The organism is Pseudomonas sp. KT_2_4, from assembly GCF_041410225.1.
Classification (GTDB): Bacteria; Pseudomonadota; Gammaproteobacteria; order Pseudomonadales; family Pseudomonadaceae; genus Aquipseudomonas; species Aquipseudomonas paracarnis.
Genome location: NZ_CP166962.1, coordinates 1,828,186 through 2,287,042 on the forward strand (window position 1 = coordinate 1,828,186; position 458,857 = coordinate 2,287,042).

Genomic DNA, 458,857 nt, shown 5'->3' on the forward strand with positions numbered 1-458,857 from the left:
ACTGTTCGTGGTCATGTTCATCCTCAACTACATCGACCGGGTCAATATCGGCTTCGTGCGCACGCACATGGAGCATGACCTGGGGATCGGCGCAGCGGCCTACGGCTTCGGCGCCGGGCTGTTCTTCATTGGCTATGCGCTGTTCGAAGTGCCGTCCAACATGCTGCTGCAAAAAGTCGGCGCGCGTATCTGGCTGACCCGCATCATGTTCACCTGGGGCATCGTCGCCACGCTGATGGCGTTTATCCAGAACGAAACCCACTTCTACATCCTGCGTTTCCTGCTGGGTGTGGCGGAAGCAGGATTCTTCCCGGGCGTGATCTATTACTTCACGCGCTGGTTGCCCGGCGTGGAGCGTGGCAAGGCCATCGCGATCTTCCTCAGTGGCTCGGCGGTGGCGTCGTTGATCTCCGGGCCGTTGTCGGGCGCGTTGTTGCAGATCGAAGGCTTTGGTTTGCATGGCTGGCAATGGATGTTCGGCATCGAGGGCCTGGCCTCGGTGGCGCTGGGCTTCTTCGTGTGGTTCTGGCTCGACTCCAAACCCCACGACGCCAAGTGGTTGAGCCGCGAAGAGCAGGATGCGCTGGTGGGCGCCATCGATCAGGAGCAACGTGATCGCGAAGCCCTGACCACGGTGAAACCCACCCTCGGCAAGCTGCTCAAAGACCGCCAGATCCTGCTGTTCTGCGCTCTGTACTTCTGCATTCAATTGACGATCTACGCCGCCACCTTCTGGCTGCCCAGCATCATCAAGAAAATGGGCGACCTAAGTGATGTGCAGGTGGGTTTCTTCAACTCGATCCCCTGGCTGATCTCGATCATTGCCATGTACGCCTTCGCGTCGCTGTCGGGCAAGTTCAAGTTCCAGCAAGCCTGGGTCGCGGCGGCCCTGCTGATAGCGGCGGCCGGCATGTTCATGTCCACCACCGGCGGGCCGATCTTCGCTTTCGTGGCGATCTGTTTTGCCGCCATAGGGTTCAAGTCCGCGTCGTCGCTGTTCTGGCCGATCCCCCAGGGCTACCTGGATGTGCGCATCGCCGCCGCGGTGATCGCGCTGATCAACTCCATTGGCAACCTGGGCGGTTTTGTGGCGCCGACTACCTTCGGCTTTCTCGAACAAACCACCGGCTCGATACAGGGCGGGCTGTATGGCCTGGCCTGCACCTCGGTGCTCGCGGCCATCCTGGTGTTCTTTGCCAAGACCTCTCCCTCTGCCGTGTTGGCCGTGCCCGACGGTGCCGCCATCAGCAAACCTCTTTGAACTCAGCCAGGAACGCGCCATGAATACCCCTGTAGTCACCCACTTCCAAGTCATCCCCGTCGCCGGCCACGACAGCATGTTGCTGAACCTCAGCGGCGCCCACGGCCCCTACTTCACGCGCAATATCGTGATCCTCAAGGACAGCAGTGGCAACACTGGCGTGGGCGAAGTGCCCGGCGGCGAGCGCATTCGCCAAACCCTGGAAGACGCCCGCAGCCTGGTGGTCGGCCAGCCGATTGGCCAGTACCAGCGCGTTCTCAACCAGATGCGCAGTACCTTTGCGTCTCGAGACAGCGCGGGCCGCGGCCTGCAAACCTTCGACCTGCGCATCACCATCCACGCCGTCACCGCCATGGAGGCCGCACTGCTCGACCTGCTGGGCCAGTTCCTCGAAGTGCCGGTGGCCGCCTTGCTAGGCGAAGGCCAGCAACGCGACGCAGTGAAGATGCTCGGCTACCTGTTCTATGTGGGGGATCGCAACGCCACCGACCTGGCCTACCGCAACGAGGCCGACGCCGATGACGACTGGTTCCGCCTGCGCCATGAAACAGCCCTGACCGCCGACGCGGTAGTGCGCCTGGCCGAAGCGGCCAAGGCCAAATACGGTTTCAACGATTTCAAGCTCAAGGGCGGCGTATTGAGTGGCGACGCGGAAATCGAAGCCGTCACTGCGCTGGCCGAGCGTTTTCCCGATGCGCGCATCACCCTTGATCCCAACGGCGCATGGTCCTTAAAAGAAGCCATCCGCCTGTGCCGCGACCAGCATCATGTGCTGGCCTACGCCGAAGACCCCTGCGGCGCAGAAAACGGCTACTCGGGCCGCGAAGTCATGGCCGAATTCCGCCGCGCCACGGGCCTGAAAACCGCCACCAACATGATCGCCACCGACTGGCGTGAAATGGGCCATGCCATCCAGTTGCAATCAGTGGACATCCCCCTCGCCGACCCGCACTTCTGGACTATGCAGGGCTCGGTGCGCGTCGCGCAGATGTGCAACGAGTGGGGCCTGACCTGGGGCTCGCACTCCAATAACCACTTCGATATTTCCCTGGCGATGTTTACCCAGGTGGCGGCGGCCGCCCCCGGCGAGATCACCGCCATCGATACCCACTGGATCTGGCAGGACGGCCAGCGCCTGACGCGGGAGCCGTTGAAGATTGAAGGGGGCTATGTGAAGGTGCCGGCCAAGCCTGGCCTGGGTGTGGATATTGATATGGACGCCGTAGCCCAGGCCCATGAGCTGTACAAAGGCATGGGCCTTGGAGCCCGGGATGACAGTGTGGCGATGCAGTTTCTGATCCCGGGTTGGGGCTTTGATAACAAGCGGCCTTGTTTGGTGCGGTAACTCGGTTTGAGGAACGCTCAGCGCAATGTGAGCGTGACGCAAAAAATCCGATGCCCAAACAGGCATCGGATTTTAGTCAGATCAGAAGCTTAGCGGTTTGACCTCTGGCACGTCTGCCAGAGGCCCCTTTTGCGCTACTGCCGATTGGCGACCTCCAGATCCGCCGCATCCTGTTCCAGGCCAGAGAGAGCAGTGCCATTGATCATCGGCCCATAACGGCGGCTGAATTCCCAGTTGTAGGGCACATGGTCTTTGCTGATCCCGTTGTCCCAATTCACCGACCAGGTCATCAGGCCCTTGATCGACAATCCTTTGTCGTGCAAACGCTTGAATGTATTGGTCACGGCTGTCGGGTTGATCACATAACCGGTGGCAGCCGCATCGACGTTCGCGGGCAGGCCAATGACGAACTTGTCTGCCGGGATTTTGGTAAACCCGCGCGTTCCGCTCACTAGACTTTCGGTGAGGTAAAACAGAAAGTCCTCCTTCATCGCGTCGTTGTTCTGAGCAATCCAGGCGCCGTTGCCGCTGTTGACCTCCTGCACCCAGATGCCGTCGCCACCCTGGTTGTAATACTGCGGGGAGATGAAGTCGTAATAGCCTTCCAGCGCCTGGATGTAACCGACGTATTTGCCGGCGGTGGTGAGGTACGGAAACTCCGGCGCCATGCTGATGATGAAGTGTTTGCCTTGAGCCGCGTAGTGGTCCTTGACCAGCTTCAAGGCGGCGGGCAGGACAGTCTTGTTGTCGGCGAAATCAATCGCGCTCTGTTCAAGATCGATATCCAGGCCATCAAAGCCATAGGTTTCCACTAGGCGGATAATTTCGCTGGCCAGTGGCTGTTCATTGCCTTTATGCAGTTCGATGTGTGCATCGGCGCCGCCAAGGGAAATCAGCACCGCCCTGCCCTGGCTGTTCAGCACGCCCACCTGGCGACGAAACTCGGCATCGGACAGGTTGTACGGTTTGAAGGTTGGGATACCGTTGCCCTTCATGAAGGCCACGGCCACCACGTTGTAATCCTTTGGGACATCCGCCAGGCTGATATTGGCGAACTGGCCACGCTGGTAGCCATCGCTCGGGCCGGCAGGCCAGTTATGCCAGAAGCCCATGAGGATCTTTTTGCCGGCAATGCTCGGCATCAGCGAAGCGGCATCGTTGAGCGGCGATTGCAGTGAGGTAAAGTCAATCTTTGACATGTTCTAATCCTTCAGAACGTGTGGGTTTAACGGTGCGGGCTTATTTGAAGTCCACATCGAAGGCTTGATAGAAGGCGTTGCCGGTGTTGGCGACGATCCACATCAACACAATCACATGCTGGCCCTTTTTGTGGGTCGGCAGTTTCACTTCATGATCGACCTTGGCCTTCAGTTCGCCTGCATGGCTGTAGTACGGCACCTGGGCATAGAAGTCTTCAGCGAACGGCTGGGCTTCCAGCTGTGCGCGGGTGATGCGCTGTTTCGGATCCCAGCCATCCTTGGTGATCAGCCAGCGATAGCCACGGGTGGTGTGCGGCGCGGTGTATGCCCAGGTGACCTTGAAGGTCTGACCCGGCTCGACATTGAGCAACGGCCAGGTGAAGGCGCGGCCAAGTTTCTTGGCCATTTCCTCGTGGGTGAAGTTAATGCAGTCACGGGCATCGGTCTTGCCACCGCTGAGGATAAAGCCGTCGGCGGGAGGGGTGACGCTATCACTGTCGGTTTGATAAGGCGCCGGGAACGCACCGGCCGTCAGTGCCGGGAAGTTCTTGCCGCCTTCCATTTCATTGACCTGCCAGGTCTCCAGCAGGCCGAGATCCACGGCGACTGCGCCACGGCTGGAAGGGGATGTGACACGACCATGGCGAAGAGGTGTCTGGGTTTGTGGTTTGTTCATGTTGTGACTCCATTGATTTGATTAAGAACTCTCCTTTCTTGAAGGAGAGGACCTCAACCTAACGGAGTGGCTTTTTTTTGCCACAGGCCCATTTTTCACTCATTTTCGGTTCATGAGCGCGCAGACCTGCAAATACTGGATATATAAACAGTATTATAGGGAAACCCTTACGCTTCCAGAGGTCGATTTCCTACAAGACCATGCGCATTTCAATACAGCTTCTCTGTACCGATGGCAGCCGTTTTTTTAGGGGGGGTCGCAGTAATCGGTCGCACCGTCAGTTCCACCCCCAATGCCAGCATCAGCTTCTGGACCGTCTCATAACGCGTCTTTGAGCCGCCTTTCAGGGTTTTATACAGGCTCTCCCGATTCACCCCCGCCGCTTCGGCAACCTTGTTCACACCCTGGGCCTTGGCAACCTCGGCCAGCGCTTTCATAAGGACTTGCGGGTCATGGCACGCCATGCTTTGCGCAAGATAGGCACTGATGGTTTGCGGGCTATCAAGGAAGCGTGAAGCCTCATAGGCACTGGTGCCGGATGTATCCAGCTCGAGGATCGGCATGTCCTCTGGTTTGAATGTTGACTGACTCATGTCATTGACCTCTCAGGGCATCAAGAATCTCTTTTGCCCGCTTGATTCCTCGTTTCTGGTCGGTTTTATCGCTTCCCCACAGCATCAGGTAAGCGGTGATGCCCGTGCGCACAAAGTAAATCCTGTAGCCGGGCCCGACAAACACACGCATTTCACTCATGCCATCGCCTACAGGCTGGCAATCGCCAAAATTGTTTTCTTCGGCTCGATCCAGGCGGATCAGTACAGCCGTCTTACCCCACACATCCTTCATACCGTCGAGCCATGTATCGAACTCGGGCGTCCTGCCGATCGTATTGGTCACAGATTCAAATGTAGCCTACTGGCTACTCCTTGTAGATGCCAGTGAATTTTTAATGTCGGTGTGCACCGCCAGAAAAAATCCTAGTCCAGCCGCCGCGCAGGCAGCCGAGCAATACTATTAGCGCTTGTGTCCTCAAGACCGAAACGTTGCGTCGCGACTGAGGCATCCTCTCTGTAGGAGCGAGCTTGCTCGCGAAGAACGTAAAGATAATGTGTTCATCCAGAATGAACGCGGCGCCTATGGTTTTTCGCGAGCAAGCTGAACTGGTCAAGTAATCTTGGACACCGATTTAGGTTCACGCCGCCAACCTTTCCTTCGCGACCGGCGACCGGTAGTCGTTGTAGCTGTGAGGCCTGCTGATGTTGTAGCGCGAGACATAGCGCTGCACGTCTGCCCGGGCCTCATGTTCCAGTTGTAGCCCGTTTCAGGAACCCACTCTGATTTCAAACTACCAAAGAAACGCTCCATGGGGGCGTTGTCCCAGCACTCGCCTTTACGGCTCATACTTTGTCTAAATCCGTGTTTCACAAGCTCGTTTCGGAATTTATGACTGGTGTACTGACAACCTTGGTCTGAATGAAACAACACATCCTGGGGGCGGCCGCGTAGCTCAACCGCCATGCGTAGCGCTTCGCAGGTCAGATTGGCATCAGAAATCATCGAGAACGACCAACCCACGATCCTCCGAGCGTACAAATCCAGAACGGCGGCGAAGTACATCCATCGCTTGCCGACCTTGATGTAAGTTACGTCGCCACACCACACCTGGTTAACCGCCGTTACATCAAATTTTCGCTTGAGCACGTGCGGCGCAACCAATGCCTCAACGCCCGGCGACTTGTACTTATGGCGCCTGCGCTGACGACTAGCGATGCCAGCTTCGCGCATCAAACTGCGAGCCATATAACGTCCGATACGATGCCCTTTGGCTTTTAGCTCCTTGGACAAAGTACGTGCGCCGGCCGACTCTCTGGACGCCCTGTGGTGCTTGACCAGCGCGGCTTTGAGCTTGTCCCGTTCAGGATTTGCTCTGCCCTGGCGCCGGCGCCAGGCGTAGAAACTACTACGGTTGATCCCAAACGCCCGGCAACACCTTTTAACGCCGTATTGCTCGTCCAGCTCATCGATCAGCGTGAATGATCTTTGGCGTCCAAAAGCAGGAGAGCACTGGCCTTTTTTAGGATTTCAATGTCCAGGTCTTTCTCCCTGAGTAGGGCTTTGAGCCTCTGGATTTCTCGCTGATCAGCGGTAATTGCCTTGGCCCCTACCGGGGTCGAACCCAGGCGTTCTTTCTGCACTTGATCGACCCAGCGGCGTAGAGCAGTGGGGCCGATATCTAGGCTGGCACAGACCTCAGTAACCGGCTGGCCTTCATCCAGCACCATGCTGGCAGCCTTGAGCTTGAACTCACTCGAATAAGATTTACGCATATCCAAACACCTCAGATTTGGGCGCTATCATAACGCCCGATTGAAGTGTCCAAAATCATTAGGCCAGTTCACTCTAAGGTGGCTCGGTCGCTGACAACTCAGTGATCGGGTTTAGTAGCCCGAGGGTCAATTACACTTAGTGCATGAGCTTCATCTATCAGACGTTCCTGTCTGTGCCTGATGGTGGCTGTGCGTAGGGCGCCTTCGGGCGCGCCGGCTTTGTGTAATTCCCCGGTCTACTAACCTGCGTACAGCTGCCACCCTTTCGTTTAGTAGCGAAACGGTGTCGGCCCCATTCAGGAATTACGCATATGTACAAAGTCACGCCCAACCCTCCAAACGATCCAAACCTGAAGCTTGATCAGGCAGCCCGTCGTGCGATCGATCACGCCCTCAACCCCAACGCCGAGCCCCCTCCTCCACCCTCGACACCGCTGTTCAGCGTTGCCGACGATGCCAGCAATGAAATGCTCGTCGCCAATAGCTATGAAACCTTTTCCTCAGTAACCGCCCTGCTGCTCGACCTGTCGGATGAACTGACCGGTAAACAGCGCGACGTCGCGTTGGCGAGTCATCAGTTAAGTGAGCTGGGAATGTTGTTGGTCGATAAGTTGATGGAGCGCGAGGCGGCTGTAGCAGCTGGCTAAACGTTCAACACGCCCAAAAAAAGCCGAGCCGTCGCGCCCCAAGACGACTCGGTTTTTTTTTGCCAAAGCAGGGGTTGACCTTAAAGCGAGGTTTAAGGTGAGCATGCACCAACCGACAGGATTACTGGACCCTGGATCATGCTCAAAACCCTTATTTCTTTTGCGTTGGTAGCGATAGGTGGCGCGCTTATGACATTTGCACAGGCTGAACCCGGCCCTTCCACGGCCGCTGCAAACAATCGCCAGATCCTGGTGATCATGACCAACCACGCCAGCTACCCCTCAAGGGCCGATACCACGGGCCTGTGGCTGACAGAGCTGACGCATTTCACCGAGGTCGTGGAAGCGGCTGGCTACACGACGGTATTTGCCAGCCCCAAAGGAGGTGCTGTGCCTCTGGACGAGCGCAGCCTCGGTTGGCTGTACATGGATAAGGCGGCGCGTGAACAGTTGCAGTCCCCGGCCTTTCGCGCCCGGCTGCAAAACACGCTGCCCATCGCCAATGTCGATCCGTCGCAATTTCGCGCGATCTACTTCACCGGCGGCCACGGTGTCATGTGGGACTTCCCAGGCAACCTCGACCTGCAACGTGTCGCCCAAACCATTTACAACCAGGGCGGCATCGTCTCGGCCGTGTGCCACGGTGTGGCGGGCCTGCTGGACCTGAAGGATGAACAGGGCAACGCGATCATCAAGGGTAAAAACATCACCGGCTTCTCCAACCGCGAAGAACTGCTGTCGGGCATGAAGCGTGAGGTGCCGTTCTTGCTTGAAGACCGGCTGCTGAGCCAAGGGGCGCGTTACCGCAAGGGCTGGGTGCCGTTCACCTCATTTGTCATCACCGATGGCCGCCTGATCACGGGCCAGAACCCGCAATCGCCCAGGGCCGTCGCACTCGCCGTGATAACCGAGCTGTCCCACGAACGATAGAGCCTAGGCCCCACCCGTAGCCCCTCCCTGGAGAAGACCGATTGAACATTCCAAGCGCCGTTTTAACCGGATTGCTGCTCACCCCTTTTGCCAACCTTGCGTTGGCGGGAACGCCCGAGATGCCCAGCCCCAACGACACAACCCACATCGATATCGCCGGCCAGCAGGTGCCCGTCGTCAAGGGCGGCTTGTACGACCGCTTTCGCTCCAACCCGCCGTTGTCGGTGGTTGCAGCAGAATTACCAGAGGTTGATTTAAGCTGGTTCAAAGGGTTGCAAAAGCACAAGGTCGACATCGGTTTTGAATCCTACTCGCCCAATTTTTACTATCAGAACAGTCGGGTAACAGCGGTCTATACGGCTGACATCGATAAGCTTCGGGCGTTGATGCCACCGCAGGTACTGGCCGCCGTGCAACCCTTGCAAGTCTGGCCGGGTCGCGGACTGATCGCGTTTACTGCGTACACCTATGAGCATTGCGATAACGACGCCTATAACGAAGTCGCCGTGTCGATCATCACTAACAAACCTGGCAAAGCCAACCTGGGCCCCTTTACGCTGGTGGGCCAGTCGATGTCGCAGGACTTTTGGGGCTATGTGCTCAAGCTGCCGGTGAATACCGAGCTGGCGCGGGTGCGCGGCGTGGTCGGTTACAACCTGCCGAAATGGCTGACTGGCATTGATCGCAAAGAGGATGGGCACTCGGTGGTGTATGACATTACCGACAGCCAGACCGGCAAGCTGGACGTGTCGTTCAAGGCCAAAAAGCTTGAGAAACTGTCCCATGATGCGGACCTGGTCACCAGCAGTTTCACCAATCTCGATCACCACGGCCAACTGGCCTATGGGTATGCGGTTTCCCGCCAGCTCAGCCATGGCTCCAGCCGTGACGCAGACTCAGCCACCCTCACGCTGGGCGATGGCAGCCTGTCCAATTACCTGCGCGACCTCAAGCTGGGGAAAATGCTGAAGTACGAATACGTACCCGAGTTCCAGAGCGCACTCTATGCGCCAGAGCCGCTCGCCAACCTGATTGGCGAACGCTGACCCTTGTGCGCCGGTCAGGCCCTCGGGGCCCGGCGGGCGCTTTTTCTTGTGGATGAGGCTGGAGCGCCCCCTTCCTCGCGCAGACGGTTAATCAGCATCTGCGCATTCTCCGCACAGGCCATGCCCTCGGGCTTGCCTTCGATGCCCTTGATGACGTTCAGCAACTGAGCCTTGTTCTGGGCCAGCCGTTGTTGCAGCACCTCGATTTCCTCGACCTTGTGCTTGAGCCCGCTGAGCAGCTCGTCATGCTGCCAACCACCGGCACTTCTGGGCATTAACTGCCGGATTTCTTCCAGAGAGAAACCGGCTGCCTGGGCACCCTTGATGATCTCCAACACCGCCTCGGTGCCGGGTGCATAGTCCCGATAGCCGTTGGATTTACGCTCAACCGATTGGATCAGGCCGCTCGCTTCGTAGAAACGGATGCGTGAGGCCGCCAACCCGCTGATTTTTGCCAACTCGCCTATTCTCATGTACCACCCACAAAAAACCATTGACCTTAAAGTTGACTTTAAACCTAAAGTCATTGGGCGGCCAAGGCGGCGATTCGTAGACGGCACGCTTGCCAGACACGAATGGGCTGCAGTGGGTCAATCCAGCGCCATGATCGCGATTCGATCAGGCCATCATTTCATTTGGGAGAGGCGAACATGGGCTACGTCACCACGCGAGACGGTGTTGAAATTTTCTACAAGGACTGGGGCCCACGCGATGCCCAGGTCATTTTCTTTCATCATGGCTGGCCACTGAGCGCAGATGATTGGGACGCGCAAATGCTGTTTTTCCTGGGCGAAGGCTACCGGGTCGTTGCCCACGACCGACGTGGCCACGGGCGTTCCAGCCAGGTTTGGGACGGGCACGATATGGACCACTATGCCGACGACGTCGCGGCCGTGGTCGAGCATCTGGGCGTACAAACCGCGGTGCATGTCGGTCACTCCACCGGCGGCGGTGAAGTGGTTCATTACATCGCCCGCCACGGCGAAGACCGCGTCTCGAAGGCCGCCATCATTAGTGCCGTCCCTCCTTTGATGGTCCAGACCCCGAGCAATCCTGGTGGCCTGCCCAAGTCAGTGTTCGACGACTTGCAGGCGCAGCTGAAAGCCAACCGCGCACAGTTCTATCAGGACGTTCCCGCCGGACCTTTCTACGGCTATAACCGCCCAGGCGCCAAGCCGTCCGAGGGCATCATCCTGAACTGGTGGCGGCAAGGCATGATGGGCTGTGCCAAGGCGCACTATGACGGGATCGTGGCGTTTTCCCAGACCGATTTCACCGAAGACCTGAAGAGCATCCAGATTCCCGTATTGGTCATGCATGGCGACGATGATCAGATCGTCCCCCATGAAAATGCCGGGGTGCTGTCCGCCAAATTGTTGAAAAACAGCACGCTGAAAATCTACCCGGGCTTCCCGCATGGCATGCCTACTACCCATGCCGATACGATTAATGCGGATTTGCTGGCTTTTATAAGGAGCTGATTGATTATTGGGGGGGGCGGGTGACCGCCTCCCCTCTACCTGAACCGCTCGTTTCAGGTCATGCTGCGTCCTTCATTTCAAGGACGATAAAAACAATGAAAGCCCCCCTCGCCGCCCTGCTCCTGATCAGCCTGACTGGGCCTGCACTCGCCAACGACCCCATCGGTTTCCAAACCACCACCATCCCTGACACTCACAACATTCGCCCACTGGAAATGGCCGTGTGGTACCCCTCCACCAGCACCGCCCAACCCAAGCTGATCGCTGACAACCTGGTGTTCATCGGTGTGCTTGCGGTGCCTGATGCCGCACCGACGCCCGGTAAACATCCGGTGGTGGTGCTCTCCCACGGCTACGGTGGCAATTGGGGCAAGCAGGCGTGGTTGGCCAGTGCGCTGGCCCGGCAGGGGTATATCGTGGCGGCAGTGAATCACCCTGGCACCACCAGCCAGGATCGCAGCGCGCAAGCCGCCGCGCAGTTGTGGCAACGGCCCAAGGATTTGAGCCGGGCCATTGATGCGCTGCTGGCGCAGGCCACGCCATTTGGCGCGGCGGATAGTGGCCGGATCGCGGTGATAGGCCATTCCCTGGGGGGCTGGACGGTCATGGAGAGCGCGGGGGCGCGTTTTGACCCGGCGTTGTTTGCCCGGGACTGCGACGCCCATCCGACGTTGGTGGCGTGCAAGGCTTACCGTGAGATGAACCCTGAAGGTACGCCGAGCGGGAAGGCTCAAGTGGCCGCGGACTTGAGCGACAAGCGCGTGACCGCTGTGGTGTCTCTGGACTTGGGCCTGTCGCGCGGCTTTACCGATGCGAGCCTAGCGGCATTGCCGGTGCCGGCGTTGGTAATCGCTGCCGGTGTGCCGTCAGCGGATTTGCCGGCGCAAATGGAATCGGCTGACATGGCCAAGCGGCTGCCAAAAATGTCGACTCAGTACGTGGAGATCCAGGACGCCAACCACTTCAGTTTTATGTCTCAGTGCAAACCGGGCGCGGCAGCGGTGCTTGACGCTGATGTGCCCGGCGACAGCATGATTTGCCAGGACGGCGAAGGCGCGCGGCCACGGCCCGTGATCCAGCAGCAAGTGATCACGCTGATCAGCGAGTTCCTGGCGCGCTGAACCGGTAGTATCATCCGCGCCTTTCCCCTTCAGGCAACGAAACATGAACCGCCAGAAAAAACTTCAGCAGCTCTTCAAAGCCAAAGCGAAAAAGGCCAGCGCCAAGCTGGCACCTAAAAGCAAAGACAAATACATCAGCAAGGCGGACCGTTTGAAGCTGGCGACCGAGGCCGGCCAAGAGCCGGTTACGGCTGGCGAGACGCCTGCTGAGTAAGACGCATGGCTGAAGGGGTTGCCGCTTCGTATTTACCCCAGATACGCCGCAAATGCCGCGCCGAGCCAAAGCCTGCGCGCTCGGCGATGGTTTCTATGTCCAGGGCCGACTCGGCCAGCAGTTCCCGCGCCACCGCCAGGCGCAGGCGATGCAGGTAATCCAGTGGGCTGATGCCGACATGCTCCTGGAACAGGCGCGCCAGGTGTCGGCTGCTGGTGCAGGCCAGGCTTGCCATACGGGTGAGTGTCCAGGCCTCGCAGGGGGCGGCGGCGATGGCGTCCTGCACGCGATGGACCGCCGGGTGCAGGTGATTGCGCCCGGTCACCCAAGGCGATAGCTGCGGGTCGCTGCCGCTGCGGCGCAGGTACACCACCATGTCCCGCGCCACGGCGCAGGCCAAGCGTGGCCCGGCCAGTTCGGCGACCAGCTGCAACATCAGGTCGATACCCGCCGTGATACCGGCGCTGCAACTGACCGGGCCATCGGTGACGTACAGGCGGTTTTCCAGGACCCGGGCCTTGGGTGCGAGGGCTTGCAAGGTGACGCACAGCGAATGGTGCGTGGTGCATTGGCGCCCATCGAGCAGCCCGGCCCTGGCGGCACTCAACGCGCCGGCGCACACGCACACCAGGCGTTCGGCCGAGGGCGCGAACACGTTTTGCAACCACAGGGTGAGCTGATGGCTGGCCGATTCGAAAGCCTTTTGGTGGGCCTTTGATACGTTCATCGTGGAGCCCACCAGCACCACCAGCGTGCCGGGCGCCAGAGTCTGCGGCAGGGGCGCCAGCCCGGTCAGTGGCAAGCCGATGGAGCTGTGCAGCGACTCCACCGGGCTGACGTACTGCAGATCGAAATCCACCGCCGCCGGGTCCTCGGCTTGCGCGGCCAGGCGCAACACTTCGGCAGGCCCCGCCAGGTCGAGCATCAGCACATTGGGCAACAGCACGAACAGCACCGGCACGCTCACGGGTTCATCCTTCCAAGGCCTGTTCGACCGTGACGATGCGCGCAAAACGCTCTTCCAGCACTAGCTCCGTGCGTTCGCGGATTTGCGCCGAGGTGTACTCCCGGCCGCTACGCAGGTGGGTCATGGGGAATGTCAGTGTGGCTTCACTGACAAAGTCCACTTTGAAGCCGCTGTCCGACGCCTGCCGCGTGGTGGTCTCGCAGCATTGCTCGGTCCGGATGCCACTGACGATCAGCGTGGTGACGCCCATCTCCGTGAGGCGAGCGGCCAGGGGCGTACCGGCGAAGGCGCTGTGGTAACGCTTGTGGATCACCAACTGTGGATTGATCGACAGCTCGCTCAATGCCCTGACGTTGCCCGATTGCATGGAGAAATGCCCCTGGTCTTCAACATGGAAGACTTGTACCACCGGGATGCCGCGCTGAACACAACCATCGATGAGGGCCTGCTGTTTTTCCAGATAGTCGGGCAGGTCGTTTTCGGACCAGTAGGTTGAATGGCGGAAGGAATGTTGGGCGTCGATCACGATCAGGGCTTTATGGGTCATGGACGGTCCTTGTGGCTTGCATCAGTGGGTAAACGATGCACGCCATGGTAAGGACCACCCACAGTGCGCGACAGACGCAAGGCAGACTACTTCAGGACGGATTCGGACATGTCACCGGGCACGCCATGGCACAACGGCTGCCGGGTTCGAAGCCATGGGCGTACTCATCCGCCAGGATCGTTTCCAGACGCGAATCAACGTGAGGCGCAAAGCCCAGGCGCCGGTAGAACGGAGCATTCCAGGGTACATGCTTGAAGGTGGTCAGCGTCACCGCACGCAGGTGTTGGGCGCGGGCATGCTCTATCGCCGTTTCCACCAATCTGCGCCCCCAGCCCTGGCCTTGCAGCGGCTGGGCAACCGACACTTCATGGATATGCAGGTCGTCGCCAAAGCGTTCTGCGCTGAGGAAGCCTTGAGGGTGATCGTGGTCATCAACCACCACCCAACAGGTCGATAGCGCGATCCATTGCCGATAGCGTTCGATGCTGATCGACGCCGCATCCGCCAGCCAAGCCAGCCCTTCGATTGCGCGAAATGCCTGGGCTGCGCACTGCTCGATGGCGGGCAAAAAACCGGCATCTTGCGCGCGCGCCAGGCGAATGTGGGTGGACTGCTCAGCAGCCACTCAATGCCACCTGGGGCCGTTCACCCGCAAAGAAGAAGGGCCGCAAACGTACGCCTACGCCGTTGCCGATAAAGGCCGCCACCAGCCACACCCAGCCATGCAGGCTGCCCGAAGCGATGCCGCTGAAATAGGCGCCGATGTTGCAGCCATAGGCCAGGCGCGAACCATAGCCAAGCATCAGGCCGCCGATCACCGCCGCGATCAACGAGCGCAGCGGGATGTTCAGGCTGGGCGCGAAACGCCCGGCCAGGCCTGCGGCCAGCAGCGCGCCGAGGACAATGCCGATGTCCATGACGCTGGTGATGTCTTCCCACACCGGTGCAGCCAGGGCCTTGGCATTGCCCGGCATCTGCCAGAATGCCCAACTGGCGACGTCCACGCCCAGCCCGCTCGCCACCTTGGCGCCCCACAGCGCGAACGCCGAGGTGATGCCCCACGGCCGTCCGGCCAGGGCGAGGGTGGCGTAGTTGAGCAGCGCCAGGCCAATCGCGCCCCACACCAGCGGCCAGGGTCCGCGCAGGAAACGGCGTAGCCCTTGGTGCTCGCTTTGCACGCCTTGTTCAAGCTGGCGGTGACGGCGCTTTTCCAGGCGCACTGTCACCACTGCAATCAGCGCGAACACCGCCAGGCTCAAGACCAGCGCCGGCAGCACACCGAAACTTTTGACAATGGAAACCGCCGGGAACGATGGCAGTGCAAACCACCAGTCGACGTGATGGGTGGCTATCAACGAGCCACAGATAAAGAACAGCAGCGTCACCAACATCCGCGCATTACCGCCGCCCACGGTGAACAAAGTACCCGACGCACAACCACCACCCAGCTGCATGCCGATCCCGAAGATAAACGCCCCGAACACCACCGACACACCAGCCGGCGCCACCAGCCCCACGACCGGCTGACCGAACAAAGTGCCCGCGCCCAACGCCGGGAAAAACAACAGCACCGCCACCGCCAGCATCACCATCTGCGCACGCAAGCCAGCGCCACGCCGATCATTGATAAACACGCGCCAGGCCGAGGTAAAACCGAAGGCTGCGTGATACAGCGTCAGGCCCAGCGCGGCGCCGACCACCAGCAGCAACACCTGGCGTGCGCCGACCATGTTTTGCAGGAACAGCGCGCCCGCCACCAGGATGATAAAGGCAATCAGTGGCGCGAGCGGCTTGCGCGCAGGCGTCAGGGAAAGAGAGGTGCTCATGGGGTTCTCGATTGGTTGGAAGGAGGCAAGTATAGCCCTAGACGGAATTTGATCAGATGGCGGCATTGCCGAAAGGCTCATCGCCTGAACCACCGCTTTCGCAGCCTCGCTAAAGCTCGACAGCTCCCACAGGGGATCGGCGGTGTATGTGGAATACCGTTTTGCAGGGCCATCGCGACAAGCACAACTCCCGACAGCAACACCGCCCAAATGTGGGAGCTGTCGAGCCCCAGCGAGGCTGCGATGGCGGCGGCACAGGCAACCTCTTCATCGCCTGAACCACCGCTTTCGCAGCCTCGCTGAAGCTCGACAGCTCCCACAGGAGATCGGCGGTGTATGTGGAATACCGCTTTGCAGGGCCATCGCGCCAAACACAACTCTCGACAGCAACACCGCCCAAATGTGGGAGCTGTCGAGCCCCAGCGAGGCTGCGATGGCGGCGGCACAGGCAAAATCTTCAGCGCCTGAGCCAGCGCTTTCGCAGCCTCGCTAAAGCTCGACAGCTCCCACAGGGGATCGGCGGTGTATGTGAAATATCGGTTTGCAGGACCATCGCGCCAAACACAATTCTCGACAATAACACCGCCCAAATGTGGGAGCTGTCGAGCCCCAGCGAGGCTGCGATGGCGGCGGCACAGGCAACCTCTTCAGCGCCTGAACCACCGCTTTCGCAGCCTCGCTGAAGCTCGACAGCTCCCACAGGGGATGGAGGACTGACTAACCCAGGCTGATCGACTTCCACGCGGCTTCAGCCAGCAGTTCGCGGTACTCAAAGGGGCTGTTTTTGACCTTCGCCGACAGCCACGCACGCGAGTAGCTTTCGGCCGCGCCAATGATCAGCGAAGGGATAAGTTCTGCGGGCAAATGACTGAAGTGCTCCTTGCGCCCTTCCCCGCCCATCCACTCCTTCAACTGCTGGTTGCGCTGCTTGTTGCGGGCAATCAACTCGTCCTTGAACGGCCCGCTGGACACGGCGAAACGGCTCTGGAAAACAAACCGCGCCCAGTCCGGCTGGGCGGTGACCCACTCAACGTAGCTGTATACCAGGCCGACCACACCGGCATGGGCCGTATCCGCCGCTTGCAGGTAGTGGTCACGCAGGGCGGCTTGGTCTTCCAGCGCAGCGAAGAACAGCGCGGCGACCAGCCCTTCCTTGTTGCCGAAGTGGTGATAGATAGCCCCCACACTGGTGTCGCAGCGCGCACGAATGGTCTCGATGTTGGTCGCCTCGATGCCTGCCTCGTTAAAACAGGCCAGCGCCTCACGCAGGATGGTGCGTTTGAGGTCGCTGCGCCTGCCGGGGAAGGTGCGCTCAATGAGATCGATGGAGTGCATGGGAGAACGCCAAATCGAAATAGTTTATAGGCTGAGCGCCCAGCAGAGAAAGCTCAGGTTGACAGCCATGGAATCTACAGAATATTGTTCTGTTACAGAATATTATTCTGTAACTACCCCTTGAGGATATTCCGATGAGCCAAGCCCTGAGCATGTTCAATAGCGTAGGCCCCGCCGCATTCAGCAACCTGGCGTGCCAAATGGCGCCCTACTTCAGCACCATCACTCCCGAGATCGCGGAGCTCAAACCCAACCATGCGGTGGTCACCGTGCCGTTTCGCAAGGAAATCACCAACCACCTGGCCTCGGTGCATGCCATCGCACTGTGCAACGCCGCCGAACTGGCCGGCGGCATGATGACCGACGCGTCGATCCCCGCAGGCGCACGCTGGATTCCCAAAGGCATGACTGTGGAATACCTGGCCAAGGCGAAAACCGATATCCGCGCTGTTGCCGATGGCAGCGCTATCGATTGGCAGACTGCGGGGGACAAGATCGTGCCGGTCGAGATTTTCGATGCGGGTGGCGTCAGGGTCTTCACCGCCCACATCACCATGAATGTGAAGCTCGCTTAGGTAATCGGCCGGCCCAGGCAGTATCAGCTACGCAGCATCTGCAATGCGTGACTGGACGCCTGGTGCGGTCGACGATGCACTGCGAAGCGGTGCGGATTGCCGTGGTGGTATCGCCGGCGACGTGCGGCATCAATTGCGCATCGGCAATACCGCCAACGGCGAGCTGAACCGGTCTTTTCCAGGGCGGAGGTATCAATGGCGAACGCCTTATCGGCATATCAAATAAGAGGACGGGAAAGATCATCGGCCGTCAAAAAAATACCTCTTCTCCCAAGAGACACGGATCAAAGCTTTTAACTTTCTGATTAACCAGCGCTAAATAAAATCCTTCGAAAACGTCTTACTCAATGGGAAGTCTCGGCACACATAGCGTGCGAGAGAAACCTAAAAATCTTCATAACCCCTGAACGTCAGCCAATTGAGTAGGCGAAGCACTTGCGAGTCCTATCCATCGGCTTATTCAGGAACACACGGCCGGTGAAATGGCGCCCCCTAGCTCAGAAGGATCTCTATGCAAAGCCTCCCGCTCTCTTCGTTACGCCTGTTCGGTGTGCTGGCAGTCACGGTCTGCGCGCTGTTGACGACGCCAGCCCGTGCCGATTACACCGACCTTTCCCTGACCCACGAAAAAAACATCCAGTCCTACGTCGTGAACCCCGACGGTAGCTTTGTGCTGGATGTCGAACGGGTTATGCGGATCAATGAAGAGCGCGCGATCACCTCCAACGCCCAGCGCTCTGTGACCTACAATCGCACCCTGGAAACTCTGGATATTGTCGAGGCCTACACTCTCAAATCCGATGGCCGCAAAGTCGTGGTAACACCAGACCGGATCAAGGAGCAGCAGGAACTGGAGTCTGCCCAGGCGCCGATGTTTCAGGACTCGCGGGTCAAAGTGGTGATCTTCCCGGAGCTGCAAGTGGGTGATCGCATGGTTCTGCGGTACCAGCGCCATCGCAATACGCCGTTGTTTGCGGGGCAGTTCGAAGACCTTTTCTCGCCGGATTTCTACCAGAATGAGCAGGTGCGCCTGAGCTACGACATGCCCGCCGAAATGAAGCTGTACGCCGACTCACGGGGTTTCAAAGCGTCCACGCCAGCCAACGCCAACGGGCGAACGGTGTACCGCTGGGACGTGGAGCAAACCAAGAAAAATCGCGTGGAAGATGGCTCCGTTGCCTACACCGACTACGGGCAACTGCTGGCCGTATCGACGTTCACCGACTACAAACAGTTTGCCCAGGCCTACGCCGCACGCGCACAGGTAGAAGTGACCCCGGCCATGACCCAACTGGCCAAGGAACTCACCGCCAACCTCGACAACCCACGCAGCAAGGCCTTGGTGCTGAGTGACTGGGTACGCAAGAACATTCGCTATGTGGCCGTGTACGTCGGTGCCGGTGGCGTGGTGCCGCATTCAGCGCAGGCGGTGCTGGATAACCGTTATGGCGACTGCAAAGACCATGTAGCCCTGCTTGAAGCGCTGCTCAAAGCCGTCGCCATTGAAAGCTCGCCCGCACTGATCAACGCCGGCAACGCCTACGTACTGCCCCAGGTGCCGACCCTGGGCGTGCTCAACCATGTAATCACTTATGTACCCAGCCTCGATCTGTACCTGGACTCCACCGCGACACCCATCTCCGCTGGCTACCTGCCTCTGCCCGAACTCGGCAAACCGGTATTGCTGACACAGACCGGTGAACGTAAGCAGACACCGTCCCGCCAGCCTGGCAAAGTGGACACAACCATGGTGTTCAAGGTCAACACCAAAGGCGCTGCAGACTTTACCAACGACTCCACCATCGACGGTTGGGGCGCGGAGCTTAACCGCTTCATGCTCAAGGCCATGCAGCCAGCCGACCGTAATCAGTTGGTGCAACAGGTCCTGAGCATGTTTGGGCAATCCGGTAGCGGAGTGATCGAAACTGACGCTTTGGACAGTACTGCCAATACCTTCAAGTTCACCCTCAAAGGCCACACCAGCAATCTGGTCAACCTGCCTGGCCCGACCGGGGTGCCTACCCTCTCCAGCCTGGCCGGCGGTATTGGCCAGAGCGTGTTTTCCTTGATGGCTGAAAAGGAACGCACTCAGAACTTCTCCTGCCTTTCGAGTGAGATATCAGAAGTAGCGCGCCTGGAGTTCCCCGCCAAGGTGAAGATCCTCGCGGTGCCCAAGGCGGTGTCGGTGAAACAGGCGGGCTTCGACTACCGCTCGACCTATGTGAAGAAGGCCAATACGGTGCTGATCACGCGCCAATATGTGTTTAGCAAGCCAGAGATTCTCTGCAGCCCGGAGGATTTTGCGGCCATGCAGCCGGCGATTGAAGGCATGGTCAACGATTTGAAAAGCCAGGTGATTGTGCAGACGTTGTAACGCCTTGGCCCTTCTTGCGTGTCAGTGGTTATGCACTGGCGCGCGGGAAGCGGGGACTGCATGCTGAGGCGCAGCTATAAAACCGTTCCTAACCCGGTTGGCGCTTCTGTGAGGCGCTATCAGCCTTAACGTTCTGACTCGACAGCCCGCCCGCTCGTAAAATCAAGAATGACCGTAAACCTCTGTTGCTCACGGATCACCTCAATCTGCCAGCCCAGCTTTGCGCACAATTGCCGCATCAACTGCAACCCAAGACCATATCCATAGTCGTCGGATTCCTGCCGAGGCTTGGCCTCGTTGATGTAATTGGCAATCACCAGCCGGGGGTATTTGAAACTGATTTCCACCGTGCCCTCTTCCGCGTATTGCAGCGCATTGCGCAGGAAGTTGCCGATCACGATACGACACGCCGTAGGGGGCAGTCGGCAAGGTTCGTTGTGGATGTCGATGCTCAGCTCAATATCCCGGTGACCGATCAGGTAGCGGTGTTTTTCAATCAGGTCGCCCACCAGCTCGCTCAGGTCAACGTCTTCTTCCGGCAGCGGCTCTGGACGCTCGCGACTCATCCACAGCAATGTCTCGGCGATCAGTTGCATATTCAGCACCGAGCGTTCTATGCGCTGCAATGAGGGTGGCAGCACACCGCCCGATTGCAGGGCCAACAATTCGATAGTGGCCTTGAGCACCGCCAGGGGCGTGCGCAGTTCATGGCTGGTGTAGCGCAACAGGCGGCCTTCGCGCTGGCTGGCGGCCTGCACCTGCTCAACACTTTTGGCCAGGGCATCGGCCAGCATATTGAACTCCTTGAAGCTGAAACCCGGTCGCGTGCCGCTCAGTGCCTCAGGGTCTTTGAGTGTGCCGGACCATTGCACCAGGCGCCCCAGCGGCCGAACCAGCCACCAGACCAGCAAGGCGATGATGATCAGCGCCGGCACGAATACCGCCAGGCTGATGAACTTGACACTCTCTATCACCTGATCGAAATAGGCGTCAGACAACGGCGTCTCCACCTCTCCCCCTGCTTCCTTATCGTGGTCGATGTCGTACATGTAGAGGGTTTTGCCGTCACCCAGGGGCTGTTCGAGGATGATCTGGAACGGCGCGTCGTCGTCATCGGAATAGAGATCGCCGAAGATATTCACCGCGCCGAAGGACAGACTCGGCGACGTGCTGAGCAACTCACGCACGTTCTTCGGCAACGCCTCCTTGCCGATGACGCTGGTATAGAAGTAATTGTGCGGCGTCGGCGTGGTCGGGTCTTGTTTGTAGTGCCGGACAAAATACTGGGCTTCCTCCTCCATCATCGCGCTGGCGGTATAGAACAGGCCGCGCACGGTAAATTCAGGCAGCAGCTTGCTGTAGATCACCAGCACCACCGCAATCAGACACAGGAAACTGCCGCTGATTACCCACTTCAAGCTCAGGCCGTTACGCATGGGGTTTTACCTGAATGCCGACACCCGCCAGGGTATGAATCAACGGCCGGCCAAAGGGTTTGTCTACCGTCTTGCGCAGCCGATGCATATGTACTTTGAGCGAATTACTGTCGGGCGGCTCATCGCCCCAGATCTTCGCCTCCAGGCGCTCCCGAGAGACCGGTTGAGGACTTGCGCGCATCAGGTTTTCCAACAAGGTCCAACAGATGGGCGACAAATGCAGCTCCTGCCCTGCCCGGCTGACTTTACGCGTGGTCAGTTCCATCACCAGGTCGTCCACTTGCAGCCGACTGGTCTGGCCGCTGCGACGCAGGCTCAGGGCACGAATCCTGGCGACCAGTTCGGCCAGTTCGAACGGCTTGACCAGGTAGTCGTCGGCGCCAGCGGCAAAACTGGCGAGCTTGTCGGATAACGCGTCCAGCGAGGTCAGCATCAGGATCGGCGTCTGGATGCCTTGCTGGCGCAACCGATCGCATACCTGCTGGCCGTCCAGGCGCGGCAGCATGATGTCCAGGAGAATAACGTCGTAATGCTGATTGAGGGCCAGGTTAAGCCCGGTCTGACCATTGCTGACGTGATCGCAGACGATGCCGCTGATGTCCAGGTACTCGATGACGGTGGTGGCCAGATCCAGGTTGTCCTCGACCAGCAGCAGATGAATATGCACGGAAAAAACCTCGGGCGGGTAGTGCTCAGCGGTGTGAAGGATAGCGGAAGTCGGGCTGTTTCCCGCGATGTTTACCTGGTGTTAACCCCGTGCTGCTTAGGCTAAGGCTCTTCTTATCCAGAGCTCGTCACCGTCATGAACCTGTATTCGATGATCAAAGGGGTGCTGTTAGCCGTGATTTTCCTCGCGCTGATGGTGGGCATCCTTCCACAGCAAACTCAGTTGGTACGCATGGGAGGCAGTGGCTGGTTTCTGATTGGCCAGAATGTTGAGCAGACAGGGTCGTGTCATGTCGCCCGTGCGTCGTGATGAGATTGGCGCCAGCTATACCGGCCAGTTGGTCGCCTGTGTGGTGCTGGTTATTGGCGTGGCGGTTTCGATGGGTATCTATATCGCGCGCTTGAATGCGCACCTCGATGAGCAACGCGACCTGTCCTCGGTGTATCTGCCCGACTGCCCTGACGGCCGTGGTGGTTTTATGGTCTATCCCGATGACAGGCGCAGTGGTGACGAGTGCTACACCACGCAGGAAGATGAGTCGATCGATTTCGATGAGCTGCAGCGGCTATCAGCCTGGAACCTTGCGCAACGGTTCGACTACCTCCTGCCTGCAGTTCAATCACCGCGCACGTTTTAGATGCACGGCCTTTATGCTTACCCAGTGCAGGCGCTGGGCCGCTCTAGAGCCGCTGCGCTGGAGGCAGACTTGCTGCGCAACGGCGAGCTGCGCAGCGCACCAGAACACCCTCTCAACCTTTCACGCCTGAATATACCGCCGCGTTGATCACTGTCATTGTTAGTTGAAACACATACTGCCAATCCTCCACCACACCACCCATCACCCCCGCTGGCGAGTACACTCGACGGCAATGCCCACCAGGACAACCCTGCTGGGCAGGTTGCTGCTGATTATCATGGAAACTTGAGAAGGACACTCAAATGGTACGTGCCGTTACTATTCTCACCGAGAATTTTTCTGACTGGGAGCCCGCGCTGATCAATTCCACGGGCCGCGCCTACTATGGCTTCGAGACTTGTTTTGCCGCTCCCGGTGGCAAGCAAGTAACATCATCCGGAGGCATGACCATCATTCCCGACCTGGCCATCGAGGCCATTCGGCTGGACGATGTCGACTTGCTGATTGTGCCGGGAGGCCCGATCTGGAGAACAGACAACGCCCCCGCCATCGAGGCGCTGGTCCGTGAGGCTCACGCCAGGAACATCGTCGTGGCGGGAATCTGTGACGGTACCCGCGTACTCGCCAAGGCTGGAGTGCTGGATCACTTGCAGCACACCTCCAATTCCGCTGACAACCTCAAGCAGGTGCATTATCGCGGAGCAGATTATTACCAGGACGTACCGTACGCCGTTGCCGACCAGGGTGTGGTCACGGCTCCTGGCAGCGCGCCGGTCAGTTTCATGGCGCAAATTCTCGACACCTTGGGTTTGAACGACAAGAAGCTGGATGCCTACCTGGCCATGCATGCGGCTGAACATATTCACGGCTGAACCCTTTCCCTCTATCTCTCCCCCTCACCTCGGCGCTGCGGCCAGTTACCGGGCCGTAGCGCGCGTCACCGTTGAACCGCCCCTCCAATACTCAAAGCGGCAGAACCGTTGCTGAACATGATTGAGTGGTGGATATGTCTGGACATGCCGCCTGACGAGGTCAACAAAATCGCCCGGTTCCGCGAACTCAATGATGCTCAAAAAGCGCTGATGCTTTCAGCTCGTAAGGAGTCAGGGAAACTCACGGAGGGGGTTATTCTGTCGAAGTCCACGGAGGTGCTGTTTCGGGCGGTACCGCCGAGCCTTTACTTGGCGATGGCGATGACTGGGCCAGAAGAGAAAGCTTAGCGATTCAGACTGATGAATGTGCATGGAATGAGCGAGCTGGACGCCGCTATGGCAGTGGCTAGAGCCATTCACCACAGGCGCGGTATGCTCTTTTAAGGTGGAGTTCAGTAGCAGACCTAGAACTTCAGGAGCGAGGCATTAAACATTATCGTCCAGCCAAATCTCATAATTCCGGCTCATGGGAAGTATCAATTGCAGGGGCAAGGCTCGCCATCGTATCGTCGATCGTGCTGATCCGCCTTTACCGGACAGCATCTATTTCGTCCAAGGGCAATGGATGGACGAATAGCTATACGTAAAACAGGGAAGAAGACTGAAGAAGGTTGCTCCTCATGGCAAAAAAACCTCGTTTTTACGCAGTGGTGCATGGCCGCCAGACGGGCATTTTCAACAAATGGGAAGGCGGTGCCCGCCTTGCTATCGATCACTTTCCGGGCGCTGATCATCGAGCCTTCAGATCACTTGAGCTCGCAGAAGAATGGTACCGGCAGAACACACGCAATCCACACTCCTGCCACTCTCCCATCTACCACTTTAACTCTGAAATCTTAGGAGCTGCATCGAGCGACGTACCCTTTCAAAAAGCGCTAGACGGCACCAGTCCGAAACGAATCATCGTTTACGCAATCGTGGACCCTGAGACTGAGGAGCCATTTTATGTTGGCGAGACCGGAAATTTTGCTCGTCGTCAGCAAGCCCACCTAAGAACCGCACATGAAAAAACAAAACGAGCCGCAGCGAAAATCGCGCAAATTCTGGCAAAGGGCCAAGTACCTGCATTCAAGGCTATTGAGTTTTGTGACTCTAAAATGGCGGCGCTAGAAGCCGAGACTAAGTGGATCAAACATTATGTCGAGAGGGGGTACACCGTCTGGAATCGCTTAAGAGAACACCGTGAGATCCAGGAGCTCCATAGCGCGCCCCAGACACCCATGGATAAAATAATAGGAGACGGTCCTATTAACCTAGGCCGCCATCACTATCCCTCTCGATTTGAGCTCAAGACCAAGTTACGCCGCTACCTTTCGGGAGAACCATTCGGCCGAGTCGCGCACCCTGTAGCGATCGAAAAACTCAGCTTGATATGGGGTACAACAAAGCAGAGCGGTCCTGCGAGCGAGTTCTGGGTTGTACCTGGTCATCCGCATCGACGACTGCATGCGGTCATCGATGGCATCACTGTCGATTTCGACTATACGGCAGCGATAGACCGAATCCGTGGAGATTAAAAGCGTGCCACTAATACCCATGTGACGCGCTACCTTCTTGGTTCACGGGAGCTCATCTGGCTTCCGCAGTAGCACTGCAACAGAGCGACTAATTTAGTTCAAAAGGAGAGGCAGTTGAAACACTTTGTAAAAAAGCCTGCATTTCTGCAGGCTTTTCTCTATCTGGCTCCCCGACCTGGACTCGAACCAGGGACCCAATGATTAACAGTCATTTGCTACCTGTTAGTCAAACCGGTGCCACGAAAAACGTGGTAGAGACATAGAAACGCTGTGTAGCGCGAGCGCATGAACGCATCACGCCATGAAAGTTAGTCGCGTTGGATTAGCTTGTCAAAGCAGGGTAACTCATTGGGCTGTAGGAAAAGCAGACGGTAATCGCTCATACGCCATACCGCTTGTTACCGCCAGAGGTAATGCAGTATCGACCACCCCTAGGCCCTATACACACGTTTCCAGAGGAACAGGGGCACGAGGAGCCGTAAGCTGGAGTCTGTTGGCGAGCAGGCTGTACTGGCTGAGTCACTGGTTTGCGTTTCGAAACGAAGTAGCAGCCCGACCCGCTGCACAGGCTTTTTGACGAAAGCCACTTCGGTGATTGACCATCAATACTGATGCGTGCCCAATCGTTGCGCGTCTCGAAAACCTGAACCTTTTCCCCGCGCTTCAGCTTCGAGACGACCTTACCGCTTGGTTGATTCCGGACATTGAGATTATCAGCGCTTACAAAGTGCTCAGTCGCAGAGACAGGGGCCGGCGTTGAGGGTGATGGAGAGGTCGACTCAAACGTACTCGGCGCGCTCAGAACGCCTGACTGTGCGGGGGCTGAAGGCGTGTCCTTCTTCCCCACTGCCCACAGGACGGCAAAAACAAGCAGGAGCGGGACAACCCATGACCGGGACTTCTTGCGCATATCCATTGCTCTCATTCGGCACGTATTACAACGGGTGTCTTCCTGACCAACCTGACGCATCACCTATTGCGAGCTTAGCCAATCTTCCGTTTTTTGCAGCCAACCTAATTTCGAAAGCTTGGTTTTTCCCTGATCCAGTATCTCGAGCAGACGCTGCATCGCATCATTAGAAAGAAACCATTTGGCTCTTTCTGCGTTGCAGTGTTTTGGATCGCTCAACGCCCATTCACCACCCTGTCCGCCGCAGCTATGTGGTGGTCAGCTATGAAGGTCTGATGCCCTTTGAAAATCCCCAATTGCTCGGTCGCATCAGTGAAGCTGGTGTCACCCAAAAAACGCAGTGGCATGGCATGGTTGAGTTGCTAAACAAGCCTCCAGCTAGCTAAGCGATATTTCTCACTCGAACTCTCCTTCCAAAAAAACAGCGTAAAGCCGCCTATTAAATTGCATTGATATTAAAAATAACCCCAGACTCATTGAAACCCTACCAACTGGATGGTAGCTTTGTTTAAGATCTTAAATATCTGCAACCAACGACATCCCTGTGAGAATCCTATGCAAGACTGGAAGCAAACCCGAAAAGACATCAACACTCGTTTGATAGAGCTGAATGGCTTGTCACCTGAAACCATGAAGGGTATGGCTGCTCTCGGTGCCGCCGGAAGCAAAACCCATCATCTAGACGCCAAGACTCGCGAACTCATCTCCCTCGCAGTGGCCGTGACGACTCGCTGCGATGGCTGCATTGCATTTCACGCCGCTGAAGCAAAGAAGCTCGGTGTAACCAGTGAAGAGGTCGCCGAAGCACTGGGTGTAGCTATCAACATGAATGCCGGTGCCGCGCTGGTCTACAGCACCCACGTACTCGACGCGTTCGATAAGTCCTAATTCAAACGCCGATGTTCTTCCCCTTCAACGACGTCGAGATTAATTATGAATAAGCTGTTCACACCTTACGACCTGGCCGGTACTTCGCTGAAAAACCGTGTTGTCATGGCCCCCATGACTCGCACCCGAACCTTGAACAACATTCCGAATGAATCCAACGCGCTTTACTACGCGCAACGAGCTTCCGCCGGCTTGCTGATCACGGAAGGCCTGCCTATTTCCGATGAGGCTCGCGGCTATCTGTACACCCCTGGCATTTACGAAGATGTGCACTTACCAGGCTGGCGCAAAGTGACTGACGCGGTGCACGCCAAAGGCGGGAAGATTTTCGCGCAGCTCTGGCACGTAGGCCGTATGTCCCACACATCGGTACACGGCATGGTGCCAGTCTCCTCGGGCACGGTGCCTGCGGTAGATACCACGGTGTATGCCTGGATCGAGCCCGGTAAATCTGGCCCTGTACAGCCCAGCTCTCCACGTGCGCTGGAAACTGAAGAAGTGAAACGCGTCATCGCTGACTTCGTGAAGTCCGCACGGATGGCCATGGACGCCGGCTTTGACGGTATCGAAATCATGGCAGCCAACGGCTTCCTGTTCGACCAATTCCTGAGCAGCGCCCTGAACACTCGTACTGATCAGTACGGAGGCTCTATTGCGAACCGTCAACGCTTCCTGCTGGAGACCATTGATGCGATTGCTGCTGAAATCGGCGGATCGAAGATTGGCGTTCGCTTCTCTCCGTTTGGTCGACTGTATGACTTCGGTGTGTACGAAGGCGAAGAAGAAACCTGGATGAGTATGGCGGCTGCCCTCAACGAAAGAGAGCTGGCATTTGTTCACCTGAACTACCAACCGACCATCCTCGCCGCGCAAACGCCACCAGGTTTCGGCGCTGCATTCCGTGAAGCGTACAAGGGCACCTTGATGGCTGCGGGCGGCTTCACCCAAGAGATTGCAGAGTCTGAGTTGGCCAAAGGCGAGCTAGATCTGATTGCCTTTGGCACCGCCTACATTGCCAACCCTGATCTGGTAGAGCGCATGCAGAACAATTGGCCATTGGCCGAGGGTGATCGCGCGACCTACTACGGCGTAAGCGGTTCGATTGATAAGGGCTACACCGACTATCCGGAATACGCAGCGACCAAAGCCTGATATTCCTTCACAAACATCTAGGAGAACACCATGCCACTCGTAACTATCAAAGGGATTGAAGGCGTTTTTTCCGACGAGCAAAAAACTGAGGTGATTCGCAAAGTGACTGACGCTATGGTGTCGGTTGAAGGCGAAAACATGCGCGCTCTCACGTGGGTCATCTTCGAAGAGGTAAAAAGTGGAGACTGGGGTATTGGTGGCAAACCTGTGACCACCCAAGAAGTATTGAAGCTGCAAGCCGGCGAGTAAGGCTTCACCTTCAGATCATTAGCTTCCTGTTATTTGAGTGCGGCCATGCTCAACGAACAGGGAGCTTTTCCGTTCTTGGAGAACGCCAGGTTTGTGGGGACTACTCCGTGATTCTGATCATTTATTCCCATCCTTACCCTGACAAATCCAACGTCAACATGTTGATGCTCAATCTGGCAGCCAGCAATCCCGCTGTCGCAATCCGTTCGCTGTACGACCTCTACCCCGGTTTCAATATCGACGTTCAAGCTGAGCAGAGAGCGGTGGAACAGGCGGATCTCCTCGCTCTGCAACACCCGCTGTACTGGTATAGCTATGGGGCACATCATTACCCTACGTCAGATGGGTGTGGAAGAAGTCGAGCGAGAAACATTTGAAAGCGCATTGCCCCTCGGGCGCCGGGGTTTTGGAGCAACTCGGGATAGGACGCTACGAAGCTCGTGAGCGTGCGGATCGATTCCGCCGCCTGAGTTTGGAGATGCTAGAGGAGATGGCCGCTCAGGCCCAGGACGATACCGAATTCAAGTATGACGCTTACAAACGAGCCAACGCTTTACTAACGGAAATATTCAATGAAGACCGCGCTCATCCAAGTGATGCTGGCCCAGGAAAAGTGAGCCTTGCGCATAGGGAGACAGGTAGCTGATTTGGCTTATAGGTCGCGGAGGGATGCTTGGTTAGCTAGCATCTTCCAGCTCAGTGATGATTGCTTTTTTCAAGGCCGAGACCGATTTAGACCCAGCGAAGACTTTCAACAGTCGGCCTTCATGAAACACCGCCAACGACGGCACAGAGCGGATGCCGTACATCTGCGCGATTGTCGGAGACGCCGCGATATCGATCTTCCCAAAAACTGCTAGAGAGTGGAGCTTTTCCTCCAGCTCAATGAAGATTGGCTTCATTTCTTTACAGGGTTTGCACCAAGAGGCTGAGAACATTACGACACTGCTTCCTTTGGCTACGAAGCGGGCAAATTGGGGAGCGCTCAATTCAACGATACGGCTCATTGGGATCTCACATGTTGTGTTAAGGAAAAGGGGGCACCTTCTGAGTACCCCCGTTCCGTTGTCCATCAAATTTCGCAGCCATCAATGCCGCAGACTTGACCCATCAATGAGCTATCCCCGGTTCTCGCTTTAGCAACCATTTGATCCAGCGCTTCAAGAAAGATCGCTTCTGGCTGAGCACCTGACACCGAGAACGCGTTGTTGAAGACAAAAAGTGGCACGCCGGAACCCAGTTGGGCTGCGAAATGCTCGTCCTCTAGCATCTCAACACGCAGCTCCACGGATGACCGCGCCAACTGAATTGATTCATCGGGCACACCTGCCTCCTTCGCAATCGCCTCCAAATTGACGCGATCAAAAAGCGACTTGCCGTGACTGGTACTTTGCTCGTACAGCGCCTCAACAAGGCGCTTTTTCACTGTCGTGTCTTCAACTGCTTTCACCAGGATATGAGCATCCGCTGTGTCACCAAACATCATGGTGTCGAAGCGATAATCCAGCCCGTCAGCCTGGCCATATTTACTGACCGTACTCATCATCGCCGCTGCGGAGTCTGGGTTGCCGAGTTTACGTTTCAGTGCCGCGATCATCGGTTCAGGGGCGTGATTTGCAGCCAGTCGATAGGCCCGAATGTTGACCTGTACATCGTCCTTCTGCGGTAAGTTTTCGAGTGCTTTTTCAAAACGACGCTTGGCAATCCAGCACCAGGGACACACATAATCAGACCAGATATCGACTACATATTTTTTCGAAGGGGTTTGCATATTTTTTCCTGCACGGAGAAGTGAAGATTGCATTGCGGCCATTTCAAGCAAATGGTTAAGCCAGCCAACGGGTCGGCTGAGCGACCCAATGTCCAATCAATGAGGCTTGCTCCCTCCAACATGCTCAGAAGCATGAAAGCGAAGTGCTCAACAGATGTTCCCAGCGATCAGCTGTGCTGCCGGACGGCGTCATTGAGGGTGCTTTGGAGCCAAGTGAGCTGCGAATTGAAGAATTCCCTTGTGAGCCCTTGGAGCGACAAAGGCAACGCAGCGATTTGCGCCGCCAAGGCGCCGCATAACGGCAGCAGCCCCTCATTCGCGCTGATCACAAAAAGTCGGGAAAAAGCCTGTAAGCGGTTTCCGCGTAGCTCAGCAGCGCGGCTTTTGATGGACACTTGAAACTCCTACAACCAGCACCCTTGTCACCGGAGCGGCGTGCTGCAGAGCGCCCCAATGAGAGGCGCTACACGCAGAGCTTGCCTCGGTGTTTAGGCACGCACCGCCATCACCCCTGCATCGACGTCCCAGATAGCACCAGTCACCCAGGAGGTTTTATCGGAGAGTAAGAAGAGGATGGTGTTGGCGACGTCTTCAGGAACACCGACTCGACCCAGTGGGTGGAAGTCGTTCAGCGACTTCATCGCATCCGGGATCGCGTCCTTATCCATGAAACCTTCATAGATCGAGGTGTGAACGATGCCTGGCGAAACGGCATTGACTCGGATACCTGAGGGAGCCAATTCAATTGCCAGGTTTCGGGTGACTGCGTGCAGGCCCGCCTTGGCCATCGAATAAGCGGTTGCTGGAGAGCCGGCCAGCGCGGCCTGCGCGCCAATCGAACCGACGTTAACAATGGAGCCTTCGCGCTTGGCAGCAAGCATATTCTTGACCACGGCCTGCGTGATAAAGAATGTGGCGCGGTTCAGATCCAAGTACATGTCGTAGTCAGCCTCATCGTGCTCGATGAAAGGCTTCGGAATGAATATGCCTGCAGAGTTCACCATGAAGCCGATGTCACTGTGGTTGGCATTGATTTCGTTGCGTACATGATTCATCCCTTCCTCGGTCATGAGGTTGGCAACGATCACTGATACGGTCCCCAACTGACTCAGCTCGGCGCGCACAGCATCGGCTTTATCCTGTTTGCTGCCGGTGAGAACCACGCTGCCACCTGCCTTTAAAAACTGGCGCGCTGTTTCCAGGCCCATGCCGCTCGTGCCGCCAACAACCAACAGTTTTTTACCTGCAAAAAAATCGCTCATTACAGACTCCGGTATTAGATTCGTAAGAGGTCGCCAGCGGCAAGGTGCCGCGCTGACCTATGGCCAGAACGGTTAGCCTTCGATGACTTCGAGCTTAGGGAGCATGCGAATGGCTTTAGAGAAGTTTGCGTAGTTGACCGAAGTCTTGAGCACTACGTTGTGCAGCTCCTCTACACGCTCACGGGAGGCGTCGGTTTGCAGGCGAATGACGACACTCACCTCGTCGTAGCCTGGGTTAACGCTTTCGTCGATGCCTAGGAAACCGCGCAGGTCGAGGGTGCCGTCAGTCTCGATCTCCAGGCTGTGAATCTTGATGCCCATCATCGCGGCATTGGCGGCATAGCCGACCGACATGCAGGCGTTGAGAGCAGCCATCAGCAGCTCCTGAGGGTTGGGCGCGGTGTTCTCGCCAAGCAATTCATTCGGCTCATCGGCTGCAATTTCAAAATCGCGGGAATAGGTTTCACCAGCCAAGCTGTAACGGCTGACTTTGGCTACAGAACGGGTCTGCCCCTTCCAAGCAGTCTTAACGTTGAAGCTTGCGTGGCGCTTAGTCGCATCACCAGCAACGCCTTCGGCGAAATTCTGGAGTGCGGCGACATCGATACCATTCAGATTGCTGCTCATTGGACGTTCCTCTTCAGATAAGCCGGACGATTCGACCGGAAGAGAAACAAGCCTACCAAGTAGTAGGTTGGCTTACAAGGAAGATGACGATACCAATAGCTTCGAAAAGCTAGGCTGCATAGAGGATTTGGGAATATTGATGACAACACAGTGGGAGTCGTGACCGACAGAATCACTCCAAGAGTGACGCCAGCACAGGTCATCTCACAGCTCTAAGCATCAGGTTTGTTTTATGTAACTGTACGAATTGATGGCACAAGACCGTCTCCGCATAGATATAAAATCAAGGAGGTTTATCGCTGTTTATGCCCCAGGCCACGTATTGGGACGAGATGGAGCTTCGTTTCAAGAGGTCACTTTGAACGCAGCCAAGAGCGCGGTCGCCGCTAAACATGGGCGGTACTGTACAATTCGCGGTCAGGAAAAAGCGCCGCCTACAAGCAAACCTCCCCGTCATTGGATGCAAATCTACCGCACACCAGATAATACCGAGTGATCTATCTGGTAGTTTTAGTCTGCGCTAATTAAAACAGCGTAGATTGGCTCGCGACCCCGAATCAAATAACTCAAGGCCGCCTGCTCTTGGCAGGCGATCAAGTCGAGAGACTATTGGAATATGTACCAAAGATACAGCGATGAAAGACGCCCCCGGGCAGAGAGTGCAGCGGTAGAGTCTATAAACGTACTTGCTACGTCTTTAGTGACGAAGGGTAGATAAAATCAAATCAAATCCCGAAGATTTCTCGTAATCATCGCTCATCGCCCAAGAAACAAAGCTCGCACCTTCTAAAGTGTTCAATATGAATCTTGAAACCCGGGTTACATCCAGTTCGGCTTTAAGCTCTCCTCGATCTTGACCCTGCTTAATATTTTCCTGGAGCCAAGTGAGATGGATCTCAAAGAATTCCTTTGTCATTTCTTTGAGGCTTTCAGGCAGGGCCATAAGCTCTGCGGCCAAGGCTCCACAGAGTGGAAGCATCCCGTTCAGGCTGCTGTGAGCGAACATCAAGGCGAAGGCATTCAGCCGGTCGACAACACTGACGTGTTCATCATTGATAGCGTCCAGCTGCTTTTTAAACCGGAACAGGTAGCTCTCGACGATGGCAATTGCCAAGCCTTCCTTGGTGGGGAAGTGATGATGAATACTCGCCTTTTTAATGCCGATGTCGTCCGCAAGGTCGGCATAGCTGAAGGCCGCATAGCCTTTCGTGCGCAGCAGAACCTCGGCGCTGGTCAAAAGGTCTGAACGTGTACTCATGATGCTGCATCCAAATTTATCATCCTGGCATCATAAATTAGTCACACCTCATAAGACAGCGTTCGCCGAACGCTGAACTGAGCTACCGATGTGATTGCCGATTTCGAGTGCATGCCCTAAGCCGCATGAACCTCCTCGAATAGCCAATCTTGAAACGCTTTCAACCTCGGCACGCTCGCATATTTTTTACACGGGACAACGTCGTGGCAAAGTAAAGCACCCTCCGATTACGGGGCACCTGTTCCCTAAGGGAAAGCCGGGCCTGGAACCCAATGATTAACAGTCGTTTGCTACCTGCCCATACGCTCCAGGGGGCTCTCAACAGCAACTGAATGCTGATGGTCCACTACCCGCCTCCTCACCGATGACGCGTATCGACATCGACCTCAACCGACATGCCCGGGCGCAGCGAAGACTCGAAAGGCTGGTCCGGATCAACAGATATGCGCACCCCGATACGCTGCGGTACCTTGACGAAATTGCCCGTTGCATTGTCCGGCTTGAGCACCGCGAATTCCGAGCCCGTCGCTGGTGAGAGCCGCTCGACATGCCCCGTTAGCGTCGCCCCTCCTAACGCATCAATCCTGAGCGTCGCGATCTGGCCGGGCGCAATAGCCTTAGTCTGCGCCTCCTTGTAGTTCGCGACTATCCAGTGATCAGCGGGCACTACCGACATCAATTGTGTGCCGTGGGTCACGAATTGGCCCAACCGCACGCCCACTTCTCCAAGCACGCCATCCTCCGGCGCCTGGATGACCGTGTGATTAAGATCAATCTGAGCCGCACGCAGTTTTGCCTGTGCCACCCGCACCTGGGCTTCCAGACCTTCACGGCCGACATCCACGGTACGCAACTCCTCCCGAGCAATCGACTCTTGCGCACCCGCCTGCTGTACCTCGGCCTGGGCTTGACTGAAATCGGCTCGTGCCTGGTCGCGCTCGCGCGTAGAAATGGCGCCATCCATGACCAACGCGTTTGCGCGCTGCATGTCAGCGCGGGCACGCAATAAGCGCGCCTGCGCACCGGCCATAGCTGCAACATGACTCTCGATGCCCGCCATGCGAGCAGCGTGCGCCTGCTGGTTGTTGGAGAGGTCGGCATTGGCGGCGCCAAGATTGGCCGTCGCCTCATCTACCTGCGCCTGATAGACCTCATCGTCAATACGCACAAGGACCTCGCCTCGCTTGACCTGCGCGAAATCTTGCCCGGCCACCTGGACGATATAGCCGCTGACCTGAGGGGCAATCACCGTGGTTCGCCCCCTCACATAGGCGTTATCTGTCTGTTGCAGACCTGCGTCAAAAGGCGGCAACTTCCAGATGTACAGGACGATCGTAATAACGCCAATCGCAGCCAGCACCATGATGATGCCTTGCAAACGGCCCCGGGGCGGGGGCGACCAATGAAAAGCAGTGTGTTCAACATCCGATGGAACAGTCATGGAATCAGTCATTTACGTTCTCAGGCTCGCGACGGATGCGCGAGAGGAAAAAAGCCGGCATCTGCAGATAAAACACATACATCGCGGTGCCAAAAGCCAGCACTGACACGATGCGAAAGACGTCATTGAATGCCAGTACGCTAGCCTGTTGCTGCAACGCTTGTCCTAGCAGCTTGCTGCTCTGTTTCTGGCGCTGTTCCGGGTCGGCTATATGACTCGAAAGCAACGCCTCGCCAATGCCGAGGCGCGCTACGACAAGGGGATTGGTGATCGGCGCACTGTCCGCCAGGCTAGCGATATGGGACTGGGTTCTGATGAACTCGTAGCTGCCCATTACAGCCGACCCTGCCAGGCTGCCGATACTCTGGCTCGCCCCGTACAGGACCACGAGCGTGATCATGTACTGAGGTCCCTTCGCGAACAGTTTGAGAAAGCCAAAGATCAAGGCAGGCCCGATGAACAGCGTCGCACCGAACCCAATCAAACACTGGCTCAGGTACAGTTGCGGCGCACGCGTGAGGCTGGTGGATTGCGAGTCCAGATACGCTCCCGTTGCGATAAACAACGCCGCGACCATGACCTGCCAGGGGATACGTTTGGGCGACAACGTCAGGCAAGCGACGACGATCCCCATCAGCATCGACACCAGTACGCACGCAAACAGGACACGCAACTGATCGTTATTAAGCCCGCTCATTGATAGCAAACCTACCGAGCCGAAAGTCTGCTCGGCCAGCGATAGCCGAACCAGCAGCGCAATCGCAACAAAACGCATCAAGTCGAAACTGCCCAGCCATTCCAATTGCAACAGCGGCTGACGCCGACGTCGTTCAATGAACACCACCGTCACCAGCAACGAGATAGCCGCCACCAGCATCCAGCCGAGAAAGGGCGCGTCGGTCCACCAATAGCTCCGGCCGAGGCCAAGCACACCGGCAAACAGCAGGAAGGATGAAACCAGCAATACAATCACCACTGCGTCCGAGGCAGCAAACACGCTGGCCCTATCACTGCGTGGCAAAGGCACCGCCAACGTCACACCCAACACCGCCATACCAATGCCTAGATTCAACAAGTGCAGCCCCAGCCAATGTTCCGAGGCGAGAAATTCCACGGGAATCATGCGCGCCACCGGCGATCCTATCTGGGTAAGCCCTACGCTGATAATCAGGGCCATCGGCTGGGCCGATGGGGCTATGGCCTGCATCAGATAATAGGTACTCAAGGCGATCAACGTCGCGCACATCAAGCCGTTGATCGCCGTGGCAATGACCGCAGTTGTCAAAGTGGGCCACAGTAACTGCAGCACACAGGCAGCGATGTAGGTACCGACAATGCTTGCCGTGACCAAAGGGATTCCGAACTGCATCCGGGCCTTGACCAAGGTCAGGTTGGCGCTGGCATTGATCGCCAAAAAAACTGCCACCAACCACGAGACCTGAGCCGTGTACTCGCCAATAGAGCCAGAGATTACGCCTAGATTGCTCGCCACCAGGCCGTTGCACAGTGTCGTGCAGGTCCCGAGGAATAAGCCTACGACAAAATATATGCCACGCCTGGCCGGCGACAGCCTGGGCTTATAAGGACTGCCCGCCATCGCCGGTTTCTCGTCAGCTTTGAACACGTATTCAGCGCTGGCCATGTACAGGTAACGCCTTCTTTTGCTGTCGCTGCAGATGCTTCACGGTTGGGATGTCGGAAGGCTGAAGGCCATTACATAGTCACCGGTGTCGGGAGAATGCGCTGCCCCGCCTACGGAAATGACAACGTACTGTTTGCCCGTCGTCGGCGAGACGTAGGAGATCGGCGTGGCGCTGGCGCCGACCGGTAATTCATGTTCCCAGACGAGTTTGCCACTTTGCCCGTCGTATGCCCGGATGTAGTAGTCCTGATAACCGGCAAAGAATACTAGGCCGCCTGCCGTGGTCATCGTTCCTGCATAAGTTGGCATGCCCATGGGCATGGGCAGGTGTGATGCGATACCCAGTGGCCCCAATTGCTCTGTGGTGCCAGCCGGCACTTGCCAGGCCACCTTGTGCGTATTCAGATCGACCGCCGTGACGGTCCCATAGGGCGGCTGGTTGCACGGAACCCCTAGGGATGACATCCAGATATAAATGGCTTGACCGTAAGGTGTTTTCAACTGCGGTGACGGCCCATGTCCGCTCACCTCGATCTGGTGGGTTTTTGTCCAAGTATTGAATTCATCACGAGGCATCAGCCAAAAGATGTTCGGCACCCGGATATCGTTCATATAAGCCAGATGATTAACGGGGTCGTAGGAGACGCTACCCCAGTTGAATCCTCCGATATTGCCGGGCTGATCCAGCGCCTTGGTCAGACCGATCGGCGTGAAGTCGCCCTCGTAGCGCAGTTGCTTGAACATGATGCGGCACATGAGTTGGTCGAACATGGTTGCCCCCCACATCTTCTTCTCGGTGAGGTGTTCGGCACCGATAGTCGGCATCCCTACCGAATAAGGCTGTGTAGGCGAAAGCTTTTCTTCAGGTACCGCACCGGCCGTAGGCACGGGCTTTTCGACGACGTCCGCAATCGGCTCTCCGGTGGCGCGATTTAACAGGAAAAGCTGGCCACGCTTGGTGGTTTGCAATACCCCGGGGATGGTTCCGCCTTGGCCGTCAGGCAAATCGACCAGCGCGGGTTGAGAAGGCAAGTCGTAGTCCCAGATGTCGTGATGGACGGTCTGGAATTTCCATTTCGGGCGGCCCGTCATGATATCGAGGGCGACAAGGGAAGAGTTGTATTCATCCGAGTGCGGTGGTCGCTCCATGCCGAAAAAGTCCGGCGTGGCATTTCCCAGCGGCGCATAGATAAGACCCAACTGGTCGTCATAGGCAGCGGCGGTCCACATGTTGGGCGTGCCGGGCGTGTAGGTCTGCCCCGCCGGTGGCAAGCCGGTTATGTCCGGGTTGCCCAGGTCCCACGCCCATGCCAGTGCGCCGGTGCGGGCATCAAAGGCGCGGATCACGCCTGACGGCTCACCGCGGCTGTAGTTATCAACTACCCAGCCACTGATAATAATGTAGTCGCGCGCCACCAGCGGCGCGGAAGTCTGAAAGTAGAACCCAGGCTTAACGTCGCCCATGCCCTGCTTCAGGTCGACGACGCCGTCGCTGCCAAAACCTGGGCACTGCTTGCCGGTCTTGGCATCTAGTTCGATCAGGCGCGCATCGATGGTGGAATTGACGATTCGTTCCGCACAGACGCCATCAGCCGGCGCCTCCTTGAGCTTGTAGTAACCCAGGCCGCGGCAACGGTTCCAGATAGGAGATGCACTATGGGTATCGAATTTCCAACGTTCTACCCCCGTATCTGCATCGATGGCAGCAATGCGATCATCGGGTGTGCAAGTGAACAACGTATCTTCAATTTGCAATGGGGTGTTCGAATCCACGGCGCCCTTGTCCAACTGGATCTTCGCGCCGGTACGATAGGTCCAGGCCACTTTCAGGTCCTGAACGTTGTCACGGTTGATCTGCGTAAAGGGCGCGTAGCGCGTACCCGCAGTGGTTCGGCCATATGCGGACCAATTTGAAGGCGTGGTGTTTGTGGCTGCTGCAGTAAAAGGTGTGCCCGAGACAGGCGAGACGACACCATGTGGAGTAAAGGCAAACCCAAAGAACACAGCCGTCCCTAATAGCGCTAGTACACCCAGGCCGCGTATCCGGCGCCGGGAGTCCGCAGGCGACCAAGTGGATAACAGGAGCAAGCCGATGCTCGCCATCGCTGCCGGTACGAGCAGGCGTGGAAACAGCGCCCAATAGAACGTGCCTGACTCCCAGAGCGCCCATGGAACACTCAGCACGGCAACCGCTACCAGCAGCCATACTCCACAAACTTGCCTACGCCAAAGCATGACGCCAGCGCTCAGATAGGCCCATCCGGCCAGCACGTAATAAAACGATCCGCCAAGGGTTAAGAGGTAAGCTCCACCTAACAATAGCCCCAGCCCCATCAAGGCAACTAGGCTGGCAAAAATACGATTTATCGAGGTCACAGTTGAACTCCTATACGCTAAATGGCTCTCAGACTTGGTGATGATAGTGTTAGTCTATTAATTTTAGCCATGCCATATGGAGCAACTATACATTGCATAAAAGCAACGCCATGTGGAGCGAATACCACACCTTCCTCGTTGCCGCGCAAACATTGAACTTCAGCCGTGCGGCTGAACGGCTTGGGCAGAACACTTCAAGCATCAGTCGCGCCGTGACCCGGCTGGAGGAGCACCTGGGTCTGCGCTTGTTCAATCGGATGCCCTCTATGCGATTGACGGACCCGGGCGAGCGGCTCTATAGCGAAATCGCGCCCTTGTTCGAAGGCCTTCAGGAGGTTGAAAGCGCGATCAAGTCGGATGATGGAAAAATTAGAGGACGTATCCGGGTCGTCGGATCGCCCGAGGTTGTGCACTGGTTTATCAACCCGGCTATCGCTCGAATGCTGGAAGAACAGCACGAAATTCATTTTGAAGTGGAGGCCAGCACACGCGTGCCAAACCCCATTGAAGAGCCAGTGGATGTCTACTTCAGTCATCGCCGCGCCGAAGTGATTAACAAGTCGCTGGTTGCTCGGCCAATCTGTTCAATGCCACAAGGGTTATTCGCTTCTCCCCTGTTACTGGCCGGCAGGAAACCTCCCCGTGTACCGGACGATCTCCTGCAATGGCCCTGCCTTGGGCGTCAGGGAGAACCCGAGTGGGAGCTCATCGACCCCCAAGGACATAAACACCTGATGCCGGTGCAAGCCATCCTGCTTGCCACACCGAACGATGCGCGCATGGATCTTACTCTGCGCGGACTTGGCATCGCGCAGTTCAATTTGCCCAGCGCCAATGAGGCCGTTGAGAGCGGAAAACTGGTACGTATTTTACCTGGCTATACCCTCCAGAACATGTCGCTGTATGCTTTTCTACTGTCACGACGCTTGATTCCGCAGGCGGTGCAGATCTTTCTGCGCTATACCACGGAAGAGGCAAAAAAATACTTTCCCGATTGAGTCCTGACTTGATATCGGTTCGTTAGGGCAGATGACGTACGACCTTAATAATCTTATAGCCTCCTATTCGTTGCATAACCGAGTAAAAACACTATGGGCAATTACTTTCATCATGTTCTTGTCGGACTATTGGCCCTGCTTCCTATGGCCAATCCTCTAACTAGCATCTCCCTTTTACTAGGCCTTGGAGGAAAGCTGCCTACAGTAGAGCGTAACCGGCAAATCCTGAAGGCAAGCTTATATGTAGCTCTGATTATGTTTGTCAGCTTCTACGGAGGCAGCCTGGTAATGCAGGTATTCGGAATATCTGTCCCCGGCTTGAGAATAGCCGGAGGCCTGATCGTTACCTACATCGGTTTCGCCATGCTTTTTCCAGCAACGACACCTGACGAAACAGAGGTTCAGAAAGATTTCCTTTCAGAGAAAGAGAAATCAACCCCACATTTCCGCGATCTGTCATTTGTACCTTTAGCTCTTCCTGGTGCAGCAGGCCCCGGCACGATAGCGTTGCTTATCAGCTCCGCCTCTACCCTGCAGTCGACCTACCAGACCCTGCCACTCGTCATTCACCTTGCAGCCGCAACCGTATTCATCATTACTGCGCTTATTTTCTGGATAGCTTTACGATGTTCGGGGCGAATCATGAAAGTGCTTGGTGAGTCAGGAATCGATGCAATTTCCCGAGTCGTTGGTTTTCTACTGGTTTGTATGGGCGTTCAGTTCGTTATCAATGGTGGTTTTGAGTTAGCGTCTACACCTATGCACTGATCATAGTTCTCATAATAGTGAATTATTAAAAGCCGTTGATATTCCCGCGGCCACATTCGCTAGCACCAGGTGAATGGGTGTTCCTACGCCTATGGAGAACTGACGCCTTGCCGCCCTCAGGAAGCTAGGGGGCCAGACTCGGACAAAATCAACATTGGCCAGTTACGACTAGCCCCACTACAAAACAATGGTTAGTGCGCGGTGAACCAGCTGGGGTGAAGCACCGGAAAATGTTCCTTCAGCCAATCCACAAATGCCTCGACCTGAGGCGCAAGATGCGTTCTGCTTGGATAAAGCACGGAAACCAGGCGAGGCTTTGGACGAAATGCCTTGAGCACTTCGATCAGTTCTCCGCTTGCGAGGAATGTCTCAACGGCAATTCCAGGCGCTTGAACAATGCCGAAGCCTGCAACACCGCATTGAACGTAGGCATTCGACTCATTCACGGTGATTCCACGCCGAGGCGTATGTGGACGATCTTCGCCGTCTACCGAGAAGTGCCAAGGCAGCGGTCTGTTATTTTGACCGGAAAGGAAGCTGACACATTGGTGGTCTACTAGATCTTGTAGGGTTATGGGTGCACCGCAGGCTTGGAGATAACCTGCAGACGCACAGGTCACCATGGTGGCGGTGCCAATTTCTCTAGCCACCATGCTTGAATCCGGAAGTTCACCCATTCGCAATACACAGTCGATGCCCTCGGCTACGAGATCTACCGTACGGTCGGTCACGCCTAGCACAAGCTCGATTTCGGGAAATGCCTCGGTAAACCTCCTAAGGCTTTCCATGAAGCTGTGCTGGGAAAATGCAGTAGGGATGTCAATTCGAAGCCGCCCTCGCAACGTCGATCCACTACGGTCGAACATGGAAGTGGTTTCTGCGATGGTTGCTAAAATCTCTTTGACGCGTTCGTAAAACCGCTCTCCCTCAGCAGTCAGTTTTACTTTACGCGTAGTGCGCTGGAACAGACGGACACCCAGCGAGGCTTCCAGATCCTGAATGGTGCGTGTGACGTGCGGTCGCCCGGCCTGCATTGCCTCAGCGACTTTGGTGAAGCTCCCCAACTCCGCTAGCTTGGCGAATACTTGCATCGACTGTAGAAGCTCCATAAGTCTCTTCTCGGGAAGCGTGTTAACGGGATGATTATTGCTGATCAGGATAACAATCCTGTTCGTTTCTGCACATTTATCTAGGGCCGCGAAATCTCAACAATGTCCTCAGCATAAAGGAGGAACCTCCCTCCCCTGCACATTCAAAATTGGTGGAGACAGAAAATGAAAGCGTGGCTTCTAAAAGATTTCGGCTTGGATAATCTCGTGCAGGGCGAAACGGAAACCCCCGTGCCCCGAGCGGGTGAGCTGCTGGTTAAAGTAGACGCTGTATCACTCAATTTCCGGGACAAGGCCATCGTTGACGGCATCTATGAACCTCACATGGTGCCCAAGCCGCTGATCCCCGTCAGCGATGCGGCGGGAACTGTCGTGGCAGTAGGTGAAGGTGTCAGCCGCTTTGCTATCGGAGATCGGGTCAACTCACACCTCTACTCCCGTTGGTTGGACGGCATGCCTGGGCCAGATGAACCCAACTACTGTTTCGGCTCGCCATTGCCTGGTGGTCTGGCGCAATACATGATCATCCATGAAGACAGCGCAGTACGTGCCCCCGACAATATGTCTGATGAGGAAGCAGCGACCCTTCCAATTGCTGCTCTGACGGCGTGGTATGCGCTCGTCGACTATGGCCAGATAGAGGCCGGCCAAACCGTTTTGGTTCAGGGCTCTGGAGGTGTTTCTGTTTTTGCAGCACAAATTGCTACCGCTTTGGGAGCCAAGGTTATCGTCACCTCCAGCCGTGATGACAATCTGGAAGCTGTAAAAAAACTGGGCGCGGTTGCGGGTGTGAATTATCGCACCACCCCTGAGTGGGCAGAGGAAGTTCTGAAGCTCACTGACGGCAAGGGAGTGGATCTGCTGCTGGATGTGGCGGGCGGGGACGGCATCAACCAATCGATTGCTGCGACAAAGGCAGGTGGACGTATTGCACAGATCGGCTTTCTGACAGGCCAGACCTCCGCCTTGAACCTGATGCCTATGATTTTCCGGCAAACAACGATTCGCGGCATAGCCGTTGCTCCACGCTCGTCATTTGACCGAATGAACGAATTCTTGAACGAGCACAAGATTCGCCCGGTAATCGACCACGTGTATCCATTCGATCAAGCACGCGAAGCGTACGAACATCTGGCCAGAGGCGCCTTTGGTAAGGTAGTAATCAAAATCGCGTAGGACCAAGCCGCTTCAATCTCACTCGCCCGCTGCAACGGCAGGCGCGTGAGCACGGCCTTCAAATAAGCATGCGGATCATGCCCGCTGATGGCGCCATACGAAGCGCGCTAAGCGTCTGGATTGCCGGGTCAAATTCAAGGCAAAAAAAAGCCTGCATCTCTGCAGGCTTTTCTCTATCTGGCTCCACGACCTGGACTCGAACCAGGGACCCAATGATTAACAGTCATTTGCTCTACCAACTGAGCTATCGCGGAATGCGCCGTATGTTACTGATTAAAAAGAAGAAGTCAAGCGCCCTCAGAAATTTTCCGCAAATTCCCCCCCTGTTCGCTTGAATACGACGGTTCCCTGGCCAGTTCCAACCAGGCCCGCGCTGCCGGTGGCAGGTGGGCGCTGGCGCGCCAGGCCAGGGCGATGTGCCAATCGGTGTGGGGCTCGTCCAGGGGGATCAAGGCGATGCCGGGGTGTTGGTGTTTGTGCGCCAGCATCCGGGGCAGGAAGGCGACGCCCAGCCCGGCGGTGACCAGGTCGACGATAAAGTCTATTTGCCCACTGCGAGCGGTGACTTTAGGTGTCACGCCTTTACGTTCGCAGGCGCTGAGGATCTTGGCGTTGAGGGCAAAGCCGGCTTCGAACAGGATGAACGGCGAGTCGGCCAGGTCGGTGAAGTCGATGCGCTTGCGCCGGGCCAATGGGTGGCCCATGGGCAACACGGCGATCAATGGCTCGTTGCGCACCGGTTGGTAGTCGAAGCCTTCATCAACCGGTAGCAGCAAGGCGGCGAGGTCAACCTCCCCCGCTTCCAGGCATTCGCGCAGCCTTTTACTGCCGTATTCGGTCAGTTCGATGTCGATGCCCGGGTAGCGGCTGCGGTAAGTGGCAAACATGGCCGCGAACAGCACGCCGCACCCTACCGGCGGCAGACCGATGCGCAGCACGCCGCGCTTGAGACCGCGCAGGTCGTTGATTTCAGCCATCAGGTCGGTGCGTTCGGCGAGCATTACCAAGGCGCGGCGGTAGGCAATTTCGCCGGCGGCGGTGAGTTCGTTCTTGTGGCCAAGGCGATTGAGCAGCGGCATGCCTAATTCGTCCTCAAGGGTCTTGACCGCTTTGCTGACGGTGGACTGGGTCAGGGCAACCACTTCGGCCGCCTGGGAGAACCCACCCTGGCGCACCACTTCGACAAACGCACGCAGTGTTCGTAGGTTCATCAGTATTCCTATAACGACTGGATGGCAGTGATAAAAGTTGTTTTCATCATGGCATAACTTTGCTTAGGGTGTAGCACTTTGCCCTGTGGAGACACCGTCGATGATCATCTCGTCCGCTTCCGACTACCGCGCTGCGGCCAAACGCAAGTTGCCGCGCTTTCTGTTCGATTACATCGACGGCGGCGCCTACGCCGAGCACACGCTGCGCGCCAACAGTTCGGACCTGGCCGAGATCAGCCTGCGCCAACGCATCCTGCGCAATGTCGACAACCTGAGCCTGAGCACCCATTTGTTCGGCACGGAACTGGCGATGCCGGTCATCCTCAGCCCCGTCGGGCTGACCGGCATGTATGCGCGACGCGGTGAAGTGCAAGCAGCCAAGGCGGCGGCCAACAAAAACATCCCTTTTTGCCTGTCGACAGTGTCGGTGTGTTCGATTGAGGAAGTGGCCTCGCAAAGCCCGCAGTCGATCTGGTTCCAGCTGTATGTGCTCAAGGATCGCGGCTTCATGCGCAACGCCCTGGAGCGGGCGCAGGCCGCCGGGGTGACAACGCTGGTGTTCACCGTTGACATGCCGACACCGGGCGCACGCTACCGTGACGCTCACTCCGGTATGTCCGGCCCCTACGCGGCGCAGCGGCGCATGTTGCAGGCAGTGACCAAGCCGCAATGGGCCTTCGATGTGGGCTTGATGGGCCGCCCCCACGACCTGGGCAATATCTCCAAATATCTGGGCAAACCCACCCACCTGGAGGACTACATTGGCTGGCTGGCCAACAACTTCGACCCGTCGATCAGTTGGAAAGACCTGGAATGGATCCGCGAATTCTGGAAAGGCCCGATGATCATCAAGGGCATCCTCGACCCGCAGGACGCCAAGGACGCGGTGAGTTTCGGGGCCGACGGCATCGTGGTCTCCAACCATGGCGGCCGCCAGCTCGACGGGGTGCTCTCCACGGCCAAGGCGTTGCCGCCGATTGCCGAAGCGGTAGGCGATGACCTGACCGTGCTGGTGGACTCGGGCATTCGCTCCGGGCTCGACGTGGTGCGCATGCTAGCCCTGGGTGCCAAGGCGTGCCTGCTAGGGCGTGCCACCGCCTATGCGCTGGCCGCCGAGGGCCAGCATGGGGTAGAGAACCTGCTGGACATCTTCGCCAAGGAAATGCGCGTGGCCATGACCCTGACCGGGGTCACCTCCATCGCGCAGATCGACCGTACCACCTTGGTCTAGTAGTGATGAGGGATGGTGTACGTTGTGTGCGGATAACCGAAGCGTTGTTTATTTGCGACAAACAACTCGCCCCACCGAAACAGTAAGGTTAACCGGGCCGGCAGTAATGCCGGCCCCAATCAGCCAAATAACTGGCGCCATGCTTTAACAGACTTTTCTTACTTAAAAATTAGTTAATTGATTTATAAGGATTTTTACCAACCAAATACACTTGGCATGAATCTCGCTCCGGTACTGTTCAAGCAGGTTCGGCGATGACAAGACGTGCGGCAGTGCCCCGGGGTTATAACCCAAAGAAAAGCGGTTTAAACTGTTTCCAATGTTTTACGGAACTGAAGGATCAGTAAGACGCTTGGCACTCGCCACTCTCATCCCGCCTGTAAGACAGCCCAGTGCTTAGAGGCCACCCGCTTATGAAAACCCCCACCCAGACCAACGCAATTGACTTTGACAGTGCCAAATTGCAACGCCTGGGATTTGGCCAGCCATCCTTACGCCCACGTCGCCCCGCCACCCTTGCCGAACTTCGCCAGCAACTGAACCAGCAGTTGCAGACCAGCCTGGAGCCGGAGCGCATCCTGGGCCTGTTCTTTCGTGAGGTTCAGCGCCTGGTGCCGCTGGACGCGTTGCAATACCGTCACGCCGCCAGCGACCTGCGCCTGGAGTTTGGCCACCGGGGTCATCACTCCGTCAGCTACACCCTGAGCCATGAAGGCGAGCATCTGGGGGAACTGGTCTTTCGTCGCAACCAGCGGTTGCTTGAAGAAGAACTGAGCCAGCTCGAACTCCTGCTGGTGACCTTGCTTTATCCGATGCGCAACGCCCTGCTCTACCGCGCCGCCACCCGCAGCGCCCTGCGTGACCCGTTGACCGAAACCGGCAACCGTGTGGCCATGGACCAGACGCTGCAGCGAGAAATCGACATGGCACGCCGGCATTTGCACCCGCTGTCGTTGTTGATGCTGGACATCGACCACTTCAAGAAAATCAACGACACCCATGGGCATGCTGCGGGCGACAGCGTGCTGCGCGCCGTGGCCGGGGCGATCAAACGCCAGCTGCGCAACGTGGACATGGTGTTCCGGTTTGGCGGGGAGGAGTTTTTGATCCTGCTGTCCAACACCGGTCGCGATGCCGCGAGGATGGTGGGAGAGCGCCTGCGCCAGGCGGCACAAGCCCAGGACTACTGGGTGGAGGGCACGCGAATAGAACTGACCGTGAGCCTCGGCTGCTCGACGCTGCTGGCGGCCGAGTCGGCTGAAAGCCTGCTGCGTCGGGCCGACAATGCGTTGTATGTGGCCAAGCGCGAAGGTCGTAACCGCTTGGCGATGGCGGGGTAAAGTCAATTGTGGCGAGGAAGATTGCTCCCTCGCCACAGTTACCGCTACGCCTCGCTGGCGATGCGCACAGGGCGCTCGCGAACGGCTGGCGCCTTGTCTTTCTCTGTATGCTCTAGACGCATGCAGCTTTCCAGGAACAAGTGCATGTAGTCGTAGCTCTTGCATACCGCCTGGCGCAACTCTTCCTGCAGGGCCTTGCTCGGGTTGGTCCCGGCCAGCGTGCAGATGATTTCCAGGGCTTCCCAAGGGTGGGCGTCATCGTACTGGGCGTGCATCTTCAGCCACTTCATCGCCCGCTTGCGATCTTCCTCAGGGAAGGCGGCAGCATACACACCGGTAGAGCAGACCACGGCGGACCACTCCCCCGTCGCCCCCTCGATCGCGTAGTTGGTGGCGGCAATCGCGACGATCAACGCATCCGCCGAGCTGGTGTGCCAGCACCAATGACTCAGGGCGTGCAACTCAGGCGGCACCTCCTGCGCTTGCAGTTCTTCAAGGCTGACGCCGTGAGCCCGCGCCCAATTGACCCAATAGTCGGCATGGTTGAGCTCCACGCGGATATTGCGCATGAGCCAACGGCGCGCCATATCCTCCCCAGGATGACGGGCAAACTTGGTCTTGGTCAGGTTCTGCGCCATGTACAAGGCAAACTGTTCCACCACCGGCCAACCACCAATCAGGTAGTGGCGCATGGTCTTGGCGCTGAGGGCGTTGTCACGCATGCGCTGATACAGTTCGTGCTCGACAACCCGACGCTTGCTCTCGCTACAGTCCTGGATCAATTGCTGCGCCCAGGCGGGGTAACTGGAGGCTTCCATAAGCGGGCCGGTTCTGTTGAATGTGTCGATCACTGTGGGGCTCCTTTTCAAGTGTGATTGTACAGACCAGCAAATGTTTCAGCGGAAAGTGCCGGGCGCCTTGAATAACAGTGGCTGCGGCCGCTCAGGTCGGCACTGCAAGCTATCAAAGGTAAACAATTGCGGGCGTTCAATCAGGTAGCCCTGAGCGTAATCCACACCTATCTCAAGTAAAGCCTGTTCGATCTGGGGTGTTTCAACAAACTCGGCAATCGTGCGCTTACCCATGACGTGGCCGATGTGGTTGATCACTTCGACCATGGCGCGGTTAATCGGGTCGTCCAGCATATCCTTTACGAAACTTCCATCGATCTTCAGGAAGTCTACAGGTAAATGTTTCAAATATGCGAATGAGGACATTCCGGCGCAAAAATCATCGAGTGAGAAATGGCACCCTAACGCTTTGAGTTCATTAATAAACCGAATCGCGCTGCCCAAATTGGCTATAGCGCTGGTTTCAGTTATTTCAAAACAAATCATTTCCGGTGGAATGTTGTAAGTATCGAATTTCTGACGCAAAAAACCTAAAAAGTCATCATCGCCAATGGTTATGCCTGACAGATTAATCGCACACATGGCCATGGGGCGGCCCGGGCGCTCATGCATGCAACGGGCGATAATCTTGAATACGTTTTCCACTACCCAACGATCCAGGGACGTCATCAACCCGTAGCGTTCGGCCGCCGGAATAAAACTGTTGGGCAAAATGATCCGCCCCGCTTCGTCATGCAGGCGCAGGAGAATTTCGATGTGCCCACTGCCGGCGTCGGTAGGGCCCAAAGGCGCAATTTCCTGGGCGTAAAGGCAAAAGCGGTCTTCCTCAAGCGCAATATGCAGCCGCTGTACCCAGGCCATCTCGCCAAACCGCAGAGACAACTCCGAGTCGTCGACATGGTAGACCTGCACCCGGTTGCGCCCCTTTTCCTTGGCCATGTAGCACGCCATGTCGGCGGCACGCAGGGAGGTTTCCAGGGTGGTCGGGGTTTGCGAGATATGCACCAGGCCGATGCTGACGGTGGTCATGAAGGGCCGACCCTTCCACACGAAGTGCAAGCTCTGCACAGTGTGGCGCAGGCTCTCGGCGATTTTTTCCGCCACCGGCGCCGGGCAGTTCTCCAGCAGGATACCAAACTCGTCGCCGCCCAACCGAGCCAGGGTGTCGCCCTCGCGCAGGTCCGACTGCAGCAACGCGCAGATGTGGCGCAGCAGTTCATCGCCCGCGGCATGGCCACAGGTGTCATTGACCAGCTTGAACTGGTCGAGGTCGAGGAACATCAAGGCATGTCGCCCACTTTGCTGGCGCGCGACCTGTTGCAGCACCTGTTCAAGGCGGAACTCGAACTCGCGACGGTTAGCCAGGCCAGTCAACGCGTCGTGGGTGGCCTGCCATGAAAGGTTGGCGATGTACTGGCGTTCCTGGGTCATGTCATGCAGCACCAGGACCGCACCGCTGACCTTGCCGGCACTGCGGATCGGCGCGCCCACCAGAGTGACCGAGACGGTGCTGCCGTCCAGGCGCTGGATCAGCTTGGAATGCTCGCTGCCGCCGCTGAACTGGCCTTTGACGATGTGTTCAATCAGTGTGAAACCGTCGGGCTCGGCGTTTTCATTCAAAAGCTTGAACAGCGCCGCCAGCGGCAGGCCCTGGGCTTGCTCCGAGCGCCAGTGGGTCAACGCTTCGGCTGCAGGGTTCATATAGGCAATGGCCCCGTCGACGTCGGTGGTAATCACCCCGTTGCCAATCGACTCCAATGTGATCTGCGCCCGCTCCTTCTCCGCTTGCAGCGCATCGGCAAAGGCATGACGCTGGGCCAGCAGCTTGTGGGTGCGCAGCAGCGCCAACACGATCAGGCCCAAGGCAGTCGCCAGGTTGGTGATCAACAACAGGCGCAGGATCATCCGCGAACCTTCACCCAGGGCATCGCTGAACGCCTTGGCAGCGGGCGTCACCCCTTCATTGATGGCCGTGATGCGCGCCTTCCAATGATGGACATCGTCACTGCTGACGTAGCCGGAGGTAATGGCGCCGTGCATCTCCTGAGCCAGCTCATCGAGCTGCACGAGGTAGCCGTCGCCCACCGTCCACAGCTCAATGGCTTTTTCCAGGTAGCTGAAATGACGGAAGTTGAGGTATAGCCAGATCAGGCTGGAAACGTCGTCCGGATGATTACCGCCCTTGAGAATGCCCAAGCGGGCCGCGTCCGTATCGGGGGTGGGACGGTCCAGAGCAATGCGCAATTCATGCCCACCCTGGGGCACGGCAATGGCCTGCTGGTATTTGAGGTAGGTGGCGTCGTTGCGGTTATCGGCGTAAAGGGTCAGGTAGTAGATGGCATCCTTCTGGCCCTTGGACCACAGACTTTCGCCCGCCACATAGCCCCGCACTGCCGAAAGCACGTAGAGACTGACGCAGCCTAACAATGCCTGGAACAACACGACGGCGATAAAGGGCCAGACAATACCCAGCAGGCGTGGCGTTCCGAGAGTCCGCTTTTGCTTCATGAAGTCCCTTACACATGCACAGCTTGATACGCACGCGAAAATCCGCTCCCGATAGCACAGCCTAAGCTAAATCAACGTACTTGTTGCAAGTGTCCGTACAGTTTGGCGTACAACCCACCATCGGCAATCAACTGCTGATGGTCGCCATCCTCGGCAATGTGCCCGCCATCGAACACCAGCACTCGGTCAGCCTGCTTCACCGCAGACAGCCGGTGGGCGATGATCAGTGTAGTACGCCCGCTGAGAAACCGCGCCAGTGCCTGGTGCAGGTTGTACTCGGTCGCCGCGTCCAATGCGGAGGTGGCCTCGTCCAGAATCACCACTTTAGGCTCGGCGAGCACCATGCGGGCAATGGCCAGGCGTTGCCGCTGGCCACCGGAAAAGCGCACGCCCGAACGCCCGACCACGCTGTCCAGGCCCAAGGGCAATGCCTTGACAGTAGCATCCAGTTGGGCGATTTCCAGCGCCTGCCAGCAGGCTTGATCGGTGCGGGTGCGGCCCATGGTCAGGTTGGCGCGCACGGTATCGTTGAACAGCGCAGGGTGTTGCAGCACCACCGCGACGTTTTCGCGGATGGTCTCCAGGCCGATCTCCTGCTGGGTGGCAGTGCCAAAACGAATGCTGCCGGCCTGCGGCGTGTAGAGCCCCAGCAACAGTTGCACCAAGGTGCTTTTACCGCCGCCGCTGGCGCCGACAATTGCCACCTTTTCACCCGGTGCGATGGCCAGGTTCAACTGGTTGAGTACCAGCTCTTCGCCGTAGCCGAAGTCGAGGCCACGCACTTCGATGCCGACCGTCTCGCGCCCGCTGAACGGGTCTGCGCCGCCTGGGTATTGCGGCTCATCGACACGCGCCAGCAGCTCGTTGATGCGCGACAGCGCGCCGCCTGCCGCGTAATAGGCGTATTGCAGGTTCAGCAATTGTTCCACCGGGCCAATCATGAACCACAGGTAACTGAACACCGCGAGCATCTGGCCGATGGACAGGTCGGAAAACAGCACGGTGAGCATGGCCGCGGCGCGGAAGATGTCGATACCGAACTGGAACAGCAAGCCACTGGCGCGGCTCGACGCGTCGGTTTTCCATTGGGAATGAATGGCGTAGTCACGCACTTCCTGGGCACGCTGGCCCAGCCGCCCGAGGAAAAAGCCCTGGCGGTTGCCAGCACGTACTTCCTGTATGGCATCGAGGGTTTCGGTCAGCGCCTGGGTAAAGCGTGAAGTACTGTCGTTTTCCAGCTTCTTGAGGTGCTTGACGCGCTTGCCCAACTGCACCGTGGCGTAGATCACCAATGGGTTGAACAACAGGATCAACAACGCCAGTTGCCAATGCATCCACACCAGGATCGCCGAGGTGCCGACCAGGGTCAGCATCGCCACCAGGAAGCGGCTGAGGGTTTCGCCGACGAATTTGTCCAGGGTGTCCAGGTCGGTCACCAAGTGGGTGGTGACCGTACCGCTGCCCAGGCTTTCGTACTCACCCAGGGAGATGCGCTTGAGACGCTCGATCAGGCGCACGCGGATGCGGTACACGATGTCCTTGGCCAAGCGCGCAAACAGCCGCGCCTGCACCACGTTGAACACCAACGCGCCGCAACGCAGGGCCAGGGTGACCAAGAGCATCAGGCCGATATAGCCAGCCGCTTTTTGCCAGCCCAGGGGCAACGCGTGGTTCATCACCTTGAGGGCGGCATCGCCATGGCCCAGTAGCACTTCGTCGACCAGCAACGGCAACAACAGCGGGATAGGCACGCTGCACAGGGTGGCGAGCACGGCGACACCGTTGGCGACCCACAGGGATTTTTTGTGACGCAGGGCCAGGCGGCGAATTTCCGCCCAGGTCAGGCGGTCGGTGCGTGGAGGCTGTTCATACACAGGCAGCTCGCTCCAACCATCGAGCGAGTAACGGCGACAGCTCGGACAGCGGCTGGTAACCATTGGTCAGCAAAGCCAACTGGCCGTTGCGCTCGGCCAGCAGGGTCGGAAACCCGGCAATGCCCAGGTCCTGCACCCAGGTGAAATCGGCCGCCGTGGCCGCGTGCTGATCGGCACGGTCGAACTCGCCGGCAAACTCGATACGTGGAATACCGGCCTGTTCGGCCAGCTCCACCAGCACAGGGGCGAGCGTCACGTCCCGGCCTTCGACATAGAACGCGCGCTGGATCAGCCCCAGCAGCGTCCAGGCGCAATCCGGCGCCAGGCTGCGTGCGGTGACGATAGCGCGGCACGCAGGCTCGGTGTCGTAGACAAACCCGTCGGGCAATGCGCCTTCTCGCTTGAACGGCTGGCCGGTGGCGTCGGTGACGGCCTGCCAGTGTTCAAGGATGTAGCGCCGGGTCGTCGGCTCCAGCGCCGCGCCGCTGCCGGTGCGCAAGCCGCCCACCACCAGGTGCACGTCCACGCCGGCCGCCTGGGCCTGCTCCACCAGCGCTTGTGCCACCGGGGCAAAGCCCCAGCACCAGGAACACATCGGGTCCATTACATAGAGCAGGCGCGCAGACATGGCTCAGGCCTCGGAAGGGGTTTGCTTGTAGTTGTAACCAATCGGGTGCGGCATGTTGCGGGCCTTGGCCAGTTCGATCTGCTTCTGGCGGTCGATCGCACTGCGACGGGTCTTCTCCGGCAGCTTATCCCAGCAATGGGGGCAACTGATGCCAGCCACATAATGCTCGGAGGCACGGTCTTCTACGCTCACCGGTGTGCGGCAGGCATGACATTGATCGTAGTCGCCTTCGCTCAAGTCGTGGCGCACGGTCACGCGATTGTCGAACACAAAGCAGTCGCCCTGCCATTTGGTTTCTTCCTGGGGCACCTCTTCGAGGTACTTCAGGATACCGCCCTTGAGGTGGTAGACCTCATCGAAGCCTTCGCTGAGCATGTAGCTCGACGCCTTCTCACAGCGAATGCCGCCAGTGCAGAACATGGCGACCTTCTTGTGCCTGGCCGGGTCGAAGTGGGCTTTGATGTAGTCGGGAAATTCGCGAAAACTGGTGGTTTTCGGGTCGATTGCGCCTTCAAAGGTGCCGATGGACACTTCGTAGTCGTTACGGGTGTCGATCAACAATACTTCCGGGTCGCTGATCAGCGCGTTCCAATCCTGCGGGTCGACGTAAGTACCCACCTTTTTGTTCGGGTCCACGCCTTCGACACCCAGGGTCACGATCTCTTTCTTGAGTTTGACCTTGGTGCGGTAGAACGGCTGGTCGTCGCAGTAAGACTCTTTGTGGTCGATGTCGACCATGCGTGGGTCTTTCTTGAGCCAGGCCATCAGGCCGTCAATGCCTTCGCGGCTGCCGGAAACGGTGCCGTTGATGCCTTCTTCGGCGATCAGCAAGGTGCCTTTGATGCCGTTATCGACCATCGCCTGCAACAGGGGCTCGCGCAGGGCGACGTAATCTTCGAGGGTGACGAACTTGTACAGTGCCGCCACGACAATCGGTTGAGTCATGGGTGTTATCTCCAGGTGGCTACCCTCGTAAGGGGTGAACCGGATGCAAAAAAAAACGCGCCGGCTAAGCGGCGCGTTGCGGATTCTATCAGGGTTACCCCATCAATGTCCGCCGGCGCAGGTCGGCGAGGCCGGGGCTGCGTCGATTGTCGCCCATTCTTCGGGCGTATAGGTATGCAGCGCCAGCGCATGAAATTCGCTCATCAGGCTACCCAGGGTGGCGTAGACCTTCTGGTGGCGCTTGACGCGGTTAAGCCCCTCGAACTGCTGGCTGACCAGCACGGCCTTGAAGTGGGTCTGCAACCCACGACTGTGCATGTGGCTTTCATCCAGCACGCTCAAATGCTCCGGGACCAGGGCGGCAAGGGCCGTTTCGATACGCTGTTGCATGGTCATTCCTGCTTACTTCTTCTTGGCCGGTGCGGCGGCTTTTGGCGCCAGCTCGTTGGTCATGTCTTCCAACAGCTTGTTCACCACCGGTACGGCGCTTTCCAGCTTGGCCTGGGTCATCTGGGCCGATTGCTGGGTCAGCTGGGGCATTTTTTCCAGGACTTTCTTGCCAAGTGGCGACTGGTAGAACGCTACCAGGTCCTTGAGCTCGGATTCGCTGAAGTTGGTGGTGTAGAGCTTGACCATGTCGGGCTTGAGCTTCGGCCAGCCGATGGCCTGGTCCAGAGCGGCGTTGGCCTTGGCCTGGTAGCTGTCCAGTACGGACTGCTTGGCGGCAGGCGCCTTGGTCTGTTCGAAACGCTGGGCGAACATTTGCTGCACTTGCATGTACACCGGGGTCCCCAGCTTGTCAGCATGGGCCAGGGTAAGGAAGGCTTCGGCACTGGCGTTGTGGCTGGCGGTATCGGCAAGAACCTGGCCGCTGGCGCAAACCAGAGCAACCGCGGTACAGATGGCACGAAGACGAGTCATCGAGTTTCCTTTTCTAGCAGGCGAGGTAAGACCCCAAGGGCGACCATTCTGCGCCTAAAAAACCTCGCGGCTCAACCCCACCCCTCGGCAAGCCCTGGTTTCACGGGGCACGAGGGCACAAATGCGCTTTTAGGGAACCCACGCTGGCCGCCAGGGCCTAAACTGACCAATCACGACTGGATAAGGAGGGTGACCGATGAGCCGTATCGAAACCGACAGCCTGGGGGAAGTACAGGTCCCTGATGACGCCTATTGGGGTGCGCAAACCCAACGTTCGCTGGTCAATTTCGCGATTGGCGAGCAGCGCATGCCGCTGGCGGTATTGCATGCCTTGGCCTTGATCAAGAAGGCTGCGGCACGGGTCAACGACCGTAACGGCGACCTGCCCGCCGATATTGCCCGCCTGATCGAGCAAGCTGCCGACGAGGTTCTGGACGGCCAGCACGACGACCAGTTCCCGCTGGTGGTCTGGCAGACCGGCAGTGGCACCCAGAGCAACATGAACGCCAACGAAGTGATCGCTGGCCGCGCCAACGAACTGGCCGGCAACAACCGCGGCGGCAAGAGCCCGGTGCACCCCAACGATCACGTCAACCGTTCCCAGAGTTCCAACGACTGCTTCCCTACTGCCATGAGCATTGCTGCGGTGCAAGCGGTGAACAAGCAACTGCTGCCGGCGATCGCCACCTTGTCCGGTGGCCTGGCGGAATTGGCCGCGCGGCATATGAAACTGGTCAAGACCGGCCGTACCCACATGATGGATGCCACGCCGATCACCTTCGGCCAGGAACTTTCGGCGTTTATCGCCCAGCTCGATTACGCCGAGCGTGCGATCCGCAGCGCCCTGCCCGCGGTGTGCGAGCTGGCCCAGGGCGGCACTGCCGTCGGCACCGGCCTCAATGCCCCTCATGGCTTTGGCGAGGCGATTGCTTCCGAACTGGCCGCGTTGTCAGGTTTACCCTTTGTGACCGCGCCGAACAAATTCGCCGCCCTCTCCGGCCATGAGCCGCTGGTGACCCTGCACGGCGCGCTGAAAACCCTGGCCGTGGCGCTGATGAAAATCGCCAACGACCTGCGCCTGCTGGGTTCGGGCCCTCGCGCCGGGCTGGCCGAAGTCAAGTTGCCGGCCAACGAACCGGGCAGTTCGATCATGCCCGGCAAGGTCAATCCGACCCAGTGCGAAGCGCTGTCGATGCTGGCCTGCCAGGTACTGGGCAACGACGTGACCATCGGCATGGCCGCCAGCCAAGGGCACTTGCAGTTGAACGTGTACAAGCCGGTGATCATCCACAACCTGCTGGAGTCGATCCGCCTGCTGGCCGATGGCTGCAACAATTTCCAGGAGCATTGCATTGCCGGCCTCGAACCCGACGCCGAGCAAATGGCCCAGCACCTGGAACGCGGGCTGATGCTGGTCACCGCCCTCAACCCGCACATCGGCTACGACAAGTCAGCCGAAATCGCCAAGAAGGCTTACGCCGAAGGGCTGACACTGCGTGAGGCTGCACTGGAGCTGGGCTACCTCACCGATGCCGAGTTTGACCAATGGGTGCGCCCGGAAAACATGCTCGGCGCTTAAACCGACATCCGCAGCCGCCGGGCCCTGAGCCCGGCGAGCAGCGAAGGCGCCAGCGCCACCATCGCCGAGCCCGTCACCACCACTAGCGCCCCCACATACCCCAAGGCATTGATCTCTTCGGCTTGCACATAGTCCGGCCATAGCCACGCCGCTACCGCCACGGCTACGAAGGTCACCAGGGGCGTCAACGCCAGGGTTGCACTGACCCGCGAAGCTTCCCAATGCGCCAGGGCTTCGGCAAATGCGCCGTAGGCCACCAGCGTATTCATGCAGCACGCCAGCAGCAGCCAGCCTTGCAGCGGGCTCAACTGCAACGCCTCCAGCGGATGTGCCCAAGGGGTGAGCAACAGCGCGCACGACAGATAGATCACCATCATCACCTGCAGCGAATTCCACACCGTCAGCAACTGCTTCTGACCCAGTGCATAGAACACCCAGATGGTGGTGGCGAGCAGGATCGTCAGCACACCGGCGGTGTAGGTGCCCATGGACGTCAGCAATTCCACCAGACGTTGGTTGAAGAACAAACCAAAGCCTGCGATCAGCACCAACAACCCCACTCCCTGCCCCAGGCTGAAGCGCTCCTTGAACACAAACACACTGGCTACCATCAGAAAGATCGGCCCCATCTGCACCACCAACTGCGCCGTGCCCGGGCTGAGCATTTTCAGGCCCACCAGGTACAACACGTAGTTGCCCACCAGGCCACACACCGCCATGCCCACCAGCCACCCACCCTTGGGGCCAAGCACTTTGCGGCTGGGCAGGCGTTTGGTGGCGGCCAGGTAAACGAACAGGCACGTGCCCGCTACCATGAGGCGAAACCAAGTCACAGTGATCGGATCCATCACCTGCAACACTTGCTTGAGCTTGATCGGAAGAATGCCCCACAGAAACGCGGTCAGCAGGGTCAGGAAAAAACCGTAGACCCAGCGGCCGGAAGAGATGTGCATGAGTGCCCCAGATGCCAGAGGAAGTGGAGCAGGCATTCTAGGGGCAAGTCACTGAGTTCGGATACGTCACAGTCTTGAATGGGGGAGCTGGCTTGCAAGCGATGGCCATAGGCATCTATATAAATTTCATAGGTTGTTGCAGCCAACGGTAACCACGATGCGAAGCGAGCCGCTCTTGATCTGGCTCTTGATCTGCTTTTGATTTTGATCTTAAGCGCCCCGTTAAACCACGCTGGCCGAACGCAGGTTTGAATTCGTGGGTAACCCGGCAGGACGCCGGGTTAGCCGCCCCGCGCCATGGATGGCGCGTGGCGGCGGCCCACGGATTCAAGCCTGCGTTCGGGCACACCGAGCCTAGGCGAGGTGCCGAGTGGTGGGGCAAGAGCCCTTTGGTTACTTTGGGGCTTTTCCAAAGTGACCCGCCGTCAGGCGGAACCCTAGGTGGCCGTTACCGCAGAAATGGATATGTACTCGCTATTACAGTGTCGCCTGCCAGGCCGCCTTCGCGAGCAGGCCCGCTCCCACAGTTGGGTTGTGGGGTGTCAGGGAGAGAAGTATCGGCTAGTAGGCCGTCATCGCAGGCAAGCCAGCTCCCACATTAGCCCTCCCACACTGGCGCTGTTCCAACCGCAATCAGCGTACGGCTTCGAAGAGTCCGGTGGCGCCCATCCCGCCCCCCACGCACATGGTGACAATCCCGTAACGCAGGTTGCGCCGTTGCAGCTCGCGCACCAGGTGCCCCACCTGCCGCGAGCCGGTCATGCCGAACGGGTGCCCGATGGAAATCGAGCCGCCGTTGACATTGTATTTGGCATTATCGATCTCCAAGCGATTGCGTGCGTAAAGGCACTGGGAAGCAAAGGCTTCATTGAGTTCCCACACGTCGATATCCGCCACCTGCAAACCCTTGGCCTTGAGCAACTTGGGCACCGAGAACACCGGGCCAATGCCCATTTCATCCGGCTCGCAACCGGCCACGGTAAAGCCACGGAAGAACGCCTTGGGCTTGAGCCCCAGTGCCAAGGCTTTTTCCAGGCTCATCACCAAGGTCATCGACGCACCGTCGGAAAGCTGCGAGGAGTTACCTGCCGTTACCGAGCCATCCTCGGCAAATACCGGCTTCAGGCCGCTGAGGCTGGCCAGGGTGGTGTCCGGGCGGTTGCAGTCGTCACGGTCGACCACGCCATCCAGGATCTGCACCGTGCCAGTGTTCTTGTCCTCGACCTTGTACTTGACCGCCATCGGCACGATTTCATCGTTGAACAAGCCATCAGCCTGGGCCTGGGCGGTGCGCTGCTGGCTTTGCAGCGCGTAAAGATCCTGGTCTTCGCGGCTGACGTGATAGCGGCGCGCAACAATTTCGGCGGTCTGGCCCATGGGCAAGTAAATGCCCGGCACCTGTTCCTTAAGCAGCGGGTTGATCAGGTTATCGGTGTTGACGCTCTTCATGGTCAGGCTGATGGACTCCACGCCACCGGCAACAATGATGTCGCTGCAGCCCGAAGCGATCTGGTTGGCGGCAATGGCAATCGCCTGCAAGCCCGACGAACAGAAACGGTTGAGGGTCATGCCCGCCGTACCGGTGCCCAGTTGCGAGAGCACCGCCACGTTGCGCCCGATGTTATAGCCCTGGGCGCCTTCGTTGGAGCCGGCACCGACGATGCAGTCTTCCACCGTCGCCGGGTCGATACCGTTGCGGGCCAGCAGCGCGTTGACACAATGGGCTGCCATGTCATCGGGACGGGTCTGGTTGAACTTGCCGCGAAAGGACTTGGCCAGGCCGGTTCGCACGCTGTCGACGATCACTACTTCACGCATGGGCTACCTCGATCTTGTGGTTGTTGATCGAGGATAGAGCCGGGCCGGGCCGACCGCGATGATCATTCACTGCGTGGATGCAAAAGCATGGGCTATTTCTTTTTCTTTTTGTCGTGCTTATCGCTTTTATCAAACGCCTCTTCCAGCGCACGGTTGATGGTGCGCAGCACCTTGACCCGCGCCCAGCGCTTGTCGTTGGCTTCTACCAGGGTCCAAGGCGCCACCTCGGTGCTGGTGCGGTCAACCATGTCGCCCACCGCCGCGCGGTAATCGTCCCACTTATCGCGATTGCGCCAGTCGTCTTCAGTAATCTTGAAGCGCTTGAAGGGGATTTCTTCACGGGCCTGGAAGCGTTCCAGCTGCGTCTCCTTGTCGATGGCCAGCCAGAACTTGACCACGATCACGCCCGCATCGCGCAGTTGCTCTTCGAAGTCATTGATCTCGCCATAGGCGCGCATCCAGTCCGCTGGGGTACAGAAGCCTTCGATGCGCTCCACCAGCACGCGACCGTACCAAGAACGGTCAAACACGGTGAACATGCCGCGCGCCGGGATCTTCTGCCAGAACCGCCACAGATAAGGCTGGGCCCGTTCGTCTTCGCTGGGCGCGGCAATCGGCACGATGTGGTACTGGCGTGGGTCCAGTGCTGCCGCCACACGGCGGATCGCCCCGCCCTTGCCTGCCGCGTCGTTGCCCTCGAATACACTCACCAACGCGTGCTTGCGCATGCGTTTGTCGCGCATCAGCCCAGAGAAGCGCGCCTGCTCGGTAATCAGTTGTTCTTCGTAATCATCCTTGTCCAGGCGCAGGGTCATGTCGAGGCTGTCGAGCAGGCTCTTTTGGTCCACCGAGGCAAGCAACGGCGCCGGGTTCATGCCGCTGGCCTTGACCTTGGCCTGCTTCAGGGCACTTTGCAGCCCATCGAGCAGGATCTTGCCCACGGTCAGCCCACGGTAATGGGGGTCGACGCCTTCGATCACATGCCACGGCGCGTAATCGCGGCTGGTGCGGCGCAGCACACGCTCACCGAAATGCACGAACTTGTCGTAGGTCTTGGACTGCTGCCAGTCCAATGGGCTGATGCGCCAGCTGTGCAGCGGGTCGTCGGCCAGAGCCTTGAGGCGCGCCTTCATCTGTTTTTTTGACAGGTGGAACCAGAACTTGAAGATCAGCGCACCTTCATCGCAGAGCATCTTTTCCAGACGTTCGGCGCCGGCAATGGCCTGGTCCAGCCGCGCATCCTTGATCTGCCCATGCACGCGGCCTTGGAGCATCTGGCTGTACCAGTTGCCGAAGAAAATGCCCATGCGGCCCTTGGCCGGCAGTTGCCGCCAGTAGCGCCAGGCCGGTGGGCGCGCCAGTTCTTCGTCGGTTTGCTGGTCGAAGGTGCGGACTTCGATCAGGCGCGGGTCCATCCATTCATTGAGCAGCTTGACGGTTTCACCCTTGCCCGCGCCCTCGATGCCGTTGATGAGGATGATCACCGGGAAGCGCTTCTGCTGTTGCAGCTCGTACTGAACTTCCAGCAAGGCTTCACGCAGGGCTGGCACCTCGGCGTCGTAGGTGTCTTTGTCGATGGCGTGACCGATTTCGGCGGATTCGAACATGGGCAGCTCCGTTTCAAGATGGCTCAAGACTAGCGGATTGGGCCAAGACACGCGCAAGGAAATACAACCCAGCCTTGCCATGGATCAATTCAACGCCTGTTGATCGGCTAGAATGGCCGCCTTGTCTTTGCCCGCTTTCATTTTATGAGCCGCCATGAACCCCATCACCCACGCCCAGCTCGACTGGGATGATCAAGGCCGCCCGCATTCGCGGGTATTCGACGACGTGTATTTTTCCGACCAGTCGGGCCTGGAAGAAACCCGCTACGTGTTCCTGGAGCAGAACCGCTTGCAGGAACGCTTCGCCGCCTTGCCAACAGGTGGGCGCCTGGTGATTGGCGAGACCGGCTTCGGCACCGGTTTGAACTTCCTCTGCGCCTGGCAGTTGTTCGAACAGCACGCAGTCGCCGGTGCGCGGCTGCACTTTGTCAGCGTGGAAAAGTACCCCCTCAGCCATGCCGACCTGCAACGCGCCCTCGCCCTCTGGCCCGAACTGCAACCCTTGGCCGAGCAATTGCTGGCGCAATACATTGCCATCCACCAGGGTTTTCAGCGCCTGGTATTGGACAATGGCCGCGTGACCCTGACCCTGTTGATCGGTGATGCGCTGGAACAATTGCCGCAACTGGACGCCCAGGTCGATGCGTGGTTTCTCGACGGGTTCGCCCCGGCGAAAAACCCCGACATGTGGACCGCTGAGCTGTTCGCCCAACTGGCGCGCCTGGCGGCACCGGGCTCGACCATCAGCACCTTCACCAGCACCGGCTGGGTAAGGCGGTTGATCAATGCCGCCGGGTTCAAGATGAAACGCACGCCAGGCATCGGCCATAAGTGGGAGATCCTGCGTGGGGAGTTTGTCGGTTGGCCCGCCGACTTACCCGCGCCGGCCCCACGTAAACCCTGGTTCGCCCGGCCACCCGCCATCGAGGGAGAACGTCATGCCCTGGTCATCGGCGGTGGCCTGGCCGGTTGCGCGACCGCCGCCAGCCTGGCCGCCCGGGGTTGGCGTGTCAGCCTTCTGGAGCGCCATGCCGGCCTGGCACAGGAAGCTTCGGGCAACCCACAGGGTGTGTTGTACCTCAAGCTTTCGGCCCATGGCACGGCCTTGTCCCAACTGATAGTCAGCGGTTTTGGCCACACCCGACGCCTGCTGGAACATTTGCACCGAGATGTCGATTGGGACGGCTGTGGCGTGTTGCAACTGGCGTTTGACGCCAAAGAGATCCAGCGTCAGGCTCAATTGGCCAACGCCTTTGCTCCGGACCTGCTGCATCTGCTGGACCGCGAGCAAGCGCAGCAAAAGGCGGGAATCGAACTGGCCCACGGCGGGTTGTTTTTTCCACAGGGCGGTTGGGTGCATCCGCCCGCGCTGTGCCAGTGGCAGGCGAAACATCCACTGATTGAAGTGCTCACCCACCACGAGGCCCTGGAACTGCGCCGGCTCGACGACCAATGGCAAGCCCGCGCCGGTGACCGCGTATTGGCCAGCGCCAGTGTCGTGGTGCTCGCCGGGGCTGCGGAGATCAAGCGTTTCCCCTTCAGTGCAGACATACCGCTCAAGCGCATCCGTGGGCAGATCACTCGGCTGGCGCAAACCTGCGCGAGTAAAGCGCTGGCCACGGTGGTCTGTGCCGAAGGCTACGTCGCGCCGGCCCGGCTTGGCGAACACACCCTGGGCGCGAGTTTCGACTTCAACAATCAAGACCTCACGCCCACGCCCGCCGAACACCATGGCAACCTGCAGATGCTGGGTGAGATTTCTACCGACCTGCTGCAACGCCTGGGTGCTGATCGCTTGACACCCGAACAGCTGGAGGGCCGTGCCGCGTTTCGTTGTACCAGCCCCGACTACCTGCCCATCGTTGGGCCACTGGCTGACCATGCGGCGTTTGAGCAGGCTTATGCGGTACTGGGCAAAGACGCGCGGCAAGTGCCGCAAACGCCCTGCCCGTGGCTGCCGGGGCTGTTTCTCAACAGCGGCCATGGCTCGCGTGGATTGATCACTGCGCCGTTGTGCGGCGAACTATTGGCTGCGTGGCTGAGTGATGAGCCCCTGCCCGTGCCCACCAGCGTGGCCGAGGCTTGCCACCCCAATCGATTTGCCCTGCGCGCGCTGGTGCGAGGCCAGGGCGCTGCACAAAAAAAGCCGGATTAAAGGCAAGGCGGCGATCTGTCTTATAACTTATCGGTCTAAAACTCCACGCATAGCACTGGGTCAGTTTCTGGGTACGCGCCCTTTTGGGCGTATTGAGTGTTGACCCCTCCCCAACGGAAAAACCGGTAAGGAACTTATGTGTGGATTAGCTGGCGAGTTACGCTTTGATCATCAACCTGCCGACCTGGCAGCCGTAGAACGCATCACCCACCACCTCGCCCCCCGAGGCCCCGACGCCTGGGGTTTTCATGCCCAAGGGCCGATTGCCCTGGGCCACCGCCGCCTGAAAATCATGGACCTGTCGGACGGCTCCGCCCAACCGATGGTCGACGCCCATCTGGGGCTGTCCCTGGCCTTCAATGGCGCTATCTATAATTTCCCGGAGCTGCGCCAAGAATTGGAAGCCCTGGGTTACGCTTTCTATTCCGGCGGCGACACCGAAGTGTTGCTCAAGGGCTACCACGCCTGGGGCGAAGCGCTGCTGCCCAAGCTCAACGGCATGTTCGCGTTCGCCATCTGGGAGCGTGATGCCCAGCGTCTGTTCATCGCCCGTGACCGTCTCGGTGTGAAGCCCCTGTACCTGTCGCGCACCGGCCAACGCCTGCGCTTTGCCTCGGCGCTACCCGCGTTGCTCAAGGGCGGCGACATCAACCCGATCCTCGATCCGGTGGCGCTCAACCATTACCTGAATTTCCACGCCGTGGTCCCCGCGCCGCGCACGCTGCTGGCCGGCATCGAAAAGCTGCCGCCCGCCAGCTGGATGCGCATCGACGCCAGCGGCAAGACCGAACAGAAAACCTGGTGGACCCTGCCCTACGGCCCCCATGAGGACGAAAAACACCTGACCCTGGAAGACTGGACCGACCGCGTGCTCGACAGCACCCGCGAAGCCGTGGCCATCCGCCAACGTGCGGCGGTGGATGTGGGTGTGCTGCTGTCAGGCGGCGTCGATTCGAGCATGCTCGTCGGCCTGCTGCGTGAAGTGGGCGTGGAGGATTTGTCGACCTTCTCCATCGGCTTTGAAGACGCCGGCGGCGAACGTGGCGATGAGTTCCAGTACTCAGACCTGATCGCCAAACACTACGGCACCCATCACCACCAACTGCGCATCGCCGAAAGCGAGATCATCGAGCAACTGCCGGCCGCCTTCCGCGCCATGAGCGAGCCGATGGTCAGCCATGACTGCATCGCCTTCTACCTGCTGTCGCGGGAAGTGGCCAAGCATTGCAAAGTGGTGCAGAGCGGCCAGGGCGCCGATGAACTGTTCGCCGGTTACCACTGGTACCCACAAGTGGACGGTGCCAGCGACCCGTACGCGGCCTACCGCGAGGCGTTTTTCGACCGCAGCTACGACGACTACGCGGCGACCGTCGCGCCCCAATGGCTGACCGCCAACGACGCTGCCGGCGACTTCGTGCGCGAGCATTTCGCGATGCCGGGCGCCGACGCGGCGGTGGACAAGGCCCTGCGTCTGGACAGCACGGTGATGCTGGTGGACGACCCGGTCAAACGCGTCGACAACATGACCATGGCCTGGGGCCTGGAAGCGCGCACACCGTTCCTCGACTACCGCCTGGTAGAACTGTCGGCCCGTGTGCCGGCCCAGTTCAAGCTGCCCGACGGCGGCAAACAGGTGCTCAAGGAAGCGGCGCGTCGGGTGATCCCCAGCGAAGTCATCGACCGCAAGAAAGGCTACTTCCCCGTGCCCGGCCTCAAGCACCTGCAGGGCGATACCTTGAATTGGGTGCGCGAGTTGCTGCTGGACCCGAGCCAGGACCGCGGGCTGTTCAACCCGGCCATGCTCGACCGCTTGCTCACCGACCCGCAAGGCCAATTGACCCCGTTGCGCGGCTCCAAGCTGTGGCAGCTGGCGGCGCTGAACCTGTGGCTGAGCGAACAAGGAATCTGATCCATGAAACCGAATGCCGCGGCTTACAGCCAACGCTTACTCAAGGGCCAGGCGCCGACCTACGAGCGCCTGCAAGCGCGCCTGGCCGAAGATGGCAGCGCACTGGCCGCCGACCCGATTGCCGTGCATTGCGGCTGGGGCCGGTTGTTGATTGGCCACACCTTTCCCGACCCGGCAAGCCTGGCCCAGGAACTGCTCAACGAGCAGCCTGGCGAGCGCGATATCGCCCTGTACGTGGCAGCGCCCCAGCAAATCCTGGGCATTGACCCGCAGCAACTGTTCCTCGACCCGTCCGACACCCTGCGCCTGTGGTTCACCGACTACCGCCCGGCCACCCGGGTGTTTCGCGGCTTTCGTATTCGCCGGGTACAGAGCGAGGCCGACTGGCAAGCGGTCAACCACTTGTACCAGGGCCGCGGGATGCTGCCCATCGACCCGGAACGCCTCACCCCACGTCATCAAGGCGGCCCGGTGTACTGGCTGGCCGAAGATGAAGACAGCGGCGCGGTGATTGGCAGCGTGATGGGCCTCAACCATCACAAGGCCTTCCACGACCCGGAGAACGGTTGCAGCCTCTGGTGTTTGGCCGTCGACCCTCAATGCACCCGCCCTGGCGTCGGTGAAGTGTTGGTGCGCCACTTGGTGGAGCACTTCATGAGCCGAGGCTTGAGCTACCTGGACTTGTCGGTGCTGCACGATAACCGCCAGGCCAAGAGCCTTTACGCCAAGCTCGGCTTTCGGGCGTTGACCACCTTTGCAATCAAGCGCAAGAACGGCATCAATCAACCGCTGTTTCTGGGCCCGGGGCCTCAGGCGGAGTTCAACCCTTACGCGCGCGTCATTGTCGAAGAAGCCCACCGACGCGGTATTGATGTGCACGTTGACGACGCCGATGCGGGCCTGTTCACCCTCAGCCACGGCGGGCGTCGCGTGCGTTGTCGTGAGTCCCTGAGCGACCTGACCAGCGCCATCAGCATGACCCTGTGCCAGGACAAGAGCCTGACCCACAAGGTGCTCAAGGCGGCGGGCCTGCAGGTGCCGGTGCAACAGTTGGCGGGCAGTGCCGACGACAACCTGGAGTTTCTCGACGAACACCAGCGCATCGTGGTCAAGCCGCTGGATGGCGAGCAAGGCCATGGCGTCGCAGTGGATCTGCGCAGCATCGAAGACGTGCAGCAGGCGATCGAAGCGGCGCGCCAGTTCGACAGCCGCGTGTTGCTGGAAAGCTTCCACGAAGGCCTGGACCTGCGCATTCTGGTGATCGGTTTTGAAGTGGTCGCGGCTGCGATTCGTCGCCCTGCCGAAGTGATCGGCGACGGCCAGCATTCGATTCGCGCGTTGATCCAGGCGCAAAGCCGTCGTCGCCAGGCGGCCACCGACGGCGAGAGCAAAATCCCGCTGGATGCAGAAACCGAGCGCACCCTCAAAGCCGCAGGTTACGACTACAACAGCATCCTGCCCCGTGGCGTGCAACTGGCCGTGCGACGCACCGCCAACCTGCACACCGGGGGTTGCCTGGAAGATGTCACGGCGATCCTGCACCCGACACTGGTGGATGCAGCCGTGCGTGCGGCCCGTGCCCTGGATATCCCCATGGTCGGCCTGGACCTGATGGTACCTGCGGCCGACCAGCCAGAGTATGTGTTTATCGAAGCCAACGAACGGGCCGGCCTGGCCAACCATGAACCGCAACCCACGGCTGAGAAGTTTGTGGATTTGTTGTTCCCACACAGTCAGCCAGCTACCTGACTACCGATCGTTCCCACGCTCCGCGTGGGAATGCAGCCTGTGATGCTCTGCGTCACCACAGCGGACGCAAAGCGTCCCTGAGGCGTTCCCACGCAGAGCGTGGGAACGATCGCCCTCAACTCATCAGGAGTTTCCATGACCCGAACCATTCCCGAACCCGATCTCGCGTACCTGCAAAAAGTGCTGCTGGAAATGCTCGCCATTCCCAGCCCCACCGGTTTTACCGACACCATCGTGCGCTACGTCGCCGAGCGCCTGGAAGAACTCGGCATCCCGTTTGAAATGACCCGGCGCGGCACCATTCGCGCCACCCTCAAGGGCCAGAAAAACAGCCCTGACCGCGCCGTCTCCGCCCACCTGGACACCATCGGCGCCGCCGTGCGTGCGATCAAGGACAACGGGCGCCTGACCCTGGCGCCGGTGGGCTGCTGGTCGAGCCGCTTTGCCGAAGGTAGCCGGGTCAGCCTGTTCACCGACAACGGCGTGATTCGCGGCAGCGTATTACCGCTGATGGCCTCCGGGCACGCATTCAACACCGCCGTGGATGAAATGCCGGTGAGCTGGGACCATGTCGAGCTGCGCCTGGACGCCTACTGCGCCACGCGTGCCGACTGCGACTCCCTGGGCATCAGTGTGGGTGACTACGTGGCGTTCGACCCACTGCCCGAGTTCACCGAGAGCGGGCATATCAGCGCTCGCCACCTGGACGACAAGGCCGGCGTCGCCGCCCTGCTCGCCGCGCTCAAGGCCATCATCGACAGTGGCGAACCCTTGCTGATCGACTGCCACCCGCTGTTCACCATTACCGAGGAAACCGGCAGTGGCGCAGCGGCCGCCCTGCCCTGGGATGTGAGTGAGTTTGTCGGCATCGATATCGCCCCGGTCGCCCCCGGCCAGCACTCCAGCGAACATGCGGTGAGCGTGGCCATGCAGGACTCCGGCGGGCCCTATGACTATCACCTGTCCCGCCACTTGCTGCGCCTGGCGTCGGACAACGACCTGCCGGTACGCCGCGATCTGTTCCGCTATTACTTCAGCGATGCGCACTCGGCGGTCACCGCCGGCCATGACATTCGCACTGCATTACTGGCCTTCGGTTGTGACGCCACCCATGGTTACGAGCGTACCCATATCGACAGCCTCGCCGCCCTGAGCCGCTTATTGGGCGCCTATATCCTCAGCCCGCCGGTGTTTGCCAGCGATGCGCAACCGGCCCAGGGCTCACTGGATCGGTTCAGTCATCAGATCGAGCATGAAACGCAAATGGAGAGCGACACCCGCGTGCCGTCGGTAGACAGCCTGGTCGGCCAGAAGTCCTGACGCGGTGAGTTGATACTGGCAACAAAGGTCCCGGCACAGTAGCATCGCCGGGACCTGACACCTGAGGCTTGTATGCTGATTCCCTACGATGCACTTGAAGTCGACACCCTGACCCGCCTCATCGAAGACTTCGTCACCCGCGACGGCACCGACAATGGCGACGACACGCCCCTGGAAACCCGCGTGCTGCGCGTGCGCCAGGCGCTGACCAAAGGCCAGGCGCTGATCGTCTTCGATCCCGAGAGCGAGCAATGCCAGTTGATGCTCAAGCACGATGTGCCCAAGCACCTGTTCGACTGAAGCCTGCCTAAGGGTTGGGCACCGGCACGGGGTGGGTAGCCTGGCCCTCGCCTTTGAGAATCTTGCGGTACACCTCGGCACGGTACACGTTGACGCCCACCGGCGCCTCGATGCCGAATTTCACGTGAGTACCGTTCACTTCAAGGATATGCACGGTGATGTCATCGCCAATGGCGATGGCTTCGCCTATGGCACGGCTTAAGACCAGCATGGCGGTAGTCCTTTTCCAGTAACAGGACCTCGACCATGCCCCCTTCGCACTGGACCGACAATGGCTTGCGGGCAAATCAGGCATCTCCTACACAGGTAGGTAATTTGCCTGACAGACCCCAGTCAAATCAGGCCTTAACAGCCTGCGCCTTGGCGCGCATCTTGTCGGCCATCAGGGTCATTTCGTCATACAGCAGTTGCGGATTTTTTTGCTTCAACGCCCAAGCCATGCGGCCTTGCTCGTGGGGCAGGATCATGAATTCGCCTTCGGCCACGCGCTGGTAAATGTAGTCGGCAATATCCGCCGCCGAGATGGGCGAACTCTCAAGCAACTTGCCCACTTGAGCCTTCATGGCTGGGGTTGGCCCACGGAACGAGTCGAGCAGGTTGGTCTGAAAAAACGACGGGCACACCACATGCACGCCCACTTCCTGTTGCTTGAGTTCCACCAACAGGCTCTCGGATAACGCCACCACGCCCGCCTTGGCCACGTTGTAGTTGCTCATGGCCGGGCCCTGCATCAGCGCTGCCATTGACGCGATGTTGATGATGCGCCCCTTGCTCTTTTCCAACAGCGGCAGGAACGCCTTGCAGCCTTTGACGACGCCCATCAGGTTGATTGCGATCTGCCAGTCCCAATCCTCCAGGGACAGTTCAGCGAAGAACCCGCCCGAGGCCACGCCGGCGTTGTTGACGATCACATCGATGCCCCCGAGCTTCACCTCACAGGCCTGGGCAAAGGCCGTTAGCTGGCTATAGTCACGCACGTCGCAGCGCTGGGTAAAGCCATCCCCCCCGGCTTCGCGAACCTGCTTGAGGGTTTCCTGCAAACCGGGCTCGCTGACATCAGACAACGCCAACTGCCAGCCTTCACGGGCCCAGCGCAGAGCGATTTCGCGACCCAGGCCAGACCCGGCGCCAGTGATCATCATGCGGTTTTGCATAGGAAGTAGCCTTGTGGTTCACGAAAGAAGTGACCGGCAGTGTAGCGAAGGTTTTTGCTCTACCCACGCACCATCAGGGTGATGAATGCCCCGGGCAAACCGTGGGCTCGGTCGCAGGCGTGCCTATAGATTAAGTTCAATTTTTTTCAACTGATTAGTTCAAGTTGCGCACGCGTTAAAAGAAATAAGCGACCCATCAAAATGTTTTATAAAAACAATGAATTTTTTACGAAGTGGCAGAGTCGGAATGGGTAAGGCGTCCCACTGTACATGGACGAACCAACGGTTAAACAGCCGGTTTTTGCAAAGAACCTATAAGGAATAAAACCATGAGCCTCATTCTGATTATTATCCTGATCCTGCTGCTGGTCGGTGGTCTGCCGGTGTTCCCGCACTCGCGTAACTGGGGTTATGGACCGTCGGGTATCCTGGGTGTGGTACTGGTTGTTCTGCTGGTGCTGTTGTTGCTCGGCAAGATATAAACACCGCGCTACGGTGTTTGTCGGAGCGAGCAAGCGCTCCTACAATTGAGAAGCAAAAAAAGAGGCCTTCTAGAAGGCCTCTTTTTTATTGTCGGTCAGTTAGTCCGGCTTACCGTCCACGACACCTGCGGTATTATCCAACAAGCTCTTGGTCGCGGCCTGCAGGAACGACTCGAGTTTCTGCTTGAGTGCAGCTTCGTCCGGCGACTCCGGAATCACCTTGCCAGTCGGCTCGGCGCCCAGTGTGTATTCCCACAACTTGGGTGGCATTTCCTTGGGCAATACCAGTACGCGGTCGCCGGTGAGCAAGGCCACGGTCTGGTCGCTGCCCGATGGCTTGATCACGCCGAAACCCTTGTCACCTTCGGGCAGGTTCAGCAGGTCGCGGCCCCAGCACTGGTGCAAGGTATCGCCGCCCAGGCGGCCCATGATGGTCGGCACGATGTCGATCTGGGTGCCCACAGTGTGGTCACGCTCACCGAACTTCTCGCGCATGCCCGGTGCAATCATCAGCATCGGCACGTTGAAGCGACCCAGGTCCATCTCGGTGATCTGCTGCTCATTGCCAAAGCCGTGGTCACCGACGATCACAAACAGGGTTTCCTTGAAGTACGGCTCTTTGCGGGCCTTTTCAAAGAACTGGCCCAAGGCCCAGTCGGAGTAACGCATGGCCGTCAAATGCTCGTTGAGGCTGCCACGGTCGGTGACCTTCTCAACCGGCAATGGGGTCGGCAATGCGTACGGCGTGTGGTTGGACAGGGTTTGCAGCAGTGCGTAGAACGGCTTGCCGCCTTCGCGCGCCTTCAGTTCTTCCAGGCCACGGTTGAACATGTCCTGGTCGGACACGCCCCAGGTCGGGTCGGAGAACACCGGGTCGACGAAGTCATTGCGGCCGATGAAGTTGGTCATGCCCTGGTTGCTGAAGAAGCCCGACTGGTTGTCCCAGGCGAAATCGCCGTTGTAGACATACACATCGTCGAAATCACGCGCACTGAGCAACTGCGGCAGGCCCGACAGCTTGTGGCTGCCTTCCGGGGTCTGCATCAGGTATTCGAAACCCGGCAGGTTCGGGAAGCAGGCCATGGTGGCGAACATACCCTGGTGGGTGTGGGTGCCGTTGGAGAAGAAGCGGTCGAACAGCAGGCCCTCTTGGGTCAGCTTGTCGAAGTACGGGGTGATATTGCCCGGACGTCCCAATGCGCCCACCGAGTGACCGGCGAAGCTTTCCATCAGGATCACCACGACGTTCTTGATCGGCAGGGTTTTCTCGGCCGGTGGCGTGAAGTCACGGCGCACGGCAGCGGTGTCGGTGTCTACCAGCTTCTCTTGCGGCAGCACCAGCATGTCACGCACGGTCTGGGTGGCCAGCGGTTGTTCCAGGGTCGCCTTCCAGATGTTGGCGCGGTCTTCACCAAAGCGCGCCTTGGCCGCCGCGATCAGCGACAAGGTGCCATTGAGGCCCAACTGGTTGGCGAAGTTCGAATCGGTGGTGTAGACGTCACCCCAACGCAGCGGTGGCCCTTGGCGCAGGGTGCCACGGATGGCAACCACGGCGACCAGCAGGCAAACCATGAACACTGCGATGCGGCTGTACCATGGCGCCACCTGGCGCGTGCTGACAGTGCCGCCGCTGAACGGGCCCCGTGGGCGCGTTGCGCGGTCAGCGCCCTTGAAGGCCATGCTCAGGATCAGCGTGCCCACGGCCCAGGCCAGCAGGTAACGCACCACCGGGAAACCGTACCAGAGCATGCTCATCACGGTTTTCGGGTCTTCCTTCACATACTGGAAGACCAGGCCGTTGAGGCGCTGGTGGAATTCGCGGTAGAAGTCCATCTCCATCAAGCCCAGGAACAAGGCGATGCTGGACGCGACGGTCAGCCACAAACGGAAAAACCCGCGCGCCGCCATGGCCCGCACGCTGAACAGCGCCAACAGCAGCGGAATCAGCAGGTACATCACCAGGCGAATGTCCAGGCGCAGGCCGTTGGCGAACGCTTCAAGGAACGTCGAGGCCGGCGTATCGAGGATCATCTCGCGGTTGTAGACCAGCAACGCCAGGCGCAGCAGGGAAAACATCACCATCATGACCAATGCGCAGAGCAGCGTGTACGCCAGATGGGATTTGACGGTCGGTTGCAGCAGGCGATTTGAAGCTCGCTGCTGATTCAGGGCGTCCGGGTTTGCCATGTCGTTTTAGGACCCATTGGAAGTTTAAGTTGCGAAATAATGCAGTGGCGTCCGTCCCTCGCCCAGGCTGGCTGGGGTAGGCGGTTAACGCGGTGGCACAAATGGTGCCCGATCGAGGCCGGCAAGGCTATTAATTACTGAACGTAAGGCACGGCCCTGCCTTTAAGGGCACTGGAGATAGAGCCCTGGCAGCCGGATAAAGCCGGCGAATTGTCTTGGATGGGATGTGAAAATTTCGTGCGGCGAATACTTTCGACACACAAATTTAATTAACGCCGTAAACCCCACTGTGGGAGCAGGCAAGCCAGCTCCCACATTGACTGTGCCCGCTCCAAATCGGGTGGGTCGTCAGATCCGCACGTTACCGCGCGGCCCGGCGATAGCCCAGATGATCAGGCCCAGCACTGGCAACAGCAGGATCAACAGGATCCACAGCACTTTGGCGCCGGTGCTGGCGCCGCTTTTGAACACGTTGATGATCGCCCAGATATCCAGCGCGAGGATGATCAGGCCAATCAGACTATTAAACGTGGAACCCATGGTGTCGCTCCTAAGTGAGGGCATGCACTTGTAGGATAGTCAGCCTTGGCGCGGGTTCCGTTTTATTTCAGACGTGTACGGCAATCTTCAAGGCTTCCAATGATGGTTCGGCCTTGATGCCGACTTCGGCACACAGTTCCAGTACCCGCGCCAGGTCGTTGCCGAACACCAGCACCGCCTGGATCTCGTCGTCCAGCAACTGGCTGAAGTTCATCAGCACATAACCGCCGTCTTCCGGGCTCAGGGCGCTCATCTGGATCTGGATGCGGTTGAGCGCGGTCAGGTCTTCGGTCTTGGCCAATTGCTTGGGCTTGAGGTTGAACGCCACGCCCGGACCGAACGACGCGACGATCTGGGCAAACAGGTCGCCATAGGTATCGGCCTGGAACAACACCGTGTCTGGCAGGCTACCGACCACCACCCACTCTCCCAGCGGAATCGGGAAACTGTCGTCGTAGTTGATATCCGGATTGGCCGCCAGGAACGCCGCCGGGTCCGCGTAGGCCTGGGCCGCTTCGTCGGCAATACGCGCTACTTCATCGTCCCCCATGACGCCGGCGCTGATTTTGCTGATGAGTTCGACGAGGGCGGTTTTCATGGGGCGGTCCTGTAACGGGCAAGTTTTGAAGGGCGCGTAGCCTACACCAGTTTCTGCAACTGCGCCGCCGTATCCACCGCGCCCATGGTCTGCGCCGCGGCCAGTGCCGTCGCGCCTTGTGCATCGGTGGCCTTGGGGTTTGCGCCTTTACCAAGCAGGTAATCAACCATGTCAACGCGGTTGAACATCGCCGCCATCATCAAGGCCGTACGCCCGTCCGAGGAGGCCGCGTCAATCGGCGTGCCGCCCTCGATCAACGCCTGCACCACCGGCAGGTTGCCTTTGAACGCCGCGCCGGCAATCGGCAACTGGTTCTTGTCGTTGGCGATCAGGGGGTCGGCCTTGAACTCCAGCAGCACTTTGACCGCCTCGGCATGGCCGTGGTACGCCGCGAGCATCAACAAGGTGTCGCCATTGTGATTACGAAAGTTGGCCGGCAGGCCTTTCGCCAACAGTGCGGCAAGCATGGCGGCGTCGCCGCGCCGGGCGACGTCGAAGACTTGCTCGGCAAACTCGGCGGCTTCGTCTTCGGTCATTTGTTTAGGCTGATCTGACATGGGGGCTCCTTGCTGAGGCGACTGACATAACTGTTTAAGGCGCCCAGTGTCGCGATGGAGTTCCCCGGTGTCATGGCTTTTTTGTCAAAAGCCGCCATAGCCAGAATCAATAACGGAATTGGCCGCCCTGGATCTGCGCCAGCAATTGCCCGGTCACCGGCACATAGCTGTCCGAACCCGGCAACCAGGCGTAGACCGGGTCATTGCCAGCCTTGTCCGGGTCGAACCCTTGCTCCTTGAGCTTCACTTTCTGGTACTTGAACGTGCCGGTGGTTTCCATCTTCACCTTGATCCGCAAAAACAACGGCACCGCATAAGGGGGCAACTGGCCGTGGGCGAATTGCAGCAGTTCGCGCATGTCCAGGCTGGCCAGGGATTCGCTGGGGGTGATGGCGACCATGCCGGCGCGGCCGTTGGTGTTGTCGATTTCGACGCCATAGGCCACCACTTCAGCGATCTGCGGGTGTTTCAGCAGGACGTTTTCCACCTCGGTGGTCGAGACGTTTTCGCCCTTCCAGCGATAGGTATCCCCCAGGCGATCGACAAATTGCGCATGCCCGAAACCGATGCTGCGCACCAGGTCGCCGGTGTTGAAATAGCGGTCGCCTTTTTCGAATACGTCTGTCAGTACCACCTTGCGGTTCTTTTCCGGGTCGGTGTAACCGTCGAAGGGCGACTTATCATCAATGCGCGCCAATAACAGGCCCTGCCCGCCGGTGGGCACCTTGACCATGAACCCGTTGCTGCCGCGCAGCGGTTCACCAGTGTCATGGGCGTAGTCCACCAGCGCCCAATGCTGCAGGCAAAAGCCGATGGTGTTGTCAAAGTTCAGCACGTTGGTAAAGCCGATATTGCCGTCGCTGGCGGCATACAGTTCGCAGATATGCTCCACACCATAGCGCTGCTTGAACTGCGCCCACACACCGGGGCGCAGGCCGTTGCCGACCATCTTGGTCACCTGGTTATCACGGTCCTGCGCACTCGCGGGCTGGTCGAGCAGATAGCGGCACAACTCACCGACATAGCCCAGGGTGGTCGCCTTGAACTTGCGTGCATCGTCCCAGAACTGGCTGGCGCTGAATTTGCGCCGAATGGCAAAGCCGGACGCACCGATAATCGCCGCCCCCCAGCACACGCACAGGCCGGTGGCGTGGTACAGCGGCAAGGTGCAATAGAGGACGTCCTGTGGCCCCATGTCCAGGGCGATACTGCCGAAGCTCACGGCGGTTTTGGTCCAGCGCCCGTGCTTCATGATGCCGGCCTTGGGCAAGCCGGTGGTGCCGGAGGTGTAGATATAGAAGCAGGGATCGTGGAAGAACACCTGCGCGGAACTCGCCGGGTTGTCCACCGGGCTTTCGGCACTGGCGGCCATCAGGTCGATGTAGCCGTCGGGCACCCTACTGCCCGGCTGATCGGCCACGAACCAAGTGCGCTCGGCCGGGATCTGGACTTGATCGCGCACTGCTGCGTAAGGGCTCAGCAATTCGGCACCGACCACAATGGCAACCGGCTTGACCAGGGTCAGGCTGTGTACCAGCGCCCCTTGAGTTTGCGCCGTGTTGAGCATGGCGCAGATGCCGCCCAGCTTGGCCACGGCCAGCACGTTGAGCAGCAACTCGGGGCGATTCTCGATAAACAGCGCTACCACATCGCCCTTGCGGATGCCCTGGGCCTGCAAGTGATGGGCAATGCGATTGGCGCACTGATTGGCGTCGCGGTAGCTGATCACGCTGTCCCCATACAGCAGGGCAGCACCGTCAGGGTTACGCAAGGTGGCTTGTTCGAAATGCCAGCCCAGGCCGCAGGGTTGGTTGGGGTCGGTGACGTTGGCCGCACGCATGCCGCGCACCACCCGTGGGAGCGCCCGAACAATGGCAGGCACCTTACGCAGCATCATGCGCCAGGTGATCATGTCGACTTGCTGATGAGTCATGGAGGGACGTCCCTTTTCTTATTCTTGGTCTGGTCCAGGTACATCGACTGGTGTAGCGGAAAATACGTCAGCGGTTCTTTGGCTGTACACGCGGGATTTGAAAAGTTTTGTATCTCGTGGCGGCCGGCCGATGCTATCTCCCTGACACCCCACCCTCAAATGTAGGAGCTGGCTTGTCGGGTCGGCGCATCGCTGCGATGACGACCTCCCAGCCGACCGGGATTTTTCCGAGCAAAAGACGGTCAGTATCATTACAGCCCTCCCCCTTCCTGCCGGAAAAATCACCGGGCAGATAGCGCAAAATGCAGGATGCACGATGGCCCTTCATGCAAATTGCACGAAAACGAAAATCCTATAAATTTATAACTTGCTGATTTATAACGATTTTTTAGAATATCCAATACTGGCACAATCACTGCACCTATCACTCCATGCTTGCCAACTTGAGCCAATGGAGCTGATAGACATGAGCCTGATCCAAGATAAATTCGCTTCAGTATTCTCCAACTACGACGTCACCACCCAGCCACGTCCGGACGGCGGTATCCTGTTGACCCTGCGCAACAGCGAAGGTAAGCAGGTCAAGCGCTCGATCTCTTATCAGCAGCTGCACACTGCCGACCAACTGACTTGGGTGATTAGCGCCATTCGCCGTGACCTGGCCGAACAAGCCAGCGAACTGCCGCAGATTTCGATGTTGCAAAGCCAGAACCGCTTTGCGCTGCCGACCTATCACTCGGCCTAATCTACACCTCTGAAAAAGGGCCGCGACGCTACTCAGCGTCGCGGCCCTTTTTCATGCCATTAACATAAGCCCTGCCGAACCGCCTCATTCTTTGCCTGCACACGGTTGGTGACATCCAACTTGCCGTAGATGTTGCGCAGATGAAATTTCACCGTGGCTTCAGAGGTGGCGCGAATCTGGCTGATTTCCCAGACAGTCTTGCCCTCGGAGGCCCATCGCAGGATTTCCAGCTCCGTGGGAGTCAGGGGCTTGCCGGACAAGCTCCGGCGTTTTCTGATAGCCGTGGGCACAATAACCGACGGGCGATACGTCTCCTCGGGGCCACTCATTGTTCTCTCCTTATATCTGCTGATGCGCTGCCATCTTTCGGATTCCTCCTATTGACAGATGGCATAAACATTTACGCTGAACAGAGAGTTACATAACGAGTGGAATCAAAGCGCACGGCAGAGAACAAACAGCTTTACCCTACAAATAATTAAGTTTCTTCCCACAGCAACTTCCAACTTCCCAGGGTTGAACATTCAGTTATCTACGCTTAGTCATCCAGTCCTGGAAAGCGAGTGGCAATCGCATCACAGGTCAACGAGGGCACAACGCCTTGGGCCGTGTTGAACAAACGCAGTGTCACACAGTGCGGGTTCTCGCCCATGTCGAACCAGTGCGGCACACCGGCCGGGATGATCAGCAAGTCATTCTTCTCACAGCGCAAGCTGTACACATAGTCGCCTATGTGCAGCGTAAACAGCCCCTGGCCTGCGATGAAGAAACGCACCTCGTCTTCACTGTAGGTACGTTCGCCCAGGAACTGCGCACGTACCACGTCCTTCTGCGGATGGTCTTGGGTCACGCTGACCACTTCCACAGCGGCGTAGCCGAGGGCTTCGATCTGAGCCTGGTAGGCTGCAATCATTTCAGCATCAGTGGCGCCCTTTTCTATCGGGCTGGGCTGCCAGCGCTCAAAACGCACGCCGTGCTCGGCCAGGGTCGACTGGATGTCGTCGGCATGGGTCAACACTTTGTTCGGGGTGTCCGGGGAGGCGATGGAGTAGACGGCTACATAGCTCATTGCACGGTTCCTTGGTTCGGCTCTTGCAATCGAAGGCCAATGATAATGGCGGCGGCCAGGGCCGCGAGGCTGGCGATACTGAACGTGAAGGTGGGCCCCAGCAGGTTCCAGCTGTAACCGGAATAGAGGGCGCCGAGCGCGCCGCCGGTGCCGGCCAGCGCGGCATAAAGGGCCTGACCCTGGCCTTGCTGGCGGTCACCGAAGCTGCGTTGCACAAAGGCAATTGCCGCCGCGTGAAAGCTGCCGAACGTGGCGGCGTGCATCAACTGCGCCACCAGCAGCAGCCAGAAAACTTCGGCAAATGAACCCAGCAGCCACCAGCGCAGCGCGGCCAGCAGGAAACTGGCGAGCAGCACCCGGCGCACCGAAAAGCGCGCAAGAATACGGCTCATGGCCAGGAACATCAGCACTTCCGCCACCACCCCCAGCGCCCACAGTAGGCCGATTACGCCGCGGCTGTAGCCCAAATGCTCCAGGTGCAGGGTGAGGAAGGTGTAATACGGGCCATGGCTCATTTGCATCAGCGCCACGCAGGCATAAAACGCCAGCACGCCGGGGCTGCGCAATTGCTTGAGAAAGCCATCGCCGGCCAGGCGGTGGCCGTGGCTGGCCGGCTGCGCGTTCGGTACCCAAAGGCTGGCGCCGATGATGCCGGCCATGATCACCACGACCACCACCGGGTAGATATCCAGGCTCAGCCAATCGAACAGGCGCCCCATGATCACCACGGTGAGGATAAAACCAATGGAGCCCCACAGACGGATCTGGCTGTAGCGCGAGGTTTGCTTGTGCAGGTGGGCCAGGGTGATGACTTCAAACTGCGGCAGCACCGCGTGCCAGAAGAACGCGTGCAGGGCCATGACCATCGCCAGCCAGGCGTAGGTCTTGCTGACAAAAATCAGGCAGAAGCTGGCCAGGGTGCACACCGCGCCGAATCGCACAATGGCCAGGCGCCGGCCGGTGTAGTCGCCGATCCAGCCCCACAGGTTGGGGGCCACGCAGCGCATCAGCATGGGAATGGCCACCAGTTCGCCGATGCGCGCGCTGGAGAAACCGAGGTGATCGAAGTACAGCGCCAGGAACGGCGCTGTCGCCCCCAGCAGGGCGAAATAGAACAGGTAGAAGCTGGAGAGGCGCCAGTATGGGAGGGCTGGGTTCATTTTATTCAGGGCTGCTTTGCAGCCCAGCGCGAGCAAGCTCGCTCACCACAATAAGCGCGCTCATTGCCCCAGGCGATCACAGTTGGCCCAGTACCGGGGTACTCACGCGCACATCGGCATTCTGCCCGCGGTTGCGCAGCAGGTGGTCCATCAGCACGATGGCCATCATGGCTTCGGCAATCGGTGTGGCGCGGATGCCGACGCACGGGTCGTGGCGGCCTTTGGTGATCACGTCCACCGGGTTGCCGTGCACATCGATCGAACGGCCAGGCGTGGTAATGCTCGACGTGGCCTTGAGCGCCAGGTGCGCCACGATCGGCTGGCCGGAAGAAATACCGCCGAGGATGCCGCCCGCGTTGTTGCTGAGGAAACCTTCAGGGGTCATCTCATCGCGATGCTCGGTACCGCGCTGGGATACGCAGGCGAAGCCGGCGCCGATTTCCACACCTTTCACCGCGTTGATGCTCATCAGCGCATGGGCCAGTTCGGCGTCGAGGCGATCAAAGATCGGCTCGCCCAGGCCCGGCTTCACGCCTTCGGCCACCACGGTGATCTTCGCGCCGACCGAGTCCTGGTCGCGGCGCAACTGGTCCATGTAGGCTTCCAGTTCCGGCACCTTGTCCGGATCGGGGCAGAAGAAGGCGTTGTCTTCGACGCTGTCCCAGGTCTTGAACGGGATTTCAATCGGCCCCAACTGGCTCATGTAGCCACGGATGACGATGCCCTGGGTGGCCAGGTATTTCTTGGCGATGGCGCCGGCGGCCACGCGCATGGCGGTTTCACGCGCCGAACTGCGGCCACCGCCACGGTAGTCGCGCTCGCCGTATTTATGGTGGTAGGTGTAGTCGGCATGGGCCGGGCGGAACAGGTCCTTGATCGCCGAGTAGTCCTTGGACTTCTGGTCGGTGTTGCGGATCAACAGGCCAATGGCGCAGCCGGTGGTGCGGCCCTCGAACACCCCGGAAAGGATTTCGACTTCGTCCGGCTCCTGGCGCTGGGTGGTGTGGCGGCTGGTGCCGGGCTTGCGGCGGTCGAGATCACGCTGCAGGTCGTCCAGGCTCAGCTCCAGGCCTGGCGGGCAGCCGTCGACAATGGCGACCAACGCCGGGCCATGGCTTTCGCCCGCGGTGGTGACAGTGAACAGCTTGCCGAAGGTATTGCCGGACATGCAGGGCGCTCCGTGAAATCAGTTGAATCAAGTCAACCGTAATAACTTAAGGCGGCCAGTATACGCAGGCTAACCGACTAGTTCATCCTCGAAACCTTACCGGTAGACGTTGGTCCAACCGGCACCTCTCCAATGATGGCGCTATGATGCTGCGAGTTCTGCTGTTCACCCTCACCCTGTTCACCGCCGTGGCCCAGGCCGCCTCCCCTGTCGTCTTGCAACGCCCGATCAGCCTGGACACCGGCAGCGGCCAACTCTTTGGCTCGCTGCTGTTGCCGCAATCGGATAAACCGGTGCCGGTGGTGCTGATCATCGCCGGCTCCGGCCCCACCGACCGCAACGGCAACAGCGCCGACGGCGCGCGCAACGACAGCCTCAAGCGCCTGGCCTGGGTACTGGCCCGGCATAACATCGCCAGCGTGCGCTACGACAAGCGCGGCGTGGCTGCAAGCCTGGCGGCCACGCCGGATGAGCGCAACCTGACCCTGGAGGCGTATGTGGCCGACGCCGTGGCCTGGGGCAAGTTACTCAAGGCCGACAAGCGCATGGGCCCGCTGATTGTGCTGGGCCACAGCGAGGGCGCGCTGGTCGCCGCCCTCGCCGCGCCGCAACTTGAACCGGCCGGGGTCATTTCCTTGTCTGGCAGCGCCCGCCCGGTGGACCAGGTGATCCGTCAGCAACTGGCCGATCACTTGCCCCCTGCCCTGCTGCTGCGCAGCAATGAAATACTCGATCACCTCAAGGCCGGCCAGGTGGACGCCGACGTGCCGCGCCCATTGGAGGGCATTTTCCGACCCAGCGTGCAGCCGTATCTGATCAGCCTGTTCCGCGCCGATCCGTCGGCCGCCTTTGCGCGCTTGGACATGCCGGCGCTGATTATCCAAGGCACCAACGATATCCAGGTTGGCGTAGGTGATGCCCGGCAACTGAAGCAGGCCAAGCCCGACGCGCAGTTGACGGTGATCGAAGGCATGAACCACGTGATGCGCATCGTGCCCAATAACGTGAAGCAGCAACTGGCCTCCTACAACGACCCGAAACTGCCGCTGGCTGCGGAGCTGGGCCAACGTATCGTCAGCTTTATCGAAGGACTTCAACCCCGTTAAGCGGCAATTGGCCTCCAGTCCTGGGAAAAACGGCCGATAAGTCCAGAGTCGACAGTAAAAAGACTGTCGGCTCGCAGGGCTTGGACAGGATCGCGCCGCATGACAACCACCGAAACAACACCCGAATCGACCGCCGAGACCCCGGCCGCAACCGAAGCTGGCGCCGCAGCGGCCCTGCCGTGGGCCGACGTTCACGCCGAACATTTCAAGATGCTGCGCCTGGCCCCGCTGGCCACCGACCGCGCGACCGGCGCACGGCCGTTGCGCTTTGTGCAGTTCGGCTATGCCGAACGCCATGATAAACACCACAGCCTGTTGCGCATGGTCATCCAGTTACCGGGCCAGCGAGTACGGCGCGAGCAGAACCACCTGGATATCTGGGTCGATCACGATAAACACCGCGTGCACTTCGGGCCCGGCAACAGCCTGGAAATCGAGCCGGCCAACCGCGGTATCGGGCGTTTCCTGGTGGCTCAAGGCGCCGCCTGGGCGAAGAAGAAGTGGTCCCACTACCGCGTCGACGGCGTGGACCTGGCCAACAAGGACGCCCTCAACGAAGCCACGCGCCTGCGCCGCGATCATTTCCTGCGTATCCAGGGTTTCGATGTGGCCTACGCCGATGTGCAGCACCTCAAAGGCAATGTGCAGCCCGGCAAGGTCAGCGAGGTGCTGGACAGCTGGAACACCGAGAAAGTGCAGTTCGTGGAGATCCTTGAAGCCGCACAGATGCTGCAACAGGCCGAGCAGAACCTGGCGGAGCAGGAAGTGAAGCTGCGCAAGGAAGAGGAGAAAGTCACCAAGTTCAAGCGTGAGGACAGCGGGCTGCGCTTTACCATCACTTGTCTGGTGGCGTTTACGGTGTTCCAGGCGGGGTTGTTGATCTGGATTGCCACGCACCGCTGATAGATTGAAATGCAATCAAAATGGGGGAGCTGGCTTGCCTGCGATAGCGATGTATCAGTAGCACAAGTGCAAGCTGACCCACCGCTATCGCAGGCAAGCCAGCTCCCACATTGACCGAGTTTCTGCAGTTATATCCGGGCAGCGAAAACGGCCTGGTGTTGGCGGCACTGCTCAGCCGTCAACATAAACACCCCATGCCCACCGCGCTTGAAGTCCAGCCAGGCGAAGTCCACTTCCGGGTACAGCGCCTCGACATGCACCTGGCTGTTGCCCACTTCGACAATCAGCAAGCCCTTCTCGGTCAGGTGGTCCGCCGCTTCGGCCAGCATCCGGCGTACCAGGTTCAGGCCGTCTTCACCGCAGGCCAGGCCCAGTTCCGGTTCGTGCTGGTATTCATCGGGCATGTCGGCGAAATCTTCGGCATCCACGTAGGGCGGGTTCGACACGATGAGGTCGAAACGCTGGCCGGGTAACCCGTCAAAACCATCGCCCTGCACGGTGTAGACGCGCTCGTCGACGCCATGGCGCTCGATGTTCTGGTTCGCCACTTCCAGGGCTTCGAAGGACAAGTCTCCCAGCACCACTTCGGCCTCGGGGAACTCATAGGCACAGGCGATGCCGATGCAACCGGAGCCGGTGCACAGGTCGAGGATGCGTGCCGGCGGCTGGGCCAGCCAGGGTTCGAAGCGGTCTTCAATCAGCTCGCCTATGGGTGAACGCGGGATCAATACGCGCTCATCGACGATAAACGACATGCCGCAAAACCAGGCTTCGTTCAACAGGTAGGCCGTCGGCACTCGCTCATGGATACGGCGATGCAGCAAGCGCTGCACGTGGGAGATTTCCTCTTCTTCCAGGTTGCAATCCAAATAGCTGTCGGCGATTTCCCACGGCAGGTGCAAGGCGCCCAGCACCAACTGTCGGGCTTCGTCCCAGGCATTGTCGGTGCCATGGCCAAAAAACAGCTCTTCCCCATGGAAACGGCTGACAGCCCAACGGATATGGTCGCGCAAGGTGCGCAGGCGGGAAGTGATCACGGGGGCAAGCTCCTGGAAAAAACGACTGGCGATTCTAACAGCCTTCACCTGTACCGACGATGTACGAAAAACCTGGCGCCGTACGTCGGATTTCATCCAATTTGCCCGCATTGTGTTAAACAGGCCTGCCTCTTGACATGGCTGCACGCCAGCAACGGCGTACCTTACGATAGTAGCGATTCACAGAAGCGCTCAGCCAGTGGACAATGTCGCAAAAGCCCCACTCACAGGAGCCCCAGAATGTCCGTTCCAAAGACGATGTTTCAACTCAGCGGTCGCGGTTACGCAGCAGCCAACCTCAATCATGCGACCCTGGTGATCATCGACGCCCAGAAAGAATACCTCAGCGGCCCGCTCGCCCTCTCGGGCATGGACGCGGCGGTAGAGAACATCAAGCAGCTTGTGACCGCAGCGCGCAGTGCCGGGCGCCCGATTGTGCATGTGCGCCACCTGGGTACCGTGGGCGGCCTGTTTGACCCCCAGGGCGAGCGCGGCGAATTCATTCCGGGCCTTGAGCCTGAGGGTGACGAAACCATCATCGGCAAACTGCTGCCCAGCGCCTTCCATGGCACCGGCCTGGAAAAGCACCTGCAAGACCTCGGCTCCCTCGACCTGATCGTCTGCGGTTTCATGAGCCACTCCAGCGTCAGCACCACCGTGCGCGCGGCCAAGAACCTGGGCTTTCGCTGCACGCTGGTGGAAGACGCCTGCGCCACCCGCGACCTGCCCTACAAGGGCGGTATCCTGAGCGCCGAGCATGTGCAGCAAACCGAAATGGCCATCATGGCAGACAACTTCGCCACCCTGGCGCTGGCCAAAGACTTGATCTGATCCTGCTGGCGGTGAGCGGCGTGTTTATTGCTCCGCTCATCCGCAAAGCCCTTTCATTTGGCGCATTTACCTCTCCCCCCGGAACAACCTGTGTATCTTCCGGTCGAAGGGCCGATACCCTGGAGGAAAGGTCGGAATGAAGATATCCGATGGTTTTGATGCTCGTCGCTTGCGCCCCAAGGGCCCGAGCAATTGGCGTCTGCGCCTGGTAGCGTGCATGGCCGCGTTGCTGGCGATAGTAGGCTTGTTGTTGGCGGGCGCTGGTGGCGCCGGCCTGTTTGGGCATTCGCCCGCCCTGGGCGAACTGAATGCCAGCCCGGGCGGCTCGGCACTTCTGCTGGGGATCGGCTTGCTGGTGCTGTGGTTGGGCGTGTGGCTATGGCGTCGCAGCCGTCGGAAAATGCGCCAGCCGCTGTCGTTGAATATCGCCTCTCACCTGATGAAAAAGCACGACTGATGGCGCTTGGATAGCGTTTCCTGCGCCCTGGCCGCCGCGATTTAGGTAAACTGCCCGCCCTTCGCGGAGGCTGACATGCAAGACGACGATTTTTCCCTGTTCAAAAACGAGCTGCGCGGCGTCAAGCCGATCAAGCACGACCGCGCCGACACCGGCAAACCCAAGACTGACCGGGCGCAGATCGCCAAGCTGCGCCAGGCCGCGACCGTGCGCACCGATGCCACCACCGTGGATGGCCTGTCTGACCAGTTCGTGATCGACGTCGGCCCCGAAGATGAACTGATGTGGGCCCGCGACGGCGTGCAGGAAAGCCAGATGCGCAAGCTCAAGGCTGGCCAGATCCCGTTCGAAGGCAGCCTCGACCTGCACGGCATGACCGTGGAAAAAGCCCGGGAAACCCTCTGGGCCTTCCTGGCCGAAGCGACCAAATTCGAAATCCGCTGCGTGCGCGTCACCCACGGCAAGGCGGTGCGGTTGGACGGCAAGCGGCCGATGATCAAAAGCCACGTCAATACCTGGCTGCGCCAGCATGCCCAGGTGCTCGGCTTTACCTCCTGCCAGGCTCGTCACGGCGGCGCCGGCGCGGTGTATGTGATGCTCAAGCGCACCATGATGGAAGGGCGCGACGAGTAACAAGTGCCATCGTCAGGCTTGCAGCGATGTGTCCGCCACCGTAACCTTGCGCTTTGCGAAAATCCCACAGGTAGTTTCATGTCCCTGGAACAGAATTACACCGCGATCCTCGGCCAACTCGGCGAGGACGTGTCCCGCGAGGGCCTGCTCGACACGCCAAAGCGTGCCGCCAAGGCAATGCAGTACCTCTGCCGCGGTTATGAACAGACACTCGAAGAAGTCACCAACGGTGCCTTGTTCAGCTCTGACAACAGCGAAATGGTGCTGGTCAAGGACATCGAGCTGTACTCGTTGTGCGAGCATCACCTGCTGCCGTTTATCGGCAAGGCCCACGTGGCCTATATCCCGAGCGGCAAAGTGCTGGGCCTGTCGAAGGTCGCGCGTATTGTCGACATGTATGCGCGCCGCCTGCAGATCCAGGAAAACCTCAGCCGCCAGATCGCCGACGCCGTGTTGGAAGTCACAGGCGCCCTGGGCGTGGCCGTGGTGATCGAGGCCAAGCACATGTGCATGATGATGCGCGGTGTCGAGAAACAGAATTCGTCGATGATCACCTCGGTGATGCTGGGTGAGTTCCGCGAGAACGCGGCCACCCGCAGCGAATTTCTCAGCCTGATCAAGTAACCGGCCAGGCAGGAAAAAACCGGCGTTCATCGCCGGTTTTTTTTCGCCTGCAGAAATCAGGTAAGCTGCGCCCCCTCAGTCATGGGCAAGAGGTTTCAGCCATGTTCGTCAAAGCACTTCGAGTGGGCCTCGGCCACGTCATCATCGCGGGCGACTTTCTTACCCGCCCACGTAAAAAACAACGCCCGGCGGAGCAACAGGCCAAGGTCAATGCTGCAGCCAAGGACCTGACCCTGTATCAGTTCCACGCCTGCCCGTTCTGCGTGAAGACCCGTCGCACCCTGCACCGCCTGAATGTGCCGGTGGCGCTCAAGGACGCGAAGAACAACGAGCAGGACCGCCAGACCCTGCTGGAGCAAGGCGGCAAGATCAAAGTGCCGTGCCTGCGCATCGAAGAGAACGGCCAGACCACCTGGATGTATGACTCCAAGGTCATCATTGACTACCTGGACAAGCGCTTCGCTGCGATCTGAAGCCCACGGCGGTCAATGTGGGAGCTGGCTTGCCTGCGATTGCATCACCGCCGTACATCTGCTGCACCGCGGTGCCCGCATCGCAGGCAAGCCAGCTCCCACATTTGCGCTGCGGTGCTATTAAGTCGGTATTGTCAGGTCGAGATCCAGCAATGCCGAACCCAGGCACTTGCCGTGGGCGTCCAGGGCCAGCGAGCGGGTTACGCCGCCGCGCAGGATTCCCGGCAGGACGAAGTTCAGCGCCTGCACGTTCGGCAACTCATGACGCTGAACCGGTGCCGCATCGGGATCGCGTAAATCGGCAAAGAACTCGGCCACGCGCTCAGCCGTCAGCTGTTCACACAGCAACGGATAATCCTCGGCGCGATAGGCAATGATCGAGATGTTCGACGTGTCGCCCTTATCCCCGGTGCGGGAATGGGCCAGCCTGTGCAGTTTCATTCTTCAATCCTCGGTTTGACCGCTTCACGGGACAACAGCAACGACGCCACCGCCACCACCTGACGCACGCTCTTGCTCGCCCCACCGCCGCCGGCCGGGCCGTTGGTGTAGAGGGTCTCCACTTCATTGCCGATCCGCACGGCGTCGCCGCGCTCGTCACACCGGGCAGCGACCCGAAGGCGCACTTCCCAAGGCTCGACGCTGCTGCGCAGGCCGTGCAATGAGTCCATGCCGATCAACTCGGCGCGCAGGTCCTGCATGTTGACGCCGATCAACGCCAGACGTTTGAGCACCACTTCCCGCGCCAACTCAGCCCGTGCGACAGCACCGGGACCGCCGTAAGACATCTGCCCTTCACCAATCCAACCGTCCAGATAACCGACGCTGACCTTCAGCTGTTCAGGCCGGGCACGCCCGCTGGCTCCTTGGGCACGCACCCGGTCCACGCCCTCCTCGACAAACCCGACCTGGGAAAAGTCGGCCGTCACATCCGGGGTCAAGTAGGCTGCCGGGTCGTGAACTTCATAAATCAGTTGTTCGGCGCAGGTCGCGCGGCTGACCCGCCCACCGGAGCCTGCCACCTTGGTGATCACTGCATTGCCGTCGGCGTCGACCTCGGCCAGGGGAAAGCCCAGGCGCGCCAGATCCTCCACATCCTTGAAGCCTGGATCGACGAAATAACCGCCACTGACCTGCCCCGCGCACTCGAGCAAATGCCCCACCAACGTGCCCCGGCCCAGTCGCGGCCAATCATCGAAGGCCCAGCCGAACTCGAACATCTGCGGCGCCAGGAACAGCGAAGGGTCGGCCACGCGCCCGGTGATCACCACATCGGCGTCGGCGTGCAACGCGTTAAGAATGCCCTCCACACCCAAGTAGGCATTCGCGGAAATCAGCCGCTCGCCCAATGCGCCTACGGTCTGGCCATTATCCAGCAACTGCTCGGCAGACAAGGTATGCAGCACGTCATCCCCGACCACCGCCACAACCTTGAGGCCCAGGCCCAGCTCGCCGGCAATGCGCCGCACTTCCCCGGCCGCCGCCAACGGGTTTGCCGCCCCCATGTTGGTGATCACCCGCAGGCGTCGACGCCCCGCCCGCTGCGCCACAAAGGGCAAGACACGGCGCATGCGCTCAGCCAGCAGCGGGTCATAACCGCCCTGCGGGTCGCTGATGCGCGCCTGTTGCGCCAGGGCGATGGTGCGTTCGGCCAGGCATTCGAAGACCAGGTAATCCAGGTCGCCGTGTTCGGCCAGTTCCACCGCAGGTTCTATACGGTCGCCGGAGTAGCCGGCGCCGGAGCCGATGCGCAAGGTGTTCATCTCAAATCACTCCCAGGAGCAACGCCGTCAAGGTCATCAACACCGAGGCGGCAAACAGGAAAGGAATGGTGAAGCGCTGGTGATCGGCCAACTCGATCTTGCACAGGCCCACCAGCAGGAAGGTCGCAGGCGTCAGCGGGCTGACCGGGAAGCCGGTGGTGTGCACGCCCAGCAGCGAAGCCTGGGCCACCTGAAGCGGGTCGACGCCCAGGGCCTTGCCGACTTCGGCGATCACCGGCATCACGCCGAAATAGTAGGAATCGGGGTCAAACAACATGCTCAGGGGCATGGACAAGAAGCCCACGACGGCCGGGATCAACTTGCCGTGGCCCGCCGGGATCTGCGCCACCGCCACTTCGGCGATGGCCTTGAGCATGCCGGTGCCTTGCATGATGCCGGTAAATACCCCGGCGGCGAGCAGGATACTGGCCATGGTCAGGGCGGTTTTCGCATGGGCGTCGATGCGCGCACGCTGGGCGTCCACGTTGGGATAGTTGATGCACAACGCAACCACGGTGCCGAGCATGAACATTACCACCGGGTCCACCCAGCCGGCGATCATCACCACCATCACCAGCACGGTCAGCATCAGGTTGACCCAGAACAACCGTGGACGACGCAGCGTGATGTCGTCATCGCTGAGCACTCGTTGCGGCACCGCCTCCACGCTGGAACCGGCGCCCAGGCCGAGGCGCTTTTCTTCGCGATGGCCCAGCCACCAGGCGCAGGCGAAGACAAAGATCAGCCCGACGATCTGAACCGGGATCAATGGTTGGAACAGGTCGGCCACCGGCACATGCAAGGCCGCCGACGAACGCAGCACCGGGCCGGTCCAGGGCAGGAAGTTGACCCCGGCGGCCATCGCACATACGCAGGCGAGGATGCGTTTATCAATGCCGAGGCGCGTATACAGCGGCAGCATCGCCGGCACCGTCACCAAGAAAGTCACAGCGCCAGAGCCGTCCAGGTGTACCAGCAACGCCAGGGTCGCAGTACCCACCACAATTCGTGTAGGACGCGTCCCGACCGTGCGCAGGATGCGATCAATGATGGGATCGAGCATGCCCGCGTCGGTCATGATCCCGAAAAACAGGATCGCGAACACAAACATGCCCACCACAGGGGCGACGTTCTTGATACCGGTAATGATGAAGGCGCTGGTTTGCAGGCCAAATCCACCGATCAGCGCGGCAATGATCGGCAAGGCGATCAAGGCCACCAGCGGCGAGAGGCGCTTGCTCATGACGGCAGCGAGCAGGCACAGGATGGTGATGACACCCAGGGTTGCGAGCATGGGTTACTCCAGGGCGGCCTGGTTGGCCGGTTATTGTTTTCCCTGGAGTATTGGAATCACGCTAGGCTTTGTAAATTGCAATATTCAGCCACCAGCGTTCGGAAAAACAAAATGAAGCGACGCGCATGAAAAACAGCATCCAGCACATTCAAGCTTTCCTTGCGGTTGCCCGCACAGGCAGCTTCACCAAGGCGGCCAACGAACTGCATCTGTCGCCGTCGGCCCTCACCGTGCAGGTGCAACAACTGGAAGACTGGCTCGGCGTCGCCCTGCTCGACCGCAGCCCGCGCCACGTGAGCATTACCGCTGCGGGCCAGGAGGCGCGCGGGCCCATGGAAAAACTGCTGCTGGACCTGGACAACATCGTCACCGGCTCCCGCGACCTCGCCGCCTTGCGCCGCGGCGTGGTGACCATTGCCGCCCTGCCCTCAGTCTGCGCAGGCGCTCTGCCCCCGGCCTTGCGCCTGTTTCGCCAACGCTTCGCCGGCATCGAAGTGCGCCTGCATGACCTGGTGGCCCAGCGCATTCATGCAAAGGTTCGCAACGGCGAAGTGGATTTCGGCATCGGCGTGCGCGCCCGCCTGAGCCACGGGCTGGACTTCGTGCCGGTGCTCAATGATCGGCTGTGCGCATTTGTGCCATCGGGCCATGCGCTCGCCCGCCATCGCCAACTGACTCTGGAACAATTGGCGGACCAGCCGATCATCCTGACCGGCCGCGACAGCAGTGTGCGCGAGCAAGTGGACACGCTGTTCGATGAGACACGGCTGACGCTGAACGCCGGCATGGAGGCCAACTACATGTCGACCGTATTGGCCTTGGTGCGCCAGGGCCTGGGCATCAGTGTGTTGCCGGAGTCAGCGGCCGATAGCCTGGAAGGTTTGAAGCGGATCAGCATCGATCATCCCGGGGTGAATCGAGAGATCGGGTTGATCAGCCGTAGCGGGATGGGCTTGAGCCCGGCGGCGCAGCGCTGCTTTGAACTGCTCAACAAAGCACTGCCTGACACGCCGCCGCGCTAAATGTGGGAGCTGGCTTGCCTGCGATGCAGACACCTCGGTTTAGCCGGGGCGCCAGGGTGACGCTCTCGCAGGCAAGCCAGCTCCCACATTGGACCGAGGGAGTCAGTCGAGCATCGCCACGTACTTGGGATGACTGGCCACGCGCTGCAACCACGCCTGCACCGCCGGATACGGCGCTAGGTCAAAGCCGCCTTCATGGGCCACATGGGTGTAGGCATACAACGCAATATCGGCAATGGAAAACTGCTCGCCCACTAAATAAGGCGTGGCTTGAAGCTGACGCTCCATCACTCTCAAGGCCTTGTAACCGCCTTTGTGGGTGGTCTTGTATTCTTCCAGCCGATCCTCGGGCATGTTCAGGTAGAACTGAATAAACCGCGCCACCGCAATGTAAGGCTCATGGCTGTACTGCTCGAAAAACTGCCACTGCAATACCTGGGTACGCAGGCGCGGTTCGGTCGGCAGGAATTCACTGCCATCGGCGAGGAAGTTGAGAATCGCATTGGACTCCCACAGGCAGGTGCCGTCTTCAAGCTCCAATACCGGGACCTTGCCATTGGGGTTCTTGGCCAGGAACTCAGGGGTCTGGGTATCGCCTTTGAGGATATCGATATCGATCCATTCATACGGGATGCCCAACAGATTGAGCATCAATTTGACCTTGTAGCAATTGCCCGACTTGTAATCGCCATAAACCTTGTACATGGGGCTCCCCTTTTCGCCGCGCTGACCGAATGCTTGCGCCCACAAGGTGCGGGTATCGAAGGCTTGTTTCAAGGCGTTGCGCAGAATAAATCCCTTGGCCTGGGCCTTTCATCCCTTTTCGCCGAGATAATCGAAAACATTATTTGCTTTATTTGTATACAAAAGCATAATTCGCTTCGTGCGAGTTCCTGACCTTTTGGTCAACAAACCCGCCGGTACCTCAAAGCGCTGTCGCCCACTCATGTGACCGGCGCTGGACATAACAATAAAACGATTGAGGAGTACTCGCTGTGGATAGCCGTAAAACCGAAGCCCCTACGTTGGACCTGGCCGCGCCCCGAGGCGGTTGGCTGGAACGCCTGTTCAAACTGCGCTTGCATGGCACCACAGTGAAGACCGAGCTGATCGCCGGCCTCACCACCTTTATCACCATGGCCTACATCATTTTCGTCAACCCCAATATCATGGCCGATGCCGGTATCGACCACGGCGCGGCTTTCGTCGCCACCTGCATCGCCGCGGCGCTGGGTTGCCTGCTGATGGGCCTGTACGCCAACTGGCCAGTGGGCCTGGCGCCGGGCATGGGCTTGAACGCGTTTTTCACCTACACCGTGGTCGGCACCATGGGTTACACCTGGGAAACCGCCCTCGGCGCGGTGTTTATTTCCGGCGTGCTGTTCATGATCCTGACGCTGTCGCGCATCCGCGAATGGCTGCTCAACAGTATTCCGGTCAGCCTGCGCCATGCCATGGGCGCCGGCGTGGGTTTGTTCCTGGGGGTGATCGGCCTGAAAACCGCCGGCATCATTGTCGACAGCCCGGCTACGCTGATCAAGCTCGGCTCCCTGCATGAGCCCGCGCCGTTGCTGGCGGCGGTGTGCTTCCTGCTGATTGCTATCCTCAGTTATCACCGCGTATTCGGCGCAATTCTCATCAGCATCATCGCCGTGACCCTGGCCGGCTGGGGCCTGGGCCTGGTGCACTACAACGGCATTCTCGCCACCCCACCGAGCCTGGCACCGACCTGGATGGCCATGGACGTGATGGGTGTGTTCAATGTGAGCATGATAAGCGTGGTATTTGCCTTTCTTTTTGTACACATGTTCGACACTGCCGGTACACTGATGGGCGTTGCGCAACGCGCAGGACTTGTGAATGCCGATGGCAAGATCGACAACCTGTCTCGCGCCTTGAAGGCTGACAGTGCGTCCAGCGTGTTCGGCGCCATGGTCGGTGTACCGCCGGTGACCAGCTATGTAGAAAGTGCCGCCGGTGTGGCTGCTGGCGGCCGTACGGGTTTGACCGCGGTGACCGTGGGCATATTGTTCGTGGCGGCGATGTTTTTTGCGCCGCTGGCCGGCATGATTCCCGCCTACGCCACCGCGGGCGCGTTGATTTACGTTGCGATGCTGATGATGGCGAGCATGGCCCATATCAACTGGGATGAAGCCACCGACAGCATTCCTGCAATCGTCACCGCGATCATGATGCCGTTGACGTTTTCGGTCGCCGACGGAATCGCCCTGGGTTTTATCACTTACGTGGCGTTGAAAGCCGGCACCGGCAAGCACCGCGAGATTTCCATCAGCCTTTGGGTGCTGTGCGCGATCTTTATCGCCAAGTTCATCTTTCTGTAGTTCAGGAAGGGCTGAAAAACCGCCTCACCTTCGGGTGAGGCTTTTGCATGAAAGGGAGGAATGTAAATGACCTTGGAAACCTGGCTGTTGTTCAGCGGCGCTGCGCTGGTGGTGATCCTGATCCCCGGCCCGCTCTCATTGCTGATGATCAGCAACAGCCTTAACTATGGCCTGCGCCGCTCGTACCCGGCGTTTCTCGGTGGTGTGTTTGCCTCGATCTGCCTGTTGAGCGCCTCGGCCCTGGGCCTGGGCGCGCTGCTGCTAGCGTCCGAACAACTGTTCAGCGCGCTCAAAATTGTCGGCGCACTCTACCTGTTCTACCTGGCGTGGCAGAGCTGGCAGCAATCGCGCCTGCCCAATGCAGGCGCTGAAGTTCCGCACGCTGCGCCAGTACCACGCTTTCGTGCATTGTTTGGCCGGGCTTTTGTACTGGGCGCAAGCAACCCCAAGGACATCCTGTTTTTCGCTGCCTTCCTGCCACAATTTCTCAGCAGCCAGCAACCGTTCCTGCCGCAGTTGCTGGTCATGATCGTCACCTGGACGCTGCTTGATCTGCTGTGCAAGTTGGCTTACGGCTTGGGCGCCCATGGCGCTGCGCGCTATTTACGCAGCGGCTCGGGCCAGAGCTGGTTCAATCGGATCAGTGCCGCACTGTTTGGTGGCGCCGCAGCAGCGGCACTCATCAACGCTAGGGGGCCAATTTGACGAAGTAGACGCTGGGGTTCAGATTGCCCTTCGTCGCCCATTGGATACCCGCCACGATCCGCACCAAGCGCTGTTCTTGCAGCGCGCTGTCGACCGCTTTCAATAGAAGAGAGTCGGGGTGTAATTTAATTGCGAACCGAATCCACTTGTCCGTCAGCTTGGTTCTCAATGTCATTCGCCCCGTCTCAAGCCATTGATAGGCGACATAGTAAATTTTGTTCGAATGGCGATGCGTCACAACTGATTCGTGGCTGAATTCTCCAGCGGTTGTCCCCTGCCGCCGCAAAGACAAATCCTGGACGGCGAAGCCCTGCTGCTCCAGCACGGTTCTGACGGCAGAGCGCTCTGCCTCGAGCCGCTGCGTCCTGACCGGTGTGACACCAAATTGAAGGCGCGGATCCAACGGGTGAGGCGGCGTGAAGTCAACACGCGTGAAGCCTGGCGCCTTGCCATCGTAACCGATGTACACCATTTCTTTGCGCCGCTCATTGGGCCGCAACATCTGTAGCAAATCATCCGTCTGGCCAACACGGCCATTTACAGCAAGCAACCACTTGTCGAGCGTGGCGCGAATATTCAGTAAATGACTGGCCGTTGCCAGTTGTGGCGGCCCCGATAACTCAATCAGCCTGGCGACTGCCAGCGCTTGGCTTGTATTTGTGAGGGTGGGAAAAGCACTGCCCACATAGCGCTCCAGTGGCCTGTCGAACAGCGGCGCATGCAGCTGCCACTCGCCCGCCGAAGTGCGTGATACCGGAATGGGCTGATCGTTGATTGCCGTACTTGTCCAGCGCTCAATATCAGTGCGAGCCAATGAAACCTGCTGCGTATCCCTGGTAATAAACGCAATGTCGGTCAATGGCGCCTGATCCCCCGTGTCCAGTAGCCTGTAATATCCGATTCCCGATCCAGCGCTCGGTGTGTCATACCTCGCGCCGATATAGATGGCATTGTAGAAGGCTCCTTGAGGAGTCGATTGCACACGTAAAACGCCAGGTATCGATGAGTCCGACAGCTCAATGGCCTGGGCTCGGATACGCCAATCGAACCAGTGGGTGGCGACCGTTGAGGACTGGACAATGGTGCTTTGTGTAGCAGAACGCACAGTCGGTGGGAACCAATCCCGTAGCGCCTCTACTTCTACGCGCCAGGGGTTGAGCACCCCCGAGCTGGGCCCCGGTTGAGGGTCGCCCGAGCCCAACAAGCGTTCACCGGGCTGATCGATGTGCAAGATCAACTCGTCTTCGCCCGGCTGCCGGGTATTTTTGAGTCGAAATACCTGTTCGTTTTCGCGCTGGTAAATCGGGTAATGGTGCGTATCGTCTGTCAGAAACAGCTCACCCTTTTTGACATGGATTCCCTTTTTGCCCGGGCCTTTCAGCGCCACGGCGTCGTCAGCAATCGCCTTGATTTTGAACCGGTCGAACACCTTGAGCTGAGTTACAACGGGCACCTTCACGCGCGCAAGGCTATCGCGCACGGCCATGCGCATGCGGTGTATGCGTGCCAGTAAAGCCCTCGGCGCAGGACGCGTCACCTTGGCCACAGCACTGCCGCGCCCCTTGGGCCCCGGTATAAAGTTTGTCAGCAGGTCAGCCGCCATAAACGCACTCATAAAACCCACGTCAACGGCATCATGAGGGTCCCCATAGCGATGAAAGCGCCGCGCCACAAGCAGCAACTCGTAGGCATCATTGAACATCCCGAATAACGGAGAGAAAAAAGCGATCAACCGGCGCCTGCGTGTCTCGCCCTGCTCGCCCAGCCGACGGGTGCGATACTCATCCAGCGCTTTGCCGGAATGGCTGGCTGCCTGGGTCTGACGTTTCAACTCCAGCACCGGGGCGTCGTAAAGCAATGCCTGGGCATCACTGTGGGACGTGGGGACAATTGCCAGCCAAGCCTCAGGTTCACTGGCAATCTGCTCAAGGATTACCTGCTCAACCTCATCCGGCAGCACCGTCGGCTCCAAGTGCTTGATACCGAAGGAGCGAACAAACTCAACCGCTTGCCATATCCCTTTGACCATGGCAAACGCAGGTATAGCGTCCAGGTAACTGACGGCAGCACCGAGCCTATCGACCCTGACCGGGTGATGGGTAATTGCCTGAAATGCCCAGCCGGGTGCGATCTGCCTCGCCAGCATCTGGGTGTTTTCAGGCCGTGCGCCAAGGCGGTTCAATGCATCCTGGGCTTGTTGCAAACTGCAGTACTCGGTGAGAACCAACGCGGGCGAAGCATTCGGCCAATAGATCACGCAATGCCCCGACCGCAGGTCTCGCACGATCACCAAGCCCGCGATATATCGGTCATGCTGCATCGTGTGGCCCACTAAATGAAGCACATGCAGTTGCAGCTCATGTTGGTTTTTCAACAAGTCTTGCGGCGTTCGTGCGGCCATCGCCGTGGTGAAGATACTTTGCGCGGTTGCCGTCAAGCCTTGTTGCGTGGCCAACAACAGATGTTGCTCAGTGCCGGCAAGCAACGTCCGGTTCAGTAACTCGGGAATGCGCCCTTTGCTGAGCGTGTGGAGGGTATCGCCAGGCGGGTAAAAAACCTGGTTGATCAACGCGTCGTACTGACCGCCGACATCCAGCGAGGAAATCGTACGGATCAAGTAAGCGGCATTCAGTTGATTTTTCCATTCAGGTTGCAAATAGCGGGCGCGATTGAGTCGCCACTGCGTCCAGGGCGCCAGTGGGTCCAGGTTATGCTGCGCCAGTTGTAACAGGCTGTAGGTGGTGCGCTTCAGGGTCGGGGTAAGTTTTATGGCGCGGTCGCCAATGGCACAACCGCTTGTCCATCCACAATAACTGCCTTGAACATCATCGGGCATATCAATGAAGGGCTGGTCGATATCAAACTGCGCAGGTATGCCGTCCAACCGCAAGCGATCGATCAGGGCACGGCGAGCGAAGGTTTCCAGACCGGGCAACTGGTCTTCAAGCCTTGTCTTGAATGCAAAAGTACTGCTCAGGTAAAAGCGCTGCGATCGCCTGAACTTCTTACGCTGGTAACGGGATGCGTGCTCCAGCCAAGCTGGCAGTTTCTTCGCTTGCAGTGCGGTTTTGCGCAACAACTCGACATTGGCCTGGGCGCGGCTCTGGGCGTCACTGACAGGTGCCTTGAGCTGCTCTTGCAGTTCTGCCAGCAGCAAGGCGCGACTTATTTGCGCATCTTTCACGCCGTTGAATATGCGCGTGATGTCTTCTGTGCTGTTGTGCAGGCGCTGATAACACCCAAGCAATGTCTTGATCGCAGCCAGGGCGGGCTTGCCATTAATCGGTACGTAGCGCACAGCCAGCGTTCCACGCGCCGAGTGTGAGCGCAAGTCGTTACGCTTGTCGTGCTCGACATAGTCCCACAGCGCGCTGCGATCCCAACTATCAAGGCTGGCTTTGATACTTCGGGTCAGGGCGTCCAGTCCGGAAAACCCCTGCACCCCACCTTCCGCTCCGAAACCGCACAGGACTACCGCATGCTGGCGCCGCGGCACCCGTACCGCCGCCGCCGTAGTCACCACCCACATGTTATGGAGCGGATAGAAGGCATCAGGGTCATTGCCAATCGCAATTGACAGCACTCGGGTTTGACTGTCTGGACGTTTTGACGGCAAAGGCTGATCGAGCACTTCGATGATCAGGTCCCGATGCGCGGTGCTTATCAACTTGAGTCGATGCTGCAATTGCACCTCACAGCGTAGCGCCTCAGTCTGGGCGTCAAGAAACAACGTGCCGCGCCTGAGCGTACCCTTTCCACCAGGGCGCTCAGCCCAAAATGCCACCTCGAACAGCCGTTGCTGGGCATCCTGCACCCACCTGTCCATCGTTTGGGCATGGGCGTTGAGCTGGGATACCAGCGATACAAATGCCTGGTATGCGGGCGTATCGTTACTCAAATCATCGGGATCGAGCAACGCAACCAGCCCTTTTTCGTAGCGTTTGATCCGGTGTTCTACGGTGTATTCGGCCAAGCCTGGCGCAGTGCTGCCAAAGATTATTTCGGCGTGTCGTCGTTGCTGGTCCCATTTGAGCAACTGCTCTCGAAGCGGGCCAAGTCGGGCCCCGCCAATCAACTGCTGCCGGTTACGCTCCACTCGTGCGAGAACAACTGCTGACTCCAGAGGCTGTGACGTTCCGGCGGCAAACACATGTGCGTGGTTGCTTTTTACCGTACACGCCAATTCATTGGCCCATTGCCCTTCCAACAACGCCTGCGCGCTTGACGCCAGCGCATCCTCCATAAGCTCCACGCCTCGAGAGACAGTGGATACCGAGGAGAACGTTGCAGGTGGAAGCAACACAGAGCGACGACTTAATGGCAAACATTGCCAGAGCTCGTGTAGACGAGTCCTGCCCAGCGCCTGCACGCCGCACGCCAGGGCGACGAAAGACGGGTACTCGTAAAAATTGCGAGCCACACCCGGTAAATAGACAACATGAGGCACATCATCGGGATCGCCCTCACGATAGAAATGCAACGCGCCCGCAATAGCCACCGCAGGGTTACCCGGCCACATCAACGGGCCTACTCGCACATCGGCCCACTGTCCGCCCGCACGCAGACGTGCTTCAGCGGTTGGTGCATCGATCACGGCCTGAACCATGGCCAATCCAGCCCGTGATAGCTCGTTCAGTTGCCTGGCAATAAAGGCCCGGTCAGCAAAAAGCGCCTGGTGCAGCTCGATCCAACGCTCCCGGCGTGTGAGCCAGGAGCCGTACTCCAGCGCGTCCCAATATTCATTGGCTGCGCGACCCAACCGCTCAAACAGCCCCAACGCGATAACCCGCCGCAACGCTTCCAGCGGTGTATAGGGCAACCGACGGTCAGGCGCGCCCTTGACGCTGAGGAGGGTGTATTGATTGATATTGAAAGGCACCGAAGGGCGGACCAGCAGCAACAACGCACGATCAGTCAAGGTGTCGACTTTCTGCGGTAAACGCGGAGGCATGGGTTCGGTGAAGAGCAGACTGTCCGGGTCAATCTCGAACGCCTTCTGCAACTGGGCGCGGATCACCTTCAAGATCCTGGGTGAGCGCCCTATCAGGCGTGTGAGCGCCCGTGTCGACTCGCGGCATCTCGCGTCGGCCAGCCCGATCTGATTGATCAGGCGGCTGGGATGGGGATAGGCGTTGATCCGTTCTCGCAACGGAGTGCGTAGGGCCTGTAAATCGGCATCGACGAAAAAGGGCGGCGCGTCCTCCTCAAGGGTGTCGTCAGGGTCACTGGAGGGCGCTGTAACGCCGAGCTGATCAGGGGGCAAGGTCATGGTGTTTTCTTCTCTATGCACTGAGGAAAAACCAGCCTAGGGCCCATCAATGAGCAAGAGGGGCTAGATAGTTGAGCGAAAAAAAGCCCGCAGTGTGCGCGGGCGAAACCAACGAAGAGCATTTGGGGGTGTGAAGCGAGGTGACGACTCAGCTACCGCGATAAGTGGAGTAGCTGTAAGGCGAAATCAGCAGAGGCACGTGGTAGTGGTCTTGCTCGGCACTGATACCAAAGCGCAACACCACCACGTCGAGGAAGGCAGGTTCAGGCAATTGCACACCGCGGGCACGGTAGTAATCACCGGCGCTGAACTGCAGTTGGTACACGCCGCTGCGGTAGTCGTCGCCTTGCAGCAGCGGCGCGTCGCAACGACCGTCTCCGTTGGTAGTGGCGGTAGCGACGAGCTCAAGCTGCGTGCCTTCGACACGGTAGAGCTCAACCTTGATTGCGCTGCCAGGGCAGCCGTGTGCAGCGTCCAAAACGTGTGTGGTCAAACGTCCCATGGCTTCTATGCGCCTCCGGAAGTCAGTGATTGAGAAACCCGCACCTTTTCAGAGCGTTGAAAAAGCCGGCGATGACTGATTAAGACACTTTTTATAAAAATTGTACACAATAAATTCCACAGCCTTCCAATCCCCTGTAGGAGCGAGCTTGCTCGCGAAAAACGTCAACGATGACGCGGGCTTCCAGGATGAAAAGTGGCGCGCTCGGGTTTTTCGCGAGCAAGCTCGCTCCTACAGTGGGCTTTTTCATTTTAATCTGACCATTCAGGCAAGTTTCTTGCAGAGACCCGTAGAGAGCCCGTTCAGAAAAAATGCAGAAATGCAGGCTTACAAAGTTCGCGATAAGTTGTATACAATCACTCATCGCTGTGACGCCACTCAGTCATTCCACTGCCCGGACGCCACACACACCTGCTACCACGAACAAGAAGGAAGACTGCAGTGAGCGCTGACTACCCACGCGACCTGATCGGTTACGGCAGTAACCCTCCTCACCCCCACTGGCCGGGCAAGGCACGCATTGCGCTGTCGTTCGTACTCAACTACGAAGAAGGCGGCGAGCGCAATATCCTGCATGGCGACAAAGAGTCCGAAGCCTTCCTTTCGGAAATGGTCTCGGCCCAACCGCTGCAAGGCGAGCGCAACATGAGCATGGAGTCGCTGTATGAGTACGGCAGCCGTGCCGGTGTGTGGCGCATCCTCAAGTTGTTCAAAGAGTTCGACATCCCGCTGACCATCTTCGCCGTGGCCATGGCCGCCCAGCGGCATCCGGACGTGATCCGCGCCATGGTCGCCGCCGGCCACGAGATTTGCAGCCACGGCTACCGCTGGATCGACTACCAGTACATGGACGAGGCTCAGGAGCGCGAGCACATGCTCGAAGCCATCCGCATCCTCACCGAACTCACCGGTGAACGCCCACTGGGCTGGTACACCGGCCGCACCGGCCCCAACACCCGTCGCCTGGTGATGGAGGAAGGTGGCTTTCTGTACGACTGCGACACCTACGACGACGACCTGCCCTACTGGGAACCCAACACCCCCAACGGCAAGCCGCACCTGGTGATCCCCTATACCCTGGACACCAACGACATGCGCTTCACCCAGGTGCAGGGCTTCAACAAGGGCGACGACTTTTTCGAATACCTCAAGGACGCCTTCGACGTGCTGTATGCCGAAGGTGCCGAAGCGCCAAAGATGCTGTCCATCGGCCTGCATTGCCGCCTGATCGGCCGCCCGGCACGCCTGGCCTCGCTCAAGCGCTTCATTGAATACGTCAAAGGCCATGACCAGGTGTGGTTCACCCGCCGCGTGGACATCGCCCGTCACTGGCACCAAACCCACCCTTTCCCGGGAGCGGCGAAATGACTGCGTTCCAGACCCTGAAACCTTCGACCTTGAGCCGCGACGCCTTCGTCCAGGCCTTTGCCGATATCTACGAACACTCGCCATGGGTGGCCGAAAAGGCCTTCGACCTGGGCCAGGACGCGTCGATCGACCAGATCGAAACCCTGCACCAGCGCATGAGCGATATCCTGTTGAGTGCTGATCACGCCGCGCAACTGGCGCTGATCAATGCTCACCCGGACCTGGCCGGAAAAGCTGCCGTCCAGGGCCAACTGACCCAAGCCAGCACCGATGAACAAGCGGGCGCGGGTATTCACCAATGCACGGCCGAAGAGTTTTCTCGCTTCACCGAGCTGAACGAGGCCTACAAAGCCAAGTTCAAGTTTCCCTTCATCATGGCGGTAAAAGGCAGCAACCGGCATCAGATCCTCGCCGCGTTCGAAACGCGCATCCACAATTCGGCAGACACCGAGTTCAAGTGCGCGCTGGACGAGATCAACAAGATCGCGTTGTTCCGTTTACTGACCCTCTAGCAGTCCATCCCCAGCCACTCTATCTAAGGCAGACAAGAAGAATGAAAGCTTACGCCGTACCTTTCGAAAAGTTCGTCAACCTGGCCGACGCCCGCCTGGGCACCAAGATCATCTCGGTGACCGATGACTGGTTCGCTGACGCCAACCGCCTGTTCCAGCCGACCCCGGCCGTGTGGAAGGAGGGCGTTTTCGATGACAACGGCAAGTGGATGGACGGCTGGGAGTCACGCCGCAAGCGCTTCGAAGGCTACGACAGCGCGGTGATCCGCCTGGGCGTGCCGGGTTCGATCAAGGGCGTGGACATCGACACTTCATTCTTCACCGGCAACTTCCCGCCGTCGGCTTCCCTGGAAGCCTGCTTCCTGGCCTCGGGCGAGCCGGATGCCAACACTCAGTGGGTGGAAGTGCTGTCAGCCGTCGAGCTGCAAGGCAACAGCCACCACTACCATGAGATCAACAACGACCAGGCGTTCAGCCACCTGCGCTTCAACATCTACCCGGATGGCGGCGTGGCCCGTCTGCGTGTGTACGGCGTGCCGTTCCGCGACTGGTCTTCGGTGGGCGACAACGAACAGGTCGACCTGGCTGCCGCGCTCAATGGCGGCCGTGCCCTGGCCTGCTCCGATGAACACTTCGGCCGCATGAGCAACATCCTCAACCCGGGCCGCGGCATCAACATGGGCGATGGCTGGGAAACCGCACGTCGTCGCACGCCAGGCAATGACTGGGTGATCGTCGCCCTGGGCCACCCGGGCGAGATCGAGAAAATCGTGGTCGACACCCTGCACTTCAAGGGCAACTACCCGGATACCTGCTCGATCCAGGGCGCTTTCGTGAAAGGCGGCACCGACAGCCAGATCGAAACCCAGTCGCTGTTCTGGCGCGAACTGCTGCCGGCGCAGAAGCTGGAAATGCACGCCGAACACACCTTCGCCGAGCAGATCAAGGCGCTGGGGCCGATTACCCACATCCGCCTGAATGTGTTCCCGGATGGTGGTGTGAGTCGCCTGCGTGTCCTGGGCAAAGTCTCGAAATAACACCCGATCGTCCCCACGCTCTGCGTGGGGACGCATCCCGTGACGCTCCGCGTCACACAGCGGACGCAGAGCGTCCAGGGCAGCGTTCCCACGCAGAGCGTGGGAACGATCTATAGACAAGATAAGAAGACAGCCATGCGCACACTGATGATCGAACCCCTGACCAAAGAAGCCTTCGCCCCTTTCGGAGACGTTATCGAAACCGATGGCAGCGATCACTTCATGATCAACAACGGGTCGACCATGCGCTTTCACAAACTGGCCACGGTCGACACCGCGAAGCCGGAAGACCACGCCATCATCAGCATCTTCCGCGCCGACGCGCAGGACATGCCGCTGACCGTGTGCATGCTGGAGAGACACCCGCTGGGCAGCCAGGCTTTCATTCCGCTGCTCGGCAACCCCTTTCTGATCGTGGTCGCGCCACTTGGCGATGAACCTGTATCGGGCTTGGTCCGCGCCTTCGTCACCAACGGCAGGCAGGGCATTAATTACCATCGCGGCGTCTGGCACCACCCGGTGCTGACGATCGAAAAGCGGGATGACTTCCTGGTGGTTGATCGCAGTGGCACAGGCAATAACTGCGATGAGCATTTTTTCAAAGAGGATGAGCGTTTGATCCTCGCCCCCCACCAATAAGAGAAGGTCTGATCACCCGACAACAAGGGTGACAGGCGAGAGGTAAAGACTGTGGAAGCACATCTGTTGGAATGGCTGAACCTGAGCGTGCGCTGGGTTCACATGATCACTGGCGTCGCCTGGATCGGCGCTTCTTTCTACTTCGTCTGGCTGGAAAACAACCTTAATCGCGTCAACCCCAAGAACGGCCTGGCCGGTGACTTGTGGGCGATCCACGGTGGCGGTATCTACCACCTGGAAAAATACAAACTGGCCCCGCCGACCATGCCGGACAACCTGCACTGGTTCAAATGGGAAGCCTATTTCACCTGGATGTCAGGCGTCGCGCTGCTGTGCGTGGTGTTCTACCTCAACCCGACGCTGTACTTGCTCGCCCCCGGCAGCAGCCTCAGCGGCACCGAAGGCGTATTGCTGGGCATCGGTTCACTGTTCGCCGGCTGGTTTATCTACTCCTTCCTGTGCGATTCGGCCCTGGGCAAACGCCCTGCCCTGCTCGGCTTGATCCTGTTTGTGCTGTTGATTGCGGCGGCCTACGGCTTCAGCAAGGTGTTCAGCGGCCGTGGCGCCTACCTGCATGTGGGCGCGGTGATCGGCACGATCATGGTCGGTAACGTGTTCCGCATCATCATGCCCGCCCAGCGTGCGCTGGTGGCGGCCATCGCCGAGAACCGCACACCGGACCCGGCGCTGCCGGCCAAGGGTTTGCTGCGCTCACGGCATAACAACTACTTCACCTTGCCGGTGCTGTTCATCATGATCAGCAACCACTTCCCGAGCACCTATGGCAGCCAATACAACTGGCTGATCCTGGCCGGGATCGCGGTGGCAGCAGTGTTGGTGCGCCATTACTTCAACACCCGGCATGACAGCCAGAAGTATGCGTGGACCTTGCCGGTGGGCGCGTTGGCAATGATCAGCCTGGCCTACGTGACCGGGCCCAAGCCGGCTGAACCGATTGCCAAGGCACCGGCGGCGATTGAGTATCAGCCGCTGCCGGAAACCGCCTTGGGCGGTGGCTTGAAACCCGCCGCGCCTGCCGCACCCGCCGCTGAACCGGCACCAGCCCAGGCCACCACGGACTTCGGTCAGGTGCACCACGTGATCGAGCAACGCTGCACCGTGTGCCACTCGGCCAAGCCCACCAGCCCGCTGTTCAGCACCGCACCGGCTGGGGTGATGTTCGACACACCGGCACAGATCCAGCAGCAGGCGGCGCGCATTCAAGCGCAGGCCGTGGCCAGCCAGATCATGCCGCTGGGCAACATTACCCAGATGACCCAGCAGGAAAGGGATTTGATTGGCACCTGGATCAATCAGGGGGCCCGCACCAACTGACTGTTTCACACAGGACCAATGTGGGAGCTGGCTTGCCTGCGATAGCGGCAGATCACCAACATTTTCGGTGACTGACACACCGCCATCGCAGGCAAGCCAGCTCCCACAAGGGAGATCAGTGATGGTTTGAAGATTAAGTTTCATCCGGCAATTGAATGCCAAACAACACAAAAATAAAAAGATTCGAGGTGTTGCATGTCCCAGTTAGAAACGCAGACTCCTGCCGCGCCCGCCATGGTGCGGCTGCCCCTCTTGCAATTGATCCTGGTAGGCCTGCAACACGTCTTGCTGATGTACGGCGGTGCCGTCGCCGTGCCCCTGATCATTGGCCAGGCCGCCGGCTTGAGCCGTGAAGAAATCGCCTTTCTGATCAACGCCGACCTGCTGGTGGCTGGTATCGCCACCATGGTGCAGTCGTTCGGCATCGGCCCCATGGGCATCCGCATGCCGGTGATGATGGGCGCCAGTTTCGCCGCCGTGGGCAGCATGGTCGCCATGGCCGGCATGCCCGGCATCGGTTTGCAGGGCATCTTCGGCGCGACCATCGCCGCCGGGTTCTTCGGCATGCTTATCGCACCGTTCATGTCCAAGGTAGTGCGCTTTTTCCCGCCGCTGGTGACCGGCACGGTGATCACCGCCATCGGCCTTTCGCTGTTTCCCGTGGCGGTGAACTGGGCCGGCGGGGGCAGCGCCGCCGCCACGTTTGGCTCGCCGGTCTACCTGGCGATTGCCGCCCTGGTGCTGGGCACTATCTTGCTGATCAACCGCTTCATGCGCGGCTTCTGGGTGAACATCTCGGTGCTGATCGGCATGGGCCTGGGTTACGCCCTGTGTGGTGTGATCGGCATGGTCGACCTCAGTGGCCTGGCCCAGGCGCCGTGGGTGCAGGTGGTGACGCCGTTGCACTTTGGCATGCCCACGTTCGAGTTGGCACCGATCCTGTCGATGTGCCTGGTGGTGGTGATCATTTTTGTCGAGTCCACCGGCATGTTCCTCGCCCTGGGCAAGATCACCGGCCAGGAGGTCACGCCGAAGATGCTGCGACGCGGCCTGTTGTGTGATGCCGGCGCGTCGTTCTTTGCCGGCTTCTTCAACACCTTTACCCACTCCTCCTTCGCGCAGAATATCGGCCTGGTGCAGATGACCGGCGTGCGCTGCCGCTCGGTCACGCTCATGGCCGGCGCGTTCTTGATCGTGCTCAGCCTGTTACCCAAGGCGGCCTATCTGGTGGCATCGATTCCACCTGCGGTACTCGGCGGCGCGGCGATTGCGATGTTCGGGATGGTGGCGGCAACCGGGATCAAGATTCTGCAGGAAGCCGACATCGCCGACCGCCGTAACCAGTTGCTGGTGGCGGTGAGCATCGGCATGGGCCTGATCCCCGTGGTACGTCCGGAGTTCTTCGCACAGCTGCCGTTGTGGATGAGCCCGATTACCCACAGCGGCATTGCCATGGCCACCCTCAGCGCGCTATCGCTGAACATCCTGTTCAACATCCTCGGCGGCGCTGAGCGCCCCGAAGTCGCACATACGCATTGATTCCTTTGTTAGTACAAAAATAACAACAAACAGGGAACCCCCACATGCACAACCTTGACATGGGGCCGGCCACACGCCGCGCCCCATTCTTGCCCCTCGCGCTCTGTTACAGCGCACTTGAGCCCAGGCCTGGGAGCCAGTATTCTCCGCGCCCGCTCGAATCGACTCAAAAAAAAACAGCGAATGTAAAAGCTGACCTCAAGGCCAACTTATCCCGGCCTGATGTTTGCTGCCAAAGTGCACAAAAGTCCCCTGAATTCGACTGCATCCGCTGCAGCCGACGGGGATTTTTTGGCTTTTTCAACACCTTGGCGCAGCTCTTGCTAAAAGCATCAAAGCTGACCGAACAGACGATTTTTGCAGCGAACCAAAAGGCGCCACACCAGAGCGCCTGCGTAGAAGAAAAACCATAAAATTTTAACTCGGGAGCAACCGAATGAAACCTATGTTCAAAGGCCTGATGCTGGCTGGATCACTGTTGGCCGGTGGCCAGGCCGTAGCCGGTGACTTGTTGCAGTGGCAAAACAACAGCCTGACTTATCTGTGGGGCAAGAGCTTTACCGTCAACCCGCAGATCCAGCAAACCGTCACCTTCGAACATGCCGACGCATGGAAGTACGGCGACAACTTCTTCTTCCTCGACCGTATCTTTTACAACGGCAAGGAAGACGGCAATGTCGGCCCGAATACTTACTACGGCGAGTTCAGCCCGCGTTTGTCGTTCGGCAAGATCCTGGACAAGGACCTGTCGTTCGGCCCGATCAAGGACGTGCTGCTGGCCTTCACCTATGAGTTCGGCGAGGGCGATAACGAGTCCTACCTGCTGGGTCCGGCGTTCGACTTGAACATCCCCGGTTTCGACTACTTCCAGTTGAACTTCTACCAGCGCCAGACCGAGGGCAATCGCCCGGGTGACGGCGTGTGGCAGATCACTCCGGTCTGGTCGTACACCATTCCCGTGGGTAATTCCGACGTGCTGATCGACGGTTTCATGGACTGGGTGGTGGATAACGACAAGAACGCCCGCGGCACTTATCACGCCAACCTGCACTTCAACCCGCAGGTCAAATACGACTTGGGCAAGGCGCTGCATTGGGGCGACAAGCAGTTGTATGTGGGTTTTGAATACGACTACTGGAAGAACAAGTACGGGATTGAAGACAGCGGCGCCTTCAAGACAACCCAGGACACAGCAAGCTTCCTGGTCAAATACCACTTCTAAAGGTTGACCGCGGTTCCCTGTGGGAGCTGGCTTGCCTGCGATCGCGATGTGTCTGTGCCAGCAGTGTTGGCTGGCATACCGCTATCGCAGGCAAGCCAGCTCCCACATTCAGTTTGACGTCAGGCCGAGGAAACGAGTGATTTCTTCGCGCTTGGCCAGCGCATCCTTGCGCCCCAGTTCGATCAACTCGCTGCAATACCCCGCCTCGAACAACAGATAACTCAACACCCCTGCCCCGCTGGTCTTGGTCGCCCCCGGCCCGCGCAAAAACACACGCAACGCCGCCGGCAACTCCTGGCGATGTCGTGCGGCGATTTCATCGATGGGCTGGCTGGGGGCAATCACCAGCACCTCTACCGGCGCCAGGCCCTGCACCGCCGCATCCACAGGCACCACACGGCTGAACTGATTCAAGCGCTCCAGCAGCTCGATATCGCTTTCCAGGCTATCAATGAACGTGCTGTTGAGCATATGCCCACCGATTTGCGCCAGGGTCGGTTGCTGGCCGGTGTAGGCGCGTTGCACCGAAGGTTCATTGCCCCGTGGGTTGCCGCTTACCCCCACCACCAACACGCGACTGGCGCCCAGGTGCAAGGCCGGGCTGATGGGCGCGGACTGGCGCACCGCACCGTCGCCGAAATACTCCTGACCGAGCTTGACCGGGGCAAACAGCAGCGGGATCGCCGAACTGGCCAGCAGGTGCTCTACCGTCAGTTGGGTCGGTACCCCAATGCGCCGATGACGCAACCAGGCATCGATGGTGCCGCCGCCCTGATAGAAGGTCACCGCTTGCCCGGACTCATAGCCAAAGGCCGTCACCGCCACAGCCTGCAAGTGCTTGCGGCGGATAGCCTCGTCGATGCCGTCCAGGTTCAAGCGCTCTTGTAACAAGTCGCGCAGTGGCGAACTGTTGAGCAACGCCACCGGCACCTGGCTACCCAGGCCCAACAGGCTATGGATCAGGAAACGACTGGCCTGGCGCATCACCCCCGGCCAGTCACTGCGCAGCACCTGATGGCTGCGAAAGCCCTGCCAGAAGGCCGTCAGCCGTTGGATGGCTGCCGAAAAATCACTGGCGCCGCTGGCCAGGCTCACCGCATTGATCGCACCAGCCGAGGTGCCGACGATCACCGGAAAAGGATTCGCTGCCCCCGCAGGCAGCAATTCGGCAACCGCCGCCAGCACCCCCACCTGATACGCCGCTCGCGCCCCGCCGCCGGAAAGAATCAAGCCTGTGACCGGTTCAGCTGGGCGCATTGCGTCACTCCATGTGAGAAAGGGTTGGGCTTATCGACGGCGCTTTTCGTACAACTTGGGCTCACCCGGCGGTCGGCTCTTGAAGCGGCGGTGGGTCCACAGGTATTGCTCGGGGCATGCGCGTACCGAGGCTTCGACCCACTGGTTGATGCGCAGGCAGTCGATTTCGTCGGTTTCACCCGGGAAGTCGGTCAGCGGCGCATGGATCACCAGGCGGTACCCGCTACCGTCAGCCAGGCGCTCCTGGGTAAACGGCACCACCAGCGCCTTGCCCAGGCGTGCGAACTTGCTGGTGGCGGTGACGGTAGCAGCCTGGATGCCAAACAACGGCACGAAGATGCTTTGCTTGGCGCCGTAGTCCTGGTCTGGCGCGTACCAGATGGCCCGGCCGGCGCGCAGCAGCTTGAGCATGCCGCGCACGTCGTCACGCTCCACGGCCAGGGAATCGAGGTTGTGGCGTTCACGACCACGGCGCTGGATAAAGTCGAACAGCGGGTTGCCGTGTTCGCGGTACATGCCGTCAATGGTGTGCTTCTGCCCCAGCAGCGCCGCGCCGATTTCCAGGGTGGTGAAGTGCAGCGCCATGAGGATCACGCCCTTGCCGTCCAACTGCGCCTGCGTGAGGTGCTCCAACCCTTCGACATGGGCCAGGCGCGCCAGGCGCGGCTTGGGCCACCACCAGCTCATGGCCATTTCAAAGAAGGCGATGCCGGTGGAAGCGAAGTTTTCCTTGAGCAGGCGTTTACGTTCCTTGGCGGATTTTTCCGGGAAGCACAGCTCAAGGTTGCGCGCCGCAATACGGCGACGATCGCCCGCCACGCGGTACATGCCCGCGCCCAGCAGGCGACCAATGTTCAACAGCGCCCGATACGGCAATTGAGTGACCAGCCACAGCAGGCCGAGCCCCAGCCATAGCAGCCAAAAACGCGGGTGAAGAAATACAGCTCGAAAACGCGGGCGATCCATTACAGATTCCGGTAAAGACAAGGGCCGCGCATTCTACAACGGTTCGACTCGGCTTGCGGCGAGTGAGTGTTCTCGTTATAAGTCTCGACACTTTTCGTGACAAGCCGCTTTCGCCGACCATGAGCCAAACCGAACCGCTAGACCAAGATCCCGTGTTCCAGCTAAAAGGCAGCATGCTCGCCATTACCGTGCTGGAACTGGCCCGCAATGACCTCGACGCCCTGGACCGCCAACTGGCCGCCAAGGTCGCCCTGGCGCCAAACTTTTTCAACAACGCCCCGCTGGTGCTGGCGCTGGACAAGCTGCCGGCCGGCCAGGGCGTGATTGATTTGCCCGGCCTGATGCGCGTATGCCGTTCCCATGGCCTGCGCACCCTGGCGATTCGCGCCAGCCGGATCGAAGACATTGCCGCCGCCATCGCCATTGAACTGCCAGTACTGCCACCGTCGGGCGCCCGTGAGCGCCCTCTGGAACCATTGGTCGGCGAAGAAAAGAAAAAACCGGAAAAACCACCGGAGCCTGCGATCAGGCCTACAAAGATCATCACTTCGCCGGTACGCGGCGGGCAGCAGATTTACGCCCAAGGCGGCGACCTTGTGGTGGTCTCCTCGGTCAGCCCGGGGGCGGAACTTCTTGCCGATGGCAACATCCATGTATACGGCCCGATGCGCGGACGCGCTCTGGCCGGCATCAAGGGTGATACCAAGGCGCGTATTTTTTGCCAGCAGTTGACCGCTGAGCTGGTTTCCATCGCGGGTCAGTACAAGGTTTCCGAAGATTTGCGCCGCGATCCACTGTGGGGCGCTTCGGTACAGGTCAACCTGTCGGGCGATGTGTTGAACATCATCCGTCTTTAACGGATACTGCCGCATTTTCCAAGCATCTCTAGACTCTGATAGCAAAGCGAAACCGGCAAGACTTGTGTAGGACTTTTTGGAAGTTGGTGTTTCCCCATGGAAACCCCGTCTTTTTCCTGCAAAGGCTGTCCGCCTGCGGCGAGTTCCAAGAGATGTTTTTCAGGGACCGAAAGTCCTTTTTCCTTAGGGGTGAAACACCTTGGCCAAGATTCTCGTGGTTACATCCGGCAAGGGTGGTGTGGGTAAGACCACCACCAGCGCCGCTATCGGTACCGGCCTCGCTCTGCGCGGCCACAAGACAGTCATCGTCGACTTCGACGTCGGTCTGCGTAACCTTGACCTGATCATGGGCTGCGAGCGTCGCGTGGTGTATGACTTCGTCAACGTGGTGAACGGCGAAGCCAACCTGCAACAGGCCCTGATCAAGGACAAGCGCCTTGAGAACCTGTACGTGCTGGCTGCCAGCCAGACCCGTGACAAAGACGCGCTGACCAAAGAGGGCGTCGGCAAAGTGCTCGCCGAGCTCAAGGAAACCTTCGAATACGTGGTCTGCGATTCCCCGGCTGGTATCGAAACCGGTGCTCACCTGGCGATGTACTTCGCCGACGAAGCCATCGTGGTGACCAACCCGGAAGTCTCCTCGGTACGTGACTCGGACCGCATGCTCGGCCTGTTGGCCAGCAAGTCCAAGCGCGCCGAAGAAGGCCAGGACCCGATCAAGGAGCACCTGCTGCTCACCCGCTACAACCCGGAGCGCGTCAACAACGGCGAAATGCTCGGTGTTGAAGACGTGAAGGAAATCCTCGCCGTGACCCTGCTGGGCGTGATTCCGGAATCCCAGGCCGTGCTGAAGGCATCCAACCAGGGCGTACCGGTGATTCTCGACGACCAGAGCGACGCCGGCCAGGCGTACAGCGATGCCGTCGATCGCTTGCTGGGCAAGACCGTGGAACACCGCTTCCTCGATGTCAAGAAGAAGGGATTCTTCGAGCGTATCTTTGGAGGCAACTAAACAATGAAATTTCTCGACTTCTTTCGCGCCAACAAAAAACCCAGTACCGCATCGGTCGCGAAAGAGCGTCTACAGATCATCGTGGCGCACGAACGCGGCCAACGCAGCACCCCGGACTACCTGCCAGCCTTGCAGAAGGAACTGGTCGAGGTGATCCGCAAGTACGTCAATATCGGCAACGATGACGTGCATGTCGCCTTGGAAAATGACGGCAGCTGCTCGATTCTGGAACTCAATATCACCCTGCCCGATCGTTGATCGAACGGGCGGTCGCCACGGCGGCTCCACTGACGGCCCCCTCGCTCCTACAGGGTGAGGGGGCCGTCAGTGGAGCCGCCGTTGGCGTTTGTTACGAGGCTGTTTAATGCCGCTGTCCAATATCCACATCCTGCATCAGGACGACGCTGTCCTGGTGGTGAACAAGCCGACCCTGCTGCTCTCGGTGCCTGGCCGCGCCGACGACAACAAGGACTGCCTGATCACTCGCCTGCAGGAAAACGGCTACCCCGAAGCCCGCATCGTCCATCGCCTGGACTGGGAAACGTCGGGGATCATCCTGCTGGCCCGGGACGCCGACACCCACCGCGAACTGTCCCGCCAGTTTCACGACCGCGAGACCGAAAAGGCCTACACCGCCCTGGCCTGGGGCCAACCGGCACTGGACAGCGGCAGCATTGACCTGCCCCTGCGCTACGACCCGCCGACCAAGCCCCGCCATGTGGTCGACCATGAGTTCGGCAAACATGCACTGACCTTCTGGAAAGTCCTGGAGCGTTGCGGCGACTGGTGCCGCGTAGAGCTGACACCCATCACCGGGCGCTCGCACCAGTTGCGCGTGCATATGTTGTCCATCGGGCATCCGTTGCTGGGCGATGGTCTGTACGCCCATGAACAAGCCCTGGCCGCCTGGCCGCGCCTGTGCCTGCATGCAAGCATGCTCAGCTTCACCCATCCGCAAAGCGGCGAGCGCCTGCGCTTCGAGTGCCCTGCGCCTTTTTGAAGGGCTGATGCGGTCAAATGTGGGAGCTGGCTTGCCTGCGATATCGGCGTGCCAGCCAATACATCTGGCACAGAAAGACCGCTATCGCAGGCAAGCCAGCTCCCACAGGGTTTGATGTGGTTCTCGGCCATGCACGCTCACTCCAAATATCTGGCCAATACGGTAAACTCTCGCCACTGCTGTCTGGAGCTATTTATGCGCGAAGCGTTGAATCAAGGCCTGATCGACTTCCTCAAGGCCTCCCCTACTCCTTTTCATGCCACTGCCGCCCTGGCCCAGCGCCTGGAAGCCGCCGGCTACCAGCGTCTCGACGAGCGCGACACCTGGGCCACCGAGGCCAACGGTCGCTACTACGTGACCCGCAACGATTCCTCGATCATCGCCTTCAAGCTCGGCCGCCAATCGCCGCTGCAGGACGGTATCCGCATGGTCGGCGCCCACACCGACAGCCCGTGCCTGCGGGTCAAGCCCCAGCCGGAGCTGCAACGCCACGGCTTCTGGCAACTGGGTGTGGAAGTCTACGGCGGCGCGCTGCTGGCGCCCTGGTTCGACCGCGACCTGTCCCTGGCCGGGCGTGTCACCTTCCGTCGCGATGGCAAGGTCGAGAGCCAACTGATCGACTTCAAGCTGCCGATCGCTATCATTCCCAACCTGGCCATTCACCTCAACCGTGAAGCCAACCAGGGCTGGGCGATCAATGCCCAGACCGAGCTGCCGCCGATCCTGGCGCAGTTTGCCGGTGACGAACGCGTGGACTTTCGCGCCGTGCTCACCGAACAGTTGGCTCGCGAGCATGGGTTGAATGCCGATGTGGTGCTCGACTACGAGCTGAGTTTCTACGACACCCAAAGTGCTGCCGTGATCGGCCTCAATGGCGACTTCATTGCCGGTGCACGCCTGGACAACCTGCTGTCGTGCTACGCCGGCTTGCAAGCCTTGCTCTCCAGCGACACCGATGAAACCTGCGTGCTGGTGTGCAACGACCACGAAGAAGTCGGCTCCTGCTCGGCCTGCGGTGCCGATGGCCCGATGCTGGAACAGACCCTGCGTCGCCTGCTGCCCGAAGGTGAAGAATTCGTACGCACCATTCAGAAATCCCTGCTGGTGTCGGCAGACAACGCCCACGGCGTGCACCCCAACTACGCCGACAAACACGACGCCAACCACGGCCCGAAACTCAACGCCGGCCCGGTGATCAAGGTCAACAGCAACCAGCGCTACGCCACCAACAGCGAAACCGCGGGGTTCTTCCGCCACCTGTGCATGGCCCAGGAAGTGCCGGTGCAGAGCTTCGTGGTGCGCAGCGACATGGGCTGTGGTTCGACCATCGGCCCCATCACTGCCAGCCACCTGGGCGTGCGCACGGTGGACATCGGCTTGCCGACCTTTGCCATGCACTCGATCCGCGAGCTGTGCGGCAGCCATGACCTGGCGCATCTGGTCAAGGTGCTGGGGGCGTTCTACGCCAGCCGCGACTTACCCTGAGACCGAGGCGCGCCCATCGCGGGCAAGCCCGCTCCCACATTGATCTGTGAATGCATTTCAGTGTGGGAGCGGGCTTGCCCGCGATGGGTTTCCAAACAGATATAAGGCTATCTGACTCACATCAACTGCACTTCTGCCAATCCGGCCTAGACTTGTCAGAACTTCCAGTCCGACAAGGCCGCCCCTCGCCATGATCTCAATGTCCTCATTCCACGCCATGCTGATCCCCATCCTGATCGGCATGATCATGCTCGCGGTCGGCTTCAACTTTCGCGACAAGCCTCTGGGCGTGTTTGGCATGTGGATCGGCATGCTGTTGATCCTCGGCACCGTGCTCTACAAGATCCTCGCCAAACTGGCGCAGTGACAAATGCGCTCGCATTGGGCATAGCGGCCTCGTACACTCGGTCAATTCGTCGTTTTCAAGGTTGACCGCCTCGTGCTTTCCCGTCTGTTTGCCCTGCCCTGCTACCTGCTGATCGCCCTGCTCACGCTGCTGCCAGTGATGCCCGCCCAAGCCGTGGGCTTGCCCGGGATGCTGGGCGGCTCCAGCAAGACCCAACCCCAGGCCGAAGTGCCCTTGGGGCAGTCGCTGGACGAAGTGATCAAGACCCTGGAAAACGACCAGCAACGCACCCAGTTGCTCAGCGACCTGAAGAAGCTGCGCGCCGCCACGCAAAAGGCCCAGCCTGCCGCCGAACTCGGCGTACTCGGGTTGATCGGCAGTACGCTGTCGGGCTTTGAGCAGCAGTTTTCCGGCGCCGACAGCCCGTTGGGGCGCTGGTCCAATGAAGTCGACCTGGCCAAGGATGAACTCGCCGCCCTGATGTTGCCGGCCAGCGAATGGCTGCCGATCATCTTCGGTTTTGCTGTGATCCTGGCTGTGTGGAGCCTGCTGGCCGCTGCGCTGATCTGGCTCAGCCATCGGGTGCGCGAGCGTTTCGGCCTGCCCGAAGAGCTGCCGCAGCACCCGCGCACTTGGGACATGCTGCGCTTTGCCCTGCGCAAGCTGGGCCCCTGGTTGATTGCCCTGGTGATCACGGTTTACCTGAGCTACGCCCTGCCTTCCTCCCTGGGCAAATCCCTGGCCATGGTGCTGGCCTATGCCTTGGTGGTCGGCACCTGTTTCTCGGCCATCTGCGTGATTGCCTTCTCCGTACTCGACGGCCCGCACCGCCACCGCGCCCTGTATATCCTGCGCCATCAGGCGTTCCGCCCGCTGTGGTGGATCGGCAGCTTTGCCGCCTTCGGTGAAGCCTTGAGCGACCCGCGCCTGGTTGCCGCGCTCGGCCAGCATCTGGCCCACACCGCCGCGACCGTGGCCAATGTCATGGCGGCGTTGTCCACCGGGGTGTTTATCCTGCGGTTCCGCCGTCCGATTGCGCACCTGATCCGCAACCAACCGCTGTCGCGCCGCCTCAACCGCCGAGCGCTCACCGATACTCTGTCGATCATCGGCACCTTCTGGTACATCCCGGCTCTTCTGCTGGTGGGCATCTCACTGTTCGCCACCTTCCTGTCGGCCGGCGACACCAGCACCGCCCTGCGCCAGTCGCTGCTGTGCACGGTGTTGCTGGTGTTGTGCATGGTGATCAACGGCCTGGTGCGCCGCCACGCCCTCAAGCCGCACCGCGGGCACAAGCGCCATGCGCTGTACTCCGAACGCCTCAAAGGCTTTGTCTACACCCTGGTGCACCTGGTGGTGTGGCTGGTATTTATCGAACTGGGGCTGCGGGTCTGGGGCCTGTCGATGATTCGCTTTACCGAAGGTGAAGGCCATGAAATAGCCGTGAAGCTGTTCGGCCTCGGTGGGACCTTGTTGTTCGCCTGGCTGATCTGGATCCTCAGCGACACCGCGATTCACCACGCCCTGACCCGCTCGCGCAAAGGCCTGGCCAACGCCCGCGCGCAAACCATGATGCCGCTGATCCGCAACGTGCTGTTCGTGACCATCTTCATCATCGCCGCCATCGTGGCGCTGGCGAACATGGGCATGAACGTTACGCCACTGCTGGCCGGTGCGGGCGTGATCGGTATCGCCATCGGTTTTGGTGCGCAATCGCTGGTAGCCGACTTGATCACCGGGTTGTTCATCATCATCGAAGACTCCCTGGCCATCGACGACTACGTGGACGTCGGCGGCCACCTCGGTACCGTAGAGGGCCTGACCATCCGTACCGTGCGCCTGCGAGATATCGACGGCATCGTGCACACCATCCCGTTCAGCGAAATCAAGAGCATCAAGAACTACTCCCGCGAGTTCGGCTACGCCATCTTCCGGGTGGCGATCCCTTACAACATGGAAATCGACGACGCGATCAAACTGATGCGCGAGGTCGGCCATGCCATGCGCAACGACCCGCTGCAACGCCGCAATATCTGGTCGCCGCTGGAGATCCAGGGCGTGGAAAGCTTCGAGTCCGGCAGCGCGATCCTGCGCGCACGCTTCAAGACCGCGCCGATCAAGCAGTGGGAAGTGTCGCGGGCATTCAACCTGTCGCTCAAGCGGCACCTGGATGAAGCCGGGCTTGACCTGGCGACACCGCGCTTGAGCGTGCAGGTGCAGACTGCCGGGAGCGTGCAGGAGAAAGATCCACAACAATAGGCAAGGAGAGGTTGGTATGCGAATGAACGGTCTGACACACCAATGGGTTTTGGGTCTGCTCGGCGCGGTCGCGAGCAGTGCAGTGATCGCCGCCAGCAGCGGCCAGGACAGTGCCCGGGAAACCATTGCCGCCCAGGCAAAAATCCTCGAACCCAGCCTGTTGGAAACCCGCCGCGATATCCACGCCCATCCGGAACTGGGCAATACCGAAACCCGCACCGCCGAGTTGGTCGCCAAACAGTTGCACGAACTCGGCCTTGAAGTAAAGACCGGGGTGGCCCGCACTGGCGTCGTCGCCATCTTGAAAGGTGCCCTGCCCGGCCCGACCGTGGCTCTGCGCGCCGACATGGATGCGCTGCCGGTCAAGGAAGTCGCCGACCTGCCCTTCGCCTCCAAAGCCAAGGGCACCTACCTGGGCAAAGAAGTCGACGTGATGCACGCCTGCGGCCACGACGCCCATACCGCTATCCTGCTGAGCACTGCGAAGATTCTTACCGGGATGCGCGAGCGGCTGCCCGGCACCGTGGTGTTTTATTTCCAACCGGCCGAAGAAGGCCCCAGCGATTTTATCCCCGACGGCAAGAACACCTGGGGCGCGAAGATGATGGTGCAGGAAGGCGTAATGAAAGCGCCCAAGCCTGACGCGGTGTTTGGCCTGCACGTATGGGCCGGTGTGCCTGCCGGGCAAATCGCCTATCGCCCTGGCCCGACCCTGGCCAGTTCCGATGACCTGCGCATCAGGATCCTCGGCAAACAGACCCACGCCGGCCGCCCCTGGGACGGTATCGACCCGATCACCGTCGGCGCGCAAACCATTGTCGGCTTGCAGACCGTAGTCAGCCGCCGTACCGATATTTCGTCATTCCCCTCTGTGGTGAGCATCGGCACCATCAACGGTGGCACCCGCTATAACATCATCCCCGAGTCGGTGGACATGAGCGGCACCATTCGCTCCTACGACTACGGCATTCGCCAGAAGCTGCATGGGGATGTGCGCCAGACCGTAGAGAAAATCGCCGAAAGCGGTGGCGCCAAGGCCGAAGTGACGATCATCGAGAAGTACGACCCCACCATCAACAATCCGGCGCTGACCGAGAAAATGCTGCCGAGCCTGCGCTGGGCGGCTCAGGATGATGTGGTGCAAGGCCCGTTGGTGGGTGGCGCCGAAGACTTCTCGTTCTATGCCAAGGAGGCGCCGGGGCTGTTTGTCTTCCTGGGGGTGACCCCAAGGGACCAGGACATGAGCAAGGCGGCGCCGAATCACAACCCTGGGTTCTTTGTGGATGAGTCGGCGTTGGTGGTGGGCGTGAGGACGCTGGCGTCGTTGGCGACGGATTACCTCTACACCCACACATCACTGTAATGCTTGATGTGGGAGGGAGCTTGCCCCCTCCCACATTTGAACCCAGGTGAATCAGTTGGCGAGGGCCGCGCCGTCCATTTTCTGGCGCAGGCTCAGCGGGCGCATATCGGTCCACACTTCCTCGATGTAGGCCAGGCATTCTTTCTTCATGCCGCTCTTGCCCACGGTGCGCCAGCCTTCCGGCACGGCCTTGTAGTCGGGCCAGATCGAATACTGTTCTTCATGGTTGACCACTACCTGAAAGAGGATGTCGTCGCGGTCAAATACTGAGGTCATTGCTGTTCTCCGTCGCTCAAAGGCTGGCTGCGCACCACGCGCAGCACTGATATCTGTAGAAACGTACCAAGGGCCTGGAAAATTAGACGCTGGCCACGGCCGCCGCCAAGGCGCGCCCGAAAATCTCGGCCACCTGGTCGACTTCGCCAGCGGTGATCACCAGCGGTGGCAGAAAACGCACCACACTGCCATGGCGCCCGCCCAGTTCCAGGATCAGCCCGCGCTTGAGGCATTCGCGCTGCACCAGCGGCGCCAACTGGCGATCCACCGGTGGGTGGCCCTGACTATCCGGCGTGCCAGTCGGGTCTACCAGCTCCACCCCCAGCATCAGCCCACGCCCACGGATATCCCCCAGATGCGGGAAGTCGCGCTGCAGGATGCGCAGGTGTTCGCCCAGGCGCTCACCCATGGCCGCCGCATGGCCCGCCAAGTCGTGATCCCTGAGGTAGCGCATCACCGCTGAGCCTGCCGCCATCGCCATCTGGTTGCCACGGAAGGTCCCGGCATGGGCGCCAGGCAGCCAGGTGTCGAGCCAGTCGCGATACACCACCACCGCCAGGGGCAGGCTGCCGCCAATTGCCTTGGACATGACCACCACGTCCGGGATGATGCCGGCGTGTTCGAAGGCAAACATTTTGCCGGTACGCCCAAAACCACTCTGGATTTCATCGACGATCAGCGCCACCCCCGCTTGCGCGGTGATACGGCGCAGGCCACGCAGCCAGTCGAGGTCCGCCGGGATCACGCCACCCTCGCCCTGGACCACTTCGACAATCACCGCCGCTGGCAGCAACACGCCGGCTTCCGGATCGTTGAGCAGATTCTCCAGATAATGCAGGTTGACCCGCACGCCTTCGGCGCCACCCAGCCCAAACGGGCAACGGTAGTCATACGGGAATGGCAGGAACTGCACGCCATTGCCGAGCAAGGCGCCCAAGGGTTTCTTGGGTCCCAGGCTGCCCATCAAACTCAGCGCGCCCTGGCTCATGCCGTGATAGCCGCCCTGGAACGACAGCACGGTGCTGCGCCCGGTGGCGGTGCGCACCAGCTTCAACGCGGCTTCCACCGCATCGGTGCCGGTGGGGCCGCAGAACTGGATTTTCGCCTCTCGCGCCAGCTCCGAAGGCAGCAAACCGAACAGGTCCTGCACGAATTGATCCTTGACCGGCGTGGTCAGGTCCAGGGTGTGCAGGGGCAGTTCGTCGCTCAGCACTTGCTGGATGGCCTGGATCACCACCGGGTGGTTATGCCCCAGCGCCAGGGTTCCGGCGCCGGCCAGGCAATCGATGAACCGACGCCCCTCGACGTCCTCCACGTAGATCCCCTTGGCGCGCTTGAGCGCCAAGGGGATGCGCCGAGGGTAGCTGCGGGCGTTGGATTCCTGCTGGCGCTGGCGGGCCAGCAGCGGGCTTTCGTCAAACTGATAGAGCGTTTCCGCGGCCTGCACCGGGGCGTCTTCGATACGGCTGGTAGCGACTGACATCTCTGGATCCCTCAATACGCTGTTGATCGTGACCAAACTGCCGATCCGTTGGCGTCTGGCCCAAGGGCATGCGCACGGATTTCCTGTTGTGGAGACGCTTCAGGTGCACGGGGATTTAGGAAGTTGGTCGGATATTTACCGATTGTGGGGAGATTAAAATGTGGGAGCGGGCTTGCTCGCGAAGGCAGTGTGTCAGTCGCTGCATCGGTTACTGCACTACCGCTTTCGCAGGCAAGCCAGCTTCCACATTTGAACAGCGCTCAGCTCCGAAGCCCGCGGTATTTTTCATTCAGCGCATAAAGAATCGCGCACGTCTCTGCATCCAGGAATCCACAATAATCCCGTGGCCGAAAGTGCATCTGGAACGCCCGGGTGCGCTGCTCAAAGGCCCGGCGATTCTGCGCCGGCTTATACCCATAACGCTGAAACGCCCTCTCCACCTCGACCTCCGGCGGCAAGCCGAGACAAAAGCGGCGCTGGTACATCGCCCGCGTCTGCTCATCAAACCAAGCCCCAATGCCGGCTTCATGCAGCAGACGCCAGGGCAACCGAGGCCCAGGGTCGCTCTTGCGCCAGTAGGCCACGTCCGAATGCCCGAGCCAGTCAGTAGGGCCGACCTGCGGATAGCGCTCCAGCAGGTCGCGAAGCAATGCAATCAGTAGGTCAATCTGCGCGGGTGCGTATTGCGTAAAGGTAAAGACGCCCGCGTCATCCCGCGCCAGGTTGACGATTTCAATGCCCACCGAGCGGCTGTTGAGATCCGCCTTCCCCGCCCAATAACTCACGCCGGCGTGCCAGGCGCGCTGGCCCTCGTCCACCAGGCGAAACACGCGCAGCTCTTCATAACCGGCAGCACAGTAGCTGGGCTCATCGGGGTCGGGCAGCAGGTAGTGGGCGCTGACGCCCTCTTGAGTGAGGGTGCGTAGCGATGAAGCAAAGGGCGCTGCGGTGTAGTGCACAATCACCTGCTGCACGGATTCGCCGCGGCGGTCGTTGAAATCCCTGGCAGGGAAACTGGTGTCGATCACCAACATAAGAACAGTCCTTTTCAATTCAGGCCGACTCATTCGGCCCGTTCAAGCACAAAAAAATTACCGCCATCCTGAAGACTTGAGCCTCAGGCGGGCGGTAATTATTTGCCACGTGAAAAGGGCAGCTCAGCGCCGCAACGGCATGCCCAGGTCGACCCGCATACCATCGGGCTGGCTGTCGAAGTGCAGCGAGCAGGAGCAACGCTGCACGATCGCCTGGACAATCGCCAAGCCCAGGCCACAACCTTCGCTGCTGCCATTGCGCCAAAAGCGTTGGGTGAGGTATTGCAGGTCTTCGCTGGAGATCTGCTGGCCATGGTCACGCACGCGGAACACCAGGTTATCCGGGGTAGAAAACACCTGCAGTTCCACGCGGGTATCGGCGGGGGTATGGCGCAAGGCGTTGTCCAGCAGGTTACGCAAGGCCGCGACGGCAAGGCCAACGGGCATTGCCACTGGCACAGGGGAAAGATCCGGCGCCAGGATCAGATCAATGCGTGAATTGTCGCCGGCGTTGGCATCCTGGATCGCCAACCGGGCGACTTCCTCGGCACTGGATTGCAGGCCATCGTCAAACGACAGGCTGCCCTCCACCCGCGCCAGCAACAACAGTTGCTCCAGGGTGCGATGCAAGCGGTCGGCGCCCTCCTCGGCGTGCGCCAGGGACTGGTCGCGGGCCGCGCCCTCGGTCATGCGCGCGACTTGCAGGTGGGTCTTGATCGCGGTCAACGGGCTGCGCAGCTCATGGGCGGCGTCGCCGGTCAGGCGACGTTCGCGCTCGATGGTCTTGGCGATGCGCTGCAGCAGTTGGTTCTGGGTGTCGAGCAACGGCTTGAGTTCACTGGGCAGCGGGTGAATCTGCAAGGGTTCCAGGGAATCGGCACTGCGCCGCATCAAGGCATCACGCATACGGTTGAGCGGCACCAGGCTCTGGCCGATGCCCAGCCATAGCAGGCACAGGCAGCCCAGCAATGCCACACCGACCGGCACCGACGCCGCCAGCAGGATCGACAGGTTGAGGGCTTCACGCTCCACCTGGCGGTCGGCGGTGGTGATCAGCAAGTCGCCACGGGACAGGGTAAAGCTGCGCCAGCCCACGCCGTCGATGATCTGGTCGCGAAAACCGCTGCGGCGCGACTCCAGCCCTTCCTCCGGCGTGGTATGGCTGCGCGCCAGGATCTCGCCGCGCAACGAACTGACCTGGCAGGCCATGCCGCCCGGCACATTCAGTTGTTCGGTACGCAAATGCGCGCCACCGCTGACGCTGGCCAGGCCCGGCATCTGCTCGGTGAGCCCGGCTACCATGCGCGCCGAAGCCACCAGGCGCTGGTCGAGGGAAAACATCATCTGGTTGCGCAAATCGTTGAGCATCCAGGCGGCCGCCAGCACCCAGATCAGTACAAAAGCGGCGCCCAGCTTGAACGTCAGGCGCAGGCGCAAGCTCATCACGGCGTGTTTTCTCCCCCATCAGCGGTGCCCAGGCGATAGCCCAGCCCCCTGACGGTTTCGACGATGCCATTGCCCAACTTGCGCCGCAGGTGGTGGATATGCACGTTGAGGGCGTTGCTTTCCAGTTCGTCGCTGAAGCCGTAGACGCTGTCCTTGAGCTGTTCACTGGACAGTACGCGGCCCTTGTTGTGCAAAAGCGCCTGCAACAACGCCTGTTCACGCCGGGACAAATCTACCGGCTGGCCGCCGAGGAAGGTCTCGCGGCTGCTGGGGTCGTAGGCCAGGCGGCCATGTTCGATCAGATTGACGCTGCGTCCCGCCACACGGCGCAGCAGGGTTTGCAGGCGAGCAGCGAGTTCACGCAGGTCGAAGGGCTTGAGCAGGTAGTCGTCGGCGCCGGCTTGCAGGCCGTCGACGCGGTTGGTCACCGAGTCCCGCGCGGTGAGGATCAGCACCGGAATGTCCAACCCCTGGCTGCGCTGTTGTTGCAGCAGCTTGAGGCCGTCTTCGTCGGGCAGGCCAAGGTCGAGCACCATAATGTCGAAGGCCGCGGCCTTGAGCATCGCCCGCGCAGCCGAGGCCGTGGCCACGCGCTCCACGGTGAAGCCCTGGGCAGTCAGGCCGGCCACGATGCCACTGGCGATCAGTTCGTCGTCTTCACAGACCAGTACGTGCATGGTTAACCCTTCATGAAAGATGGCGCGATTAGAAAAGCCACGGATTAAGCGCGCATTATGCCGCTAAAGTTCGCAACACCGGATAATCCCTACGCTCTAGAATAGCGGCGGTTAATCATCGGTTAATCAACGCCACACATTGTGTGCCTCACTTGCATCGAACTAAGGCTTGACCATGCGGCATCTGTTTACCTTTCTGCTGGTGTTGTTCGCGGGATTCGCCCAGGCAGCGCCGGGCAGCCCCTTCGAAACCAAACCCGACTTCCTCCCGGTGGGCAAAGCCTTCGCCTTTACCTCCGAACGTCTTGAGAGCGGCGAAACCCAGCTGTTTTGGCAGATTGCCGACGGTTATTACCTGTACCAGCAACGCATGAAGTTCGACGGCCTGGCCGAAAAACCCGTGCTGCCCGAGGGTGAAGCCCATAGCGACGAGTTCTTTGGCGAGCAGCAAGTCTATCGCCAGGGCCTGGAGGTGAAGATCCCCGCCGGCACCACCGGCCAGGTCAAGCTCGGCTGGCAGGGCTGCGCCGATGCGGGTCTGTGCTATCCGCCGCAGTCGATCACCGTGGACCTGGGCGGCAACCCGGCCGTCGCCGCGACCGCGCAAGCCCAGGACCAAAGCCTGGCCAGCGGCCTGCAACAGCGCAGCCTGGGGTGGAGCCTGCTGGTGTTCTTCGGCCTGGGCCTGCTGTTGGCGTTTGCGCCCTGCTCGTTGCCGATGCTGCCGATCCTCGCCGGCCTGGTGGTGGGCAGTGGCGCCAGCCCGCGCCGTGGCTTTGCCCTGGCCGGCAGTTACGTGGTGTGCATGGCGCTGGTGTATGCCGCCCTGGGGGTGATGGCCGCGTTGCTCGGCGCCAACCTGGCGGCGTTGCTGCAAACCCCCTGGATCCTTGGCAGCTTTGCCGCGTTGTTCGTGCTGCTCGCCCTGCCGATGTTCGGCTTCTTTGAACTGCAACTGCCCGCCTTCCTGCGCGACCGCCTCGATAACGTCAGCCGCCAGCAAAGCGGTGGCAGCCTGGTGGGTGCCGGTGTGCTCGGCGCATTGTCCGGCCTGCTGGTGGGGCCGTGCATGACCGCGCCCCTGGCTGGCGCCCTGCTGTACATCGCCCAGAGCGGCAATGCGCTGCACGGTGGCCTGATCCTGTTCGCCATGGGCATCGGTATCGGCATTCCGTTGTTGCTGTTGGTCACTGTGGGCAACCGCTTCCTGCCCAAGCCGGGCACCTGGATGAACGTGCTCAAGGGCATCTTCGGCTTCCTGTTCCTGGGCACCGCGGTGCTGATGATTCGCCCGGTAGTCGGCGACAGCCTGTGGATCGGCCTGTGGGGCGCCTTGGCGCTGGTGATGGCGTACTGCGGCTGGGCGCTGGCCCGTGAGTTCGGCCTGGCGGCCAAGGTGTTCGGCGCCGGTTCCCTGGTGCTGGGCCTGTGGGGCGCGGTGCTGGTGGTGGGGGCGGCCGGTGGCAGCGATGAGCTGTGGCAACCCTTGAAGGTTTACAGCGGCTCAAAGGTCGCCGGTGCACCGAGCGCCCACGATGCCTTCACCACGGTAAGCGACCCGGCCGTACTGCAAAGCCAACTCGACAGCGCCAAGGCCCAGGGCCAGTGGGTGCTGTTGGACTATTACGCCGACTGGTGCGTGTCGTGCAAGATCATGGAAAAACAGGTGTTCGGCAAACCCGAGGTGATGGACGCGCTCAAAAACGTGCGCTTGCTGCGCCTGGACGTCACCGCCGACAACGCTGCCAGCCGCGAGCTGCTGGGCCGCTACAAAGTGCCAGGGCCACCGAGCTTCGTGTGGATCGGCCCGGACGGTGAAGAACGCCGCGCCCAACGCATCACCGGGGAAGTAGACGCCGCCGCCTTCCTGCAACGCTGGACCCAGACGCGGGACGCTCTCTGATGCTGACCCTTACCATCGGCACCTTCGCCATCGCCCTGAATCACCTGCTGCTGATCAGCGCGCTGATTCTCGCCACCCTGGTGGGCTGGCGCGTGGCCAAGCGCGGCGGCGAAAACCCGGAGTCGGTGCTGTTCAGCCTGTTTCTGCTGGGCCTGCTCGCCGCCCGCGTCAGCTTTGTGCTGATGTACTGGAGTTATTACAGCAACGACTGGGTGGAAATGGTCGACCTGCGTGACGGCGGCTTTCTCGCCTGGCCCGGGATCATCGCGCTGATCCTCGGCGCGCTGGCGTACGGCTGGCGTCGCCCGGCCCTTCGCAAGCCGCTCAGCGCCGGGGTGATCACCGGCCTGTTGTTCTGGGGCATGACCAGCCTGTCCCTCAGTCTGTACGAAAAAGGCACGCGCCTGCCGGATATCACCCTGCGCAATGCCAATGGCGAGGTGGTGCAACTGGCGGATTATCAAGGCGGCCCGTTGGTGATCAACCTCTGGGCCACCTGGTGCCCGCCGTGCCGACGCGAAATGCCCGTACTGGAAAACGCCCAGCGCATGCGCCCCGACGTGACCTTCCTGTTCGTCAACCAGGCCGAAAGCATGCAAAGCGTCAGCACCTACCTGGCCACCCAGGGCCTGACCCTGGACAACGTGCTGTTCGACGCCAGCGGCCGCCTCGGCCAGGCCGTGGGTTCCATGGCCTTGCCGACTACGCTGTTCTACCAAGCCGATGGGCGCCTGATCAACAGCCACCTGGGCGAACTCTCCGAAGCCAGCCTGGCCCGTGCCATGGAACCCTTCGACAACACCACAACAAGGAAACCGACATGCCTCGCCTCCGCCACCTGCTGACCCTGCTGCCTTTGACGCTAGCCGCTACGCTGGCCCAGGCCGAAGACCTGCCGGCCCCGATCAAACAGATCGAAGCCAAGGGTGCCAAGATCATCGGCAAATTCGATGCGCCCAGTGGCCTTACCGGCTACGCCGCCCAGTACCAGAACCGTGGCATGGCCTTGTACCTGACCGCCGACGGCAAGCACGTGATCGCCGGCAACCTGTACGACGCCCAGGGCAATGACCTGAGCACCGCGCCCCTGGAAAAACTGGTGTACGCGCCGATGGCCAAGGAAGTCTGGGCCAAGATGGAAAACAGCAGCTGGATCCAGGACGGCGACAAAAATGCCCCGCGCACCGTCTACCTGTTCAGCGACCCCAACTGCCCGTACTGCAACATGTTCTGGGAACAGGCGCGCCCGTGGGTGAAGGCCGGCAAGGTGCAGTTGCGCCACATCATGGTCGGCATCATCCGCGAAGACAGCCCAGGCAAATCCGCGGCCCTGCTCGCCGCCAAAGACCCGCAAAAAGCCCTGCAAGAACACGAAGCCGCCGGCAAGGGCAGCAAGCTCAAGGCGCTGGAAAAGATCCCGGCCGAGGTCGAGGCCAAGCTTGATGCCAATATGAAGCTGATGGATGAACTGGAGTTGTCGGCGACGCCGGCGATCTTCTATCTGGATGACAAGGGTGGGTTGCAGCAGCAGCAAGGGGCGCCGTCGCCGGAGAAGTTGGTGAAGATTCTTGGGCCGAAGTAATCAGCCCTAAGTTCGTGAACAAGAATGCCTGTGTTAACGCAGGCATTCTCGTCATGGCCCCGATTAAACTTCCTCAACAACCAGCAATGTCACATCAAAATCATTACCCCCCATCCCCAATTGCACATTATCAATACTGAGCCTTACTACAGACGATGACGGAGTAAACACACCTTTTAACGTTCTCCAGATCCGTGTATCCAATAGCGTCGGGGTGACAATTTCTTTTCCCGAAGCGACTAGAGCAATTATCGGCAACGGACGCGCGCCACTGTTATCACGAACGTCGACACTGAACGTGTAGGTACGGCCAATCTCCAGGTCGCTGAATACTTTGAACAACTTCTCTCTCTGAGTAGCCAAGTCTCGAGTGTTGGTATAACCCCAATCAAACAAATAATGTTGACCGCCCACTTGTTTTGGAACCATGTCCCTGGGGTCTGCGGCACCCGCTCCTTTTTGCCATCCATTCCAGCCTTTTTTACTAGGGTCAAAATCAGTTATATCGCTGAATCGTTTGCGTAGCGTCAATAGCAGTGCCGGAAACTCGATCGCATCAGACACACTGGTACTGCCATCAGTGTTCACCTTGAAGACAATGGTCAAAGGTGTCTTATCGCGAAACCCTTCCAGATCGGAACGCGCTAACACACGCTTCAGGCCGTTGTTCACATCAGACAGCGTAATCAACTCATCCGTCATCACGTGAACGGTGTGTGAAGAACCGTCCTCCTTAGTGCCGGTACATTCCAACCAGCCTTTCTGTCCTTCCAGCGCGAACCACCAAGCCCTATCGAAGTTTTCGTCATTGACGGCTATATGTGCATCTGCGGGGAACGTCCGTAGATCCAGGACCCCACCTTGGGCAGCAGGTGACGTAGCCTCTGGCACAACGGGTGTCGGCAACCGGGTCGGCACACTGATCTTCAACGCAAGCGTCTTCGACGGCGCCAGCTTACAAGTACTGGTCACTATGTAATGGATCAGGATGGTTTTACCTGCACCCTGGATCACCGCTTCACGCGGGATCGCGAAATCCACATAGCCCGGATCGCTGTTGCCCGGTTTTGACTCCAACGGCAGGCTCGTACCGTCCGGTTTGACCCACTTCACCCCGATCGTATGAAGGGAGCTAATCCGCTCATACTCCACCCGCACCGTCACACCGTTCCGCCCATTCCAGATGGTCAGTTGATCATCCACCGCTTGGCACACCCTTGGAGGGGGTAGTGTCAAAGCCTCTTGCTCGATGCTGAAAGTCCGAACTCGGAACTCAACGGCAGGCTCCAACGCACACTGGCCATCGAAGTTCGCCGCAAAATGCAGCTCAAACTCGCTGCAATCCGCCAACTTTTGCAGTTTGGTCCTGTCCATCGGCGTATCGACCCCATCGTGTAACCAGGCAGCTTCAAGCGGCACGCCCTCCAACACATAAAAACAATAGTCGCTGCCATCCTCAAGCGTACCGGTTACCCACATCCAGCAACATTGCTTCTCTGCCGCATAATTCCAAGCAGGCACCACCCCCGTCGCATTCCCGCTAAAGTTGTTTAGGTCCAAGGTATTCCCCGTTGCCTGTTCAATGCCTGGTCTGGTCAGGTGTGGCGCAAGTACTTTGATCAAGCGCTCAGGCGAATACTGGGGCTCGTAACTGTTGAATCGAAGGCTGTAGTTCAGCGTCAAGGTCTTGTTGAAAAGGGCTGCGATGATGTCTGGAGCGACATCGAATGACAGGTTCGTTTCGCCGCTCTTCACCTCCTGGCAACCGAGTGCCACAGGCCCGTAATTTGGCCCGGACGCGTAAGCACAGACATGGTCACCTTCATACATGCCTTCATAACTGACAGTGGCATGCCCACCGTTGACCGTGTTGGTGGGATTGACCTGCCATTGGCCTGGAGGCAGCTCCACCGATTCGCGCAAATGGGGTGGGTCCAGATCCTGGGCCGGGTCTACGTGCAAGAGCGAGGTCGTGCGCAGGTGAAAATCCTGGGCATTTAAAGGCAGCGGATTTTCCAGAAGCGGGTTGCCTGGCTCGGGAAACACAGGCGCAGTCTTGTCCCAAATCACCCCCCAGATGGGCAGTGATAGACGAATAGTCGTTGAGTCTGGATAACCAGCCTCGCGACAGAGAGAACCTGAAAACGTGATCAGCATGAGCCTCATGAAGCTGTACGACGTGATCCAACGCCACCCATCTGAAGCGATACGGCGTGACATGCTGATTACCCGCGACGGTGACAAACAGGCGCTGGCCCACATAAATCATTGGCCATGCCTTAATGTGAACGGTTTCATCGCCAGTGAAGCTCTGCATCTTCAGCCGCCAGGTGTTCGGCTCCTCCTCTTTGGAATGCGCAAACACCGGCCTTGATACCACCAGGTGCTCCTCCCGGATCTGTTGGACTTTCAACTCCAGTGTCAAGGACTCCAACGCTCGGCCACCTGCATTGGCCGTGTACTTGATCAATACCGTATGCCCGATGCAGTAACTGATCCAGTTTGCAGGAATATCGACGACATCAAGCCCGTTTGCGACAGAAACAGGCTCGAAGGCGGGCTCCTCTTGATCCTTGATCGCCAGGTAGAACGTGACATGGGTGGCATTCGCCGGCAAGGTCAGTGTCGCCGTAGTGCCATCGATCGCATCGATCGGATACAGCACACTGTTATTGGTGGCGTACTGGATAACCGCATAGGGCAACTCCGCTTCAGTCGCTTGCAACACGCCAGAGGCCTGAGCGGAAATAGGTTTTTCAGAGAGCGTTTTTTTAACCACGATAAGACTCCTGTCCAGCGTTAGATCACCGTCGGGCCTGGCCGAGCGGGCCAGAAACTGCGGTTATCTAACACGTGGTTCAGGAAGCTTGCCTACTGTCAAATTTGACAGTTTTACCGAAAAAAATGGGTATTCCAGACCAGCGGCTGGCTTACAACCCCTCCAACTCCGCCATCAAATCACTCAACCGATCCACCTTCTCGGCACTGATCTCATTGGCCGCCAACCCGTCGATATACTCCGCCAGCTCCGCCACCGTGCTGCACTCGAACATCGCCCGCAGCGGCACGTCGCGCTGCAACGTTTTCTGCACCCGTGAAGCGATCTGCGTAGCCAGCAGCGAGTGCCCGCCCAGTTCGAAGAAGTTGTCCCGCACCCCGACCCGTTCGACCCTCAGCACCTCAGCCCAGATAGCCGCCAACGTGGCTTCCAGTTCAGTGCGAGGCGTCACATAGTCCTGGCTGTGCAACTGACCAATCTCCAGGGCCGGCAGGGCCTTGCGGTCGAGTTTACCGTTGGCATTCAGGGGCAGGCGGTCAAGCCATAGCCAATGCAGCGGCACCATGTATTCGGGCAGTTCGGCACGCAGGCGTTGCTTGATGCGCTCCAGGCGCTCGCCAGTGTTCAATGTTGCATCGGCCGCCACCAGGTAGCCAACCAGATGCTTACCATTGACGCCCTCCTGAACCCCGACCGCCGCGTCGCGGATGTCAGGTTGTTCGTGCAGGCGCGCTTCGATTTCACCCAGTTCAATGCGGTAGCCGCGAATCTTCACTTGATGGTCGATCCGACCGACGTACTCCAACACGCCGTCGCTGCGGCGCCGCGCCAGATCGCCGGTACGGTAGAGCCGCTCGCCGGGCGCGCCAAATGGGTTGGGCACAAAGACCTGGGCAGTACGCAGCGGATCGCTGACGTAGCCGCGACCGACACCGGTGCCAGCGACGCACAACTCGCCCACGGCGCCTTGGGGCACCAGTTCCAATGCGCCATCGAGCAGGTACAAACGGTTGTTGTCGGTCGGCGTACCAATCGGCAGGTAAGTGCCACGGGTCGACGCCAGATCGACGCGGAAGAACGCCACATCATCGGAGCATTCCGCCGGGCCGTAGGCATTCACCAGGCCAATTTGCGGGTAACGCAGCAGCCACTGATGGGCCAGCTCAGGTGGCATGGCCTCCCCGGTCGGCAACATCCAGCGCAGGCCGTCGAGGCGGATACGCTCCTGGGCCAACATGCCCTGGATCAGCGACGGCACACTCTCCAGCACGGTGATGCCCTGTGCTTGAACGTGGGCCAACAACCCTTGCGGATCATGGGCGATGGTATTGGGCACAATGTCCACACGCGCGCCAAACAGCGGCGTGGCGAGGAACTGCCACACAGAAATATCGAAGCTTTGCGACGCGGTCTGGGCGATCACATCGGCATCGCTCAGGTTCAGGTACGGTACCTTGCTCAATTGGTTGTTGAGCATGCCGCGCTGTTCCACCATCACACCCTTGGGCAAGCCGGTGGAGCCTGAGGTGTAGATCACGTAAGCAAGGTTGTCCGGGCCACTGTAGACACTTGGGTTTTCACCACGGGCGGGAATTTCCTCCCACACCAGCAACTGGCAATCGACACCTTCGAGCAACTCGATGGCCTGTTCACGGCACGCCTCGGTGCACACCAGCAACGGCGTGCGGCTCAGGTCGATGATGCGGCTCAGGCGCTGGCCCGGCAGGCCCGGGTCCAACGGCAGGTAGCCGGCGCCGGCCTTGAAGCTGCCGATGATCATGCCGAGCAAATCCAGCCCACGTTCAGCCAACAACGCCACCGGTTGGTCCAGGCCGACACCCGCCGCAATCAGCGCGTGGCCGAGGCCATTGCTGCGGCGATTCAGATCCTCGTAGCTCCATTGCTGGTCAAGACAACTGGCGGCGATACGCTGCGGATGCTGCGCGACCTGCGCCTCGAACAACTCGATATAGCTGCGTTCCAGCGGGTAGGCATGTGCGCTCTGGTTACAGCCTTCCACGAGGAATTCACGTTCCTGCTCACCCATCAGCGCCAGCTCGTCCATGTCACCATGGAAGCCCTGCACCAGCGCCAGCAACAGGCGCTTGAATTCAGCGAGCATGCCTTGCACGGTGCTTTCGTCGAAATAACGCTGGTCGTAGGACAGGTGCAAACCGAGGTCATCGCCTGGATAGCACACCGCCGTCAGCGGGAAGTTGGTGTGGGTACGGCCAGAATCCGAGGTGGCGTTCAGGCTTTGCGCACGGTCCAGCACCGAGACTTCCACTGGCGCGTTCTCGAACACAAAAAGGCTGTCGAACAGCGGCTGGCCCTTGGGCAGTTCGCTATGCTCCTGGATCGTCACCAGCGGCAGGTATTCGTACTCGCGCAATTGCATATTGCTGTCGAGCAAGGCGCTCAACCACTGGCGCACGCTGCAGCGCTGGCCGTCCTCGGGCAGTTTTACCCGCAACGCGATGCTGTTGATAAACAGGCCGACGGTACGTTGCATCTCGGGCATGTCCACCGGGCGCCCGGCCACGGTGACGCCGAACAGCACATCGCGATCACCACTCAAACGCCGCAGCACCAGGGCCCACGCCGCCTGGGCGAAGGTGTTGACGGTAAGCTGATGCGCCTGGGCCAGTTCGCGCAGTAGCGCACCGTCGCGGGCATCCAGGCGGGTGTAGCAGTCGCCCACCACCATGCCGCCGCTGCCACCAGCGTGTTCGCGCAGGAACGGGCGGTCGCTCGGGATCGGCGTGGCGCGCTCGAAGCCTTGCAAGTTTTGCTGCCACCACTGGCGCGCTTCGTTGAGGTTCTGGCGTTGCAGCCAGGCAATGTAGTCGCGGTAGCGCGGCGGCGCGGCCAGTTGCGCATCGCGGCCTTCGCCCAGGGCTGTGTAGATATCGAAGAAGTCATTCATCAGCAGCGAACGGCACCAGGCATCGATCAGGATGTGGTGGTTGCTCATCATGAACCAGTAGCGCGCCTCGGCCACGCGGATCAGCCGCAAGTGGAAAGGTGCTTGATTGAGCAGGTCAAAGCCGGCTTCGCGCTCGGCCTTGAGCAAGGCTTGCAGACGCGGCTCCTGCTCATCCTGCGGGTCGGCGCTCCAGTCCAGGTACTCAATCGGCGTGCTGCCGGGCTTGTGGATCACTTGCAGCATGTCTTCGCCGACGTTCCAGCAGAACGAGGCACGCAAGGCTTCGTGGCGGGCGATCACCGCTTGCCAGGCCTGGGCAAAACGCTCCGGGTCCAGGGCGCTGTTGATGCGATAGCGGTCCTGCATGTAATACAGGCCGGTGCCGGGCTCCAGCAGCGTGTGCAGCAGCAAGCCCTCCTGCATCGGGGTCAGCGGGTAGACGTCTTCGATGGCGCTGGCCGGGACCGGCAAGGCGTCCAGTTGCACCTGGGTCAGGTGTGCCAGGGGGAAGTCGGACGGCGTGAGGCCGCCGGCATCATCCTGCAGGCAATGGGCGATAAGGCTGTGCAATTCGGCCAGGTAAGCCTCGGCCAGATCGCGAATCACCTGCTGATCATGACGCTCACGGCTGAACGTCCAACGCAGCACCAGCTCGCCGCCGTAGACCTGGCTGTCGATGCTCAGTTCATTGGGCAACGGCGCATCCGGGTCATGGGCCAGACCGGCGGTTTCCTCCAGCGGATGGAACAACGCGTCAGCGCCGAAACTCTGGTCGAACTGGCCCAGGTAGTTGAAGGTGATCTGCGCGCTCGGCAAGGCGGCCATGCTCTGTTTGCACAGGTCATCGGCCAGGTAACGCAGCACGCCATAACCCAAGCCTTTATGGGGCACACCACGCAGTTGCTCCTTGATCGCCTTGATCGAGTCGCCCTGCTCGGCCTGCGGCGTCAGGCGCAACGGATAGGCACTGGTGAACCAGCCCACGCTGCGGGTCAGGTCGATGTCATCGAACAAGGTTTCGCGGCCATGGCCTTCCAGCTGGATCAGTGCCGAGGCCTGCCCGCTCCAGCGGCACAGTACGCGGACCAGGGCGGTGAGCAACAGGTCGTTGACCTGGGTGCGATAGGTACTCGGCGCCTGTTGCAGCAACTGCCGGGTGCGCTCGGCATCCAGGCGCACGCTGACCGTGTCGGCATCGCAGTTTCGCAATGTTCCGTGTGGGCGCTGCACCGGCAAGGTCACGGCGGGGCCAGCCAATTGCGCTTGCCACAGGCTCAACTCTTCGCGCAGGGATTCGCTGTGAGCATAGGCTTGCAAGCGCGCCGCCCAATCGCGCAGCGCGCTGGTCTTGGCCGGCAGGCTGACGGACTGGCCTTCACTGAGTTGGCGGTAAACGTTTTGCAGGTCTTCCAGCAGGACGCGCCACGACACGCCGTCCACCACCAGGTGATGGATGGCGATCAGCAGGCGTTGCTGGCCTTGCGGCCCGTCCACCAGCAAGGCGCGCAACAGCGGCCCCTGTGCCAGGTCGAGGCTGCGCTGGGTGTCGGTGAACAACGCCGTGCACGCCTGCATGTCGCGCACCTGCGCCTGCAGCAGCACGCCGCCTTCCGGCACGCCCAGGTATTCGGCATGCCATTGCGCATCGCGCGGGGTAAAGCTCAAGCGCAGCGCGTCGTGGTGTTCCAGCACCGCCAGCAACGCTTGCTCCAGGCGATGGGCATCGAGCAGTTGCAGTGGCTTGAGCACCAATGCCTGGTTCCAGTGCTGGCGCGCCGGGATGTCGGTGTCGAAGAACCAGTGCTGGATCGGCGTGAGGCCCGAGGGGCCGGTCAGCAATCCTTGCTCGGCGATAATGAGCTCCGAGCGAGTCGCCACGGCAGCCAGGCTCTGTACGGTCTGGTGCTGGAACAGGTCACGGGGGCTGAAATGAATCCCGGCCTGGCGCGCCCGGCTCACCACCTGGATCGACAGGATCGAGTCGCCGCCCAGTTCAAAGAAGTTATCGTCGAGGCCCACTTGCTCCACGTTCAGCACCGCGCACCAGATGGCGGCCAGGCTGTGTTCCAGCTCGCTGCGCGGCGCGACGTAGGCTTGGCGATTGGCCTCTGGGTCCGGCTCAGGCAAGGCACGGCGGTCGAGCTTGCCGTTGGCGGTCAGCGGCATGCTCTGCAGCACGATCAGATGCGCGGGCACCATGTAGTCCGGCAGTTGCGCCTTGAGGTGCGCCTTCAACGCGTCGCGCAAAGCGGCGTGCTCGGCATCGCTGACCAGGTACGCCACCAATTGCTTGCCGCTCGGCGCATCCAGTGCCAGCACCACCGCTTCGCGCACAGCGTCATGTTCGAGCAAGCGCGTTTCGATTTCGCCCAGTTCGATGCGAAAACCGCGAATCTTCACCTGATGGTCGATGCGCCCCAGGTACTCCACCAGGCCATCGGCGCGTTGGCGTACCAGGTCGCCGGTGCGGTACAGGCGCCCGCCCTTGCCAGCAAACGGGTCTGCGACAAAGCGCTCCGCCGTCATCCCCGGCCGCTGGTGGTAACCCTGGGCCAGGCCTGCGCCACCGATGTACAGCTCACCGCTGGCACCCTGGGGTACCAGCGCCAGGTCGGCGTCGAGAATGTAAGCCACGCGCTCGCCGACGATGCTGCCGATCGGCACACTGCCAGCGCCCTCCTCCAACTGCTCGGGCGCCAGGCTGGCCAGGGGCATCACCACGGTTTCGGTGGGGCCGTAGGCGTTGAAGAACAGCTGGGGCGTGAACGCTGCGCGGATGCGTTGCAGGTGTTCGCCGGTCAAGGCTTCGCCACCGGTGATGCACATGCGCACCGGCAGTGTCTGTTGCTGGGTCGCCAGCCACTGCGCCAACTGGCTGCCGTAGCTCGGGGTGAAACCGAGCACATTGATGCGATGGGTACGGATCAGCGCGCAGATTTCCTCCGCATCCCACTGGCCCTGGGCGCGCAATACCACCCGCGCCCCGCACAGCAGCGGCACCAGCAAACGCTCGGTGGCAGCATCGAAGTTGATCGAGTAAAAGTGCAGCTCGCAGTCATCCGGGCGCATGTCAAAGCGCTCGATCACCGCCTGGCAATGCATGGCGATCTCACCGTGGGACACCACCACGCCTTTGGGCTTGCCCGTGGAACCCGAGGTGTAGATGAGGTACGCCTGGTGTTGCGCCAGACTCACGAACGGCAGCGCTTCGGCGGGGTAATTCGCCAGCACCGGCGAGTCATCCTCCAGGCACCAGCACGCCACCGTCGCCGGCAACTCACCAAGAGCTTCGAATAGGGCCGCATCACTGAGCAGCAGGCCGATGCCACTGTCTTCGATCATGTAATGCAGGCGGTCCAGCGGGTATTCCGGGTCCAACGGCACATAGGCACCGCCGGCCTTGAGGATCGCCAGCAAACCGATGACCATTTCCAGCGAACGCGGCAGCGCCAGGCCCACGCGCACCTGCGGGCCCACGCCACGCTCGCGCAGCATCCAGGCCAGGCGGTTGGCGCGCTCATCCAGTTGCGCATACGAGAGGGTCACACCGGCAAAGGTCAGCGCCGGGGACTCCGGCCGCTGGCTGGCCTGCTGGCTGAACAGTTGATGGATGCACTGGTCGAGGCGATGCTCGCCCTTCTCCACCCCCAGGCTGTCTTGCAAGGCGCGTTGTTCATCTGCGCTCAGCAACGGCAATTCGCTCAGGCGCTGGCCAGGATCGGCGACCAACGCTTCAAGCAAGTTGCGCCAATGCTCGGCCATACGCGCAATACGCGGCTCGTCGAACAGGTCGGTGCTGTAGGTCAGGCAGCAACCCAGGCGATGGTCGAGGTCGGTGACTTCCAGGTTGAGGTCGAACTTGGTCGCCCGCGCATCGTTGGCCAGGTACTCCACGGTCATGCCAGCCAGTTGGCGGCTTTGCTGGAACTCCCAGCGCTGCACGTTGCACATCACCTGGAACAACGGGTTGTACGCCGCGCTGCGCGGCGGTTGCAGGGCTTCCACCAGATGGTCGAACGGCAGGTCCTGGTGGGACTGGCCCTCGATCACGGTATGGCGCACCTGCTCGAACAGCTCGCTGACCCGCATCTGCCCAGTGAGCTGGCAACGCAGCACCTGGGTATTGAGGAACGCGCCAATCAAGCCTTCGCTTTCCGGACGGATACGGTTGGCCACTGGCGCGCCGATGCGCAGGTCGGTCTGGCCGCTGTAGCGGTAGAGCAACACCGCCAGGGTCGCGGTCATGGTCATGAACAGCGTGAGGCCGTGCTGGGCGTTGAAGGCTCGCACGCGGGCGGCCAGCTCATCGCTCAAATCAAACCGGTACAGCTCGCCCCGGTGGCTTTGCACGGGTGGCCGTGGACGGTCGCCGGGCAATTCCAGCAACGGGTGTTCGTTGCCCAGTTGGGCGGTCCAGTAGTCCAGCTGACGCTGGCGCTCACCGGCTTCCATCCACTGGCGTTGCCATACGCTGTAGTCGAGGTACTGCACCGGCAACGTTGGCAGCGGTGAGTCGCGCTCGTCGATAAAGGCTTCATACAAGGCGCTGAGTTCACGGGCAAAGATGTCCATGGCCCAGCCTTCGGTGACGATATGGTGCAGGGTCAGCACCAGGTAATGTTCCTGCTCGCCGGCCTTGACCAGGCAGGCGCGCAACAGCGGCCCGGTTTCCAGGTTGAACGGCGTGTGCGCCTCGACATCGGCCAGTTGCTGCAAACGCTGCTGGCGCTGCGGCTCATTCAGCGCGGAGAAATCCTGCCAGCCCATGCGCACATTGGTTTGCGCCGAGACCTTTTGACAGGCCACACCATCGACACTGGGGAAAGTGGTGCGCAGGGTTTCGTGACGCATGATCAAGGCCTGCAAGGCGGCCTCGAAACGTCCCACATCCAGCACGCCGCGCAGGCGCACCATGCCGCCGACGTTGTAGGCCGGGCTGTCCGGTTCCATCTGCCAGAGGAACCACATGCGCTGCTGGGAATAGGACAAGGGGACCGGCTGGCTGCGGTCGACTTTGGCGATGGCCGTCTGTTGGTTGCGCTGGCCCGCCGCCTGGATCAGCCCGACCTGCTCGGCGAAATCGCCCAGCTCGCTGGCTTCGAACAGGGTGCGCAGCGGCAGTTCGACGTCACAGGCCTGGCGGGTGCGGGAGATGATTTGCGTGGCCAGCAACGAGTGCCCGCCGAGTGCGAAAAAGTCATCGCGCAGGCCGATGCGTGGCAGGCCAAGCACCTCGCGCCAGATCGCGGCAATGTGCAGTTGCAAAGGTGTATGCGGTTCGACGTGTTCGCGGGTTTGCCATACCGGCTCTGGCAAGGCACGCCGGTCGAGCTTGCCGCTGGGGCTCAGGGGCATGGCGTCCAGGCGCATCAGCAGCGCGGGCACCATGTACTCCGGCAACTCGGCAGCCAGGGCGATTTTGACCCTTTGCTCATCCAGTTCGGCGTCGGCGGTGTAGTAGCCGATCAACTGGGCATCACGTACCAGCACCACGGCCTGGGCGATGCCTGCCTGGGCCAGCAGGCGCGCTTCTATTTCTTCCGGTTCCACCCGGAAACCGCGCAGTTTGACCTGCTGATCGAGGCGTCCGAGGTATTCGAGCACACCATCGGCGTTCCAGCGCGCACGGTCACCGGTGCGATACAAGCGGGTGCCCGCCGCGCCCAGCGGGTCGGCGACAAAACGTTCGGCCGTCAGCCCGGCACGGCCCAGGTAACCCCGCGCCAGGCCGATACCGCCGATGCACAATTCGCCCGGCACACCGGCCGGTAGCGGGTTGAGTTGCTCGTCCAGTACGCGGCAGATCACATTGCCCAATGGCCGGCCAATCGGCGAGCGCTCGCCATCCGAGGCGGCGCACTGCCAGTGGGTGACGTTGATCGCGGTTTCGGTCGGGCCATAGCGGTTGTGCAATTGCACCGCGGGCAAGCGCGCCAGTACACGGTTACGCAACTCGGCGGGCAAGGCTTCGCCACCGGAGAACAGGCGACGCAGGCTGGTGCATTCGGCTGCCAGGGGTTCATCGATAAACAGCTGTAACAACGGTGGCACGAAGTGCAGCGTGGTCACCCCATGTTCCTGCACAAGCTGCGCGATGCGGTGCGGGTCGCGATGTTCGCCCGGCCCGGCCAATACCAGGCGGCAGCCGGTAATCAGTGGCCAGAAGCATTCCCACACCGACACGTCGAAACTGATCGGCGCCTTTTGCATCAGCACATCGGTTTCGTTCAGTTGATAGGTGGCCTGCATCCACTGCAAACGCTCGGCCAGGGCGCCGTGGGTGTTGCCCACGCCTTTGGGTTGGCCGGTGGAACCGGAGGTGTAGATCACGTAGGCGAGGTTATCGCCGTGCAGGTGCAAGCCTGGCGCCTGGGTCGGCCAGCTGTCCAGATGCAGGCTGTCCATGGCAATCACGCACACGCCTTCGGCGCTGGGCAGTTGGGGCAGCAACGCGGTCTGGGTGAGCAGCAGTTGCACGCCGCTGTCCTTGAGCATGTAGGCCAGGCGTTCAGCGGGGTAATCCGGGTCCAGCGGCACGTAGGCGCCACCGGCCTTGATGATGGCGAGCAGACCGATCAGCAGTTGCGGCGAACGCTCGGCGGCGATGGCCACGCACACGTCCGGGCCGACGCCTTTGTCGCGCAGGTAATGGGCCAGGCGGTTGGCCTGGGTGTGCAGTTGGGCGAAGGTCAGGCTGCCGTCCTGCCAGACCAATGCGGTGGCGTCCGACGTCTGTTGGTTGAGCAGCTGGGGCAGCCAGTGCCGGGCCGGCGCGCAGGGGGCTTCGCTCCAGGGTTGCTGTTCGTCAGCCTGCATCAACGGCAGATCGCCGATGGCGTGTTGTGGTTGCGCGCACACAGCGTGAAGTAGATGGATGAAGTGCTCGGCCAGACGCTGGATGGTCGCGCAATCGAACAGCTCGTCGGCGTAGTCGAACGACAGGCTCAAGCGCCCATTGCGATCTTCTTCGCTGTGCAGTTGCAGGTCGAACTTGGCTTCGCGGCTGTGCCAGGGCAACTCATCGGCCAGCAGGCCCGGCAGGCGGCGCAAGGCGCTGAGGTCGCGCTGCTGGTGGTTGAACATGACCTGGAACAGGCCCTGTTCGCGGGCCTGGGGGAAGGCTTCCAGCAGTTGTTCGAAGGGCAAGTCCTGATGCGCCTGGGCGGCCAGTGTGGTCTCACGAGTGGCGGCCAACAGCTGGTTGAACGGCAGGCGCCCGTCCAGCTCGGCGCGCAGTACCAGGGTGTTGATAAAGAAGCCGATCAGGCCCTGGGTTTCATGGCGTGGGCGGTTGGCATTGGGCACGCCGATACGGATATTGCGCTGGCCACTGTAGCGATAGAGCAAGGTCTGGAACGTCGCCAACAACAGCATGAACGGCGTTGAATCATGGGCCTGGGCGGTCTGGCGGATCGCCGCACTGAGGCGCGCATCCAGGCGCTGGCGATGGCGCGAGGCGCTGTGCCGATGCTGGGCGGCACGCGGGTGATCGGTGGCCAGGTTCAGGGCCGGATGCTCGTCACCCAACTGCGCTGTCCAGTACGTCAGCTGTCGCTGGCCCTCGCCTTCGGCCAGCCATTGGCGCTGCCAGCTGCCGTAGTCGGCGTATTGCAAGGCCAGCGGCGGCAACTCCAGGGACTGGCCTTGGGCGGCAGCGGCGTACAGGCGCGAGAACTCGTCGATCAGGATATTCAGCGACCAACCGTCAGCAATGATGTGGTGCAGCGTCACCAGCAGTTGGTGCTCTTCATCGCCCAGGCGCACCAGGGTAACCCGCAGCAACGGGCCTGTTTCCAGGTCGAACGGGCTGCGCGCCTGGTCTTCACGAACCTGTTGCGCACGGGCTTCGCGCACGGCGTTTGGCAAGTCGCTGAGGTCGATGACCGGCAGTTCGAAATCCGCCGTAGCCTCGACACGCTGAAACGCCTGACCATCGCGCTCGTAGAAGCGCGTGCGCAGGGCTTCGTGACGCTGGATCAGTTGCTGGAAGCTGTGGCGCAGTGAGTCTTCATCCAGCTCGCCGCGCAGGTGCAAGGCGCCTGGAATGGTGTAGGCGCTGCTGTGAGGGTCCAATTGCCAGGTGATCCACAGGCGGTTCTGTGCCAGGGATTGGGGCAGGTCTTCTTGACGCGATAAGGCGTGCATTGCGCCTTGGGCCACGCCGCCGTCCTGTTGCAGTTGCGCCACAGCCGCAGCAAAGGCCGCGAGTGTCGGCGCTTCGAACAGCAGGCGCAGGTTCAGCTCCAGCCCCAGGCTTTCGCGCAGGCGGGCGACCACTTGGGTCGCGGTGATGGAGTTGCCCCCCAGCAGGAAAAAGTGGTCGTCGCCCGCCACCTGGGCCAGTTGCAGTTGCTCGCACCAGATCGCCGCGATCCGCTGTTGCAGGTCCGATTCCAGCGCCACTTCGCTCGCCTGCCCCTGCTGCCCGGGGAACTGCGCGTAGCTGTCGAGGCTGCCATCGGCATGCCGAATCGCACAGGCCGCACGCTGCACTTTACCGCTGGAGGTCTTCGGCAAGGCGCCGGGGTTGAGCAGCACCACCACGCTCGGGGCTTGCTGGCAGGCCTCGGCCACGGCTTGGCGGATCGCTTTGATCAGCGCTTCGGGCGGCAGGATTTTCTGCACGCTGCGGCTGATTTCCGCGGCGATGCCGATGCCTTCCAGGCCCTGGTCATTGACCGCAAACGCGGCGACTCGGCCCTTGCGCACCACTTCCACTTCGCGCTCGATGGTCTGTTCGATGTCCTGGGGGTAAAGGTTGTGGCCGCGCACGATCAGCAGGTCTTTCAGGCGCCCGGTGATGTACACCTCACCGTCGCGGATAAAACCCAGGTCACCGGTGCGCAACCAGGTGCGGCCAGCATGCTGGACGAAGGTCTTGGCGCTGGCTTGCGGGTTGCGCCAGTAGCCGTGGGCGATGCTCGGGCCCGTGGCCCAGAGTTCGCCGACGCACTGGTCGGGCAGTTCGGTGAGGGTGTGCGGGTCGGCGATCAGCACGGCGTGGTCCGGCTGGCTGGTGCCGCAACTCATGATCGCAGGGCCCTGCCCCGGTTCGGCACGGTTTGCGGCCAGCGCCTGTTCGTCCAGGCGCAGGGCGGGAATGCCACGGCTACGGGTACCGCCGGCGACAAACAGGGTGGCTTCGGCCAGGCCGTAGGAGGCGAAGAAATTATTCGGGGTGAAACCACAGGCGGCGAATTTTTCCGCGAAGCGTTCCAGGGTGTCGAGGCGGATCGGTTCAGAACCCGAATAGGCCACGCGCCAGCGGCTCAAGTCCAGGCGCTCCAGGGCCGACTCGCTGACCCGTTCGCTGCACAGGCGGTAGGCGAAATCCGGGCCACCACTGATGGTGCCGCCGTATTCGCTGATCGCCTCCAGCCAGCGCAAAGGTCGGCCAAGGAAGTAGGCCGGCGACATCAACACGCAGGGCACGCCGCTGAAGATCGGTTGCAGCAGGCCGCCGATCAGGCCCATGTCGTGGTACAGCGGCAACCAGCTGACGATCACGTCATCGGGGTTGAGGTCGATGCCAAAACCACGGCGGATCAGCACTTCGTTGGCCACCAGGTTGCCGTGGCTGACCTGCACGCCTTTGGGCAATGCGGTGGAGCCGGAGGTGTATTGCAGGAACGCGATGTCGTCCGCCTTGAGGTCGGGCGCGACCCACTGGTCGGCCTGCTGCGCCTCCAGGGTGTCGACGCTCAACACCCTGGGCGCGTTTTCAATCTGCGCCAGGCCCTCGCTGAGGCTGGCAATGGTCAACAGCAGCAGCGGCTCAGCATCGCTGATGATCGACAGCAGGCGCTCCTGGTGATGACGGCGCGTGGATTCCGGTGGATACGCCGGCACCGCGATCACCCCGGCGTACAGGCAACCAAAGAACGCCGCCACATAGTCCGGGCCACTGGGGAACAGCAACACCGCACGCTCGCCCAGGCCAGCGTTGGCCTGCAGGGCAGCGGCGATGGTGCGGGCGCGTTGGTCGAGGTCGCGATAACTGAGCACCACACTGTGCTCGGCGCTCTCGGCGAGGAAGCGCAACGCCACCTGATCCGGTGTCTGCGCAGCACGCTGTTGAAGGGACTGGACCAGGGTGCGGGGGAGTTCGAAGGCGTCCATCATGGGGTTCCTGCCTGAAATCGGCTTACGGGAAATTCGGGAAGTCGGTGGAGGTCAGCCGGCGACGAGCTGCCGCGCCGCGCCAATGCGCCAGCGCGCCAAGTGCTCGTCGGCATAGCGACGCACGCAGCGCAGCACGGCGCTTTCGTGCTGCACGAGGAAGAAGTGATGGCCGTCAAACATGTCCAGGGAAAACCCACTGGCGGCGTCGAGTTGCCAGTCGAGCAACTGGTCGGCACGCACGCTGTCCTGCTTGCCACCGAACACATGGATCGGCAGCGCCAGGGGCTGGCGCTCGCCATAGGTGAAACTGCCGCACAGCAGAAAATCGGCGCGCAGGATCGGCAACATCAGTTGCATCAACTCGGGGTTGGCCAGGGCTTCCTCGGCGGTGCCTTGTAACTCACGAAGGCGGGCGATGAGTTGGGCATCGGTCTTTTCGACGGCGTACTCGCTCACATCACGACGCGCCGGGCCCGCCGTGCCGGACGCGAACAACGCCAGCGGCGCAGGCAGATTGCGTGCGTTTAAAGCGTGGGCCAATTCAAACGCCAACAGCCCGCCAAGGCTGTGGCCGAACAAGGCATAGGGGCCATCGAGATCACGGCTGATTTCTTCAGCAAGCTGCGCGGCCAAGGCCTTGATATCGCGCTGCAATGGCTCGTCCATGCGCATGCCGCGTCCCGGCAATTCCAGCGGGCACACTTGCAGCCAGTCCGGCAGCACCCGGCGCCAGCGAGCGTAGACCGAGGCGCTGGCGCCTGAGTGGGGCAGGCAAAACAGGCGCAGCCGCAGGGACGTACTCATCCCGCGAGGACTCCGAACTGAAACACGCTGAATGCACGATAAAAACCCATCTGGTCCTCCTGCGGGTGCTGATCCTTGGCCGTTGTACTAACGAACCTGTCACCCATGAGAACGGACGGAGCCTTCAAATAATTAGTCGCCGGGGGCGAGCGAGACGTGGTTCACACCTTTGCCCAAGGCATAAGATTAGTTCGCCTTCTCATTTGACAATCATTATCATTAAGCATAATTTGTTGCCCGATATGTAGGAGGCCTCAGCAGGGATGCCCTCCCCTAACCTATTCGCAGCAAGGTGATTTCCATGACGGAACCAGTATCCACAGGCAGGTGCGATTCACCCCTTCTCCAGGCGTTCGTCGACAATCGACTGATTCTGGTGAAGATCGCGGCCCGTATCACCGGGTGCCGCTCACGCGCCGAAGACGTGGTGCAGGACGCCTACTTCCGGCTGCAGTCGGCGCCGACCATCACCTCATCGTTCAAGGCCCAACTGAGTTATCTGTTTCAGATCGTGCGCAACCTGGCGATCGATCATTACCGCAAGCAGGCCCTGGAGCTCAAATACTCCGGGACCGAAGAGGAAGGCTTGAATGTGGTTATTCACGGCGCTTCACCGGAAACCTCGCACATCAATTTCAACACCCTGGAAAACATCGCCGACGCCCTGACGCAACTGCCCCAGCGCACCCGCTACGCGTTCGAGATGTACCGCTTGCATGGCGTGCCGCAAAAAGACATCGCCAAGGAGCTTGGGGTGTCGCCGACCTTGGTGAACTTTATGATTCGCGATGCGCTGGTGCATTGCCGCAAGGTGTCGGGCAGTCATAGCGATACGTTTGCGCGGCGGGTTTGAGCACAGCGAGGACATTCTGGGTAAGGGCCCACGGTAACCACGATGCGAAGCGAGTCGCTCTTGATCTGCTTTTGATCTTGATCTCAGGCGCCCCGTTAAACCACGCTGGCCGAACGCAGGCTTGAATTCGTGGGTAACCCGGCAGGACGCCGGGTTAGCCGCCCCGCGCCATGGATGGCGCGTGGCGGCGGCCCACGGATTCAAGCCTGTGTTCGGGCACACCGAGCCTAAGCGAGGTGCCGAGTGGTGGGGCAAGAGCCTTTTGCTTACTTTTGGGCTCCTTTCAAAAGTGAGCCGCTGTCAGAGCGGAACCCTAAGTGGCCGTTACCGCAGGAATGGATATGTACACAATCCAACTGTGTCGCCTGTCAGGCCGCCTTCGCGAGCAAGCCCGCTCCCACAGTTGGATTGTGGGGTGTCAGGTAGATAGGTGTCGGCTGGCAGGCCGTCATCGCAGGCAAGCCAGCTCCCACAGTTGACCCCACTGAGCCCAAAGGATCTTATTTACTGCGATCTAGGGCAGTGGCGTCACATCAATACGATACGGCTCAAAAATCCTCAGCATCTGCCCACTGCTGCGTAGCCCCTTGAGCAACGCCGAAAACGCCTCCCCCGTGATCGGTGTCTTTGGCCGCAACAACGCGTAGTGGTGATACACCTGGTCAATACGCTCCGACACCAAAAACTGCCCCGCCATGTCCGCGTTGCGCACCATGAAATCACTCAGGTACGAGCGGGTAACCAGCGCAATATCTGCACGCCCACGAGCAACCATCAGCAGATTACTGTCATGGGAGTAGGTCAACGTCGCGTTGAAACGCTCGGCCATGTTCTTGGGATCGGGATTGAAGTCAGCAAAGGCATAGTGATACCCGCTGAATACCGCCAGGCGCTTGCCGGTGAGGTCGGAAAAATAACTCTGGTCGCGACCGGGCTGACGCTGAGCGACAAAAATCTCCGCATCTTCCAGCCCCATATCAACACTGGTATGGGCAATATTCTGCCAACCCCAGGACGGGTTTTCGAAGATCGCCATGTCGACCCGGCCTTGCTCGAAGTCACGAAAACGCCGAGGTATCGAGGTAGGCACCACCACAAACTGGTAATCGGTTTGCGCAGCGTTCAACGCCTCGACCAATTGCGGCAGCAACCCGGTGTCGGCGCCTTGTTCAGGGCGTACGGTGTAGGGCGGAAAATGCGCCGCGCCGATTCTCACCAACTGCGCGGCACCAGCCTGCGTCCACGCGGCGGTGCCCAGTGCCCATAAAGTAAGTCCTGCAGCCAGCCGCCATGGCGAAAACATCGAGGCACACACCGTTGAAGAGTTCAATGCCGATAAGCTAGGCGTTTTTACTGGGGGAGACAACTTTCGCCAGCAAATTAATAACTTGCGCCTCAGTCCGACTTCAGCACCATCAACAAGGCCTCTTCGGCCAACTCCTCAAGGGTCAGGCTGCCTTGGGCACGAAACCAGGTGGTGGTCCAGGATAAGGCCCCGGTGAGGAAGCGCCGGGTAATAAACACATCGCCCCGGATGTAGCCAGCGGCCTTGGCCTCGCCCAGTACCTGCAACCAGATCTGCTCATACACGTCACGCAGGGCCAGCACGTGCGCCTGGCCTTCGGCCGACAGCGAGCGCCATTCGTAGACCAGCACCGCCATGGCCTCGCCACTGCCGCCCATGATCGACTGCAACTCGCAGCGGATCAGCGCCAGCACGCGTTCGCGCACCGTGCTCGCCTCCTCCAGTGAAGCGCGCATCATCGCGGTGTTGTAATGGATGGTTTCCTCCATCACGGCACGCAATATCTCATCCTTGCTCTTGAAGTGATGAAAGATGCTGCCGGACTGGATGCCCACGGCGCTGGCCAGATCTCGCACGGTGGTGCGCTCGAAACCCTTGTTGCGAAACAGATGAGCCGCGGTTTGCAGCAACTTGCCGCGGGCGCTCTCGGGGTCGGTCAATTGGCCACTGTCGACCATGGTGCGCATCACCCCCAGGGCTTTGTGCTCATCCATGCTGCTCTCCTTCACGTCTACTGTCGTCTTGGCCGGCAATTTAGGCGGTGACTGCCACCCAAGCAAGCGCTTGGGTAAAACTTGTGACTGGAGTTTACAAACCAAGCGCTTGCTTGGTAGTCTCGGCACCAGCCCTTGGAGGAAGGATTTCTCATGAGCAAGACGGTACGTATCGGCTGCGCCAGCGCCTTCTGGGGCGACACCTGCACCGCCGCCGCCCAATTGGTGCAGGGCGGTGCCTTGGATTACCTGGTGTTCGATTACCTCGCGGAAGTCACCCTGTCGATCCTCGCCGGTGCCCGCCTGAAAGACCCCAAGGCCGGTTACGCCACGGACTTTGTCGAGGTGCTTACGCCCCTGCTGGCGGATATCCAGCGCCAGGGCATCCGGGTGATCAGCAATGCCGGTGGTATCAACCCCCAAGCCTGCGCCGCCGCCCTGCAAGCGGCCTGCGATAACGCCCACATCCCGCTGAAAATCGCCGTGTTGCTCGGCGATGACCTGCACCCTCAACTCAAACAGCTGCCACCTGTCACCGACCTGTACAACGGCGCCCCGCTGCCGCCCCTGTGCGTGTCCGCCAACGCCTACCTCGGCGCACCGGGCATTGCCCAGGCCCTGGGACTCGGCGCTGATATTGTCATCACCGGCCGGGTGGTCGACAGCGCAGTGGTCAGCGCGGCACTGGTGCATGAATTCAATTGGTCATGGCAGGACTACGATCACCTGGCCCAGGCCGCCCTGGCCGGGCATATCATCGAATGCGGCGCCCAATGCACCGGCGGAAACTTCACCGACTGGCGTGACGTGCCCGACTACGAACACATCGGCTTCCCTATCGTCGAAGTCAGCGCCGACGGCCAGTTCACCGTCAACAAGGTCGAAGGCAGCGGGGGGCTGATCAGCGAACTCAGCGTGGCCGAACAACTGCTGTATGAAATCGGTGACCCGCGCGCCTATGTGCTGCCGGACGTGATCTGCGATTTCAGCCAGGTCAAACTGCAGCAACAAGGCAAACACGCGGTGCGCCTGCACGGCGCCAAGGGCCTGCCACCCACCGACCAGTACAAGGTCAGCGCCACCTACCCCGATGGCTTTCGCTGCACCGCCAGTTGCCTGCTCGCTGGCATCGACGCGGTGGCCAAGGCCGAGCGGGTCAGCCAGGCGCTCATCAACAAGACTTCGGAGCTGTTCAGCCAGCGCGGCTGGGCGCCCTACACCGACGTCAACATCGAACTGCTCGGCAGCGAAGCCACCTACGGCGCCCACGCCCGGCGTGCGGATTGCCGCGAAGTGGTGGTGAAGCTGGCGGTGCGGCATCCGAACAAGCAGGCGCTGGTACTGTTCGCTCGCGAGATCGCCCAGGCGGCCACCGGCATGGCACCGGGGCTGACCGGCATTGTGGGCGGGCGGCCGACGGTGTATCCGCTGATTCGGCTGTTTTCGTTCCTGGTCGACAAATCACGGTGTAGCGTCGCCATCGAGTACCAAGACCAACGTCATGCCGTCGAGCTGCCCGCCTCCGCGCCTCTGCTCACGCCGGCTGTGCCCATCGAGCCGGCCAAGCCGGAGGGCCGTGCCGATGCCAGTGTGCCGCTGGTGAAACTCGCCGTGGCGCGCTCAGGTGACAAGGGCAACCACAGCAATATCGGCGTGATCGCTCGCCACCCTGACTACCTGCCGTGGATCGCCGAAGCCCTGACCCCGGAGGTAATCGTCGACTGGATGGACCACGTGCTCGACCCGATCCATGGCCGCGTCGAACGCTGGTATTTGCCCGGCAGCCACAGCCTGAATTTCCTGCTGGAGAATGCCCTGGGCGGCGGCGGTATCGCCAGCCTGCGCATCGACCCGCAAGGCAAAGCCTTCGCTCAGCAACTGCTGGAAATCCCCATCGCCGTGCCGCAACACATTGCCGACCAACTCACCTAAAGGACCGTCGCCGTGGCCTTCGACTCGATCTTCAAAGCCGACCTGTTCAAGGGGCAAACCGTGATTGTCACCGGAGGCGGCAGTGGCATTGGCCGCTGCACCGCCCATGAGCTGGCGGCCCTTGGTGCCTGCGTGATCCTGGTGGGGCGCAAGCCAGAAAAACTGCAGAAGGTCGCGGCGGAAATTGCTGAAGATGGCGGCGTGGCCCATTGGCATGCCTGTGACATTCGTGAGGAAGAGGCGGTGAAAGCGCTGGTCACGCAGATCCTGCACGACCACGGCCCCATCCATGGCCTGGTGAATAACGCGGGAGGCCAATACCCGTCGCCACTGGCCGCGATCAATCAGAAGGGCTTTGAAACCGTACTGCGCACCAACCTGGTGGGCGGTTTCCTGATGGCGCGGGAAGTGTTCAACCAGTCGATGAGCAAGCACGGTGGCGCGATCGTCAACATGCTCGCCGACATGTGGGGCGGCATGCCCGGCATGGGCCACTCCGGCGCGGCGCGCTCCGGCATGGACAACTTCACCAAGACCGCCGCGTTTGAGTGGGGCTATGCCGGGGTGCGCGTCAACGCCGTGGCGCCTGGCTGGATTGCCTCCAGCGGCATGGACACCTACGAAGGCGCCTTCAAGGCGGTGATTCCCACCCTGCGTGAGCATGTGCCGCTCAAGCGCATCGGCACCGAGTCGGAAGTCAGCGCGGCCATCGTCTTCCTGCTCAGCCCGGCTGCGGCCTTTATCAGCGGCAGCACCCTGCGCATCGACGGCGCCGCGAGCCTGGGCAGCCGCGCATGGCCGCTGCACAAGGCGCAGGCGCCAAGCGAGCCGTTCAATGGGTTCCACCGCGCCTATCTACCGGATGTGCTCAAGGCGGAGCAATAACGCCATGCCAGTCATTGAAACCCTGATCGACCCTGACAGCCCAGCCTTCGCGCAAAACCGTGAAGCCATGCTGGCGTGCATCGCCCAACTGCGCCAACTGGAACACGCCCTGCTGGCCAAGGCCCAGGAAGCCAAGCCCAAGTTCGACAAGCGCGGCCAATTGCTGCCCCGTGAGCGCCTCAACCTGCTGCTGGACCCCGGCGCGCCGTTCCTGGAGCTGGCCAGCCTGGCCGGCTACAAGCTCCACGACGACAAGGACGGCAGCGCCGCCGGTGGCGGGCTGATCGCCGGCATCGGCTATGTCAGCGGCGTGCGCATGCTGGTGGTGGCCAACAACAGCGCGATCAAAGGTGGCACCATTTCCCCTTCCGGGCTGAAGAAATCTCTGCGCCTGCAACAGATCGCCATGGAGAACAAACTGCCGGTGGTGACCCTCGCCGAAAGCGGCGGCGCCAACCTCAACTACGCCGCCGAGATTTTCGTCGAAGGCGCGCGCAGCTTTGCCAACCAGGCCCGCATGTCCGCCATGGGCTTGCCGCAGATTACCGTGGTGCACGGCTCGGCCACGGCCGGCGGTGCGTATCAGCCGGGCCTGTCGGATTACGTGGTGGTGGTGCGCGGCAAGGCCAAGCTGTTCCTCGCCGGGCCACCGTTGCTCAAGGCCGCCACTGGCGAAGTCGCCACCGATGAAGAACTGGGGGGTGCGCAGATGCACGCGCAAACCGCCGGCACCGCTGAGTACCTGGCCCAAGACGATGCCGACGGCGTGCGCATCGTGCGTGAAATTGTGGGCCTGCTGCCCTGGAATGATCGCTTGCCGCACGCACCACAACGCGCTTATCGCGAACCGCTGTATCCGATTGAAGAGCTGTTGGGGCTGATCCCCGATGACCCGAAAAAACCCTACGACGTGCGCGAGATCCTGGCGCGCCTGGCTGACGGTTCCAACCTGCTGGAATTCAAAGGCGAGTTCGACCCCCACACCGTCTGTGCCCATCTGCATATCCAGGGGCGCGCCGTGGGAGTGATCGGCAATAACGGCCCCATCACGCCGAAGGGCGCGAGCAAGGCCGCGCAGTTTATCCAGCTGTGCGACCAAAGCCGCACGCCGCTGCTGTTTTTGCACAACACCACCGGCTTCATGGTGGGCACCGAGTCGGAACAGCAAGGGGTAATCAAGCACGGCGCGAAGATGATCCAGGCGGTGGCCAATGCCCGGGTGCCTAAACTTACCATCGTGGTCGGTGGCTCCTACGGTGCCGGCAACTACGCCATGTGCGGCCGCGGCCTCGACCCACGCTTTATCTTCGCCTGGCCCAACAGCCGCACGGCAGTGATGGGCGGCGCACAGGCCGGTAAGGTGCTGCGCATTGTCACCGAGGCCAAGCAACTCAAGGACGGCCTGGTGCCCGACCCCAAAGTGCTCGACATGCTCGAACAGGTCACCGCGCAGAAGCTCGACAGCCAGTCCACCGCCCTCTACGGCAGCGCCAACCTGTGGGACGACGGGCTGATTGATCCACGGGACACCCGCACCTTGCTCGGTTTTTTGCTGGATATCTGTCACGAAGCCGAACTGCGGCAACTGCAACCGAACACCTTCGGCGTGGCGCGCTGATCGTTCCCACGCTCCGCGTGGGAATGCAAACCAGGACGCTCCGCGTCCCAACAGGGAGAACAATAAAAATGATCTTCACCCAGGAACACCAGGAACTGCGCCGCACCGTGCGCGCCTTCGTCGACCGCGAGATCAACCCGTACGTGGATGAATGGGAAAAAGCCGGGCGCTTTCCCATTCACGAGATCTTCCGCAAAGCCGGCGACCTCGGCCTGCTGGGCATCTCCAAACCGGAAAAATTCGGCGGCATGGGCCTGGACTACAGCTACTCCATTGTCGCCGCCGAAGAGTTCGGCACCATCCGCTGCGGCGGCATCCCCATGTCCATCGGCGTGCAGACCGATATGTGCACCCCGGCCCTGGCGCGCTTCGGCTCCGATGAACTGCGCGAAGAGTTCCTGCGCCCGGCCATCAGCGGCGAACAGGTGGGCTGCATCGGCGTCTCGGAAACCGCCGCCGGCTCCGACGTGGCCGGGCTCAAGACCCATGCGCGCAAGGACGGCGACGACTACGTGATCAATGGCAGCAAGATGTGGATCACCAATTCGCCCAGCGCTGACTTCATCTGCCTGCTGGCCAACACCTCGGACGACAAGCCGCACATCAACAAATCCCTGATCATGGTGCCGATGAACAGCCCCGGCATAAGCGTCAGCCCGCCGTTGGAAAAACTCGGCATGCACAGCTCCGAGACCGCCCAGGTGTTTTTCGACGACGTGCGCGTGCCGCAACGCAACCGCATCGGCCACGAAGGCGCGGGCTTCATGATGCAGATGTTGCAGTTCCAGGAGGAACGCCTGTTTGGCGCGGCCAATATGATCAAGGGCCTGGAGTACTGCATCGACAGCACCATCGAATACTGCAAGGAGCGCCAGACCTTCGGCAAGGCGTTGATCGACAACCAGGTGATCCACTTCCGCCTGGCGGAACTGGCCACCGAAATCGAATGCCTGCGCGCCTTGGTCTACCAGGCCACCGAGCAATACATCAAAGGCCAGGACGTCACGCGACTGGCCTCCATGGCCAAGCTCAAGGCCGGGCGCCTGGGCCGTGAGGTCAGCGACAGTTGCCTGCAATATTGGGGCGGCATGGGGTTCATGTGGGACAACCCGGTGGCCCGCGCCTATCGCGACGTGCGCCTGGTGTCGATTGGCGGCGGTGCCGACGAAATCATGCTGGGCATCATCTGCAAACTGATGGGCACCCTGCCCGGTAAAAAGCCATGAACACCTTGCTGCTCGAAGCCCACAACGGCGTGCTCCACGTCACCCTCAACCGGCCTGAATGCCGCAATGCGATGAGCCTTGAAATGGTCAAGGAGCTACGTACGGTACTGGCGCAGTTGGACAGCCAGGTGCGCGCCGTGGTGATCAGCGGCGCGGGCGGGCATTTTTGTGCGGGGGCCGATGTGAAGGATCTGGTCGGCGCGGGGGATCAACTGCAAGCGTTGAACCGCGCGTTTGGGACCTTGCTGCAAGAGGTGGAGGCGCTGGCGCAGGTGGTGATCGTGGTGCTGCAAGGCGCGGTGCTGGGCGGTGGGTTCGGGCTGGCGTGCGTGAGTGATATTGCGATTGCACAGGGCCAGGCGCAATTCGGCTTGCCGGAAACCCGCCTGGGCTTGTTGCCGGCGCAGATTGCGCCCTTTGTGGTCAAGCGTATTGGCTTGACCCAGGCGCGGCGCCTGGCGCTGACGGCGGCGCGGTTTGATGGGATTGAGGCTGGGCGGTTGGGGGTGGTGCATTTTGTCGAGCACGACGCCCAGGCATTGGCGCAGCGGGTGGATGAGGTGTTGGGGCAGGTGTTGCAGTGTGCGCCGGGGGCCAATGCACGAACCAAAGCCTTGTTGTTGGCCAGTGTGGATGAGCCCCTTGAGACCGTGCTGGATCGCGGGGCGCAGTGGTTTGCCGAGGCGGTGAGGAGTGAGGAAGGGGTTGAGGGGACGCAGGCGTTTGTGCAGAAGCGAAAGCCGAGTTGGTCTCGATGACGCCATCGCAGGCAAGCCAGCTCCCACAGGGGAACACAGTTCAAATGTGGGAGCTGGCTTGCCTGCGAAGAGGCCCCAACACACGCCACATTCATCAAGGGATAACCCAATGCCCGCATTCAGCAAGATCCTGATCGCCAACCGCGGCGAAATCGCCTGCCGCATCCAGCGCACTGCCCAGGCCCTCGGCTACCGCACCGTGGCCGTGTACAGCGACGCGGATACCGACGCCCTGCACGTGCAGATGGCCGACGAAGCCGTACACATCGGCCCGGCGCCCGTCCACCAGTCCTACCTGAACACAGAGGCCATCCTCGCCGCCGCCCAGCTGACCGGCGCCGACGCCATTCACCCCGGCTACGGTTTCCTCTCGGAAAACCCCGACTTCGCCCGCGCCTGCCAGCAGGCCACGCTCACCTTCATCGGCCCCAGCGTCGAGGCGATCGAACTGATGGGCAGCAAACGCCTGGCTAAACTCGCCATGCTCGACGCCGGCGTACCTTGCATCGCCGGCTACCAAGGCAGCGCCCAGGACGATGCCACCCTGCAACAGGAAGCCGAACGCATCGGCTTCCCGCTGATGATCAAGGCCAGCGCCGGTGGCGGTGGACGAGGCATGCGTCTGGTGCATCAGCGCGAACAGCTGCTGGAGCAACTGCGCACCGCACGCTCGGAAGCCATGAATGCGTTCGGCAGCGACGAGCTGATCCTCGAACAGGCGTTGATCGACCCGCGCCACGTGGAAGTGCAACTGTTCGGCGACCGCCATGGCAACCTCATCTACCTCGGCGAACGCGACTGTTCGATCCAGCGCCGCCATCAGAAAGTCATTGAAGAAGCGCCCTGCCCCGTGATGACGCCCAATCTGCGCCAAGCCATGGGCGAAGCCGCGCTCAAGGCCGGGCGGGCGGTGAACTATGTAGGTGCCGGCACCGTGGAGTTTCTGCTCGACCGCAACGGCCAGTTCTATTTCCTGGAAATGAACACACGCCTGCAAGTCGAACACCCCGTCACCGAGATGATTACCGGCCTCGACCTGGTGGACTGGCAGTTGCAGATCGCCGCCGGCCAACCGCTGCCACTCACCCAATCACAGGTGACCCTGACCGGCCACGCCATGGAAGTGCGCCTGTACGCCGAAGACCCGGCCCAGGGTTTCCTGCCGCAAACCGGCGACGTGTTGCGTTGGGAACCAGCCCCCGGCGTACGCATCGACCATGGATTGCTTGAAGGCCAAACCGTCAGCCCGTTCTACGACCCAATGCTGGGCAAGATCATCGCCCACGGCGCCAGCCGCGAAGAAGCCCGGCGAAAACTGCTGCGGGCCGTGGAAGACAGTGTATTACTGGGGGTAGCGACCAATCAGCGCTTGCTCATCGACCTGCTCAAGCACCCGGACTTTATCAACGGCGACTTCAGCACGGGCTTGATCGCCGAACACTTCAGCGTCATCTCACAGCAGACGGCGACCGCTGAACAGCTCTCGCTGGCCGCCGCGCTGTTTTATCAACTCAGCGCCAACCAGCACCCCCAAACACTCGCGCGCTGGCGCAACACGGCGAGTGTCCCCGCCACGTACCGCCTGGAGGTCAACGGCCAACTCCACAGTGTCAGCGTTGACGACCTGCAACTCACCACCGACAGCCGCCACGCCAGCCTGGTCATCAACGGTATCCGCCGCCGCATCGCCTATCACCTGGACGGCAACCGGCTATGGCTGCCAGGGCTGACCGTCACCGACCGCACCCAGCAAGTCGCCAGCCGCCAGGCCGACGCCAGCAGCGGTACGGTCCAGGCGCCCATGGACGGCGCCATCGTCGATATACGGGTGTGCGTCGGTGAGGCCGTCAGCAAAGGCCAACTGTTGCTGGTGCTCGAAGCGATGAAAATGGAGCACCCGTTGAAGGCCGGCATCGATGGCACCGTCAAGGAGATGCGCGTCATGACGGGCGATCAGGTGCGCAACCGTCAGGTTTTGCTGGAGATCGAATAACGCCCCTAGGCGGAACTACAGGGCCGGGCTACGCTCTATCCCCATCAGGAAGGGACGAGTACGGGAACCTGCACATGCCTCATTGGCTGATTATTGACCTTGAAGCCACAACGGATGACGGCGGCTGGCCCGTGACGGAGATGGAAGTCATCGAGATCGGTGCCAGCCTGGTCAACCGCCAGGGCCGCGAACTGGACCACTTCCAGCGCTTTGTGCGGCCCTTGCGCCGGCCATTGCTGACACCCTTTTGCCGCAAACTCACCCATATCACCCAGGCCAATATCGACATGGCCGCGCCGATCACCGAGGTGTGGCCGCTGTTCGAGCGCTGGCTGGGCCAACATCAGCCACGCCTGGAAGGCTGGGCCAGCTGGGGTGACTATGATCGCGTGCAGCTTGAGCTGGAGTGGCAGCGCCATGGCCTCGCCAGCGCCTTGGGCGACACGCCGCATGTGAACCTCAAGCAACGCTTTGCCAAGGCCCGGCGCCTGGACAAGCCGCTGGGGCTCAATGGTGCGCTGCAATTGGCCGGAATGCAGTTCAATGGCCAGCAGCATCGCGCCCTGGAGGATGCACGCAACACCGCGCGCCTGCTGCCACTGATTTTGCCGGTCTAGGCAGCGCTTGCAGCCTTGGGCATACTGGCCAGCCAATTTCCGTTGATGCTGCCCACCTGTAGGAGCGAGCTTGCTCGCGAAGGTCGCCAACGATAACGCAGCGCCTCAGCTTTAACGCGGTGTTCTCAGGTTTTTCGCGAGCAAGCTCGCTCCTACAGTGGTTGGCGTAAGTCTTGACCTTTTTCCGAGGATTCACCCATGTTCAAAGTCAACGAGTACTTCGACGGCACCGTCAAGTCGATCGCTTTCGGCACCGCAGAAGGGCCGGCGACCATCGGCGTGATGGCTCCGGGTGAATACGAATTCGGCACCGCCCAACGTGAAATCATGCACGTGGTCTCCGGCGCCCTGACCGTGAAGCTGCCTGACAGCAGCGACTGGGAAACCTTCGCCGCCGGCAGTCAGTTCCACGTACCGGCCAACAGCAAGTTCCAATTGAAGGTTGCGGTGGACACCGCCTACCTGTGTGAATACCGCGGCTAAGCGGTACCCGGCACACAAAAAAGCCCGTCTCCCACCAGACGGGCTTTTTTTATTCCAACACCGTTACCGGCATGCCGACTTCCAGGCGCCCGATGCCATCGTTGACCAGGTTCTGGCCGAACATCGCGCCCTTTTCGGTCTTGCGGTAGGTTTCCAGTGTCGTGAAGGGCTCGCGATCGGGGCTGCGCTCACCGGTCTGGGGGTCGATGGTGGTGAGGATGCACCGCGAACACGGCTTGACCACCCGAAACTCCATATCGCCGATGCGCAAGCGCTTCCAGCCGTCTTCGGCGAAGGCCTCGGCGCCTTCGATGACCAGGTTGGGACGAAAACGCAGCATCTCCATCGGGCGGCCGATCTTTACACACAAGTCGTCGAGGGAGCCCTGGCCGATCAACAGCAACGGGTAGCCGTCAGCGAAGCCGACCTTGTCGTCATCCTTGCCATAACCGGCTTCGGTGGTGCGCGCACGTTCCAGGGGCAGTTGCACCAGGCGCGTCGGCTTGCCAATGAACGCGCTGACCCAGGCCGCGGCCTCATCGCCAGCATCCGGCACGCGCAGAGTGTCACGCCAAATGGTCACACCGCGCAGTTCGCTGGCGCTGCCCGGCAACGCTACATCCAGCGGCGCGTAGCCCGGCGAGCTCAGGGTGAGGCCCCCGCTGCTGTTCCATAACGCCGAGAGCTGGCTCATCTTCGCCACGGCCCGCTGCGTCAGGAACCGCCCGCTGGCTTCATCCACCAGCATCCAGCGTCGATCCCCGTCCAACCCGAGTTTATCCAGCCCAATCTGCTGCAAAGTTTCGGCCTTGCCGGACTTCAAGGGGTAACGGTACAACGCGCTGAGACGCAGCATGGGCCTGCCTTCCTAGGAAACAAAGTGTCATCCTAAAGTCAGGCGGGCATTTCGTCCAACATCAGTCGCTGGCGCACCACGTCCACCAGCTTGTCCGGCTGGAATTTGGAGAGGAAATTGTCGCAGCCGACCTTCTTGACCATCGAATCATTGAAGCTGCCCGACAGCGAGGTGTGCATCACCACGTACAGACCGCGCAGGCGTGGGTCGTTGCGGATCTCGGTGGTGAGGCGGTAGCCATCCATCTCGGGCATTTCAGCGTCGGTAAAGATCATCAGCAGTTTGTCGGTCATGACCTGGCCACTGTCAGCCCAGGCCTTGAGCATGTTCAATGCCTTGAGGCCGTCGCTGGCAATGTGCATCTTCACACCCAACTGGCCCAGGGTGTCACGCAGCTGCGACAACGCCACGTTGGAGTCATCCACCAGCAGCACTTCGCGGCCACGGGCACGCTCCAGCACCGGGTCTTCAAGTTTGTCCCGGGAGACCTTGGCGTTGTAGGGCACGATCTCGGCGAGGACTTTTTCCACGTCGATGATTTCCACCAGTTGCTCATCGACCTTGCTGATGGCGGTGAGATAGTGCTGGCGACCGGCGCTGGTCGGCGGCGGCAGGATGGCTTCCCAGTTCATGTTGACGATGCGGTCGACGCCGCCCACCAGGAACGCCTGCACCGAGCGGTTGTACTCGGTGACGATAATGGTGCTGTTGGGGCCCGGCACCAGAGGCCGCATACCGATGGCCTGGGACAGGTCGATCACCGGCAGGGTCTGGCCACGCAGGTTGACCACCCCGCACACGAACGGGTGGCGCTGGGGCATCAGGGTCAGCTTGGGCAACTGCAGCACTTCCTGCACTTTGAACACGTTGATCGCGAACAACTGCCGTCCGAAGAGGCGGAACATGAGAATTTCCAGGCGATTCTCACCCACCAATTGCGTGCGTTGATCTACCGTGTCGAGAATGCCGGCCATTAAAAGCTCCTGGTGTACACGCCGCAGGCGCGTTGAAAGGGTGTGCAACTGTATAAGCACGTTATCGGCGGCAAGCGCCGGACCTTGACCCGAATAAAATGCCATGTAAATCCATTGATGTCACACTGACATCATGCTTTACTGCCTAGGCCCCTGATGCTCTTTCAAGCCGCCTTGCGCGACAGTCGAATTGACGTGCAGTTCCACCACATAGGGGATTCCCCTATGCGCAATCAGGCCCAACCTGATATTCGCGATATCTAATAGCCATTAATGTGACGCCATTCTCATTGCATGAATGGAGTCAGGCTTTTGTTTGCCATCCCCAGCCCTTGGCCCACGGGCCTTTCAGGCACTCACGTATCGGCAACTGAAGTCGTGTCATCCCGTACAACCGGGGCTACATACGACTTTCGTGAGCACTTCGCTAAACGTCCTACTGGATTATCAGAATCGACCTACAAGTCCGAGCCGTATTTCAGCGCTAGTTTTACGTCATTCACCCGGTGCGACATCTCATCATCCGACCCTACGTTGCGGAGACCTGCATGATGAACGACGGTAACGAGTGGCAATCTGCACTTCCCGAGTTCCTGCACGAGGCTGAAAAGCTGCTGATCAGGTCAGAAGAGTGCTTGAACCACCTGCATTTGATTCGAAACGACAGTGACGCTATCGACTGCATGAAAGCCAGCCTGAACAAGCTCGCCGAGAGCGCAGACTGCCTCGCATTGCAGGCCATTAGCGAGTTCTCTCGGCAGATTCAATACTTGATTGCCAATGCCGTGAGCCCGGTGCAATTGCATGACCAGGCGCTGCATGCCTTGCATGACTGCTTGACGCTACTGGCCTGGCAACTGGAACTGATCGATATCCGTACTGGCAAGCTTAGTCTGGATGAAGAAGAGCAGTCGTCGCTGATTGAGGCGGTCAGCTTGCAGATCCCGCAAAAAGCCCCCCAATACACTCCGCAGCATGATCGGCGCGCACAATAAATATCAATTAGCTATCAATGCAATAACGATACAAACCAACTTTGTTAATACAACTTTCCATGTTGAACTCTGGGGTGCCTGCCCAGAGTATTCGCGTGGGTCATAAACCCAATCAGACGACCAACGCTAATAGGGGTGTTACTATGCACCCCCCGAAGTGATTTAACTTCAACAGGCTTAAAAACGATTTGGCAGCGCACTCCAAACAGAGCCCGGTCAACCGGCCTCCCCGCAGTGAACCCTCATTGGCTCCATCCGCTATGTACGCCAGTTTCAAGTCACTTGTCGCCAGGTCCGTGTCCCCCAGCCACGCACGCCGCCTTACCCTTTCGCTATGCCTGTGCTCGTTGGTGGCGAGCCTGTGGGTCTATCTGCTGGACGCGCCACTGCCGTTGCTGATCGTGCTGCTCAACCTCGCCACGCTGATGGTGGTCGGGCTGCAACAGTGGCGTTCGCGCACAGCCATCAAGTTCGAGCCTCAGGAACTGGCCGCCCGCCTATTGCAAGTTCAGGAGAACGAACGTCACCGACTCAGCCGCGAACTGCATGACGACATCGGCCAGCTACTGACAGCCGCCAAGCTGCAAAGTGAATGGCTGCAGCGCCGCCTGCCCCAGGATCTGCAAAACCATTGTTCGGTGCTGTGCAATACGCTCAATGAAACCCTGGCCAAGGTGCGTGACGTCTGCGCCATCCTCAACCCGCGCCAACTGACCAGCCTGGGCCTGGAAGCCAGCCTGCGCGCGCACCTGCTCAAGACCCTGGAAAACACCCAGGTGTGCTGGAGCCTGGAGTGCCAGCAACGGCTCACCGGCATCCCCGAAGAAATGGCCGTGGCGGCCTTTCGCGTCACTCAGGAAGCGGTGACCAACATGCTTCGCCATGCAAAGGCTCGCAACCTGCTGGTGCGTCTGCAACGCCTGCCTGAAGGCTTGTCGTTGATAATCTGCGATGACGGCCAGGGGTTCTTGCCTGCCCCCGATCCGGGCCGGGAAGGCCAACGGGGCATGGCCGGTATGTGCGAACGAACACACCAACTGGGAGGCACCTTTTCCGTCAGCAGCGAGCCCGGCAAAGGTACACGCATCAACGCACTTTTCCCTTGGGCGCCCCGCGCTCTCGAACGGGCCAGCGCCCCTAAGGTTCTCGAGTGACCTGCAATTTACTCTTGGTAGACGACCATGCACTGATTCGCGCCGGCGTGCGCGCGCTGATTCTGGATATTCCCGGCTACAGCGTCATCGGCGAAGCCAGCGATGGCGCGCAACTACTGGAGCAATACAGTGCCTTGCAGCCAGATATCGTGCTGCTCGACCTGTCGATGAAGCACACCGGCGGGCTGGATGCCTTGCAGCAACTCAAGCGTTTTTACCCCACGTGCAAGGTGCTGATTCTGTCGATGCACACCGAGCCGGACCTGATCATGCGCGCACTGGAGTCCGGTGCCCACGGCTACCTGCTCAAGGACACCACCGCCAACGAGCTGGAACATGCCCTGCTGGCCCTGCGTAACAACGAACGCTACCTGAGCCCCGCCATCGCCCACACAGTGATCAACCAGGCGCTGATCCGTAGCCAGGCCCCCAGCGCGCCTGTCGCCCACAGCCACAGCCTGACGGCGCGGCAACTGGAAATCCTGCGCTTGATCGTGCGCGGCAAATCCACCCGCGAAATTGCCCACGGCCTGGGCCTGAGCATCAAGACTGTCGAAGCCCACCGCTCGCAGATCATGAAGCGCTTGCAGATTTTTGACGTGGCGGGCCTGGTGTTATTTGCCGTGCGTGAGCAGATCATCAGCCTGGACGACTAACGGCGAACCCAGCGGCAAGTGCACGCGCAGGGCCTTGGGCAGCACCTCGAAGTGCAGGTCGTCGCCTTCCAGCGGCTCGCCGTCGAGGTTGATGTACAAGCCTTGTGCGACCTTGATCTTCACCCAGGGCAGGCGTGCGCGCACGAACATGGTGTCCAGGCCCCAGCCGTTGTTCATCAACTCACGCAACGTGCCGACCACCTCTTGAGGCGCCGGCAAGATGCTGACATCCAACAGCCCGTCATCAGCCAATGCACCGGGGCACAGCACATGCCCGCCACCGGCCTGGCGACCGTTACCGATGCCCAGCGCGAGCAACTCGCCTTTCCAATGGAAATCCGGGCCTTCCAATTCACCGTAGGCGGCTTTCAATTCACTGAAGCGGGTTAAACCGGTAAACAGGTACGCGGCACCGCCCAGGACCTTCTTCAGGTCTTCGGACGTGTTGGCCGTGACCTGGCTGCCAAAACCACCGGTGGCCATGTTCAGGAAGATTTGCCCACCGACCTGGCCCAGGTCAATCGCCTTGGGCGGCACATCCAGCAAGGCCAGGGCGCCAGCCGGCTCCAACGGCACGCCGGCGGCCTTGGCGAAATCATTGGCGGTACCCAGGGGCATCAGCACCAGGCTGGCGTCGGTGTTGGCATGGGCCATGGCTTCGGCCACATCGCGCAAGGTGCCGTCACCACCGCCGGCAATGATATGGGTGTACCCCTCGGCCAGCGCTTCATTGACCAGTCGCCGGGCATCGCCGCCCTCCCACGTCACCCGCACGGCCAGCTCCCCACCCTGCTCACGCCGGGCCAGCACGGCAGCGCGCACATCCTCGTTGAGGGCTTGTTTGCCGTGGAGGATCAACAGGGCTTTGGGGGCGGTCATTTGGGAGAATCTCCTGGGTCAAGGTGCTTGAAGGATGTTGACCTTTGGGGAACAGGAAAAGTCTGTGGCTGGAGAAAATTGATTGAAGTACACAGATCAAGAAGTGGGAGCTGGCTTGCCTGCGATGGCGGCGGTTCAATCGACAAAGACCTCAAATCTGCCACCCAACGGTAACCACGATGCGAAGCGAGCCGCTCTTGATCTTGATCTTGCTCTGCTTTTGATCTCAGGCGCCCCGTTAAACCACGCTGGCCGAACGCAGGCTTGAATTCGTGGGTAACCCGGCAGGACGCCGGGTTAGCCGCCCCGCGCCATGGATGGCGCGTGGCGGCGGCCCACGGATTCAAGACTGTGTTCGGGCACACCGAGCCTAAGCGAGGTGCCGAGTGGTGGGGCAAGAGCGCTTTGCTTACTTTCGCGCTTTTCGAAAGTGAGCCGCCGTCAGGGCGGAACCCTAAGTGGCCGTTACCGCAGGAATGGATATGTACTCGCTATAACAGCGTCGCCTGTCAGGCCGCCTTCGCGAGCAAGCCCGCTCCCACAGTTGGATTGTGGGGTGTCAGGCAGAGAAGTGTCGGCTGATAGGTCGTCATCGCAGGCAAGCCAGCTCCCACAGTTGGATCGGGGGTGTCAGGTAGAGAGGTGTCGGCTGGTAGGCCGTCATCGCAGGCAAGCCAGCTCCCACAGTTGATCGCTGCGGCGGCCAAGCCGCGTCGAGAATCAGCCCTTGTGCAACTTACTCATCAACTGCGCCTCGGCCTGGGTCAGCCCGCACGACTGGGTCAACTCATCCACCGTCGCGCCCATGCCGACCAGCTTGGCCGCCTGGGCAAACGACAGGTTCGACGGATCACGCTGCTCCAACTGCACCAACCTGTCCGGCAACGGCGCAAGAATCGCACGCAGTTCATGCACCTCATCCCCCACCCGCACCGCACTTTGCTGGTAATGATCAACGCGCTTGACCAGTTCCAGAATGCGCCGGTCACGCACCGCATCGCGCTCGGCCTGTTGCAAGGCCAACTCCCGCTGCTGGCGCACATAGCGCAGCACAAACGCCAAGGTCCCGGCCCACAACAGGGCCAGGACAATCACCGCTGCCTCAAGGAACAATCAGATGCTCTCCAGTTCCGACCACTCTTCTTCGCTCATCATCTTGTCCAGCTCAACCAGAATCAGCAGTTCGCCGTTCTTGTTGCACACGCCCTGGATGAACTTGGCCGACTCTTCGTTACCGACGTTCGGTGCGGTTTCCACTTCCGATTGGCGCAGGTAAACCACCTCGGCCACGCTGTCGACCAGGATGCCGACCACTTGCTTGTCGGCCTCGATGATCACGATACGGGTGTTGTCGCTGACTTCAACCGTGTCCAGGCCGAACCGCTGGCGGGTGTCGATCACCGTCACCACGTTGCCACGCAGGTTGATGATGCCCAGCACGTAACTTGGCGCGCCTGGAACCGGGGCGATCTCGGTGTAGCGCAGCACTTCCTGCACGCGCATCACGTTAATGCCGTAGGTTTCGTTGTCCAGCTTGAAGGTCACCCATTGCAGGATCGGATCATCCAAACCTTGTGCGGACGCTGACTTGTTCATTCATCTGACCCCTTCAAATGCCGCTATCGACGGCGTGTGTGCACGTAGGCCGCGCAACCGCACGGCCCTTATTGTTCAATCAACTGCGTTTGTTCTGTGGCATTGCCTTCACCGCACCGCTGGCGATCAACTCGGCCAGTTCGGCGACATCCAGCAACGCGCACATGTGTTCAATCACCGTGCCCGCCAGCCACGGCCGCTGGCCGCGGTGGCTGCGCCATTTGATTTCATTGGGGTCCAGGCGCAACGAGCGGCTGACTTGATGCACCGCCAGCCCCCACTCGTAGCCCTGCACCGAGATCACGTATTGCAGGCCCTGGCGAAAATCATCGCGGTAGCGGTCGGGCATCACCCAGCGCGCCGTATCCAGCACCTTGAGGTTGCCGGCCTGGCTGGGCAGGATGCCGAGGAACCACTCCGGCTGCCCGAACAGCGGCGTCAGCTCCTGGCCTTCCAGGGAATAGATCGAGCCCAGGCACACCAGCGGCACCGCCAGGGTCAACCCGGCGACGTCGAACAGCAGGCACTCGAACGGCTCGGCCGCCCATGAGGGGCGACCGTCGCCCGTCACCGGTGGCGGCGTGATGCTGGGCGGCAGGTGCACGTCCACCAGCGGTTCGACCACCGGCGGCGCCACCACTGCCGGGGCGCTCGGCACCACCACGGGCGCCTCCACCCCCTGCGCATCCCGTGCCTGCTCTTCCATCACCGCCTGCTGGAATTCATCCAGCGGGCTTTCGGGTTCGACAGCAGGCTCAAGTACCAGAATCGGTTCTGGCAGTTCCTCGGCCGTCGCATCCTGCAGCAAGGCATCCAGGTAGGATTCCAGTGCCAGTTGCGGGCGGGTCTTGAATTCGACAGGACGGTTCATCACGCCACCTGCGCCACAAGTTGTTGCGACAGCAGGTGCTTGAGCAACGCACGGTAGGCCAGCACGCCACGGCTCTTGCCGTCGAACTGCGACGGTGTGAGCCCGGCACGGCTGGCGTCACGCAGGCGCGTGTCCACCGGGATGTAACCGTTCCAGATGGTGTCCGGGTAGGCATCGCGCAATACGCGCAAGGTGCCGAGGGACGCCTGGGTGCGACGGTCGAACAAGGTCGGCACGATGCTGAACGGCAGCGCCTGCTTGCGCGAACGGTTGATCATCGCCAGGGTGCTGACCATACGCTCCAGGCCCTTGACCGCCAGGTGCTCGGTCTGCACCGGGATCACCAATTGCTGGCTGGCCGCCAACGCGTTGACCATCAGCACGCCGAGCAACGGCGGGCTGTCGATGATCGCGTAATCGAAGTCCTGCCACAGCTGCGCCAGGGTCTTGGCGATCACCAGGCCCAGGCCGCTCTGGCCTGGCGACTGGCGCTCCAGCGTGGCCAGGGCGGTGCTCGACGGCAGCAGGGAAATGCTTTCGTTGCTGGTGGGCAACAGCAGTTGCCCAGGCAGATCCGCCGGCACGCTGCCCTTGTGCAAAAACAGGTCATAGCAGCTATGTTCCAGCGCATCCGGGTCGTAGCCGAAATAGCTGGTCATGGAACCGTGGGGGTCCAGGTCGACCACGACCACACGCTTGCCCGCTTCGGCCAGCAAACCGGCCAAGGCGATGGAAGTGGTGGTCTTGCCGACTCCACCCTTTTGATTGGCAACTGCCCAGACTCTCATTCGGTTGGTTCCTCCCGGCGGGCACAGGCGCGACCGAGACATTGCATACGGTTATTGAGCCAGCGACGGAGAATTGACGTTACTCGGTCGGACCGGCGGTTTGACAACGGGCGGTGCAGTTTGTGTGCCAGCACGCTTCAACGCCGCATCCGGGGTGGCATTGGCGGTGCCGGTTCCGGTCAGGCTGCGACGCACATCCAGGTTGCGCGAGACCACCAGCACCACCCGGCGGTTACGGGCGCGGCCTTCGACCGTGGCGTTATTGGCCACCGGCTGGAATTCACCATAGCCCACCGACGCCAGGCGCTGGGGGTTCACACCCTGCATCGCCAACATGCGCACGATGCTCGACGCGCGAGCCGAGGACAGTTCCCAGTTGGTCGGGTACTGCGCAGTGCTGATGGGGAAATTGTCGGTGAAGCCTTCCACGTGGATCGGGTTTTCAAACGGTTTGAGGATCGCCGCGACCTTGTCGATGATGGTGAACGCCTGGTCACTGGGCAATGCATCGGCACTGGCGAACAACAGGCTGGAGTTCAGCTCGATCTCCACCCACAACTCATTGCCGCGCACGGTCATCTGGTTGGAGCTGATCAGGTCGCCAAAGGCGGCACTGATATCGTCGGCGATGCTCTTGAGCGGGTCGCTGGTGCCTTGGATGCCAGCAGCGGTTTCATCACTGTCATTGACCAGGGGCTTGGCCGGGGTCACGGCCTTGGGCCGCTCTTCGCCGATAGGGATCGGCTTGAGCGACCGCTCGGCATCGTTGAACACGCCCACCAGCGCCTGGGAAATGATCTTGTACTTGCCTTCGTTGATCGACGAGATCGAGTACATCACCACAAAAAACGCGAACAGCAAGGTGATGAAGTCCGCGTAGGACACCAACCAGCGTTCGTGGTTGACGTGTTCCTCGGGCTCGCGACGGCGACGGCTCACAGGCAGTTCCTCCCCATCAATCCATGAAGCCCTGAAGCTTCAATTCGATTGAGCGCGGGTTCTCGCCCTCGGCAATCGACAGGATGCCTTCGAGCAACATTTCGCGATAACGCGACTGGCGCATGGCAATCGACTTGAGCTTGCTGGCCACCGGCAGCAGCACCAGGTTGGCACTGGCCACGCCGTAGATGGTCGCGACAAATGCCACGGCAATACCGCTGCCCAGTTGCGAAGGATCGGCCAGGTTGCCCATCACGTGGATCAGGCCCATCACCGCGCCGATGATGCCAATGGTCGGCGCGTAGCCGCCCATGCTTTCAAAGACTTTGGCCGCGTTGATGTCACGGCTTTCCTGAGTGTAGAAGTCCACTTCGAGGATGCTGCGGATCGCTTCCGGTTCGGCGCCATCGACCAACAGTTGCAGGCCTTTGCGCGCGTAGCTGTCAGGCTCGGCATCGGCCACGCCTTCCAGGCCCAGCAGGCCTTCCTTGCGGGCGGTGAGGCTCCAATTGACCACGCGGTCGATGCCGCCTGCCAGGTCGACCCGTGGCGGAAAAATGATCCACACCAGAATCTGCATGGCACGCTTGAATGAGCTCAGGGGCGACTGCAACAACGCCGCGCCCACGGTGCCACCGATCACGATCAGCGCTGCCGGGCCGTTGGCCAAGGCGCCGAGGTGGCCGCCTTCCAGGTAGTTGCCACCAATGATGGCGACAAACGCCATGGTGATGCCGATCAGGCTCAACACATCCATCAGAGGCAGGCCTCCACCAGGTGCTTGCCGATGTCGTCCAGGCTGTAGACCGCATCGGCCAGGTCAGCCTTGACGATGGCCATGGGCATGCCATAGATCACGCAACTGGCTTCATCCTGTGCCCAGATGGCGCTGCCGCCCTGCTTGAGCAGGCGCGCACCTTCACGGCCATCGGCGCCCATGCCGGTGAGCACCACCGCCAGAACTTTGTCGCCATAGGACTTGGCCGCCGAACCGAAGGTGATGTCCACACACGGCTTGTAGTTCAGGCGCTCATCGCCCGGCAGGATTTTGATCGCGCCACGCCCGTCCACCATCATCTGCTTGCCGCCCGGCGCCAGCAGTGCCAGGCCAGGACGCAGAATGTCGCCATCCTCGGCTTCCTTCACGGTGATACGGCACAGCTTGTCCAAGCGCTCGGCGAACGCCTTGGTGAATGCCGCCGGCATGTGCTGCACCAGCACAATCGGCGCAGGGAAGTTGGCCGGCAGTTGGGTCAATACCCGCTGCAAGGCCACCGGGCCGCCGGTGGAGGTGCCGATGGCGACCAGCTTGTAAGCCTTGCGCTTGGGTGCCGGCGAATGCGCACTCGGCGCTGCGGCGGCACGCACCGGCGCGACCGCAGGCCGGGCCACGGGCGCCGGGGCCGGGCGCGCAAACGACGAACTGGGCGCCGCTGCGGCGGGCGCAGGCGTAGGGGCTGGCGCAGGTGTGCTGAACAGGCTGCGACGGTTACTGCGGGAAATGCTGTGCACCTTCTCGCACAGCATCTGCTTGACCTTGTCGGGGTTGCGCGAGATGTCTTCGAAATTCTTCGGCAAAAAGTCCACCGCGCCGGCATCCAAAGCGTCGAGGGTCACCCGCGCGCCTTCGTGAGTCAGCGAGGAAAACATCAATACCGGTGTAGGGCAGCGTTGCATGATGTGGCGCACGGCCGTGATGCCATCCATCATCGGCATCTCGTAGTCCATGGTGATCACGTCCGGCTTCAAGGCAATGGCTTGATCGATCGCCTCTTTGCCGTTGGTGGCCGTGCCGACCACCTGGATCGTTGGATCAGCGGAAAGAATTTCCGAGACGCGGCGGCGGAAGAAACCCGAATCGTCCACCACCAGGACCTTGACTGCCATAAACACTCCGTTAGGCGGGGCGGGCATGACCGCCCTGCCCCACCAGAATCAAATACGCCGTGCGGCGTAACGCTTGAGCATGCTCGGAACATCGAGAATCAGTGCGATGCGACCGTCACCGGTAATGGTTGCGCCCGACATGCCTGGGGTTCCCTGCAGCATCTTGCCCAAAGGCTTGATCACCACTTCTTCCTGGCCCACCAGTTGGTCGACCACAAAGCCGATGCGCTGGGTACCCACGGACAGAATCACCACATGACCTTCGCGTTGTTCTTCATGGGCGGCCGAGGCCACCAGCCAACGCTTGAGGTAGAACAGCGGCAACGCCTTGTCACGCACGATCACCACTTCCTGGCCGTCCACCACGTTAGTGCGCGACAGGTCGAGGTGGAAGATCTCGTTGACGTTGACCAGCGGGAAGGCGAACGCCTGGTTGCCCAGCATCACCATCAGGGTCGGCATGATCGCCAGGGTCAACGGCACCTTGATGACGATCTTGGAGCCCTGGCCCTTGGTCGAGTAGATATTGATCGAGCCGTTGAGCTGGCTGATCTTGGTCTTCACCACGTCCATGCCCACGCCACGCCCGGACACGTCGGAGATCTCGGTTTTGGTCGAAAAGCCCGGGGCAAAGATCAGGTTGTAGCACTCGGTGTCGGTCAGGCGGTCGGCGGCGTCCTTGTCCATCACGCCGCGCTTGACCGCGATATTGCGCAAGATGGTCGGGTCCATGCCTTTGCCGTCATCGGTGATCGACAGCAGGATGTGGTCGCCCTCTTGCTCCGCCGCCAAAATCACTTTGCCGTTGCGGGACTTGCCCGCAGCTTCGCGTTCTTCCGGAGTTTCTACGCCGTGGTCGACCGCGTTGCGCACCAAGTGGACCAGCGGGTCAGCCAGAGCCTCGACGAGGTTTTTGTCGAGGTCGGTTTCTTCGCCCACCAGTTCCAGGTTGATTTCTTTCTTGAGCTGGCGCGCCAGGTCACGAACCAGGCGCGGGAAACGGCCGAAGACTTTCTTGATCGGCTGCATCCGCGTTTTCATCACCGCGGTTTGCAGGTCGGCGGTGACCACGTCGAGGTTCGACACGGCCTTCTGCATGGCTTCGTCGCCGCTGTTCAGGCCCAGGCGCACTAGGCGGTTACGCACCAGCACCAGTTCGCCCACCATGTTCATGATGTCGTCCAGGCGCGCGGTATCCACACGCACGGTGGTTTCGGCTTCGCTGGCAGGTTTTTCCGCTGCCGCTGGGGCCGCTGCACGCGCAGGGGCCGGGGCGGCGGCAGGTGCTGGCTTGGCTGCCGGCGCAGGTTTGGCAGCAACCGGTGCCGCAGTGGCTGGTGCTGCAACCTGCGCGGCCGCGGCCGGGGCAACTTCGCTGAACTTGCCTTTGCCGTGCAGCTCGTCGAGCAAGGCTTCGAATTCGTGATCCGAGATCAACCCGTCACCGGCCGGTGCGGTACTGGCCGCTGGCGCAGCGGCGGCGGCAGTCGCTGCAACCTCGGGCAGGGCTTCGGCCACAAAGGTGCCTTTGCCATGCAGTTGGTCGAGCAGTGCCTCGAATTCGTCGTCGGTAATGTCAGTGCTGGTGTTGGCAGCGGGTGCTTCTGGCGTCGCCGCAGGAGGTGCCACGGCATCCGCCGCGAACTGGCCTTTGCCGTGCAACTGGTCGAGCAACGACTCGAACTCGGCGTCCGTAATGTCTTCACTGCTCGGCGTCGCGGCAGGCTGCACCGGCACTTCAGCTTCGGCCTTGACCGCGCTGAGGGAGTTGAGCAGTTGTTCGAACTCGCTGTCGGTCACGTCCGGCTCGGCTTGCGCCACCGGCTCCGGTGCGGCCTCGACCACCGGCGCAGCCGCGGTATCGGCAGGTTCGGCCAGGCGCGCCAGGGCGGCCAGCAGTTCCGGCGTGGCGGCAGTGATCGGTGCACGTTCACGCACTTGGCTGAACATGCCGTTGACCGCATCCAGTGCTTCGAGAATCACGTCCATCAGTTCCGAGTCGACGTGACGCTCACCCTTGCGCAGGATGTCGAAAACGTTCTCGGCGATGTGACAGCACTCCACCAGCTCATGGAGCTGGAGGAAGCCGGCGCCCCCTTTTACAGTGTGAAAACCGCGAAAAATTGCATTGAGCAGGTTCGCATCATCCGGTCGGCTTTCCAGCTCGACCAGTTGTTCGGACAGTTGCTCTAGAATTTCGCCGGCCTCTACAAGGAAATCCTGAAGGATTTCTTCATCGGCGCCGAAGCTCATGTGGGTGCTCCTTAGAAGCCTAAACTGGATAACAGGTCATCTACGTCATCCTGACCTGACACAACGTCTTCACGTTTATCGGCATGAATCTGCGGACCTTCACCCTTGGCGAGATGTTTTTGTGGATCTTTTTCAGAGAGGATCGCTTCACGGTCATGTTCGATGCCGGCAAAACGATCGACCTGGCCGGCCATCAGCACCAATTTGAGCAAGTTGCTTTCCACTTCGGTAACCAACTGGGTCACGCGCTTGATCACCTGGCCGGTGAGGTCCTGGTAATCCTGGGCCAGCAGGATGTCGTTGAGGTTGCTGGCCACCGTGCGGTTTTCCTGTTCGCTGCGCGACAGGAACCCGTCGACGCGACGCGCCAGTTCACGAAACTCTTCAGCGCCCACTTCGCGGCGCATGAAGCGGCCCCAGTCCTGGCTCAAGGCCTGGGCTTCGGTGGCCATGCCGTTGACCAGGGGCGTGGCGTTTTCCACCAGGTCCATGGTGCGGTTGGCCGCCGCCTCAGTCAGCCTGACCACATAGGACAGGCGCTCGGTGGCGTCGGTAATCTGGGAAATTTCTTCGGCCTGGGGCATGCGCGGGTCAATCTGGAAATTGACGATTGCGCTGTGCAGCTCGCGTGTGAGCTTGCCCACTTCCTGGTACAGGCCGCGGTCACGGGTCTGGTTAAGCTCATGGATCAACTGCACCGCATCGGCGAACTGGCCTTTTTCCAGGCTGTCGACCAACTGGTGAGCATGTTTTTTCAGGGTCGACTCAAAGTCGCCCTGTGACGTTTCGTTATGCTCCATAGCTCCCCCGCGATGGCATTAGCCGTGGATGCGTTCGAAGATTTTCTCGATCTTCTCTTTCAAGGCCAGTGCCGTGAATGGTTTGACCACATAACCGTTGACCCCGGCTTGGGCGGCTTCGATGATCTGTTCGCGCTTGGCTTCGGCGGTCACCATCAGCACAGGCAAGCTGCGCAGTTTTTCATCGGCGCGCACATGGCGCAGCAGGTCGATACCGGTCATGCCCGGCATGTTCCAGTCGGTTACCAGAAAGTCGATGCTCCCGCTGTTGAGGATCGGAATGGCCGTCAGGCCATCATCCGCCTCGACCGTGTTGGTGAACCCAAGGTCACGCAACAGGTTTTTAATGATCCGCCGCATCGTTGAGAAGTCATCAACGATGAGGATTTTCATGTTCTTGTCCAATTCGACCTCCAAGCAGTCTTAAACGCGCCCAGCACCTGGACGCGCCATTTCAATCAACAGGCGTTACACAAAAAGGACTGCCCAGGGCACCACGGCACACAGCCGCGAAACCTTGCGATCTCACGGCAGCGTCTGCAGTGCCCCCACACTGCCTGTCAGCGCGCGCGCCACTCGGCCAATCGGCCCCGCAAGCGGGCTGCGCACTGGCTATGCAACTGGCTGACACGCGATTCGCTGACCCCCAGTACCTCACCGATTTCCTTGAGGTTCAGCTCTTCGTCGTAGTACAGCGCCAGCACCAGCCGCTCACGCTCTGGCAAATTGGCGATTGCATCGGCCAACGCGCCCTGGAAACGTTCATCTTCCAGGTCGCGCGACGGCTCCGTATGCGCGCTCGCGCCGTCCTCGTGCAGCCCTTCGTGTTCGCCGTCCTGTAAAAGGTCGTCAAAACTGAACAGGCGGCTGCCCAAGGTATCGTTCAAAATCCCGTAATAATCGTCGAGACTCAATTGGAGTTCGGCCGCAACTTCATGATCTTTAGCGTCACGACCGGTTTTTGCTTCAATTGCTCGAATTGCATCACTGACCATGCGCGTATTGCGGTGTACCGAACGCGGCGCCCAATCGCCTTTACGCACCTCGTCGAGCATCGCGCCACGGATACGGATACCCGCATACGTTTCGAAACTGGCACCCTTGCTGGCGTCGTATTTGGTCGAGACTTCAAGCAGGCCGATCATGCCGGCCTGGATCAAGTCTTCAACCTGCACACTCGCGGGCAGGCGCGCCAACAGGTGATAGGCAATGCGCTTGACCAACGGCGCATAGCGCTCGATCAATTCGCCCTGGCTGTCACGTGCCGACTTTTTGTAAAGGTTGTAGCCGCTGGATGTCATAGCACCGGTCCTGCGCTCGTCTGATGCACCAAACGCTCGACGAAAAACTCCAGATGCCCCCGCGGGTTGGCGGGCAACGGCCAGGTATCGACCTTCTGGGCAATGGCCTTGAACGCCAGTGCGCATTTCGAACGAGGGAACGCTTCGTAGACCGCACGCTGCTTTTGCACGGCCTTGCGCACACACTCGTCATAGGGAACTGCGCCGACGTATTGTAAAGCCACATCGAGGAAGCGGTCCGTGACCTTGGTCAACTTGGCGAACAGGTTGCGCCCTTCCTGCGGGCTCTGGGCCATGTTGGCCAGCACGCGGAAGCGATTCATGCCGTAGTCACGGTTAAGCAGTTTGATCAGCGCGTAGGCATCGGTGATCGAGGTGGGCTCGTCGCACACCACCAACAGCACTTCCTGCGCTGCGCGCACAAAGCTGACCACCGACTCGCCGATCCCGGCGGCGGTGTCGATCACCAGCACGTCGAGGTTGTCGCCGATGTCGCTGAACGCCTGGATCAGCCCGGCATGCTGCGCGGGGCTCAGGTGCACCATGCTCTGGGTGCCCGAGGCCGCCGGCACGATGCGAATGCCACCAGGGCCCTGGAGCAGCACATCGCGCAGCTCGCAGCGGCCCTCGATCACATCGGCCAGGGTATGTTTGGGTGTCAGCCCCAGGAGAACGTCCACGTTCGCCAAGCCCAGGTCAGCATCCAGCAGCATGACGCGACGGCCAAGCTCTGCCAGGGCCAGGGACAAATTCACTGACACGTTAGTTTTCCCGACGCCACCTTTGCCGCCGGTCACCGCGATCACCTGTACGGGATGCATGCTGCCCATTTTATTTCTTTACCTTGTCTTGCTTAGACGCAGGCTACATGGCTTGGCCGCGTGAATCGCTTGCAGACCATCGATGTAGGTACATTTCACGGTGTTCATCCTGCCTCAACCCACCCGTTTAGCCGGGTGGTGGTAAAGGTCGGCGAACATATCGGCCATCGCTTCCTCGCTAGGCTCGTCTTGCATTTGCACACTCACGGCACGGCTGACCAACTGATGACGGCGCGGCAGATGCAGATCATCCGGGATCCGCGGCCCGTCGGTGAGGTAGGCAACCGGTAATTCATGGCTGATGGCCAGGCTCAATACCTCGCCCAGGCTCGCGGTTTCGTCGAGTTTGGTGAGGATGCAGCCGGCCAGGCCGCAACGCTTGTAGCTGTGATAGGCAGCGGTAAGAACCTGTTTCTGGCTGGTGGTTGCAAGCACCAGGTAATTTTTCGACTTGATGCCACGCCCGGCCAGGCTTTCGAGCTGCATGCGCAGCGCTGGATCACTGGCTTGCAGGCCGGCGGTATCGATCAGCACCACGCGCTTGCGCAGCAACGGCTCGAGGGCATTGGCCAGGGACTGGCCCGGGTCGACATGGGTCACCGGCACGTTGAGAATGCGGCCCAGGGTCTTGAGCTGCTCCTGGGCGCCGATGCGGTAGCTGTCCATGCTCACCAACGCGATATTCTGTGCGCCGTACTTAAGCACATAACGGGCGGCCAGCTTGGCCAGGGTGGTGGTCTTGCCCATGCCGGCGGGGCCGACCATGGCGATCACACCGCCCTCTTCCAGGGGTTCGATTTCCGGCGTGGCGATCATGCGCGCCAGATGCGCCAGCAACATGCGCCAGGCCTGACGAGGTTCTTCGACTTCGGCGGTCAAGGCCAGCAGGTCGCGGGACAACGGGCCGGACAAGCCGATGCGTTGCAAGCGGCGCCACAGGTTGGCTTGCTGGGGCTTGCTGCCTTGCAACTGAGTCCAGGCCAACGAGCCCAGCTGCACTTCGAGCAATTCACGCAGGCCATTGAGTTCAAAGCGCATCGAGTCGATCACACGCTGGTCAACTGCGGCGGCCGGGGCAGGCGCTGCAGGACGCGGCGGTTCGACAAAGGTGGGCTCAACCAGCGGCTCGGCGGCGGTCAGCGGCAGGCCGGCGAATAATTGGCGATTGGTGCTGGCATCGCTGTCACCGCGCATGCTCAGTTCAGCCTGGGCCGACACAATGCGCGAGGCGGTCTTGCGCAGCTCGTCTTCGAGTTCCATGTTCGGCACGCGCGGGGCCAGCGCCTGGGGCGTGTAATCCAGGGCAGCCGTCAGCTCGACACCGCCGGCAATCCGACGGTTACCGATAATCGCGGCATCGGCGCCCAGCTCATCGCGGACCAACTTCATGGCCTGACGCATATCGGCGGCGAAAAAACGCTTAACTTGCATAACCCACTACCTCAGCCATTGGGCCCAACTGTCGCGACGATAGTCACTTGCTTATTGTCAGGAATTTCCTGGTAAGCCAACACGTGCAAATTCGGTACAGCCAGGCGTCCAAACCGCGACAACATCGCGCGAACCGGGCCGGCCACCAGCAGGATCACCGGGTTGCCCTGCATTTCCTGGCGCTGTGCGGCGTCGATCAACGAACGCTGCAGCTTTTCAGCCATGCTTGGCTCCAGTAAAACGCCCTCTTCCTGGCCTTGCCCTGCCTTCTGAATACTATTGAGCAATATTTGTTCCAACCTGGGCTCCAAGGTGATCACAGGCAGCTCGGACTCAGTCCCTACAATGCTTTGCACGATTGCGCGGGACACGCCGACACGCACCGCCGCCACCAGAGCGGCAGTATCTTGACTCTTGGCGGCATTGTTGGCGATGGCCTCGGCAATGCTGCGAATGTCGCGCACAGGCACCTGTTCGGCCAACAGCGCTTGCAACACCTTGAGCAACTGCGACAACGACAGCACGCCAGGCACCAGCTCTTCGGCCAGTTTTGGCGACGATTTGGCCAGCAAGCCCATCAATTGCTGGACTTCCTCGTGGCCGATCAGCTCGTGGGAGTGCTTGTAGAGAATCTGGTTGAGGTGCGTGGCGACCACGGTGCTGGCATCCACCACGGTGTAACCGAGGGACTGCGCCTGGCTGCGCTGGCTGACTTCGATCCACACCGCTTCCAGGCCGAAAGCCGGATCTTTGGCGGTGATGCCGTTGAGCGTACCGAACACTTGGCCGGGGTTGATCGCCAGTTCGCGGTCCGGGTAGATCTCGGCTTCGGCCAGGATCACCCCCATCAGGGTCAGGCGATAGGCGCTGGGGGCCAGGTCGAGGTTGTCACGGATATGCACAGTGGGCATCAGGAAGCCCAAGTCCTGCGACAGCTTCTTGCGCACGCCCTTGATTCGCGCCAGCAGTTGCCCACCCTGGTTGCGGTCGACCAGCGGGATCAGGCGGTAGCCGACTTCCAGGCCGATCATGTCGATGGGCGTGACGTCGTCCCAGCCCAGTTCCTTGGTTTCCTGGGCACGGGCCGGGGATGGCAGCAGATCCTGTTGACGGGCAATCTCCTGCTCGGCCTGGACCTTGACCTGGTTCTGCTTCTTCCAGAACAGGTACGCCGCGCCACCCGCCAGGGCCGCCATGCTCAGGAACGAGAAGTGCGGCATGCCCGGCACGATACCCATGATCGCCATAATGCCCGCCGCCACGGCCAGGGCCTTGGGCGAAGCGAACATCTGCCGGCTGATCTGCTTGCCCATGTCTTCGGAGCCCGAAGCACGGGTAACCATGATGGCCGCCGCTGTGGATAACAACAGTGATGGCAATTGCGCCACTAAACCGTCACCAATGGTCAGCAAGGCGTACACCTTGCCGGCATCGCCGAAGGTCATGCCGTGCTGGAAGATACCGACCGCCATGCCGCCGATCAGGTTGATAAACAGAATCAACAGGCCAGCGATGGCGTCACCGCGCACAAATTTGCTGGCGCCGTCCATGGAGCCGTAGAACTCGGCTTCCTGAGCAACTTCGGCCCGGCGCGACTTGGCTTGGTTCTGGTCGATCAAGCCGGCGTTGAGGTCGGCGTCGATGGCCATCTGCTTGCCGGGCATGGCGTCGAGGGTAAACCGCGCGCTCACCTCGGAAATCCGCCCGGCGCCCTTGGTCACCACCACAAAGTTGATGATCATCAGGATCGCGAACACCACGATACCGACCACGTAGTTACCGCCGATCACCACCTCACCGAAGGCCTGGATCACCTTACCGGCAGCGGCATGACCGTCCTGGCCGTGGAGCATCACCACCCGCGTGGAGGCGACGTTCAATGCCAGACGTAGCAGGGTCGCCACCAGCAGAATCGTCGGGAACACCGCGAAATCCAGCGGCCGCAAGGCGTACACGCACACCAGCAAGACCACGACAGACAGGGCAATGTTGAAGGTAAAGAACACGTCGAGCAGGAACGGCGGCATCGGCAACATCATCATTGCCAGCATCACCAGCAACAACAACGGCACACCCAGATTGCCCCGCGACAGGTCAGTCAGGGTGCCACGGGCCGTGTTGAGCATTTGAGAGCGATCTACCACCGGTATTCCTCGGGTCCTTGAAGCAAAGTTTTGACGCTGGAGGGCGACTTGGAGGCGGGGTTGCAAGAAGCCTTCCAACTTTGGTTTTGGGATGATTCTCGAGTGCTAGCCGATTCAAGTGTGGGAGCTGGCTTGCCTGCGATTGCGGTGTGTCAGCCACTGAGATATTGGCTGTAAATCAGCTATCGCAGGCCAGCCAGCTCCCACATTTGGATTTGTGTGCACCTTGGATATCGAGGAAATTTCCGATAAGGATTTGGGGTTGCCCCTAGGAAACTCGCTCTCTAGTCTCCGTACACCGCTGCAAACGCAGCGGACGGGCGTCGCGGCCCGGATTACCTAGGAGCAAAAGCACCCTCTCCCTTTCTAAAAGGAGCTTCACAGTGATCAAACACGCCTCAAATTCCCCCACCCGGCTGTTTACCGTAGCCGACGGCATCAGCAGCGAAGACCTGCTGGTCAACCTCAGTGAAACACTTGCTTCGGCCAATGCGCTGAGCTGCGACTTGGCCTTTGACCTGGAAGGTTCGAAACGAGAGGAATTGCTCGGCGTTGCGCAGTTGATTGAACTCGCGCAGTTACTGGCTGATCGCCTGCACGTTGGCGCCACAATGGCGGGCAAAGCAAGCAGCGGATAATACGGGCAAGGGTGGGAGCTGGCTTGCCTGCGATTGCGGTGTGTCAGCCACTGGGATATTGGCTGTGAGTCAGCCATCGCAGGCAAGCCAGCTCCCACCTGTGATTCAGTTTTTAAACTGGCCGTATATTGTCAGCCTGTGGGCCTTTTGGACCTTGTGTGATGTCAAACTCTACTTTTTGATTCTCCTCCAGGCTTTTGTACCCAGCCGTCGCAATTGCCGAGTAATGGGCAAACACATCGGGCCCTTCATCATCTTGGGTAATAAAACCAAATCCCTTCTCCGCGCTAAACCACTTCACCGTGCCAGTTGCCATTGCCATTCTCCCTACACTTCACTTGAGACCCGGTTCACCTGGGTTGCACCGTTTGATAGGCAACGCATAAATACCCTCGGGTCGATGGACCATTTGGAACTCCATGCGCTTGCCAAACCACAGCGCGGTGCAACGCCAGTCTCTGCCATTGATAAACACATCCTCTCCCCCGCCATCGGGCTTGATCAACCAATCGCCCCTGAGCCAGACGTAGTACCTGACCGTACCCGTAGCCACCTTCACAACCGCTCTCCCTGCATCTCGTTACTACATACGCGCAGTGCATGGTGGGTAATAAAACAGCGGGCAGCGCCCGTTGGCTACTGTCAGAGTTGACAGGTAGACGCGGGCTTTCAATGGGTGATAGGCATGGCAACGTTGCGGGTCATGCATCCGCTGATTTTTTGCGTTTGCGCGGTTTGCGCTGCTTGGCAGGCGCTTGCGGGATTTCAGCACATGTGACATTCGTCGATTGGACGGCAACCTCGTTGCCATCGCGATCCCGCACAATAAAGCCGATGCCTTTGACCGCATCGAACCACCTGACCGTACCCCTATCCATCACCGCCTCCCGAGCCGCGCATGGCTGCGCGCCTCATCGCTGTATCAAACAGTGAAGGCGGCGTAATGGCTACTGTCAAAGTTGACAGGTAAGACCGGGTTTGAATCCTGATGAAGTCATCATGATAGGTACTTCGACGCCTGCGAAAACGCTATCGGGCCTAGGGATAAAGATTTTGTGGAACCGGTACGACATTTTTTGTCACTCAACTCGCTGAGCGATCAGCTCTTTAAAATCACCCTTCCCTAGGGTGGATAAGCGATTAAAAAATAGCGGCGAAACCATGGACTTAAATTTAAACGCATTAAACACCTTTTTTCGCTTTGCCTCCTCAGAGGCTGAAACGGTTGAATCAGGGCCCCCTAAAGCTGAGTACGTTTGGGCGCCAGCGCCGTCGACGGGCGAAACTAAACTGGTACCAGATCTGAAAAAAACGCTATTCGAGATTTTAGGCAATGAAGTGGATTCACCCGCAGCGTTCGATAAGTTGATCGAAAAACTCAAGGTGATGCCGCAAAAAGATCTGAAAGCCTATCTACAGCGTTTTGAATCAGCCCTGTCACCTGAACGATTCAAACGCCTGCAGGACGATCTTAATTTGGTAAGAGGAGGCTGGACATCTGACCCGCGCGGGATTCCAGGTGATGGTGGCAGCAATTCCCAAAACGTCGACATGAGCCTTTACCCCGCGGGCGAGGTCATCAGTGACAAGCCCCTGATGAAGGCGGACAGCTTCTATCACTATCATCCTGGTGGGTCTGAACCCGGAAAAAAGCCAGAAAATATCTATAGTGGTTTCAGCCAAGGTTATGAAGATAACTGTGTAATTACTTCCTGGATCAAGGCAGGGATGGCGCTGTTTGGTCAAAAGGATGTCTTTGAAGCGGTAAAGGAAGTCGCTCAGGGTTATTTCGTGACCATGCGCGACGGTTTCAAACTGTACCTGTCAAAAGGCGAGTTACAGTTGGCAGCCCGCAATTCAGGGTATAAAGGCGATGATCCGGTGATGCTCACCGACGCTAACTTTATGTTCGCAGTGGCTGCCAAGCGAGCACAACTGGTAAATAGCTATGATCGTGTTGGACAGAGCTACGCTAATGGCGTGAAAAGCCTTAACGATGGAGCTTCTCCCTGGGAAGGGTATGAACTCCTTGGGTTAAAGGATCACATTAAACCCGGCCGCGATAGTAACGCGAAGTTGAAGGAGCTGGAAACCCCGGGTGAAATCGGGGTTGCCAGCGCTCCAGGCCACAATTTTTTGGTAGTGGATGGCCGGCAAGAGCTCTTTGGAACCCGTGGCGGTAAACCAGACCCTACACTTGTAGAGCAGGTGTACGTGCTGCAATTATCGAAAGTCGAAGCACCCCAAAGCGATACTCCCGAGCGACTTAAATAACTACGGTTTACCACAGCCGCGGCGCATTGAGCCTCAGGAATCCCGACGCAAATCCGGCGGAATCGGCAAATCCTTGAGCGGATCAGGCCGCTTGCCCTTGCCGGCGCGGTATTGGCGGATTTGGTAAACGTAGGCCAGTACCTGTGCAACGGCCAGGTACAAGCCGGCCGGGATTTCCTGGTCGAGGTCGGTGGAATAGAAAATCGAGCGCGCCAACGCCGGCGATTCCAGCAACAGAATGTCGTTGGCCACGGCGATTTCGCGGATTTTCAACGCAGTAAAATCACTGCCCTTGGCCAGCAGCATCGGTGCGCCACCCTTCTCCGGGTCGTATTTGAGGGCCACGGCGTAGTGGGTCGGGTTGGTGATGATCACATCGGCGTCGGGCACCGAGGCCATCATCTTGCGCTGGGACATTTCCCGCTGCAGTTGGCGGATGCGTTGCTTGACCTCGGGGCGGCCTTCCTGGTCCTTGTGCTCGTCGCGCACTTCCTGCTTGGTCATCAGCAGTTTCTTGTGGCTTTCCCACAGTTGGATCGGCGCATCCACGGCGGCGATCAGGATCAGCCCGAGGGCCATCCACAGTGCGCTCCAGCCCACCACCTGCACGCTGTGGATGATCGCCGATTCCAGCGGTTCATGGGCAATGCGCAGCAAGTCGTCGATGTCGGATGACAACACCGCCAACGCCACGAACAGAATCAGGAAAAACTTGGCCAGGGCCTTGAGCAATTCAATCAGGGCCTTGGCAGAGAACATGCGCTTGAGCCCCGCCCCCGGGTTCATGCGGCTGAACTTGGGCGCCATGCTGCCCGCGGCAAACAACCAGCCGCCGAGGGCCACCGGGCCGATCAGCGCGGCCAGCAGCAAGGTGATCAAGATCGGCTGCACCGCCAACAGGGCGATTTTGCCTGAGTGCAGCAGGTACTGGGCCATGGCGTCGGGGTTGAGCAGCACTTCGCGGGGCAAGCTGAAGTTGTGCTTCATCATCTCCAGCAGGTCCAGCGCCAGGCCACCGCCGTAGATCAGCAAGGCGCCTGCACCGGCGATCATGGTGGCGAAGGTGTTGAGCTCTTTGGAGCGCGCGATCTCGCCCTTTTCCCGGGAGTCCTTTTTACGTTTCTCCGTGGGGTCTTCTGTTTTGTCCTGACCACTCTCGCTCTCGGCCATGGCTCAGCGCGCCCGTGCCAGGTCACGTAAGAACTGCAAGGCGTCGGTGGCCAGCGGTTGATACTGATTGAGAATGTCAGCCAGGCCGACCCAGAAAATCCCCATGCCCAACACCAGGGTCAGCGGGAAACCAATCGAGAAGATGTTCAGTTGCGGCGCCGCGCGGGTCATCACGCCGAACGCGATATTGACCACCAGCAGCGCCGTGATCGCCGGCAACACCAGCAACAGCGCCGCGCCCAGCACCCAACCGAGGCGCCCCACCAGTTCCCAGAAGTGGTTGACCACCAAGCCTGCGCCCACCGGCAAGGTGGTGAAACTCTCGGTCAGCACCTCGAACGCCACCAGGTGACCGTTCATGGCCAGGAATAGCAAGGTCACCAGCATGGTCAGAAACTGCCCGATCACCGCCGCCGACACGCCGTTGGTGGGGTCCACCATTGAAGCGAAGCCCATACCCATCTGGATCGAGATGATTTGCCCGGCCACCACGAAAGCCTGGAAGAACAGGGTCAGGGAAAACCCCAGCATGGCGCCGATCAGAATCTGTTCGGCAATCAGCAACAAGGCGCTAAGGTCCAGTGCGTTCACCGGCGGCATCGGCGGCAGGCCCGGCACGATCACCACGGTGATCGCCACAGCGAAATACAGGCGCACACGACGCGGTACCAGCGTGGTGCCGAACACCGGCATGGCCATCAACATCGCCGTGACGCGAAACAGCGGCAGGATGAACGAGGCCACCCAGGTACTGATCTGGGTGTCGGTCAAGGCCAGCAAGGATTGCATCGGCTCAGCCGATCAACTGCGGAATACTGCCGTACAACTGCAGGATGTATTCCATGAAGGTTTGCACCAGCCACGGGCCGGCGACGATCAGGGTCACCAGCATCACCAGCAGGCGCGGCAGAAAGCTCAGGGTTTGTTCGTTGATCTGGGTGGCCGCCTGGAACATCGCCACCAGCAGGCCCACCAACAGACTGGGCACCACCAGCACGGCGACCATCAGGGTGGTCAGCCACAGCGCTTCACGGAACAGGTCAACGGCGACTTCTGGCGTCATAGCGCTATACCCCTCCGAAACTGCCGGCCAGGGTGCCAATAATCAGCGCCCAGCCGTCCACCAGCACAAACAGCATGATCTTGAACGGCAGCGAGATGATCAACGGTGACAGCATCATCATACCCATGGCCATCAACACGCTCGCCACCACCAGGTCGATGATCAGGAACGGGATGAAGATCATGAAGCCAATCTGGAACGCGGTCTTCAGTTCGGAGGTGACGAACGCCGGCACCAGAATAGTCAGCGGCGCCTGGTCCGGGGTAGCGATGTCGGTGCGCTTGGACAGGCGCATGAACAGCTCAAGGTCGCTGGAGCGGGTTTGCGACAGCATGAAGTCCTTGATCGGGCCCTGAGCCTTGTCGATGGCATCCTGGGCTGTGAGCTTTTCCGCCAGATAAGGTTGCAGGGCTTGCTGGTTCACCTTGTCGAACACCGGCGCCATGATGAACAGCGTCAAAAACAGCGCCATGCCGGTGAGGATCTGGTTCGATGGCGTCTGCTGCAGGCCCAGGGCCTGGCGCAGGATCGAGAAGACGATGATGATCCGCGTAAAGCTGGTCATCAGCATGACGAACGCCGGGATAAAACTCAGCGCCGTCATGATCAGCAGGATCTGCAGGCTGACCGAATATTCCTGCGCGCCCGCCGCGTTGGTGCCCAGGGTGATCGCCGGGATCGACAACGGGTCGGCGCCCAGGGCCATCGGTGCGGCCAGCAACAGCATGAGCGTCAACAAAACGCGCATTACTTCTTATCCTTCTGATCCTTGCCCAGCAACTCCATCAGGCGCTGGGCGAATTCTGGCGTGGCGGCTTCGGTCTTGACCGCGTCCACCGGGGTCTTGAGTACATGCAGCGGGGTGATGCGGCCGGGGGTGATGCCGAGCAGGATCTGCTCCTCGCCCACCTGCACCAGCACCAGCCGATCACGCGGGCCGAGGGCGCGCGAGCCCACCAGCTCGATCACTTGGCCGTTGCCCGGGCCGATGCGCTGCACGCGGCGCATCAACCAGGCCAGCACGAAGATCAGGCCAATCACCAGCAACAGGCCCAGCACCAGTTGCGTCAACTGCCCACTGACACTGCCGACCGCTGGCGCCGCAGCCACCTGCGCCACCGGCTCCGCCGCCAGGGCGCTCAATGGCAGCGCCAGCAACAGTCCCGCCATCGAGTACTTCATCTCAGCGCAACTTCTTGATGCGTTCACTCGGGCTGATCACGTCGGTCAGGCGGATGCCGAACTTCTCGTTGACCACCACCACCTCGCCATGGGCAATCAGGGTGCCGTTGACCAGCACGTCCAACGGCTCGCCGGCCAGGCGGTCCAGCTCGATCACCGAGCCCTGGTTGAGCTGCAACAGGTTGCGGATGTTGATTTCGGTGCTGCCCACTTCCATGGAAATCGACACCGGGATGTCGAGGATCACATCCAGGTTCGGGCCGTCGAGGCTCACCGGGTCGTTGTTCTTCGGCACGCTGCCGAATTCTTCCATGGCCAGGCGGTTGCCGGCCGGCGCGGTAGCGGCGTCGGCGGCCAGCAGCGCGTCGATGTCGTCCTGGCCAACATCGCCGGTTTCTTCCAGGGCCGCAGCCCACTCGTCAGCCAGGGCCTGGTCTTCGGCGGAAGTATTTTCGTGTTCGGTAGCCATTACATGTCCTCGGCGCAGCAAACAATCATGAATTGGGGTTGAATCAGCGGCGGTTGATCGGCTCAACCACTTGCAGCGCCAGGTTGCCCTTGTGGGAACCGAGCTTGACCTTGAATGACGGCACGCCGTTGGCGCGCATGATCAACTCTTCCGGCAAGTCGACGGGGATGATGTCCCCAGGCGCCATGTGCAAAATATCGCGCAGGCGCAACTGACGGCGGGCCACGGTGGCGCTCAACGGCACGTCGACGTCCAGCAGGTCTTCGCGCAGGGCCTTGACCCAGCGTTCGTCCTGGTCGTCGAGGTCGGACTGGAAGCCGGCGTCGAGCATTTCGCGCACCGGCTCGATCATCGAGTACGGCATGGTCACGTGCAGGTCGCCGCCACCGCCATCGAGTTCGATGTGGAAGGTCGACACCACAATGGCCTCGCTCGGCCCGACGATGTTGGCCATGGCCGGGTTCACTTCCGAGTTGATGTACTCGAAGTTGACTTCCATGATCGCCTGCCAGGCTTCCTTCAAGTCGATGAAGGCCTGCTCCAGCACCATGCGTACCACGCGCAGTTCGGTGGGGGTGAATTCACGCCCTTCGATCTTGGCGTGACGGCCGTCGCCGCCGAAGAAGTTGTCCACCAGCTTGAACACCAGCTTGGCGTCGAGGATGAACAGCGCAGTGCCGCGCAACGGCTTGATCTTGACCAGGTTGAGGCTGGTGGGCACGTACAGCGAGTGTACGTATTCACCGAACTTCATCACCTGCACACCGCCCACGGCCACGTCCGCCGAGCGGCGCAGCATGTTGAACATGCTGATGCGGGTGTAGCGGGCAAAGCGTTCGTTGATCATCTCCAGGGTCGGCATGCGTCCCCGCACGATGCGATCCTGGCTGGTCAGGTCATAACTTTTGACGCTGCCGGGTTCGGCAGCCATTTCGGTCTGTACCAGACCATCGTCCACGCCATGCAACAGCGCATCGATTTCATCCTGGGACAGCAGGTCTTGCACGGCCATGTCGTGATCCTACTGCAATACGAAGTTAGTGAAGAGCGCCTGCTCGACCACAACTTTGCCGAGTTCTTTCTGGGCCACTTCCTGCACGCTGGCAGTGACCTTCTGGCGCAGCATTTCCTGGCCGACTGGCGTGGCAAGGCTGTCGAAGCTCTGCCCGGAGAACAGCATCACCAGGTTGTTGCGGATCACCGGCATATGCACCTTGAGGGCATCCAGGTCCGCCTGGTTGCGCGCCAGCAAGGTGATGCTCACCTGCAGGTAGCGTTGACGACCATTCTGGTTGTAGTTGGCGACAAAGGCCGGAAGCATCTGTTCGAAGATTGCCGGTTGCTTGACGTTCGTGGCGGCTTCGGCGGCGGGCGCCGGTTTGCTCGCACTGCTGTGCATGATGTACCAAGTGCCGCCCACCGACGCACCGATGGCCAGAAGCAGGCCCAGCACAATCATCAGGATCAGCTTGAGCCTGCCTTTGCCTGCGGGGGGAGTTGCTGCGTCGTCGCTCTTCGCCATGCCAATAATCCGTCACTATTCGGGGATTCGTAGATCTATGGCAAGGCAAGAGCAAGTGTTATGCCAGAGTTGGCTGGCAGGCGCAGGAAGATGATCGTTCCCACGCTCTGCGTGGGAATGCATCCTGTGACGCTACGCGTCACCGTGCGCAACGGTCGAAAACATCGCCGACTTCGGGACGCGGAGCGTCCGGGGTGGCATTCCCACGCAGAGCGTGGGAACGATCAGCCAGCTCCCACACTGACCGGGTTTGAGCAGGAAGTCAGGCGTAGTAGTCGACGGCGCTGGAGCCGATCACGCTCTGGCTCACGGGCGCTGCCACTTCGGCCACGTCCACAGGGCCACCGGCGTCGCCGCTGTCAGCACGCCTGCCGCTGCCACTGACGCCTCGCGCCTGGCTCTGCTGTTGCTGCTGGTCCTGGCCCCGCGACTGGTCGGACACGTTCACATCCACCTGCCCCATGCCCTGCTGGGCAAACATCTCGCGCAAACGGCCGGACTGGCTTTCCAGGGCTTCACGCACCACCGCATGGCCGCTCATGAAGTTGACTTGGGCTTGCTGGTCCGCCGTCATATTGACCTTGATATCCAGGCGCCCCAGTTCAGCGGGCTGCAACTGGATCTCGGCCGACTTGAGGTTGGCGCTGGACAGGTACATCACGCGGTTGACCACCTCTTCGGTCCAGCCGCTCTGATGCATGGCAAGCGGCGCGTTGGCAACCGGCGGCAAGGCGTTGGCGGTTTTGGGCGTGGCGGCCTGGGTCAGCGCGGCGAGGCGGTTGGCGAAGTCGTCCACGCGGGTGTCGCTGCTGGCGTTCTTGAGGTCCTTGAGGCCGTCATCGATCAGCGCGCCGAAGGCCTTGTCGCCCCCCTGGTCAGTGCTGTCCTTGGTGGCTTGCTGGTCGACCATGTTGGCCAGGCCGGTGGCAAAGCTCTGCGCGGCGGTCGGCTGGTCCTGGGGGGTGGGCGCGGCTTTCTGCGGCGCCTGGCTGCTGGCCGAGACGTGACCGCCCTGCTCCATCGCCAGGCGCACGGCCGGCATCGAATCCAGCGGGTCGGCCTCAGGGTCGAAGGCCGGCTGCTTGGGCTCCTCGGTCACAGCAATGAGCGGCTGGGCCTGGTCATCTTCGGCCGTAACGGCAGGCGCTTGTACGGACACAGGGGCTGCCACGGGCGTCACGGCGGCGACCAGCGCCGGGTCGGCCACCGGTTGCTGCGCCAGGGACGGGTCGGCAGGTGGCTCGCCTTCACTGTCAGCGTGGTCGTCGCTCTTGGCCGGCTTGGCAGGCAAGGGATTGCCGCTATCGGCAACCGCTGGCGCGCTGGCGGCAGGTTTATCGTCGCCGGCGGCCGGTTTGGCGCTGGGATCAGAAGCCTTGTCGCGCACGGGTTTGGCTGGCGCGTCGTCGCTCTTGGCCTGCGGCTTGGCAGCTTGCTTGGCAAACACTTGAGCGAAGCCAGCGCCCTTGTCCCGCGGGGCCGCAGGCGCTACCGCAGGCGTGGCGGCCGGCGCTTGAGGCTTGGCCGCAGTGGCAGCCTGAAGAAGCGAATTGGGGACGACTGGCATAAGTTAGGGTCTCCACTGCATGGGGTCGGGGATGCAGTCTATGGAGGTAGAGCAAGAGTCGGGCCAAGTCAGGCCGATAAAATATCAAACCCCAGAAAACCGCTCCCGCTCATGCTCATAAAGCGGCCGAACCAGCGCAAACTCACGATCAATCTGATCCACCAACGCCCCCAAGTCGGAAGCAGACTTGAAGGACTCGGTCTCCAACCGCTCACACAACGTTGCCAAGCGCAGCGCCCCCAAGTTGCCACTGCTGCCCTTGAAGCTGTGTGCGATACGCCCCAACGTCTTGGCGTCGTCCCGCGCCTTGCGCAGCGCTTGCACGCGCTCTTCAGAGTCATGCAGAAAGGTGTCCAGCAGCGTGGGGTATTCGCTTTCCATGACTTCCTGCAAACCCGACAACACCCCGGGGTCCATATGAATCTCAGCCACTTGCTCGCTCCTTGATCAAGAATCGGCGGATTATGCCAGAGCCGCCCAACAAAACTCCACGCAGACAGTGCGCCCGCCATCGGACCAGCCTACAGCGCTGCTCAGTTGACGCACCAGGCTCAGGCCCCGACCAGACAGACGGTCGATGTCCACGGGGCGCGCCAGCTCTTGCTCCACATCAAAACCCTGCCCGCTGTCTTCGAGGCGCAAGGTCAGTTTGCCGCCCTTGTCGGTGGGTACCACCTGCACATGCACGCGCACGTAACCGCTGTCCAACTGCGCCAGGCGCTCATGGCGCTGGCGATAATACTGCGCAAACCCCTGGGCATCGCGCTTGAGCCGTGAGTCCAGGCCCAGCACGCCATGCTCCAGCGCGTTGGAATACAACTCGGCCATCACACTGTAAAGCGCCCCGCTCTGCGCACGCAGGCCATGGATCTCCAACAGCAGTTGCAGCAGGTACGGCAACGGGTTGTAGGTCCTGAGCGTCTGGGCGCGGAATTCGAAACTCACCGACCAATCCAGCGGGCACGACCGGCCGCTGTCGGCATACATCGGTTCGGCCGCTCGCAAGGGTTGGCCCGCCTGCAACGTGATCTCGACCATGCTGACGTCATCGCGCGCCTGGCCGCGAAAGGCCGCCAGGGCCTGCTCGATGTCCTCGAACAGGCGGTCGGGCTCGCGGTTGGCGGCGAACACCTGCTGCAAGCGCTCGGCGCCGAACAGTTGATCGTTGGCGTCAGCGGTGTCGAGCACGCCGTCGGAAAGCAAAAACACCCGGTCGCCCAACGCCATGGGCCAGACCTCGGTGCTGTCATCGAACGCCTCTGCCGACAACACCCCCAGGGGCAGGTGCCGCGACATCAATGGCGTGCGCCTGCCCGTGGCGACTTCATGCACATAGCCTTCGGGCATGCCGCCGTTCCACACCTCCACCGCCCGCCGCTGGGCGCTCAGGCACAGCAAGGTGGCGCAGCAGAACATGTCCACCGGCAGGATGCGCTTGAGCTTGGCGTTCATTTCCCGCAGGGTCTGCGTGAGGCCGTAGCCCTTGGCGGTCATGCCGTAGAACACTTCGGCCAGGGGCATGGCGCCGATGGCGGCCGGCAAGCCATGGCCGGTGAAATCACCCAGCAACACATGCATGTCACCCGATGGCGTGTAAGCCGCCAGCAACAAGTCGCCATTGAACAACGCATAAGGCGATTGCAGATAGCGGATATTCGGCGCGGCGTTGATGCAACCGGAATGGGCGACCTTGTCGAACACCGCCTTGGCCGCCCGCTGCTCATGCATCAGGTGTTCGTGGTGCCTGGCGATCAGGTCACGCTGTTGCAAAACCGTGGCCTGCAGGCGGCGCAGGCGGTCCATGGCGTTGATCTTCGCTGCCAGGATCAAGGGGTTATAGGGCTTGGGCAGAAAGTCATCGCCGCCCGCGTCCAGGCACTGGGCCAGGGCTTCGCTTTCGCGCAGCGACGTGAGGAAGATGATCGGCACCAGCGCCTCCCCCGCCAGTTGCTTGATCTGCCGTGCGGCTTCGAAGCCGTCCATCACCGGCATGAGCGCGTCCATCAACACCAGTTGCGGGCGCTCACGGGCAAACACCTCAATCGCTTCGGCGCCGTTGCTGACAGTCAGCACCTGGTGGCCCTGACGGCGGATGATGCTCGCCAGCAACAGGCGGTCGGCGGCGCTGTCTTCGGCGATCAGGATGGTCAGCGCCTCCAGGACAGGGGCCAGGGCGCTCAATTGATATCGAACAGTTTGTCGAAGTTGGAGATGGCGAGGATCTTGCGCACGTCGGAGTTGCTGTTCGTCACGCGAACTTCGGCGTCATCACCTCCAGCATGATCCCGTAGCAACAGCAGCATGCCAAGGGCTGAACTGTCCATGTAGGTGGCATCCTTGAGGTCGACGATATAGGTCTCGGGCACCTTGTAGAAACGCTCGTAGGCTTCCCGAAACGCCTGGTGGCTGCCGAAATCGAACCGGCCCTTGATTGCGATCGTCAACTTCTTCCCGTCCAGGGATACTTCTGACTCGACTGTCATGTGACTGCTTCCTTGTCGTTGCACTAGACACAAGGTGTAGCAGCTGAACCGCATCTGAGCAACACAGTGAATCAACTGTGGGAGCTGGCTTGCCTGCGATGGCGGCGTGTCAGCCACTGAATCTTTAACTGAACCACCGCGTTCGCAGGCAAGCCGGCTCCCATACTGGATTTGTGGTGCCGGTTAGAACTGTTCTGGGCGGGGAAGGCGTTGGGACAATTCATCGAGCAGCTTTTGCTCGCGCTTGTCTTCGATGGCTCGCGCTTCGTCGATGTAGCGCTGCACCAGTTTGCGCAGCCCCTCGACCCGGGCAAACGCCTGTTGCCAGGCCTCGCGCGCTTTGTCGAGGTTGGCCTCGTGCCAGGCCAGGCTCTGGCGTTGCTGACCAACGGCGGTTTCAAGCTGATTGAGAAAGCCCTGGTACCCCATCAGCCACTGGCCGGATACACCCTGGCTACCGCGCTCGATCCACTGTTGCTGGTACTCGCCCCGAAAGCGCTCCAGGTCGCCGAGCTTGCTTTGGGCCAGGCGCACCTGGCCCTGGAAGTAGCCCAGGCGCTGCACGGCGGCTTTCTCGGCCTTTTCGGCCATCTCCACCACCGGAGCCAGGCGGGCGGCGCGGCTGTTGGCCATGGCTTAGCCGCCCGGCGCCGGGGCGAAGATGGACTGCAAGTGCGACTGGCTCTCGCCCATGGTGATCTTGTCGTTGAGACCCTGGCGCAGGTAGGTCACCAGTTGCGGCTGCAAGGCGATGGCCAGGTCGGTGTCGCGGTCACCACCGGCCACATAGGCGCCGACGCTGATCAGGTCGCGACTTTGCTGGTAACGCGACCACAACTGTTTGAACTGCTGGGCACGGGCCATATGCTCCGGCGTGACCACCGCCGGCATCACCCGGCTGATGGACGCTTCGATGTCGATGGCCGGATAGTGCCCTTCTTCGGCCAGGCGGCGCGACAGCACGATGTGGCCGTCGAGCACACCTCGCGCCGAGTCGGCAATCGGGTCCTGTTGGTCGTCGCCTTCGGACAACACGGTGTAGAACGCGGTGATCGAGCCACCGCCGGCTTCGGCATTACCGGCACGCTCCACCAGCTTGGGCAGCTTGGCGAACACCGATGGCGGGTAACCCTTGGTCGCGGGCGGTTCACCGATGGCCAGGGCGATTTCGCGCTGGGCCTGGGCGAAACGCGTGAGCGAGTCCATCAGCAACAGGACGTTCTTGCCCTTGTCGCGAAAATATTCGGCGATGCGCGTGCAGTACATCGCCGCACGCAGGCGCATCAGCGGTGCATCGTCTGCCGGAGAAGCGACGACAACGGAACGCTTGAGCCCTTCTTCACCGAGGCTGTGCTCGATGAACTCCTTCACTTCGCGGCCCCGCTCGCCGATCAGCCCCACCACGATGATGTCGGCCTCGGTAAAGCGCGTCATCATGCCCAGCAACACCGACTTACCCACGCCAGTACCGGCGAACAGGCCCAGGCGCTGGCCGCGACCGACCGTCAATAAACCGTTGATGCTGCGAATACCCACGTCCAGTGGCACGCTGATGGGGTTGCGCTTGAGCGGGTTGATGGTGGGGCCGTCCATCGGCACCCAGTCTTCGGCCTTCATGCCGCCCTTGCCGTCCAGCGCACGGCCGGCCCCGTCGAGTACGCGGCCCAGCATGCTCATGCCCATGGGCAGGCGGCCAGTGTCGGCCAGCGGCACCACGCGGGCGCCGGGGGCAATGCCGGCGAGGCTGCCGACCGGCATCAGAAAAATCTTGCTGCCCGAAAAGCCCATCACCTCGGCTTCGACCTGCACCGGGTGGTAGCTGTCGTCGTTGATCACCAGGCAGCGGCTGCCCATGGCGGCGCGCAGGCCCTCGGCTTCGAGGGTCAGGCCGACCATGCGCAACAGGCGCCCTTCGAGGATCGGCTGGCCGGGCAACTCGGTGGCCTCGGCGTAGCTGCCCAGGCGCTTGGCGAAGCTGGTGCGATCAAGGCGCATCGGTGGCGTCCAGGTCAACGCTCAGGTCCGGCTCGGCGGGGTGCAGGGCTTGTTCATGCAGTTGATCGAACAACTTGGCCATGATCTGGCTGATGCGGGTTTCCACCGTTGCATCGATGCGGCTGTGCTCGGTTTCGACACGGCAACCACCGGGCTGCAACGAAGCGTCTTCGACGATGCGCCAGGTTTCTTCATGGCGCTCGCGCAGGGCTTTGACCTGTTCGAAATCCTGGGGGTTGATGTACAGCCGCACATTGCCGACGCCCAGGGGCAGCAGCTTGAGGGCTTCGCGCATCACGCCTTCGATCTGGCTGGAATCGAGCACCAGTTCGCGCTGGATCACCTGGCGCGCGATGTGCTGCACCAGGCCAACCATGGATTTTTCCAGCTGCGAGTCCTGTTCGGCGATAGGGTCGAACAGGTTGCCCATCAGGCGTTCCAGGCTACCCAACTTGGTGGCCAGCGCCGCTTCGGCCTCCTGGCGAACCTTGAGGGTGGTGCTGCGAAAACCGTCTTTTTCCCCCGCCGCGAAGCCTTCGTTGTAGGCCTCCTGACGAATGGTTTCCAGCTCTTCGAGGGTCAGTGGCTGGACTTCATCCAGTGGCACTTCTTCCATCTCTGCCGGAGGTTCTTCAACCGGTTCAGGCTCAGGCTCCGGCACATGGGGGTCGAAACTGGGCAGCGACCAGATGTCGAAACCACCGACATCCCGCGCGCGAATCAGATCGCTGGGCGCCTCATCTTTATTCGACATGCAAGGCGCCTTAGATCATTTCTTCGCCGCCCTTCCCGCCGAGAACGATTTCTCCGGCTTCGGCCATACGGCGGGCAATGGTGAGGATTTCCTTCTGGGCGGTTTCCACGTCGCTGACGCGCACCGGGCCCTTGGCTTCCAGGTCGTCGCGCAACAGCTCCGAGGCGCGCTTGGACATGTTCTTGAAGATCTTTTCTTTGACGTTTTCGTCCGAGCCCTTGAGCGCCAGCACCAGCACGTCCGAGGAAACTTCGCGCAGCAGCGCCTGGATGCCACGGTCGTCGACATCGGCCAGGTTGTTGAACACGAACATCAGGTCTTCGATCTGGCCGGACAGGGTGTCGTCGATCTCGCGGATCGAGTCCATCAACTGGCCTTCGACCGAGCTGTCGAGGAAGTTCATGATGTCGGCTGCGCGCTTGATGCCACCCAGGGTGGTGCGCGAGGCGTTGGAATTGCCGGAGAACTGCTTCTCCAGAATGGTGTTGAGTTCTTTGAGCGCCGCCGGCTGCACGGTGTTCAACGATGACACACGCAGGATGATGTCCAGGCGCACTTTATGGTCGAAGTGGCCGAGCACTTCGCCGGCCTGGTCCGGGTCCAGATAGGCCACCACGATCGCCTGGATCTGCGGGTGCTCATAGCGGATCACGTCGGCCACTGCTCGCGGTTCCATCCACTTGAGGCTGTCGAGGCCGCTGGTGTTGCCGCCCAGCAGGATGCGGTCGATCAGGCCGTTGGCCTTGTCTTCGCCCAGGGCCGAGGTGAGCATCTTGCGAATGTAGCTGTCGGAGCCGACGCCCAGGCTGGTCTGGTCGCCGACGATCTCGACGAACTCGCTCATCACCTGCTCGACTTGCTCGCGGTGCACATTGCGCATCTGCGCCATGGCCACGCCGACACGCTGGACCTCTTTGGGGCCCATGTGGCGCAGCACTTGGGCAGCGTCGGTTTCACCCAGGGACAGCAGCAACACAGCGGCTTTGTCGACCCGGGACAGCTTGGCCACAGCGGCTCGATCATTCATCAGCGTTAATCCACTCTTTCACGACCTGGGCCACACGGCCCGGGTCTTCTGCCACCAGACTCTTGATTGCGTTCAACTGAGCGTCATAGCCTTCGCTCGGGCTTGGCAACAGGATGCTTTGCGGGCCGCCAAGGCTGACGCGGTCGTTGGCCAGTTCGCCGTCCAGGCCGCCCATGCCACCCAACTCGACGTCGCCACCGGCCAGTGCCAGTTGCTTCTTGCCGCCACCGGTGATGTTGTTGAGCACCGGGCGCAGTACACCAAACACCAGCACCAGGATGAACAACACGCCCAGCACTTGCTTGACGATGTCCCAGAACCACGGCTGGGTGTAGAACGCAGGGTCAGCGATCACTTCACCGCGCTCGGCGGAGAACGGCATGTTGATCACGCTGACGCTGTCGCCACGGCTGGCGTCGAAGCCAACGGCGTCCTGCACCAGGCGGGTGAAACGGGCCAGTTCGTCAGCCGTCCAGGGTGCACGGGTCACCGCGCCGTCTGCCGGGTTGACCTTGACCTGGTCATCGACCACCACCGACACCGACAGGCGATTGATCTTGCCCTGCTGCTGCTTGGTGTGGCTGATGGAACGGTCCAGTTCGAAGTTCTTGGTGGACTGGTTACGCTTGTCCGCAGGGTATGGCGCAAGCATCGGCTGGCCGGTGGCCGGGTCCATGATCTGCTGGCCGTTGGCGTCCAGCAATGGCTGGCCAGGCTGGATCGCGCCCGCCGTGGCAGCAGCGCCACCGGTGGTCTGCGGTGCCGAGGCCGGCGCGGGTGGCTGGTTGCTCAGGGCGCCCGGCACACCTTGGGGGCCATTGCTGGCGGTGCGTTGTTCGCTGGTGGACTGCTCGCTGCGCAACGCTGGCTGGTCCGGGTTGAACTGCTCGGAGGTGGACTCGACGGCGCTGAAATCCACATCGGCGGAGACTTCAGCCTTGTAGCGGTCGTTGCCCAGTACCGGTTGCAGGATGTTGTGCACGCGCTGGGTGAGCATGCTTTCCATGCGGCGACTGTAGTCGAACTGCTTGCCGGCCTGGGTCAGCGCGGAGTTTTCGGCCATGTCGGACAGCAGGTTGCCCTTCTGGTCCACCACGGTGATTTGCGACTTGCTCAATTCGGGAACACTGGTTGCCACCAGGTTGACGATCGCCAGTACCTGGCCAGGCTCCAGGGAGCGGCCGGCGAAGAGTTCGACCAAGACCGAGGCGCTGGGCTTGCGTTCGTCACGCACGAACACCGAGCTTTTCGGAATCGCCAGGTGCACACGGGCGGCCTTGACGTTATTGAGGCTGGAAATGGTGCGCGCCAGTTCGCCTTCCAGGCCACGGCGATAACGGGTGGCTTCCATGAACTGGCTGGTGCCCAGGCCCTGGTCTTTGTCGAGGATCTCGAAACCGATGTTGCTGTCGGACGGCGCCACACCAGCGGCGGCCAATTTCATGCGTGCGCGGGCGACGTCGTCAGCCTTGACCAGCAAGGCACCTGAGTTGGGCTCCACGGTGTAGGCGATGTCGGCGGCGGCGAGGGTTTCCATGATCTGCTTGGAATCCATGCCCGACAGGCTGCCGTACAGGGGGCGGTAATCGGGTTGCTGCGACCACAGCACCACGGCAAAACCAATCGCCACGCTGGCTGCCAGGCCCACCATCAGGCCCACCTGACGCAGCATGGTCATTTCCGAGAGGTTTTCCAGGAACGACAGGCCAAACAACGGCGGTTTGCCGTCGGCCTTGGCGGGGAGGTTGTCGGAGACTGCTTCAGCCATGACTTAAATCTCGTCCTTAAACCGGCATCTGCATGATGTCTTGATACGCCTGAACCAGCTTGTTACGCACTTGGGTCAAGGCCTGGAAGGACACACTGGCCTTTTGCGAGGCGACCATCACATCGGTGAGGTCCACGCCGCTTTTACCGATCTCGAAAGCCGTCGCCAACTGGCTGGACGCCTGCTGGGTATCACTGACTTTATTGATTGCCTGACCGAGCATGTCGGCAAAATTGCTTTGGCCCAATTCCGGCGCTGGCGCGACGGATTTCGGTTGAGCCATGGCGTCCATTTGCATGGCGCGCATATCCAACATCAACCGATTGAACTCAATACCCTGGCTCATGACCTTCTCTCTCCGACGACCCGCAATTTTTTGACACTACGCAGCGGTTACTAGGGGTGGTAGCAACAAGGGTGCCAGCTCTGTGACAACTCGTAAGAAAAGGCGACAAAGCTTGTCGAACTTGTTACCGGTCATGTGGCGAAAAGATACGCTTCCACATCCATACCGGCGTCGCGCATCTGCGCCAGCTTGTAGCGCAAGGTGCGCGGGCTGATGCCCAGGCGCTCAGCCGCTTCTTTGCGACGGCCGCGCTCAGCGCGCAGGGTGTCGATGATCATCTGAAATTCACGGCGGCGCAGGTCATCACCCAGGGCGCCTGCCGATTCCGCCTCGGCGACCACTGGAGCCGGAGCCAGGCTCGGCAACGGCGCAGCGCCAGTGCCCATGGCCAGGCAGAAATCCTGCGGCTGGATCAAGCCGCCCTGCTGCAAAATCAGCGCACGCTGGATGGCATTATCCAACTCGCGCACGTTGCCCGGCCATGGATAATTGACCAGGCACGCCTGGGCCTCGGGCGACAACCGCGCCTGGGCATGCTTCATTTTTTTGACGTGGTTGTTCAGCAGGCGCTCGGCCAAGGGGATGATATCCGCCGGGCGCTCACGCAATGGGCGCCAGGCCAGCGGGAACACCGACAACCGGTAGAACAGGTCCTCACGGAAGCGCCCCGCCGCCACTTCGCCCGCCAGGTCGCGGTTGGTGGTGGCAACCACGCGAATATCCAGCTGGATCGGCTTGCGCGCGCCCACGCGCTCCACCTCACGTTCCTGCAATACGCGCAGCAACTTGGCTTGCAGGCCAAGGGGCATTTCCGAAATTTCGTCGAGCAGGATGGTGCCGCCGTCGGCCTGTTCGAACTTGCCGGCCTGGGCCGCGATGGCGCCGGTGAACGAGCCCTTTTCATGACCAAACAAGGTCGCTTCGAGCATGTTGTCGGGGATCGCCGCGCAGTTGATCGCAATGAACGGTTGCTGGGCGCGGCTGGACTGCTGGTGGATGTAGCGCGCCAGCACTTCTTTACCGGTACCGGATTCACCGGAAATCAACACAGTGGAATCACTGCGCGCCACCCGCGCTGCCAGCTCCAGCAATTGCGCGCTGGCCGGCTCAAAGGCAATCGGGCCATCGCCCTCGCCCGCCGACAGCACGCCCAAGGCATGCCGGGCCACCAGCTCGATCAGCGCCTTGGGCTCGAACGGTTTGACCAGGTAATCCGCCGCGCCCTGACGCATGGCATCCACTGCCCGCTCCACCGCGCCATGGGCGGTCATCAGCAGCACCGGCAGTTGCGGCTGGCGCACGCGCAGCAGGCCGAGCAATTGATGGCCGTCCATGCCGGGCATGTTGACGTCGCTGATCACCAGACTGAAGGCCTCCTGTTCGACCGCCTCCAAGGCTTCCTCGGCAGAGCCGACCGCACGGTAGTCATGGCCCGCCAGCAGCAGCGTGTCAGCCAATGCTTCACGCAGGGCGCGATCGTCTTCCACCAATAAAACCTTGATAGCCATCATCCTCTTACTCCGCGCTTGCCGCGCTGGAAAACAGCGGCAAGGTCATCAATGCACAGGTGCCACGCCCCAGGCGGGAACGCAGCTGCAATTGTCCCTGATGGGCACGGGCCACTGCCTTGACCACGGTCAGGCCCAGGCCAGTGCCGTTGGTCTTGGTGGTAAAAAACGGCTCGCCCAGACGTTGCAGCACCTGCGGGGCGATACCGCTGCCGCTGTCGCTGACGCACAGGCGCAGGGTTTGCCCGCGGGTGTACAGGTGCACTTTCAGGCGCGCCCCGGGGCCACTGGCCTGGGTGGCGTTTTCGATCAGGTTGAGCAGCGCGCCCACCAGGGTGTCGCGGTTGCACAGCAATTCGCCCTGATGGCTGTCGCACTGCCAGCGCAGGTTGGCCTCCTGCACATGGATCGCCGCTGCCGCTTGCAGGGACTGCATCAAGCCGGCAGGTGTAACGCGATCGGTCAGCGGCAGTTCGCCACGGGCAAACACCAGCATGTCGCGCACTTGGTGCTCCAACTCATGCAGGCGCTCCTTGAGGCGCCCGGCAAAGCGTTGGTGGGTGGCCGCCGGTAATTGCTCGTCAGTCAAATGGCTGGCGTAGATCAATGCCGCCGACAACGGCGTACGAATCTGATGGGCCAAGGAAGCGACCATTCGCCCCAGGGACGACAGCCGCTCATGGCGCGCCAGTTGATCTTGCAGGTGCCGGGTTTCTGTCAGGTCATTGAGCAATACAAGCTGGCCCGGCTCGGCGTCCAGGGAACGGGTCGCGATGGACAGCCGACGCCCGTCCTTGAGGGAGACTTCGTGGCCGTCGTCTTCACGGGGGGCAAAACAGCGGGTGATGACTTCACGCCACAGCTCGCCTTCCAGCGGCAGGCCGAGCAGATCACAGGCTGCCGGGTTGGCTTCGCGCACGCGGCCCTGGTCATCGATGACGATTACGCCACCGGGCAACAGGTCCAGCAGGTTTTGCAGGCGGTTGGCCAGGCGCTCTTTCTCGGCCAGCTCTTGCATGCGCTGGGCGCTGACCACCGCCAGTTCGCCTTTAAGCTCGGAAACCCGGGCCTCAAGCAGGCTGTAGGAGTCGGTCAGCTGGCTCGACATCTGATTGAACTGCGAGAACGCGCGCTCCAGGCCCTGGCGGGTCGGCGGTTCTACAGGCGAAACCAGCCCCTGGACGGCAGGGGCCGAAGATAGTTGGGCGGCGTGGGGCATGATGCTCTCTCGCTTGGCTGACCGTCAGTTAAACGGAACGTTGCGAGGGCTGTAGCAATACCCGTGCCGAAAAAAATCTACCTATAAATCAAATAGTTGAAAAACAGGCGTCAATCATCCGCCTGTTCATCACCTTCTTTGCGGCTCATACCGTACTTGCGCATCTTCTCCACCAGGGTGGTGCGACGGATACGCAGGCGCTCGGCGGCGCGGGCCACGATGCCATGGGCATCGTCCAGGGCCTGCTGGATCAACCCTTGTTCGAGGTTGCCGAGGTAGTCCTTAAGGTCCAGGCCTTCGGGCGGCAACATCGCGGTGGCGCCGAAGTCCGGAGTATGGCCGTTGATCGCCACGCGCTCTTCCATGTCGCTGCGCAGGCTGTCCATCTGTTCGTCTTCGTCGTCGACGTAGCGGAATTTCTTCGGCAGTTCGACCACGCCGATCACCCCGTACGGGTGCATGATCGCCATGCGCTCCACCAGGTTGGCCAGCTCGCGCACGTTGCCCGGCCAGCCGTGGCGGCACAGGGACATGATTGCCGCAGAGTTGAAGCGAATGGAGCCGCGCTTTTCGTGCTCCATGCGCGAGATCAGTTCGTTCATCAACAGCGGGATGTCTTCCACGCGCTCGCGCAGCGGGGCCATCTCGATAGGGAATACGTTGAGGCGGTAGTACAGGTCTTCGCGGAAGCTGCCGACCTCGATCATGCTTTCGAGGTTCTTGTGGGTGGCGGCAATGATGCGCACGTCCACGCTCTGTGTCTTGTTGCTGCCCACGCGCTCGAAGGTGCGCTCCTGCAATACGCGCAGCAGCTTGACCTGCATCGGCAACGGCATGTCGCCGATTTCGTCGAGGAACAGAGTGCCGCCATTGGCCAGCTCAAAACGCCCGGCACGGCTAGTGATCGCCCCGGTAAAGGCGCCCTTCTCGTGGCCGAACAATTCGCTTTCCAGCAGCTCTGCCGGGATCGCCCCGCAGTTGACCGGCACAAAGGGCCCGTCGCGACGCTTGGAGTGATAGTGCAGGTTGCGCGCGACCACTTCCTTGCCGGTGCCCGACTCGCCGAGGATCAGCACGCTGGCGTCGGTGTCGGCCACTTGCTGCATCATCTGGCGCACGTGCTGGATGGCACGGCTGGTGCCGACGAGGCTGCGAAACAGATTGGGCTCACGGTGACGGCCGCGCTCGCGGGCCTGGTCGTACATCTCGCGATAGACCTGGGCGCGGTGCAGGGAATCGAGCAATTTGCTGTAGCTAGGCGGCATTTCCAGGTTGGACAACACACGGCGGCGCTGGTCTTCCGGCAGGTCCACGGAAGAAATATCGCCCATTAGCAACACCGGAAGGAACTCATCCCAGGTAGACAGTGTCTTTAACAGGCCCAGAACTGCGCCAGGAGCGTTTACCGTCCCGATCAATACGCAAATGACTTCACGGCTCGACGACAACGAGCTGACCGCCTGCTGCCAATCGTGGCTGCCGCAGGGTAAATTTTCTTCACCGAGAAAATTTAAAATCACCGCTAAATCGCGGCGGCGGACGCTATCGTCATCGATCAGCAGAATTTTGGTTTCACGCCACATGCAATAGCAACTTCCCTAGTAAAACTTCCTGCCCCGGAATGAGGGCAATCTAGACGTCTGTAAGATTTCTTACCTTCTAGACGTCTGAAATCTGAAAACAGCACTAGTTAAGTCAAAAATGCTGGCACAGTCAAATATATGACGCGCCGTTCGGATTAACTGCGCCCGTTCAACCGAACAGATGGTAAACCTTTGACGCATTTTTCGCTTGGTTGATCTGCGACATCTCTTCGAAAATCGCCTGGCGTTCGCCGGTCGTCACCTCCAGCAACTGCTGGTACACCACCAACAAACTTTCCAGCTTCTCGCGCAATGCGCCCTCGTCTACCGGTGCCTCACTGAGCACCTCATCAATCACCGCGCGGCAACCCAGGTCCAACTCGCCCACGGCTTCCCAATTGCGCTCAGCCAGCGCGCCGAGAAGGGCTTCGCGGGTTTCGTCGATGCGTTGCAGTGCGTGGCTCATGATGTGTACCTCAAGGCAATCGGCCTTATTGTGGAGCGATGGCATCCCAGCCGGTCTTGACGGTGATCAGCAGACGGGCGACTTCGTCGATCATCTCGACATCATTGACTCGGTTCGCCTCGACCAGGCGATTGCCCATGTAGTTATACAGGGCATCCAGACGCTGGATCGCGGCCGGATCTTCAGCTTTCTCAGGCTCCAGGCCATCGCGCAGGCCCGAAATGATTTCGATCGCCTTGCCCAGCATCAGGCCTTTTTGCGCAATGTCCCCGCGACTCAACGCCCCCTTGGCCTGGGCCATGCGATCCAGGCCACCTTCCATCAGCATCTGCACCAGGCGGTGCGGGCTGGCTTCGGAGACCTGAGCGTGGGCATTGACCTTCTGGTACTGGCGAAGGGCTCTCATCGGGTTCATGTTGCTACCTCGTTACTGGCGACAATCGAATAGGTTTGCTTAACCAGTTTTTCGACCACGGCGATAAAAACTTTAATCCAGCACCCTGCGCGAGGGCCCCTGGACAGGGCCCTGGCGCGCACCGCTCATCAGTTCGACTTAGGATTGTTCAGCGAGTTGAGGGTGGTCAGGATGCTGGAGCTGCTGGCGTTGATCTGCGCGATCATGGTGTCCATCGCCGTGTACTTGGCGGTCAGAGACTTCTGCAAGGCATCCATGCGCCGCGTCAGGTCGTCGGTCTCTTTGGTCAAGTCGGTCAACTTGTTGTTGAGATCGGTGGCACGTGTCGCCAGGGTGCCGGTAGTGCCGACGTAGCTGTTGGTCGCCTTGTTCATGCGGGTGATCAAGCCCGTGTCGCCGGTGAACAGCTTGGCAATGTCGCCAGCGCCCTTGACCACGGCCTTGTCCCAGGTTTTGTCATCCAGGCTCAGCAGGCCGGTTTTCTGGTCGGTGGTGATGCCCATCTGCGCCAGGCTGGTCATGGTGCCCGCGCCGGAGCCGTTGACCAATTCGGAACGCAGGCTGTTCACCAATTGACGCATCGACGCATCGCCGGTCAACGCACCTGCGGTGGTGGTGGAGGCATCACCGGTTGCAGTGACCTTGGTTTGGGTGTTGATCGCCGTCATCAGCGTGTTGTAGGCGCTGACGAAGGACTGCACCGAGGTTTTCAAGGTATCGGTGTTGCTGGCCACGGTGATGGTGGTCGGCTTGGTGATGTCTACCGTGTCCAACAGGTCCAGGGTCACGCCGCTGATCGCCGAGGTGATCTTGTTGCTGTTCGATGACATTTCAATGCCATCAATGGAGTACTTGGCGTTGGTCGGCGCCTTGCCTTTGTCGTAGCCGACAGCCAGCTGCGAATCACCGCTGAGGGTGATGTCGGTGCCCTCGCCCATGGTGGTCGAAGTCAATACCAGACGCGCGCCATTAGAGTCACTCAGTACGTTGGCACTGATGCCTTGGGACGAGAGCTGGGTATTGATCGACTCGCGCACCTGTTGCAAGGTCGCGCCGCCTGGGATCACCACGTCGTAGCTTTTGCCCGACTGGTTGATGGTCAGCGTCTGGTCTTCGTCCGTGCTGTTGGCCTTGCCCGACGCGCCGTCCGCATTCACCGCCGTGGTGACTTTCGAGGCGGTCGCAAGGTTGGCGATCTTCAACAGGTATTTGCCGCTGGACGCACCGTCGGTCAGGGTGACCTTGGCGTTTTTCTCTTCCGAAGAAGTCGCCGCCAGCCCGTTGAAGGCCGAGGCATTGTTCAACTTGGTGATCGCCGCCTGGTAGGCTTCCAACGCCGTCTTGACCGAGCCCACGGCAGACAACTGCACGGTGGCCTTCTTCTGCTCGTTGGTGATCTGAGCCTGCTTGGGCGCCTGCTCGGCACCTACCAGCGCCTTGACGATTGCTTGGGTGTCGTAGCCCGAACCTGGGCCGGAAATCGTTGAACTAGCCATTTGCCATTCTCCTTGTCCTGCAGCGGCCGTTTTTTGGCGCTTATACGCCTAGACCGCAATCAGAAACATGTTTCGTGCCAACTCAAGCCTTGCTATCAAACAGCAGGCTGCCGGCATCGCTCAGGTTCTGCGCCAATTTCAGCGCGGTCTCCGATGGAATCTGTCGAATCACTTCACCACTGTCAGTGGCGATCACCTTGACCACTACCTTGCCGGTAGAGTCATCGATGGAAAAATCCAGGTTGCGCTGTGAAGCCTGCACAAACTCACGCATATCGGTAACAGCCTTTTCCAGCGCCACGCGCTGCGGCTCTTCACTTTTGATCGGCTCATTGCTGGCCACAGGCTTGGCCTGGGTCACCACTGCGCCAAGGTTGGCCGGGGCCGTGGCTGCGGGGTAAGACGAGGTCAGCTTGATGCTCATGTCCATGTCACCACCTCCAAACTGAAAAAACGGAAGGGCACGTTGTTAAACGCACCCTCCCGTTATTTAACCGCTAGCGCTATTACTGAAGCAGCTTCAGAACAGACGATGGCAGTTGGTTGGCCTGGGACAGGATCGCAGTGGAAGCCTGTTGCAGGGTTTGTTGCTTGGTCAGCTCAGCGGCTTCAGAAGCGAAGTCAGCGTCTTCTACGCGGCCTTTGGCAGCGGAGGAGTTCTGCGAAATGCTCTGCAGGTTGGCCACGGTGCTGGCGAAGCGGTTTTGTACGGCACCCAGCTGCGAACGCTGGCTGTCGATTTGCTGCATGGCGTCGTCCAGAGCTTGCACAGCCTGCTGCGAAGAAGCGGCAGTCAGGATGCTCAGGTCAGAAACGCTGGTTTCCATGGTGACGGCGGTTTTGGTGCCGGCTTTGGCAACGTCTTCCAGACCCAGGGCTTTCAGGCCAGTACCAGCGCTACCGTCCTTGATGGTGATGTCTTTGTCAGCGAACAGGTTCAGGGTACCGTCAGCGTTTTTGCTGGCCTGAACACCGGTGCTGGCGCTGTTGATCGAGGCTACAACTGCGTCAGCGGTGTCGCCCTTTTTGAACTTAACTTCAACACCGTTTACGTCGATGGAGGTGTCGGCTGTCAGCTTGGCCTGAGTGGTGCCAGCCGAAAGACCCAACTGCGACAGGGAGCCGCTTGAAGCATTAGCCAATTTGATATCTGCACCGCCACCAGACACGACTTTTACACGGCCATCGGTAAAGGTCGCAGATGCGCCAGTACCAGCTGCCGTTTGAATCTTAGTAAGCACGTCAGATACTTTGTCAGTCTCAACCCAGCTTACAGCAGTACCATTAACGGTGATGTCGCCTTTAGCCCCCATGGCACTGGCAGCAGTGGTGGCCGCAGCAGTGTTAGGACCAGCTGTCAACTTGAGCGAAGCCAGACCATCAGTCGCTGGAGTACCGTTAGTACCAAGAGTGAAGTCGCTCTTCGAACTCAGGGTCAATTTACCGGCAGCGTCAGTACTAGCGGTAACACCAGTTTGAGCAGTTACTTTATTGATTTCTGTAACAGCAGCGGCACTAGCAGCAACAGCACCAGTTTGTGCGGTCAACTTAACTGTCACGTTGTTGATGACAAGTTCGTCGGTTGCAGCCGTGTCACCAGCAACAGCAGAACCTACTGCGGATGCCTTTTCACCTAGCACTGAGCCGGTAGCGGTAGCCGCTAGACCAGTCATAGCAGTGCCGTCGACCGCAGCTTCTTTGAAGTTACCCTTCAGCGCAGTCGAGCTGATATCGGTCATACCAAACGAGATAGTCTCGTTGGCGTTGGCGCCGATCTGGAAGGCTACGTTGCTGAACGAGCCGTCAAGCAGGTTACGACCACCGAAGGTGGTGGTGCTGGCGATACGGTTCAGCTCGCCCACTTTAGCGGTGAATTCTTGCTGCAGGGAAACACGGTCAGCGTCGCTTTTATCACCGTTGGCCGCTTGCAGGGCGAGTTCACGCAGACGCTGCAGGGTGTTGGTGGATTCTTGCATCGCGCCTTCAGCGGTCTGGGCAATCGACACGCCGTTGTTGGCGTTGGCGATGGCAACGTTCAGGCCTTTGACCTGGTTGTTCAGACGGTTGGCGATCTGCATGCCGGCAGCGTCGTCTTTGGCGCTGTTGATTTTCAGGCCGGAGGACAGACGGTTCATCGACTGGCTCAGAGCGTCGGAAGCTTTGTTCAGGTTCTTCTGGACACCCAGGGAGGTGATGTTGGTGTTTACTGATAATGCCATGACGAAATCCTCGTGATTTGGATACTGCGGCTTCCGGCCCTGGCGACCGCCGGGTGTGGCCTAGAGAACCTACGTAATAGTTATCGTCGTGGTAGCCGGTTGCTTGAGGATTTTTTTGATTTTTTTTAGTAGCCCTGTGCCAGCCCTTGTATTTCAAGGGCTTATGCAGGCGCAGAAGCCCGGTTTCATTGGCTTTTCTGGCGCCAATAAAAAAACGCCGATGATCATTCGATCATCGGCGTTTTTTGTGCAGCCGCTAAAGCATCACGGACGATAGAGAATCGCCGAGCCCCACGACAGGCCCACGCCAAAGCCGCTGATTGCCACGCGCTTCCAGGTGGCGTCCATCAGGTGCTTTTCCAGCAGCAGCGGGATGCTCGACGACACGGTGTTGCCGGTCTCGACCATGTCCTTGATGAACTTGTCCACCGGCGCTTCTTCAAAACGGCGCGCCACGGCGTCGACGATGGCCGCGCTGCCCTGGTGGATGCAGAACGCATCGATGTCATCGGCCTTGAGGTCCGACTCTTTGAGCAGCTCGTGCAAGTGCGCAGGCACCTTGAGCAAGGCGAAGTTAAACACCTGGCGGCCGTTCATGAAGAACACGCCGTCGCTGACCTTCAGGTGCGGTGCGCCGGAACCGTCGGTGCCGAACTTGGATTTGCCCAGCAGCCATGGCGCGTCCTCGCCCATCCAGGTGGCGGTGGCGGCATCGCCGAACAGCATGGTGGTGTTGCGGTCTTCCGGGTCGACAATCTTGGAATACGGGTCGGCGGTGATCAGCAGGCCGTTTTTCAGGCCCGCGGCTTCCATGAAGCCTTTCATCGCGTAGATGCCGTAGACGTAGCCGGAGCAGCCCAGGGAAATGTCGAAGGCGGCCACGTGAGTGGGCAGGCCCAGTTTGTCCTGCACGATGGCGGCGGTGTGAGGCAGGCCCTCTTCATCGCCGTTCTGGGTGACGACGATCAGCGCGTCGATGGATTCGCGCTTCAATTGCGGGTTGTTGGCAAACAAGGCGTTGACCGCCTCGACACACAGATCCGAGGTTTCCTGTGCCGCTTCCTTGCGCGGCAGGAACGCCGAGCCGATCTTGCCGATGATGAACTCTTCATCCTTGGCGAACTTGGCACCCTGGGCGTAGTTATCGATCCCGTCCGCCGGCACGTAACTGGCGATGCTTTTTATGCCAATCATTGTGGCTTCCCAATACTAAATAGCTGGAGAACACCCCTCGGGCTATGCCGGAAGTGCTGACAATAAAGGGGATAACCCCATAAAAATCCCGCTGAAAGCCGCCCGATGAAGGCCCTGTGACGACTTATCCTTTTCACACGATACAGTGAAGATGCGCTTTATGACTCACAGGTCACTCAATTTTGCGTGGTTTATGCAAAACGTTTCAACAATTAAGCCCCCGAAACGACAACGGCCCGCCCTGTTTCCAGAGCGGGCCGCTTGACTGAACGCCGTTTACATCTTGTTGAACAGGCTCAACTGCGAGATTTTCACGAAGGCCAACTGCGAGGCCTGCAACATGGTTTGTTGCAAGCTCAGGTTGATGGCGGCTTCGGCGAAGTCGACATTGCCCAGGGCATTCATGGTGGTGGTATTGGCCAGGTCCAGGCTGACGTTTTCCTTGGACTGAATGTCCAGGCCATTGAGGCGCGCGCCGAGGGAGCCACGCGCCTGGTCGATCTGGCCGTAGGCATTGGTCAGGTTGCCAATGGACTTGGCCACCACATCCTTGAGTTCCTTCTGCGCTGCCGGGTTGCCGTCTGACGGCGTTTCCAGGATTTTGCGCAGATGGCTCAGGGTGTCGAGGACGTTCTCGTTCTTGTTGCTGGTGGCACTGATCGCAAACTGGTCGCCGGCTGCCGGTGCCGGTGCGGTGGTGACATCAAAGGTCACCCCTGCCGCCGTGATGGTGGTGGCGCCGGCCGCCAGGGTGCCACTGGCGATGGATTTGCTGTCTGCGCTATACGGCTGGGCATACAGGTCATAGGCGCCGGCGGCACCGAACTTCACGATCACGCCCGAGTTGGGAAAGGTGCTGGCGTACGCCGCCGGATCGCTCACCGTGCCGCCGCTCAGTTGCGCGGTGGACGGATTGCTCGGGGTGCGCGAAACGCTGAAGGTGTCCGGCTTGACCGACAGGCTGAACTCGCGATCCTTGACGATGGCGTCCGACGGCGCGCCTGGCAGTATGTCTTTGCCCAGTGCGTCTTTGCCCAGGTTCAAGCCAATGTCGAACTTGACCCCGCGCAGGTTGATAGTCGAGCCGCCTTCCTTGGTGGCATCGAAAGTGCCGTTGCCTGGAATCTCCGAAGTGATGTCCTTGCCAGCATTGTCCGTGACCACGTATTGGGTGCTGCTGGTGAAGGTCAGCTTATACGGCTGACCATCGGAAAAGCTGCTGTTATAGCTGCTGTTGGCCGCGATCAGCCCGGCAGATACGGTGACCTTGCCATCGTCGACCGCTGGCGGCACGAGGATCGGCGCGGTTTGCGTACGGCCCGTATTCGCTGAGCTTTCAAGCATGCTCTTGGCGGTATTGCCCATGGCAACCGACAGGTTCTCTGCGATCTGCAGGCTCAACGGCGTGTCATCGCCCTGGTAACTGTAGGTGCCGTCATTGTTGCGGGCGTAGGGCGGCGTATCGGTCTTGCTGCCGGAGAACAAGTAATTGCCGCTGGCGTCCTTGGTATTGAGCAGGCCCAGGATCTGGTCTTCAATGGCGCCAATCTCGGCGGCCGTCGACTTGCGGTCAGCGTCGCTGATGCCGACGTTACCCGCCTTGAGCGCCAACTCACTGGCCCGTTGAATCGCGATATTGATATTTTCCAGCACGCCGTCCTGGGTGGTCAGCGAGTTTTTCAGGGTGTCGATGTTGCCATTGAACTGCGCCAGCATGTCTTTCTGCTGCTGCAGCATCAACAACCGCGCCGCCGCCACCGGATCATCTGCGGCGGTTTGCACGCGCACGCCGGAGCTGGCCTGGTCCTGGGCCTTGACCACGCTGGAATAGTTGCTCTGGTACTTGGCAGAGCTGGTCTCGAAATACTGCTGTGTAGAAATACGCATCGTCCCAGCCTCCCTTAAAGAGCATTCATCAGTGTGGTGAAGGTTTCCTGCGCAGCCTTGATGATCTGCGACGACGCGGTGTAGTACTGCTGGAACTTGATCATGTCGCCCGCTTCATCATCCAGGTTGACCCCGGATACCGAGTTGCGTGCTTCCTTGTTGGCGCTGAGCAACGCACCGGTGGCGGCGGTGTCGACCCCGGCCTGGCTGGCCTTGGCACCCACGGTCGAGACCAGCTTGCTGTTGGCACCCACTAGGCTGGTGCCCGCGTTGCCCTCGCCCATGCCGACGGTGGCCTTGGTTTGCAGGTTCAGCAGTTCCTGGGCGTTGCGGCCGTCGGACTTGCCACCACTGTTGAAGGCAAAGGTGGTGCTGTCGCCGTCTGCCGGGGAGCCGTTGACAGTGGTGTCGAACTTGAAGCTCTTGCCGGGAATGGCGGCACCGCTGGCGTCGCGCATTGGCACGTCCACGGTGATCTTGTTGCCCTGCCCCGGGATGATCGAGCCGGTGCTAATCGGGTTGCCCTTGGAATCGCTGATCGTATACGACTGCGTTCCGTCGGCGGCAGGCTTGCCGAACACCATCTTCACCGGCATCGAGTTTTCAATACCGGCGCGCAACTGGGCAGTGTCAGTGCCGCCATGGATATCCAAAGGCACTGTCAAAGCCGGCTGGGTAAAGGTGCCCGTGCCACTGTTGGTCTTGCTGCTGGTACCTGCCAACGGGCCGGCAAACGCCAGCTTGTTCGCATCGGTGAGCGCCACGCCAATACCGCTGGCGCCCGTGGCGGTGGGGCTGACCTTGAAGCTGTCACCAAACGCCATGGTGCCCTTGCCGTCCAGCGCCAGGGTGAAACCATCCAGGGTCGGCGGCGGTGTAGCGCTCATGTCAAAGGTGCCCATGGCCTTGCCGTCCGAGCGCAACACCGTGATTTTGTTAGGATCGGTCTTGTCGCTGAAGGTCACGGTGTAGTCAAACGTGGACAACTGACTGCTGTCCTTGATCGTCACGTTCAGGTTGCCCGCGCCAGCGCTGTTGCCCGAGGCACCCTGGCTGCGCGAGGCAATGGCGGCCGCGCTGTTGATGTCTTTGAACAGCGAAACGCCAAAGTCACCATTGAGGTCCAGGCCCTGGCCCAGCTGGCTGTTGAGCGTGTCCGCGGTGGCAATGGCGATACGCCCCAGCTCATTGATGGCCGGCATCAAGGCATCGCTGCGATAGCGCAACAGGCCACCGATGCTGCCGCCGCTGATCACCGAACCCAGGTCCAGGCTGGTGCCGTTCATGTCCAACTGGATGGTGTACTGGCTGTTATCGGTTTTGCTTGGTGCCGCGGAAATCTTGTTGGAGATCCCGCCCTCTACCAGGGACTGGCCGCTGCCGGTGGTCACGCTGAACTGGCCGTTTTTCTCGGTGGCCGTGACACCGATCAACTCATTGAGCGAGCGTACTGCCTCGTTACGCGAGTCCAGCAGGTTGGCTGGGGCGCTATTGGAGCTGCCCTGGGCCTGGGAGATCTGCTGGTTAAGCGAGGCAATCGAGGCGGTCAATTGGTTGACCTGATCACTCATGCTGCTCAGTTGGTTGTTGATGGTCTCTTTCTGCTGGGTCAACTGCGTGGAGATCGAGTTGAAACGGCTGCTCAGGGTCTGGGCGTTGGTCACCAGCAATTGGCGGGCCGACAGGTCGCTGGGGTTGGACGCGGCGGTTTGCAGGGTGGCGAAGAACGAACTGAGCACTGAGGACAGACCGGTGGTTTTGTCCGACAGCACTTTGTCGACGGCCCCCACCTGGTCCAGGTACGCCTTGGCGTCGTTATTGAGCGCCGTGCTGTTCTGGTAAGCGGTGTCCAGGTACTCGTTGTACACCCGGCGCACATCGGCCAGGGTGGTGCCGCTGCCGATGTACACGCCGCCGAACGGGTTTGATGCGTTGGTATTTTGCGTGGTCTGCTGACGCGAGTACCCTGGGGTATTCACGTTGGCGATGTTATTACTCAAGACCGACAACGATCCTTGAGCGGCATTGAGCCCTGACATCCCGATACTGAGCAAACTCATGGTTCAGACCTTATAAATGTGTGGTTGCGCCAGCGGCAGCGTAGTTCTGGTAACTGTTCATGTTTTTTGCGATCTGCGAAATCTTGCTGGCGTAATCCGGGTCGGTTGCATAACCGGCTTTTTGCAACTCGCGTACAAACTGTTCCGGGTTGTCGGCCGATTTCACAACTTCTTTATAGCGATCATGGCTTTGCAGCAAAGTCACGAGGTCGTGGAAGCTGTCCTGATACGAGCTGTAGGAACGGAACTGCGCCGTTTCCTTGACCATCGCACCATCGCGAAACTCGCTGGTGATCGCCCGGGCCTGACCGCCCTGCCAGCTCTGGCCAGCCTTGATGCCGAACAGGTTGTGGCTGCTGCTGCCGTCCTCGGCGCGCATCACCGATTTGCCCCAGCCGGTTTCCAGCGCGGCCTGGGCCACGAGATATTTGGGGTCGATACCGATACGTGCGGCGGCGGCCTTGGCCATCGGCAGCATAGTGGCGACGAATTCATCCTGGGAGCTGAAGGCTTTCTTGGCCGGCGCCAGCGGTGGCTGCGCAATAGCGCGGCCATACACCTGCATGCGCCCGCTCGGCACGGCAAAGCTACGCGCGCTGCTGTTGATGACCGTGTCGTCGGCAGCGCTGTTACGCAGGGGCGCGGCTTTGGCTTCGACCGGAGCGTTCGGCACGATGCCGGCCAGCAGGCGGTCGGCCAGCTTGCTGGGCAAGGCGATACGGCGCTGGTTCATCAGTTCCATGTCGTTGGCATGGGTGCTGGCGCCCTCAGGCACGGCCACGCGATACGCCCACAAAGGCCGCTGGCCATTGGAGCGGCCCAACGGGCCTTCGGCCTGGGTACCGGCGGCAATCTCGGTCGGCACATCGACTTTCTTCACCGGCGCATCCGCCGCCGGGCCTTGCAAGGTGGCGGCCTGGGCCTCCACCGGCTTGTTCTTCTGCATCTGGCGCATCAGCACATCGGCCAGGCCGATACCACCGCCTTCGCGGGACATCGACACCGCCAATTGCTGGTCGTACATTTCCTGGTACTGCTTGGCGGCCGGGGTGTTCAGCGGGTTGTCCTTGCCCAGGGCCTCGGTGGCCGAACGCATGGACTTGAGCATCTCGTTCAAAAACAGCGACTCGAATTCCTGCGCCACTTTGCGCAGGTTGCCTTCGCTGTTTTTGTCGGCACCGACCTTGAGCTGGTTAAGCCGGTTCAGGTCGGAGTAAGACCCCGAGTCCGCCGTGCTGCTGATACCGCTCTTGCGCATATCCATGGCCATGGCCTCAGATCACGATCAGGTCGGCTTGCAACGCGCCGGCCTGCTTCAAAGCTTCGAGGATCGCCATCAAATCGCCGGGCGCAGCGCCCACCTGGTTCACCGCGCGGACAATCTCATCCAGGGTGGTGCCGGGGCCGAACTTGAACATCGGCTTGGCTTCTTGCTGGGCATTGACGCGCGAGCGCGGGACCACGGCCGTCTGGCCACCGGACAACGGCCCAGGCTGGCTGACGATCGGGTCTTCGGTGATGGTCACCGTCAGGCTGCCGTGGGTTACCGCCGCTGGCGAGACCTTGACGTTCTGGCCGATCACGATGGTGCCGGTGCGCGAGTTGATGATGACTTTCGCTACGGCCTGGCCAGGGTCCACTTCAAGGTTTTCCAGGATCGACAGGTAGTCCACGCGCTGGCTTGGGTCCAGAGGCGCAGTGACGCGAACCGAGCCGCCGTCGATGGCCTGGGCCACGCCAGGGCCGAGCATGTCGTTGATCTTGTCGACCACGCGCTTGGCGGTGGTGAAGTCGGAGCGGTTGAGGTTCAGGGTCAGGCTGTTGCCCTGGTTGAAACCACTCGGCACGGTGCGTTCAACCGTAGCGCCACCGGGGATACGCCCGGCCGACGGCACGTTGACGGTGATCTTCGAGCCGTCGCGGCCTTCGGCGTCAAAACCGCCGACCACCAGGTTGCCCTGGGCAATGGCGTAGACGTTGCCGTCGATACCTTTGAGCGGCGTCATCAGCAAGGTGCCACCGCGCAGGCTCTTGGAGTTACCCATGGACGACACGGTGATGTCCACCACCTGCCCCGGCTTGGCAAACGCGGGCAGATCGGCGCTGATCGACACCGCTGCGACGTTCTTCAACTGCACGTTGCCCGAGCCTGGCGGCACTTTGATGCCGAACTGCGAGAGCATGTTGTTGAAGGTTTGCAGGGTGAACGGCGTCTGGGTGGTCTGGTCACCCGTGCCGTTAAGCCCCACGACCAGGCCATAGCCGATCAACTGGTTGGAGCGCACGCCGGAAATACTGGCGATGTCCTTCAGGCGCTCGGCATGGGCCACAGCGCTCAAGGCCAGCAAAAGCGTCATCGCCATCAGCTGTTTGAACTTCAAAATGGCCACCTAGAAAGGGAACAGCGGGCTGAGGAAGAAGCGGTCGAACCAGCCCGGCTGGCTCGCATCGGCAAACGAACCGGTGCCCGAGTAGGTAATGCGTGCATCGGCAATGCGCGTCGACGGCACGGTGTTGTCGGTGGAGATGTCATCGGCGCGGACCATGCCGGCGATGCGCACCAACTCGTCGCCGGTGTTGAGGGTCATCCACTTCTCACCACGCACGGCAATGATGCCGTTGGGCAATACGTCGGCGACGGTCACGGTGATCGAACCGGTCAGGCTGTTGCCCTGCCCTGCCGCGCTCTTGCCGTTGGTGGCGCGGTCGCCGCTGTAGCCGGCGTCCAGGCTCAGGTCACCACTGCCCAGCGGGTTGTTGGTGTTCAGGCCGCCGCCGAACAGCGAGGTCAGGCCGATGCTGGTCTTGCTGTTCTTGCCGATCTGCGAGTTAGCGTTCTTGCTGGCCTGGGTCTTCTCATTCAGGGTAATGGTGATGATGTCACCGACCCGGAACGCCTTGCGGTCGCTGTACAGGTTCTGCTCGAAACCGGCCTGGTAGATCGAGCCATTGTTGGCCGCCGCCGGCAGCGGTGTGCGTGGCAACACCGGCGCGTAGTACGGGTCATTGGGCTTTGGCGTGGGGGCGACACAGCCCGCAAGCACGGCGATCCCACTCAATGCCAACACACAAACATAGCGATTCATGACCCTAACCTCACGGTGTTGCAGGCACCCTCAAGGGCGCCCCATAGACTGATTACAGATTTTGCGTAACGAACGAAAGCATCTGGTCGGCGGTGGAAATCACCTTGGAGTTCATCTCGTAGGCGCGCTGGGTGGTGATCATGTTGACCATCTCCTCAACGGTACTGACGTTGGAGGTTTCCAGGGTGCTTTGCAGCGTGGTACCGAAGCCGTTCAAGCCAGGGGTGCCGATTTGCGGCGCGCCACTGGAGGCGGTTTCCAGGAACAGGTTGTTGCCCATCGCCTGCAGGCCGGCCGGGTTGATGAAGTCGGCGGTTTGCAGGTTGCCGATCACTTGGGAGGCCGGGTTGCCAGCAACGGTGATGGACACGGTGCCGTCGTTGCCGACGGTGAAGGTCTTGGCGTCGGGCGGCACCACGACAGCAGGCTCCAGGGCGAAACCGTTGGCGGTCACGATCTGGCCGTTAGAGTCCAGGTGGAAGGTGCCGTCACGGGTGTAAGAAGTGGTGCCATCCGGTTGCAGCACCTGGAAAAAGCCGCGACCATTGATCGCCATGTCCAGGGGCTGGCCGGTTTGCTGCAGGTTACCGGCGCTGAAGTTTTTCTGGGTGCCGACGATCTGCACACCGGTACCCAGTTGCAGGCCCGACGGCAGTTCGCTGTCCTGGGTCGACTGGGCGCCCGGTTGCTTCTTGATCTGATAGAGCAAGTCCTGGAACTCGGCGCGGTCACGTTTGAAGCCCGTGGTCGACACGTTTGCCAGGTTGTTGGAAATGGTCGTCAGGTTGGTGTCCTGGGCGGACAGGCCTGTCTTGGCAACCCATAGAGCCGGAAGCATGCTGTTCTCCTTCGTGCGCCGGATGGTTGGCGCTGCGTTGCAAATTAGTTAATGGGCTTGGATCAGCTCATCTGCATGACGCGCGTCATGGCCTGGTCGTCTTCTTTAGCGCTGTTCATCATCTTGATATGCAGCTCGAACTGCTTGGCCAGCGCCAGCACCGCGGTCATTTCTTCCACGGCATTGACGTTGCTCGCCTGCAGGAAACCCGAGGTCAGCCGCACGTTCGCGTCGGCCTGGGCCGGTTGGCCATCCTTGGTGTGGATGGTGCCGTCCAGGCCTTTGGTCATGTTCTTGAGGTCAGGCTGGACCATCTTGATACGGTCCACTTCCGCCATCACCCGCGGGCCTTCGCCCATGGCACGGATGCTGATGGTGCCGTCCGAACCCACTTCGATTTTCTGCTGGGGCGGCACGGCAATCGGGCCACCGTTGCCCATGATCGGCATACCGTTGCCGGCCCGCAGCACGCCCAAGGCATCCACGTTCATGCTGGCGCTGCGCACGTAGGCTTCGCCGCCATCGGGGGTTTGCACCGCCATCCAGCCGTCGCCGCTGACGGCCACGTCGAGGTCGCGGCCGGTTTCGATCATCGCGCCCGGTGAAAAGTCGGTAGCCGGACGTTCGGTCATGGCAAACGCCCGCGCCGGAAAGCTGTCACCGAACACTGGCATCGAACGCGCCTGTTCCAGGTCGCGCTGAAAGCCGTTGGTGGAAATGTTCGCCAGATTGTTGGCATGGGCCTTCTGCGCCAGTGCATTCTGGCTGGCGCCGGTCATTGCCACATAAAGGTACTTGTCCACGCTCTATCCTCTTTCTGACGGACGCTTGCCGCCCACCGCTGTACTGAGGAGGCTTAAGCAATTTGCGAACCAACTTTTCAAAAGAGACCAAAGTCCAAGCGCGGCGGGGGTTTCGTAGAGGTAGCTGAAATAGCGCGGGAAGAAACAGTCGAAAAAACGGCGGACTACTGCCGCCTGCGGCAAACACCGGCCTTCAAACCGGTAGAGATCAAAGGGGGAGCGGGCTTGCCTGCGATCGTGCTGATTCAGTTGCAGATTAATTGACTGACCCGCCGCCATCGCGGGCAAGCCCGCTCCCACAGGGGATTGAGGCCGGGCGCTGATTGCGGGGGCAATACCCAACCAATGTGGGAGCTGGCTTGCCTGCGATAGCGTTAGTTCAGCGAAAGAATCATTGACTGACCCGCCGCCTTCGCGGGCAAGCCCGCTCCCACAGGGGATTGAGGCCGGGCGCTGATTGCGGGGGCAATACCCAACCAATGTGGGAGCTGGCTTACCTGCGATAGCGTTAGTTCAGCGACAGAATCATTGACTGACCCGCCGCCTTCGCGGGCAAGCCCACTCCCACAGGGGATTGAGGCCGGGCGCTGATTGCGTGGGCAACACCCAACCAATGTGGGAGCTGGCTTGCCTGCGATAGCGTTAGTTCAGCGACAGAATCATTGACTGACCCGCCGCCTTCGCGGGCAAGCCCGCTCCCACAGGGGATTGAGGCCGGGCGCTGATTGCGGGGGCAATACCCAACCAATGTGGGAGCTGGCTTGCCTGCGATAGCGTTAGTTCAGCGACAGAATCATTGACTGACCCGCCGCCTTCGCGGGCAAGCCCGCTCCCACAGGGGATTGAGGCCGGGCGCTGATTGCGGGGGCAATACCCAACCAATGTGGGAGCTGGCTTGCCTGCGATAGCGGTTGGGCAGGCACTGATATGCCAACTGACAATCCGCTATAGCAGGCAAGCCAGCTCCCACCGTTTTAACTGCGATCGGCCTTGAGCACTTCGTAATCACGCAGCTTGTTGGCAATGGTGGTGTGCGACACCCCCAGGCGCTTGCCTAACTGGCGGCTGCTCGGGTGTTCGGCGTACAGGCTTTCCAACACCGCCTTCTCAAAGCGCCCGACGATATCCTCCAGGCTCCCCTCCAGGGAAAAATCACCCAGCGGCTGACGCACGCCGTAATCGGGCAAGCGAATATGCTCAACCTTGACCGTGCCGCCTTCGCACAACGACACCGCCTGGAACAGCACGTTTTCCAGTTGCCGCACGTTGCCTGGCCAGTGGTAGTGGCTGAGTTTGTCCATGGCCGCAGGGGCCAGCCTGGGCAGTGGGCAACCGATCTGCCGGCTGGCCTGGTCGAGAAAGTGCTCGACCAACGGCGCGAGGCCATCCAGGCATTCGCGCAACGGTGGGATATGCAACGACAGCACATTCAGCCGGTGATAAAGGTCCTGACGAAACTCACCCCGGGCGCAGAGTTCCGACAAATCCATCTGGGTCGCGCAGATCACCCGCACGTCCAGGTACACCTCTTCATCACTGCCCACCCGGCGAAAACAACCATCCTGCAAAAAGCGCAGCAGCTTGACCTGCAAGCGCGCGCTCATTTCTCCCACGCCATCCAGAAACAAGGTACCGCCCGCCGTCAGCTCAAGCAGGCCCAATTTACCTTCCGCCCGCGCCCCTTCAAATGCGCCGGGGCCATAGCCAAACAGTTCAGTCTCGGCCATCGACTCGGGCAACCCCGCGCAGTTGAGCGCCATCAACGGCGACTGCCCCCGCGGGCTGGCCAAGTGGCAGGCCCGGGCCAATAGCTCCTTGCCGGTGCCGGTTTCGCCTTCTATTAATAGCGGCGCATCCAGCGGCGCCATGCGCCGCGCTTCACGCACCACTGCGGCCATGACCTTGGAGCTTTGGAAGATGCTGTCGAAACCGCGCAGCTCTTGCTTGCGCACGTTATAGATACGCTCACCGACACGGTCGGCACGGTGCAGGGTGAGCACGGCGCCGGCCATGGCTTCGCTGTCGTCGTGCTCGGAGGATTGCAGCGGCGCGATATCCGCCAGAAATACGTCGCCCTTGACCTTGACCCGCAGGCCATTGATTCGCGACTTGCTGGCGCGCACCAGTTCCGGCAGGTCAAAATCCTCGGCATAACGCGACAGGGGAATCCCCGGCACTTCATCTACCCGCACGCCAAGCAACTGCGCCGCCGCCCGGTTGGCGGCCACGATGGAGCCGCCCATATCAATGGACAGCACCGGGAATTCCAGGGCACCGAGCAACGCATTGAGTTCCATATGCCGCCGCTCGCTGGGCATCAGCCCTACCCGCTTGACCCCGAACACTCCGGCAATCGCCTCGAACTGCGGGCGCAACGCCTGGAATTGCATGTTCACCAGGTTGGGGCAGAACAGGTAGATGGCATTGCCATGCTCACCGCCGACTTCGCCCTTGGCGACGTTGACGCCGTACTCCACCAGCAGGTTGAGGATGTCCCGCAGGATGCCGATGCGGTTCTGGCAGTGCACTTTGATACGCATGGAAAAACTCGAAAAAGGAGTAGGCGCCGCGTCTTTTTGTCGCTAGGCGCAGATAGTCGTCAAGATTATGTGACAGTACGGCAGCTATTCCCAGCCCATAGCTGCGAGAAGCGAGCCCATCGTAACGAATTCTTTACGAATATCGGTAATTTTTCCTACACGCATTGGCTAAAGGCTGATGGAATCCTGCGCCTATCCGGTTATCAATAGAGGCATCCCAGGACATAACAAGAACGAATGCCTAGCAGGAGAGCCGTATGAAGCAGACGCAGTACGTGGCCCGCGAGCCCGATGCGCAAGGTTTTATCCACTACCCGCCAGAAGAACACGCGGTGTGGAATACCCTGATCACTCGTCAGTTGAAGGTGATTGAGGGCCGCGCCTGCCAGGAATACCTGGACGGCATCGACAAGCTCGGCCTGCCCCTGGACCGCATCCCCCAACTGGGCGAGATCAACAAGGTGCTGGCCGACACCACCGGTTGGCAAGTCGCCCGCGTGCCGGCGCTGATTCCCTTCCAGACCTTCTTTGAATTGCTGGCCAGCAAGCAGTTTCCGGTGGCGACCTTTATCCGCACCCGTGAAGAACTGGACTACCTGCAAGAGCCGGATATTTTTCACGAGATCTTTGGCCACTGCCCGCTGCTGACCAACCCCTGGTTCGCTGAATTCACCCACACCTACGGCAAGCTCGGCCTGGCGGCCACCAAGGAGCAACGGGTGTACCTGGCGCGCCTGTACTGGATGACCATCGAGTTCGGCCTGGTGGACACGCCTCAGGGCCGGCGTATCTACGGTGGCGGCATTTTGTCGTCGCCTAAAGAAAGTGTGTATTGCCTGTCGGACGAGCCCGAGCACCAGGCCTTCGACCCGCTGGAAGCGATGCGCACCCCCTATCGCATCGACATCCTGCAACCGCTGTACTTCGTCTTGCCCGAGCTCAAGCGCCTGTTCGATGTGGCGCAGGAAGACATCATGGGCATGGTCGAGCGCGGCATGCAGTTGGGTCTGCACGCACCGAAATTTCCGCCCAAACCCAAAGCCGCGTGAACCTTGTGTTTTAAGGCCAGGTGAGTCTGTTCCCTGGCCCCGCGTTGCTTTAGGGTAACGCCACTGACCTTCAATCATTCGAATTCAGGACACCTTCCATGACCACCTTGAACCAAGCCCACTGCGAAGCCTGCCGCGCCGATGCCCCGCAAGTCAGCGATGAAGAACTGCCGGTGCTGATCAAGCAGATCCCTGACTGGAACATCGAAGTGCGCGATGGGGTGATGCAGCTGGAAAAGGTTTTCCTGTTCAAGAACTTCAAATTCGCCCTGGCTTTCACCAACGCCATGGGTGAAATTTCCGAAGCCGAAGGCCATCACCCTGGCCTGCTCACCGAGTGGGGCAAAGTCACCGTGACCTGGTGGAGCCACTCCATCAAGGGCCTGCACCGCAACGACTTCATCATGGCCGCGCGCACCGACGAAGTGGCTAAGACTGCCGAGGGTCGCAAGTAATGCATTTCGATGCCATCGACCGCGTGCCCGGCGACCCGATCCTCGGGTTGATGGACCTGTATACCCAGGACGCCAACCCGAACAAGTTCGACCTGGGCGTAGGTGTCTATAAGGACGAGCAAGGCCTGACGCCGATTCCCCACTCGGTGAAGCTGGCGGAACAGCGCCTGGTCGACACCCAAGTGACCAAGACCTATATCGGTGGGCATGGCGATGCAGCCTTCGGCAGCCTGATCAGCCAACTGGTGCTCGGCGCCGACTCGGCCTTGCTGCGTGACCGCCGCGCTGGCGCCACGCAAACCCCAGGCGGCACCGGCGCCCTGCGCTTGAGTGCCGACTTTATCGCCCACAGCCTGCCGGGCCGTGGCGTGTGGCTGAGCAACCCGACCTGGCCGATCCACGAAACCATTTTTGCCAAAGCCGGGCTCAAGGTCAGTCATTACCCTTACGTGGGCAGCGACAACCGCCTGGATGTGACGGCGATGCTGGCAACCCTGTCCAGCGTGCCCAAGGGCGACGTGGTATTGCTGCACGCGTGCTGCCATAACCCGACCGGCTTTGACCTGTCCCAGGATGACTGGCGCCAGGTCTTGCAGATCGTGCGTGAACGCCAGTTGCTGCCGCTGATCGACTTCGCCTACCAGGGCTTTGGTGATGGCCTGGAACAGGATGCCTGGGCGGTGCGCCTGTTTGCCGCCGAGCTGCCGGAAGTGCTGATCACCAGCTCCTGCTCGAAGAACTTCGGCCTGTATCGCGACCGCGTGGGTGCATTGATCGTCTGTGCGGCGGATGCCGAAAAGCTCACCGATGTACGCAGCCAACTGGCGAATATCGCTCGCAACCTGTGGTCGACACCGCCGGATCACGGTGCTGCCGTGGTGGCGACCATCCTCGGTGATGCACAGCTGAAAAAGCAGTGGAGCGAGGAAGTCGAGGCCATGCGTTCGCGGATCGCCCATCTGCGCGCAGGATTGGTGGAAGCGCTTGCGCCCCATGGCCTGGCTGAGAAATTCGCACATATCGGCACGCAGCGTGGGATGTTTTCCTATACCGGCTTGAGTGCCGAGCAGGTCAAGCAACTGCGCGAAAAGCACAGTGTGTATATGGTCAGTTCGGGGCGGGCTAACGTGGCCGGTGTTGATGCAACGCGCTTGACGTTGCTGGCTCAAGCCATCGCCGACGTTTCCAACTGAAGCAACAGGATTACGTGTGGGAGCTGGCTTGCCTGCGATGGCGGTGGTTCAGTTGCAGATTAATTGCCTGGCCCACCGCCATCGCGGGCAAGCCCGCTCCCACAGGGGATTGATGCCGGACGCTGAATCCGTGTGCGATACCTAGCCAGCGCCCACTTTTATAAGCACGCAGGGCTTCAGCCAGCGACCATTTCGGCCTTTAGCAGTGCCTCTTTGGCCTGCGCATCCGCCAACCGATACAACTCGATATGCCCATCCCAGTGCTCGATCAAGGCCGTGCACGACTCCACCCAATCCCCGCAGTTGAGGTAATCCACCTCGCCCACCTTGCGAATCTCGGCATGGTGAATATGCCCGCACACCACCCCGTGCAATTCACGCTTGGTCACCTCGTGGGCAATCGCCTCTTCGAAATCGCTGATAAAACTCACTGCCGTCTTGACCTTGTGTTTCAGGTACGCCGACAGCGACCAATAACCGTAGCCATACCGCGCACGCCAGTGGTTCAGCCAGCGGTTCAGCGTCAGGGTGAATTCGTAGGCCGAGTCGCCGAGGAAGGCGAGCCAGCGGTGATAGCGCGTGATCACATCAAACTGGTCGCCATGAATCACCAGCAAGTGGCGGCCATCGGCGGTGACGTGTACAGCCTCATCGACCAATTGGATATTGCCCAGGATCAGCTTGGAATAGCGACGCAGGAACTCGTCATGGTTGCCGGTGACATAGATCACCTCGGTGCCACGTTTGGCCATGGTCAGCAAGCGGCGGATCACGTTGGTGTGAGCCTGGGGCCAATACATGCCACCGCGCAGTTTCCAACCGTCGATGATGTCACCGACCAGGTAGACCTTGTCGGCATGGTAGCCCTTGAGAAAGTGCGACAGGTGTTCGGCCTGGCAATCCCGAGTGCCCAGGTGCACGTCGGAAATCCACAGGGTTCGCACCCGTTGCTTGCGGCTGGGCTTGGTGAACTCGGCACGGGTCATGGGCATCCCTCGACGCTGTTTTGGCGAGCTTGCGCCTTGGCGATTAATAGTCCATGACAAGCGTGCGTCAGTCTGATGACAGCGCCCGTCGCTCGCCAAGCGTTGTAGACTGACAGCTTGCCGCCCTGGAGACCGCGATGAGCCCGACCCTCACGCTACGCCACTACCTCGAAGCGCCCATTGCCCACAGCCATGACCATGCGCAGTTGGTGTTCGGCCTTTCCGGGCACCTGGACCTGGAAGTCGATGGCCGTGGCAGCCAGGTGCGCGAAAGCAGCGTGATGGTGCTGCCCTTCTCCACCCACCACGCCTGCATCAGCCGCGATGGCAGCCGCTGCCTGGTGCTGGATGTGCCGACCGAGCACTGGGTGGTGCAATCCTTGGGCGAACATGCCGATGCCAGCCGCCGCTTGCTCGACCAACCCGCACGCCTGGCGCTGGATGCCCGGCAACACCAGTTGGTGCAGTGGCTGGCACAAAGCCCGGTGCACGACCCGCTGATCGTCCAGCAAGGCGCCGTGTTGTTACTGGCCAGCCTCAACCACCCTCAGGGTCAACCGCTGCCTGGCCGGCGTCTGCCTTATGCCGCGTTCAATAGCCATATCGAGCGCCATGCGGCGCGTCCGCTCCAGGTGGCCGACCTGGCGCGGATTGCCGATTTGTCCGTGCCGCGCCTGCATGCACGGTTTATGGCTGAGTGCGGGCAAACGCCGATGGACTATCTACGCAGTCGTCGCTTGCATATGGCGCTCAGGCTTTTACGCGAAACCTCCCTGCCCATCGGCGAGATTGCCGAGCGCGTCGGCTACGCCTCGCAAAGTGCATTTTGCGCGGCCATGCTACGGGCCTTTGGCGCCTCGCCCGGGGCGTTGCGTCGGGCGGGCTAGCAAGAGTCTTGCGCTAAAAATCACCCGGCCCGCGACAGACGCCCATCCTCCAACCCTCTAGACTGCGAGGCTGTCACCCCTGTTGGATCAAGGATCGCAATGACTCCCCGCTCAGCCCTTGGCGCCCTGCATATCGGCGCACTGATGTTTGGCCTCACCGGCGTATTCGGCAAGCTGGCGGCGGCCTCCCCTGCCATCATCGTATTCGGCCGGGCCGCGTTTGCCGTGCTGGCCCTGGCGGTATTCGCCCGCTTTGCCAGCAACGCTCCCTGGAAAAAACTGGAGATGCGTGACTGGCGTCGCCTGCTGGTCAGCGGCGTCGTGCTGGCCGCCCATTGGGTGACGTTCTTTATCGCTGTCAAAGTCGCGGGTGTGGCCGTGGCGACCCTGGGGTTCACCGCATTTCCGGCCTTTACCGTAATCCTTGAGGGGCTGATTTTCCGCGAGCGCATTCGCGCCAATGAAGTGCTGCTGGTGGTGCTGGTCACCGTTGGCCTGGTGCTTGTGACCCCGGATTTCAATCTCGCCAGCGAGGCCACGGGCGGGCTGCTGTGGGGCATCGCCTCGGGCCTGTTGTTCTCGTTGTTGTCGCTGAACAATCGCGCCAGTTCAGGGCGCATTCCTGCGGTACAGGCCGCGCTGTGCCAGAACGTCGTGGTCGCCGCGCTCCTGCTGCCCGTGGCCGCGCCGGGGTTGGCGGATGTGCGAGGGATAGATTGGCTGTGGATCGGGCTGCTGGGGGTGTTTTGTACCGGCCTGGCCCACAGCCTGTTTGTCGCCAGCCTTGCGGTGATCAAGGCGCGCACCGCGTCGGTGGTGTTTGCGATGGAACCGGTCTACGGCATCACCGTGGCCTGGCTGTTGTTTGCCGAAACCCCGACCCTGCGCATGCTGCTGGGCGGCGCCTTGATCATCGTCGCCATCGTGCTCTCCGGCCTGATGGGCAGCGCCAGCCAGGCCAAGCAACCGGCGCCGGCCTGACTTCAGACGGTACGGTCGTTATGCCCGAGGTCGCGCTGCGGGTCGATCTGGTCGCGCACTCGCTGCTTGAGCACCTTGGCCTCGGGAAAACCGCCATCGGCCTTGCGCTCCCAAATCTGCACGCCATCGCAGGTAATGCGAAAGGCCCCGCCGGTGGCTGGTTCCAGTGCCACGCGCCCCAAGTCATCGGCAAAGGTGCTGAGTAGCTCCTGGGCCAGCCACGCGGCGCGCAGCAACCACTGGCACTGGGTGCAATAGGTGATCACGATCTCGGGTTTGCATGCAGACATCATTAAGCGGCTCCTGGCGTAACAGGCTCAGCGAATCGGGTGGCTATAATAGCGGCCTTTGTCGCCCAGCCACGAGATTGATGATGCGCCGCCTGCTGTCTTGCCTGTTCCTGTGCCTTGTCCCCCTACTTGCCGACGCGGTAGAAGCCCCCCGCCCGAAAATCGGCCTGGTGCTGTCCGGCGGCGCTGCCCGTGGCCTGGCGCATATCGGCGTGCTCAAGGCGCTTGAAGAGCAAGGTATTCATATCGATGCGATTGCCGGCACCAGTATGGGCGCGGTGATTGGCGGGTTGTATGCGTCGGGCTACAAAATTGACGAGCTGGAGAAGTTGGCGCTGGGGATCGACTGGCAGCAGGCCCTGTCCGACGCGCCACCGCGTGAAGATGTACCGTTTCGGCGCAAACAGGACGACCGGGATTTCCTGGTCAAACAAAAACTCAGTTTCCGCGACGATGGCAGCCTCGGCCTGCCGCTGGGCGTGATCCAGGGCCAGAACCTGGCGTTGCTGCTGGAAAGCATGTTCGCCCACAGCAGCAACACGCGTAATTTCGACAAGCTGCCGATCCCCTTTCGCGCCGTGGCTACCGACATCACCACCGGCGAAAAAGTAGTCTTCAGCAAAGGCCACCTGCCCCAGGTGATACGCGCCAGCATGTCGATTCCCGCGGTGTTCGCCCCGGTGGAGCTGGATGGCCGCCTGCTGGTGGACGGCGGTATGACCGACAACATCCCGTTGGATGTGGCGCGGGAGATGGGCGTCGATATTGCTATCGTGGTCGACATCGGCACCCCGCTGCGCTCGCGCAAACAACTGGCCACCGTGGTGGACGTGCTCAACCAGTCCATCACCCTGATGACCCGGCGTAACTCCGAGGAACAACTCAAGGCCCTGAACCCCAAGGACGTGTTGATCCAACCGCCGCTGGCCGCTTATGGCGTCACCGACTTTGGCCGCGCCAAGGACATGATCGATGCCGGCTACCGCGCCACCCGTGCCCTCGACGTACGCCTGGCACACCTGCGCCCTGCCGAACCCATCGACGCCGACCTGATAGCCGCCCGCACACCGGGCGAACGCACCCCGGTAATCACCGCAATCCAGGTGGAGAACGACTCCAAGGTCAGTGATGACGTCATCCGCTATTACATTCGCCAGGGGCTGGGAGAACCGTTGAACCTGGGCCGCCTGCAATCAGACATGGGCACCCTGTACGGCCTCGATTACTTCGAGCAGGTGCAATACCGCGTGGTAAAAAAAGGCCAGGACAACACCCTGGTGATCAGCGCACGCGGCAAGCGCAGCGGCACCGACTACCTGCGCCTGGGCTTGAACCTCTCGGACGACATGCGCGGCGACAGCGCCTTCAACCTCGGCGCCAGTTACCGCGTGAACGGCATCAACCGCCTCGGCGCGGAATGGCTCACACGGGTGCAGATCGGTGATCGGCAGGAGCTGTACAGTGAGTTCTACCAACCCATGGACACCGGCTCACGCTACTTTGTGGCCCCCTACATCAGGGCCGAGGCGCAGAACGTCGAGCTGATCCTGGATAACGACCCCATCTCCGAATACCGCCTGGAACGCTATGGCTTTGGTTTGAACGTGGGCCGGCAGATCGGCAACAGCGGCGAGATCCGCTTTGGCGTGGGCGAAGCCTGGGGCAAGGCGGACGTGCGCATTGGCGACCGCGACCTGCCAAGCGTGAGCTTCAGCGAAGGCTTCTATGAACTCAAATATTCCTTCGACTCCCTGGACAACGTGTACTTCCCCCATAGCGGCGAAGACATCGGCCTGGCCTTTCGCGAGTTCGAACCTGGCCTGGGCTCGGACCAGCGCTACCGCCAGTGGGAATTCAAGCTGGACAAGGCCATGAGCCACGGCCCGGACACCCTGATACTGGGCGGCCGCTATGGGCGCACCCTGGACGATTCGGATGTGGTGATTTCCAGCTTCCTGCTAGGAGGCGCACGGCAATTATCAGGCTTCCGCCAGGATGCGATTTCGGGGCAGAACATCAGCCTGATGCGCGCGGTGTACTACCGCAGGCTCACCCCGCGCTCTTACCTGCCACTGGACTTCCCGTTGTACCTGGGTGCATCCCTGGAACGGGGTCGGGCGTGGAACAACGATAACGAGTTCGATAGCGGCTATATCAACGCGGCGAGTATTTTCCTGGGGTTTGATACACCCTTGGGGCCGCTGAATTTCAGCTATGGGTTCAATGATGATAATCAGAAGGCGGTGTACTTGAACCTGGGCCAGACGTTCTAAGACGCCGAACACTAAACCCAATGTGGGAGCTGGCTTGCCTGCGATAGCGGTGCGTCAGCCAGCTAATCCTTTGACTGAATGTCCGTCATCGCAGGCAAGCCAGCTCCCACATTATTTAGATCAGGACTTTTCCAGGTTCGCCAGGATGTGCTCATGCACCCGCATGCACACCCGCAGGTCTTCCTCATTCACGCCCACGAACAACTCATGGCGCAACGCCGTGGCGATGGTTTCGATCTGGTCGATCAGCGGTTGGGCGGTATCGCACAGCAGGATACGTTTGGCGCGGCGGTCTTCCACCACGGCTTGGCGTTGCACCAGGCCCTGGCCTTCCAGGCTATCGAGCAGACGGGCCAGTGTGGGCCCTTCCACGCCGACACTTTGGGCCAATTCACGCTGGGTGGGTGCTTCGACAAAACGGGCCAGGTGCAGCAGCACCAGCCAGCGCGCCTGGGACAAGCCCAGCCCCGCCAGCCGGCGATCCAGTTCGGCGCGCCAACCTCGGGACATTTGCGCCAACTGCATGCCAAAACGGTGTTGATCGGTTAACGGCATAAAAAACTCATGTTTAAGACTGAAAATAAAGTATGGCTAATTATTAGTCAGCTAAGCATGAGCCCTGTCAGTAGGCAAGGCCCGCTATGTACTGATTCGTTACATTGTCGTAATTGGCACACTAAATTTCGAATTCCGACTGCAAAGCAGCACGCACGCAGTACAAAACGCCTTCCGGAACACGCCCGGTAAATAACGGCGCAATCTCCGTGACAGCTGGCAATTCGCCTTCTCCATCGAGAAAAGCGTCCTGGATTTCACCGAGCAAATCTTCAGGCAAATCAAGGGCCTGCTCCAGGGACAATTGCTGCTTGCCGATGGCTTCGGCGAGCAAGGTGTATACGTTTTTTTCCGAGCATTGCAGCTGGCCGGCGATCTGGATCGGGGTCATGCCGGCGCGGGCCAGGCTGATCAGTTCGTGGCGAATATCGGCGATTTCCTTCGGCGCTTCGGCCTGGCCGCCGAGCACTTCCAGGAAGGCCTGGCCGTAGCGTTCCAGTTTACGCGCGCCCACACCGCTGACCCGGGCCATCTCGGCCATGGTGGTGGGCTGCTCGCGGAGCATCTCCAGCAAGGTGGAGTCGGGAAAGATAACGTAGGGTGGCACGCTGTGCTCCTGCGCCAGTTTGCGCCGCAGGGTGCGCAAGGCTTCCCACTGTTCGCGTTCTTCACCCCGCACCAGTTGGCTGGCCTGGCTAGTACTGCTGCTTTTGGCGGTGGTCTGCGGCTTGAGGTCACGGCGCAGTTCCAGGCTCACTTCGCCCTTGAGCAAGGGCCGGCAACTGTCATTCAGGCGCAGCCCGCCGTAGCCTTCGATATCGATGTCGACCAGCCCACGGGCAACCATCTGGCGAAACAGCGAACGCCACTCACCTTCGGCGCGAGCTTTGCCGACACCGTACACCGAGAGTTTCTCGTGGCCGAAGCTGCGGATTTTTTCATTGTCCTTGCCCAGCAGTACGTCCACCAGATGGCCCACACCATAACGCTGGCCGGTGCGATAGATCGTCGACAACGCCTGGCGCGCCGGCTCGGTGGCGTCCCAGGTTTGTACGCCGTCGATGCAGTTATCGCAGTGGCCGCAGGGTTCAGGCATGTCTTCGTCGAAATACGCCAGCAGGGTCTGGCGGCGGCAGCGGGTCTCTTCGCACAACGAGAGCATGGCATCGAGCTTGTGCTGTTCCAGGCGTTTGTGGCGCTCGTCGCCCTCGGAGTTCTGCAGCATCTGCTTGAGCATCACCACGTCTTGCAGTCCGTAGACCATCCAGGCATCCGCCGGCAGGCCATCGCGGCCGGCACGCCCGGTTTCCTGGTAATAGGCCTCAAGGGACTTGGGCAGGTCCATGTGCGCCACGAAACGCACGTTGGATTTGTCGATGCCCATGCCAAAGGCGATGGTTGCCACCATGATCAGGCCTTCCTCGTTCAGGAAGCGTTTCTGGTGCGCTGATCGCGTTTCATTGGGCAGGCCGGCATGGTAAGGCAGTGCCGGGTAGCCTTGTTCACAGAGGAACGCCGCGACCTCATCGACTTTCTTGCGCGATAGGCAGTACACGATGCCCGCGTCACTGCGCCGCTCGGACAGGAACGCCAGCAACTGCTTGCGTGGCTGCTCCTTGGGCACGATGCGGTAGAAAATATTGGGCCGGTCAAAACTCGACAGGAAGCGCTCGGCGTTCTGCAAATGCAGGCGCTCGACGATCTCTTCGCGGGTCCGCTTGTCGGCGGTGGCGGTCAGCGCGATACGCGGCACATCGGGAAACAGTTCGGCCAATTGGCCAAGCTGCAGGTATTCGCGACGGAAATCGTGACCCCATTGCGACACACAGTGGGCTTCGTCAATGGCGAACAGGGCGATTTCCAGGCTCTGCAAAAAAGCCAGCATGCGTGGCTGCACCAGGCGCTCCGGCGCCAGGTAGAGCATTTTCACCTCGCCACGCTTGATGCGTGCGGCCAGGTCGCGCTGCTGCTCGGCGCTGAGGGTGGAGTTCAACGACGCGGCGGCGACACCGAGTTCTTCAAGGGTGGCGACCTGATCGTCCATCAACGCAATCAGCGGCGACACCACCACGGCCAGGCCATTGCGCAACAGCGCCGGCACCTGGAAGCACAGCGACTTGCCGCCACCGGTAGGCATCAGTACCAGGGCATCGCCGCCACTGGCCACGCGCTCAATGATCGCACCCTGGCGGCCACGAAAACTGTCGTAGCCGAAGATGTCCTTGAGGACGCGTTGAGCCTGCTCGAGCATGTAAAACTCCAAAATGGTGCCGAAATCCCTCTATACAGGCTGGCCGAAAAAATCCCCGTTCACGAAAAATAATCCGTAAGCGAAGTTTTCCCGGATTGGCGCTGGGCCTGTAGGGGCATCACAAAACGCGGCAGTATACCCGAGCGTTATCCACCAAAGGGCGCGACTGACGAATAGACGCACCAGGCTAAAACCGGGCAAATATGCCGTGCGGCTGGCCTGGGCGCTCAAGAAAGCCTAGAATTCAGCATCGTTTATTCCCAAGGTAGCCCTTCAATGTCCTTCGCTGAGCAACTAACCCGCCTGCAAGCCTTCCTCGACGCCGATGAGCTGCATGACGAGGCGCTGGACTACGTGGCCGCCCACGGCTACCTGACCGCCCTGTCGATCTGCTCCGACCCCGTCCCGGACCGTGAATGGATCGACGCGCTGTTCGCTGAAGAGCCTCACTACAGCGACGACGCCCAGCGCGCAGAAATCGAATCCACCCTGATCGCCCTCAAGGCCCACATCGCCCGCCAACTGGCCTCCGACGAAGAGTTCGAGCTGCCGTGCGAGCTGGACCTGGGCGACGACCCTGATGACTCCGACCTGCGCGGCTGGTGCATCGGCTTCATGGAAGGCGTGTTCCTGCGCGAAGCCGCCTGGTTCGAAACCGCCGAAGAAGAAGTCAGCGAAATGCTGCTGCCGATCATGGTCGGTTCGGGTCTGTTCGAAGAGGAAGCAGAGTTCTCCGACATCGCCGCCGACGCCAACCTGATGGACGACATGATCGTGCAGATCCCGGAAGCCCTCACCGCGCTGTACCTGCTGTGCAACGCGCCTGACGAAAAACCGGCGATCCTCAAGCCACGTCACCACTGAGTCGCTTGCCCGTGGCACCCATGGGCAACCGTCCACTGCTCCTGCGCTACGCGCTGCTGGCCATCGGCTGGCTAAGCGTAGCGCTGGGAGTCATCGGCATTTTCCTACCTGTGCTGCCGACCACGCCCTTCCTGTTACTCGCCGCCGCCTGTTTCGCTCGCAGCTCCCCGCGCTTCTACCACTGGCTGGTGGAACACCCGCGCCTGGGGCCCTGGGTGCGCGATTACCTGGACGGCAATGGCATCCCGCTCAAAGGCAAGGTCTACGCCATTGGCTTGATGTGGTTGAGCATCTCGATTTCCTGCTACCTGGTGCCGCTGCCATGGGCACGGGGCTTTATGCTGACCAGTGCGGTGCTGGTGACGATCTACATCCTGCGCCAGAAAACCCTGCCGCCACGCTGAGCGCCACCTGCGACATTCGATCCCACACGACCTTGGTCGACACTGACTAACACCAGGCATCATGCGAGACTGTCCAACCGGGCCTGGAATGTCCGGGTGTTCTTATGCTCGGAGTTACCATGACGCTGTCCAGCGGGCTGATCGCCGCCGTTGCCCTGGCCTATATGGCCACTATGTTTGCCATCGCCTTTTACGGTGACCGCCGCCATGCGCCGCTGCCACCGCGCGTGCGTGCCTGGGTGTATAGCCTGTCACTGGCGGTGTACTGCACCAGTTGGACCTTCTTCGGCGCCGTAGGCCAAGCCGCCGAACAACTGTGGGCATTCTTGCCGATCTACCTGGGACCTGTGCTGTTGCTGGTGCTGGCACCCTGGGTGCTGCAGAAGATGATCCTGATCAGCAAGCAGGAAAACATTACCTCCATCGCCGACTTTATCGCTGCCCGCTACGGCAAGTCCCAGTCCCTGGCGGTGGTGGTGGCACTTATTTGCCTGGTGGGCGTGCTGCCCTATATCGCGCTGCAGCTCAAAGGCATCGTACTGGGCGTGAACCTGCTGATCGGCGCCGGCCCCGACACCACCGGCACCCGCGCCCAGGACACGGCCTTGATTGTGTCGCTGGTATTGGCGCTGTTTACCATCGTGTTCGGCACACGCAACCTCGACGCCACCGAACACCACCGCGGCATGGTGCTGGCGATTGCCTTTGAGTCGCTGGTCAAGCTGTTCGCTTTTCTCGCCGTCGGTGCGTTTGTCACCTACGGCTTGTACGACGGTTTCGGCGATCTGTTCAGCCAGGCCATGCTCGCCCCGCGCCTTGAGGAATACTGGAAAGAGACCATCAACTGGCCTTCGATGGTGGTACAGACCGGCGTCGCCATGATGGCGATCATCTGCCTGCCGCGACAATTTCATGTGACGGTGGTGGAGAACATCGACCCCCAGGATTTGCGCCTGGCCAAGTGGGTGTTCCCGGCTTATTTGATCCTCGCGGCACTGTTCGTGGTGCCCATCGCCTTGGGCGGCAAGATGCTGTTGCCCAGCTCGGTGCTGCCGGACTCCTATGTGATCAGCCTGCCAATGGCCGAGGCCCATCCTGCCCTCGCCGTGCTGGCATTCATTGGCGGTGCATCAGCGGCCACTGGCATGGTGATCGTGGCGAGCATTGCACTGTCGACGATGGTCTCCAACGATATGCTGCTGCCGTGGCTGTTGCGCCGATCCAGCGCCGAGCGGCCATTCGAAGTCTTTCGCCACTGGATGCTGTCGGTTCGCCGGGTGAGCATTGTGATCATCCTGCTGCTGGCGTACGTGAGCTACCGCTTGCTGGGCTCCACTGCCAGCCTGGCGACCATCGGCCAGATCGCCTTTGCCGCTGTGACCCAACTGGCCCCGGCGATGCTCGGCGCACTCTATTGGAAGCAGGCCAACCGGCGTGGGGTGTTTGCCGGTTTGGCCGCCGGTACCTTCCTGTGGTTCTACACCTTGGTCTTGCCAGTGACGGCGAAAAGTCTGGGCTGGTCGCTCAGCCTTTTCCCCGGCCTGACCTGGATGCATTCCCACCCGTTCGGGCTGTCGGTCACGTCGCTGACCTTGGGCACCGTGTTCTCCCTGGCGGGGAATTTCACCCTCTTCGTGTGGGTGTCCATGCTGTCGCGCACACGGGTTTCCGAGCACTGGCAGGCAGGCCGTTTTATCGGCCAGGAAATCAACCAGCGTGCGAGTGCGCGCTCCATGCTGTCGGTGCAGATCAGCGACCTGCTCAGCCTCGCGGCGCGCTTCGTCGGGGAAGAACGGGCCCAGCAGAGCTTTATTCGCTTCGCCTACCGCCAAGGCAAAGGCTTCAACCCCAACCAGAATGCCGATAACGATTGGATCGCCCACACCGAACGCTTGCTGGCCGGCGTACTCGGGGCCTCCTCGACGCGGGCGGTGGTGAAAGCGGCAATCGAAGGGCGGGAAATGCAACTGGAGGACGTTGTCCGTATCGCCGACGAAGCCTCGGAAGTGCTGCAGTTCAACCGCGCCCTACTGCAAGGCGCCATCGAGAACATCACCCAGGGCATCAGCGTGGTGGACCAGTCGCTCAAGCTGGTGGCCTGGAACCGGCGTTACCTGGAACTGTTCAACTACCCGGACGGCTTGATCAGCGTCGGCCGGCCCATTGCAGACATCATTCGCTACAACGCCGAGCGCGGCCTGTGTGGCCCTGGCGAAGCGCAAGTGCACGTGGCGCGTCGCCTGCACTGGATGCGCCAGGGGCGTGCGCACACCTCCGAGCGCTTGTTCCCCAATGGCCGGGTGATCGAGTTGATCGGCAACCCGATGCCCGGCGGCGGGTTTGTCATGAGCTTCACCGACATCACCGCCTTCCGCGAAGCCGAACAAGCACTGACCGAAGCCAACGAGGGCCTGGAGCAGCGGGTGACCGAGCGCACCCATGAACTGTCGCAACTGAACGTGGCCCTCACCGACGCCAAGGGCGTGGCCGAATCCGCCAGCCAGTCGAAGACGCGGTTCCTGGCGGCCGTGAGCCATGACCTGATGCAACCGCTGAACGCTGCGCGGCTGTTTTCCGCCGCCCTCTCCCACCAGACCGATGGCCTGCCCAGTGAGGCACGGCAATTGGTGCAGCACCTGGACAGCTCGCTGCGCTCGGCTGAAGACTTGATCAGTGATTTGCTGGATATTTCGCGCCTGGAAAACGGCAAGATCAACCCACAACGCCAACCCTTTGTCCTCAACGAGCTGTTCGACACCCTGGGTGCAGAATTCAAGGCGCTGGCCCAGGATCAACACTTGCGCTTCCGCTGGCGCGGCAGCCGTTTGCGGGTCGACAGCGATATCAAACTTTTACGGCGAATTTTGCAGAACTTTCTGACCAATGCCTTCCGTTATGCCGACGGCCCAGTGCTGCTAGGCGTACGTCGCCGCAAGGGCGAACTCTGCCTGGAGGTCTGGGACCGCGGCCCTGGCATTGCGCCGGATAAACAAAAGGTGATCTTCGAAGAGTTCAAGCGCCTGGACAGCCACCAGACCCGTGCCGAAAAGGGCCTGGGCCTGGGCCTGGCGATTGCCGACGGTCTGTGCCGCGTGCTGGGCCATCGCCTGAGCGTGCGCTCCTGGCCGGGCAAAGGCAGCGTCTTCAGCGTGTGCGTGCCGCTGGCCCGCAACCAGGCCAGCGTGCAACCCAAGCCGCCCACAGAAACCGGCCTGCCCTTGAGTGGCGCACGGGTGCTATGCGTGGATAACGAAGACAGCATCCTGATCGGCATGCGCAGCCTGCTAACGCGCTGGGGCTGTGAAGTCTGGACGGCCGCCAACCAGGCCGAATGCGCGGCACTGCTAGCCGACGGTATCCGCCCGCAACTGGCGTTGGTGGATTACCACCTGGACCACGGCGAAACCGGTACCGAGTTGATGGGCTGGCTGCGTGCGCAACTGGCCGAGCCGATTCCCGGTGTGGTGATCAGTGCCGATGGGCGACCGGAGATGGTGGCCGAGGTGCACGGGGCGGGGTTGGATTACTTGGCCAAACCGGTGAAGCCGGCGGCGTTGCGGGCGCTGTTAAGCAGGCATTTGCCCCTGTAACGGGGCTGTATTCGAGCTATTTGTGGGAGCAATTTAGACTCCTATTTATTATTCCGGGAGATGCGCCACGCCATCCGAATCGGTCATCGCCCGCTCCAGCAGATCCGCCGGCAAGCTCTTACTGGCGCGGGCGCCGAGCAACCTTAGCTGCTCGGTACGGCTGACCAGGTTCCCACGCCCATCCGTCAGCTTGTTGCGCGCCGCGCTGTAGGCCTTGTCCAACTGTTGTAGCCGGTTGCCCACTTCGTCCAGGTCCTGGATAAACAGCACGAACTTGTCATACAGCCAGCCGGCACGCTCGGCAATTTCCCGCGCGTTCTGGCTCTGGCGCTCCTGCTTCCACAGGCTGTCGATCACGCGCAGGGTGGCGAGCAAGGTCGTGGGACTGACGATTACGATATGGCGGTCGAAGGCTTCCTGGAACAGGTTGGGCTCGGCCTGCAATGCCGCAGAAAAGGCAGCCTCGATCGGTACGAACAGCAGGACGAAATCCAGGCTGTGCAAACCCTCCAGGCGCTTGTAGTCCTTGCCGGCCAAGCCTTTGACATGATTACGCAGGGACAGCACGTGTTGCTTCAACGCGGCCTGGCCAATCACCTCGTCATCCGCCGCCACGTACTGTTGATAGGCGGTCAAGCTGACCTTGGAGTCGACCACCACCTGCTTGTCGCCCGGCAACATGATCAGCACATCGGGCTGGAAACGCTCGCCATCCGGGCCTTTGAGGCTGACCTGGGTCTGGTACTCACGGCCCTTCTCCAGGCCCGCGTGTTCCAGCACTCGTTCAAGAATCAGCTCACCCCAGTTACCCTGGGTTTTCTGGCCCTTGAGAGCGCGGGTCAGGTTAGTGGCTTCGTCCGACAGACGCAGGTTCAATTGCTGTAGGCGCTCAAGCTCTTTGGCGAGGGAAAAGCGCTCACGGGCTTCGTTCTGATAGCTTTCTTCGACACGCTTCTCGAAGGACTGGATACGTTCCTTGAGCGGGTCCAGAAGTTGGCCCAGGCGCTCCTGACTGGTTTCGGCGAAGCGTTGCTCACGCTCGTCGAAGATCTTGCCGGCCAGCTCGGCAAATTGCGCACGCAGTTCGTCTCGTGAGCCTTGCAGGTCGGTGAGGCGTTGCTGATGACTCTCTTGCTGCTCACGCAATTCGGCGCTCAGGGCCGCGGCCAAGGCGTCGAGGCGACGCAGTTCGGTTTCCTTGGCGCTACGGTCGAGGTTCCAGGCGTGCGCGGCATCGCGGGCGTTATCGCGGTCGATCTGCAACAGCTCGACTTCACGGCGCAGCGCCGCCAGGTCGGCTTGTTTGGCGGCATTGGCCTGGCTGAGGTCACTGATCTCATCGCGACTGGCGTCCAGTTGCGCGGCGAGCCCTTCCTGGGCCAGTTGTGCGGTCGCCAGGCGCTCCTCCAGCAACTCCCAGCCGGTGGTGCGTGCGGTCAGGCGCCGCTGGAGTTGCCAGCACAGCGCCAGTAGCGGCACGGCTGCGCCCACAAGACCCAAGGCGATACTGGTCCAGTCAAACACCATAGCCATTTCTGCCATCACCGAAAAAGATCAAGGGTAACCAAGCCTAAGGCCGGAGGACAGCTCAGTCTTCGACCTGCCCCAGTTCGCGCTGGGCGCGACGGTCGCCGGCGCGAGCAGCCGAACGCAACAAATCGTGGCCGATACGCCGGTCTCGGGCATTTCCGCACTCGCGGCACATCAGTTGGCCAAGACGGCTCTGAGCGGCCACCACGCCTTCGCGGGCGGGCTGCTTGAGCAAGCGTCCGGCGAGATGCTTGATATTGTTGCTCTGCCCCAGGCGCGGGCTGTCGAGCAGCCACAAAGCAACCTTCAAGGAAAAACGCTTGGGCGCGGTAACAGTTTGGGCCGTGTCGGTAACAGAAGGTGATACTGAGCGAAACTTCATAAAGCACTGTGGGGCAGAACGGAAGGCGCGCCACTCTACTCTTTTTTTCGTACAGGTAAAGCTGAAAAAACCGTGCACGCCCGTCCTAGAGCAAGCGCTCGGGACAATCCACAGAAGCTGTGGATAACTCAGTGGACAACCCCCCTTGAACAGGCGCAAAGCCCCATGGAACGGGGGCCGCGGTCAAACTGACGATTTTTTCACCAATAAAAAAAGCGAGATTTTTCATTGACTTAAATTTTGATTACAGGCAAATGGGCGCACTTGCACACCCGTGGCAGCAGGGTTACACCCTTGACCACAAATGTGCACAAGTCCCGATCGGCTGGTTATATCGTCGGCGTTTTTTGATTCAACACCGGTTAAACATGTTACTAAGCGCGCAAACCCGAGGGCTTTTCAAATCTGCCTCGGCTCGCCACACTGCGCCACCGCCAATGCAAACCAGTAGGGCCGATGAAAGGAATTCTGTTATTCGCCGGGCTGCTACTGGCCATCTGCGCGACCTCGCTTGGGATCAATACCGCGCTCCCCTCGCCGGACGGCGCACTGTTTGCTATTGCTATCCTGCTATCGGCCGCCTTTACCGCCGTGATTCTGTGCATCGAACTCAGTGATGGCAGAATTAACGACATGGGCGATGTGATCCGCATGATCGAGACCGGCCAGTCCTTGCGGCTGACGCTCGCCGCCTACGGTCTGGGCTGTGCCTTGGCCGCATCCATGACCGTGCTGGTCTATTGCGAGTTACTCGGCGGCTGAACGAAGTTTTTTTTGCAATCGGCCTTCCCTTCCCTGTTTCAATCCGTTACTATCCGCGGCGTTAGTACCAAGCTGAAAGTCAATTCTGGTCGAACACGTCCCCTGAACCACATGGGATCGGCCACCTCGATGGTTTCCAGGTATTCCTTGCGACGACACTGCCTTTGAACAAGCAAAGGGTGGCGCGAAGTTCCAATACTCTGACCGAACCAACCTGCAAATTGATCAGGATCTCCACCCTGGGCCCAGAACCTTTGCCCTTGTTGTGTTGCCTGCCCTCCTAAGTACCTACCTGCCAGCCCAAGCGCGCCAATTTAATTGCGCTTCAAACTGGCTGCTTTGTTCCAGTCGGGTTCTTCGTTTGATCAATGGTGATCAGCGTTACTGGAACGTTTTAACGTTGCACGGTTCTTATCCGTGTCATTTGTAGGAACACCAATAATATGAACGCTCAAATCCACACTCAGGATGCCATTCGCACCCTCACCAACGCTTTTGCCCCAATGAACTGCCTGATCATGGCCGCTCGCAAAGGCTGCTTCAGCTTCACCCTGGTCAACGAACACGGCATCGCTCGTCACAGCGAACGCCTGTACCCCGATCAATACTCCAGCGCAGAACCGCTGCAGGCCGTGATCGATCGTACCCGTCAGGCACTGACTGCCTGATCGACCCGCGTCGCTGAAACCTCAAAAACCCTGTTTGAATAACAGGGTTTTTTATTGCCTGGAATTTGGCCCTGAGTTCGCCGGGCTAAGTACAAATGGATATAAACGTTATAACCAGTTGCAGAAGATGTTTTAAAAACAGTCCTTTACATCGTGAATATGACACTACACTTCAACTCAAGCGGCGTGATCCGCTTACGACGGGCCTGAGATCCGATTCACCGCTGCCAAGCCCCCCTTCTCAGGCTCGTCCACTCTTTGCAAGGACTGAGGCTCGTATGGGTATTGCCGCCAGTGAATTGTGTCGTTATGTGATCAGGCCGACGCTGATGTACCTCGGCCGCCACAGCTCGACAGCCGAATCCCTGCTGCTGGGCATTGCCGCCAGCCAGTCAGAACTGGGCTCGGCGCTGCATGACCGCCGCGGCCACGGCCTCTACAGCATCACCGAACCACGCCACCGCGCCCTCTGGGATAACTACCTGGCGCTGGACCCGGAACGCGCCAGCCTGGTGCGCGGACTGGCCAGCCAACATGCGTTCCTCAGCGCGCCCCAGTTGGAGCTGACGGTAAACCTGCGCTACGCCACCGCGATCGCCTGGTTGCTGGTGGAACAACATCGTCCTGCCCTTCCCGCGCCCGGCGATGTACTGGCCATGGCGCGTATCTGGAAAGAAATATTCCACCCCCAAGGCCGCCTGCGAGATTTCACCCAAGCCTGGCAAACCTGTGTAATCCCAATGAAACAGGCAGCTTGCTGACCGGGCAAATTGCAAGATTCGCCAAAAAACGGCGATTTTGGTCTGATTGTCCTACAAAAACGCTCTATCTCCCGCATTAAAGCCTATAGCGCGATGTGAAATTTATTGATACTTTCCGCAGCGGTGATCACACGGAGTTCTAATAATGAAAAAAGTAATGCTCAAGACCACACTTAGCCTCGCCGTTGCCATGGCATCCTCCCAACTGTTCGCCAGCGGCTTTGCGCTCAACGAACAGAGCGTGAGCGGGATGGGTACCGGTTTCGCAGGTCGCTCTTCTTCTGCCGATGATGCGAGTACTGTGTTCGGTAACCCTGCCGGTATGGCACGTCTGGAAGGCCAACAGATCACCGGTGGCGTTGCAGCCATTGATGCGTCCACCGATATCAGCAATGTCAGCGGCCGCTCCGCTGGCAGCAACAAAGGCGATATGGTGCCTTTCACCGCCGTTCCTTTCGGTTTCTACACCAATAAACTTAACGACCAGTGGGCTGTCGGCTTCGGCGTCTATGCGCCGTTCGGCCTGGTGACCGACTACGAAAGCGGCTTCCAGGGCCGTGGCTTTGGCAGCAAGAGCGAAGTGAAAGTCATCACCTTGCAACCGACTGTCAGCTACGCCTTCAACGATCGCGTTTCCGTGGGTTTTGGCCCGACCATCAACCGCATCGCCGGTACCCTGGAATCGGACCTGACGCTGAACCCTCGCGCGCCAGACACCAATATCAAGATCAAGGGTGACGACACCGCGCTGGGCTTCAACATCGGCGTACTGGTCCAGGCCACCGATACCACCCGTGTCGGCCTGACCTACCACTCCAAGGTCAGCTACAAGCTGGACGGCCACACCGAAGTCACCGCACCGACCGCGACCTCGCCGTTCCTGCGCAGCAACCGCTATGACGCCTCGCTGAAAATCGACACACCTGAGTCCTACGACCTGTCCGTCACTCAAGACCTGACCGACGCGTGGAAACTCTACGCCGGTGCAACCTGGACACGCTGGAGCCGCCTCAAAGACATCACCGTCAAGAACGAAGGCGTCAGCGGCGCTACTGGCGGCGCGCTTGCCCCAGGCCTGGTCAGCACAATCAAGGAAGACCAGAACTGGCACGACACCTGGGCCTACGCCGTGGGTACTTCGTACCAGCTCACCAAGCAAGTGGTACTGCGTACCGGCCTGACATTCGACCAGTCGCCTACCAACAACACGGATCGCTCACCGCGCATCCCGACCGGCGACCGTACCATCTTCAGCCTGGGCCTGGGCTACCAGGTCATGGATAACATGACCATCGACCTGGCCTACTCCTACCTGAAGGAAGAGGACGTCAAGATTTCACGCTCCAACCAATTGGCCAGCTACAACGCCAAGTATGAAAACAGCGCCAACGGTTTCGGCTTGGGCATGACCTACAAGTTCTAACCGCAGTCGTATAAAAAAGCCCCGCTCTCCTGTGAAGGAGTCGGGGCTTTTGTTTGGCTGGCGGTCAGGGTTTGGAAGCCAATGCCTGTTCCACCGCCTTGATCAGCTCCGGACTGTCCGGCTTGGTCAGGCTGGAAAAACTGGCCACAACATTGCCCTGGCGATCCACCACATACTTGTAGAAATTCCACTTCGGCGCCGCGTCGGCCTGCTGTGCAAGCACCTTGAACAGGTGCACCGCATCCGGCCCCTTGACCTTCTGCGGCTCGGTCATGGTGAAGGTCACGCCATAGTTCACGTAGCAGACCTTGGCGGTTTCCTCCCCGGTCTTGGCTTCCTGCTTGAAGTCATCGGACGGCACGCCGATCACTTCCAGGCCCTGGCCCTTGTAGCGCTGATATAACGCTTCCAGACCTTTAAACTGTGGGGCAAAGCCGCAGAAGCTCGCTGTGTTAACGATCACCAAGGGCTTGCCAGCGAATTGCTGGCACAGGTCGATGGATTCCTTGGCCCGCAGCTTGGGCAATTGGCCCGCAAGCACGGTGGGCAACTGGCGGCCATCGCCACGCTGCCAATAGCCATCAGGACGGGTACAGCGAGCCAGCGCATCTGCATGTCAAAAGTCCTTGAGTCAGTTCAGACCCACAACTTAGCAGATCGCCATGCCCAGTTGCATCAATGCCAGGCCGCCCTGATGCCAGCCCCACCAGGCCAGCAGCAATAACACCATCCCCACAGCCACCAGCATAAGACGCGCTGTCATGCTCATGCCGCCTCCATCTGCGCCTGAATACGTGCCACCGGCCGCTCACGCACCGGCCAATTCAGCGCGGCGGCGAGCAGGCTGAGTAAAATTGCCACCTGCCAGATCAAATCGTAGCTACCGGTTCGATCATAGACCACCCCGCCCAGCCACCCGCCGAGGAACGAGCCAAGCTGGTGGAACAGGAACACAATCCCGCCGAGCATCGAGAGGTTGCGCACCCCAAACAGGGTCGCGACGGTGCCATTGGTCAGCGGCACCGTGGACAGCCACAAGAATCCCATCGCCATGCCAAACAGATACGCCGTGACCTCGGTGACCGGCGCCCACAGGAACAACACAATCACTACCGCCCGTAACAGGTACAAGCCGGTGAGCAGACGCGGCTTGGACATGCGGCCACCGAGCCAACCCGCCGTGTAGGTGCCAAATACGTTGAACAGGCCAATCAAGGCCAGCACCGTGGTGCCCACCGTGGCCGGCAGGTGCTGGTCGACCAGGTATGCCGGCAAGTGCACACCGATGAACACTACTTGGAAACCGCACACAAAAAAGCCGAAGGACAGCAGCCAGAAGCCGGAGTGGGAGCAGGCCTCTTTCAGCGCTTCGCCCAGGGTTTGCTGGCCCACCGTGACCGCCAGCGGCCGGTCCTTGAGCATGGCGACCAGCGGCAGGATCAGCGCCACCATCAAGCCCAGCGCCAGCAAGGCGGCCGACCAGCCGAGCCAGCCAATCAGGCCCAGGGTGCCGGGCACCATGGCGAACTGGCCGAACGAGCCGGCGGCGCTGGCAATGCCCATGGCCATGCTGCGTTTTTCCGGCGCTACGGCGCGGCCAACCACGCCGAGAATCACCGAGAACGAGGTGCCGGACAGGCCAATACCAATCAGTAAACCTGCGCTCAACGACAGCGACCAGGCAGAGTCGGACATGCCCATCAGCACCAGGCCGACGGCGTACAACACCCCGCCGACAAACACCGCCTTGGTCGCGCCGAAACGGTCGGCCAAGGCCCCGGTAAATGGCTGCGCCAAGCCCCAGATCAGGTTCTGCAAGGCGATAGCAAAGGCAAAGGTTTCACGCCCCCAACCGAATTCGCTGCTCATCGGCGCCAGGAACAGGCCAAAGCCATGCCGTACGCCCAAGGACAACGCCAGGATCAGCGCACTGCCTAAAAGGACCCAACCACTGGTGCGCCACATCGAGGTCATTTCTTATTCTCCGTTCGCGGGTATATACCCGCTTATAGTCGAACAAACCGCCGTTCAGGCGAGTTCATCCAGCAAGGCCAACAACATTTCGCGCTTTTCGGCGCCGAGCTTATCAATCAGTTTCTGCTGCGCTGCTTCCCACGCCGGCAACGCAGCGCCTAGCCGTTCATGGCCGGCGTCAGTCAACACCACCAGGCGGTTGCGCAAATCGTCGCCCTCCACCAACTGCACCAGCCCTTCACCTTCCAGGACGCGCAGGTTGCGCCCCAGGGTGCTGCGATCCAAGCCCATGGCGTCCGCCAGGCTGGAAATGCTCGGCTGGTCGAGACGCTGCAGGTTGCACAACAGAGAATATTGGGCAACGTTGATCCCGAAGCCGTCGAGAGCGCCGTCGTAGTGCCTGCTGACGCCACGGGCGGCACGTCGCAGGTTGGTGCATAAACATTGGGAGGCAAGCATAGAGCGTGTATATACCCGGAGTTAACCAATTGCAAGAAAGCGTTACAACGCCAGCCCGACCAGTACCGCAACTTCAAGCAGCTCCAGCAGTGCGCCAGCGGTGTCGCCCGTGGTGCCGCCCAGACGCTTGACCATCAACTGGCGCAGCCACACGAAACACAGGACCGCCAGCAACACCGCGATGCCGCCGCTGAAACCACCGATCAGGGTGCAGGCCAACCCGCTGAGGATCAGCACCTGTTGGCCGACAATTCGCGGCAGATGATCTGACAGTGCCTGGCCCAATCCGCCCGCCCGCACATAGCGCGTGGTGAGAAACAGCGCCAGCATCGAAGCACGTCCGATCAGGGGCGCCAGGATCAGGGCGGCGCCATTGTGTTGTTCGATCAACGCCACCAACGCGCTGAACTTGAGCAGCAGCACCAGTCCCAGGGTGACCACCGCAATCGGGCCGCTGCGCGGGTCTTTCATGATGCTGAGGGTGCGCTCCCGGTCGCCAAAACCGCCCAACCAGGCATCGGCGCTGTCGGCCAGCCCGTCCAGGTGCAGGCCACCGCTGAGCAGCACCCAGGCGGTGAGCAGCAACGCGGCGTGCAACAGCAACGGGGTACCCTGCAACACCTGGTTGAGGCCCCATAACAGCACGCCGAACAGCAACCCTACCAGCGGATAAAACAGCAACGAACGGCCCAGCTCTTGAGGCTGCGGCATGCCCGGCAAGCGAATGGGCAGGCTGCTGAGAAATTGCAGGGCGATCCAGAACGGCAGCATCATCAGCGCCCTTCCTTCAACACGCCATCGGCCGCAACCTGCAGGCCGAACAGGGCACCGTGGCCTACTTCGACATTCAGCAGTTGCTCACGGGGCAACCCTCGCGCCTGGGCCAGCAGCAGGCGCATTACACCGCCATGGCTGATCAACAGCACGCGCTGGCCAGCATAGGCCTGATGCAGCCGCCTGACAGCGCCAAGCACGCGCGCGGAAAACTGGATGACCGGCTCGCCTTCCGGCGGCGTGAATTCATAGGGGTTGGCCCAGAACAAGCCCAGCCCTTGGGCATCGGTGTCCATCAACGCGGCCGCACTCTGCCCTTCCCACGCGCCGAAGTGCAGCTCTTGCAGATCAGCCTCCAGAGTCACCGGCACATCGAGCTGTGCCCCCAACTCCTGGGCGAACAGAGCGCAGCGTTGCAGCGGTGAGCTGATCAGCCGATCCCACGGCCCCTGCCCCACCACTGCGTCGCGCATCTGCCGCCAGCCGTTGGCGGTCAGCGCATCGTCCAGGCTGCCACGCAGGCCTCCGCCCAGTTCGGTTTCGCCGTGACGCAGCAGGTCCAGGCGTAAGGTCATGCGGGGCGGTCCGCCACGGCGGCTTCGGCGAAGGTCGCCATCTGCCCGTGCAGCGCACACGCCAGGCGCAACAAGGGCACCGCCAACGCCGCGCCACTGCCTTCGCCCAGGCGCAGGCCCAGTTCCAGCAACGGTTGCGCATCGAGGCTGTGCAGCACATGGCGATGGCCCGGCTCGGCACCCCGATGGCCGAACACCAACCATTCGCGGCACGCCGGGTTCAAGCGCACCGCCACCAGCGCGGCCACGCTGCAGATGAACCCATCCACCAGCACCACGATGCCTTCCTGGGCGCAGGCCAGGTAGGCGCCAACCAAGGCAGCAATTTCAAAACCGCCGAGATTGAACAGGGTTTGCAACGCATCGCTGCGCTGACCGGCGTGCAACGCCAAGGCGCGCTCGATGACCGCGACCTTATGGCTGACCCCTGCGGCATTCAAACCGGTGCCAGGGCCTGTGAGGTCAGTGACCTGGCAATCCAGCAATGCGCAGGCCAAGGCACTGGCGGCAGTGGTATTGCCGATGCCCATCTCACCGCCGATAAAGAGTTGCGCGCCGCTTTCCAGGGCACGGCGTGCGCTGTCTCGTCCAGCTTGCAAGGCCAACTGCCCTTGGGCTTGGGTCATCGCCGGGCCATGCACGAAATTAGCCGTGCCCGCACCGATATTCAGGTGACGAACGCCGGGCAAATCCAGGGACGGCGTGACCGTGCCGAGGTCAATCACCTCCAATTGCGCTTGCAGTTGCCGCGCCAACACGCTGATCGCCGCGCCACCGGTGACGAAGTTTTGCAGCATCTGCCCGGTGACCTCTTGGGGAAATGCCGACACGCCTTCAGCGACCACACCGTGATCGCCGGCAAAAATCGCGATCCACAGGTGATCTACCGTCGGTTTGACCTGGCCCTGCAAACCCGCCAGCCGCACCGCCAGGGCCTCCAACTGGCCGAGGGAACCGGCGGGCTTGGTCAACTGCTGCTGACGCGCCAGCGCCTGTTCGTGGGCCGTGGTATCCACCGCCTTGCAGGGGTTGAGCCACCAGGAATCGGTCATAACGCAGTACCTTTCAAAGTCAGGGGCAGGCCGGCAACCGTCAGCACAACGCGCTGACATTGCTCGGCCAAGGCTTGATGCAGACAACCGGCTTCATCCACATAACGGCGAGTCAACTCGCCCAGCGGCACGACACCCAGACCGGTCTCGTTGCTGACAAAAATGATCTCCCCCGGCAGCGAGGCCAGGGTTTGCAACAGTTGATCACGCTCGGATGCAAGGCGAGCCGGGTCTTCGAGCATCAGAAGATTGGTGAGCCATAAGGTCAGGCAATCCACCAGCAGGCAGCGATCAGTGGCGGCGTTTTCCTGTAGCACACGCGCCAGGTCGATGGGCTCTTCAACCAGGCCCCAATGGTCGGGGCGACGCTGGCGGTGCAGCGCGACGCGCTCGCTCATCTCACCGTCGAGCGGTTGGCTGGTGGCGATATAAATGACGGCAAGCCCGCTCTCTGCGGCAAGCTTTTCGGCCAGGCGGCTCTTACCCGAACGGGCACCGCCGAGGATCAATTGATACATGCAAAGGCCCCTGGCAAACGATGTGGCGAGGGAGCTTGCTCCCGTGACGGCCTGACAGCCGACGCTGATCCAGCTGACGCACCGCGACCCAAATGTGGGAGCTGGCTTGCCTGCGAAGACGGCCTGACAGTCAACACAGTTGGACTGTGTACATATCCATTTCTGCGGTAACGGCCACTTAGGGTTCCGCTTTTACAGCGGCTCACTTTTGAAAAGCGCAAAAGTAAGCAAAACGCTCTTGCCCCACCACTCGGCACCTCGCCCAGGCTCGGTGTGCCCGTAATCCGCCAGTGATTTGGGGGGCCGCCTAAGATCAAGATCAAAAGCAGATCAAGATCAAGGGCGGCTCGCTTCGCATCGTGGTTACCGTTGAGCACTACAGCGTTGTGTAGATACACATGGCTATCGCAGGCAAGCCCGCTCCCACAGTTGGGTCGTGTGAGCACCGTCAGATCCCACATAGCTTGCGCAACAAATCGGTGTCCAAGTGGTGCTCCACCAAGTCCGCCAACCGCTCGATATCGCGCTCGCGCAAGCCGTGATAATCCACCTCTTGCACCTCCTGCAACCCGGCCCAACGCAGCAAGGCGCTGCACGCTGCCGGGGTCTCGAACAAGCCGTGCAGGTAGGTGCCTAGAACTTGCCCATCAGGGCTCTGCGCGCCATCGCTGCGGCCATCGTCCAGCAGGACCGCAGCGCTTGCCAAGGCAGCGCCGCAGGTCACCCCCGCATGGATTTCATAACCGCTGACGTCGGCATCTTCCAATACCAGACGCCCACGCACATTGCGCAGTTGTTTCTCTTGTTCCAGGGTGGTGCTGAACGCCAGCAACCCAAGGCCGGCACTGGAGCCCGCGAGCCCTTCCAGACCCAGCGGGTCATGGACCTGCTCGCCGAGCATCTGCAAGCCGCCGCAGATCCCCAGTACCTTGCCGCCATAACGCAGATGCCGCGCCACGGCGGTGTCCCAGCCATTGGCACGCAGATAGGCCAAGTCACTGCGCACGCTTTTCGAACCCGGCAGGATGATCAGGTCAGCGGCAGGTATCGCCTGGCCCGGCCCGACGAACTGCAAGTCCACCTGGGGGTGCAAGCGCAGCGGGTCGAAGTCGGTATGGTTGCTGATGCGCGGCAGCACCGGCACCACCACCTTGAGCACCTGGGCGGCCTTGTCGATCTGGCGCTGGTCGATGCCGTCTTCCGCCTCCAGGTGCAGGTCCATCACGTAGGGCAGCACGCCGACGACCGGTTTGCCGGTGCGCGCTTCGAGCCAGTCCAGCCCTGGTTGCAGCAACGCGATATCGCCGCGAAAACGGTTGATGATGAAGCCCTTGACCCGCGCCTGTTCACTGGGCGACAGCAGCTCCAGGGTGCCAACCAGATGGGCAAACACGCCGCCGCGGTTGATGTCCGCGATCAACAGCACCGGGCAGTCCACCGCCTCGGCGAAGCCCATGTTGGCAATGTCATTGGCGCGCAGGTTGATCTCGGCCGGTGAGCCCGCGCCTTCGACCATCACCACCGGGTAGGCCTGGCTCAAACGCGCGTGGGAGGCCAGCACCGCTTGCATCGCAATGGCTTTGTAGTCGTGATAGGCCACGGCATTCATGCTGGTGACCGCACGGCCATGGATGATCACTTGGGAGCCGGTGTCGCTGTTGGGCTTGAGCAATACCGGGTTCATGTCGGTATGGGGCGCCAGGTTGGCAGCCTGGGCCTGCACCGCCTGGGCGCGGCCGATCTCGCCGCCTTCGGCGGTCACCGCGCTGTTGAGCGCCATGTTCTGCGGTTTGAACGGTGCCACCGCGACGCCTTGGCGTACCAGCCAGCGACACAGCGCAGTCACCAGGGTGCTTTTACCGGCGTCGGAGGTGGTGCCCTGCACCATCAACGTGGTCATGTGGCGTCCTTGTAGGCGGCCAGGGCTTCATCAAGGCGCAGCCAGTCGGCGTCGGTGTCGGGCAGGCCCAAGCGCACGCTGCTGTTGTGCACGAACAGGCGCAGCAGGATGCCGCGTTGGGCCATGAATTCGTACAGCCGTTCAGCGTGGGGGGTAATCAACCACTGGAACAATGCGCAGCCGCCGTGCGGTTGAAGCCCACGGCGCTCAAGCAACTCGAACAGACGCTGGCCGGCTGCGATGCAACGACTGCGCTGGCGCGCATGCCCGTCGGTGTCGCGCAGGCACACTTGGCCCAACACCCGCGTCGGCCCACTGACGGCCCAGGGCCCGACCTGTTCGGCCAACAGCTTGAGCAACTTGCGCTCGGCCAGCACAAAGCCCAGGCGCACGCCGGCCAAGCCGAAGAACTTGCCGAATGAGCGCAGTACGATCAAGCCGACCTGATCGGCATGGCTGGCCAGGCTCAAGTCCGGGGTCACGTCAATGAACGCCTCGTCCACCACCAGCCAGCCACCGCGCTGGGCCAACCGCGCATGCCAGTCCAGCAGGCGTTGCGGGCTCAGGCTCAAGCCCGTGGGGTTGTTGGGGTTGACCACGACCAGCACGTCGAGGCTGTCGAGAAAGAAGTCGACTTCCTGCTCCTGCACTTCGCGCACCACATAACCGGCGCGGCGCCAGGCTTCGGCGTGTTCGGCGTAACAGGGCGAAAGCACGCCGACCTTGCCGGAACGACGCAAGCGCGGCAGCAGTTGGATCGCGGCCTGAGAGCCCGGCACCGGCAGCAATGGGCCGGCGCCGTAGTACTCGCTGGCAGCCTTCTCCAAGCCGTCATCGGTTTCCGGCAAGCGCGCCCAGGCACGCAAGGGAATCTCGGGAATCGGCCACGGCCAGGGCGCCAGGCCGCTGGACAGGTCGAGCCAATCCGCTTCGGCAATGCCGTACTCAATCGCGGCCTTACGCAGCCGACCACCATGTTCAAGCATAGATTTGCGCCCCCACGCACAGGACCAGCAGCCACAGCCATACGCCGCGCTGCACCAGTTGCCAGCCGCGATCAATGGAATCGGCGTCGGCCGGCGGGCCTTCGCCCAATGGCGGGCGCTGATGCACCTCGCCGTGATAAATCGCCGCGCCGCCGAGCTCCACACCCAAGGCACCGGCCCCTGCCGCCATCACCGGGCCGGCGTTGGGGCTGTCCCAAGTCGGGCCCTGAGTGCGCCAGCATTTGAGCGCCAGGCGGGTTTTACCCAATAACGCGTAGGTTAAAGCCACCAAGCGCGCAGGAATATAGTTGAGCACATCATCGATCCTGGCGGCTGCCCAACCGAAGCGCTCAAAGCGCTCATTGCGATAGCCCCACATGGCGTCCAGGGTGTTGCTCAGACGATAGAGCACCACGCCCGGCACACCGGCCACCACAAACCAGAACAACGCGGCGAATACCGCATCGCTGCCGTTCTCCAGCACCGATTCGGTGGCTGCGCGGGCCACTTCAGTACGGTCCAGTTCACTGGTCTGACGGCTGACCAGGTAACTCACACGTGTACGCGCCTCGTCCAGGTCATCACGGCGCAGGGCCTGGGCCACTGGTATCACGTGCTCGCCCAGGCTGCGCATGCCCAGGGCGCAGTACAACGCCAGGATCTCCAGCAGCCAGCCGATATAAGGCGCCCACGACAACGCCGTGGCCAGCAGGGTCAGCGGCACCACCGCAATAAACCACGCGGTCACACCATGGCTGCGCCAGCCACGCCCGCCAGTATTGAAACGTTGCTCGATGCGCCCGGCGAAATTGCCGAACGCCACCAGCGGATGCCAGCGCCTGGGCTCACCGAGCAGCGCATCCAGCGCCACCGCAGCCACACACAGCAAGGCCACACTCATTGACTCACTCCCCACGTGTTTTCATACAGCATGTCACTCAGCGGTCGCGGATCGGCCCAGCCTTCAAGCTGCAACATCGGTGCCGGGTAAAACTCGGCCACCGGCCCCAGGCACAGCACTGCAAGGGGTTTTGCGCCGGGTGGCAAACCCAGCAACTCGGCCAGGGCCTGGGGGTCGAACAGCGAAACCCAGCCCATGCCCAACCCTTCCACGCGCGCCGCCAGCCACAGGTTCTGGATGGCGCAGGAGAGCGAGGCCATGTCCATTTCCGGCAGGGTGCGGCGCCCGAAGATGTGGCGCTCGCGATCGTCCATCAAGGCGGCGACCAATACCTCGGCACAATCGTTGATGCCTTCGACCTTGAGCTTCATGAACGCATCGGAGCGCTCGCCCAATGCTTCGGCGGTGCGTACGCGCTCTTCTTCTACCAACTGTTGAATCTGGCTGCGCAACGAGCGATCGCTGATGCGGATAAAACGCCACGGCTGCATCAGGCCGACGCTGGGCGCCTGGTGCGCAGCGTGGAGCAGGCGCTGCAGCAGTTCAGGCGCGACGCTGCCACCGCGGAAGTGGCGCATGTCGCGGCGTTCGGCGATGGCGCGGTAGACGGCTTCGCGGTCGGCTTGGGGGAATGCGTTGTCAGTCATGGCCTCTTCGCGAGCAAGCCCGCTCCCACATTGGATTGGTTTGCAACTGGGTCAACTGTGGGAGCTGGCTTGCCTGCGATAGCGGTCTCAAGGTCGGGCGCAAACAACGCGGCCACCGCGCCAGGATTCGACGGAAAATAAAAGTGCACATAGGAGGCGGTCAAACGACCCTGTCGGTAAACCGCTTCAGCACCGCGCCCGCCGTTAGGGCTCAGGCCACGGGCAATCGGCGCCCATTCGGTACTAGTCAGGGAATGGTGATAGGTATGCCCGCGCAAGGTCCCCTCCGGCAGCTCGACGCTTTGCAGCGCCAGGGCCGCGAGTTTCTTCTGCATCACCGCATCGCCTTGCAACAAGCCAACCAGTTCGGCGCGCTCACCCTCCACATCGGTCAACGAGTCGAGCAGATAGAGCATGCCACCGCATTCGGCGAGCAGCGGTTTGCCAGCGGCGTGATGAGCACGAATGGCGTCCAGCATCGAGGTATTGGCCGACAATGCCTGGTGGTGCAGTTCCGGATACCCGCCGGGCAAATAGAGGCTGTCCGCTTCAGGCAATTGGCGATCATGGATCGGTGAGAAGAACTTCAGCTCCGCGCCCATTGCCCGCAACAGATCCAGGCTGGCGCCGTAGGTAAAAGCAAAGGCTTCGTCACGGGCCACGGCAATCCGCACACCGGCCAGCAAGGGTTCGGTTTCGATCACGTGCGGCGCGGCAAAGGTCACCGGCGGCGGCAGGGCCACTTCGCAACTGCTGCCCAACGCCTGGGCGGCGGCATCCAGGCGTATATCAAGGTCATTCAGTTCGCTGGCTTGCACCAGGCCCAGGTGGCGGCTGGGCAGTTCGATGCCGGTCTCGCGGGACAATGCACCGTACCAACGCAAGCCCTCAGTGAGGCTGCCTTCAAGCAATTGCGCATGGCGCAGGGTGCCGACGCGATTGGCCAGCACGCCGGCGAACGGCAGGTCGGGCTGATAGCGCGCCAGCCCCAGGGCCAGGGCGCCGAACGTCTGGGCCATAGCCGTGCCATCGATCACGCCCAGCACCGGTACACCGAAGTGCCGCGCCAAGTCAGCGCTGGAAGGCGTGCCGTCGAACAGGCCCATCACGCCTTCGATGAGGATCAGGTCGGCCTCCCCCGCGGCCTCCCAGAGCAGGCGGCGGCTTTCCTGCTCGCCCACCATCCACATGTCCAACTGGTACACCGGCGCGCCACTGGCACGCTCGTGGATCATCGGGTCGAGAAAGTCCGGCCCGCATTTGAACACGCGCACCTTGCGCCCCAGGTTGCGGTGCAAACGCGCCAACGCGGCGGTGACCGTGGTTTTGCCCTGGCCGGACGCCGGAGCGGCGATCAGTACGGCCGGGCAATGACGGGGCTGATTCAAAGTTCGACGCCTTTCTGTGCCTTGATACCGGCCTGGAACGCGTGCTTGAGCATGCCCATTTCGGTGACGGTGTCGCCCATTTCGATCAGCTCAGGCTTGGCGCCACGGCCGGTGACCACCACATGCTGCATGGGCGGGCGGGCTTGCAGGTCGCTGAGTACCTGGTCCAGGTCAAGGTAACCGTGCTTGAGGGCGATGTTCAGTTCATCCAGCACCACCAAGCCGATGGAAGGGTCATTCAACATGGCCCGGGACACTGCCCAAGCCGCTTCGGCAGCGGCGATATCGCGCTGGCGATCCTGGGTTTCCCAGGTGAAACCTTCGCCCATCACGTGAAAGCGCACCTGCTCGGGGAAGCGGCGAAAAAACAATTCTTCGCCGGTGCTGTTACGCCCCTTGATGAACTGCACCACACCGCACTGCATGCCATGGCCCATGGCCCGGGCCAACATGCCGAACGCCGAACTGCTCTTGCCTTTGCCGTTGCCAGTCAGCACCAGCAGCAGGCCGCACTCGTTGGGCGAATTGGCGATGCGCTCGTCAATCACGGCTTTTTTGCGCAGCATGCGCGCCAGGTGGCGTTCGTCGCGGTCGGGGGAATCAGTCATGGCAGCTCTCCGTTGGGGCTGGACAAAAACGGCGGGCAGGAAAAAGAAACAACAGACAGCCAAGCATCGCCCACCGTGATGCTGTTGGATGATCCAGGCCGGTCTCCGGGCTCATGAGTGGCGCTTTTGATAGCAAGCAGCCGAGGGCGCGCCTTCCCATATCGCACGCGACACAGTGGCAAACAGCACCGTCTTGACTCATTTACCGTTGCGGGGGCAGCGCCGGAATCGCGGCAGCACTGTGTACAAGTGCGCTCACTCACCGGCTTCCCTGTTTCACTCTGTCGACGCGCGCGCCACAGAGCACCTGGAACAAGCCGCGAAGGTTAGTGGGTTGGGGGTGGAGCGTCAATTAAAGCTGGCCTTGTACTTGAACCATCCGCCGTTCGTGCTTCTCTACCCCTACAGGTATCAAGGAGAAAACCATGCCTAAAACCCGACTCGCCCTACTGATCATGTTCGCCGGTAGCCTCGCTGCGTGCGGCGAAAGCTCGACCCTGCAGGTCGCCGACGGCACCGGGCCCTCGCCCCGGCTGCCGGAGCCGAACAAGACGTTGATCCCCACCGTCAATATCGCCCCGGCCATCGGCTGGCCCGAAGGCGCCAAGCCCGTCGCCGCCGCCGGCACCCAAGTGGCCGCATTCGCCGAAGGCCTGGACCACCCGCGCTGGCTCTACGTGCTGCCCAACGGCGACGTTCTGGTGGCCGAGACCAATGCACCGCCCAAGCCGGACGATGCCAAAGGCGTGCGCGGCTGGGTGATGGAAAAAGTCATGGACCGCGCTGGCGCCGGCGTGCCGAGCCCGAACCGCATTACCTTGCTGCGCGATGCCGACCATGACGGTGTGGCAGAAACTCGTACGGTGTTCCTGGAGAACCTCAACTCGCCGTTTGGCATGGCCTTGGTGGGCAACGACCTGTACGTGGCCGATTCGGATAAGTTGCTGCGCTTCCCCTATCAGCCAGGTGAAACCGCGATCACCTCCCCAGGCACCAAGGTGGTGGATTTACCCGGTGGCCCTTTGAACCACCACTGGACCAAAAATGTGGTGGCCAGCCAGGACGGCAGCAAGCTGTACGTGAGCGTCGGCTCCAACAGCAACGTCGGCGAAAACGGCTTGGAAGCCGAACAGGGTCGCGCCGCCATTTGGGAAGTCGACCGCGCCAGCGGCCAACACCGCATTTTTGCCTCCGGCCTGCGCAACCCCAACGGCATGGCCTGGGAACCTCAGAGCGGCAGGCTGTGGACGGCAGTCAACGAGCGCGATGAAATCGGCAGTGACCTGGTGCCGGATTACATCACCTCGGTCAAGGATGGCGGCTTCTACGGCTGGCCTTTCAGTTATTACGGCCAGCATGTAGATGTGCGTGTGACCCCGCAGAACCTTGACATGGTCGCCAAGGCCATCGCTCCCGACTATGCGGTAGGCCCCCATACTGCCTCGCTGGGGTTGACCTTCGCCGAGGGCAGCAAACTGCCGGCCCCCTTCAGTAATGGCGCATTTATCGGCCAGCATGGTTCCTGGAACCGCAAGCCGCACAGTGGCTATAAGGTGATTTTCGTCCCCTTCGAAGGGGGCCAGCCGAAAGGGCAACCGGTGGATGTGCTGACGGGGTTTCTTGATAGCGATGAGAAAGCCATGGGCCGGCCGGTCGGCGTGGTGATAGATCAGCAGGGGGATTTGCTGGTGGCCGATGATGTGGGCAATAAGGTTTGGCGTGTGTCGGCTGTTAAGTAAATAACCACATACCCATGTGGGAGCGGGCTTGCCCGCGATTACGGTGGCCCAGCCAACTAAGCCGTTGACTGACACACTGCATTCGCGGGCAAGCCCGCTCCCACATTTTGGAGTTTTATTGATTCAGGGGTTACGCGCCAGATTCCCTGGCAACACGCGCTTGGCACTCAGGTAGGCATTCTGCCAATACGCTTTGGATAGCGTATCCAGCTTCACCGTACCGCCGGTCTGCGGTGCATGCACGAAGCGCCCTTCGCCCACATAGATGCCCGCATGGCTGACCCGCGAACCGCCACCGGTGGCGAAGAACAGCAGATCGCCGGTTTGCAGGTTTTGTTCGCTGACGTCCTGGGCACGCATCACGATCAATTCACGGGTGGTGCGCGGCAATGAGATGCCGGCAGCGTCGCGAAATACAAAGCCGATCAAGCCACTGCAATCGAACCCCGAGTCCGGTGTGTTGCCGCCCCAGCGATATGGCGTGCCGACCAGGCCCAGCGCACGAAAGAGCACGTCTTCGGCAGCAGGCGAGAAATTCTGGGTGGCATAGTTGAACACCGGCTTAGGCTTGACCGCGACGGGCGCGGGCGGCGGTGTACGACTGGCGCAGGCGCTGAGCAGCGCGGCGCAAACAATAAGCATCAGGCGGGCCGAGGTCGACATGTGCAGAACAATCCTGGTCTGGATGCGGCTTTCGCTGCCGAACGTTGAAAACCAGAACGCGCAAGCAAAGCTCGCGCGAACGGATGACAACAATGTCCAGGGATTCTAGCGCTTACACGTCAAACTTCAAGTATCACTTTAACTTTACTTACTAGCGGTAACCGTAGTCGGAGCCATGGCGAGTGCACGCTTGGCTTCGATGAAGGTTTTGCTCCAGTAGCTGTCACCGAGGTTATCGACCCGAACACCACCACTGCGGCGGCTGCTGGAGTGAATAAACTGGTTATCGCCCAGGTAGATACCGGCGTGGCTGACACGACCGCGACCACTGGTACTAAAGAAAAGCAGATCACCGGGCTTGAGGTTGTTTCGCGCGACCAACGGTGCATTCACGTTGATCATCTCGCGCGTAGAGCGCGGCAGATTCATGCCAGCTTCTTCACGAAACAGGTAGCCAATGAACCCACTGCAATCAAAACCGGCTTCCGAGGTGCCGCCGAAACGGTAACGGGTACCGATCAAGGACATGCCGCGCTCAAGGATGCTGTCGGCCAGAAGAGGCAGTTGGTAAGGCTTGCTGTCAGAGAACTCGGCGAGTTCTTTTTCGGTTGCCACCTCTTCTTCATAAACAGAAGCAGACTGTGCAGCAACGAACTTTGCCTGATTTTGAACCTGTGGTTTTTGCTGTTCTGCCACCTGCTGAGGGTGGGAGGCGCAACCAAACAACAGGGTAACGAGTGCGAGAGGCACGAGGGGTGCGAAGCGATTTAGCATGGGCACGACCGTGGCTGATGTGTAAAGAAGCCGAGACTATGCCCTCTATCACATCGATTTGCAAATTCAATCGCGATCTATGTGACTTATCGTTTCGACTATGCCATCTAAGCCGTGATTCCATTTCTCGCTTGAGTTGCGTAACCCTTCGGGCTCAAACGCAGGTTTTCTGACGCCTTGAAAATGCCGTTACACGGAAAATCAAGACCTTACCAGCCCAAAGTTTCTTTCAGGAAAGGGATCGTCAATTTTCTTTGTGCCTGCAAGGAAGCCTGGTCGAGTTGCTCAAGCAAATCGAACAGCGCGCTCATGCTGCGGGTGCCACGGGTGAGGATAAAGTGCCCGACTTCGTCAGTCAGGTGCAGGCCACGACGGGAAGCGCGCAGTTGCAGCGCACGCAGCTTGTCTTCATCGGATAATGGACGCATCTGGAAGATCAACGCCAGGGTCAGGCGCGACTTGAGGTCAGCCAGCTTCACCGGCAGTTCACGCGGCGAGGTGGACGCAGCGATCAGCAAGCGCCGGCCGCTGTCGCGCAAGCGGTTGAACAGATGAAACAGCGCCTCTTCCCACTCCGGCTTGCCGGCCACTGCCTGCAGGTCGTCGAGACACACCAGTTCATATTGCTCAAGGTTATCGAAGATGCCGATCCCGCGGTCCATCAATTCGGCCAAGGGCAGGTAGACCGCCGGCTCGCCCGTCTGCTCGAAACGCAGGCATGCGGCCTGCAGCAGGTGGGTACGCCCCACGCCATGCTTGCCCCACAGATAGATCAGGCTTTCAGTCCACCCGGCGTCGGCTTCGCAAAGCCGCTCCACATAGCCGAGTGCAGCGGCATTGGCGCCTGGGTAGTAATTGATAAAGGTAGCGTCATCACGCAGACGCACACCTAGGGGCAGCTGAATCGGTTTCATGCTGACTGAACGGCTCCCATCGAACCGTTAGTGGCCTCTATGTAAAGTTTGCAAAGTTTATACCCGTGACGCCGGGCGCACAATGCAGCAGACCACAAGCAAAATCAAAGGTTTGCGTTAACCCGGGGGTTTTACGCAGTTTGTTTGACGCACCCCGGCGCCAGAAACAACAAACCCGGCCAGGGCCGGGTTTGTGACACCGCGATTACAACTCGGGCTCATCCACCCCGGTATACACGTCCGAATCCTTGTACAGGTCGTGCACATGGCGCACCAACACCATGATCACCGCCGCCACCGGCAGCGCCAACAGGATGCCGGTAAAGCCGAACAGCTCGCCACCCGCCAAAATCGCAAAGATCACTGCCACCGGGTGCAGGCCGATCCGATCGCCCACCAGCAGTGGCGTCAGCACCATGCCTTCCAAGGCCTGGCCCACCATGAACACTGCGACAATCCCGAGCATCGGGTACAGGTCGCCGCCGAACTGGAACAGCCCGGCCACCAGCGCCGCACCGATGCCGATCACAAAGCCCATGTACGGCACGATGGCAGCCAAGCCCGCGATCAAGCCGATCAACAGCCCCAGCTCCAGGCCGATCGCCATCAGGCCAGCAGCGTAAATCACCCCCAGGGCCAGCATCACCAGCAACTGGCCACGCACGAACGCACCCAATACCTCATGACACTCCGCTGCCAGGGAAACAACACGCTCTTCGCGGTCACGAGGCAGCAGACTGCGGATCTTGGCCATCATGATGTCCCAGTCTCGCAGCAGGTAGAACGCCACCACCGGGATCAGCACCAGGTTGGTCAACCAGCCGATCAGCGCCAGGCTCGACGCAGTCGCCTGGCTGAGCACCACCGTGACGATATCGGTGGTCTTGTCCATATGCTCGCTGATAGCTGCCTTGACCTTGTCGAACTTCCAGAAGCCATCGGCCAGCCCGAACTTGGACTGGGCCCACGGCATTGCCGTGTACTGCAACCAGTCGAGCATCTGCGGCGCCAGCTCATAGAGGCGAAACAGCTGCTTGGCCAACATCGGCACCAATATCAACACCAGCGCCGTGATGATCAACGTGAACAGCGCAAACACCGTGATCACGCCCCAGGTGCGCGACATGCCGACTTTTTCCAGGCGATCCACTACGGGATCGAACAGATAGGCGAGCAGTAGCGCCACCAGGAACGGCGTCAGGATCGAATGCAGCAAGAACACAAAACCGCACAGCAGGACAATCCCGCCAAGCCACACCCAACGACGCGTATCCGCCATAAACCACTCCATCTGTTTTTTACGCCCTTCTTCTATATAGAAGGAGGAACACTATTTACCAACGAAAACGCAGTTGCGCCTGGGGCTCAGGTGCAACAGCCGGTTGCGTGCCATCGATCACGGCTGGCTGGGCCGGGGCTTCGCCAGCAGGAATTTCCTGCAGCTTGGCCAGGCTCAGTTGGGTGCGCAGTTGTTCGGCGCTGCCATTGACGCGATACACGATCCGGGTGCCATCCACTAACTGCGGCTGGCCGCCAAAGGGCTCCAGCAAACGGCCCAGGGCGGCGTAGCGCTCCAGGTTCATGCCTTGCACTTCAAGCAGTTGCTCACTGCTCACCCCAGGTTTGACCGCAAAGCGCGGCGCCAGCTTTTGGCTGACCGCCAGCAATACCGCGTCGGCAAGCGCGGCAGTGTCAGCGCCTTGAGCGGTACCCTCCTCAGCCTTGTCGCCCAGCCACAAGCGCCATTTTGCCTGCCACTGGCTACCCTCCTGACGCGCATGCACTGCCAGCAACGCATCGGCACCGTAACGCTCGGAGGCTGCGCGCAAAGGCGTGGCGTCCGGGCTTTCAAGGTTCGGCGCGGTGGCGACTACCTGTTCATCCAGGTCTCCCAGCGGCAAGCGCAGCGGCAGACCCCGGTGTTGCGCGGCCCGGCGCAGGGCCTGGGCAACGGCCTGGCCATCGCCGACCAGGCTGCTGCCTTCAGTTGAATCGTTCAGCCACCAACCCAGGATCGATGGCCGGTTGCTGCCCCAGATCGACAGGCCCGCATCCCGCAAGGCGCGGTCGGTGCTGACCGGGTCGAAGTCCACTTGCAGGCTTTCTGGCGGGCCGGCGTCGTAGCCGTACTGGCTGATGATTTGTTGCGGGTCTTTGCGGATCGCCGCCAGGCCAGGGCCATCGGCGGCCTTGGCGTCGCCGGTCAGGCGGATCACGAGGGTCTGCACGGCACGCTGGGTGGCCTGGTCGCGCTCTTGGGGCGACTGGCTGCTGACCGGTTCAAGTACTTGATAGAGGCCATTGAGGGTTTCGGCATGACTCGCCAGGCTGACCAACGACAAGCAGCCTACAAAGAAGAATTTACACAGACGCATGGAAGATTCCCGAACGACAAATTTAGCGGTTGGAACAGACCGCGTGATCTCGGTTTGGCAAGGCTGTGACACAGCGACCGGTAAAACATTCACAAGGTCCCGGTAAGTTTTCATACTGTCATAACGCTAGCGAGCTCAAGGCTATACCTTAATACGCACGATTACCGGCCCGATTTGCATTTTTTTGAACTCATATGCCCTGCCCGTCGGCCCGAGGATGGCCGCTGCCCCTCAAGCCTGATAAAATCGCGCGCCTTCGCAGACCGTCAACGGCAGGGCACTTTCCAAAAGCCCCCGCCCGCCCGGTCGTTACCCAGAAATCCCCCCTAAAGGCCTGGATCATGAGCAAGCAACCCTCCCTGAGCTACAAGGACGCCGGTGTAGACATCGACGCCGGTGAAGCATTGGTCGAACGCATCAAGAGCGTCGCCAAGCGCACTGCGCGCCCTGAAGTCATGGGTGGCCTGGGCGGTTTTGGCGCCCTCTGCGAAATCCCGGCCGGCTACAAGCAGCCTGTACTGGTGTCCGGCACCGACGGCGTGGGCACCAAGCTGCGTCTGGCCCTGAACCTGAACAAGCACGACAGCATCGGCATCGATCTGGTCGCCATGTGCGTCAACGACCTGGTGGTGTGCGGCGCCGAGCCGCTGTTCTTTCTCGACTACTACGCCACCGGCAAGCTCAATGTCGAGACCGCGACCCAGGTCGTAACCGGCATCGGTGCTGGCTGCGAACTGTCGGGTTGCTCCCTGGTCGGCGGTGAAACCGCTGAAATGCCAGGCATGTACGAAGGAGAAGACTACGACTTGGCCGGCTTCTGCGTCGGCGTGGTGGAAAAAGCCGAGATCATCGACGGCTCCAAAGTAGCTGCTGGTGACGCCCTGCTCGCCCTGCCATCGTCCGGCCCGCACTCCAACGGCTACTCGCTGATCCGCAAGATCATCGAAGTGTCCGGCGCCGACATCGAGAACATCCAGCTCGACGGCAAGCCACTGACCGACCTGCTGATGGCGCCGACCCGCATCTACGTCAAGCCACTGCTCAAGCTGATCAAGGACACCGGCGCCGTCAAGGCCATGGCCCACATCACCGGTGGCGGCCTGCTGGACAACATCCCGCGCGTACTGCCAAAAGGCGCCCAGGCGATTGTCGACGTAGCCAGCTGGCAGCGCCCGGCTGTCTTCGATTGGCTGCAGGAAAAAGGCAACGTCAACGAAACCGAAATGCACCGCGTGCTCAACTGCGGCGTGGGCATGGTGATCTGCGTTGCGCAGGAACACGTTGAAACCGCACTGAACGTGCTGCGTGAAGCCGGCGAGCAACCTTGGGTGATTGGCCAGATCGCCACTGCTGCCGAAGGCGCAGCCCAGGTTGAACTGAAGAACCTCAAGGCTCACTGATGCCCCAGACCTGTGATGTCGTGGTGCTGCTTTCCGGCACCGGCAGTAACTTGCAGGCCCTGATCGACAGCACGCGCACCGGCGACAGCCCGGTGCGCATCGCTGCGGTGATTTCCAACCGCAGCGACGCCTACGGTCTGCAACGCGCCCGTGACGCGGGTATCGATACTCGCTCCCTGGATCACAAGGCGTTCGACGGTCGCGAGGCCTTCGACAGCGCCTTGATCGAACTGATCGACGCCTTCAACCCCAAACTCGTGGTCCTTGCCGGTTTCATGCGCATCCTCAGCGCAGATTTCGTCCGGCACTACGAAGGACGCCTGCTCAATATCCACCCTTCCCTGCTGCCCAAGTACAAAGGCATGCACACCCACCAGCGCGCCCTCGACGCCGGCGACAGTGAGCATGGCTGCAGCGTGCACTTTGTGACCGAGGAACTCGATGGCGGGCCTCTGGTCGTACAGGCAGTGGTTCCGGTAGAGTCAGGCGACTCGGCGCAGACGCTTGCGCAACGGGTTCATACCCAGGAACACAGGATTTACCCGCTGGCTGTTCGCTGGTTTGCCGAAGGACGGTTGATTCTTGGCGACCAGGGTGCATTATTGGACGGCCAGTTACTCGCGGCCAGCGGCCACTTGATTCGAACCTAGGAGATTTTATGCGTCGCGCCCTGCTTTTCGCTTTTGCGCTGTTCGCTTTGCCTGCCGTACAAGCGGCAGACCTTCACCCCTTCTCCGTCAGCTACACCGCCGACTGGAAACAACTGCCCATGAGCGGTTCGGCTGAACGCAGCCTGAGCAAGAATGGCGACGGTACCTGGACCTTGAATTTCAAGGCCTCGATGATGATTGCCAGCTTGACCGAAACCAGCGTGATCCTGTTCGACAAGGACACCCTGCAACCCAAGAGCTACAGCTTCGAACGCGGCGGCCTGGGCAAGGCGAAGAAGATCAACCTGGACTTCGACCAGAGCGCTAAAAAAGTCACCGGCTTTGAAAACAAAGACCCGGTCAATGTCACTCTCGAAAGCGGCATGCTCGACAAGTCCACCTACCAGCTTGCTCTGCAACGCGATGTTGCCGCCGGCAAGAAGAGCATGAGCTACCGCGTGGTTGAGGGTACTGATACCGATACCTACGACTTCCGCGTGATCGGCTCGGAAAAGGTCCAGACCAAAGTCGGTTCGATCGACGCGATCAAGGTCGAGCGCGTGCGCGACCCGTCGCAGAGCAAGCGCATCACCCAGATGTGGTTTGCCAAGGACCAGGGCGGCATCCTGGTTGCCCTGCGTCAGGTCGAGACTGACGGCAAGGAATACAACATCATGCTGCAGGATGGCACCGTTGACGGTAAGGCTGTCAAAGGCAGCTGATTGCTGATGCACCGGAAAAGAGCCTCGCTGAATGCGGGGCTTTTTTTTGCCTGGGATTTTTAGGGGACGCCACTCCCGCTATCGCATGCAAGCCAGCTCCCACAGTGGAATGCATTCCAAGGTGGGAGCTGGCTTGCCTGCGATAGCGGTGCCGAGGTCAACCTAGCCGACCTGAACATGAAACTTTTGTCATAAAGCCGCTGCGCTGGCGACGCAATGCCTTGGTTTACAAGGCCTGCAGCATTGTTGCGTTCCCCGCAATGAATTATTGCGCGCAAAATCAGTTTACTTAGCAAGCTAACAAATCATATAACAGAGGCCTGCGACGACTTGCCGCAGATCAACCAGAGATTGGAGCAAGCAGATGACTGTAAAAGTAACTGAACGCGACGATGAACATATGTCCCATGAAGCAGTAGGCCACGGGATTCACATCTGGGATGTCCATCAGCAAGACGTATTGGTCGGCATGTTTCACAACGAGAGCGACGCCCACAACTATAAAAACGAGCTCGAAACTCTCGAATTGCAACGCCAGGCGAAAAGCTCCTGAAGCGCTGAAATCATGAGGACGCCCGGCCCACGCAGCCGGGCCGTCTACAACAAAAACCGCGCCATTCGAGCGCGGTTTTTTTGTCAAAGATTCGGTATAAATTAATGTAACAAAAGCACACACAAATAATGATTCTCGATATCATTCGTTCGCTTTTCATTCAGGCTCACGAATCAGGGAATCAATTAGATGCATGGAAATAGCAGCAAGCCAGAAAACGCGTTACTGGAACGCTGGAGCGAAGCGCTTACCACTGCGCAATTTCAGGCCAGCCACGTCAGCCTCCAAGCCCTGATCAATACGCTGGCACCCGCCGCCGAACGTAGCTTCCAACGCCTGATCCAAGCATTGTTTCGTGAAAGCCTGCTGGACTCCAGCACGCTCATTTATGACGAACATGGGCAATGCTCGCTGACACTGCCTTGCCAAGCCCGACTACGTTTCGAACATTTGCGTCCTGGCCGCATGGCAAGCTGGGACCTGCGCGGCGAAGTCATCCTGTTGCGCGAAAGCCAGCCCGAACAGAAAATCCAATTCCCCTCACAATTGTTGACGTTACTTAACGCCAGCCTTGAGTCGCCTGCTGACCGGGAAGTGCTCAACCGCCTCAACGTCGAGATCGACGACAGCTTCATCAACGACACCTTGTGCCTGGCCTTCCATGAGCAATGGACGCTCAAGCTGCATGCGTCAATGGACCCGGTGTATCAAGACAATCTCCTCAGTCATCTCAAGAACAGCCCGAGCGTTATCAACCCGACTTCCGTGCTTGAACAATGGGGAACACTGGGTCACCCATGGCACCCCAACTACAAGACCAAGCTAGGCCTGAATACCGAGCAAGTCATCGACTACTCGCCGGAATTCGAAGCACGCTTTCCGGTATTGCTGTGCGCGCTGCATCGCCAATTTGCCCATGTCGAAAAGTTGGCCGGTACCGCCGATTACTGGCAGTGGTGGAGCGAGCACTTCCCGCAAGCGGCACAGCAATTGACCGCAGTCCTGCAAGCACAGGGCCTTCAGGCAGGCGATTATCTGCCATTGCCCGCCCACCCTTGGCAGGCACGCCAGGAACTGCCCCAACTGTTCGCCAACGAAATCGGCGACAAACTGCTGGTGCTGACCGATATCGTCGCGTTTACCGCCCACCCCACCATGTCATTCAGAACCGTATTGCCTGAAGGGCGTTGCGATGCGCCTATGGTCAAACTGCCCGTGTCGCTGCGACTGACCAGCGTGCAGCGCACCGTCTCACCGCGCTCAGCGCGCATGGGCCCACGGATCAGCCATTTGCTGCTGGCCATTCTGGAGCGCGAGCCTGCGATTCAGAAAATCCTCAGCATCGTTCCCGAGCGTATCGGTGTGCATTTCAAGCCACAGCCGGCCAATGACGAGCACTCCCGCCACCTGGCGGTGCTCTATCGCGACAATCCCCATAGCCAGCTCCAGCCCGGGGAAATGGCCGTGCCGGTGGGCAGCCTGTTTGCCATTGATCAACACGGCCAGCCGCTGCTGCGCCAATGGGTGCGCCTGAGCCAAGGCAAGGATGACGCGGCGGCCATGCTCGCCTTCTTCCATGAGTACGCGGCGATCAGTGTGCCAGCGCTGCTGGGCATGTATTTGCGCTACGGCGTTGCATTCGAGGCCCATCAGCAGAACTCCTTTATGGTCATGGCCGCAGACGGGCAATTGAGCCGCCTGCTGTTACGCGATTTCGGCGATATCCGTATCGACCGCAAAACCTTGCACGCCCACGGCCTGGACATTGAACTGCACGACCCGAAGATGACGCTGTACGACGACGCAGGTTTCGTAAGGGACAAGCTGCTGCACACCGTATTCATGTGCCATCTGGGCGAGCTCATCCTGCTTGCCGCGCGCCACTTCGACATCCCCCAGACGCTGCTCTGGAATGAACTGTCGGCTCAGGTCAGCCAGTGTTTTGACGACCTGCGCTCGCAGGTTGATCCGCAGCGCTGGGCCACCGAGCGCGAAGCACTGCTGGAGCACGCGTGGCCGGCCAAGTCGTTCATGCGCATGCGTCTGCTGGAGAGTCATGCCGATATCGTAGGGCGCCTGCCCAACCCGTTGAGCGCGGCCGCCAATGCCGACTAACAACACCGCGCTGCGGCTGCTGGTGGTGATTCAGTTGGTGTCGATGGGGGCGATGGAAATGAGCGGCCCGTTCTGGCCGCTGCAAATCCAGAAGCTGTTGGGCGTTGCCAATGCTCAGTACACCGGCCTGCTGTCTTCGCTGGTGTATGCCGGGCCGATGATGGCAGCGATGATCCTCACGCCCATGTGGGGGAAGCTGGGCGACCGTACCGGCCATAAGCCCATGATCATCCGCGCGTTGCTGGCACTGGCGGTGTGTCAGGCGCTGGCTGCGATAACGCCTGATCCGTGGTGGCTGGTGGTCATCCGCGTGGTGCAAGGTGCGTTGGCCGGCTTCATTGCAGCTGCCCAAGCCTACGCACTGGCCTGCTGCGGCGACGGCGGACGGGGTCACATTCTTGCCAGGCTGCAATCAGCCACTGCCGTAGGCTCCCTGGCCGGGCCGGTATTGGGCGGCTGGCTCATGGACATATCCGGTTTCGCATTGCTGTGCTACAGCGCCACCGCCGTCTGCCTGTTGTGCGCGATAATCAGCGCGTTCTTGCCCAGCGACTCACCACGATCCAGACCTGCCCGCCCATCGAAGCCTGTCGCACTGCCCAAAGGCTGGCTTGGCGCGATGTTGGGAATCATCGTATTGATCCAGGCAGCCAGGATGATGCCGCAACCGTTTTACGCTTTATATGTTGCCGAGGTTTTGCAGGCGCCCGCGTGGCTGATCGGCGCCAGCTATGGCGCCAGCGCCTTGACCCTGGCACTGTCTGCGCCGTTATGGGGCCGCCTGTTCGATCGACATCAGCCAGCACATACGCTGCGCATCATCGAATGGGTCACCTGGGCCTGCGCCCTCACGCTGGCCTGCACGGCGCTGGCCAGTGAATGGTTGGGGTTCATCGCCAGCCGGTTGCTGTGGGGCGTGTGGCAGGGAGCTTTGCTGCCCGTGGCCTACACGCTGATCGCCAATACCGTCGCGTCCAGCCAGCAGGGTTTTGCCCTGGGCATGGGTAACAGCGCCGCCAAAGCAGGTGCGCTGTGCGGCGCCTTGATAGGCGGTATCGGCATGGGGTGGGTGGGCCTGGCGCACAGCTTCTGGCTGGTCGCACTGACCTATGCATTGGCCGCAGTGAGTATCCGCGCGATCCGTTCATATACGCGAGCGCCTGAGACACCCGATTTTTCTGTCAATACTTCTAATAACTCTGAGACAAACCCATGAATAAATCGCAATTGGCCGTTCTGCTGCCGCTTCTCGGCTCGATGAGTGCGCCCGCCTGGGCCGATCAGACAGAACAGACACAGGCAGCCCCGACCAGCCTGCAATTACAGGCAACAGTCGTATCGGCCACGCGCAGCGAAACCAGCATTGCGCAGATTCCAGGCTCAGTGCAGGTGATCAATGAAGCGCAAATCCGCCAGCAGACCGGGGCAGGACGTCGGGTCGCCGATATCCTCGGCCAACTGGTGCCTGGCATTGCCCCTTCCAGCGGCGGCATGAGCAACTTCGGCCAGACGCTTCGCGGGCGTAATACCCTGATCCTGATCGATGGGGTTTCACAAAACGCCACGCGCGATAACTTCCGCCAGCTCAACAGCGTGGCACCGGAAAGCATCGAGCGTATCGAAGTGATCTCCGGTGCCAGCAGTGTCTACGGCGCAGGCGCATCGGGCGGCATCATCAACATCATCACCAAACGCAACCAAGGTGAAGACCTGGCGTTCAGCAGCAAGATCGGCATGACCGCCGGTAACAACCTCAGCCACAAGGGGTTCGCTTACCAGGCGTTCCAAAGCGCCACCGGGCGCAAGGGCCCGGTGGACTGGTACCTCTCGGGCAACACCGTGCAGCGCAACGATCAGTTCGACGGTAATGGCAAGCGCATTCCCCAGGACACGTCCCAGGGCAGCAACATGGACACCGATACCTACGACCTGCAAGGTCGCTTCGGCTATGAGCTTGATGACGACAAGAAGATCAGCCTGTCGCTGCAAGACTACAAGGACGAACAAGACACCCGCTACACCAAGAACCCCCGCATCACCAGCAACGCAGTCGCCGTAAAAGGCCTGGACCTGGGCGACCAACCCTACACCCACAACCAGGCGGTCAACCTCAACTACGCCGACAAGGATTTCTACGGCCAGGGCCTGCAGATCGAAAGCTACTGGCGGCGGGCCGACGCCCTGTTCTTTCCAGACCTGTCCCGAGGCCGGGCAGGCGTGTCAGATAACAACAGCGTGCAGGACGTCTACGGCCTGCGTGCGGCGATCGAGACCCAGATGCCGGACATCGGCCCGGCAACGGGCAACCTGGTATGGGGCGCGGACTACGACCATGAAACCTCACGCCAGCGTGGCGACCAATACCGGGTCAATGGCCTGACCTACACGAAAACCGGTACCACGTTCGAACTGGGTCCAGATATCGAGACCACCACCAAAGCCATCTTTGGCCAGCTCTCCTACGACATCGACAACTGGACCTTGCGCGGTGGCGTACGTCGCGAATGGATTGAGAGTAAAGTCTCCGACAGCATCGCGTATGGCGAAATCGTCCAGACCGGCAACCGCGCGACACTGCCCGGTGGCACGCTCAAATACGATGACACGCTCTATAACCTCGGTGCGGTGTACCACCTGACCGACAACCAGGATGTGTTCGTCAACTTCAGCCAGGGCTTTTCCCTACCGGATATCCAGCGCTTCCTGCGTGACGTGAACAGCAAATACGATATCCAGGACCTCAATGCCCAGGCCTTGAAAGTCGATAGTTACGAGCTGGGCTGGCGTGGCGACTGGGACAAGTGGCAGGCCAGTGTCACCGCGTACGAAAACACCTCGGATGTCACGCAGTTCTATGATGCCAATGATCGTGTGCTGCGCCTGATCAATCAGAAAGAACGCGTACGTGGCGTCGAAACCGGCCTGACCTATAACATCAGCGACCAATGGTCCGTCGGCGGTACTTACGCTTACGCCAAAGGTGAGACCCAGCAGAACGGCAAGTGGATCGACCTGCCTGCCACCCGCATCTCCCCCGCCAAGACCACAGCCTTTGTCGGCTATGAGCGTGACGACTACAGCCTGCGCTTGCAGGGTATGCGCCTGGCCAATTATGACGCGGCGGCCAAAGACAACAACGGCCGCGATATCCAGGGCTACACCCTGGTCGACTTGCTGGGCTCGGTAAGGCTACCGGTAGGCCGCCTCGAAGGTGCGGTGTACAACCTCACGAACCGCAACTACCAGAACATGTTCGCCCAGGCCAACGCCCGCGCACCGTACCCGAATGCCGAAGGTCGTACCTTCAGCCTGAGTTACGCAGTGGATTGGTAACAGGCTGCACGCTTAAAACACAAACCCCGCCTTTTGGCGGGGTTTGTCGTTTCTAGCGGCTTACCACATCAGATCATCAGGGATCTGGTAAGCGGCGTACGGATCGTCTTCATCCGGCACCTGGCTTTCGGTGAGGATGTTGAGCTGCACGATACGCTCCGGAGCACGCTCCTGGATTTTGAGCGCCGCTTCGCGCGGGATCACCTCGTAGCCGCCACCGTGGTGCACGATCGCCAGGGAGCCGTTGCTCAGCTTGTTGCGCATCAGCGTGTTGACCGACAGGCGCTTGACCTTCTTGTCATCGACGAAGTTGTAGTAGTCCTCGGTGGTCAGCTTGGGCAGGCGCGAGGTCTCGATCAGTTGCTTGACCTGGGCGGTACGCGCCTTGGCCTCGGCTTTTTCCTGCTGCTGACGGTTCAGCTCCTGGTCACGCTTGACCTTCTCGGCGTGTGCCTCAGCGGCCAGGCGCGCCTGAGTATCATCGACTTCGGCCTGGCCCTTGTGGACCAGGCGCTGCTGTTTCTGCTTCTCTTTGCCGACCTGTTTGGCCTGCTTTTGGTTGACCAGACCTGCTTTGAGCAACTGGTCGCGAAGGGAAAGGCTCATGGTGCTTACTCACTTAGGCAGCTGCTCAACCGCAGCTGGACACATTCTTTTCCTGGCGTTTGGCTTCGCCCCACAGGGCGTCCAACTCTTCGAGGGTGCAATCTTCTATGGGTTGGTGCGTATCGCGCAATGCCTGTTCGATAAATCGGAAACGTCGTTCGAACTTGGCATTGGCACCGCGCAAGGCGGTTTCCGGGTCGACCTTGAGGTGACGGGCCAGGTTGACCGCGGCAAACAGCAGGTCGCCGACTTCATCGGCGATGGCTGCCGAGTCGTTATCGGCCATGGCTTCGAGCACTTCGTCCAACTCTTCGCGCACGTTATCCACCACCGGCAACGCGGACGGCCAGTCGAAACCGACCTGGCTGGCGCGCTTTTGTAATTTGGCCGCACGGGATAACGACGGTAAGGCGGTGGGCACATCATCGAGCAGGGAGAGTTGCTCGGGAGCGTCGGACTTTTCTGCGCGCTCCTCAGCTTTGATCTGCTCCCAGCGTTCCTTGACCTGTTCTTCGCTCAACTGCGGGATATCCAGCGGTGCGTACAGGTCGCCGGTTGGGAACACGTGAGGATGCCGGCGAATCAACTTACGGGTGATGCCGTCGATCACGCCGGCAAATTCGAAGCGCCCTTCTTCCCGCGCCAGTTGGCTGTAATACACCACTTGGAACAGCAGGTCGCCCAACTCACCTTGCAGGTGATCGAAATCGCCGCGCTCGATGGCGTCGGCCACTTCATAGGCCTCCTCCAGCGTGTGCGGGACGATGGTCGCGTAGGTTTGCTTGATGTCCCACGGGCAGCCGTATTGCGGGTCGCGCAGGCGGCTCATCAGGTGCAGCAGGTCTTCGAGTGAATACATCGTATCTCTTTCCGCTGAAAATCCAATGTGGGAGCTGGCTTGCCTGCGATGCTCGCGACTCGGTGCTTCAGTTAAACCGAGGTGATGCTATCGCAGGCAAGCCAGCTCCCACATGAAGCAGCTAACACAATTCAGTTCGCGCCCATCCAGCTATTCATGGGGTGCGGTTGCGCCGGGTTTCGATGATGTTCGGCAACTGGGAAATCCGCCCCAGCAACCGTCCCAGTGCGTCCAACCCCGGAATCTCGATGGTCAGGGACATCAACGCAGTGTTGTCTTCCTTGTTCGAACGGGTGTTGACCGCCAGCACGTTGATCCGCTCGTTGAGCAGCACTTGCGAGACGTCACGCAGCAAGCCGGAACGGTCGTAGGCACGGATGATAATGTCCACCGGATACGTGAGCACCGGCACCGGGCCCCAACTGACCTGGATGATCCGCTCCGGTTCGCGCCCGCCCAGCTGCAGCACCGAGGCGCAGTCCTGGCGGTGAATGCTCACGCCACGGCCCTGGGTGATGTAGCCGACAATGGCGTCGCCCGGCAACGGCTGGCAGCAGCCGGCCATTTGCGTCATCAGGTTGCCCACGCCCTGGATCTGGATATCGCCACGCTTGCCCGGCTTGTAGCCAGTGGCTTTGCGCGGGATCAGCTCCAGCTGTTCGTTGCCGCGCTCAGGCTCGACCAGTTGCTGGGCCAGGTTGACCAGTTGCGCCAGGCGCAGGTCGCCCGCGCCGAGGGCGGCAAACATGTCTTCGGCGATCTTCATGTTGGCCTTTTCGGCCAGCTTGTCGAAGTCCACCTGAGGCAGGCCCAGGCGCGCCAGTTCGCGTTCAAGCAAGGTCTTGCCGGCGGCGACGTTCTGGTCACGTGCCTGTAGCTTGAACCAGTGGACGATCTTCGCCCGCGCCCGCGAAGTAGTGATGTAACCCAGGTTCGGGTTCAGCCAGTCGCGGCTCGGCGTACCGTGCTTGCTGGTGATGATCTCGACCTGTTCACCGGTTTGCAGGCTGTAGTTGAGCGGCACGATGCGCCCGTTGATCTTGGCGCCGCGGCAGTTATGCCCGATTTCGGTGTGCACGCGGTAGGCAAAGTCCAGCGGCGTGGCGCCCTTGGGCAAGTCGATGGCGTGGCCGTCAGGCGTGAAGATATAGACCCGGTCCGGCTCGATATCCACCCGCAGTTGCTCGGCCAGGCCGCCGATGTCGCCGAGTTCTTCGTGCCATTCCAGCACTTGGCGCAGCCAGGAGATCTTCTCTTCGTACTGGTTGGACCCGGCCTTGACGTCGGTGCCCTTGTAGCGCCAGTGCGCGCACACCCCCAGCTCGGCCTCTTCGTGCATGGCGTGGGTGCGGATCTGCACTTCCAGCACCTTGCCTTCAGGGCCGATCACGGCGGTGTGCAGCGAGCGGTAGCCGTTTTCCTTGGGGTTGGCGATATAGTCGTCAAATTCCTTGGGGATGTGGCGCCACAGGGTGTGGACGATACCCAGCGCGGTGTAGCAGTCGCGCATTTCCGGCACCAGCACGCGCACCGCACGCACGTCGTAGATCTGGCTGAAGGCCAGGCCCTTGCGCTGCATTTTGCGCCAGATGGAATAGATGTGCTTGGCGCGGCCGCTGATGTCCGCGTCCACGCCGGTGGCCTGCAGCTCCGAACGCAACTGGCCCATCACGTCGCTGATAAAGCGCTCGCGGTCCAGGCGCCGCTCATGCAGCAGCGTGGCGATCTGTTTGTACTGGTCAGGTTCCAGGTAGCGGAAGGACAAATCCTCCAGCTCCCACTTGATATGGCCGATGCCCAGGCGATGGGCCAGCGGCGCGTAGATGTCGAAGACTTCGCGGGCCACACGGTTGCGCTTTTCGTCATCGGCGGTCTTCACCGCACGGATCGCGCAGGTACGCTCGGCCAGCTTGATCAGGGCGACGCGTACGTCGTCGACCATCGCTACCAGCATTTTGCGCAGGTTCTCTACCTGGCCCTGGGTGCCCAGCACCATCGACTGCCGCGGGCTGAGGCTGGCGCTAATGGCCGCCATGCGCAGCACGCCGTCGATCAGCTTGGCCACCACCGAACCGAAACGCTGGCCAACGGTGGCCAACGGAATATGCCCTTCGCGTACGCCGCGATAGAGCACGGCGGCGATCAGCGAATCCTGGTCCAGCTTGAGATCGGCCAGGATCTCGGCGATTTCCAGGCCAGTGCGAAAACTTGAAGTGCCTTCGGCCCACAGGTTCTTGGCCGCATTGTCTTGCTGTTCAGACTCACGAGCGAACTCGCAGGCTGCTTTCAAGGCTTCACGGTCCAGTGCCGGGTCGACACTGACGGCATGATCCAGCCATGCCTCGAGATTGATACTGCCGTCGGTGTTGATCGGCTGGTGTGCTCTCACCTGTACCATCTTGCTTACCTTCCCTACGACGCACCTTCGATGCGCCAAAATCATCGCCGACTTTTACTGCGAGCTCCGTGGCAGTGTTCAGGCCCTGGAGAACGCAGGCCAGTCGGATTAAACGGGCATCCTAGCCCGCTTCAAATAACGCCATGGCCTCGACATGCGCGGTCTGCGGAAACATGTCGAGGATCCCGGCACGCTTTAGCCGGTAGCCTTGCTTGACCAACTCAACCGTGTCCCGCGCCAGCGTGGCTGGGTTGCAGGACACATACACCAGGCGCTTGGCCCCCAAGGCGGCGAGTTTGCGCACAACCTCCAGGGCACCATCGCGGGGTGGGTCCAAGAGTACCGCAGAAAAGCCCTGTTTGGCCCATTCTGCGTCGGTCAAAGGCTGGGACAAATCGGCCTGAAAAAACTGTGCGTTATGCAAATGGTTGCTGACGGCATTGAGGGCCGCACGGTCCACCATGGCCTGTACGCCCTCCACCGCCACCACTTCGCGTACGTGGCGAGCCAGTGGCAGGGCGAAATTGCCCAGGCCGCAAAACAGGTCCAGTACCCGTTCGTCGGCTTGTGGCGCCAGCCATTGCAGGGCTTGGGCGACCATCGCCTGGTTGACCCCGGCGTTGACCTGCACAAAGTCGCCCGGACGGTACGCCAGCTCCAGATCCCACGCCTCCAAACGGAAGCCCAGGGCCTGACCCGGCTCGACGGGCTCCGGCTGCCCTTCCCCGTGCAGCCACAATTGGGCGTCATGGAAGGTGCAGAATTCCTTGAGGATCTGCAGGTCAGCCTCGGACAACGGCGCCATATGCCGCAGCAACACGGCGATGGACGAACCGCTGAACAACTCGACATGCCCCAACGCCTGCGGTTTGCTCAAGCGACGCAGCATCGCTGGCAAACGCTGCATGATCGGTTGCAAGGCCTGTACCAGCACCGGGCAATCATCGATAGCGACGATGTCCTGACTGGCCACGGCGCGAAAACCCACTTCGAGTTGCTTCGCCTTGGCGTCCCAACGCACGGCTACGCGGGCGCGGCGCCGATAACCGAACTCCGGCCCGCTCAACGGCGCGGCCCACTCTTGCGGTTCGACACCTGCCACCCGCGACAGTTGCTCGGCGAGCATGCGCTGTTTCAGGGCAAGTTGCTGGTCATGAGGCAGATGCTGCACGCTGCAGCCGCCACAGCGGCCAACATGAGCGCAGGGCGCAGGGCGCCGCAGCTCACTCGCCTGGAACACCCGCTCGGTGCGCGCCTCGACCACTTTGCCATGGGCGCCCAACACCCGTGCTTCCACCTCTTCGCCGGCCAACGCACCATTCACAAACCAGGTACGGCCTTCAAAGAACGCGATGCCCCGGCCGTCATTGGCCAGGCGCTCGATGGTCAGGCGCTGTTTCTTGCCCACGGGTATCTGTGGGGCCCGGCTGCCGCCCGTTGGCTGGAAGCGCAAGCCTCTCTCGTGCTTGGCCATCAGTTGGGTTCGTCGAAAATGCCGGTCGACAGGTAACGGTCGCCTCGGTCACAGATGATCGCGACGATCACCGCGTTTTCCACTTCTTTGGACAAGCGCAACATACCGGCCACGGCGCCACCGGAGGACACGCCGCAGAAGATGCCTTCTTCACGGGCCAGGCGGCGCGTGGTGTCTTCGGCTTCGCGCTGGGCCATGTCGATGATGCGGTCTACCCGCGTGGCGTTGTAGATCTTCGGCAAATATTCTTCGGGCCAACGACGAATACCCGGGATGGCCGCGCCTTCCATCGGTTGCAGGCCGACGATCTGAATCGCTGGGTTCTGCTCCTTGAGGTAGCGCGAGTTGCCCATGATGGTACCGGTGGTGCCCATGGAGCTGACGAAGTGGGTGATGGTGCCCTGGGTCTGGCGCCAGATCTCCGGGCCGGTGCTGGTGTAGTGCGCCTCGGGGTTGTCGCCGTTGGCGAACTGATCGAGCACCACGCCACGGCCTTCGGCGGCCATGCGCTCGGCAAGATCGCGGGCGCCTTCCATGCCTTCTTCCTGAGTCACCAGGATCAGTTGGGCACCATAGGCGGTCATGGCCGCCTTGCGCTCGGCACTGCCGTTGTCGGGCATGATCAGCACCATCTTGTAACCCTTGATCGCTGCGGCCATGGCCAGGGCGATCCCGGTGTTACCGGAGGTGGCTTCGATCAGGGTGTCGCCGGGTTTGATCTGCCCACGCAACTCGGCGCGGGCGATCATCGACAGTGCCGGGCGGTCTTTGACGGAGCCGGCCGGGTTGTTGCCCTCGAGTTTGAGCAACAGGGTATTGCTGGTTTCACCCGCCATGCGTTGCAAGCGGACCAGGGGCGTGTTGCCGACACAATCGGCGATTGTTGGGTACTGCAAGGTCATGGCGTATTCGCAATCCAGACTGCGGGGCGCACATCATACCGGGAAAGGCCGGCGGGCCATATCACGCAAAGTGTGGTGCTTATGGCTTAAAGGCATAAGCCGGGTTTATGTCGGGTCGCCATGGTTGCGCTGGAATACTTCATCGCCCATCGCAGCAATCTGCCCTTCGATCAGCGCTTCAAAGGGTTTGAGCAGTGGCTCAAACGACGTCGGCGCTTCCAATACCTGCAACGCTTGCGTGATTGCTTCGACCGTCGACAAGGCGCCAGGCCCCGGCGCCTTGCGCAAGCGATAGCGGGAAACGCCGCCTTCGGCCAATGTCACCCGGGGCAACGCCGCCAGCAAGGGGTTGAGGTGCAGCAGTTTGCGCGCCTTGCGCCAGGTGCCATCGGGAACCACCAGCAGCAGTGGCTGATCGTCAGGTGCGTAGGCGTGCAGCGGCTCGGCTTCATCCGCCGGAAACAACAGGCGTGCCCGATAGCCAGGCGGGTTCAATAGCGTCGCCAGGTCATCAAACACCTCCCCCACCACCAACTGCGCGTTGTTCAGGCCCAACGCCGCCAGCCGCGCAGTATTGAGCGCATGGCCGACCTCGCTCGGGTGCTGCAACACCAACACGCGGGTGCGGCTGTCGAGGTGGGGGATCAGCGCACACAGGCAGTGCGTGGTCGGGCGCAGGCAGCGCGGGCAATGGGGTCGGGACATGGTGTGTTCAGGCCTGGTTGAGCTGGGTCTTGAGCAAATCGCGGAAGGTCTGGATCAGTGGCTCGCGGCTGCGGCCACGGCGCATGATCAGCGAAAACGGCGCCTGGTAGCCGAAGGTCGCCGGCAGCAAAACGCGCAGGTCGCCCTTGTCAGCCCAGGCCTGGGCGTAGTGTTCGGGCAGGTAGCCAATATAAGCGCCCGACAGCACCAGAATCAGTTGCGCCTCCATACTTTCCACCGTGGCAGCGCTGTGCTTGAAGCCGTGGCGCGCCAGCTCGGCCTGGCTCCAGTAACCTCGCCCGACCATGCGTTGCTGGGTGATCACTTGTTCCGGGATGCGCCGCTCGTTGAACAATGGGTGCCGGGTGCTGCAATACAACCAGTGCTGTTCGCGGTACAGCGGCATGTAGACCAGCCCGCTCATGCGGTTGGAGAACGCACCGATGGCCAGGTCCAGGCGATTGTCCTGGACCCCCAGTTGCAATTCGTAGGGGCTCATCACCGACAGGTGTAAATGCACTGCCGGGTGCTCCAGGCTGTAGGCGCCAATCACTTCGGCGAACGGCAAGGCCTTGTCGCTGACGGTGGAGTCGAGCACCCCGAGCTTGAGGGTGCCGCGCAATTCGCCTTTCAACGCAGCGGCGTATTGCTCGAAACCTTCGAGTTCGCCCAACAGGCGCAGCGTTTCCTGATGAAACAGCTCGCCCTTGCTGGTCAGGCTGAAGCCGCCACGGCCACGATGGCACAGCACCAGGCCCAAGGCTGACTCGAGTTGGCTCATGTAGGTGCTGATGGCCGACGTCGACAGGTTGAGCTCGTGCTGGGCGTTGGCAAACCCTTGGTGGCGCACGACGCTGACGAAGATGCGCAGGAGTTTCAGGTCGGGCAAGGCGTTGGCCATGGGGGCTCCAGGGGGGGCACACTAAATTGTGGGCGCTGGCTTGCCTGCTCCCACATTTGAATGGAGTTTACCCCAGGCTTTAGTTTAGAAAAATCTGAACTAAGTATTTGCCGCTGCCGATTCTTCCTAAGCCAGGCTTTTCGCAGAATCGGCCATCAATAAACAAAACAACGATGAGGCAATCCCGTGGACAAGATTTTCCACCAACCACTGGGCGGCAACGAAATGCCGCGCTTCGCCGGCATCGCCACCATGATGCGTCTTCCCCACCTGCAAACCGCCAAGGGCCTGGACGCCGCCTTCGTCGGCGTGCCTCTGGATATCGGCACCTCGCTGCGCGCCGGTACGCGCTTCGGCCCACGGGAAATCCGTGCCGAGTCAGTGATGATCCGCCCCTATAACATGGCCACCGGCGCTGCCCCCTTCGACTCATTGTCGGTGGCCGATATCGGCGACGTGGCGATCAATACCTTTAACCTGCTCGACGCGGTGCGCATCATCGAAGAAGCCTACGACGAGATCCTCGAGCACAACGTCATCCCCCTGACCCTGGGTGGCGACCACACCATCACCCTGCCGATCCTGCGGGCGATCCACAAAAAACATGGCAAGGTCGGGCTGGTGCACATCGACGCCCACGCCGACGTCAACGACCATATGTTCGGCGAGAAAATTGCCCACGGCACCACCTTCCGCCGCGCCGTGGAAGAGGGCTTGCTCGATTGCGACCGCGTGGTGCAGATCGGCCTGCGCGCCCAGGGGTATACCGCCGAAGACTTCAACTGGAGCCGCAAGCAAGGCTTCCGTGTGGTCCAGGCCGAAGAATGCTGGCATCACTCCCTCGCGCCGCTGATGGCCGAAGTGCGGGAAAAAGTCGGCGGCGGCCCGGTGTATCTGAGCTTTGACATCGACGGCATCGACCCCGCCTGGGCGCCCGGCACCGGCACCCCTGAAATCGGCGGGCTGACCACCATCCAGGCCATCGAAATCATCCGTGGCTGCCAGGGCCTCGATCTGATTGGTTGCGACCTGGTAGAAGTTTCGCCGCCTTACGACACCACCGGCAATACCTCGTTGCTGGGCGCCAACTTGCTGTACGAGATGCTCTGCGTACTGCCTGGCGTCGCGCATCGCTGATAAGGCGAATGCGCTGAGAACAATAAAAACCGCGTCTTCACACTCACAACCAAGGGGATCGCACAGATCCCCGACAACGATGTACCTGACTTTCGCTCGCGTGTTTACCGAGCCAGCTGCCGCCTGATCGCCCATAAAAAATATAATCGGAGAACCGCCGTCATGGCTTTGGATTTATTCGTCGTACTCATCTACGCCGCCGGCATGCTGGTGCTCGGCTACTACGGCATGCGTCGCGCCAAAACCCACGAAGACTACCTGGTCGCCGGCCGTAACCTCGGCCCGTCACTGTACATGGGCACCATGGCCGCTACGGTGCTGGGCGGTGCCTCCACCGTCGGCACCGTGCGCCTGGGGTATGTGCATGGTATTTCGGGTTTCTGGCTGTGCGCCGCGCTCGGCGCGGGCATCATTGCCCTGAACCTGTTCCTGGCTAAGCCGCTGTTGAAGCTGAAAATCTTCACCGTCACCCAGGTCCTGGAAAAACGCTACAACCCCATGGCCCGCCAGGCCAGCGCGGTGATCATGCTGGCCTACGCGCTGATGATCGGCGTGACCTCGATCCTGGCCATTGGCACCGTGCTGCAAGTGCTGTTTGACCTGCCGTTCTGGATGTCGGTACTGGTGGGCGGCGGCGTGGTGGTGGTGTATTCGACCATCGGTGGCATGTGGTCGCTGACCCTCACTGATATTGTGCAATTCGTGATCAAGACCGTCGGCCTGATGTTCATCCTGTTGCCGATCTGCCTGTACCGCGTCGGTGGCTGGGATGAACTGGTGGCCAAACTGCCGGCGTCGAACTTCAGCTTCACCGCTATCGGCTGGGACACGATCATCACCTACTTCATGATCTACTTCTTTGGCATCCTGATCGGCCAGGATATCTGGCAACGGGTCTTCACCGCCCGTGACGAAAAGGTCGCCCAGTACGCAGGCACTTTCGCCGGCTTCTATTGCATCCTGTACGGCCTGGCCTGTGCGCTGATCGGCATGGCTGCCCATGTGCTGATCCCGGACCTGGCCAACGTCAACAATGCCTTCGCCGCGATCGTCAAAGCTTCGCTGCCGGACGGCATTCGCGGCCTGGTCATCGCCGCCGCGCTGGCCGCCATGATGTCCACCGCCAGCGCCGGCCTGCTCGCCGCCTCCACTGTGTTGACCGAAGACCTGCTGCCCCGCCTGCGCGGCGGCAAGGCGTCGAGCCTGCGCATCAACCGGCTGTTCACCCTGTTGACCGGCATTGCCGTGCTGGGTATCGCATTGGTGGTGAACGATGTGATCAGCGCCCTGACCCTGGCCTATAACCTGTTGGTGGGCGGTATGTTGGTACCCTTGATCGGCGCGATCTTCTGGAAGCGCGCGACCACCTCGGGCGCAATCACGTCCATGAGCCTGGGCTTTGTGACCGCGCTGGTGTTTATGTTCAAGGATGGGCTGGATGCAAACACGCCGATCTACTACAGCCTGGCAGTGGCGCTGGTGAGCTTTGTACTGGTGAGTTTGCTGTCGCGTCGGCCGGCCAAGGTGGCGGCTGCGGTGGTTTGAGCTATAACAGGGACGAGGATATTTTCTTCAGCGGGCGCGACGTCGGAGGTCGCGCCCGTTTTTTTCGCCTAGTGCAATACAACTGTGGGAGCGGGCTTGCTCGCGAAAGCGGTGTGTCATTCAACCTTTCCGTTGGCTGATACACCGCTTTCGCGAGCAAGCCCGCTCCCACATTTTTTAGCGGCGACGGGGCCGACGTTGCTCGTCATCCGTGCGAATCGGCACCGGTTGCAGCGGAGGCTCGATCAAGCCCAACGCAACGCCAAGGTCGTGGAGCCAGTTTTGGATTTTCTCTTTCATGATTGCCCCCTTTGAGGGTAGTGCTGGCCGGCGTGAGTTCTGTCGCCGTTTCCTACAGTGATAGTAGCCCTAAGTCCTAGGTAATGCTTGAAGGAAACCACAACGAACTATTACTGAATTGATCCGAATCCTGACGGATCGTTCAAGCAATCGCGCGAGTGTCTTGCACGCACAGTGGGTTGCCGTCTTGCTGCAGGTCGATCCATGCATTGAGGTTAGCGCCGAGCATACCCTTTCGCCACATCAGCCAGGTGGTCGCAGTGGCAAAAGGCCCGGTCAGCGGATGAACGGACACGCTGTCCTTGCCGGGAAGGCTTGCGAGCATGGATTCAGACATCAACGCCACGCCGGAACCTGCGATCACGCAAGCGAGCATGCCTTGGTAGGACTCGATCTCGATCGCCCGCCCCATCGCCACTCGCTCATGGGAAAACCAGGTTTCCAGGCGCGTGCGGTAGGCGCAACTGCGCCGGAACGTGAACACCGCACGGCCCGCCACATCCTGGGGGCCACGCACCGGCGGATGATCGGCCTCGCAAATCAGCACCAGGCGCTCTTCGCACAGCGGTACGCCATCCAGGGTGGTGATGGTCAGCGGGCCGTCGACGAAGGCTGCGTCCAGGCGCCCGGTAATCAGCCCTTCCAGCAACTCCCCACTGGGTGCCGACTGCACCTGAAGGTTCACCATGGGGTAAGTCTTGTGATAGCGCGCCAGCAGCTTCGGCAAATGAACTGCGGCGGTGCTGTACATGCTGCCCAATACGAAATCACCGGCCGGTTGCCCGCCTTGTACGGCGCCGTGGGCTTCATCATGCAGCGCCAGCAGGCGAGTGCTGTAGTCCAGCAGTACCTTGCCCGCCGGAGAAAGCTGCAAACGCTGGCGCTCGCGCACGAACAGGTCGACACCCAATTGCTCTTCCATTTGTTTAAGCCGGGTCGACAGGTTGGACGGCACGCGGTGCAGGCGCTCGGCGGCACGGGTAATGGAGCCCTCTTCCGCCACAGCCTGGAAAATGCGCAATTGACTGAACTCCATTACTTTCTCCAAAACTGAACAAGTTACTCACTATTATTCAATTTTACAGAAAGTCAATCCGTCTTAGCCTGCAAGGCATTCGCTTCTTTGCAGGAAACCTGAACATGTCCCCGCTGATTCGTTTACTCGCCAGCTCCGTCGCCCTGATGATGGCCATGGGCATTGGCCGCTTCGCCCTGACTCCGCAAATGCCGCATTTGCTCAGTGAAGGCCAGATCGACCTGACCGGCGCCGGCCTGCTCGCTGCCGCCAATTACCTGGGTTATTTCGTCGGCGCGGTGGACTCGATCTTTGCCCGTAGCCATCAGCATGTGCGCGGGCGCCTCTACGGCGGGTTGTGGCTGTGCGTATTGCTGACCCTGGCGTCCTACTGGGCTAACGGGTTCTGGCCGCACTTGTTGCTGCGCTTTGGCACCGGGGTCGCCAGTGCCTGGGCCCTGGTGATGATTACCAGCCTGAGCCAGCCACTGGCGACTGCCGCCGGCCGCCCGCGCCTGGGTGCGTTGGTGTTTGCCGGGCCGGGGTTGGGGATTGTGCTGACGGGGCTGCTGGCGTTGGTTTCCAACCTATTAGGGCAAAGCTCTGCCACGCTGTGGTTGCTCTACGGGACGGTAGCGCTGGTGATGCTGCTGGCGATCCTGCCGTTTTTACCCAAGCCGGCCGTCACTGTTACCCAGATCTCCAGCGCGGGGAGCAACGGCAGCATCGCGCACCTGTGCTGGATTTATTTCCTGTACGGCCTGGGCTACATCATCCCCGCGACTTTTCTGTCGCAGATGGCCAGCGCTCAATTCAACGGGGCCTGGCAGGCCGATCTGTTCTGGCCCTGCTTTGGCCTGGCGGCCGCGCTGGGAGTGGGGGTGGCCAGCCTGCGCCGCAAGCACCCGAACACCACCCGTCGCTGGCTGATGGCGACTTTATGGCTGCAAGCGGCCGGGGTATTTGCCTGCCTGCTGGGCAATGGCTGGGGCTTGGCGCTGGGCGTGTTGCTGTGCGGTGCGCCATTTTTGGCCTGCATGCAGTTGGTGATGGCGCGATTAAGGGAGGTCGCACCCCATGGCTACCAACGCAGCACGGGGCTGCTGACCGCCAGCTTCGCCGTCGGCCAATTGAGCGGGCCACTATTGGCGTCGGTCAGCAGCCACCTCAGTGGCGGCCTGCAACCGGCGTTGGTCGCTGCCGGTACCGGGTTGTTATTAGCCGGTTCAGTACTGATCAACCGCCCTCTACCGCCGCAGCCGATTTGCACACAAGTGGCCAGCGGTGCAGCAAATGGCGGTTAGGCACGTGCCCCACGCCATGTCCATCAGCGCCAACCCGGCGGACCAGCCTTGAAGCGTGGCCCAGTTGCTCAGGTCATAGGTGCCATAGGCCACCAAGCCAAGCAAGGCGCCCAAACGCGCAGCGCGCTGCCAACTGGCGCTGGGCAAGATCACCAACACCACGCAACCGAGGACATACAGGAGATAGAACAATATCGCAGGCAACAGGCGTGGCTGATCAAGCATCAGCGTGCCGAGCAGGGATTTATAGGTGGAGCCCATGAGCACGCCAAGCCAGAGGCCGTCGAGGACCAGGAAGGCGAGCAAGGTGCCGAGGTAGGCAAAAACCGTTCTTTTCGACATGACACAACCCTGTAGGAGCGAGCTTGCTCGCGAAAAACGTACATCCGACGCCACACTGCGCCTGGAATATTTTCGCGAGCAAGCTCGCTCCTACAGCAGAGCAGCCTGTACTCAGCTTAGTTCAATGCGGTCCGCATGAATCACGATCTGCCCTTGCTTGTAGAGCGCACCAATGGCCTTCTTGAAGTTGCCCTTGCTCACGCCGAACAAGTTGCTGATCACCGCCGGGTCGCTTTTGTCGCTGACCGGCAGGGTGCCGTTGTTGTCACGCAACTTGGCGAGGATCTTCGAGTTCAGGCTGGAGGCCGCTTCCTGGCCCACCGGTTGCAGGCTCAGGCTGATGTTGCCATCGGCGCGGATCTCTTTGATGAAACCCTTCTCTTCCTTGCCCGGACGCAGGAACTTGAACACTTCGTTCTTGTGGATCAGGCCCCAGTGCTTGTTGTTGATGATCGCCTTGAAGCCCATGTCGGTGGCTTCGGCAACCAGCAGGTCGACTTCCTGGCCCACCTGGTAGTTGGCTGGCGTCTTGTCCAGGTAACGGTCAAGGCGAGCGGTGGCGGTGATGCGCTTGGTGTGCTTGTCGAGGTAGACGTGCACCACGCAATACTCACCTGCGGTCAGCTGGCGTTTTTCTTCCGAATACGGCAGCAGCAGATCCTTGGGCAAACCCCAATCAAGGAATACGCCAATGCTGTTGACTTCCACAACTTTCAAACTGGCGAATTCACCGACTTGAACTTTGGGTTTTTCGGTGGTGGCGATAAGTTTGTCATCGCTGTCCAGATAAATGAAAACGTTGAGCCAGTCTTCATCTTCACTGGGAATATCTTTAGGGATATACCGATTAGGCAAGAGGATTTCCCCATCTTGCGCACCATCGAGGTACAAACCAAAGTTAGTGTGCTTGACCACTTGCAAGCTGTTGTAGCGCCCGACTAAAGCCATTTCCAATACCCTCATTGCGTGGGCGGCATTCTACCCGAGTTGGGCCCTGCACGCGCGCGCGCCTGAAAAATCGCGGGCTGGCATGGCGTTCCAATGGCAGCGCCCCACTCGTCTGATCGTTCGGTTCACTTTGAGCAGGCCATCAGCGGGCCACCCGGCCTGTGGTTTCCAGCTAAAACAGTAAGTTAGCGCTTTATTTCGGCGTTGAACTTCGGCTATTTCCAGCGCTGCGTATTAATCCTGAGGGATATTTGCCAAGCAATTGTCAAGTATTTCCTGTACGATGCCTGGCCAAGTTAATTTTCTACAGGTTAGTGGCCGCCATGCGTGTAAAAGCATCCAACAGCAAAGCAAAGCCAGCTCCCGCCGTTGAAACCAGCGAATCGATCAATAGCCAGATTGCTGCGTTCCTCAAGTCCGGCGGCGAAATCCAGCAAATTGCCAAGGGCGTGAGCGGCCAGACTTTCGGCCCGTCCAAGCAGATCAGCCTGGGCAAGAAGTAATAGTCATACCCTCACACTGTATCTGGTCCCTAAGCGTCTTGCCTTCAAGGCGCTAGGACTAGAGTTGCAACCCCCTGCTCACACCTTCAATACGCAGCTAATCGACGAACGGGCCTCAACGCCAGGCATTCGCCGGTATCCTTGCACACGTCTAGCACGGGCATCCGCCTGAATCTTTCCGTTACTGCTCCTCGCTTTTCATGGAGTGAAGCATGCTTAAACGCTGTATTTTCGTGGTCAGCCTCCTGGTCGCCAGCCCTTTGGCCCAAGCGCATATCTTCCAGCGTGAACTGGGTGACTTCGACCTGAAATTAGGCACCACCCCCAGCCGCACCATGGCCCAGGGCCTGGTCAAGCCGACCGCCCCTGGCAGCGACTCGTTCCACGGTGGCCTGGACCTTACCCACGACAGCGGCCTGTATTTCGGCCAGTTTTCCCCAAACATGGGCCTGTCGTCAGCCAATAACCTTGAAGTCGACTCCTACATGGGCTTCAAGCGTCCGTTCGACCAGACCCTGGGCTACGAAGTCGGCTTGATCCACTACAGCTACCCCAAGGTCAGCCCCCTCGACAGCCAGGAGTTCTACGGCGGGCTGAACCTGTTGGGCAACCGCTTTGGCGTGTCCTTCAGCAACGACCCCGACCGCCAGGACAGTACCCTGTTTGCCGACCTGGGCGGTACCCAGCCTTTCGGCATCGGCGTCAGCATGAAGTACACCACCCATCAACTGGGCACACCGGTCTCGGTAGAGAACGGCGCCATCAGCAGTTTCAGCGATTGGTCGGTGCAGTTTTCCCGGGCCTGGAAAGGCATTGACCTGGACCTGATCTACAGCGGCTCCAGCCTCAGCGGCAGTGACTGCTCGGCCTACTCCGGACACAACTCGCAATGTGATGGGCTGTTGACCTTGAAGGCCGCGCGGTCGTTTTACTGATGGGCTGAACTGTCGCACCCCGCGCAGGTTCACATGCATTAACGCCCTCCATGCAAGGACCTGCCCATGTTGCGCCGGCTCAAACTCCTGATGGTACTGCTGACCCTGAGCCTGGTGCTCGCCGGCTGCAATCGCGTGGGCCTGGCCTACCGTAACCTCGACGTGATCATCCCCTGGACCCTCAACGACTACCTGGACATGAATGCCGGGCAAAAGAGCTGGTTCAACGACACCCTCAAGGAACACCTGGCCTGGCACTGCACCACGCAATTGCCTGGCTACCTGGACTGGCTCGACCGCCTGCAGCAGATGGTCGACAGTAACCAGGTCACCGACGCCGCATTGCAAACCCGTACTGTCGAAGCCAAACAGGCAATTGCCGAGATTGCTCGGGAAATCACGCCCTCAGCTGTGCAATTGCTGCAAGGCCTGGACGATCAGCAGGTCAAAGACATGAGCGATGCTCTGGCCAAGGACCTGCGCAAGCGCCAGGACGAATACCTCAAGCCACCACTGGCTCAACAAATCAAGGAACGCGCCGAGCGTATGAGCAAGCGCCTGGACGCCTGGATCGGCCCGTTGAGCCCAGGCCAGCAAAACCGCGTCACGGCCTGGTCGGCCGAGTTGGGCGCGCAAAACCAAGCGTGGATCGGCAACCGCGCCCATTGGCAGGCGCAATTTATCGAGGCGCTGCAACAACGCCACAATGCCGATTTCCCGCAGAAAATCCAGCAACTGCTGGTGGATCGCGAAAGCCTGTGGACCCCGCAATACCGCGCCGCCTACGCACAGACCGAAGCCGCCGCGCGCGGCTTGCTCGTGGACGTGATGGCCCAAAGCTCCCCAGCGCAGCGTGTGAAACTCACCCAGAAAATCGACAAGGTCCGCAGCGACTTCCAGACGCTTAAATGCCTGAAAAGCGCACAGTCTTAGTCAGGCGCCAAGGTGCCCAGCCAGGCCACCAGGCCAAGGATGAGCACCACAGCGCCAAACTCCAGGGCCATGCTGCGCCGTAACGCACGGATCGCCACGTTATAATCGCCCGCCGCGATAGATTGTTGCAGAAGCGGCGTCAGGTGAAAGCGATTGAGCGCCGCCAAGGCCAGCATCACGCCGAACAACCCCAGCTTCAGGCATAGCAGCACCGCGTAGACTCCGCCGTTGATGCCCCCCAGATTCGGCCCGACAACAAACAGATAATTGGCAACGCCAGTGCCGATCAGCACCAAGACAAATCCCGCGCCAATGCGCTCAAAGCCTGCCAATGCGCTGGCCAGAACCTGCACTCGATCATCCTGTGGCAACGGCGCAGGCATCAACAACAAACCGAATGCCGCCAACGCCCCCACCCAACCCGCCGCTGCCAACAGGTGTGCACTGTCGCTGACGATATGCCACACACCTTGCACGCCTTCGTGCATTACGCCGTGCCCTGTCCACACCAGGGTGGCCAACGCCACGCCAGCCGACAGCGTGGCCAGCGCCAGATGAGTGCTCAGTGCCGCCAGGACCAGCGCCGCGATACGCACCCACCACGTCAGCCCCAAGTCGGTCTGCCACAGCATCATCTGCACATGCGGCCATAGCGCCTGCCAATCAGTGGCGCCGCTCATGGATTGGGTCATGACCAATAGCGACGCCACCGAAAACGCCAGCCCCAAGCCGCCCGTCAATCCCATCCATGCCCTTAGATTGAGCCATCTACGTTGCTCAGCGTGCAGACCATAAAGGCCGAACAGTCCCAATCCAAATAGCATCATCAGGTCGAGATAGAGCGCGAAGCGCAATGCGATGGAGATCAGCTCACTCATGGCTGCACGCTGAACACCACATTACCGGTGATCGGATGTGTATCGGACGACACGGCACGCCAATCCACCCGATAGCTGCCGGTGGTAAGTGCGGAGACCGGCTTGATCAACATCACCTTGGGGTCGCTGCTCGCCGACACGCTGGCCTTCACCGGCATCGGCGAATTGGGCATGCCCGGCATGTCGGTCATGATCAACTTGGCCCCGGAAAACTGGGTCAGCAGGTTTTCTGAGAAATGCAATTCAATCACTGCGGGAGCGGCGCCCTGTGCGCCTGCCGCCGGAATGGATGACAGCAGCTTGGGGTGGGCCGAAGCGGGCAGGCTAAGACTTAAACCTACCCACAGCGCAGCACCCAGCAGCGTGGTTTTCAACATAGACATGCAAGACTCCAGGCCGCGCCAGGCGGCGAATAATAAAAAGGGAAACCCGTCAGAACCACAAGCGCACGCCGACGACCCAGCGCAGTTGATTGATGTCTTCGTCTTCGTCCCGTGCGTATTGCGCGGTCTGGCCATAAGTGCGGTTCCAGCTGAGACCGACATAAGGCGCAAACTCGCGGCGAACTTCGTAGCGCAAGCGCAGGCCCAGTTCACTTTCCGCCAAGCCCGAACCAACGCCGCGTTGCGGATCGTTCTGCGCATAGAAGTTGAGTTCGGCGGTCGGCTGCAGGATCAGGCGATTGGTGAGCAGAATGTCGTAGTCACCCTCAAGGCGTGCGGCGGTATGCCCCGATTCGCCGACAAACAACGTGGCTTCGGCCTCGAAGTTGTAGAGCGCCATGCCTTGTAGGCCAAAGGCCGCCCAGCTCTGGCTGGCACCGGGCTTGAAGTCCTGGCGCACGCCGCCGACCACATCCCACCACGGGCTGATTGCGTGCCCCCATAACGCTTGGGCTTCGGCGCTTTCAGTGCGGCCGGCGCTGCGTTCGCCTTCACTGCGTAGCCACAACCGGTCGATGTCACCGCCGACCCAACCCTTGATGTCCCAAGTCTGCGCGTTGCCGTCGCCACCCTGCCATTCCAACTGGTTGACCAGTAGCATCGAGTTGACGCCGCTGTCGTGCACCTGATGCCCTCCCGGCGCGTTGTAGACCGCTGCACGGTCTGCGTCGGTCAGCGCCGGAATCGGCGTACGGCTTTGCGCCAGCGCTGGCGTCGCCGGGCTCATGCCCTGAAGTTCATCCTCGGCCGCCAACGCCCATGGGGCGAACCCCAGCGTGGCGAAAGCGATGCAAAGGGACGAGACGCAACGGTTCATGCTCGCTTCCTTATTCATGCACGCGCACCTCGCGGAACATGCCCATTTCCATGTGGTACAGCAGGTGGCAGTGATAGGCCCAGCGCCCCAAGGCATCGGCGGTGACGCGGTAACTGCGACGGGAGCCCGGTGGCATGTCGATGGTGTGTTTGCGCACCAGGAACTGGCCGTTTTCGTCCTCCAGGTCGCTCCATAAGCCATGCAGGTGAATCGGGTGGGCCATCATGGTGTCGTTGACCAGCACCACCCGCACGCGCTCGCCATAAGTCAGTTGCAAGGGCTCGGCATCGGAAAACTTCACGCCATTGAACGACCAGGCGAACTTTTCCATATGCCCGGTGAGATGCAATTCGACGGTGCGGGAGGGGTCGCGGCCATCGGGGTCTTCGAAGGTACTGCGCAGGTCGGCATAGGTGAGCACCCGGCGGCCATTGTGGCGCAGGCCGATTCCAGGGTCGTCCAGCTTGGGCACCGGGTTCATCGCCTGCATGTCTACCAGCGCGTTGTTCTGCTCGCTGGCGGGGTGTTTCTGCATGGCCATCGCGCCCATGGCACTGTGATCCATGCCTTCCATGCCCGGCATATCGGCCATGGCACCGTGGTCCATGCCGCCCATGCCCATGTCCTCCATGGTCAGCCACGGGCGCGGATCAAGCAGTGGAACTGAGGCGGTCGCTCCCATCTGCCGGGCGAGGGTGCCACGGGCATAGCCTGTGCGGTCCATGGACTGAGCAAACAGGGTGTAAGCCTCTGCCACAGGCTCGACCAGCACGTCGTAGGTTTCCGCCACGGCGATACGGAACTCGTCGACACTTACCGGCTTTACCGGCTGACCATCCGCGGCGATGACGGTCATTTTCAACCCTGGAATGCGCACATCAAAATAGGTCATCGCCGAGCCATTGATAAAACGCAGGCGAATCGTTTCCCCCGCCTTGAACATTCCGGTCCAGTTCTGTCCAGGCGGCTGGCCGTTGAGCAAGTAGGTGTAGGTCTCGCCGCTGACGTCCGCAAGGTCGGTGGGGTTCATCTTCATTTGCGCCCACATCAGCCGGTCGGCAGCCGTGGCCGACCAGCCCTGCTTGCCCACATCCCGGATAAAATCGCCCAGGGTGGGTTTGTGCAGGTTGTAGTAATCGGACTGCTTCTTGAGGGTTTTCATCAGGGCGACGGGGTCTTCGTCGGTCCAGTCCGACAGCATCACCACGTAATCGCGCTGGTAGCTATAAGGCTCGGGTTCCTTGGGATCGATAACCAGCGGACCGTACACGCCCTGCTGCTCCTGAAGCCCGGAATGGCTGTGGTACCAGTAGGTGCCGTGCTGCTTGACCTTGAACTGGTAAACGTAAAGGCCGCCCGGTTCGATGCCCTTGAAGCTCAGGCCGGGCACGCCGTCCATGGTCGATGGCAACAGGATGCCGTGCCAGTGGATCGAAGTGGGCTCGCCAAGGCGGTTTTTCACGCGCAGGGTCACGGTGTCGCCCTCCCGCCAGCGTAAGAGCGGGCCGGGCAGGCTGCCGTTGACGGTCAACGCGGTGCGCGGTTGGCCTGTCAGGTTGACCGGGGTCTGGTCAATAAACAGGTCAAACTCGCTGCCGGCGAGCACCGTGGGCTGGCCGGGGCTGATCAGTGCCCACACAGGGGGGCGCCAAAGCCCGAGCCCGCCCAACAGGCCGCCTGCGGCCAGGCCTTTGACGAATGTGCGTCTGGAGGTTGTGGAGTGCATGCCGATTCAAGTCCGTGAGTTGAATGGCAGCAGATTAGGAGTCGCCGGCTGTCAGCAACCTTAGCGGCAGATTACCGATTCGACAGGTTCACCCGGCACCCTCAGGGGCGCCGGGGGCATAAGAGGATCAGGCGATCTGGGCTTTTGAGGCCACTTCCGCGAACGTTGCCGGATCAAGCGCATCCGCTTGTTCATCCAACACCTGACGCGGATGATCATTGCCCGGAATCGAACTGTCGATCAGCGCCAGCAATTGCGCCCCCAGCGCCGTCAGGATGAAGTTCTCGCCATTGCCGCCCTCTTCCTCAGGCCGCGACTCAATAAAGCCACGCTTGAACAGCAGCGCCTCGTAGTCGGCAGCGGTCTTCTTCAGCGCGTCCAGGTTGCCAGTGTCCTCGCCGGCCGTCGCCTTCTCGGCCGCTTCCTGTTCGGCGTATTTGCGCGGGGCAAAGCTGCCCTCGCCGTTCTGCACTTCATGCAGCAGACGTTCGATCAGATCCCAATTGTAAGTCGTCATCCTGATTCCTCCTGCAGGCCGATGGAGTTAGCCCGTCTTAGGGAGTGACACGTTCCGGCACGGGCCGTTCAACCAAACGGACGGGCGTCATTTCTCTGAACTTTGCAGAGGTTTGCCACCTCAACTGCACATCACTGCCAAGGAAGTCCGACCATGAAAACCTTGATGAAGCTGACTCTCGCCGCCACGCTGATAAGCGCCCTGCCCGCCTGGGGCTGCACGCCCGAGGAGGCCACGACCAAGCGGGAGGAACTGGCCAAGGAAGTGACCAAGCTCACCGAGCAGAACCCGACCAAGGCCAAGGAGATGAATGACCAGTTACAGAAGATGGACCTGGATACCGAAAGCGCCGAGTTTCCCGACAAGTGCCAGTTGATCGATGCGCGGCTCAAGGAGCTCAGAGAAGCTGCGGGGAAGCGTTGAGCACAGCGCGACGCTGATGGCGAAAAAAAACCGGACATCGTCCGGTTTTTTTAGGCCCGCCTGCTTATTCGGCAGCCGGAGCTTCTGGCTTGCGGCGCTTGAGCGGGGCCATGCCGTCCTTGCTGACGAGCGACAGGTTGTCGGTCTTCGGCCGGTTGGCGATCTTGCGCTTGGTCGGTGACTTGGCGGCGGTTTTTTTCTTGTCGCCCTTGGCGTCGGTCTTTTTCTTCTTCACGCCAACGGCCTTGCCCGACGCCTTGACCTTCTTCGGCCCGGTGTACGTGCCTTTGACTTCCTTGATGGTGCGGCGCTCGAACGACTGCTTCAGGTAGCGTTCGATGCTCGACATCAGGTTCCAGTCGCCGTGGCAGATCAGCGAGATGGCCAGGCCATCGTTGCCGGCCCGTCCGGTACGGCCGATGCGGTGCACGTATTCGTCGCCGCTGCGGGGCATGTCGAAGTTGATCACCAGGTCCAGGCCGTCCACGTCGAGGCCGCGCGCGGCAACGTCGGTGGCCACCAGGATCTTCACGCCGCCCGCCTTGAGACGGTCGATGGCCAGCTTGCGGTCCTTCTGGTCTTTCTCGCCGTGCAGCACGAACGCCTTGTATTCCTGCGCAACCAGGCGCCCGTAGATACGGTCGGCGGCGGCACGGGTGTTGGTGAACACGATGGCCTTCTGGTAGGTCTCGTTGGCCAGCAACCAGTTCAGGATCTGTTCTTTATGCACGTTATGGTCAGCGGTAACGATCTGCTGACGCGTGGTGGCGTTCAGGTCGCTGACGTTGTTGACCTGCAAGTGCTCAGGGTTGTTCAGCACCTTGGCGACCATGTCGCGCAGGGTCGAACCACCGGTGGTGGCGGAGAACAGCATGGTCTGCTGGCGGTTGACGCACTCGCCGACCAGACGTTGCACATCATCGGCAAAGCCCATGTCGAGCATGCGGTCGGCTTCGTCGAGCACCAGCACTTCGACTTCCTTGAGATCAAGGTTGCCAGCGTTGAGTTGCTCGATCATGCGCCCTGGGGTGCCGATCAGGATGTCCGGCACCTTGCGCAGCATCGCGGCCTGGACCTTGAAGTCTTCGCCACCGGTGATGATGCCGGACTTGATGAAGGTGAACTGCGAAAAGCGTTCGACTTCCTTCAGGGTTTGCTGGGCCAGCTCGCGGGTCGGCAGCAGGATCAGGGTCTTGATGCTGACGCGCACCTTGGCCGGGCCGATCAGGCGGTTAAGTACCGGCAGGACGAAAGCGGCGGTCTTGCCGCTGCCGGTTTGCGCCGTCACCCGCAGGTCACGCCCTTGCAGCGCGAGCGGGATGGCCGCTGCTTGCACAGGCGTAGGCTCGACAAATTTAAGCTCGGCCACGGCTTTAAGCAGGCGTTCGTGCAGGGCGAATTGGGAAAACACGGGTGCTACCTCGAAGAAATACAAATATCAGCTGCATAGGTTACCGGTTTCGGGCGCCCAAACCGAGTTTCTTTACGCGAACGGGGCTAATCAGCTGCTTTTTTGTCAGCGATTTTGTCCAGAGCGTCAACTTTGTTGCACTTAAATGCTCTAATCGCCCCGTGTTGTCTTACAGAAGAATCGGTTCACGCATGGATATCAAACAGCTCTGGCTCAACGTCCAAGACCTTTGGGGCGCCCTAGATGAACACCCGGTCCTGCATTCCAGCCTCGGCTTGCTGGTGTTGCTGGTGGTGGCATTGGTGGTGGGACGGGTCGCCCGTTACCTCATCCTGCACGCGGTCAAATTGCTCGGCCGGCAGCCGGCCCTGCACTGGCTGAACGACCTGCGGCATAACAAAGTCTTCCATCGCCTGGCGCAAATGACGCCGTCGCTGGTGGTCCAGTTCGGTCTGTACCTGGTGCCGGACCTGAGCAAGACCGCCATCCTGTTCATCGGCAACGTCGCCCTGGCGATCAGCATTCTGTTCATGGTTTTGGCCATGAGTGCCCTGCTCAACGCGCTGCTGGATATCTACGCACGCACCGAACACGCACGCACCCGCTCGATCAAGGGCTATGTGCAATTGGCGAAAATGGTGCTGTTCGTGTTCGGCGCGATCATCATCGTCGCCACCCTGATCGACCGCTCGCCACTGTTGCTGCTCTCAGGCCTGGGTGCGATGTCGGCGGTGATTCTGTTGGTGTACAAGGACACCCTGCTGTCGTTCGTCGCCAGTGTGCAATTGACCAGCAACGACATGCTGCGCGTCGGTGACTGGATCGAAATGCCCCAGGTCGGGGCCGATGGCGATGTGGTGGATATCACGCTGCACACGGTGAAGGTGCAGAACTTCGACAAGACCATCGTCTCCATCCCCACCTGGCGCCTGATGTCCGAGTCGTTCAAGAACTGGCGTGGCATGCAGGCCTCCGGTGGGCGCCGTATCAAGCGCAGCCTGTACATCGACGCCAGCGGCGTACGCTTCCTGAACGATGAGGAAGAAGTGCGCATGACCCAGGTGCACTTGCTCAGCGGCTACATCAGCCGCAAACAGGCCGAACTCAAGGCCTGGAACGAGGCCCAGGGCCACAGCGCGCAACTGTCGGCCAACCGTCGGCGCATGACCAACCTCGGCACCTTCCGCGCCTACGCCCTGGCGTACCTGCAAAGCCACCCGGACATCCAGCCGAACATGACCTGCATGGTGCGCCAGATGCAAACCACCGCCCAGGGCGTGCCGCTGGAGATCTACTGCTTTACCCGCACCACGGCGTGGGGCGATTACGAGCGGATCCAGGGCGATATCTTCGATTATCTATTGGCAGTGTTGCCGGAGTTCGGGCTGAGCCTGTATCAACAGCCGAGCGGCAACGACCTGCGGGCCGGCGTGCTGCCTGCATTGGCCGGGGCCACTCAGGTACCCGTGGCCGAAACGGCATGAGGTGATGCACGCGGGATTACGGCAGTGATGCCGTAATCTCCTTGCGGCACACCTCAAGCACTTCATCGGCCAGGGCGGAATCATCCGGGCACGCCCGCGACAACATGATTGCGCCGATGGCATGGGCCATGCTGTCGAGCATTTTCGCCCGCACGTCTTCTTTTGGCCCGTCATGAGCCGCGTTGTACTTTGCCTCCAGGGCCTGCAGGGTATTTTCCAAACCCTCGGCAAAGGTCGCCTTCAGCGTGTCCGACTGACGGGCGGCATCGGCACACAACGCCGCCAATGTGCATCCGCCGCCGCGATGGTCGCGGTGCTGCCTGGACAGGTAAACCTCGAAAAACTGCTCCACCTCCCTCTCCGCGCTGTCGGCCAGTGACTGCGCCAGGCTGTTAGCGGCTGCTTCCGCCATCAAGTCCGCCTTGGAACCGAAGTGCTTGTAAAAGCCGCCTTGGGTAAAACCGGCCGCAGCCATCAACTCGGCCACGCCCACCCCATCGAAACCCCGCTCGCGAAACAACTCGGAAGCTGTCGCGACGATATGGGCCCGATTGCTCTGTGACTGCGCCTTGGTGATCTTCATGTCTGTGGTCCTGACAGCGTGCGAGATAGGCATATTACTATGATGTCGATCATAATCAAAACCGTTGACAGCTTTGATTATGATCGACATCATAAAACCTCCTCGCACTCACAGAGCATCACACCATGAGTACTTCCAACACCGTTCTGATCACTGGCGCTTCGACCGGCATTGGCGCCGCCTACGCCGAACGCTTTGCCGCACGCGGCCACGACCTCGTACTGGTCGCCCGTGACATCACGCGCCTGGAAGCGCTCGCTGCCCGACTGCGCGAACAGCATGCCGTCAGCATTGATATCCTCCCCGCCGACCTGACCCAGACCGCTGACCTGGCAGCAGTTGAAGCGCGCCTGCGCGAGGACGCCAACATTGGCACCCTGGTCAACAATGCCGGCGCCGCGCAGTCTGGCGGTTTTATCGAACAGTCCACCGACAGCGTCGCGCAGTTGGTCGCCCTCAACACCACTGCACTGGTGCGCCTGGCCAGTGCCATCGCCCCGCGCCTGGCGGCAGCGGGCAACGGCGCTATCATCAACATTGGCTCGGTAGTGGGCCTGGCCCCGGAATTCGGCATGACGGTGTACGGCGCGACCAAGGCGTTCGTGCTGTTCCTGTCCCAGGGCATGAGCCTGGAGCTGGCGCCCAAAGGCGTGTACGTGCAAGCCGTGCTGCCCGCCGCCACGCGTACCGAGATCTGGGAGCGGGCGGGCATTGACATCAACACCCTCACGGACGTGATGGAAGTGGGCGATCTGGTGGACGCGGCGTTGGTGGGTTTTGATCGCCGCGAGCCGGTGACCATTCCGCCGTTGCAGGACGGCGCCCGTTGGGACGCGTTGCAGGCTGCGCGGCAAGGCTTGCTGGCACAGATCAAGCAGTCCCAGGTTGCCGAGCGTTACCTGGCCAACGCCTGAACAACCGGTAGCAGGCGTGCTGCGCGCCTGCCCCTTCTCACCGAAGCAACGAGCGTTGAACCATGAAGGCATTTTCCATCGAACGGTACGGCAAGCAGCCCGGCCGCCTCACCGAGGCCCCCGCGCCTGTTGTGGGTGAGCATGACGTGCTGGTTCAGGTGCGGGCCAGCAGCGTCAATGTGCTGGATGCAAAGATCGCCAAGGGCGAATTCAAACTGATCCTGCCCTATGCGTTGCCGTTGACACTGGGCAATGACCTAGCCGGCGTGGTGCTCAGCGTCGGCGCGGCGGTACGACGCTTCAAGCCGGGGGACGAAGTCTACGCTCGCCCGCCCCAGCAACGTATCGGCACCTTCGCCGAGCGGATTGCCGTGCACGAAGACGCACTGGCGCGCAAACCCGACAACATCACCATGGAGCAAGCCGCGGCCCTGCCCCTGGTCGCGCTCACGGCGTGGCAGGTGCTGGTGGAAACCGCGAAGCTGAAGAAAGGCCAGAAAGTGTTCATTCATGCGGGCTCAGGCGGGGTGGGCAGTATCGCCATCCAGTTGGCCAAGCATTTGGGCGCTTTTGTCGCGACCACCACCAGCACCGCCAATGTGGAGTGGGTCAAAGCGTTGGGCGCAGATGTGGTGGTCGACTACAAACAGCAAGCCTTCGAGACCGTGCTGCGGGATTACGATGTGGTGCTGAACAGCCTGGGCCCAGATGCGCTGGCCAAGTCACTGAAGATTCTCAAGCCCGGCGGTCAGCTCATCTCCATCTCCGGCCCACCGACGCCCGCCTTCGCCCGCGCCCAGAACCTGCCCTGGTTATTGGGCCTGGTCATGGGTGTGTTGAGCAGCAGTATCCGCAGGAAAGCGCGCAAGCAAGGCGTGAGCTATGACTTTGTCTTCATGCGGGCCAGTGGCGCGCAACTGGATGAAATCACCACGCTGGTCGAGTCGGGGATTATCCGGCCGGTCATCGACCGAACCTTCCCTTTCGAATCCACAGCCGCGGCCCTGGACTACGTCGAACAAGGCCGTGCCAAAGGCAAAGTGGTGATCACGATGGAGACGGCACCGCCCGACGCACACCCAGCCGGCTGATCCACACCGCCCCCAGAATCACCAGACCGCCCAGGGCCAAACGACCCAGCGGTTCGTGCTGGTTCCAGATCAGCAGGTTCAGCAGCAACCCCACCGGCACATGCAGGTTGTTCATCACCGCCAGGGTGCCGCCATTGACCAGGCAGGCGCCCTTGTTCCACCAGTACATGCCCAGCGCGGTACTGACCACTCCGAGGAACACCAGCACGCCCCATTGCAGCGGCGCTTGCGGCAGGAAGTCAGCCTTGGCGAACAGCAGGAACGCCGGCAACACCACCATCAAGGCGCCCAGGTAGAAATAACCGAAACGCCGGAAGTGCGGCTGGTCACTGGGATAACGCGCCACCAGGTGCTTGTACATGACTTGCCCGGCGGCGTAGGTGAAATTGGCCAATTGCAGCAGCAAGAACCCCATCAGGAAATGCGGGGTGATCTGATCGAAACGAATCACCGCCGCACCGCCCACCGCCACCAGGGCCGCCACCAGCGCCCAGGGATTGAAGCGGCGATTAAGCGCGTCCTCGATCAGGGTCACATGCAGCGGCGTGAGGATGGTGAACAGCAGCACTTCCGGCACCGTCAGCACGCGAAAGCTCAGGTACAAGCATACGTAGGTCACGCCGAACTGCAATGCACCGATCACCAACATGCCGCGCATGAACGCGGGCTCCACCGAGCGCCAGCGCGTCAGCGGGATAAAGATCAGCCCGGCCAGCACCACGCGCACCAGCACCGCAAAGTAGCTGTCGACGTGACCGGCGAGGTATTCGCCAATCAAGCTGAAGGAAAATGCCTGAATCAGGGTGACAACCAGTAGATAGCCCATGCGCGCCTCGTTTCGAATGGGCGCGACATTAAAGCTTTTTGGTTTTTGAAGAAACTCGGCGGAAAAAAAACCCGACCTCGCTAAAGCGGCAGTCGGGCGGGAGCACTCAGGAGCAAAAGTGCAAAGGGAGGTTCGATACGCGTACTTGAAGGGTTTGCGTGGCGCTATATAAGCAGCACGGGATTATCTGACGATTAACGCCTCAGGCGACCTGGGCCAGTTGCGCCTTGGCATGATTGACGCCCTTCTCCTGGAAGTCGCCGCCCAGGTTGACGCCTTCGGCGTGAATGAAGGTAACGTCATGAATGCCGATAAATGCCATGACCTGGCGCAGGTACGGTTCCTGGTGATCCGAGGTGGCGCCAGTGTGGATACCACCGCGTGCGGTGAGCACGATAGCGCGCTTGCCGGTCAACAGACCCTGGGGCCCGGTGGCGGTGTATTTAAAGGTCACACCGGCCCGCAACACGTGATCCAGCCAGGCTTTAAGGGTGCTCGGAATGGCGAAGTTGTACATCGGCGCGGCCATCACCAACACGTCGGCGGCCAGCAGTTCGTCAGTTAACTCGTTGGAGCGGTCCAGGGACACCTGTTCGTCGTCGTTACGCTGCTCCGCCGGTTTCATCCAGCCACCCAGCAGGTTGGCATCCAGATGGGGTACCGGATTGAGCGCTACGTCGCGCACGGTGATGCGGTCTGCCGGATGGGCGACTTGCCATTGGCTGATGAACTGTTGGGTGAGCTGGCGGGAAATGGAATCCTGCTGGCGCGCACTGCTTTCGATGATCAGGACATTGGACATGGCTTCGTAGGCTCCATCGGTAATTGCTGTAAGTCGATGGAGAGAAGGTTAACCAGGGCCTATTCGATAAAAAAGCGCAAAAAACTGCTACAACCCATCTAGAAATTTGTTTATAAGCGGAGTATTCCTGTGAGCACGCTCCGCTGTTGCTTTATTTTGGCGCGCAGTCCAGGGCAATACGCATCTTGATGATGGCGCGGTTGAACTTGACCGTGGTGTTAGTGCTTTTGCCAGCAGGCACGGTCACGGTACGACGGCGTGGCGATTCCGGGCCGTTGGTAAAGGTGACCTTGCACACCGCGTCCTGGGCGCCGTAGTTGTTCAGCTGGATCGAACTGATGTCGCCGTCCACATCGGAGGCGGTGTAATCAATGCTCACGCCATCGATCTTTTTCGTCACGTCGATAGGATAGGCAAACGCGCTCATCGGCAGCAGCGCCAGCAACACACAACACAATTTTCTCATTCGGCAGTCTCCAATAAGGACCGCCAGCTTAGGACAAGAGGAGCTCATCTTGAAAGCGCCCCGCGTTACCCTCGATCAATGGCGCACCTTGCAAGCCGTGGTCGACCATGGCGGCTTTGCCCAAGCCGCCGAAGCGCTGCATCGTTCGCAATCTTCAGTGAGCTACACCGTGGCGCGCATGCAGGACCAACTCGGCGTCCCCTTGCTGCGTATCGACGGGCGCAAGGCGGTGCTGACCGAGGCCGGTGAGGTGCTGCTGCGCCGATCCCGCCAACTGGTGAAAAACGCCAGCCAGCTGGAAGACCTCGCTCATCATATGGAACAGGGCTGGGAAGCCGAAGTGCGCTTGGTGGTGGACGCCGCCTACCCCAGCGCACGTCTCGTTCGCGCATTAACCGCCTTTATGCCGCAAAGCCGTGGCTGCCGGGTGCGCCTGCGCGAAGAAGTACTGTCCGGCGTCGAAGAGTTGCTGCTCGACGGCATGGCGGACCTGGCCATTTGCGGTTTTATCATCCCGGGCTACCTGGGCACGGAAATGAGCGATGTGGAGTTCGTCGCCGTGGCCCACCCCGATCACTCGCTGCATCGCCTCAACCGTGAGTTGAGTTTCCACGACCTGGAGAGCCAGATGCAGGTGGTGATCCGTGACTCCGGCCGCCAACAACCGCGCGACGTCGGCTGGCTCGGCGCCGAACAGCGCTGGACCGTCGGCAGCCTCGCTACCGCGGCCACCTTCGTCGCCAGCGGCCTGGGCTTTGCCTGGCTGCCCCGGCACATGATCGAGCGCGAACTCAAGGAGGGCGTGCTCAAGCAGCTTCCCCTGGAAAAAGGTGGCAGTCGCAACCCGACGTTTTACCTGTACTCCAACAAAGACAAACCCTTGGGGCCCGCCACGCAGATCCTCGTGGAATTGCTGCGCACCTTTGACACCGCTCCCCTGGACGCGCCCTTCGCCGCTCCCCAACAAGCCTGAAACGGAGTTCATCCATGGCCTGGTTCGACCATGAAGGCTGCAGCCTGCATTACGAAGGATATGGCCATGGCAACCCGCTGATCCTGATCCACGGACTGGGCTCCAGCAGCCAGGATTGGGAACTGCAAGTACCGGTACTCGCCCGACACTACCACCTGATCGTGGTTGACGTGCGCGGCCACGGTCGCTCGGACAAACCCCGGGAGCGCTACAGCATCAAGGGGTTTACCTTCGACCTGATCGCGCTGATCGAACACCTCGACCTGCCAGCGGCCCACGTGGTGGGTTTATCCATGGGCGGCATGATCGCCTTCCAACTGGCGGTGGATGAACCCCGGCGGGTCAAGAGCCTGTGCATCGTCAACAGCACGCCTGAGGTCAAGGTGCGCAGTGCCGATGACTATTGGCAGTGGGCCAAACGCTGGACCCTGGCCCGTGTGCTCAGCCTGGGCACCATCGGCAAGGCCCTGGGCGATCGGCTGTTCCCCAAACCTGAGCAGGCCGACCTGCGCCGCAAGATGGCCGAGCGCTGGGCAAGAAACGACAAACGTGCTTATCTCGCCAGCTTCGACGCCATTGTGGGCTGGGGCGTGCAGGAACAACTGTCGAGAATTACCTGTCCAACCCTGGTCATCAGCGCCGACCATGACTACACCCCCGTGGCGCAGAAAGAAATCTATGTAAAACTGCTGCCCGATGCGCGGCTGGTGGTCATCGAAGATTCCCGCCATGCCACGCCCTTGGATCAACCCGAGGTCTTTAACGCGACCTTGCTCGACTTTCTAAAGACCGTCGAAACCACTACCCAGGACCACTGACCCATGCTGAAAAAAATCGCCTTCTTTGCCGGTTCCGCCTTGTTTGCTGCCAACCTGATGGCAGCTGAGCCGGCCAAGGCGCCACATGTTTTGCTCGACACCACCAACGGCCAGATTGAAATCGAACTGGACCCGGTCAAGGCGCCGATCAGCACCAAGAACTTCCTGGCCTATGTCGACAAGGGCTTCTACACCAATACGATCTTTCACCGCGTGATCCCGGGCTTCATGGTCCAGGGCGGCGGGTTCACCCAGCAAATGTCACAAAAGCCGACCGAAGCACCGATCAAGAACGAAGCCAGCAATGGCCTGCATAACGTGCGTGGCACCTTGTCCATGGCTCGCACCAATGACCCGAACTCGGCCACCAGCCAATTCTTCATCAACGTGGCTGACAATGCCTTCCTCGACCCGGGCCGCGATGCCGGTTATGCCGTGTTCGCCAAAGTGGTCAAGGGCATGGATGTGGTCGACATCATCGTCAACTCCCAGACCACCACCAAGCAAGGCATGCAGAACGTGCCTATCGATCCTGTGATCATCAAGTCGGCCAAGCGCATCGACTGAGGTCCGCAGGCAGCTTTGCACGGTGCCCGCACGGCACCGTGCACCTTTGAAAGGAGAGCCCGCCCGGCGGGCGTCAAACCTAATGCTCTATCGTCGTTTTGAACAGCTGATCGATATTTTCCGCGACGCCCCCAGCGCGGCCCCTCCCGAAAAAGTCCTGCCCTTCTATCTCTATTACCTGCGCCAGGTGTGGCCGTGCTTCGCCGCGCTCTTGGTAGTGGGACTGGTCGGCGCCCTGATCGAAGTCGCGTTGTTCAGCTACTTGAGCCGCATCATCGACCTGGCCCAGGGCACGCCACCGGCGAATTTCTTCCAGATCCACAGCGCCGAGCTGATCTGGATGGCCGTGGTGGCCCTGTTGTTGCGCCCGCTCTTCAACGGCCTGCATGACTTGCTGGTGCACCAGACCATCAACCCCGGCATGACCAGCCTGATTCGCTGGCAGAACCACAGCTACGTGCTCAAGCAGAGCCTGAATTTCTTCCAGAACGACTTTGCCGGGCGCATCGCCCAGCGGATCATGCAAACCGGCAACTCCTTGCGTGACTCGGCGGTGGCGACCGCAGAAGCTATCTGGCACGTGTCGATCTACGCCATCAGTGCCCTGGTGTTGTTTGCCGAGGCCGACTGGCGGCTGATGATTCCGCTGATCACCTGGATCGTTTGCTACAGCCTGGCCCTGCGTTACTTCGTGCCTCGCGTGAAAGAACGCTCGGTGGTCTCCTCGGAGGCGCGCTCCAAGTTGATGGGCCGAATTGTTGACGGCTATACCAATATCACCACCTTGAAGCTGTTCGCCCATACCCAGAATGAACAGGAATACGCCAAGCAAGCGATCATCGAGCAGACCGAAAAAACCCAACTGGCCGCCCGCGTGCTCACCAGCATGGACACCGTAATCTGTATTCTGAACGGCCTACTGATCGTCACCACCACCGGCCTGGCCCTGTGGCTGTGGACACAGTCGCTGATTTCCGTGGGCGCGATTGCCCTGGCCACAGGCCTAGTGATCCGCATCGTCAACATGTCCGGCTGGATCATGTGGGTGGTCAACGGCATCTTCGAAAACATCGGTATCGTGCAGGACGGCCTGAAGACCATCGCCCAGCCACTGGCCGTGGTCGATCGTGAAAACGCTCCGCGCCTGACGGTGCCCCACGGCCAGGTACGCTTTGAGCAAGTGGACTTCCACTACGGCAAGAAGAGCGGAATCATTGGCGGCCTCAACCTTGAGATCAAGGCCGGGGAAAAGATCGGCTTGATCGGCCCATCCGGCGCGGGCAAATCGACGCTGGTCAACCTGCTGCTGCGCCTGTACGACCTGCAGGGCGGGCGCATCCTCATCGACGGCCAGGACATCGCCGAAGTGGCCCAGGAAAGCCTGCGCGCGCAGATCGGCATGATCACCCAAGACACCTCGTTGCTGCACCGCTCGATCCGCGACAACCTGCTGTATGGCAAGCCCGACGCAACTGACGAAGAACTCTGGGCGGCGGTGCACAAGGCCCGCGCCGATGAGTTCATCCCGCTGCTGTCGGATTCCGAGGGCCGCACCGGGCTGGATGCCCATGTGGGTGAACGCGGGGTGAAACTCTCCGGCGGGCAACGCCAGCGTATCGCTATCGCCCGCGTGCTGCTCAAGGACGCGCCGATCCTGATCATGGACGAAGCCACCTCCGCGCTGGACTCGGAAGTAGAAGCGGCGATCCAGGAGAGCCTGGAAACCTTGATGCAGGGCAAGACGGTGATCGCAATTGCACACCGGTTGTCGACCATCGCACGAATGGACCGCCTGGTGGTGCTGGAAAAAGGCCAGATTGCCGAGAGCGGCAGCCATTCCGAGTTGCTGGCATACGGCGGGCTTTATTCGCGGTTATGGCAGCATCAGACCGGGGGTTTTGTCGGCATAGACTGATTTCGCTGGGTAAAGCCCCGCTCAATTCCGAACAATTCTGACAGCTTTCTCTATCTGGCTGGTCTTGCGACACAATCCTGCTGTACTGCAATCAGGCCCCAGGAGGGCCCTGATTTAAGGCGGCAGGGAAGCCACACAGACCGTTAATCAGATAGAGCAATCTAAGGAAGTGTTCATGTCACTGTTCAAACGTTCCGTAACGGAAGGACTGGGTACGTTTTGGCTGGTGTTGGGTGGCTGCGGGAGTGCGGTATTGGCCGCAGCGTTCCCCAACGTTGGCATCGGCCTGCTCGGGGTGTCCCTGGCTTTTGGGCTCACGGTGCTGACCATGGCATTTGCCATCGGGCATATCAGCGGCTGCCACCTTAACCCGGCCGTCTCGGTGGGGTTGGTGGTGGGCGGTAGATTCCCGGCCAGGGAGTTGCCGGCCTACATCGTGTCGCAAGTGATCGGTGGCGCCATCGCCGCCGCACTGCTGTACTTCATCGCCAGCGGCAAGCCTGGGTTCGAGCTAGCGTCCGGGCTGGCAAGCAATGGTTATGGCGAGCATTCACCCGGAGGTTATTCAATGGCGGCAGGCTTTGTCTGTGAGCTGGTGATGACGGCGATGTTCGTGCTGATCATCCTTGGCGCCACCGACCGTCGAGCCCCGGCAGGCTTCGCGCCCATCGCCATTGGCCTGGGGCTGACGCTGATCCACCTGATCTCCATCCCGGTGACCAACACCTCGGTCAACCCGGCCCGCAGCACAGGGCCTGCGTTGATTGTCGGCGGCTGGGCGCTGCAGCAACTGTGGCTGTTCTGGCTCGCGCCGATCCTCGGCGCGGTGATCGGCGGCATTACGTACCGATGGTTGGGTGCAGAAAAAACAGCTTGACCCAATCCCTGTAGGAGCGAGCTTGCTCGCTCCTACAGGGTGTTTCACGTGCCGTCAGAGTGCCGATAAGGCAGGGCCGCCCTCGCCTCTTCGGCATACGCCAGAACCCCCACCCGCTCTCGCTCAAGAAAATCCTCCACGGCACTCTTCAACCCCGGGTGGCGCAAGTAGTGCCATGACCGCGTAATCACCGGCTCAAACCCGCGAATCAATTTGTGCTCCCCCTGGGCACCTGCATCGAAGCGCTGTAAGCCGTGGGCGATGGCGTAATCCATGCCTTGGTAGAAACAGGTTTCGAAATGCAGGCGGTCGAATTCAGCCAGGCAGCCCCAGTAGCGGCCATAGAAGCTGTCGCCGCCAAGCAGGCTGAAGGCCATGGCCACCGGGCGCGTGCCTTGTTTGGCCAAGACTACGCGGATGGCTGCGGGCATGCGCTCAGCCAGCAGGCTGAAAAATGCGCGGGTCAGGTAGGGCGATTGCCGACGCACCGCGTAGGTGTTGGCGTAGCAGGCGTAGACAAAATCCCACTGGGCTTCGCTCAGCTCATGGCCTTGCAACCACTCGAACTCGATACCCTGCCCTGCCACTTGTTCACGTTCTTTGCGCATCTGTTTGCGCTTGCGTGAACTCAGCGCGTCGAGGAAATCCTGGAAGTCGCGGTAGCCTCGGTTCTGCCAATGAAACTGGCAACCCAAGCGTTGCAACCAGCCGGGGTGTTGGGCCATGGCTTGATCGGCGAGGGCATCGGTAAAGTTGATATGGGCGCTCGACAGGCCTTCGATCTGCAGATAACCCGGCAGGCTATTGAGCAACTCAAAAGCGTCGGCGGCACTGGCAGCCAATACCCGCGGCCCACCGACCGGGCTGAACGGCACGGCCGTCAGCAACTTGGGGTAATAGTCGATGCCGGCGCGCTCGCAGGCGTCGGCCCAACCATGATCGAACACGTACTCGCCATAAGAATGCCATTTGCGATAACCCGGCAATGCCGCCATCAACCGGTCGCCTTCCCAGTGCAGCAAGTGCTCCGTCTGCCAGCCCGAATGCGGGCCGATGCTGGCGCTGTCTTCCAGCGCACTCAGAAACCCATGCTGCATAAACGGCTGGGCCTGTGGCATCAGGGCATCCCACGTGTGCGCAGCGATATCGGACAAGCTGTCCAGGCGTTGCAGCGGCATCGGCATCCTCATTGTTTCTTGGCATGAAAACCTGGCGAGTATCGCTGATCACAGCCGCGCGCACATCCTCAAAACACGCGGACAGGGCTCAAAACCCTTAGTTCCGTAGCGTAACGATTTGTCATCTAGATGAAATCACTTAGCCACTACTCCGTCATAAACGGTCGCGATACTGACGCCAGTTTTTAGAGCGTCCGGGTCTACCGGGCGACATTTTTTCCGTCCGTCATGGGTCGGTTGTGTCCTGGAGGGTGTTGCCCTCCCTCCTCACTTTCGGAGATTGATATGCGTCTTGCTTCCACTAAAACTGCGGCGGTCCTGTGTGGCGGCCTGTTGCTGGCACTGAGCGTTCCGGCCAGCGCTGCAGTCGACGCTAAATTGCTCGACATGCTCAAGGCCAACGGCCAGATCACCGCGGCGCAGTACACCGAACTGCAAATGGAACTGGCCAGAGATCAGAAAGAGCAGCAGATCGCACGCCAGGCTCAACAAGAGACCAACGAGCAGATCGCGGCCACCGCGAAAAAAACCAACGAGCTGAGCAGCTTCGACCAGAAATTGGCTTGGGCAGCCAAGACCCAGTTCAAGGGTGACGTGCGCTTCCGCCAGGAAACCATAAAGATCGACGGCGAACCCAACAACGGTGGGCGTGACAAGGACCGTCAACGCATTCGTGCCCGCCTGGGTGCCTACACCGAAATCAACCCGCAGGTGGACACCGGTATCCGTATCGCCACCGGCGGCGGCGATGATGCACGCTCCACCAACCAGGACCAGGATGGCTACTTCGATAAGAAGTCGATCTGGCTGGACCTCGGCTACATCGACTACCACCCGGACCAGATCAAGAACCTGCACGTGATCGGCGGCAAGATGCTGCAGCCGTGGGTGAACATGGGCGATGTGATCTGGGATAGCGACATCAACCCTGAAGGCCTGGCCGTCACCTACAAATACCCACTGGGTAGCAGCGCGGAGCTGTTCGGTAGCCTGGGTAACTACAACCTCAAGGACAACGTCGACGGTGACGGCGTGCAATTTCGCCATGACCTGCGCCTGACGTCCGGCCAGTTGGGTACGCGTTTCTCGGTCACCGACAACCTGAAAATGACCTTGGGCGGCAGCATCTACGCCTACAAGAACGACGAAGACAGCCGCTGCACAACCACCACCACGCCTTGCGCATTGGCGGTCAACGGCAACTCGGCCAACAATGAATTCCGCTTGTACGAAGGCTTTGCGCAAGCAGACATCGGTGGCCTGGCCGTGCCGCTGTCGTTCTACGGCCAGTACGTGAAAAACAACGATGCGGTGACCGACCAGGACACCGCCTGGTTGCTGGGTGCCAAGTCCAAGGTGTTCGGTTTGAACCTGGACTACAACTACCGCGACGTTCAACGTAATGCCGTCGTCGGCGCCTTCACCGATTCGGACTTCGCCAACGGCACCACCGGCTCGCGCGGTCACAAGATGAAAGTCAGCTACGACATCGACAAGAACTTCGCCATCGGCGCCACCTACTTCCTGACCAAGGCTGACTTTGCCAGCCGGACCCAGCGCGATGCCGACACCAACACCTTGCAGTTGGATGCTGAAGCCAAGTTCTAACGCTTAACATGTAGGAGCGAGCAAGCTCGCTCCTACATGATGTCTTTACGCCGCTCGGCGGCCAGTTGTTCGGCCAGCGCATCAACCCCCTCCACCGGTTCCTGCGGCATACGCTTGAGCGTTGCCTGCATCAGGCGCATCTGACGGATAAAGCGCCGGCAGTTCGGGCAGAACATCAAGTGATGACGCACCAGCAGACGCTCCCGAAAGGTCAATTGCCCATCGAGGTAGTCACTGGAACGCGCTACTTGTTCTTTACAGGTCAACATTCGCCCGTTTCCTCAAAATGCTCCACCGTGGCGAAGACTTTAAGCCGCGCTCGATGCAACAGCACACGGACGTTGGAGAGTGAAAGGGTCAGAAGATTACAGATTTCTTCCAATTCCAGGCCCTGGCGTTCACGCAGTACCAGCACACTGCTTTGCAATTCGGACAAACTCAGAATCGTATGCTCCAGGCACTTGCGCAATTCATCTTCGGTCAGCAGCGCTTCCGGGGTGTCCTGGTGCCAAGCGTAAGGGGCGACAGCCCAATGGCCATCATCCGGGCTGAAGCGGTCATCGCCGATAGTGCCGTGAGGCGAGGGTAAATCGTCGAGAAGGACTTCCCGACGATTTTGTTTGTAACGGCTCTTTGCGGAATTGGCAGTGATCGTCAATAACCATGTCTTGAGGCTAGATCGCCCTTCGAACTTGGCCAGGTTGCGCACCACCGAGAGCCAGGCATCTTGCACCACCTCATCGGCATGGCGCTGGCCGACGATGGCATACGCCACTGCCCGCATCGCACTCTGGTACGTGTTGACCAAATCCTTATAAGCCCGCTGCTCACCCTTGAGCAGGCGTTCAAGCAGGTGCGCATCGTCCGCTGCGGCCATCGTTTACCTCAATCTTGCCGTGGAAATACGCTCAATGTGGGAGCTGGCTTGCCTGCGATCCAGACGACTCGGTGATTCAGGCACACCGAGCCGATGCCTTCGCAGGCAAGCCAGCTCCCACAGTTGACCGCGTCCGGCCACATACTCAGCGTTTGCGCAGGATCACACTGCCAATCGAATACCCGGCGCCAAAGGAGCTGAGTACGGCAACCGCGCCCTTGGGCAGGTCATCCTGATAAGTGTGGAACGCAATCACCGAGCCGGCCGAGCTGGTATTGGCGTAAGTATCGAGGATCACCGGTGCTTCTTCTACTGACGCGTCGCGCCCCAGCAGTTTCTTCACGATCAGATGGTTCATGCTCAGGTTGGCCTGGTGCAGCCAGAAACGCTTCACATCAGTAACACTCAGCTGGTTTTCTGCCAGGTGCTCGCCGATCAATTCGGCCACCATCGGGCAGACATCACGGAACACCTTGCGGCCTTCCTGCACGAACAGCTTGTCGGGGGCGCCGATGCCCTCTTCCGCCGTGCGATTGAGGAAGCCAAAGTTGTTGCGGATGTTGTTGGAGAACTTGGTCAGCAGCTTGGTACTCACCACGTCGAACTGATGTTCGGACGTCGCCAGGTCAGCACGCTCCAGGATCACCGCCGTGGCGGCATCACCGAAGATGAAGTGGCTGTCACGGTCACGAAAGTTCAGGTGGCCGGTGCAGACTTCCGGGTTGACCATCAGGATCGCCCGGGTCTGGCCCAACTGGATGCTGTTGGCCGCGTTCTGGATGCCGAAGGTAGCCGAGGAACACGCCACGTTCATGTCGAAACCGAAACCCTGGATACCCAAGGCTTCCTGGACTTCAATGGCGATCGCCGGGTAGGCGCGTTGCAGGTTGGAGCAGGCGACAATCACGCCGTCGATGTCGGCGGCGGTCTTGCCGGCGCGCTGCAGGGCTTGTTCGGCGGCACCGATGGCCATCTGGCAAAGCACCGACCATTCGTCGTTGCTGCGCTCGGGCAGGCGCGGAGCCATGCGCTGTGGATCGAGGATGCCGTCCTTGTCCATCACAAAACGGCTCTTGATGCCGGATGCCTTTTCAATGAATGCCGCGCTCGACTCGGTCAGCGCCTGCACATCGCCACGTTCGATAGCGGCGGCGTTGTCGGCGTTGAACTGTTGTACGTAGGCATTGAAAGACTGCACCAGCTCTTCGTTGGAAATGCTGTTGGCCGGGGTGTACAGGCCAGTGCCGCTGATGACGACGTTATGCACGGTCGTTCCTCTAAATCTGTCAGGCAGAAGATATTGGTACCGTCGTACCAAAATTAAAGTCGTTTGATGTCATCCAGCGGGCATCAAACTGGCAATGCTTTTATTCAATCTTGTGACCGCGAAGTTTGCCACAACACCGGGGATTTGGCGCTATAGGCCAAACAAACACCTTGCGGCAAGGGCTTCAGGGCTCTACCTGGCTCCACTGCTTGCTCAGGCGTTTATCGGAAATCGGCACTTTGGTACCCAACTGCTGGGCAAACAGCGACACCCGGTACTCCTCCAGCCACCAGCGGTACAGCTCCAACTGCGGGTCGCGCTTGCCTTCCTGGGTATGTTTGTTCACGCGGTTCTGGTACTGCGCCCACAGGCCGCCCAATTCGCTGCTCCACACGCGGTTCTTTTGCACCTGGCTCGGCAGTTTTTCCAAACGCAGTTCGATAGCCTTGAGGAAACGCGGCAGTTCCTTGAACCACTGGGCCGGGGTTTCCCGCACAAAACCTGGATACACCAGGTTGCTCAGTTGCTGCTTGATATCGTTCAAGGCCACGGCCTGGGCCAGGTCGATTTTGCCCTTGAAGCGTTTTTGCAGGCCGTGCCAAAGTTTCAGCACTTCCAGGGTCAGGCGCGCCAGGCGTTCGGCGTGCTCAGTCCAACTGCCGCGCTTGCGTTCAGCCAAGGCCGCCAGGCCAGCGCCATCGCGTGGCAGGCTGGCTTCGCCTTCAAGTACACAGGTATCGAGGCTGGCCAGCAGGATGTCTTCCACCAGCGCGTCGATTCGCCCCAGTTCACGGTACATCAACCCCAGTTCGGTCAGGCCCGGCAATTTGCCGCGCAGGAATTTCGCCGGCTCCGCCAATTGCTGCATCAGCAGGCGCTGCAAGGCGCGACGGTGCTGGAACTCGGCTTCGGCAGCGGTGGAGAAGCGCCCCTCCTTGACCGTGCCGTTCTCTTCCACCAGTGCCGGATACACCGTCATCGACAGGCCGGCGATGTTCTGCTGGGTTTTTTTCCGCCACCGCCGCAAACACCTTGGCCTCTACCGGCTGCTGGCTTTTCGCGGTTTGCGGCACCGCCAAGGCGGCCTGGCTGGCTTCGGCGAACCGTGCGGTCAGCTCGGCCAGGTCACGGCCTTCGCCGAGGAACTTGCCCTGGCCGTCGACCACTTCCAGGTTCATCTTCAGGTGGTTTTCCACCTGTTGCGCCGCCTCGGCCCACGCCTCATCGCTGACCCGCGCACCGGTCATGCGCAGCAATTCACGCCCCAGCGCCTGGGGCAGCGAGCCCTGGCCGAATTCGATGCGTTGCAGCGCGGCCTTGACGAAGTCCGGCACCGGCACGAAGTTTTTGCGCAGCGCCTTGGGCAAGTTGCGCACCAGAGCGATGCACTTGGCTTCGATCAACCCCGGCACCAGCCACTCCAGGCGCTCGGCTGGCAACGCCGGCAACAACGGCGCCGGCACCCGCAGGGTCACGCCGTCACGGGGGTGGTTGGGTTCGAAGTGGTAACTCAAGGCCAGGGCCAGGTCGCCCAGGTGCAAGGTGTCGGGGTAATGCGCGGCGGTGACTTCACTGGCCTCGCGGGCCAGTACGTCTTCTTCACGCATGATCAGCAGTTGCGGGTCTTTCTGGCTGTTGACCTTGTACCAACTGTCAAAGGTGGCGGTATGGTGAATCTCTGCGGGCAGGCGCGCATCGTAGAAGGCGTACAGGGTTTCTTCGTCGGCCAGGATGTCGCGACGGCGGGCCTTGGCTTCCAGCTCGTCGAGTTGCTCCAGCAGTTTCTGGTTGGCCGTCAGGCACTTGGCCCGGGACTGAATCTCGCCGCGCACCAGGCCTTCACGGATAAACAACTCACGGGACACCACCGGGTCAATCGGCCCGTAATGCACCGGCCGACGCCCTACCACGATCAGCCCGAACAGGGTGATCTGCTCAAAGGCCACCACCTGGCCGCGCTTCTTCTCCCAATGGGGTTCGAAGTGGTTTTTCTTGATCAGATGCCCCGCCAGCGGCTCGATCCAGTCGGCATCGATCTTCGCCACCATGCGTGCATAGAGCTTGGTGGTTTCCACCAGTTCGGCGGTCATCAGCCATTGCGGGCGCTTCTTGCCGATGCCCGACGACGGGTGAATCCAGAAGCGACGCTGGCGCGCCCCGAGGTAATCGCCGTCTTCGGTTTTCTGGCCGATCTGGCTGAGCAGGCCGGACAGTACCGCTTTATGCAGCTTCGGATAGTCGGCGGGCTCTTTGTTGAGGCTCAGCTGCATGTCGCGGCAGATCAGGCTCAATTGACGATGGGAGTCGCGCCACTCGCGCAGGCGCAAGTAATTGAGGAAGTTTTTGCGGCACCAGTTGCGCAACGGGCTGGCGGTCAGTTCCTGGCGCTGCTCCTCGAAACCGCGCCACAGGTTGACCAACCCGGCGAAGTCCGAATCCGGGTCTTTCCACTGTGCGTGGGCTTGGTCGGCCGCTTGTTGACGCTCTGGTGGGCGCTCGCGCGGGTCCTGGATCGACATGGCGCTGGCGACGATCAACACTTCCTGCAAACTGCCGAGCTTGGCCGCTTCCAGCAACATGCGGCCCATGCGCGGGTCCACCGGCAAGCGGGCGAGCTGGCGGCCCAACGGCGTGAGCTGGCTGTTGCGGTCGACCGCCGAGAGTTCTTGCAGCAGGTTGAAACCGTCGCTGATGGCCTTGCCATCCGGCGGTTCGATAAACGGGAAATCGGTGATCTCGCCCAGGCGCAGGTGCAGCATCTGCAGGATCACGGCTGCGAGGTTGGTGCGCAGAATTTCCGGGTCGGTAAATTCCGGGCGCCCGATAAAATCTTCTTCGCTGTACAAGCGCACGCAAATACCCGGTTCAACCCGGCCGCAACGGCCTTTACGCTGGTTGGCGCTGGCCTGGGAAATCGCCTCGATGGGCAGGCGCTGCACCTTGGCGCGGTAGCTGTAGCGGCTGATGCGTGCCGTGCCGCTGTCGATCACATAGCGAATGCCCGGCACCGTCAGCGAGGTTTCCGCAACGTTGGTCGCCAGTACCACGCGCCGGCCTGGGTGGGACTGGAAAATGCGCTGTTGCTCGGCCGGTGACAGCCGTGCGTACAACGGCAAAATCTCGGTGTGCTTGAGCTGGGCCTTGCGCAGCATGTCGGCCGCATCACGAATCTCGCGCTCGCCGGGCAGGAACACCAACACGTCGCCAGGGCTGCGCCGTTCGCTGCGCTCATAGGCGGCGATTTCATCGAGGGTGGCGAGGATCGCCTGGTCGACGGTCAGGTCGTCCTCGACGCGGTTGCCCTCCTCGTCCTGTTCCAGGGTGAGGGGGCGATACCAGGTGTCCACCGGGAAGGTACGGCCCGACACCTCGACTATTGGCGCATCGTCGAAGTGCTTGGAAAAGCGCTCCAGGTCGATGGTCGCCGAGGTGATGATAACCTTCAGGTCGGGGCGGCGCGGCAACAGGGTCTTGAGGTAGCCGAGCAGGAAGTCGATGTTCAGGCTGCGTTCGTGGGCTTCGTCGACGATGATCGTGTCGTAGCGCTCGAGGTAACGGTCGTTCTGGGTTTCGGCCAGCAGGATGCCGTCGGTCATCAGCTTGATCAGGGTGTTGGAGTCACTCTGGTCTTCGAAGCGCACTTGGTAACCGACCAGCGCACCCAATGGCGTGGCCAGCTCTTCAGCGACACGGCTGGCGACACTGCGCGCTGCGATCCGGCGTGGCTGGGTGTGGCCGATCAGACCGTACTGGCCGCGACCGATTTCCAGGCAGATTTTCGGCAACTGCGTGGTTTTACCCGAGCCGGTCTCGCCAGCAATGATCAGCACCTGGTGCTTGTTCAGCGCGTCTTTGATCTCATCGCGCTTGGCAGCAATCGGCAGGCTGTCGTCGTAGCGAATCACCGGCAGGCTGGCGCGCCGCGCCGTGACCTGGGCGCACGATGCCTGCATGCGCGCCACCCACTGCGCCAGCTTGTCCTCATCGGGCTTCTTGCGCAGCTCAAGCAACTGCCGGCGCAAGCGGTGGCGGTCGGCGAGCATGGCGTGATCGAGGGCTTTGAGCAGTTGGTCGAGGGTGGGTGCTTGGTCTGTCATCAGCTATTTCGACGGTCATCTATTTATGCACGGCCGGCAAGTGTGGCAGAAAAGCAGCCCATCTGGCAGGCAGTTGAGCTTCAACGGGTGTAAACCGAACCAAAATGTGGGAGCGGGCTTGCTCGCGAAAGCGGTGTGTCAGTCACAGATGTATCAACTGACCACCGTATTCGCGAGCACGCCCGCTCCCACAGGGGCAATAGGTTATAGCGGGTCTTTGCGGCGGTAGGGGAATACGTCGATCACCTTACCGGCACGAATCGCGTCCTGCAGGCCCTTCCAGTAATCGGCGTTGTACAACTCGCCATGCAACTCGTCGAACAACTTGCGCTGGCCGGCGTCGGCAAACAGGAACGGCGGGAATTCCTCGGGGAACACATCCAGCGGGCCGATGGAGTACCAGGGCTCGGAGGCCATTTCATCCTCGGGGGTGCGCGGCGCGGGGATATGGCGAAAATTGGCTTCGGTGAGGAAGCAGATTTCGTCGTAGTCGTAGAACACCACGCGGCCGTGGCGGGTGACGCCAAAGTTTTTCAGCAGCATGTCGCCGGGGAAGATATTCGCTGCCGCCAGTTGCTTGATCGCCAGGCCGTAATCCTCCAATGCTTCGCGCACCTGGGCGGGGTTGGCGTTGTCGAGGTAGAGGTTGAGCGGGGTCATGCGTCGCTCGGTCCAGCAGTGGCGGATAAGCACGGTATCGCCCTCCACTTCGACGGTACCAGCGGCGACTTCCAGCAGCTCGGCCAGGCACTCGGGCTCGAACTTGCTCAAGGGGAAGCGGAAGTCGGCGAACTCCTGGGTGTCGGCCATGCGCCCTACCCGGTCGACGCTTTTCACCAGGCGGTACTTTTCGATCACCGTGGCGCGGTTGACGTTTTTCGACGGCGAGAAACGGTCCTTGATGATCTTGAACACCGTATTGAAACCCGGCAGCGTAAACACGCTCATGACCATGCCGCGCACGCCGGGGGCCATGATGAACTGGTCATCGGTGGTGGCCAGGTGGTTGATCAGCGCGCGGTAGAACTCGGATTTGCCGTGCTTGTAGAAACCGATGGAGGTGTACAGCTCGGCAATGTGCTTGCCCGGCAGAATGCGCTTGAGAAAGCCAATGAATTCCGCTGGCACGGGCACGTCGACCATGAAATAGGAACGGGTGAACGAGAAGATGATCGACACGTCGGCTTCGTCGGTGATCAACGCATCGATCTGAATGCCACGCCCTTCGCGGTGCAGCAGCGGAATCACCAACGGCCATTGTTCGTCGCGGGTGTAGATGCGCCCCACGAGGTAGGCGCCTTTGTTGCGATACAGCACCGAGGAAAACAACTCGACCTTGAGGTCCGGGTCCTTGCACACCCAATCCGGCAGGTTTTCCCGCAACTGGGCTTCGAGGCGGCGCAGGTCGGCGGGCAGGTCGGCGTAGGGCTCGCTGAAGCGGTAGTCAGAGAAAACCTGCGCGAGCATGTCCGCTATTTTACCGGCCGGCGTGTAGATACGGGTTTGCGCCGCCCGCGCCCGGCGCAGGCTCGGCCGGGTAGTGTGGATGAACATGCAGCCGTCGCTGATCAGGTCATGGCTGAACAGGCCGCAGAAGATCGAGTTGTACCAGGTCTCGGACAGTTCATCGTCAAAGCGCAGGTCGATCAGGCCGATATAGGCGCTTTTTACCAGGGGCCACTGGCCGATGTCATGCAACGGCGCAGGGTCAAAACTGGCGCGCAGGCGGGTCGTGACCTCAGCGACTTTCTCTTCATAGAGGTTGATGCGCGCGGCCGACGCGGCCTGCCCCTGCTGCCACTGGGCCTTCTCGAAACGCTCACGGGCGCCATCGGTGATCTGGCGGAAGTGTTCACGGTAATCGTCGAAACCGTCGAGGATCATCCGGGCGATAGCGAGGGCGGACTGCGACATGCGGGAAACCTCGAACGGGTATCTGGAAGCCCAGAGCTTAGCCAGTGAACCGAGGCAGGAGAAGAATGATTTTGCGCAGGGGTGAACTGACTGCAATTAGCCATTGTGCCGACCTGCCCGCTGGGCAACACTTCTGCGCCCCATTTGGCGTAGGAGTTTTCCGTGAGACCTGTTGACACCCTGTATCTGCTGGGGCTGGCCGCCATTTGGGGCGCGAGTTTCCTGTTTATGCGCATCATCGCCCCGGAAATCGGCACAGTGCCCACCGCGTTTTTCCGCGTGTCGATTGCCGCCGCGGGCTTATTAGTGATCCTGGCGATGATGCGCGTGAGCTGGGATTTCCAAGGCAAGTTCAAGACGGTCCTGCTGCTGGGGGTTATCAACTCGGGGATTCCCGCGACTATGTACTCGGTGGCAGCGCAGGTACTGCCGGCGGGTTATTCGGCGATTTTCAACGCCACCACGCCGCTGATGGGTGTGTTGATTGGCGGGCTGTTCTTCAGTGAGCGCCTGACGCCATCGAAAATCGCAGGGGTCGCCCTGGGGCTGTTTGGCGTTGCCGTGCTCACGCGTGCGGGGCCGGTGGCCTTTGATCTGGAATTATTGATGGGCGCACTGGCGTGCCTGCTGGCAACCACCTGCTATGGCTTTGCCGGTTTCCTGGCGCGGCGTTGGCTGGACCAGCGCGGCGGGTTGGACAGCCGTCTCTCGGCCTTGGGCAGCATGTTGGGGGCGACGTTGTTTCTGTTGCCGTTCTTTGCCTACAGCGCCATCAGCCATCCACCGGCGAGCTGGGGCGGCTGGCAGGTGTGGTCGTCTCTGCTGGGATTGGGGCTGGTATGTACGGCGTTCGCCTACATTCTGTACTTCCGCCTGCTGTCGTCCATCGGCCCGGTCAAGTCGATGACCGTGACCTTCATGATTCCGCCGTTCGGCGTGTTGTGGGGTGCGTTGCTGTTGGATGAGCCGCTGTCCATGGCCCACCTGTATGGCGGTGTGCTGATTGCCGGGGCGTTGTGGTTGGTGCTGCGCCCGCAAAAACTGTAGGAGCGACCAATCTCGCTCCTACAGGGGTGGGTTTATTGCTTACGGAATACAAACACCAAGCCGACGATGATCAACGCCATTCCCAGCACGCTCAACAAGGCCAGGCGATTACCGAAGATCAGGTAGTCCATCACCGCCGTCACTGCTGGCACCAGGTAGAACAGGCTGGTGACATTCACCAGGTTGCCCCGGGCGATCAGGCGGTACAGCAACAACGTCGCCAGCACGGACACCACCAGCCCCATCCACAGGACCGGCAGGTAAAAACGCGCACTGTGTTCAAAGTGGAACGGCTGGAACGGCACGAACACCGCGCACAGTAGCAACCCGGCCAGGTATTGCAGTGGCAGCGTGCCCAAGGGGTTGTCGGTGATGCGCTTTTGCATGATAGAGCCAAACGTCATGCTCGCCAGCGCCAGCAGCCCGAACACCATCCCGGCCAGGGACATGCCCGCCAACCCGATGCCCTGGTACACCACCATGATCAAGCCCGCCAACCCCAACCCCAGGCCGAACAACCGGCGCCAGGAGCGTTGGCGCTCCATCAGTACCACGGTAAGGATCGGCTGCACGCCCATGATGGTCGCCATCACCCCGGGGGTGACGTTGAGGTCCAGGGCCAGCAGATAGAAAATCTGGTAGGCCCCCAGCAAAACCAGGCCCGTCGCCGCCGCATACAGCAAGGGTTTGCCGGGACGAGGCAGCTTCAACTTGAGGATGGGTACCAACATCACCAACCCCATCAGGGCGATGGCAAAGCGGATCAGCAGAAAGGCAAAGGGCGAAGCATGGGCCAGGCCCAACTTGGAGAAGATCGCCCCGCTGCTCCACAGCAGGACAAACACGCTCGTCGAGGCCGCCGCGGCCACGGATTGTTTCGAAAGCACAGACATGGTTACCACCTGTTATCAGGCTAAAAAGCCGACTCAGTAAAAACTGAATTTCAGTAGGTTTTTTTCAGGCAGGCACGGGGCAACAGCGAATCGCTGATCAGCCCGAAATGCCAACACCCGGCGGTGATACGACTGCGTACACCGGCGTGCTACTGACAGGTGGGGGGTAGTGACTGATCTGCGCAGGCTGCTTGCCACGGCACGGCACGACCACAGCGTTGACCGCTGAATCGACTACCGCTATGCGCTGGGAAGCTGGCATGTGCTGATCTTTTTGAAGGGATGAAGACGCGATGACTATAACCAGCCGCAAATACATTTTGCAATCCTTTCCCCTCACCCTGTGGGTGGAGGAGTTTTCATGCCGTCCAGGCAGACCGCTCGCTATAATGCCGCCCAGTTTTTTTCCAAGGATTTCACATGATTGCTTTGCCCTGGCTGTACCTCACCCTACTTTCCATTGGCTATGTCGTGGCTTTGATCTACGGCCAACTGGGCGTACTGGCGGCGGTCTCCATCGCACTGTTGCTGGTGGCCGGGTATGCCGTACGCCAGCAACGCAACCCTTGGGCACGCTACCTTGGCCACGGCTTGTTTATTGTCCTGGCCCTGGGCCTGGCGATGCACTGGCTACCGGGCTTCTATAACGGCCGCGGTATTGCGCCCCAGCGATTTACTCCGGACTCCGTGCCCTTCTCGATGTACCTGAACCAGGACAAACCCCTGATCGGCTTCTGGCTGTTGCTGGCCTGCCCGTGGATTGTGGCGCGGCGCTCATTGCGCCTGTCGATCTGCGTCACAGCCATGGCCCTGACTCTGGCCGCTATCGCCGCCTTGGGTGGCGCAGCCCTGCTGGGGATGATCAGTTGGGCGCCCAAGTGGCCGGACGAGGCGTGGCTGTGGGTGTTGAACAACCTGCTGCTGGTGACGTTGGTCGAAGAAGCGCTGTTTCGCGGGTATATCCAGGGCGGCCTGAGCCAACGCTTCAAACACCTGCCCTATGGCGAGAACCTCGCGCTGCTGCTGGCCTCGCTGTTATTCGGCCTGGTGCATTTTGCTGCGGGTTGGCAGTGGATGCTGCTGGCGGGTATTGCGGGCGTGGGCTACGGCCTGGCGTATCGGTTCGGCGGGCTAGGCGCGGCGATTGCCACGCATTTTGGCTTGAATCTGCTGCACTTCGGGTTGTTTACCTACCCGATGCTCGCCGGCTAAGCCTGCTTCTACAGAGGCAACGCTGTTCGCAGGATTGTTGCAAAAATAAGTTAAATAAATGCCCCGCATGGCCGATACCCCCTGAAAGCCTTGCGGATTGAACAATCATGCGTAATAACCAACCCGTTACCCAGCGCGAACGTACCTTCCCCGCTCAGCAACGGTTGATCTCCACCACAGATGCCAAGGGTGTGATTACCTACTGCAACGACGCCTTTGTCGAAATCAGTGGGTTCACCCGCGAAGAACTGGTGCGCGCGCCACACAACCTGGTGCGTCACCCGGATGTGCCGCCGGCCGTGTTCGCGCATATGTGGTCCACGCTCAAACAAGGCTTGCCATGGATGGGCATTGTCAAGAATCGCTGCAAGACCGGTGACCACTATTGGGTTAACGCCTATGTGACGCCGGTCTTCGACGGTAACCAGGTGATCGGCTACGAATCGGTGCGCATCAAGCCCACCGCCGAGCAGATCCGCCGGGCCGAAGCGCTCTATCAACGCATCAACCAAGGCAAGTCGGCCGTCCCCCAACGGGACAAGTGGCTGCCGGTGTTGCAGGACTGGCTGCCGTTTATCCTGGTCAGCCAGTTAAGCTTCATGATCGGCGCCACCCTCACCTCCCAATGGGGCTTTGCCCTGGCAGCGGCGCTGTCGGTGCCGTTGGGCCTGCTGGGCTTGAGCTGGCAACAGCGCGGTCTCAAGCGTTTGCTGCGCCTGGCCGAACAGACCACGTCCGACCCGTTGATCGCGCAGATGTACACCGACAGCCGTGGCGCACAAGCGCGCCTGGAAATGTCGATCCTCAGCCAGGAAGCGCGTCTGAAGACCTGTCTTACCCGCCTGCAGGACACCGCCGAGCACCTCAACGACCAGGCCGCGCAATCCAACACCCTGGCGCACAACAGCTCCAGCGGCCTGGAACGCCAGCGCGTGGAAACCGAACAGGTGGCCACTGCGGTAAACCAGATGGCGGCGACCACCCAAGAAGTGGCCAGCCACGTGCAGCGCACCGCCGACGCCACCCAGGAAGCCAACCGCCTGACCGGCCGCGGCCGCGATATCGCCGGGGAAACCCGCGAGGCGATTCAGCGTCTTTCGGCAGCCGTTGGAGAGACCGGTGTGACCGTCACGCAACTGGCCAAAGACAGCGATGAAATCGGCGGCGTGGTTGATGTGATCAAAGGCATTGCCGACCAGACCAACCTGCTGGCACTCAACGCCGCTATCGAAGCCGCGCGTGCCGGTGAGATGGGCCGTGGTTTTGCAGTGGTCGCCGATGAAGTGCGCCAACTGGCGCAGCGTACGGCCGAATCCACCGGGCAGATCCATACCCTGATCGCCAAGCTGCAACACACCGCGGCTGCGGCCGTGCAAACCATGGACGCCGGGCACCGCCAGGCCGAAGAAGGTGTGGCACGGGTGATGGAAGCAGACCAGGCCTTGGTGGGTATCAGTGAGGCGGTGGCCAATATCACCGACATGACCACTCAGATCGCAGCCGCAACCGAGGAGCAAAGTGCGGTGGCCGAGGAGATCAGCCGCAACATCAGCACCATTGCGCTGTTGGCGGACCAGACCTCGGAGCAGGCGATGAACTCGGCGCAACTGAGTGAAGAGTTGACGCATACCGCCAATACCCAGTATTCGCTGGTAGAGCGTTTTAACCGATAAACTGCTATCGCAGGCAAGCCAGCTCCCACACTGGACGGTATTCACCGATAGAAATAGGTGAACCCAGCCCAATGTGGGAGGGGGCTTGCCCCCGATAGGGCGCTAACAGGTCCGGAGAAACTCAGCCACCTGCACCGCCGCCGCCTCCAAGTGCTGCTCATGGCTAAACCCCGAAGCCTTCAGCGGCTTCAAGTCATGGTCCCCCGCCGCCAACCACATCACCTCAATGCTCTCTGACAAGTCATAACTCTGCACCGCCGCACGATTGCCCAAGGCATCGCGCTCGCCCTGCGCAATCAAGGTGGGCGTCGTAAGCGCAGCCAAGTGCTCCACCCGGGGTTTCTCTGGCTTGCCCACCGCATAGAACGGATAGCCCAGGCACACCAACCCATCGGCGCCCAGTTCATCGGCCAGTAAACTGGCCATCCGCCCGCCCATGGACTTGCCACCCATCGCCAGTTTCCCAGCGACATGACGTCGCACCTCGGCATACACCTCGCGCCAGCACTCCAGCAGTTTCGGCGCCGGATTCGGGGGGCGTTTGCCGCCGTCCACGCGACGCTGGGCCATGTACGGAAACTCGAAGCGCAACACGCTCACGCCATGCCCGGCAAGGCGTGCGGCCATATCGTTCATGAACGCCGAGTCCATCGGTGCGCCAGCGCCGTGGGCCAGGATCAGCGTGACCGGCTCACCCGACGTCGCGCCGGTGGCGACATCCCACAACCAGCCATGTTCCCGTACACACTGCGCCCATTGATCCCCGTCAATACTGGCCTTGTGCTCTTTGCCCATGCTTGCCTCGCTTTTTAGTCTGCCTATAACTCCAGCCCAAGTGCCGCACTTGCTTGGGTTGAACCGTGGATGGGGAACCATGAACACTACTTTAAGTACCGCCTATAACTACAAGGTGGTCCGCCAATTCGCCATTATGACGGTGGTGTGGGGCATCGTCGGCATGGGGCTCGGGGTTTTTCTCGCTGCCCAATTGGTTTGGCCTGCGCTCAACTTCGATTTGCCTTGGACCAGCTTCGGCCGCCTGCGCCCTTTGCACACCAACGCGGTGATCTTCGCGTTCGGTGGCTGTGCGCTGTTCGCCAGCTCCTTTTACTCGGTGCAACGCACCTGCCAGACGCAGCTGTTCGCGCCGAAAGTCGCCGCGTTCTGCTTCTGGGGCTGGCAGCTTGTGATCCTGCTGGCCGCGATCAGCCTGCCACTGGGCTACACCAGCTCCAAAGAATACGCCGAGCTGGAATGGCCGATCGACATCCTGATCACCATCGTCTGGGTCGCCTACGCCATCGTGTTCTTCGGCACGATCATGAAGCGCAAGACCAAGCATATCTATGTGGGCAACTGGTTCTTCGGCGCGTTCATCATCACCGTGGCCATCTTGCATATCGTCAATAACCTGGAAATCCCGGTCAGCCTGACCAAGTCCTACTCGCTGTACGGCGGTGCGACGGATGCCATGGTGCAGTGGTGGTATGGGCACAACGCGGTAGGCTTTTTCCTCACTGCGGGTTTCCTCGGCATGATGTACTACTTTGTGCCCAAGCAGGCCGAACGCCCGGTGTATTCCTATCGCTTGTCGATTGTGCACTTCTGGGCGCTGATCACCCTGTACATCTGGGCCGGCCCTCACCACTTGCACTACACCGCCTTGCCGGACTGGGCGCAGTCCCTGGGCATGGTGATGTCACTGGTGCTGCTGGCGCCAAGCTGGGGCGGCATGATCAACGGCATGATGACCCTCTCGGGTGCCTGGCATAAGTTGCGCAGCGACCCGATCCTGCGCTTCCTCGTCGTCTCCCTGGCCTTCTACGGCATGTCGACCTTCGAAGGCCCGATGATGGCGATCAAGACCGTCAACGCCCTCTCCCACTACACCGACTGGACCATCGGCCACGTACACGCCGGGGCGCTGGGCTGGGTGGCGATGATCTCCATCGGCGCGCTGTACCACATGATCCCGAAAATCTTCGGTCGCGAGCAGATGTACAGCCTCGGCCTGATCAACGCGCATTTCTGGCTGGCCACCATCGGCACCGTGCTCTACATCGCGTCGATGTGGGTCAACGGCATCGCCCAGGGCCTGATGTGGCGTGCGGTCAACGAAGACGGCACCCTCACCTACTCCTTCGTCGAAACTCTGGTGGCCAGCCACCCTGGCTTCATCGTGCGTTTGGTGGGCGGTGCGATCTTCCTCAGCGGCATGTTCCTGATGGCTTACAACACATGGCGCACCGTGCGTTCGGCGCAACCTGCCGAAGTCACCGCTGCCGCGCAGATGGCCTGAGGAGTCGATGATGAAACACGAAACGATTGAAAAGAACGTCGGCCTGTTGATGCTGCTGATGGTGCTCGCCGTGAGCATCGGCGGCCTGACCCAGATCGTCCCGCTGTTCTTCCAGGACGTGACCAACAAGCCGGTCGAAGGCATGAAGCCCTACACCGCGCTGCAACTGGAAGGCCGCGACATCTACATCCGTGAAGGCTGCGTGCAGTGCCACTCGCAGATGATCCGCCCGTTCCGCGCCGAGACCGAGCGCTACGGCCACTACTCGGTGGCCGGCGAAAGCGTGTGGGACCACCCGTTCCTGTGGGGCTCCAAGCGTACCGGCCCGGACCTGGCCCGCGTCGGCGCACGCTACTCGGACGACTGGCACCGCGCGCACTTGTACAACCCGCGCAACGTGGTGCCAGAGTCGAAAATGCCGGCCTACCCATGGCTGGTCACCGCCGCCGTCGACAGCAGCCACACCGAGACCAAGTTGAAAGTGATGCGCACCCTCGGCGTGCCGTACACCGACGACGACATCAACGGCGCCGTCGCCAGCCTCAAGGGCAAGACCGAGATGGACGCGCTGGTTTCCTACCTGCAAGTGCTCGGCACTGCCATCAAGAGCAAGAGGTGAGCCATGGGATTTGAATTCGATGCAGGCACCATCCGCGGCCTTGGCACGCTGGTGGTCGCCATCGCCTTTATCGGCCTGTCGCTGTGGGTGTTCAACAACCGCCGCAACGCGGAATTCGAGCAGGCCCGCCTGCTGCCGTTTGCCGATGAACCTTCCCCACCCGACGCTCAAGCAGAGCCAGCCACAAGGAGCACTCGGCCATGACTACGTTCTGGAGTACATGGATCTGCGTATTGACCCTGGGCAGCCTCATCGGCCTGACCTGGCTGTTGGTCGGCACTCGCAAGGGCGAGACCAAGGGCAGCGTCGACCAGACCATGGGCCACGCCTTCGACGGTATCGAGGAATACGACAACCCGCTGCCCCAGTGGTGGTTCATGTTGTTCGCCGGCACCCTGGTGTTTGCCGTCGGCTACCTGATCCTCTACCCGGGCCTGGGCAACTGGAAAGGTGTACTGCCGGGCTATGAGGACGGCTGGACCCAGACCAAGGAATGGGACAAGGAAATGGCCAAGGCCGACGCCAGGTTCGGGCCGATCTTCGCCAAGTTCGCGGCCATGCCGGTAGAAGAAGTGGCCAAGGACCCGCAAGCATTGAAGATGGGCGGTCGCCTGTTCGCCTCCAACTGCGCGGTATGCCACGGCTCGGACGCCAAGGGCGCCTATGGCTTCCCCAACCTGGCGGACAGCAACTGGCGCTGGGGCGGTTCGGCCGAGGCCATCAAGGCCACCATCCTGAACGGTCGCCACGCGGCGATGCCGGCCTGGGGTGAAGTGCTGGGCGAGGACGGGGTGAAAAACGTCGCCGCTTACGTGCGCCACGACCTGGCCAAGTTGCCGTTGCCCGCCGACAACACCGCCGACCTGGCAGCCGGCCAAGCCGCCTTCAGCACCACCTGCGTGGCGTGTCATGGTCCGCAAGGTCACGGCGTGGAAGCCATGGGCGCGCCCAACCTGACCGAGCCTGCCGGGTTTATCTACGGCACCAGCCTGGCACAGTTGCAGCAGACCATCCGCCATGGTCGCCAGGGCCAGATGCCGGCCCAGGACGTGCTGCAAGGCAATGACAAGGTGCACCTGCTGGCGGCTTACGTGTACAGCCTGTCCCATAACGCTGATGGTGCAACGCCAGATAGCCAACCGCAGTAAAAGCCTTATCTGTGGCGAGGGAGCTTGCTCCCTCGCCACAGGCACAAGTCGCGACCAAGTGTCGCACCCCTTCCAAACCCAACTTTCCCCTCCTCCTATTCGGGTCTACGCTTGTTCCCACAGTGGAGCAATTCTGGCGTAGACGACGGTATTCGTTGCGCCCCCTAAAATTCCTGTCCACTTGATCAGCTTTCTATTTCGGTCTTTATCCTTACACCAAACATGGAAAGGGCGCAGAATCTGGCGTGGAACGCATTGATACAGGTCAGCCATTGCGTTGCAATGGCCCCTCGGTTTCTACATACTTGCGGCCGATTTTACCTATAAAAAAACCTAAACCGTGGAACCTTAGAATGAGCACAGCAATCAGTCCGACTGCTTATAACTATAAGGTAGTCCGCCAGTTCGCCATCATGACGGTGGTCTGGGGGATCCTTGGCATGGGGCTCGGGGTGTTCATCGCCTCGCAACTGGTTTGGCCGCAATTGAATTTCGACCTGCCCTGGACGACCTTCGGCCGCCTGCGCCCGCTGCACACCAACCTGGTGATCTTCGCCTTCGGCGGATGTGCACTGTTTGCCACCTCCTACTATGTCGTGCAGCGCACCTGCCAGACGCGACTGATTTCCGATGGTCTTGCCGCCTTCACCTTCTGGGGCTGGCAGGCGGTCATCGTCGGCGCCATCATCAGCCTGCCCCTGGGCTACACCACCACCAAGGAATACGCTGAGCTGGAATGGCCGATCGCCATTTTGCTTGCCATTGTGTGGGTGACCTACGGCCTGGTGTTCTTTGGCACCATCGTCAAGCGCAAGACCAAGCACATCTACGTAGGCAACTGGTTCTACGGGGCCTTTATCGTGGTCACTGCGATGCTGCACATCGTCAACCACGCCTCCCTGCCGGTGAACCTGTTCAAGTCCTATTCGGCCTATTCCGGCGCAACGGACGCGATGATCCAGTGGTGGTACGGCCACAACGCCGTAGGCTTCTTCCTCACCACCGGTTTCCTGGGGATGATGTACTACTTCGTGCCCAAGCAGGCCGAGCGTCCGATCTACTCTTATCGCCTGTCCATCGTGCACTTCTGGGCGCTGATCACCCTGTACATCTGGGCCGGCCCTCACCACTTGCACTACACCGCCTTGCCGGATTGGGCACAGTCCCTGGGCATGGCGATGTCGATCATCCTGCTGGCGCCAAGCTGGGGCGGCATGATCAACGGCATGATGACCCTCTCGGGCGCCTGGCATAAGCTGCGCACCGACCCGATCCTGCGGTTTTTGGTGGTGTCCCTGGCGTTCTACGGCATGTCGACCTTCGAAGGGCCGATGATGGCAATCAAGACCGTCAACTCTCTGTCCCACTACACCGACTGGACCATCGGCCACGTACATGCCGGCGCTCTGGGCTGGGTAGCGATGATCTCCATCGGCGCGCTGTACCACATGATCCCCAAACTGTTCGGCCGCGTGCAGATGCACAGCGTCGGGCTGATCAACGCGCACTTCTGGCTGGCCACTATTGGCACCGTGCTCTACATCGCCTCGATGTGGGTCAACGGCATCACCCAGGGCCTGATGTGGCGTGCGATCAACGATGACGGCACCCTCACCTATTCCTTCGTCGAAGCGCTGCAAGCCAGCCACCCGGGCTTTATCGTACGTGCCCTGGGCGGTGCGTTCTTTGCCAGTGGCATGTTGTTGATGGCCTACAACGTCTGGCGCACCGTGCGTGCCAGCGACCCTGTAGAAGCCGAAGCCGCCGCCAAGATCGCCGTTGTGGGAGCTCACTGATGAAGCATGAAGTCGTCGAGAAGAACATCGGCCTGCTGGCCTTCTTCATGGTCATCGCCGTGAGCATTGGCGGCCTGACCCAAATCGTCCCACTGTTTTTCCAGGATGTGACCAACAAGCCGGTCGAAGGCATGAAGCCGCGCACCGCCCTTGAACTGGAAGGCCGCGACGTCTACATCGCCAACGGTTGCGTGGGCTGCCACTCGCAGATGATCCGCCCCTTCCGCGCCGAAACCGAACGCTACGGCCACTACTCGGTCGCCGGTGAAAGCGTGTGGGACCACCCGTTCCTGTGGGGTTCCAAGCGCACCGGCCCGGACCTGGCCCGTGTGGGCGGGCGTTACTCCGATGACTGGCAGCGTGCGCACCTGTACAACCCGCGCAACGTCGTGCCTGAGTCGAAAATGCCGGCGTACCCGTTCCTCGTGGAAAACAAGCTCGACGGCAAGGACACCGCGAAGAAGATGGAAGTCTTGCGCACCCTGGGCGTGCCCTACACCGACGAAGACATCGCCGGTGCGGCCGCCGCCGTGAAGGGCAAGACCGAAATGGACGCATTGGTGGCCTACCTGCAAGGCCTTGGCACCATCATCAAAAGCAAACGGTGACCTACATGGATATCGGGATGATTCGTGGCCTGGGCACCGTTGTGGTGATGGTGGCCTTTATCGGCCTGGCGTTGTGGGTGTTCAGCCCACGGCGCAAGTCGGAGTTTGACGACGCGACCATGCTGCCCTTCGCAGATGACCCCGAAGCCATCAAGCACGTCGAGCAAGCTTCTAGGAGTAACAAAGAATGACTACGTTCTGGAGTCTGTACGTCACAGTCCTCAGTCTGGGTACCATCTTCGCCCTGACCTGGCTGCTGCTGTCGACCCGCAAGGGCCAGCGCACCGAGCAGACGGACGAGACCGTCGGCCACTCGTTCGACGGCATCGAGGAGTACGACAACCCGCTGCCCAAGTGGTGGTTCATGCTGTTTGTCGGCACCATCGTCTTCGCCCTTGGTTACCTGGTGCTCTACCCTGGCCTCGGCAACTGGAAGGGCCTGCTGCCAGGCTACAACTACCTCGACAACGACAAGCAAACCCCGTTCGCCAACGGCCAGACCGGCTGGACCGGCGTGCACGAGTGGGAAAAGGAAATGGCTAGGTCGGAGGCCAAGTTCGGGCCGATCTTCGCCAAATTCGCGTCGATGCCGATTGAAGAAGTCGCCAAGGACCCGCAAGCCTTGAAGATGGGCGGCCGCCTGTTCGCCTCCAACTGCTCGGTGTGCCACGGCTCCGACGCCAAAGGCGCCTACGGCTTCCCCAACCTGACCGACGCCGACTGGCGCTGGGGCGGTGAACCCAACACCATCAAGGAAACCATCATGAAGGGCCGCCACGCGGTGATGCCGGGCTGGGCCGAAGTCATCGGTGAGCAAGGCGTGGCTGACGTAGCAGGCTTTGTGGTGACCCAACTCGATGGCCGCAAACTGCCGGAAGGCGCCAAGGCCGATGTGGCCAACGGTGAGAAACTCTTCGCCGCCAACTGCGTGGCCTGCCACGGCCCGGCTGGTAAAGGCACCCCAGCCATGGGCGCGCCCGACCTGACGCATCCGGGTGCGTTCATCTACGGTTCAAGCTTCGCGCAACTGCAGCAGACCATCCGTTATGGCCGCCAGGGCCAGATGCCGGCGCAGGAGCAGTTGCAGGGCAATGACAAAGTGCACTTGCTTGCGGCGTATGTGTATAGCTTGTCTCATGGGGATAAGAAGGCTGAGGAGCAGTAAAGTTAGCTGAGCACGCCATGGCCTCGCCACTGAGAGAGCGGCGGGGTCATTTCTTGAAAAGCTTAGATCCGGGGTGGGAGCTGGCGTGCCTGCGAAAGCGCTCTGTCCGTCACAAATAGGCTGACCGGCCCATCGCTTTCGCAGGCAAGCCAGCTCCCACATTTGTCCTCCTGCACATTCAAGACCGGGCCTGTTGACGGGATGGCCTTGAGACCTGCCGCGTCACCACAACCACAAAAACCGTCCATACTTGCCAAGTCAATTGATCCAGGTCACGTACACCATCAATTGATTTCCCCCAACGCGACCAAAGGTCGCACCCTTTGCGCACCATCGGGGGCGTATCATTAGGCCACTGCAACACCCTTAATTTGACCCCGGCTGGCACGTACTGGCCGAGGCAAATCTCCACCGCCGTGGGATGCAATGATGAGCGACCAGATACCGGTACATGACGTTACCCCGCCTGCCAAAACCGTCGACCTCTACGCTTCGCGTGAGAAGATTTACACCCGTGCCTTCACTGGCTTGTTCCGCAATCTGCGCATGGTCGGCGGTGCCGCTCTGTTTCTGCTGTACTTCGGCACCGTGTGGCTGAACTGGGGCGGTCACCAGGCGGTATGGTGGAACCTGCCGGAGCGTAAATTCTTTATTTTTGGTGCAACGTTCTGGCCTCAGGATTTCATCCTGCTGTCGGGCATTCTCATTGTCGCGGCCTTTGGCCTGTTCTTTATCACCGTATACGCCGGGCGCGTGTGGTGCGGCTATACCTGCCCGCAAAGCGTGTGGACATGGATCTTCATGTGGTGCGAAAAGGTCACCGAAGGCGACCGCAACCAGCGCATCAAGCTCGACAAGGCGCCCATGAGCGCCAACAAATTCCTGCGCAAATTCAGCAAGCACAGCCTGTGGCTGCTGATCGGCTTTGCCACCGGCCTCACTTTTGTCGGCTACTTTTCACCGATCCGTGAACTGGTATTCGATTTCTTCACCGGCCAGGCCGATGGCTGGTCGTATTTCTGGGTGGGTTTCTTCACCCTCGCCACCTACGGCAACGCCGGCTGGCTGCGTGAGCAGGTGTGCATCTACATGTGCCCCTATGCGCGCTTCCAGAGCGTGATGTTCGACAAGGACACCTTGATCGTGTCCTATGACCCCCGCCGTGGCGAAGTGCGTGGCCCACGTAAAAAGGGTACCGACTACAAGGCCCAGGGCCTGGGCGACTGCATCGACTGCACGATGTGCGTGCAGGTGTGCCCTACCGGTATCGATATCCGCGACGGGCTGCAAATCGAGTGCATCGGTTGCGCCGCCTGTATCGATGCCTGCGACAACATCATGGACAAGATGGAGTACCCACGCGGCCTGATCAGCTACACCACCGAACACAACCTTTCGGGGCAGAAAACCCATAAGCTGCGCCCGCGCCTGATCGGTTACGCCCTGGTGTTGCTGGCGATGATCAGCCTGTTGGTGGCGGCCTTCTTCATGCGCTCGCTGGTGGGTTTCGACGTCAGCAAGGACCGCGTGCTGTACCGTGAAAACGCCGAAGGACGCATCGAAAACGTCTACAGCCTGAAGATCATGAACAAAGACCAGCGCGACCACACCTACGTGCTCGACGCCGCTGGCCTGCCAGACCTCAAGCTGCAAGGCCGACGTGAAATCAAAGTGGCCGCGGGCGATATCGTCAGCATGCCGGTGGAGTTGTCGAGTGCGCCGGAGCAGTTGCCGTCGAGCACCAACGAGGTGACCTTCATCCTCAAGGACGCCGATGACACCAGCGTCCATATTGAAGCCAAGAGCCGATTCATCGGCCCACAAGTTCGTTAACAGGGAACACACGCATGCCTGCAACTACTGCCGCCAGCCCTTGGTACAAACACCTCTGGCCCTGGATCATCATCGCGATTCTGGCCTGCTCAGTGACCCTGACCTTGTCCATGGTGACCATCGCAGTGAACAACCCGGACAACCTGGTCAACGACAACTACTACGAGGCCGGCAAAGGCATCAACCGCTCCCTGGACCGCGAACGCCTGGCCCAGACCCTGCAACTGCGCGGCAAGCTGCACCTGGACGAACTGACCGGCGAGGTCGAGCTGCAACTGACTGGCTACAGCAATCCAAATACTCTGGAGCTGAACCTGATCTCCCCGACCCAGCCAGAGAAGGATCGCAAGATCAACCTCACCCGCAGCGACAGCGAGCCCGGTCGCTACATCGGCCAGGTCACCGACAAGGTCGAAGGTCGCCGTTTCGTGGAACTGCTTGGCGTGGAGGGCGGCAACACCTGGCGCCTGTTCGAAGAAGAAGAGGTCAGCCACGACAAGGACTTGCTGCTGGGTGACGAACCGTTGCAGGGCGCCGAGGACCTGAAGAAGTAGACGATGATCGTTCCCACGCTCTGCGTGGTAACGCCTTGCTGGACGCTCTGCGTCTGCTTTGTGACGCAGAGCGTCACGGGCAACATTCCCACGCAAAGCGTGGGAACGATCTACGGAACTGAGCAATGACCCAACCCACCCCCTGCTACCACTGCGCCCTACCCGTCCCCTCCGGCAGTCGGTTCACCGCCCAGATCCTCGGCGAACGCCGTGAGCTCTGCTGCCCGGGCTGCCAGGCCGTGGCCGAGGCGATAGTGGCCGGCGGGCTGGAAAGCTATTACCAACACCGCAGCGAAGCCTCGGCCAACCCCGAGGCGCTGCCCGTGCAGTTGGTGGACGAGCTGGCGCTGTACGACCGCGCCGATGTGCAAAAACCCTTTGTACGCCATCAGGGCGAGCTGGCCGAAACCACCCTGCTGATGGAAGGCATCAGTTGCGCCGCCTGCGGCTGGTTGATCGAGAAACACCTGCGCAGCCTGCCTGCCGTGGCCGAAGCGCGACTGAACCTGTCCAACCACCGCCTGCACGTGCGCTGGGCCGATGGGCAATTGCCGTTGAGCCAACTGCTCAGCGAGCTGCGCCATATCGGTTACGCCGCCCATCCTTATCAGGCCGACCGCGCAGCCGAACAATTGGCCAGCGAGAATCGACTGGCCCTGCGACAACTGGGAGTCGCCGGCTTGCTGTGGTTCCAGGCCATGATGGCAACCATGGCCACTTGGCCGGAATTCAATATCGACCTGAGCCCGGAATTGCACGTCATCCTGCGCTGGGTTGCGATGTTTCTGACAACGCCCATCGTGTTCTACAGCTGCGCGCCCTTCTTCAAAGGCGCCCTGCGTGACTTGCGCACACGCCACCTGACCATGGACGTCTCGGTGTCCCTGGCGATTGGCGGCGCGTACCTGGCCGGCATCTGGACCGCGATCACTGGCGTAGGCGAGTTGTATTTCGATGCCGTGGGCATGTTTGCCCTGTTCCTGCTGGCCGGGCGCTACCTTGAGCGCCGCGCCCGGGAGCGCACTGCCGCAGCCACCGCCCAACTGGTCAACCTGTTGCCCGCCTCCTGCCTGCGCCTCAAAGACGATGGCCAGAGCGAGCGCATCCTGCTTAGCGAATTGGCGCTGGGTGATCGCGTGCTGGTACACCCCGGCTCCGTACTGCCGGCGGATGGCGTGATTCTCGACGGCCAATCCAGCATCGATGAATCCCTGCTGACCGGCGAGTACCTGCCGCAACCTCGGCGCACGGGCGACAACGTCACGGCCGGCACGCTGAATGTCGAAGGCGCGCTGACCGTCCAAGTGCGCGCATTGGGCCATGACACGCGCTTGTCTGCCATCGTGCGCCTACTGGAGCGCGCCCAGGCCGAGAAGCCGCGCCTGGCACAGATTGCCGACCGCGCTGCGCAGTGGTTCTTGTTGTGCTCGCTGATCGCCGCCGCGCTGATCGGCCTGCTGTGGTGGGAGCTGGACCCGTCGCGGGCGTTCTGGATTGTGCTGGCGATGCTGGTGGCGACCTGTCCGTGCGCTCTGTCCCTGGCCACGCCCACCGCGCTCACCGCCGCCACCGGCACCTTGCACAGTCTCGGGTTGCTGCTGACCCGCGGCCATGTGCTTGAGGGCCTGAACCAGGTTGATACGGTGATTTTCGACAAGACCGGCACCCTCACCGAAGGGCGCCTGGCGTTGCGCGCCATTCGGCCCTTGAGTGCGCTGGACAGCGACCAATGCCTGGGCCTGGCCGCCGCCCTGGAGAACCGTTCCGAACACCCGATTGCCCGTGCCTTCGGCCGTGCGCCGCTGGCCGCCGATGAAGTGCTGAGCACCCCAGGCCTGGGCCTGGAAGGTCGTGTGGGCGAACGTTTGTTGCGCATCGGCCAGCCGGGTTTTGTCTGTGAACTCAGTGGCTGTGCGATTCCCGCCTCACCGGACGAAGCCGGGCAATGGCTGCTGCTGGGCGACCGCAGCGGGGCGCTGGCCTGGTTCGTACTCGACGACCGTCTGCGCAGCGACGCCCCCGCCTTGCTGGCCGCATGCAAGGCGCGGGGCTGGCGCACGCTGTTGCTCTCCGGCGACAGTTCGCCGATGGTGGCCAGTGTCGCCTCTGAGCTGGGTATCGACGAAGCCCACGGCAGCCTGCGCCCTGACGACAAGCTGAAGGTACTGCAAAACCTGCACAAAGAAGGTCGCAAAGTGCTGATGCTTGGCGATGGAGTCAATGATGTGCCGGTGCTGGCCGCCGCTGATATCAGCGTGGCGATGGGCTCGGCCACGGACCTGGCGAAAACCAGCGCCGATGCGGTGCTGTTGTCCAACCGCCTGGATGCGCTGGTGCAGGCCTTCAGCCTGGCGCGGCGCACTCGCCGAGTGATCATCGAGAACCTGTTGTGGGCCGGGTTGTACAATGGGCTTATGCTGCCGTTTGCGGCCCTGGGTTGGATCACTCCGATCTGGGCGGCGATCGGCATGTCCCTCAGTTCGTTGACCGTGGTGCTCAACGCGTTGCGCCTCACTCGCCTGCCGAGCGCGCAAGCCTCGGGCACCGCCCCAGTAACCCGCCCGCTGCCGGCCTGAGCCGCGTGGGCATGGAGTACAGATGCCAGCTCTCTATGTAATGATTCCGGCGGCACTGCTGTTAGTGGGCGTGGCCATCTACATCTTCTTCTGGGCCGTGGACAGCGGCCAGTACGAAGACCTCGATGGCCCGGCCCACAGCGTGCTGTTCGACGACCAGGACCCGAACCACCTGGCCGCCATCGATGAAGCCAACAACCCTGAGCAAGCGCCCAAAGAGCCGCCCCATGCTTGAGCTGGCGCCCTTGCTGGTCTCGGCGCTGATCCTAGGCCTGCTTGGCGGCGGCCATTGCCTGGGCATGTGCGGCGGACTGATGGGCGCGCTGACCCTGGCGATCCCCAAGGAACAGCGCAGCCGCCGTTTTCGCCTGCTGCTGGCATACAACCTGGGGCGCATCCTCAGCTATGCCACCGCCGGTTTATTGATCGGCCTGGCCGGTTGGGCGGTGGCCAACAGCCCCGCGGCGATGTTCATGCGAGTGCTTGCCGGGCTGCTGCTGATCTGCATGGGCCTGTACCTGGCCGGCTGGTGGAGCGGCCTCACCCGTATCGAAAGCCTGGGACGCGGCCTGTGGCGGCATCTGCAGCCGGTGGCCAACCGTTTGCTGCCGGTGTCCAGCCTGCCCCGTGCCTTGCTGCTAGGCGCGCTGTGGGGCTGGTTGCCGTGCGGGCTCGTCTACAGCACCCTGCTATGGGCGGCGAGCCAGGGCAATGCACTGGACAGCGCCTTGCTGATGCTGGCGTTCGGGCTGGGCACCTGGCCGGTGCTACTGGCCACCGGGCTGGCCGCCGAACGGGTGACGGCGTTATTGCGCAAGCGCAGCGTGCGGGTGACCGGTGGGGTGCTGGTGATGATCTTCGGCCTCTGGACCTTGCCCGGCCCCCATCAGCACTGGCTAATGGGGCATTAACAGGCCCTGTGGCATAGCGCCGCTCCCCGTTGATGCAAATCAAGATGCCTGCACCGCCCTCCCCCTAGACTCGGCCCACTAGCCAATCCGGGGGACCGCCCGCATGCTCGACGCCATTCGTTGGGACACAGATCTGATTCACCGCTACGACTTGGCGGGACCGCGCTACACGTCCTACCCCACCGCCGTACAATTTGACAGCCAGGTCGGCACCTTCGACCTGCTCCACGCCCTGCGTGACAGCCGCAAGGCCGTAAGGCCACTGTCGCTGTATGTGCATGTGCCGTTCTGCGCCAACATTTGTTACTACTGCGCCTGCAACAAGGTGATCACCAAGGACCGTGGCCGCGCCCAGGCCTACCTGCAGCGCCTGGAGCAGGAAATCCAGCTGGTGGCCTGCCACCTCGACCCGCAGCAGCCCGTGGAGCAACTGCATTTGGGCGGCGGTACGCCCACATTTCTCAGCCACGATGAACTGCGCCAGGTGATGAAATGCCTGCGCCAGCATTTCAATTTGCTGGATGACGATTCGGGCGACTACGGCATCGAAATCGACCCACGCGAAGCCGACTGGGCCACCATGGGCCTGCTACGCGAACTGGGCTTTAACCGCGTGAGCATCGGCCTGCAAGACCTCGACCCCGAGGTGCAACGGGCGGTCAACCGCCTGCAAAGCCTGGAAGAAACCCGCGCCGTGATCGATGCAGCGCGCACCTTGCAATTTCGCTCGATCAATATCGACCTGATCTACGGCCTGCCCAAGCAGTCGCCGTTGAACTTTGCGCGCACCGTGGAAGAAGTCATCCGCTTACAGCCTGACCGCCTGTCCGTGTTCAACTACGCGCACCTGCCGGAACGCTTCATGCCCCAACGGCGGATCAACACTGACGAGCTGCCCTCACCAGCGGAAAAACTGCTGATGCTGCAAACCACCATCGAACAACTGACCCAAGCCGGTTACCGCTACATCGGCATGGACCACTTTGCCCTGCCGGACGACGAATTGGCCGTCGCCCAGGAAGAAGGCAAACTGCAGCGCAACTTCCAGGGTTACACCACCCACGGGCACTGCGACTTGATTGGGCTGGGGGTGTCAGCGATCAGTCAGATCGGCGACCTGTATTGCCAGAACAGCAGTGATCTGAACCAGTACCAGAATGCCTTGGCGGGTGCGCAATTGGCGACCAGCCGCGGCCTGGTCTGCACTACGGACGACCGGTTGCGACGGGCTGTAATCCAGCAGTTGATCTGCAATTTCAGCCTGGCATTCGAGGGGATCGAACAGGCGTACAACATCGATTTTCGCGGCTATTTTGCCGAGTTATGGCCGCAGCTGGAAACGATGGCCGCCGACGGCCTGATCGAGTTGGACGCCCAGGGCATTCGTGTGCTCCCGGCCGGGCGCTTGCTGGTGCGTTCAGTGTGCATGGTGTTCGATGCCTACCTGGAGCACCAGAACAGGCAACGATTTTCGCGGGTCATCTAGACGTACTTACTTCATGGCCAGGCTGGCAGCCTTGACTGCATCACCGGCACTCATGTCTTTCATCGCCTTGGTCAGGGACGCCTGGGCGCTGGTCAAGCTGGCTTGCAGTGCGCTCAACGCTGACTGCAGCCCGGAGAGTCGGGCACGGGCCTGTTCTGGGCTGAGATTTCTGTCGGCCATTACCGCAGCCATCTCGGCTTGTTTCTCGACAATCTGCTTTTTGATCTCACGAATCATCTTGAGCAGATTCTTGACGTTGTCCGCCAGGCCGCTGTCGTCGATGTCACTGTTTGTGGCTTTTTCCGCCGCAGCAGCTTTCATCGCGGCGCCGGAGATGGTCACCGAAACGGCAGGCTTGGCTTCGTCGGTCGTCGGGATCGCGGCAACATCCGGTTCGGCAGCTTTCTTGGGTTCGGGCAGTGCCTGGATCTGAGTGCGCGAAGCGAGTTGAGCAGTGAGGGCTAACATGGTCTGAGCCGCCGTATTTGTAGTCGATAGCAGTACTATCGGCGGTTTTAGCCAAATCTTTATATACCGGTCGGTTTTTTGTACACGCTGGCCTCCGTGCCCCCCAGTGCGTTACCCTTACGTCTTATGTGTGTTTTCCCACAAGGATTTAAGAAATGTCCGAGCCAGTCAAACTGCGCGCTCACAGCCAGGCCCATTGCAAGGATTGCAGCCTGGCTCCCCTCTGCCTGCCACTTTCATTGAATCTGGAAGACATGGATGCGCTGGACGACATCGTCAAACGCGGCCGCCCGCTGAAAAAAGGCGAGTTTCTGTTTCGCCAGGGCGACAAGTTTGATTCCGTCTATGCAGTACGCTCTGGCGCGTTGAAGACCTTCAGCCTCAGCGACGGCGGCGAAGAGCAAATCACCGGTTTCCACCTGCCAAGCGAGTTGGTCGGGCTGTCGGGGATGGACACCGAGATTCACCCGGTGTCGGCCCAGGCCCTGGAAACCACCTCGGTGTGCGAAATCCCATTCGAGCGCCTGGATGAACTGGCCCTGCAACTGCCGCAATTGCGCCGCCAATTGATGCGCGTGATGAGCCGCGAGATTCGTGACGACCAGCAAATGATGCTGCTGCTGTCGAAGAAAACCGCCGATGAGCGCATTGCCACCTTCCTGGTCAACCTGTCGGCGCGCTTTCGCGCCCGTGGGTTCTCGGCCAACCAGTTCCGCCTGAGCATGTCGCGCAATGAGATCGGTAATTACCTGGGCCTGGCGGTTGAGACCGTGTCCCGCGTGTTTACTCGTTTCCAGCAGAACCAGTTGATCGCCGCCGAGGGCAAAGAGGTGCATATCCTCGACCCGATCCAGCTGTGTGCATTGGCTGGCGGTTCCCTGGAGGTCTGATCCAGGCTGCGGCCGCGCCAATCGGCGAGGCCGCAGGTATACTTCGAGTCCGTTTTCCGCTCTGGACTCCTCGACGATGACTTTTGATTCGTTCGACATCAAATCCCTGATTCGCCCCGTCATCGACTTCCCCAAGCCTGGGGTGATCTTCCGTGACATCACGCCGCTGTTCCAATCGCCCCGCGCCCTGCGCCTGGTGGCCGACAGCTTTGCCCAACGCTATGTCGAAGCCGACTTCACCCATATCGGTGCGATGGATGCCCGTGGCTTCCTGATCGGCTCGATCATCGCCTACCAGCTCAACAAGCCGCTCATCCTGTTTCGCAAGCAAGGCAAGCTGCCGGCGGACGTGCTGGCCGAGGGTTACCAGACCGAGTACGGCGAAGCCTTCCTGGAAGTGCACGCCGACAGCCTGTGCGAAGGCGATTCGGTGCTGATGTTCGATGACCTGATCGCCACCGGCGGCACCCTGATTGCTGCAGCGAACCTGGTGCGGCGCATGGGGGCAAAGATTTTTGAGGCTGCGGCGATTATTGATTTGCCAGAGCTGGGTGGCTCGCAGCGCTTGGCAGACATGGGGATTCCGACGTTTTGCCTGACGCAATTTGGGCTGACTGAGAGATAAGGGTCGTCAGTACTGCCGTCATCGCGGGCAAGCCCGGCTCCCACCTTGGAATGCATTCCCCTGTGGGAGCTGGGCTTGCCCGCGATGAGGCCCGAAAGAACACCCCGGTTTACAACCCCATCTGTTTACTGATGATTTCATTCATCACTTCACGCGTCCCGCCACCAATCGACAGAATCCGGTTATCGCGATAAAGCCGTTCCACCAGGCTGCCACGCATATACCCCTGCCCCCCCAATATTTGCACCGCGTCATACGTCACCCGATCAGCGGTATCGGTGGCCAGGTTCTTGGCCATGGAAATCTCTTTGATCACGCTCTTGCCAGCGGCCATCTTCGCGGCCTGGCGATAGGTGAACTCGCGGGAAACCTCCACGGCGGTAGCCATTTCCGCCAGGCGATGCTTGAGCACCTGGAATTTGCCGATGGGTTTGCCGAATGCTTCGCGCTGGGCGGCCCACTGGAGGCTTTCCTCCAAGGCCAGTTGCGCGGTCATGTTGGCCATGAGGGCCAAGGCCAGGCGCTCGCTCTGGAAGTTGCCCATGATGCAGGCAAAGCCCATGTTCTCGACACCGATGAGATTGCCCACAGGCACGCGGCAATCGTCGAAGAACAACTCGGCGGTGTCCGACGCCCACCAGCCCATCTTCTTCAGCGGCTGGCCGACGGTGAAACCCGGGATGCCCTTTTCGATCAGCAGCAGGCTGATACCGCCAAAGCCCGGCCCACCTGTGCGCACGGCCACGGTGTAGAAATCAGCGCGAATGCCGCTGGTGATAAAGGTCTTGGCGCCGCTCACGCGGTAATGCTCGCCTTCACGTACGGCGCGGGTTTGCAGGTTGGCTACATCCGAGCCGCCGCTGGGCTCGGTGACCGCCAGGGCGATGATCTTCTCGCCGGCGAGCACCAGAGGCGCTATGCGCTCACGCACGTCGGGCCGGGCCCATTTGACGATGGGCGGCAGGCCAATATCCAGGGAGCCGAGCCCGGCCACCACGCCACCGGAGCCGCAGCGCATCAGCTCTTCGCTGGCGGCGACCTTGGCGAACAGATCGCCTTCGTGGCTGCCACCCAGCGCCTCGGGGTAGCCGATGCCCAGAACGCCCGCCGCACCGGCCTTGAGGTAAAGCTCGCGGGGAAAACTTTCCGCTTCCTCCCATTGCTCGATGCCGGGCAACATCTCGCGTTCGACGAAGCGGCGCACGCTGTCGCGGACCAATTGGTGGCTGGGATCGAAGTATTCCTGAAAGGCAGACATCGGCAAGCTCCATGGCGGGATGGAGCGAACTTACCAAGCGCTTGCTTGGTTATCAAGCCGAATACATTTTTTACCGTCACACAAAACCAATGTGGGAGCCGGGCTTGCCCGCGATGTAGACGCCTCGGTTTTTCAGGTACACCGTGGTGATGCTATCGCAGCGATGCGGCGACCCGACAAGCCAGCTCCCACATTGGGACTGCAGTGGGTTTTAAAGCGCGATCGGCTTTCGGCCTGCGAACGAGTGCGCCAGGGTGCCGCCGTCCACCAATTCCAGCTCGCCACCCAACGGTACGCCATGGGCGATCCGTGAAGTAATCAAACCTTTATTGGTCAGCAACTGAGCGATGTAGTGCGCCGTGGCTTCACCTTCCACCGTCGGGTTGGTCGCCAGGATCACTTCAGTAAAGGTGCCCTGCTCTTCGATTCGCGCCACCAGTTGTGGAATACCGATGGCTTCCGGCCCCAGGCCATCGAGCGGCGACAGGTGGCCCTTGAGCACGAAGTAACGCCCGCGGTAACCGGTCTGCTCCACGGCGTACACATCCATCGGCCCTTCCACCACGCACAGCAACGTGTCGTCGCGACGCGGGTCGGCGCATTGCGGGCAGAGTTCTTCTTCGGTAAGGGTGCGGCACTGGCGGCAATGGCCCACACCTTCCATGGCCTGGCTCAGGGCCTGGGCCAGGCGAGTGCCGCCGCTGCGATCACGCTCCAGCAGTTGCAGCGCCATGCGCTGGGCAGTTTTCTGGCCGACGCCGGGCAAAGTGCGCAAGGCGTCGATCAGTTGGCGAATCAGGGGGCTGAAGCTCATGGGCGAAGGGTCCGACAAAACAACGAGACGCGGTTTATACCCGCGCCCCGGATTAGCGTCAAATACTCAATCCTGCGCGACGCGCACCACCAACTTGCCGAAGTTGCGCCCTTCGAGCAGGCCGATAAAGGCTTCGGGCGCCTGCTCCAGGCCATCGACCACGTCCTCGCGGAACTTGATCTTGCCCTCGCGCACCCAAGGCGCCATAGCGCTGAGGAACTCCGGCTGGCGGTCGCCATAGTCGTCGAACACAATAAAGCCCTGGATCCGCACCCGCTTGGTCAGCAAGGTGCGTTGCAGCGCCGGCAAACGGTTAGGGCCGCTGGGCGCTTCATGGGCGTTATAGCCGGCGATCAACCCGCACAGCGGCACGCGCGCCTTGGGGTTGAGCAAAGGCAGCACAGCATCGAAGACTTTACCGCCGACGTTTTCAAAGTAGATGTCCACGCCTTTGAAGCAGGCCAGGGCCAGTTCATGGGCAAAGTCTTCGCTCTTGTGGTCGATACAGGCGTCAAAGCCCAACTCATCCACCACATAGCGGCATTTGTCCGCGCCACCGGCGATGCCCACCACGCGCAAGCCCTTGAGCTTGGCCACCTGGCCCACCACCGACCCCACCGCGCCCGACGCAGCCGCCACCACCAGGGTTTCCCCGGCCTTGGGCTGGCCGATATCCATCAGGCCCATATAGGCCGTCATGCCCGGCATACCCAGTACGCCCAGGGCCATCGACGGACTCGGCAGACCCTTGGGCAGCGGGATCAGGTTATGGCCTTCGCAAATGCAGTGGCTTTGCCAGCCAGTGGCGCCGACCACCAGGTCGCCCACTTCGAATTTCGGGTTGCGCGATTGCTCGACACGGCTGACAGCCCCACCGGTCATCACTTCACCGATTTCCACGGGTGCGGCGTAGGACGGCGCGTCACTCATGCGTCCACGCATGTAGGGGTCCAAAGACAGGTACAGGGTCTTGAGCAGCACCTGGCCGTCTGCCAGGTCCGGCAGGCTGACACGTTCCAGGCGAAAGTTTTCCGGCGTGGGTGCGCCTTGAGGGCGTGAGACCAGAACGATGCGTTGGTTGAGCGTCATTTCTTGAGGCATCAGCGGGGCTCCTTTATCGGTGAGTGGTTTCAACGGTATAGGGTGCAGACCATCGGTGAAGGCTTGGGGTTCGATGTTTCGACCGGCGAAAAAAATGCCAGGCACGATGCCTGGCATTTGAGTCTAGCTAAAGCGTGTATCAGAACGGCAGTTTCATGCCCGGTGGCAGTTGCATGCCAGCGGTCACGCCGGACATTTTGTCCTGGCTGTTGGCTTCGATCTTGCGCACAGCGTCGTTGACGGCTGCGGCGAACAGCGCTTCGAGCATTTCCAGGTCATCTTCACCCACGCCCGGCAATACGCTTGGGTCGATGCTGACACGCTTGATGTCGTGACGACCGGTCATCACCACGCTGACCATATCGCCACCGGCTTTACCGGTGACTTCGGCGTTGGCCAGCTCTTCCTGCATCTTGGCCATTTTTTCCTGCATCTGCTGCGCCTGCTTCATCAGGCCGGCCATGCCACCTTTCATCATGGGAATCACCTCAAAAGTACGTGGATCAATGAATAGCCCGGTGTCATGACGCTTGGGGCACCGGGGCTTCGACAGGTTCAATAGTATCGTGGCGGACGACCGCACCGAACTGTTGCATCATTTGTTGGATAAGCGGATCTGCGTGGATCGAATCCTCAGCCTCGCGCTGGCGGTTAAGGCGCCGACGGGTCGCGGCCTGGGCCGGCGTTTCCTGCTCGGGCTTGATCAGCTCGATGGCAATGGTCAGCGTGCGCCCATGGTACTGGTTGAGCGCATCGTTGAGCCGGCGCTGCTGGGTGGCGTTGAACAAGGCGCTATGGGCCGGGTCCAGGTGCAGCAGCCAGTGGTCGCCTTCGATGGAAATCAGGGTGCAGTTGGCGGCGATACTGCCGGTCATGCCGGAGATCGGCAATTTCGGAAACAATTCCAGCCATTGCAGGGCCAGACCGGTAGCCGGGGCCGCGGCAGGTTCTGCCTCGGGCTCGGGCGCCGGTTCCGCGGTGTGCTCGCTGGCCAGTTCGTCCAGGTAGCTGTAGGCCGAATCCATGTCCGGCTCGATGTAGTCTTCGTCCAGCGGCGGTTCGTCATCCAGGTCAATGCCCGGCGTGGCCGCGTCGACCTGGGCGACCGTCGGTTCAGGAACGGGCGCCGATACCCACTCAGGGGCATCCGGCACCACGCTGTCCGGAGTCGGCGTAGGCATCGGCGTCAGCTCGGGTTGCTCGCCGGTGGTTTCCAGCACGGGCTCCACGGCGGGCTGTTGCTCGGGCTCTACTTGCGCTTCGACCGGGTCATTCCAGGGCAAGTCGACCACGGGTTCGGGCTCGGGCTCAATGACCGGCTCGGGCTCGACCACCGGTGCGACGGCAACCGGCGCAGGTTCAGACTCAGGTGCCGGCGCAACCGGCTCAGGCACAGCAACCGCAGGCGCTGCAACTACTGGCGCGACAACGGCCGCCCCAGCCACGGGTTTGGCGGAATCAACTGTGGCCTGGCTGATCCCCACTGGCTTTAGCGGCTGTCTCGGTGCGTCTGCCGAATCTGCCGGCCGGAACGCCAGCATGCGCAGCAGCACCATTTCAAAGCCACCCCGCGGGTCGGGTGCCAGGGGCAAGTCGCGGCGACCGATCAGGCCCATCTGGTAGTAGAACTGCACGTCTTCGGCCGGCAAGGCCTGGGCCAGGGCCAATACGCGATCACGGTCGCCATGACCGTTGTCCACGCCTTCCGGCAGGGCCTGGGCGATGGCGACGCGGTGCAATACGTTGAGGATTTCCGAAAGCACGCCATTCCAATCCGGGCCTTGCTCCGACAGGTGGCGCACCGCTTCGAGCAACGCCTTGGCGTCACCCTCGATCAGCGCGTGCAGCACGTCGAACACCTGGCCGTGGTCCAGGGTACCGAGCATGGCGCGCACGTCGGCGGCCATGACCTTGCCTTCACCAAACGCGATGGCCTGGTCGGTGAGGCTCATGGCATCGCGCATCGAACCATCGGCGGCACGGCCCAGCAACCACAGCGCGTCGTCTTCGAACGGTACGTTCTCGACGCCCAGCACGTGGGTCAAATGCTCGACCACACGCTCGGGGGTCATGTTTTTCAGGGAGAACTGCAGGCACCGCGACAAAATCGTTGCCGGAAGTTTCTGCGGGTCGGTGGTGGCCAGGATGAATTTGACGTAGGGCGGCGGCTCTTCCAGGGTTTTCAACAAGGCGTTGAAGGAGTGGCTGGACAGCATGTGCACTTCGTCGATCAGGTAGACCTTGAAGCGGCCACGGCTCGGCGCGTACTGCACGTTGTCCAGCAGTTCGCGGGTGTCTTCGACCTTGGTACGACTCGCAGCGTCGATCTCGATCAGGTCGACGAAACGCCCTTCGTCGATCTCACGGCACACCGAACAGGTGCCACAAGGCGTCGAGGTAATACCGGTTTCACAATTCAGGCATTTGGCGATGATGCGCGCAATCGTGGTCTTGCCCACCCCGCGCGTACCGGTGAACAGGTAGGCGTGGTGCAGCCGTTGGCTGTCCAAGGCATTGATCAGAGCCTTGAGCACATGGGTCTGGCCGACCATTTCGCGGAACGAGCGCGGGCGCCATTTACGTGCAAGAACCTGATAACTCATCGAAAACCGTCGCAACTGGGAAGCAGAAGCCGGTAATGCTAGCGGAGCAAGGGGGAAATTGCATCCGGCACGCTCGTCTAATCTGACGAAGCTTGTTCGATTGGCCTCCCAGAGGGCACCTGAGGACGTTTTGCTGGCACCTTGGAGCGCCAACGCCCTTCCAGACTGATAGCGGCGACGCTGGCCAGCACGACCACTGCGCCCAGCATCACCTGCAGGGTGACGTGTTCGCCAAGCAGCGTGGCGGCCATCAGCATGGCAACCGGTGGAATCAGGTACATCGCCACCGACGCACGACTGACCTCGACGTGCTTCAACACATAACCCCAGGCCAGATAGGCCAAGGCACTGGGAAAAATACCCAGCACCAGCACGGCGAGATTCTCCCCCATCGGTGCCTGCACGATGGCGGCGGGCAGTCCCGGCAGGTTCACGCACAGCATCAGCGTGCCGGACCACACCATGTAGCACGCCATCGTCAACGGGCTGTAGCGATGGGCGTAATGTCGCTGGATGGCGAAGTACACACTCCATGAGCAGGCCGCCAACAAGATCAGCAAACCCCGTGGGTTGAGATCGCCCATGCCCTGGTCGCCCCAGATCACCACCAGTACGCCAGCCAACCCCAACAGTACGCAACCCCAGCGCCAGGCGCTGACCTGCTCTTTCAAGCAGAAAAACGCGATCAACACACTGAACAACGGCGCCGACTGTGCCAACACACTCGACGCTGCCGCCGTCACCCATTGCTGCCCATGATTGAGACTGGTGTGGTGCAGGAACACCCCGAAAAAGCCCAGCACCAACAACCACGGCAGGTCGCGCAATGGTGGCCGTCCAATTCCCACCCCCCAGGCCACGCAGCCCATGAATACCGACGCGATCAAAAACCGCAGCAGCGCCAATTGGCCGGGGCTATAACTGTGCAACCCCATGTGTACGCCGATGGGCGAATACGCCCAGCAGAGGATGACGCTGGCAATGACTAGCGTAAGCTTCAGAGGTGACGGAGTATTCATCGACAGCATCCACGCAAAAGGAATGCTGCCAGTCTTGGCCCAGGCCAGGCATAGGACAATTAAGCGTTTCTGACTTCTGAAATCATTGGAACTGAGCAATGGAACTGGCCCAACTGAAAATGGTGCGAGCCGTGGCGCAAACCGGCAGCGTGGCCCAGGCGGCACTGCAATTGCACTGTGTGCCGTCCAACATCACCACGCGCATCAAGCAGCTGGAAAGCGAGTTGGGCACGCCGCTGTTTATCCGTGCTGGCCGAGGGCTGGCGATCAGCGCTGCGGGAGAAATCTTCCTGGATTACTGCGAACGTATCCTGGCCTTGGTGGATGAATCCAAACGCGCGGTGGATGCCAGCGCCATTCCCCGTGGCACCTTGCGCATCGGTGCGGTGGAATCCAGTGCCAGCGGGCGCTTGCCGCCGCTGCTGGCGGAATACCACCGGCGTTATCCCAATGTCAGCCTGGAACTGGTCACCGGTGCCTGGGCGCAACTGCTGGACGACCTGCAGCACCACCGCCTGGACGTGGCGCTGGTGGCCGCCGGCGGCAAACGCACGAAGCTGGAACAGAGCGTGGTCTACAGCGAACGCCTGGTGCTGATCGCCAGCGCGTGCAGCGCGCCTATCAATAGCGCCGAAGACTTGGCCGGCCGTACATTGCTGGTATGGCCGCCGGGCTGCCCTTATCGCGCAGCCCTGGAAAACTGGCTCAAGCCCCATAACGTCAAGCCAGCGATTGCCTGCTATGCAAGCTGGGGCACGATCATCGGTTGCGTCAGCGCGGGGATTGGCGTGGCGTTGGCACCCGAGGGGATCCTGGCGCGCTATGAACAGGCCAATCAGTTGGCGTCTTATCGCTTTGAAGCGCTGACGCCCGTGGACAACCTGTTGTTCTGGCATACGGACACCCAGCGGCACCTGGCGCGAGATGCGTTCGCCGGGCTACTGCGCGAGACCTTTGGCTGACTTGCTCGCTCCTACAATTTAGGGCTTCGGGGCAGCCAACCGTGCGTACTGGCCCTGGCTGATCCAGCCCGTGAAAGAGCGGTCGTCAGCGTTGATGAATTCCACCTGCGCCCAACCGTCCTTGAACGCCAGTACGCCCACCACGTCATGCTTGACGATGTAGGGCCGCTTTGCCGCTTTGGCGCCCGGCGTTTTAAGCAGGTAAGCCTTGTCGGCAGACACCGTCACCAAGCCGATCCATTGTTTGCTGGCGGTCTGGCTCAGCTCCAGGCCCGTGGCGATTTCCGGCATCAGCACATTGATGCAGCCAGGGTGTTGGCGGCCCTGCGCCACGGTCAGGGTCACCCCGTCGGGCGCCGCGGCCAAACTGCCTGGGTAGGCAGCGTCCCGCCAGGTGGTGAGCGCTTCGGGCTTGCCTTGCAGGTAGAACGTGCAACCACGGGCCACACCCTCGCCCATCGATTCCTGATAGAACCCCTCGACCTGATGCCCAGGCGTCACCGCCAGCATCAGCCCTTCATATTTACCTGAATGCAACGCCGCCGAGCCGGCCAACGCGGGCGCCACGGCGCACCACGACAACACTCCCATCGCCAGATAACGAATCATCTTATTTCTTCCCTTCAAAGGCTTCGTAGGCTTGTTTCATCAGGACGTCATAGTTGCCGTAATCGTCGCCATTATAGTTTCGGGCCATGGCGGTAAAATCCTTGTTTTTCATCGCGCTCAACAACGCCGAGTTGTGGCTGCAAAGGCTGAGATAGGCCTTGAGTTGATTACCGGCATTGACCTTCAATGACGCCACGAACTCAAACACCGTCTTGAACCCGCACGCCGCAAAATTGAACCCCATGATTTGAAACATGCCCCAGGAGGCCGACATCAAGGCCGCTTCCTGGTCCAGCGCAAAGGCAGTGGCCATGGTCTCCCAGGCCTTGACCTGATCCTTGTTGTTCGTCTGCCATTGCGGGCCGGCTTTTTTCTTGTAGACATACGACAGCAGCGGCTGCGACTGGTCGTAGATGTGCTTGGTGTACTTGCGAAAGTGGTGCCCTTCAAAGGCGATGATCGGCAACTTGGCAGGCCCGAACCCCACCTTCCCGCCCGACTCCACCGTGGCGAACGCCTTGACCACATTCACCGAAATACCGTTGCCCAGTTGCTTGGCGGCGTTCTGGAAATCCGTATCGCTCAAGGTCGTCCCGCCGTCGCAGGTGGACTGCATCATCAACTGCCGGTTACGCCGCTCGGCCTCGATCACCGCACGCACGCGGTCCAGGTACACATTGACCGTGGCCTGTACCGCATCGATGTTGTTATTGCCGAAAATGTTGAGAAACGTCGGAATGCGCGTGTTAGGAAAAGCCCGCACCGGCACCTTCAACGCCTCTTCGATCAGACTGTTGAACGTTCGCCCGGTGGGGTCGATCACGCCATCGGGATGGGCGTACTTGAGATGGCGAAACTGATACTGGCTGATGCACTGCACCAACTGGCCGTCGCACTTGCCGTTTTCCAGCAAGGCAAACCCCATCTTGGGAATGATCAAATTGAATAGATACTGGATGCACTGAACATCGGCGGGCAAGTTGCGGGCTTTGCCGGGCGTCCCTACCGAAGCACTGATAAGACGAGGCAACCCTTGCAGGCTTTTCATGACAGACATCCTTGTGAGTGAAAGAAGCGATAGCACTTCAATATCAAATCCATGCCCTTGTCATACTCTGAAACAAGTGGCCGGCGCAAGCTAACAAGGCGGTCTGCGGGTTGTCCAGAGGGCTTTATTAAAGTTGTGAAACAGCCGGATTAAATCCGTCAGTAACCGTGGGATTCACGGGTCTTTTGATACTTGTGGTAGTCGAGCCACTCGACCACATCGTAGGGCAGGTACAACTGCACCCTGGCCCGTGAAATCGCGATATACACCGCACAGAGTCTTTGATCGAACGCGTAGGCGTCCTGGAACTTCACGTTGGTCAACAGTTCCGGCGTAAGCAATACCCGGTCGAACTCCATGCCGCCCGCATCCTGCGCCAGCATCAACAGGACGCGCTCGTCCGGATGGCCGATCAACCTGTTCAAACGCGTGACATCCGCCACGTTAAAGCCTTTTTCCAGTTCGGCCTCGACCCACAGAAACGCCTCATCGAACTGGCAGGCTTCGCGCACCTGCTGCCAATCGGCCATGTCACTGAAAAACGCATGGGGGCCGAGGTCATTGAACTCATTGCTATAGAAATCGGGTTTGAACAACGCGATGACCGTGTCCATGAAATGCTTGAGCGACTGCTGGGCCTCTTTGCTCGCCAGGCCGAACGCACAACGGGCGTGGCTCAGTTGGATCGCCCACTGCATGGTGTCCCAATGGGAAGCGGTCAACACCACGCAACCTTGCGGGGGTACAAAACCCTGCGGATAAAACTCAATGCCGACATCGGCATCGCGTGCGCCCTCGAAAAGCGATTTGCTTTTTTCCGAGTGCAAGCTGATCAACGGGTTGACCAGGCGCTCGACATTGCGCCCGGAACGCACGGAGTAGCACACGTCGGTATGGCGAACCTCACGGGCGCGTTTGACCACGCCGCCACTGGCCTGCTGATACTCATCCCCCAAAGTGATCAGCACCTGGCGGCCGCGCTCGATGATTTGCAGCAACGGCGCGGGGATGTCCTGGCTCTCATCGATGAGCACGTGGGTATAGCGCTCGGGGACGACGCAGCCTGCAAGGCTGGCGCGCTTGATCATCAACAAGGCTTCAAACCCGGTATGCCGGCCCCAGGCCGGGTTCGCCTCAAGGTAGCCCCACAACCGGCTGGCATATTCGAGCAGCACCCTGGCATCGACGCCGGCGAGCGGTTGCTTGAAATGCGGCAAATGCTGGGCCGACAAGCTGTACTCCCAAGAGCGGCAGTAGGCTTCAAGCACCTTGAGGCACACCTCCACTACCGCTTGCCCTTCCAGGCGACGAAAACCAAAGATATTCAGTTCTTGGGCGAGCGCCTGCTTGGTCGGCACCCTCACCGGCGCATTCAGCGGCTTTGGCCTGGGGCCATGCAATAGAGCATGGGCGAAGTCCTGAAAGGTATGCCCGGCCTTACGCTCCCGCGCTCCCACCATGCGAGCACGCAGGGTTTCGAGTTTTGCCGGGGTGCGTGCCAGCAGCAAGGTCTTTTCCGGGCGCAGGTGCTCCAGCAAGGCCACCAGCAGGTGACTCTTGCCAATGCCTGCGTAGCCTTGCACATGCAGGTCTTCGTTCAGGTTGGCACGGAAGGTTCTGAGCAGCTTGTCCTGCTCGGCGCTCAACCAGCGCTCGCGATGCCTGGGCGTGATCACCTGCTGGCTGAACGGATCATTGGCCTTGAGATGGCGGACTTTATACTCGACGTCCCATTTGCCACTGGGTAACAGGTAGTCCTGCGCCTGGACTTCCTCCTCCAGCAGAAAGCGCAGCTTCAGGCTTTTGACCACATTGAGGCCGAAGTACAGCTTCCTCTGATCGAACAGCCGCTGCGCTTCAGAGAGCAGGGACACACTGGCCGAATGGCGGGCATCGACTGCCCAGTCAATCAGCTTGGCCAACACTTTTTCAGCACCGTTGGCGCTAAGGTCGCTTTCCGGCACCTGCGCCAGGTTCTGGATCACCAACACCGCCGCCAATTGGGGCTCACTCAGGGCTACAAGCGCATCGAAACCCTCACTGCCCAACAACCCCGCACAGGTGTGCTCGGTGATCGGCAAGAAAACAGGGCTGGATAAATTGAAATGTTCCGAGTGCATAGAGCCTCGTAGCCAGGGGAAGAGACGCTTGGGAGTATGCCACTAGACGGGAAATGACCGTCATGCACTGTGCAGGAAGCATCACAGATGACGGGCTGAAAATAACTTGAGATTTAGAAGGGACTGCAGAAGGGAGCGTTATGGAGGCAACCCCACCAGCCACACCCCGGCACACAATGTTCCCGCTGTGGCTGCTGCCTTCCGGCTCTGACCAGGTTCACGGGTAATCGTTGCGGGGGGACCGATGGGGTCACCATAACGACGCTGCCTCTCGGCAAGCCGCGCCATTGTACCCATCTCATCGGAAGTTACAACCGTTGGTTCCGGATTAAAAAATGAGAAGGCTCAAGCACTTGCCATAACCCCATCAGCCCTGCCGCCTTCTTCCTGGATGACCAGGTGAATAAAGTGCAGCTTGGCAATCACCGCGGGCGGCAGCACGAAGGGGTAGAAATCCGGCTGGCCCATGGCGCGGGACAGTTCGTTGAGCATGCCGGCCAGTTCGATCCAGGCATTGACGAAGGAAAGGAATGCCGGGCCTCCAGGGTGTTGCGGGTCGTAGAGCGTGGTCAGGGGGAATGGCTGGTAATCCAGGTCCATCTCGCGGGCGCTCATACCAAAGCCCAGGGCCGTGTCCACGGCGTCCATCATGTGCAAGTAGTGGGCCCAGGTTTCGGCCCAGTCTTCCCAGGGGTGCATGGTGGCGTAGGCGCTCACGCAGGTGAGTTGCCAGTCAGGGCGCGGGCCGTTCTGGTAGTGCTGGTCGAGGGCCTCGGCATAACTGGCGCGTTCGTCGCCGAACAGGTTGCGAAAATGAGGGAGCCAGTGGCTGTTGGCGATCAGGCGGTCCCAGTAGTAATGACCGACTTCATGGCGAAAATGGCCGAGCAAGGTGCGGTACGGCTCGCGCATCTGTACGCGGACTTTTTCGCGGTGGGCGTCATCGGCTTCCTTGATGTCCAGGGTGATCAGCCCATTGGCGTGGCCGGTGGTGGGCGCGTTGCCTTCCAGGTCGATACCGATAAAGTCGAAGGCCAGGCCAGTCTCTTCGTCAACGCTCTTGGGCACCACTTGCAGGCCCAGGCTGATCAGTTGCGCGACCAAGCGGCGCTTGGCGGTTTCGACCTTGCGCCAGCGTTCGGGGTTTTCCGCAATTGATAGGTCAGGAATGGTGCGGTTCAGGCTACAGGCCACGCACAACGGCGCGGTGCTGTGGGCAGGAATCAGCCAGTTGCACGCAGCCGGTGAGTCGAGGTTGGCGCAGCGCCGAAAAGCGCCAGCATCAAGATTGTCGTCGGCCAGCCAAGTACCGACCACCGGCCCAGGTTGCAGGGACGACAGGCGGCTTTGCTGCGGCTGGTAACCCAACGCCGCCTGGCAGGCCAGGCATTGGCTGTTGCGAAAGAACAGCGACTGGCCACACCGGCATCGCCACACCTTGCTGTTGCGCGAGGTTTCGGCCATGAACGGAGCGGCGATGCGCGTGCTGAGTTGCTCGAAGTAGCGGAACATGGCGATCTCTCCCTGGGTGACAGAGACTAGATCATTTCTCGGGAGAGATCGTTCCCACGCTCCGCGTGGGAATGCCGCCTTGGACGCTCTGCGTCTGCGCGAAGGCCGTGACGCGGAGCGTCACAGGATGCGTTCCCACGCGGAGCGTGGGGACGATCAATCAGACGGTGATGTTGTGCTTGGCCAGGAAGGCGACGAAGGCCTCTTCGTCCAGTACTTTCAGGCCCAGCTCATTGGCCTTGGCCAGTTTCGAGCCGGCGCCGGGTCCCGCCACCACACAGTGGGTTTTCGCCGAAACGGAACCGGCCACCTTGGCCCCCAGGCTTTCGAGCTTGTCCTTGGCCACATCGCGGCTCATCAACTCCAGGGAGCCGGTGAGTACCCAGGTGTGCCCGGCTTCGGGCAAGCCTTCAACGACCTTTTTCTCGCTCTGCCAGTGCATGCCGAAGTCCTTGAGCTGCTGCTCGATGGCCAGGGCATGGTTGGCGTTGTCGGCATTGTCGAAAAACTCCCGTACAGCCTTGGCTTGCTTCTCGGGCAGCGCCTGGCGCATGTCGAGCCAGTCAGCCTTGATGATGCCCTCCAGCGAACCGAACTTGTCCGCGAGCTTCTGCGCCGCGCCCGGTCCCACCGAAGGCACGTGCAGCTTGTCGAGCAAACCGCCCAAGGTGGTGCTGGCGGCGAATTCCGCGCTGAGTTCGCCCTGCTCCTGCAATTGCAGGCCGCATTCGTCTGGCGACAACAGTGCGCCAATCACCTGCTGGTTGTGCCCGTCTTCAAAGAAGCTATGGATCTCATGGGCCACTTCCAGCCCTACATCCGGCAAGTACGTCAGCACCTCTGGCAACGCCTTTTGAACACGCTCCAGGGACGCCAGCGAGCGCGCCAGCACCTTGGCCGTCTCCTCGCCCACATCGGGAATGCCCAAGGCGTAGATAAAGCGTGCCAGGGTCGGGGTCTTGCTGTTTTCGATGGCGCTGATCAGCTTCTTGCTGGAGGTATCGGCAAAGCCTTCCAGGTCGATGATCTGTTCGTATTTGAGCTTGTAGAGATCGGCCGGCGAGCCGATGAGCTGTTCATCCACCAGTTGCTCGATGGTCTTGTCGCCCAGGCCGTCGATGTCCATGGCCCGGCGCGAGACGAAATGAATGATGGCCTGCTTGAGTTGCGCACCGCAGGCCAGACGCCCGACGCAACGGTACACCGCGCCTTCGCTGACGGTTTCCTTGCCCTTACTGCGCTTGACCAACTGCGTGCGCTCCACATGGGAACCGCACACCGGGCAATTTTGCGGGATCTGCACAGCGCGGGCGTTTTCCGGGCGGCGTTCGGTGACCACCGAGACCACCTGCGGAATCACATCACCGGCGCGGCGGATGATCACGGTGTCACCGATCATCAGCCCCAAGCGTGCCACTTCGTCCATGTTGTGCAGGGTGGCATTGGACACGGTCACACCGGCCACCTTGACCGGCTTGAGGCGCGCCACCGGCGTGACCGCACCGGTACGGCCGACCTGGAATTCCACGTCGAGCAGCTCGGTGAGTTCTTCCATGGCCGGGAATTTGTGCGCGATCGCCCAGCGCGGCTCGCGGGCACGGAAGCCCAGTTCACGCTGGTAGGCAATGCTGTTGACCTTGAACACCACGCCGTCGATTTCATAGCCCAGCGCATTGCGGCGCTCGCCGATGTCGCGGTAGTAGTCCAGGCATTCCTGGATGCCCTTGGCCAGCTTCAACTCGTGGCTGATCGGCATGCCCCACTTCTGCAACTGCTTGAGGTTGCCGATATGGGTGTCGCTGATATCCGCGGTCACCTGGCCGATGCCATAGCAGCAGAACTCCAGCGGGCGACTGGCGGTGATCTTCGAATCCAGTTGGCGCAGGCTGCCCGCCGCAGCGTTGCGCGGGTTGGCGAAGGTCTTGCCACCCACTTCCAGTTGCGAGGCGTTCAACCGCTCGAAACCGGCCTTGGACATGAACACTTCACCGCGCACTTCCAGGGTGGCTGGCCAGCCCGTGCCGTGCAGTTTCAGGGGGATATTGCGCACGGTGCGCACGTTGACGCTGATGTCCTCGCCCGTGGTGCCGTCGCCCCGGGTGGCACCGCGCACCAGCTCGCCATCCTGGTACAACAGGCTGACCGCCAGGCCATCCAGCTTCGGCTCGCAGCTGTATTCCACCGCCGCGCCAGCGCCAAACAGATCGCCCACCGGCAGGTCAAGGCCCTCGGTGACCCGGCGATCAAACTCCAGCATGGTGGTTTCATCGAAGGCGTTGCCCAGGCTGAGCATCGGGATCTCGTGCTTGACCTGGGTGAACGCCGACAATGCCGCACTGCCGACCCGCTGCGTCGGCGAATCACGCGTCACCAGTTCCGGGTGCTCGGCCTCCAGGGCTTTGAGCTCGTGGAACAGGCGGTCGTATTCGGCGTCCGGGATGCTCGGCTCGTCGAGGACGTGGTAGCGGTAGTTATGCTGATCCAGTTCAGCGCGCAGTTCGAGGATGCGGGTATGGGCGGCGGTCATGGGTGTTCTCTCATAAAGCAAAAGAGCAGCCGAAGCTGCTCAATATGTTAGTGCACGGATTCTACAGACAACGCTTAAGATCGTTCCTCAGCGTTTCTGTGTCAGGGCGCGACGCTCGAACTCGACGATGCGCTGACGGTAGTGTTCGATGGTCTGGGCGGTGAGCACGCTGCGTTGGTCGTCTTTGAGCTCGCCGTTGAGTTCCTGGGACAGCTTGCGGGCGGCGGCCACCATCACGTCGAACGCTTGTTTGGGGTGACGCGGGCCTGGCAGACCAAGGAAGAAACTCACCGCCGGGGTGCTGAACAGGTCGATATCGTCCAGATCGAACGTGCCCGGCTTGACCGCGTTGGCCATGGAGAACAGCACTTCGCCGTTACCGGCCATGCTTTCGTGACGATGGAAGATATCCATCTCGCCAAAACGCAGGCCGCTTTCGAGGATGTTCTGCAAGAGTGCCGGGCCTTTGAAACCGCCGGCGTCGCGGCAGATCACGCTGATGACCAGCACTTCTTCGGCAGCCGGCTGATCGTTCACCGATTGGCGCGACGCGCTTTTGGTCGCGGTCTCGTCCGGGAAATCATCATCACGGCTGCTGAAGCTCGGGCCGTCGTCAACGTCGAGGTTCAGGTCGCCCTGGTGTGGCTCGGCAACCGCCGCGCCACCACGCTTGCCGCGCTTGGAGGACGGTTCGCGGGCTTCACGCAGCGGGGCGCTCATCGACGGCAGGTCGTGCTCGTCCAGTTGCGGCTCTTTATGGGTATCCAGCACACGGGGCGGCCCAAGCAGCTCGGCGGCGCCGTCGTCGTCAGGCAAGTTGGACAGGTTTCGGTCCAGACGGAACTTGAGCTTGCCCTTGCCACCGCGCATACGGCGCCAGCCATCGAAAAGAATACCGGCAATGACAATGATGCCGATGACGATCAGCCACTCGCGCAGACCGATTTCCATGTAATCCCGTGCCTCTAATAAAAAATGCTGAAAAATAAGGGGTTTAGCACCGTGCAAACCGCTTTAAAACGTGGCGCCAACTCTATGTTCTGACTGACGTTTTGCCCACGCACACGAAAAATTGACATTAAACTAGCACGACCAAAGATAACTTTACACCGTCTGTCAAAATGCCTTGAACAAATATGTCCATTTGCCACTTTCCCCAGACCGGTAAATCGCGCTACAGCGTGCTGTAAATTCTCTCTCCCGGCGTGGTTCAGGATTCCACCATCGCCATCGCCTCTTCCACATCCACCGCGACCAATCGCGAACAGCCCGGCTCATGCATCGTCACCCCCATCAACTGGTCGGCCATTTCCATGGCGATCTTGTTGTGGGTGATATAGATGAACTGCACCGTCTGGGACATCTCTTTGACCAACCGAGCGTAGCGTCCAACGTTAGCGTCATCCAGCGGCGCGTCAACCTCGTCGAGCATGCAGAACGGCGCCGGGTTCAACTTGAAGATGGCAAATACCAGGGCCAATGCGGTCAGGGCTTTCTCGCCGCCGGACAACAAATGGATGGTGCTGTTCTTCTTGCCCGGAGGCCGCGCCATGATCGTCACCCCTGTATCGAGTAGATCTTCGCCCGTCAGTTCCAAGTAGGCGCTGCCACCACCGAAAACTTTTGGGAATAACGCCTGTAAACCGCCATTAATCTGATCAAAGGTATCTTTGAAGCGGTTGCGGGTTTCCTTGTCGATCTTGCGGATCACGTTTTCCAGGGTGTCCAGGGCTTCAACCAGATCAGCGTCCTGGGCATCCAGATAACGTTTACGCTCGGACTGCTGCTGGTACTCATCGATAGCGGCGAGGTTGATCGCGCCCAGGCGTTGAATACGTGCGGCAATCCGTTCAAGTTCTTCTTCGGCGTCTTTCTCGTTGGCCTGGGCGGTCAGGGTGTTGAGCACGCCGTGCAGGTCATAGCCGTCTTCCAGCAATTGGTCTTGCAAGGTCTTGCGGCGCACGGTGAGGGCTTGCCATTCCATACGCTGTTGTTCGAGCTGGCCGCGGATCAACTGGGATTGCTGCTCGGCCATGGTGCGACGCTTTTCGGCGTCGCGCAGTTCGCGGTCTGCGTCTTCCAGGGCGATCTGTGCGGTCTTGAGTTCGACGTCGACGGTCATGCGCTTATCGAGCAATTCCTCAAGCTTGAGGCGCAGCTCTTCCAGCGGCGCCTCGCCCTCCTCCAGGTTGAGGCTCAGTTGCTCGCGCTTTTCGGTCAGGCGTTCGGACTGCATCTCCAGGCGCTCAAGGGCCTGGCGCGTGGAATCATGCTGGGCGCGCAACGAGCCCAAGCGTACGGCCAACTGATGGGCGTGGTCCTTGTGCTGCCGGGCTTCCTGGCGCACGCGGTCAAGGCGCTCACGCAGGCTGTCGCGCTGGGCCAGCAGCAACTCGCGCTGTTCGGTGTCCAGGGCCATGCTGTCGAGGGCTTCCTGCAAGTGCAGGCGCGCTTCACCGATCTGTTCGTGTTCCAGGGCGCGCTGTTCGCCCATCTCGGCCACTTCTTCGTCAAGACGGGTGCGGCGCAGGGTCAATTGCTCCACCTTGGCCCTGCTCGCAGACAACTGGGCTTTCAATTCGCCTTGCTGGCGCGCTTCGTCCTGCAACAGCCGACGCAGGTGTTCGCGGCCGGTTTCCTGCTGACGCTGGGTAGCACGCAGGGTTTGCAGTTCGGTTTCCAGGCTTTCCAGTGTGGCTTCGCGTTCTTCACGCTCAGCGCTCAGGTTGACGATTTCCTGGCCACGGGCCAATACGCCACTTTCCGCCTCACTGGCGCGGCGCACGCGCAGGAAGTGGCGGCCGACCCAATAACCATCGCGGCTGATCAAGCTTTCGCCGGCCGCCAATTGGCCGCGTTGGGCCAAGGCTTGCTCCAGAGACTCCACCGGCCTGACCTGGCCCAGCCAAGGCGACAGATCCATCGCCGCCTCGACCTTGTCCAGCAAACTACCCGGCACCCGCGCACCCTCGGGCGCCGGGCTGAGCAGGCGCAAATCGCCCTGGGCAAACCCGGCCAGGTCGAAGCCGCCGAAATCATCCACCAGCACCGCTTGCAGATCGGCGCCCAGCACGGTTTCCACCGCCAATTCCCAGCCGGCTTCGACTTTCAAGCCTTCGGCCAGGCGTGGGCGCTCGGCCAAATGCTGGTCGCGCAGCCATTCGGCGGTGCCGGTACCGGGGTCGAGCGCGGCTTGCTGCAAGGCCTCCAGCGAAGCCAACCGACCATTGAGCCGCTGCAAGTCGCCCTGGGCTTGCTGCTGCGCCTGGGTCGCGGTGTGCAATTGCTGACGCAGTTGCTCCAGGCGCTCCACTTGCTGCTCTTCGCTGGCCTCCAGCTCTTCCAGGGTCATTTCGCTTTCGGCCAGTTGTTCGCTCAGCGCCATGATCGCCGCGTCTTCCGGGTCGGCGGCGAGCAGTACGCGCTCTTCCTGCAGCCGGCGCTGGCGCTCGGCCAGGCGTTCCATGCTGGTTTCCAGCTGCTGGATGCGCGACTGCTGCACCTCGGCCTGGCGGCGTGGTTCGGCGGATCGCAGGTTGAAGGCGTCCCACTGTTCCTGCCAACCGTGCATGGTGGTTTCGGATTCTTCCAGGGCGGCGGCGGCCTCTTCGGCGGCGGCGCTGGTGATTTCCTGCTCGGGGGTGAGCATGTCCAGCTCTTCGCCCAAGGTCAGCAGCAAGGTACGGTCATGGCCCAGGTGCGATTCGGTTTCCAGGCGTGCGCGTTCGGCTTCCTTCAAGTCATCCTGCAACTGGCGCAAACGCTGCTGGCCGTGCTGGATACTCTGCTCGACCCGGGCAATGTCACCGCCCACCGAATAGAAGCGGCCTTGCACCAGATTGAAGCGTTCGGACAACTCATGGTGGCCGTCACGCAGGCGCTCAATGCTGGCGTCGGCATTGCGCTGCTCGGCCACCAGCGCTTCAAAGCTGACTTCCTGGGTGCCAATAATCGCTTCGCGCTGGCCCACCTGGTCATTCAAGGCCTGCCAGCGCAGGGCCGACAGTTGCGCCTTGAGCTGGCGCTCTTCGCCCTTGTATTCCTGATACTTCTCGGCGGCCTGCGCCTGGCGGTGCAGGCGTTCGAGCTGGCGCTCCAGCTCTTCGCGCAGGTCGGTCAGGCGGGCGAGGTTTTCGTGGGTGCGACGGATACGGTTTTCAGTCTCGCGACGGCGCTCCTTGTACTTGGAGATGCCGGCCGCTTCTTCGATAAAGTTACGCAGGTCTTCGGGCTTGGCTTCGATCAGCTTGGAGATCATGCCCTGCTCGATGATCGAATAGCTGCGCGGGCCCAGGCCGGTGCCGAGGAAAATATCGGTGATATCGCGACGGCGACACTTGGTGCCGTTGAGGAAGTAGCTGTTCTGGCTGTCGCGGGTGACTTTACGACGGATGGAAATTTCCGCGTAGGCGGCGTATTCGCCGATCAGGGTGCCGTCGGAGTTATCAAATACCAGTTCGATACTGGCCTGGCTCACCGGCTTGCGGCTGGTGGAGCCGTTGAAAATGACGTCGGTCATCGACTCGCCGCGCAGGTTTTTCGCCGAGCTCTCGCCCATCACCCATCGCACGGCGTCGATGATGTTCGACTTGCCGCAGCCATTGGGCCCCACCACCGCCGCCATGTTGCTGGGGAAGTTGACGGTGGTGGGGTCGACGAAGGATTTGAACCCCGCCAACTTGATGCACTTGAGCCGCACGCTTAGGCGTCCGCCAAGGCTGCGATGACCAGCGAACTGCTGCGCTGGCAATAGGCTGTGAGCACCAGGCGAATCTGCACCAGGTCACGGGCCAGTACTGCGGCGAGCAATTGCTCGAACAGCGCCAGGAACTCGCTCATGGACGCCTTGCGCTGATCCAGGGCCAGGTAATAAGCGCGGTTCATCGCCGGCTGCAGGTTTTCGACGGTTTCCTGCAAATAAGGGTTGTTGGCGAAGGGGTACGCGGCGCGCATCACGCTGAAGCTTTCTTCGACGAAAGCGCGGATGTCCTCACGCTCCAGGCTCAATTGAAGGCGTTGCTGGATCTGCAGAAACGGCGCCATGTCAGCCTGGGTCTGCCAGCCTTCGGCAACCGCATTGCCGAGCAGGATGTACATCTCGCCCATCAACGTACACAGGCTCTGCACCTTGTGCGCGGTAAGTTCGGTGACGTGAGCGCCACGGCGCGGCAGGATCGCAATCAAATGGCGGCGCTCAAGGATCAGCAAAGCTTCGCGCACGGAACCACGGCTGACGTTGAGCGCCAGCGTGACCTTCTGTTCCTGGATCCGCTCCCCAGGCTTGAGATCGCCGCGAATGATACGTTCGGCGAGGTGGTGAGCAATTTGCTCGGCGAGACTGTCCGGCGCCTTGAACGTCATGTTTTCCCTTCAAAATCTTCTATCAGTACAAGCGCGGCAGTGTAGCGCATTGGCCCGCTGATGGCGCTACGCCCACCGTGGCGAATTTGGCATGAAATAAGCAACGTTGAAGCCTGTAAGCCGCCAAAAACGCCGGTTCCAGAAGACTGGACCATAATTGAAAGTGTTGCGACCGGATTTTCTTGACCCTTAGGTCAGAAAACCATTGACCGAAAAGTCAGACATGACTAGATTCGGCGCAAAGCGGTTAACAACAATAATGAGTCTGCGAGGCCTTCCGTGATCCAGTTTTTACTTAACCAGGAACTCCGTAGCGAGCACGCCCTGGACCCCAACCTGACCGTGCTCAACTATCTGCGCGAGCATGTGGGCAAACCCGGTACCAAGGAAGGCTGCGCCAGCGGCGACTGTGGCGCGTGCACCGTGGTGGTCGGCGAGCTGCACACCGACGAGCAAGGCGCCGAGCAGATTCGTTACCGCAGCCTCAATTCCTGCCTGACGTTCGTGTCGTCGCTGCACGGCAAACAACTGATCAGCGTTGAAGACCTCAAGCACAAGGGTCAACTGCACAGCGTGCAACAGGCCATGGTCGAGTGCCATGGCTCACAGTGCGGCTTTTGCACCCCGGGCTTCGTGATGTCGCTGTTTGCCCTGCAAAAGAACAGCGACGCCCCCGACAGCCACAAAGCCCATGAAGCCCTGGCCGGCAACCTGTGCCGCTGCACCGGTTATCGCCCGATTCTCGCCGCCGCCGAACAGGCCTGCTGCAACAAGCCCCAGGATCAATTCGACAGCCGCCAGGCTGAAACCATCGCCCGCCTCAAGGCTATCGCGCCGACCCAGACCGGCGAACTCAACAGTGGTGACAAGCGCTGCCTGGTGCCACTGACCGTTGCCGACCTGGCCGACCTCTATGACGCCTACCCACAAGCCCGGCTGCTGGCCGGCGGCACTGACCTGGCGCTGGAAGTCACCCAGTTCCACCGCACCCTGCCGGTGATGATCTACGTCGGCAACATTGAAGCCATGAAGCGCATCGAGCAGTTCGACGACCGCCTGGAAATCGGCGCGGCCACCGCCCTCTCCGACTGCTACGCCGCGCTGCACCATGAATACCCGGACTTCGGCGAACTGCTGCAACGCTTCGCCTCCCTGCAAATTCGCAACCAAGGCACCCTGGGCGGCAATATCGGCAACGCTTCGCCGATTGGTGACTCGCCGCCGCTGCTGATTGCCCTGGGCGCGCAGATCGTACTGTGCAAGGGCAACACCCGCCGCACCCTGGCGCTGGAAGACTATTTCATCGACTACCGCGTCACCGCGCGCCAGGACAGCGAGTTCATCGAGACCATCATCGTGCCCAAGGGCCACACGCTGTTCCGGGCCTACAAGGTGTCCAAGCGCCTGGACGACGATATTTCCGCCGTATGCGCAGCGTTCAACCTGAAGATCGACAACGGCGTGGTCAGCCAAGCGCGCGTTGCGTTCGGCGGCATGGCCGCCACGCCAAAACGCGCAACCCGCTGCGAGGCTGCGCTGGTAGGCGCCACGTGGAATGCGGCCACGGTAGAAAAAGCCTGCACCGCCCTGGCCGGCGACTTCACCCCACTGTCGGACTTCCGCGCCAGCAAGGAATACCGCCTGCTCAGCGCGCAGAACCTGCTGCGCAAATACTTCATCGAACTGCAAACGCCGCACATCGAGACTCGGGTGACCGCTTATGTCTAACCATCACGCCGTGGTAAAAACCCAGGCCGAACTTGCCGCACTGTTTGCCCAGGACCTCACCACCGGAGTCGGGCGCAGCGTCAAGCATGACAGCGCCGCCAAACACGTCAGCGGTGAAGCACAGTACATCGACGACCGCCTGGAATTTCCCAACCAGTTGCACCTGTATGCGCGCATGTCGGACCGCGCCCACGCCCGGATCATCAGCATCGACACCGCGCCCTGCTACGCCTTCGACGGCGTGCGCATTGCAATCACCCATGAAGACGTACCGGGCCTGAAAGACATCGGCCCGTTGATGCCCGGCGACCCACTGCTGGCCATCGACACCGTTCAGTTCGTCGGCCAGGTGGTGCTGGCCGTGGCCGCCCGCGACCTGGAGACCGCACGCAAGGCGGCAATGGCGGCAGTGATCGAATATGAAGACCTGGAGCCAGTGCTGGATGTGGTCGAGGCGTTTCGCAACAAGCACTTCGTGCTCGACAGCCACACCCACCAACGCGGCGACTCGGCCACTGCGCTGGCAAGCGCCAAGCATCGCATACAGGGCACCTTGCATATCGGCGGCCAGGAACACTTTTATCTGGAAACCCAGATCTCTTCGGTGATGCCCACCGAAGACGGCGGCATGATCGTCTACTGCTCCACGCAAAACCCCACCGAAGTGCAGAAGCTGGTGGCCGAAGTGCTGGATGTGTCGATGAACAAGATCGTGGTCGACATGCGCCGCATGGGCGGTGGTTTTGGCGGCAAGGAAACCCAGGCCGCCAGCCCGGCGTGCCTGTGCGCCGTGGTGGCGCGCCTCACTGGCCAGCCGACCAAGATGCGCCTGCCACGGGTCGAAGACATGCTGATGACCGGCAAGCGCCACCCCTTCTATATCGAATACGACGTAGGGTTTGACGACAACGGCCGACTGCACGGCATCAACCTGGAACTGGCGGGTAACTGCGGTTGTTCGCCGGACCTGTCCAACTCGATTGTCGACCGCGCCATGTTCCACGCCGACAACTCGTATTACCTGGGCGACGCCACGGTCAACGGCCATCGCTGCAAGACCAATACCGCCTCCAACACGGCCTATCGCGGCTTCGGCGGCCCGCAGGGCATGGTCGCCATCGAAGAGGTGATGGACGCCATCGCCCGCCATCTAGGCCAAGACCCGCTGGCCGTGCGCAAGGCCAACTACTACGGCAAGACCGAGCGCAACGTTACCCACTACTACCAGACCGTCGAGCACAACATGCTCGAAGAAATGACCGCCGAGCTTGAGGCCAGCAGCCAATACGCAGAGCGCCGCGAAGCGATCCGCCTGTACAACGCCCACAGCCCGATCCTGAAAAAAGGCCTGGCGCTGACCCCGGTGAAATTCGGTATTTCGTTCACCGCCAGTTTCCTCAACCAGGCCGGCGCGCTGATCCATATCTACACCGATGGCAGCATCCACCTGAACCACGGCGGCACCGAGATGGGCCAGGGCTTGAATACCAAGGTCGCGCAAGTCGTGGCCGAGGTATTCCAGGTAGAAATCGACCGCGTCCAGATCACCGCCACCAACACCGACAAGGTACCCAACACCTCGCCCACCGCTGCCTCCAGCGGCGCCGACCTGAACGGCAAGGCCGCGCAGAATGCGGCCGAAACCATCAAGCAGCGCCTGGTGGAATTTGCGGCGCGCAAGTACGACGTAAGCGAGGCGGACGTGGAGTTTCGCAACGGCCATGTGCGCGTGCGCGAGCAGATCCTGAGCTTCGAGGCGTTGATCCAGCAGGCGTATTTCGCCCAGGTATCGCTCTCCAGCACAGGTTTCTACAAAACCCCGAAAATCTTCTACGACCGCAGCCAGTCACGCGGGCGGCCGTTCTACTACTACGCGTTCGGCGCGGCCTGCTGCGAAGTGATCGTCGACACCCTGACCGGCGAATACAAAATGCTGCGCACCGACATCCTGCATGACGTGGGCGCCTCGCTGAACCCGGCCATCGACATCGGCCAGGTGGAAGGCGGCTTCATCCAGGGCATGGGCTGGCTGACCATGGAAGAGCTGGTGTGGAACAACAAAGGCAAGCTGATGACCAACGGCCCGGCCAGCTACAAGATCCCGGCAGTGGCCGACATGCCGCTGGACCTGCGGGTGAAGCTGGTAGAGAACCGCAAGAACCCGGAAGACACGGTGTTCCATTCCAAGGCCGTGGGCGAGCCGCCGTTCATGCTGGGGATTGCGTCGTGGTGTGCGATCAAGGACGCGGTGGCGAGTTTGGCTGACTATCGCCAGCAGCCCAAGATCGATGCGCCGGCCACGCCCGAGCGGGTGTTGTGGGGGTGTGAGCAGATGCGGCAGTTGCGGGCGGCGAAGGCTGTCGAGGCTGACACTGAATTGGCTTCGCTCTAGACCCAGGCGCTGCCATCGCGGGCAAGCCCGGCTCCCACATTTTGAGGTGCTAACCCGATCAAATGTGGGAGCTGGCTTGCCTGCGATAGCGGCCGAACTAACAGCAGAAATGTTGAGGTAGACATGGACAACTGGATCAGCGCCCTCGCCACCCTGCACAACCAGGGCGAACCCTGCGTGCTCGTCACCATCATCGAAGAACTCGGCTCAACCCCGCGCAACGCCGGTTCCAAGATGGTCATCAGCGCCGCGCACACCTTCGACACCATCGGCGGCGGGCACCTGGAATACAAGGCGATGCAGATCGCCCGAGACATGTTGGTGCGCGGCCAGCAGAATACTCATCTGGAGCGCTTCAGCCTCGGCGCCAGCCTGGGCCAGTGCTGCGGTGGCGTCACCGTGCTGTTGTTCGAGCCCATGGGCCAGGCGCAGGCGCACATCGCCGTGTTTGGCGCCGGCCATGTCGGCCGTGCGTTGGTGCCATTGCTGGCAAGCCTGCCCTGCCGGGTGCGCTGGATCGATTCCCGCGAGCAGGAATTCCCGCAGCACATCCCCCAAGGCGTGCGTAAAATCGTCAGCGAAGAGCCGGTCGACGAAATTGCCGACTTGCCAGCAGGCAGTTACTGCATCGTCATGACCCACAACCACGCGCTGGACCTGGAACTGACTGCCGCCCTGCTCAAGCGCAACGACTTCGCCTACTTCGGCCTGATTGGCTCGAAAACCAAGCGGGTCAAATTCGAACACCGCCTGCGTGATCGCGGCTTTGACGCCGCGCAATTGCAACGCATGCGCTGCCCCATGGGCCTCCCCGAGGTCAAGGGCAAGCTCCCGGTGGAGATCGCCATCTCCATCGCCGGCGAAATCATTGCCACCTATAACGCCAATTTCGGCCAGCACCTTGCCGGCGCCGAACCTATTGCCAAACTGCTGCCGGCTTCACGCCGCAGCCAAGCTATCTAAATCGAGACGATCATGCCTTTGACTCGCAAAGCCTACCGTGCCGCCATCCTGCACAGCATCGCCGACCCTGCCGTGGTTGGGATCGAAGCCTCCTATGAATATTTCGAGGACGGCCTGCTGGTGATCGACAACGGCCAGATCAGCGCCCTTGGTCACGCCAGCGACCTGCTGCCGAGCCTGCCCGCCGATATCGACATCACCCATTACCAGGACGCGCTGATTACCCCTGGCTTGATCGACACCCATATCCACCTGCCACAGACCGGGATGGTCGGCGCCTATGGCGAGCAACTGCTGGACTGGCTCAACACCTACACCTTCCCTTGTGAAAGCCAGTTTGCCGACAAGGCTCACGCCGAAGAAGTCGCGGATATTTTCATCAAGGAGTTGCTGCGCAACGGCACCACCACAGCGCTGGTGTTCGGCAGCGTGCACCCGCAATCGGTGAATGCATTCTTTGAAGCGGCCGAGAAACTCGACCTGCGCATGATTGCCGGCAAGGTGATGATGGACCGCAACGCGCCTGATTACCTGACCGACACCGCCGAATCCGGCTACCAGGAAAGCAAGGCGCTGATCGAACGCTGGCACGGCAAGGGGCGCCTGCATTACGCGGTGACGCCACGCTTCGCCCCTACGAGTACGCCGGAGCAATTGACGCTGGCTGGTCAGTTGCTGGGCGAATACCCGGATTTGTACATGCAGACCCACATCAGCGAAAACAAGCAGGAAATCGAGTGGGTCAATGAGCTGTTCCCGGAGCGCAACGGCTACCTGGATGTCTACGACCACTACAAGCTGCTCGGCGAGCGCTCGGTGTTTGCCCACGGCGTACACCTGTGCGATGACGAATGCGCACGGCTGGCAGAGACCGGCTCGGCAGTCGCGTTCTGCCCGACGTCGAACTTCTTCCTCGGCAGTGGTCTGTTCAACCTGCCGATGGCCGAAAAACACAACTTGAACGTGGGCCTGGGCACCGACGTGGGTGGCGGCACCAGCTTCTCGCTGCTGCAAACCCTGAACGAAGCGTACAAGGTCATGCAGCTGCAAGGTGCGCGCTTGAGCCCGTTCAAGTCACTGTACCTGGCGACCCTGGGCGGCGCTCGAGCGCTGCGCCTGGAAGACAAGATCGGCACGTTGCAACCAGGCACCGATGCAGACTTCCTGGTGTTGGATTACAACGCCACGCCGCTGCTGAGCTATCGCCTGAAACAGGCCAATAACATTGCCGAGACGTTGTTTGTACTGATGACGCTTGGGGATGATCGGACGGTGTTGCAGACCTATGCAGCCGGGCAGCTCGTTCACCAGCGCTGATCTCAGAGCCCCCCACAAAACCAATGTGGGAGGGGCTTGTGTGGGCGCCGGGCTTGCCCGCGATGCAGGCACCGCGGTATGTCAGTTACACCGCGGTGATGCTATCGCAAGCAAGCCAGCTCCCACACAAGCCAGCTCCCACATTTGATTGGGTTTACAACTTTACAGACGAACGCCCAGGTTTTTTAGTCTGTAAAAGGTGCGAAAACACCGCATGCAAATCATCCGACGCACTCTCTTCATCGAGGTTGAGCTTGCTGTCGATGTGATCCATGTGATGCATCATCAAGTTCACCGCCAACGTCGCATCCCGGGCTTCGATCGCGTCGATCAACTGGGTGTGCTCATCGTAGGAACAGTGCGAGCGGTTGCCGCTTTCATACTGGGCGATGATCAATGAGGTCTGGGACACCAGGCTGCGCTGGAAGCTGATCAGCGGCGCGTTCTTCGCGGCTTCGGCCAGCTTCAAGTGGAATTCGCCAGAGAGACGGATACCGGCGCCACGGTCACCGCGCGAGAAGCTGTCGCGCTCGTCGTTGACCATCTGGCGCAACTCGGCCAACTGCTCGGCCGTGGCGTGCTGCACCGCCAATTCTGTGATCGCCCGCTCCACCAGGCGCCGGGCCATGAACACCTGGCGTGCTTCTTCGACGCTTGGGCTGGCAACCACCGCACCGCGATTGGGCCGCAGCAGTACCACGCTTTCATGGGCCAGGCGCGACAGCGCGCGGCGAATGATGGTGCGGCTCACGCCGAAGATCTCGCCCAGTGCCTCTTCACTCAATTTGGTTCCGGGCGCCAGGCGTTGTTCAAGGATCGCCTCGAAGATATGCGCATAGACGATATCGTCCTGGGTTCCGCTGCGACCGGCCTTGCCGGCTCGCGGTTGTTTCTTGAGAGGTTGCAACTGTTCGTTCATGGGCACTCGGGTTTGAGAACGGCGAATTAACGGTAATACGGCAACAGCGTGTCGCTGGCAAGTATCACCTAAAAACAGCGCACATTGTACACAACCCACTGCGCCAACACACTGTACGGCTGTTTGCGGGCTCGGCTGTATTGCAATGACTCGTTACGTTTGAGTTTAGGCTTGAATCAGAGCCGCCAGCGGCAAATTCCCGGCAATAAGGAACACCTCTCCATGACCGACGCCACCCAAGCGCCCTTGCGCCCACTGGCCGACACTTCTGCGTCGGCCGTCGTCGCCGGCTTTATCGCCATGATGACCGGCTACACCAGCTCCCTGGTGCTGATGTTCCAGGCCGGCCAGGCCGCCGGCTTGACCACGGCGCAGATTTCTTCGTGGATCTGGGCGATTTCCATCGGCATGGCGGTGTGCAGCATCGGCCTGTCCCTGCGCTATCGCACACCGATCACCATCGCCTGGTCCACCCCTGGCGCGGCGCTGCTGATCACCAGCCTGGGCGGCGTGAGCTATGGCGAGGCCATCGGTGCCTACATCACCTGCGCGGTACTGGTGACGCTCTGCGGGTTGACCGGCAGCTTTGAGAAACTGGTCAAGCGGATTCCGGCGTCACTGGCGGCGGCGTTGCTGGCGGGGATCCTGTTCAAGATCGGCAGCGAGATTTTCGTCGCCGCCCAGCATCGTACCGGGCTGGTGCTGGGGATGTTCTTCACCTACCTGATCATCAAGCGCCTGTCGCCGCGTTATGCCGTGCTGGCCGCCTTGCTCATCGGTACCGCCTTGTCAGGGCTGATGGGGCTGCTGGATTTCAGCGGTTTTCATCTGGAGGTGGCGACGCCTGTTTGGACGACGCCGCACTTCTCGTTGGCGGCGACCATCAGCATCGGCATTCCGCTGTTCGTGGTGGCCATGACCTCGCAGAACATGCCCGGCGTAGCCGTGCTGCGAGCCGACGGCTACACCGTGCCGGCGTCGCCGTTGATCACTACCACTGGCCTGGCGTCATTGGTGCTGGCACCGTTCGGCTCCCACGGCATCAACCTGGCGGCGATCAGCGCCGCGATCTGCACCGGGCCGCACGCCCATGAAGACCGCAACAAGCGCTACACCGCTGCGGTGTGGTGTGGGGTGTTCTATGGGATTGCCGGGGTATTCGGCGCCACGCTGGCAGCATTGTTCGCAGCCCTGCCCAAGGAACTGGTGCTGTCGATTGCGGCGTTGGCGTTGTTTGGCTCGATCATCAATGGCTTGAGCATCGCCATGAATGAGCCGAAGGAACGGGAAGCGGCGCTGATCACCTTTATGGTCACGGCGTCAGGCTTGACGTTGTTTTCCATCGGTTCGGCGTTCTGGGGGATTGTGGCGGGGGTGTTGACGCTGCTGATTCTGAATTGGCGCAAGGCATAAAAAAACGGCGACCCTCAGGTCGCCGTTTTTTTCAGTATCACTTAGCCGCGTTGATCGGCTTTTCCGGATACCACACGTCCAGCAACGGGCTGACTTCAGCCTTGGTCAGCTCGGAACGGGTTTTCAGCCAGGCTTCCACGGCAGCACGCTGCTCTTCGGAGACCGAGCCACGCTTTTGCAGGCAAACCAGACCGTAGTCATCGCCGCCGACATAGCCCAGGCCATTGGCTTCCATGGCTTCTTTGATGAATGCTTCGAGGAAAGCGTCGATAGCTTCTTCACTCAGGCCTTCGTTGAAGTCCAGGTTCAGTTCGAAACCCAGCTCTTGAAATTCATCAACGCACAGTTTTTTGCGCAGACGCTGGGAACGGTTAGTCGCCATTGGAACAATCCTCATAAGTATTAACGGGCGGCACTTTAGCAGTTTAAGGCGGCAATTGCCCGACTCTCTGGGACCGACGGGCAAATGCGCGCAAAAAAACCATGATTAGCAGCTATCGTTCAGCTACACGTGGCGCCAGCTTGGGGCATAATGCCGACACTTTCGTGACCAATGAGGGATTTTCTTCCATACCCCTCGCCTTTTTCACCCTCCTCAGCAGTAGGGTTTTATTTCTTATGATCAAATCTTTGCGCTCAGTGTTACTTGCCAGTGTTGTCTTGCCCCTGGCCTTTTCCGTTTGCGCCGCTCCCGTCAATAACACCCTGCCACCCAGCGTTGCGCAGGCCTTGCAGAAGGCCAAGCTGCAAAATACCGCGCTGTCCCTGGTGATGCTGCCCCTGAACGGCCCTGGTACCCCTACGGTCTTCAACGCCGACGTCTCGGTGAACCCGGCTTCCACCATGAAGCTGGTCACCACTTATGCGGCCCTGGAAATGCTCGGCCCCAACCATCAGTGGAAGACCGAGTTCTACACCGATGGCACCCTCAGCGGCGGCGTGCTGCGTGGCAACCTGTACCTCAAGGGCGGCGGCGATCCCAAACTGAACATGGAAAAGCTCTGGTTGCTGATGCGCGACCTGCGTGCCAATGGCGTGCAGCAAGTCACTGGCGACCTGGTGCTAGACCGCAATTTCTTCAACCAGCCGCAATTGCCCGAGTTCAACGACGACGGCAACGATGAGAACAAGCCGTTCCTGGTCAAGCCCGACGCCTTGCTGGTCAACCTCAAGGCCCTGCGCTTCGTGACCCGCAATGATTCGGGGCGGGTGATCGTATCGGTCGAGCCGCCGATTGCCAGCATTCGCATCGACAACCAGGTGAAAGTCACCAACGCCAAGCAGTGCACCGGTGACGTGCGCTACAGCCCGGTGACCGCTGCCGACGGCAGCGTGACCGTGACCGTCAGCGGCCAACTGGGTGATGGCTGCAGCTCGCAGACTTACCTGTCGCTGCTCGACCACGCCACCTACACTGCAGGTGCTGTACGGGCGATCTGGAAGGAATTGGGCGGTACCATCCAGGGCCGTGACATCCAGGCACCGGTGCCCAAGGATGCCAAGGTACTTGCCCGCGCCTTCTCGCCGGACCTGGCGGAGATCATCCGCGACATCAACAAGTACAGTAACAACACTATGGCTCAGCAGTTATTCCTGAGCCTGGGTGCGCAGTTTCGCAACGATGCCGATGGCGACGATGCCAAGGCCGCGCAACGCGTCGTGCGCCAGTGGCTGGCCAAGAAAGGCATCACCGCGCCGCACCTGGTGATGGAAAACGGCTCCGGCCTGTCCCGCGCCGAACGGGTCAGCGCCCGCGAGATGGCGGCCATGCTGCAAGCCGCGTGGAAAAGCCCTTATGCGGCGGAGTACATCAGCTCGATGCCGATCGCCGGCACCGACGGCACCATGCGTAAACGCCTGAAAACCACCGCCCTGCGCGGCGAAGCCCATGTGAAGACCGGCACCTTGAACACCGTGCGCGCCATTGCCGGTTACAGCCGCGACAACAATGGCAATACCTGGGCGGTGGTGGCGATTCTCAACGACTCCAAGCCTTGGGGAGCCTCGTCGGTGTTGGATCAGGTGCTGCTGGACCTGTATCGCCAGCCGAAGGCCGTTGCAGCCGCACCGGTTCTCTAAAGCACCACATCACCCTGTCTGATCGTTCCCACGCTCTGCGTGGGAATGCTGTTTTGGACGCTCTGCGTCCGCGCTCAAGGCGTGACGCGGAGCGTCTTAGAATGCATTCCCACGCAGAGCGTGGGAACGATCATTCAAGCGTCAGGGCTTCCTCGACGCGATCCCTGCCCGCCTGCTTGGCCACGTACACCGCCGAATCAGCGCGCAGCAGCAAGCCATCGATACCTTCGTCGATCCGCCAACTGGCTACGCCGAAGCTGGCGGTAACCACCCCCACCGGCTCCATCGCCGCATCACGCAACGACTGCCACAACTGCATCGCCAGGCTGTAAGCCTGTGCGCCATCAGTGTTGGGGCACAGCACCACAAACTCTTCCCCACCCAGCCGGCAAAATACATCGGTACGGCGCAAGCGTTGGCCGATACGCTTGCACAACTCCTGCAACACGCCGTCGCCCACGGCATGGCCGTGCTGATCGTTGATGCGCTTGAAGTGGTCGATATCGAGCATGATCAACGACAGCGCGCCAGAGGTACGGTTGAGCCGGAGCATTTCGCCCTTGAGACGATCCTGGAAATAGCGCCGGTTATAGATCCCTGTCAGGGAGTCGGTAATGGACAGTGCGCGCAGTTCATCCTCGACCCGTTTGAGATCAGAAATATCCGATACATAACCGTGCCAAAGCGTACCGCCTCCCGGCAATTCTTCCGGCGTCGCTTCGCCGCGAATCCAGCGCAGGCCTCGCTGAGGTAATTGCACGCGGTACTCTTCGCGCCAATGACTCAGTTGCAACGCAGAAAGGCGTATCGAGGCACGCACTCGCTCCAGGTCCAAAGGGTGAATGCGCTCCAGCACCTTGCCCGCATCCTGCTGCAGCACGCCCAGTTCGATTTCATAGATATCGCGCATGCCTTCGCTGGCATAGATGAAACGCCAATTGTCCTGTGGTTCCAAAGTGAACTGGAAGATTCCACCCGGTACATGGGCACTGAGTTTTTTCAGCAGGCGGTCGCGTACCGCAAGGGCCTCATAGGCGCGCTTTTGCTCGGTGACATCCAGGTAAATCGCCAAGTGCCCGACCCACAGGCCATGGTCATCCAAGAGCACGGTCGGCAACATGTTGACCGTCAGTTGGCTGCCATCCTTGCGCACCAGCGTCCACTCACGCCCTTCATGTTGACTGTCCGGGCTCTCCACCAGCATCGCCTGGCTCGCCGGAATGCGCTTGCCCAGCGCCCTGCTCAACGGCTCAGCGCGGGCGTCGAGTTCCGCGGCCACGTGCAGGCGGTCCAAGGTCATATGCCCCAGCACCTCCTCGGCCGTAAAGCCCAACATCTGTTCGGCACCGGCATTGAAGGTGTTGATCACACCGCGCAGGTCAGTGGCAATGATCGCCACTTGAGTCGCCGCATTCAGCACGCTGCGCAGTTGCCCATGGGCGCCACGCAACTCCTGTTCACGGGCACGCAATTGAACGGTGCGTTGCTCCACCAGTTTCAGTGCGCGCTGGCGCTGGCTGACCAGCATGTAAAGCAGCGCACTGAGCAAGGCGCTGAGCAACACGCCCATCGCCAGAATGGCGTGCATCGAAGAATGGTTGGCCTTGTCGAACACTTCGCTGGCGCTCAGGCTCAGGGCGTAGACATGATCGCCCAGGGTGAGGCGACGTGCAGCCGTCAAGCCACTGCTGCCCAAGGCGTTACTGGACGCGTACAACACCCGTTGCTGGGTGTCGGAGGTGTCTACGATCTGCATCACCAGGTTGTCCCGGTTGGGCCTGGGCAACCCCTCGGCCACCAGCTGGCGCATGCTGATCACCGCCATCACAAAGCCGTAAGGCTCGGCATCTGCGACTTTGCTCACGGGCGCCACCAACAACACGCCTGCCGCATAAGCGGGCTCCACACCCACCAATTGCATGGGCTGTGACACCGCCAACTGGCCGCTTTCTTGCGCACGCGCCAGCGCTGACCGGCGCAGGGGCTGGGCCAGCAGATCAAAGCCCAGCGGCGAGCCCAGCAAACTTTGGGTCTGGCTGTACAGCACCGGTACGTATTCATCGCGCTCGGCCGCGGGCGCCAACTCACCTGCAGTATTCAGTTCGCGGATACTGAAGGGAATGCCACGCTGGCGAGAAATGTCCTGCTCAAACGAGCTGCGCTGCGTACGAAATATCCGTGGTGCCCAGGCATAGGCACGGGCATGCAACAACAGCGGTTTGGCGAAACCGTCGAACTCGGCGCGGGATACCTCTGCGGAATTGACGAAGAAACGCTGCAGGCTGCCCAGGCGTTGTTCCTGATCTTCAAAACGTTCCTGGATGCGGCTGTAGCGTTCGTTGACCAGCAACTGGAACCGCTGGCGCACCTGCTGCTGATACAGGTCCGAAGCCGCCCACGCGACGACCACCGTCAGCGCGCTACCGACCAGTAACACCACCAATGCCACCAGCCAAGCCGATGCCTGCTCACTGATAAAACCAAGGATTTTCGGGCGAACGACTTGCATCGGCATAGGCAACACTCACAGCGCCAGTGTGCGGGGGTGTCACTTTGGCTAGGGCTTAAGTTATAGCCATCGGTCATGGGTTTGACCAGTGCAAAAACAATAGGAGCGAGCTTGCTCGCGAAGAACCTGAGAGCGCTGCGTTAAACCGGATACGCAGCGCTATCGTTGACGATCTTCGCGAGCAAGCTCGCTCCTACAGAGAAAAATCAGCGTGCGGTGATTTTCCAGGCGCGGTGGATCTTGGCATTGCGCGCAAAATCAGGGTCGATGGTCTTGTCGCTGATTTCCTCGACCGCATAGCGTTCGCTGAGGTTGTCTTCCAGCTGGAACTTGCGGAAGTTGTTGGAGAAGTACAGCACGCCACCCGGCGCCAGGCGTGCCATGGCCAGGTCGAGCAACTGCACATGGTCACGCTGCACGTCGAAGATGCCTTCCATGCGCTTGGAGTTGGAGAAGGTCGGCGGGTCGATGAAAATCATGTCGAATTCATCGCGGCTCGCTTCCAGCCACGCCATCACGTCACCCTGTTCCAGGCGGTTCTTGTCGGAGAAGCCGTTGAGGGAGAAATTGCGACGCGCCCAGTCCAGATAGGTCTTGGACAGGTCGACGCTGGTGGTGCTGCGCGCGCCGCCCTTGGCAGCATGCACACTGGCTGTGGCGGTGTAGCAATACAGATTGAGGAAGCGCTTGCCCGCCGCTTCCTTCTGGATGCGCATGCGCATCGGGCGATGGTCGAGGAACAGGCCGGTGTCCAGGTAATCGGTGAGGTTGACCAGCAACTTAACGCCGCCTTCACTGACCTCGGTGAACTTGCCTTGGGCACTCTGACGCTCGTATTGCTTGGTGCCGCTCTGACGCTCACGACGCTTGACCACCACACGGCTCTTGTCGACGTTCAGTGCCTGGGGAATTGCCGCCAAGGCATCGAACATGCGGGCCGAGGCTTTTTCCGGGTCGATGGATTTTGGCGCCGCGTATTCCTGCACGTGCACCCAATCGTGGTACAGGTCGATCGCCATGGAGTACTCAGGCATGTCGGCGTCATACACACGGTAGCAATCCACCCCTTCGCGCTTGGCCCATTTGCCCAGCAGCTTGAGGTTCTTCTGCAGGCGGTTGGCAAACATCTGCCCGCCTTCGCTCAGGCGCGCCTGCTCCACCACGGGGGCCGGGGCGGGCTTGATCGGGTTGCCGTTCTTGTTGTACTGACGCTCTGCCGGCTCGCTCGGGGCCTGGTCGTAAGCCGCCTGCTCACGTTCGGCCTGGCGCTGTTCCGGGGTGCGGCGCTCGCCGGTGACGAACTGGTCCGGATTGACCTTGATCAGCAGCAACTTGCACGGCAATGCGCCGTTCCAGAACGAATACTGTTTGTGGCTGCGGATACCCATGCGCTTGCCCAGGTCCGGCGCGCCGGTGAACACTGCGGCTTCCCAGCCCATACAGGCTTGGCGCAAGCGTTCGCCGAGGTTCTGATAGAGATACAACAGGCTGGCTTCGTCACCCAGGCGCTCACCGTAGGGTGGGTTGCAGATCACCAAACCTTTCTGATTCTGATCCGGGCGCGGCTCGAACGTGCCCACTTCGCCCTGGTACACCTTGATCCAGTGGCTCAGGCCGGCGCGTTCGATGTTGTTGCGTGCGGGCTGGATCAGGCGCGGGTCGGCTTCGTAGCCACGTACCCACAGCGGCGGCTTGTTCATGCCGATGGCCGCCCGCTCAGTCGCCTCGGTATGCAGCTTTTTCCACAACGCCGGGACGTGACCCAGCCACGTGGTGAAACCCCACAGCTCGCGGTTAAGGTTGGGGGCCATGTCGGCGGCGATCATTGCGCCTTCAACCAGGAAGGTGCCGACACCGCACATCGGGTCGGTCAGCGCGCCGCCTTCGGCGGCAATACGTGGCCAGCCGGCGCGAATCAGGATCGCCGCTGCCAGGTTTTCCTTCAGGGGTGCCGCGCCCTGCTGCAGGCGGTAGCCACGCTGATGCAGGCTGTGGCCGGAAAGGTCCAGGGACAGGATCGCTTCGCCACGGTCCAGGCGCAGGTGAATGCGCAGGTCAGGGTTGATCTTGTCGATGGACGGACGCTCGCCGGTCGGGGTGCGCAGTTTGTCGACGATCGCATCCTTGACCTTCAGCGCCCCGAAGTGGGTGTTGTCGATCCCCGAGCCGTGGCCGCTGAACTCTACCGCGAGGGTACCGTCGGGGACCATGTGGTCAGCCCACTCGATGTCCAGCACGCCGTGGTAAAGATCCTCGGCGTCTTTCATCGGGAAACGCTTGAGCACCAGCAACACGCGGTTGGCCAAGCGCGACCAGAGGCACAAGCGGTAGGCGGTTTCCATGTCGGCCATGCCGCGCACGGCCGAGGTGTGCTCGCGGGCTTCCTCAAGGCCAAGCCCGACGGCTTCCTCGATCAGCAGGCCTTCGAGGCCCTTGGGGCAGGTGAGGAAGAGTTCAAAACGGTCCGACATGGGGCATTCCAGGCTTTTCAGCAATAAGTGAACCGGCGACGCATCGCCGGTTCGGTTTTCAATCAAGCACTTTTCTCGAAGAGTGCTCGCGTGGCACGAATGTGCCGTTCCACCCCGTCTGGCGGGCTCTTGAGCCTTTATTGGCGAGGCAGAAGAAGAATGTTGCGCAACAAAAAGAAATATTCCGACCCTTCGTCGAATAATAACCGACTGCAATAGGCGGGCATTCTCACTAAGGAATTAAACCTTTCCTCTTTACAGGGCACATCATAGCTGGCTTTGCCCTATAAAAGGGGCGAATAACCAGCCCAGCTTATGGCTATAGCATCGTTATCGTTACGTGCTTATGACAAAACGATCATTGAATACATGTGACCTATTGGTTAGAACTCAACACAGGTTGGCGCCGTAACGGTGCCAACACATTGGCTCGCCACGCCGGCAGCGAGCCCACCAACGGCAGAAAAACTCTGCCCGGCCTTGGACAAGGCCGAAGGATATCTAGACAGTCAACAAGTGAGGGAAACACCCTATGAGAAGACTTAAGCGTGATCCGTTGGAAAGAGCATTTTTACGCGGATATCAATATGGCGTTCATGGAAAATCCCGTGAGCTTTGCCCATTTACTCTACCGTCGGTACGCCAAGCCTGGATCAACGGCTGGCGAGAAGGACGCGGCGACAACTGGGACGGTATGACTGGCACTGCGGGCATCCACAGACTCAACGAACTTCACGCCGTCGGCTAATCAGGGGATTTAATTGCGACACACACATCTTTGAACTTGTAGCGACTTAACCACGCGCGCCCCATCCGGGCGGCGGGCTTCGGCCCAGGGGCTCCTTTATGGAGCCCTTTTTATTGCCTGATCAGCGCAAGGCAGCGATGGCATCCACCGACTGGCGAATCAATGCCGGGCCTTTGTAGATGAAGCCGGAGTACAACTGTACCAGGCTGGCGCCGGCCGCGATCTTCTCAGCCGCGTGTTTGCCTTCGGTGATACCGCCCACCGCGATGATCGGCAAACGCCCAGCCAACTCAGCCGCCAGCACCTTGACGATATGGGTGCTCTTGTCCCGCACCGGCGCGCCCGACAGGCCGCCGGCCTCGTCACCATGGGCCAGGCCTTCGACGCCCACGCGGCTGAGGGTGGTGTTGGTCGCAATCACCGCGTCCATCCCAGAATCCACCAGGGCCTGGGCCACCAGGACGGTTTCTTCATCGCTCATGTCCGGCGCGATCTTGATGGCCAGCGGCACACGCTTGCCATGCCGCACGGCCAGGTCTTCCTGGCGCTGGCGCAAGGCTTCGAGCAGTTGCTTGAGGGAATCGCCAAATTGCAGGCTGCGCAGCCCCGGGGTGTTGGGCGAGCTGACGTTGACGGTGACATAGCTGGCGTGGGCGTAGACCTTGTCCAGGCATATCAGGTAGTCATCCACCGCACGTTCCACGGGCGTGTCAAAGTTCTTGCCAATGTTGATACCCAGAATGCCGGTGTACTTTGCCGCCTGAACCCGCGACAGCAGATGGTCGACGCCGAGGTTGTTGAAGCCCATACGATTGATGATCGCCTCCGCTTCCGGCAGCCGGAAGATGCGAGGCTTGGGGTTGCCCGGTTGCGGCCGTGGGGTCACGGTGCCGATTTCGACAAAGCCGAACCCCAGTTGCGCAAACCCGTCGATGGCCGCGCCGTTCTTGTCCAGGCCGGCAGCCAGACCGACCGGGTTGGGGAAGTCGAGCCCCATCACCGACACCGGCACTTTCGCCGGTGCCTTGCATACCAGGCCATTGAGCCCCAGACGGCCACCGGCACCGATCAGGTCCAGGGACAGATCGTGGGAGGTTTCCGGGGAGAGTTTGAACAACAGCTGGCGGGCCAGGGTATACATGGGCGGGCTAGACTCGGATGGCGGCAAAAGGTGACGCTGATTATAGCCGGGGTGGCGGCCTGCATGCGAGGCGTGCCACCTGATCTCATTGACGTTGCGCCGTCAACGCCTCATAACGCACCCAGATCCTTTCGGCGTAGCGCAGGCGTAATGCCTCACGCTGTGGCCCGGGCCCCGGCCCCACGTTGTAAGCCCCCACCGCCGTCCAGTTATAGCCAAAACGCTGGATGAACTCGGCAAGAATCGAGGCGCCTACTTCTACCGACAGGCAGGGCTCGCTCAACAGCCGTTCTTCGGTAATGCCCTGCTTGAGCAAGCGCGGCAAATGGATGCTGTTGATTTGCATCAAGCCGATATCCCGCGTGCCATTGCGGTTGGTGTAGTTCATCGCTTGCGCCCGGTAACCCGATTCGACCGAGGCGATAGCTTGCAGCAACTCCGGCTCAAGGTCGTGGCGGCTGGCCGCCTCTTCCCAGCAAAAGGCCCAGGCCTGGCTGCTGCCCATCAATACCCCGAGCACCAGGCCTTTGCCCCATGCCTTAACTCTGGACATTGCTGGCCTGACCACAGACGGCGCACACGTGTGCCACTGCCCTGGGTTGATCACCTGCGCGCACCGGGCAGGTAAAGCGATAGCCCTTGCCATAAATCGTCTTGATAAAGCCTTTGTCGGCCCTCAAGTGCTTGCGCAGGGAATAGATACACCGCGTGAGTGACTCATCGGCCACTTCCCCCCGAGGCCAGGCCAGTTCCAGCAAGCGGTCCTTGGTCATCAGCGCGCCGCCGGAAGCCAGCAGCAACCGCAGCACATGCCCCTCCTTGGGAGCCAACTGAATATCCGCCTCCACACCCGTCAACCGGCCATCGCCATGCAAGGTCCAACGAGCGAAGACCAGGGACGTCGTCGTTTCATCCATTACGACGGCCATACGCACCTCTGTAGTCGACTACTGACATTCAAATCCATACTGTGTGAACCAATTCATCTGCCATTGGCATGACTATAAAAACCGCGCCCCGTACCTGCGTTAGGAAAAAACCCATTCATTTGCCTTTTTTGGGCCGAAGCCGGTCAGATAATTCGCTCGCACCCTTATCGCGGCAGCCACTCCTGAAAGGTTTCCTGTAATTCAACTCCTAGCCGATCCTCCAACTGCACCAACTCTCCCACTGCCATCAGTTGCCCATTGACCCGCACCTCCACACAGCGGGTGACGCCTGGGTCCAAGGGCAGCACCTTCCCCGGTGCGAATGCGGCCAAACGCTTGCGGCTGATCAGTTGCTCCTGCAGCAATATTTCCAGGTGCATGGACAAACGCCTTTTTCAGGGGGAAGACTCAGGGTCCGCTCGCAGGAACGCACGTCGCACGTACTCATATTGCGCGGCGGTCAACTGAGGTGCGCCGACCAGTTGCACGTCTCCACCGACAGCCTGCGCCGGCCCCGGCGAGGCTTCATCCAGCGGCTGGGCGACATCCAACTCGGCCACCCGTTTTTCGATAACCTTCACTTGGGCAGGTGAACCCTTGATCAACAGACTGTTGGTATCCGGATAAGCCATTAACACAAGGCGGCCATCGGCCAGTTGGTCCTTCTGCGCCTGGGATAACCGAGCTTTGATCATTGAAGCCATGCCCGGTACAAGGACCCTGTTGGCACCTGCGCCCTGCAGGTGATCGTCCACGAGGACGTTGATCACTTTCACCACGCCGAATAACGACGCATGCTCTGGCACCTTGCGTGGGGGGCGGTCCATCAGTTGAGCGAGGCGCAATACCTGGTCGACATAACGGGAAGGCCCGGTTACATAGAACGTACGCGCGCCGTTTTCACGCAGGGGGTAGCGCGGCTCATCCAGCCCCGCACGCCGCATGATGCCGCGCAGCCTATTGACGGAAATATGCCGCAGCACCACCGCCGAGCTTCTCTCGTCTTCGGCGCCGTAGAGCGGCAACTCCTCGCCACGGGCCGTGGCACTGCCCAGTACCAGAACGGCGCACAGCAGCGCGCTGTACAGCCAGCGGCAATTGAGGGTTGCGAGGTAATCAGCGTGCACCGTGGGTATGCCTGGCGGTCTGGCCTGAAGAAGCGGCCATACTGCGAGGCGCACGAGGTTCAATCATGATCGAAAGCTGACGGCCTGTTGCAACCGCCCCACCCATGGCATGTGCCTTGCTTTGCACTCTGTATCAGGCTCGCACCAAAGGCGGCACGGGCCTACGGACAAAGGCGTCGTTCCCCTGCAATGGCCTATACGCCAACCAGGGAAACGGCGCTTTTTTTTAGAAAAAGGCAGGTATTGATGAACGATCCGCTGGCTTGGGTAAACGGCAGCGATGCCCCAGAAAAGAGCAGCCTGGACCTGGGGTTCATGGCCCTGACCGATTGCGCCTCGCTGGTGGTCGCCGCCACCCAGGGCTTCGCCCAACCCTACGGCCTCACACTCAACCTCAAGCGCCAGGCGTCCTGGGCCAACCTGCGCGACAAGCTGGTCAGCGGTGAATTGGACGCCGCCCACAGTCTCTACGGGCTGATCTATGCCGTACACCTGGGCATCGGCGGCGTCGCCCCCAGCCCCATGGCGGTGCTGATGGGGCTGAACCAGAATGGTCAGGGCATCAACCTGTCCCATGGCCTGCAACAGCAAGGGATGATCACTCCTGAGGCGTTGAAGCGCCATGTGCACCAAAGCCGGACAAAACTCACCTTCGCCCAGACGTTTCCCACCGGCACCCACGCCATGTGGTTGTATTACTGGCTGGCGAGCCAAGGCATTCATCCCTTGCAGGATGTGAACAGCGTAGTAGTGCCGCCGCCACAAATGGTGGCGCACCTGCAAGCCGGCCGCATCGACGGCCTTTGCGTGGGTGAACCTTGGTGCGCCAGCGCAGTGCAACAGAACCAGGGCTTTACCCTGGCGACCAGCCAGGCGATCTGGCCGGACCACCCGGAAAAAGTCCTGGGCTGCACCCAAGCCTTCGTTGACGCCTACCCCAATACCGCACGCGTGCTGGTCATGGCGATCCTGGAGGCCAGCCGGTTTATCGAGCAGAGCCGTGAAAACCGCCGCTCTACCGCCCAGTTGCTCAGTGCCCCTGAATACCTCGATGCGCCTGTGGCTTGCATCGAACCACGCTTGCTGGGGGACTATGACGATGGCCTGGGCAACCAGTGGCAAGATCCCCATGCACTGCGCTTTTTCGCCGACGGCGAGGTGAACCTGCCCTACCTCAGCGATGGCATGTGGTTCATGACCCAGTTTCGGCGCTGGGGCTTGCTGCGTGAAGACCCGGACTACCTGGGCGTCGCCCGGCAGGTGCAGCAACTGGCGCTGTACCGCCAGGCGGCCGAGACGCTGGGCATTACCCCGGGCAACTCGGACATGCGCCGCAGCCAGTTGCTCGACGGCAAGACCTGGGACGGCAGCGATCCCGCCGGCTATGCCCGCAGCTTCCACCTTCACGCCTTGGCCGATGACGCCAATCGCCAAGCGCTGCGCTGACAGGAGCCGGACGATGCTGCGAATCCTGTTGATCAACGACACCCCGCGCAAGGTAGGGCGCCTCAAGGCCGCATTGACCGAGGCCGGCTTCGAGGTGATCGATGAGTCCGGCTTGACCATCGACCTGCCCGCACGCGTCGAAACAGTGCGTCCTGATGTGATCCTGATCGATACCGAGTCACCCGGGCGCGATGTGATGGAGCAAGTGGTGCTGGTCAGCCGCGATCAGCCCCGGCCCATCGTGATGTTCACCGACGAGCACGACCCGAATGTGATGCGCCAGGCCATCAAGTCCGGCGTCAGTGCCTATATCGTCGAAGGCATCCAGGCCCAGCGCCTGCAACCGATCCTCGATGTGGCCATGGCGCGCTTCGAGAGTGACCAGGCCCTGCGCGCCCAGCTGCATGCCCGCGACCAGCAACTGGCCGAACGCAAGCGCATCGAGTTGGCCAAGGGCCTGCTGATGAAAATGAAAAGCTGTAACGAGGAAGAGGCCTACACCCTGATGCGCCGCCAGGCCATGAGCCGTCAACAGAAACTGATCCAGGTGGCGGAGCAGATTATTGCCATGAGCGAGTTGCTCGGCTGATCTGGCTCAGCTCTTGCTAAAGAATTATCACAGGTAGCCAACGGCGGTTGCCCCCTCACGACAAAGACGTCGCCCACCCGGTTTGCCCTTGCGAACCCGGTGGCGGCGTTTTTTCGTTTCTAGACCCCCAACCGTTGAGGTGCGTGATGAAATCAAGCTTCTGGAAATCCGGGCACACCCCGACCCTGTTTGCCGCGTTCCTGTATTTCGACCTGAGCTTCATGGTCTGGTACCTGCTGGGCCCCCTGGCGGTGCAGATTGCCGCTGACTTGCACCTGACCACCCAACAGCGCGGCCTGGTGGTGGCCACCCCGATCCTGGCGGGCGCGGTGCTGCGCTTTTTGATGGGAATGCTGGCCGACAAGCTGTCGCCCAAGACCGCCGGGCTGATTGGCCAGGTGATTGTGATCGTGGCGCTGTTCTGCGCCTGGAAACTGGGGATCCACAGCTACGAACAAGCGCTGCTGCTGGGCATGTTCCTGGGCATGGCCGGTGCGTCCTTCGCCGTCGCCCTGCCCTTGGCATCACAGTGGTATCCGGCGGAGCACCAGGGCAAGGCCATGGGCATCGCCGGCGCCGGTAACTCCGGCACCGTGTTTGCGGCGTTGCTGGCGCCCGTGCTGGCGGCCGCCTTTGGTTGGAGCAATGTATTCGGCTTTGCGCTGATCCCACTGGTGCTGACCCTGATCGTATTCGCCTGGCTTGCGCGCAATGCGCCTGAACGGCCGAAAGCCAAAGCCATGGCCGACTACTTCAAGGCCTTGGGCGACCGCGACAGTTGGTGGTTCATGTTCTTCTACAGCGTGACCTTCGGCGGGTTTATCGGCCTGGCCAGCGCCCTGCCCGGCTACTTCAACGACCAGTACGGCCTGAGCCCGGTGACCGCCGGCTATTACACCGCCGCCTGTGTGTTCGGTGGCAGCCTGATGCGCCCATTGGGTGGCGCCCTGGCAGACCGGTTCGGCGGGATCAAGACTCTGCTCGGCATGTACAGCGTGGCGGTGATCTGCATTGCGGCAGTGGGGTTCAACCTGCCCAGTTCCTACGCGGCGCTGGCACTTTTCGTCTGCACCATGCTCGGCCTGGGCGCTGGCAATGGGGCGGTATTCCAACTGGTGCCACAGCGTTTTCGCAGTGAGATCGGCGTCATGACCGGCCTGATCGGCATGGCCGGCGGCATCGGTGGCTTCGCCCTTGCGGCGGGCATGGGCGCCATCAAGCAGAGTACTGGCAGCTATCAACTGGCCCTGTGGTTGTTCGCCAGCCTCGGTGTGCTGGCCTGGTTCGGCCTGCATGGGGTGAAACGGCGCTGGAGAACCACCTGGGGTTCGGCCGCCGTGACCGCCGCCCGCGTCTGATGAGCCTACAACTGAGCGTCGCCCAGGCCAGTGCCATCGGCCCGCGCAGCGAGAACCAGGATGCGCTGCGGGTGGTCACGCCCATGGCGGAACTGGCCGCGAGCAAAGGCTACCTGTGCGCGCTGGCCGACGGCGTCAGCCAGTGCGCCGACGGCGGCCTGGCCGCACGCTCGACCTTGCAGGCGCTGGCCGTGGACTACTACGCCACGCCGCAGACTTGGGGCGTGGCCCAGTCGCTCGAACGTCTGTTGGTCGCGCAGAATCGCTGGTTGCAAGCCAACGGCGGCGGCCAACCGTTGCTCACCACCCTCAGCGCCCTGGTGTTTCGCGGCCAACGCTTCACCCTGGCCCATGTCGGTGATTGCCGGGCGTATCGTTGGCTTGACGGCGAGTTGCAACGCATCAGCGAAGACCATGTGTGGGAACAACCGGGGATGCAGCATGTGCTCAAGCGCGCCCTCGGCCTGGATCAGCACCTGGTGCTGGACTTCCTCGATGGTCCATTGCGCGAGGGCGAGTGTTTCCTGCTGCTCAGCGACGGGGTGTGGGCCACGCTGGGCGATCACAGCATCGGTGCGATCCTGCGCGAGCAAAGCGACCTCGACCTGGCCGTCAACACTCTGGTCAGCGCCGCCCACCTGGCGGGTAGCCAAGACAATGCCAGCGCCTTGCTGGTGCGCATCGATCAACTCGGCGCGGCCACCCTCGGCGACGCCCTGGTGCAGTTGCAGCAATGGCCACTGCCGCCACCGCTGAAAGTCGGACAAATCTTTGAAGGCTGGCAGGTGCAAAGCGTGCTGGCGCAGAGTCGGCAGTCGTTGCTGTACCGCGTGCACGACGCCCAGGGGCACCCCTGGCTGCTCAAGACCTTGCCGTTGCGTTGCGACGATACCGATGCGGCCCAGGCCTTGTTATCGGAGGAATGGTTTCTGCGCCGGGTCGCCGGCCGTGCCTTTCCCGAAGTGCATGCCGCCAGTGGCCGTCAGCATTTGTACTACGTGATGCGCGAATACGCCGGGCAAACCCTGGCCCAACTGTTCCAACAACAGGGCCCTCTTCCGTTGGCACAATGGCAGTCGATTGCAGAACGCTTGCTGCGCGCCGTGGGCCTGCTGCATCGCCGGCAGATCCTGCACCGCGATATCAAGCCAGAAAACCTGCTGCTGGGAGAAGATGGCGAACTGCGGGTGCTGGACTTCGGCCTGGCCTATTGCCCCGGGCTCTCCGAGGACCGTGCGCACCTGCTACCCGGCACCCCGAGTTTCATCGCGCCCGAGGCGTTCGCTGGCGAGCAGCCTACGGCACAACAGGACTTATATAGCGTCGGCGTGACCTTGTATTACCTGCTGACTGGGCATTACCCCTACGGTGAAATCGAGGCCTTCCAACGGCCCAGGTTTTCCCAACCCGTCAGCGCCAGCCGTTATCGCCCCGACTTGCCGGAGTGGTTGCCGCACAGTCTGGAACGAGCGCTGTTCGCTGTCCCGGGCCAACGCTATGAAACCGCCGAAGAATGGCTGTTGGTGCTGGAGCAGGCCGACCGCCGCGAATTGAGCCTACGCCCACGGCCTTTGCTCGAACGCGAACCCTTGAAAGTCTGGCAGACCCTGGCGATGGCCTCGCTTTTGCTCAATCTGGTGCTGTTGTACTGGTTGATGCACCACTAACGGGCAGAATCCGCCGACTCTCTGTGTAAACGCCCAGTAAAGCTGGGGCTATAGGGACTTGGCACAGCTGCTGCATTAGCTTTGCCAACACCCCACATATAGCCGCTCCTTCAACGACGAAGGGCCGAGCTTCCCGAGAGAACGGGACCAGGACAAAGGCGTCCTCGCTAGCTGACTAGCGGGGATGCCTTTTTTGTTTGCGCACGATTTGTCGAGCCATTGCGGAGAACGACATGAAAAAACTCAAACTGGTGATGATCGGCAACGGTATGGCCGGGGTTCGCACCCTGGAAGAACTGCTCAAGCTGAGCAACGAGCTGTACGACATCACCGTGTTCGGCGCCGAGCCTCACACCAACTACAACCGCATCCTGCTGTCGCCGGTACTGGCCGGTGAGCAAACCTTCGAAGAGATCGTGCTCAACGACCTGGATTGGTACCTGAACAATAACGTCAAACTGCTGCTCAACCGCAAAGTGGTGCAGATCGACCGGGTCAAGCGCAAAGTCATCGCCGAAGACGGCACCGAGGCCGAATATGACCGCCTGCTGATCGCCACCGGGTCCACGCCGTTTATCCTGCCGATTCCCGGCAACACGTTGCAGGGTGTGATTGGCTACCGTGACATTGCCGATACACAGGCGATGATCGACACCGCCAAGACCCACAAGCATGCGGTGGTGATCGGCGGCGGCCTGCTCGGCCTGGAAGCGGCCAACGGCTTGATGCTGCGCGGCATGCACGTGACGGTGGTGCACATCGGTGAATGGCTGCTGGAGCGGCAACTGGACAAGACCAGCGGCCAGCTACTGCAAACCGAACTGGAAAGTCGCGGCCTGGTGTTTCGCCTGTGCGAGCAGACCCAGGCCCTGCACGATGCCGGCAATGGCCGCGTCGGCTCGGTGCAGTTCAAAAATGGCGACATCATCCCGGCCGACCTGGTGGTGATGGCTGCCGGCATCCGCCCCAATACCGAACTCGCGGAAAAGTCCGGCATCCCTTGCAACCGTGGGATCCTGGTCAACGACACGATGCAAACCTACGACCCGCGTATCTATGCGATCGGTGAATGCGCCAGCCATCGCGGCATCGCCTATGGCCTGGTGGCACCCTTGTTCGAACAGGCCAAGGTCTGCGCCAACCACCTGGCCCAATTGGGCTTTGCCACTTACAAGGGCTCGGTGACCTCCACCAAGCTGAAAGTCACCGGCATCGACCTGTTCTCCGCTGGCGACTTCATGGGCGGCGAAGGCACCGAAACCATCACGCTCTCCGACCCGATTGGCGGCGTGTACAAGAAGCTGGTGATCAAGGACGACATCCTGGTCGGCGCCTGCCTGTACGGCGATACCGCCGATGGCGGCTGGTATTTCCGCCAGATCCGTGAGAACCACGCCATCGGTGAAATCCGCGATCATCTGATGTTCGGTGAAAATGCACTCGGCGATGTCGGCCACCAAGGCCAGGACAAAGCCATGAGCATGGCCGACAGCGCCGAAGTCTGCGGCTGCAACGGCGTGTGTAAGGGCACCATCGTCAAGGCGATCCAGGAACAAGGGCTGTTCAGTGTCGATGAGGTGAAAAAACACACCAAGGCCGCCAGTTCCTGCGGCTCCTGTGCCGGGCTGGTCGAGCAGATCCTGATCAACACCGTGGGCGGCGCCGCCGACGTCAAACCCAAAAGTGAAAAAGCCATCTGTGGCTGCAGCGACCTCAACCACGGGCAGATCCGCCAGGCCATCCGCGAGCAGCACCTGCTGACCATCGACAGCACCATGCGTTACCTGAACTGGCGCACCCCCAATGGCTGCGCCACCTGCCGCCCGGCGCTCAACTATTACCTGATCTCCACCTGGCCCGGCGAAGCCAAGGACGACCCGCAATCGCGGCTGATCAACGAACGGGCCCACGCCAATATTCAAAAAGACGGCACCTATTCTGTGGTGCCACGGATGTGGGGCGGCGTGACCAACCCTTCGGAGCTGCGCCGCATCGCCGATGTGGCCGACAAGTACAACGTGCCGATGGTCAAGGTCACCGGCGGCCAGCGTATCGACTTGCTCGGTATCAAGAAGCAGGACTTGCCTGGGGTATGGAAGGACCTGGATATGCCGTCCGGGCATGCCTATGGCAAATCCATCCGTACCGTCAAAACCTGTGTGGGCAGCGAGTTCTGCCGGTTTGGTACGCAGAACTCCACACAACTGGGCATCGAGCTGGAGCATGACCTGTTCAACATGTGGTCGCCCCACAAGGTCAAGTTGGCGGTGTCCGGTTGCCCACGCAATTGCTCGGAAGCGGGCATCAAGGACGTAGGCATTATCGGTGTCGACTCGGGCTGGGAGATGTACATCGGCGGCAACGGCGGGATCAAGACCGAAGTCGCGGAGTTCTTCGTCAAGGTGAAAACCGCCGAGGAAGTGCGTGAATACAACGGCGCGTTCCTGCAGTTGTACCGCGAAGAAGCCTTCTACCTGGAGCGCACCGTGCACTACCTGCAGCGAGTGGGCATGGAGCATATCAAGAAGGCCGTATTGGAAGACCCGGCGCGCCGCCAAGCCCTCAATGAGCGTTTGCAGTTCTCGTTGTCATTCGAGCAGGACCCGTGGAAGGAACGCCTGGAGCAGCCGCTGCTGAAAAAGGAATTCGACGTGATCCCCGTCAAACAACTGGAGGTCTCGCTATGAACTGGCTGGATATCTGCGCCCTCGATGAAATCAACGCCCTGGGCTCGCGCATCATCAGCGGGCCCAAAGGTGACATCGCGATTTTTCGCACCAGTGACGATGAAGTCTTTGCCCTCGACGACCGTTGCCCGCACAAGGGCGGGCCGCTGTCCCAAGGCTTGATCTACGGCAAGCGCGTGGCCTGCCCGCTGCACAACTGGCAGATTGACCTGGCGACTGGCCAAGCCCAGGCCCCGGATATCGGCTGCGCCCACCATCATCAGGCCCGGGTCGAAAACGGCCGGGTGATGCTGGCCCTGCGGGACGCGGGTTGATGAACCGCCAGACCACCGCGTCCACCTGCTGTTATTGCGGGGTGGGCTGCGGCGTGCTGATCGAGCATGACGGCGAACAGATCCTGGGGGTGCAAGGCGACCCCAGCCATCCGGCCAACTTCGGCAAGTTGTGCAGCAAAGGTGCCAGCCTGCACTTGACCGGCGACGTGAGCGCCCGCGCCCTGTACCCGCAATTACGCTTGGGCAAAGCACTGGCACGCACTCGCACCGACTGGGACACCGCCCTGGAACACGCGGCCAACGTGTTTGCCGAGACGATTGCCGAACACGGGCCCGACAGCGTGGCGTTCTATATCTCCGGGCAACTGTTGACCGAGGACTACTACAGCTTCAACAAGTTGGCGCGGGCGTTGGTGGGCACTAATAATATCGACAGTAACTCCCGGCTGTGCATGTCTTCGGCAGTGGTCGGCTACAAGCGCAGCCTGGGCGCCGATGCGCCGCCGTGCAGCTATGAAGACCTGGAAAACAGCGACTGCGTGATGATCGTCGGCAGCAATATGGCCTACGCCCATCCGGTATTGTTCCGGCGCCTGGAGCAAGCCAAGGCGCAACGCCCGCAGATGAAAGTGCTGGTGATTGACCCTCGGCGTACCGACACCTGCGACTTGGCCGACCTGCACTTGGCCATCTTGCCAGGAACGGATGTGGCGTTGTTCCACGGGATTCTGCATCTGTTGCTGTGGGAAGACTGGGTCGACCGCGCGTTTATCCAGGCCCACACCGACGGCTTGGCCGAACTCAAGCGCCTGGTGCATGACTACACGCCGCAGATGGTCACGCAGCTATGCGGCATCAGCGTCGAACAATTGCGCCTGTGCGCGCAGTGGGTGGGCACCTCCAGCAGCTTTCTGTCGCTGTGGTGCATGGGGCTTAACCAATCCACCGCCGGCAGCGCCAAAAACAGTGCACTGATCAACCTGCATTTAGCCACGGGGACCATTGGCCGGCCGGGCTGCGGGCCGTTTTCCCTGACCGGCCAACCGAACGCCATGGGTGGGCGCGAAACCGGCAGCCTGTCCAATTTGCTGCCGGGCCACCGCGAAGCGGCCAACCCTGAACACCGCGCTGAAGTGGCGGCCTATTGGGGCGTGGAACAACTGCCCGCGACCACCGGCCTTACCGCCATCGAACTGTTTGAACAGGTGCAGGCGGGGAAGATCAAGGCGTTGTGGATCGCCTGTACCAACCCGGCCCAATCGCTGCCCGACCAGAACGCGGTGCGCGCCGCTTTGGCAGCGTGCCCGTTCGTGGTGTTGCAGGAAGCCTTTCGTACCACCGAAACCGCCGCCTATGCCGACCTGCTACTGCCCGCCGCCAGTTGGGGTGAAAAAGACGGCACGGTGACCAACTCCGAGCGACGTATTTCCCACGTGCGCCGCGCCATCAACCCACCGGGTGAAGCACGCGCGGATTGGGCGATCACCGTGGATTTCGCACAACGCCTGGAGCGCCGTCTACGGCCGGGGTTGCCGAGCCTGTTCGCCTTTGAGCACGCGGCGCAGCTGTTTGATGAATTCAAGCCACTGACTCAAGGCCATGACCTGGATATGTCCGGCATCAGCCACGCCCTGCTCGACCAGCTCGGCCCGCAGCAATGGCCGTTTCCCGAGGGTGCGCAAGCGGGTACGTCGCGCTTGTACACCGACGGCATTTTCCCCACTGACACTGGGCGGGCGCAGTTTGTCGCCGAGCCTTATCGCGCCGCCAAGGAACAGCGCGATGCGCGATTTCCCCTGACCCTGATCACCGGTCGCCTGCGTGATCAATGGCATGGGATGAGCCGCACCGGCACGGCAGCGCAGTTGTTCGGGCATGTCAGTGAAGCATTGTTGAGCCTGCATCCGGATGAGCTACGCCGCCACCGCTTCAAAGAGGGTGACCTGGTCAGCCTGAAAAGCCGTCGCGGCAGCGTGATCGTCGCCGTCGGCAGCGATGACAGTGTGCGTCCCGGCCAAGCGTTCCTGCCCATGCACTGGGGCGACCGCTTTCTCAAGGGCGGCGTCAATACCCTCACTCAACCGGCGTTCGACCCTTTGTCCAAGCAGCCGGAGCTCAAGCACAGCGGCGTGCGCCTGGAAGCCGTGCAACTGCCGTGGCAGCTGTTTGCGCTGATCGAAGGCGATGTACAGCAACACTTCGAAGCCTTGCGCCCACTGTGTGAAACCTTTGCCTACGTCAGCCTGAGCCTGGCTGGCCGTGAACGCCCCGCGCTGCTGGTGCGCGCCGCGCATACCGAGGCGCCCGACCTGCAACTCTTGACCCGTATCGACCACCTGCTGGGCCTCAACGACGGCCCGGTAATGGCCTATGACGACCCGCGCCGCTCAATCGGCAAGCGCGTGAAGATCGAGAAAGGCCGCATCACCGCCCTGCGCCTGGCCGGCGAAACCCTGGCCCGTCACTGGCTGCAAAGCCTGTGGCTGGAAGGCCGGGCCGACGAGCAACTGCGGCGCTGGTTGCTGGCGCCCTTGAGCGCGCCACCGGGCGGTACCACGGCCAGCAACAAGATTGTGTGCAACTGCAAGAACGTCAGCGAAAACGCCGTGTGTGCCGGTATCGGCAGCGGCCTGGACCTGGATGGCCTCAAACAGGCCTTGGGCTGCGGCACCCAATGCGGCTCCTGCGTGCCGGAAATCAAACGTCTTTTGGCCAGCAACCCGCAGCCAATCGCCATCAGTGTGTAAGGGGAACAACATGAGCGCAAAAGTGTGGCTGGTAGGCGCAGGTCCGGGTGACCCGGAGTTGCTGACCCTGAAAGCGGTCCGGGCCCTGCAGGCAGCGGACGTCGTGCTGATTGATGATCTGGTCAACCCGGCAGTACTGGAACACTGCACCAGCGCTCGGGTGATTACCGTCGGCAAGCGCGGGGGATGTCGTTCTACCCCGCAGGATTTCATTCACCGCCTGATGTTGCGTTATGCACGCCAGGGCAAGTGCGTAGTACGCCTTAAAGGCGGTGACCCGTGTATTTTTGGCCGCGGTGGCGAGGAGGCAACCTGGCTGCGCGAGCGTGGTGTCGAGGTGGAATTGGTCAATGGCATCACCTCAGGGCTGGCCGGAGCAACCCAGTGCGATATCCCGTTGACCTTGCGCGGGGTGAGCCGTGGAGTGACCTTGATCACCGCGCATACCCAGGATGACAGTAGCTTGAACTGGCGTGCGCTGGCGGAGGGTGGAACCACGCTGGTGGTGTATATGGGTGTGGCGAAGCTGGAAGAAATCCGCGAACAGCTGCTCAACGGCGGCATGGCTGCGGATATGCCGGTGGCAATGATCGAAAACGCTTCATTGCCCCAGCAACGCGAATGCCGCAGCTCCCTGGCGGCCATGCGTGAAGCGGCAAAAACCTTTGCGCTGAAGAGCCCGGCCATCCTGGTGATTGGCCAGGTTGCCGGCGCCGCACAGATGGCTAGCATCGCCGCTGCGGCAAGCGCCTGAGGCAAATCGCAGGCGAAAAAAAGCCCGGCCTGAGCCGGGCTTTTCTTTACTACTCAGTAATTACTGAGCGGTAGCTTCAACCGACGCTTCTACGCGACGGTTAACAGCGCGACCAGCTTCAGTTGCGTTGTCAGCAACTGGGCGGGATTCGCCGTAACCAACAGCAGTTACACGGCTAGGAGCAACGCCGTCTTTAACCAGGACTTGCTTAACAGCGTCAGCACGACGCTGGGACAGCTTCTGGTTGTAAGCGTCTGGACCTACGGAGTCAGTGTGACCAGCAACTTCTACGTTGGTAGCTGGGTACTGAGCCATGAAGTCGGCCAGGTTTTTAACGTCGCCGTAGCTGTTAGGCTTAACAACGGCCTTGTCGAAGTCGAACTTAACGTCCAGCTCAACACGAACAACCTGAGCAACCGGAGCTTCTGGCTCTGGAACTGGCTCTGGAGCTGGTGCTGGGGTAGGAGCTGGAGCAGCTGCGCCAGCGTTACCGCCGAAGTTCACGCCCAGGCCAACCAGTGCGGAGTAGTCCCACTTGCCGTTGTCCAGACCGTAGTCAGCTTCAACACCAGCACGAGCGTACAGGTTGTTGGTGAAGTAGTACTTCACGCCGGTACCGATGGTAGCGAAAGTGGTCTGGTCGCGACCGCTGTGGCCGTCAGCCTGAACGTTGGTACGGCTCTGGTGGCCGAAACCGCCTTCAACGTATGGACGCAGGCTATCAACGCCAGCCTGACCGAAGTGGTACTGAGCAACGAGGCTGCCAGTGTCACCTTTGATCTTCTGGTTGCCAGTGCCGTCGTTCGAACGGGTGTGGTTGGTCTTGTCGTACGACAGATTCAACGACAGATCGTCGGTCAGGAAGTAACCAATGCGAGCGCCTGGGTTGAAGCCGTCTTCGATGTGCTTAACGCTATCGTTGTACTGCTTCTTGTAGAACAGCTCGCCTTCAACTGCGCCTTGGCCTTGTGCCAGAACGCCGAAAGAAGTAGCGGCAATAAGAGAACCAATGGCCAAGCCCAAGGTGTTTTTCAGTTTCATCCGTTAAATCCCCATCTGGTGATTGTAAAGCAGTCCCACAAACCGGGGGACAACTCGGCGACAAGTCTAACAGAACTTGCCTACACGTAAGAGATATTTGCTACGCACTAAGTTTCAGTCTCGCCCGCAAATTTCTCACGTAATTTATCAAGAGCACGCTTGTACCGCATTTTTGTAGCACTCAAACCCATATGCATGATGTCAGCGATTTCCTGAAATTCCAGCTCTGCGACAAATCGAAGCACCAGAATTTCGCGGTCAATCGGGTTCACATGCACCAACCAGCGATCAAGTCCGCCCTTTTCCTCGGGTGCCGGCGCCTTCTCTTCAGACGCCTCCTCAAGGGGGTCCAGACTCAAAGCGTCCATCAAGCGACGCTTTCGCCGTTCCTTCCGATACTGCGTGATGCACTCGTTGTACGTGATGCTGTACAGCCAGGTCTTGAACTTCGATTTGCCCTCGAAGTTCTTCAGGCCGTATAGCACCTTGAGCATCACTTCCTGACAGACATCATCCGCGTCTCTATCGTTCCCCAAATACCTTGAACAAACGTTGAACAGAGTGCGTTGATACCTGCGCATCAATTCTTCGTACGCGCGTGTTACGTGAAACAGCTCCGTGTGCGAGCGCGCGACCAACTCCTCATCAGAGAGCTCACGGGGGTCATAGCGCGTGGACAGCGTTTGGGCTTTATTCAAAACAAGTCGTGCCGACAGTCAGGTCAATGTCCGCTGCAACCCGGTCTCCCGGGTTTGCGGCGGCGTACATTAGCAGGATTTGCCGGATTAGCGGCTACTGACCTGCTGCTCCAGGAGAATCCGGTTGGACAGCGACACCAGTTCCCCGTCATCGGTCAGCACGGTCGTCTTGACTGTGCCGATCTCCTCGATTTGCCCTTCGACCTCGCCCACACGCACCTGTTGCCCAACTTGATACAGCTCACGCACATAGATTCCCGCAAGAATCTGACCGGCAATTTCCCGGCTTCCCAACCCCATGGCCAGCGCAACTGCCAGACCAACGGTAATCAAAACAATTACAATCACGTGGTTGAGCAGGTCAGTTTTGACCTCCAGCTGGCTGATCGCGACGGAAATACTGATGATGATCACCAGCCCCTGGGCAATTCGTCCCAGGCCCGCTGCGTAGTCCAACCCCACGCCTTCGGCGGCCCCGCGCACCAGCCCGTTGGCCAGTTGCGCGAGTAGAACCCCCACCAGCAGCACCAGCGCGCCGCCGAAAACTTTCGGCAAATACAGTGCCAGCATGTCGAGCGTAGCTGAAACTCGCTCAAGTCCAAGGGACTGCGCTGCAGAAACCAGAAAAATAAGTAGAACGAACCAATAGACGATCTTGCCGATCAGAGTCGAAATCGGTACTTGCAACCCCGCGCGGCCGAGCAATTTGGTCAGGCCAGTGCCAGCCATCAGGCGATCGAGCCCCAGTTTGGCGAGCAATTTGGACAGCAGGGTATCGAGCAGCTTGGCCACGACAAAACCCAGCAATACCAGGACCAGGGCACCAAACAGGTTGGGAATGAAATTCGCCACCTTGGTCCACAATGCGGTCATCGCGGTGACCAGGCTCTGGGTCCAGAGATCAAGTTCCATATTCAATCAGCCTTATCAGCAGTGCTAGCAAGAGGTTTACGACGGGAAACCGGTGACACATGGGCCGAACCGTTGTTCAGGGCCATCATCAACGCCGGCAACCAACGCCCGAGCAGACCGAACAGGTCACCCGCCCCTACCTGACGGTTGGCGGTTTTCAGTACGCGGCCCAGGCAGGCATCGTCATCACGGTTGGATGGCGAAGCATTGAGCATGTCACGCAAAGACTGTTCGAACGGATCGTGCATAGAGACCTCTCGCAAGTGATTTAAAAGACGAGGGTAAAATTCATCGGGTCACATCGGCCCTTTCTTACGTTCAGGTCATATTCAGGTCAAACCCAGCGCAATCGTCGAAATAACCACCATTGCCCCAGTGCCACAGACACCATCAACAGGCACGCGATCATGAATCCATAAGGGCTGGCAGAGAACGGAATGCCGCCCACATTGATACCGAGCAAACCGGTAAGAAAACTCATCGGCAAGAAGATCCCGGTGATGATCCCGAAGCGGTACATGGTGCGGTTCATGCGCAGGCTCAAGCGCCGGTCTTCAGCCTCCAGCACAAGCCCCACGCGCTCTCTGGCCAATTCCAGCTCTTCCAGGTAGCGGGTCAGGCTGTTGTGCAGTTCGTTCCAATAGTCCGCATCGTCGTCGCAGAACCACGCCAATTTGATTCGTGTCAGCTGGGCGAAAATATCCCGCTGGGGGGCCAGGAAGCGCTTGAGTCCGGCGGCTCTTCGACGGATCTGCAGAACGCTGCCGTGCTCCGGAGTATACCGTTCGTCGGCATCGAGTTTTTCTTCCTCGGAATCGACGATTTCAGACAAGCCGGCGACCAGATCCTGCACTTTGTTGGTCAGGTACTGAGCCATATAAAGGATGAGTTCAGACGCCGTCTTGGGGCCTTTGCCGTCTGCCAGTTGCACCAGCAACTCATCGGTAGCGCGCAAGGGGCGCAAACGCAGGGAAATCACTCGGTTGGCGGCGGCGAAAATGCGCACCGACACCATGTCTTCCGGCTCCGCGCCTGGGTTGAGATTGATTCCGCGCAGAAACAGCAGCAATTCGGCGTCCGGCAGCGGCAACAGCCGTGGACGGGTGTTTTCCTCCAGCAGCAGGTCACAGGCAAACTCGCTCAGGCCGCTGGATTTGCGCAGCCAGGTCTGGGTTTGAGGATGGCTGCGATCCCAGTGCAGCCACAGGCTTTCCTGGGGCTGCAACTGCAAATCGTCGAGCTCAGTCCGGGCAATCGAACGCGCACCGCCTTTACCGTCCAGCACCAGGGCATGCACCAGCCCCCATTGCGCGTTTTCTTCTTCGAACATCCTCACCCCGATCGGTTGCGGCAGTTTATTCAGGCATTTTCAGCGGGCTGGGTGACACGATCACCCCGTTGTTATCGGCATAAATGTACTCACCGGGGCGGAACGTCACGCCTGCGAATGTCACCGGGACGTTCAGGTCGCCAAGGCCGCGCTTGTCGGTTTTTTTCGGATGAGAGGCCAGGGCCTGTACACCCAGGTCGGTCTGAGCGATGACGTCGACGTCACGGATGCACCCGTAGATCACCAGCCCTTCCCAACCATTTTTCGCGGCTTTCTCGGCAATCATGTCACCCAGCAACGCGCAGCGCAGGGAACCACCACCGTCGACCACCAGCACTTTGCCAACGCCCGGCAGGTCAGCCTGCGCCTTGACCAGGGAGTTATCCTCGAAGCATTTGAGGGTGACAATCTCGCCACCAAAGGAGTCTCGGCCACCGAAGTTGCTGAACATCGGCTCCACTACCTGCACCAGCTCCGGGTAGGCGTCACACAGGTCGGGGGTCACGTAATGGTTCATCGAGAAACTCCTGTCATCAAAGAAGAGGTCGAACATCCACGGTGTACATCAAGAAAACGCCCCGCGACAGGCATTCTTTAAGTGCCTGGGCGTTGGCGGCGGCCATGATCAAACCCGGTTCAGCGTAACGCAATACACGTTGCGCGACTGAATATGACCAGAACCGCGTGGCGCGTCATATCTTAGCCGCAACCATTCAAGAGTGAAACGCCCTTGGTAGAGCGTTTCGTCAAACCGCTGCGGACACTTCGGATTGCGTACCGAATAAGGGTGTCAGCGGGTCGTTCAACCAGCGCTCGACCAAAGGCCACACTTGGGCCTGGGCCGCTTTACTGACCAGCATCTGCACATGGCCGAAATCCTCGCTGAAACCTTGCTGACGTCCCAGGCACAGGTACTGGCGATGCTCGCTGCCCACTTGCTCGAAGAGCTTGCGGCAGGCCCAGTCCGGGTCTTGCCGGTCGCCCGCTGCGCTCACCGCCAACAGCGGCACATCGACCTGCGCCAAGCCTTTCCACCAGTCATGCTCGGCATCGCCAAACCGGCCGAACAGGCCGTTCCAACGCATCGCTTCGATCATCACGCCGGCCGGCTCGTCCTCGGGCCCACGCTTGAAGCGCGGGCCCGACAGATGGGCAAGGCGCTTGAGGATAAAGCGAGCGCCCCACTCCACCGGTGGAATTTTCAACGGCCAGTGGGTGCGACTGACCTGGCAGCCGAACAACGCCACCGACGCCACCGCTGATGCATCCAAGTGCTGCCCACCCAAGGCCGCAGCCAGGGTGGTGGCACCGAGGGAATGCCCGATCCAGTGCGGAATCTGCCCGCTTTGCTCACACACAAACGCCCCCACGGCCGGCAAATCGTAGCGCGCATAATCGGCGACGCGGTTACTGGCGTAGTCGTGATTGCGCTTGGACAAACCATGGCCGCGCATTTCCGGGATCCACACATCAAATCCGCGACGTGCGAGGTAAGCCCCCAGGCCAATTCCTTTTGGCGAATACCAGAAACGTCGATTGGAAAAACTGCCATGCAACAAAATAATCGGCGTGCCCCGGTTTTCCGGGACATCGGCCAGGCCCAAACGGGTAACCGCCAGCTCGACGGTGCCGTCCGGGCTGTTACCGGGTTTGAGTCGGTAGACGTCTTCACTCAGGTCGCCCCGACGTTCAGCGCTGATCAGGGCGACAGGAAACAGATGGCTGCTGCTTTGCATAATGCTCTTGCACAAAAAAGGGCGGCGTCCGCAAGGATTCCCGCCCTGTACAGATAAGAATGCCGGTCACCCGCAACGAGTGACCGGCACTTTTGACCACGCGATCTTAGGCGGACGCTTGGCCTTCAGCCAGGAAGAACCAGGTTTCCAGCACGGAATCGGGGTTCAGCGAGACGCTCTCGATCCCCTGCTCCATCAGCCATTTGGCCAGGTCCGGGTGGTCCGAAGGGCCTTGGCCGCAGATACCGATGTACTTGCCAGCCTTGTTACAGGCCTGGATGGCGTTGGCCAGCAGCTTCTTGACCGCTGGGTTACGCTCGTCGAACAGGTGGGCGATGATCCCCGAGTCGCGGTCCAGGCCCAGGGTCAACTGCGTCAGGTCGTTGGAGCCGATGGAGAAACCGTCGAAGAACTCCAGGAACTCTTCAGCCAGGATGGCGTTGGACGGCAACTCGCACATCATGATCACGCGCAGGCCGTTCTCGCCACGGGTCAGGCCGTTTTCTGCCAGCAGGTCCACGACCTGGCTCGCTTCGCCCAGGGTGCGCACGAAGGGCACCATGATCTCGACGTTGGTCAGGCCCATTTCGTTGCGCACGCGCTTGAGCGCACGGCATTCAAGCTCGAAGCAGTCACGGAAGGCTTCGCTGATGTAACGCGAGGCGCCGCGGAAACCCAGCATCGGGTTTTCTTCTTCCGGCTCGTAGAGCTTGCCGCCGATCAGGTTCGCGTATTCATTGGACTTGAAGTCCGACAGGCGCACGATCACCTTTTTCGGGTAGAACGCCGCAGCCAGGGTGCTGATGCCTTCGACCAGTTTCTCGACGTAGAAACCTACCGGGTCGTTGTAGCCGGCGATGCGCTTGTCGACGCTTTCCTTGATGTCCAGCGGCAGGCCGTCATAGTTCAGCAGTGCCTTGGGGTGCACGCCGATCATGCGGTTGATGATGAATTCCAGGCGGGCCAGGCCCACGCCGGCGTTCGGCAACTGGGCGAAATCAAAGGCACGGTCCGGGTTGCCGACGTTCATCATGATCTTGAACGGCAGGTCGGGCATGGCGTCGATGGAGTTTTGCTTGATATCGAAGCCCAGCTCACCTTCGAAGATAAAGCCGGTATCGCCTTCGGCGCAGGACACGGTCACACCCTGGCCATCCTTGAGCAATTGAGTGGCGTTGCCGCAACCCACTACCGCAGGAATCCCCAGTTCACGGGCGATAATCGCCGCGTGGCAGGTACGCCCGCCACGGTTGGTGACAATGGCACTGGCGCGCTTCATCACCGGTTCCCAATCCGGGTCGGTCATGTCGGAAACCAGTACGTCACCCGGCTGGACCTTGTCCATCTCGGACACGTCCTTGATGATCCGCACCTTGCCTGCGCCAATGCGCTGGCCAATGGCACGGCCTTCCACCAGCACGGTGCCGGTTTCCTTGAGCAGGTAGCGCTCCATGACGTTGGCCGAAGTGCGGCTCTTCACGGTTTCCGGGCGAGCCTGCACGATGTACAGCTTGCCGTCGTCACCGTCCTTGGCCCACTCGATGTCCATCGGGCACTTGTAGTGCTTTTCGATGATCATCGCTTGTTTGGCCAACTCGCTGACTTCAGCGTCGGTCAGGCAGAAACGCGCACGCTCGGCCTTGTCGACTTCAACGGTTTTGACCGAGCGACCGGCCTTGGCTTCGTCGCCGTAGATCATCTTGATGGCCTTGCTGCCCAGGTTACGGCGCAGGATGGCCGGGCGGCCCGCTTCGAGGGTGCCCTTGTGTACGTAGAATTCGTCCGGGTTGACCGCGCCTTGTACGACGGTTTCGCCCAGGCCGTAGGCGCCGGTGATAAACACCACGTCACGGAAACCGGATTCGGTATCCAGGGTGAACATCACACCGGCAGTGCCGGTTTCCGAACGCACCATGCGCTGCACGCCGGCAGACAGGGCCACCAGCTTGTGGTCGAAACCCTGGTGTACGCGGTAGGAGATCGCACGGTCGTTAAAGAGGGAGGCAAACACTTCCTTGGCCGCGCGGATCACGTTTTCGACGCCGCGAATGTTGAGGAAGGTTTCCTGCTGGCCGGCAAAGGAGGCGTCCGGCAAGTCTTCGGCGGTGGCCGAGGAACGCACGGCGACGGCCATGTCCGGGTTACCGGCCGACAGGGTGGCGAAGGCGGTGCGAATTTCTTCGTTGAGCTTCTCGGGGAACTCGGCTTCCATGATCCACTGGCGGATCTGGGCGCCGGTCTTGGCCAGGGCGTTGACGTCATCGACGTCCAGGGCGTCCAGCGCGGCGTGGATCTGGGCGTTGAGGCCGCTCAGCTCTAGGAAGTCGCGGTAAGCCTGGGCCGTGGTGGCGAAACCACCGGGCACCGAGACACCAGCGCCTGCAAGATTACTGATCATCTCGCCGAGGGATGCGTTCTTGCCCCCCACATGCTCTACATCATGGACGCCGAGCTTATCGAGGGAAACTACGTACTCTACCAAGGTGATCTCTCCACTTTCTGTGTTGGAAAAGCTCAGGACGCGGGTTGCTCAGTAGGAGCTAACGCCAGCGCTTGTGGCCTGGACCTGGAAAATAAGTGAGAATGCGGCCCACTGCGGGACGGCAAAATCGCGCCTATCATATCCAAGATTCGCCATCAGCTTAAGGCCCAGGGCTCAAATGAAACGATCTGCTTTCTTTATTTCCGACGGCACCGGCATCACAGCCGAAACATTGGGCCAGAGCCTGCTCGCGCAGTTCGAAAACATTACCTTCGCCAAATTCACCCGGCCTTATATAGACAGCGTGGATAAAGCGCGGGCCATGGTACAACAAATCAATCTGGCGGCTGAAAAAGACGGTTTTCGCCCGATCATTTTCGACACCATCGTCAATCAAGACATTCGTGAGATTCTCGCAACGTCGAATGGTTTCATGATCGACATTTTCTCTACCTTCCTGGCGCCGTTGGAACAGGAGCTGAGTGAACACTCCTCCTATTCCGTCGGAAAGTCCCATTCCATCGGGCATAACTCCAACTATATGGAGCGCATCGAGGCGGTGAACTTCGCCCTCGACAACGACGACGGCGCCCGCACCCACTACTACGACAAGGCCGACCTGATCCTGGTGGGCGTGTCGCGTTGCGGCAAGACCCCCACCTGCCTGTACATGGCCATGCAATTCGGTATTCGTGCGGCCAACTATCCGCTGACCGAAGATGACATGGAACACCTGACCCTGCCCGCCGCCTTGCGCGCGCACTCACACAAACTGTTCGGCCTGACCATCGACCCGGACCGGCTGACCGCCATCCGCAACGAACGCAAGCCCAACAGCCGCTACTCCAGCTATGCCCAGTGCGAATTTGAAGTGCGGGAAGTAGAAAATCTGTTCCGTCGCGAAAATATTGCGCACATCAATTCCACGCATTTTTCGGTGGAAGAGATTTCGGCGAAGATTCTGGTGGAGAAGGGTGTGGAGCGGCGCTTCAAGTGATCTCTGTCGCCTGATCTGATCGTTCCCACGCTCTGCGTGGGAACGCCGCCTGGGACGCTCCGCGTCCCGCAATAGCGACGCGGAGCGTCGCAAGATGCATTCCCACGCAGAGCGTGGGAACGAGCAACGGTAACGCGGATTTACAGATGAAACCGCCCGCCCCCCTGCCCCAGCGCCGTCGCCAGCGCGTCAAACCCCTCGCGCAATAACTGATCATCGCCCGACGTGTTGCAGATACTCGCCCGAATAAACTGCGGCACCGCCGTCTGCCCCACGGCAAAAGCCTCGGCGGTGGCGATCAGGTAATTGTTCTGTTTGAGCTCCGCCTCGATTTCCGAGGCCCGCCAGGGCTCCGGTACTTCGATCCAGAAGTGCGGGCTGTTGAGGTGGGTGCGATAGGCCAAGCCGTTCAATAAATCTTCGACTAACGTCTTGCGGCGGCTGATCTCATTGATCTGCTGACGCAACAAATATTCCGCCGTGCCGTTTTCAATCCACTGGGTCGCCAACTCCAGAGTCACAGGTGTGGCCATCCAGCAGGTCGAACGTAGCGCCGCCGAGATGCGGCTGACCAGCGCCGGCGGCGCATGCACGTAGCCCACCCGCAAACCGGCCGATACCGCCTTGCTCAGGCTGCTGATCAAGATCGTACGCTCAGGCGCGAAGTAGCTGAGGGGCGGCGGACGGTCCTCCACCAGCACACCGTGGGCTTCGTCCTCCAGAATCAGCAGGTTATGTTCGCGACACACCTTGGCCAAGGCTTCGCGGCGCGCCACCGACAACACGGCGGTGGTCGGATTCTGGATAGTCGGCGTGCAATACAACGCCGAAATCCGGTGATTGCGACAGACCTCATCCAGCGCCGTGGGCAGCACACCTTCCTCGTCCATCTCCAGGCCGATCAGCCGCACCCCCAACATGCGTGCGGCGGTAATCAGCCCTGGGTAAGTCAGTTGCTCGGTCACCACTGTATCGCCAGCACGCAGCAACGCCATCATGGCGCACAGCAAGCCGTGCTGGCCGCCGTTGACGCAGATGACCTGCTCGGGAATCGGATGAAACTCGCGCTGCACCAGCCACTGCGCGCCCGCTTCACGGTAACGCGGCAGGCCGGCGTCGGGGGTGTAGGCGCTGATGTCCTGGAGGAACTTGGCATTATTCGACAGGGTTTGAAAGCTCTGGGCGAGAAACACCGTCTCTTGCCCGGGAATGTGCATGTTGCGGCTCATGTCGAAGTACTGGCGCGGCTCCTCGCTGAAATTACGAAAGCCCTCATCACGCTGGCGCTCCATCCCACGCTTGCGCACGAAGGTGCCGTCACCCACCCGTGCAACCACCAGGCCCAGGCGCTCCAATTCACCGTAAGCCCGGCTGATGGTGCCGATGGTCACGCCTAAATTGTCGGAAAGCACCCGATGGGGCGGCAGTTTTCGTCCCGGTTCAATCAAGCCTTCGAGGATGCCCCGTTCCATCACATCGGACAGGCGCTTGTACTTCACGCCCTGCCCGTTGGACAAGCCCTCACGCACAATTGACACCATGTCAATATTTGTTTTGACAGCCATCTTTCGCCCTAATAGTGTGCTTTTACGGGTTCAATCGCCGATAAACATAACTCATTACAAGTTCAATATAGAGTTCAATTCCGGCTCAGGGAAGCAATAAACGATGCCAATGTCCGCCGTTCTCGAAAACACTGCAAAAACAAAAACGCAAAAACAGTGGCTCGCCGGGCTGGTGACCAGCGTGATGTTCCTGATCGTGTGCCTGAGTTGGGGCACCACGTGGCTGGGCATCAAGATCGCCGTCGAGAGCGTGCCGCCGCTGACATCCGCCGGCCTGCGCTTTCTCATCGCGTTTCCGCTGTTCCTGTGTTTTGCCATGGTGCGCCGTGAGCCGATCCTGTTTCCCCGGGAAAGCCGCTGGTTCTTCGTGTTTGTGACCCTGTCTTACTTCAGCGTTCCCTACTATTTGCTCAACTACGGCGAAATGCATGTGTCGTCGGGCCTCACCGCCCTGCTGTTCAGTTGCATGCCGGTATTCATCCTGATCTTCTCGGCGCTGTTCCTGCGCGAGCGCATCTATTTTTCCCAGGTGGTCGGCATAGGCATCGGTTTCGGCAGCCTTTACATGATCATCAAGAGCCAGGGCCTGCACCTGGACCACGCCGAGTTCTTCGGGGTACTGGCCATTCTGAGCGCCGCGATCATGCACGCCTTGTGCTATGTCATTACCAAGCAAAAAGGCAGCGCCATCAGCGTCATCACCTACAACACCCTGCCCATCGGCATTGCCGGGCTGATGCTGTTCCTGGCCGGCCTGTGGTTTGAAACACCGACGTTCGACGCCATTACCCTGCGCTCCTGGAGCGCGCTGTTCTACCTGGGGCTGGTGGCCTCGGTGGGCGGGTTCATTGTGTATTTCATGCTGCTCAAGCGCCTGAGCCCGATCATCCTGTCGTTCGTGTTCATCATCTTCCCGGTGTTCGCGGTCATCATCGGTGCCTGGTACGAAGGCGTGGAAATTTCCCGCGACCTGATGCTGTACTCGGCGATCCTGCTGGCCGGCTTTGCGATCACCAAGTTGCCGATTGAAAAACTCATGGCCAAGAAAAAGTGACCCTCAACCAACGCGAGAGAAACATGGACGTCCTCCGCCCCATCGCCCTGGAACAGATCTACGCCCACGCCAGCCGCAGCTACCCCGAGGAGTGCTGTGGTTTCGTCTTCGCCGACGGCAGCGTGTACCTGGGCAGCAATATCCAGAATGAACTGCACCGCAAGAACCCCGAGATGTACCCACGCAGCGCGGCCAATGGCTACACCTTTTCGGTGGCCGACACCCTGCTGATGAACAAGGCGTTTCGCAGTGACAACCCGGTGGTAGTGATTTACCACTCACACCCGGATGTGGGCGCCTATTTCAGTGACGAAGACCAGGACAAGGCACTGTTCCTGGGCGAGCCGATCTTCCCCGTCAGCTACTTGGTGGTGGATGTCCGCCAGGGCCAGGCCCTGGGCTCCAAGCTGTTTGCCTGGGATGGCAAGCATTTCTCCCTTCAACCTTTCAACGACCTGCACACGGAGTTGTCCATGAACGCTGTCTCCTTCCCCGACATTCTGGTTCGCGTGGCCAAGCTGCCGGAATCGACCCTTGAGGGCGCCGGATCGACATTGCGCGAAGTCATTGAAAATCTCTGCACCCATCACCCCCAATTGCGTCAGCACCTGTTCCATGAAAAGAACGACCAGCTCAAGGAACACTTCCTGTTTACCGCCGAGGAGGAGTTGATCGACGCCGATGAACCCCTGCCAGCAAAAGCCCGGATCGAAGTGTTGCTCGCCACTTCAGGTGGCATGGACATCGATGCCCTGAGCAACGAAGAAGTGCAGCGCTATGTGCGCCACATCACCCTGCCGGGCGTCGGCCGCGAAGGCCAATTGAACCTGAAGAAAGCCAAGGTGCTGGTCATCGGTACCGGCGGTCTGGGCTCGCCCATCAGCCTGTACCTGGCGGCGGCCGGCATCGGCACCCTGGGGCTGGTGGACTTTGATGTGGTGGAAAGCAGCAACCTGCAACGCCAGATCGTGCATGGCAACAGCACCCTGGGCATGCCCAAGGTCGAGTCCGCCAAGCAGCGCCTGCTGGACCTCAATCCGCATATCCAGATCAACGCGTACAACACCGCGCTCAACAGCGACAACGCCCTGGCACTGGTGGGCGCCTATGACCTGGTGATCGACGGCACCGACAATTTCGACACCCGCTACCTGGTCAACGACGCCTGTGTGCAGCTGGGTAAACCCTTGGTGTACGGCGCCATCTACCGTTTCGACGGGCAGATCAGCGTGCTCAACTATAAAGGTGGGCCGTGCTATCGCTGCCTGTTCCCCAAGGCCCCACCCGCAGAGCTGGCGCCCAATTGCAGCGCGGGCGGTGTGATCGGCGTGTTGCCGGGCGTGGTCGGTATGATCCAGGCCACCGAGGCGATCAAATTACTGATCGGCATTGGCGAACCCTTGTCCGGCCGCTTGATGCGCTTCGACGCGCTGGCGATGAAGTTCAGCGAGATCCGCTTCAAGCGTCGCGCTGACTGCCCCTGCTGCTCGGACCTGCGCCACAGCGAAACCGTCGCGCCGGCCACCTGCGCCGATGCCTTACCGAGCCAGCCCTCCCTGGCCGCGGAACGCTACATCAAGCCCCAGGTACTCAAGCAAGTGCTCGAACACCCTAGCAGCGCTGATGTATTGCTGGACGTGCGTGACGCCAGCGAACTGGAAGTGTGCAAATTACCGGGCGTGGTGCATATCCCGCTGGCAGAACTGGATGGGCAGCTCGCCAGTCTGAGCCGCGACAACACCCACTACCTGATCTGCTACGCAGGCACCCGCGCCGAGCAAGCCGCCAGCACCCTGTTGGCCGCTGGCTTTGCCAACACCAAAGTCCTGCAGGGCGGCATGAAACATTGGGTTCGCGACGTCGAACCTGACATGCCGCTGTACTGAGAGTGGGGACGTACTGATGCTGCATAACTCCATTCTCGACGTGATCGGCCAGACGCCGATCGTGCGTCTGGCCCAGCTTTCCGAAGACCTCGGCATCGAGGTCTACGCCAAGCTGGAGTCGCTCAACCCCGGTGGCAGCCACAAGGCGCGCATCGCCCTGGGCATGATCCTGGATGCCGAGCGCCGCGGTGTGCTGATCCGTGATTCCGGGCAGACCATCATCGAACCCAGTGGCGGCAACACCGGCATTGGCCTGGTGATGGCCGGCAATGTGCTGGGCTACAAAGTGGTGCTGGTGATCCCTGACAACTACAGCCCGGAAAAACAGAAGCTGCTGCGTCTGTACGGCGCCAGGGTAGTGCTGTCCGATAGCCGCCTGGGCAATAACTCCCACGGCGAAAAGTGCATGGAGCTGCAGTTGGAAAACCCCAACTACGTGATGCTCAACCAGCAACGCAATGGCGCCAACCCCCAAACCCACCGCGACACCACCGCTCCGGAAATCCTTCGCGCCTTCGGTGAACAGCGCGTGGATTACTTCGTCAGCGGCATTGGCACCGGGGGGCATATCACCGGTATCGGCGAAACCCTCAAGGCCGCCTGGCCCGCGCTGCGAGTGATGGGCGTAGAACCGGAAGAATGCGACCTGCTCAAAGACCGGCACGCGGCGCACGGGATCCAGGGCCTGTCGATCGGCCTGATCCCCAGCATCCTCAACCTGGACGTGATCGACGGCATGCTCAAGGTGTCGCACGCCGATTGCCTGGACATGATCAAACGCATCATGCGCACCGATGCCATCAGCCTGGGGCTGTCTTCGGCCGCCAACATGGTCGCCATCGCCCAACTCGCCCCCGAACTGCCGCCTGAAACGGTGGTGTTGACCATGGTCTACGACAATGCCGACAGCTACCTGCCCAGTTTCGAGTAACCGGGCTTTTAACCATCCAACATACGGGGGTGTCTCCATGGGGGGCTTTATCGACATGCAACAGCTGCACGATGAGTTGCTCACCCACCTCATCACCACCCTCACGCCCAGACAGATGAAGCAGCTGGAGCCGCACCTGGCGCCGTTGATTCAGAACGCCGCCCAGGCGGTGGCCGAGGACCTGATTGCCTATGCCTATCGCGACCCCGCGTCCCGTGGGCGCGGTGAGTTGATCCTGGAATCCTACGCCTCGTTCAAGGCCGTGCTGTTCTACCGCCTTGCGCACCTGGTGTGGCATTTCCAGGGCGCAGACAACGGCGATTTTTCGCGCATGGCCCTCAAGCTGAGTAACCAGGGCAAGATCCTCTCCGGTGCCGAGATTCACCCGGCAGCGCGCATCGGCCGCCGCTTTGTGCTGGACCATGGCTACGGCACCGTCATCGGCGAAACCTGCGTGATCGGCAACGACTGCTACATCCTCTGCGGCGTGACCCTGGGTGCGCGCGGTATTGCCAACAACCCGGACGGCAAACGCCACCCGCGCCTGGGCAACAACGTCGAAGTCGGCGCCGGCGCCCGGGTGCTGGGCTATGTTTCGATCGGCGATAACGTGTTTATCAGCCCCTCCTGCGTGATTACCCAAGACGTGCCGGCAGGCACCAAGGTCAAGGTGGTCAACCAGATCCAACTGCAAAAAAACGATGAATCGGACCACAGCAACTACCTCGGCGCCTTTGCCCTGGATGAGCGCTTGCACGTGGTGGGAGAAGTGAGTGCCGGCCACAAGGTCACCGTGCTGGACGCCGACTTTCATCCCCTGCAAGGGCTGATGCTTGAACCCACGGTGAAAGAGCGGCATCACCTGCAGTTTCGTCTGCGTCGCCTCGACACCGGCGAGCAACTGCCACGCCTGCCGCTGAACCTGAAGGTATGCGGGCCGGAATTTGAAATCACCCTGCTCTCTCCCCCTGGCTTGAGCGCACTGGTGCGCCACCTCTTGCAAGCCACCCCATTGATCGTCGGAGGTTGAACATGTCTGTGCATACCATGGAAACCCTGGCGCTGTTTGACAGCGCGCCCTACCAGAACGCCTTCAGCGCCCGGGTGATTGCCATCAGCGAACAGGGTATCGCCCTGGAGCACACCCTGTTCTACCCCACCGGCGGCGGGCAACCAGGCGATACCGGTCACCTCACTCTGGCCGATGGCACACGGGTGCAAGTGACCGGCACCGTGCGCGACCCGGTGTTGCGCTTGATCATCTGGCACCAGGTAGACCACTACCCCGAACAGTTGGCCGCTGGCGTCCAGGTCGACGCTGGGCTGGATTGGGAGCGGCGCTACCAGCACATGAAGATGCACACTTGCCTGCACTTGCTGTGTTCGCTCATCGACGCGCCCGTGACCGGTTGCAGCATCAGCGCAGATAAAGGCCGCCTGGATTTCGACCTGCCAGAAATGACCTTGGACAAAGACCGCCTCACCCAAGACCTCAACGCCCTTATCGAACAAGCCCACGCGGTCAAAACTCTGTCGATGCCCGCCACCGAGTACGCGACCCTGCTGCAGATCACCCGCACCCAGGCGGTTGCGCCGCCGGTGGTCTCCGGTTCGGTCCGGGTGATTGAAATCCCCGGCATCGATATCCAGCCCTGCGGCGGTACCCATGTGCTCAATACCGAGGAAATCGGCCGGGTGTTCTGCGAAAAGATCGAGAAGAAGAGCAAGCACAACCGCCGGGTGATACTGCGGTTTGAATAGATTCTGAAGCAGAACTTCAGTCAACTGTGGGAGCTGGCTTGCCTGCGATAGCTGACATCCAGTCAATTCGTGTGGGGCTGACACACCGCTATCGCAGGCAAGCCAGCTTCCACATTAACCGCGTTGTTTTTCAGATCGTGAGCAGGTCCATGAAACGGTTGACTGGCGTCGCCTCAAGCCGTGCCTGATCCTTGCACAACGCAAAGATTTCGGCGCTGCGTTGCGCAGTGAACCGCGTGGCCAGGTTGGCCTTGAACTTGTCTTCCAGCAGTGGAATGCCGTCCACCCGACGGCGACGATGGCCAATCGGATACTCCACCGCCACCTGCTCGGTGCAGGTGCCGTCCGTGAAAAACACCTGCACCGCGTTGGCAATCGAGCGTTTGTCGGCCTCCAGGTATTCGCGGCTATAGCGCGGGTCTTCGACGATGACCATCTTGTCGCGCAACTGATCAATGATCGGGTGGGCCGCGTGGAAATCATCTTCATACTGCTCGGCCACCAGGTTGCCGAACGCCAACGGCACGGCGGTCATGTATTGCAGGCAGTGATCGCGATCGGCGGCGTTGGCCAATGGGCCGACCTTGGAAATAATGCGAATCGCCGACTCGTGAGTAGTGATCACGATGCGCTCGATTTCATGCAGGCGATGCTTGAGCTGCGGGTGCAGGGCGACTGCCGCTTCACAGGCAGTTTGCGCGTGAAACTCGGCCGGGAAGCTGATCTTGAACAGCACGTTCTCCATCACGTAGGTGCCGTAGGGTTGGGGCAGGCTGAACGCGCGCTTATCCTCGGGCTTGAGCGCCAAGTCCTTGTTGGTGTGGCTGAACAGCACGTCGTAGAAGCCCCACTGCGGCGCACTCAATACACCGGGGATGCCCATTTCGCCACGCAAGGCGATGTCTGCCAGGCGTACGCCGCGGCTCGATGCATCGCCTGCGGCCCAGGATTTGCGCGAGCCGGCATTCGGTGCATGGCGATAGGTGCGCAGCGCCTGGCCATCGACAAAAGCGTGTGACAACGCCGATAGCAGTTGCTCGCGGTTGGCGCCCATCAGCTTGGCGGTGACCGCCGTGGTAGCGACTTTCACCAACAACACATGGTCGAGGCCTACCCGGTTGAAGGGGTTTTCCAAGGCAATCACACCTTGGATTTCGTGGGCCATGATCATCGCTTCCAGCACTGCACGCACGGTCAACGGCGCGTCGCCATTGGCCAGGCGCTTTTGCGACAGGTGATCGGCCACGGCGAGGATGCCGCCCAGGTTGTCCGAAGGGTGGCCCCATTCAGCAGCGAGCCAGGTGTCGTTGTAGTCGAGCCAGCGCACGATGCAACCGATATCCGAGGCGGCCTTGACCGGGTCCAGGCGGAACGAAGTGCCCGGCACCCGTGCGCCAAACGGCACCACGGTACCCTCTACCATCGGCCCCAGGTGCTTGGTGCACTCGGGGAAGCGCAGGGCCAGCAGGCCACAGCCGAGGGTGTCCATCAGGCAGTTGCGGGCGGTATCCAGGGCGTCCTGGGAGTCGATGCGGTAGTTGAGGACGTAGTCGGCGATGTCCTGCAACACCGGGTCGTAGTCGGGACGGTTGTTCTGGTCGACGTTGGCGCTCATGGCGGTTCTCCTAAAAGTTGGTTGTTCCATCCTCAGGGTCAGGGTTTGATCGTTCCCACGCTCCGCGTGGGAATGCATCCCGTGACGCTCTGCGTCACAGCAGGACGCAGAGTGTCCCAGGCGGCGTTCCCACGCGGAGCGTGGGAACGATCAAGCTAAAAGGCGTCGCCGGGGATGCGTACGTAGCCTTCCATCAACACCCGCGCACTGCGGCTCATAATGGCTTTTTTCACCACCCATTCACCGTCCACCTGGCTGGCCTCGGCGCCTACGCGCAAAGTGCCGGACGGGTGCCCGAAGCGCACGGCATTGCGCTCTACGCCGCCCGCCGCCAGGTTGACCAAGGTGCCGGAAATCGCCGCGGCGGTGCCAATCGCCACCGCCGCGGTGCCCATCATCGCGTGGTGCAGTTTGCCCATCGACAAGGCGCGCACCAGCAGGTCCACATCGCCGGCCTTGATCGCCTTGCCGCTGGAGGCCACGTAATCGGCAGGTTTGGCGACGAACGCCACCTTGGGCGTGTGCTGGCGCTGGGCGGCTTCGTCCAGGTGTTTGATCAGGCCCATGCGCAACGCGCCATACGCCCGCACGGTCTCGAACATCGCCAGGGCCTTGGGGTCGCTGTTGATCGCGCCTTGCAGCTCGGTTCCGGTGTAGCCCAGGTCTTGGGCATTGATGAAAATCGTCGGGATACCGGCGTTGATCAACGTGGCCTTGAAGGTACCGACGCCGGGTACCTCCAGGTCGTCGACGAGGTTGCCAGTGGGGAACATCGAGCCACCACCGCCCTCTTCTTCCGCCGCGGGGTCCATGAATTCCAACTGCACTTCGGCAGCCGGGAAGGTCACGCCGTCCAGTTCAAAGTCGCCGGTTTCCTGCACCGCGCCGTCAGTGATTGGCACGTGGGCGATGATGGTCTTGCCGATATTGGCCTGCCACACCCGCACCACGGCCACGCCGTTATGGGGTACGCGGGCCGCATCGACCAGGCCGGCGCTGATGGCGAACGAACCCACCGCCGCCGACAGGTTGCCGCAGTTGCCGCTCCAATCGACAAATGGCTTGTCGATGGAGACCTGGCCGAACAGGTAATCCACGTCGTGATCGGCGCGGGTGCTTTTGGCCAGGATCACGGTCTTGCTGGTGCTCGAGGTGGCCCCCCCCATGCCGTCGATCTGCTTGTCATAGGGGTCGGGGCTGCCAATCACCCGCAGCAACAAGGCGTCGCGTGCAGGGCCCGGCACCTGCGCCGCGGCGGGCAGGTCCTGGAGGCTGAAGAACACGCCCTTGCTGGTGCCGCCACGCATGTAGGTGGCGGGGATTTTGATTTGCGCTACGTGTGCCATGGTTATCCTCTTCAGGCGGTCGCCTTTGATTCCAGGAAGTCCTGGGCGAAACGTTGCAACACGCCACCGGCTTCGTAGATCGACACTTCTTCGGCGGTGTCGAGGCGGCAGGTCACTGGCACCTCGACACGTTCGCCATTCTTGCGGTTGATCACCAGGGTCAGTTGCGCACGCGGGGTGCGCTCGCCGACCACGTCATAGGTTTCACTGCCGTCGATTTGCAGGGTGTGGCGGTCGGTGCCTGGCAGGAACTCCAGGGGCAACACGCCCATGCCCACCAGGTTGGTGCGGTGGATGCGCTCGAAGCCTTCGGCGGCAATCGCTTCCACACCGGCCAGGCGTACGCCCTTGGCCGCCCAGTCGCGGGACGAACCTTGGCCATAGTCGGCGCCGGCGATGATGATCAGCGGTTGCTTGCGCTCCATGTAAGTCTCGATGGCTTCCCACATCCGCGTGATCTTGCCTTCCGGCTCGATACGCGCAAGAGAGCCCTGCTTGACCTTGCCGTTTTCCTGCACCATTTCGTTGAACAGTTTCGGGTTGGCGAAGGTGGCGCGCTGCGCCGTCAAATGGTCGCCCCTGTGGGTGGCGTAGGAGTTGAAGTCGACCTCGGGCAAGCCCATTTTCGCCAGGTATTCACCGGCGGCGCTGTCCAGCATGATTGCGTTGGACGGCGACAAGTGGTCGGTGGTGATGTTGTCCGGCAGCACCGCCAGCGGGCGCATACCTTTGAGCGGTCGTGCACCGGCCAGCGCGCCTTCCCAGTACGGCGGGCGGCGGATATAGGTGCTTTGTGGGCGCCAGTCGTACAGCGGCGTGACCTTGGGCCCGGTGTCTTCGTGAATGGCGAACATCGGGATATACACCGCACGGAATTGCTCGGGTTTTACCGAAGCCTTGACCACCGCGTCGATCTCTTCATCGCTCGGCCAGATGTCTTGCAGGCGGATTTCGTTGCCGTCGGCATCCAGGCCGAGCACGTCCTTCTCGATGTCGAAACGGATGGTACCGGCAATCGCATAGGCCACCACCAGCGGCGGCGACGCCAGGAAGGCTTGCTTGGCGTAAGGGTGAATGCGCCCGTCAAAGTTGCGGTTACCCGACAACACCGCGGTGGCGTACAGGTCGCGGTCGATGATCTCTTGCTGGATCACCGGGTCGAGTGCGCCGGACATGCCGTTGCAGGTGGTGCAGGCAAAGGCCACCACGCCAAAACCGAGTTTTTCCAGCTCATGGCCCAGGCCGGCTTCTTCCAGGTACATGGCCACGGTTTTCGAGCCCGGCGCCAAAGACGACTTGACCCACGGCTTGCGGGTCAGCCCCAGCTTGTTGGCGTTGCGTGCCAACAGGCCGGCGGCGATCACGTTGCGCGGGTTGCTGGTGTTGGTGCAACTGGTGATGGCGGCGATGATCACTGCGCCGTCGGGCATTTGCCCCGGCACGTCATCCCATTGGCCGGCAATGCCTTTCGACGCAAGGTCGCGGGTGGCCAGGCGGGCATGGGGGTTGCTCGGGCCGGCCATGTTGCGCACGACGCTGGAGAGGTCGAAGCTCAGGCTGCGCTCGTACTGCGCGCCTTTCAGGTCGTCCGCCCACAGGCCGGTGTGACGTGCGTATTGCTCGACCAAGGCGACTTGTTCGTCTTCGCGGCCGGTGAGTTTGAGGTAAGCGATGGTTTGCGCGTCGATGTAGAACATCGCGGCGGTGGCGCCGTACTCCGGGGCCATGTTGGAGATGGTGGCACGGTCACCCAAAGTGAGTGCCGACGCCCCTTCGCCGAAGAACTCCAGCCAGGCGCCGACCACCTTCTGCTGGCGCAGGAATTCGGTGAGCGCCAGCACCATATCGGTGGCGGTGATGCCCGGTTGCAGCTTGCCGGTCAATTCCACGCCCACGCTTTCCGGCAGGCGCATCCACGACGCGCGGCCGAGCATCACGCTCTCGGCTTCCAGGCCACCGACGCCGATGGCGATCACCCCCAGGGCGTCTACGTGAGGCGTATGGCTGTCGGTGCCGACACAGGTATCCGGGAAGGCCACGCCGTCACGCACTTGAATCACCGGGGACATTTTCTCCAGATTGATCTGGTGCATGATGCCGTTGCCCGGCGGGATCACATCAACGTTCTTGAAGGCCTTTTTGGTCCACTCGATAAAGTGGAAGCGGTCTTCGTTGCGACGGTCTTCAATGGCGCGGTTTTTTTCGAAGGCTTGCGGGTCAAAGCCACCGGCCTCGACGGCCAGTGAATGGTCGACGATCAGTTGGGTGGGCACCACCGGGTTGACCTGCGCCGGGTCGCCGCCTTGCTGGGCGATGGCATCGCGCAGGCCAGCGAGGTCGACCAGAGCGGTCTGGCCGAGGATGTCATGGCACACCACGCGGGCGGGGAACCACGGGAAGTCGAGGTCGCGCTTGCGCTCGATCAGTTGGCTCAGGGACGCGTCGAGGGTGGCCGGGTCGCAACGGCGCACCAGGTTCTCGGCGAGCACGCGCGAAGTGTAGGGCAGCGTGGCGTAGGCGCCGGGGGTGATTGCCTCGACAGCCGCACGGGCGTCGAAGAAATCCAGGCGGCTGCCGGGGAGCGGTTTGCGAAATTCAGTGTTCATCGTCAGGACTCGGTCACGGTAAGTTCGAAAGGTGAACTGTCGACACTGGCTTTGTTTCCTGTGGGAGCTGGCTTGCCTGCGATGGCATCACTGTGGTGTGACAGGTACACCGAGGTGATGCCATCGCAGGCAAGCCAGCTCCCACACACAAGCACATGAGCCAGCGGGCACAGCCCATCCCATTCAGCGACGTTCGATTGGCACGAACTTGCGCTGCTCAACGCCGGTGTACTCGGCGCTTGGACGGATGATGCGGTTGTTGGCGCGCTGCTCGAACACGTGCGCAGCCCAGCCAGTCAGGCGCGAGCATACGAAAATCGGCGTGAACAGCTTGGTCGGGATGCCCATGAAGTGGTACGCCGAGGCATGGTAGAAATCGGCGTTAGGAAACAGCTTCTTCTGTTCCCACATGGTCTTGTCGATGGCTTCGGAGACCGGGAACAACACGGTGTCGCCCACTTCGTCAGCGAGCTTTTTCGACCAGCCCTTGATCACTTCATTGCGCGGATCGCTGTCTTTATAGATCGCGTGGCCAAAGCCCATGATCTTGTCTTTGCGCGCCAACATGCCAAGGGTGCCTTCAACCGCTTCCTGGGCCGAGGAGAAACGTTCGATCATTTCCATCGCCGCTTCGTTGGCACCGCCGTGCAGCGGGCCGCGCAGGGAGCCGATGGCAGCGGTGACGCAGGAATACAGGTCGGACAATGTCGATGCACACACCCGTGCGGTGAAGGTCGAAGCGTTGAATTCGTGTTCAGCGTAGAGGATCAGCGACACGTTCATCACTTTGACGTGCAGCTCGCTCGGTTTCTTGCCATGCAGCAGGTGCAGGAAGTGGCCACCGATGCTCGGCTCGTCGGTCACGCAGTCGATGCGCTGGCCGTCGTGGCTGAAGCGATACCAGTAGCACATGATCGCCGGGAACGCGGCGAGCAGGCGGTCGGTGACATCGCGCTGCACGCTGAAATCTTTCTCCGGCTCGATATTGCCCAGGAACGAGCACCCGGTGCGCATCACGTCCATCGGATGGGCGTCGGCGGGGATGCGTTCGAGCACTTCTTTCAGGGCCTGGGGCAGGTCACGCAGTTTGCTCAGCTTGTTGCTGTAAGCGGCCAGTTCGGCCTGGGTTGGCAGTTCACCGTACAGCAGCAGGTAGGCGACTTCTTCAAACTGGGCGTCGGCGGCCAGTTCGCGTACGTCGTAGCCACGGTAGGTCAGGCCGGCGCCGGCCTGGCCCACGGTGGACAGTGCCGTCTGCCCGGCGACCTGGCCACGCAGGCCAGCACCACTCAATACTTTTGCTTCAGCCATGTTCGTTCTCCAATTTTGTAGTTGTTCAGGGAACCACAGGGTTTATTTTTTCGCGGCGAACAGCGCGTCGAGCTTCTGCTCGAAGGTGTGGTAGTCGATGCGATCGTAAAGCTCCATGCGCGTTTGCATGGTGTCGATCACATTCTGCTGGGTACCGTCGCGACGAATCGCGGTGTAGACATTCTCGGCCGCCTTGTTCATGGCACGGAAAGCCGAGAGCGGGTACAGCACAATGGAAACATCCGCAGATTTCAACTGTTCGGTGGTGTACAGCGGTGTGGCGCCGAACTCGGTGATGTTCGCCAGGATCGGCGCCTTCACGCGGGAGGCGAACAGCTTGTACATCTCCAGTTCAGTGATGGCTTCCGGGAACACCATGTCGGCACCGGCCTCGATGCACGCGGCGGCACGCTCCAGCGCGGACTCCAGGCCCTCGACCGCCAGGGCGTCGGTGCGCGCCATGATCACGAAGCTGTCATCGGTGCGCGCATCCACGGCGGCCTTGATGCGGTCGACCATTTCCTGCTGGGACACGATTTCTTTGTTGGGGCGATGACCGCAGCGCTTGGCGCCCACCTGGTCTTCGATATGGATAGCGGCGGCACCGAACTTGATCATCGACTTGACGGTACGCGCCACGTTGAACGCCGAAGAGCCGAAACCGGTGTCCACGTCCACCAGCAGCGGCAGGTCGCACACGTCGGTAATGCGACGCACGTCGGTGAGCACGTCATCCAGGCCGGTGATGCCCAAGTCCGGCACGCCGAGAGAGCCGGCGGCTACACCGCCACCTGACAGATAAATCGCCTTGAAGCCGGCGCGCTTGGCCAAGAGCGCATGGTTGGCATTGATGGCGCCCACCACTTGCAAGGGCTGTTCGCTGGCGACGGCGTCACGGAAACGCTGGCCGGGAGTGCTGTTGTTGTTGGAACTCATGACTCACCTCGTGATGAAGGCGCACCGTCCGGGAAGTGACGGGCAACGTTGCGTTTGGAGGCGCCGATATGCCGGCGCATCAACAGTTCGGCCAGTTCACCGTCGCGATCGGCAATCGCGTCGAGAATGCGGTGATGCTCGGCAAAGGCCTGGCGTGGACGATTGGGGGTGGCGGAGAACTGGATGCGGTACATGCGCACCAGTTGATACAGCTCGCCGCAGAGCATTTGGGTGAGGGTGCGGTTACCGGCACCTTGAATGATGCGGTAGTGAAAATCGAAGTCGCCTTCCTGCTGGTAATAGCCGACACCGGCCTGGAACGCCGCATCCCGTTCGTGGGTGTGCAACACCTGGCGCAGCTCCTCGATCTCTGCGTCAGTCATACGCTCGGCGGCCAGGCGACAGGCCATGCCCTCTAAGGACTCGCGAATCTCATACAGTTCGACCAGCTCGGCGTGACTCAAAGACACCACGCGTGCGCCGACATGAGGCACCCGCACCAGCAGGCGCTGGCCTTCCAGGCGATGGATCGCTTCGCGCAGCGGGCCGCGACTGATGCCGTAGGTGCGCGCCAGCTCCGGCTCGGAAATCTTGCTACCGGGGGCGATTTCGCCTTTGACGATGGCGGCCTGGATACGCCGGAAGACGTTCTCTGACATGGTCTGGGAATCGTCTGGTGCCACCGATGGTTTTTCCAGTTGCTCCAGCATATTGTCGACACCTTTAAAATCAATGCCGCAAAAACTAGCCAATAAGCCTCTCATAGTCAAAGAATAAATACACATTGTCGACAATCGTCTAATAACCCCATCAATCGCCCGCCCAGGCATGGCCGCCTGCCAGCGCTGGCGCCAAAAAAGCATCATGTTAGAATGCCCGCCGCTTTTGCCTGACATCAGATGATGAAAGGGCGCACCCGAGATTGCGCAGCAATGCCAGTCCCCATGAAATGAACAGTGCACTGCCCTGCCTCAGGATTTATGAGACTCAAGCCTTACCTACTAGTGATGTGCCTGCTGTGCATACCGAGCCTTGGCGCTGGCGCCGAGAAGACCGTGTACGGCCTGAATGAATACGCCAAGCTTGCGGGTATCGACCTGGAAGTGGCGGCCAAACTCGACACCGGCGCCAAGACCGCCTCGTTGAGTGCCCGCGATATCAAGCGCTTCAAGCGCAATGGCGAATCCTGGGTACGCTTCTACCTGGCCATCGACACCGCCCATTCCCACCCCATCGAACTGCCCCTGGCGCGTGTCAGCAAGATCAAGCGCCGCGCCGGCGACTACGACCCCGATGAGGACAAGAACTACACCGCCCGCCCAGTGATTGCGCTGGATATCTGCATGGGCAGTGCTTTACGCAGCATCGAAGTGAACTTGACTGACCGCAGCGCATTCCAATACCCGCTGCTGATTGGCTCCGAAGCCTTGAAACGCTTTGATGCGCTGGTCGACCCCAGTCTTAAATATGCAGCAGGCAAACCCGCCTGCGCCGCCGACGCTTAATACCGCCGAGTAAACCGAATGCGCTCTCTGACCCTGCACCTGAAAATCCTGATCACCTTGCTGGTGGTGCTGGGCATTTCGGTCACCGCCTATCAGATCTTCGTGCTGGGAATTCCCGTCACCGAAGATGCCACCGACGACTTGTGGAACATCGACGCCAAGGTCGAGTTCGTCGCCAACCCGAAAGACCCGGTCAAGATCCAGATGTTCGTGCCGCCCTTGAGCCGCGACTTCGTCAGCCTCAATGAGAGCTTTATCTCGAACAACTACGGGGTGAGCGTCAACCGCATCGACGGCAACCGCAAGGTCACCTGGTCGGCGCGCCGGGCCAAGGGCAACCAGACCCTCTATTACCGCCTGGTGCTGACCAAGCGCTACAGCGGCGAAAAGATCAAGATCAAAGGCCCGACCTTCCGCGACAGCATCGCCGTGGAAGGCCCGGAAAAGATCGCCGCCGAAGCCTTGCTGGCCCCGATCCGCCAGCACTCGGCCGACGTCGAAACCTTTATCAGTGAAGCCATCAAGCGCACCAACAACCTCAACGACGACAATGTGAAGTTGCTGCTGGCCGGCGACCCCTCGACGCCGCACAAAGCCAAGATCGTCGAACTGCTGCTGTCCATCGCCCACGTGCCGGTAGAGAAAGTCCACACCATCCGCCTGGTGGCCGACCAGCCGCAAACCCCGGAACTGTGGCTGCGCAGTTTCAACGGCAACGACTGGCTGTACTTCAACCCGGAAACTGGCGAACAGGGCCTGCCCGCCGACCGCCTGCTATGGTGGACCGGCGATGAAAATCTGATCACCGTCGATGGCGGCAAGAAAGCCATGGTGACCTTCAGCCTGAACAACAGCGAGATGAATGCCATCCGCCTGGCCAAGCTGACGGACGAAAACACCGACGCCAACTTCCTCGAATACTCACTGTACGGCCTGCCGCTGCAAACCCAGCAGACCTTCATGATCATGGTGATGATCCCGATAGGCGTGCTGGTGATCTTGATCCTGCGCAACCTCATCGGCCTGCAGACCCTGGGCACCTTCACCCCCGTACTGATCGCCCTGGCATTCCGCGAGACCCAGTTGGGCTTCGGGATTGTGCTGTTCACGATCATCACGGCGCTGGGCCTGTCGCTCCGGTCGTACCTTGAACACCTTAAACTGCAGATGCTGCCGAGGCTGTCGGTGGTGCTGACCTTCGTGGTGGTGCTGATTGCCGCCATCAGCCTGTTCAGCCACAAGCTGGGGCTGGAACGCGGCTTGTCGGTGGCGCTGTTCCCGATGGTGATCCTGACCATGACCATCGAACGCCTGTCGATCACCTGGGAGGAGCGTGGCGCCAACCATGCGCTGAAAGTGGCGATTGGCACGCTGTTCGCTGCGTCCCTGGCGCACCTGATCATGAGCGTGCCGGAGTTGGTCTACTTCGTGTTCACCTTCCCGGCGATCCTGTTGATCCTGGTGGGCTTCATGCTGGCCATGGGTCGCTACCGCGGCTATCGCCTCACCGAGCTGGTGCGTTTCAAGGCGTTCCTGAAGGCTGACTCTTGATGTTCGGCTTCTGGAAGACCTGGAAGGCCCTGGAAGCGCGGGGGATCATGGGCATTAACCGGCGTAATGCCGACTACGTGCTCAAGTACAACAAGCGCAGCCTGTACCCGATAGTGGATGACAAGATCATTACCAAGGAACGGGCGCTGGCCGCCGGTATCCATGTACCGGAAATGTACGGGGTGATCTCCACCGAAAAGGAAATCGACAAGCTCGACGAGATCATCGGCGGGCGCAGCGACTTCGTGATCAAGCCCGCCCAGGGCGCCGGTGGCGACGGCATCCTGGTGGTTGCAGACCGTTTTGAAGGGCGCTATCGCACGGTGTCCGGCAAGATCATCAGCCATGAAGAGATCGAGCACCAGATTTCCAGCATCCTCACCGGCCTGTACTCCCTCGGCGGCCACCGCGACCGCGCGTTGATCGAGTACCGCGTGGTGCCCGACCAGATCTTCAAGAGCATCAGCTATGAAGGCGTGCCGGACATCCGCATCATCGTGCTGATGGGCTACCCGGTGATGGCGATGCTGCGCTTGCCCACCCGCCAGTCCGGCGGCAAGGCCAACCTGCACCAGGGCGCGATCGGCGTGGGTGTAGACCTGGCCACCGGCCTGACCCTGCGCGGCACCTGGCTGAACAACATCATCACCAAGCACCCCGACACCACCAACGCGGTGGATGGCGTGCAACTGCCCAACTGGGACGGTTTCATGAAACTCGCAGCCGGCTGCTATGAGCTGTGCGGGCTGGGTTATATCGGCGTGGACATGGTGCTGGACCAGGAAAAAGGCCCGCTGATCCTTGAGCTGAACGCAAGGCCAGGGCTGAACATCCAGATTGCCAACGACTGCGGCTTGACCTTGCGCACCCATGCGGTGGAGGCGCGGCTGGAAGAACTCAAGGCGGCCGGGGTGACAGAAACCCCAGAAGAACGGGTGAAGTTCGTGCAGGAGATGTTCGGGCATATTCCGCCGGTTGAAGGTTAGCAGCGCATCGCAGGCAAGCCCGGGCTCGCTAGGTGGGAGCTGGCTTGCCTGCGATAGCTTTCTGACAAGCCATCCATCCCCCAGGCTATGCCCTCTATCGAGCTATCACCGACATCCCCCCTAGGAGCAAGTCCTACAGAGGACTACAATCCCCTCCCCCACGCCACTGGCTGATTCACCCTCGCATGTCGACCTGTTCCGTTTACCCCTTACCCTACCGGGCCAACCCCGCCGAGTACTTTGCGGCTATTCGCCATGCGCCTGGCGCGGTGCTGCTCGACAGCGGCCGCCCGGCTGCCGAGCGGGGGCGCTATGACCTGCTCAGCGCCTGGCCTGAAGCAACCTTGACGGTTGGGCCGGATGAAAGCGGCGGCGATTTCCTGCAACGCTTGCGAGAAAACCTGGCGCAGTTGGGTGAGGCCGCCCTGCCTGCTGGGGTTGAATTGCCCTTTGCCGGCGGTTTGATCGGTTACTTGAGCTATGACTTCGGCCGGCACCTGGAACAGGTTGCACGCCTGGCCGTGGACGACCTGCACCTGCCGGATGCGCGCCTGGGGTTGTATGCCTGGGCGCTGGTCAGCGATCACCAGGCGCGCACCAGCCAGCTGGTGTTTCACCCGGTGCTGGCCGATAGCGAGCGGCAACGGCTCGTCGCTCTGTTCAGTCATGCAACGGGCAGCGCGCCCACCGCCTTCAAGCTTCAGGGCCCCATGGCGCCGGACCTCAGCCTGGAGGCATATCAGCAGGCCATCCTGCGTATTCAGGATTACATTCAGGCCGGCGACTGCTACCAGGTCAACTTTACCCAACGCTTTCGCGCACCTTGTAGCGGCGACCCGTGGGCGGCCTACTGCGCCCTGCGCGAGGCCTGCCCGACACCGTTTTCCGGGTTCCAGAGCCTGCCGGATGACGGCGCGGTGCTGAGCCTGTCGCCGGAACGCTTTGTGCGCATCAGCGAACGCCAGGTCGAGACTCGCCCGATCAAGGGCACCCGCCCTCGCGGCCTGACACCAGAAGAGGATGCCGCCAACGCCGCCGAACTGCTGGCCAGCCCCAAGGACCGCGCAGAAAACCTGATGATCGTCGACCTGCTGCGCAACGACCTTGGCCGCAGCTGCCGCATCGGCTCGGTGAACGTGCCGGAATTGTTCAGCCTGGAAAGCTACCCCAACGTGCACCACCTGGTAAGCAGCGTCACTGGCATATTGGCCGACGACAAAGACGCCCTCGACCTGATCGCCGGCAGCTTCCCCGGCGGCTCCATCACCGGCGCGCCGAAGATTCGCGCCATGCAGATCATCGACGAGCTTGAACCCAACCGTCGCGGGTTCTATTGCGGCTCGCTGATGTACCTGGACGTGCGCGGCGAGATGGACAGTTCCATCGCGATTCGCAGCTTGCTGGTCAAGGATGGGCAGGTGTGTTGCTGGGGTGGCGGCGGGATTGTGGCGGATTCGCAGTGGCAGGCGGAGTATCAGGAGTCGCTGACGAAGGTGCGGGTGTTGTTACAAACGTTGGAAAACCTGTAGGGCACAGCCCCTGCCTAGCGTTCGAGTAGAACGCCATGCGATAGAAAAAGCCTGAATCAGAACCGCTGTGGACGGAATAGACGCTTGCAGATAGCGTCCGGATCGACCGTCCACCGCCACCTGTGAAGGATCACATGAAGCGACTGCCTCCTCGTCTGGAAATATTTCCGAGATTGCCTAACCGCGCAATCGCACCTATGATCTCCCAAAACGGGAGGTTGAAGCGATGCGGATAATCGCTCTCTCTACCCTACGAATATTCTGGGAAAGCCATTCAGCTTATAGCGACGCCAGAACACCGCTGGTCGAGTGGTATCGGCACATGGAAAAGGCCAATTATCCAACACCGCAAGCACTCAAGGCCGAGCTCAGAACAGCGAGCATTCTTAAGGGCGGCAGGGTCGTGTTCAACGTCGGCGGCAACAAGTATCGAGTGATCATGGCCATCGACTACCAGCGACAACTAGGGTTTATACGGTACGTGGGGACCCACGCTCAGTACGACCAGATCAACGCGGAGACTGCGTGATGAACATCAAACCTATTCACTCCCAGGAAGACCTGACTGCGGCACTCGTACGAGTCGAGCAGATATGGGGAGCACTACCCGGCTCGCCTGAAGGTGATGAGCTGGAAATCCTGGCAATCCTCATCGAGAAGTACGAAGCCGAGCATTACCCCATGCCCCCTTCGGATCCGGTAGAAGCTATCAAGTTTCGCATGGAGCAATTGGGCATGACCGCCCGCGATCTGGAGCCGTTTATCGGCACCAGTGGGCGGGTGTCAGAGGTGCTGAACCACAAGCGCAAGCTGAGCCTGGCGATGATCAAACGCCTGCATGAAGGCTTGCGTATTCCTTATGAGCGCTTGCTGGCCGAGGGTTAGGCGGTGACGGAGCCGATGCCATCGCGGGCAACCCCGGCTCCCTCAGTTGACCGCGTCGTTTGACGTTACAGGGTCGAAGGTGGGAGCTGGCTTGCCTGCGATGGGGCAATCAGCCGCGCCGCATAACTTACAGGCTCAACTGCCGATTCGACGCCTTGATAAACTCTTTTTTCAAGTCTTCAAACGTATGCACCGCCGGGAACTGCGGGAATTCGCGAATCACATTGTCCGGCGCATGGAACAGAATCCCACGGTCAGCTTCACCCAGCATGCTGGTGTCATTGTAGGAATCACCGGCAGCGATCACGCGGTAGTAGAGGGTCTTGAATGCCAGCACTGATTGGCGCTTGGGGTCTTTCTGGCGCAGTTGGTAGCTGACCACCCGGTCGTTTTCATCGGTGATCAAGCGGTGGCAAAGCAAGGTCGGGAACCCCAGCTGACGCATCAGCGGCTGGGAGAACTCGTAGAAGGTGTCGGACAGGATCACCACCTGAAAGCGCTCGCGCAGCCAGTTGACGAACTCGATCGCGCCGTCCAGCGGCTTGAGTGTGGCGATCACGGCCTGGATATCGGCCAACTTGAGCCCATGCTCGTCGAGGATACGCAGGCGCTGTTGCATCAGCACGTCGTAGTCGGGGATGTCACGGGTGGTGGCCCGCAGGGACTCAATGCCGGTTTTCTCGGCAAAGGCGATCCAGATTTCCGGAACCAGTACCCCTTCCAGGTCAAGGCAGGCAATTTCCACACGACACTCCTATTAGATGTTGTTAGTTGAGCGAGCAAAAGGACTGCCGAACTCTAGCGACTCAAGCCAGCCGCCGCAACGCGGGACAGTTTTTGATACCATCGCCCTCCTAGAGAGCGCTCAGCGCCACTGACCTGTAGGAACCGTCCTGATGAACCAAGCCTTCGACGTCGTTGAACTCGCCACGACTTATGCCAACAAGTCTGCCCAGGACATTCTCAAGCTGGCGTTCAGCCAGTTCGGCGATGACCTGTGGATTTCCTTCAGCGGTGCCGAGGATGTGGTGCTGGTGGACATGGCCTGGAAGCTGAACAAGAACGTCAAGGTGTTCAGCCTCGACACCGGCCGCCTGCATCCGGAGACCTACCGGTTTATCGAGCAGGTGCGTGAGTTCTACAAGATCGACATCGAGCTGATCTCGCCAGACCCGAGCAAGCTGGAGCCCTTCGTCAAAGAGAAAGGCCTGTTCAGCTTCTATAAGGACGGCCATGGCGAATGCTGCGGCATCCGCAAGATCGAACCGCTGCGCCGCAAACTCGCAGGTGTCAGCGCCTGGGCCACCGGCCAGCGCCGCGACCAGAGCCCCGGCACTCGCAGCCAGGTGGCGGCGCTGGAAATCGACACGGCGTTCTCCACGCCGGAACGCACCCTGTACAAGTTCAACCCGCTGGCGCAGATGACCAGCGAAGAGGTGTGGGGCTACATCCGCATGCTGGAGCTGCCGTACAACAGCCTGCATGAGCGCGGCTTCATCAGCATCGGCTGCGAGCCCTGCACCCGGCCGGTACTGCCCCGCCAGCATGAGCGCGAAGGCCGCTGGTGGTGGGAAGAAGCCACGCAGAAGGAATGCGGGCTGCATGCGGGGAATATCATCAGCAAGGCTTGAGCCTCTAATGCCACCGCCTCTGTAGGAGCGAACTTGCTCGCTCCTACAGAAAGCGAGATTTCCTTTCGGCCGGGTAAATCTTGTACACAAACTTGTAACCATAAGTGCCATTTTTGTGTGCAACTTAATATACAACGCACCAAAACGTAACATCTCTCTGCGCCAATGGCGCCGTCTATAAATAGCCCTCCAATTAACAAAAAAATAAATACCTGTTCAAACGGTCAACTTATAGTGCCCGCAATTCAGTAAGTTATTCACAATCTATATAAAAACGAAATTAGCCAAGATTTTCATATATCGAGAATTGGCACGCATATGGCTTAGGCAGAAGTACGCTTTGTATACAATCAATACAAAACCTACATACACTTTGCCATCCGCCGCTTTGCTGCAGATGCGCTGGAGCCTGCCGGAATGCGTACAAGTCTCTCGAACACCCTCGCACTGGATCTGCCCTCCTCCCCGTTAAACCCTGCGGCCGCCGGCCCCGGCCCGCTGGTACTCAGCCCGCGCCTGCACAACAAGGACCTGGCGCCCACCAAGGTCGAAGGCCGACGCTGGGGGCGCTATAGCATCTTCGCGTTGTGGACCAATGACGTGCACAACATCGCCAACTACTCATTCGCCATCGGCCTCTATGCATTAGGCCTGGGCGGCTGGCAAATATTGCTGTCCCTGGGGATCGGCGCGGCGCTGGTGTACTTCTTTATGAACTTGTCGGGCTACATGGGGCAGAAGACCGGTGTGCCGTTTCCGGTTATCAGCCGTATCAGCTTCGGCATTCATGGGGCGCAGATTCCGGCGTTGATTCGGGCGGTAATTGCGATTGCCTGGTTTGGGATCCAGACCTACCTGGCCTCGGTAGTTTTCCGCGTGCTGCTGACCGCCATTCATCCAGGCTTTGCCGATTATGACCACGACTCGATTCTGGGGCTGTCGACCCTGGGTTGGGCGTGCTTTGTGGCGATCTGGCTGGTGCAGTTGGTGATTCTCGCCTATGGCATGGAAATGGTACGTCGCTATGAAGGCTTCGCCGGGCCGGTGATTCTGCTGACCGTGGCCGCACTGGCCGGCTGGATGTACTTCCAGGCGAACGGGCAAATTGCCTGGTCGATCCGCGAGCCCCTGAGTGGCGGCGAGATGTGGCGCAATATCTTTGCCGGCGGCGCGCTGTGGCTGGCCATCTACGGCACCTTGATCCTCAACTTCTGCGACTTCGCCCGTTCCTCACCCTGCCGCAGGACTATCCAGGTCGGCAACTTCTGGGGCCTGCCGGTGAATATCCTGGTGTTCGCCGCCATCACCGTGCTGCTGTGCGGCGGGCAGTTCCAGCTCAATGGCCGCGTGATCGAAAGCCCGACCGAAATCATCGCGGCGATCCCCAACACCTTCTTTCTCGTGCTCGGCTGCCTGGCCTTCCTGATCGTCACCGTGGCGGTGAACATCATGGCCAACTTCGTCGCCCCGGCCTTTGTATTAAGCAACCTGGCGCCCAAGTACCTGAACTTTCGCCGCGCCGGACTGATCAGCGCCTTCGTTGCCGTGCTGATCCTGCCGTGGAACCTCTATAACAGCCCACTGGTGATCGTGTATTTCCTCTCTGGCCTCGGCGCGCTGCTGGGGCCGTTGTACGGGGTGATCATGGTCGATTACTGGCTGATCCGTAAAAGCCAGGTGGATGTGCCGCAGCTGTACAGCGAAGACCCCCAAGGCATTTATTACTACAGCCGGGGGGTGAATATGCGTGCGGTGGCGGCGTTCATTCCGGCGGCGGTGATCGCCATCCTGCTGGCGCTGTTGCCGGGGTTTGCCAGCGTCTCGCCGTTTTCCTGGTTGTTTGGCGCCGGCATTGCAGGGTTGCTGTACCTGCTGATTGCCAAGCGTCAACCGCACTACGCCGATGTCAGCGGCGAAAGCATTGCCGTCGATAACGTCAGTCATTAAACAAGGACTTTCCATGCGTATCCTCGTGGTCAACGTCAACACCACCGAATCCATTACCGACACCATTGCCCAGCAAGCACGGGCCGTGGCTTCACCGGGCACCGAGATTGTCGGGCTCACCCCGTACTTCGGCGCAGAATCGGTGGAAGGCAATTTTGAAAGCTATCTGGCAGCCATCGCCGTGATGGATCGGGTAATGGCCTACGACCAGCCCTTTGATGCGGTGATCCAGGCCGGCTATGGCGAACATGGCCGTGAAGGCCTGCAGGAACTGCTCAATGTGCCGGTGGTGGATATCACCGAAGCGGCGGCCAGCACCGCGATGTTCCTGGGGCACGCCTACTCGGTGGTGACCACCCTGGACCGCACTGTGCCGCTGATTGAAGACCGGCTGAAACTCGCCGGCCTCTACCAGCGCTGTGCTTCGGTGCGCGCCAGCGGCATGGCGGTGCTGGAACTGGAAGAAGACCCGCTGGGCGCCACGGAGGCCATCGTGCGCCAGGCCGAACTGGCCATCCGCGACGACAAGGCCGAGGTGATCTGCCTGGGCTGCGGCGGCATGGCCGGGCTGGATGAGCAGATCCGCCAGCGCACCGGGGTGCCAGTGGTGGACGGAGTGACGGCGGCGGTGATGGTGGCCGAGTCGTTGGTGCGGTTGGGGTTGTCGACCTCGAAGATCAGGACGTATGCGGCGCCGCGGCCGAAGAAAGTCATTGGATGGCCGGGCAAGTTCGGGCGGTAGACCGATGCGCCTGCATCGCGGGCAAGCCCGGCTCCCACAGTGATCGCAATCCAATGTGGGAGCCGGGCTTGCCCGCGATGGCCACGACTCGATGCAAGGCCCTGCTCAGATGGCACTGAATCGTTGAGCCAGTTTCTGCTCGGCGAACTGCTCAATAATGAAATCCACAAACGCCCGCGTCTTGCCCGGCAGCAACTTATGCTCGGCGTAGTAGATGGAAATATTACCGTCGTCCACATACCAATCGGGTAACACTCGCACCAACGCACCGCTGTCCAGGAACGGCACGGCCATTGGCATGCTCACCAGCGCGATGCCAAGGCCCTGGGCACTGGCGCAGCAGGCGGCTTCGGAGTCGCTCATGGTCATGGCTGGCTTCAGTACCAGTGGGCTGTGCTCGCGCTCACGGTGGGTCAGTTGCCATGAACGCACCCGGCCAGTCTGCGGCGAGCGAATCAAGATGCCGAGGCAGTGCGACAGGTCGTCGGGCGCCCGCACCGGCAGGCGGCGCGCCAGGTAATCCGGCGACGCCACCAGCACCCGGTGCGCCGGGGTCAACTTGCGCGCCACCACGCCTTGGGGCAGATCAAACCCGCCACCGATGGCCGCATCGAAGCCTTGCCCGATCAGGTCGACCTGGCGGTTATCGAAATGCCAGTCCGGGCTGATATCCGGACAGCGCTGCATGAATTCGCCCAACAACGGCACCACATACCGATTGCCGAACACTGGCCCCATGCTGACCTTGAGCGTGCCCACCGGCCGCCCTTCGGCACTGGCCAGGTTGGCGACCGCATTCTGAATGGTGGTGAGGCTGCCGCTGACTTCCGCCAGGAACATCTTGCCGGCTTCGGTCAGCGCCAGACGCCGAGTGCTGCGCTGGAACAGCCGCACCCCGAGGCGCGCCTCCAACTTGGCAACGCTTTTACCCACCGCTGCGGGAGTGAGGCTCAGGTGCCGTGCAGCCTCGGCAAAGCTGCCACCCTCGGCGCTGCGCACAAAGCATTCGATACTGCCAAAGCTTTCCATATCGCTCCACTCTAAACTTTTGGTTTACACAGACTATAGCAACCACGGGCTACCGAGCTGCGCGGGTGAGGTCGATACTCGCTCCATCAACTACCTCGGAGATCGACATGACCACACATAACCTCACCGGCAAAGTCGCCTTGATTCAAGGCGGTTCCCGCGGCATTGGCGCCGCCATCGTCAAGCGCCTCGCCGCCCAAGGGGCAGCGGTTGCCTTTACCTACGTCAGCTCGGCCGCCAAGGCTGAAACACTGCAGAACGAGGTGATCGGCGCAGGGGGGCAGGCTCTGGCGATTCACGCCGACAGCGCCGATGCCACGGCGATTCGCGCGGCGGTCAACGCCACGGTCGAGGCGTTTGGACGCCTGGATATCCTGGTGAATAACGCTGGCGTGCTGGCCATCGCGCCGCTGGACGAATTCAAGCTGGAAGACTTCGACCAGACCTTGACGATCAATGTGCGCAGCGTGTTTATCGCCACCCAGGAAGCCGCCAAGCACATGGGCGAAGGTGGCCGCGTGATCAATATCGGCAGCACCAACGCCGAACGCATGCCCTTTGGCGGTGGCGGGCCCTACGCCATGAGCAAGGCGGCGCTGGTGGGGTTGACCAAGGGATTGGCGCGGGACCTGGGGCCACGGGGCATCACCATCAACAACGTGCAGCCTGGGCCGGTGGACACCGATATGAACCCGGCGAACAGTGATTTTGCCGACAGCCTGATCGGGTTGATGGCGGTAGGACGGTATGGGCATGTGGAGGAGATTGCCAGTTTTGTGGCCTATCTGGCCGGGCCGGAGGCCGGCTATATCACGGGCGCCAGCCTGACCATCGACGGTGGTTTCAGCGCCTGATTTTGCAAAACCGCACACCAAATGTGGGAGCGGGCTTGCCCGCGAAGGCGGTGTGTCAGTGCGACATCTGTCACTGCACTACCGCTTTCGCAGGCAAGCCAGCGCCCACATTTTTGACCGCGCGGGGTCAGGCCATGGGGGGCAAGCCGTAGGCGGCCAAATCAAAGTCGGCGAGCTTGCGAATAATCTGGTCAGCATGCTGGTACTTGCTGTCAGCCATCGCCTCATCGGGCACCGCAATAGCGGTCATGTGCGCAGCCTTCGCCGCCGTCACGCCGAACGGCGAGTCTTCGAACACCAGGCAATCCTCAGGCGCTACACCCAACCGGCGCGCGGCGGTGAGGAAGATATCCGGCGCTGGCTTGGCGGCGCCGACTTCCGGGTCATCGGCAGTGACGATGGTGTCGAACAGGCCAAACCATTCACGGTGCAGGGTGGTCTTGTGGCCAAACGAGTTACGCGATGAACTGGTGCCCACCGCAATCGGAATATTGTGCGCCTTCAGGTGCCGCACCAACGCCTCGGCGCCGGGCATGCCCTGGGCCTTGGGAAAGCGCTCGCTCATCAGCGGTTCGCGTATTTCCAGAAACTCGGCGGGCGTGATCGGCAGGTCCAGGGCCTTGACCACGTAATCGGCCAAATCCTGGGCACCCCGCCCAATGATGTGCTGCTTGATGCCCCAGTCGTAGGTACGACCATAGCGTTCGGCAATGATCTGCGTGACTTCGGTGTAGATGCCTTCGGTATCCAGCAACAACCCGTCCATATCGAAAATCACGGCTTTGATCGGGACAGCGGTACGCGGTGCATTCATCACAACACAACCTTGGGGCGAGGACTAAAAGGATTCAGCACAATAACGGCCCTCGTTGCCTGCAAGCAACCTTCGTGGGCCTTCCGTTGATTCATACCACGCAACAGTTTTACCCGTCGGCGCTGACGGCGGCCGTCTAGGGTTTGAGAGGAAAACGTCATGACCCGTTGACGCGGATCTGAAAATACCGATTGCAAACCTTATAAAAGACTTATTAACCTCCCATGAATTCAATCCAATGGACGCGAAAAGCCGTCAAACAATTGCTTCGGTTGCATTCGTATCATCAGCAACAGGTACGCGATGCCGTGTCCGCTCTTGAACACATGCCCGATGCAATCAACGTCAAGGCGCTGGTTAACCATCCTCACAGCTATCGCTTGCGGGTAGGTCATTACCGGGTCCTTTTCGACTGGGACGGCAGCATCCAGGTCGTCAGCATCCAAGAGGTTAAAAAACGTGACGAGCGAACCTACTGCCGTACAGATCATCCACAATACGCAGGGCGAGCCAGCCTATGTGGTGATTCCCTATGAACACTATGTGGCGCAGCAAAACGATCCAAACCTGATCCCCCATGCGGTAGTCAGCCGCCTGGTGGATGGCGCAACACCTATTCGCGCGTGGCGCGAGCACCTGAGCCTGACCCAGGAAGAAGTCGCCAAACGCCTGGGTATTTCACAATCGGCATTTGCCCAGCAGGAAGCGGTCAGCAAACCCCGCCGCACCACGCGGGAAAAAATAGCCAAAGCGTTCGGTATCAATGCCAGTCAACTGGAGCTATAACGGCGCGCTGCAAAAATTCACGTCCCCCTTCACCTCACATCGAGCTCAAACATGCTCTACCGCCTAGCCGCCGACGGCCTTGTGCTGTTCCACCTGGCCTTTATCCTGTTCGTGCTGTTCGGCGGCCTGCTCACCCTGAAGTGGCCCCGGGTAATGTGGCTGCACCTGCCCGCCGTTGCCTGGGGCATCGCGGTAGAGGTGCTGCACCTGCCCTGCCCCCTTACACGTTGGGAAAACCTGTTTCGCCACTTGGCCGGGCAGGATGGTTATGGCGGTGGGTTTATAGAGCACTACATCCTGACGCTGATCTACCCCGCCGGGCTGACTGCGAATACTCAATTAGTGCTGGGGGCCGTGGTGGTGGTGGTCAACCTCGCCGTGTATGCACGCCTGATCAAACGCAAGTAGGCAGGCAACCCAGGCCAACCAGGGTGGCCTCCACCGCCTGTTCCAGCGGTGTGTGGGGCTCATGGCCGAGCGTCGCGAGCAGGCGCTGGTTATCCAGGCGCAACGGTGTTTGCCACAGGTAGCGCATCTCCTGCATCTCACGCACGGTGACGACAAAAGGCGCCGCCCAGTTCAACAACCACCAGGGAAACGCGCCGACCCTGGGTTGCTGGCCCGTCCTGCGCAGCACCACACGCTGGATCGTCTTAGCCATCTGCGTACCGTCCGCATCCATGTACCCAGCCATATGAAAGCAGGCGAAGGCGCCAAGACTGGCACGACGCTCAATCAACTCAAGCATTGTACGCGCTACGTCCGGCAGATAAGCCCATTGATGGGCCACGCCGTAATCGCCTGGGTAGCGGATGGTGTGCACCGGTTTGCCGGGTTTGACCAAGCCTTGGGCAAACCAGTTATTGGCCACCCTGGCGCCGAAAAAATCCCCAGCGCGCACAATCACCACCCGGGCGCCCTGAGTGGAAGCGGCTCGCAAGCGCTGCTCCATCTGCACACGGATCGCGCCCTTGCGAGTCAGCGGGTGCTGGGGTGAGTCTTCGTGCAGCACAGGGAATGCATCCGGCCCGAAGTTGTAGACCGTGCCGGGCAGCACGACTGTCGCGCCTTCGCAGATGGCCGCCGCAATGGAGTTGTCGATCATCGGCAACACCCACTCGGCCCATTTGCGATAACCCGGCGGATTGACGCCGTGCACGATTACCGCGCAGCCCCGGGCGGCCGCGATCACGTCGTCGCGATTCAGGGCATCGCCTTTTAGCCACGTAAAAACAGGATTTTGGCTGCGAGCCTTGATCAGATCCCGAGTCAACGCCCGCACCTCCCAGCCCGCCGCGCTCAACTGCCGCGCCACTTCGCCACCAATGCCACCGGTTGCACCCAAAATCAGAACCTTGCTCATCACCCTCTCCCACTGTTGGTTGATGAGGGTATGTTGGATGCGGAACAGCTATAGAGGAATTGCCCAAGAGTATCGAGCCGCTATACATTTATGTATGGCTACGAATATCGGTTGGGAGCTTTACCGGTCATTTCTCGGTGTACTCAAGGAAGGATCGCTGTCGGGGGCCGCACGGCAGCTCGGCATCACCCAACCCACGGTAGGGCGGCACATCGCCGCGCTGGAAACGGCGCTGGGCGTCGTGTTGTTCACCCGCTCGCCCTCAGGCTTATTACCCACTACGGTCGCCCACACACTGCGGGCGCATGCAGAAACCATGGCGCGTACCGCCGCCGCCCTTGAACGCGCCGCCTCGTCCCAAGGCGATGAGGTGCGCGGCGTGGTACGAGTATCGGCCAGTGAAGTGGTGGGTGTGGAGGTACTGCCGCCGATCATCACGCAATTGCGCCGGGAACACCCGCACCTGAAGGTGGAACTGGTGCTGACCAACCGCTTGAGCGACCTGCTGCAGCTGGAAGCCGACATTGCCGTGCGCATGGTGCGCCCCAGCCAGGAGCAGCTGCTGGCGCGGCGTATCGGCCTGATCGAAGTCGGCCTGCATGCCCGTGACGATTACCTGCAGCAACACGGCATCCCCCAACACATGCACGACCTGGCCGGCCACTCCGTCATCGGCTTTGATCAAGCCACTGCATTTATCCGCAGCCTGGCAATCAAGGGTTTTGAGCGCAACGCCTTCGCCATCAGTAGCGACAGCGACCTGGCGCAATTGGCAATGATCCGCGCCGGTGCCGGCATCGGTGGGTGCCAGGTACAACTGGCCCAGCGCGACCCACGTCTGCGCCGAGTGCTGCCTGACGGCTTCGCGTTTAAAATGGACACTTGGGTCAGCATGCACGAAGACCTGCGCAACAGCCCACGCTGCCGGGTGACATTCGATGCACTGGTGGCAGGTTTGCAGCGTTACGTACAGGCTTGAGACAGCTGCGCTGGTGAACAATCAGCGCACCTCAATCCGTTCGCGGTCGCCCCATGTCCGAAGCCTTCGAAGTTCCCAGCCCCCACGAAAAACACCTTGAACACACCACCGAGCATGCTCACGGCCGCGGCGATAGCTTTGCCAGTCGTATCGCCGTGATGACCGCGATCATGGCGACCGTCGGTGCCATGCTCAGCTATCAGGCCGGCTCCAGCGAAAGTGAAGCTGCGATGGACAAGAACAACGCCGCCATCATCAAGACCGAAGCCGCTAACCAGTGGAACTACTACCAGGCCAAATCCAGCCGCCAGAACCTGGCAGAACTGGCCAGCCATATTCCCGGCGTGGATGCGGCGCATTACCAGGCGGAGATCGAGCGCTACAAGCGCCAGAAGGAAGAAGTGCGTAAACAGGCCGAAACGCTTGAGGCCACTTCACGGGACTGGGACCACAAATCCGAGGAAGCGCTGCACCAGCACCATCGCTGGGCCCAGGCGATGACGGCGATTCAGATCGCGATTTCATTGGCGGCGATTACCCTGCTCACGCGCAAGGAATGGCTCAAACGCATGTCGTACACCGCCGGCGGGGTGGCGGTGATGTTGGGTGGCCTGGCGTGGCTGCATCTCTGACACGCCGAAGAATAAATGTGGGCGCTGTCGAGCCCCAACCAGGCTGCAATGGGATCACCGCGCAGTACCCGCCAGACTGCGACCCAGCCTCGCTGATTGATTTCAATCTGCCAACTGAGCGCTTAGAGTGTCGCCCCCCCGAGAATTGAATCTCGAGATTGAACCTATGGAGTTATGAGTGAAATACGTCAGTAAAGTCGTTGCAGCAGCCGTACTTGGTTTCACCCTGGCAGGTTGCACCGGCACCGCCATGAAAACCCAGCAATACGACGCCAGCCAATACACCGTCCTCGGCCACAGCGAAGCCAGCGCCACCGGCATCATGCTGCTGGGCGTCATCCCCATCGGCCAGAACAACCGCTTCGTACGCGCCCAGGATGCAGCCATCAAGGCCAAGGGCGGCGACGCGTTGATCAACACACAAGTGCAGGAAAAGTGGTTCTGGGCTTGGGTATTGAACGGCTACACCACCAAAATCTCCGGTGATGTGATCAAGCTGAAAACCGCGCAATAAAGTACGAAATTGCCAGGGCGCTGACCCCGGCAAGCGACGTATCATGGGCCTGACTTTCGAGGATGGCCCATGAACCTCAGCATCATTTACGCCCTCGCGGCCGCCGCCCTGTTCGGCGCCAGCACCCCGCTCGCCAAAAGTCTTGGCCTGGGCCTCTCGCCCATCCTGCTCGCCGGCCTGCTCTACCTCGGCAGCGGCATTGGCCTTGCCGGTGTGCGCTTGATCCGTGATCGCGGCTGGAAACCTACCGGGCTAACCCCATCGGAATGGCCCTGGCTACTTGGCGCCATCGCCTTCGGCGGCCTCCTCGGCCCCGTTGCACTGATGTTCGGCCTGACCCGCACCACCAGCGCCAGCGCCTCCCTGATGCTCAACCTTGAATCGGTACTGACCGCCGTGATCGCCTGGGTCGTGTTCCGCGAAAACGCCGACCGACGCATCGTCCTCGGCATGCTTGCCATTGTGTTGGGCGGCGTGGTGTTGTCGTGGTCCGGTGCTGACAGCAGCCATCAGGACTGGACCGGACCGCTCGCCGTTGCGCTGGCGTGTTTGTGCTGGGGCATTGATAACAACCTGACGCGCAAGGTGTCGGCGTCTGACGCGCTCTTTATCGCTGGCGCCAAGGGCTTGATTGCGGGGTTGGTGAATTGCAGCCTGGCACTTTACCTGGGGGCGCAGATTCCGGGCGTGGCGCAACTGGCGCCGATTCTACTGGTAGGTTTCCTCGGCTATGGCATCAGCCTGGTGATGTTCGTGCTGGCCCTCCGCGGGCTGGGCAGCGCGCGTACCGGCGCTTACTTCTCCACGGCACCCTTTCTCGGTGCCGCAGTGGCGTTGCTGGCATTTGGCGAGTCGGTGACCGTGGCGTTCTGGATTGCTTCGGCGCTGATGGCCGTAGGCGTGTGGCTGCACCTGACGGAGCGGCATGCCCATGAACATGTGCATGAAGCCACGGAACATGGGCATCGGCATGTGCATGATGAACATCACCAGCATGAGCATGGGTTTGAGTGGGATCCGGCGCAGCCGCACAGTCATGTGCATGTTCACAAGGTGATGACTCACAGCCACGCGCATTTTCCGGATGTGCATCATCGGCATAGGCATTGATGATCGTTTGGTACGAAAAGACTTCGGTATTCTCCAATCCTGAAGCCCAGTGGGAGTGGTTCCAAACATTACAGTGCAGGCGAAGGCAGGTATGATCCAGGCCAACCCGGCCCGACTGGACCTACACACATGCCTGCCTCCGACACCCGCCCTACGCCCGCGCCATTCCTCAAGCCCGGTGAAACCGTGGTGTTGTTCGACGGGGTGTGCAAGCTGTGTAACGGTTGGGCAAGGTTTCTGATCCGCCACGACCACCAACGGCGCTTGCGATTAGCCGCCGTGCAGTCACCCGAGGGTCAGGCGCTGCTGGCGTGGGCGGGGTTGCCGCTGGAGCAGTTCGACACCCTCGCAGTGATCCGCGATCGGCACTGTTGGGAGCGTTCGGAGGCGGTGTTGGAAATCATTGCGCAACTGCCTGCCCGCTGGCACCCAATGCTGCTCCTGCGCGGCATCCCGCGCTTTCTTCGGGATTGGGCTTACGACCGCATCGCGCGCAATCGCTATCGGCTGTTCGGGAAATACGATACCTGTCTGTTGCCGAATGCGGATCATGAACAGCGCTTTTTAAAGGATCAGCCATGAATTCCCTGGTGCGCATCAACTGGATCGCCCGGGGCGGCCTGGCTTTCATGTTTGCCTACCATGGGCTGGTGCCAAAGCTGCTGTGGCTAAGCCAGGGTGAGCGGGCAATGATCCAGGCGCACGGGATCGAGCAGGTGCAGTTGTTCGCCACGCTGGCGGGGGTTGGGGAAATTGCCCTGGCGATATGGATACTGCTTTCGCCACGCAGTATCTGGCCGCTTGTAGTGGCTGCGACTGCGCTGGCGGGGCTGCTGGTGGATGTGGCGGTGTTCAGCCCGTCGATGCTCAGGGAAGCGTTTAATCCTGTGTCGCTGAATGTGGCGGGTTTGGCGTTGTGTGCGGTGGCTTGGAATACCAAGCCCTGAACGGCATTTATTTCAGCCCGAGTGCCTCAAGTGCAACGGCCAGCGCTGATGTCAGCCACACAGCAACAGCCCAATCAACTGCCATGGCGTCATCTTCGTGACCATGATCAGCACGATCACAAACATCCCAGAGAAACCCAAAACACCCATCCAGAACCATTGCCTATAGACGCCGCGGTATCCATCACCAAGCGCGCTGCACGTCTCAACCGCACTGAGCGCCATCTGCTGCAAACGCTTCTGCAGCACCAGCACCGGCAGCCAAAGAGCCCCCACACACAGGAAGATGATCAGCGAAGTCAGCACCCATTCGGTGGTCAACCCAAGTCCGGCAAGCTTGACCAACACAAAGCCGGTAATGATCTGAATGACGCCCGCCGGCGTAGTGATCCAGGTATCGAACTGCACCACCATCCGCGCCACATGGGCAATCACTTGCGGGTTGGCCGTACGGCTCGCGGCGATCAGATACAGATACGAGCCCATGCCGAAGCCAAACAGGAAAATCGCCGCGATGATGTGGATGTATTTCAGGCTCAGATAGAGCATGGTCAGCCCTGCCCGTCAGAGAAATGCACGGCCAGGCTGAGGTTCGCCGGGTCGTTGATAGCGGCCATGTATTCGTCGACGGTGATTTCGCCAACGCACGGCCGCGCACCGGGTTCAGGCACATAGCCTTGGGCGACTTTAAGGGCCAGAGCAACGGCGGCGCAGCTGGGGATTTCCGGGCCTTTGTCATTCAGCGCCGTCAGTTGCACCGCCAGGGACAGCGGTTGCCCTTCTGCACCAAGGCCTTTCACGTCGATGTACATCGCGCTTTTGCCATCGCCAAAGCGCTCGAACCAAGTACCCAGCCGATGCAGCCGCGCAGCCCAGGCAAGATGGTCACGCACCACGCCCCACCGCAGCGCCTGGGCCAGCAGACAGTTGGCGACACCGCCAAGCTTGAGCCCCGCACCAGCCTTGAAGCTCAGGGTGTGGGCACCATAGCGGCCAGCAAAGATGTCCATGTCGGGCACGTCCACATTCGCCAACACCCGCGTGCCAAGCTCAGGCATTTTGCGCAGCGTCAGGTCCTGCCAGCCCAGCACTTCATGCACCTGGCCATGCCTGAGCTGCTTGATGGGTTTGCCCGCGTAAGCCAGCACACCTTCGACGGTGGACAGGCCCGGCATCTTGGCCGAGGAGGAAATACCGTGCTCGATCGAGTCGATACGGGTGAAGCGATAGCGATACTGATCGATGATGGCGGACGACAGCGTCGGCACCGAGCTGCACCCGCTAAGGATCGCCACGCCTGCCTGCCGTGCTTGTGCATCCAGCACGCTCACGCCGTTGACGAAGGTGCGGCAGTCGGACAAGTCGCAGTAGTTCACGCCAGCGTCGATGCAACTCTGGGCGACAGCATAGGACTGCCCCTGGAACGGGCCGCCGGTGTGGATCACCCACGTGATGTTCATCGACCGCAAAACGGAGGCGAACCCGGCTCCCATGGCATCGCCGCACCAGCCCTCGCAAGCGGTGTTCGACTGGCTTTTCAGCTCATCCACCTTGCGCTGCAGCTTATGAGGGTCGCGACCCGAGATCACCAGTTCAATGCCCGGCGCCAACACCAGATGCCGGCAAACGATGCTGCCGAAATTGCCGTAGCCACCGACTACCAACACCCTGAGTGTCATTCCATTCTTCCCTAAACAATCGATCATGCGCTGCGCCTGAGGCAGGCTGGCGGCTGAGGCGGCAAAGATACCCGATTTGCTTAACAGCTTGGGCCAGATCAACAGAGAGAGTGAGAAGAAGGACTACGGTTTTACAGAGCCCTGATCACCAGCCCGCCCCACAAGCCGTCTCAGACCACCTGCAACGGTTTACCGCGATCAATTGACTCCAGGCCAGCTCTCTACATATTCAATAGTGAAGTCCGGATAGGAATCGACAATCTGGATCTTGTAATCAGGATAGCTATCGACGGTTTGCCATTTCCCGACAGAATCCGGCCAGGAATCCACCTTCTTTACTTTGAGGTCGGGGAATTGATTCACCACCTTCACCTTGTAGTCGGGATAGCTGTCCACGAACTGGATCTTGCCGTAAATCTTCGACACATCGACCGTCGTACCGGCGTGAGCGCAAAAAGTGCAGGTCAACAGCAAGGAAGCGAGGGCAACTTTGAACATGAGTGCTGCATCCTGAAAAATTGAGGCGTCCAGTCTATCCGTAACCGCGCAGGCCGTGCCGAAAAACGCCTATCCCTTAAACTCACCCGCCCCATTGCCGACGGCGTCAACATACGCCACACACAACAACTCGGCGATCTGGCTTTTGACTGCTTTGGTCGATTCTGGGCGCGGGTTCACCTTTGTTGTTTCCGGACTTTCGATAGCAACCTTGAGCCGGAAATAACATGAGGGTTCCCGTCGGCGAAGTTAGCGATAAAACACAACGCTGTGCGGGCCATAAAGTAAATAAATTCGTCCCCTTTTCCCGCTGGAGCAACTCCAGCCAGCCGCCCGCAATCAACTCGCCCGCTCTATCGGCCAGGAATTGCGACGTAGCCATCAAAGACCGTGCTCAGCGCAGTGCACCAGAGATTCGTTACGAGCAACCTGAACTATTAGGGTTCATAGACATAGACCTTGATATAATTCGCGACGCCTTACTGACAAAACCAACTCAATGAACTCTTTTTGATCGAGAACTAAAATGCAAGGAAAGCAAAACATGGCAAAGCCAAACTACAAAATGATCGTAGGCTTGTGGGTGGCTGCTTTCATACTAGCGTTTGTATCACCTATCACAGCTGGCATATTCGGCAAGCCAGAAATAGCCATATCAACATTGATCCTAGGTGTCTTTTTGGCTCTCATCATGATACTTGACCTCAAGCAGGACAGAGTGATCAAAGGGTTATTCATTATAATGTTTGGCGTGTTATTTCAAACTTTATACTTGAAAATAATTTACATCTTTGTTCCTTCCAATACCATTCCGCAGCATTACAAAGATTACTTGGATATCTACTCGCAAGTATTATTATTTGCTTGCTCAGGAGCAGGCGGAAGTATCATTGCAGCTCACGCAGACAAAAGCTCTCTCGATAATGACTCAGCAGCCTCCAGCGAAAAACACACCTGCCATGACGTAGAAATCAAAAAACTAACCACCACAATTGAAAAACTCCATAAAAAACTTAATTCTATTATCACTGCGATCGCCTCATTAGGCATGATTATTATAATTCTGGCAGTCGCTATTTTTATCCGATAGTTCGCGACGCTTCGGCGGCATCAACCTAGAAGGCGACATCACCCACAAAGGTGACTACATCCAAACCAGGAGTCAGACGTAACCGGCCAAGTCCAGGTATCTAGTGATGTGATCGCAGCCGGCGTCAGTTTGGTCAAACACCCGCACACCGGCGTCAAGGCCGGCGGCGACCAGTCTGGGGTGCCGATCCATCATGAATCGACATACCGGCGGTGCTATCAGCGAGCGCTAGCACATCAGTCAGGCGATCACCGACATTCTGACCACACGCATTGGCACGCGTGGAATGCACCGCGAATATGACAGCCTGGTGCCAGAGCTGGTGGATCACCCTTCAACGACGTCAACCGTCTGCGCATACGAATAGATATGCCGTGCGCATGATCTAAGAACAGTAGGTTTTCCAAGCTCAAAAATTACAAACCCCCAGGTTTCTTTCGAAACCTGGGGGGGGGTTGTTTGCTTTGAACGAGGAGGAAGAAAATCAAAAAAATCTGTCCCCCTCTCCTTGCATTTTCCCGTCTGTAGGCTTGACTGTGGAAGCAGGCGGACAATATACCCATGCAATACATTATATTTTACTTGGCGCCAGCATTGAGCGCCTCCAGTATCACTTGGATATGGCTTAATCAGCGAGTTAACCTAACTACGGTTTTTTTGTAGCAGTGGCAAGTCTGCAGCTTTATTCCAAATAGGGAGCCAACTCATGGAATTCAAAATCCAAAAGGAATGTAAATATGACTATCACAATCACAAACGGCGCAAGCAGAGTTGTAAAAGTTGCAGTAAGTTCATGGAAGACTGATAGCAACCCCAGTGAGGACTACTTCTCAATAGAGCAAGGCAATAGCGACACGTGGTCGCGTAGCGATTCAAGAGGCTATTTAATGCTCGTCCAAGACCTCGCACAGACGAGCGAGTACTACGTCTCCTCCAGCAGCAAAATCGTTATCGAGGATGACCGTGTCAAAGATCATGGCCAAACTATTAGACCACTAACATCGATAAATCAGTGATAGGTGTCGGTAATACGCATGTGGAGGTCACTCAAAACAGGGGACAGCACCTGTACCGCCACCAAATCCTGTCGCAGATTTTTCCTGGTTGCTCATTGGGTCGAAATCAATAGAGATCAGCTCAACGAGCTGCGCACAGACGCCAGGGTGGATTGCTAATACGAAAAAGCGCCCCGTCGAGAGCCACCTGGCGGCGAGGCTGCCTTTCAAAAATCCGAATGGGGAACAAAGGGAGGGAGAAAATCATCAGGCACAAAAAAGCCCCGAAAAACGGGGCTTTTTCATAACAATGTGGCGGTGAAGGAGAGATTCGAACTCTCGATACAATTTCTTGTATACACACTTTCCAGGCGTGCTCCTTAAGCCACTCGGACACTTCACCGTATCTCGTCAAACCAGTTCAGTCTGTCGAGGCGCGCTAATGTAGTCGAAAGCCTTTCTGATGGCAAAGGTTTTTTTCAGAATTTTCATGCGGTTAGACCGTTATGCCATTCACCGCGCGGCAAGGGGTGGTGATTGTGCCATTCTCAGGCATCGGCGGCACGCGTCTGGGACGGTTGCTGCGCCCTGCTGCGGGCCGTCTACCCGTGGGGACGCGGGAAAAGCCTGACTGGGTAGTCAGTCACGGCGCTTTACCCGCGCGGGCGTGGTGAGTAACGTCTGCTCATCTATCTCTATAACAAGCCCTACAAGGAACCGCGTCATGAGTGAGTTGATTGCCTACCACTTCGAAGACGGTATCGCGACCCTGACCCTGAGCAACGGCAAGGTGAATGCCATTTCTCCGGCGGTGGTCAGTGAGTTTAATGCGGCGCTGGATCAGGCCGAGAAGGATCGGGCGGTGGTGATCATCACGGGCACGCCGGGGATTTTGTCGGGTGGTTATGATTTGAAGGTGATGACCGCCGGCCCTAAAGAGGCAATCAGCCTGGTGACCTCGGGTTCGACCCTGGCGCGGCGGATGTTGGCGCATCCGTTCCCGGTGATCGTGGCTTGCCCTGGCCATGCGGTGGCCAAAGGCGCGTTCCTGTTGTTGTCGGCCGATTATCGGATTGGCGTCGAAGGCCCGTTCAGCATTGGTCTGAATGAAGTGGCGATTGGCATGACCATGCACCACGCCGGTATCGAGCTGGCGCGGGATCGCCTGCGTAAGTCGGCGTTTCAGCGTTCGGTGATCAATGCCGAGATGTTTGATCCGCAAGGCGCCCTGCACGCAGGTTTCCTCGACAAGGTGGTTGCACCGGAAGAACTGCAAGCGGCTGCACTGGAAGCGGCGCGGCAGCTGAAGAAGATCAATATGAACGCGCACAAGCACACCAAGTTGAAAGTGCGCCGTGCACTGCTCGAAGCCCTGGACGATGCAATCATCCAGGATCAGGGCCATAGCCTGAGCTAAGCCCTACCCCTGCTGTGCCTGAGCCCGACCTTGAGTCGGGCTTTTTCTTACCTATAAGTGTGAAACGTCCGTAGCCGCTCTAGCTAGCCGTTATCGGCCCATGTGGAAACATGCGCTTAAACATCGGCTATCTCCTACGTCTGTAGGGGCAATTGCCGAATACAGTGCACATCCGTACACTGCGCCACCTTTTGTCCCGATGGGCCGTGTCGATGCTTTTTCTGTTGCGTATGTTGTTGATGAGCCTGCATTTTATGATCGCTGGCGTGCTGGGTGTGTTGGTCGGTGTGTGCCGGCCGTTCAATCCGGACAACAGCCGTCTCTGCGCTCGCCTCTATGCGTTGCCGGCCATGCGGATCCTGGGCTTGAACGTGAAGGCCGACGTCGACTCGCTGCGCAACAAGCCCGGTACCTGCGTGGTAATCGCTAACCATCAGTCCAACTACGATCTGTTTGTGCTCGGCAATGTAGTGCCGCACCGCACGGTCTGCATCGCCAAGAAAAGCCTGAAATGGGTACCGCTGTTCGGCCAGCTGTTCTGGCTGGCGGGCAATGTGCTGATTGACCGTGGCAATGCACACAAGGCGCGGCGTGCGATGCTGACCACCACGCATACCTTGCAGCATGAGGACACGTCAATCTGGGTGTTCCCGGAAGGTACGCGCAACCTGGGCAAAGGGTTGTTGCCGTTCAAGAAAGGCGCGTTCCATATGGCGATTGCGGCCGGTGTGCCTATCGTACAGGTGTGCGTCAGCAATTACGTGACGCAGATGAAGCTCAATCGTTGGGACAGTGGCAGTGTGCTGATACGCTCGTTGCCGCCGATTCCTACCTGTGGCTTGACGGTGGATGACATCCCTCAGTTGCTGCTGACGTGTCAGACGCAGATGGATGAGTGCATCGCACAGATGGACCGCGAACTGCAACGCGCGTAGGCGCACGCTTAGGGTGACGCGGAGCGTCACGGGCGGCATTCCCACGCAGAGCGTGGGAACGATCAGTGATATCAGCCAGCAACAACGGAACGCCATTCAGGCTAAGCTGCCCAACATCTGTCCTCTTGATAAGAAGTGATCAGCACCATGGGTAGAGTTGTTGCGGCTGCCGTCTACAGCGCCGGTAAGAAAGTCTCGGATATCACTCTCGATGAAGGCGCGGCCTGGGCCGCCAAACCTGGGCACTTTGTGTGGATCGGCCTGGAAGAACCCAGCGCCCAGGAACTGAACAACCTGCAACGCCAGTTCAACCTGCACGAGCTGGCGATTGAAGACGCCATGGAAAAACACAGCCGCCCGAAGCTGGAAACCTTCGGCGACGCGCTGTTTATCGTCACCTACTCACCGGTGCGCGAGAACGGCAAGCTGGAGTTTATCGAAACCCATATTTTTGCCGGCAACGGCTACATCATAACCGCACGCAACGGTCACTCGGCGTCCTACGGCTTTGTGCGCCAACGCTGTGAGGCGCGCCCGTTGTTGCTGGAGCATGGGGAAGATTTCGTACTCTATGCGTTGCTGGATTTTGTCACTGAAAACTACCAGCCGGTGAGCGAGGCGATCCACGCCGAGATTGATGAGTTGGAGCGTAACGTGCTGTGCAGTTCGCTCAACGAGCGCGATATCCAGCACCTCCACGGCCTGCGCCGCGATGTGTTACGGCTCAAGCGGCACGTGGCGCCAATGGTGGAGATCAGCCAGGAGTTGCAGAAGCTGAGCTTCCCGTTTATCGACAAGAACATGCGCCCGTATTTCCGTGATGTGCAAATCCACGTGACGCGGCAAATGGAAGACCTCACCACCCTGCGCGACATTGCCAGCCAGACCATCGAGATCGGTGTGTTGCTGGAGGCGTCGCGCCAGAGCGTGGTGCAGCGCAAGTTCGCCGCGTGGGCGGCGATCCTGGCGTTCCCCACGGCGGTGGCGGGGATTTACGGGATGAACTTCCAGAACATGCCCGAGCTGCAATGGCACTACGGCTATTTTGCGGTGCTCGGGTTTATTACCTTGGGCTGTACCGGTTTATGGGCCAGCTTCAAGCGTTCGGGCTGGCTTTAAGCCTTGGCTTCAGGCTGGTGCGCCACAAAGCGCATCATCCACTCCGCCACGGTCACGCCGTGGTGGTCGCGCTCCAGGCTGGCCACGCCGTTGCTGTAGACCTTTTCACCCAGGGTTGTCTGAAGTATTTCCAGCAACTCACGGGAATAGTCGTGAACAAACTCCGGATGGCCCTGGAAGCACAGCACTTGGTCGCCAATGTGATACGCGGCAAACGGGCAGAATTCGCTCGAGGCGATCACGGTGGCGTTTTCTGGCAAGGTGGTGACTTGGTCCTGGTGGCTGATCAATAGCGTCAGCTCCGGCACCTCGGGGCTCATCCATGGCGTCTTGGCATCCAGCTTGTAAGCGTGGGTGCCCATGCCCCAGCCCTGGCTGGCACGTTCGGCCTTGCCGCCCAAGAGCAGCGCGAGCAACTGATGGCCGAAGCACACGCCCAGCAGCTTGTCGCCGCGCTCATAACGCGTGAGCAGGTAGGTCTTGAGCGTCTGGATCCAAGGGTCGGTACCGAAGGAATCGGCCTTGCTGCCGGTGATCAGGTACGCGTCAAACACTTCGTCATCCGGTGGGTACTCGCCCTGCACCACGTTGTAGACCACAAACTCGGCGGCAATCGGTTGCTTGGCGAACAGGCGCTTGAACATCTGCCCATAGCCTTGGTACTCATCGATCAAAGCGGGGCGCAGAATATCGGTTTCCAGGATGCAGACGCGTAGCGACATAAAAAATACCTGACACGGCGATGGGAATATTGCACACCCCAGAGCCTGCCTTGAAATACACCTTCAAAGCAAGCTCTCCCCTCCTACATTTTAATTACCGGAACACTTCACCCTGCGCGGCTTTCTCCAACAACAACGCCGGCGGCGAGAAGCGCTCCCCATACTGCTCTGCCAGGTAGCGGGCGCGGGCGATGAAGTCGTTCAGCCCGTACTGGTTGATAAACTGCAACGCGCCGCCACTCCACGCGGCAAAGCCGATGCCGAAGATTGAACCAACGTTGGCATCCGCCGTGGACATCAACACGCCCTCCTCCACACAGCGCACGGTTTCGATGGCTTGGATAAACAACAAGCGGTCGCGCACGTCCTGGGGTGAGATTTGCTCGTCGGGCTGTTCAAACCGGGTTTTCAGCTCAGGCCACAGGTGCTTCTGGCCTCCAGCGGGATAGTCGTAAAAACCACCGCCGGCCGCCTTGCCCGTGCGCTTGTATTCGTTCACCAACAGATCAATCACCGCCGTCGCCGGATGGTTCGGCATAGCCTTGCCTTCGGCCTGCAGGTCCTTGGCCGTTTGCTGTCGGATATGGCTCATCAGGCTGAGGGACACTTCATCGGACACCGCCAACGGCCCCACCGGCATGCCGGCCTTGCGCGCTTCGGTCTCGATCATCGGCGCGGCCACGCCTTCGCCGAGCATGGCGATGCCTTCGTTGGTAAAGGTGCCGAATACCCGCGAGGTGAAAAAGCCGCGACTGTCGTTGACCACAATCGGGGTTTTCTTGATTTGCAGTACGAAGTCAAACCCTCGGGCCAGGGTTTCGTCGCTGGTGCGCGCCCCCTTGATGATTTCCACCAGGGCCATCTTGTCCACGGGGCTGAAGAAGTGCAGGCCGATGAACTTGGCTTGATCGGGCACCGCCGTGGCCAAGCCGCTGATGGGCAAGGTGGAGGTGTTGGAGGCGATCACCGCGTCGGCCCCCACCACACTTTGCGCCGCGGCCGAGACCTTGGCCTTGAGTGCGCGGTCTTCGAATACGGCCTCGATGATCAGGTCGCAGCCGGCCAGGCCGGCGTCATCCTGAGTAGGATGAATGCGCGCCAGGGTGGTTTCGCGCTGTTCGGCGGTCAATTGCCCACGGCTGACTTTCTTGTCCAGCAATGCGGCCGAATGGGCTTTGCCTTTTTCAGCGGCGGCCAGGGTGATGTCTTTGAGCACCACCTCGATACCCGCACAGGCACTGACATAGGCGATGCCCGCGCCCATCATCCCGGCGCCGAGCACACCGACTTTGCGCGTTGCATAAGGCGCAAAGCCCTGCGGGCGCGAGCTGCCGGCGTTGATTTGGTTGAGCTGGAACCACAAGGTGCCGATCATGTTTTTTGCCACTTGCCCGGTCACCAGTTCGGTGAAGTAGCGGGTTTCGATCAGGTGCGCGGTGTCGAAGTCCACCTGGGCGCCCTCGACCGCCGCACAGAGGATTTTCTCCGGCGCAGGGAAGCAGCCTTGGGTCTTGCTACGCAAAATCGATGGGGCAATGGCGAGCATTTGCGCGACTTTAGGGTGGGACGGCGTGCCGCCGGGAATCGCGTAGCCCTTGTTGTCCCAGGGTTGCCTGACGTCGGGATTAGCCAGAATCCAGGCACGGGCCTGTGCCAGCAATGCCTCGCGATCTGCCGCCAACTCATCAATCAGGCCCGCTTGCAGGGCCTGGGCGGGCCGCACCTTTTTGCCTTCGAGCAAATACGGCAAGGCTTTTTCCAGGCCGAGCATGCGCACCATGCGCACCACGCCGCCGCCCCCTGGCAACAGGCCAAGGGTGACTTCCGGCAAGCCCAGTTGCACGGACTTGTCGTCCAGCGCGACCCGGTGATGGCAGGCCAGGCAAATTTCCCAACCGCCGCCCAGGGCCGCGCCATTGATCGCGGCCACCACCGGTTTGCCGAGGGTTTCCAGGCGGCGTAATTGCGCTTTCAATACCAAGACACTGTCGTAGAACGCCTTGGCGTGGGCTTTATCGACCTTGATCAGCTCATTGAGGTCGCCCCCGGCAAAAAAGGTCTTCTTGGCCGAGGTGATCACCACCCCGGCGATCTCGTCCTTTTCAGCTTCCAGGCGCGTGAGGGTGGCCGCCATGGCTTCACGGTAGGCGGCGTTCATGGTGTTGGCGCTCTGGCCGGGCATGTCGAGGGTCAGCACCACGATCTGGTCCTGGCCTTTTTCGTAACGAATGGCATCGGTCATGACAAATTCCTTAGGCTCAGAGACGTTCGATGATGGTGGCGATACCCATGCCACCGCCGACGCATAAAGTGGCCAGGCCGTAGCGTTGCTGGCGCGCCTCCAGCTCGTCGAGCAAGGTGCCGAGAATCGCGCAGCCGGTGGCGCCCAAGGGGTGGCCCATGGCGATGGAGCCGCCGTTGACATTGACCCGTGCGGCGTCGATGCCCATGTCCTTGATGAACTTGAGCACGACCGAAGCGAAGGCTTCGTTGACTTCGAACAGGTCGATGTCCTCGACCCGCAGGCCAGCCTTGGCCAGCGCCTTGCGAGTGGCCGGCGCGGGGCCGGTGAGCATGATGGTCGGGTCGGTACTGGTCACCGCCGTGGCGACAATACGCGCCCGCGGTTGCAGGCCCAGTTCACGGCCTTTGGCCTCGGAACCGATCAGCATCAACGCGGCGCCATCCACAATGCCGGAACTGTTGCCCGGCGTGTGCACATGGTGGATGCGCTCCACGTGGCTATAGACCCGCAACGCGGTGGCGTCGAAGCCCATCTGGCCCATCATTTCGAAGCTCGGCTTGAGCTTGCCCAAGCCCTCGAGGGTTGAGTCGCCGCGGATAAATTCGTCATGGTCCAGCAGCACGATGCCGTTCTGGTCGTGCACCGCGATTAGCGACTTATTGAAGGAACCGTCTGCCCGCGCCCTGGCTGCTTTCTGCTGGGACTGTAGGGCAAAGGCGTCGACATCCTGGCGCGTGAAGCCTTCCAGGGTGGCAATCAGGTCGGCGCCAATGCCTTGGGGCGTGAAGTGGCTGTGCATATTGGTTTGCGGGTCGAGTACCCAGGCGCCGCCATCGCTGCCCATGGGCACGCGGGACATGGACTCGACGCCGCCAACAACCACCAGGTCTTCGAAGCCGGAACGCACCTTCATCGCCCCCAGGTTCACCGCTTCCAGGCCCGACGCGCAGAAGCGATTGACCTGCACACCGGCCACACTGACATCCCAGTCGGCCACCAGCGCGGCGGTCTTGGCGATATCGGCGCCCTGGTCGCCAACGGGCGTGACGCAGCCCAGGACGATGTCATCCACTTGGCGGGTGTCGAGGTCGCTGCGCTGCGCCAGCGCCGTGAGCAAGCCAGCCACCAGGTTTACCGGCTTGACGCTGTGCAGGGCACCGTCGGCCTTGCCCTTACCCCGGGGCGTGCGTATCGCATCAAAAATCAAAGCTTGGGTCATGACATCCTCGAACCGCTGTGGGTGTGTGCTCCTACCTTAGGCCCGATTGACACGGTTTCAATGACGGATGCGCTCATTGCTTTTGACCCCCTCGCTCGGACGAACGGTAGGTTCCTACGGGAAATCCCTGATTAATCGTTTTAGCTGTCTAGCCCTAGGGCTGGCGCCAAGATGGCAATAAGCCTCATGCCGTTTTTAGCGCAAATACTTCTTAGCTGATATGAAATGAGTCTAAGCCAGAAAGAACGGGCGCTCTAAGGTTGAATCTGTAAGACGCTGTTGCCGGGTTTTGCTGGAACAGTTGTAAGAAAAGTGCAACGTCACCTCGCGATACTGAAATAAACCAGCACGCATTTGACGCTCAGGAATAACAACAAAAGAAAAGGCAGTCAGCCATGTTCAAACAATCGAAAGTACGTCAGGCGGGACTTATTCTGTTCGCCACCACCTTGATTCTGATCTTGCCCAATTTAACCAAGGTTATTGGGTGACACTCCCCGCTTGCGTGCACACACCGCACCAGGCCTGCAGTTTTTGGCAGCACCTGCCAGGACATTGCGCTTAGCGCTCCTGTTTTGCAGGGGCTGTCTTTTTACCTGCCGTTTTCCGTTATCGTGTGCGCCCTCACTCTCTCGCAACGGGCCTGTGCCTTGAAACCGATCCTCGCCCTTTTTGCCCTGCTGCTGAGCCTGCCCGCGGCGGCGGCACAGTTGACCATCGAGTTGGACCACAGCCAAAAGACCTGGCAGACCGCCGAGTTGCTCAAGCACCCCGACGCTCAGACGGTGCAGATCGTCGATGATGTGTCCTACAAGCGCACTATGACCTATCGTGCGGTGCCCCTGGCGGTGCTCTTACCGGGCCTTAAATCTGCGAACCACCTGCAAGCCGTTGCCCTTGATGGTTTTGCCGCCGAACTTGCCGCCGCGCCGTTACTGGAAAAAAACGGCGCCCGCGCCTGGCTGGCCGTGGAAGACCCGGCCCATCCATGGCCACCGCTGGCACAGGGCAAGCCCAGCGCCGGGCCGTTCTATCTGGTCTGGACCAACCCTCAAGCCGGGCATATCAGCCCCGAACAGTGGCCGTTCCAGGTATCGAAACTCAAGCAGTTGCAGACGGTTGGCGAGCGTTTCCCGGCGTTATTGCCCGACCCGAAGCTGGCGGCGAACGACCCGATCAACCAGGGCTTTGCGTTGTTCCAGAAGAACTGCCTGGCGTGCCATCGCCTCAATGGCGGCGGTGATGCCCAGATGGGGCCGGACCTGAATGTGCCCTACAACCCCACCGAGTATTTCAGCGGGGATTTCCTCAAGCGTTACATCCGCGACCCGCAAAGCCTGAGGCAGTGGCCACAGGCGAAGATGCCGGCGTTTACAGCGAGTGTATTGCCAGACAATGAGTTGGATTTGCTGGTGGGCTATCTGCGGCATATGGCGGGCCGCAAGTTGTAGGAGCGAGCTTGCTCGCGAAAACCCTGAGAGCATCGATCGTTCCCACGCTCCGCGTGGGAACGCCTCTTGTGATGCTCTGCGTCACGCTTTGGGACGCGGAGCGTCCTCGGCTGCATTCCCACGCAGAGCGTGGGAACGATCAAAGCTCGCCCCTACCGTTATCGATCATTGCTGCGGCGCCACGAATACCTTGGCATGCATCTGCTCATGCCCACCGCCACGGCGCATCCCCCGGACCGGGCAGGCGTCGAGGTAGTCCAGGCCCACGGCCAGCTTCAAGTGCCGCTCCGGCCGCGCCAGTTGGTTGGTCACGTCAAAGCTGTACCAGGCGTCATCCAGCCAGGCTTCGGCCCAGGCATGACTGGCCAGGTGCGTGCTGTCTTCGGTATACAGATACCCCGACACATACCGCGCAGGGATCCCCAGGCTGCGTGCGCAGGCCAGGAACGCATGGGTGTGGTCCTGGCACACCCCAGCGGCACCTGCGAAGGCTTGGGCGGCGCAGGTATCGACGTCGGTCGCACCGGGGGTGTAGACCATGGTGTGGTTAAGCGCGTGCATCAAATCGATAAGCGCCGTGCGATCACGACGCTGATGGCAGTGTTGCTCGGCAAACCCGCGCAGGGCGTCGTCGGGCTCGGTGAGGCGAGTGGAGCGCAGGAACGGAAAGGCAGACTGACTTTCGTGTTCGGCCTCGCGCAATTCATCGATCTCCACCACGCCCCGGGCGCCGATGATGATGGCGTCGTGGGGTTCGTCCAGCGTGAGCACATGCAAGATATTGCCGAAGGGGTCCACCTGAGCCCGCACCGGGCGCGGCAGGTCGAGTTGCCAGCTCAGCACGTGTTGGCGCTCGCTGTCATGGGGCGTCAGGCGCAGGTACTGGATGCTGGCGCGCACCTGGTCTTCGTAGTGGTAGGTGGTGTCGTGGCTGATGGAGAGTCTCATGCCGCCTCCAGGTAGGAACTGTAGATGGCGTCGCCCAACTGGCGTACCAAAGGGATAAAGTCGGTCAGCCAGGCATGCAGGCCTTCCTCGAGGATTTCGTCGATGGCCGTAAAGCGCAGGCGCGCATCCATCTCGGCGGCCAGGCGCTGGGCCGGGCGGCCGTTGATGCCGGGCAGGCTGGCGAGGATCTGGTCGATCTCTTCGCTGCAAGCGCGCAGCGAACGCGGCACATCCGCGCGTAACAGCAGCAGCTCAGCCACTTGTCGAGCCCCCGGGGCATCGCGATAAATCTCGGTGTACGCCTCGAATGACGACAGTGCGCGCAGCAACGCACTCCATTGGTAATACGCGTGAGCCGTGCCATCGCTGACCACCGCCGCGTGTTCGCCGGCCATTTCGTAGCGGGCATCGAGCAAGCGCAGGGTGTTATCGGCGCGCTCGATAAAGGTGCCCAGGCGAATAAAGCGGAAGGCATCGTTGCGCATGATAGTGCCGTAAGTGGCGCCCCGAAACAGATGGGAGCGCTCCTTGACCCACTCACAAAACCGGCTCATGCCGTAATGGCTCAGGCCCTGCTGGGCGATATCGCGTATGTCCAGCCAAGTAGCATTGATGTTTTCCCACATGTCGGCGGTGATTCGCCCACGTACAGCGTGAGCGCTGGCCCGCGCCGCACCCAGACAGCTGTAGATGCTCGCCGGGTTGGCCGCGTCCAGGGCAAAAAAGTGCAGCAAGCGTTCAGCGTGCAATGGACCATGGCGCTCGTGGTAATCCTCCAGGGTGCCGGTGATCAACAGCGGCATGGCCAACTCGTGCAGGCCATCGCCGCGCCCGTCCTGGGGCATCAGCGACAGCGAATAGCTGACATCGAGCATGCGCGCGAGGTTTTCGGCACGCTCCAGGTAGCGCGACATCCAGTACAAATCCGAGGCAGTTCTACTCAACATGGCATCAGCCCTCGACCACCCAGGTGTCCTTGGTTCCGCCGCCCTGGGACGAGTTGACCACCAGCGAGCCTTCGCGCAGCGCCACGCGGGTCAGGCCACCCGGTACCACGCGGGTCTCCTTGCCGGACAACACGAAAGGGCGCAGGTCTATGTGGCGCGGGGCGATGCCGTTCTCGACAAAAGTCGGGCAGGTAGACAAGCACAGGGTCGGCTGCGCGATATAAGCGTGTGGCTTGGCCTTGATACGTGCCCGGAACGCTTCGATTTCTGCCGTGGTAGACGCCGGTCCAACCAACATGCCGTAACCACCGGAACCCTGGGTTTCCTTGACCACCAGCTCGGGCAGGTTGGCCAGTACGTGGGACAATTCGTCAGGCTTACGGCATTGGAAGGTCGGAACGTTCTGCAGGATCGGCTCTTCGTCGAGGTAGAAGCGAATCATCTCGGTGACGAACGGATACACAGATTTGTCGTCCGCAACCCCGGTGCCAATGGCGTTGGCCAGCACCACATTGCCGCAACGGTAGGCGGCGAGCAGGCCGGGCACACCGAGCATGGAGTCCGGGTTGAAGGCCAGCGGGTCAAGGAACGCATCATCAAGGCGACGGTAGATCACATCGACAGCCTTGGGCCCGTCGGTGGTGCGCATGAACACACGGTCATCGCGCACGAACAAATCCGCACCTTCTACCAATTCCACACCCATTTCCCGAGCCAGGAAGGCATGTTCGAAGAACGCGCTATTGAAACGCCCGGGCGTCAGTACCACCACACTGGGGTTATCCAGGGGGCTGGCGCTTTTGAGGGTGTCGAGCAGCAGGTTGGGGTAATGGTCGATGGGCGCGATGCGCTGGGCCGCGAACAGCTCGGGGAACAGACGCATCATCATTTTGCGGTCTTCAAGCATGTAGCTGACACCGCTGGGCGTGCGCAGGTTGTCCTCGAGCACGTAGTACGTGCCGTCGCCATCGCGTACGAGGTCGACCCCGGAGATGTGCGAATAGATATCGCGGTGCAAATCCAGGCCCTGCATTGCCAACTGGTATTGCTCGTTGGCCAGTACCTGTTCGGCGGGGATGATGCCGGCCTTGATGATGCGTTGATCGTGGTACAGGTCGGCGAGGAACAGGTTCAGCGCCTTGACCCGCTGGATGCAGCCGCGCTCGACAATCCGCCATTCACTCGCTGGAATGCTGCGGGGGATGGTGTCGAAGGGGATCAGGCGCTCGGTGCCTTGTTCGTCCCCGTAGAGGGTGAAGGTGATACCGGCGCGGTGGAACAGCAAATCGGCTTCACGCCGGCGCTGGGCCAGCAGTTCGGCAGGGGTGTCGGCCAGCCAACGGGCGAACTCGCGATAATGGGGGCGAACCTGCCCTGCCCCATCGTACATTTCATCGTAATAAGTGCGGATCATGCCGTACTCCTTGTCACCCGGACGCAAGAACCTTCGCAAGGCCCGTGCCAGCGGCATAAACACTTAATAATCAACCAGTTGAATAATCCAAGCGCATTCCTCGCACCGTCCTGGTGCGCACAATGGCTTGGGTCACGTCGCGCGCCTCATTGCAATGCGGTCTTTGACTATCAACAGCATAGCCAGAGTTGATTTCACTGCCCGGCTGGCGCTGCGGATAATCACCTCCATCGGCTGAACAGGAGACGTCCTACAGCGAAACCTTTTGTGCAAGCGATATCGTGTTACTTGTGTACTGATCTACTCCCTTGAGCTTCCCTTTCCGCCACCCTATCCGGGTGGCTTTTTTTTGCACGTAAAACGCCGTCCAAACAAAATCGGCCGACCCAAAGGTCAGCCGATACGCTGTGGTGCTCATAAATACCAACTACATGGGTAACCCACGCACCTCCTGCTTGACGCCCCATCCTTCGATGATCCCTCCCAGGGGCTCGACCACTGCTTCAAAGTCTTGCTCGAAATCTCCTATGCCGTCGTAGGTTGCGAACATGATTTTGCTCAGTTCCAGGTACCAGGCGCCATCGTCGCGCGCGCTGACCTGAGCGTTGAGGGACTCCCCACGAAATCGACCCGCCGCCCTGCGCGCCCGTTCCTCATCCGGGAAAATGGCGTAGAACTCGATGGGGTGAAAACGCGAGAAATCAAAGCCGCCTTCTTTCATGCGGCGCAGTACGTTGGTGCTGATGTCTTCTTGATAGGCTGTGCTCATGAAACGTCCTCCTCAAACCGATGGATAGACTTTCCGTGCTTCCTGAAGCCCCGCGCCCTGCTGGCGTGGGCACCACGGCATAACAACGCCGCAGGAAAACAAGCATGTAGCTGACAAGACCAGACCTTAGCGATTCATTCGCTGATCTCGATTGCAGAGTAGCGCGAAGCTATCACCTCCACCAGAGGTGCTCGTGTGGCGTGTGAAAAATGTTTAGACGGAGGGAGAAATATCGAGAATCTGGATACTGTTCTGGTCTTTGAGAATCTTGACCGTAGGCTCGGGTTTCCGGCCTTCCAGGTCATTGAGATCGAGTTCGGCAGCAATCGGCACCAGCTTCGCACGAATCATATGCGCAGCGTCTTCGAGGCTGGGCTTTTGTTCGCAGGTGAACTGCTGCACGGACTTTTCACCGTGATCATCAACGAAGGTAATTTGCCACGTTTGCATCGGTGCCTCCTCGATAAAACCCATAGGTGGGCTTACAAGTATCTGGACCTTGGCGGCGCGCAAAACGTTCCGCTCAAGCCCGGAGGCACCGGATCAACTGCACTTATTTTTCAGCGTGTTCTTTCAAGGCTTTCAAGGTATTGAACGGCGCTTCCACCACGAACTTGTTGGCCAGCCACGAAGGTACGCTGCCACCTGGCTCGGTGTGTACCTGGTAGGTGACTTCGGTCTGGTTATCGCCCTTTGGCACCAGTTTCCAGAAACCGTCCACCTGGGCAACCCGCACGTAGCCTTTTGCTTCTGGCTTGTAGGTCGGCACACCTTCCAGTTTGCGCGTGACGGTGCCGTCAGCGGCTTTGGTGGTGGTGACGTGGATGTACGAGTCGCGGTCCGTCACGGGGAACGGGGCCTTGAACTGGGTGTAGGTCCAGGCCTCGTCGCCTTTCTTGTCGACGAGTTGCTGGGATTTGCATTCATGGATCCATGCGCAAGCACCGACCACATCTTCCTGCAGCGCCTGGACCTTGGCCAAAGGCGCCTTGATCACCGTCACACCGCGATACGCCTTGTACTTGGAACCGGCAATCTCGCTCAGGGAGACCTTGATACCGTCTTCGTCCTTGGCGACTTGCCAATCCTCAGCCTGGGCAGTAGCCGCCAACAACAGCGTAAAACCGCACAGTACAGCCACTCGTTTCAGCGAACCCATCGTTGTATTCCTTATTGTTGAAGTTCCGATAGTAAAGCCCATCAAGCCGCCGTCATCTGTTCCCACCAACCGATCAGGCGAATGGCATCGGCCTGGTCATTGCCGCACACCTCAATATCGGGCTTGAAATCACTGCATACGGCTGGCCGCTGCGGTTGACCGAACAACTGGCACAGTTGTTCCACCGACAAGTGCACGCAGCGAACGCCAGCGGGCTTGCCATGGGGCATTCCCGGCAACGGTGAACTGATGGAGGGGGCAATGCAGCATGCGCCACAGCCTTCACGGCATTTCATGACCAGCAGGTCCTCGACGACTCAATAGGGATGGCCGGGCTAGAGTACGCCCTTAAACAGACGTTTTAAAATGGCCCAACAGGGGTTTTTCGCACAAAACAAAAGTGACCGACCAGTCTGCGACAGATGGTCGGCGACCTGGGTCACCTGTGGTGCGAAAGTTTATTGCTTGAATTCGAAATCCAGCGCAGCGCCTTCAACATCACGGCGCTCTTCGTTACGCAGTTGCAGCTTCATCTCATTGCTGAGCAAGCGGCCGTTGATCTGGAACGCGCTGTTGTCGGTGGGCTTTTCGCCAAACATTGGCGGCAGCAAGGGCACACTCTTGGGCTTGGGCATGGTACCGATGGGTTGCAAGTGCCTGACCATGTCCGAAGGCAGGGACAGGTCCAACTGTGCCGGTGGCAGTTTGGTCTGGGCGACTTCATGGGCCGACTTGGACTTGCTCGCCACGGGTGCACGCTTTTTGGTCGAGGCGGCTTTCTTTTGTGCGGCGGGGGCTTTTTTCGCAGGCGCTGGCTGCTTGGCTGAGGTCTTTTGCTCGGCACCGACAGCAGGCTTGCCTTCAGCCACCGGCGCTGCAGCCAGCACGCTGCCGGCATTGCACAGGCTCAGCAGACCAAGCATCAACGTAACGCGAAAAATAGAAGTCATATCGCCAACAGCATTAACGGCAGAAGGCCATATGCTCGCTTGTTGTGCGCGGCATGACAAGGGCACAGATCAGTCTTGTGCCCTTTTGCTCGCCTCAAAAACCCGCTGCGGCCTCCTGGCACAGCTGGCTGGCAAGCATTCCCAGGGTCATCAACGCCCTCTCCGCCTCGCGATTCCACGGCGTGCCGCAATTGAGGCGAATACAGTGGTTGAACTGTTCGGTATTACTGAAAATCAGCCCTGGCGCAATGCTGATGCCTTGTTGCAGGGCACGCACATGCAGTTCCTGAGTATTGACCCGCCCCGGCAAACTGACCCACAAGATAAAGCCGCCGGTCGGGCGGGTCATTTGGGTGCCTTCGGGGAAATACTGCTGCACCGCCAATTGGAAGGCACTGAGGTTCTTGCGGTATTCCTGGCGGATGTAGCGCAAATGACGGTCGTAGCCACCGTTTTCCAGATAGGCCGCGACGCCCATCTGCGTGACGCTGCAAGCAGAATGCGTGCTGAACATCTGCAGGCGCTGGATTTCCTGCTGGTACTTGCCGGCAATCATCCAACCAATGCGCACGCCCGGCGACAAGGTCTTGGAAAAGCTTGAGCAATAGATTACGCGGTCGAGGCGGTCGTAGGCCTTGAGGGCTTTGGTGCGGCCGAGTTCGAACATCAACTCGCCGTAAATGTCATCTTCGACGATCTGGATATCGAAGTCCGAGGCCAGGCGCAGCAACTGTTTCTGCCGCTCCTCCGGCATGGTGCCGCCCAGCGGATTACTCAGGCGCGTGGTCAACACCAGCGCCTTGATCGACCATTGGTTGGCGGCCAGTTGCAGGGCTTCCAGGCTCATGCCTGTGGCGGGGTCGCTGGGGATCTCGATCACCTTGAGGCCCAGCAGATCAGCCAATTGCAGCAGGCCGTAATAGGTGGGTGATTCAGCCGCGATCAGGTCGCCAGGGCGCGTCAGCACGCGCAACGACATTTGCAATGCATCGACACAGCCGTGGGTGATCACCACTTCGGAAGGGTCCACCACCACGCCCGCATCGCGCATACGGATCGCCACCTGGCGCCGCAATGGTTCAAAGCCAGGGCTGAACATGTAGCTGAAGGCCCGTGGGCTCTGGAAACGCGTGACCTTGGCCAACTGCTGATGCAGTGCCCGCACCGGCAGGTAGTCGACACTCGGCACCGCCGCGCCCAAGGGAAACACCCCTTCGCGGCGCGACTCGACCAGCACCTGCTGGATGATACTGCTACGGGTGACCAACCCTGGGCGCTCGACCCGTGCGATATCAGGCGTAGGCGCCGTGAGTGCTGGCGTCTGGTGCACGTAATAGCCCGACTGCGGCCGCGCCCGGATCAGCCCCTGGTCTTCCAGGTTGGCGTAGGCCTGCAGCACCGTGGCATGGCTCACATTGAGCTGGGAACTCATCTTGCGCACCGACGGCACGCGCTCCCCCGGTTGGTAGACACCGCGCCGGATGTCCTCAGCCAGTTGCTGGGCAATACGTTGGTAAAGCAACAGATTGGTCATGACGCAGCACTCGATTTCACGGGTATTTTATTTTTGTGTGAAACATACCGGCACAGTTTAGAAGTGTACGGGGACAGTTGCCACAATAGTCGAGCGCGGGCGGGAGTGACAGTAAAAACTGCGGGGGAGCTGGGGTGGGCATCGCCGAAACGAAATGTGGGAGCGGGCTTGCCCGCGAAAGCGGTGTGTCAATCAGTACATTCGGTACTGAGCCACCGCATTCGCGGGCAAGCCCGCTCCCACAATTTGGATCTGCGTCAGACTTTAGCGTACTGCGCCCAATTGGCCCTTCTCGTCAGAGAACACAATTTCCACTCGGCGATTCTGTGCACGACCACGCTCGGAGGCATTGGCTTCCACCGGGTATTGGTCGCCATAACCCTCGACCTCGATGCGCTTGTCATCAATACCCAGGTCCATCAACAGATCGGCCACCGATTGAGCACGGTCGCGTGACAGTTTCAGGTTTTCCTGCTCGCCACCGGTGTTGTCGGTGTAGCCCTCGATGCGCACCCGACGCTTGGGGTTCAGTTGCAGGAATTGCACGATCTTGAGCACCGTGCGGTTGGCGGAGTTCTGCAGTTCAGCTTCGCCAGTGTCGAACAGTACGTCCCCCAGGGTCATCACCAGGCCACGATCGGTCTGGGTGGTGAGGCTGGCGATTTGCGCTTCAACCCACTTGCCCTGCTGTTGCACGCTGGCCAGCTTGTTTTCGCGCAAGGCCAGTTGCAGGCGCTGACGTTCCAACTCCAGTTGGGTGCCGCGCTCGGCATTCAGGCCCTGCTGGGTGTGCTCTCGGGCGATGGCGCTGTAACGCTGGCTCAGGTAAGCGTAATGCACCACATCCGCGCCGCTGCCCCAGTAGCTGGACAGGCGATCGGCGCGGGCCAGGGACTCGCCGGCGCGGATCACGTCCTTGGGGGCGAAGCGCAGTACGTTGGCGTCTTCCTTGACCTTTTGAAAGTCATCGCCGGCCTGCTGCAACGCCTGCTCGCTCGTGGGTTGGCTGGCACAGCCGCCCAAGGCCGCGCCGCCCAGCAGCAGTACACAGCTCAAACTACGGATCATCGGGCTCATTGTGCGTCTCCCAACTGCAGTTGCTTACGCAGGCGAGTGATACGGGTATTGAGCACGTTCAATTGTTCCTGGCTCTTGCCGGTCAGCACTTTGGCTTCGGCCAGGCGTGCGTCCAGCTCAGCCTGCTCGGCGCGCATCCGCGCTCGCTTGTAGGATTGGTCGGCCATGTTGCCCTTGGCCCGGGCGAATTTTTCTTCGGCCAGCTTCAGTTCGGGGGATTCATCGGTGTTGGCCCCGACCGCGGTGGCTTGTTCCAAGGCTTGCTGGGTCAGGCGCATTTGTTCGATCGGCGCAGGATCGGTTGCGCATCCCGCCAGCGCGACAACGGCAAGGGCCGCGAAAAGAGCTCGAAAAATCACTGTAAATCCCTACTTTGTTGGGGTGCCGACAGGTTGTTGCAGTTGCGCTTTCCAACGCTCCAGATTGCGCTGCAGCGCGGCTTGAGCGGCACCGGAGGCGGGCAATTCTGTCATCTTTTTCGTCAGCTGTCCGCGAAGCCAAGGATCATTGCAGGCCGAGTTGTGGGAAATCGCCAGGTACAGGCCAGGCTGGTCGACAGGCACCTCATGGGCCACCAGGTCATTACTCATGCCCAGGGTCTGGGCCATGGCCATGCCGGAATAGCGCCCGGCCAGCACGTAGTCCACCTCACCCAACAGCAGTTTCTGGAAGGCCGGCGTCAAGTTGGGCAGGCGTTGCAGGTTGAGTTGCTGGCTGGCGAAGGTTTCGAACTCCGCGCTCAAGCGCGCACGTTCCGAGACTGCGCCTTTGTGGCCGTGCAAATCGGCGGTGGTGGAATAGACCACGGCTGAATCCTTGCGCGTCCATACCAGGTAGTCGGTCTGCATCAGCGCCGGATGGATGTAGTCGAAGTGGTCCAGCTCACCCAGATTCAGCGGTGCGTCGGCGAGAATGTCCATGCGCCCGCTACGCGCTTCATCCAGGGCCAGGGAGCGTTTGCCACCGTAGAGCAGGTCGATTTTCAGCCCGAGGTCCTTGCCCACTTGTTGCAGCACGTCAGCGGTCGCGCCGATCAGGTGCGTAGGGTCCTGAGGGTCGCGCCAGAGCAAAGGCGGTGCGTCCGGGCTGCCGGTGATCACCAGGCGCTCGCACTTGCCGGCGGCGAGCGTCAGGCTCGGCAGCAGCGTAAGGGCCAGCAGTAAGGCCCAGGGGCGCAGTTGCATGGCAAGACTCTCCCGATCAGTAAAAAAAAACCCGGTCATAAGACCGGGCTCTTTATAAGTGAAGTGGCTGGATTAGACCAGCTTCTCCAATTCAGGTACGGCTTCGAACAAGTCCGCCACCAGGCCATAATCGGCTACCTGGAAGATCGGCGCTTCTTCGTCCTTGTTGATCGCAACGATCACCTTGGAATCTTTCATACCGGCCAAGTGCTGGATAGCGCCGGAGATACCGACGGCGATGTACAGCTGTGGCGCAACGATCTTGCCGGTCTGGCCGACCTGCATGTCGTTGGGTACAAAGCCTGCGTCGACAGCAGCGCGGGAAGCGCCGACCGCAGCACCCAGCTTGTCGGCCAGGGCGTACAGGTGTTTGAAGTTGTCACCGTTCTGCATGCCACGCCCGCCGGAAACGACGATCTTGGCAGCGGTCAGTTCAGGACGGTCCGACTTGGCCAGCTCTTCGCCGACAAAGCTGGAAGTGCCAGCGTCGTGGGCAGCGGAGACGGCTTCAACGGCAGCCGAGCCACCTTCGGCAGCAACCGGGTCGAAACCGGTGGCGCGCACGGTGATGACCTTGACCGAGGCGTCGGACTGCACGGTAGCGATGGCGTTACCGGCGTAGATCGGGCGCTTGAAGGTGTCGGCGCTTTCTACCGAGATGATCTCGGAGATCTGGTCAACGTCCAGCTGCGCGGCAACGCGTGGCAGGATGTTTTTGCCGTTGGAGGTAGCGGCGGCCAGGATGTGGCTGTAGCCAGCGCCAAGCTCGGCGACCAGCGGTGCAACGTTTTCCGGCAGCTGATGCGCATAAGCGGCATTGTCAGCGTTCAGGACTTTGCTCACGCCTGCGATTTTCGCAGCGGCTTCAACCACGGCGCCAGCGCCCTGCCCTGCTACCAGGACGTGGATGTCCCCACCGATTTTAGCGGCAGCGGCCACGGTGTTCAGGGTGGCCGGGGCCAGAATCTTGTTGTCGTGTTCAGCGATTACCAAGATAGTCATGATTAGATTACCTTCGCTTCGTTTTTCAGTTTCTCGACCAGTTCAGCCACCGACTTGACCTTGATGCCCGCGCTGCGTGCAGCCGGCGCTTCGACTTTGACGGTCTTGTTGGTAGAGGCGGTGGAAACGCCCAAAGCGTCCGGAGTCAGCGTCTCCAGAGGCTTCTTCTTGGCTTTCATGATGTTTGGCAGGGACGCATAACGCGGCTCGTTCAAACGCAGGTCGGTGGTGACGATGGCCGGCAGTTTCAGGGAAACCGTCTGCGCGCCGCCGTCGATTTCACGGGTAACCGCAACGCTGTCGCCGCTCACTTCGACTTTCGAAGCGAAGGTGCCCTGGCCGTAACCGGTCAGTGCAGCCAGCATCTGGCCAGTCTGGTTGTTGTCGCTGTCGATGGCTTGTTTGCCCAGGATCACCAGCTGAGGCTGTTCCTTGTCGACAACGGCCTTGAGCAGTTTGGCAACGGCCAGGGAGGTCAGCTCTTCAGCAGACTCCACCAGAATGGCGCGGTCGGCGCCCAGGGCCAAAGCGGTACGCAACTGCTCTTGGGCAGTGGTCGGCCCGATGGACACCACGACGATTTCCGTCGCCACGCCTTTCTCTTTCAGGCGTACGGCTTCTTCCACAGCGATTTCGCAGAAAGGGTTCATCGACATCTTGACGTTAGCAAGGTCGACGCCGGAATTGTCCGCCTTGACGCGAACTTTCACGTTGTAATCGACAACGCGTTTGACAGCTACAAGAACCTTCATGGATTCCTCGTTACTCTCCGGTGAAAAGAAAGTCGCCTAGGCGAACCTGGCGGTTGATGCTCATCGGCACACAAGGGCACCTCCAAAGACCTCGGCAGTGGCCTTGCACACGGGAAATGACGACCGTTCGTCAGTGGTGACTGAGAGGTCATTCTTTATCGCGGCGTGTAAACTGCGCTCCAACGTTGGGGGGCGCATCACCTTTATTGCCTTCAGCCTGTCTTTGGACGTGCTCTTGAAACCTGCAGTCTGCCTACGGGAAGCGCAAAACCGACCGTATCTTGACCGGAACGCCTATTCTGGTCAATACGGCAAAATGGTCAGTCATAAGCCCCGTTGCTTTGATTTATCTAGGCTGCAGGCAATTCAAACAAACGTTTGTATTGGACGCTGTCAGTGGTCTATATATAATGCGCCACCTAGAGAGACAGGTGGGTGCTGCCTTCGCGCAGAACTACACCGAACCTCCACCCATTAGAAAAAAAAGCCTGTTGAGCCTTGAGTAGGAGATAGCCTGTGGAACGCGAATACATGGAATTCGACGTGGTCATCGTCGGCGCTGGCCCGGCTGGCCTGTCTGCCGCCTGCCGACTGAAGCAGAAGGCCGCCGAAGCCGGTAAGGAAATCAGCGTCTGCGTGGTCGAGAAAGGCTCCGAAGTCGGCGCCCACATCCTCTCCGGTGCCGTGTTTGAACCCCGTGCCCTGAACGAATTGTTCCCGGACTGGAAAGCACTCGGCGCCCCGCTCAACACCCCGGTGGTGCGCGATGACATCTATGTACTGCGCAGCCCGGAAGCCTCCACCAAGGTGCCCGACTTCTTTGTGCCCAAGACCATGCACAACGAAGGCAACTACATCATTTCCCTGGGCAACCTGTGCCGCTGGCTGGCCCAGCAGGCCGAGAACCTGGGCGTGGAAATCTACCCAGGCTTCGCCGCCCAGGAAGCGCTGTTCGACGAGAACGGCGTGGTACGCGGCATCATCACCGGCGACCTTGGCGTTGACCGTGAAGGCAAGCCAAAAGACGGCCTGTACACCCCGGGCATGGAACTGCGTGGCAAGTACACGCTGTTCGCCGAAGGCTGCCGTGGCCACATCGGTAAGCAACTGATCCAGCGCTTCAACCTGGACAGCGACGCCGACGCCCAGCACTACGGCATCGGTCTGAAGGAAATCTGGGAAATCGACCCAGCCAAGCACCAGCCGGGCCTGGTGGTGCACACCGCCGGTTGGCCGCTGGACATCATGGGTAACGAGAACACCGGTGGCTCGTTCCTCTATCACCTGGAAAACAACCAGGTGGTGGTCGGCCTGATCGTCGACCTGTCCTACAGCAACACCTTCCTGTCGCCGTTCGATGAGTTCCAGCGCCTCAAGCACCACCCGGTGCTGGCCCAGTACCTGGAAGGCGGCAAGCGGGTCAGCTACGGCGCCCGCGCGATCTGCAAAGGCGGCCTGAATTCGCTGCCGAAGATGGTCTTCAAGGGTGGCGCGCTGATCGGTTGCGATCTGGGCACCCTGAACTTCGCCAAGATCAAAGGCAGCCATACCGCGATGAAGTCCGGCATGCTCGCCGCCGACGCCGTGGCCGACCGCCTGTTTGCCGAATCCGAGGGCGGCGACGAACTGACCGCGTATGTCGACAGCTTCAAAGCCAGCTGGCTGTATGAGGAACTGTTCGCCAGCCGCAATTTCGGCCCGGCCGTGCACAAGTTCGGCGCGATCATTGGCGGCGGTTTCAACTGGCTCGACCAGAACATTTTCGGCGGCAAGATCCCTTTCACCCTGCACGACACCAAGCCGGACTACGCCTGCCTGAAGCTGGCCAAAGACAGCCAGAAGATCGACTACCCCAAACCCGACGGCAAGTTGAGCTTCGACAAGCTGAGCTCGGTGTTCATCTCTGGCACCAACCATGAAGAAGAGCAGCCGTGCCACTTGAAGCTCAAAGACCCAAGCATCCCGATCGGCACCAACCTGCCGCTCTACGATGAACCGGCGCAGCGCTACTGCCCGGCTGGCGTGTATGAAGTGGTGACCAAGGAAGACGGCGAGAAGCGCTTCCAGATCAACGCCCAGAACTGCGTGCACTGCAAGACCTGTGACATCAAGGACCCTTCGCAGAACATCACCTGGGTGACACCGGAAGGTGCGGGTGGGCCGACTTACCCGAATATGTAAGTCGTTCGCTTAACCCAAAAAGGCTCCCGAGATGGGAGCCTTTTTTGTGGGCGACATCGATAAAAATGTGGGCGCTGGCTTGCCTGCGACGGCGGCCTTCAGGTGCCAAATGTATGGCTGACCCACCGTTATCGCAGGCAAGCCAGCTCCCACAATGACCTCGTGGTGTCAGGCGGCACGCTCTTCACCTGGGTTGCGCAGGAAATAGCGTTTGTACTCCCGGCTGAACTGCGACGTACTCTGGTACCCCACCTTGTGCGCCGCCTGCGCCACACTCATGCCTTCCACCAGCAGCAACTGCTGGGCCTTCAATAACCGCAAGCGCTTGAGGTACTGCACCGGTGACAACAAGGTGCAGCGTTTGAAATGCTCATGAAAGGTCGAGGCACTCATGTGCGCAAATCCGGCCAACGTCTCGATATTCAGCGGCTCGGCGTAATGGGCATGCAGGTGATTCAATGAGGTGGCGATGCGCGAAAACTGCCCCTGTTGTTCCACCAGTGCACGCAACACATCCGCCTGAGGCCCACGCAAGGCGGTGAACAACAATTCGCGCACCCGCGCCGGGCCCATGATCCGGCTTTCCAGCGGATCGTGCAGGCACTGCAACAACCGCTCGACGCAGCCGCGCATCGCATCGTCCAGCACCACCGAACTCATCGATTCCAAGGTCTGCGCGGTCGGCGGTGGCCCGGCCTGCATGCCCATGGCAATCACCAACTCGCCCAACACCACGCGGTCGATGCCTACCGTCACGCCATACAGCGGCGCCTCGGGGGCCATGGCAAAGGTCTCGCATTCGAACGGCACCGGCATCGCCTGGATCAGGTAATGCCCGGCGCCATACTCCAGCGTGCGCGGGCCAAGGTAGGCGACTTTGCTGCCCTGGGCCACGAACATCAGGCTTGGCTCATAGATCTGCGGCCCACGCGCCACATCGCAACTGGCGCGCAGCACCTGCACACCGGGCAAGTGAGTCGGGGAAAAACCGTCGCGGGGCGTGAGCCCTTCGATCAAGGCAACCAGCGTGGCATTGGCGTCCAAATGGCGGGTCAACAGCATGGCAAAAAACTTCGCGAATAAGGGATGACAGCATCATCGCAGGTCTGGCGGCCAATATATCCAAACCTCAGGCACTGCCGGACGAATAGGCATGAGACTCGGAGCATTTGCCATGTTCGCGCCCCCAGGCCGACGCGCAGAATTCGCCACCTCTGCAGTCCAAGCTTTTGTGAGGTTTACTATGTACACCGCCATCGGTTACGCCGCCCAGTCGGCCACCACGCCCCTCGCCCCGATGTCATTTGAACGCCGCAGCCCGCGCGTCGATGACGTGGCCATCGAGATTCTCTACTGCGGCGTGTGCCACTCCGATATCCACCAGGCTCGCAACGAGTGGGGCATCGCCGTGTACCCGTTGATGCCGGGCCACGAAATTGTCGGCAAGGTCACCGCCATCGGCGCCAATGTGACTGCCCATAAAGTCGGCGACCTGGTGGGCGTAGGCTGCATGGTGGACTCGTGCCGTCACTGCGAAGCCTGCCAATCGGACCTTGAGCAATACTGCCTCGAAGGCCCGACCATGACCTATGCCACGCCGGACCGCGTGGATGGCAGCAACACCATGGGCGGTTACTCCGACAGCATCGTGGTCAGCGAACATTTCGTGGTGAAGATCCCGGCCAAGCTCGACCTGGCCAGCGCTGCGCCGATCCTGTGTGCAGGTATCACCACTTACTCGCCGCTCAAGCACTACGGCGTGAAAGCCGGCGATAAAGTCGGGATCCTCGGCATGGGTGGTCTGGGCCACATGGGCATCAAGTTCGCCAAGGCCATGGGTGCCGAAGTGACGCTGTTCACGCGTTCGGCGAGCAAGGCCGAGGAAGGCCGTCGCCAGGGCGCCGACCATGTGATCGTGTCCACTGATGCCGAGCAGATGAAAGCTGCTGCCGGGCACTTCGACTTCCTGCTCGACACCATCCCGGTGCAGCACGACCTGAACCCCTACCTCGATGTGCTGCGCTTTGACGGCGTGCATATCCTGGTCGGCCTGATCGAGCCGGTGGACCCGCCCGTCAATGCCGCCAAGCTGGTATTGGGCCGTAAAGTCTTGGCCGGCTCGCTGATCGGCGGCATTGCCGAAACCCAGGAAGTCCTGGATTTCTGCGCCGAGCACAACATCACCTGCGACATCGAGATGCTCGACATCCGGCAGATCAACGAAGCTTACGCACGCATGATTGCCGGTGATGTGAAGTACCGCTTTGTCATCGACATGGAGAGCCTGAAAGCCTGATCAGGCCTTGGCGCCCAACTCCGCTGACAGCCGGGCTGCGACCTGTTTGATCACAGGAATCAGCTCGGCCATTTTCTCCAGCGGCATGTAGGGCACCGTACTGGCGATGCTGATGCCGGCGACGATGCGCCCGCTGGCATCGCGCACCGGTGCGGCCACGCAGCGGATCGAAGGCTCGTTGTCTTCGAGGTCAAACGCGTAGCCACCCTCGACATACTCATGCATGCGTTGTTCGAACTGCGCCCAGGATTGCTCCGGGTGCTGCGGCCATTGCAGGCTTTTGCCCGCCGTCGGCAAGCTCGCCTCGTACAAGCGCTGCCACTCCTGCGGCGAGTCATCCAGCATCAACGCCTTGCCGATACCGGTGCGCGCCAACGGCATGCGATGGCCGACCCGCGAGCGCATTTCCGGCCCATTGCGGCCGGGGTTCTTGTGCAGGTAAAGCACCTCGTCGTACTCACGAATCGCCAGGTGAATGGTATCGCCGGTCAGCGCCGACAATTCATCCAGGTAGGGCACCGCCAGGTTCACCAAGGGCAACTCTTCACGGGCCTGGAACCCCAACTCGATCAGCTTGGGCCCCAGCAGATAACCGACCTGGGGCACCACACGCAGGTAACGCTCGTCCACCAGGCAACTGGCCAGGCGGTGCGTCGTGCTGCGCGTGGTGCCGATGCGCCGGGCGATCTCCTTGAGATCCCGCGCACCAGCCGCCACCGCTTGCACCACCCCCAAGCCGCGCAACAGGGTCTGGGTGCCGGTGGGGGCGGCGTCTTTGACGGGGGTGGGGGCGTTTTCCTGCATATCGGGCCTATAAGTATGAAAGCGGGGGCATTATGGCAAATACCGCCCTCCTGAACACAGAAGATCCAAGGTGGGAGCTGGCTTGCCTGCGATGGCGGTGGGTCAATTAAAGATGGGCTGGCTGACACACCGCTATCGCAGGCAAGCCAGCTCCCACAGTTTGATCTTCACAGGGCGAACATCAGCGTTGCTTCATGCGGTCGATGATGACGGCCAGCAAGAGGATCGAGCCACGAATCACATATTGGTAAAAGGTATCGATGTTCTTCAGGTTCATCGCATTCTCGATGATCGCCAGAATCAACACCCCGGCAATCACATGGCGGATCATGCCAATGCCGCCGCTCAACGACACACCGCCCAGCACACAGGCCGAAATCACGGTCAGCTCGAACCCCTGGCCAATCATCGGCTGGCCCGAGGTCATGCGTGACGCGAGGATCACCCCGGCCAAGGCGCCGATCAAACCGTGCACGGCAAAGATGATGATCTTGGTGCGATCGACATTCACCCCCGCGAGTAACGCGGCTTCCTGGTTGCCGCCAATGGCCATGGTGTTGCGCCCGTAAGTGGTGTAATTGAGCAACCAGCCAAAGAACACAAAGCACAGCACGGTGATGATGATCGGCACCGGCACGCCCAGCAGCTGGCCGTTGCCGAACACGAAGAACCCTTCATTCATCACCCCCACCGCCTTGCCGTTGGAGAAGATGTAGGCCAGTCCGCGCACGATCTGCATGGTCGCCAAGGTGGCAATCAACGCGTTGATGCGCAGCTTGGCGATCACAATGCCGTTGATCAGCCCTACCACCAGGCCCATGGCCAAGGCTGCCGACACGCCGAGTGCCACGCTGTCGGTGTCGCGCATCACGATGCCCGCCACCACCCCGGCACAGGCGATCACCGAACCCACCGACAAGTCGAAGTGCCCCGACGCCAGGCAGAACAGCATGGTGCAGGCGGCGATGCCCACGGTGGAAATCGCCAGACCGAGGCCGCGCATGTTCAACGGAGACAGGAAGTTATCGATGAACACCGCGCTGAGCACAAAAATGCCCAGCGCCGCCAACAGCATCACCCAATCATCGAGAAATTTGCGCTGATTGAAACCTGGCCAGAAGCCCTTTGCTGTTTTTACCTCAGACATAGCCAAACCCTCTTATTCTTGTTCAAGCCCGCGACTGTGGCAGCGCCAGTTGCAGCAGGCGCGCTTCATCCGCTTGGGCGCGGGGTAACTCACCGGTCAAGGCGCCTTCACTCATCACCAGGATGCGGTCGCAGATGCCCATCACCTCCATCAGGTCGCTGGACACCACGATCACCGCAATGCCGCTGGCCGCCAGGTTATGGATGATCTGGTAGATCTCCGACTTGGCGCCGATGTCGATACCGCGAGTGGGTTCGTCGAGCAGCAACACCTTCATCGGCATCGACAGCCAGCGGCCAAGAATGGCTTTCTGTTGGTTGCCGCCGGACAGGTACAGGATCTTCTGCGCCGCGTTCGGCGTTTTGACCCGCATCGCCTGGATCTGTCGGTCGGCGTTGCCTTTCTCCCAGCCTTCGCGCAACAGCCAGCCAAAGGTGGAATGGGCGCCACGGGCGCTGATGTTGATGTTTTCAGCGACGCTGCCCAGCGGGATGATGCCCTCTTTCTTGCGATCCTCCGGACACAGCAATACCCCGGCGGCGATGGCGTCCCGGGGTGAGCGCAGTTGCAGCGCGTGCCCGCACAGTTCCAGGCTGCCGGCACTGGCGCGCTCTAACCCACTGAGCAGGCGAAACAGCTCGGTACGCCCCGCGCCCACCAGCCCGAACAGGCCCAGGATCTCGCCCTTGCGCACCTGGAAACTGATCGGTTCACGCAGGCCCGGGCCGAGCAAGCCGTCCACCTTGAGCGCCACTTCGCCTTGCTCGCGCGGGCGGTAATCGTAGATGTCCTGAATATCGCGACCGACCATGCAGGTCACCAACTGGTCGTGAGTCAGCGTGCTCATGTCCTCGAAAGTACGCACGTAGCGGCCGTCCTTGAACACCGTCACCGCATCGCAGATACGGAACACTTCTTCCATACGGTGCGACACGTAGAGCACCACTTTGCCCTCGTCGCGCAGGCGCGTGATGATGGCCATCAAGCGGTCGATTTCCCGCGCCGATAAACTGCTGGTGGGTTCATCAAAGGCGATCACGTTGGCGCCGCGAGACAGCGCCTTGGCGATTTCCACCAGTTGGCGCTGGCCCAGGGACAGGCGCCCGAGTTTCTCGTCGGGGTCGATTTCATCGGCCAGCCCCTTGAGACACGCCAGGGCCTGCTTACGCAGCAGGCTCCGGTTGACCACGCCAAAGCGCGTGGGCAAATGCCCGAGGAACAGGTTCTCGGCCACGCTCATTTCCGGCACCAGGTGCAGCTCTTGGTGAATCACCGCCACACCGCTGGCGATGCTGTCGGCGGCACACTTGAAGGCCATGGTCTGCGCGCCGATCTGCACCGTGCCGCTGGATGGAATGTAGGCGCCGCCGAGGATCTTCAGCAGGGTCGACTTGCCTGCGCCGTTCTCGCCCATCAGCGCGTGCACCGAATGGGGCCGCGCTTCAAAGCTGATCTGCGCCAGGGCTTTCACACCGGGAAACTCCTTGCCGATGCCATTGAAACGCAGGGCTGCGCCGCTCATTTCCACAGGCCGATCTTGGTCAGTTCTTCCTGGAAATTGGCGCGGGTGATCAAGGTCACTTCGTCCATGGCGGTGTATTTGGCCGGTTCCTTGCCGGTGGTGACCCACTCGTACATCGCCAGCGCGGTGTTGTAGCCCTCGATATGCGGGCTGGGCAGCATGGAACCGAAGAAGCCGCTGTCGGCTTTCTTCAATTCGCCAATGGCGTCGGTGCCATTGATGCCGATGCCGATCACGTTGGCGGCCTTGAAGCCGGCGCTCTCAGTAGCGCGCACGCCGCCGAGTACGGTGTTGTCGTTCATGCCGCCGATGATCAGGTTCTTCGCCCCGCTCGGCAACTTGACCAGGGCCGAGTTGGTGGCGTCCATGCTGCCGGGAACATCAAGGGTTTTCAGCGCAGCGGTGAGGATGTGGTCCTTGGGAATACCGGCCTCTTCCAGTGACTTGATCGAGCCGTCGGTGCGTTTCTTGCCGGTGTCGAGTTCGTTGAAGGTGTTGATCACCGCATAGGTGTCCTTCCA

At 60.5% G+C, this 458,857-nt stretch carries 416 protein-coding genes, 2 tRNA genes, 1 other RNA gene, 10 pseudogenes and 1 riboswitch (2 of these 430 running past the window's edge); of the genes and pseudogenes, 183 read left to right on the plus strand and 246 right to left on the minus strand.

Annotation, left to right across the window (positions count from 1 at the left end; translation table 11 throughout):
- Both AB9N64_RS08345 and gudD read left to right on the plus strand, forming a co-directional pair.
- Window positions 1-1,261, plus strand: partial view of an MFS transporter gene (locus AB9N64_RS08345; RefSeq protein ID WP_019817553.1) — the 3' portion only. The gene continues 89 nt to the left of window position 1, outside the view; 1,261 of the gene's 1,350 nt are visible here — the last part of the coding sequence; the start codon falls outside the window, past its left edge; it ends in the stop codon at window positions 1,259-1,261.
- 19 nt (window positions 1,262-1,280) lie between these two features.
- Window positions 1,281-2,606 carry a glucarate dehydratase gene (gudD, locus tag AB9N64_RS08350; RefSeq protein WP_014719206.1) on the plus strand — a complete coding sequence of 442 codons (1,326 nt, stop codon included), beginning with the start codon at window positions 1,281-1,283 and terminating at the stop codon, window positions 2,604-2,606.
- 197 nt (window positions 2,607-2,803) lie between these two features.
- On the opposite strand, the pseudogene AB9N64_RS08355 reads toward gudD, so the two are convergent.
- The 6 genes and pseudogenes from AB9N64_RS08355 to AB9N64_RS08380 form a co-directional block, all read right to left on the minus strand.
- Window positions 2,804-3,805 (minus strand): annotated as a pseudogene (locus AB9N64_RS08355) (chitinase); the annotation flags it as partial.
- A 40-nt stretch (window positions 3,806-3,845) separates the two neighbouring features.
- A complete protein-coding gene (locus AB9N64_RS08360; RefSeq protein ID WP_014719208.1) occupies window positions 3,846-4,481 on the minus strand; it encodes a lytic polysaccharide monooxygenase auxiliary activity family 9 protein in 636 nt (211 codons plus the stop codon).
- A gap of 209 nt (window positions 4,482-4,690) precedes the next feature.
- Window positions 4,691-5,074, minus strand: coding sequence for an addiction module antidote protein (locus AB9N64_RS08365; RefSeq protein WP_056785934.1), 384 nt, complete (start codon window positions 5,072-5,074; stop codon window positions 4,691-4,693).
- Between the two features lies 1 nt (window position 5,075).
- Window positions 5,076-5,378, minus strand: a complete 303-nt coding sequence (locus tag AB9N64_RS08370) for a type II toxin-antitoxin system RelE/ParE family toxin (protein WP_014719210.1) — start codon at window positions 5,376-5,378, stop codon at window positions 5,076-5,078.
- A 267-nt stretch (window positions 5,379-5,645) separates the two neighbouring features.
- The gene (locus AB9N64_RS08375) at window positions 5,646-6,509 is read right to left on the minus strand and encodes an IS3 family transposase (RefSeq protein ID WP_371360387.1); all 864 of its coding nucleotides are present in this window, start codon (window positions 6,507-6,509) and stop codon (window positions 5,646-5,648) included.
- A complete protein-coding gene (locus AB9N64_RS08380) occupies window positions 6,506-6,808 on the minus strand; it encodes a transposase (RefSeq protein WP_014717988.1) in 303 nt (100 codons plus the stop codon). Before AB9N64_RS08380 ends, AB9N64_RS08375 begins: the two co-directional genes overlap by 4 nt.
- A gap of 311 nt (window positions 6,809-7,119) precedes the next feature.
- On the opposite strand from AB9N64_RS08380, the gene AB9N64_RS08385 reads away from it, so the two are divergent.
- The 3 genes from AB9N64_RS08385 (at window position 7,120) to AB9N64_RS08395 (ending at window position 9,431) form a co-directional block, all read left to right on the plus strand.
- Complete coding sequence (locus AB9N64_RS08385; RefSeq protein WP_014719211.1) at window positions 7,120-7,455, plus strand: DUF6124 family protein; 336 nt, start codon at window positions 7,120-7,122, stop codon at window positions 7,453-7,455.
- 189 nt (window positions 7,456-7,644) lie between these two features.
- Window positions 7,645-8,385 carry a type 1 glutamine amidotransferase domain-containing protein gene (locus AB9N64_RS08390; RefSeq protein WP_014719212.1) on the plus strand — a complete coding sequence of 247 codons (741 nt, stop codon included), beginning with the start codon at window positions 7,645-7,647 and terminating at the stop codon, window positions 8,383-8,385.
- 119 nt (window positions 8,386-8,504) lie between these two features.
- The gene (locus tag AB9N64_RS08395; protein WP_019817544.1) at window positions 8,505-9,431 is read left to right on the plus strand and encodes an acetoacetate decarboxylase family protein; all 927 of its coding nucleotides are present in this window, start codon (window positions 8,505-8,507) and stop codon (window positions 9,429-9,431) included.
- A 14-nt stretch (window positions 9,432-9,445) separates the two neighbouring features.
- Here the strand turns inward: AB9N64_RS08395 and AB9N64_RS08400 are convergent, their stop codons facing one another.
- Window positions 9,446-9,904: a MerR family transcriptional regulator gene (locus tag AB9N64_RS08400; RefSeq protein WP_014719214.1), complete on the minus strand. Its 459-nt coding sequence runs from the start codon at window positions 9,902-9,904 to the stop codon at window positions 9,446-9,448.
- Window positions 9,905-10,081: 177 nt separating this feature from the next.
- On the opposite strand from AB9N64_RS08400, the gene AB9N64_RS08405 reads away from it, so the two are divergent.
- The 3 genes from AB9N64_RS08405 (at window position 10,082) to AB9N64_RS08415 (ending at window position 12,247) form a co-directional block, all read left to right on the plus strand.
- Window positions 10,082-10,912, plus strand: a complete 831-nt coding sequence (locus AB9N64_RS08405; RefSeq protein WP_019817542.1) for an alpha/beta fold hydrolase — start codon at window positions 10,082-10,084, stop codon at window positions 10,910-10,912.
- 95 nt (window positions 10,913-11,007) lie between these two features.
- Window positions 11,008-12,033 carry an alpha/beta fold hydrolase gene (locus AB9N64_RS08410; protein WP_014719216.1) on the plus strand — a complete coding sequence of 342 codons (1,026 nt, stop codon included), beginning with the start codon at window positions 11,008-11,010 and terminating at the stop codon, window positions 12,031-12,033.
- 43 nt (window positions 12,034-12,076) lie between these two features.
- A complete protein-coding gene (locus AB9N64_RS08415; protein ID WP_014719217.1) occupies window positions 12,077-12,247 on the plus strand; it encodes a DUF2986 domain-containing protein in 171 nt (56 codons plus the stop codon).
- Here AB9N64_RS08415 and AB9N64_RS08420 read toward each other — a convergent pair.
- The 5 genes from AB9N64_RS08420 to AB9N64_RS08440 form a co-directional block, all read right to left on the minus strand.
- Window positions 12,219-13,214: a GlxA family transcriptional regulator gene (locus AB9N64_RS08420; protein ID WP_014719218.1), complete on the minus strand. Its 996-nt coding sequence runs from the start codon at window positions 13,212-13,214 to the stop codon at window positions 12,219-12,221. The two genes, AB9N64_RS08415 and AB9N64_RS08420, sit on opposite strands and share 29 nt — an antisense overlap.
- Window positions 13,215-13,218: 4 nt before the next feature.
- Window positions 13,219-13,761 (minus strand): cysteine hydrolase family protein, encoded by a 543-nt coding sequence (locus AB9N64_RS08425; RefSeq protein WP_032902102.1) that lies wholly within the window; start codon window positions 13,759-13,761, stop codon window positions 13,219-13,221.
- A gap of 91 nt (window positions 13,762-13,852) precedes the next feature.
- Window positions 13,853-14,386, minus strand: a complete 534-nt coding sequence (locus AB9N64_RS08430; protein WP_106111495.1) for a GNAT family N-acetyltransferase — start codon at window positions 14,384-14,386, stop codon at window positions 13,853-13,855.
- Window positions 14,376-15,587 carry a YeeE/YedE family protein gene (locus AB9N64_RS08435; protein ID WP_371360172.1) on the minus strand — a complete coding sequence of 404 codons (1,212 nt, stop codon included), beginning with the start codon at window positions 15,585-15,587 and terminating at the stop codon, window positions 14,376-14,378. Before AB9N64_RS08435 ends, AB9N64_RS08430 begins: the two co-directional genes overlap by 11 nt.
- Before the next feature lie 717 nt (window positions 15,588-16,304).
- A complete protein-coding gene (locus AB9N64_RS08440; RefSeq protein WP_032903709.1) occupies window positions 16,305-16,922 on the minus strand; it encodes a TetR/AcrR family transcriptional regulator in 618 nt (205 codons plus the stop codon).
- Window positions 16,923-17,056: 134 nt separating this feature from the next.
- On the opposite strand from AB9N64_RS08440, the gene AB9N64_RS08445 reads away from it, so the two are divergent.
- The 3 genes from AB9N64_RS08445 (at window position 17,057) to AB9N64_RS08455 (ending at window position 19,871) form a co-directional block, all read left to right on the plus strand.
- Complete coding sequence (locus AB9N64_RS08445; RefSeq protein ID WP_014719223.1) at window positions 17,057-17,497, plus strand: hotdog fold domain-containing protein; 441 nt, start codon at window positions 17,057-17,059, stop codon at window positions 17,495-17,497.
- Window positions 17,498-17,540: 43 nt separating this feature from the next.
- The gene (locus tag AB9N64_RS08450) at window positions 17,541-17,723 is read left to right on the plus strand and encodes a hypothetical protein (protein WP_014719224.1); all 183 of its coding nucleotides are present in this window, start codon (window positions 17,541-17,543) and stop codon (window positions 17,721-17,723) included.
- 285 nt (window positions 17,724-18,008) lie between these two features.
- Window positions 18,009-19,871 (plus strand): DUF3857 and transglutaminase domain-containing protein, encoded by a 1,863-nt coding sequence (locus tag AB9N64_RS08455; protein ID WP_130175197.1) that lies wholly within the window; start codon window positions 18,009-18,011, stop codon window positions 19,869-19,871.
- A 125-nt stretch (window positions 19,872-19,996) separates the two neighbouring features.
- Here the strand turns inward: AB9N64_RS08455 and AB9N64_RS08460 are convergent, their stop codons facing one another.
- Together AB9N64_RS08460 and AB9N64_RS08465 are read right to left on the minus strand one after the other, a co-directional pair.
- Window positions 19,997-21,307: a sensor histidine kinase gene (locus tag AB9N64_RS08460; protein WP_371360174.1), complete on the minus strand. Its 1,311-nt coding sequence runs from the start codon at window positions 21,305-21,307 to the stop codon at window positions 19,997-19,999.
- Window positions 21,300-21,974 carry a response regulator transcription factor gene (locus AB9N64_RS08465; protein WP_020302273.1) on the minus strand — a complete coding sequence of 225 codons (675 nt, stop codon included), beginning with the start codon at window positions 21,972-21,974 and terminating at the stop codon, window positions 21,300-21,302. Before AB9N64_RS08465 ends, AB9N64_RS08460 begins: the two co-directional genes overlap by 8 nt.
- A gap of 135 nt (window positions 21,975-22,109) precedes the next feature.
- Between AB9N64_RS08465 and AB9N64_RS08470 the strand changes: the two genes are divergently transcribed.
- The 5 genes and pseudogenes from AB9N64_RS08470 to AB9N64_RS08490 all read left to right on the plus strand — a co-directional run bounded on the left by AB9N64_RS08470 (window position 22,110) and on the right by AB9N64_RS08490 (window position 25,060).
- On the plus strand, window positions 22,110-22,283 hold the full coding sequence (locus tag AB9N64_RS08470) for a hypothetical protein (protein WP_014719228.1): 174 nt from the start codon (window positions 22,110-22,112) through the stop codon (window positions 22,281-22,283).
- Complete coding sequence (locus tag AB9N64_RS08475) at window positions 22,264-22,611, plus strand: hypothetical protein (protein ID WP_371360175.1); 348 nt, start codon at window positions 22,264-22,266, stop codon at window positions 22,609-22,611. Before AB9N64_RS08470 ends, AB9N64_RS08475 begins: the two co-directional genes overlap by 20 nt.
- Before the next feature lie 302 nt (window positions 22,612-22,913).
- Window positions 22,914-23,483, plus strand: a complete 570-nt coding sequence (locus AB9N64_RS08480; RefSeq protein WP_032903716.1) for a type 1 glutamine amidotransferase family protein — start codon at window positions 22,914-22,916, stop codon at window positions 23,481-23,483.
- Between the two features lie 93 nt (window positions 23,484-23,576).
- Window positions 23,577-23,927, plus strand: a pseudogene (locus AB9N64_RS08485) (conjugative transfer ATPase); the annotation flags it as partial.
- A gap of 236 nt (window positions 23,928-24,163) precedes the next feature.
- Window positions 24,164-25,060, plus strand: coding sequence for a viroplasmin family protein (locus AB9N64_RS08490; RefSeq protein WP_032903718.1), 897 nt, complete (start codon window positions 24,164-24,166; stop codon window positions 25,058-25,060).
- Between the two features lie 379 nt (window positions 25,061-25,439).
- On the opposite strand, the gene AB9N64_RS08495 is transcribed toward AB9N64_RS08490, so the two are convergent.
- Window positions 25,440-26,030 (minus strand): SH3 domain-containing protein, encoded by a 591-nt coding sequence (locus AB9N64_RS08495; RefSeq protein WP_371360176.1) that lies wholly within the window; start codon window positions 26,028-26,030, stop codon window positions 25,440-25,442.
- A gap of 495 nt (window positions 26,031-26,525) precedes the next feature.
- Between AB9N64_RS08495 and AB9N64_RS08500 the strand changes: the two genes are divergently transcribed.
- From AB9N64_RS08500 to AB9N64_RS08520, 5 genes and pseudogenes are all read left to right on the plus strand, one after another.
- Window positions 26,526-26,858 (plus strand): carboxymuconolactone decarboxylase family protein, encoded by a 333-nt coding sequence (locus tag AB9N64_RS08500; protein ID WP_014719234.1) that lies wholly within the window; start codon window positions 26,526-26,528, stop codon window positions 26,856-26,858.
- Between the two features lie 45 nt (window positions 26,859-26,903).
- Window positions 26,904-28,010 carry an alkene reductase gene (locus AB9N64_RS08505; protein ID WP_275967797.1) on the plus strand — a complete coding sequence of 369 codons (1,107 nt, stop codon included), beginning with the start codon at window positions 26,904-26,906 and terminating at the stop codon, window positions 28,008-28,010.
- 30 nt (window positions 28,011-28,040) lie between these two features.
- Window positions 28,041-28,259 carry a 4-oxalocrotonate tautomerase family protein gene (locus AB9N64_RS08510; protein WP_106111488.1) on the plus strand — a complete coding sequence of 73 codons (219 nt, stop codon included), beginning with the start codon at window positions 28,041-28,043 and terminating at the stop codon, window positions 28,257-28,259.
- A gap of 107 nt (window positions 28,260-28,366) precedes the next feature.
- Window positions 28,367-28,573: pseudogene (locus AB9N64_RS08515) on the plus strand (NAD(P)H-dependent oxidoreductase); the annotation flags it as partial.
- A gap of 1 nt (window position 28,574) precedes the next feature.
- Window positions 28,575-28,905, plus strand: a pseudogene (locus AB9N64_RS08520) (glutathione-regulated potassium-efflux system protein KefC); the annotation flags it as partial.
- 31 nt (window positions 28,906-28,936) lie between these two features.
- Here the strand turns inward: AB9N64_RS08520 and AB9N64_RS08525 are convergent.
- From AB9N64_RS08525 to AB9N64_RS08565, 9 genes are all read right to left on the minus strand, one after another.
- Window positions 28,937-29,266, minus strand: a complete 330-nt coding sequence (locus AB9N64_RS08525; RefSeq protein WP_038450968.1) for a co-chaperone YbbN — start codon at window positions 29,264-29,266, stop codon at window positions 28,937-28,939.
- Window positions 29,267-29,331: 65 nt separating this feature from the next.
- A complete protein-coding gene (locus tag AB9N64_RS08530) occupies window positions 29,332-30,030 on the minus strand; it encodes a DsbA family oxidoreductase (RefSeq protein WP_014719238.1) in 699 nt (232 codons plus the stop codon).
- 167 nt (window positions 30,031-30,197) lie between these two features.
- A complete protein-coding gene (locus tag AB9N64_RS08535; protein ID WP_224796956.1) occupies window positions 30,198-30,425 on the minus strand; it encodes a hypothetical protein in 228 nt (75 codons plus the stop codon).
- Window positions 30,426-30,518: 93 nt separating this feature from the next.
- On the minus strand, window positions 30,519-31,292 hold the full coding sequence (locus tag AB9N64_RS08540; protein WP_019817523.1) for an SDR family NAD(P)-dependent oxidoreductase: 774 nt from the start codon (window positions 31,290-31,292) through the stop codon (window positions 30,519-30,521).
- A 72-nt stretch (window positions 31,293-31,364) separates the two neighbouring features.
- Window positions 31,365-31,919 carry an OsmC family protein gene (locus AB9N64_RS08545; protein WP_014719240.1) on the minus strand — a complete coding sequence of 185 codons (555 nt, stop codon included), beginning with the start codon at window positions 31,917-31,919 and terminating at the stop codon, window positions 31,365-31,367.
- A gap of 697 nt (window positions 31,920-32,616) precedes the next feature.
- On the minus strand, window positions 32,617-33,177 hold the full coding sequence (locus AB9N64_RS08550; RefSeq protein ID WP_038450970.1) for a TetR/AcrR family transcriptional regulator: 561 nt from the start codon (window positions 33,175-33,177) through the stop codon (window positions 32,617-32,619).
- A gap of 358 nt (window positions 33,178-33,535) precedes the next feature.
- The gene (locus AB9N64_RS08555; RefSeq protein WP_371360177.1) at window positions 33,536-34,630 is read right to left on the minus strand and encodes an HlyD family secretion protein; all 1,095 of its coding nucleotides are present in this window, start codon (window positions 34,628-34,630) and stop codon (window positions 33,536-33,538) included.
- On the minus strand, window positions 34,623-36,260 hold the full coding sequence (locus tag AB9N64_RS08560) for an MFS transporter (protein ID WP_371360178.1): 1,638 nt from the start codon (window positions 36,258-36,260) through the stop codon (window positions 34,623-34,625). Before AB9N64_RS08560 ends, AB9N64_RS08555 begins: the two co-directional genes overlap by 8 nt.
- Window positions 36,261-36,299: 39 nt before the next feature.
- Window positions 36,300-38,594 carry a membrane-bound PQQ-dependent dehydrogenase, glucose/quinate/shikimate family gene (locus tag AB9N64_RS08565; protein WP_050585820.1) on the minus strand — a complete coding sequence of 765 codons (2,295 nt, stop codon included), beginning with the start codon at window positions 38,592-38,594 and terminating at the stop codon, window positions 36,300-36,302.
- A 134-nt stretch (window positions 38,595-38,728) separates the two neighbouring features.
- Here AB9N64_RS08565 and AB9N64_RS08570 point away from each other — a divergent pair, with 134 nt between their 5' ends.
- Both AB9N64_RS08570 and AB9N64_RS08575 read left to right on the plus strand, forming a co-directional pair.
- A complete protein-coding gene (locus AB9N64_RS08570) occupies window positions 38,729-39,634 on the plus strand; it encodes a LysR family transcriptional regulator (RefSeq protein WP_014719245.1) in 906 nt (301 codons plus the stop codon).
- A gap of 93 nt (window positions 39,635-39,727) precedes the next feature.
- Entirely contained in the window at window positions 39,728-40,402 is a 675-nt protein-coding gene (locus AB9N64_RS08575) for a MarC family NAAT transporter (RefSeq protein WP_019817582.1), read from the plus strand.
- Window positions 40,403-40,593: 191 nt separating this feature from the next.
- On the opposite strand, the gene AB9N64_RS08580 is transcribed toward AB9N64_RS08575, so the two are convergent.
- Window positions 40,594-41,493, minus strand: coding sequence for a LysR family transcriptional regulator (locus AB9N64_RS08580; RefSeq protein WP_032872783.1), 900 nt, complete (start codon window positions 41,491-41,493; stop codon window positions 40,594-40,596).
- A gap of 183 nt (window positions 41,494-41,676) precedes the next feature.
- Between AB9N64_RS08580 and AB9N64_RS08585 the strand changes: the two genes are divergently transcribed.
- On the plus strand, window positions 41,677-42,687 hold the full coding sequence (locus AB9N64_RS08585) for an NAD(P)-dependent alcohol dehydrogenase (RefSeq protein WP_371360179.1): 1,011 nt from the start codon (window positions 41,677-41,679) through the stop codon (window positions 42,685-42,687).
- Here the strand turns inward: AB9N64_RS08585 and AB9N64_RS08590 are convergent.
- The 3 genes and pseudogenes from AB9N64_RS08590 to AB9N64_RS08600 form a co-directional block, all read right to left on the minus strand.
- A pseudogene (locus AB9N64_RS08590) lies at window positions 42,618-42,776 on the minus strand (transposase domain-containing protein); the annotation flags it as partial. The gene AB9N64_RS08585 and the pseudogene AB9N64_RS08590 sit on opposite strands and share 70 nt — an antisense overlap.
- Window positions 42,777-42,865: 89 nt before the next feature.
- A tRNA-Asn gene (locus tag AB9N64_RS08595) sits at window positions 42,866-42,941 on the minus strand.
- 33 nt (window positions 42,942-42,974) lie between these two features.
- On the minus strand, window positions 42,975-43,898 hold the full coding sequence (locus AB9N64_RS08600) for a LysR family transcriptional regulator (protein ID WP_072433743.1): 924 nt from the start codon (window positions 43,896-43,898) through the stop codon (window positions 42,975-42,977).
- Between the two features lie 100 nt (window positions 43,899-43,998).
- Here AB9N64_RS08600 and lldD point away from each other — a divergent pair, with 100 nt between their 5' ends.
- Window positions 43,999-45,129, plus strand: coding sequence for an FMN-dependent L-lactate dehydrogenase LldD (gene lldD, locus AB9N64_RS08605; protein ID WP_014719250.1), 1,131 nt, complete (start codon window positions 43,999-44,001; stop codon window positions 45,127-45,129).
- Window positions 45,130-45,542: 413 nt separating this feature from the next.
- On the plus strand, window positions 45,543-46,469 hold the full coding sequence (locus tag AB9N64_RS08610; RefSeq protein ID WP_014719251.1) for a GGDEF domain-containing protein: 927 nt from the start codon (window positions 45,543-45,545) through the stop codon (window positions 46,467-46,469).
- A 44-nt stretch (window positions 46,470-46,513) separates the two neighbouring features.
- Here AB9N64_RS08610 and AB9N64_RS08615 read toward each other — a convergent pair whose 3' ends face one another.
- The 7 genes from AB9N64_RS08615 to AB9N64_RS08645 all read right to left on the minus strand — a co-directional run bounded on the left by AB9N64_RS08615 (window position 46,514) and on the right by AB9N64_RS08645 (window position 54,196).
- A complete protein-coding gene (locus AB9N64_RS08615) occupies window positions 46,514-47,287 on the minus strand; it encodes a TenA family transcriptional regulator (RefSeq protein WP_178122936.1) in 774 nt (257 codons plus the stop codon).
- Between the two features lie 78 nt (window positions 47,288-47,365).
- On the minus strand, window positions 47,366-49,828 hold the full coding sequence (locus tag AB9N64_RS08620) for an EAL domain-containing protein (protein ID WP_371360180.1): 2,463 nt from the start codon (window positions 49,826-49,828) through the stop codon (window positions 47,366-47,368).
- Window positions 49,829-49,899: 71 nt separating this feature from the next.
- Window positions 49,900-51,702 carry an ABC transporter ATP-binding protein gene (locus AB9N64_RS08625; protein ID WP_371360181.1) on the minus strand — a complete coding sequence of 601 codons (1,803 nt, stop codon included), beginning with the start codon at window positions 51,700-51,702 and terminating at the stop codon, window positions 49,900-49,902.
- Window positions 51,695-52,330 (minus strand): DsbA family protein, encoded by a 636-nt coding sequence (locus AB9N64_RS08630; protein WP_014719255.1) that lies wholly within the window; start codon window positions 52,328-52,330, stop codon window positions 51,695-51,697. Before AB9N64_RS08630 ends, AB9N64_RS08625 begins: the two co-directional genes overlap by 8 nt.
- A gap of 3 nt (window positions 52,331-52,333) precedes the next feature.
- Complete coding sequence (locus tag AB9N64_RS08635) at window positions 52,334-53,275, minus strand: rhodanese-related sulfurtransferase (RefSeq protein ID WP_197865518.1); 942 nt, start codon at window positions 53,273-53,275, stop codon at window positions 52,334-52,336.
- 102 nt (window positions 53,276-53,377) lie between these two features.
- Window positions 53,378-53,671 carry a BolA family transcriptional regulator gene (locus tag AB9N64_RS08640; RefSeq protein WP_020302252.1) on the minus strand — a complete coding sequence of 98 codons (294 nt, stop codon included), beginning with the start codon at window positions 53,669-53,671 and terminating at the stop codon, window positions 53,378-53,380.
- Window positions 53,672-53,677: 6 nt separating this feature from the next.
- Entirely contained in the window at window positions 53,678-54,196 is a 519-nt protein-coding gene (locus tag AB9N64_RS08645) for a DUF2059 domain-containing protein (RefSeq protein ID WP_014719258.1), read from the minus strand.
- Between the two features lie 196 nt (window positions 54,197-54,392).
- Here AB9N64_RS08645 and AB9N64_RS08650 point away from each other — a divergent pair, with 196 nt between their 5' ends.
- A complete protein-coding gene (locus tag AB9N64_RS08650) occupies window positions 54,393-55,775 on the plus strand; it encodes a class II fumarate hydratase (protein WP_014719259.1) in 1,383 nt (460 codons plus the stop codon).
- Here the strand turns inward: AB9N64_RS08650 and AB9N64_RS08655 are convergent.
- From AB9N64_RS08655 to pap, 3 genes are all read right to left on the minus strand, one after another.
- Window positions 55,772-56,728: a DMT family transporter gene (locus tag AB9N64_RS08655; RefSeq protein WP_014719260.1), complete on the minus strand. Its 957-nt coding sequence runs from the start codon at window positions 56,726-56,728 to the stop codon at window positions 55,772-55,774. The genes AB9N64_RS08650 and AB9N64_RS08655 overlap by 4 nt on opposite strands.
- Window positions 56,729-57,361: 633 nt before the next feature.
- Entirely contained in the window at window positions 57,362-58,546 is a 1,185-nt protein-coding gene (locus tag AB9N64_RS08660; RefSeq protein WP_014719261.1) for a thiolase family protein, read from the minus strand.
- A gap of 92 nt (window positions 58,547-58,638) precedes the next feature.
- Window positions 58,639-60,153 (minus strand): polyphosphate:AMP phosphotransferase, encoded by a 1,515-nt coding sequence (gene pap, locus AB9N64_RS08665; RefSeq protein ID WP_014719262.1) that lies wholly within the window; start codon window positions 60,151-60,153, stop codon window positions 58,639-58,641.
- Between the two features lie 154 nt (window positions 60,154-60,307).
- On the opposite strand from pap, the gene mnmC reads away from it, so the two are divergent.
- The 5 genes from mnmC (at window position 60,308) to AB9N64_RS08690 (ending at window position 67,586) form a co-directional block, all read left to right on the plus strand.
- Window positions 60,308-62,308: a bifunctional tRNA (5-methylaminomethyl-2-thiouridine)(34)-methyltransferase MnmD/FAD-dependent 5-carboxymethylaminomethyl-2-thiouridine(34) oxidoreductase MnmC gene (mnmC, locus tag AB9N64_RS08670; protein WP_371360182.1), complete on the plus strand. Its 2,001-nt coding sequence runs from the start codon at window positions 60,308-60,310 to the stop codon at window positions 62,306-62,308.
- 136 nt (window positions 62,309-62,444) lie between these two features.
- Complete coding sequence (locus tag AB9N64_RS08675; RefSeq protein ID WP_014719264.1) at window positions 62,445-64,217, plus strand: N-acetylglutaminylglutamine amidotransferase; 1,773 nt, start codon at window positions 62,445-62,447, stop codon at window positions 64,215-64,217.
- A 3-nt stretch (window positions 64,218-64,220) separates the two neighbouring features.
- Complete coding sequence (gene ngg, locus AB9N64_RS08680) at window positions 64,221-65,966, plus strand: N-acetylglutaminylglutamine synthetase (RefSeq protein WP_275967805.1); 1,746 nt, start codon at window positions 64,221-64,223, stop codon at window positions 65,964-65,966.
- A 135-nt stretch (window positions 65,967-66,101) separates the two neighbouring features.
- The gene (locus AB9N64_RS08685) at window positions 66,102-67,286 is read left to right on the plus strand and encodes an osmoprotectant NAGGN system M42 family peptidase (RefSeq protein ID WP_020302247.1); all 1,185 of its coding nucleotides are present in this window, start codon (window positions 66,102-66,104) and stop codon (window positions 67,284-67,286) included.
- Between the two features lie 72 nt (window positions 67,287-67,358).
- Complete coding sequence (locus tag AB9N64_RS08690; protein ID WP_003192759.1) at window positions 67,359-67,586, plus strand: YheU family protein; 228 nt, start codon at window positions 67,359-67,361, stop codon at window positions 67,584-67,586.
- 7 nt (window positions 67,587-67,593) lie between these two features.
- Here the strand turns inward: AB9N64_RS08690 and csrA are convergent, their stop codons facing one another.
- Window positions 67,594-67,797 (minus strand): carbon storage regulator CsrA, encoded by a 204-nt coding sequence (gene csrA / locus AB9N64_RS08695; protein WP_014719267.1) that lies wholly within the window; start codon window positions 67,795-67,797, stop codon window positions 67,594-67,596.
- 127 nt (window positions 67,798-67,924) lie between these two features.
- Window positions 67,925-68,740: an SDR family oxidoreductase gene (locus AB9N64_RS08700; protein ID WP_014719268.1), complete on the minus strand. Its 816-nt coding sequence runs from the start codon at window positions 68,738-68,740 to the stop codon at window positions 67,925-67,927.
- Window positions 68,741-69,069: 329 nt separating this feature from the next.
- Between AB9N64_RS08700 and AB9N64_RS08705 the strand changes: the two genes are divergently transcribed.
- A complete protein-coding gene (locus AB9N64_RS08705; protein ID WP_003192767.1) occupies window positions 69,070-69,222 on the plus strand; it encodes a DUF3309 family protein in 153 nt (50 codons plus the stop codon).
- A gap of 99 nt (window positions 69,223-69,321) precedes the next feature.
- Here AB9N64_RS08705 and AB9N64_RS08710 read toward each other — a convergent pair whose 3' ends face one another.
- The 5 genes from AB9N64_RS08710 to AB9N64_RS08730 all read right to left on the minus strand — a co-directional run bounded on the left by AB9N64_RS08710 (window position 69,322) and on the right by AB9N64_RS08730 (window position 75,037).
- The gene (locus AB9N64_RS08710; protein ID WP_371360183.1) at window positions 69,322-71,409 is read right to left on the minus strand and encodes an LTA synthase family protein; all 2,088 of its coding nucleotides are present in this window, start codon (window positions 71,407-71,409) and stop codon (window positions 69,322-69,324) included.
- A gap of 348 nt (window positions 71,410-71,757) precedes the next feature.
- Window positions 71,758-71,949, minus strand: a complete 192-nt coding sequence (locus AB9N64_RS08715; RefSeq protein WP_003192770.1) for a PLDc N-terminal domain-containing protein — start codon at window positions 71,947-71,949, stop codon at window positions 71,758-71,760.
- A gap of 67 nt (window positions 71,950-72,016) precedes the next feature.
- On the minus strand, window positions 72,017-72,547 hold the full coding sequence (locus AB9N64_RS08720; RefSeq protein WP_014719270.1) for a hypothetical protein: 531 nt from the start codon (window positions 72,545-72,547) through the stop codon (window positions 72,017-72,019).
- A gap of 41 nt (window positions 72,548-72,588) precedes the next feature.
- Window positions 72,589-73,104, minus strand: coding sequence for an ankyrin repeat domain-containing protein (locus AB9N64_RS08725; RefSeq protein ID WP_014719271.1), 516 nt, complete (start codon window positions 73,102-73,104; stop codon window positions 72,589-72,591).
- Between the two features lie 106 nt (window positions 73,105-73,210).
- Window positions 73,211-75,037, minus strand: a complete 1,827-nt coding sequence (locus tag AB9N64_RS08730) for a long-chain-acyl-CoA synthetase (RefSeq protein ID WP_014719272.1) — start codon at window positions 75,035-75,037, stop codon at window positions 73,211-73,213.
- A gap of 466 nt (window positions 75,038-75,503) precedes the next feature.
- On the opposite strand from AB9N64_RS08730, the gene AB9N64_RS08735 reads away from it, so the two are divergent.
- Window positions 75,504-75,782, plus strand: a complete 279-nt coding sequence (locus AB9N64_RS08735) for a DUF3509 domain-containing protein (protein WP_003172952.1) — start codon at window positions 75,504-75,506, stop codon at window positions 75,780-75,782.
- Between the two features lie 59 nt (window positions 75,783-75,841).
- On the opposite strand, the gene AB9N64_RS08740 is transcribed toward AB9N64_RS08735, so the two are convergent.
- From AB9N64_RS08740 to aroC, 4 genes are all read right to left on the minus strand, one after another.
- On the minus strand, window positions 75,842-76,111 hold the full coding sequence (locus AB9N64_RS08740) for a response regulator transcription factor (RefSeq protein WP_014719273.1): 270 nt from the start codon (window positions 76,109-76,111) through the stop codon (window positions 75,842-75,844).
- Between the two features lie 209 nt (window positions 76,112-76,320).
- Window positions 76,321-76,851, minus strand: a complete 531-nt coding sequence (locus tag AB9N64_RS08745; protein WP_032903740.1) for an acireductone dioxygenase — start codon at window positions 76,849-76,851, stop codon at window positions 76,321-76,323.
- The gene (locus AB9N64_RS08750; RefSeq protein ID WP_102667009.1) at window positions 76,848-78,011 is read right to left on the minus strand and encodes an MFS transporter; all 1,164 of its coding nucleotides are present in this window, start codon (window positions 78,009-78,011) and stop codon (window positions 76,848-76,850) included. Before AB9N64_RS08750 ends, AB9N64_RS08745 begins: the two co-directional genes overlap by 4 nt.
- A 76-nt stretch (window positions 78,012-78,087) precedes the next feature.
- Window positions 78,088-79,179 (minus strand): chorismate synthase, encoded by a 1,092-nt coding sequence (gene aroC / locus AB9N64_RS08755; RefSeq protein WP_014719276.1) that lies wholly within the window; start codon window positions 79,177-79,179, stop codon window positions 78,088-78,090.
- A 143-nt stretch (window positions 79,180-79,322) separates the two neighbouring features.
- On the opposite strand from aroC, the gene AB9N64_RS08760 reads away from it, so the two are divergent.
- On the plus strand, window positions 79,323-80,285 hold the full coding sequence (locus tag AB9N64_RS08760) for an alpha/beta hydrolase (protein ID WP_019818577.1): 963 nt from the start codon (window positions 79,323-79,325) through the stop codon (window positions 80,283-80,285).
- A 99-nt stretch (window positions 80,286-80,384) separates the two neighbouring features.
- On the plus strand, window positions 80,385-81,188 hold the full coding sequence (locus AB9N64_RS08765) for a hypothetical protein (protein ID WP_019818578.1): 804 nt from the start codon (window positions 80,385-80,387) through the stop codon (window positions 81,186-81,188).
- Window positions 81,189-81,316: 128 nt separating this feature from the next.
- Here the strand turns inward: AB9N64_RS08765 and prmB are convergent, their stop codons facing one another.
- Window positions 81,317-82,225, minus strand: coding sequence for a 50S ribosomal protein L3 N(5)-glutamine methyltransferase (gene prmB, locus AB9N64_RS08770; protein ID WP_014719279.1), 909 nt, complete (start codon window positions 82,223-82,225; stop codon window positions 81,317-81,319).
- Window positions 82,226-82,465: 240 nt separating this feature from the next.
- Here prmB and AB9N64_RS08775 point away from each other — a divergent pair, with 240 nt between their 5' ends.
- The 5 genes from AB9N64_RS08775 to AB9N64_RS08795 all read left to right on the plus strand — a co-directional run bounded on the left by AB9N64_RS08775 (window position 82,466) and on the right by AB9N64_RS08795 (window position 85,243).
- On the plus strand, window positions 82,466-83,056 hold the full coding sequence (locus AB9N64_RS08775; RefSeq protein ID WP_014719280.1) for a cysteine hydrolase family protein: 591 nt from the start codon (window positions 82,466-82,468) through the stop codon (window positions 83,054-83,056).
- Window positions 83,057-83,192: 136 nt separating this feature from the next.
- Window positions 83,193-83,513 (plus strand): hypothetical protein, encoded by a 321-nt coding sequence (locus tag AB9N64_RS08780; RefSeq protein ID WP_014719281.1) that lies wholly within the window; start codon window positions 83,193-83,195, stop codon window positions 83,511-83,513.
- Window positions 83,514-83,588: 75 nt separating this feature from the next.
- Window positions 83,589-84,146 carry a Smr/MutS family protein gene (locus AB9N64_RS08785; protein WP_003192796.1) on the plus strand — a complete coding sequence of 186 codons (558 nt, stop codon included), beginning with the start codon at window positions 83,589-83,591 and terminating at the stop codon, window positions 84,144-84,146.
- A 78-nt stretch (window positions 84,147-84,224) separates the two neighbouring features.
- Entirely contained in the window at window positions 84,225-84,770 is a 546-nt protein-coding gene (gene folE, locus AB9N64_RS08790; protein WP_014719282.1) for a GTP cyclohydrolase I FolE, read from the plus strand.
- Window positions 84,771-84,871: 101 nt separating this feature from the next.
- On the plus strand, window positions 84,872-85,243 hold the full coding sequence (locus AB9N64_RS08795) for a glutathione S-transferase N-terminal domain-containing protein (protein WP_020302241.1): 372 nt from the start codon (window positions 84,872-84,874) through the stop codon (window positions 85,241-85,243).
- Window positions 85,244-85,363: 120 nt separating this feature from the next.
- Here the strand turns inward: AB9N64_RS08795 and AB9N64_RS08800 are convergent, their stop codons facing one another.
- Genes AB9N64_RS08800 through AB9N64_RS08810 form a run of 3 tightly spaced genes read right to left on the minus strand, consistent with a single transcriptional unit; the run spans window position 85,364 to window position 88,300 of the window.
- Window positions 85,364-85,684: a hypothetical protein gene (locus AB9N64_RS08800; protein ID WP_020302240.1), complete on the minus strand. Its 321-nt coding sequence runs from the start codon at window positions 85,682-85,684 to the stop codon at window positions 85,364-85,366.
- Complete coding sequence (locus tag AB9N64_RS08805) at window positions 85,681-87,006, minus strand: acyclic terpene utilization AtuA family protein (protein WP_371360185.1); 1,326 nt, start codon at window positions 87,004-87,006, stop codon at window positions 85,681-85,683. The genes AB9N64_RS08800 and AB9N64_RS08805 overlap by 4 nt, the downstream gene beginning before the upstream one ends.
- A 1-nt stretch (window position 87,007) precedes the next feature.
- Entirely contained in the window at window positions 87,008-88,300 is a 1,293-nt protein-coding gene (locus AB9N64_RS08810; RefSeq protein ID WP_003192804.1) for a CitMHS family transporter, read from the minus strand.
- Between the two features lie 125 nt (window positions 88,301-88,425).
- Here AB9N64_RS08810 and AB9N64_RS08815 point away from each other — a divergent pair, with 125 nt between their 5' ends.
- Window positions 88,426-89,322 carry a LysR family transcriptional regulator gene (locus tag AB9N64_RS08815; RefSeq protein ID WP_014719286.1) on the plus strand — a complete coding sequence of 299 codons (897 nt, stop codon included), beginning with the start codon at window positions 88,426-88,428 and terminating at the stop codon, window positions 89,320-89,322.
- A gap of 102 nt (window positions 89,323-89,424) precedes the next feature.
- Here AB9N64_RS08815 and AB9N64_RS08820 read toward each other — a convergent pair whose 3' ends face one another.
- Window positions 89,425-90,027, minus strand: a complete 603-nt coding sequence (locus AB9N64_RS08820; protein ID WP_014719287.1) for a glutathione S-transferase family protein — start codon at window positions 90,025-90,027, stop codon at window positions 89,425-89,427.
- A gap of 290 nt (window positions 90,028-90,317) precedes the next feature.
- On the opposite strand from AB9N64_RS08820, the gene AB9N64_RS08825 reads away from it, so the two are divergent.
- Window positions 90,318-91,664: an NCS2 family permease gene (locus AB9N64_RS08825; protein ID WP_371360187.1), complete on the plus strand. Its 1,347-nt coding sequence runs from the start codon at window positions 90,318-90,320 to the stop codon at window positions 91,662-91,664.
- A 66-nt stretch (window positions 91,665-91,730) separates the two neighbouring features.
- Window positions 91,731-92,369 (plus strand): LysE family translocator, encoded by a 639-nt coding sequence (locus AB9N64_RS08830; protein ID WP_038451001.1) that lies wholly within the window; start codon window positions 91,731-91,733, stop codon window positions 92,367-92,369.
- On the opposite strand, the gene AB9N64_RS08835 is transcribed toward AB9N64_RS08830, so the two are convergent.
- Both AB9N64_RS08835 and uraH read right to left on the minus strand, forming a co-directional pair.
- Window positions 92,353-97,638, minus strand: a complete 5,286-nt coding sequence (locus tag AB9N64_RS08835; protein ID WP_371360188.1) for a dermonecrotic toxin domain-containing protein — start codon at window positions 97,636-97,638, stop codon at window positions 92,353-92,355. The genes AB9N64_RS08830 and AB9N64_RS08835 overlap by 17 nt on opposite strands.
- A gap of 148 nt (window positions 97,639-97,786) precedes the next feature.
- Window positions 97,787-98,140: a hydroxyisourate hydrolase gene (gene uraH / locus AB9N64_RS08840; RefSeq protein WP_014719291.1), complete on the minus strand. Its 354-nt coding sequence runs from the start codon at window positions 98,138-98,140 to the stop codon at window positions 97,787-97,789.
- Between the two features lie 441 nt (window positions 98,141-98,581).
- On the opposite strand from uraH, the gene puuE reads away from it, so the two are divergent.
- The 8 genes from puuE (at window position 98,582) to AB9N64_RS08880 (ending at window position 105,792) form a co-directional block, all read left to right on the plus strand.
- Window positions 98,582-99,508, plus strand: coding sequence for an allantoinase PuuE (gene puuE / locus AB9N64_RS08845; RefSeq protein ID WP_014719292.1), 927 nt, complete (start codon window positions 98,582-98,584; stop codon window positions 99,506-99,508).
- Window positions 99,505-100,020, plus strand: coding sequence for a 2-oxo-4-hydroxy-4-carboxy-5-ureidoimidazoline decarboxylase (uraD, locus tag AB9N64_RS08850; RefSeq protein WP_371360190.1), 516 nt, complete (start codon window positions 99,505-99,507; stop codon window positions 100,018-100,020). The genes puuE and uraD overlap by 4 nt, the downstream gene beginning before the upstream one ends.
- A 41-nt stretch (window positions 100,021-100,061) precedes the next feature.
- Complete coding sequence (alc, locus tag AB9N64_RS08855; RefSeq protein WP_014719294.1) at window positions 100,062-101,057, plus strand: allantoicase; 996 nt, start codon at window positions 100,062-100,064, stop codon at window positions 101,055-101,057.
- A gap of 135 nt (window positions 101,058-101,192) precedes the next feature.
- Window positions 101,193-101,696: an ureidoglycolate lyase gene (locus AB9N64_RS08860; protein WP_014719295.1), complete on the plus strand. Its 504-nt coding sequence runs from the start codon at window positions 101,193-101,195 to the stop codon at window positions 101,694-101,696.
- 51 nt (window positions 101,697-101,747) lie between these two features.
- Window positions 101,748-103,031, plus strand: a complete 1,284-nt coding sequence (locus AB9N64_RS08865; RefSeq protein WP_003192825.1) for a urate hydroxylase PuuD — start codon at window positions 101,748-101,750, stop codon at window positions 103,029-103,031.
- A gap of 195 nt (window positions 103,032-103,226) precedes the next feature.
- Window positions 103,227-104,570, plus strand: coding sequence for a nucleobase:cation symporter-2 family protein (locus AB9N64_RS08870; protein ID WP_014719296.1), 1,344 nt, complete (start codon window positions 103,227-103,229; stop codon window positions 104,568-104,570).
- Between the two features lie 44 nt (window positions 104,571-104,614).
- Window positions 104,615-104,983, plus strand: a complete 369-nt coding sequence (locus AB9N64_RS08875) for a hypothetical protein (RefSeq protein ID WP_130175205.1) — start codon at window positions 104,615-104,617, stop codon at window positions 104,981-104,983.
- Window positions 104,984-105,006: 23 nt separating this feature from the next.
- Entirely contained in the window at window positions 105,007-105,792 is a 786-nt protein-coding gene (locus AB9N64_RS08880) for an outer membrane protein OmpK (protein ID WP_003192827.1), read from the plus strand.
- Window positions 105,793-105,900: 108 nt separating this feature from the next.
- Here AB9N64_RS08880 and AB9N64_RS08885 read toward each other — a convergent pair whose 3' ends face one another.
- Complete coding sequence (locus tag AB9N64_RS08885; protein WP_019818596.1) at window positions 105,901-107,049, minus strand: patatin-like phospholipase family protein; 1,149 nt, start codon at window positions 107,047-107,049, stop codon at window positions 105,901-105,903.
- 30 nt (window positions 107,050-107,079) lie between these two features.
- Window positions 107,080-108,015 (minus strand): lipid A biosynthesis lauroyl acyltransferase, encoded by a 936-nt coding sequence (locus AB9N64_RS08890; RefSeq protein ID WP_019818602.1) that lies wholly within the window; start codon window positions 108,013-108,015, stop codon window positions 107,080-107,082.
- Window positions 108,016-108,134: 119 nt separating this feature from the next.
- Here AB9N64_RS08890 and minC point away from each other — a divergent pair, with 119 nt between their 5' ends.
- The 8 genes from minC to AB9N64_RS08930 all read left to right on the plus strand — a co-directional run bounded on the left by minC (window position 108,135) and on the right by AB9N64_RS08930 (window position 116,337).
- On the plus strand, window positions 108,135-108,872 hold the full coding sequence (gene minC, locus AB9N64_RS08895) for a septum site-determining protein MinC (protein WP_014719299.1): 738 nt from the start codon (window positions 108,135-108,137) through the stop codon (window positions 108,870-108,872).
- Between the two features lie 199 nt (window positions 108,873-109,071).
- On the plus strand, window positions 109,072-109,884 hold the full coding sequence (minD, locus tag AB9N64_RS08900) for a septum site-determining protein MinD (protein WP_003192835.1): 813 nt from the start codon (window positions 109,072-109,074) through the stop codon (window positions 109,882-109,884).
- Between the two features lie 3 nt (window positions 109,885-109,887).
- A complete protein-coding gene (minE, locus tag AB9N64_RS08905; RefSeq protein ID WP_003175252.1) occupies window positions 109,888-110,142 on the plus strand; it encodes a cell division topological specificity factor MinE in 255 nt (84 codons plus the stop codon).
- A 106-nt stretch (window positions 110,143-110,248) separates the two neighbouring features.
- Complete coding sequence (locus AB9N64_RS08910) at window positions 110,249-110,884, plus strand: RluA family pseudouridine synthase (protein WP_003192838.1); 636 nt, start codon at window positions 110,249-110,251, stop codon at window positions 110,882-110,884.
- A 195-nt stretch (window positions 110,885-111,079) separates the two neighbouring features.
- Window positions 111,080-112,369, plus strand: coding sequence for a M18 family aminopeptidase (locus AB9N64_RS08915; protein WP_014719300.1), 1,290 nt, complete (start codon window positions 111,080-111,082; stop codon window positions 112,367-112,369).
- Between the two features lie 199 nt (window positions 112,370-112,568).
- Entirely contained in the window at window positions 112,569-112,736 is a 168-nt protein-coding gene (locus tag AB9N64_RS08920) for a hypothetical protein (protein ID WP_014719301.1), read from the plus strand.
- Between the two features lie 72 nt (window positions 112,737-112,808).
- Entirely contained in the window at window positions 112,809-114,974 is a 2,166-nt protein-coding gene (locus AB9N64_RS08925; RefSeq protein WP_019818612.1) for a mechanosensitive ion channel family protein, read from the plus strand.
- A 16-nt stretch (window positions 114,975-114,990) separates the two neighbouring features.
- The gene (locus AB9N64_RS08930) at window positions 114,991-116,337 is read left to right on the plus strand and encodes an amidohydrolase (protein WP_371360193.1); all 1,347 of its coding nucleotides are present in this window, start codon (window positions 114,991-114,993) and stop codon (window positions 116,335-116,337) included.
- 51 nt (window positions 116,338-116,388) lie between these two features.
- Here the strand turns inward: AB9N64_RS08930 and AB9N64_RS08935 are convergent, their stop codons facing one another.
- From AB9N64_RS08935 to AB9N64_RS08955, 5 genes are all read right to left on the minus strand, one after another.
- Complete coding sequence (locus tag AB9N64_RS08935; RefSeq protein WP_003192847.1) at window positions 116,389-116,613, minus strand: MbtH family protein; 225 nt, start codon at window positions 116,611-116,613, stop codon at window positions 116,389-116,391.
- 82 nt (window positions 116,614-116,695) lie between these two features.
- Window positions 116,696-118,096, minus strand: a complete 1,401-nt coding sequence (locus AB9N64_RS08940) for an aspartate aminotransferase family protein (protein WP_038451012.1) — start codon at window positions 118,094-118,096, stop codon at window positions 116,696-116,698.
- A 260-nt stretch (window positions 118,097-118,356) separates the two neighbouring features.
- Window positions 118,357-119,130 carry an N-acetylmuramoyl-L-alanine amidase gene (locus tag AB9N64_RS08945; RefSeq protein ID WP_020302233.1) on the minus strand — a complete coding sequence of 258 codons (774 nt, stop codon included), beginning with the start codon at window positions 119,128-119,130 and terminating at the stop codon, window positions 118,357-118,359.
- 123 nt (window positions 119,131-119,253) lie between these two features.
- Complete coding sequence (locus AB9N64_RS08950) at window positions 119,254-120,573, minus strand: ATP-binding protein (RefSeq protein ID WP_137270664.1); 1,320 nt, start codon at window positions 120,571-120,573, stop codon at window positions 119,254-119,256.
- Window positions 120,573-121,253 carry a response regulator gene (locus AB9N64_RS08955; RefSeq protein WP_014719307.1) on the minus strand — a complete coding sequence of 227 codons (681 nt, stop codon included), beginning with the start codon at window positions 121,251-121,253 and terminating at the stop codon, window positions 120,573-120,575. The genes AB9N64_RS08950 and AB9N64_RS08955 overlap by 1 nt, the downstream gene beginning before the upstream one ends.
- Window positions 121,254-121,428: 175 nt before the next feature.
- Between AB9N64_RS08955 and dsbD the strand changes: the two genes are divergently transcribed.
- Genes dsbD through dsbG form a run of 3 tightly spaced genes read left to right on the plus strand, consistent with a single transcriptional unit; the run spans window position 121,429 to window position 124,738 of the window.
- The gene (gene dsbD / locus AB9N64_RS08960) at window positions 121,429-123,156 is read left to right on the plus strand and encodes a protein-disulfide reductase DsbD (RefSeq protein WP_014719308.1); all 1,728 of its coding nucleotides are present in this window, start codon (window positions 121,429-121,431) and stop codon (window positions 123,154-123,156) included.
- Window positions 123,156-124,001, plus strand: coding sequence for a TlpA disulfide reductase family protein (locus tag AB9N64_RS08965; RefSeq protein WP_072433718.1), 846 nt, complete (start codon window positions 123,156-123,158; stop codon window positions 123,999-124,001). The genes dsbD and AB9N64_RS08965 overlap by 1 nt, the downstream gene beginning before the upstream one ends.
- A complete protein-coding gene (dsbG, locus tag AB9N64_RS08970) occupies window positions 123,977-124,738 on the plus strand; it encodes a thiol:disulfide interchange protein DsbG (RefSeq protein ID WP_014719310.1) in 762 nt (253 codons plus the stop codon). Before AB9N64_RS08965 ends, dsbG begins: the two co-directional genes overlap by 25 nt.
- A gap of 63 nt (window positions 124,739-124,801) precedes the next feature.
- On the opposite strand, the gene AB9N64_RS08975 is transcribed toward dsbG, so the two are convergent.
- The 4 genes from AB9N64_RS08975 to AB9N64_RS08990 form a co-directional block, all read right to left on the minus strand.
- Window positions 124,802-126,661: a hypothetical protein gene (locus tag AB9N64_RS08975; RefSeq protein ID WP_371360195.1), complete on the minus strand. Its 1,860-nt coding sequence runs from the start codon at window positions 126,659-126,661 to the stop codon at window positions 124,802-124,804.
- The gene (locus AB9N64_RS08980) at window positions 126,573-127,517 is read right to left on the minus strand and encodes a hypothetical protein (protein ID WP_371360196.1); all 945 of its coding nucleotides are present in this window, start codon (window positions 127,515-127,517) and stop codon (window positions 126,573-126,575) included. Before AB9N64_RS08980 ends, AB9N64_RS08975 begins: the two co-directional genes overlap by 89 nt.
- A gap of 151 nt (window positions 127,518-127,668) precedes the next feature.
- On the minus strand, window positions 127,669-140,565 hold the full coding sequence (locus tag AB9N64_RS08985; protein ID WP_371360197.1) for a non-ribosomal peptide synthetase: 12,897 nt from the start codon (window positions 140,563-140,565) through the stop codon (window positions 127,669-127,671).
- Window positions 140,566-140,616: 51 nt separating this feature from the next.
- A complete protein-coding gene (locus AB9N64_RS08990) occupies window positions 140,617-141,369 on the minus strand; it encodes a thioesterase II family protein (protein WP_020302031.1) in 753 nt (250 codons plus the stop codon).
- A 301-nt stretch (window positions 141,370-141,670) separates the two neighbouring features.
- On the opposite strand from AB9N64_RS08990, the gene AB9N64_RS08995 reads away from it, so the two are divergent.
- Entirely contained in the window at window positions 141,671-142,222 is a 552-nt protein-coding gene (locus AB9N64_RS08995) for an RNA polymerase factor sigma-70 (RefSeq protein WP_014719314.1), read from the plus strand.
- 514 nt (window positions 142,223-142,736) lie between these two features.
- Here AB9N64_RS08995 and AB9N64_RS09000 read toward each other — a convergent pair.
- A complete protein-coding gene (locus AB9N64_RS09000) occupies window positions 142,737-143,525 on the minus strand; it encodes an ABC transporter substrate-binding protein (protein ID WP_014719315.1) in 789 nt (262 codons plus the stop codon).
- Between the two features lie 92 nt (window positions 143,526-143,617).
- A complete protein-coding gene (locus tag AB9N64_RS09005) occupies window positions 143,618-144,241 on the minus strand; it encodes a TetR/AcrR family transcriptional regulator (protein WP_014719316.1) in 624 nt (207 codons plus the stop codon).
- A 153-nt stretch (window positions 144,242-144,394) separates the two neighbouring features.
- Between AB9N64_RS09005 and AB9N64_RS09010 the strand changes: the two genes are divergently transcribed.
- The 8 genes from AB9N64_RS09010 to AB9N64_RS09045 all read left to right on the plus strand — a co-directional run bounded on the left by AB9N64_RS09010 (window position 144,395) and on the right by AB9N64_RS09045 (window position 153,753).
- A complete protein-coding gene (locus AB9N64_RS09010) occupies window positions 144,395-146,173 on the plus strand; it encodes an acyclic terpene utilization AtuA family protein (RefSeq protein ID WP_058410877.1) in 1,779 nt (592 codons plus the stop codon).
- Between the two features lie 12 nt (window positions 146,174-146,185).
- On the plus strand, window positions 146,186-147,058 hold the full coding sequence (locus tag AB9N64_RS09015) for an SDR family oxidoreductase (protein ID WP_073454665.1): 873 nt from the start codon (window positions 146,186-146,188) through the stop codon (window positions 147,056-147,058).
- Window positions 147,059-147,062: 4 nt separating this feature from the next.
- The gene (atuC, locus tag AB9N64_RS09020) at window positions 147,063-148,676 is read left to right on the plus strand and encodes a geranyl-CoA carboxylase subunit beta (RefSeq protein ID WP_020302545.1); all 1,614 of its coding nucleotides are present in this window, start codon (window positions 147,063-147,065) and stop codon (window positions 148,674-148,676) included.
- 68 nt (window positions 148,677-148,744) lie between these two features.
- Complete coding sequence (atuD, locus tag AB9N64_RS09025) at window positions 148,745-149,902, plus strand: citronellyl-CoA dehydrogenase (protein WP_032904203.1); 1,158 nt, start codon at window positions 148,745-148,747, stop codon at window positions 149,900-149,902.
- A complete protein-coding gene (locus AB9N64_RS09030) occupies window positions 149,899-150,660 on the plus strand; it encodes an enoyl-CoA hydratase/isomerase family protein (protein ID WP_019818530.1) in 762 nt (253 codons plus the stop codon). Before atuD ends, AB9N64_RS09030 begins: the two co-directional genes overlap by 4 nt.
- A gap of 109 nt (window positions 150,661-150,769) precedes the next feature.
- Window positions 150,770-152,653, plus strand: coding sequence for an acetyl-CoA carboxylase biotin carboxylase subunit (locus AB9N64_RS09035; protein ID WP_371360199.1), 1,884 nt, complete (start codon window positions 150,770-150,772; stop codon window positions 152,651-152,653).
- Window positions 152,654-152,727: 74 nt separating this feature from the next.
- On the plus strand, window positions 152,728-153,270 hold the full coding sequence (locus tag AB9N64_RS09040) for an exonuclease domain-containing protein (RefSeq protein ID WP_019818536.1): 543 nt from the start codon (window positions 152,728-152,730) through the stop codon (window positions 153,268-153,270).
- Between the two features lie 198 nt (window positions 153,271-153,468).
- On the plus strand, window positions 153,469-153,753 hold the full coding sequence (locus AB9N64_RS09045) for a pyrimidine/purine nucleoside phosphorylase (RefSeq protein WP_014719324.1): 285 nt from the start codon (window positions 153,469-153,471) through the stop codon (window positions 153,751-153,753).
- A 49-nt stretch (window positions 153,754-153,802) separates the two neighbouring features.
- Here AB9N64_RS09045 and AB9N64_RS09050 read toward each other — a convergent pair whose 3' ends face one another.
- Both AB9N64_RS09050 and AB9N64_RS09055 read right to left on the minus strand, forming a co-directional pair.
- The gene (locus AB9N64_RS09050) at window positions 153,803-154,609 is read right to left on the minus strand and encodes an MOSC domain-containing protein (RefSeq protein WP_014719325.1); all 807 of its coding nucleotides are present in this window, start codon (window positions 154,607-154,609) and stop codon (window positions 153,803-153,805) included.
- Between the two features lie 38 nt (window positions 154,610-154,647).
- The gene (locus AB9N64_RS09055; protein ID WP_003192887.1) at window positions 154,648-155,583 is read right to left on the minus strand and encodes a chemotaxis protein CheV; all 936 of its coding nucleotides are present in this window, start codon (window positions 155,581-155,583) and stop codon (window positions 154,648-154,650) included.
- Window positions 155,584-156,131: 548 nt separating this feature from the next.
- Between AB9N64_RS09055 and AB9N64_RS09060 the strand changes: the two genes are divergently transcribed.
- The 3 genes from AB9N64_RS09060 (at window position 156,132) to AB9N64_RS09070 (ending at window position 158,388) form a co-directional block, all read left to right on the plus strand.
- Complete coding sequence (locus AB9N64_RS09060; RefSeq protein ID WP_014719326.1) at window positions 156,132-156,578, plus strand: hypothetical protein; 447 nt, start codon at window positions 156,132-156,134, stop codon at window positions 156,576-156,578.
- A 260-nt stretch (window positions 156,579-156,838) separates the two neighbouring features.
- Window positions 156,839-157,732, plus strand: a complete 894-nt coding sequence (locus tag AB9N64_RS09065) for a sensor histidine kinase (RefSeq protein ID WP_060767608.1) — start codon at window positions 156,839-156,841, stop codon at window positions 157,730-157,732.
- Entirely contained in the window at window positions 157,729-158,388 is a 660-nt protein-coding gene (locus AB9N64_RS09070; protein WP_014719328.1) for a response regulator transcription factor, read from the plus strand. Before AB9N64_RS09065 ends, AB9N64_RS09070 begins: the two co-directional genes overlap by 4 nt.
- Here AB9N64_RS09070 and yegS read toward each other — a convergent pair.
- From yegS to flhA, 15 genes are all read right to left on the minus strand, one after another.
- Window positions 158,347-159,267, minus strand: a complete 921-nt coding sequence (gene yegS, locus AB9N64_RS09075; RefSeq protein ID WP_019818546.1) for a lipid kinase YegS — start codon at window positions 159,265-159,267, stop codon at window positions 158,347-158,349. The genes AB9N64_RS09070 and yegS overlap by 42 nt on opposite strands.
- Window positions 159,268-159,987: 720 nt before the next feature.
- Window positions 159,988-160,380: a DUF2802 domain-containing protein gene (locus AB9N64_RS09080; RefSeq protein WP_014719330.1), complete on the minus strand. Its 393-nt coding sequence runs from the start codon at window positions 160,378-160,380 to the stop codon at window positions 159,988-159,990.
- The gene (locus tag AB9N64_RS09085) at window positions 160,381-160,863 is read right to left on the minus strand and encodes a chemotaxis protein CheW (RefSeq protein ID WP_003192896.1); all 483 of its coding nucleotides are present in this window, start codon (window positions 160,861-160,863) and stop codon (window positions 160,381-160,383) included.
- Window positions 160,864-160,942: 79 nt separating this feature from the next.
- Window positions 160,943-161,734, minus strand: coding sequence for a CheW domain-containing protein (locus AB9N64_RS09090; protein WP_032902451.1), 792 nt, complete (start codon window positions 161,732-161,734; stop codon window positions 160,943-160,945).
- Window positions 161,734-162,522 (minus strand): ParA family protein, encoded by a 789-nt coding sequence (locus AB9N64_RS09095; RefSeq protein ID WP_014719332.1) that lies wholly within the window; start codon window positions 162,520-162,522, stop codon window positions 161,734-161,736. The genes AB9N64_RS09090 and AB9N64_RS09095 overlap by 1 nt, the downstream gene beginning before the upstream one ends.
- Window positions 162,523-162,573: 51 nt before the next feature.
- The gene (gene motD, locus AB9N64_RS09100; protein WP_371360200.1) at window positions 162,574-163,461 is read right to left on the minus strand and encodes a flagellar motor protein MotD; all 888 of its coding nucleotides are present in this window, start codon (window positions 163,459-163,461) and stop codon (window positions 162,574-162,576) included.
- Window positions 163,462-163,477: 16 nt separating this feature from the next.
- A complete protein-coding gene (locus AB9N64_RS09105) occupies window positions 163,478-164,218 on the minus strand; it encodes a flagellar motor protein (protein ID WP_003192902.1) in 741 nt (246 codons plus the stop codon).
- Entirely contained in the window at window positions 164,218-165,348 is a 1,131-nt protein-coding gene (locus AB9N64_RS09110; RefSeq protein ID WP_003192904.1) for a chemotaxis response regulator protein-glutamate methylesterase, read from the minus strand. Before AB9N64_RS09110 ends, AB9N64_RS09105 begins: the two co-directional genes overlap by 1 nt.
- Window positions 165,349-165,396: 48 nt before the next feature.
- Window positions 165,397-167,601 carry a chemotaxis protein CheA gene (locus tag AB9N64_RS09115; RefSeq protein WP_014719334.1) on the minus strand — a complete coding sequence of 735 codons (2,205 nt, stop codon included), beginning with the start codon at window positions 167,599-167,601 and terminating at the stop codon, window positions 165,397-165,399.
- Window positions 167,602-167,612: 11 nt separating this feature from the next.
- Entirely contained in the window at window positions 167,613-168,401 is a 789-nt protein-coding gene (locus tag AB9N64_RS09120; protein ID WP_003192906.1) for a protein phosphatase CheZ, read from the minus strand.
- Between the two features lie 18 nt (window positions 168,402-168,419).
- Complete coding sequence (locus AB9N64_RS09125; RefSeq protein WP_003192908.1) at window positions 168,420-168,794, minus strand: chemotaxis response regulator CheY; 375 nt, start codon at window positions 168,792-168,794, stop codon at window positions 168,420-168,422.
- Between the two features lie 167 nt (window positions 168,795-168,961).
- Entirely contained in the window at window positions 168,962-169,702 is a 741-nt protein-coding gene (fliA, locus tag AB9N64_RS09130; RefSeq protein WP_003192909.1) for an RNA polymerase sigma factor FliA, read from the minus strand.
- Window positions 169,699-170,532, minus strand: coding sequence for a flagellar synthesis regulator FleN (gene fleN / locus AB9N64_RS09135; RefSeq protein WP_003192912.1), 834 nt, complete (start codon window positions 170,530-170,532; stop codon window positions 169,699-169,701). The genes fliA and fleN overlap by 4 nt, the downstream gene beginning before the upstream one ends.
- A gap of 105 nt (window positions 170,533-170,637) precedes the next feature.
- On the minus strand, window positions 170,638-171,954 hold the full coding sequence (gene flhF / locus AB9N64_RS09140) for a flagellar biosynthesis protein FlhF (RefSeq protein WP_019818351.1): 1,317 nt from the start codon (window positions 171,952-171,954) through the stop codon (window positions 170,638-170,640).
- An 11-nt stretch (window positions 171,955-171,965) separates the two neighbouring features.
- The gene (gene flhA / locus AB9N64_RS09145) at window positions 171,966-174,080 is read right to left on the minus strand and encodes a flagellar biosynthesis protein FlhA (RefSeq protein ID WP_019818353.1); all 2,115 of its coding nucleotides are present in this window, start codon (window positions 174,078-174,080) and stop codon (window positions 171,966-171,968) included.
- 401 nt (window positions 174,081-174,481) lie between these two features.
- On the opposite strand from flhA, the gene AB9N64_RS09150 reads away from it, so the two are divergent.
- Window positions 174,482-174,736 (plus strand): DUF6124 family protein, encoded by a 255-nt coding sequence (locus tag AB9N64_RS09150; protein WP_020302703.1) that lies wholly within the window; start codon window positions 174,482-174,484, stop codon window positions 174,734-174,736.
- Between the two features lie 112 nt (window positions 174,737-174,848).
- On the opposite strand, the gene AB9N64_RS09155 is transcribed toward AB9N64_RS09150, so the two are convergent.
- Window positions 174,849-175,052 (minus strand): cold-shock protein, encoded by a 204-nt coding sequence (locus tag AB9N64_RS09155; protein WP_371360201.1) that lies wholly within the window; start codon window positions 175,050-175,052, stop codon window positions 174,849-174,851.
- 385 nt (window positions 175,053-175,437) lie between these two features.
- Window positions 175,438-175,614, minus strand: a complete 177-nt coding sequence (locus AB9N64_RS09160) for a cold-shock protein (protein ID WP_014719340.1) — start codon at window positions 175,612-175,614, stop codon at window positions 175,438-175,440.
- Between the two features lie 283 nt (window positions 175,615-175,897).
- On the opposite strand from AB9N64_RS09160, the gene AB9N64_RS09165 reads away from it, so the two are divergent.
- Window positions 175,898-177,010 (plus strand): hypothetical protein, encoded by a 1,113-nt coding sequence (locus AB9N64_RS09165; RefSeq protein ID WP_032902455.1) that lies wholly within the window; start codon window positions 175,898-175,900, stop codon window positions 177,008-177,010.
- Between the two features lie 33 nt (window positions 177,011-177,043).
- Here AB9N64_RS09165 and flhB read toward each other — a convergent pair whose 3' ends face one another.
- From flhB to AB9N64_RS09340, 35 genes are all read right to left on the minus strand, one after another.
- Window positions 177,044-178,180, minus strand: coding sequence for a flagellar biosynthesis protein FlhB (gene flhB / locus AB9N64_RS09170; RefSeq protein ID WP_019818363.1), 1,137 nt, complete (start codon window positions 178,178-178,180; stop codon window positions 177,044-177,046).
- A gap of 3 nt (window positions 178,181-178,183) precedes the next feature.
- A complete protein-coding gene (gene fliR / locus AB9N64_RS09175) occupies window positions 178,184-178,969 on the minus strand; it encodes a flagellar biosynthetic protein FliR (protein ID WP_005790062.1) in 786 nt (261 codons plus the stop codon).
- Window positions 178,970-178,973: 4 nt separating this feature from the next.
- A complete protein-coding gene (fliQ, locus tag AB9N64_RS09180) occupies window positions 178,974-179,243 on the minus strand; it encodes a flagellar biosynthesis protein FliQ (protein WP_003192936.1) in 270 nt (89 codons plus the stop codon).
- Window positions 179,244-179,247: 4 nt separating this feature from the next.
- Window positions 179,248-179,991 carry a flagellar type III secretion system pore protein FliP gene (fliP, locus tag AB9N64_RS09185; protein WP_003192937.1) on the minus strand — a complete coding sequence of 248 codons (744 nt, stop codon included), beginning with the start codon at window positions 179,989-179,991 and terminating at the stop codon, window positions 179,248-179,250.
- The gene (fliO, locus tag AB9N64_RS09190) at window positions 179,991-180,425 is read right to left on the minus strand and encodes a flagellar biosynthetic protein FliO (protein ID WP_019818369.1); all 435 of its coding nucleotides are present in this window, start codon (window positions 180,423-180,425) and stop codon (window positions 179,991-179,993) included. Before fliO ends, fliP begins: the two co-directional genes overlap by 1 nt.
- A 1-nt stretch (window position 180,426) precedes the next feature.
- Window positions 180,427-180,894 carry a flagellar motor switch protein FliN gene (gene fliN / locus AB9N64_RS09195; RefSeq protein ID WP_003192941.1) on the minus strand — a complete coding sequence of 156 codons (468 nt, stop codon included), beginning with the start codon at window positions 180,892-180,894 and terminating at the stop codon, window positions 180,427-180,429.
- 43 nt (window positions 180,895-180,937) lie between these two features.
- A complete protein-coding gene (gene fliM, locus AB9N64_RS09200; protein ID WP_014719344.1) occupies window positions 180,938-181,906 on the minus strand; it encodes a flagellar motor switch protein FliM in 969 nt (322 codons plus the stop codon).
- Between the two features lie 9 nt (window positions 181,907-181,915).
- A complete protein-coding gene (gene fliL / locus AB9N64_RS09205) occupies window positions 181,916-182,416 on the minus strand; it encodes a flagellar basal body-associated protein FliL (RefSeq protein ID WP_058410281.1) in 501 nt (166 codons plus the stop codon).
- A 262-nt stretch (window positions 182,417-182,678) separates the two neighbouring features.
- The gene (locus AB9N64_RS09210) at window positions 182,679-183,983 is read right to left on the minus strand and encodes a flagellar hook-length control protein FliK (protein ID WP_137270677.1); all 1,305 of its coding nucleotides are present in this window, start codon (window positions 183,981-183,983) and stop codon (window positions 182,679-182,681) included.
- 84 nt (window positions 183,984-184,067) lie between these two features.
- Window positions 184,068-184,415, minus strand: a complete 348-nt coding sequence (locus AB9N64_RS09215) for an Hpt domain-containing protein (protein ID WP_371360202.1) — start codon at window positions 184,413-184,415, stop codon at window positions 184,068-184,070.
- 30 nt (window positions 184,416-184,445) lie between these two features.
- A complete protein-coding gene (locus tag AB9N64_RS09220) occupies window positions 184,446-186,164 on the minus strand; it encodes a fused response regulator/phosphatase (protein ID WP_014719348.1) in 1,719 nt (572 codons plus the stop codon).
- A complete protein-coding gene (locus AB9N64_RS09225) occupies window positions 186,161-186,466 on the minus strand; it encodes an STAS domain-containing protein (RefSeq protein WP_014719349.1) in 306 nt (101 codons plus the stop codon). The genes AB9N64_RS09220 and AB9N64_RS09225 overlap by 4 nt, the downstream gene beginning before the upstream one ends.
- A 183-nt stretch (window positions 186,467-186,649) precedes the next feature.
- On the minus strand, window positions 186,650-187,099 hold the full coding sequence (gene fliJ, locus AB9N64_RS09230) for a flagellar export protein FliJ (protein ID WP_371360203.1): 450 nt from the start codon (window positions 187,097-187,099) through the stop codon (window positions 186,650-186,652).
- Window positions 187,100-187,102: 3 nt separating this feature from the next.
- Window positions 187,103-188,461: a flagellar protein export ATPase FliI gene (gene fliI / locus AB9N64_RS09235; protein ID WP_003192955.1), complete on the minus strand. Its 1,359-nt coding sequence runs from the start codon at window positions 188,459-188,461 to the stop codon at window positions 187,103-187,105.
- Window positions 188,451-189,215: a flagellar assembly protein FliH gene (gene fliH, locus AB9N64_RS09240; RefSeq protein WP_014719350.1), complete on the minus strand. Its 765-nt coding sequence runs from the start codon at window positions 189,213-189,215 to the stop codon at window positions 188,451-188,453. Before fliH ends, fliI begins: the two co-directional genes overlap by 11 nt.
- A 10-nt stretch (window positions 189,216-189,225) precedes the next feature.
- Window positions 189,226-190,242: a flagellar motor switch protein FliG gene (gene fliG, locus AB9N64_RS09245; protein ID WP_003192957.1), complete on the minus strand. Its 1,017-nt coding sequence runs from the start codon at window positions 190,240-190,242 to the stop codon at window positions 189,226-189,228.
- Window positions 190,235-192,010 carry a flagellar basal-body MS-ring/collar protein FliF gene (gene fliF, locus AB9N64_RS09250; RefSeq protein WP_014719351.1) on the minus strand — a complete coding sequence of 592 codons (1,776 nt, stop codon included), beginning with the start codon at window positions 192,008-192,010 and terminating at the stop codon, window positions 190,235-190,237. The genes fliG and fliF overlap by 8 nt, the downstream gene beginning before the upstream one ends.
- Before the next feature lie 16 nt (window positions 192,011-192,026).
- Window positions 192,027-192,356, minus strand: a complete 330-nt coding sequence (gene fliE, locus AB9N64_RS09255; RefSeq protein WP_003192959.1) for a flagellar hook-basal body complex protein FliE — start codon at window positions 192,354-192,356, stop codon at window positions 192,027-192,029.
- Window positions 192,357-192,487: 131 nt separating this feature from the next.
- Window positions 192,488-193,864 carry a sigma-54-dependent response regulator transcription factor FleR gene (gene fleR / locus AB9N64_RS09260; protein ID WP_044483624.1) on the minus strand — a complete coding sequence of 459 codons (1,377 nt, stop codon included), beginning with the start codon at window positions 193,862-193,864 and terminating at the stop codon, window positions 192,488-192,490.
- A 7-nt stretch (window positions 193,865-193,871) separates the two neighbouring features.
- The gene (locus tag AB9N64_RS09265; RefSeq protein ID WP_060767640.1) at window positions 193,872-195,083 is read right to left on the minus strand and encodes a PAS domain-containing sensor histidine kinase; all 1,212 of its coding nucleotides are present in this window, start codon (window positions 195,081-195,083) and stop codon (window positions 193,872-193,874) included.
- A 110-nt stretch (window positions 195,084-195,193) separates the two neighbouring features.
- Entirely contained in the window at window positions 195,194-196,666 is a 1,473-nt protein-coding gene (locus tag AB9N64_RS09270) for a sigma-54 dependent transcriptional regulator (RefSeq protein WP_003192966.1), read from the minus strand.
- A gap of 169 nt (window positions 196,667-196,835) precedes the next feature.
- Complete coding sequence (locus AB9N64_RS09275) at window positions 196,836-197,132, minus strand: hypothetical protein (RefSeq protein ID WP_014719354.1); 297 nt, start codon at window positions 197,130-197,132, stop codon at window positions 196,836-196,838.
- 25 nt (window positions 197,133-197,157) lie between these two features.
- Window positions 197,158-197,547 (minus strand): flagellar export chaperone FliS, encoded by a 390-nt coding sequence (gene fliS, locus AB9N64_RS09280; protein WP_014719355.1) that lies wholly within the window; start codon window positions 197,545-197,547, stop codon window positions 197,158-197,160.
- Between the two features lie 128 nt (window positions 197,548-197,675).
- Window positions 197,676-199,043 carry a flagellar filament capping protein FliD gene (fliD, locus tag AB9N64_RS09285; protein ID WP_014719356.1) on the minus strand — a complete coding sequence of 456 codons (1,368 nt, stop codon included), beginning with the start codon at window positions 199,041-199,043 and terminating at the stop codon, window positions 197,676-197,678.
- Between the two features lie 82 nt (window positions 199,044-199,125).
- Window positions 199,126-199,473 carry a flagellar protein FlaG gene (locus AB9N64_RS09290; protein WP_014719357.1) on the minus strand — a complete coding sequence of 116 codons (348 nt, stop codon included), beginning with the start codon at window positions 199,471-199,473 and terminating at the stop codon, window positions 199,126-199,128.
- Between the two features lie 76 nt (window positions 199,474-199,549).
- On the minus strand, window positions 199,550-201,262 hold the full coding sequence (locus AB9N64_RS09295) for a flagellin (protein WP_060767639.1): 1,713 nt from the start codon (window positions 201,260-201,262) through the stop codon (window positions 199,550-199,552).
- Between the two features lie 264 nt (window positions 201,263-201,526).
- Entirely contained in the window at window positions 201,527-202,456 is a 930-nt protein-coding gene (locus AB9N64_RS09300) for a ketoacyl-ACP synthase III (protein ID WP_060767638.1), read from the minus strand.
- Window positions 202,457-202,732: 276 nt separating this feature from the next.
- Complete coding sequence (locus AB9N64_RS09305; RefSeq protein WP_014719360.1) at window positions 202,733-204,343, minus strand: flagellar hook-associated protein 3; 1,611 nt, start codon at window positions 204,341-204,343, stop codon at window positions 202,733-202,735.
- Window positions 204,344-204,357: 14 nt separating this feature from the next.
- The gene (gene flgK / locus AB9N64_RS09310; RefSeq protein ID WP_060767637.1) at window positions 204,358-206,403 is read right to left on the minus strand and encodes a flagellar hook-associated protein FlgK; all 2,046 of its coding nucleotides are present in this window, start codon (window positions 206,401-206,403) and stop codon (window positions 204,358-204,360) included.
- A 10-nt stretch (window positions 206,404-206,413) separates the two neighbouring features.
- Window positions 206,414-207,673, minus strand: a complete 1,260-nt coding sequence (flgJ, locus tag AB9N64_RS09315; RefSeq protein WP_032902465.1) for a flagellar assembly peptidoglycan hydrolase FlgJ — start codon at window positions 207,671-207,673, stop codon at window positions 206,414-206,416.
- 4 nt (window positions 207,674-207,677) lie between these two features.
- A complete protein-coding gene (locus AB9N64_RS09320) occupies window positions 207,678-208,787 on the minus strand; it encodes a flagellar basal body P-ring protein FlgI (protein ID WP_161981170.1) in 1,110 nt (369 codons plus the stop codon).
- 6 nt (window positions 208,788-208,793) lie between these two features.
- Window positions 208,794-209,489, minus strand: a complete 696-nt coding sequence (gene flgH / locus AB9N64_RS09325) for a flagellar basal body L-ring protein FlgH (RefSeq protein WP_014719364.1) — start codon at window positions 209,487-209,489, stop codon at window positions 208,794-208,796.
- A 52-nt stretch (window positions 209,490-209,541) separates the two neighbouring features.
- Entirely contained in the window at window positions 209,542-210,327 is a 786-nt protein-coding gene (gene flgG / locus AB9N64_RS09330; protein ID WP_003192986.1) for a flagellar basal-body rod protein FlgG, read from the minus strand.
- 62 nt (window positions 210,328-210,389) lie between these two features.
- Complete coding sequence (locus AB9N64_RS09335) at window positions 210,390-211,130, minus strand: flagellar basal body rod protein FlgF (protein WP_003192988.1); 741 nt, start codon at window positions 211,128-211,130, stop codon at window positions 210,390-210,392.
- Between the two features lie 974 nt (window positions 211,131-212,104).
- A complete protein-coding gene (locus tag AB9N64_RS09340) occupies window positions 212,105-213,670 on the minus strand; it encodes a sigma-54-dependent phenylalanine hydroxylase transcriptional regulator PhhR (protein WP_014719365.1) in 1,566 nt (521 codons plus the stop codon).
- A 257-nt stretch (window positions 213,671-213,927) separates the two neighbouring features.
- On the opposite strand from AB9N64_RS09340, the gene phhA reads away from it, so the two are divergent.
- The 3 genes from phhA (at window position 213,928) to AB9N64_RS09355 (ending at window position 216,367) form a co-directional block, all read left to right on the plus strand.
- Window positions 213,928-214,719 (plus strand): phenylalanine 4-monooxygenase, encoded by a 792-nt coding sequence (phhA, locus tag AB9N64_RS09345; RefSeq protein ID WP_014719366.1) that lies wholly within the window; start codon window positions 213,928-213,930, stop codon window positions 214,717-214,719.
- Between the two features lie 98 nt (window positions 214,720-214,817).
- A complete protein-coding gene (locus AB9N64_RS09350; RefSeq protein ID WP_003192995.1) occupies window positions 214,818-215,174 on the plus strand; it encodes a 4a-hydroxytetrahydrobiopterin dehydratase in 357 nt (118 codons plus the stop codon).
- Window positions 215,174-216,367 carry an amino acid aminotransferase gene (locus AB9N64_RS09355; protein ID WP_019818405.1) on the plus strand — a complete coding sequence of 398 codons (1,194 nt, stop codon included), beginning with the start codon at window positions 215,174-215,176 and terminating at the stop codon, window positions 216,365-216,367. Before AB9N64_RS09350 ends, AB9N64_RS09355 begins: the two co-directional genes overlap by 1 nt.
- A 176-nt stretch (window positions 216,368-216,543) precedes the next feature.
- On the opposite strand, the gene AB9N64_RS09360 is transcribed toward AB9N64_RS09355, so the two are convergent.
- Entirely contained in the window at window positions 216,544-217,353 is an 810-nt protein-coding gene (locus AB9N64_RS09360) for a UDP-2,3-diacylglucosamine diphosphatase (RefSeq protein ID WP_014719368.1), read from the minus strand.
- Between the two features lie 137 nt (window positions 217,354-217,490).
- Between AB9N64_RS09360 and AB9N64_RS09365 the strand changes: the two genes are divergently transcribed.
- Both AB9N64_RS09365 and AB9N64_RS09370 read left to right on the plus strand, forming a co-directional pair.
- The gene (locus AB9N64_RS09365; protein WP_014719369.1) at window positions 217,491-218,240 is read left to right on the plus strand and encodes an AraC family transcriptional regulator; all 750 of its coding nucleotides are present in this window, start codon (window positions 217,491-217,493) and stop codon (window positions 218,238-218,240) included.
- A 99-nt stretch (window positions 218,241-218,339) separates the two neighbouring features.
- Window positions 218,340-219,221, plus strand: a complete 882-nt coding sequence (locus AB9N64_RS09370) for a DMT family transporter (protein ID WP_019818408.1) — start codon at window positions 218,340-218,342, stop codon at window positions 219,219-219,221.
- A gap of 2 nt (window positions 219,222-219,223) precedes the next feature.
- Here the strand turns inward: AB9N64_RS09370 and AB9N64_RS09375 are convergent, their stop codons facing one another.
- Complete coding sequence (locus AB9N64_RS09375) at window positions 219,224-219,511, minus strand: SelT/SelW/SelH family protein (RefSeq protein ID WP_014719371.1); 288 nt, start codon at window positions 219,509-219,511, stop codon at window positions 219,224-219,226.
- An 83-nt stretch (window positions 219,512-219,594) separates the two neighbouring features.
- Here AB9N64_RS09375 and AB9N64_RS09380 point away from each other — a divergent pair, with 83 nt between their 5' ends.
- Window positions 219,595-221,784: a patatin-like phospholipase family protein gene (locus AB9N64_RS09380; RefSeq protein WP_032903134.1), complete on the plus strand. Its 2,190-nt coding sequence runs from the start codon at window positions 219,595-219,597 to the stop codon at window positions 221,782-221,784.
- Window positions 221,785-221,904: 120 nt separating this feature from the next.
- On the opposite strand, the gene AB9N64_RS09385 is transcribed toward AB9N64_RS09380, so the two are convergent.
- On the minus strand, window positions 221,905-222,339 hold the full coding sequence (locus AB9N64_RS09385) for a MarR family transcriptional regulator (protein WP_003193007.1): 435 nt from the start codon (window positions 222,337-222,339) through the stop codon (window positions 221,905-221,907).
- 121 nt (window positions 222,340-222,460) lie between these two features.
- Window positions 222,461-224,590 (minus strand): DNA helicase RecQ, encoded by a 2,130-nt coding sequence (gene recQ / locus AB9N64_RS09390; protein WP_014719373.1) that lies wholly within the window; start codon window positions 224,588-224,590, stop codon window positions 222,461-222,463.
- 276 nt (window positions 224,591-224,866) lie between these two features.
- Between recQ and AB9N64_RS09395 the strand changes: the two genes are divergently transcribed.
- The 3 genes from AB9N64_RS09395 (at window position 224,867) to AB9N64_RS09405 (ending at window position 229,448) form a co-directional block, all read left to right on the plus strand.
- Window positions 224,867-225,454, plus strand: a complete 588-nt coding sequence (locus AB9N64_RS09395) for a YecA family protein (RefSeq protein WP_019818413.1) — start codon at window positions 224,867-224,869, stop codon at window positions 225,452-225,454.
- Window positions 225,455-225,474: 20 nt separating this feature from the next.
- Window positions 225,475-225,858, plus strand: a complete 384-nt coding sequence (locus AB9N64_RS09400) for a YbaN family protein (protein WP_019818414.1) — start codon at window positions 225,475-225,477, stop codon at window positions 225,856-225,858.
- 119 nt (window positions 225,859-225,977) lie between these two features.
- Window positions 225,978-229,448 carry a NahK/ErcS family hybrid sensor histidine kinase/response regulator gene (locus tag AB9N64_RS09405; RefSeq protein ID WP_371360207.1) on the plus strand — a complete coding sequence of 1,157 codons (3,471 nt, stop codon included), beginning with the start codon at window positions 225,978-225,980 and terminating at the stop codon, window positions 229,446-229,448.
- 48 nt (window positions 229,449-229,496) lie between these two features.
- Here AB9N64_RS09405 and rmuC read toward each other — a convergent pair whose 3' ends face one another.
- Both rmuC and AB9N64_RS09415 read right to left on the minus strand, forming a co-directional pair.
- Entirely contained in the window at window positions 229,497-230,861 is a 1,365-nt protein-coding gene (gene rmuC, locus AB9N64_RS09410; protein ID WP_169918249.1) for a DNA recombination protein RmuC, read from the minus strand.
- Between the two features lie 175 nt (window positions 230,862-231,036).
- Entirely contained in the window at window positions 231,037-231,360 is a 324-nt protein-coding gene (locus tag AB9N64_RS09415; RefSeq protein ID WP_038451067.1) for a hypothetical protein, read from the minus strand.
- A gap of 456 nt (window positions 231,361-231,816) precedes the next feature.
- Between AB9N64_RS09415 and AB9N64_RS09420 the strand changes: the two genes are divergently transcribed.
- From AB9N64_RS09420 to AB9N64_RS09435, 4 genes are all read left to right on the plus strand, one after another.
- Window positions 231,817-232,122: a hypothetical protein gene (locus AB9N64_RS09420; RefSeq protein WP_371360208.1), complete on the plus strand. Its 306-nt coding sequence runs from the start codon at window positions 231,817-231,819 to the stop codon at window positions 232,120-232,122.
- Between the two features lie 443 nt (window positions 232,123-232,565).
- On the plus strand, window positions 232,566-232,790 hold the full coding sequence (locus AB9N64_RS09425; RefSeq protein ID WP_003193022.1) for a hypothetical protein: 225 nt from the start codon (window positions 232,566-232,568) through the stop codon (window positions 232,788-232,790).
- Between the two features lie 278 nt (window positions 232,791-233,068).
- On the plus strand, window positions 233,069-233,551 hold the full coding sequence (locus AB9N64_RS09430; RefSeq protein WP_032903131.1) for a hypothetical protein: 483 nt from the start codon (window positions 233,069-233,071) through the stop codon (window positions 233,549-233,551).
- Window positions 233,552-233,696: 145 nt separating this feature from the next.
- Complete coding sequence (locus AB9N64_RS09435) at window positions 233,697-234,974, plus strand: OmpP1/FadL family transporter (RefSeq protein WP_003193026.1); 1,278 nt, start codon at window positions 233,697-233,699, stop codon at window positions 234,972-234,974.
- 64 nt (window positions 234,975-235,038) lie between these two features.
- On the opposite strand, the pseudogene AB9N64_RS09440 reads toward AB9N64_RS09435, so the two are convergent.
- The 13 genes and pseudogenes from AB9N64_RS09440 to cobO all read right to left on the minus strand — a co-directional run bounded on the left by AB9N64_RS09440 (window position 235,039) and on the right by cobO (window position 246,756).
- Window positions 235,039-235,589 (minus strand): annotated as a pseudogene (locus AB9N64_RS09440) (glutathione peroxidase).
- A 150-nt stretch (window positions 235,590-235,739) separates the two neighbouring features.
- Window positions 235,740-236,948 carry an MFS transporter gene (locus AB9N64_RS09445; RefSeq protein ID WP_014719382.1) on the minus strand — a complete coding sequence of 403 codons (1,209 nt, stop codon included), beginning with the start codon at window positions 236,946-236,948 and terminating at the stop codon, window positions 235,740-235,742.
- Window positions 236,949-237,002: 54 nt separating this feature from the next.
- The gene (locus AB9N64_RS09450; RefSeq protein ID WP_014719383.1) at window positions 237,003-237,407 is read right to left on the minus strand and encodes a MarR family winged helix-turn-helix transcriptional regulator; all 405 of its coding nucleotides are present in this window, start codon (window positions 237,405-237,407) and stop codon (window positions 237,003-237,005) included.
- A 42-nt stretch (window positions 237,408-237,449) separates the two neighbouring features.
- Window positions 237,450-238,178: an adenosylcobinamide-GDP ribazoletransferase gene (locus AB9N64_RS09455; RefSeq protein ID WP_168224202.1), complete on the minus strand. Its 729-nt coding sequence runs from the start codon at window positions 238,176-238,178 to the stop codon at window positions 237,450-237,452.
- A gap of 2 nt (window positions 238,179-238,180) precedes the next feature.
- Complete coding sequence (cobC, locus tag AB9N64_RS09460; protein WP_014719385.1) at window positions 238,181-238,756, minus strand: alpha-ribazole phosphatase family protein; 576 nt, start codon at window positions 238,754-238,756, stop codon at window positions 238,181-238,183.
- A complete protein-coding gene (cobT, locus tag AB9N64_RS09465) occupies window positions 238,753-239,808 on the minus strand; it encodes a nicotinate-nucleotide--dimethylbenzimidazole phosphoribosyltransferase (protein ID WP_371360209.1) in 1,056 nt (351 codons plus the stop codon). The genes cobC and cobT overlap by 4 nt, the downstream gene beginning before the upstream one ends.
- Window positions 239,805-240,326, minus strand: a complete 522-nt coding sequence (cobU, locus tag AB9N64_RS09470; RefSeq protein ID WP_371360210.1) for a bifunctional adenosylcobinamide kinase/adenosylcobinamide-phosphate guanylyltransferase — start codon at window positions 240,324-240,326, stop codon at window positions 239,805-239,807. Before cobU ends, cobT begins: the two co-directional genes overlap by 4 nt.
- A 448-nt stretch (window positions 240,327-240,774) precedes the next feature.
- Window positions 240,775-242,226 carry a cobyric acid synthase gene (locus AB9N64_RS09475; RefSeq protein ID WP_014719388.1) on the minus strand — a complete coding sequence of 484 codons (1,452 nt, stop codon included), beginning with the start codon at window positions 242,224-242,226 and terminating at the stop codon, window positions 240,775-240,777.
- Entirely contained in the window at window positions 242,223-243,212 is a 990-nt protein-coding gene (cobD, locus tag AB9N64_RS09480; RefSeq protein WP_032903127.1) for a threonine-phosphate decarboxylase CobD, read from the minus strand. Before cobD ends, AB9N64_RS09475 begins: the two co-directional genes overlap by 4 nt.
- Window positions 243,205-244,113, minus strand: a complete 909-nt coding sequence (gene cbiB, locus AB9N64_RS09485) for an adenosylcobinamide-phosphate synthase CbiB (RefSeq protein WP_014719390.1) — start codon at window positions 244,111-244,113, stop codon at window positions 243,205-243,207. Before cbiB ends, cobD begins: the two co-directional genes overlap by 8 nt.
- Window positions 244,110-244,760 carry a 5,6-dimethylbenzimidazole synthase gene (bluB, locus tag AB9N64_RS09490; RefSeq protein ID WP_014719391.1) on the minus strand — a complete coding sequence of 217 codons (651 nt, stop codon included), beginning with the start codon at window positions 244,758-244,760 and terminating at the stop codon, window positions 244,110-244,112. Before bluB ends, cbiB begins: the two co-directional genes overlap by 4 nt.
- The gene (locus AB9N64_RS09495) at window positions 244,757-246,148 is read right to left on the minus strand and encodes a cobyrinate a,c-diamide synthase (RefSeq protein ID WP_060767400.1); all 1,392 of its coding nucleotides are present in this window, start codon (window positions 246,146-246,148) and stop codon (window positions 244,757-244,759) included. Before AB9N64_RS09495 ends, bluB begins: the two co-directional genes overlap by 4 nt.
- Entirely contained in the window at window positions 246,145-246,756 is a 612-nt protein-coding gene (gene cobO / locus AB9N64_RS09500) for a cob(I)yrinic acid a,c-diamide adenosyltransferase (protein ID WP_005790169.1), read from the minus strand. The genes AB9N64_RS09495 and cobO overlap by 4 nt, the downstream gene beginning before the upstream one ends.
- 78 nt (window positions 246,757-246,834) lie before the next feature.
- Window positions 246,835-247,082: riboswitch (cobalamin riboswitch) on the minus strand.
- Between the two features lie 99 nt (window positions 247,083-247,181).
- Here cobO and AB9N64_RS09505 point away from each other — a divergent pair.
- The gene (locus AB9N64_RS09505; RefSeq protein WP_019820421.1) at window positions 247,182-248,495 is read left to right on the plus strand and encodes a sorbosone dehydrogenase family protein; all 1,314 of its coding nucleotides are present in this window, start codon (window positions 247,182-247,184) and stop codon (window positions 248,493-248,495) included.
- Window positions 248,496-248,618: 123 nt separating this feature from the next.
- Here AB9N64_RS09505 and AB9N64_RS09510 read toward each other — a convergent pair whose 3' ends face one another.
- The 5 genes from AB9N64_RS09510 to AB9N64_RS09530 form a co-directional block, all read right to left on the minus strand.
- A complete protein-coding gene (locus AB9N64_RS09510) occupies window positions 248,619-249,158 on the minus strand; it encodes a C40 family peptidase (protein ID WP_003193049.1) in 540 nt (179 codons plus the stop codon).
- Between the two features lie 144 nt (window positions 249,159-249,302).
- Window positions 249,303-249,932 (minus strand): C40 family peptidase, encoded by a 630-nt coding sequence (locus tag AB9N64_RS09515; RefSeq protein WP_003193051.1) that lies wholly within the window; start codon window positions 249,930-249,932, stop codon window positions 249,303-249,305.
- 209 nt (window positions 249,933-250,141) lie between these two features.
- Window positions 250,142-250,846 (minus strand): DnaA regulatory inactivator Hda, encoded by a 705-nt coding sequence (gene hda, locus AB9N64_RS09520; RefSeq protein ID WP_014719395.1) that lies wholly within the window; start codon window positions 250,844-250,846, stop codon window positions 250,142-250,144.
- A gap of 205 nt (window positions 250,847-251,051) precedes the next feature.
- Window positions 251,052-252,125 carry an AI-2E family transporter gene (locus AB9N64_RS09525; RefSeq protein ID WP_371360212.1) on the minus strand — a complete coding sequence of 358 codons (1,074 nt, stop codon included), beginning with the start codon at window positions 252,123-252,125 and terminating at the stop codon, window positions 251,052-251,054.
- Between the two features lie 55 nt (window positions 252,126-252,180).
- Window positions 252,181-253,221 carry a DUF2066 domain-containing protein gene (locus AB9N64_RS09530; RefSeq protein ID WP_014719397.1) on the minus strand — a complete coding sequence of 347 codons (1,041 nt, stop codon included), beginning with the start codon at window positions 253,219-253,221 and terminating at the stop codon, window positions 252,181-252,183.
- A 341-nt stretch (window positions 253,222-253,562) separates the two neighbouring features.
- Between AB9N64_RS09530 and purM the strand changes: the two genes are divergently transcribed.
- The 7 genes from purM (at window position 253,563) to AB9N64_RS09565 (ending at window position 261,994) form a co-directional block, all read left to right on the plus strand.
- Window positions 253,563-254,621: a phosphoribosylformylglycinamidine cyclo-ligase gene (gene purM, locus AB9N64_RS09535; RefSeq protein ID WP_014719398.1), complete on the plus strand. Its 1,059-nt coding sequence runs from the start codon at window positions 253,563-253,565 to the stop codon at window positions 254,619-254,621.
- The gene (purN, locus tag AB9N64_RS09540; RefSeq protein ID WP_003193061.1) at window positions 254,621-255,271 is read left to right on the plus strand and encodes a phosphoribosylglycinamide formyltransferase; all 651 of its coding nucleotides are present in this window, start codon (window positions 254,621-254,623) and stop codon (window positions 255,269-255,271) included. The genes purM and purN overlap by 1 nt, the downstream gene beginning before the upstream one ends.
- Window positions 255,272-255,279: 8 nt before the next feature.
- On the plus strand, window positions 255,280-255,993 hold the full coding sequence (locus AB9N64_RS09545; RefSeq protein ID WP_014719399.1) for a DUF3108 domain-containing protein: 714 nt from the start codon (window positions 255,280-255,282) through the stop codon (window positions 255,991-255,993).
- A 364-nt stretch (window positions 255,994-256,357) separates the two neighbouring features.
- Entirely contained in the window at window positions 256,358-256,546 is a 189-nt protein-coding gene (locus AB9N64_RS09550) for a hypothetical protein (protein WP_003193064.1), read from the plus strand.
- A gap of 189 nt (window positions 256,547-256,735) precedes the next feature.
- A complete protein-coding gene (locus AB9N64_RS09555) occupies window positions 256,736-258,661 on the plus strand; it encodes an IucA/IucC family siderophore biosynthesis protein (RefSeq protein ID WP_371360214.1) in 1,926 nt (641 codons plus the stop codon).
- Window positions 258,651-259,877 (plus strand): MFS transporter, encoded by a 1,227-nt coding sequence (locus AB9N64_RS09560; RefSeq protein WP_103452229.1) that lies wholly within the window; start codon window positions 258,651-258,653, stop codon window positions 259,875-259,877. The genes AB9N64_RS09555 and AB9N64_RS09560 overlap by 11 nt, the downstream gene beginning before the upstream one ends.
- Window positions 259,874-261,994, plus strand: a complete 2,121-nt coding sequence (locus AB9N64_RS09565; protein WP_032903118.1) for a TonB-dependent receptor — start codon at window positions 259,874-259,876, stop codon at window positions 261,992-261,994. Before AB9N64_RS09560 ends, AB9N64_RS09565 begins: the two co-directional genes overlap by 4 nt.
- 60 nt (window positions 261,995-262,054) lie before the next feature.
- Here the strand turns inward: AB9N64_RS09565 and AB9N64_RS09570 are convergent, their stop codons facing one another.
- The 7 genes from AB9N64_RS09570 to AB9N64_RS09600 form a co-directional block, all read right to left on the minus strand.
- Complete coding sequence (locus AB9N64_RS09570; RefSeq protein WP_014719402.1) at window positions 262,055-262,600, minus strand: DUF2058 domain-containing protein; 546 nt, start codon at window positions 262,598-262,600, stop codon at window positions 262,055-262,057.
- A 25-nt stretch (window positions 262,601-262,625) separates the two neighbouring features.
- Window positions 262,626-263,459, minus strand: a complete 834-nt coding sequence (gene mazG, locus AB9N64_RS09575; RefSeq protein WP_014719403.1) for a nucleoside triphosphate pyrophosphohydrolase — start codon at window positions 263,457-263,459, stop codon at window positions 262,626-262,628.
- Between the two features lie 154 nt (window positions 263,460-263,613).
- A complete protein-coding gene (gene relA, locus AB9N64_RS09580; RefSeq protein WP_005790193.1) occupies window positions 263,614-265,857 on the minus strand; it encodes a GTP diphosphokinase in 2,244 nt (747 codons plus the stop codon).
- A gap of 121 nt (window positions 265,858-265,978) precedes the next feature.
- Window positions 265,979-267,331, minus strand: coding sequence for a 23S rRNA (uracil(1939)-C(5))-methyltransferase RlmD (gene rlmD / locus AB9N64_RS09585; protein WP_058410747.1), 1,353 nt, complete (start codon window positions 267,329-267,331; stop codon window positions 265,979-265,981).
- Window positions 267,331-268,233, minus strand: coding sequence for a cysteine synthase CysM (gene cysM, locus AB9N64_RS09590; RefSeq protein ID WP_003193080.1), 903 nt, complete (start codon window positions 268,231-268,233; stop codon window positions 267,331-267,333). The genes rlmD and cysM overlap by 1 nt, the downstream gene beginning before the upstream one ends.
- Before the next feature lie 105 nt (window positions 268,234-268,338).
- Window positions 268,339-268,938 carry a tRNA-uridine aminocarboxypropyltransferase gene (locus AB9N64_RS09595; RefSeq protein WP_014719405.1) on the minus strand — a complete coding sequence of 200 codons (600 nt, stop codon included), beginning with the start codon at window positions 268,936-268,938 and terminating at the stop codon, window positions 268,339-268,341.
- 7 nt (window positions 268,939-268,945) lie between these two features.
- Window positions 268,946-269,839, minus strand: coding sequence for a LysR family transcriptional regulator (locus AB9N64_RS09600; RefSeq protein WP_034128316.1), 894 nt, complete (start codon window positions 269,837-269,839; stop codon window positions 268,946-268,948).
- Window positions 269,840-270,025: 186 nt separating this feature from the next.
- Here AB9N64_RS09600 and speB point away from each other — a divergent pair, with 186 nt between their 5' ends.
- The gene (gene speB / locus AB9N64_RS09605; RefSeq protein ID WP_014719407.1) at window positions 270,026-270,976 is read left to right on the plus strand and encodes an agmatinase; all 951 of its coding nucleotides are present in this window, start codon (window positions 270,026-270,028) and stop codon (window positions 270,974-270,976) included.
- A gap of 162 nt (window positions 270,977-271,138) precedes the next feature.
- Window positions 271,139-272,521, plus strand: coding sequence for a sodium:solute symporter (locus AB9N64_RS09610; protein ID WP_060767392.1), 1,383 nt, complete (start codon window positions 271,139-271,141; stop codon window positions 272,519-272,521).
- Between the two features lie 177 nt (window positions 272,522-272,698).
- Here the strand turns inward: AB9N64_RS09610 and AB9N64_RS09615 are convergent, their stop codons facing one another.
- Together AB9N64_RS09615 and AB9N64_RS09620 are read right to left on the minus strand one after the other, a co-directional pair.
- Window positions 272,699-272,821 (minus strand): PA1414 family protein, encoded by a 123-nt coding sequence (locus AB9N64_RS09615; protein ID WP_003193089.1) that lies wholly within the window; start codon window positions 272,819-272,821, stop codon window positions 272,699-272,701.
- A 142-nt stretch (window positions 272,822-272,963) separates the two neighbouring features.
- Window positions 272,964-273,857, minus strand: coding sequence for a LysR family transcriptional regulator (locus tag AB9N64_RS09620; protein ID WP_032903115.1), 894 nt, complete (start codon window positions 273,855-273,857; stop codon window positions 272,964-272,966).
- Window positions 273,858-273,961: 104 nt separating this feature from the next.
- On the opposite strand from AB9N64_RS09620, the gene AB9N64_RS09625 reads away from it, so the two are divergent.
- Window positions 273,962-275,140: an MFS transporter gene (locus AB9N64_RS09625; protein ID WP_019820447.1), complete on the plus strand. Its 1,179-nt coding sequence runs from the start codon at window positions 273,962-273,964 to the stop codon at window positions 275,138-275,140.
- On the opposite strand, the gene AB9N64_RS09630 is transcribed toward AB9N64_RS09625, so the two are convergent.
- Both AB9N64_RS09630 and AB9N64_RS09635 read right to left on the minus strand, forming a co-directional pair.
- Window positions 275,084-275,482, minus strand: coding sequence for a DUF2177 family protein (locus AB9N64_RS09630; protein ID WP_058410744.1), 399 nt, complete (start codon window positions 275,480-275,482; stop codon window positions 275,084-275,086). The two genes, AB9N64_RS09625 and AB9N64_RS09630, sit on opposite strands and share 57 nt — an antisense overlap.
- A gap of 111 nt (window positions 275,483-275,593) precedes the next feature.
- A complete protein-coding gene (locus tag AB9N64_RS09635) occupies window positions 275,594-276,430 on the minus strand; it encodes a S1 RNA-binding domain-containing protein (protein ID WP_019820451.1) in 837 nt (278 codons plus the stop codon).
- 323 nt (window positions 276,431-276,753) lie between these two features.
- Between AB9N64_RS09635 and AB9N64_RS09640 the strand changes: the two genes are divergently transcribed.
- From AB9N64_RS09640 to AB9N64_RS09650, 3 genes are all read left to right on the plus strand, one after another.
- On the plus strand, window positions 276,754-276,933 hold the full coding sequence (locus tag AB9N64_RS09640) for a hypothetical protein (protein ID WP_003193095.1): 180 nt from the start codon (window positions 276,754-276,756) through the stop codon (window positions 276,931-276,933).
- Window positions 276,934-277,145: 212 nt separating this feature from the next.
- Window positions 277,146-277,868 (plus strand): TorF family putative porin, encoded by a 723-nt coding sequence (locus AB9N64_RS09645; RefSeq protein WP_019820453.1) that lies wholly within the window; start codon window positions 277,146-277,148, stop codon window positions 277,866-277,868.
- A gap of 66 nt (window positions 277,869-277,934) precedes the next feature.
- A complete protein-coding gene (locus tag AB9N64_RS09650) occupies window positions 277,935-278,801 on the plus strand; it encodes a DUF6279 family lipoprotein (RefSeq protein ID WP_014719413.1) in 867 nt (288 codons plus the stop codon).
- Here AB9N64_RS09650 and copD read toward each other — a convergent pair.
- The 5 genes from copD to AB9N64_RS09675 all read right to left on the minus strand — a co-directional run bounded on the left by copD (window position 278,798) and on the right by AB9N64_RS09675 (window position 283,182).
- Window positions 278,798-279,679 (minus strand): copper homeostasis membrane protein CopD, encoded by an 882-nt coding sequence (gene copD / locus AB9N64_RS09655; RefSeq protein ID WP_003193101.1) that lies wholly within the window; start codon window positions 279,677-279,679, stop codon window positions 278,798-278,800. The genes AB9N64_RS09650 and copD overlap by 4 nt on opposite strands.
- Complete coding sequence (gene copC, locus AB9N64_RS09660) at window positions 279,676-280,062, minus strand: copper homeostasis periplasmic binding protein CopC (RefSeq protein WP_003193103.1); 387 nt, start codon at window positions 280,060-280,062, stop codon at window positions 279,676-279,678. The genes copD and copC overlap by 4 nt, the downstream gene beginning before the upstream one ends.
- A gap of 49 nt (window positions 280,063-280,111) precedes the next feature.
- Window positions 280,112-280,939, minus strand: a complete 828-nt coding sequence (locus AB9N64_RS09665) for a copper resistance protein B (RefSeq protein ID WP_014719414.1) — start codon at window positions 280,937-280,939, stop codon at window positions 280,112-280,114.
- Between the two features lie 10 nt (window positions 280,940-280,949).
- A complete protein-coding gene (locus AB9N64_RS09670) occupies window positions 280,950-282,665 on the minus strand; it encodes a copper resistance system multicopper oxidase (protein ID WP_371360217.1) in 1,716 nt (571 codons plus the stop codon).
- A gap of 127 nt (window positions 282,666-282,792) precedes the next feature.
- On the minus strand, window positions 282,793-283,182 hold the full coding sequence (locus tag AB9N64_RS09675) for a hypothetical protein (protein ID WP_014719416.1): 390 nt from the start codon (window positions 283,180-283,182) through the stop codon (window positions 282,793-282,795).
- Window positions 283,183-283,335: 153 nt separating this feature from the next.
- On the opposite strand from AB9N64_RS09675, the gene AB9N64_RS09680 reads away from it, so the two are divergent.
- Window positions 283,336-283,605, plus strand: a complete 270-nt coding sequence (locus AB9N64_RS09680; protein ID WP_014719417.1) for a hypothetical protein — start codon at window positions 283,336-283,338, stop codon at window positions 283,603-283,605.
- 64 nt (window positions 283,606-283,669) lie between these two features.
- Here the strand turns inward: AB9N64_RS09680 and AB9N64_RS09685 are convergent, their stop codons facing one another.
- Window positions 283,670-285,016 (minus strand): DEAD/DEAH box helicase, encoded by a 1,347-nt coding sequence (locus AB9N64_RS09685; RefSeq protein WP_014719418.1) that lies wholly within the window; start codon window positions 285,014-285,016, stop codon window positions 283,670-283,672.
- Between the two features lie 191 nt (window positions 285,017-285,207).
- On the opposite strand from AB9N64_RS09685, the gene AB9N64_RS09690 reads away from it, so the two are divergent.
- The gene (locus AB9N64_RS09690) at window positions 285,208-286,500 is read left to right on the plus strand and encodes a mechanosensitive ion channel family protein (RefSeq protein ID WP_014719419.1); all 1,293 of its coding nucleotides are present in this window, start codon (window positions 285,208-285,210) and stop codon (window positions 286,498-286,500) included.
- 16 nt (window positions 286,501-286,516) lie between these two features.
- Here AB9N64_RS09690 and AB9N64_RS09695 read toward each other — a convergent pair whose 3' ends face one another.
- A complete protein-coding gene (locus AB9N64_RS09695; RefSeq protein ID WP_014719420.1) occupies window positions 286,517-287,083 on the minus strand; it encodes a TetR/AcrR family transcriptional regulator in 567 nt (188 codons plus the stop codon).
- A 125-nt stretch (window positions 287,084-287,208) separates the two neighbouring features.
- On the opposite strand from AB9N64_RS09695, the gene AB9N64_RS09700 reads away from it, so the two are divergent.
- Both AB9N64_RS09700 and AB9N64_RS09705 read left to right on the plus strand, forming a co-directional pair.
- Window positions 287,209-287,997 carry an SDR family oxidoreductase gene (locus AB9N64_RS09700; RefSeq protein ID WP_014719421.1) on the plus strand — a complete coding sequence of 263 codons (789 nt, stop codon included), beginning with the start codon at window positions 287,209-287,211 and terminating at the stop codon, window positions 287,995-287,997.
- A gap of 62 nt (window positions 287,998-288,059) precedes the next feature.
- Window positions 288,060-289,088 (plus strand): NADP-dependent oxidoreductase, encoded by a 1,029-nt coding sequence (locus tag AB9N64_RS09705; RefSeq protein ID WP_060767369.1) that lies wholly within the window; start codon window positions 288,060-288,062, stop codon window positions 289,086-289,088.
- Here AB9N64_RS09705 and AB9N64_RS09710 read toward each other — a convergent pair.
- The 3 genes from AB9N64_RS09710 to AB9N64_RS09720 all read right to left on the minus strand — a co-directional run bounded on the left by AB9N64_RS09710 (window position 289,045) and on the right by AB9N64_RS09720 (window position 291,182).
- The gene (locus tag AB9N64_RS09710) at window positions 289,045-289,914 is read right to left on the minus strand and encodes a carboxylate/amino acid/amine transporter (protein ID WP_014719423.1); all 870 of its coding nucleotides are present in this window, start codon (window positions 289,912-289,914) and stop codon (window positions 289,045-289,047) included. The two genes, AB9N64_RS09705 and AB9N64_RS09710, sit on opposite strands and share 44 nt — an antisense overlap.
- Before the next feature lie 202 nt (window positions 289,915-290,116).
- The gene (locus tag AB9N64_RS09715; RefSeq protein ID WP_014719424.1) at window positions 290,117-290,716 is read right to left on the minus strand and encodes an FMN-dependent NADH-azoreductase; all 600 of its coding nucleotides are present in this window, start codon (window positions 290,714-290,716) and stop codon (window positions 290,117-290,119) included.
- Window positions 290,717-290,867: 151 nt separating this feature from the next.
- Window positions 290,868-291,182, minus strand: a complete 315-nt coding sequence (locus AB9N64_RS09720; RefSeq protein WP_014719425.1) for a 3-phosphoglycerate kinase — start codon at window positions 291,180-291,182, stop codon at window positions 290,868-290,870.
- Window positions 291,183-291,231: 49 nt separating this feature from the next.
- On the opposite strand from AB9N64_RS09720, the gene AB9N64_RS09725 reads away from it, so the two are divergent.
- The 5 genes from AB9N64_RS09725 (at window position 291,232) to aqpZ (ending at window position 296,332) form a co-directional block, all read left to right on the plus strand.
- The gene (locus AB9N64_RS09725; RefSeq protein ID WP_014719426.1) at window positions 291,232-292,155 is read left to right on the plus strand and encodes a LysR family transcriptional regulator; all 924 of its coding nucleotides are present in this window, start codon (window positions 291,232-291,234) and stop codon (window positions 292,153-292,155) included.
- Between the two features lie 14 nt (window positions 292,156-292,169).
- Complete coding sequence (locus tag AB9N64_RS09730) at window positions 292,170-292,973, plus strand: alpha/beta fold hydrolase (RefSeq protein ID WP_371360219.1); 804 nt, start codon at window positions 292,170-292,172, stop codon at window positions 292,971-292,973.
- Between the two features lie 3 nt (window positions 292,974-292,976).
- Entirely contained in the window at window positions 292,977-293,540 is a 564-nt protein-coding gene (locus AB9N64_RS09735) for a peptidylprolyl isomerase A (protein ID WP_014719428.1), read from the plus strand.
- Between the two features lie 82 nt (window positions 293,541-293,622).
- Window positions 293,623-295,455 carry an ABC transporter ATP-binding protein gene (locus tag AB9N64_RS09740; protein WP_003193125.1) on the plus strand — a complete coding sequence of 611 codons (1,833 nt, stop codon included), beginning with the start codon at window positions 293,623-293,625 and terminating at the stop codon, window positions 295,453-295,455.
- A 175-nt stretch (window positions 295,456-295,630) separates the two neighbouring features.
- Window positions 295,631-296,332 (plus strand): aquaporin Z, encoded by a 702-nt coding sequence (gene aqpZ, locus AB9N64_RS09745; protein WP_019820470.1) that lies wholly within the window; start codon window positions 295,631-295,633, stop codon window positions 296,330-296,332.
- 44 nt (window positions 296,333-296,376) lie between these two features.
- Here the strand turns inward: aqpZ and AB9N64_RS09750 are convergent, their stop codons facing one another.
- A complete protein-coding gene (locus tag AB9N64_RS09750) occupies window positions 296,377-297,510 on the minus strand; it encodes a GNAT family N-acetyltransferase (protein ID WP_014719431.1) in 1,134 nt (377 codons plus the stop codon).
- Window positions 297,511-297,795: 285 nt separating this feature from the next.
- Between AB9N64_RS09750 and AB9N64_RS09755 the strand changes: the two genes are divergently transcribed.
- Entirely contained in the window at window positions 297,796-299,118 is a 1,323-nt protein-coding gene (locus AB9N64_RS09755) for a putative porin (RefSeq protein WP_003193136.1), read from the plus strand.
- 32 nt (window positions 299,119-299,150) lie between these two features.
- Here AB9N64_RS09755 and AB9N64_RS09760 read toward each other — a convergent pair whose 3' ends face one another.
- The 5 genes and pseudogenes from AB9N64_RS09760 to aceK form a co-directional block, all read right to left on the minus strand.
- Window positions 299,151-299,387, minus strand: coding sequence for an anti-sigma factor (locus AB9N64_RS09760; protein ID WP_014719432.1), 237 nt, complete (start codon window positions 299,385-299,387; stop codon window positions 299,151-299,153).
- On the minus strand, window positions 299,381-299,995 hold the full coding sequence (locus tag AB9N64_RS09765; protein WP_014719433.1) for an RNA polymerase sigma factor: 615 nt from the start codon (window positions 299,993-299,995) through the stop codon (window positions 299,381-299,383). Before AB9N64_RS09765 ends, AB9N64_RS09760 begins: the two co-directional genes overlap by 7 nt.
- Before the next feature lie 145 nt (window positions 299,996-300,140).
- Window positions 300,141-301,262, minus strand: a complete 1,122-nt coding sequence (locus tag AB9N64_RS09770) for a beta-ketoacyl-ACP synthase III (protein WP_058410739.1) — start codon at window positions 301,260-301,262, stop codon at window positions 300,141-300,143.
- 184 nt (window positions 301,263-301,446) lie between these two features.
- A pseudogene (hrpA, locus tag AB9N64_RS09775) lies at window positions 301,447-305,359 on the minus strand (ATP-dependent RNA helicase HrpA).
- 204 nt (window positions 305,360-305,563) lie between these two features.
- Window positions 305,564-307,273, minus strand: a complete 1,710-nt coding sequence (aceK, locus tag AB9N64_RS09780) for a bifunctional isocitrate dehydrogenase kinase/phosphatase (RefSeq protein WP_014719436.1) — start codon at window positions 307,271-307,273, stop codon at window positions 305,564-305,566.
- A 162-nt stretch (window positions 307,274-307,435) separates the two neighbouring features.
- On the opposite strand from aceK, the gene AB9N64_RS09785 reads away from it, so the two are divergent.
- A complete protein-coding gene (locus AB9N64_RS09785) occupies window positions 307,436-308,320 on the plus strand; it encodes a DMT family transporter (protein ID WP_197883817.1) in 885 nt (294 codons plus the stop codon).
- 32 nt (window positions 308,321-308,352) lie between these two features.
- On the opposite strand, the gene AB9N64_RS09790 is transcribed toward AB9N64_RS09785, so the two are convergent.
- Window positions 308,353-309,213, minus strand: a complete 861-nt coding sequence (locus AB9N64_RS09790) for a DMT family transporter (RefSeq protein WP_019820477.1) — start codon at window positions 309,211-309,213, stop codon at window positions 308,353-308,355.
- 420 nt (window positions 309,214-309,633) lie between these two features.
- Between AB9N64_RS09790 and AB9N64_RS09795 the strand changes: the two genes are divergently transcribed.
- Both AB9N64_RS09795 and AB9N64_RS09800 read left to right on the plus strand, forming a co-directional pair.
- Window positions 309,634-310,425, plus strand: coding sequence for a CPBP family intramembrane glutamic endopeptidase (locus tag AB9N64_RS09795; protein ID WP_019820478.1), 792 nt, complete (start codon window positions 309,634-309,636; stop codon window positions 310,423-310,425).
- A gap of 107 nt (window positions 310,426-310,532) precedes the next feature.
- On the plus strand, window positions 310,533-312,098 hold the full coding sequence (locus tag AB9N64_RS09800; protein WP_014719440.1) for a PAS domain-containing methyl-accepting chemotaxis protein: 1,566 nt from the start codon (window positions 310,533-310,535) through the stop codon (window positions 312,096-312,098).
- Window positions 312,099-312,200: 102 nt separating this feature from the next.
- Here AB9N64_RS09800 and AB9N64_RS09805 read toward each other — a convergent pair whose 3' ends face one another.
- The gene (locus tag AB9N64_RS09805) at window positions 312,201-312,893 is read right to left on the minus strand and encodes an alpha/beta family hydrolase (RefSeq protein WP_014719441.1); all 693 of its coding nucleotides are present in this window, start codon (window positions 312,891-312,893) and stop codon (window positions 312,201-312,203) included.
- Window positions 312,894-312,972: 79 nt separating this feature from the next.
- Between AB9N64_RS09805 and ccoN (AB9N64_RS09810) the strand changes: the two genes are divergently transcribed.
- The 14 genes from ccoN (AB9N64_RS09810) to hemN all read left to right on the plus strand — a co-directional run bounded on the left by ccoN (AB9N64_RS09810) (window position 312,973) and on the right by hemN (window position 327,093).
- Window positions 312,973-314,397, plus strand: coding sequence for a cytochrome-c oxidase, cbb3-type subunit I (ccoN, locus tag AB9N64_RS09810; RefSeq protein WP_003193158.1), 1,425 nt, complete (start codon window positions 312,973-312,975; stop codon window positions 314,395-314,397).
- A gap of 10 nt (window positions 314,398-314,407) precedes the next feature.
- Window positions 314,408-315,016 carry a cytochrome-c oxidase, cbb3-type subunit II gene (ccoO, locus tag AB9N64_RS09815; protein WP_003193159.1) on the plus strand — a complete coding sequence of 203 codons (609 nt, stop codon included), beginning with the start codon at window positions 314,408-314,410 and terminating at the stop codon, window positions 315,014-315,016.
- Between the two features lie 3 nt (window positions 315,017-315,019).
- Window positions 315,020-315,220, plus strand: coding sequence for a cbb3-type cytochrome c oxidase subunit 3 (locus tag AB9N64_RS09820; RefSeq protein ID WP_003193161.1), 201 nt, complete (start codon window positions 315,020-315,022; stop codon window positions 315,218-315,220).
- Window positions 315,217-316,164 carry a cytochrome-c oxidase, cbb3-type subunit III gene (gene ccoP / locus AB9N64_RS09825; protein WP_014719442.1) on the plus strand — a complete coding sequence of 316 codons (948 nt, stop codon included), beginning with the start codon at window positions 315,217-315,219 and terminating at the stop codon, window positions 316,162-316,164. The genes AB9N64_RS09820 and ccoP (AB9N64_RS09825) overlap by 4 nt, the downstream gene beginning before the upstream one ends.
- 353 nt (window positions 316,165-316,517) lie before the next feature.
- Complete coding sequence (gene ccoN, locus AB9N64_RS09830; RefSeq protein WP_014719443.1) at window positions 316,518-317,960, plus strand: cytochrome-c oxidase, cbb3-type subunit I; 1,443 nt, start codon at window positions 316,518-316,520, stop codon at window positions 317,958-317,960.
- A complete protein-coding gene (ccoO, locus tag AB9N64_RS09835; RefSeq protein ID WP_003193167.1) occupies window positions 317,960-318,568 on the plus strand; it encodes a cytochrome-c oxidase, cbb3-type subunit II in 609 nt (202 codons plus the stop codon). The genes ccoN (AB9N64_RS09830) and ccoO (AB9N64_RS09835) overlap by 1 nt, the downstream gene beginning before the upstream one ends.
- Before the next feature lie 5 nt (window positions 318,569-318,573).
- Entirely contained in the window at window positions 318,574-318,759 is a 186-nt protein-coding gene (locus AB9N64_RS09840; RefSeq protein ID WP_003193169.1) for a CcoQ/FixQ family Cbb3-type cytochrome c oxidase assembly chaperone, read from the plus strand.
- Window positions 318,756-319,733 (plus strand): cytochrome-c oxidase, cbb3-type subunit III, encoded by a 978-nt coding sequence (ccoP, locus tag AB9N64_RS09845; RefSeq protein ID WP_014719444.1) that lies wholly within the window; start codon window positions 318,756-318,758, stop codon window positions 319,731-319,733. Before AB9N64_RS09840 ends, ccoP (AB9N64_RS09845) begins: the two co-directional genes overlap by 4 nt.
- Window positions 319,734-320,162: 429 nt before the next feature.
- Entirely contained in the window at window positions 320,163-321,566 is a 1,404-nt protein-coding gene (gene ccoG, locus AB9N64_RS09850; RefSeq protein ID WP_019820489.1) for a cytochrome c oxidase accessory protein CcoG, read from the plus strand.
- Between the two features lie 14 nt (window positions 321,567-321,580).
- Window positions 321,581-322,120, plus strand: a complete 540-nt coding sequence (locus tag AB9N64_RS09855) for a FixH family protein (RefSeq protein WP_014719446.1) — start codon at window positions 321,581-321,583, stop codon at window positions 322,118-322,120.
- Window positions 322,121-322,245: 125 nt separating this feature from the next.
- Window positions 322,246-324,696 (plus strand): heavy metal translocating P-type ATPase, encoded by a 2,451-nt coding sequence (locus AB9N64_RS09860; RefSeq protein ID WP_019820491.1) that lies wholly within the window; start codon window positions 322,246-322,248, stop codon window positions 324,694-324,696.
- A 22-nt stretch (window positions 324,697-324,718) separates the two neighbouring features.
- Window positions 324,719-324,931: a cbb3-type cytochrome oxidase assembly protein CcoS gene (gene ccoS / locus AB9N64_RS09865; RefSeq protein WP_014719448.1), complete on the plus strand. Its 213-nt coding sequence runs from the start codon at window positions 324,719-324,721 to the stop codon at window positions 324,929-324,931.
- Complete coding sequence (locus tag AB9N64_RS09870; RefSeq protein WP_014719449.1) at window positions 324,924-325,607, plus strand: sulfite exporter TauE/SafE family protein; 684 nt, start codon at window positions 324,924-324,926, stop codon at window positions 325,605-325,607. The genes ccoS and AB9N64_RS09870 overlap by 8 nt, the downstream gene beginning before the upstream one ends.
- Window positions 325,608-325,710: 103 nt before the next feature.
- On the plus strand, window positions 325,711-327,093 hold the full coding sequence (gene hemN, locus AB9N64_RS09875) for an oxygen-independent coproporphyrinogen III oxidase (protein ID WP_371360222.1): 1,383 nt from the start codon (window positions 325,711-325,713) through the stop codon (window positions 327,091-327,093).
- A gap of 6 nt (window positions 327,094-327,099) precedes the next feature.
- Here hemN and AB9N64_RS09880 read toward each other — a convergent pair whose 3' ends face one another.
- Complete coding sequence (locus AB9N64_RS09880; RefSeq protein WP_371360224.1) at window positions 327,100-327,561, minus strand: hypothetical protein; 462 nt, start codon at window positions 327,559-327,561, stop codon at window positions 327,100-327,102.
- A gap of 155 nt (window positions 327,562-327,716) precedes the next feature.
- On the opposite strand from AB9N64_RS09880, the gene fnr reads away from it, so the two are divergent.
- Window positions 327,717-328,451, plus strand: a complete 735-nt coding sequence (fnr, locus tag AB9N64_RS09885) for a fumarate/nitrate reduction transcriptional regulator Fnr (protein WP_005790290.1) — start codon at window positions 327,717-327,719, stop codon at window positions 328,449-328,451.
- Window positions 328,452-328,527: 76 nt separating this feature from the next.
- On the plus strand, window positions 328,528-329,076 hold the full coding sequence (locus AB9N64_RS09890) for an adenine phosphoribosyltransferase (protein ID WP_003193191.1): 549 nt from the start codon (window positions 328,528-328,530) through the stop codon (window positions 329,074-329,076).
- A gap of 109 nt (window positions 329,077-329,185) precedes the next feature.
- Here the strand turns inward: AB9N64_RS09890 and AB9N64_RS09895 are convergent, their stop codons facing one another.
- From AB9N64_RS09895 to AB9N64_RS09920, 6 genes are all read right to left on the minus strand, one after another.
- Window positions 329,186-330,334, minus strand: coding sequence for an acyl-CoA dehydrogenase family protein (locus AB9N64_RS09895; RefSeq protein WP_014719452.1), 1,149 nt, complete (start codon window positions 330,332-330,334; stop codon window positions 329,186-329,188).
- A gap of 211 nt (window positions 330,335-330,545) precedes the next feature.
- Complete coding sequence (gene recR, locus AB9N64_RS09900) at window positions 330,546-331,148, minus strand: recombination mediator RecR (RefSeq protein WP_014719453.1); 603 nt, start codon at window positions 331,146-331,148, stop codon at window positions 330,546-330,548.
- Between the two features lie 66 nt (window positions 331,149-331,214).
- Window positions 331,215-332,249 carry an NADP-dependent oxidoreductase gene (locus AB9N64_RS09905; RefSeq protein ID WP_371360225.1) on the minus strand — a complete coding sequence of 345 codons (1,035 nt, stop codon included), beginning with the start codon at window positions 332,247-332,249 and terminating at the stop codon, window positions 331,215-331,217.
- Window positions 332,250-332,388: 139 nt separating this feature from the next.
- Window positions 332,389-332,727: a YbaB/EbfC family nucleoid-associated protein gene (locus tag AB9N64_RS09910; RefSeq protein WP_003193199.1), complete on the minus strand. Its 339-nt coding sequence runs from the start codon at window positions 332,725-332,727 to the stop codon at window positions 332,389-332,391.
- Window positions 332,728-332,770: 43 nt separating this feature from the next.
- Complete coding sequence (gene dnaX / locus AB9N64_RS09915) at window positions 332,771-334,852, minus strand: DNA polymerase III subunit gamma/tau (protein ID WP_106111341.1); 2,082 nt, start codon at window positions 334,850-334,852, stop codon at window positions 332,771-332,773.
- A 77-nt stretch (window positions 334,853-334,929) separates the two neighbouring features.
- Window positions 334,930-335,871, minus strand: a complete 942-nt coding sequence (locus tag AB9N64_RS09920; protein WP_032874161.1) for a DMT family transporter — start codon at window positions 335,869-335,871, stop codon at window positions 334,930-334,932.
- A gap of 98 nt (window positions 335,872-335,969) precedes the next feature.
- Here AB9N64_RS09920 and AB9N64_RS09925 point away from each other — a divergent pair, with 98 nt between their 5' ends.
- Window positions 335,970-336,833 carry a LysR family transcriptional regulator gene (locus tag AB9N64_RS09925; protein ID WP_371360226.1) on the plus strand — a complete coding sequence of 288 codons (864 nt, stop codon included), beginning with the start codon at window positions 335,970-335,972 and terminating at the stop codon, window positions 336,831-336,833.
- Window positions 336,834-336,851: 18 nt separating this feature from the next.
- On the opposite strand, the gene AB9N64_RS09930 is transcribed toward AB9N64_RS09925, so the two are convergent.
- The 9 genes from AB9N64_RS09930 to AB9N64_RS09970 form a co-directional block, all read right to left on the minus strand.
- Complete coding sequence (locus tag AB9N64_RS09930) at window positions 336,852-337,442, minus strand: hypothetical protein (RefSeq protein ID WP_020302653.1); 591 nt, start codon at window positions 337,440-337,442, stop codon at window positions 336,852-336,854.
- 1 nt (window position 337,443) lies between these two features.
- Complete coding sequence (locus tag AB9N64_RS09935; protein WP_014719458.1) at window positions 337,444-338,490, minus strand: N-acetylmuramidase family protein; 1,047 nt, start codon at window positions 338,488-338,490, stop codon at window positions 337,444-337,446.
- 158 nt (window positions 338,491-338,648) lie between these two features.
- Window positions 338,649-340,610, minus strand: coding sequence for a hypothetical protein (locus tag AB9N64_RS09940; RefSeq protein ID WP_019820503.1), 1,962 nt, complete (start codon window positions 340,608-340,610; stop codon window positions 338,649-338,651).
- A gap of 150 nt (window positions 340,611-340,760) precedes the next feature.
- Window positions 340,761-340,857, minus strand: an RNA gene (gene ffs / locus AB9N64_RS09945) — signal recognition particle sRNA small type.
- Window positions 340,858-340,955: 98 nt separating this feature from the next.
- A complete protein-coding gene (locus AB9N64_RS09950) occupies window positions 340,956-342,122 on the minus strand; it encodes a putative zinc-binding metallopeptidase (RefSeq protein ID WP_014719460.1) in 1,167 nt (388 codons plus the stop codon).
- Window positions 342,123-342,282: 160 nt separating this feature from the next.
- Window positions 342,283-344,649 carry an NAD-dependent DNA ligase LigA gene (ligA, locus tag AB9N64_RS09955; RefSeq protein WP_020302651.1) on the minus strand — a complete coding sequence of 789 codons (2,367 nt, stop codon included), beginning with the start codon at window positions 344,647-344,649 and terminating at the stop codon, window positions 342,283-342,285.
- Between the two features lie 87 nt (window positions 344,650-344,736).
- Window positions 344,737-345,600 carry a cell division protein ZipA gene (gene zipA, locus AB9N64_RS09960; RefSeq protein ID WP_014719462.1) on the minus strand — a complete coding sequence of 288 codons (864 nt, stop codon included), beginning with the start codon at window positions 345,598-345,600 and terminating at the stop codon, window positions 344,737-344,739.
- A gap of 259 nt (window positions 345,601-345,859) precedes the next feature.
- Entirely contained in the window at window positions 345,860-349,348 is a 3,489-nt protein-coding gene (smc, locus tag AB9N64_RS09965; RefSeq protein ID WP_014719463.1) for a chromosome segregation protein SMC, read from the minus strand.
- A gap of 2 nt (window positions 349,349-349,350) precedes the next feature.
- On the minus strand, window positions 349,351-350,010 hold the full coding sequence (locus tag AB9N64_RS09970; RefSeq protein WP_014719464.1) for a GntR family transcriptional regulator: 660 nt from the start codon (window positions 350,008-350,010) through the stop codon (window positions 349,351-349,353).
- A 279-nt stretch (window positions 350,011-350,289) separates the two neighbouring features.
- Between AB9N64_RS09970 and xdhA the strand changes: the two genes are divergently transcribed.
- From xdhA to guaD, 4 genes are all read left to right on the plus strand, one after another.
- Window positions 350,290-351,738, plus strand: a complete 1,449-nt coding sequence (gene xdhA, locus AB9N64_RS09975; RefSeq protein WP_102666429.1) for a xanthine dehydrogenase small subunit — start codon at window positions 350,290-350,292, stop codon at window positions 351,736-351,738.
- Entirely contained in the window at window positions 351,731-354,130 is a 2,400-nt protein-coding gene (gene xdhB / locus AB9N64_RS09980; RefSeq protein WP_019820507.1) for a xanthine dehydrogenase molybdopterin binding subunit, read from the plus strand. The genes xdhA and xdhB overlap by 8 nt, the downstream gene beginning before the upstream one ends.
- Window positions 354,131-354,253: 123 nt before the next feature.
- A complete protein-coding gene (gene xdhC / locus AB9N64_RS09985; protein ID WP_014719467.1) occupies window positions 354,254-355,093 on the plus strand; it encodes a xanthine dehydrogenase accessory protein XdhC in 840 nt (279 codons plus the stop codon).
- 12 nt (window positions 355,094-355,105) lie between these two features.
- Complete coding sequence (gene guaD, locus AB9N64_RS09990; RefSeq protein ID WP_014719468.1) at window positions 355,106-356,410, plus strand: guanine deaminase; 1,305 nt, start codon at window positions 355,106-355,108, stop codon at window positions 356,408-356,410.
- A gap of 154 nt (window positions 356,411-356,564) precedes the next feature.
- On the opposite strand, the gene AB9N64_RS09995 is transcribed toward guaD, so the two are convergent.
- A complete protein-coding gene (locus AB9N64_RS09995) occupies window positions 356,565-357,329 on the minus strand; it encodes a GntR family transcriptional regulator (RefSeq protein WP_014719469.1) in 765 nt (254 codons plus the stop codon).
- Between the two features lie 222 nt (window positions 357,330-357,551).
- Between AB9N64_RS09995 and AB9N64_RS10000 the strand changes: the two genes are divergently transcribed.
- A complete protein-coding gene (locus AB9N64_RS10000) occupies window positions 357,552-358,742 on the plus strand; it encodes a benzoate/H(+) symporter BenE family transporter (RefSeq protein ID WP_019820510.1) in 1,191 nt (396 codons plus the stop codon).
- Between the two features lie 37 nt (window positions 358,743-358,779).
- On the opposite strand, the gene AB9N64_RS10005 is transcribed toward AB9N64_RS10000, so the two are convergent.
- A complete protein-coding gene (locus tag AB9N64_RS10005; RefSeq protein ID WP_003193255.1) occupies window positions 358,780-359,124 on the minus strand; it encodes a YggL family protein in 345 nt (114 codons plus the stop codon).
- Between the two features lie 236 nt (window positions 359,125-359,360).
- On the opposite strand from AB9N64_RS10005, the gene dacB reads away from it, so the two are divergent.
- The gene (dacB, locus tag AB9N64_RS10010; RefSeq protein ID WP_014719471.1) at window positions 359,361-360,821 is read left to right on the plus strand and encodes a D-alanyl-D-alanine carboxypeptidase/D-alanyl-D-alanine-endopeptidase; all 1,461 of its coding nucleotides are present in this window, start codon (window positions 359,361-359,363) and stop codon (window positions 360,819-360,821) included.
- Window positions 360,822-360,951: 130 nt separating this feature from the next.
- On the opposite strand, the gene AB9N64_RS10015 is transcribed toward dacB, so the two are convergent.
- Both AB9N64_RS10015 and rlmKL read right to left on the minus strand, forming a co-directional pair.
- Window positions 360,952-363,336 carry a diguanylate cyclase gene (locus AB9N64_RS10015; RefSeq protein ID WP_019820512.1) on the minus strand — a complete coding sequence of 795 codons (2,385 nt, stop codon included), beginning with the start codon at window positions 363,334-363,336 and terminating at the stop codon, window positions 360,952-360,954.
- Between the two features lie 200 nt (window positions 363,337-363,536).
- Window positions 363,537-365,801: a bifunctional 23S rRNA (guanine(2069)-N(7))-methyltransferase RlmK/23S rRNA (guanine(2445)-N(2))-methyltransferase RlmL gene (gene rlmKL / locus AB9N64_RS10020; RefSeq protein ID WP_014719473.1), complete on the minus strand. Its 2,265-nt coding sequence runs from the start codon at window positions 365,799-365,801 to the stop codon at window positions 363,537-363,539.
- A 532-nt stretch (window positions 365,802-366,333) separates the two neighbouring features.
- Here rlmKL and rmf point away from each other — a divergent pair.
- Window positions 366,334-366,549, plus strand: coding sequence for a ribosome modulation factor (gene rmf, locus AB9N64_RS10025; protein ID WP_002553055.1), 216 nt, complete (start codon window positions 366,334-366,336; stop codon window positions 366,547-366,549).
- A gap of 121 nt (window positions 366,550-366,670) precedes the next feature.
- On the opposite strand, the gene AB9N64_RS10030 is transcribed toward rmf, so the two are convergent.
- From AB9N64_RS10030 to AB9N64_RS10050, 5 genes are all read right to left on the minus strand, one after another.
- Entirely contained in the window at window positions 366,671-367,690 is a 1,020-nt protein-coding gene (locus AB9N64_RS10030; protein WP_014719474.1) for a quinone-dependent dihydroorotate dehydrogenase, read from the minus strand.
- A gap of 85 nt (window positions 367,691-367,775) precedes the next feature.
- Window positions 367,776-368,243, minus strand: coding sequence for a transglycosylase SLT domain-containing protein (locus AB9N64_RS10035; RefSeq protein WP_014719475.1), 468 nt, complete (start codon window positions 368,241-368,243; stop codon window positions 367,776-367,778).
- Window positions 368,230-368,619 (minus strand): winged helix-turn-helix domain-containing protein, encoded by a 390-nt coding sequence (locus AB9N64_RS10040; protein ID WP_060767348.1) that lies wholly within the window; start codon window positions 368,617-368,619, stop codon window positions 368,230-368,232. The genes AB9N64_RS10035 and AB9N64_RS10040 overlap by 14 nt, the downstream gene beginning before the upstream one ends.
- Before the next feature lie 164 nt (window positions 368,620-368,783).
- Window positions 368,784-368,999: a FliM/FliN family flagellar motor switch protein gene (locus AB9N64_RS10045; protein ID WP_003193267.1), complete on the minus strand. Its 216-nt coding sequence runs from the start codon at window positions 368,997-368,999 to the stop codon at window positions 368,784-368,786.
- Window positions 369,000-369,014: 15 nt separating this feature from the next.
- Entirely contained in the window at window positions 369,015-369,746 is a 732-nt protein-coding gene (locus AB9N64_RS10050) for a secretin N-terminal domain-containing protein (RefSeq protein ID WP_014719478.1), read from the minus strand.
- 246 nt (window positions 369,747-369,992) lie between these two features.
- Here AB9N64_RS10050 and AB9N64_RS10055 point away from each other — a divergent pair, with 246 nt between their 5' ends.
- From AB9N64_RS10055 to cobA, 8 genes are all read left to right on the plus strand, one after another.
- Window positions 369,993-371,192, plus strand: coding sequence for a CmpA/NrtA family ABC transporter substrate-binding protein (locus AB9N64_RS10055; RefSeq protein WP_014719479.1), 1,200 nt, complete (start codon window positions 369,993-369,995; stop codon window positions 371,190-371,192).
- 13 nt (window positions 371,193-371,205) lie between these two features.
- Window positions 371,206-371,781 (plus strand): ANTAR domain-containing response regulator, encoded by a 576-nt coding sequence (locus tag AB9N64_RS10060; RefSeq protein WP_003193274.1) that lies wholly within the window; start codon window positions 371,206-371,208, stop codon window positions 371,779-371,781.
- Between the two features lie 146 nt (window positions 371,782-371,927).
- Window positions 371,928-373,139: a NarK/NasA family nitrate transporter gene (locus AB9N64_RS10065; protein WP_014719480.1), complete on the plus strand. Its 1,212-nt coding sequence runs from the start codon at window positions 371,928-371,930 to the stop codon at window positions 373,137-373,139.
- On the plus strand, window positions 373,139-374,806 hold the full coding sequence (locus AB9N64_RS10070) for a bifunctional protein-serine/threonine kinase/phosphatase (RefSeq protein ID WP_323557767.1): 1,668 nt from the start codon (window positions 373,139-373,141) through the stop codon (window positions 374,804-374,806). The genes AB9N64_RS10065 and AB9N64_RS10070 overlap by 1 nt, the downstream gene beginning before the upstream one ends.
- Before the next feature lie 233 nt (window positions 374,807-375,039).
- Window positions 375,040-377,493, plus strand: coding sequence for a nitrite reductase large subunit NirB (gene nirB, locus AB9N64_RS10075; protein WP_020302634.1), 2,454 nt, complete (start codon window positions 375,040-375,042; stop codon window positions 377,491-377,493).
- A complete protein-coding gene (nirD, locus tag AB9N64_RS10080) occupies window positions 377,490-377,807 on the plus strand; it encodes a nitrite reductase small subunit NirD (protein ID WP_014719483.1) in 318 nt (105 codons plus the stop codon). Before nirB ends, nirD begins: the two co-directional genes overlap by 4 nt.
- Entirely contained in the window at window positions 377,807-380,515 is a 2,709-nt protein-coding gene (locus AB9N64_RS10085; protein WP_371360229.1) for a molybdopterin-dependent oxidoreductase, read from the plus strand. Before nirD ends, AB9N64_RS10085 begins: the two co-directional genes overlap by 1 nt.
- 10 nt (window positions 380,516-380,525) lie before the next feature.
- Entirely contained in the window at window positions 380,526-381,269 is a 744-nt protein-coding gene (gene cobA, locus AB9N64_RS10090; RefSeq protein WP_371360230.1) for a uroporphyrinogen-III C-methyltransferase, read from the plus strand.
- 60 nt (window positions 381,270-381,329) lie between these two features.
- Here cobA and AB9N64_RS10095 read toward each other — a convergent pair whose 3' ends face one another.
- The 8 genes from AB9N64_RS10095 to ppsA form a co-directional block, all read right to left on the minus strand.
- Window positions 381,330-382,310, minus strand: coding sequence for an OmpA family protein (locus AB9N64_RS10095; RefSeq protein WP_019820540.1), 981 nt, complete (start codon window positions 382,308-382,310; stop codon window positions 381,330-381,332).
- A gap of 107 nt (window positions 382,311-382,417) precedes the next feature.
- The gene (gene sigX / locus AB9N64_RS10100) at window positions 382,418-383,008 is read right to left on the minus strand and encodes an RNA polymerase sigma factor SigX (protein ID WP_003193286.1); all 591 of its coding nucleotides are present in this window, start codon (window positions 383,006-383,008) and stop codon (window positions 382,418-382,420) included.
- Window positions 383,009-383,095: 87 nt separating this feature from the next.
- Entirely contained in the window at window positions 383,096-383,920 is an 825-nt protein-coding gene (locus AB9N64_RS10105) for a mechanosensitive ion channel domain-containing protein (protein ID WP_003193288.1), read from the minus strand.
- A gap of 2 nt (window positions 383,921-383,922) precedes the next feature.
- Window positions 383,923-384,168 carry a hypothetical protein gene (locus tag AB9N64_RS10110; RefSeq protein WP_014719486.1) on the minus strand — a complete coding sequence of 82 codons (246 nt, stop codon included), beginning with the start codon at window positions 384,166-384,168 and terminating at the stop codon, window positions 383,923-383,925.
- Between the two features lie 86 nt (window positions 384,169-384,254).
- Window positions 384,255-385,250, minus strand: a complete 996-nt coding sequence (locus AB9N64_RS10115; protein ID WP_014719487.1) for a zinc transporter ZntB — start codon at window positions 385,248-385,250, stop codon at window positions 384,255-384,257.
- A gap of 25 nt (window positions 385,251-385,275) precedes the next feature.
- Window positions 385,276-385,767: a ribonuclease E activity regulator RraA gene (gene rraA, locus AB9N64_RS10120; protein WP_019820544.1), complete on the minus strand. Its 492-nt coding sequence runs from the start codon at window positions 385,765-385,767 to the stop codon at window positions 385,276-385,278.
- A gap of 229 nt (window positions 385,768-385,996) precedes the next feature.
- Window positions 385,997-386,986 carry an alpha/beta fold hydrolase gene (locus AB9N64_RS10125; protein ID WP_019820545.1) on the minus strand — a complete coding sequence of 330 codons (990 nt, stop codon included), beginning with the start codon at window positions 386,984-386,986 and terminating at the stop codon, window positions 385,997-385,999.
- A 106-nt stretch (window positions 386,987-387,092) separates the two neighbouring features.
- Window positions 387,093-389,468, minus strand: coding sequence for a phosphoenolpyruvate synthase (gene ppsA / locus AB9N64_RS10130; protein ID WP_003193296.1), 2,376 nt, complete (start codon window positions 389,466-389,468; stop codon window positions 387,093-387,095).
- Between the two features lie 178 nt (window positions 389,469-389,646).
- On the opposite strand from ppsA, the gene AB9N64_RS10135 reads away from it, so the two are divergent.
- Window positions 389,647-390,465 carry a pyruvate, water dikinase regulatory protein gene (locus tag AB9N64_RS10135; RefSeq protein ID WP_003193298.1) on the plus strand — a complete coding sequence of 273 codons (819 nt, stop codon included), beginning with the start codon at window positions 389,647-389,649 and terminating at the stop codon, window positions 390,463-390,465.
- A gap of 140 nt (window positions 390,466-390,605) precedes the next feature.
- Here the strand turns inward: AB9N64_RS10135 and AB9N64_RS10140 are convergent, their stop codons facing one another.
- Window positions 390,606-392,030, minus strand: a complete 1,425-nt coding sequence (locus tag AB9N64_RS10140) for a PLP-dependent aminotransferase family protein (RefSeq protein ID WP_371360232.1) — start codon at window positions 392,028-392,030, stop codon at window positions 390,606-390,608.
- Between the two features lie 109 nt (window positions 392,031-392,139).
- Here AB9N64_RS10140 and AB9N64_RS10145 point away from each other — a divergent pair, with 109 nt between their 5' ends.
- Genes AB9N64_RS10145 through AB9N64_RS10165 form a run of 5 tightly spaced genes read left to right on the plus strand, consistent with a single transcriptional unit; the run spans window position 392,140 to window position 397,662 of the window.
- On the plus strand, window positions 392,140-393,084 hold the full coding sequence (locus tag AB9N64_RS10145) for a DMT family transporter (protein ID WP_019820549.1): 945 nt from the start codon (window positions 392,140-392,142) through the stop codon (window positions 393,082-393,084).
- Between the two features lie 23 nt (window positions 393,085-393,107).
- Window positions 393,108-394,970 carry a molybdopterin-synthase adenylyltransferase MoeB gene (gene moeB / locus AB9N64_RS10150; RefSeq protein ID WP_197865119.1) on the plus strand — a complete coding sequence of 621 codons (1,863 nt, stop codon included), beginning with the start codon at window positions 393,108-393,110 and terminating at the stop codon, window positions 394,968-394,970.
- Between the two features lie 16 nt (window positions 394,971-394,986).
- The gene (locus AB9N64_RS10155; protein WP_197865120.1) at window positions 394,987-395,901 is read left to right on the plus strand and encodes a PLP-dependent cysteine synthase family protein; all 915 of its coding nucleotides are present in this window, start codon (window positions 394,987-394,989) and stop codon (window positions 395,899-395,901) included.
- Window positions 395,902-395,938: 37 nt separating this feature from the next.
- Window positions 395,939-396,931: a serine O-acetyltransferase gene (locus AB9N64_RS10160; RefSeq protein ID WP_020302626.1), complete on the plus strand. Its 993-nt coding sequence runs from the start codon at window positions 395,939-395,941 to the stop codon at window positions 396,929-396,931.
- Window positions 396,932-396,933: 2 nt separating this feature from the next.
- Window positions 396,934-397,662, plus strand: a complete 729-nt coding sequence (locus AB9N64_RS10165; RefSeq protein ID WP_371360234.1) for an alanyl-tRNA editing protein — start codon at window positions 396,934-396,936, stop codon at window positions 397,660-397,662.
- Window positions 397,663-397,792: 130 nt separating this feature from the next.
- Here AB9N64_RS10165 and prpD read toward each other — a convergent pair whose 3' ends face one another.
- From prpD to AB9N64_RS10195, 6 genes are all read right to left on the minus strand, one after another.
- The gene (gene prpD / locus AB9N64_RS10170) at window positions 397,793-399,277 is read right to left on the minus strand and encodes a 2-methylcitrate dehydratase (protein ID WP_197865121.1); all 1,485 of its coding nucleotides are present in this window, start codon (window positions 399,275-399,277) and stop codon (window positions 397,793-397,795) included.
- A gap of 155 nt (window positions 399,278-399,432) precedes the next feature.
- Entirely contained in the window at window positions 399,433-400,623 is a 1,191-nt protein-coding gene (gene prpF, locus AB9N64_RS10175) for a 2-methylaconitate cis-trans isomerase PrpF (protein ID WP_103451348.1), read from the minus strand.
- A gap of 11 nt (window positions 400,624-400,634) precedes the next feature.
- Window positions 400,635-403,229, minus strand: a complete 2,595-nt coding sequence (gene acnD / locus AB9N64_RS10180; protein WP_038451134.1) for a Fe/S-dependent 2-methylisocitrate dehydratase AcnD — start codon at window positions 403,227-403,229, stop codon at window positions 400,635-400,637.
- Window positions 403,230-403,412: 183 nt separating this feature from the next.
- A complete protein-coding gene (gene prpC / locus AB9N64_RS10185) occupies window positions 403,413-404,540 on the minus strand; it encodes a 2-methylcitrate synthase (RefSeq protein ID WP_014719499.1) in 1,128 nt (375 codons plus the stop codon).
- A 42-nt stretch (window positions 404,541-404,582) separates the two neighbouring features.
- Window positions 404,583-405,476: a methylisocitrate lyase gene (gene prpB, locus AB9N64_RS10190; RefSeq protein ID WP_003193320.1), complete on the minus strand. Its 894-nt coding sequence runs from the start codon at window positions 405,474-405,476 to the stop codon at window positions 404,583-404,585.
- The gene (locus AB9N64_RS10195) at window positions 405,473-406,186 is read right to left on the minus strand and encodes a GntR family transcriptional regulator (RefSeq protein ID WP_371360235.1); all 714 of its coding nucleotides are present in this window, start codon (window positions 406,184-406,186) and stop codon (window positions 405,473-405,475) included. The genes prpB and AB9N64_RS10195 overlap by 4 nt, the downstream gene beginning before the upstream one ends.
- 270 nt (window positions 406,187-406,456) lie before the next feature.
- Between AB9N64_RS10195 and AB9N64_RS10200 the strand changes: the two genes are divergently transcribed.
- The 6 genes from AB9N64_RS10200 to AB9N64_RS10225 all read left to right on the plus strand — a co-directional run bounded on the left by AB9N64_RS10200 (window position 406,457) and on the right by AB9N64_RS10225 (window position 411,932).
- On the plus strand, window positions 406,457-406,981 hold the full coding sequence (locus AB9N64_RS10200; protein ID WP_014719501.1) for an ATP-dependent zinc protease: 525 nt from the start codon (window positions 406,457-406,459) through the stop codon (window positions 406,979-406,981).
- Between the two features lie 18 nt (window positions 406,982-406,999).
- A complete protein-coding gene (locus tag AB9N64_RS10205; protein ID WP_014719502.1) occupies window positions 407,000-408,532 on the plus strand; it encodes an inactive transglutaminase family protein in 1,533 nt (510 codons plus the stop codon).
- On the plus strand, window positions 408,532-409,518 hold the full coding sequence (locus AB9N64_RS10210) for an alpha-L-glutamate ligase-like protein (protein ID WP_003193326.1): 987 nt from the start codon (window positions 408,532-408,534) through the stop codon (window positions 409,516-409,518). The genes AB9N64_RS10205 and AB9N64_RS10210 overlap by 1 nt, the downstream gene beginning before the upstream one ends.
- 185 nt (window positions 409,519-409,703) lie before the next feature.
- Window positions 409,704-411,047 (plus strand): aminodeoxychorismate synthase component I, encoded by a 1,344-nt coding sequence (gene pabB / locus AB9N64_RS10215; RefSeq protein ID WP_014719503.1) that lies wholly within the window; start codon window positions 409,704-409,706, stop codon window positions 411,045-411,047.
- 226 nt (window positions 411,048-411,273) lie between these two features.
- Window positions 411,274-411,576, plus strand: coding sequence for a type II toxin-antitoxin system HigB family toxin (locus tag AB9N64_RS10220; protein WP_058410714.1), 303 nt, complete (start codon window positions 411,274-411,276; stop codon window positions 411,574-411,576).
- Window positions 411,576-411,932 carry a type II toxin-antitoxin system HigA family antitoxin gene (locus tag AB9N64_RS10225; RefSeq protein ID WP_014719504.1) on the plus strand — a complete coding sequence of 119 codons (357 nt, stop codon included), beginning with the start codon at window positions 411,576-411,578 and terminating at the stop codon, window positions 411,930-411,932. The genes AB9N64_RS10220 and AB9N64_RS10225 overlap by 1 nt, the downstream gene beginning before the upstream one ends.
- Window positions 411,933-412,059: 127 nt before the next feature.
- Here AB9N64_RS10225 and thrH read toward each other — a convergent pair whose 3' ends face one another.
- A complete protein-coding gene (gene thrH, locus AB9N64_RS10230; protein WP_014719505.1) occupies window positions 412,060-412,677 on the minus strand; it encodes a bifunctional phosphoserine phosphatase/homoserine phosphotransferase ThrH in 618 nt (205 codons plus the stop codon).
- Between the two features lie 151 nt (window positions 412,678-412,828).
- Between thrH and AB9N64_RS10235 the strand changes: the two genes are divergently transcribed.
- From AB9N64_RS10235 to AB9N64_RS10245, 3 genes are all read left to right on the plus strand, one after another.
- Entirely contained in the window at window positions 412,829-413,563 is a 735-nt protein-coding gene (locus AB9N64_RS10235) for a phosphoadenylyl-sulfate reductase (protein ID WP_014719506.1), read from the plus strand.
- Window positions 413,564-413,980: 417 nt separating this feature from the next.
- Window positions 413,981-415,510, plus strand: coding sequence for an NCS1 family nucleobase:cation symporter-1 (locus tag AB9N64_RS10240; RefSeq protein WP_019820568.1), 1,530 nt, complete (start codon window positions 413,981-413,983; stop codon window positions 415,508-415,510).
- A gap of 13 nt (window positions 415,511-415,523) precedes the next feature.
- Window positions 415,524-416,252, plus strand: a complete 729-nt coding sequence (locus AB9N64_RS10245) for an aspartate/glutamate racemase family protein (RefSeq protein ID WP_060767355.1) — start codon at window positions 415,524-415,526, stop codon at window positions 416,250-416,252.
- A 105-nt stretch (window positions 416,253-416,357) separates the two neighbouring features.
- Here AB9N64_RS10245 and AB9N64_RS10250 read toward each other — a convergent pair whose 3' ends face one another.
- Entirely contained in the window at window positions 416,358-417,281 is a 924-nt protein-coding gene (locus AB9N64_RS10250; RefSeq protein ID WP_073452610.1) for a LysR family transcriptional regulator, read from the minus strand.
- Between the two features lie 107 nt (window positions 417,282-417,388).
- Between AB9N64_RS10250 and AB9N64_RS10255 the strand changes: the two genes are divergently transcribed.
- A complete protein-coding gene (locus tag AB9N64_RS10255) occupies window positions 417,389-418,135 on the plus strand; it encodes a 3-oxoacyl-ACP reductase family protein (protein ID WP_060767356.1) in 747 nt (248 codons plus the stop codon).
- Window positions 418,136-418,262: 127 nt separating this feature from the next.
- On the opposite strand, the gene AB9N64_RS10260 is transcribed toward AB9N64_RS10255, so the two are convergent.
- Window positions 418,263-418,949, minus strand: a complete 687-nt coding sequence (locus AB9N64_RS10260) for an HAD-IA family hydrolase (protein ID WP_014719511.1) — start codon at window positions 418,947-418,949, stop codon at window positions 418,263-418,265.
- Between the two features lie 224 nt (window positions 418,950-419,173).
- On the opposite strand from AB9N64_RS10260, the pseudogene AB9N64_RS10265 reads away from it, so the two are divergent.
- The 3 genes and pseudogenes from AB9N64_RS10265 to AB9N64_RS10275 form a co-directional block, all read left to right on the plus strand.
- Window positions 419,174-419,425 (plus strand): annotated as a pseudogene (locus AB9N64_RS10265) (type II toxin-antitoxin system RelE/ParE family toxin); the annotation flags it as partial.
- Window positions 419,409-419,735: a helix-turn-helix domain-containing protein gene (locus AB9N64_RS10270; RefSeq protein WP_014719512.1), complete on the plus strand. Its 327-nt coding sequence runs from the start codon at window positions 419,409-419,411 to the stop codon at window positions 419,733-419,735. The pseudogene AB9N64_RS10265 and the gene AB9N64_RS10270, both read left to right, overlap by 17 nt.
- A 51-nt stretch (window positions 419,736-419,786) precedes the next feature.
- Complete coding sequence (locus AB9N64_RS10275; RefSeq protein WP_019820579.1) at window positions 419,787-420,143, plus strand: DUF2784 domain-containing protein; 357 nt, start codon at window positions 419,787-419,789, stop codon at window positions 420,141-420,143.
- On the opposite strand, the gene AB9N64_RS10280 is transcribed toward AB9N64_RS10275, so the two are convergent.
- Window positions 420,130-421,098: an NAD-dependent epimerase/dehydratase family protein gene (locus AB9N64_RS10280; RefSeq protein ID WP_200600968.1), complete on the minus strand. Its 969-nt coding sequence runs from the start codon at window positions 421,096-421,098 to the stop codon at window positions 420,130-420,132. The genes AB9N64_RS10275 and AB9N64_RS10280 overlap by 14 nt on opposite strands.
- A gap of 94 nt (window positions 421,099-421,192) precedes the next feature.
- On the opposite strand from AB9N64_RS10280, the gene AB9N64_RS10285 reads away from it, so the two are divergent.
- The 6 genes from AB9N64_RS10285 (at window position 421,193) to AB9N64_RS10310 (ending at window position 425,280) form a co-directional block, all read left to right on the plus strand.
- The gene (locus tag AB9N64_RS10285; protein WP_014719515.1) at window positions 421,193-422,077 is read left to right on the plus strand and encodes a LysR family transcriptional regulator; all 885 of its coding nucleotides are present in this window, start codon (window positions 421,193-421,195) and stop codon (window positions 422,075-422,077) included.
- A gap of 53 nt (window positions 422,078-422,130) precedes the next feature.
- Complete coding sequence (locus AB9N64_RS10290; RefSeq protein WP_003193347.1) at window positions 422,131-422,709, plus strand: DUF4337 domain-containing protein; 579 nt, start codon at window positions 422,131-422,133, stop codon at window positions 422,707-422,709.
- Between the two features lie 178 nt (window positions 422,710-422,887).
- Window positions 422,888-423,223, plus strand: a complete 336-nt coding sequence (locus AB9N64_RS10295; protein ID WP_003193349.1) for a hypothetical protein — start codon at window positions 422,888-422,890, stop codon at window positions 423,221-423,223.
- Window positions 423,224-423,292: 69 nt separating this feature from the next.
- Entirely contained in the window at window positions 423,293-424,333 is a 1,041-nt protein-coding gene (locus AB9N64_RS10300) for a DMT family transporter (RefSeq protein WP_020302616.1), read from the plus strand.
- 129 nt (window positions 424,334-424,462) lie between these two features.
- Window positions 424,463-424,915 (plus strand): thiol-disulfide oxidoreductase DCC family protein, encoded by a 453-nt coding sequence (locus tag AB9N64_RS10305; RefSeq protein ID WP_020302615.1) that lies wholly within the window; start codon window positions 424,463-424,465, stop codon window positions 424,913-424,915.
- Window positions 424,912-425,280 carry a DoxX-like family protein gene (locus AB9N64_RS10310; RefSeq protein WP_020302614.1) on the plus strand — a complete coding sequence of 123 codons (369 nt, stop codon included), beginning with the start codon at window positions 424,912-424,914 and terminating at the stop codon, window positions 425,278-425,280. The genes AB9N64_RS10305 and AB9N64_RS10310 overlap by 4 nt, the downstream gene beginning before the upstream one ends.
- 51 nt (window positions 425,281-425,331) lie before the next feature.
- Here the strand turns inward: AB9N64_RS10310 and AB9N64_RS10315 are convergent, their stop codons facing one another.
- The 3 genes from AB9N64_RS10315 to AB9N64_RS10325 form a co-directional block, all read right to left on the minus strand.
- Complete coding sequence (locus AB9N64_RS10315) at window positions 425,332-425,829, minus strand: DUF2269 domain-containing protein (protein WP_020302613.1); 498 nt, start codon at window positions 425,827-425,829, stop codon at window positions 425,332-425,334.
- 2 nt (window positions 425,830-425,831) lie between these two features.
- Window positions 425,832-426,959: a saccharopine dehydrogenase NADP-binding domain-containing protein gene (locus tag AB9N64_RS10320; RefSeq protein WP_032903085.1), complete on the minus strand. Its 1,128-nt coding sequence runs from the start codon at window positions 426,957-426,959 to the stop codon at window positions 425,832-425,834.
- A gap of 198 nt (window positions 426,960-427,157) precedes the next feature.
- Window positions 427,158-427,457, minus strand: a complete 300-nt coding sequence (locus AB9N64_RS10325) for a hypothetical protein (RefSeq protein ID WP_003193360.1) — start codon at window positions 427,455-427,457, stop codon at window positions 427,158-427,160.
- 544 nt (window positions 427,458-428,001) lie between these two features.
- Here AB9N64_RS10325 and AB9N64_RS10330 point away from each other — a divergent pair.
- From AB9N64_RS10330 to AB9N64_RS10340, 3 genes and pseudogenes are all read left to right on the plus strand, one after another.
- Window positions 428,002-428,547 carry a hypothetical protein gene (locus AB9N64_RS10330; RefSeq protein ID WP_020302611.1) on the plus strand — a complete coding sequence of 182 codons (546 nt, stop codon included), beginning with the start codon at window positions 428,002-428,004 and terminating at the stop codon, window positions 428,545-428,547.
- Between the two features lie 13 nt (window positions 428,548-428,560).
- Window positions 428,561-428,736 (plus strand): annotated as a pseudogene (locus AB9N64_RS10335) (phage baseplate assembly protein V); the annotation flags it as partial.
- A gap of 46 nt (window positions 428,737-428,782) precedes the next feature.
- A pseudogene (locus tag AB9N64_RS10340) lies at window positions 428,783-428,907 on the plus strand (baseplate assembly protein); the annotation flags it as partial.
- Between the two features lie 948 nt (window positions 428,908-429,855).
- Here the strand turns inward: AB9N64_RS10340 and AB9N64_RS10345 are convergent.
- Window positions 429,856-429,945 (minus strand) — tRNA-Ser (locus AB9N64_RS10345).
- Between the two features lie 321 nt (window positions 429,946-430,266).
- Between AB9N64_RS10345 and AB9N64_RS10350 the strand changes: the two genes are divergently transcribed.
- The 3 genes from AB9N64_RS10350 to AB9N64_RS10360 all read left to right on the plus strand — a co-directional run bounded on the left by AB9N64_RS10350 (window position 430,267) and on the right by AB9N64_RS10360 (window position 433,013).
- Window positions 430,267-430,959, plus strand: a complete 693-nt coding sequence (locus AB9N64_RS10350; RefSeq protein ID WP_003193445.1) for a crotonase/enoyl-CoA hydratase family protein — start codon at window positions 430,267-430,269, stop codon at window positions 430,957-430,959.
- 212 nt (window positions 430,960-431,171) lie between these two features.
- Window positions 431,172-431,894 carry a 1-acylglycerol-3-phosphate O-acyltransferase gene (locus AB9N64_RS10355; RefSeq protein WP_032901594.1) on the plus strand — a complete coding sequence of 241 codons (723 nt, stop codon included), beginning with the start codon at window positions 431,172-431,174 and terminating at the stop codon, window positions 431,892-431,894.
- Window positions 431,895-432,041: 147 nt separating this feature from the next.
- Window positions 432,042-433,013: a magnesium and cobalt transport protein CorA gene (locus AB9N64_RS10360; protein ID WP_003193449.1), complete on the plus strand. Its 972-nt coding sequence runs from the start codon at window positions 432,042-432,044 to the stop codon at window positions 433,011-433,013.
- On the opposite strand, the gene AB9N64_RS10365 is transcribed toward AB9N64_RS10360, so the two are convergent.
- From AB9N64_RS10365 to AB9N64_RS10375, 3 genes are all read right to left on the minus strand, one after another.
- Window positions 433,010-433,735, minus strand: a complete 726-nt coding sequence (locus tag AB9N64_RS10365; RefSeq protein ID WP_014719523.1) for an amidotransferase — start codon at window positions 433,733-433,735, stop codon at window positions 433,010-433,012. The two genes, AB9N64_RS10360 and AB9N64_RS10365, sit on opposite strands and share 4 nt — an antisense overlap.
- A 94-nt stretch (window positions 433,736-433,829) precedes the next feature.
- Window positions 433,830-435,977: a 3-hydroxyacyl-CoA dehydrogenase NAD-binding domain-containing protein gene (locus tag AB9N64_RS10370; RefSeq protein ID WP_371360237.1), complete on the minus strand. Its 2,148-nt coding sequence runs from the start codon at window positions 435,975-435,977 to the stop codon at window positions 433,830-433,832.
- 16 nt (window positions 435,978-435,993) lie between these two features.
- Window positions 435,994-437,199, minus strand: a complete 1,206-nt coding sequence (locus tag AB9N64_RS10375; protein ID WP_014719525.1) for an acetyl-CoA C-acetyltransferase — start codon at window positions 437,197-437,199, stop codon at window positions 435,994-435,996.
- Between the two features lie 650 nt (window positions 437,200-437,849).
- On the opposite strand from AB9N64_RS10375, the gene AB9N64_RS10380 reads away from it, so the two are divergent.
- On the plus strand, window positions 437,850-438,650 hold the full coding sequence (locus tag AB9N64_RS10380) for a cytochrome c (RefSeq protein WP_032904974.1): 801 nt from the start codon (window positions 437,850-437,852) through the stop codon (window positions 438,648-438,650).
- A 165-nt stretch (window positions 438,651-438,815) separates the two neighbouring features.
- On the opposite strand, the gene AB9N64_RS10385 is transcribed toward AB9N64_RS10380, so the two are convergent.
- The 14 genes from AB9N64_RS10385 to AB9N64_RS10450 all read right to left on the minus strand — a co-directional run bounded on the left by AB9N64_RS10385 (window position 438,816) and on the right by AB9N64_RS10450 (window position 450,386).
- Window positions 438,816-439,598: a transglutaminase family protein gene (locus tag AB9N64_RS10385; RefSeq protein WP_019820589.1), complete on the minus strand. Its 783-nt coding sequence runs from the start codon at window positions 439,596-439,598 to the stop codon at window positions 438,816-438,818.
- Window positions 439,595-440,545: an alpha-E domain-containing protein gene (locus tag AB9N64_RS10390; protein WP_019820590.1), complete on the minus strand. Its 951-nt coding sequence runs from the start codon at window positions 440,543-440,545 to the stop codon at window positions 439,595-439,597. The genes AB9N64_RS10385 and AB9N64_RS10390 overlap by 4 nt, the downstream gene beginning before the upstream one ends.
- 4 nt (window positions 440,546-440,549) lie before the next feature.
- Window positions 440,550-441,959, minus strand: coding sequence for a circularly permuted type 2 ATP-grasp protein (locus AB9N64_RS10395; RefSeq protein ID WP_019820591.1), 1,410 nt, complete (start codon window positions 441,957-441,959; stop codon window positions 440,550-440,552).
- Window positions 441,960-442,386: 427 nt separating this feature from the next.
- On the minus strand, window positions 442,387-442,728 hold the full coding sequence (locus AB9N64_RS10400) for a ribonuclease E inhibitor RraB (RefSeq protein WP_003193463.1): 342 nt from the start codon (window positions 442,726-442,728) through the stop codon (window positions 442,387-442,389).
- Window positions 442,729-442,941: 213 nt separating this feature from the next.
- The gene (locus tag AB9N64_RS10405; protein ID WP_014719530.1) at window positions 442,942-443,178 is read right to left on the minus strand and encodes a hypothetical protein; all 237 of its coding nucleotides are present in this window, start codon (window positions 443,176-443,178) and stop codon (window positions 442,942-442,944) included.
- Between the two features lie 103 nt (window positions 443,179-443,281).
- The gene (locus AB9N64_RS10410; protein WP_014719531.1) at window positions 443,282-443,887 is read right to left on the minus strand and encodes an START domain-containing protein; all 606 of its coding nucleotides are present in this window, start codon (window positions 443,885-443,887) and stop codon (window positions 443,282-443,284) included.
- A gap of 41 nt (window positions 443,888-443,928) precedes the next feature.
- Window positions 443,929-444,183, minus strand: a complete 255-nt coding sequence (locus tag AB9N64_RS10415; protein WP_014719532.1) for a YkgJ family cysteine cluster protein — start codon at window positions 444,181-444,183, stop codon at window positions 443,929-443,931.
- Window positions 444,184-444,345: 162 nt separating this feature from the next.
- Window positions 444,346-444,837 carry a hypothetical protein gene (locus AB9N64_RS10420; RefSeq protein ID WP_014719533.1) on the minus strand — a complete coding sequence of 164 codons (492 nt, stop codon included), beginning with the start codon at window positions 444,835-444,837 and terminating at the stop codon, window positions 444,346-444,348.
- 94 nt (window positions 444,838-444,931) lie between these two features.
- Window positions 444,932-446,371 carry a PLP-dependent aminotransferase family protein gene (locus AB9N64_RS10425; RefSeq protein WP_003193472.1) on the minus strand — a complete coding sequence of 480 codons (1,440 nt, stop codon included), beginning with the start codon at window positions 446,369-446,371 and terminating at the stop codon, window positions 444,932-444,934.
- 264 nt (window positions 446,372-446,635) lie between these two features.
- Window positions 446,636-447,448, minus strand: a complete 813-nt coding sequence (locus tag AB9N64_RS10430; RefSeq protein ID WP_014719534.1) for an OmpA family protein — start codon at window positions 447,446-447,448, stop codon at window positions 446,636-446,638.
- Window positions 447,445-447,807 carry a DUF4398 domain-containing protein gene (locus AB9N64_RS10435; RefSeq protein WP_014719535.1) on the minus strand — a complete coding sequence of 121 codons (363 nt, stop codon included), beginning with the start codon at window positions 447,805-447,807 and terminating at the stop codon, window positions 447,445-447,447. Before AB9N64_RS10435 ends, AB9N64_RS10430 begins: the two co-directional genes overlap by 4 nt.
- 9 nt (window positions 447,808-447,816) lie before the next feature.
- Window positions 447,817-448,632: a substrate-binding periplasmic protein gene (locus AB9N64_RS10440; RefSeq protein WP_371360238.1), complete on the minus strand. Its 816-nt coding sequence runs from the start codon at window positions 448,630-448,632 to the stop codon at window positions 447,817-447,819.
- A 72-nt stretch (window positions 448,633-448,704) separates the two neighbouring features.
- Complete coding sequence (locus AB9N64_RS10445; protein WP_371360239.1) at window positions 448,705-449,634, minus strand: electron transfer flavoprotein subunit alpha/FixB family protein; 930 nt, start codon at window positions 449,632-449,634, stop codon at window positions 448,705-448,707.
- Between the two features lie 2 nt (window positions 449,635-449,636).
- On the minus strand, window positions 449,637-450,386 hold the full coding sequence (locus AB9N64_RS10450) for an electron transfer flavoprotein subunit beta/FixA family protein (protein WP_014719538.1): 750 nt from the start codon (window positions 450,384-450,386) through the stop codon (window positions 449,637-449,639).
- A gap of 516 nt (window positions 450,387-450,902) precedes the next feature.
- On the opposite strand from AB9N64_RS10450, the gene AB9N64_RS10455 reads away from it, so the two are divergent.
- Window positions 450,903-452,567 carry an electron transfer flavoprotein-ubiquinone oxidoreductase gene (locus AB9N64_RS10455; RefSeq protein WP_020301874.1) on the plus strand — a complete coding sequence of 555 codons (1,665 nt, stop codon included), beginning with the start codon at window positions 450,903-450,905 and terminating at the stop codon, window positions 452,565-452,567.
- Between the two features lie 168 nt (window positions 452,568-452,735).
- On the opposite strand, the gene AB9N64_RS10460 is transcribed toward AB9N64_RS10455, so the two are convergent.
- Window positions 452,736-453,629: an AraC family transcriptional regulator gene (locus AB9N64_RS10460; RefSeq protein WP_003193483.1), complete on the minus strand. Its 894-nt coding sequence runs from the start codon at window positions 453,627-453,629 to the stop codon at window positions 452,736-452,738.
- Window positions 453,630-453,810: 181 nt separating this feature from the next.
- Here AB9N64_RS10460 and AB9N64_RS10465 point away from each other — a divergent pair, with 181 nt between their 5' ends.
- Complete coding sequence (locus AB9N64_RS10465; protein WP_371360240.1) at window positions 453,811-454,863, plus strand: NAD(P)-dependent alcohol dehydrogenase; 1,053 nt, start codon at window positions 453,811-453,813, stop codon at window positions 454,861-454,863.
- Here the strand turns inward: AB9N64_RS10465 and AB9N64_RS10470 are convergent, their stop codons facing one another.
- From AB9N64_RS10470 to AB9N64_RS10485, 4 genes are all read right to left on the minus strand, one after another.
- Entirely contained in the window at window positions 454,864-455,667 is an 804-nt protein-coding gene (locus tag AB9N64_RS10470; RefSeq protein WP_014719541.1) for an IclR family transcriptional regulator, read from the minus strand.
- 181 nt (window positions 455,668-455,848) lie between these two features.
- Complete coding sequence (araH, locus tag AB9N64_RS10475; protein WP_014719542.1) at window positions 455,849-456,814, minus strand: L-arabinose ABC transporter permease AraH; 966 nt, start codon at window positions 456,812-456,814, stop codon at window positions 455,849-455,851.
- A gap of 22 nt (window positions 456,815-456,836) precedes the next feature.
- A complete protein-coding gene (araG, locus tag AB9N64_RS10480) occupies window positions 456,837-458,336 on the minus strand; it encodes an L-arabinose ABC transporter ATP-binding protein AraG (protein WP_371360241.1) in 1,500 nt (499 codons plus the stop codon).
- Window positions 458,333-458,857 carry the 3' portion of a substrate-binding domain-containing protein gene (locus AB9N64_RS10485; protein ID WP_371360242.1) on the minus strand. The gene runs 456 nt beyond the window's last position, so the window shows 525 of its 981 coding nt (coding positions 457-981); the start codon falls outside the window, past its right edge; it ends in the stop codon at window positions 458,333-458,335. The genes araG and AB9N64_RS10485 overlap by 4 nt, the downstream gene beginning before the upstream one ends.

Bases quoted from the DNA above. Each gene is read 5' to 3' on its own strand.
- recQ (WP_014719373.1), bottom strand. From the start codon at position 224,590: ATGCTCGAGCAGGCTCAACGCGTCCTCAAGGACATCTTCGGCTACGAC.
- AB9N64_RS09275 (WP_014719354.1), bottom strand. From the start codon at position 197,132: ATGAGCCACGCACTGCAACGCATCGACGAAACCCGCGAAGCCCTTCTC.
- AB9N64_RS08775 (WP_014719280.1), top strand. From the start codon at position 82,466: ATGTCCGTTCCAAAGACGATGTTTCAACTCAGCGGTCGCGGTTACGCA.
- AB9N64_RS09750 (WP_014719431.1), bottom strand. From the start codon at position 297,510: ATGCCGCTGCAACGCCTGGACAGCTTGTCCGATATCGCTGCGCACACG.
- uraH (WP_014719291.1), bottom strand. From the start codon at position 98,140: ATGGGACGTTTGACCACACACGTTTTGGACGCTGCACACGGCTGCCCT.
- AB9N64_RS08600 (WP_072433743.1), bottom strand. From the start codon at position 43,898: ATGAACCTACGAACACTGCGTGCGTTTGTCGAAGTGGTGCGCCAGGGT.
- AB9N64_RS09635 (WP_019820451.1), bottom strand. From the start codon at position 276,430: ATGGCTTTAGTCGGGCGCTACAACAGCTTGCAAGTGGTCAAGCACACT.
- AB9N64_RS09405 (WP_371360207.1), top strand. From the start codon at position 225,978: ATGACGCTGTCCAGCGGGCTGATCGCCGCCGTTGCCCTGGCCTATATG.
- AB9N64_RS08410 (WP_014719216.1), top strand. From the start codon at position 11,008: ATGAAAGCCCCCCTCGCCGCCCTGCTCCTGATCAGCCTGACTGGGCCT.
- AB9N64_RS08650 (WP_014719259.1), top strand. From the start codon at position 54,393: ATGAGCCGTATCGAAACCGACAGCCTGGGGGAAGTACAGGTCCCTGAT.
- flhB (WP_019818363.1), bottom strand. From the start codon at position 178,180: ATGGCCGAGAGCGAGAGTGGTCAGGACAAAACAGAAGACCCCACGGAG.
- ccoO (WP_003193167.1), top strand. From the start codon at position 317,960: ATGAAGCATGAAGTCGTCGAGAAGAACATCGGCCTGCTGGCCTTCTTC.
- hda (WP_014719395.1), bottom strand. From the start codon at position 250,846: ATGAAACCGATTCAGCTGCCCCTAGGTGTGCGTCTGCGTGATGACGCT.
- AB9N64_RS09610 (WP_060767392.1), top strand. From the start codon at position 271,139: ATGGCTTTGGATTTATTCGTCGTACTCATCTACGCCGCCGGCATGCTG.
- araH (WP_014719542.1), bottom strand. From the start codon at position 456,814: ATGTCTGAGGTAAAAACAGCAAAGGGCTTCTGGCCAGGTTTCAATCAG.
- AB9N64_RS10035 (WP_014719475.1), bottom strand. From the start codon at position 368,243: ATGTCCAGAGTTAAGGCATGGGGCAAAGGCCTGGTGCTCGGGGTATTG.
- AB9N64_RS08700 (WP_014719268.1), bottom strand. From the start codon at position 68,740: ATGCAAAACCGCATGATGATCACTGGCGCCGGGTCTGGCCTGGGTCGC.
- atuC (WP_020302545.1), top strand. From the start codon at position 147,063: ATGCCAGTCATTGAAACCCTGATCGACCCTGACAGCCCAGCCTTCGCG.
- AB9N64_RS09735 (WP_014719428.1), top strand. From the start codon at position 292,977: ATGCTGAAAAAAATCGCCTTCTTTGCCGGTTCCGCCTTGTTTGCTGCC.
- AB9N64_RS08360 (WP_014719208.1), bottom strand. From the start codon at position 4,481: ATGAACAAACCACAAACCCAGACACCTCTTCGCCATGGTCGTGTCACA.
- hemN (WP_371360222.1), top strand. From the start codon at position 325,711: ATGCTCGACGCCATTCGTTGGGACACAGATCTGATTCACCGCTACGAC.
- AB9N64_RS09795 (WP_019820478.1), top strand. From the start codon at position 309,634: ATGATTGCTTTGCCCTGGCTGTACCTCACCCTACTTTCCATTGGCTAT.
- dsbD (WP_014719308.1), top strand. From the start codon at position 121,429: ATGCGGCATCTGTTTACCTTTCTGCTGGTGTTGTTCGCGGGATTCGCC.
- AB9N64_RS10015 (WP_019820512.1), bottom strand. From the start codon at position 363,336: ATGCCGATGCAAGTCGTTCGCCCGAAAATCCTTGGTTTTATCAGTGAG.
- AB9N64_RS09890 (WP_003193191.1), top strand. From the start codon at position 328,528: ATGACTTTTGATTCGTTCGACATCAAATCCCTGATTCGCCCCGTCATC.
- AB9N64_RS09530 (WP_014719397.1), bottom strand. From the start codon at position 253,221: ATGCGTCTGTGTAAATTCTTCTTTGTAGGCTGCTTGTCGTTGGTCAGC.
- AB9N64_RS09905 (WP_371360225.1), bottom strand. From the start codon at position 332,249: ATGCCTCAAGAAATGACGCTCAACCAACGCATCGTTCTGGTCTCACGC.
- csrA (WP_014719267.1), bottom strand. From the start codon at position 67,797: ATGCTGGTCTTAAGCCGTGCCATAGGCGAAGCCATCGCCATTGGCGAT.
- AB9N64_RS09560 (WP_103452229.1), top strand. From the start codon at position 258,651: ATGCCGACTAACAACACCGCGCTGCGGCTGCTGGTGGTGATTCAGTTG.
- AB9N64_RS08435 (WP_371360172.1), bottom strand. From the start codon at position 15,587: ATGAGCACCTCTCTTTCCCTGACGCCTGCGCGCAAGCCGCTCGCGCCA.
- AB9N64_RS08525 (WP_038450968.1), bottom strand. From the start codon at position 29,266: ATGAGCCGTATCGTTGAATTGAGCGCTCCCCAATTTGCCCGCTTCGTA.
- AB9N64_RS10140 (WP_371360232.1), bottom strand. From the start codon at position 392,030: ATGGCTGTCAAAACAAATATTGACATGGTGTCAATTGTGCGTGAGGGC.
- pabB (WP_014719503.1), top strand. From the start codon at position 409,704: ATGTCGACCTGTTCCGTTTACCCCTTACCCTACCGGGCCAACCCCGCC.
- AB9N64_RS08720 (WP_014719270.1), bottom strand. From the start codon at position 72,547: ATGAAAACCGCCCTCGTCGAACTCATCAGCAAAATCAGCGCCGGCGTC.
- AB9N64_RS08545 (WP_014719240.1), bottom strand. From the start codon at position 31,919: ATGAGCAGCAATCTGAATGGTATCGATGTCGCCGCACTCCAGAATTTC.
- AB9N64_RS10375 (WP_014719525.1), bottom strand. From the start codon at position 437,199: ATGACCCAAGCTTTGATTTTTGATGCGATACGCACGCCCCGGGGTAAG.
- AB9N64_RS08990 (WP_020302031.1), bottom strand. From the start codon at position 141,369: ATGAGTACGTCCCTGCGGCTGCGCCTGTTTTGCCTGCCCCACTCAGGC.
- AB9N64_RS09600 (WP_034128316.1), bottom strand. From the start codon at position 269,839: ATGGCCAACGCCTTGCCCGACCTGAAACTCCTGCGCATCTTCGTCAGC.
- mazG (WP_014719403.1), bottom strand. From the start codon at position 263,459: ATGTATTCACTCGAAGACCTGCTGCACCTGATGAGCCGCCTGCGCGAC.
- AB9N64_RS10085 (WP_371360229.1), top strand. From the start codon at position 377,807: ATGAACCGCCAGACCACCGCGTCCACCTGCTGTTATTGCGGGGTGGGC.
- ligA (WP_020302651.1), bottom strand. From the start codon at position 344,649: ATGACCGCCGCCCATACCCGCATCCTCGAACTGCGCGCTGAACTGGAT.
- AB9N64_RS08995 (WP_014719314.1), top strand. From the start codon at position 141,671: ATGACGGAACCAGTATCCACAGGCAGGTGCGATTCACCCCTTCTCCAG.
- AB9N64_RS10465 (WP_371360240.1), top strand. From the start codon at position 453,811: ATGTACACCGCCATCGGTTACGCCGCCCAGTCGGCCACCACGCCCCTC.
- AB9N64_RS08705 (WP_003192767.1), top strand. From the start codon at position 69,070: ATGAGCCTCATTCTGATTATTATCCTGATCCTGCTGCTGGTCGGTGGT.
- AB9N64_RS09370 (WP_019818408.1), top strand. From the start codon at position 218,340: ATGACTCCCCGCTCAGCCCTTGGCGCCCTGCATATCGGCGCACTGATG.
- AB9N64_RS10165 (WP_371360234.1), top strand. From the start codon at position 396,934: ATGTCTGTGCATACCATGGAAACCCTGGCGCTGTTTGACAGCGCGCCC.
- AB9N64_RS08530 (WP_014719238.1), bottom strand. From the start codon at position 30,030: ATGCAAACCCCTTCGAAAAAATATGTAGTCGATATCTGGTCTGATTAT.
- AB9N64_RS09355 (WP_019818405.1), top strand. From the start codon at position 215,174: ATGCATTTCGATGCCATCGACCGCGTGCCCGGCGACCCGATCCTCGGG.
- AB9N64_RS10290 (WP_003193347.1), top strand. From the start codon at position 422,131: ATGTCCGAAGCCTTCGAAGTTCCCAGCCCCCACGAAAAACACCTTGAA.
- cobD (WP_032903127.1), bottom strand. From the start codon at position 243,212: ATGCTTGAACATGGTGGTCGGCTGCGTAAGGCCGCGATTGAGTACGGC.
- AB9N64_RS10280 (WP_200600968.1), bottom strand. From the start codon at position 421,098: ATGAGCAAGGTTCTGATTTTGGGTGCAACCGGTGGCATTGGTGGCGAA.
- AB9N64_RS09050 (WP_014719325.1), bottom strand. From the start codon at position 154,609: ATGCTGCGTCTCAGCGCGTTGTACCGTTACCCCTTGAAGTCCGGCAAG.
- AB9N64_RS10115 (WP_014719487.1), bottom strand. From the start codon at position 385,250: ATGTTCGAAGAAGAAAACGCGCAATGGGGGCTGGTGCATGCCCTGGTG.
- AB9N64_RS08730 (WP_014719272.1), bottom strand. From the start codon at position 75,037: ATGACTCATCAGCAAGTCGACATGATCACCTGGCGCATGATGCTGCGT.
- AB9N64_RS10315 (WP_020302613.1), bottom strand. From the start codon at position 425,829: ATGCTCTATCTGAGCCTGAAATACATCCACATCATCGCGGCGATTTTC.
- AB9N64_RS09675 (WP_014719416.1), bottom strand. From the start codon at position 283,182: ATGACGACTTACAATTGGGATCTGATCGAACGTCTGCTGCATGAAGTG.
- AB9N64_RS08830 (WP_038451001.1), top strand. From the start codon at position 91,731: ATGACCTTGGAAACCTGGCTGTTGTTCAGCGGCGCTGCGCTGGTGGTG.
- AB9N64_RS08565 (WP_050585820.1), bottom strand. From the start codon at position 38,594: ATGGGGCTGGGGCTATTGTTAGGTGGAGCTTACCTCTTAACCCTTGGC.
- AB9N64_RS08675 (WP_014719264.1), top strand. From the start codon at position 62,445: ATGTGTGGATTAGCTGGCGAGTTACGCTTTGATCATCAACCTGCCGAC.
- AB9N64_RS09420 (WP_371360208.1), top strand. From the start codon at position 231,817: ATGAAAGGAATTCTGTTATTCGCCGGGCTGCTACTGGCCATCTGCGCG.
- AB9N64_RS10320 (WP_032903085.1), bottom strand. From the start codon at position 426,959: ATGACACTCAGGGTGTTGGTAGTCGGTGGCTACGGCAATTTCGGCAGC.
- AB9N64_RS08500 (WP_014719234.1), top strand. From the start codon at position 26,526: ATGCAAGACTGGAAGCAAACCCGAAAAGACATCAACACTCGTTTGATA.
- AB9N64_RS09545 (WP_014719399.1), top strand. From the start codon at position 255,280: ATGCGTCGCGCCCTGCTTTTCGCTTTTGCGCTGTTCGCTTTGCCTGCC.
- AB9N64_RS09115 (WP_014719334.1), bottom strand. From the start codon at position 167,601: ATGAGCTTCGGCGCCGATGAAGAAATCCTTCAGGATTTCCTTGTAGAG.
- AB9N64_RS09755 (WP_003193136.1), top strand. From the start codon at position 297,796: ATGCGTCTTGCTTCCACTAAAACTGCGGCGGTCCTGTGTGGCGGCCTG.
- AB9N64_RS09625 (WP_019820447.1), top strand. From the start codon at position 273,962: ATGTCCCCGCTGATTCGTTTACTCGCCAGCTCCGTCGCCCTGATGATG.
- AB9N64_RS10405 (WP_014719530.1), bottom strand. From the start codon at position 443,178: ATGCAAACGTGGCAAATTACCTTCGTTGATGATCACGGTGAAAAGTCC.
- AB9N64_RS09125 (WP_003192908.1), bottom strand. From the start codon at position 168,794: ATGAAAATCCTCATCGTTGATGACTTCTCAACGATGCGGCGGATCATT.
- fliM (WP_014719344.1), bottom strand. From the start codon at position 181,906: ATGGCCGTGCAAGACCTGCTGTCCCAGGATGAAATCGATGCGCTGTTG.
- AB9N64_RS08415 (WP_014719217.1), top strand. From the start codon at position 12,077: ATGAACCGCCAGAAAAAACTTCAGCAGCTCTTCAAAGCCAAAGCGAAA.
- AB9N64_RS09340 (WP_014719365.1), bottom strand. From the start codon at position 213,670: ATGCGTATCAAAGTGCACTGCCAGAACCGCATCGGCATCCTGCGGGAC.
- AB9N64_RS08450 (WP_014719224.1), top strand. From the start codon at position 17,541: ATGCGTGACTGGACGCCTGGTGCGGTCGACGATGCACTGCGAAGCGGT.
- guaD (WP_014719468.1), top strand. From the start codon at position 355,106: ATGCCTTTGACTCGCAAAGCCTACCGTGCCGCCATCCTGCACAGCATC.
- AB9N64_RS08610 (WP_014719251.1), top strand. From the start codon at position 45,543: ATGAAAACCCCCACCCAGACCAACGCAATTGACTTTGACAGTGCCAAA.
- AB9N64_RS08710 (WP_371360183.1), bottom strand. From the start codon at position 71,409: ATGGCAAACCCGGACGCCCTGAATCAGCAGCGAGCTTCAAATCGCCTG.
- AB9N64_RS09820 (WP_003193161.1), top strand. From the start codon at position 315,020: ATGGGATTTGAATTCGATGCAGGCACCATCCGCGGCCTTGGCACGCTG.
- fnr (WP_005790290.1), top strand. From the start codon at position 327,717: ATGTCCGAGCCAGTCAAACTGCGCGCTCACAGCCAGGCCCATTGCAAG.
- AB9N64_RS09395 (WP_019818413.1), top strand. From the start codon at position 224,867: ATGTCCTTCGCTGAGCAACTAACCCGCCTGCAAGCCTTCCTCGACGCC.
- AB9N64_RS10245 (WP_060767355.1), top strand. From the start codon at position 415,524: ATGCGTATCCTCGTGGTCAACGTCAACACCACCGAATCCATTACCGAC.
- AB9N64_RS09425 (WP_003193022.1), top strand. From the start codon at position 232,566: ATGAACGCTCAAATCCACACTCAGGATGCCATTCGCACCCTCACCAAC.
- nirD (WP_014719483.1), top strand. From the start codon at position 377,490: ATGAACTGGCTGGATATCTGCGCCCTCGATGAAATCAACGCCCTGGGC.
- AB9N64_RS09360 (WP_014719368.1), bottom strand. From the start codon at position 217,353: ATGACCCGTGCCGAGTTCACCAAGCCCAGCCGCAAGCAACGGGTGCGA.
- araG (WP_371360241.1), bottom strand. From the start codon at position 458,336: ATGAGCGGCGCAGCCCTGCGTTTCAATGGCATCGGCAAGGAGTTTCCC.
- AB9N64_RS09920 (WP_032874161.1), bottom strand. From the start codon at position 335,871: ATGAATACTCCGTCACCTCTGAAGCTTACGCTAGTCATTGCCAGCGTC.
- AB9N64_RS10350 (WP_003193445.1), top strand. From the start codon at position 430,267: ATGAGTGAGTTGATTGCCTACCACTTCGAAGACGGTATCGCGACCCTG.
- folE (WP_014719282.1), top strand. From the start codon at position 84,225: ATGTCCCTGGAACAGAATTACACCGCGATCCTCGGCCAACTCGGCGAG.
- AB9N64_RS10220 (WP_058410714.1), top strand. From the start codon at position 411,274: ATGCGGATAATCGCTCTCTCTACCCTACGAATATTCTGGGAAAGCCAT.
- AB9N64_RS09060 (WP_014719326.1), top strand. From the start codon at position 156,132: ATGATGAACGACGGTAACGAGTGGCAATCTGCACTTCCCGAGTTCCTG.
- AB9N64_RS10445 (WP_371360239.1), bottom strand. From the start codon at position 449,634: ATGACTATCTTGGTAATCGCTGAACACGACAACAAGATTCTGGCCCCG.
- AB9N64_RS08445 (WP_014719223.1), top strand. From the start codon at position 17,057: ATGAGCCAAGCCCTGAGCATGTTCAATAGCGTAGGCCCCGCCGCATTC.
- AB9N64_RS10460 (WP_003193483.1), bottom strand. From the start codon at position 453,629: ATGCTGTTGACCCGCCATTTGGACGCCAATGCCACGCTGGTTGCCTTG.
- AB9N64_RS10225 (WP_014719504.1), top strand. From the start codon at position 411,576: ATGAACATCAAACCTATTCACTCCCAGGAAGACCTGACTGCGGCACTC.
- prpC (WP_014719499.1), bottom strand. From the start codon at position 404,540: ATGGCTGAAGCAAAAGTATTGAGTGGTGCTGGCCTGCGTGGCCAGGTC.
- AB9N64_RS08640 (WP_020302252.1), bottom strand. From the start codon at position 53,671: ATGACCATGCAACAGCGTATCGAAACGGCCCTTGCCGCCCTGGTCCCG.
- AB9N64_RS09105 (WP_003192902.1), bottom strand. From the start codon at position 164,218: ATGGATGTGTTGAGCCTGATCGGCATCACCATGGCGTTTGTCGCCATC.
- AB9N64_RS10240 (WP_019820568.1), top strand. From the start codon at position 413,981: ATGCGTACAAGTCTCTCGAACACCCTCGCACTGGATCTGCCCTCCTCC.
- AB9N64_RS09970 (WP_014719464.1), bottom strand. From the start codon at position 350,010: ATGACGTTCAAGGCGCCGGACAGTCTCGCCGAGCAAATTGCTCACCAC.
- zipA (WP_014719462.1), bottom strand. From the start codon at position 345,600: ATGGAAATCGGTCTGCGCGAGTGGCTGATCGTCATCGGCATCATTGTC.
- AB9N64_RS09760 (WP_014719432.1), bottom strand. From the start codon at position 299,387: ATGTTGACCTGTAAAGAACAAGTAGCGCGTTCCAGTGACTACCTCGAT.
- AB9N64_RS10250 (WP_073452610.1), bottom strand. From the start codon at position 417,281: ATGGAAAGCTTTGGCAGTATCGAATGCTTTGTGCGCAGCGCCGAGGGT.
- AB9N64_RS09035 (WP_371360199.1), top strand. From the start codon at position 150,770: ATGCCCGCATTCAGCAAGATCCTGATCGCCAACCGCGGCGAAATCGCC.
- AB9N64_RS09040 (WP_019818536.1), top strand. From the start codon at position 152,728: ATGCCTCATTGGCTGATTATTGACCTTGAAGCCACAACGGATGACGGC.
- AB9N64_RS10370 (WP_371360237.1), bottom strand. From the start codon at position 435,977: ATGACCGATGCCATTCGTTACGAAAAAGGCCAGGACCAGATCGTGGTG.
- AB9N64_RS08745 (WP_032903740.1), bottom strand. From the start codon at position 76,851: ATGAGCTATGTAGCCGTCTACTCCATCGCCTCCCCGGACACCCCGAAC.
- AB9N64_RS09505 (WP_019820421.1), top strand. From the start codon at position 247,182: ATGCCTAAAACCCGACTCGCCCTACTGATCATGTTCGCCGGTAGCCTC.
- AB9N64_RS09680 (WP_014719417.1), top strand. From the start codon at position 283,336: ATGAAAACCTTGATGAAGCTGACTCTCGCCGCCACGCTGATAAGCGCC.
- flgK (WP_060767637.1), bottom strand. From the start codon at position 206,403: ATGAGTTTGCTCAGTATCGGGATGTCAGGGCTCAATGCCGCTCAAGGA.
- gudD (WP_014719206.1), top strand. From the start codon at position 1,281: ATGAATACCCCTGTAGTCACCCACTTCCAAGTCATCCCCGTCGCCGGC.
- AB9N64_RS09895 (WP_014719452.1), bottom strand. From the start codon at position 330,334: ATGTCTGCCTTTCAGGAATACTTCGATCCCAGCCACCAATTGGTCCGC.
- AB9N64_RS09210 (WP_137270677.1), bottom strand. From the start codon at position 183,983: ATGCCAGTCGTCCCCAATTCGCTTCTTCAGGCTGCCACTGCGGCCAAG.
- fleN (WP_003192912.1), bottom strand. From the start codon at position 170,532: ATGGGCAGCATGCATCCCGTACAGGTGATCGCGGTGACCGGCGGCAAA.
- flgH (WP_014719364.1), bottom strand. From the start codon at position 209,489: ATGAATCGCTATGTTTGTGTGTTGGCATTGAGTGGGATCGCCGTGCTT.
- AB9N64_RS10005 (WP_003193255.1), bottom strand. From the start codon at position 359,124: ATGGCGACTAACCGTTCCCAGCGTCTGCGCAAAAAACTGTGCGTTGAT.
- cobC (WP_014719385.1), bottom strand. From the start codon at position 238,756: ATGACCTTACGCCTGGACCTGCTGCGTCACGGCGAAACCGAACTGGGC.
- AB9N64_RS09300 (WP_060767638.1), bottom strand. From the start codon at position 202,456: ATGATTGGCATAAAAAGCATCGCCAGTTACGTGCCGGCGGACGGGATC.
- AB9N64_RS09030 (WP_019818530.1), top strand. From the start codon at position 149,899: ATGAACACCTTGCTGCTCGAAGCCCACAACGGCGTGCTCCACGTCACC.
- cysM (WP_003193080.1), bottom strand. From the start codon at position 268,233: ATGACCTTGCAGTACCCAACAATCGCCGATTGTGTCGGCAACACGCCC.
- AB9N64_RS10355 (WP_032901594.1), top strand. From the start codon at position 431,172: ATGCTTTTTCTGTTGCGTATGTTGTTGATGAGCCTGCATTTTATGATC.
- fliJ (WP_371360203.1), bottom strand. From the start codon at position 187,099: ATGGCCAACAGCCGCGCCGCCCGCCTGGCTCCGGTGGTGGAGATGGCC.
- AB9N64_RS09615 (WP_003193089.1), bottom strand. From the start codon at position 272,821: ATGAAAGAGAAAATCCAAAACTGGCTCCACGACCTTGGCGTTGCGTTG.
- ngg (WP_275967805.1), top strand. From the start codon at position 64,221: ATGAAACCGAATGCCGCGGCTTACAGCCAACGCTTACTCAAGGGCCAG.
- AB9N64_RS08685 (WP_020302247.1), top strand. From the start codon at position 66,102: ATGACCCGAACCATTCCCGAACCCGATCTCGCGTACCTGCAAAAAGTG.
- AB9N64_RS08540 (WP_019817523.1), bottom strand. From the start codon at position 31,292: ATGAGCGATTTTTTTGCAGGTAAAAAACTGTTGGTTGTTGGCGGCACG.
- AB9N64_RS08400 (WP_014719214.1), bottom strand. From the start codon at position 9,904: ATGAGAATAGGCGAGTTGGCAAAAATCAGCGGGTTGGCGGCCTCACGC.
- AB9N64_RS08955 (WP_014719307.1), bottom strand. From the start codon at position 121,253: ATGCACGTACTGGTCTGTGAAGACGACGAACTGATCGCCAGTGGCATC.
- AB9N64_RS10260 (WP_014719511.1), bottom strand. From the start codon at position 418,949: ATGAATGCACCGCGTACCGCTGTCCCGATCAAAGCCGTGATTTTCGAT.
- AB9N64_RS09385 (WP_003193007.1), bottom strand. From the start codon at position 222,339: ATGCCGTTAACCGATCAACACCGTTTTGGCATGCAGTTGGCGCAAATG.
- AB9N64_RS08380 (WP_014717988.1), bottom strand. From the start codon at position 6,808: ATGCGTAAATCTTATTCGAGTGAGTTCAAGCTCAAGGCTGCCAGCATG.
- AB9N64_RS10420 (WP_014719533.1), bottom strand. From the start codon at position 444,837: ATGACTTCTATTTTTCGCGTTACGTTGATGCTTGGTCTGCTGAGCCTG.
- AB9N64_RS08920 (WP_014719301.1), top strand. From the start codon at position 112,569: ATGTCCTCATTCCACGCCATGCTGATCCCCATCCTGATCGGCATGATC.
- AB9N64_RS09555 (WP_371360214.1), top strand. From the start codon at position 256,736: ATGCATGGAAATAGCAGCAAGCCAGAAAACGCGTTACTGGAACGCTGG.
- flhA (WP_019818353.1), bottom strand. From the start codon at position 174,080: ATGCTCAACACGGCCCGTGGCACCCTGACTGACCTGTCGCGGGGCAAT.
- AB9N64_RS09365 (WP_014719369.1), top strand. From the start codon at position 217,491: ATGAGCCCGACCCTCACGCTACGCCACTACCTCGAAGCGCCCATTGCC.
- AB9N64_RS10070 (WP_323557767.1), top strand. From the start codon at position 373,139: ATGAGCCTACAACTGAGCGTCGCCCAGGCCAGTGCCATCGGCCCGCGC.
- rlmD (WP_058410747.1), bottom strand. From the start codon at position 267,331: ATGGCCAAGCACGAGAGAGGCTTGCGCTTCCAGCCAACGGGCGGCAGC.
- atuD (WP_032904203.1), top strand. From the start codon at position 148,745: ATGATCTTCACCCAGGAACACCAGGAACTGCGCCGCACCGTGCGCGCC.
- uraD (WP_371360190.1), top strand. From the start codon at position 99,505: ATGACTGCGTTCCAGACCCTGAAACCTTCGACCTTGAGCCGCGACGCC.
- AB9N64_RS10275 (WP_019820579.1), top strand. From the start codon at position 419,787: ATGCTCTACCGCCTAGCCGCCGACGGCCTTGTGCTGTTCCACCTGGCC.
- AB9N64_RS09740 (WP_003193125.1), top strand. From the start codon at position 293,623: ATGCTCTATCGTCGTTTTGAACAGCTGATCGATATTTTCCGCGACGCC.
- lldD (WP_014719250.1), top strand. From the start codon at position 43,999: ATGATCATCTCGTCCGCTTCCGACTACCGCGCTGCGGCCAAACGCAAG.
- AB9N64_RS09455 (WP_168224202.1), bottom strand. From the start codon at position 238,178: ATGCTGCCGTTCTGGATCGCCCTGCAATTTCTCAGCAGCCTGCCCATT.
- AB9N64_RS08950 (WP_137270664.1), bottom strand. From the start codon at position 120,573: ATGAGCTTGCGCCTGCGCCTGACGTTCAAGCTGGGCGCCGCTTTTGTA.
- aqpZ (WP_019820470.1), top strand. From the start codon at position 295,631: ATGTCACTGTTCAAACGTTCCGTAACGGAAGGACTGGGTACGTTTTGG.
- AB9N64_RS09640 (WP_003193095.1), top strand. From the start codon at position 276,754: ATGCGTGTAAAAGCATCCAACAGCAAAGCAAAGCCAGCTCCCGCCGTT.
- ccoN (WP_014719443.1), top strand. From the start codon at position 316,518: ATGAGCACAGCAATCAGTCCGACTGCTTATAACTATAAGGTAGTCCGC.
- AB9N64_RS10330 (WP_020302611.1), top strand. From the start codon at position 428,002: ATGGCAAAGCCAAACTACAAAATGATCGTAGGCTTGTGGGTGGCTGCT.
- cobU (WP_371360210.1), bottom strand. From the start codon at position 240,326: ATGTATCAATTGATCCTCGGCGGTGCCCGTTCGGGTAAGAGCCGCCTG.
- AB9N64_RS08940 (WP_038451012.1), bottom strand. From the start codon at position 118,096: ATGTCAGTCGCTACCAGCCGTATCGAAGACGCCCCGGTGCAGGCCGCG.
- AB9N64_RS09995 (WP_014719469.1), bottom strand. From the start codon at position 357,329: ATGAACGAACAGTTGCAACCTCTCAAGAAACAACCGCGAGCCGGCAAG.
- AB9N64_RS08470 (WP_014719228.1), top strand. From the start codon at position 22,110: ATGAACCTGTATTCGATGATCAAAGGGGTGCTGTTAGCCGTGATTTTC.
- AB9N64_RS09270 (WP_003192966.1), bottom strand. From the start codon at position 196,666: ATGTGGCGTGAAACCAAAATTCTGCTGATCGATGACGATAGCGTCCGC.
- AB9N64_RS09880 (WP_371360224.1), bottom strand. From the start codon at position 327,561: ATGTTAGCCCTCACTGCTCAACTCGCTTCGCGCACTCAGATCCAGGCA.
- AB9N64_RS08405 (WP_019817542.1), top strand. From the start codon at position 10,082: ATGGGCTACGTCACCACGCGAGACGGTGTTGAAATTTTCTACAAGGAC.
- AB9N64_RS09475 (WP_014719388.1), bottom strand. From the start codon at position 242,226: ATGACCACGTTGATGGTGCAGGGCACCACCTCCGACGCCGGTAAAAGC.
- fliF (WP_014719351.1), bottom strand. From the start codon at position 192,010: ATGGCTGAAGCAGTCTCCGACAACCTCCCCGCCAAGGCCGACGGCAAA.
- fliS (WP_014719355.1), bottom strand. From the start codon at position 197,547: ATGAACCCGATGAGAGCCCTTCGCCAGTACCAGAAGGTCAATGCCCAC.
- relA (WP_005790193.1), bottom strand. From the start codon at position 265,857: ATGGTACAGGTGAGAGCACACCAGCCGATCAACACCGACGGCAGTATC.
- fliR (WP_005790062.1), bottom strand. From the start codon at position 178,969: ATGCAATCCTTGCTGGCCTTGACCGACACCCAGATCAGTACCTGGGTG.
- AB9N64_RS08800 (WP_020302240.1), bottom strand. From the start codon at position 85,684: ATGAAACTGCACAGGCTGGCCCATTCCCGCACCGGGGATAAGGGCGAC.
- AB9N64_RS08885 (WP_019818596.1), bottom strand. From the start codon at position 107,049: ATGCGCCCAGCTGAACCGGTCACAGGCTTGATTCTTTCCGGCGGCGGG.
- fliQ (WP_003192936.1), bottom strand. From the start codon at position 179,243: ATGACGCCAGAAGTCGCCGTTGACCTGTTCCGTGAAGCGCTGTGGCTG.
- AB9N64_RS08890 (WP_019818602.1), bottom strand. From the start codon at position 108,015: ATGGATCGCCCGCGTTTTCGAGCTGTATTTCTTCACCCGCGTTTTTGG.
- fliA (WP_003192909.1), bottom strand. From the start codon at position 169,702: ATGACATCCAGCGGCTACAACCTTTACAAAAAGTCGGCACGTGACAGC.
- AB9N64_RS09620 (WP_032903115.1), bottom strand. From the start codon at position 273,857: ATGGAGTTCAGTCAATTGCGCATTTTCCAGGCTGTGGCGGAAGAGGGC.
- fliN (WP_003192941.1), bottom strand. From the start codon at position 180,894: ATGGCTACCGAACACGAAAATACTTCCGCCGAAGACCAGGCCCTGGCT.
- AB9N64_RS10410 (WP_014719531.1), bottom strand. From the start codon at position 443,887: ATGGGTTCGCTGAAACGAGTGGCTGTACTGTGCGGTTTTACGCTGTTG.
- AB9N64_RS08750 (WP_102667009.1), bottom strand. From the start codon at position 78,011: ATGAACCCAGCCCTCCCATACTGGCGCCTCTCCAGCTTCTACCTGTTC.
- AB9N64_RS10285 (WP_014719515.1), top strand. From the start codon at position 421,193: ATGGCTACGAATATCGGTTGGGAGCTTTACCGGTCATTTCTCGGTGTA.
- AB9N64_RS08390 (WP_014719212.1), top strand. From the start codon at position 7,645: ATGACATTTGCACAGGCTGAACCCGGCCCTTCCACGGCCGCTGCAAAC.
- AB9N64_RS09650 (WP_014719413.1), top strand. From the start codon at position 277,935: ATGTTGCGCCGGCTCAAACTCCTGATGGTACTGCTGACCCTGAGCCTG.
- AB9N64_RS09570 (WP_014719402.1), bottom strand. From the start codon at position 262,600: ATGAGCCTTTCCCTTCGCGACCAGTTGCTCAAAGCAGGTCTGGTCAAC.
- AB9N64_RS10045 (WP_003193267.1), bottom strand. From the start codon at position 368,999: ATGCACCTGGAAATATTGCTGCAGGAGCAACTGATCAGCCGCAAGCGT.
- AB9N64_RS08460 (WP_371360174.1), bottom strand. From the start codon at position 21,307: ATGCGTAACGGCCTGAGCTTGAAGTGGGTAATCAGCGGCAGTTTCCTG.
- AB9N64_RS08550 (WP_038450970.1), bottom strand. From the start codon at position 33,177: ATGAGTACACGTTCAGACCTTTTGACCAGCGCCGAGGTTCTGCTGCGC.
- AB9N64_RS08935 (WP_003192847.1), bottom strand. From the start codon at position 116,613: ATGACCTCAGTATTTGACCGCGACGACATCCTCTTTCAGGTAGTGGTC.
- ccoO (WP_003193159.1), top strand. From the start codon at position 314,408: ATGAAACACGAAACGATTGAAAAGAACGTCGGCCTGTTGATGCTGCTG.
- AB9N64_RS08510 (WP_106111488.1), top strand. From the start codon at position 28,041: ATGCCACTCGTAACTATCAAAGGGATTGAAGGCGTTTTTTCCGACGAG.
- AB9N64_RS10325 (WP_003193360.1), bottom strand. From the start codon at position 427,457: ATGTTCAAAGTTGCCCTCGCTTCCTTGCTGTTGACCTGCACTTTTTGC.
- fliD (WP_014719356.1), bottom strand. From the start codon at position 199,043: ATGGCTAGTTCAACGATTTCCGGCCCAGGTTCGGGCTACGACACCCAA.
- AB9N64_RS08660 (WP_014719261.1), bottom strand. From the start codon at position 58,546: ATGCGTGAAGTAGTGATCGTCGACAGCGTGCGAACCGGCCTGGCCAAG.
- ccoN (WP_003193158.1), top strand. From the start codon at position 312,973: ATGAACACTACTTTAAGTACCGCCTATAACTACAAGGTGGTCCGCCAA.
- AB9N64_RS08615 (WP_178122936.1), bottom strand. From the start codon at position 47,287: ATGGAAGCCTCCAGTTACCCCGCCTGGGCGCAGCAATTGATCCAGGAC.
- purN (WP_003193061.1), top strand. From the start codon at position 254,621: ATGCCCCAGACCTGTGATGTCGTGGTGCTGCTTTCCGGCACCGGCAGT.
- AB9N64_RS10135 (WP_003193298.1), top strand. From the start codon at position 389,647: ATGAAACGATCTGCTTTCTTTATTTCCGACGGCACCGGCATCACAGCC.
- AB9N64_RS09400 (WP_019818414.1), top strand. From the start codon at position 225,475: ATGGGCAACCGTCCACTGCTCCTGCGCTACGCGCTGCTGGCCATCGGC.
- minC (WP_014719299.1), top strand. From the start codon at position 108,135: ATGAGCCAAACCGAACCGCTAGACCAAGATCCCGTGTTCCAGCTAAAA.
- AB9N64_RS09870 (WP_014719449.1), top strand. From the start codon at position 324,924: ATGCTTGAGCTGGCGCCCTTGCTGGTCTCGGCGCTGATCCTAGGCCTG.
- pap (WP_014719262.1), bottom strand. From the start codon at position 60,153: ATGTTCGAATCCGCCGAAATCGGTCACGCCATCGACAAAGACACCTAC.
- rlmKL (WP_014719473.1), bottom strand. From the start codon at position 365,801: ATGTCGGACCGTTTTGAACTCTTCCTCACCTGCCCCAAGGGCCTCGAA.
- AB9N64_RS09765 (WP_014719433.1), bottom strand. From the start codon at position 299,995: ATGGCCGCAGCGGACGATGCGCACCTGCTTGAACGCCTGCTCAAGGGT.
- AB9N64_RS10105 (WP_003193288.1), bottom strand. From the start codon at position 383,920: ATGGAACTTGATCTCTGGACCCAGAGCCTGGTCACCGCGATGACCGCA.
- rmf (WP_002553055.1), top strand. From the start codon at position 366,334: ATGAGAAGACTTAAGCGTGATCCGTTGGAAAGAGCATTTTTACGCGGA.
- AB9N64_RS08725 (WP_014719271.1), bottom strand. From the start codon at position 73,104: ATGTCAGATCAGCCTAAACAAATGACCGAAGACGAAGCCGCCGAGTTT.
- AB9N64_RS08740 (WP_014719273.1), bottom strand. From the start codon at position 76,111: ATGAGTGGCCCCGAGGAGACGTATCGCCCGTCGGTTATTGTGCCCACG.
- AB9N64_RS09515 (WP_003193051.1), bottom strand. From the start codon at position 249,932: ATGCTAAATCGCTTCGCACCCCTCGTGCCTCTCGCACTCGTTACCCTG.
- AB9N64_RS09295 (WP_060767639.1), bottom strand. From the start codon at position 201,262: ATGGCATTATCAGTAAACACCAACATCACCTCCCTGGGTGTCCAGAAG.
- AB9N64_RS09800 (WP_014719440.1), top strand. From the start codon at position 310,533: ATGCGTAATAACCAACCCGTTACCCAGCGCGAACGTACCTTCCCCGCT.
- AB9N64_RS10450 (WP_014719538.1), bottom strand. From the start codon at position 450,386: ATGAAGGTTCTTGTAGCTGTCAAACGCGTTGTCGATTACAACGTGAAA.
- AB9N64_RS10415 (WP_014719532.1), bottom strand. From the start codon at position 444,183: ATGAAATGCCGTGAAGGCTGTGGCGCATGCTGCATTGCCCCCTCCATC.
- fliO (WP_019818369.1), bottom strand. From the start codon at position 180,425: ATGAAGTACTCGATGGCGGGACTGTTGCTGGCGCTGCCATTGAGCGCC.
- AB9N64_RS09805 (WP_014719441.1), bottom strand. From the start codon at position 312,893: ATGGGCAAAGAGCACAAGGCCAGTATTGACGGGGATCAATGGGCGCAG.
- AB9N64_RS09005 (WP_014719316.1), bottom strand. From the start codon at position 144,241: ATGGATGAGCACAAAGCCCTGGGGGTGATGCGCACCATGGTCGACAGT.
- aroC (WP_014719276.1), bottom strand. From the start codon at position 79,179: ATGTCCGGCAATACCTTCGGCAAGCTGTTCACTGTCACCACCGCGGGC.
- ccoP (WP_014719442.1), top strand. From the start codon at position 315,217: ATGACTACGTTCTGGAGTACATGGATCTGCGTATTGACCCTGGGCAGC.
- alc (WP_014719294.1), top strand. From the start codon at position 100,062: ATGAAAGCTTACGCCGTACCTTTCGAAAAGTTCGTCAACCTGGCCGAC.
- AB9N64_RS08715 (WP_003192770.1), bottom strand. From the start codon at position 71,949: ATGGGTTCCACGTTTAATAGTCTGATTGGCCTGATCATCCTCGCGCTG.
- AB9N64_RS08760 (WP_019818577.1), top strand. From the start codon at position 79,323: ATGATGCTGCGAGTTCTGCTGTTCACCCTCACCCTGTTCACCGCCGTG.
- AB9N64_RS10310 (WP_020302614.1), top strand. From the start codon at position 424,912: ATGAATTCCCTGGTGCGCATCAACTGGATCGCCCGGGGCGGCCTGGCT.
- AB9N64_RS10430 (WP_014719534.1), bottom strand. From the start codon at position 447,448: ATGAGCCCGATGATCCGTAGTTTGAGCTGTGTACTGCTGCTGGGCGGC.
- AB9N64_RS10305 (WP_020302615.1), top strand. From the start codon at position 424,463: ATGCCTGCCTCCGACACCCGCCCTACGCCCGCGCCATTCCTCAAGCCC.
- AB9N64_RS10400 (WP_003193463.1), bottom strand. From the start codon at position 442,728: ATGAGCACAGCCTATCAAGAAGACATCAGCACCAACGTACTGCGCCGC.
- cbiB (WP_014719390.1), bottom strand. From the start codon at position 244,113: ATGAGTGTGGCCTTGCTGTGTGTGGCTGCGGTGGCGCTGGATGCGCTG.
- AB9N64_RS10235 (WP_014719506.1), top strand. From the start codon at position 412,829: ATGAACCAAGCCTTCGACGTCGTTGAACTCGCCACGACTTATGCCAAC.
- prpB (WP_003193320.1), bottom strand. From the start codon at position 405,476: ATGAGTTCCAACAACAACAGCACTCCCGGCCAGCGTTTCCGTGACGCC.
- fliP (WP_003192937.1), bottom strand. From the start codon at position 179,991: ATGCGCGTTTTGTTGACGCTCATGCTGTTGCTGGCCGCACCGATGGCC.
- AB9N64_RS10300 (WP_020302616.1), top strand. From the start codon at position 423,293: ATGAACCTCAGCATCATTTACGCCCTCGCGGCCGCCGCCCTGTTCGGC.
- cobA (WP_371360230.1), top strand. From the start codon at position 380,526: ATGAGCGCAAAAGTGTGGCTGGTAGGCGCAGGTCCGGGTGACCCGGAG.
- flgG (WP_003192986.1), bottom strand. From the start codon at position 210,327: ATGCTTCCGGCTCTATGGGTTGCCAAGACAGGCCTGTCCGCCCAGGAC.
- AB9N64_RS08690 (WP_003192759.1), top strand. From the start codon at position 67,359: ATGCTGATTCCCTACGATGCACTTGAAGTCGACACCCTGACCCGCCTC.
- AB9N64_RS10040 (WP_060767348.1), bottom strand. From the start codon at position 368,619: ATGGCCGTCGTAATGGATGAAACGACGACGTCCCTGGTCTTCGCTCGT.
- flhF (WP_019818351.1), bottom strand. From the start codon at position 171,954: ATGCAAGTTAAGCGTTTTTTCGCCGCCGATATGCGTCAGGCCATGAAG.
- AB9N64_RS08555 (WP_371360177.1), bottom strand. From the start codon at position 34,630: ATGACTGATTCCATGACTGTTCCATCGGATGTTGAACACACTGCTTTT.
- AB9N64_RS09525 (WP_371360212.1), bottom strand. From the start codon at position 252,125: ATGGCGGATACGCGTCGTTGGGTGTGGCTTGGCGGGATTGTCCTGCTG.
- xdhB (WP_019820507.1), top strand. From the start codon at position 351,731: ATGTCTAACCATCACGCCGTGGTAAAAACCCAGGCCGAACTTGCCGCA.
- prpF (WP_103451348.1), bottom strand. From the start codon at position 400,623: ATGGCACACGTAGCGCAAATCAAAATCCCCGCCACCTACATGCGTGGC.
- AB9N64_RS08395 (WP_019817544.1), top strand. From the start codon at position 8,505: ATGCCCAGCCCCAACGACACAACCCACATCGATATCGCCGGCCAGCAG.
- AB9N64_RS08820 (WP_014719287.1), bottom strand. From the start codon at position 90,027: ATGTACAAGGTTTATGGCGATTACAAGTCGGGCAATTGCTACAAGGTC.
- AB9N64_RS08805 (WP_371360185.1), bottom strand. From the start codon at position 87,006: ATGAACACCTTGCGCATCGGCTCCGGCGCCGGCTACTCCGGCGACCGT.
- AB9N64_RS10440 (WP_371360238.1), bottom strand. From the start codon at position 448,632: ATGCAACTGCGCCCCTGGGCCTTACTGCTGGCCCTTACGCTGCTGCCG.
- AB9N64_RS08575 (WP_019817582.1), top strand. From the start codon at position 39,728: ATGGGCAATTACTTTCATCATGTTCTTGTCGGACTATTGGCCCTGCTT.
- AB9N64_RS09910 (WP_003193199.1), bottom strand. From the start codon at position 332,727: ATGATGAAAGGTGGCATGGCCGGCCTGATGAAGCAGGCGCAGCAGATG.
- fliE (WP_003192959.1), bottom strand. From the start codon at position 192,356: ATGAGCCAGGGTATTGAGTTCAATCGGTTGATGTTGGATATGCGCGCC.
- AB9N64_RS08985 (WP_371360197.1), bottom strand. From the start codon at position 140,565: ATGATGGACGCCTTCGAACTCCCCCGCACCCTGGTCCAGTCCCTTCAA.
- AB9N64_RS09925 (WP_371360226.1), top strand. From the start codon at position 335,970: ATGGAACTGGCCCAACTGAAAATGGTGCGAGCCGTGGCGCAAACCGGC.
- AB9N64_RS10205 (WP_014719502.1), top strand. From the start codon at position 407,000: ATGCGCTCTCTGACCCTGCACCTGAAAATCCTGATCACCTTGCTGGTG.
- AB9N64_RS08560 (WP_371360178.1), bottom strand. From the start codon at position 36,260: ATGGCCAGCGCTGAATACGTGTTCAAAGCTGACGAGAAACCGGCGATG.
- AB9N64_RS08735 (WP_003172952.1), top strand. From the start codon at position 75,504: ATGAGCCTGATCCAAGATAAATTCGCTTCAGTATTCTCCAACTACGAC.
- rraA (WP_019820544.1), bottom strand. From the start codon at position 385,767: ATGAACCATTACGTGACCCCCGACCTGTGTGACGCCTACCCGGAGCTG.
- copD (WP_003193101.1), bottom strand. From the start codon at position 279,679: ATGAGTGAGCTGATCTCCATCGCATTGCGCTTCGCGCTCTATCTCGAC.
- AB9N64_RS08495 (WP_371360176.1), bottom strand. From the start codon at position 26,030: ATGCGTCAGGTTGGTCAGGAAGACACCCGTTGTAATACGTGCCGAATG.
- AB9N64_RS09010 (WP_058410877.1), top strand. From the start codon at position 144,395: ATGAGCAAGACGGTACGTATCGGCTGCGCCAGCGCCTTCTGGGGCGAC.
- AB9N64_RS08815 (WP_014719286.1), top strand. From the start codon at position 88,426: ATGAAAAACAGCATCCAGCACATTCAAGCTTTCCTTGCGGTTGCCCGC.
- AB9N64_RS10160 (WP_020302626.1), top strand. From the start codon at position 395,939: ATGGGGGGCTTTATCGACATGCAACAGCTGCACGATGAGTTGCTCACC.
- AB9N64_RS09710 (WP_014719423.1), bottom strand. From the start codon at position 289,914: ATGGGCTATCTACTGGTTGTCACCCTGATTCAGGCATTTTCCTTCAGC.
- cobO (WP_005790169.1), bottom strand. From the start codon at position 246,756: ATGACTGATTCCCCCGACCGCGACGAACGCCACCTGGCGCGCATGCTG.
- AB9N64_RS08910 (WP_003192838.1), top strand. From the start codon at position 110,249: ATGCCGCTGTCCAATATCCACATCCTGCATCAGGACGACGCTGTCCTG.
- AB9N64_RS08580 (WP_032872783.1), bottom strand. From the start codon at position 41,493: ATGCAAGTATTCGCCAAGCTAGCGGAGTTGGGGAGCTTCACCAAAGTC.
- AB9N64_RS09165 (WP_032902455.1), top strand. From the start codon at position 175,898: ATGGACTTAAATTTAAACGCATTAAACACCTTTTTTCGCTTTGCCTCC.
- AB9N64_RS08385 (WP_014719211.1), top strand. From the start codon at position 7,120: ATGTACAAAGTCACGCCCAACCCTCCAAACGATCCAAACCTGAAGCTT.
- aceK (WP_014719436.1), bottom strand. From the start codon at position 307,273: ATGTCGCAGTCCGCCCTCGCTATCGCCCGGATGATCCTCGACGGTTTC.
- AB9N64_RS09305 (WP_014719360.1), bottom strand. From the start codon at position 204,343: ATGCGTATTTCTACACAGCAGTATTTCGAGACCAGCTCTGCCAAGTAC.
- AB9N64_RS10390 (WP_019820590.1), bottom strand. From the start codon at position 440,545: ATGTTGAGTAGAACTGCCTCGGATTTGTACTGGATGTCGCGCTACCTG.
- AB9N64_RS09645 (WP_019820453.1), top strand. From the start codon at position 277,146: ATGCTTAAACGCTGTATTTTCGTGGTCAGCCTCCTGGTCGCCAGCCCT.
- AB9N64_RS09705 (WP_060767369.1), top strand. From the start codon at position 288,060: ATGAAGGCATTTTCCATCGAACGGTACGGCAAGCAGCCCGGCCGCCTC.
- dacB (WP_014719471.1), top strand. From the start codon at position 359,361: ATGATCAAATCTTTGCGCTCAGTGTTACTTGCCAGTGTTGTCTTGCCC.
- AB9N64_RS09155 (WP_371360201.1), bottom strand. From the start codon at position 175,052: ATGGCAACTGGCACGGTGAAGTGGTTTAGCGCGGAGAAGGGATTTGGT.
- AB9N64_RS08630 (WP_014719255.1), bottom strand. From the start codon at position 52,330: ATGTCTGCGCGCCTGCTCTATGTAATGGACCCGATGTGTTCCTGGTGC.
- AB9N64_RS09855 (WP_014719446.1), top strand. From the start codon at position 321,581: ATGCCTGCAACTACTGCCGCCAGCCCTTGGTACAAACACCTCTGGCCC.
- prpD (WP_197865121.1), bottom strand. From the start codon at position 399,277: ATGAGCGCCAACGTCGACCAGAACAACCGTCCCGACTACGACCCGGTG.
- AB9N64_RS09160 (WP_014719340.1), bottom strand. From the start codon at position 175,614: ATGGATAGGGGTACGGTCAGGTGGTTCGATGCGGTCAAAGGCATCGGC.
- nirB (WP_020302634.1), top strand. From the start codon at position 375,040: ATGAAAAAACTCAAACTGGTGATGATCGGCAACGGTATGGCCGGGGTT.
- AB9N64_RS09695 (WP_014719420.1), bottom strand. From the start codon at position 287,083: ATGAAGATCACCAAGGCGCAGTCACAGAGCAATCGGGCCCATATCGTC.
- AB9N64_RS10425 (WP_003193472.1), bottom strand. From the start codon at position 446,371: ATGACCAATCTGTTGCTTTACCAACGTATTGCCCAGCAACTGGCTGAG.
- AB9N64_RS10155 (WP_197865120.1), top strand. From the start codon at position 394,987: ATGCTGCATAACTCCATTCTCGACGTGATCGGCCAGACGCCGATCGTG.
- AB9N64_RS08780 (WP_014719281.1), top strand. From the start codon at position 83,193: ATGAAGATATCCGATGGTTTTGATGCTCGTCGCTTGCGCCCCAAGGGC.
- AB9N64_RS09120 (WP_003192906.1), bottom strand. From the start codon at position 168,401: ATGGAGCATAACGAAACGTCACAGGGCGACTTTGAGTCGACCCTGAAA.
- dnaX (WP_106111341.1), bottom strand. From the start codon at position 334,852: ATGAGTTATCAGGTTCTTGCACGTAAATGGCGCCCGCGCTCGTTCCGC.
- AB9N64_RS08930 (WP_371360193.1), top strand. From the start codon at position 114,991: ATGCGAATGAACGGTCTGACACACCAATGGGTTTTGGGTCTGCTCGGC.
- AB9N64_RS08635 (WP_197865518.1), bottom strand. From the start codon at position 53,275: ATGACTCAACCGATTGTCGTGGCGGCACTGTACAAGTTCGTCACCCTC.
- AB9N64_RS10365 (WP_014719523.1), bottom strand. From the start codon at position 433,735: ATGTCGCTACGCGTCTGCATCCTGGAAACCGATATTCTGCGCCCCGCT.
- AB9N64_RS10095 (WP_019820540.1), bottom strand. From the start codon at position 382,310: ATGAAACTGAAAAACACCTTGGGCTTGGCCATTGGTTCTCTTATTGCC.
- AB9N64_RS09445 (WP_014719382.1), bottom strand. From the start codon at position 236,948: ATGACCTCGATGTGGCGCACCAGTGGTTGGGTCCTTTTAGGCAGTGCG.
- AB9N64_RS09840 (WP_003193169.1), top strand. From the start codon at position 318,574: ATGGATATCGGGATGATTCGTGGCCTGGGCACCGTTGTGGTGATGGTG.
- AB9N64_RS09940 (WP_019820503.1), bottom strand. From the start codon at position 340,610: ATGCACTCGGAACATTTCAATTTATCCAGCCCTGTTTTCTTGCCGATC.
- AB9N64_RS09065 (WP_060767608.1), top strand. From the start codon at position 156,839: ATGTACGCCAGTTTCAAGTCACTTGTCGCCAGGTCCGTGTCCCCCAGC.
- AB9N64_RS10470 (WP_014719541.1), bottom strand. From the start codon at position 455,667: ATGCAGGAAAACGCCCCCACCCCCGTCAAAGACGCCGCCCCCACCGGC.
- AB9N64_RS08365 (WP_056785934.1), bottom strand. From the start codon at position 5,074: ATGAGTCAGTCAACATTCAAACCAGAGGACATGCCGATCCTCGAGCTG.
- yegS (WP_019818546.1), bottom strand. From the start codon at position 159,267: ATGACCGCCCCCAAAGCCCTGTTGATCCTCCACGGCAAACAAGCCCTC.
- fliL (WP_058410281.1), bottom strand. From the start codon at position 182,416: ATGGCGAAGAGCGACGACGCAGCAACTCCCCCCGCAGGCAAAGGCAGG.
- bluB (WP_014719391.1), bottom strand. From the start codon at position 244,760: ATGACTGACAACGCATTCCCCCAAGCCGACCGCGAAGCCGTCTACCGC.
- AB9N64_RS09950 (WP_014719460.1), bottom strand. From the start codon at position 342,122: ATGTTCCGCTACTTCGAGCAACTCAGCACGCGCATCGCCGCTCCGTTC.
- fleR (WP_044483624.1), bottom strand. From the start codon at position 193,864: ATGGCTATCAAGGTTTTATTGGTGGAAGACGATCGCGCCCTGCGTGAA.
- AB9N64_RS09730 (WP_371360219.1), top strand. From the start codon at position 292,170: ATGGCCTGGTTCGACCATGAAGGCTGCAGCCTGCATTACGAAGGATAT.
- AB9N64_RS10385 (WP_019820589.1), bottom strand. From the start codon at position 439,598: ATGAGACTCTCCATCAGCCACGACACCACCTACCACTACGAAGACCAG.
- fliG (WP_003192957.1), bottom strand. From the start codon at position 190,242: ATGAATGATCGAGCCGCTGTGGCCAAGCTGTCCCGGGTCGACAAAGCC.
- AB9N64_RS09930 (WP_020302653.1), bottom strand. From the start codon at position 337,442: ATGATTCGTTATCTGGCGATGGGAGTGTTGTCGTGGTGCGCCGTGGCG.
- AB9N64_RS09720 (WP_014719425.1), bottom strand. From the start codon at position 291,182: ATGAGAAAATTGTGTTGTGTGTTGCTGGCGCTGCTGCCGATGAGCGCG.
- xdhC (WP_014719467.1), top strand. From the start codon at position 354,254: ATGGACAACTGGATCAGCGCCCTCGCCACCCTGCACAACCAGGGCGAA.
- AB9N64_RS08965 (WP_072433718.1), top strand. From the start codon at position 123,156: ATGCTGACCCTTACCATCGGCACCTTCGCCATCGCCCTGAATCACCTG.
- AB9N64_RS10210 (WP_003193326.1), top strand. From the start codon at position 408,532: ATGTTCGGCTTCTGGAAGACCTGGAAGGCCCTGGAAGCGCGGGGGATC.
- AB9N64_RS08455 (WP_130175197.1), top strand. From the start codon at position 18,009: ATGCAAAGCCTCCCGCTCTCTTCGTTACGCCTGTTCGGTGTGCTGGCA.
- AB9N64_RS09225 (WP_014719349.1), bottom strand. From the start codon at position 186,466: ATGACAGTCGAGTCAGAAGTATCCCTGGACGGGAAGAAGTTGACGATC.
- AB9N64_RS08945 (WP_020302233.1), bottom strand. From the start codon at position 119,130: ATGTTGGTGATCGACACCAGTTTCCCTGCCAGGGATTTCAACGACCGC.
- AB9N64_RS09055 (WP_003192887.1), bottom strand. From the start codon at position 155,583: ATGGCCGGCATTCTCGACACGGTAGATCAACGCACGCAATTGGTGGGT.
- AB9N64_RS10000 (WP_019820510.1), top strand. From the start codon at position 357,552: ATGACCGACGCCACCCAAGCGCCCTTGCGCCCACTGGCCGACACTTCT.
- cobT (WP_371360209.1), bottom strand. From the start codon at position 239,808: ATGACCGATTCCTGGTGGCTCAACCCCTGCAAGGCGGTGGATACCACG.
- AB9N64_RS09670 (WP_371360217.1), bottom strand. From the start codon at position 282,665: ATGCACTCCACAACCTCCAGACGCACATTCGTCAAAGGCCTGGCCGCA.
- AB9N64_RS09265 (WP_060767640.1), bottom strand. From the start codon at position 195,083: ATGCCCCACGCCGCCCAACTATCTTCGGCCCCTGCCGTCCAGGGGCTG.
- AB9N64_RS08860 (WP_014719295.1), top strand. From the start codon at position 101,193: ATGCGCACACTGATGATCGAACCCCTGACCAAAGAAGCCTTCGCCCCT.
- AB9N64_RS08875 (WP_130175205.1), top strand. From the start codon at position 104,615: ATGCACAACCTTGACATGGGGCCGGCCACACGCCGCGCCCCATTCTTG.
- fliI (WP_003192955.1), bottom strand. From the start codon at position 188,461: ATGCGCCTTGATCGCACCAGCTTCGCCAAGCGCCTGGGCAGCTACGCC.
- AB9N64_RS10360 (WP_003193449.1), top strand. From the start codon at position 432,042: ATGGGTAGAGTTGTTGCGGCTGCCGTCTACAGCGCCGGTAAGAAAGTC.
- AB9N64_RS09110 (WP_003192904.1), bottom strand. From the start codon at position 165,348: ATGGCAGTCAAGGTCCTGGTGGTGGACGATTCGGGTTTCTTCCGCCGC.
- ccoG (WP_019820489.1), top strand. From the start codon at position 320,163: ATGAGCGACCAGATACCGGTACATGACGTTACCCCGCCTGCCAAAACC.
- AB9N64_RS09715 (WP_014719424.1), bottom strand. From the start codon at position 290,716: ATGTCCAATGTCCTGATCATCGAAAGCAGTGCGCGCCAGCAGGATTCC.
- AB9N64_RS08440 (WP_032903709.1), bottom strand. From the start codon at position 16,922: ATGCACTCCATCGATCTCATTGAGCGCACCTTCCCCGGCAGGCGCAGC.
- AB9N64_RS08480 (WP_032903716.1), top strand. From the start codon at position 22,914: ATGGTACGTGCCGTTACTATTCTCACCGAGAATTTTTCTGACTGGGAG.
- AB9N64_RS09510 (WP_003193049.1), bottom strand. From the start codon at position 249,158: ATGTCGACCTCGGCCCGCCTGATGCTTATTGTTTGCGCCGCGCTGCTC.
- recR (WP_014719453.1), bottom strand. From the start codon at position 331,148: ATGAGCTTCAGCCCCCTGATTCGCCAACTGATCGACGCCTTGCGCACT.
- AB9N64_RS08425 (WP_032902102.1), bottom strand. From the start codon at position 13,761: ATGACCCATAAAGCCCTGATCGTGATCGACGCCCAACATTCCTTCCGC.
- AB9N64_RS09415 (WP_038451067.1), bottom strand. From the start codon at position 231,360: ATGAAGTTTCGCTCAGTATCACCTTCTGTTACCGACACGGCCCAAACT.
- AB9N64_RS09000 (WP_014719315.1), bottom strand. From the start codon at position 143,525: ATGTTTTCGCCATGGCGGCTGGCTGCAGGACTTACTTTATGGGCACTG.
- flgJ (WP_032902465.1), bottom strand. From the start codon at position 207,673: ATGGCCATGGATATGCGCAAGAGCGGTATCAGCAGCACGGCGGACTCG.
- copC (WP_003193103.1), bottom strand. From the start codon at position 280,062: ATGTCTATGTTGAAAACCACGCTGCTGGGTGCTGCGCTGTGGGTAGGT.
- AB9N64_RS08585 (WP_371360179.1), top strand. From the start codon at position 41,677: ATGAAAGCGTGGCTTCTAAAAGATTTCGGCTTGGATAATCTCGTGCAG.
- AB9N64_RS10110 (WP_014719486.1), bottom strand. From the start codon at position 384,168: ATGCACGATCCGTTCGAACAGTCTTTGCGTGACATGCTCAATGCTTCG.
- AB9N64_RS09090 (WP_032902451.1), bottom strand. From the start codon at position 161,734: ATGAACCGTCCTGTCGAATTCAAGACCCGCCCGCAACTGGCACTGGAA.
- AB9N64_RS09430 (WP_032903131.1), top strand. From the start codon at position 233,069: ATGGGTATTGCCGCCAGTGAATTGTGTCGTTATGTGATCAGGCCGACG.
- AB9N64_RS08870 (WP_014719296.1), top strand. From the start codon at position 103,227: ATGTCCCAGTTAGAAACGCAGACTCCTGCCGCGCCCGCCATGGTGCGG.
- AB9N64_RS09045 (WP_014719324.1), top strand. From the start codon at position 153,469: ATGTTCAAAGTCAACGAGTACTTCGACGGCACCGTCAAGTCGATCGCT.
- AB9N64_RS08795 (WP_020302241.1), top strand. From the start codon at position 84,872: ATGTTCGTCAAAGCACTTCGAGTGGGCCTCGGCCACGTCATCATCGCG.
- AB9N64_RS09790 (WP_019820477.1), bottom strand. From the start codon at position 309,213: ATGTCTGTGCTTTCGAAACAATCCGTGGCCGCGGCGGCCTCGACGAGC.
- phhA (WP_014719366.1), top strand. From the start codon at position 213,928: ATGAAGCAGACGCAGTACGTGGCCCGCGAGCCCGATGCGCAAGGTTTT.
- AB9N64_RS09595 (WP_014719405.1), bottom strand. From the start codon at position 268,938: ATGTCCCGACCCCATTGCCCGCGCTGCCTGCGCCCGACCACGCACTGC.
- AB9N64_RS09690 (WP_014719419.1), top strand. From the start codon at position 285,208: ATGGATATCAAACAGCTCTGGCTCAACGTCCAAGACCTTTGGGGCGCC.
- AB9N64_RS08880 (WP_003192827.1), top strand. From the start codon at position 105,007: ATGAAACCTATGTTCAAAGGCCTGATGCTGGCTGGATCACTGTTGGCC.
- AB9N64_RS09095 (WP_014719332.1), bottom strand. From the start codon at position 162,522: ATGAGAGTCTGGGCAGTTGCCAATCAAAAGGGTGGAGTCGGCAAGACC.
- AB9N64_RS08645 (WP_014719258.1), bottom strand. From the start codon at position 54,196: ATGACTCGTCTTCGTGCCATCTGTACCGCGGTTGCTCTGGTTTGCGCC.
- AB9N64_RS08785 (WP_003192796.1), top strand. From the start codon at position 83,589: ATGCAAGACGACGATTTTTCCCTGTTCAAAAACGAGCTGCGCGGCGTC.
- AB9N64_RS08505 (WP_275967797.1), top strand. From the start codon at position 26,904: ATGAATAAGCTGTTCACACCTTACGACCTGGCCGGTACTTCGCTGAAA.
- ccoS (WP_014719448.1), top strand. From the start codon at position 324,719: ATGCCAGCTCTCTATGTAATGATTCCGGCGGCACTGCTGTTAGTGGGC.
- acnD (WP_038451134.1), bottom strand. From the start codon at position 403,229: ATGAACACTGAATTTCGCAAACCGCTCCCCGGCAGCCGCCTGGATTTC.
- AB9N64_RS10125 (WP_019820545.1), bottom strand. From the start codon at position 386,986: ATGCAAAGCAGCAGCCATCTGTTTCCTGTCGCCCTGATCAGCGCTGAA.
- AB9N64_RS09665 (WP_014719414.1), bottom strand. From the start codon at position 280,939: ATGAACCGTTGCGTCTCGTCCCTTTGCATCGCTTTCGCCACGCTGGGG.
- AB9N64_RS10030 (WP_014719474.1), bottom strand. From the start codon at position 367,690: ATGTATACCCTGGCCCGCCAGCTGTTGTTCAAACTCTCCCCGGAAACC.
- AB9N64_RS09085 (WP_003192896.1), bottom strand. From the start codon at position 160,863: ATGAACAAGTCAGCGTCCGCACAAGGTTTGGATGATCCGATCCTGCAA.
- AB9N64_RS09550 (WP_003193064.1), top strand. From the start codon at position 256,358: ATGACTGTAAAAGTAACTGAACGCGACGATGAACATATGTCCCATGAA.
- AB9N64_RS08810 (WP_003192804.1), bottom strand. From the start codon at position 88,300: ATGCTCGCAACCCTGGGTGTCATCACCATCCTGTGCCTGCTCGCTGCC.
- AB9N64_RS08915 (WP_014719300.1), top strand. From the start codon at position 111,080: ATGCGCGAAGCGTTGAATCAAGGCCTGATCGACTTCCTCAAGGCCTCC.
- AB9N64_RS09380 (WP_032903134.1), top strand. From the start codon at position 219,595: ATGCGCCGCCTGCTGTCTTGCCTGTTCCTGTGCCTTGTCCCCCTACTT.
- dsbG (WP_014719310.1), top strand. From the start codon at position 123,977: ATGCCTCGCCTCCGCCACCTGCTGACCCTGCTGCCTTTGACGCTAGCC.
- AB9N64_RS08765 (WP_019818578.1), top strand. From the start codon at position 80,385: ATGACAACCACCGAAACAACACCCGAATCGACCGCCGAGACCCCGGCC.
- AB9N64_RS08620 (WP_371360180.1), bottom strand. From the start codon at position 49,828: ATGAAGCAAAAGCGGACTCTCGGAACGCCACGCCTGCTGGGTATTGTC.
- AB9N64_RS09700 (WP_014719421.1), top strand. From the start codon at position 287,209: ATGAGTACTTCCAACACCGTTCTGATCACTGGCGCTTCGACCGGCATT.
- AB9N64_RS09565 (WP_032903118.1), top strand. From the start codon at position 259,874: ATGAATAAATCGCAATTGGCCGTTCTGCTGCCGCTTCTCGGCTCGATG.
- moeB (WP_197865119.1), top strand. From the start codon at position 393,108: ATGGACGTCCTCCGCCCCATCGCCCTGGAACAGATCTACGCCCACGCC.
- fliH (WP_014719350.1), bottom strand. From the start codon at position 189,215: ATGTCGAATAAAGATGAGGCGCCCAGCGATCTGATTCGCGCGCGGGAT.
- AB9N64_RS09860 (WP_019820491.1), top strand. From the start codon at position 322,246: ATGACCCAACCCACCCCCTGCTACCACTGCGCCCTACCCGTCCCCTCC.
- AB9N64_RS09435 (WP_003193026.1), top strand. From the start codon at position 233,697: ATGAAAAAAGTAATGCTCAAGACCACACTTAGCCTCGCCGTTGCCATG.
- AB9N64_RS09290 (WP_014719357.1), bottom strand. From the start codon at position 199,473: ATGGACATGAGCATCAAGCTGACCTCGTCTTACCCCGCAGCCACGGCC.
- AB9N64_RS09935 (WP_014719458.1), bottom strand. From the start codon at position 338,490: ATGAAAAGCCTGCAAGGGTTGCCTCGTCTTATCAGTGCTTCGGTAGGG.
- AB9N64_RS08655 (WP_014719260.1), bottom strand. From the start codon at position 56,728: ATGCACATCTCTTCCGGCCGCTGGGTCTACGGTTTTTTCCTGACCCTG.
- AB9N64_RS10055 (WP_014719479.1), top strand. From the start codon at position 369,993: ATGAACGATCCGCTGGCTTGGGTAAACGGCAGCGATGCCCCAGAAAAG.
- AB9N64_RS08490 (WP_032903718.1), top strand. From the start codon at position 24,164: ATGGCAAAAAAACCTCGTTTTTACGCAGTGGTGCATGGCCGCCAGACG.
- purM (WP_014719398.1), top strand. From the start codon at position 253,563: ATGAGCAAGCAACCCTCCCTGAGCTACAAGGACGCCGGTGTAGACATC.
- AB9N64_RS10200 (WP_014719501.1), top strand. From the start codon at position 406,457: ATGAGACTCAAGCCTTACCTACTAGTGATGTGCCTGCTGTGCATACCG.
- AB9N64_RS10060 (WP_003193274.1), top strand. From the start codon at position 371,206: ATGCTGCGAATCCTGTTGATCAACGACACCCCGCGCAAGGTAGGGCGC.
- AB9N64_RS08835 (WP_371360188.1), bottom strand. From the start codon at position 97,638: ATGACCTTGCCCCCTGATCAGCTCGGCGTTACAGCGCCCTCCAGTGAC.
- AB9N64_RS10145 (WP_019820549.1), top strand. From the start codon at position 392,140: ATGTCCGCCGTTCTCGAAAACACTGCAAAAACAAAAACGCAAAAACAG.
- AB9N64_RS09375 (WP_014719371.1), bottom strand. From the start codon at position 219,511: ATGTCTGCATGCAAACCCGAGATCGTGATCACCTATTGCACCCAGTGC.
- AB9N64_RS08475 (WP_371360175.1), top strand. From the start codon at position 22,264: ATGTCGCCCGTGCGTCGTGATGAGATTGGCGCCAGCTATACCGGCCAG.
- ccoP (WP_014719444.1), top strand. From the start codon at position 318,756: ATGACTACGTTCTGGAGTCTGTACGTCACAGTCCTCAGTCTGGGTACC.
- AB9N64_RS10195 (WP_371360235.1), bottom strand. From the start codon at position 406,186: ATGCTGGAGCAACTGGAAAAACCATCGGTGGCACCAGACGATTCCCAG.
- AB9N64_RS09350 (WP_003192995.1), top strand. From the start codon at position 214,818: ATGACCACCTTGAACCAAGCCCACTGCGAAGCCTGCCGCGCCGATGCC.
- AB9N64_RS09630 (WP_058410744.1), bottom strand. From the start codon at position 275,482: ATGTCGAAAAGAACGGTTTTTGCCTACCTCGGCACCTTGCTCGCCTTC.
- AB9N64_RS10255 (WP_060767356.1), top strand. From the start codon at position 417,389: ATGACCACACATAACCTCACCGGCAAAGTCGCCTTGATTCAAGGCGGT.
- AB9N64_RS10395 (WP_019820591.1), bottom strand. From the start codon at position 441,959: ATGATCCGCACTTATTACGATGAAATGTACGATGGGGCAGGGCAGGTT.
- minE (WP_003175252.1), top strand. From the start codon at position 109,888: ATGAAATTTCTCGACTTCTTTCGCGCCAACAAAAAACCCAGTACCGCA.
- AB9N64_RS10065 (WP_014719480.1), top strand. From the start codon at position 371,928: ATGAAATCAAGCTTCTGGAAATCCGGGCACACCCCGACCCTGTTTGCC.
- AB9N64_RS09450 (WP_014719383.1), bottom strand. From the start codon at position 237,407: ATGCTTGCCTCCCAATGTTTATGCACCAACCTGCGACGTGCCGCCCGT.
- mnmC (WP_371360182.1), top strand. From the start codon at position 60,308: ATGAACCCCATCACCCACGCCCAGCTCGACTGGGATGATCAAGGCCGC.